Origin of the sequence: Pedobacter sp. KBS0701, assembly GCF_005938645.2 — a bacterium.
Classification (GTDB): domain Bacteria; phylum Bacteroidota; class Bacteroidia; order Sphingobacteriales; family Sphingobacteriaceae; genus Pedobacter.
The window spans coordinates 4902072-5363444 of sequence record NZ_CP042171.1 but is presented as its reverse complement, the minus strand read 5'-3'; the positions used below and the strand labels follow the sequence as shown (position 1 = coordinate 5363444).

Here is a 461373-nt window from a genome sequence, read left to right as displayed (position 1 = left end):
TGGTCTCTTAAGGACTAAAAAAACAAAATTAGCGAGGCCAAAGATTAAGAAGAAAGAGTTGTGTGTGATAAAAAAGCCAACGATATTAAAAAGCGCCCCGCCTTCTAAAAGTGCCGAACTGATGATAAAAGCACTTTGGTACATATTGATCTTCGTATCGGCAGAGGCAGATTTATCGATTTTAGAAATTAAATTTCTGTAAAAGAAAATGCTTCCTGATATGGTAATCAGCCCCATAATTGGAAATATAGGGTTAAAAGGTGCAGTGGTTTGCGGATTGGCATCAAAAAACATGATTTCGCGGTTAAGGAAGATGGTTACCAATGCAAAGAGGAAAACACCTGAGCATAATGCGAGGTGAATAATTTGGAGTGTTTTTAGTTTGGTGTTCATTGTGGGGTGAAATAGGTTTTGATTTAAATTTTAAAAAGATGGTCGTCATTCCCGCGCAAGCGGGAATCCTAAAGCGTTTATGCATTAAGATTCCCAATCAAGTTGGGAATGACGAGCCGGGTAAAAAAATTATTTCGTTATTCCCTCCAGCGAGAATAAAAAGGCCCAGCGTAATGCCACATCTTTTAAATAGTCGAAACGGCCGGAGGCGCCACCATGGCCAAATTCCATGTTGGTTTTCAGCAACAGCACATTTTTATCGGTTTTGGTTGCCCTTAATTTGGCTACCCATTTTGCCGGCTCAAAATACTGCACCTGGCTATCGTGTAAACCGGTTGTAACTAACATATTTGGGTAAGCTTTTTTCTCTACGTTTTCGTAAGGCGAATAGCTTTTCATGTAATCATAAGCTGCTTTTTGTTTTGGGTTTCCCCATTCATCAAATTCGTTTGTAGTAAGCGGAATGCTTTCATCAAGCATGGTATTAACCACATCTACAAATGGAACATCGGCAATCACACCATTCCATAAATCAGGCGCGATATTAACCACTGCGCCCATTAATAAACCGCCGGCACTGCCACCATGTGCATATAAATGGCCTTTTGAGGTATATTTCTGATCAATTAAATATTCCCCTGCTGCAATAAAATCGGTGAATGTATTTTTCTTTTTCATCAGTTTTCCATCCTCGTACCATTGGCGGCCCATTTCCTGTCCGCCGCGGATATTGGCGATGGCAAATACAAAACCACGATCCAACAGGCTTAAACGTGGTGAAGAGAAATAAACATCAGAATTTGCTCCATAAGAGCCATAACCATAAAGTAACAAAGGCGATTCTCCATTCTTTTCGAAGCCTTTTTTATAAACCAGGGCAATTGGTACTTTAGTGCCATCTTTCGCCGTTGCAAAAACACGTTCAGTAACATAATCTTTTGGATTATAGCCACCCAAAACCTCCTGTTGTTTCATTAGTTTCTGGTCTTTTTTTACCAGATCGTAATCATAGGTAGAGTTTGGAGTAGTTAATGAGGTATATGAATAACGTAAGGTTGTACTGTTATATTCGGGGTTAGCCCCTACGCCAGCGTCATAAACAGGTTCGTCAAATTTAATATAATAATCGCTTTTGTCTTTTTTGAGTACTCGTAGCTCGGTTAATCCGTTTTTACGCTCTGATAAAACAGTAAAATCTTTAAATTCTTCAGCACTTTCCAATAACACATCGGCACGGTGCGGAATCACTTCTTTCCAGTTTTCTTTTTCGGTTTTATCCAGCTGACATTCCATTAAACGGAAATTCTTAGCGTTCCAGTTGGTTAAGATCAAAAATTTGTCATCAACAGGCATTACATCATATAATACGTCTTTTGATCGGGCTGCAAAAACTTTAAAGGGGCTTTCCGGGTGGTCGGCATCGACTATTTTATATTCTGAGGTGAGCGTTCCCTGTGAGGCGATAAAAATATACTTTCCGTTTTTTGATTTGCCTACACCGATATAGTTGGTATTATCTTTCTCATCGTAAACTACCGCATCTGTTTTGGCATCTGCGCCGAGTATATGTTTTTTGATTTTTTCGCTTAGTAGCGTAACCGGATTTTTTGACGTGTAAAAGAACGTTTTATTATCATTGGCCCATGCCACCCCACCTTCGGTATTGATAATGGCATCTTTTAAAATTTCGCCAGTTTCTAAATTTTTAATGTTAATGGTATACTGACGGCGCGAAACCTGATCGACACCAAAAGCTAAAAGTTTATTATCGGGACTAACGCTAAATCCGCTGGCGCTGTAATAGGAATGGCCTTTTGCCAGTTGATCTACATCCAGCAAGATTTCTTCCGCTGCAGATAAACTTCCTTTTTTACGGCAGTATTTAAAATATTGCTGTCCATCCTCTGTCCGTGAATAATAGTAGTAGCCATTTCTAAAAACAGGAACCGATTCGTCTTTTTCTTTGATCCGACCTTTCATTTCCTTAAACAGATCCGCCTGAAATTGATCTGTGCTTTTCATCATTGTGTTGAGATACGTATTTTCGGCTTTTAAATAATCGACAACCTTTGTGCTGTCAGGACCTTTTTTAAAGTAATCGATCATCCAATAATAATTATCTACTACGGTATCGCCGTGTATAACTCTTTGGTGCGGAATAATTTCCGCTATGGGCGCCTTTACATCAGGCCACTTTATTGCTTTCATTTCTTTCTTTTGAGGTTGATTACAGGCCGTAATTGCACTGAGCAATATAAGGCTGGGTAAGATACGTTTCATAGCGGTTTGATTTCGGTTCAATTGCAATTTAATAATTTAGTTCAATAGTTCATTAGCCATTGGTTGATTAGTGGCGTGATGGTTAATTGTAAAAGAAATTGTTTAATTATTGAATGGTTAGATTGTTACCTTCAAATTGTTGTAGAGGGTTAATCGGTTAATTGTTGTAGGCAACTAACACTTCTGACCTCGGTCCTCAGACTTCGGACTTAAAAAATAGTTCATTTGTAACTTGCTCATTAGTGGGCGATTGTTAACTGGTTAATTGTTTAAATCGGTTAATAGACCCCAAACGCTCAACCCCAAACTCATTTCCATTTTAGCAAAAATCCATCAAGCCTATAGATAATCATCTGAATTAGAAAAATTGATGGTAAATTGCCACATCCAAACGGTTTGAAATCATAATGAAATTAGAATACAAAAAGATAGTTGTTAAGGTTGGTTCGAATGTAATTACGCAAGCGAATGGTTTGCCGGATGAAGTGAGGATTGAACACCTTGTAAATCAACTGGCGGATATTAAAAAGCAGGGTATTGAAGTGATTTTGGTGTCTTCTGGTGCGGTAGCATCGGGCAGAAGTTTGATTAAAGTATCCGAAAAACAGGATGCGGTAACTACCCGACAGCTATTGGCGGCCATTGGTCAGGTAAAACTGATTAATACCTACTCCAATTTCTTTGTTGCCCATGCTATACAATGCGCGCAGGTTTTGGTTACGAAAGAAGATTTCCGAGACCGGGCGCATTATCTGAACATGAAAAACTGCCTGCAGATTTTGCTTCAAAATGAAGTAATCCCGGTGGTGAATGAAAACGATGTAGTTTCGGTTACTGAGCTGATGTTTACGGATAATGATGAACTGGCAGGGCTAATCGCCTCCATGTTAAATGCCGATGCGTTGATTATTTTATCGAATGTAAATGGTATTTATAATGGTGATCCGAAAGTTGAGGGTTCGGCTGTTATTGAGGAAATTAATGGTTCGGTTGCTAACCTGGCATCCTTTATACAAACCGGAAAATCACAATTCGGCCGGGGTGGAATGATTACCAAATCGACCATGGCACAAAAAGTGGCTAAATTGGGTATAACGGTTCATATTGCCAATGGAACGAAAGATGATGTGCTGACTTCTCTATTGAACAATGAACTGGTGCATACACGCTTTGTTCCCGAGAAAAGCAAGTCAGGCAAAAAAAAATGGATTGCTCATTCAGAAACCGCCGCTACAGGAATAGTCAAACTAAATGATGGCGCTAAAACGGTACTAACCTCTGGTAAAGCCACCAGTTTATTACCCGTGGGAATTATTGAAATCCAGACGGATTTTTTAAAAGGCGATATTATTAAGATTATTGATGAACAGCATAACCTGATCGGATTGGGTATCGCAGAATACGGTTCTGATAAAGCCAGAGAAAGAATCGGACTGAAAAAGCAAAAAGCGCTTGTGCATTATGATTATTTTTACTCGGCTATTTAAAGGGGTTTACCGCAAAGGACGCAAAGAGATGCGCGAAGGTACACAGAGATAGGGTAAACAAGGTCGTAAATATGCAATTAACTTTAGTGTTCTCTGCGAAAAACTTAGCGCTCTTTACGGTTAATAATTAACAACATGAATTACAAACAATACTTCGAAAAAGCGAAACAGGCTAGTCGCACTTTGATTAGTTTGGGCAAAGAAACAACAGATACTGTTTTAAAGGATCTGGCAGAAGCTCTATTGGCTAATACAGCCGAAATTCTTATTGAAAACGCGAAGGATTTAGCTAAAATGCCTATCGAAGACCCTAAATACGACAGGTTAAAATTAAGCGCAGCACGTATTGCAGATATTGCTAATGACCTTAAAAATGTTGCAGGCTTAAACAGTCCATTGGGTAAAGTCCTTTCTGATAAAATATTGGATAACCAACTCCACATCCAAAAGGTTAGTGTGCCTTTAGGTGTTGTGGGTGTGATTTACGAAGCACGGCCGAATGTTACTGCCGATGTATTTTCGCTTTGTTTTAAAACCGGGAATGTTGCCGTGTTAAAAGGTGGAAGTGACGCTGAATTTTCTAATCTCGCAATTGCAAAGGTAATACATGGGGTGTTGGATAATCATAAAATAAACCGCGATGTTTTAACCTTACTGCCTGCAGAAAGGGCCGCAACCGAAGCTTTATTAAATGCAAGGGGATTTGTGGATGTATTGATTCCGAGAGGAAGCCAATCGTTGATTAATTACGTGCGGGAAAACAGTAAAATCCCGGTTATTGAAACCGGTGCAGGCATTGTACATACTTATTTTGATGAATCGGGTGATTTAGAGAAAGGCAAGGCAATTATTTTTAATGCTAAAACCAGGAGGGTGAGCGTTTGTAATTCTTTAGATTGTGTGTTAATTAACGAAAATAGACAGAATGATCTACCTGCACTTTTATCTCCTTTGGCTGATGGAAATGTAGAATTATACGCTGATGAGAAAAGCTATGGAGTATTAAAATCTTCTTATCCTGCTCACTTACTAAACCAAGCCACACCAGAACATTTTGGAACGGAGTTTTTATCGTTAAAACTGGCGGTCAAAGTTGTAGCGAATTTTGCAGAAGCATTAAACCACATTGCCGATTACAGTTCGAAACATAGCGAAGCCATTATTTCTGAAGATGCAGACAATATTGCCCAATTTTTAAATGAAGTAGATGCGGCTGCGGTGTATGCCAACGCTTCTACTGGTTTTACCGATGGTGCCCAGTTTGGTCTTGGTGCCGAAATTGGCATTAGTACGCAAAAACTCCATGCCCGCGGACCAATGGGCTTGGAGGAACTGACCAGTTATAAATGGGTAGTACGGGGTAATGGGCAAGTAAGGAAGTGATATTATTGTCATTCTGAGCGCAGCGAAGAATCTTTTTTTGGTTGATAGTTCATTGGCCATGGTTTTTTAGCCGCAATGGCCATCAACTATGAGCCAAAGGACCATGGACTATTAACACGACGACCGATTGAACTAAAGTTCAAAAACCTCTCCCCTTTCAGGTACCGCCACATTAAAGCCATCTTCCTGCAATGCCTGTGATAAACTTTGCAGGCTTTTATCCTCGCCGTGCACCAGGAAAACTTTTTTAGGCTGACCGGTTTGTTTAATTGTTTTCACTAAATCGTTATGATCGCCGTGGCCGCTTAAGAGGTCAGTTTTACGGATGGTGGCGTAAACCATCATTTCGCGGTCTTTAATGCGAACAATAGGTGCTCCGCTTAATAACTTGTATCCAAGGGTCCCTTTTGCACAGTAACCAATAAAAAGGATGGTGCAATAATAGTTCTGAATATTATAATACAGGTGATCCTGGATCCTTCCACCCTCTAACATGCCGGCAGAGGAAATAATGATACAGGGATCGAAATAATTAGAAACATCTTTACTTTCTTTCATGGTTTGAACGTAAGCCAGATGCTCAAATTCAAACTCATCACCCATAGTCTGGTAAAAATCTTTCGCTTCCTGATTTACCAGGTTATGGTGTTTACGGTAAACTTCGGTCGCTTGAATGGCCATAGGGCTATCTACAAAAATCTGAATGGGGGGCAACAGTTTTTTGGTAAATATCTGGTTTAAGGCAAATACCAGCGATTGTGTACGGCCAATACTAAATGCCGGAATAATCAATCGTCCAGGACTTTTGATACAGGCTTCGGTAATCTCCTGAACCAGGCGGTCTTCAAGCGTTTGGTCTTTGGTATGCATTCTGCCTCCATAAGTTGCTTCGCTTACTATATAGTCTACTTCTGGCAGTGGTTCTGGGTTAACTAAAACCGGGTAATTTTCTCTGCCGATATCGCCGGTAAAAGCTATTTTTTTCTCTGCACCCTGATCATTTATGGTTAAAATGGCTGCTGCAGCACCCAGCAAATGACCAACAGGGACAAAAGTTAAGCTGATATCGCCATTAATTTTGAAAGGTTTGTTGAAAGCAATGGTTACAAAACGATCGATCGTGTCCATTACGTGCTTGTGCAGGTACAATGGTTTTGGTCCGCTGAAGTTACCGCGTTTAGTACGTGGTTTTCTGCCGGCTTTTCTTAAAAAAAGCTCAACAGAATCGAACAGCAATATCGAAGTAAGATCGGCGGTTGGTGGTGTACAAAGCACCTGGCCGTCAAAACCCAGTCGAACCAATGTGGGCAGATTACCAGAATGATCAATATGCGCGTGAGTTAAAATTACCAGGTTTATACTTGCCGGATCGAAGGGGAATTGTTGGTTTTCTTCCTGGTAGGTTTCCTTCTCGTAATCTAATCCACAATCTATCAATATTTTATAATGCCCAATTTCGAGCAGGTGCATACTGCCTGTTACTTGTTGTGCTGCGCCCCAAAACGTTAACTTCATCTTCTTATCTATCGCGTAAAATCTTTAGCCGTAAAGTAGTATAAATGATGGGATTTTTAAACAATCATGCGTAATTTTTTAATTTCATTTAACACGGAGGTCGCAGAGAAAAACCACAATGCACACTGAAATAATCGTAATTTCTTTACAAAGTAAAATCAGACCTCTACCTTTCCTGAATTTGAACTTATTTATAATTGATTAACTTCTCTGAATTTAAGGCTCCTTGATATTTCACTTTTTGCCTCTTCCGAAAAATCTTCTAAATCAGCTGCTGTGATGATTTTTTCTACAAGCAGAGCAGTTATAGTACCTAAAAACCATGAATTTCTAAGCCCGTCGTATCTTCTGGCGATGTGCTTGTCGAAATCTGTTACAGCAGTAAAAATTTTGTAATAATCGTCTCTGTTGTCTTCAGGCTGTTGTGTTTTCCATTGGTCTAAAATTTCGGAAAATACCTGCATTTCGTTTTTTAGTTCCCGTTGTAAAGCGACTTCGAATAATTTTCGGGCAACTTTATTGTCTGCTTTTGAAAAATCCATAGGTTAAAATTTATTAGGATAAAGATAACAAAGTCTGGCGTATGGCTTAGCTAGCTCAACAAAAAGATTTTTATCTTTGCAAGAAAATATCAGTTATGCAAGAACCTTTTGATATAGAGATAGGACCAATTAATTATTCAGTTTTTCCAGAGGGGAATGATTCATACACCATTTTCAAAGATGGAAGAGAATATATTCAGATCCAAAAAGATACTTCATCGATCTGGTTGAAAATGGATTATAAAACAGAACTTCCAATTTTTGAGGAAGATGAAGAGGTGAATGCAATTGGGCAGGCGATTGAAAATTATGTGCCCGAACCTGAAGACGAGGAAGAAGACGAATTATAATAAGCAATCCTCAACAAGGCTTGGCTAAACCACTCCGTGTTGAGGATTTAAATTTAGGCAAGGAGCTTTAATAATTCTTCTGCAACTTTTTCTGATGAGGCAGGATTTTGTCCGGTAATCAATAAGCCGTCAACTACAGCATAGGGATTCCAATCAGCTATCTTACTGTAATGACCACCATTTTTTATCAACATATCCTCTACTAAGAAAGGAACTATATTTGTTAATTGTACGGCTTCTTCCTCGGTATTGGTAAATCCGGTTACATTTTTTCCTTTCACCAAGTATTCACCATCTATCTTTACATCCTTAAGCACTCCAGGAGCATGACATACAAAAGCAACAGGCTTGCTGGCGGTATAGAACTCGGTAATGAGCTGTTGTGAAGTTGCGCTTTCTGCTAAATCCCAAAGTGGTCCGTGGCCACCAGGATAAAAAACTGCATCATAATCATCCATTATTATATCGGCCAATGGAGTGGTGTTTTTTAATTTGGCCAAAAGAACAGTGTCTTTGTCCATTCTTTTCGTCGTTTCGGTTTGAAAAGAAGGATCTTCACTTTTAGGATCTATTGGTGGCTGACCACCTTTTGGTGAGGCCAATACAATATCAATACCTTTGTCGGCTAAGGCATAATATGGCGCCGCCAATTCTTCTGACCAAAAACCTGTTTTTAAACCTGTATTTCCTAATTCGTCGTGGCTAGTAAGCACGAATAAAACTTTCTTATTCATATTTTTTATGCTAAGTGTATCACAAAATTAGTGCTGTTTGTTAAGGCAGCAAAGGACTTCGATCACAAATTTAATGTGCGCAAAATCACACTTTTGCGGAAAGCCTGCTTAAGGTTTCTCTGGAAATGCCCAGGTATGCTGCGATTATTGTTTTAGAAACCCGTTGCATCAATTGGGGATACTGTTGAGCGAGTTGTTCAAAACGCTCTTTCGGGCTTGTGGTCAAAAGTGATAAAATCCTTTGCTGTAAAGCTACGTAGCCCAAACTGTTTTTTATCCTGAAAAAATGCTCCATTTTATGGCTTTCGCTGCATAGCTGATCTAAATTATCTTTGCTGATGGAGAGCAGATCGGAGTTTTCCAGGCAGCTGATATTGGTAATTGATTTAACATGACCATAAAAAGCCCTGAAATCGGAAAGCCACCAGTTTTCCATCGCAAACTGGATAATATACTCTTTACCATTGGCATCTGTAAAAGTGGCCTTTAATAAACCTTTAACAACAAAATAAATGTGATTGACAAATTCGTCTTCCTGTATCAGGTATTGGTGTTTTTTAAGCGTTTTTGATTTGAAATGTGCCGCTATATGCTCAAACTCCTGATCGGTGAGGGAAATGATTTCTTCGAGGTGTGTTTTTAATTCAAAACTCATGCTATAAATTTAACTAAATTAAGCATGAAACGCATTTTTTTGGTTTTGGACTGGGGAAAGGCAAAAAAATAATGCCCGATCTAATCGGGCATTATTTTTAAATATTCCTTGTTATCTGGTACAATCTGCCGTCCAAAGCTGGCTGTCTCTAACTACCCTGATGGTTAGGTTGCTGGCGTCGATGCTAATGCCTGTTAGGCCCGAGCCAATACTTACGTAGCTGTTATCGCCTTTCTTTTCGAATTTTACTCCCGTAATATCCGGAATGTTGTTGCCAAAGTAAAAATTATAGGTTTCGCCAACTTTACTTACGGTTACTTTTCCATCGCTACTGGTAATAGTATTTTCTCCACTGCGGTATGAAACCGAACCTTTGTACGTGCCTACAAAGAAATCGCGATCTGCAGGGTCAGTATCTTTTTTACACGATACCATTACGGTTAATGCTATTAAAAGCATGCTGAAAATTTGAACTGTTTTTTTCATCTCTTTCACTTTTTTAATTTTTAAATAGGTCATAAATGTAACAGTGTTATGACAATGACTATGCCAAACAAAAAATATGATCTGTAAATGAGATGAGGTATTGGAAAGCAGGGATCTTAAATTTGTTTATTAAGTAGTTGTATATTAGGCTTTTGTTAGGGTAATTCTTTATTTTAGCTTGGACTGTTAAATAATCTATTTTCAAACCTGGACTGATCAGTTGAAAGCAATAAAACTGTTCAGTTTAAATGAACTTGTTCAATTTAGCCATTGATAAAGTCCAGCATTTCAACCTTTTTAATTTACTGTTGTTTTTTAGTAAATCAGCTAAATAAGGTGCTTCAGGATCGCAATCTTTTTTGTGAACAGGGTTACAAGTAAAAAATAGTCAAAACAAAATGAGCGGTGTTTCATGCTATTCTTTGGTGTAGTTTGATGGTCCGTTAATATTAACCGTTTCACCTAAAAAATGGGGTTTCCTGCCCATAATCAGATCGATTTTAGATTTTGCTATAGCAAAATACTCTCTGAATGAGGCGTATTTGAAGCCTTGATATGTTCCTTGATCAGCAGCAAAACCATAAGATTTTATTCCTAGTTTATTGCCGGTGCTGATACATCTATTTAAATGATATTTTTGCGATACCAGAATTGCGGTGTCTATATTGAAAATAAATTTTGATCTGTAAAGTGTCGAGTAGCTATCAAAACCTGCATAATCCAGGTAAATTTTATTGGTATCAACACCATGTTCATAACAGTAAAGTTTCATTACAGTAAGTTCGTCGTGTGCATCACTTCCATTATCCCCTGACAGCAAAATTTTATCAATTTTATGGTTTTTATAAAGTTTTATACCCGCATCAAGCCTGTCTTTTAAATATTTACTGGGTTTATTATTGTTTATGCCTGCTCCAAAAATAATGGCTACCCTTGCTTTTGGTACGTTTTGCGGGTTGAAGTAAATCAGTGGATCAGTTTGGTGTTTGACTAACAAATTAATACCAAACACTACAATAAGGCCCAAAATAAAGGCGGAGAACAGCAGTTTTATTATTTTTTTAGTGTTCATTTATTGATGCGCTAATTGTTTATCTTTTTGATCTGCAGTTTTGGATTATTATTATTTAAGATTGCGGCAATCTTTTTATCCAGATCTAAATTGTCAGTATCGTCGAAAGGTTCGCCAATTTTATATGGTACGAGCTTTTTATTAAATCTATGCAACTGATAATAATTGGTACCGGTTAAACCATAACTCATAATTATTTTGTATTTTTTGTTGTAACTGGGGTTAACAATTTTGTCGAAATCTTTGACCCTGGTTAAGGTATGGTTTTTGGGATTAACAAGGTAAAGATTGTAAAACGAGTTTCCTCCCCTGGCACCTGTATCTTCGAAAATTAACAGATCTTTTACACCGTCGTTGTTATAGTCTTCGTAAGTGATATTGTCAGTGACGTGGCGCATTTCTATGTTTTCTTTCCAAAAGATTTTATCGGTTTTTACGCCTCTTTTACCGAAATAGATATTGGCATGGCATAATTCTCCCGAAGGTTCTTTTTCAGTAATTAAATGCTGTATAGCGAGTACATAGTCTTTATTTTTAAAAGGATAAATGTATTGCCAGATTCCTGTTGCGGTTGGCTGATTGAATACTTTTTGAGCAAACGAATGACTGGAAATAAATATGAAGCATAGAAAAAATATCCTGATCATGTTTGGCATCTTATAATATATCTATGTTATATTTCTGAAAGTTTCTGGGCAAGCTCTTCCGTTATTTCATCAAGTGTAAACAATCTGCCCCAATTAAACTTTTTCCATACCGTTTTTGGTTTGTTGGTTTTGTCGCTAAACATATTGCCACCAGAGGTTTCACTTTTTTTTCGTGTGGAGAAATTAAGGCTGGTAATGGTTTCTTCTCCCGAAGATCGACTATAACTCTTGATATCAAAGCCAATCAGCTCCATTTTTTGATTCTGGAACCTGAATGTATAATCAAGATTACTCACCCCGTAGGAGCCACAGCTCAGCCAATATTGATAACTTAAAATGAGCGTGCCGTTTTTTATGCTGATGGCACCCGTTTCCTGCAAAGGATCGGCAAGGCAAGTGTTCTCTGCATCATTTTCAGGTGGAATGAAACTGGTATTTTGAGCCTTTAAGCTGTAATTTCCGGATGTTTTAAAAAGTACCAAAAGAATGCGAGGATTCACATTCAGTTTATCACTGCCCATACCGTCGTTTTTGATGATATTTTTTGGATTGGTATTCTGGATAATGATCGCTTCATCAGGTAAATGATCTTTATTTAAATCACCTTTGGCCCGATAAATTATTTTCCACCCTTTTGGAACAAATGCATTTGTATTAGTGCCTGTTTTAGGGATTTGAGGGTGATCGCTTTGGGCAAATAACTGAACAGAAATTAATAATAACAATATGCCTGTAATATTTTTCATACGACATAAATTATGAAATGAGCACAAAAATAAGAAGATAAATTTTTCATATATGGTATTTGCTGATCAATAAACTTAATCTTTATCAAGATAACGAGCAAATTAAACCGCTCTTTGTGTAAAGAATTACCCTGCCCACCCATTCCTATCCAAACTCCTGTAATTAATCGATTCTGCTAAGTGTTCCAATTCTACGGTATCACTTCCATCTAAATCGGCAATGGTCCGTGCAACTTTTAAAATCCGGTCGTAGGCACGGGCCGAAAGACCTAATTTTTCCATAGCTGATTTTAGGAGGATGTTTCCTTCATCGCTGATCTGGCATACTTTGCGAACCATTTTCGGACTCATTTGGGCATTGCAATGCAGTTCTTCTTTATTCGCAAAACGTAGATCCTGAATTTCCCGTGCTTTAATTACACGTTCCCTGATGAGGTTACTTCTTTCTGTTTCTGCAGTAGAGGCTAATTCTGTAAAATTAACGGGTGTTACTTCTACATGCAGATCTATCCGGTCTAAAAGCGGTCCTGATATTTTACTCAGGTATTTTTGCACCACACCAGGTGCACAAACACAATCTTTCTCCGGGTGATTGTAAAAACCACATGGGCATTCATGCGTTGATAACAGTTCATTTTAAACGAGTAATAAAGAAACCTATGCCAATTTCCTACCCGAAAAACCCCAAGACGGTCGGAGAACACCTGAGGAAGAAACGAATGGAATTGAAGCTGTTACAGAGTGACTTAGCTAAAATTTTGGGGGTTAGTACAGACTGTGTTACGTATTGGGAAAACAATAAAAGCAAGCCCCAGATACAGCATTATCCTGCAATCCAGCTTTTTTTAGGTTACAGTCTTGTTAAGGTTAATGAAAAGAAATTTGAGGGGAGATTAAAAGCGTACAGGTGGAGGAAGGGATTGAGCCATAAACGGCTTGGAGAAATGTTGGGGGTAGATGCCAGCACGGTAGGAAGCTGGGAGAAAGGGGAATCATTCCCCTCAGCTGGCAATCTAAAGGAGCTCGAATTGCTCTTTAAGAAGTAAAGTAATGAAGGCCGTAAAACTAACAGCCTATCCGAAGGTCGGCTGATGTATTTTCAGGCTTAAAAAAAATTAATACGGTAACGCAATATTTTGGAATGACTAGCGTCTTAATATGGAGAGCGTTAATTTAGATAAAACGGGAACAGTCGTAATGGTTGTTCCCGTTTTCATTTTTTGTAAGATGGTCGAGGCGGCTTAGAGTGATTGTAGCCGTTTGCCCTCCCGGGAAATAACTGGTATTTTACGGAGCGGGCCAATACGAGACTATTTAACGATCGTTCGCTTAACGATACCCTCAATTATCGAACGTTTAATCCTAGCCTGTTCCTCGCCCTGGGGTACGAGGATGATATTTACGGTATAGATCCGCGGCTGTTTTTTGGGTTTTGATTTGTCAGCTATAGTAACGGTATAGGAAATTGGAACCGGAACCATTTGATCCGGAGCAGTTGCCTTAATTTCTTCCATGGTAGAAAACAGATGAATAATAAGAGGATTGGGAATGATGGGAGTGGAAAAGGTAGATTAGCAATCTATAATCGATATTTTACCGAAAGCGTCCCCGTGCTAATCCCCGGTCGATTGAAAGAACAGTGACTTGAGTGGCGGAAAAGACCACGTACTCGATCTGTTCATTGCCAAGGCTGGACAGAATACCATCGTAGCCTTCGGCGATCATTATATCGTTTGCATCTTCATTGTGCAGGTAGTCGTACATCTCGTGAATCTCCCCTAGGCCGATTTCATCGTTGATGGTCTGAAGTGCCTTTCGCCCGGTCAACGTTTCTCCAGAGAGGATTTTCCAAATGGTCGATGCCTGGCTCTGGTCATTGAAGATTGAATGCAGCCGCAGGTCCAGGGGATTTTTGATGTCCAAATTGGCGGTAATGATGGTGTTGCCAAAAAGTTGTGCGTTTTCTATTTTGTCTGCAAAGAAAAAGCCGTGCACAGTGTTGTCATATCCTGTGTTACTGCCCTTGAAAGAATGGTCGAAATATTCGAAATGGGCGTCTGTGCCATGGTAAAATATCGCTTTTGGATCGATGGTTGGCCTTTCATAGTTGTTCATTGCCGAAGGCTTTAAATATAACTTGAGAAAAACTACTGGCGGAGATGTGAAGCAAGTGGAAGGATTCCATCAGATGAGCGGCGGGGAAAAAAGAACAGACAGACCGGACGAATCCAAATCTGCCTGTATCTTAAATTAACGCTCTCAGGGTCAAATGTAGACCTTTAAGTCACATATCAAAATGAATTAGCAGAAAATTTATTTTTTTTAGAAATAGAGAAAAACGGAACGGAATTGGACGCTAGGACACTATAATCCAGTGTTATGAAAACTTTTTTCCTGTTCCTCATTTTTTCCGTGCTCAGTGCTGGAGTGATGCTTTCTGGTATCTCGATGAAAAATTCCACGATGAGTGGTGCCATCATGCTTGCGTTGTGCCTGGGATTTGCCGGGTACATCTGGCGAAAATCCAAAGCTTCTCGCCGCCGCTTTTAGCGTGCCGATTACCTGCCTATTCTCCTTCTGAAATCTGAGGTATCCTGATCTGGCTGTTGGGCCGGGGTCGCGATCTCATTGTACTTTTTCTCGGCCAGATGAGCAAGAACCGTCCACTCGTTCTGGTTGATGTGGGAACCCTGTCCCTTATCATTGATGGATTCGGTTGCTTTTTCCAGGTCATAGACGGACGTCGCTTTTAAGATCAGCGCTTTTAGATCGTTTGCTAGCCCCTCAAGATTTCTGTTCTGTAGACAAGTGTAGCTATACTTTTCCTTGATGCGCTCATGTGGAACCTGATAGACAAGCTTAAAATCGACCCCATAGTTTTCTGCTATCTCACAGAGATCCTTAATCGGCGGAATCCACCGCGATTCGAAATGGACCGCATCGTTATCGATCAATATGTCATAAAAGGGCGGAGAGTCATAACCCATCGAAGAAAAATGCTCTAGGACCATTTGACTGTTTTCTCCAGAAAATTCAGCTTTATTGGAACAGTAGTTAGCCATGTCCCCTCCTTATGCTTCTGAGATTTCCTTTTCCAGTTCGAATGGATAGTTAGCCGTCAGCATCTCGGTCTTGCTCTTTGGCTTTCCCGATTTGGCATTCACAGAAACGGTCTGTTCAATCGACCAGTTGTACCAGCCATGCTCCTTGCTGTACTTTTCCAGCGATGGAGAGGGGTATGAGGACAGCAGGAATTTTCCCTTGATCTTCGAGAGCAGGAACAGCAGCGCCTCGAAGTCCTGCTGGGTATAGCCGTCATAATGCCCGCAGTTGGAATTGAAGTAAGGCGGGTCGCAGTAGAAAAAACTGTTATCGGTATCGCGGCTGGCGATGATGTACAGCGCATCGGCACATTCGATCTGGCAGTTCTGTAGCCTGATGGCCATTTCTTCCACGAAATTTTCTTTTTTGTTCTGAATCCTTTTGCTGGTCGTGTTGCTCTGCTTATCATAACCCCAGTTGCTGTCCAGTTGGGAACTGAAACTCTGGGAGGCACTGAGCCAGACGGCCCAGGCCCGCTTAATCTCACCGAACATATCGGGATTGTTGTAGATCACCGAGGCCTTTCGGTACAGATCGCGTGAGTGCAGGCTGATGCGGATCTCCTTTTCCAGCGAAACGAAATCTTCTTTAGCTACCCGGTAGAAGTTCATCAGTTCCCTGTTGGTATCGTTTATTACTTCAACCTTTGAGGGCGGCTTGGCGAAAAAGACGGCCGCACCACCGATAAAGGGCTCGCAGTAGAGCACATGTTCTGGGATGATCGATACGATCCTGGATGCGAGCTTCTGTTTTCCCCCATAGTAGCTGATGGGTGTTTTTAATTTGATCTTGCTCATAAAATGGATAAATAAAGTCTAGTGGATATCATCAATTGAGAATTCCACCTGCTCGCCTTCGATGATCAGCACCACTGGGCATTTAAGGCCTGGAGTGCCGATGGTGTGAACGACAAATACCTGTCCGTCAAGGTGGAAATAAGGCGAATTTGGCCGCAGGTCCAGCATAGCCGTACCTGAGCCCCGGAGCCTGTCGATTTTTTTGAATAATTTGTTCATTGGGAAATAGAATTTATCTGCCGCGGCTACGGGTGTGTTCAGTGTTCTGGTCCTGGGCCACTGCTTCAGGTGCTCCAACATTGGTCTGTCCAGAAGTGCTTTGCCCATGTTCACCGCTCAGTTCCACGCGCTGCGGAAACTCCTTCCCGGCAAAAATCCTGTCGCTTTTGATCGGGTTCATCTTATAGTCGTAGACGTCCAGGTTTTTCATCTGCGGATTGGCCGTTACCACTGCGAGCATGGTATCACCGTTTACCTCCATGGCCACCTTGGTGAACAGACCTTTTTTAAGGTTCTCCAAAAGTGTTGCCCTGTCATTTTCTTTTTGCCATACAATCGGATATTTGTTGACGGCCTGTTCGAGGTCAAAGCCATAGGAAGGGTGGATTTTCGAGACCGGGTGCCTGCCGTAACTGTCGATCACATCCAGGTTCAGCTTGAACCAGACATCGGTTTTCTCGGCTGGAGCTCCCTCGGTCTCGCCTCGTTTAAAGACTTCCTTTTGAAGCGATGCGCCAAGGAGGAGCTTATAGGCCTGGCTCGCGGTAATGCGATTATCCCTTTCAAGGTTAAATTCCTGATGGCGTTCAATACCGTTGTGGGTGTTGAGTACGGCAGTGTAGTCGTTCAGAAAATAGGTGTCGGAATCCTTTGCCCTGTTGAAGTCCAGGGTAAAGTGTACGGCGTCCTTTTTGCCAAGGTCTGGCTCCTGCCTTACCGAAGGCTCAAAAGCGGTAGATATACCAACGCTAAATTTGGGAATCTCCCTTCTGATGGCCGTTTCCAGTACATCGTTCAGCTTGGTACCAAAGCCCAGATAATCCAGGCTTTTTTTAAGATATTCTAAATTTGATTCGTTCATAAGATTTAAAAAAATGATAACTGGTTGCCGCGCTGCGGAGGCTCATAGCCATTCTCCCTGGCAAGGTGCTCGCCCAGCTCGATGAGAAATTCCTCGAGCGAGGAGTGGCTGCTGTACTTTAGCAGATCGGCATAGAAAAAATGGGACTGGTAGCCGGTGCGGGAAATCACGGGCGCTTCGCACCGGAATTCTGCATGGCAGACCAGCGGGCCCTTTGAGCTTTCCGTCTTTTCCTGGGGCCACCAGTAGCGGTAGTCCACCTTGACCTCAAAGCCAAAAACCTTGATGTCGAGCTGGACGTTCTGCTTGAAATGTTCGGGTATCATCGCTGGCGCAGCGGAAACTGCTGGTTTTGCGCAGAGCTGATTTCCCCGCTGGAGAATGCGGAATACCTGGGCGGGTCATTTTCCTCCATCGCCCTACGGAATGCCGGGGTATCTGGAAACAGTTGCGGCTGCCTGGTGAGCAGTATATTCTGTATACCGTGCATGTACACATGTTGGAAAGGACCCGGTTCCTGGAAGGTTAGGATCAGTTCGCTGCGGTTGGCGACAATGCCCAGTGGCACACTGGCCCGGTGTTGGAACTTGGTGCCGTCCCCAAGATCAACCAATTTGCCCCTTCTGAACTGGTAGTCCTGCGGCTCGGTCAAGGTGATACCGTTAACGGCAATGGGCGCAACTATCTGTGAGGGATCGTAGGCTATGAATGTCCTGGTCTGCGGATCATATTCGATGATTGCTTCAAAGTCCTGCTGGCCGTTCTTACCATAGACCTTATGGATATTGCTAACGGTTCCGTCCATCAGCGGATCGGCATCATAGCCCTGGAGCAGCGGGTGCTGCTGCGGACTTCTAAAGATCGGGTGAAGGGCAAGGGATAGTTTGCCGTCCTGATTTCTTTCCAGGGAAAGCTTGAGGTCAATCTTTTCCAGTTTCAGGCCGTTGGCCTCAAGGTTGCGCACGGTGATGAGCCCGGTTCTGCGCCCAAGCAATAGCGCGTTCAGATCTACCGCATCTAGTTGGATATGGTTTTCCGCTACCAGGCCAAGACGCTGAAATTCGGAAATGGGCAGCTGGTGCTGTTCAAATAAAGGTTTCATAATAAAGTTTTTAAGTCAATTGGGCATGTCAGTTAGCCCGGTTTCCTGTTGAAAGATTCCAAAAAGGAACCGCAGTGGATCCAGGTAATGAACTCCATATTTTACCGCAAAATGCAGGTGCTCGCCAGTGGTGCGCCCGGTGGCGCCGGTAATCCCCAATAGGCTTCCGGCCCGTACCAGGTTTCCCTTACCTGCGAGCACCATCCGCAAATGGCCGTAGACAGATTGGATGCCGCCATGATCAACGATCACAAAGTTTCCCAGAATGGGATGATAGCCAGCCGATGTAACTATGCCCTGCAATATAGACAGGACAGGCTCGCAGCGCGCGGATAGGTCTATCCCCTTGTGAAAATCGTTTTTTCCGGTTACCGGATGGATGCGAGCACCAAACGAACTGGTTGGTTTCAGGGAATTAAGTGGCAGTGAACAGGGCTGCTGGGCACCAGCCATCCAAAACTGAAGGGCAAAGGCGGCCACCAAAAGCAGTTTAAGTTTACCTGCCGATACTGGCATACTGGATCTGTTGCTGTGCCTGGGAGATATCTAGCGCCAGTTTGGATTCAAGGGAAACCGTGCTGGCCTGCATCATCTTTTCGCTGCTGAGCGCAATTTCCATGGCCTGAACCATATTCTTGTGGTCGGGCCTGTTATCCTGGATCATATTGACCACCAGCATCTGCTTAAAAACTTCCGGGCCAAGCTCCTTGTGCCCAAGCAACGCATCCTGATAGAGCTGGTTTTTTTCTTTCAGCACCAGCAGGGCGTCGGAAGAATAGTGCCCAAGTTCAGGGCTTCCAAATCCTACGCTGATGGTATCGTTCTTTAGATCGGTTGCGACCACCATACCTATCTGTCCCTGCCTTGAAACAGGGTCGGTGGTTAAATCGGGATGTACCGCTACAATGGTACCTGTTAGTTCCTCCATGATATTTTGATTAAGATTAATTGATTATGATTTCCCCTTCATCGAGGCCTTGAAGGGTGGCGGCGGGTTCTTTGCAATCATAAATACGCCCACCATGGCGTTAACTTCCGCCACAATTTTGAAATAGTTTTCGCGCAGGATTTCTTCCTTCTTCCCGCCAAAATCATAGTAGACCGGAAGGCTGGGATAGTTTGCCTTTTCTTTCTCAATGGCCTTTAGGTCCAGGTTTACCCTGCAGTTGATGGCCGAGGTCTCGAACTGCCCGTTATAGGCCGTTACCGCATCCGATGCCAGTACCCCGACCAGTTCGCCAGTTCTGAGCGAGGCGATCTTTCCGGCAGGGATCAGCGGCTCAAGCTTTTCGCTCAGGGACAGAGAGGTCTTGGTGCGGTCAATTGACAGGCTTTCGCTCTGCTGCTTAACCTTTCCGAACAGCCTTTCCAGCCACTCAAGGGTCTCCTTGTTGCGAACAGCGCCAGAGAGCACGTTGCCCACGACAGCGGTTATGGTACTTGCCGTCTCCTTACCGTACTGCTGCTGGAACTGCGGAATCTCCTGAAGGCCCATCAGCACGGCAACCTTGTTGCTCCTGGCCGTTGCGATCAGGTTTTCGATGCGGTGTACGAAGAGCGTCGGCAGCTCATCGATGACCAGCGCAGAAGGCAGGTTGCCTTTGGAGTTGATCAGCCTGGTCAGCCGGTTGAGCACCACCGAATAGCAGGCAGAGTTGATGTTCTGCGTGTTGGGATCGTTTGCCAGAACAAGGGTCGAAGGATTCTTCGGATCGCTGATCTTCAGGTTGAAATCGTCCCCGGAGAACACCCAGAAAGTCTCCTTTGTGGCAAGGCGTGAAATGAAGATTTTCAGGGTTCCCACCTGGCCCTCGAGCTGGTCAAAGGCCTTGGCCTTATAAGCCGAATAGAACGGCGAGAGCAGCGAGGTCAGCTCTTTATTGGTAAACAGTACCCCAAAGATCTCATCGTAGCCGCAGTTCAAAAAGGAAAGAACGTGGGCAAAGGTCGAATACCTGCCGCCATCGTGCTGTGCAAAAAAGTAGATGCAGGAGGCAAGGAAATTTACCGCACTCTGTGTAAAAAACTGGTCGTTGCCCCCCGACTTATCGCCCTTTTTCAGCGCCTCGACCAGCGCCTCGGCAGTTTCCGAAGCATCAGCCAGGGTACGGACATATTCCGGTCGCAGTACGTTCACCCGCCTGGACATTTCTACATGGGTGAGGTTGATGACATGGAAATCGTGCCCTTTGCACCTGCCGTTCTTTTTGGCTATCAGGAAGTGGTAATAGGCCACCTCGGCGAGGTCGAAGAACTTGAAATCGTATAGGCAGATACAGAATTCCTTGGCCAGAAGTTGGCGGATAAAAGGCATAACCACGCCAAAGGATTTTCCAGAACCTGGATTTCCGATCAGCAGGGTACCGCGAAAAACGTTCTCTATACAGATAAAGCCCCTGTGCACCTTTCCCCTGAAGTAAAAGAGCGACGGGATGTTCACGCTGCCCGGACCATCGCATGGCCGGGTCGCCTGCATGAAGCTTTCCCCTTCCACGTTCCATTTGTCCTTCCCCAGTCTGCTCTTGATCACCTTGGAGATATTGTCTAGTGAAAGGTGTACCAGCAGTGTGCCCAGAAACGCGAAAGAAACATAGCCGATATCATTCCACGTGGATAGCGGCAGAATTTCCCTGCCACCCAAACCCAGAAAATAAACACTCCCAAAAAGCGACAACAGCCCTACCAAAATCGGAAAAACAACCGCTTTTCTAATATCGATGTCCTTTTGTTTCCTGCTCAGTGTGCCAACGGAAGTCAGGCACAGCAGCAAAAGCAAAAAGCACCTGCTGAAAAAGGGATCCTGGTACATCGGCAGCCTCGCCAGACGGGACATAAACCTGGGAAACCCAACGCGCTGAGCTTGGGGAATACCGCCAATCTTATCGCCGTAGGCAAAAACCAGGATATCAAGGAAAAGGGAGAAGTAGACAAAAAACTGGAGAAAGCGGTGAAAGCGCTGCTGTTCTCTGGTTTCTTCCATAGCTAGAAGGTATCTGCCCTTAGAATATCTTTATAGGGAACATTGAGCACCAGGTTTCGCCCCGAAACCTGTTTTTCCTTTAGCGAGATGCTGAAAACCTTGTTCTCCGGAAAGGTGAGCTTTTTGAATACGTAGATATTGCGGAAATTCTTTTTGAAGCTTTCCCTGTCATAAAGCCTAAAAGCGGGTTCAATGGCCAGCGACTGGACATTGGTCGCCTTGGTGATTTTCTTATCGTCAATGCTAAAGCTGAGCGCATCAATGTCAAAGGGAAGATTGGTGCTATTGGAAAAACCAAGGTCTAAAAAGATGTAGTCGCCAGCGGTATAGACCTGCAGAAGCGAAGCGGAAATCCCGTATTTTTCTTCTTTTGCTACAGGCCTGAACCCACGGTTTTTAAGCAGCGACATCGCGTGAGACTTCATATCCGCCACTGGCATCCCTACAGCGGTAGCTATGGGCCTGCAATGAGAGGGCAAAATATCCACAATCGTAGGTTTCCCAGAGCTTTCCCAAATGGGAAGAAAATAGATCCTGTACTGGGCGATGAAGGTTTCTCCCACAATGGTCAGTATCCCTGCGTCGGCATTGTTGATGATCCTGGAGGCCGAGTCGCCGGAAATCTTTACCCTGAGGATATTCTTCAGCGGGAGATCGCCTTTTAGAGCGGAAGTGGAAATATCCGCATAGGAAATGGGTTCGGGAGAGATAAAGTGAAGCGTGGCGTTCCTGGACAGTCCGATAAGCGGCAAGGTGTCATTACCTTGCGCAAATGAGGCCAGATAAAAAAAGCTGGATAATAATACCAGAAGAAATTTTTTCATTGCTATTTGTATTGGTTCTGTTTGTTTTTGAGTTCATTGGGGTCAATGAGATAGACCAGGGTATTGAATTTGAGCTTCGCCTTGTTTGAGCGGATCAGTTTGCTCACCGCAGTGGTGGTAGACTGGAACATTTTGCCAAGTACGCCCATTACCAGCTGGTTGTTGTTTTCCGACTGCTCCAGGCTGATCCCCGAGATCGAAGAGCCGCCAAGGTCGCGCGTAAATTCCCTGAAGGCAGATGCAGGAACATAGATGCCCGGCAGCCCGTCGTTGTCGTAGATGTCCAGTTTCACCGGAAGTATTTCACCGCCAGAAAATACACTGTTAATGGAAAGCAGCACCCGCTGGCCGGAGAAGCCCGAAATCACCGCATATATAAAAGTGCCCTTTTCCACCAGTCTTTTACCGATGAGCATATCGTCCAGTAGCCTGATGCGCAGGCGGGAACTGGTATAGCCCGTGATATCCTGATCCATCACAGCCGATAATGGTGTTGCTGCCTTACCCGGCATTACAGTATTGAAATCTTCGCCCGTTTCATCTGCCTTTCTGGCTGGCAATGGATTTACTGCGGGCGTTGCCATGCGGAGACCTGCCAGCCTTTCTTTTTCCCTGGCCGCTTTGACATCTGGATCATTGGCCTTTCCCATGCTATCAACCAGCGCCATCTGCTGGCGAAAAAGCTGCATAGGATCCGCCCCAATAGGCTTTGGTAAATCCAGTTCCCTCCTGGCAACCGGGGGAGATTTTAGTTTGGAAAGCGCCAATGCCAGTGCCTTGTCCTGGTCAAGCTTAGAATATCCAGGGCCCAAAGAAGAGCTTAAACGCTTGCTACCAGAACCGGAGTTACCTGAAAAGGGTGAAAACTTTCTTTTCATCGCCCCATCGATGGAATCCAGCATCCGTTTTTCTTTGTCATTGTACAGGCTGCCAGGGGTAGTGACCGTCAGGTCTTCTTCGGCAATGCCGCCAACTGCGGTGTAGCCATCCCCTTTTTTGAACTTGTCCCGAAAGGCATCGAGCTTATCGCTGAGGCCCTGGTGCTCTACCTTTTCGGATACCCTAGCGATCTGGGTTTGCAGGGAATCCCCGCCCGCCGTCTTTACCGTTTCCTTGCCCGGGCCCGATTTATAGGCGTAAAAAAGCAGGCAGACGAAGGGAAGCAGCACCAGCGGCAGCACGTACCTTGGTTTTTTGAAATCTATTTGCATATCATTTTTTGCTATTGGTGAGTTGTTTAATCTCGGCCAGCATCGCTATAAACCGGGCACTGTCCGCACTGGAAAGCTGCTGCTTTTTGGCGAGCAGTTCCAGTTCCGCCTGCAGGGCCATCACCCGCTGGAGTTTATCGATGGTCAGGCTGATATTGCCGGATGCGCCCGAAGCAGTGGTTACCGGTAACACACGTTTTGAATGGTCCGGCTTTTCCAATCTCATGATGCTAAAGCAGAGCACCAGCGAGCCGCACATCAATAGCACCATCAGCGAGTAGAGCTTTTTTGGATGGCGCTGGCAGAAGAGCCTAAACCTAAAGCCAAATGCAGGCAGCCTGGAACCGAAAGCTTCGGCCAGCGAAGCACCAAGGCTGGCGCCAGATCTAGAATGAATTTTTCTGAACATTTTCTTTGTCTTTGTTTTCAAGAGTTTTCCAGCGGGTGATCAGCACCGCATGGGGATTGTTTTCCGAGCGTTGTTCCAAATCCTGCAGGTAGCCTTCGGTCACCAGAGAACGGGTGACCACCGAGCTTCTGCGGTCTATTTTCTGGGTACCGTAGTAGCGGAAATATTTCCTGCGCTCGTCCAGAAGAATCGAGTCCGTACGGATGGTCAGCACCGCCGAAGAAGAAAGTATCGAGCTGAAAAAGTTGCGCTCTTTCAGGTTGGCGTATTGCATCGCCCCGCTTTCGTCCACCAGGTACATGGCCTGCTTCATTTGGTATTCGATGAACTTTTCATCGGGGGTGAGCGAAAAGAACAGTGAATGGAAACGGGCGATATCAGCCTTATATTCCGCAGAACGGTTCACCTGGATGTCGGTCTGTTTGGCCAGCACCGGGATCTGCCCGTCGGATAGGATGTAAATGCTCTTTCTTGCTTCGCTGACCTGCCGAAAGGCAAAGAAGGAAACGCAGGCGCATATGGCAAACGACAAAACGAAGCTGGCGAAGGAGAGAAAAGTGGCCAAGCGGATCTTGGATTCTATATTTTTTATGATCATCGCTTATCCTCCCCCCATTGCGCCAGCGGCCATTCTTCCCATTGTCGATGCGCCCCTTCCCATAGAGCTTGCGGCCGAGCTGATACCGGAGGTTGAAACTATCCAGGTTGAAATGCTCGGAACGGTCAGCATCGTAAGGGCGCCGATAATGAATGTACCGACCACAATCCCGAAAGAGAGCAGCCCGTTGCCCGCAAAGACGCTGAGCTTTTCCATGTCCGCGCCCGTGGTGCCGACCAGTTCCTGATAGCGGCTGATCTCCGCTTCCATGGCGTAATGCTGGAAGAGAGATGCAACGTACATGACCAGATAGGCGATGCCGGAATACAGGTTAACAGAGATAAAGCGGGCAATCCAGGTAGTAAAGGAATCCCTGAATGCGGGCAGGATACTTACCGCCACCGAAAACGGCCCGAGAATGATCAGTATCGTAGAGAAGATGATCTGGATAATAAATATTACATAAACCGCTATCCTTAGGATCCAGATTGCAAGGGTTTCTACCAGCGAGGTGGCCAGTAGCTGAAGGCCTACCTGAAGACGGTTGCGCATCTCTACAATCGGGTTCCAGACGTCGGCAAAGCTTTCCTTTACCGAGGACTTTACAGATTCCCATGCGTTTTCATACCAGGTGTCCGCCTCCTGTTTGGCCGTTTCGGTCTGCGCCTGAACGGTCAGAAGCTGATCGGCGAGTTCCACCATCAGTTTCGCCCTTTGGATGCGAAGGTCATTGACCACCGTCTGGCTGCCGTCGAACATGGCCTCGGTCTTTGCGGCTACAAGGTCGGTCGGATAGGCAACCACCCTGGTAAAGGTCGGCCACCATAGGATCACCATTACAAGCGCAAAAGGCCGGAGCAGCGGCATGATCTCCAGTTTCTTGTCGCCGGAGATCATCTCATAGCTTTTGATCGCAAAAAAGATGAGCATAAAAATCGCGCAGAGCGCCTGCGCATCGGCGATAAAGGCATCGTAGTGCGTCCAGATGGTATTTTTCATTTCCTTCAGGAAATGCATCGTACCTTCCTCATAGACCCCGTTCCCCTGCAAAAAATTGAAAGTGTCCCGAAAGGAATCGGGAACCGAAACGGGAGCTGACTGCACAAAAAAGCCGGCAGTGCCGGCAAATAGCTTATCTAGCATAACAGTATAAATTTTAAAGTTTTGATGCCTTCAGGATATCATCGGCAATCTGCTTATCGGTCTTTTTACCGGCAGGGACCGAAAGCGGCGAAGACTTTTTCTTAACCGCCTCATTCTTATCGCGCAGAGAGAGGTAGAGCTTCGCCTTCTGTTTTTTGTCCTCCCATGTGGCGCAGAGTTTCCGGTATTCATCCAGCATGCGGTGATAGGCCAGGATCCTGGAGCCCCTGTCCATAGTGGTGCTGCGTGCCGCCTGTAGCCTTTCCAGCAGCGCATGCGATTCTTCTACGTACCAGCCGAAAGCGCCCGAGGAAACCAGGTAATCCCTTTCTTTTTGACTGAGGCCAGAAAGGATCTGCGAATCCTGCAGGGACATCAGCGGCTCGAATTCCCTGCTGTAAAAAAGCATCCATAGCGGATCCACCGAAGAAACCGTCCCTGAATAATTTACCATTTCGGTCGTTGCAAGCTGGCGCAGGGTATCGGCCTGGAGTTTATAGGCATTGTCGGTTGACTGCATCGCGGCAACAAGGGCCAGTCGCTGAGTCTGCGGCCCGGCCGGGCCTAGCGGGCGAAGGTCGGTCTTTGGATAATTGGGATGAAGCGCCCAGGTGATCCAGTATTCGGGATTCAGGTAGAGAAATCCAGGCGTCGGTGTAAACAGGTCCCGGTCCCATTGTTTGAACACCATGCGTTCCTGCTGGTGGGTAATGTGCTTGTCGCGGATCTTCTTTTGGGAAAATGCCGAAACCGATAAGGGCAGAAGGGCCAATAACAAGATTAATTTGTTCATAAAAGCTAATTTTTTAAAAGGTTGTATTTTCTGATGAGCTCATCTACCATCCATTTGTCCTGGTTCATATAGAAGCGGAAGGGGTTGGCCGTTTTCAATATGCCGTTAACCCTGGCCCAGTACATCGACTTTTTCATGCTGAAGACCAGTGCCCGCATGACGCGGAGCTCCAGGGCTATTTTCTTCAGCAGCCCGTCGCGCTTATCAAAGTCCATCAGCACGTTTTCCCCTTCTTTTAATACAAAGGAAGAAACCTCGGTGGCCAGCCTTACGCCGCGGTCCTTGAGCTGCCTGCCGACATCTTCGGCAAATAGCAAAAGCGCTGGATCTCCCCTTGCCATTTCTACCATCTCGGCACTTTCAGAATAGATTTCATTGCAGATCTCCCCGATCTGCCGAACGGCCAGGGCATGGCGCAGCGCGCCGTCTACCTGCGAAAGAGAGGTCAGGATCATATTCTGCACCAAAACCACAGAGGACAGGTTGACGTTAATGTCGTTCAGCCGGTTATTAATGATGTTCAGATAGCTATTGTGCGTGTTCTCGGCGGCCAGTCTTACCGCCCCGTTTTCGTTTACGATATTGAAATGGTTCCGGTCGAAGACCACCCTTTGGGCAAGGCACGAAAACCCAGCTGAAAACACGAGGAACAGTATTGTCTTTTTCATTGGCCCAGTTGTTTTGCGTGATCGATAATTTTGTCAATAATGGCCCTGTCCTGGTTGATGAAGCCCGAAAAGGGGTTTAGCGCGTCAGTCGCCTTTTTCTTTGTAGCATAGCTGAGCGCCGCTGCAAGGCTCCGCGAGGCTCCTGCAATGGCGCGTAGTTCGGTAAGGACAAAGGAGAACAGCATCTTTCGGTCGGCCGGCTTCATCTGGTTGAGATCGCCCGCAACAAGGGCCAGCCCGTACAAATAGTTCAGTAGTTTATAGGCACGGTCGCCCAGGTCCGCTTCTGCTTCAATCGCCAAGGGAATAAAAAGGGGCTGGGAACTGCAGATGTCAAAGATGATCCCCTGCTGGGTGATGATGTCCGAGACAAGCGGGTAGGCTTCGATCCCGATCTGCGCGGCGGATATGGCCACTCCTAGGGTCTTGAACCTGCTTTGGATATCCCTATACTTTTCCTTTAGCCTTGTGAGCGAGGTTTTGTTCACCGCTTCGTTGCCCGTTGTCAAAGTCTGGTTGTTCCTTGCCTCCGCCTGCCTTTCGTGTTCGGATTTGCTTTCCGCCACCAGCTGGTGCAAGAGCTCAACGTTCAGCTGCGCCGAAGCGGAAGCCCAGAACGCTACAAATCCGATTATCAAACACAGACGCCTCATGGCTTTAGCATCTTCATGTTTCGGATAATGTCGTCGGCAATGCGCTTATCGATATTGATGAACCCGGCATAGGGGTTCAGCGAATTCCAGAACCCGCGCTGCTGGGCCCAATACATGCAGCGGTACATCCCGTAAGCTACTCCGCGCAAAATGGTCAGTTCGGTTACGATACGGTTCAATAGTTTCGCTCGTTCCCCTGAGTCCATCAGCGCGTCCTTTCCCTCTTTTAAAACAAAGGAGCTCACGTCAACGGCAAGGCTGGTGGCCCTGGACTTGAATTCCCGTGCGCCGCCTTCGGCAAACAGCAATAGCGCGGGGTTCTGCTGGGCGATGCTAATGGCCTTGTTCACGTCAAGGACAATATCTTCGGAGATTTCATAGATATCCTGTACGGCAAGCAGCGAGCGCATGATGCCAGATACTTCCGAAAGGCCGCGATAGATGGTGGCCTGCAGGTCATTTACGATCACCAGCTGCCCGGTTACCGCCAGTTGCCCCCGCTGGATGAGCGTCAGGTTGTCGTTGGTCCTGTTCAGCTGCCCGTTGATTACCGATGAATGCACCGCCATGGCGCCCGCGGTCGTGGGATCCACATAGATCTGGGCGTGGCAGATGCCCTGCGCTAGTATAAGCGCCAAAATTAAAATCAGTCTGTACATAGGTCTTATTGGTTAATAGAATTGGAATTTATCTTGGCAACAAATGCAGCCAAACTAAGCCCGGAGGCATTAAGGTCATCTACCATGGCAGAAATCGCATCGAAATAATTGCCGAGCCTGGCTACATAGCTTTCCAGCGCATTCTTTTCCGGTTTTTCGGTGGTAAAGGCCAGATGGTGGTACATCGAAACCTCAACACCGTAGACCTCGCCAACCGTTCCCCTTCGAATATAGAACTCGTTGAAACGCGCCCTGCCTTCCTTGTTGTCAAGGCGGTTGATGGTGAGGATTTTGCGAAGTTCGATGTCATTTATCGAGAGCAGTTCTACAACTTTGCGAAGGTCAGCCTCTTTCTGCTGCAAAAGGATCACCGTATCGGAGTTGTTGATGATGCTGTCCTTGATGATCGGGTTTCCCATAATGTCGCCCACTTCCTGGGTGACTTCGATGATCTCTCCCCAGAACTTCCTGACCGTTTTGTTCAGGTACAAAAGAAAATGGCTCATCAGGGGCGAAGAGATCGCTCGCCAGGCCTCTTCCAGGATCAGCGCCTTACGGCGGCTAGTACGGTGGCGCATCTTCTGGATGAAAAGGTCCATAATGATGAGCGTCACGATGGGAAAAAGCACCTTGTTCTCCTGAACCGCGTCGATCTCATAGACTATAAAGGGTTCGCTGAACAGCGACTGGTCGGCGGCTTCGTTCAAAATGGTAGCGAACTCTCCGCCCTTGTAAAACTTTTTAAGCACAAAACGAAACTCTTCGAGATCAAAGGGAATCTGTTCCTGCTGCTTGATATCCGGAATCTTTCTTAAAGCGAATTCATAGAACGAATTGAAATCCAGTTTTTCTACCGTTGGCAGCGGAAGGCCAAAGTAATCCCCGTAATAGGCGGAAATTACCTGGGCGATCACGTCACGTTCGATCGCGCTCACGCTGCCATCGGCGCCCTTCCATAACAGGCAGATCAGTGTAATCAAAAAATCCTTTTTTTCGATATTGTATTCTGATTCCTCTATCGCAAAAGGGTTCATCGTGATCGGCTTTTCCTCGGAATAGGTGATGTATTTCCCGCCATATGTGCCGCATAGCCCGGAGTAGGAATGGCCAACATCAACGATCACCACGTCCATGTTATAGCCGAGGTACTGTTGAACAATATTATTGACGCAATACGACTTTCCAGTACCTGAGCCGCCCAAAATAAAACGGTTTCTGTTTTTGATGCGTCCAGTCTGCATCGGCAGGTCCGAGATATCAATCGCTACAGGGGTACCCTGGCGGTCGGTGAAGTACAGCAGAAAATCCGAAGGGTCGTCGGTGATCAGCGACTCCTTGAAAAAAAAGCAAAGGGCGGCATCGGCAGTAGTCAAGAACCAGTCGTATTTTTTAAGCTCGATGCCGTTCCCCGGCAAAGCGCACCTGAAAAGCTCAAGCTGGTTATAGCAGTTGCGCGAAGGGATGATGCCCTGCTGGAATAGCGAGGCTTCGATAAAGTTTACCGATTTCGATATCTTTTCCCTATCGGCACAGACAACGATCGAATAGTGGGCGTTCACTAGCAGCTGGTTATCCCTTGCCACATCGGAAAGCAGCCGGTCTATATCCTCCACGCAGAGCAGGTTCGCTGGATCGGGTATGCCCGAATGCCGCTTGCGCTTCAGTTGCAGTTTCTGAAGCGTTGTCCCCTGCGCCGGGATTTCGATCAGCTGGTTGTAGATAATGGAGCGGTAGCCCGGCACTTGAAACAAAAAGCTCAGGTTATCGGCCGGGAAATCCTTCAGGCCCTTGATGTCCTGCCGAAAGTTAAAGGGACTTACCTTTTCGGGCAGGTCGATGGTATCGGTATTGATCAGGCTGATGCAGCGCACAGTTGCAGATCCGATCTGAAGTTCCTCGTCCCCCGAGCGAAGGTTATCCAGGGCAAGATTTGAAGCAGTGAACTCCATACCAAGGATCCTGGTCACATAGTGGTTGATCTCCGTCCTATCCAGATAGCGCGGACGCAATCCCGCCCCTAAGAACAGGTCAAAGAGCTTGCCGATGCTCTGGGAGAAATCCGCGAGCACCTTTTTGTCATAGGTATAAAAGGCCTTTCGCTTAACCTGCCGGGTTACGATAAGATAGGTAGATAGCTGGGTGTATTCCCGCCCCAGAAAATGCTCGTGGTACTTCTGCTGCAGAAAACCTTTTTCCGTTCTTCCCTTGTAGCGCTTCCTTGCCAGCACATCCTGCTTTTGGATGATGTGGCCTTCGCCGAGGATCTTGATCGCGTTGAGCAGGATGCTCTGAAATCCGGCATAGCTCTCCCCGTCCGCGCAGTACTGTAGCACCGGATTATGCAGGGATAGGATGACCGAGAAATCCCCGCCCAGGCCGTAAAGCAGCGAAAGTTCGCCATACTGGTCTATGCCGGCGTAGGGCATTTCAAATGCCGTTTTCTTTTCTTTCTGCATGGGATAGCTTTAGTCTAGTGGGATGAATGAAAATTCCGCGGCTGCGGGTCTTGTCATGGAGGCCGTTCTTCTGTTTTTGGAAAGTGTAGAAAAGACCGCCCGCTACCGAGGCAATGGTCACAAAGCCGCCGACGTACATGCCAAAAAGTGCACCTGACAGCCCGCCCAAAACCAGCGCTGCGGCAAGCGAGCCAATGCCGTAATAGATGAACTTTCCCTTGAAGCCCCGGTATACAAGGGGCCGCTCGAGCCCCTTGTAAATGGAATACTGCTGGATCACACCCCGAAAAACGCCTTGATGAATACCGAGACCAGTACCAGGAAAAGGCAGGAACCGCCCCAGCCCATGATATCCTTGTTGATGTCCTGGTCGCCGGAGTTCCATTTGATGTATACGCGCACCCCGCCGATGATGCCCACCACCGCGCCAATGGCCAGCGTAAGGGTAGAAATGGGATCCACGTAACTGGTCAGCGAAGAGGTAGCGGCATTGATACCGGTGGTACCGCCAGCGGTCTGTGCAAAAGAATGCCCCGCCAAAACCATGGCGAGGCTAATAGAAAACAGTTTTTTCTGTTTTGCTGTCATAAAGAAATAGGATTAAAATTTGAAGAAAATGGTCAGAGGCCGAACAGCCCCCGGAGGAATGCGCCCGTGAGCGAAAGGAAAAGGCAGGAAAAGAACCAGCCCATCACCTGGGCATCGATGTGGCGGGATCCGGATTGCCAGTTGGTGTAGACGCGAAGTCCGCCCAGGATGCCGGCGATCGCGCCAAGCACAAGTACAAGGTCGGAAAGGGCAAAATACCAGTGGCGGACCTCTGAGGAGGCCTGATAAAAATCCGAGATACCGGGCTGGGCATGGCCTATCATGGGAAGCGATAGTGTAAGCCCTAAAAGGATAAGTGGTTTGCAGCGGTGCATACATCTGGCATTAATAGGAAATGGCCCTGGTATATTCGATCAGGTCATCCTTTGCCAGCTCAAATAGCTTCTTGAGGCTCACCGTTCCGGTTGAGGCCAGGCTGCCCGCAAAATCGGACGGCACCGTTTGCGCAGAGGAAGATACCGGGCCAGTCAAAGCGGGGCTTTCGACCTGCTGTTTAGCAGGAATGATCAGCTCCGGCTCATCTTCGGTGAAGTGCAGCACGCTGTCATCTTCAGTGGCCAAGGTCGGCCGCTGCCCGGAGTTCAGCAGGTCGAATACCAGGTTAAGCCCGTAATAGGCAAAATAGATCCCAATGAGGATCATCATAAATTCAGTCCAAGTCATAGCTGGTTTTTTTTAAGAAGTTCTTTTACGTGGGAATGCAGCCAGGGGTGCTGCTGCAGGAATTTGGAGAAGGCAAAGACGATGACCTTGGTCATGTCGATGTCTCGGGTAAATTTCAGCTGCTTTAGCAGCTTCATGCTCTCGGGGTCCAGCCTGATCATGATCTTTTGGGTACCCACCATGCGAAAGGCCGATAGCTCATCGAACAGCCGGTGGACCTCCGCCCGGTCGGACTTGTCGCAAGGGGATTTATTTGGCAAAACCCTCGAAGGCTTTTTCGGGATTTCGGGCGGATCAGGTACAGGCGGAGAGCCGCTTTCGGCCCTGATCTTTTCCCGGAGCTCATCTGCAATCGATCTGATCTTGCTCACCCTGGTCCACCTTTCATGATATGGGTTTCAAAGATCAGGTCAAGTACCGGGATTACAACCGGAAGCAGCGTTATGGGAATGGTCGAAGTGCTCAGACGCTGAAAGTCCACGCGGTCGGAGATGGCTGGAGTTATGCTGCCAAATTTTCCCAGGGCCGCATCAGCTTCCAGTTTGGTCTCATACTTCACCGTTGTCTTGATGCGGTTGGGAATGAACAGCATTCCGGCGTTCAGGTTCAGCCTTGAGCAGACCATCGCAAACAAAAGCGTTGAATCCACCGAAAACTCGTCATAGTTGAACGGGCATAGGATCAGATCGGCCGAGAGGATCACAGGGATCAGCCCGTCGTCGTCCATCTTTCCCGGTAGATCGATGATGATCAGTTCCCCCGGTTTTGCCTTTAATGTGCTGAAGATGGCAGGGTATAGTTTCAGGTCACAGGGAACCACTTCGTACAGCGGCTCTCCCTGGGGCAGTTTCGCCTTTTCCGCCTTGGCCGAGATGGAGGCCTGATAGTCCATGTCCAGAACGGTGACCTTTTTCTTCCGCACAAGGGAAAGGTAGTTGGCAAGTAGCAGCGTGAGGGTACTCTTGCCCGCTCCGCCCTTTTGGTTGCCAAGTAGAATGACCATAGGATACTAGATTAAGAGATAAACGGATCAGAAAATCAAAGGAGGAGAACATAGAGATCAGCACATCAGCCGGTCTCGATGGAATTGATCGTCCTAAAGATGTCAAGGGCCACCTGTGGGACAATGGCATTTCCGTATGCCCTTATGCTTTCTTCCCGCCATTTTGAAAAGGTAATTCCGTCCAGTCTACCGGAAAGCCCATCATCTCCGCTACAAAACGCGGATTGAGTGGGCCAGTTTTCCCAGTCCGGAATTTTGGATCCCCCGGCCCAGGAAGTGCCCGCATCACCCGCTCCTGGAAAGAAGCCGGCAACCCTTCCCTGTTCCTCCGACCAGGTTTCAATGAACCCGTTATCGTAAGGTAGACCAGAAAATCCGTCAGCGAAATCTGCCCGCCATTTCCTTTTTTGTTCCGGCGCGTTTTCAGCGGCCTTCCCGCCCTGGCGGTCGCAATGGTCGCCTTTAGAGAGGTGATCTCCGTCGCCGTCGGCGTGGGCAACAAACCAGACCCGGTTTCTCGCGTGCGGGGCACCAACAGCAGCAGCCGGTACACACAGAATGACTGGTGTGCCGTCCTTGAGCTGCGGAAGTAGGTATCCTGCTGAACGGATTTCTGAGATGATACTGGCGATGACCCTTCGCTGCAGGCGGATGATGGTACGGCTTGGTACCTGGTGGTAATCTTCACAAAAAAGCTCGACCTCTTTGATTTCCACTTTAGATAGACTGCCGGGCTCGAGAATGCTGAACAGGCCAGATACGTTTTCAAGAACGATCCACTTGGGCCGTGCCTCTTTAATAATTCTGACAGTCTGCGGGAAGAGATAGCGGTCATCCTGCGTGCCCTTTCTCCGCCCGGACTGGCTGAAGGGCTGGCAGGGAAACCCCCCTGAGATGATGTCGATGCGCCCGAGATACTGAGCTGCGCTGAATTGGAAGATGTCGTCATAATGGGCGGAGTTAGGCCAGTAGTATTGAAGTAATTGTCTGCAGAATGGATGTTTCTCACAGGAGAACACATTCTGCCAGCCCACCCAGTTGGCGGCGATGTCAAAGCCGCCTATCCCTGAGAACAGGCTTCCATGTTTTAGCATAGGCATTGGGTTTAAGATTAAAGGATATTGGAAAAGATTGGAAATCAAAGCAGCAGCAAACTAAAGTGGTTGCAACCCGCCCGATGGACTTTACCTGGTGTTTGTCCTAGCTTTTCTTTTGCGGTGGCGGTTGCGGCCCAGGATCGCTTCATCGTCAATATCGTCGCTGATGTCGATGGAAAATTCATCTAATAGGGGTATAAATTCGGCGGCTTCCAGATCGGCAGTTTCCAAAAGTTGATCCGGAGAAAGGGTTTCCTGGTGGGTATTTGAGCTGGTATTCTCAGTTGACAACACTTCAATATCAAAATTCCGCGCGGCAAGTGCCGCCCGCTCCTCAAGGCTTCCGTTTTTTTGCACATTGGCAAAGGCCAGGGAATCACCAAGCTGCCGGTCAAAGCCAAAGAAATCGTCAAAGACCGTTTCACCGCTCTGCTTAAAGGCCAGCCTGTCAAACTGCCCCATTTTTTTGGAGTGCTCGAAATTCCTTCCGCGTGAGGTATTCTGCGGAGAAAGCTTGATCCTATTGGTAGCGTCTTTTCTGCTGACAATTACCTGGATATGCAAGTGCTCGCCATCCTTCCGTTCCCCGCGTTTTTTCTCGCCCTTTTTGACCTCTGGGTCGGAAAACGAGTAATACCTGAAATCTTCCAGCTTGCCAAACCACATTAAATTCCTCTCGTCCCAAATCCCATAGCGCCTAAAGTTCCTGGCGTACTCGTCCATCACAAGGGAAGTGAATTTTTTGAGCTCATCTCGCCGGCCCTCCCTTCCGAATTTTTCCAGAAGAAATGCCAGTTCCTTTTTGCTCGGAGAGATATTGATCAGGAAAAACTTCGGATCATTCTTACCGAGCTTGGCCACGTTGCCATCGATCCGGCTCATCACCTCGTAAGGGGAAATATCGTCCCTGATCGCATTGAACCAAAACTCCGTGGTTTTCCGTTTTGGGATCCTGTTCTCTTTTTCAAGGTAATCGACCAGCGCTGCGCTGGAGCCTTTGTTCTCGGCTTCTTTTTTATCGGTAATATTGATGAACATAGAATAGTATTAGAGCATGCGTATCTGGTCTTTGATCTTCGTGGCCAGTTGCTGTTTTTCTGCCGCTGTTGCTTTTGGGCCGAGCGATTCCCTTCCCCTGATATATTCCTCCAGCAGAAAAAGGAACTGCGCCTTTAGCACATCGGCATCCTTTGATTTTTTAAGCAGCTGGCCAAGCGATTTTTCCATTTCCGCGATGGCAGTGGTTTGGGTTTTCTGCCCAGAGAGAACCGACACATTCTGCTTTAGGACCGCCGAGTTCAGACGTTCGATGATATCACGCTGGGATCTGGATACCCTATCTACCTCAGCCTTGATCGGGAGCAGCAGCATATTTTCCTGCGCCCGGATAAAGCTGATGTACTGCTGATGGTTTTTGACGAGCGAATTCTTTAACAGGTCGTCGCTCAGGTCGGTCGGATCTTTTTTGCACTTATAGAAATAGTCTACCATTTGGACAAACAGCAGACGCTTGGTGCGGCCAAGTTTCCGGGCAACCTTTTCGAACTTCTCATCGACCGCAACCGAAAACCGCACAGACCGGATATTGATGTCCTTCATCCCAAAGTATTAATTAAAACCACGATATAATAGCCCAGGATACCGCAAAGTTTCCCGTTTTCGGCCCGCTTTCGCGCGGCAGCGCTAACAAGTATCCCCGGAGGATACTTGAAACCCCCACGGCAACGCCGTGGGCAAGCAAAGTAGGGCTCTGCCCAACTTCGGCTTGCTGCATTAGAAAAAAATGCACCTTTTCGCATAGAGCAGATTCCCCTCAGGACGAGCCAGAAAAAACGCCAGAAAACAATTGGCTTAAACGCCAAATAGAACCTATTTTACCGTATCAGTAATGACCAGCAGGAACTTGAAACCTGAGCAATATTGAAAAGCAATCCCGCAAAAACAGACGATATCTAGATAATAACAGATGCCCAGATATCTGGTTATGCGGATATGCACAGATATTTAGGAGTATAGCAATCCGTAAATAGCTAGACCCATCAATATGTCCGAAAATGAGCATATCCAGATATTGAGATATGCTGGCATATTCGCATAGCTAAATATTCGGATAGCTACCTGCGCATCTGGTAGGAGCTTTTTGCAACATCGATTTGCGCAGCGAAATTATTAGCGGTTCGGATGGCGGAGAGTTCCGACATCAGTTTTTCGTTATAGTCTTTAAAGCCCTGATAGGCTTTCGAGCAGTCCTTGGCCATCGGCAGGGCAGCCCTAAAATCACAGCTTGCCTTGATCCCTGCGTTATCCAGGTCAAAATAGGTTTCGATGTATTCGAATTTCCTTGCCCTGTTGATGCCCGCAGGCAAAAGGGAAAGGGAGTTCAGGACCAGGACGCTCGGAGCGGCTTCCTCGTTTTCAAACCTCCAGCTGAGGTAATCCATATAGCCCTCGAACACCACCAGCTCATCGGGGTTGCCCTTTATAAAGCTTAGGCCCTTGTGGCCAAGGCAGCCCTGGAAATATTTGTTCCTCACTTCCCATCCCTCGTTCTCGTTCGGCCAGCCTGCGGCAAAGAAATCCTTCCGGGTTGCCTTATCATCTAAAACGAAATAATAAAGTTCGCTGAGGTGCCCATCCGCCATGCCCCAGATGCCGCGGTTCTGCAGGTAAGAGGTAATGGCATAATTGTTCCCCAAGGGCCTTACCGATTCTATCTTATAGTTCGGCAGGCGCACCGGACGGCGCGGTCTAGTATTCCTTGCAACCGGATCAGGAACTTTCCCTCCAATGGTCTGGACAATTTTTCCCAGGGCTTCTACATAGGATACCGGATGCCAATAGGAAATGGCAAGGTCAATAAGGTTGCCTCCCCGGATGCCTGAACCGTTCGGGCCGCCATGGTCAAACCAGACACCGAGCCCATCGTTCACCGTCAGCGACGCAGTCCTTTCCTCCCTTAGCATGCTCAGGAAAAAATGCTCACCGCCCGACTGCCTGACCGGATGGTGCCCGAGGCGGTCCAGGAAATCCAAAATGGAAGTGCCGGCCATGAGATTTCCGGCATCGATAAATTGCTTCATAAATAATTAATAAGTGAATCCCTATTAAATGCAAAAGGGGGCATCGCCCCCTTAGCAGGCCCTAAATAGCACGGTATCTTCCCCGCTACAAATGGCCTCTATATTGTTTCGGAACTACCCGCGTCGGATCCTACGATCCGGACCTTTCGGTCTGCCAATGCGCTTTCAGCTCGGGGCTCTCACCTCCGCCTTCGCAAAATTTCCGCTGCTTGGGCGGATAATGTTTCGTTCCCAGATGTCAAAGATCTAACAGATACTGGGAGCAAAATTCTCAATCGCCAAAGCGGGGGAATGACAACATATAAATAGTGTTAACGATTTTTGTCGGACGGGTTGCCCGGTCTTGGTACCGGTGGCCTGTAGCGGTCCTTGTCGGTAATGCGTCGCTCTATTTCAGCGCGCATGGCGTCAAGGTAAAAGGTATGGCTGTCAGACTTGCGCCGGGATATTTCCACGAACCTGCGGTAGGCAACGCCAAGGTCAATGTTGAAGCAGATCTCCAGAGAAGAGATGATATCAGAGATTTCGGCCTTCCCAAAATCCACCGAGCCCATGAAATAAATTCCATAGGCCAGCTCTACCAGCTTGATCTTGTCATCGGTCCATGTTCGCCGGGATGCAGAACGAATTTCGCTTAATATAGTTCCCGCATCGCTGGCATAGGTAGCCCTTAGCCTTATGATGATAAACTCCTGCAGACGCTCGTAGGCCATGATCTTGGCAAAGGTGTAATCCTGGTTGGTGGAAAAGTCCGAAAGCTGGAACATCGGCTGGTCCAGCGCCGGAACAAAGTTCGCCCGGAGAAAAAATTCATCATCCTTTGAACTTTCCCCTGCCAGATAATATTGGTACACAAACGCATGCTGGTCAAAGAAGCGTTTGATAAAGGACAACTCCTGTAAGTAATAGTCCCTTGCCATGTGCTCGGTTCCGATACACAGGCCCTTTAAGATGTTCTGCCGTTCCACCAGAAAGATGTACCACTGGTAGAAACGGGGTTTGATGGATTTGAAAAATTCGATTTCCTCATGTTCGCTAAATCCTTCTGCGCAAACATGGGCATGAAGAAGACGCATTGTCTTGGATACAATGCCCAGCGATGTAGATAAATGTTCGGGAAAGCCGTCGGTACCGGCCAGCTCCAGTTCCATTGAAGCGGAAAGCTCCCCAATATAAACTCTGTCCATATATACTTTGGTTTAAACTTGATTGGCGGCAAGTCTAAAAAATCAAGTATCTGGGAGTCTTGAATTAGCTAAAAAAAGAAAAAAGATTACTTGGCCTCGAAACCCTCACTGAAAAACTCTTCCAGTGTCATATCGAAAACCGAGACGATTTGGAGCAGGCTGGTGAAACGTAGGTCTTTCCCGTTTTCGAAACGTCCCCATTGCGATCTGTCGATATCGTGCTCATATGCAAACTTATCGTAATTGGTATAGCCCCTGGAGATGCGAAGCGAACGGATTCTGGCGCCCAGTTTCTTCAGATATTCATCCGAAGGCAAAGCATGTTTTTTGTGGGATAAGTCTATTCCTCTGGGCATAAGTCAAAATAAATTAACAGCCCGTATATAAACCACTGCATAAATCCAACTTGTATATATACAACTTTATACGAATAGTGTTACCTTTGGGTTCAAACAAATCACAGGTTGACAGAATTAGCACATAAGACAATCAGCAGTTTGGATCTGAGCGATTCGATCAAGGACGTATTGATCAAATCCGGCTACAACTATCTACACGATGTACTGGAAAAATCTCCCGAGGAGCTTATGGAAATCCCAGGTCTTACGTTCGCCCACATTTCCGAGTACAAAAAATATATCATTGTTAAGGGACTTCAGCACCTGCAAAAGGATTTTTAGACTAGCGCAGCCCATTGCGCCAATAACTTTCCAATCCTAGATGTTCTGAATTGAGCTCATCGATTTTCTTTCTAAAGAATATATTTATATAATTGCTGTCGAATAATTTATTAAATTAGACTGAACGGTTTTCCCAGCTGAAATCACGTTTGCAGTATGTTGATCTATAGTACCCATAAGGACACTGAACTGTATGCCCTGTTAAAACAAGGTGATAGAAAGGCCTATGTGGAAATATTTGAGAGGTACTACAAGCTGCTGATCGCCTATGCCGATAAAAAGCTGCAGAACAGACAGGAGGCCGAAGACGTAGTCCAGGAAGTCTATATCAATCTTTGGAAACGCCACGAATCCATCAACATCGAAACCTCCCTTGCAAGCTACCTCTACCGCGCGGTGAGGTATGAGATCCTAAACATCTTCACCCATCAGAAAGTGGCCGATAGATACCTTCAATCACTGGACCCTTACGCAAAGGAGTTCAGCGAACAGGCGGACTATCGCGTCAGGGAAAAAGAGATCATGGAAACCATTAATCGCCAGGTCGACCAGTTGCCCACCAAGATGAGGGAAGTGTTCCTTCTTTCCCGCAGGGAAAACATGAGCCATCGGGAAATTGCAGAAGTGCTCGGAACTACCGAGGAAAACGTAAGCCGCCATATCACCCGCGCGCTAAAAGTACTGCGAACCAAACTGGGACTTTTCCTTTACCTATATATGCTATTTCGCTTTTAGTCCGCGAACAGCCATATCTGTGCTAAATAAGCATAAAACTCTTTCGACAATTTGGAATCTGAATAATTTGATGGTAAATTAAACCATTGAATAACAGGTGTTTAAAATTATTTTAAAATTTTTTGTACAGTAAGCCATCAGAAGATTGGCATAGATACAAATAGCGGTAAAAAAGCAGCTTAAAGATTCCAGAATGAAGGATGCATCAAAACTTTTAGAAAAGCTAAAAAACGGCACAGCCACCCCAAAAGAACGGGAACTGCTGGACCGCTGGTTGCACGAGCTCGGAGGCAATGAGCCGGTGACATATAGCGAAGACGAGTATGAGCAGATCATGGCACGTGGGCGCGAGGCCCTCAAACCATATTTGCAGCAAGAACAGCAAGAAAAGAAAACAAGGCTTTGGCCAAAGATTGCCGTTGCTGCCTCTATTGCGTTGGCAATTGCCACCGGAGGTTATTTCTACCAGCAGAACAGGAACAAGACCGAACAGCAGTTCGCAATGAACGATATCGAACCTGGAAGGACCGCCGCTACCCTTACCCTTTCCAGCGGAAAGAAAATCTATATCGCGGATGCCAGAAGTGGAAAAGTTGCAGAAGAGAGCGGGGTTACCATCACTAAGAATGAAAAAGGTGAACTGGTTTACGTCATATCGGAAGGCAAAAACGAGCCTGGCAAAATACAGACACTAACTACATACCTTGGAGAAACCCAGGCACTGGTACTTCCCGATGGAAGTAAGGTGTGGCTAAATGCACTTTCCTCATTGAAATACCCTACATCGTTTGCCTCATCTAAAAACCGAAATGTGGAACTTACTGGAGAAGGATATTTTGAAATAGCAAAGGACAGAGAGCATCCTTTCATCGTTTCAACCGATAGACAAAGTGTAGAGGTTCTTGGAACACATTTTAATATCAACACCTATTCAGATGAACCCGCGGTAAGAACCACTTTGCTCGAGGGTTCAGTTAAAGTTTCCCTGGCGGGCGGACCTTCAAGGGTATTAAAGCCAGGAGAACAGTCGCAGGTTTCTCCATCACAGAAGATTTCAGTTTCAGAGGTCGACACCGATGATATAATAGCGTGGAAAGAAGGTTTCTTTGTATTCGAGGATGAAAACCTGGTTGACGTAATGAGGCAGCTCTCCCGCTGGTACAAGGTAGAAGTAGAATATAGCAGCGAAGCCCTAAAGTTCAATAAGTTTTCGGGATCTATATCTCGTTACTCCAAGGCTTCGCAGGTACTGGGCAAGCTCGGAAAAACAGGCTCCGTTAGTTTCAGGCTAGAGGGCAAAAAAATAATCGTAGAAAACAGATCTAAACAATAATAACAACCAAAACCAAACCAAACAAACATGAAAGAGAAAAAGAAATCAGGACCATAGCCAAATTGGATATGTCCTACAAAAAAATAACCGGAAGTGCTTGCAACACCACCGGTCAAATGTCTGGTAGGCCGATAACAATTGCGTGAAACAATTTATTTAATGACTCAATACCAAACAAACGAATGTACAGAAAATCTACAAGATTTTGGTGCAGCTATAATTCCTGCATCCAAAAAATGCTATTGATAATGAAGCTGGCCACAATATTTCTCATCGCCTCGATCGTGCACGTCAGTGCGGCATCGATGGCTCAACAGGTAACCCTAAAAAAGGACAACCTTTCGTATAAACAACTTTTTAAAGAAATCCGTAAACAGACCGGCTATTCCATTTTATGGGAGGCCGATAAGTTTAACGCGAATGAGAAGATTTCGGTTAACTTTTTTAACGCAAGTTTAAAAAAGGTCTTTGATGACATTTTAAATGATAAGGGTTTTCCATATCTTATAGAGGAAACAACCATTATTATTCAGAATCCCAGTCAAGAAAAATCCAAAAATTCCTCAATTGAAAAAAATCTTGCAATTGTTGATGTTTCTGGAAAGGTGGTGGATGAAAACGGCGCGCCTTTAGGTGGAGCAAATGTTGTTGTTAAAACTTCCAAGAAAGGTATAAACGCAAAAACCGATGGTACTTTTACCATTATTGGGATTGAAGAGGGTACAACGTTAGTAGTATCGTTTTTGGGATATGAACCCAAAGAGATTAGAGCAGCTAAAGAATTGGGCATTGTCAGACTAGCCCCTGCTACAAACAAACTTGATCAGGTTCAAATACAGGCTTATACTCGAACTTCTAGACGATTGAGTACCGCAAATATATCATCTGTAGGTAAAGATGAAATAGAAAAACAACCGATAAATAATCCAATTTTAGCACTACAAGGTAGGGTGACGGGGGTCGAAATTTCGCAGGTAAATGGGGCTGCAGGTAGCACAGTTAAAGTGAAGATTCAGGGTACAAATAGCTTAAGAGGCGGCACAGATCCGTTTTATGTAGTTGACGGGGTTCCTTTTAATTCCGCACTTCTACGGACGGGACAAAATACAGCAGTATGGGGAGAGCCAGACGGCGCGATTACAAGTTTTAGCAGGGTAGAAAATTTGTCAACTCCAGGAGCAGGAAGTCCTTTAGCTTACCTTAATCCAAATGATATTGAAAGTATCGAAGTACTTAAGGACGCTGATGCAACGGCAATCTATGGAAGCCGTGCAGCTAATGGAGCAATCATTATAACTACGAAACGGGGGGGTATGGGCCCCTTATCAGTAAGCCTCAATTTACGAAGTGGTTCGAATAAAATTGTACGTCGCGTTGAGTTGGCTAATACTGACCAACTTCTTGCAGCCAAATGGGAAGGTATCAGGAATGGTAATATTAATACTGCCACGACGAATAGTTTTCGTACGGCATATGCTATAAACGGTACTTGGGATCCTAACGCCAATACCGATTGGCAAGAAGAATTTTTAGGGAAATCCGTGTATAATGGTAATGCGCAACTGGATGTTTCTGGGGGAACTTCCACAACTAATTACCGTATCGGCCTTGGATATAACCGCCAAACTGCAATTTTTTCTCAGGGAAACGCAAATCGGTCGGTTTCGTTAAGTACCGCTTTTAATACTGCATCCCTCAATCAGCGATTGAAGTTACAATTGAGTGTAAATTACTTGACGAACCGCAATAGACTACCAGCAATCAGTATAAACGAGTTGTTATTAAGACGAGATCCCAATGCGCCTGCATTGCTCAATTCCGATGGCTCCATCAACTGGGGTCCGGTAGGTCCGACAGGAGTTTCTTCGAATAAAATTAATAACCCTATTGCGCTGTTAGCTAACCATTTTGGTGTGGATGTAACTAACCTCTCGGGAAATATTGGATTGAGTTATAATGTTTTGGATGGGCTTGATATTAAGGTTTCCGGAGGATACAATATGATGCGGAGCGATCTATTAACAACCTCAACGCTTGCACAATTCGCGCCTGAAGATAGGGCTAACAATAGGCGCTCTGGGCTTTTTGGTCTTAATAGTGGAAACAGCTTTTCAGTAGAGCCTCAAATTGGATATCGAAAACAGTTTGGTATACACAAACTAAACCTTTTGATCGGTGGTAGTTTACAGCAAAGTTTGAGCAATGGTAAGGAATTACAGATTAGCGGACAACCAAGCGATAATCTGATAGTAAATGCTTCGGCTGGAATTCCGGGCTTTATCACCCAAATTGCCAACGAATACAAATATAATGCAATTTTTGCGAGGTCTGAATACAACTATGCAGACAAATATCTTTTGAATTTGACTGTGCGCAACGATGCCAGTAGCCGCTTTGGTCCAGATAACAGCACGCATGCTTTTTGGTCGATAGGTACAGGTTGGATATTTAGTGAGGAAACTTGGTTTAAAGAACATGTAGGTTTTTTAAGCTTCGGAAAATTTAAGGGTAGTTACGGCACCACAGGTAGTGACCAAATCGGTGACTATACTTTTATGGATCTGTTTGATATTTCTAGAGAAGTTGAGGTCCCTTACCATAATATCGGCTCATTAACAATTCTGGGGTTAACCAATAACAAGCTGCAATGGGAATTAACAAAAAAAATTAATTTGGGTATTGAGTTAGGTCTTCTTAAGGATAGACTCAATATTTCTTTGAATTACGCAATAAATAAAAGCAGTAATTTGCTTCAACAAACGGTTCTGCCTTCTATAGTAGGCTTTAACAATGTCTATATCAATTTTCCGGGAGTTGTACAGAATGTTAGTAAGGAGTTGACCCTAAGTTCTACGAATGTCAAAACAAGAAATTTTTTATGGAATAGTAGTATCAATTTTACCTTTCCAAAAAATAAACTATTATCTTTCCCGGCTTACGATGATTTATTAAGTCCTGTTACATCCGCGCTTGAGGTCGGGCAACCTTTAAATTCATTTTATACTTTAAAATTTTCAGGTGTAGATCCTCTTACAGGCCGTTTTGTTAGTGAGGATGCCAATGGTAATCCAACCGTTAACACGAATAATGGTGGTGATTTTCGAGTAGGTCTTGACAAAAAGGTTTTACAAAACCTTTACCCAACTTTAATGGGTGGCATGCAACAAAGTTTCAGCTATGGAAACTTTAATGCTAGTTTCTCATTCAGTTTCAAAAAACAACTCATAGCTAGATATCTTGGGGTATCCGTTAACAATTATCCTGGGACACTTTCAAACAACAATAACATTACAACTGCATTTCTTGAACTTAAAAGATGGCAAAATCCGGGCGATATAGCCACAATGGCCAAAATCGTAAATGGTCTAATACCGCCAGGTAACTACTTAAACTCAGATGCTAATTATGTCGACGGCAGTTATATAAGGTTGCAGAATGTAGCGCTTTCCTGGCAATTACCAGAAAGCTGGGCAAGTAAAATAAGGATGAAGAGCTGTAGCATTAGCTTACAAGCGCAAAATTTGGCCACAATAACAGGATATAGTGGATTAGATCCCGAGAGCGGTCCGACAGCATTACCTCCGGTAAGAACAATAGTCGCTGGTTTGCAAGCCAGATTTTAAAAATTTTAAACTAGTAAATATGAAAAATAAAATCAAATATGCTATCATATTATATTTAAGCACATTTGTGCTTAGCTCTTGCCGGAAATGGACGGAAATTGATCCGCCCGTTACCAAAATATCATCAGAAGTCGTATTCGCTTCAAGTGAAACAGCGATAGCTTTCGTCAATGGTATCTATGCTGAAATGGGATTATCGAATGGTACTCTTGGAATATCAACCATTGGAGGTCTCAGTGCGGATGAGCTTTCCTACTACAATCCATCTGTACCGGGTCTCTATGCGTCATTATATACAAATAATATTCAATCAAATCAAGGCTCCAGTATCGTATTTTGGCAGCAACTCTATAGTAATGTGTACAAAACTAATGTTGCAATTTCAAAATTATCTACCGCGAAAACTTACGAAGAAGATCCTACAAAGTCGTCGTTAACAAGCGCTGTAAAAAAACAATTAATAGGTGAAGCCAAGTTTTTAAGGGCATTCTTCTATTTTTATCTAGTACAGTTTTATGGTGATGTTCCTTTGATTACGTCTGATGATTATCGTATTAACGCAAAAGCATCGAAAGCACCTAAGGAATTGATTTACCAACAAATGATTAAGGACCTGATTGAAGCCCAGGCCGAGCTTAATCCGGCATACACAGAGGCAGATGCTGTAACGATTAAGACCATAGGATATAGAATCAAACCTAACAGTTGGGTCGCAAAAGCATTACTAGCTAGGATTTACCTTTATCATGGTGATTATTCATTGGCTGAACAACTATCAGCAGAAGTCATCGCTAATAAGACTATGTATGAATTGAAAACATCATTGGATGATGTTTTTTTGGCGAGTTTGACTACCAATGCATCAGCCGTAAATTCTGAGGCAATTTGGCAACTACAACCTACTGTTGCCGGCTGGAATACAGATGAAGCTAGAACGCTAATCCTTACAACGGCTCCTAATGTATCCTATCCATTTTATTTGAATCCACTTATTCTAACAGCTTTCGAACCTGGCGATAAACGTAGGACAAGCTGGATACGCACTTTAAGTATTGGTACAGATATCTATTATTATCCCTATAAATACCGCGCAATTTCTTCTCCACCAGTAACTGAATACAGCATGGTGATGCGACTTGCCGAACAATATTTAATCTGCGCAGAGGCCCGTGCACAGTTAAATCGAATCGCCGGAGATAGTGGTGCTGGGATGATGCTCAACGTTATCCGAAATCGTGCCGGACTATCAGGTACTAGTGCAACAACGAAAAGCGAGATGTTGGATGCAATCATAAAAGAGAGAAGAGTGGAACTTTTTACCGAATGGGGGCACCGATGGTTTGACTTAAAGCGAACGGGAACCGTAGACAAAGTTATGAAGGATGTTACACCCCTTAAAGGTGGAAGTGATTGGCAATCTTACCAGCAATATTACCCTCTTCCAGCCACCGATATTTCCAATAATCCAAACCTTAAACAGAATGAGGGATATAAATAACAGTAGTATGAAAAAGTATCTAAACAAAACATTTTTTGCCTTTGCTGTAATTTTCTTGACAGTATCTGGTTGTAAAGAAGATCCAATAGAAATAACGCCAATTGCCTCATTGAACGTGTCAAACGTAGTAATAGGAGGTAATATAGTAAGACTTAATGATTATCTACGTGATAGTTGCTCAGTAATGAATTATTATTTTTTTACACTAAAGGCTGGCAATTCAATGCCACTGAAATTGTATGCAAGCAGTACACCTAATGCTCCTTACTTTAATGAAAATAAAGATATTGAAAGCGGCGGACTCTATTCGCTTTTCTTAGGAGGAACACCGTTTGCTCCAGAGTCTGTCTGGGTAAAAGATAATATTCAACCCTATCCTACTGAAGACGTGATCCGGATTCGGTTGGTTAATATGTCACCAAACAGTTCGGCGTTAAGTCTAACAATTGGAAACGCCCCTACAGTAAATATCTTTTCCGGAGTTGTGTATAAGCAGGTGACAGAATTTAGTACACAGTCATTTCCAGCAATACTCCCACCAAGTGGCAATATATTCCAAATTAGAGACGTATCAGGTAACTTACTTGCAAGTTACACTATGCCGGCAACGGGTACGATTAGTCAACAATTCTCAAGAAGGCGAAACTTGACTTTAGTTGTGAAAGGTTTGATTGGGGGAAACGGAAGCAACGCATTTGGTATTCTTCCTGTTGCGAATTATTTGAACTAGACACCTTAAAAAATCTCTGGTGGCCATGCTGTCAGAGATAAAAACAAAACACAGATGAAACAATTATTATTGATACTGCTAGTTTGCAGTGTGGGGACAGTTTTTGCTCAAAGGCCTGATATTAAACGTTTAACTGTTTTTGAGGATATTGAGGAATCTGGCACTATTGGACGTCAGGCTCAAGTTAGCGACGATGGTAAATATATAGCGTATTGGGTTCAAAACGAACCTAAGGGGAGTTATACATTGATTGTCGCAAGTACTAATGGCAGTTGGCAGAAAAAGCTTCCTGGGTATATGTTAGTTGGTAGATCAACCCGATTTATATCAAATAATCGTTTTTTATATGGCGATAATAGAGGAATGTTTGAAATTGCTCTTCCTGAGGGTAAAATAACAAAATCTAAAGAACAGTTTTTTGACGAATATTTGGCACCAGCAATAATTAGAAAAATAGAAAATGGCGGTAAGACTACTATCGAACGTTATGATTTTGTCAAAAGAACGTATCTTAAAGTTATTGACGATGTTCAATTACAAATTGATAGAAAGCTTAAAATTTCTGATGCCGATATTTTGCCTAGTGGAAATTTCGTATTGCGCCTGACGAGGGTTCACACTCAGGTAACAAATGATAAGCCTCTAGTTAATGCCGCGAAAGTCGATATCTGGAGTTATACCGATATTCGTTTACAATCGGAGCAAAAAGTCAGGCCTGAAGAACCAGAGATAATTATAACGGCGTTATTTTATCCGAAAACTGGTAGGATCGATTTATTGGATGACGAAAAATATACCTCTGTGAGAGCCGGAAATTCGGAAGTTTGGTTGCTCGCTCGAAAAGACTCAGAATTAAAGCTCTGGAGTCATTGGAAACGTCCCGATTTTTACTATCATTATGATTACGCAATTTCTACTATCGACGGTAAGCGAAAGAGGTTAACCGAGTTAGACAGCATTTCTCCTAAAAACAGCTTCTCTGCGACGCCTGACGGAAATAACATTGGCTATTTTAACCTCCTAAACGGGTCTTATTATAGTTATGAAGTAGGCAGTGCTAAGACTCGGAATTTGACTGATTCAAGTACTGGTTTTTCGGCAGAACAGAGAAATAATTCAAGCCAACCGTCAGAATTTAAGTATCGGTCCTTGAACAAATTTGATAGCAATTCTCCCCATATTATCGCATATGATGAATTTGATATATGGGAATTTGACTTAACAGGTAAACGTAAAACAAAGTGTTTAACCAATCACTATGGACGAAAAAACGGCGTTGTACTGCAATTATTGGGTGGTAATGTGATTTATTGGAATAGTAAAGAAGTATTACTTTCCGGAGTAGGTAAAACAACAAAATTTAATGGTTTTTTCTCTTTCAATTTGGAACACGGATCCATACCAAAGAAAATCATGTACGACAATGTTCTATCATACATGCCTAACTCAGGCGGCCAATTTGGATTAGCTAGAGATGTGCCTATAAAAGCTAAAAGTGCTCAGGTAATTATAACCACATTACAAACGACATCCTCTTCTCCAAACTGGTATGCACTTACAGCAAAAGGAATTAAGCAACTCAGTTTTGTAACACCAGAGGCAAAAAATAGGATGACCTCTGAGTTAATAAAATGGAAAAATAAAGCTGGAGATTCTCTTCAGGGAATTCTTTATAAACCTTCGATATTTGATGCTACTAAGAAATATCCTGTAATCCTCAACTATTATGAAACTGTTTCTAATGAACTTAATCTTTTTCTTCAACCACGACTTTTCAACGGAGATATTAATATTCCGCTACTAGTTAGCAAGGGATATTTGGTTTTTCGTCCTGACATTTTGTACAAAACAGGACATGCGGGACAGAGCGCATTAGATTGCATTACTTCTGGCACAGATGAATTGTGTAAGCGGCAATATGTAAATTCTGAAAAAATCGGACTTGCCGGTCACAGTTTTGGTGGTTTTGAAACTTTATTTACGATAACTCACTCTAACCGATATAAAGCTGCGCTGGCTGCTGCGCCGCCAACGAATCAGATCAGCAGGTATAATACTATTTTTCCTGGTTTAGGCGGAGCTAATGCTTTCCATATTAGGGCAGAAACAGCTCAGGCAGGCACTGCAAGTTCGCTCTGGGAACGACCTGATATATTTATTGAAAATTCACCGATTTTCAATGCAGATAAAATTCAAACGCCTCTATTACTCATGCATAATAAAGAAGATAGAAATGTCTTTTATAGTCAAGGCCTTGAATTCTTTCTTTCGATGTACCGCATGGGTAAACCGGCTTGGTTGCTGGAATACGAAAACGAAACACATTTATTAAGTAATCGAAATAATCAGAGAGATTACACAATTAGAGTAATGCAATTCTTTGATCACTATCTTAAAGATGCGGATGCTCCTAAATGGATGCTGGATGGAGTAGCTTTTAGAGATAAAGGCATTAAGCAGGGTTATGAACTTGACAATACAGGAAGAAAGCCTGGGCCAAGTCCATCGATTGATACTAGAGAATACGGAAAAATAGACGAATACTCAAGAATACCGCTCGTAATAAAATTAAATAAACTTTTAGAAACTTGTTTGGATAAATAATATAAAAATACTATGAAGAAATTATTTTTCGCAATTTTGATTGGAATTAAGGGTGTCGCCTTTGCACAAAAAAGTGATTTTAGTGGCAACTACAAAGTTAATGAACAAAAAGTGAATTGGGGTCCGGCTCCAAAGTTTATCCTTCCCAGATATATTAAAGTTGAACAGCAGAGAAATCGGATTATTATTACTCGTGTTGGTTTAAATGAAAGTTTAGTATTGCAGGCTCCATTATCGGATACAATCTCGTTTGATGGATCAGTATCTAAAAAAACAACTGCCAACGGTTCAATTTTGTCAAGTACATTAAGATGGTTAACCGATAAAACGTTTGAAATCAATAAAGAAACAATTGATGCAAGTGGTAGGGTGACGGGGAAAGTTAATGAAAATTGGACGATTGAAGATTCGGGACAAACCTTAATGATTAACCGAAACGTTGACAGCAGAACCAAATACACTACTAAAGCATACTTTTACAGGATAAAGACTGATGTTGTTGCGAATTTTTTCGAAAATAATAATCAAAAGCTACAGAGAAGTAAACAAACGGAATTACTTTATCCAATTCTTACAGCTGCTTTGTTTAATGATTCTTTAAGAAAGGATCCAAAAGAGCTTATTCCGGATTGGAAAAAATTAGAAAAATCTTACATTAAAAAATATGGTGATACTGTTGCCGCAAGATCGGTTCTTACTGCCAAGCAGAGTTTTTATTCAGCAAAAGTAAATCAGGACTGGAACAAGATTGCTGAAGCATGGTTGGAGGATACAGAGAGATTCAAATATGTGGAAAAAATGGAAGACCGAATGTCTTTACTTGTAGGAATAAACGGGTTCTTATATCGATCAATTTTTAAAAACACTACGGATAACAAACTATTACTGAGGGCGGCAGTTATAGCAAAAAAAGTGATTGATAATCCCAATAGCTATAAAAATGGCTTGAGTCAACAACAGAAAGACTCTCAAAAAGCAAACTTAATTGATACCTATGCCAATCTGCTATATAAAGCTGGAAAGCAGAGCGAGGCCGTTGAATGGCAGAGCAAATCCGTAGAAATAACTAATAGTAAGATTGAAGAATTCCTTTCTAATCTTAGTAAAATGAAAGAGGGTAAGCCAACTTGGTGATTGCTGACAATTGAAGAATGACTTCTTTGTATTCATTATATTAAGCTGTTTGTTGGATTCTGTTGCATCGTCTTGGAAATTATTTCATTTATCCAGAAGCATTCCTTTGCATGGACTGGAACAAGGTTCTAAAGCCGCCTAAGTACTACCCGAAAAAACCAGGCTAATTGCCCCCGCCGTGATCATATGTTTCAAGGGTGGGGATGTCGGCCTGCCACTGAGTAAATGGGGAGCCTGTCGGAAAGAAACTGGTCGTTGACATGAACTGAATTGCTGTTGGAATACCGTTTGCCTATTGACCGCTGAAAAAAGCAAAGGCAAATTGTACCATTTCTGATATTTAGTTAGCAATTCAATAGACGCGGACAATTGAGACTGGACATGTTGTCGATTAGGTGAGCTGGGGACTTTGAGCCTTTCTACCGCAGGACATTTGGTTTTGCAATCCGCGCACATTTTAACAAAATCACACCGGTAATGGTCTGCTACACGTCCGGATTTCATGGCGCTGATTTACCGGCCTTCAGTCTTAATAATTTGCCCAGAGGTAACTCAGGAGATTAAAGACTCCTAAAGTGAGTTAAATGTCGATGAGCAAACCCCATTAATTTATCCCGCTTCTGTGCTGGATGGAGAGTTTGTGATGGGAAACACTTTGCTTTTCGCTACAGCGCTCAAGGGTCCGATTAACTACTTAGGGCCGTGAGGAAAATATTTAAAAAAATAAACATATGATAAAGGGTATTGAACATTTTTCTAAAAATCGCATTCCAAGCGAGATGATTCTAGCTCTTGAATTTTTTGACTTGCTCGAAAAGCATTTTACGGAAGAACATCAGTCTGAGTTTTATGCAGAGAGAATGAACATGTCTTTGAAAAGGTTAAACATTCTTTTGCGAACCTACTATGAGAAAACCGTGTATGAGATGATACAAGCGAGAATACACCAGGAAGCAGAAAAACTGCTGATTTACACAAATATGACTGTACAACAAATCAGCTGTGAATTAGGAATTTGTACTGCTTCCTTTTTTTGCAAATGCTTCAGAGAAATTACTGGACTAACACCGCAAGATTTTCGAAAAGCTGTCAAAGCAAAAGCATTACTTTGACATCTTTTGGCTCGTATCTGCTATTAAGAAAGTAATATTAAAAATATTTTTGGCTAGGAAAAAAAAACAAAAATTATGCGTAGGCAATTTACATTTTCAGTGCGAGTTTTTTTTATCAATATAGTAAGTATTTTGACCGTTTTCCTATTGATGTATGCAGCAATGAATAAGTTAATTGAACATGATAAATTCAGGACACAAATAGGGCAGTCTCCATTACTTACTGATTTTAAAGGCTTTATAGTATGGGTAGTTCCATTGATAGAGTTAGGTATTGTATTTCTATTCTTTTCTGAAGAGAGACGCTTACTGGCGCTTTACCTTTCCTGGGGATTGATGGTAATCTTTTCGGCTTACATTTTTTGCATTACTCGTTTTACGGAAAATATACCTTGTTCATGCGGTGGGATATTAGATAAAATAAGTTGGGAGTTGCATCTCAAATTTAATCTATGTTTTGTAATCATCATCATGATTGCGATATTCCTTGACCGCCCAAAAGCTTAAAACTCAATAGAGCCAAAATCAGAGGCAGCCGAAAATCTGGAAAAGAGTAGGCATCACCCTAATTTAAAATTATGAAAAAAATGAAAATGTTTGTCTTATTTGCAATTGTCCTCGCTTCAGGATCTGCAGTTGCAAGCAGTACCAGGTTTTATCAAACCGGGTGGCACAGGGCATGGCCATCTGACAGCATCTGTTCTTTAGGCATCATCGAAGGGACAACACCTTGTGCCAAGGAGAACTACGGACCGCTTTGCAGAGTTTATTCATCTGGATCTTTGGTTTATGCCTCTCAATATGGCTGTAATTTTAGCATTCAGACCGATCTACTTTATCAGGAGTACTAAAACAAAATAGGAAGGGTTATTTAGGCCCTTCTTAGCTTTTGAAGAATGAAAACAAAAATTCAAATCTTAGGGTTAATTACGGTTTTATCTGTTGGACTTGTACTTGCGTTATACTTACGATCAAGAAGTATAAGCAATCAAAATAATGGCTTTGTCAGATCAATTAAGATTGGGCTTTTAACTCAGGAAAAGGAAATTGTTATCAATGCTGGAAAACTGGGTATTGCGGGGGCCGATTATACTGGTTTTTATCTTTGGGACAGGCTGGAAATTGGGAGGATTTTAACTTTTAACATACATAAATTAGATACGCAAACCAGAGTAATTGCTTTTCCAGATACGTCCAAAAATGGATTTGGGAGAACAGACATACAAATCGCACCGCCTTATTTTTACGTTACCAATCTGAAAACCAATCACATCTTTTATGGAACTATCTCAGACTGGCAAGTTAAAGGTTTAATTACATATCCATCAAAAGCCAATAAAGTCTATATGACCAAATCGACGAAGGTATTGGCCAGAATCGTAGATCGGGGTTTGTTGAACTTGGGGCATTGGTACCCGGGTCAAACAGCGTTTGCCAAATCTCCTGCGTTTGATGGTATCCAAGGTGATGGGGTATTCAGTAGGGACGGTATGTTCTTGTATGATCAGAATAACAAAAGGCTGGTTTATTTATTTCATTATTTCAACCAGTTTTTGGTGATGAATGACAGCCTGAAATTGCTTGCCAAAGAACATACAATTGACACTGTTACCAAAATCAAATATAAGCTTGGACAATTGGACAAGGGAGAGTTGGGCATGGCATCGCCTATGGCCATTGTAAATAGAAAGTCTTGTTTAGAAGGGGATTGGTTATATGTCAATTCTGGTTTGCGTGCGGACAATGAATCTGTGAACGATTTTGAACTAAACTCACCTATTGATGTTTATAACGTAAAAAATGGTAAATACCTCTTTAGCTTTTATTTGCCTAAGTACAAAGGTGATTGGGTGACTAATTTCACTATTTCCAAAGGAAAATTGTTGGCAACATACAAGCAGGGAATTGTACTATATAGGTTTTCTAATCACATCTGATACAACAGTTAAATGAAAAAAAAACTTGAAGAGATCAATAAGGAAGGCGGTTTTTTTGGAAAAGTATGCGCTTTTTGTCCTATACTGATTGCTTTTCTGTTTAACAACGATTGAATCTAATAGTCTAAAGCCTTTCAGAGTGGCCGCTAACCCAAATTAGTGTTTGCGTTATAAACTGTTCCTAAAAGGAGTCCAGGATGACTTAGCATTAAATTTCTGTAGTTGTTAGCTTGATTTTCAGATTCCTGTTTTAGATCGTAATACTGATTTTGGGAGGTTGATTTAACTTGAAAATGTTTTGCGGTGCTAAATTTGGTCGAATTAACGATGGTTTGGAATAGCAGATAATTGAGATAAAAATTGCTTCAGTTCGAGAGAAATAAATGCGTTCCTCGGCCATTTAGAGGCTTCCAGATACCACATTTCATATCAATGAACTTCATCTTCACGTGGATTTCTAGTACTATTTCACACAAAAAATTTGAAGTGCTCTACAAAGCACAATCTTATCAAACCAGAAAGCTTTTGGGTACCACAAAAATGATATAAATGAAAACTGCATACATAATATTTGTCTCCTATTGTCTGTTTCACCTGAGTGCTGGAGCGCGACAAATCATTCCTCTTTACCCCGAGGGGAAAATCCCTTTTGCCTTTGAAAAAACAGAAATTCCGAAATTAACCATATTTAAACCTTCGAAAGACAGGGCCAAAGGAGCAGCGATAATAGTATGTTCCGGTGGATCATACGGCGGCAGGGCAAATAGTGTAGAGGGGATTCCAGCTTGCATTAAAATAAATGAAGCAGGAATAACAGCATTTTTGTTAGACTACCGTGTCCCATCTTCAACGCTTATGGATAGGAAGGAAATTGTTCCTCTGACTGATGCGCAGCGTGCCATCCAATGTGTTAGAGAAAATGCTAAGAACTTTAAGATCGATCCTAATAAAATCGGAATTATGGGATTTTCAGCAGGTGGTCATTTGGTGTCAACGGTCGGCACCCGTTTTGCAACGACGACATTGGATAACTCAAAGAACACATCGCTCAGGCCCAATTTCATGGTACTCATATATCCGGTGATCAGTTTTGCAGATTCGCTTACACATCAAGGCTCTAGGATGAACCTGCTCGGGCCATCATTTACAAAAGAACAGATTAACTATTTTTCTAATGAATTACATGTTACAAAGCTGACGCCGCCAACTTTCTTAACGTCTGGTATAGATGACAAGGTTGTTGATGTAAAGAATACACTGTATTTCGCAGCCGCTTTGAAACAGCACAATGTGCCTGTTGAGCTATTTCTTTATGAAAAAGGCGCACATGGATATGGTGTCCACAATCGTCAGGCAAAAGTGCAGTGGATTGACGACTGTATCAATTGGATCCTTGAAGAAAAATATAACCCAAAGAAATGAGACATTCTCTATTACTGTTATTCACACTAATTTCTGTCGTGGTTTTTGGGCAAGAGGCCGAAGTAGCTTTACAGGCAAAAGCTGAGGCGCCGACCATCAGTAAACATATTTATGGCCAATTTGCCGAACACCTGGGTAGAAGTATCTATGATGGATTTTATCGCAATGTGAAGATCCGCGAGGATATCGTTTTAGCACTGAAGAAAATACAGGTTCCAAACCTGCGTTGGCCCGGCGGATGTTTCGCCGATGAATACCATTGGAGAGATGGAATTGGGGCAAAGGCAAAGCGCCCAGTTCGGATCAATACTACCTGGGGCATGGTCGAAGAGAACAACTCCTTTGGAACCCATGAGTTTTTGGAACTGTGCGAGAAGATCGGATGTGAACCTTATTTCGCTGGGAACGTGGGTACAGGTACTCCACTCGAGATGGCAAATTGGATCGAATATCTTAATTCAGATTCAAAATCTACACTCGCTAACGAGCGTCGAAAAAACGGACACCCAGAACCTTTTGGCGTTTCCTTCTGGGGAGTGGGCAATGAAAGCTGGGGCTGTGGGGGTGACATGACCCCAGAACATTATGTGGATCTATACAAACAATATGCGAGCTTCTGCGAAACATATCCTGGGTCACCTAAGCTTAAAAAAATAGTTTCTGGAGCAAATTCCGAAGACTACAATTGGACCGAAGTCTGCATGAAAAACATCCATTGGAGCCAGATGTGGGGACTTTCTTTACATTACTACACGCTCATCAAAGGCCATTGGCCACCTTCGGGTTCAGCAACCAGTTTCGGTGAGGATGAATATTTTAGTGGATTAAAAAATGCCCTAAAAATGGAGGAAGTGGTAAGCAAGCATAGCGCTATCATGGATAAATACGACCCCCAGAAAAAAGTGGCACTGCTGGTCGATGAGTGGGGCATTTGGACTGCTCAGGAACCTGGGCAGCCGAAAGATTGGCTCTTCCAGCAGAATTCACTGCGGGATGCGCTGATAGCGGCTTCTACGCTGAACATTTTTAATAATCATGCGGATCGCGTTCGTGTTGCCAATTTAGCCCAAACGGTAAATGTCATCCATTCGGTGATACTTACAAAGGGAGAACAAATGGAGCTTACGCCTAGTTACTATGTATTTGATCTGATGAAAGTTCACCAGGATGCCAAGCTCATTCCGCTAACGATCAACGCTCCTGACTACTACTATAACGGCGAGTCCATCAAAGCGGTCAATGCATCGGCCTCCATTAAGGATGGCGCAACAAATATCACACTGGTCAACCTGGATCCGGTAAAGGAAATTACCATCTATATTGATTTGAATGGCTCAAGTATTTCCGGTCAGCTCCTGACCGCACCAAAGATCAATTCGTTCAATGATTTTGGAAAGATGCCCGAGGTCAAGCTGGCCGCATTTAACGCGGCGAAGTTTGAAAACGGAAAGCTGAAAGCGGTTCTTCCGCCTAAAAGTGTTGTTCAACTAGCAGTGAAGTGATATGGGACGTTATTTCTTTTTGGTCATAATCTGCATGGCTTTGGTTATAAATGCTAAAAATACAATCGCACAGCCTGCGCATGAATTTGCTGGCAAATGGATATGCGCAACCGAGGATGTCGGCTATGCCCCTTCTCCCCTGCTTAGAAGAGAATTTGAAGTTGGCGCAAAACTTAAAAGCGCTAGCCTCTATGTAATCGGCCTAGGCTACCAGATTACTCATCTAAACGGCCGGGGCATAAACAATAATAAGCTGGAACAAAGTTTCACCAAATACGATTCGCGCCTGGCTTTCAACAAGTATGACGTGACCGCCTTTTTAAAGGCGGGTACTAATTGCCTTGGCATAGAGCTCGGCAATGGATGGTTTAATGTACAGAGCAGAACGATTTGGAATTTTGATAAGATCGGCTGGCGTAGATCGCCAAGGCTGCTCCTGGATCTGGAATTGGAATACGCCGACGGCAAAAAAGAAGTTATCTCATCGGATGCCCAGTGGAAATGGGCGAGTGGTGGCGGACAGTCCAATAGCCTTGCTTCAGGAGAAATCTATGATGCAAGAAAAGAACAGCCGGGTTGGAATAGACCTGGTTTTTCCGATAGCGAATGGAAACACGCGCTGACTACAGTTTCTCCTGGTGGCATACTCGAGGAACAGCGGATGCCTCCAGTTAAGGCGATCCGGTACATGAGGCCCGCAACATTTACCAGGTTAAAAGACCAGTATTATCTATATGACATGGGGCAGAATTTTGCGGGGGTTGTAAGGCTAAAGATCAAGGGCAAGGTTGGCGATACGGTAGTGCTCAAATATGGCGAAAGGCTTAATGGCGATGGAAACCTGGACGAAAAGCATAATGCCGGGCACATGATCGGCCCCGAGACGGATCCCAAATTCGCTACGGATGTTTATATCCTAAGTGGAAAGGGAAGTGAAACATATACGCCCCGGTTTACCTACCATGGTTTTCGGTATGTCCAGGTAAAGGTGTCAGGAGCCATTGAGCTTTCAAAATCATCGCTACTCGGACAGTTCTATAGTACAGACTTTACTCCTGTGGGCAGTTTTAAGAGTTCTTCCAGAATGCTGAACATGCTCAATACTGCAGCGCTGCAAAGCTACCGTTCAAATTATATTGGAATTCCTACAGACTGCCCACAAAGGGAAAAAATGGGATGGCTGGCCGATGCCCATCTGCTCTGCGAGCTGGGGCTATGGACCTATGATGCGGCTTCTAGCTATAGAAAATTTCTTTGCGATATCCGTGACGTTCAATTGGCAGATGGGAATCTCCCCGGAGTGGCGCCTACTAAGGGAATCGGCTATTCTTGGATCGATCCCAAAGACCACGACTTCGGGCCAGCCTGGGGATCGGCCCTCCCGCTGATCACCTGGCAGGTCTACCTATCTACAGCGGATAAGGTGATCCTGAGTGAAAATTACGTTGCGGTAAAACGGTACGTAGATTTTCTGGTGGAGCGGGCAAAGCGTACTGGGTATCTTTATACAACGGGGCTAGACGATTTTCTTTCCATAGAAAAAACACCAAAGGCCCTGACCTCTACCATATTTCTCTTTAGAAATCTGCAGGTGCTGTCCAGGATGTCAATCGCCCTTGGCAAAGCCGAGGATGGGAACAATTACAGAGACCTATCGATAAAAGTAAAAGAGGCATTCAATAAGGAGTTTTTCGACCTTTCAACAGGCAGCTACAAAATAAAGACCTTGACCGCCCTCGGTGGCACTTTGGTCAATAACCTTTGTCCTGAAAGTGCAAAAGCCAGGGTTGCAAGTGATCTTGCAGAAGGTGTTCGCTTCAGAAATTATGTTCCCGATTTCGGGGTGCTGGGTACAAAATGGGTATTGTCCGCGCTCAGTGACAATGGCTATGCGGACGAGGCGTTTGCGCTGCTTACCAACCCAAAAGCCGGTTGGGGCAAATGGATCAGCGAAGGGGCAACTACTTTGTACGAAGGCTGGGAGCCAAAAGATGAATCGCTAAACCACGTGTTCTTCGGCGACTTTGGCGCATGGTGCTACCGCAGTTTGGCGGGCATTAAAATTAACGAAGACTATCCCGGATTTGAAAGCTTTAAGATCGTTCCGGTTTTTCCAAACGCGCTAGTTTGGGCCAGCGCGTTCCATGAAAGCCCTTATGGCGAAATCGGAGTAAAATGGAAAAGGGTCAAAAAGGGAATAGAATTGTATGTGACCATACCAGCTGCTGTAAAGGCTGAGCTGGGACTTGCGGGATACGAAAGACAACTAGCTCCCGGGAGACATAAAATATTAATCAAATGAGAAAAAATGTAACAACACTACTTGGAATAATGCTGCTGGCCCAGTCGCTATGGGCCCAGACATGGCCTATAGGAAAGGCAAAAAAATGGTATAGCCAACAGGGGTGGTCAGTTGGTGCGAACTTCACCCCTGCTTATGCCATCAACCAATTGGAATTTTGGCAGGCCGGGACCTTTGATCCAAAGCAGATCGATAAAGAATTAGGATGGGCAGAGAACATCGGCATGAATTGCATGAGGGTCTACCTTCACCATGTGGCCTGGCAACAGGATAAGGAGGGTTTCAAAGGCAGAGTTAAGAAATACCTGGACATCGCCGCGAAGCACAGTATAAAAACAGTCATCGTATTGTTCGATGATTGCTGGGATCCAATCTACAATTCCGGCAAACAACCAGAGCCGAAACCCGGCATACACAACAGCGGCTGGGTTAAGGATCCGGGACAGCGTTGGTACGACGGGGTTCCCGGTATCGAGCAGCTGCTTAAAGAATACACGCTTGATATCCTTACCACGTTTAAAAATGATAAGCGCATTCTGATGTGGGATCTGTACAATGAGCCTGGATGGAGCGGAAAAATGGAAAAGGCGTATGAACTGGCGGATAAGGTATTTGGCTGGGCATGGCAGGTACGTCCATCCCAGCCGCTCACCATCTGCGTCTGGAACGATGAAAAGCCTTTCGAAAAGCTCAATCAATTGGCACTTTCCAGATCAGATGTGATCAGTTACCATAATTACGAGAAACCCGACGTCCACTTTAAACAGATCATGGAACTTAAGAAAGCGGGCAGGCCACTGGTCTGCACAGAATACATGGCAAGAAAACGCGGAAGCACATTTGCTACCATACTGCCGATGCTTAAAGAGCAGAAGGTGATCGCCATCAACTGGGGATTGGTCGATGGAAAGACCCAGACCAAATACGCCTGGGACGAAAAAGAATGGGGCGGGAAAGAGCCTCCCCTTTGGTTCCATGATATATTCAGAAAAGACGGGACGCCCTACGATCCGGGAGAGGTGGAGCTGATCAGGTCACTTACTAAAAAAGACAGATGATGGTATTGGAAGAATTGGGCATACCTGGAGAAGTGGTAGATGCCTTTATCATGGCGGTTTCTGAAGATGCCTTTGTACTCGAAGAGGTAGCAAAGGAACTTGAGCTGTCGGAATCAGAAGCCAGGTTTATTTTAAGGTACCTGATCGATAGTAAGATTATGGAGTTTAAGCAGGTATGGGTGCCTGTTAAAAAAGCAAAAGAAAGTGTAGGGTAAAAATGGATACGATGAAAAAAATAATAGCAATAGGCATCTTTACCGCTTTCTTTTTTAGCGGTTATGCGCAAGGAATCACAGATGGGCCTTATGTCACCTACCATGGGGACAGCATTTTGGTACGAGCGGTAGCGGGCGGAAGGCCGGTTCTAAAAGCAATGTTTCGTGGCGACAAAACAGCAAAGGAAATACAGGTAGGTTTTGATGGACATCCAGATTGGAATTTCACAGTTCCCCTAATGGGGGAGCTTAAGCCAGAGCCTTCCGAATACCAGCAGCCAAACAATATGTTCGTGGTTTCGGATATCGAGGGAGAGTTCGAGGGGTTCCGCAAACTGCTCATCGCAAACAAAATCATCAACGAGAAATACGAGTGGACCTACGGCAAGGGACATCTGGTGATCTGCGGCGATCTGTTCGATCGCGGCCTTTCAGTTCCCGAGAGCATCTGGCTGATCTATAAGCTTGAAGGCCTGGCAAAGACGGCAGGTGGCTATGTGCATACCATATTAGGCAATCATGATATCATGAATCTGTCCGGAGACCTGCGGTATGTGCAGCCAAAATATATGGAGTCCGCAAAGATCATGGGTGTTGATTACATGTCGCTGTATGGAGCAGATGCCGAGATCGGCAGATGGCTGCGGACCAAGAACACAATAGAAAAAATCGGAGATAACCTCTGCATGCATGCCGGGGTATCCCCTGTCATCAATTCACTTGGGCTTTCCATAGCCGATATCAACAAACTGTGCAGGCCATATTACGATAAGGTCAAGGTACTTAAAGGTGTTGGCGATCCCAGGATAGATCCTTTTTTTAAGGGGGAAAGCTCGCTGTTCTGGTACCGCGGTTATTTTTTTGATCCAAAGGCCACAGAAGATGAGGTTTCTCAGACGCTCAAAGTTTTTGGCGTAAGGCGCATCATCGTAGGACATACGATAGTTCCCGGCAACATTGGGTTCTATTATGGCGGAAAGGTATTGGGAATAGATGTCAATAGACATGGCGGCGACCATCAGGCCGCGTTGTTGGAGGCTGGCAAATGGTCCAAGGTAAATGAAAAGGCAGAAAAGACAGCCCTATAAGATAAGTTAGTTTTAGTTAATAGTTGTCGAGAGTCCCGGGGGGCGGGGCGATCCTGTCCCCATAGGGCATTGCCCAATCAAATGCATTAAATAATGAAGAGTAACAAATAAATGATAGGTATCCAGCTAGACGTTCTTGTTGGTTTAGTTATAGCTGGTTAGTTAATTATGATAGTGCGACATGTGCCGGATGGCCTGTCGCGCTTTTTAGAGATTTATAGACCATGAAATTTTCAAACAACATATCAGAGCAGACGGCGGTAATATTTGAGCCAGTGAAATTAAATCTGGACTACAGGTTTGAGCTGCCAGAGTTTACCAAGGAAATATTTATTCCGGTTGACAGGGATGTCAATTTAAATGCATTCCTGCATGAAAAGCCAGGAAATCGGTTTTTGATGATCTATTTCCAAGGGAACGCCAAAAACCTGCAAAATTTTTTAGATAACCACTCGATGGTCTTCGACTGGGGGTATAATATTTTGGTTTCCGATTATCGGTCCTTTGGAAAATCAGGTGGGAATTTAGATGGCCAAGAACAGTTGTATAACGATGCCGAAAAAATCTACGAATATGCAATTAGTCTTGGTTATAGTCCAGATCAAATAATTCTTTACGGTTATTCCATGGGTGGTGCAATGGCTGCTTATTTAGCCGCGAACAGGCCCGCTGTAGCCGTGGTAATGGAAAGTACTTATTCATCTGTTGACGAAATGGAATTTTCAGCAGGTCGTTGTCCAGCATATGAACTTAATAATGCTGCGATGGCAAAGCGAATTTCCATGCCCGCGTTGGTTATCCATGGTCGGGAAGATCTTATTATCCTAAAAGCTCATGCGGAAAGGATATGGGAAAACTTAGGGTCACCCATCAAAGAGAAGTTTATCCTCGCGGGAGGTGGACATGGAGATCTGCGGCTCAGACCAGAGTATAAAGGGCTAATAAATAATTTCATCAACCGATTATTGAAATGATGAAAAAGTAATATCCGATTAAATCAATCTACCTATGAAAACATTAACACTCAATGCAATGAAAAAAACATTTGCCGCGCTGGTAATCGGTGCAATGGTCGCCCTGAATGCCGGGTGCAGCGGTAGCAAAGATTATAAAACCGTTACCATCAATGGCGCCGGCGGAACAGTTGCCAAATTCTGCGAAAATGGCGCGAGGCTGATGGAATTGAAAGTACCCGATAGAAATGGAAAGCTCGTTGATGTCGTGGTGGGGTTCCAGGATCCTGCAGATTATGACTTGTCAACGGAGCCTTATTATGGTGCCACAATCGGTAGGTACGGCAACCGCATTGCAAAGGGAAAATTTACCCTTGATGGTAAGTCCTATCAGCTGACCATCAACAATGGCGTTAATACCTTGCATGGCGGTAAAACCGGATTTCAGTACCAAAATTGGAGATTGGAAAAGGAAAGCGATTCGGTGCTGGTCTGCAAGCTCAGTGCCCCAAATGGAGAGAACGGTTTTCCGGGCAAGCTGTCGGTCAAGGTTACCTATACCCTCACCCGAAATAACGAGCTTGCCATCGAGTACCGGGCGCAAACGGATAAGCCTACGGTAGTGAACCTCACCAATCATGCGTTTTTCAATCTGAACGGTTCGGGCAGTATTCTGGACCATGTGCTGATGGTGAATGCAAATGCGTTCCTGCCTGTGGATAGCACGCTGATTCCTACCGGAGAGATCCGCGACGTCGAGGAAACGGTGTTCGATTTCAGGGGAGCCACTACCATTGGGAGCAGGATTGGGAACGAGGACCAGCAGCTTAAGTTTGGTAAGGGTTATGACCATAACTATGTGCTGAATAAAAGCAGGATCATTCCTAGCGCCATGGTAAAGGGCGATAAATCAGGCATTGTGATGAAGGTCTTTACCGATCAGCCTGGACTGCAGTTCTATTCGGGGAACTTTATGAAGGGGGAAAATAAGCTTCGTAGCGGAGCGGACGCGTTCCGTACGGCATTCTGCCTGGAGACCCAGCATTTCCCGGACAGCCCAAACCAGGCCAGCTTTCCGAGTACGGTGCTGAGGCCGGGCGATGTTTACCACAGCAGGACCGTGTATGCATTTTCCAGCGATAAGTAACAAGTCAGTCCCGTTATAGTGAAGGCAGGTATTCCGTGATGGAAGCCTGTCTTTTTTGTTTAACCAAATACCTAAAAAATATGAACAAAAACAAGCTCAGGCTGCCAAGGGTGGCCTTCCAGAATCTGCTCGCTTTTCTGAATGGTTTCAAGAGGATCGATGAGGTCACATTCCGCAACGATCTGGATTCGGAGATGGAGTTTTCCGAATACCATAAGCCTACAGAGATACAGCATTTACATAAGGTGGCTAACAAAGCGTTCTTCGTCGTGCGCGGAATGGCCTATGCATATTACCTCGATGCAGATGGCAATCAGGTGCCGTTCAGGCTGTTTCCAAAGGGCGAGATCGCACTGCTTCCCAATAGCTTTTTCAATAAGCGAAGGGCAAAGACCGGGCTTGTCGCCTGCGGCGGTACACAGTTGCTGTCCATCGATAGCATTTCGCTAAGGAAGGTATTTGCGAAACATCCCGGAGCCATGCTGCTTGCTGCCAACATCCTGGCCAGCATCATGGATAAGGATAGGATCCGAAATATGCTGCTGGATATGAAGGGGATCGAAAAGGTCAGCGAGTTCTTTCTGCAGTTTCCCTTTCTTGGAGAAGAGAACGAGATCCAGTTTCTCGATAAGCAGATAGCCGCCTATCTGCACATGAGCCCGGTGAGTTTCTCCAGGCTCAAGGCGGAGATCTACCTGGAGCCGGTGGAATGCTGAAAGGCAGTTAACATTTGTTAATTGTCCTCCGAAATTTCAGATCGACGTGCAAAATTTTCATACGTGAAGCCACGCTTCAACCAGATTTAAACACCGTTTTTACCGCCTATTTAGACTTTTTTAAAATAACCTGCTAATTCAAAATGACCTTGGAGTTGGTGCGATACTTTTACTCCCAATAAGAATAAACATTATGAACATAAATTTTGAAAAAGCGAGTTTTAAGGACTTTGAGAACATCGAGGGAATGGACGCCTACCAGCGGGCAGGTTACTTTTCGGAATACCTGGAGTATCTACGCAGCCGTGGCCATCTCAATTACCGTATGGAGAGCCAGAGCGGCTGCGGCCCGGAGGTTGAAATGGATATTGCGGGCTACGGCGGCAAGAAAAGCTACGTAAGTCTGGTATCGAATGATTACCTGGGATTTACCCAGCACGAGGCGGTGAAGAAAGCTGCCATTGAGGGGATCCGCCGCTTTGGTACAGGTGCCGGCGCATCCCCTGCTATCGGTGGACATTTCTCCTTCCATGAAAAATTGGAACAGAAGATCTCAGGATTCTTTGGACGTGAGGCGGCCATTACCTATACCACGGGCTACACGGCAAATAGTGCAAGCCTGCTCTGTCTGCTTAGAAAGGAGGATATGGCAATTTTGGATATGGCCGTACATGCCAGCGTCTACGAGGGCTGCATGAATACCAATGTCAAGATGTTCCTGCACAATAACATGGATGCGCTGGAAAGGGCGCTCCGGGAAAGCCAGGCTACCCATCGCACCCGTATAGTGGTAGTGGATGGCGTTTACTCCCAGGACGGCGACCTTGCCCCGCTTACCAAAATACTGGAGCTCACCCGGCACTTTGGAGCCTATCTTATGGTAGACGATGCCCATGGCGTTGGGGTGATCGGGAGAACCGGGCGAGGACTTATCCAGGAGCATAACCTGCTGAAAGAGGTGGATATCATTACCGGAACGTTCAGCAAGACCTTCGGGCACGTGGGCGGATATGTGGTGGCGAGCCCGGATCTGATCCAGTTCCTGAAGTACCAGTCGCGTCAGCACCTGTTTTCGGTAACCGCCTCCCCGGCCTCGATGTCTATACTTAAGGCAATAGATCTTATAGACGAGGAGCCGGAATGGCAGGATATGCTCTGGGAGAATATCATCTATTTCAAAAATGGCCTTAAGGAACTTGGCCTGGATATCGGGACAACGGCATCGGGCATCGTTCCGGTGAAGATCCGTGATATCCCTAAAACATTGGAAGTGGGAAGGCTGCTGCTCAAGGCCGGGGTGTATGCCAATCCCATTATGTATCCGGCCGTTTCCAAAAAGGATTCCAGGATCCGCATGAGCCTAATGGCCACGCACACCAGGCCACATTTGGATAGGGTCCTGAACGCCTTTGCGGATATATCGGCTAAGCTTAAGATAGGAAGCAGGTACGAATAAGATTACAACGAAGACCACCTTAAATGAAAACCAGAAAGAACAAATTTAGAAAGAGGAATTCCGAGGAGACCAGGGCCGCGATACTGCAGGCGGTCGGGGATATTTTGCGGAAAGATGGACACCATGGGCTTTCTGTCACCAAAGTGGCGGCAAAGGCTGATGTCGATCCGAAGAATATCTACGCCTATTTCGGCGATTATAACAACCTGCTCAAAGATTATATCCATAGCACCGATTCCTGGTTTCCGATATTGGGCGAATACGGGGATGGGGAGCTGCCGGAGCTTTCACAGCTGCGCGATATCATCATTGGTATCTTCCAGAACCAGTTTGATACTTTTGGAAGTAATATTGAAATGCAGAAATTCATTTTCTGGCAGATCTCATCGGTAAATGCCACAATGAGGGAAGTTTCCGAACAGCGCGAAAGCCGGGCGGCGCTGCTATTGGAACTGGCCGATAAGCATGCCAAGGGAGGTGATATTTCGCTCCGCGCCTGTTTTGCAATCATACTTGGCGGCATCTATTACAACGTGTGGCATGCCGAGAACAATAAGAGCAGTGTCTGCGGCATTGATATCAATATACCAGAGGAACGCGAAATTTTCCGCGATACCATTAAGAAACTCCTGCGGCTGATCTGGGAAGCAGCAGGATAGTTAGCCATTAATCTCCCAGTGTTGGTTTTTTATTTACGGGCCGGTTTGCTTTATGCAGATCGGTCTTTTCTTTTGTTCGAAGATATGAAGAAATCTCCCCGGCAGTAATTACCGGGGAACTTAGAGTTTTAATTTCATTTAACGGCAAGCAGATCTATTTTTTCGATCACTGGCGGCACGGCCAGTAATTCATCTGCATGAGCTGTTAAGGCCTTGGGGATATCACCGTTTAGGTGAGCGTCCCGTCCAGCTTCGTCGGCAAATGTATCGAATATGCCAAAGGTAGACGGACCAATTTGTAGCGCATACCAACGAATGGTACCGGGTTCTGCTACCGCCAGGGGCAAAGCGTTTTTCAGAAAGTCAGCCAATTGCTGTTCTTTACCAGGTTTGGCCTCGAGGCGGGCCAGTAATGCTAATTTTTCCATTTGATTATTTGTTAGCAGTTGTTGACGGCAATTTTACCGCTACCGTAAATGCCACACTAATGGTGCCACGATATACAACCAGTTTAAATCAGTATTCATTAGCCATAAACTAACCATTTCCAAATTGTCAATCATTTAGAATCCAAATTTTTGGACGAAAGGCATTCTGGGTTGTACGAAATGACTTGGCCATCATACGTAGGTAATTTCTTTTTAGTAATTTTAGGTATGAGGGAAATGGAAAAGCCGTTTGAGCTCGAGTTCGAAGGCAAAGTGCTGCAGGTATCAGAGCACGAGCTGGCTGGCAAAAGGGTCTTTCATGTTAGCTATGGGCCTGGAGCAAAGCCATTGGTGATTGCTGTGGCCATAGGTGCAAATGGTAAAAAGTTTTGGACCTCTATCCCGCAAGGGCGGCAGAAGGAAGCTACGGATATTGGAAAATTGATTGCGGATCATATCCGCGCTAAACGGAAATAGATTATGTGTTATTACAATGGTCAAAAGGTAACAAGGGCTGAGTTTATCCAGCTTAAGCAATTAGAAAAAGCGGTCCGAGATTATGATTTTTTGGATGTGGATGTGCACAATGGGTTCAATTACCCACCATGCGCGATTGCGATAGCCACCGATGACAGGCGCGATTTTGAGCTTGTGCAGGCACAGTGGGGCTATGTGCCCGGAAAGATGAGCGCCGATGAGGCCATCGCTTTCCGAAGGAAACTTACGACATTAAATTTTAAGGCGGAGAACCTATGGGTGAGCGAGAGCGGCAAGCGGTCGATGTGGAAGGATGCGGCCAGGTCGCGCAGATGCCTGGTACTTTCTACGGGCATAGTGGAATCTAGGCATGTCCCTAAAATTGGAAAGAAAGGACAAGAACTCAAAGAGACGATCAAGTACCCTTATCAGGTTACCCTTAAAGACCATGAATATTTTTGGCTTCCGGGAATTTATAGCGATTGGGTAAATACCGATACTGGCGAGGTCACCAAAACCTTTGCCATCGGGATCACCAAGGCCAATGAGCTGATGAAGCAGGTGCATAACTCCAAGTTGCGCATGCCATGCATACTTACCGATGAGCTGGCATGGGAGTGGCTGATGGGCGATCTGAGCGATGACCGTATTACCGAAATCGCGATGACGCAGATCCCCTCTCGCCTGCTGGAAAGATGTACCATCGGTCCAGAATACCGCCTTGAGGGAGCGATCAATAAAAAAGAATATCCCGAGCTCCCTGAGATCAAGCAGGAATTTATCGACCAGGAGGTGCTCGAGTTTGACCATTGGAGTTAGTTTTTCTTTAGTAATTCAATCTAAAGGGATCCAGGAATGGTTGCCGTCGAGCTTACCAGGTCGCAAACCAAGGATGTAAAACCATACCTATAAAACAAGCTGGTTAACCCGGCATGGCTGGATAGCAATAAATTTTTTTTGAACAAGGAAAAGGGTTGGATGTATATCCGCCCTTTTTTTATGCGCTAATTTCTCCATCATAATTTTTGGGGATACCGCTGTTTCCTAATATAGAAATCGCTTTTTTTATCTATACGGTAAAGTGGGGATACCACCCTTTCTAAAGGTATGATCATTTTCTTTTCTGGGCTCTGTTAGGTTCGCGCTGCGCTTGATTGCGCGAGCCGATTTGCCTGTCCTTTCGGCATCGCCCGCCTGCTGTTAAGTTTGCCCAGGCTATGATGAAATCTGGAAATTTTATCATAGCAATATATGGCTATTTAAGCCTGTCCTTTTCTGGGCAGTCCCCTCTGGCTATGTTGGGCAATGTTTTTCTGCAATAATTGATGATAAAAATGGAAGGTTTTATCTATTGATATATAGGACGGAATTTACCAAACGCGTTTGAAAATGACCTGTCGTTTACCGTTTGAAAACGTGTTCGGACCTTAGTGGAAACTTTTGAATAAAGTTCGGTAACATACTATAGGCACAAGCGGATACTAGGGAAAAAATAATTGCAGAATAAAAGGTAAAAAAAGTTTTTACATACTATTTAAATAAAAGGGAATACTAATAAAAATGTCTAAGTTTTCAACCATAAGGATAAAGGAGCTGCTGGAGAAATCCGATGCAGCCAAGCTTCCAGACCATAAGGGCGCTGCCCTTGAGGAGCTGGGGCGCTATCTTTTTGGCAAAATGAAAGGCTTGGAACTCTATGCTCAAAATAAATTCAACAAGAGCGGTTCTAGGGAACTTGACATCATCTACAAAAACGACAGGCGTATTTCCGAGCTTCATTTTCTCGACGGCTTTATTCCAATCGAATGCAAGAACACGGCTAAGAAAACCACAAGCGAGCAGGTCAACTGGTTTGCCAATAAGGTTAGTGATACTACAGCTAGGTATGGAATACTGTTGTCACTTTCGGGAGTAACGGGCAAAGATGAAACTGAGGCGGCCAAATCTGAAATCACGCGGGCGGTAGGTAAATTAGGTGTGGGACTACTGGTCCTAACTCGAGCTGAAATTTTGCAGCTGAGTTCGACATGTGATCTGGCGGATCTGTTGGAGCGAAAATTTCATGCGCTTTGTCTTGAAGAAAAAATAGAGTTCGAATTTGAGTGATCGCCTCCTCTTTAAGATTTGCGCTAAGAATGATCTTGCCACTGATCGACAGATCGTCAGCAGAGCGGTATGCTGTTAATGATTGCTAGCGGACTTTTGACGGATTGAATAAAAGATCATAGTCCCAATCGTCAAAAATGTCTATGCCTGTCGGGCTAACCGCGTCCGTTAATTTCGCATTGGCCTTTCCGGTTCCAAGGTTGAAGTCTACGGTAACATAAAAATTTATTGCTTTCTCAGCCTCCATTACGTAGGGGGAATATTCGACCCCGATATATCCAAATTCGTTTTTGCTTAAATGAGGCGTGTGAATCTCATCCTTCAATATCAAAGTAACGGTGTATTGGACGATAGCTGTGCATTGTAGTTGCGCGCCAAATCCACCGGTCGAGACAATGTTATAGCGATCAAACTTAAAATCAGATACTTCAAATGATTCAAGATGATCGATTGCGATCCCCCTGATTTCAGTCTTTGCGCTCGCGACATCCTCTAGGTAGTTAGAAAAACGAATTTTTGCATCATGCTCCAATTTTGATTTTGAGGAAGCATAGGTGTCCTCGATCAGCTTCAGTATGCCAGATCTGTTTTCATTGGCCCTGTTGATGAGGTCAAGCTTTTCTGCGATATCGTTAATAGGTTTAACGTAGTTGGAGAGAGCATTGTCAAAATCCGTATCGAATGTTACGAAAAAGCATTCTTTCTTGCCAATCTTAAAATATTGGTCGAGCGCGTAAAAACTGAAAGCGTCCGGAAATTCGTTTTTCTTTTTTGCAGATGCAAAGGGGGGATTGCTTTCGAAATAATCGTTCATCACTTTTTCGATTGTCAGACCTTTGGTAGGCAGGATTTTTACCTCCGCATAACTGATCCATTCGTCAAAATCTTTCTTGAACTGATCTATAAGTTTGGCCCTATCCAGTTCTGGCAGGGTAAAATATGCTTCATAATCCTTAAAATTCTTTAATACCCTAATTTGGGCAATCGTTTTTTTGACCGTGATAATCTTGTTCTCTTCCTCCAAAAGGCGTTTGGCGAACCTGGATAAAACTTCCCTATAGACAATATCGGTGATGTAAATCTTTACCTGTTTCTCTTTCCCCAGATCTCCGAGGTTTTTCAGCAGTTTTCCCCCAAGGAAATTCTGGGATTCGACAAACGAAGTATCGAGGGCAAATAGCCTGATTGGTTCCGTAGACTTCATACTTGTTTGAATAATGGTAATTCTATCTTCAAATCTAACAAATTATCACGTTAAACAATCTCCGATGCTATTGACTGAGCAGAGCTGCAAGGTCACAACGTTATGCTCTGAGCCGCCTAGAGTTCTCCACCAAAAACACAATCTTTTCAACATTTTATAATTTACTAACAATTTTAGCTTTATGTTTGTTGTTAAATTTGTAATTACTAAAAATAATAGTATAAAATTTACCGAGTTGTCATGGATGCTAAAAAGGAATTGTTTCAAAAATTGCAGCAGGATATCCTGTTGTGGCAGGGCTTTAAGCCCATAGCCGCGGGCAAGGCTGAACGTATCGGTCTTGGAGAAATCGAAGACGCCTTCCCTGGTGCCGTATTCCCGAAAAAGGCAATCCATGAGTTTATTACTATAGCCCCTGAGCAATCGGCGGCAAGCGATGGGTTTATCGCAGGGCTTCTCGCCGTGCTGATGGAAAATGGTGCGGCCTGCGTATGGGCAAGCACATCGCGACATCTGTTCCCCGCTTCGCTCAGCCATTTTAACGTTGAGCCAGATCGGATCATCTTTATGGATGTGCAAACAGAAAAAGAAGTGCTATGGATCACAGAAGAAGCGCTCAAATGCGAAGGGCTTGCGGCGGTCGTGGCCGAGGTCGGTTCGCTGAGCCTCATCGAGTCCAGGAGATTACAGCTGGCAGTTGAGGCCAGTGGTGTTACCGGATTTATCCTTCGGAAAGACGAGAACAAAACAGCTAGCACAGTGGCCACCGCAAGGTGGAGGATCAGCCCATTGCCTTCGGTCGCAGAAGACGGTATGCCCGGCCTCGGTTTCCCGCGATGGCAGGTTGAGCTGCTGAAGGTGCGTAATGGTAATCCTGGAAATTTTGTGCTGGAATGGGCGGGCGAGAAATTCGAGGAAATCAAAAAGACAAAGAAACAGCCGATATGGGTCAGTGCTGAAGGGAGGCAGATTGGGTAATCATTATGCAAAGGCGTTTTGTTTCCATATGGTTCCGCCAGCTTCTGGCTGACTGGCAGCTTATCCGCAGGCCCGAGCTTGCCGGGGTGCCCTTTGTTTTTGCCGCGCCCGACCATGGCCGCATGATGATCACAGCGGTGAGCCCGGTTGCCATGGAATCCGGCGTTGAGGTTGGAATGAGGGCAGCTGATGCAAAGGCCATCTGTCCGGGCCTAGAAGTATTGGACGATAAACCGGGACGTCCCAGAAAATTGTTAAAAGGGCTCGGAGAGTGGTGCGTACGCTATTCCCCTGTTGTAGCAATAGACGAGTTTGGGATGGATGGGCTGCTGCTTGATTCCTCGGGATGCAGCCACCTTTGGGGCGGAGAAAGAGGCTATTTGAAGGAAATTGTATCAAGGCTAAAAAGCAAGGGCTACACAGTGAGGCTCGCTATTGCCGATACCCCCGGCGCGGCCTGGGCGGTATCGCATTATGGAAAAGTAACTCCGCTCATCCCGGAAGGAGGACAGGTCGATGCGCTGATGAACCTGGTGCCGGAAGCGCTACGCCTGGAGCAGACGGTACTTGCAAAGCTTCGGAAACTGGGGTTCTATCAGATCAAAAGTTTCATAGGCATGCCAAGGTCGGTACTGCGCAGAAGGTTTGGCGAGGATTTTCTGCTGCGTCTGGCGCAGGCAATCGGTACAGAGGCAGAAGTGCTTGTTCCCCTGCAGGTACCAGTTCCCTTTAGCGAAAGGCTCTTTAGCCTGGAGCCTATCAGGACTCGCAACGGAATAGAGATCGCCATCAATAAACTATTGGAAAACCTGTGCAAGAGGATGCAGGCCGAGGGAAAGGGATTGCGTTTCGGAGTGCTTACCTGCTACCGGATCGACGGCAAAGTGGTACAGGTGGATATCGGGACAAGTGGCGCATCGCATAGCGTAGGCCATCTGTTCAAGCTTTTTCAGCTGAAGATCGATCAGATCAGGCCGGCCCTGGGCATAGAGCTTTTTGTGCTCGATGCCCCGAAAGTGGATGATGTGGAAGTTCCCCAGGAAGAAATGTGGACATCAAAGCCGGGGCTTGATGATCAGAGCGTCATCAAGCTGCTTGACCGGGTGGCCGGAAAGGTTGGCTTTCAGGTGATCCACCGCTATCTGCCCGCAACCAAATACTGGCCGGAAAGATCGGTGCTAAGGGCGGTCTCGGTTACAGAAAAGCCTGTTGCCAGTTGGCGGGTAGATAAGCCACGTCCAACCGAACTTTTGAAAACACCCGTTCCGATAGAAGTGATGGCCATTATCCCCGATCATCCCCCTAAGTTTTTTATCTATAAGGGTGTTCGCCACATCGTGGCAAAGGCCGATGGCCCTGAGCGCATCGAGCGGGAGTGGTGGCTCGATCAGGGCGAGCATAGGGATTATTACCAGGTGGAGGATGAACAGGGCGGCCGGTATTGGCTGTTCCGTTCGGGCCATTATGGAGAGGAAAAGAAATACAAATGGTTCATCCACGGATTTTTTGCATAAAGGAGATGGTTTATGGCATATAGCGAATTACAGATTACTTCAAATTTCAGCTTCCTGCGCGGGGCATCGCACGCCCATGAGCTGGTCGAGCAGGCGGAAATCTTTGGGTATAAAAAAATAGCGGTTACGGATAGGAATACCCTTGCGGGAATTGTCCGTGCCTATGCCGCGTGCAGGGAAAAAAACGTGAAGCTTATCCCCGCCTGCAGGCTGGATCTGCTGGATGGACCGAGCCTGCTTGCCTATCCTACGGACAAGGAAGCCTACGGCAGATTATCGGCGCTGCTCACCCTGGGAAATATGAGAGCTGAAAAAGGCTCGTGCCATATCTCCAGGGAAGATGTATATGCCCATAGCAAAGGGATCATATTTACCGTGGTCACCCCTGGGGTGCTCGATAGAAGATTTCAATATGACCCGGCATTTGTCCTGGCGGTCGCAGAATATAGGGAGGCCCTGGGCAGCCAGTTGTATATTGCCGCAACAAGGTCGTATATGGGAAACGATGATAAGCTTATCTTCCGGACCGCTCAGCTATCGGAAACCTACGGGATCCCCGTGGTGGCAACGGGCGACATCCATTACCATAACCCTTCGCGCCGGGAATTGCAGGATGTGCTTACCTGCGTCAGGGAAAAATGCACCATACAGGAAGCGGGCTTTCGCCTTCACCAGAACGCCGAGCGCTACATGAAAGAAGTGTCGGAGATGGAAAGGCTATTTAGAAAATACCCGAGCGCAATCCGAAACACGATGGTGATAGCCGAGGCCTGCGAGTTTTCTCTGGATGAGCTGAAATACGTTTACCCCGAGGAGATCAATCAAAGCGGGCGCTCACCGATGGAGGAGCTGGAATACCTTACCTGGAAAGGGGCACATGAATTCTATGGGGAAACTGTCCCTGATAAAGTCGTGAACATGATCAATCACGAGATGGAGTTTGTGAAGAAAATGGACTATGCCAATTATTTTCTTTTTGTCGAGGATATCGTCAGGGAGGCCAGGTCTCGCGGGATCCTGTGCCAGGGACGTGGTTCTGCCGCCAATTCGGCGATATGTTTTGTTCTGGGTATAACCTCCGTCAATCCTATGAAATTTGACCTGCTGTTCGAGCGCTTCATTTCGCCGGCCAGAAATGAGCCCCCTGATATCGATGTGGATTTTGAGCACGAGCGAAGGGAAGAGATCATCCAGTATATCTATGATAAATACGGGCGTGATCGGGCGGCCATCGTAGCAACGGTTACCCAGCAGCACCAGAAGGGTGCGATCCGGGATGTGGGAAAAGCGATGGGGCTATCGGTGGATACGATCAACAGGCTGTCCAGTTCTATCTGGGAATTTACCGATGAATGGTTCGAGGGTAAACGGGTTACGGAACAAGGTCTTAATCCGAACGACCCGCACCTTAAAAAAACGCTCGAACTTACCGCCCAGATGATGGGCTTTCCTAGACAGCTCGGCCAGCATACGGGCGGCTTTGTGGTAACGCAGGGTAAGCTTACCGACCTGTGCCCAATTTTAAATGCCCGGATGGAGGATCGTACAAATATCGAGTGGAATAAAGACGACATCGATGCGCTCGGATTTTTAAAGGTGGATGTGCTTGCACTGGGCATGCTTACCTGCATCAGAAAGGCTTTCGACCTTTGCCGGGATCATTATGGAAAGCAGTTTACCCTGGCCAATATCCCACAGGATGACCCGGCGGTATATGACATGATCTGTCTGGCCGATACGCTAGGGGTTTTCCAGATCGAGAGCCGGGCGCAGATGTCCATGCTGCCAAGGCTTAAGCCCAGGGAATTCTATGACCTGGTGATCGAGGTGGCTATTGTACGGCCCGGTCCGATACAAGGAGATATGGTTCATCCATACCTGCGCAGGCGGAATGGCGAAGAGCCGGTGGTCTACCCTTCCCCGGAGCTTGAAGCAATCCTGGGACGTACCCTGGGCGTACCGCTATTTCAGGAACAAGCAATGAAAATTGCAATTGTCGCAGCGGGATTTACCCCTGCCGAGGCCGATGGCTTGCGCAGAAGTATGGCTACATTCAAGTTTAAGGGGCTGGTAAACCAATATGAGCAAAAGCTCATAGATGGGATGCTGGCCAAGGGCTACACCCTGGAATTTGCGCAGCGGATATTCAAGCAGTTGGAGGGATTTGGAAGCTACGGCTTCCCCGAATCGCACGCGGCAAGTTTTGCGCTTTTGGTATACGTGTCCTGCTGGCTTAAACATTATTACCCCGATGTATTTGCGGCAGCGTTGCTGAACAGTATGCCAATGGGATTTTACCAGCCCGCGCAGATCGTTATCGATGCGCAGAAACATACCGTCCAGGTTCGCGAGGTGGATGTGAACCATTCTCTTTGGGACAATAGGCTGGAAGAAAAATCGGGCAGATACTTTACCCTGAGATTGGGATTTAGGCAGATCAGCGGTATCCGTGCCGATGATATCGATACACTGGTTAATGGACGTGGAGAAGGGTATCAAAGCATTACCGCGCTTCGAGATGCGGGAGTTTCGATTGCTGCGCTGGAAAGGCTCGCCGATGCAGATGCTTTTCGTTCGATGGGATTGGACAGGCGAAAAGCGCTGTGGGAAGTTTCGGCCCTGCAGGATATGCCGGTGGAATTGTTCAAGGGACAGGCATCGGAGAGCGTGCTGGAAACACAGGTTGAGCTTCCGCTTATGGGAAAAGGTGAACATGTAGTCCAGGATTACGCTACGGTGGGACTATCTCTAAGGGCACATCCAGTGAGCTTTGTGCGCTCGCAACTGGATATGTTAAATATCCGTAGTTGCCATCATATCAACAATGATTCTACAGACGGGCAGTTGGTCAAAGTGGCTGGCCTTGTGCTGGTACGTCAGCGTCCAGGCACTGCTGGTGGGGTGTGCTTTATAACTATTGAGGATGAGACGGGATATTCAAATCTGGTGGTATTCGAAAAACTGTTTGAAACCTACCGCAAGGAAATCCTGCACGCAAGGCTGCTAATGGTAGAGGGCAGGTTGCAGCGTGAGGGAAAAGTAGTTCATGTGATCGTGAGCAAATGTTTTGATTTTACAAAGATGCTGGGCAAGCTGTTGCAGCGGGAGGTTGATGATCTGCCGGTATTGACTCTGGCACGCGGGGATGAGAAAACAGCCCCATATCTGTCGCAGAACAAACGTGCACAGGTACGCGAGGAAGTGCCGAAGGAAGCATTCCATAGTGGGAGAAACTTTAAATAGGTAAACTGGTATTTTCTGTAATAGTTGGCATTAATCACTAAAAAACGATTGCCTTCAGGAGAGAGGCGGGGGATCTATCACTTGATATATAAGTTTTCAAGATTTTTTTTACTGATTACCTGTGCACAAACTCCATGTTTTATAACTTTTAAATTTGTTATTCCATCTATAGACTGTAGATAACTCAAAATTCGTTTCTGATTTACTTTAGGAGCTCTAACGCGATATATACAATCAGAAATTGCTATGATCCCGCTCTCCACAATTAAAACCTGCGTGTGGCATGTTTTACCTACTCTACCAATCAATATATCACCTTTTTGAGCCAAAATAGGTTGCTTTGTAAGCGCATCATATCGATTGTTTTGAGATTGAAGAATACCATCGAAGTTTTTAAAATCAGTGGTATGAAAATAAGGTAAGCCTGTTTTCTTTAAATCCAAATTGGTAATGTTACCCCTTTTGATATCCTTAACAAGGGACAAAAGAGTTTTGCCATTTGAGTTTACCATTTTTTTGTTGGCATGATACTCAAAGTCCATCCGATAGATTAGATCTAATTTGTTAACATAGAAGCTATCAACAATCTCGCCTTTTCTATTTGCTTTGCTAAGTAGTATTGTTTCATGGGAACTAGTCCCTTTTTTAAGGATGAGAATAAATGTCTTCGCTTCAGTTTTTTTGAAAATTTTACTCTCCAGTTCAATAATATTTTCGATGGAGTGGTTCAAAATTAAGTCTTTTCTGAAAAGTTCGAAGTGATGCCCAGATATTAATCCTGCAGGTAAAATTGTGCCTAAAACACCTCCAGTTTTCAACAAAGAAATATTTTGCGCTATAAAAAGTAAGTCTGTAGTATAGGAAATAAGTTTAACAGAATTTTTCAAACCTGAATTTTCCAAGAGTTGAGAATACTTTTCTGTTTTTTCGAGATTCAAGTAAGGTGGATTACATACAGCGATATCAACTGAGCCAACTTTTACATTAATTTTCTCCGAAAGATTAAGATCCAATGAATTTAAATTGAATAAATTCACATTTGAATGGGTGGTCGTCAGGCTCTCTACTCTATTTCTGTCCAAATCAACACCGCAGAATTTAGCGTTTTTCCAACGCATTTGAGCGGCAGTTGTCAAAGATCCGTCACCAATTCCCAAGTCAAGAACTAGTTTAGGGTCATTGAATTTGATGCTGTTTGCCAGTAATATTGAAAAAGGTTCTTTAGTAAAAAACTGCGCTAATTCATTCATTTTATCCTCAATCTATAAAGCCTGATAAATGGTACATGCTTGATTTTAGTACTTTTTCACTCCTAAAGTTTTTTTCAATCGGAAAATCGTAAATCAAATGACAATCTTTATACTTAGTCGCAAAAATTGCCATGCCAAGTGCATGAGGCCTTGTACCCAAAGGTGCTAATAAAAGTCTGAAATCTTGAGAATAAATACTATTAATTAATTTTAGTAATTCGTATATGCCAAATGGGCAGGATGCATCGCAAAGTTTGATCTTCTGTTCTGATTCTGCGTCTGAAAGAACTTTATAATTCATGTAAAGTGCAGTTAGATCCCAACCCGGCACGAATGATGGAAAGCCTAGGATAGGAATCAAGCCGCCCTTAGGTTCAACGTTTTCGTATATAGAAATTAGTCTTTGTCGTTCAAATCCAAATGGTGCGACAAGCATCTCATTATCATTTCTATTTATCTTTGAGAAACCTGGTACAGAATAATTGCACCCTACAATTCCATCGTATAACTCAAACTCTTCATCGTCAGTCAATACTTTGTTAACTTTTAAATATTTTTTTGGCTCAGTATAAGACGCAAAAAGCCGTTTGGGTTTGATTTCTGACAGAAAAATTTTCACCAATAAAAACAAAATTGGTTGCGATAGGCAGGTAATATCAATGCATACTGAAGATGTTGAAATGGATTGATTCGCCAAAAATTTTTTAAGACCAGGGATCAAAGTCAATCCATTCTGTTTGTCCAGCAATGAATTGTTCTCGTCCTTTACTTCGTATTCAAATGATTCAGCAGTTTCATTGGTGCCTAGATAGAAAATGCTACCTTTGAATTGCTTCAAAGAATTTCTAACATGGTTACACCTTTCATCCCGTGATCTATCGTCGCGAAGCCCTATGATCAGAATATCTATTTGTTGGGAAAAGTACTCAGCTGAGGTTGTGTTTAAATCAAATTTCTCTTGATAGATCATTTCCGAAAAAATTTATAACTCCCTGAATAACATCTTCCTGCTGATTGGCTAGTGTCTTGATTACCTTGTCAACATCTGAATTGGTGCCAACTAGCAAAATCTTCAGATCCTTTGGATCTATATATAGTTTCCTTTTTCTTCGGTGCGAAATTTTAAAGTAAGGGCAAAAAATATGATTTAAGTGATAATCCCGTGTTTCTATGCTATCGTTTTTTTCTTTCGTAGGCATATCGAATTGTAGCACATTGTGCATTACTGCATGCTCTAGGACATTCATTGCTTCGTTTGACAGGCTTTTTAGCTCAGAAGGCTTTGTAAAGAAATGATTGGGCTCTGGTTCGCCTAAAGTCGAGCTTGGATCTGTGTGTTTCAAATAGAATAGCCTTCCCAACGCCAAAGTCAGCCTTTTGAGATACACCCCGTCAGGAACAAACCCGTCAATTTTCGCAACCTTCGATTGAGATACATAGTGGGCGGCTTGAGTTTGCTCTTCTAGAGTTAATCTGCGGGGATTATCAAAGCTGAAATTATCACTAAATGCAAAATCAAATGCACTCTCACATATCTCCAAAAAACTTCTTATTACTCCAGAAGATAACATTGAAAACGTTTTTAATCCATGGTACTTTTTGTTGACATCCAGCTCCTTACAAAGTAAAAAATAAGTTGCGAAAAGCATGTTTCCTTTCCAATCTTTGTATTTCGTCGAGTTCTCTTTAGCGTTTTTGTAAAGCTCTTTTATCGAAACCCGAGATTTCCTATTTAGCAGAGAAATGTGCATTCTCACGATATCGGGAGTAGAGTCGATTAAAACTGAATAAACATCCTTTATCTGTTCCTGATTAAAAGCTTTTAACCTTGAATTCTCTAAGTCGATCATGTCTTTTAACAGGGCCTTAATTTTTCCAAATTTTGGCTTTGAAGCGAACTCTTCCAATTCTACTTTTTTGCCATAATAATGGAGGTAGAAATTAATGTCGAAAAAATCTTTGTTGTTGCCCAGATCCTTGGGAATGTAATCCTGAAGTCTTTTCTGACAGATTGAGAATAAAAGCTCCTCATAATCTTCTTGACGATTAAAACTACTACTTTCAGGGTAATGGTGGACAAAGTCATGAGGCTCCTGTATTATTTCACCAGAAATTGTTTCTTCACAATAGCGCCCGTTGCTTTTTACGCCAATATCATACACAAGCCAATATTTGCTTTGTTTGACGAGAGTATTTATTTGTTTTTGTTGGAGGACGTTTAATTCCTCAAACTCATCGACAAATACGTGAAAGCGACTAGAATTGAATAAAGAAATTTTTCTAAGCTCATCTAATAAAACGTTTATCAAAGTTCCAGCATGTAAACCAATTGGCTTAGCACCATCGGGATCATTAGAATAACTCTCGATTGTATCCAAAATTGCCTCGAACTGATTGTTAGTTTCCTTTAATGACACATTTGTCGATTGATTTTGAAGTTTTTGATTAACGCGCCTTAATGCATCCTGAATTTCCATCTCGGAGACTAATTCCCTATCAATACATGCACTCACGAAAGCTATTATTTCCTTGCATATAATAATGTTAAAATATGTGTTGAAAACAGACTGCCAAACCCATTCCTCAACACCTTTTCCCATTAGATTTCTACCGACGAATTTTCCATCAACTTTATAATAAAATCCAATGAGTCCCGCGCTAGAAAATATTTCGTGAATCGGTTTTTTTTGATCTTCAAGTTCTAGTATTCTTTCTTTCCAGGAATTGCAAAGAAAAAACATAGTTTTACCACAACCTCTACTTCCTTCAAAAATTAATGGCTTTTCGGAAAGTAATTCAGAGGAAGTTGTTTTCACATAGTATTTCCATGTTGCATCTCCCATTTGTTCTGCCCTGTTCCTATTAAATGGATTTTTTGATCTAAACATTGGCTGAATTTTTACGTTTAAATAATGGTTTCCAATCAGAATTCTGTTTCCAAAAAATAGGTAGAGACCAGTCCGGAGTGGTGTTATGAATAAACACTGCAAAATCTAGCTCATTATAACCTTTCCTTGGAACTTGGTATACAGCCTCAATTTGATCTAAATATTTTATAGCTTCATCCATTTCTTCTTGGTCGCCGTTCCAAATATTATTTGACACTTCAAAAACCCTATTATCGGAAGACAATTTTTCACATATCCTCACTTTTAATCCCTGTAAGTCGCCATTTAGTTGTAAGTCTAAAAGCGCATCTTCGTTTCCAATCAAAATCAAATAGAATATTTCAATTCCACGGCTTTGAGCCTCCTTCTTTATGTCTCCGATAGCGCTATTGGTATTCCAAAAATCATATATCTGTTGCCCACTGCCTAGACAATCATCTACGATAACGATATATTTATATTTGTCTAACTTAGCCAAATCAACTTTGAAGTGAAATTCTGCATTTACCGGAGACATCCCTGTTTTATGTGTCAAGTAACGTATCATTGAATTTCCGCTTTCACTCGGTGAATTACTATCTAAAAGAGGTATAAAGAGTGTTTCAGCAATACAACCATTGATAATACTTTCCATCTCGGATCTTGGATGATAAATATTACCGTCGTTGATCAGTTTTGTCTTCAGTCTATCTCCAAATATTTTGGAATAAATTCCATCTTTAAGTAATTCGATTAGATTTGCTTCACTATAGTATAAAGCATGTAAAAGAATTTTAATTGCAAAGTATCGGCCTTTTGTCTCTTTGAAATTATGGTACAGCCAGTCTGTTATCTCACCCTCGGTCACTCCGCTCCATTGACTTGTGCGGCACATAGTTCTAATTAAGGCTTTTTTATTAGAGCAATAAAGCTCCATGTCTGTATCAGAAGGTATTGCCATTTTTTAAACCGCTATTGGTGCTTTGATTGCTGGATATGGGTCATAACCTAACAATTTAAAATCTTCATATTTGAAGTCAAATATATTTTTAATATCAGGATTAATCTCCATTCTAGGATAGGGTCTCGGAGTTCTTGATAGCTGTAAATCAACCTGTTCAAGATGATTTAAATAAATGTGTGTATCTCCGAATGAATGGACAAACTCGCCATATTTCAAACCACATACTTGGGCGATCATCATAGTTAATAATGCATAAGATGCTATATTGAATGGCACGCCGAGAAACATGTCCGCACTGCGTTGGTACATTTGACAAGAGAGTTTCCCATTTGCCACATAGAACTGGAACATAAGGTGACATGGAGGAAGTGCCATCTGGTCTACTTCCGCAACATTCCATGCACTCACTATCAAACGCCTAGAGTCGGGATTTTTTTTAATCATATCCACAACCTTTTCAATTTGATCGATGTGACCTCCATCAGGTAGCGGCCAATTTCTCCATTGAGTTCCATACACAGGACCAAGATCACCATTTTCATCAGCCCACTCGTCCCAAATTGTTACTCCATTTTCCTTCAAGTATTGAATATTTGATGAACCTTTAAGAAACCATAGTAGTTCGTGAATGATAGATTTAATATGGACTTTTTTAGTTGTAATTAGAGGGAAGCCATGTTCTAAATCAAATCTCATCTGGTATCCGAAAATACTTATAGTTCCCGTCCCAGTTCTATCAGTTTTGAGCACACCATTTTCCCTAACAAATTTTAAAAGATTTTCATATTGGTTCATTCCAAAATTTTTTATTCAAATTTAATAAATTATAATATCTAATTCAGCTTGGCGCAGAATTGTTAAAAAATTGAGGAAAACTAATTTTTGCTGAGTAAATCGATGAGCATCGGAAAATTTTCTTTTTCGAACGGCAGATTCTGATAACTCTTTCCAGTCGATTGGGATATATTCTGTTAAATTTGGTAGTTTAAACCGACTTTTGAATCGGGTAGAGCAGCGTTATGAGCTAATTTATCCCGACGATATAGAAATAGGCATCATTTTCCTTTTTGACCATTAGATCCAGATGTTCGTCGAATGTGACAAGGTTCAGCACTTCATCCTTTAAAAAGGTTGTGAACACCTCCATATCGGTACCGTGCTTTACGTTCACTTCAAGTATTTCACTGGTCTTCCATTCGGTTGAAGCGATCTCAGGGTACGTGCCCATCAATAGCGACGGAAAGCCTTTTCGGGAAAAAGCTTCGGAAAGGTGAACGGCAATTTCCCACATGTAGTGCTCTAATTCAGCATCCTGGGTTGTCCACTGCATGCCCTTGTGCTCATCCTGCCACATGCTGCCCGAAAACTTCCCGTCAAGCAAAACGCTGTAACATTCTCCTGCCTCTTCAACAGTTGCCTGTATATTTCCCTTATCTGTAGGGAGGTCAAAAACGTATCTTTCCATGGTGATAATTTAATATAAATGTATTGTGAGCTTTTTTGTTTTTAGTAATAATCTTGACGTGAGGCCTAGCAATAAAGGAAACCTTATAAACTAGCTAAAGTTTTCCTGCGCGGACGAGAGTACCTTCTGCATGTCTATACCCTTTCCCAGTACGCCCGTAAAGAGATCACCAGTTTCCCTTAACCTATCGATAGCATTGAAGAGGGTAAAATCACGCATTTTTAGTCCGGGTTTTACTTCTTCCCAAAGTAACGGCATCGACACGGTAGCACCTGGTTTTGGCCTCAGGGAGTAGACACCCGCAATCGTCGCTCCTGGTCTATTCTGCAGAAAATCAAGGTACATTTTACCGCCCCTTTTGGAAATAGAACGTTCCAGTGTAGTGAATTTCGGCAGTTCCCGGTGCACCTGTCTAACAATGAGATTGGCAAATAGTTGCGACTGCTCATAGGTGTATTTTGCGCCCAAAGGAATATAAATATGGATGCCGGTTGAGCCTGAGGTTTTGGCAAAGCCAGGTACCCCTATGCTGTCTAGCACTTCCTTGGTCACCTGAGCCGCCTTGATCACCTGCTCAAAAGTATTTTTATCGGGATCCAGATCAATGACGCAATAGTCTGGATTATCCGGAGAGGCGGCCCTGCTGAACCAAGGGTTCATTTCTATACAGCCGAGGCTCGCCATCCATAATAGTGTTGCCCTGTCGCTCCCCAATAGATAGCTTTTTTCTTTGCCCTTTTCATTCTTATGTGGCATGGTGCGCGCCCAGGATGGTGCAGTTTCCTTTACGTTCTTTTGATAGAAGCTTTCTCCATGGATCCCGCCGGGGAATCTGTTGAGCGACATTGGCCTGTCCAGGAGATAGGGAATCATAAATGGAGCCACGGCATCATAATAGTTGAACATATCGCGCTTGGTGACCTTATCTTCCGGCCAGTAAAGCTTGTCCAGGTTGGTGAACTTCAGGATATGTCCATCGATTTTCTTTTCCTGGATCTGCGAACTGCTTTCCAGCAGGGGCTTTGTCGTTTTTAGGCTTTTGCCCTTGGCAGGTTTTGTCGCCTTAGCAGGCTTCTCCGATTTTTCTTCAGACAGCTTTTGTTCCAGTTTCACTTCCTGTACAAGCGTCTGGGTATCCGTCTCGAGTTCCAAGATAACTTCTTTGGGATCTTTGTCTTTCCTTAATCCCTTGAATGATGCCTGACGTACTTTCCCGTCGCTGGTCAGCTCGGCAAACTCGATCTCGCAGATGAGTTTTGGTTTTAGCCATGTTGGCTTTGCCCCAAGTCGCTGAGGCCTGAACTGTGATGGCTCGTCCACATCGGGCGTGGTTTCAAAGGGACAGGTTTTTGTGGCCAGCTTATCAAACTCTTCCATGAGTTCCTTTTGAGTAGTTTGATTGAATCCGGTGCCTACCTTACCGATATATTTCAGCTTTCCCTTATCATATACGCCTAAGGCAAGTGCGCTAAAATATTTTTCGGTCCCTTCGTTTCGCGTGTATCCGCCGATCACTACTTCCTGCCTTCTCTTCGCCTTTATCTTCAGCCATTCCCTAGATCTGCTATCGGAGGAATAAAAGCTATCTGCCCGCTTGGCGATAATACCTTCCAGCTTCATCCGCTTGGCGGCATCAAAAAAATCTATGCCTGAGGTAAGGTAGGCCTGGCTTAATTTTATGCTTTCATGTTCCTCGGGCACAATGGCTTCAAGTACCTGGCGCCTTTGACTAAGTGTTAGGGATAAAAGAGAATAGCCCTGGAGCCAAAGGATATCAAACAGGTAATAGTGCAGTTTTGCCCGCTGGTTATTCTTCCAGTTCTGAAGAGCGCCAAAGTCGGCCGAACCATCTTCCTTTAATGCTACGATCTCCCCGTCCAGAATGGCGTTGAGGTTCAGGTTGTCGAGTGATTCGGAGATGGAGGTAAACTGGGTGAATTCCAAATTGTTCCTGGAATAAATCGTTGTTCCTCCTTTTTCTAAATAGGAAATGGCACGATAGCCGTCCCACTTGATCTCATATATCCAGCCAGGCTCATCAAAAGGTTCGTCCACCAATGTCGCCTTCATCGGTTTTACCCCCCTGGGCATCGCAGTTTTTTCTGCCGAGAGAACGATATCTTGGATATCGGGAGGTAATGTATCTAAAAATCCCTTCGCATTTTTTGAAATAGTTTTCCTGGATTTAAGGTTTTTCTTTAACGGTCTATCAGAAAGTTCAATCCACACTGGCGCATGGTCACTAGCACCTTCCCAGCCTCTTACGTATTTATCGACGTCACCAGCTTTTAGTTTTTCTGCAAGATCTGCGGTCAATAAAAAGTGGTCCAGTCTTAAGCCCGCATTCCGCTCATAGGCTTTTCGCAGGTAATCCCAATAAGTATAAATAGCAGATGTTGGATACAGGGTTCTGATGGCATCCGTCCATCCCTGATCCAACAGAGATTGATAATTGGCTCTGATCTCAGGCCTGAAGAGTGCATCATTTTTGTATTTCTCAGGCTTATAGGTGTCAAGGTCAGTGGGCATCACATTATAGTCGCCTATCAGCATTACAGGTAGCCCGGTTGCCATGAGCGTTTGGGCATGGTCAATCAATCTTGAAAACCAGCGTTTCTTATATTCATATTTTGGTCCGGGATACGGATTGCCGAAGGGAAGATAAATGCAGCCGATCACGGTATCGTAAGTAAAAACCTCTAGATACCTGCTGTGGGTATATTCATCATCTTCCCCTGGCAGGTCATTCCTGAGTTCCTTGATCTCTTTTTTGGATAGAACCGCAACGCCGTTCCACGCCTTTTGCCCGTGCCATTTGGCCTGGTACCCGGCATCGTTGATTTTTTTGATAGGAAAAGATTTGTCCTCGCATTTGAGCTCCTGCAGGCATACGATGTCCGGATCGGCCTCTTTAAGCCATTTCAAAAGGGTTTCAATGCGGCCATTAACGCCGTTTATATTATAGGTGGCAATCTTCATGTTGCTAAAAAAAGCCCCTTTCGGAGCTTGCTTTTATTTTACCTTTTTTTCGATGGCTTTTCGCTGGTTACCTGCGCTCGATTTCGCATCCTTTACCTTACCTGGTTTAACATCTAGCTTATTAGCCTCATATTTGATTTCGTGGTCCTGATTGGACACCGAATTGCGTTCAACTTTTGTTCCTCTTGCCATAATGTTTTTCTTTTAGTTCGTAAATAGATAACATTGAAATTTGAAATTGGTTTAGAGTTAAAATTTGCTATAGTCTTTAGTACATTACCTGGCTGAGAAATTTAATCCTCGATGCGATAGCCGAATCACTGCACGATTTACAATTTGCAAAGTTCTAAGTCTTAAAAGGGTTAGATTTAGGTATCCACAAAACGATTGTTTATCTTTATGCCATACCAAATTTACTTCTATGACGCGGCTCACTCATCTGCATAATAATGCCATTCAAATCCATTATGGATTTTCATATTCTCTAAATTCTCCTAAACATATATTGTTGTGGCAGAAAATTTAGTTGGATATTCAAGAGCTGGAGATGCGTTCCATTATCGATGGGCCGCAAGAAGATGTTTGGCAATGGTATATCCAAATGCGGAGCTTCAATATCTTGTGGTCGAAGGGTCGTCGGATAATGATTTGCTTGGTGAGTATTCCATTGATGTCAGCGAATATTACCTTCGAGGAGATAGACAAATAACGGAGTATTATCAGTTAAAACACTCTACAGTTCAGAACGATATTCCTTTCCAGTTAAGCGATCTGCAGACGACTTTCGAGGGGTTTTCTTCGAGATTTATTGAACATTATCAAAGGGACAAGGAGAGTGTAAAAAGCATTCGGTTTACTATTCTTACGAATAGAAGCTTTGACCCGGTTTTTAAGAAAAATCTTACCGAACCGAGCCTTGGTCTTCCCGTAAAGGGGAAATTTAGGTCGACGCTTGAGAAATATACTAAGCTTTCTGGGGACGAGTTGAAGCAGTTTTGTAGCCTTATCAATGTGGAAGATAGCCACGGTGATTATGCCGTACAAAGAGAAAAGTTGCGAATTGAAATTGCTCAATTGGTTGCTGGTGCGGTCGATACGGCAGAGATATATAGTCTGATAGCATTGGTTAGTGACAAGGTCCTGCCGGACGCGGATGGAAAAATCGTCAAAGAAGAAGTGCTTATGAGGTTTGGTATGAGCTCCGAAAAAGATCTATATCCAGCCGACGCTTTATGGGAATACCCAGGGAAAGTGATAGAGAGAGAACATCATGCTGAGCTGGCGAAAAAGATTCATGATGCAAAGAATTCGGTAATTGTACATGCCGCTGGTGGTGTTGGAAAATCAGTATTTACCAGACAATTCATCGATAATTTGCCTGAAGGTTCAGTGGGCATAGCTTTTGATTGTTTTGGTGCAGGAAGGTACCGAAATAGAAGTGAGACCAGACATGGTCACAAAGTTGCCTTAATGCAGATAGCCAATGAGCTCTCAACGAAAGGCCTATGTGCCCCACTGATAATAAGGGGAAATGATACTGAGCGAGACATTATGGCCAAATTTCTAGCCAGGCTTGAACAAAGTATCAAATCTATAAAAACCGCCTACCCAATGGCTACATTAAGTATCCTTATAGATGCGGCGGATAATGCTGAGATGGCCGCCTTGGAATTTAACCAAGCCTGTTTTGCTCATGAGCTTTTAAGAGAAAAACTTCCAGATGGCTGCAAGCTTGTTATGCTTTGTAGAACTGAAAGGATTCAACTTTTGCAGCCAAAAAGCGACATCGTTCAGCTTCCCTTAGAACCTTTCTCGGAACAGGAAACATTGTCAAATCTGCGACTGTATTTTCCATATGTAAGCTTGGAAGATGCCAGTGAGTTCCATAGGTTAACCTTTGCTAATCCACGAGTACAGTCGAATGCGATTGGAAGTGCTGAAAATGGTATGAAAGCTACTCTGGAGAAGCTTGGGCCTGGAGGAAAAACTGTCGACGACCTCATTTCCCATCAGCTTGACTCAGCAGTGTCTTATGTCAAAGATTTGTTGTCACCCAACTTTCAGCCGCAGATAGAGGCAATTTGCATTGGCCTTGCAAACCTTCCTCCAAACATCCCTTTGGAAATTCTTGCCAAAGTATCTGAGGTTTCCAGAGATGTGCTTAAAAGTTTCATTGCTGATATTGGCAGAGCGCTTTGGTTATCAGATAGCTCAGTGCAATTTCGCGATGAGCCAACTGAGACCTGGTTTAGAACGAAATTTTCGACCGATAAGACAAAGTTGGAACGTTATATCGACCTTCTCGAACCGTTGGCTAGTCATTCATCCTATACCTCGGAGGTTTTGCCTCAACTTTATCTATCAGTGGGCCAGTATGAGAAGCTTATAAATATTGCGTTGTCTGATGATTTATTGCCTGAAGATAATCCAATAGACGCAAGAAATATCAGGGTATATAGGTTGCAGTTTGCCTTTAAAGCCGCGATCAAACTTTTAAACTATGGAGATGCCGTGAAGCTTGCTATGAGAGCAGGAGAAGAAGTTGCCGGCGATCAGAGGCAGCTCGGTCTTTTAAAGCAAAATATCGATCTTCTGGCGACACTTCAGAGCAAGGAAAAAACTCAGGAGATGGCCTTCCGAAGGACAATATCTGGGTTTTGGACAGGTTCGGAAAATGTTTACTCAGCTTCGCTACTATCTTCTATTGAAGACTTTAAAGGAGAAGCCCGCGGATTTCTAAGAGCTTCAAGAAACTGGTTGGAGATATATTTTGATGAGAATCGTGAGAAAAAAACTGATAGATATGAAGATCCCCCGCTGAGAGACCTTGATATCTTAGAGATCACGAGAGCCTTTCTCAATCTCGAAGGAATTGAGGGTTGCTGCGGGTTCTTGTTAAGCCTACGGCCAAAACAGGCTGTAGCTAGAACGGTAGCGGATCTTTCTAGAGTACTTATTGATAGTGGAAAATTTGAAGATATCGAGGCACTGCTTGCCGAGTTTAAGTATGATCCTTTTTACGTCGTTGCAATAACTAAAGAACTGCATAAAATCGGCCATTTTCCTAAGAAAGACGCGATTGAGCGTTGTCTTGACCTACTGTGCAACCGTAGAACAAGGATAAAGCATAAGCCGAGTCTGTACGATGATAAAATGAGAAGTGATCTGCTCTGTTTTTTGGAGGCATGTGTTCATGCGAATCTAGAGGCCAAAAAAATTCTTAGGGTTCTTCGACATTATCTGCCTTTAAAAGCCTCTAGATTGGTATACAGTAATCACCATTACGCTGAGCGAGGAGAGTTCATGCGAATGCTTTCATTAAGATTATTTGCCTTGAGCGAGGAGACGTATGATATAGAGGACTATCTGCCCGAAGAACTGCGTGGTAGTCAGAAGGAATATGAGAAGGATAGAGACAAGCAGGAGTTTACGAAAATTGTGCAAGTCCTGTTTCCCTGGTATAAAATACGCTTGAATGTGATTTGCAGACAAGGGGCATTGCCAGATTCTTTGGAGGTTTTTGCCAAGGAATCGAGTGATGCAATGAAGGGTCGTCATAGTCCTTATGATAGCTTGCCCGACGATTTATCTGACGTCCAAGTTTCGATTTTTAATTTGTTAACGGGGTCAACGACAGAAGAGGTAGTCGCTTATTACCGTTCATATATCGAAGGGAATAAGCGGTTAAATATCCGTCAATGGCTACATTCCTGCAGGTCATCGTTTAGAAACACCAATTTTGATAGCGTCAAAGGAGCATTGGAACAAGAGGCATACCGTTTAATCAATAGCTCAAAAGATGATGACGTTGATGAGATTTCGGGCCGGTATATTTTACTTGCAAGAGCCGTTTCGATTTACTCAATCGATGACGCTAGCGTTTACTTTAATGACGCAATCAATATCGTAAGTAAGTTTGGAGATGAGCTAAGCCAGAGATGGGAAGCAATTGTTGAAATAGCCAAAAAAACTTGTGGCGCATCAGAGAAAATGGATGAGCTCGCATATAGATTTGTCAGAGTGGCCGAACTTGTCGGTGAGCGGCTCCGCGAAAAACATTGGGATAGACCTGAAGCATTGCAAATCTGTGCAAGAATGAATCCCGGAATTGGAATTTCGACACTAAGTAGATGGGCAGATAGGGAAATTGGTCGTTTTGAGTGGCTACATTATCCATTGCTTGTCGAGTTAGTGAGGACAAAAATGGTCGCACCTCTCACGGCTTGGTCATTATCCCCATTTTGCCAATTGGATCAGCTAAAGTATTACCTAAAAAGTTGTTTAGTGTTGGCTGAAATACCTGAGTATGAAAAGCAGGCAATTTTCAACGACGCATTGTATAGAATGCAGAAGGATAATAGCAATAAGGGCTATTGGTCCGAGCTGAAAGTAGTCGCCTCCGCAAATGGCATAGATACAAGCGAGCTTGACAAATTGATTTCCTCGCTAGTTGTGGAAAGTGAAGAAGAAAAAGGTGGAGGCGAGGACTTGACCAGAGAATACGATCCCGCGCTGCCTTGGGATACTATATTTTCAAAAGTTGTTATAAGCTCGGCTGAACAACTGGAGGCTTGCCATGATAGGTTCAGCAAAACTGCGTTGGAACTGAAAGTTCATTGCCCAAGATATACATTTTGGAAAGCAGCGATAAATACTTTAAAAGAGTCAGATCTTCTTAAATTTATTGATGCGTTGCTCGCATCGGAGGTCGTCGACAATTATGATTTTTCCGAAACATTTAGCCGTTTTCCCATTGAATGGGCAAATAAGGTCGGGTTTAAAAGTAAATACCGCTCAATAATAAATCGAGCAGGAGCAAAATATTTTAAAGAGCTGTGCAATTCCTATGCTTATGACGTGTTTTATAAATCACTTCCAAAGAATGAGGATAATCATAAATTTATAAGTGAAGGTATTTTCCATGGACTTGCCAATGGCCAAGAACTTGCGGATGCAGAAATCCTTTTTGGCTTTGTCAAACTCGCTGTACCGTTTATCGAACACAAAGTAGCACCCGATATTCTCAGTTATTCATTATCAAGATTTGAACTCCATTTTGATAAGGATTTTGGAGATGGACAATGGCGAGAAGCTCTTGAGGTTTCCAGCGATGTAAATGATAATCTTGCAGGATATATCTGGGCGGCATTAGGCTCTCCCAAGTCTCATGTGAGGTGGAAGGCAGTTCATAGCATCATAAAATTGGGAGACTTTAACTGTTCAATTGTTATTGATAGGCTTTTCGATTGGTTAAAGTTTGGTAATAGCGGGCCATTCGGGCACCAAGGATACCCATTCTACAGAATGCATGCCTTGCAATACCTACTGATTGCAGTTGCTAAAATAGCGCTTGACAATCCAAACATATTGTTGAAGCATTCGGAAATGATTTTTACTTACGCTTTAAATGGTGATCATGCTATTATCCAGCGCGCTGCCTCGGACGCAATTCTGAATATCGAAAAGGGATTACCTGGAACTTTCGTCTTAGATGAGATTGATAAAATTAGGCAAGTAGGTTGGTCGCCATTCCCTATTAAGAAGGCAAAATATAATTATAGAATAAATAGCATTTGGCACGAGAAAAATGAGGTTAAAACCGGGATCGACTTCCATTTTGGCTGGGATTTCGATAGGTATTGGTTTGAACCGTTAGGTGGCATATTTGGTGTATCTGGAGAACAAATACAGGATCTGTCAGCAAATGTTGTAGTGAATGAATGGGGTGTTAAAACCAGCGGCTATAGTGCCGATCCTCGTGTTGGGCTATGGAACAGAAGTTCTAGGGAGGACAACACGCACCATGATCATGGAAGCTATCCTAAAACTGATAATTTGGATTTTTATCAATCCTACCATTCGATGATGACAGTCGCAGCTAGATTGGTAAAGAATATGCCAACCGTGTCTCGAAATGATTGGAGCGAAGATAAATGGGAAGACTGGATAGCACAGCATTATGTGACATTTCACAATGGTAAGTTACTCGCAGAGGAGAAGGATGACCTTCCACATAACCGGCCAGTCTGGATTGATGAAAAGGTTATCGATGAAAAGTGGGCAAAACAATTAGGCTTCCCTGATATTATAAATAATGTCAAGGTAGAAAAGGACGGCGAGGGATGGCTGAATTTATTTGGTTGGTGGCATGAGCAGAAGGATTCCGGTAAGGAAACTTACTCTGTATCATCTGCGCTTGTTTCTCCGAAGACTTCTAGCGCATTATTGAACGCACTGTCCACGTGTAAGGATTGTCATGATTTTAAGCTTCCTAATTACGGCGAGGAAAGAATGGAAATTGACTACGCCCCATTTAAATTAGAGGGATGGATAGCGATTAGCGACATAGACCTTGGTATTGATCGTTTTGACCCGTATGCAGAAGACTTCCCCTATTCTATGATCGCTCCTGGAGCGAAATTACTTAAAAAGCTTGGGATGTATTTTTGTGAAGGAAAACGGAAATTTTTCTCTAAGGAGGATAAGGTCGCAGCCGTGGTTGAGAGATGGAGGAGTCAGAAAACTGAAAGAGACGAAGATCCAGACCAGGCGGGACAGAGGATCAGCTTTACTGTAGAATTTCTTAAGTCCTTGTGCAAGGCGCTTAAGAGAGAAATTGTAATTAAAGTTTATGCAGAGCGCAGAATTAGCAGAAAATATGGGCACGACGATTATAGGAAAGGCAGACTAGAATTATTTAAGATTTTTATTTTTTCAAAAGATGGAAAACTCAGAAGTACAGAAGGATATCATTAAACTTGGCAAGCTGATCGTAAATGAGCTCAAGATGGAACCGGGTGTCGATACATTGGGAAGGTGGATGGCACATTATATCTCTGAAAAAATTGTTGCAGCTGAATCTGTCTCGGGAGATAAAAAGGAGGCCATCGATAAGGAATGCTTTGATACTATTTTAAAAATATGGGCCCATAGATGGGAATTGCCTTCTAATAGGAGACCGTTCGGCGAATTTGATCAAATATTTGAAACCTTAAAAAAGCTCGACCCAGATAGGCAAACACCCTTTTATACCCCCTGGCTCCCAGATAATTTTCGAGATCGGGGATTGAAGAAAAAAACAAAGGAAAACGTATGGCTCACTACAGCACTGCAGATCGATAAGAGTGCCAGAATTTGTATAGAATTCGCCCTAAAACAGGCAGCAGAAACAACAAAAGGAAAGCAGGCAGAAAACTATTTGGAGTATTCGGCTAAACTAGCACCTGAACATGATAGAGAGATAATCAGCACTCTCCTAGATAGAAGTCAAATACTTTTTTTTGATAATTTTGATGAAGATGAGGAAGCTCCAATACCTAGGGACACCGCGGAAGATAAAAAAGCACAAGAAAAAAAGTTTATCAATGAAAAAATCAAAAGTAGGATTAAACACCTTGAGGAGCTATCAAAAAATGCGCGAAAAGTTTTGAAGGCACTTAGACAGCAACTAGAAGAATAATAAATTCCGGATAAGAATGCATTCACCCTAGGATTTGCTTTATGGAACTGTTCGGGGGGATTTGCCGCACATTATTACTGAAAAACAATTTTTTATAAAAATTAAACGCTTGATCAATGAGTATTTTAACATTAATAACGCTTGATTTCGAAGATTACAAGGTTTTGGAAATCCCTCATGTTATCCATTTAAAAGTTGGTTCTAGGCTGAAGGTAGTTATAAGACGAATCCAGCCATTCATGGATCTCAACAGATATTTTAACACTACCGTTGGGATGTACTTCGAGGGAAATTCTCCCTTCGGAGACAAATTGGTCCATGAGGTAAGTTTAGACAAAAATATCAGGAGTGAAGGAGCTGAAATCGTTCTTTTTGAAGGGACGGCTGAAAGACCAGGCGAATATAAATACGGAATAAATGTCATCGATAGAGGCAGCGTCCGCTTTGATGAGGATCCCTATATAATCGTATATTAATAGTTATTATCATACTTAATATTCTTACAATGCCGTTCTCTATTGAAATCATTACCACTCAAAAGGAGCTTATCCAAGATTTGAAATCTGCATATGAGCCGTTGAACAAAATACAGAGTGAGTTTAAATATAGCATAGCTCCAGACCGCCTTTTAGCGAAAGCAAGGCTTTACGATAAAGATCATTATCATCGAGATGATGTAATAGAGTGGATGGCTCAATATAGATCAAATGCTGGGGGTGTCAGGCCGTATATCATTTTAGTCTTGGACAAAAAGTTATCGGGAAGAAATGACCCGAATAGTAACCTGTTCGGGATTCACGATGCTAAAAATGGCTTTGCATGCTTTACAACTTATTCTTTCGACCCGTCATTGCGCCAGTTTTTGTTCGATATGGTCAGGTTCTGCAGATATTACTTAGTACGTTATACCTTAAGTTTTGTAAACCCAGAAATTAAGTCACATAATGATACAAGGAGTTGCTTGTTTGATTTTAAAAATTATAAGCCAGACATTTTAAAGTCTTTGTCAACAGGAAAAATTTGTGAAGAATGCCACAATCAGCTAATTACAAGATATAATGAAGAGATTCAGGATGCTGTTCCAAAATTGCTCAAAGTAGTTAGCAATTCGTATCCACTCGCCCTGGTAATGAAGGGAGGAGGTGTTAAGGGCCTTGCATTCGCAGGGGCTTTATTAGAATTGGGAAAACATTTCACTTTTGATGCCTTCGCTGGTACATCTGCCGGTGCGATAACAGCTACACTTTTGGGGGCTGGATATAGTCCGGACGAATTGGTAAAAATAATGCGCGACACAGATTTTACTGCATTTAAAGATTCGCATTTCCTTATGATTCCTATTAACGTTTTCTTTAAGGGAGGTATGTATCCTGGAAAAAAATTCCGCAATTGGATAAATGATCTCATCAAAGCCAAGGTGCCTGGACAAGCCCAAGAGATCCAAATGCAGCATTTACATTCGCGGACAATATTGTACGCTAATAGCAGAGGACATGGAATTCTGCGATTTGATTCTGAAGGGCAAAGAAAAGAAACTATTGCGTCTTTTGCGACGAGATGTTCGATGTCCATACCGGGCTTTTTTATTCCAGTAAAAACGGATGAATATAATGTCTATGACGGCGGGTTGGGCAATAACTTTCCCCTAAAGCTTTTTAAAGAAGACAACCCCGAAAAACTATTTATTGCTTTGTATTTGGAAAGTAATATTAATCCAGATTCATCAGTGGTAAAGGATCTAGAAGATATTATCACCGATAGCAACGAACGTGAAGTTGTTGATGCTAACAAGGGAAGCGTGGTTCGAATTAACCCTAGTCCTATTAAAACGACACAATTTAAACTAAGCGAAGAGGAAAAGGATTTTCTTGTACAATGCGGACGAGTTGGTGCGTTAAAATATTTACGTGAATTTCATAAAGATATTACCATAGATGTAGCCATGTTAAGTCAGTTGGAAGAGGATTTGGACAGAAAGAGGCAGAATTATCTTTATAAAAGAAAATGAACCCACCTATCGAAATCATCTACAAGATTAAGTGGCGGCAAGATCGCATTATTTTAACATTTCTAAAATGCTAAGGACTATTATTGCCGATTCTTATCGGGAAAACGAAAAAAATGAGATCGTTGGAGCGCTAGGCACAGTGTGTAATGCAAATGATAACTATGGCTGGGCATCATCTGGAATATACTGTTACTGGGACTACGAAAGTAGGGAGATCCTATATGTTGGCTTAGCTATTGATTTAACCGAAAGATTCAAACAACATAACGGGATGTTTCCTGGAATTGACCTGAATACTTGCAAGAGGAGAGAAATTGATGAATACTTCAGGCAGAAAGAAAGGATTGGTTTCTCAGTTGTTTTGCAATCTTGCCTATCTCAACCCGCTACCAGAAATGTCGAAAAGAGATTTGAAGGGCTTTTTACGCGTATCCCAAATGCAAGAGATATTGGTGCAGATGGGAAGGCTGGAATACAAAGGTTGGAGGGGGTATTGCTTGAAGCGTTCAAGAAAGCTAATCGAACATTTCCAAAATGGAACAAGATTGGTGGCTCGATAAAGGGCCAATTATCGGTAAAAAACTCAAATATTGAGGCATTCTCTTTGCTCAACGCAACAACTATGCACTATCTTCTTTCTCGTTCGACCTTGAGAGAAATTGCTGCAAAAGCTACTTTGGAAAGATATGAGAACTTTCTTCATGCGGCACGAATAATAGCGCCGATAGTCGGTTTTGAAATGGCATGTCAGGTGATAGCGTCGACGGACATGATTGGCACTTTTAACCATATGGTTGCTGAGGGATATCATGAAAAGGTACTGCAATTGTAGTTCAAAAAATTTCTACTATCTCGTTCGACCTTGAGAGAAATTGCTGCAAAAGCTACTTTGGAAAGATATGAGAACTTTCTTCATGCGGCACGAATAATAGCGCCGATAGTCGGTTTTGAAATGGCATGTCAGGTGATAGCGTCGACGGACATGATTGGCACTTTTAACCATATGGTTGCTGAGGGATATCATGAAAAGGTACTGCAATTGTAGTTCAAAAAATTTCTACTATTGAAATAGGATTTTCTATTTGACTATGCTACTTGCCATTCCCGTGAGAAAAAGTGGCGGAATATGGTAAATCCTGACTTTATTGTCTGAGAGCTGGTGCCAGCCATATTCATAGCACATGAAGATCTCGATACCTTCATCGACCCTATAAATTCCTGTCATAAACTTGAATTCAAATCCCTCGTCGCTAAGCTGCCAGTTTTTCAAGGGTGTGAGCGTTTCATTGTAAAGTCCCTTTAAAATCTGATAATTGCGGAGAATTATTCTGTTGATTTGCCCGAAGTGCTCAGGTTCCTTCCATTTCGATATTTTGTTCTTCTCCCGGCCCGCGGCATTTCTGCATTGGTCGCTACAGTAGATCTTGTCTTTACGGCCTTCAAAAGTACGTTTGCATCCAGAATAAGCGCAGCTGCGCTCTTTTTCTTCCTCGAGAACAGGTTCCATAAAAACTAATCTTCTTGTATTACAGGTATTTAGCCGATTTAAAAGCGCTTCAATCGGATTGGCTAATATACAACCGACTAATTAATTTTCAATAAGGAAATTTGGTATGGATTTAAATATGAACGACTTATGAAAGACAATACCATCGCATCGGAAGCTTTTTCATCGGGAAGAAAGAGCTTTTTTCTAGATTTCAAACTGGCCAGAAATAAAAGTAACTATATGCGGATCACAAATCTGGTCAGGTTTGAGGATGGCAGCACACGAAAGGCAAGATTGTATATCTGGCAGGAAGATTTTGAATTATGGATTTCGGCCTTTGCATCTCTTTTCCAATCTGCAGCGTATGCAGCTGAAAAAGATGTAACGGTACTTGACCTGTTTAATCAGGGAAAACAAAAAGGTGAGTCCGGGATCAAATCTTGGAATCCTGAGAAACGGCCAAGGGAAAAGTTTCTGGAAAACGGTCCCGGAGAGATGACGCTTGCCGAATTGATCGCGATGCTAATCGGATCTGGAACGGCAGATGCCAATGCAGTTGAACTTGGAGAAAAGATCCTAAAATCTGTTGACAACGATCTCTCGAAACTCTCGGAGCTGAGCCATATCGAACTTGCAAAATTTAAGGGAATGGGATTGGCAAAATCCAGCGCGATTCTTTCGGCCCTCGAACTTGGAAAAAGAGCGTTCAGCATCAAAAGTATACTAGGCCGGAAATCGGCATAGTTTGATACGAGCTCGATTAACATACCTACTTACTCGGACATAAAAACGGTTGAAAAAAATTCACACAAAGAAACAATAAAAAGGCTCTAAATTGACAATAAGGAATGATTTTGGACACGAATGGATTAAATTAGACCATAGAAATTTCCTTGAGCATTAGAATTATGGAACAGAAAAGAATCGGAATCTGGATCAGGGTGTCAACTGATTTTCAGGTTAGGGACGAGAGCCCGGAGCATCATGAGCAGAGGGCCAGGTACTATGCAAAATCCAGAGACTGGAATATCGTGGAGGTATATAGACTGGACGCTATATCCGGCAAAACTGTTATGGACCATCCAGAGACGCAGCGCATGTTAGCAGATATTAGAAGCGGGCACATCACGGGACTTGTATTTTCCAAGCTTGCGAGGCTGGCTAGAAATACAAAGGAACTATTGGAGTTTGCGGAGATATTCAGAAACGAGAAGGCGGATTTAGTTTCACTTGCCGAACAGATCGACACCAGCACCCCAGCAGGCAGACTATTTTTCACAATCATATCTGCGATGGCCCAATGGGAACGTGAGGAAATCTCAAGCAGGGTAGCGGCTTCTGTTCCAATCCGTGCTGAAATGGGAAAGCCCTTGGGTGGCCAGGCCAGTTTTGGGTATAGGTGGGAGAATAAACAGCTGGTGATTGATGAACGGGAGGCACCTGTACGTAGGCTGGTGTATGAGATTTTCAAGGAATGCCAGCGAAAAAAAACCACGGCCGATAAGCTTAATATGCTTGGGTACCGAACGAGGAACGGAAGCCGTTTTAGCGATACGACTGTGGACCGTCTGTTACGGGATACAACTGCCAAGGGCATTCGCCTGGCCAACTATACAAAGAGTATGGGTGAGGGAAAAACTTGGAAGGTAAAACCTAAGGAAGAATGGGTGCAACTTCCGTGTCCCGCCGTTATTTCCGAAGAGCTTTGGTTGGAGTGCAATGCTGTTCTGGATGAGCAAAAACGGAGACGGGTTAAAATCGGTAGGCTTTCAGAAAACCTTCTAGCCGGTATCGTAAAATGCCAATGTGGAATCCCGATGTATGTTTATGCCAACTCAAAGAAATTTACCTGCAAAGCCTGTAAGAATGGGATCTTGGAGACGGACATAAATGAAATCTACCAGGACAACATCAAACAATATATAAATAGCTTGAGTCCGCAAATGCTTGTTGATGAACTCGAAACGGAGATCCGAAAGGAAGAAGAACTACTGGCTGGCTCGGCTAAAAGACTTTCAAAAATTCAAAAGAAAATGGACGAACTAGTCGAGCTCAGATTAAGCAACGAATTAGATAGGGAACATTTTGCAAAGCTTTACAAGCCCTTGGAACAGCAATTTTCTGAACTCAACAGTTCTATTCCAGAGCTGGAGGCCAAAATCGACTATAGGAAAATTCAGTTGAAATCAACGGATTATGTTTTGAATGAGGCAAAATCATTAGTCGATAAATGGGACAATATGGATTTTCAACAAAAGCGTGCGATTGTTGAAACCGTCACAGATTACGTCACAATTCGTGAGAAAACAATAGATATTGCACTTGCCTACCTTCCCGGATCTATGCATACAAGTCAACGCAACCTCAGGGATTCATAGAGGCCACCAGCATAAAGCTGGCTGGATATTCTACCGAAAACCTTGCTCTTGCAATAGCCACTTTACGGTCTTCTAAAGGTTGGCGCATGACCTCTAAAACAGTTCGTTTAAATTCAGGTAGTTCATCTAAAAATAAAACACCGTTATGTGCCAGTGATATTTCTCCGGGTTGTGGATTGATTCCGCCGCCTACCAAGGCTACATCGCTAATGGTATGGTGCGGTGAGCGGTACGGACGGCTTGTCATTAAAGCATCGCTCGCAGAGAGTTTTCCGGCAACAGAATGGATTTTCGTGGTTTCCAAAGCTTCGTTTAAATTTAATGGCGGTAATATAGTAGGCAGGCGCTTGGCCAGCATGGTTTTGCCTGCACCTGGCGGCCCTATTAAAATAACATTGTGACCGCCTGCAGCCGCAATTTCCAGCGCTCTTTTAATATTTTCCTGGCCTTTAACATCGGCAAAATCGTGCTCGTAATTATTGATGTTTTTTAAGAATTCTTCTTTGGTATTCACTTTAACTTGTTCCAGCGCTTCGCTTTTATTAAAGAAAGCAATTACCTGGGCCAGGTTTTCTACACCATACGCCACTAAATCGTTTACAATGGCTGCTTCGCGAACATTTTGTTTCGGTAAGATAAATCCTTTAAAACCTTCCTGTTGAGCTTGTATGGCAATCGGTAAAGCCCCTTTTATGGGCTGTATACTTCCATCTAAAGAAAGTTCGCCCATAATAAAATAATCTTCTAATTCGTCGGCCGGGATTTGACCTGATGCCGCTAAAATGCCGATGGCAATTGGCAGATCGTACGAGGAGCCTTCTTTTTTCATGTCGGCAGGTGCCAGGTTTACCACTATTTTTTGTTTAGGCATGCGAAAACCTGAAACATTAATGGCGCTGGCCACCCTTTGTAAACTTTCTTTTACCGCATTATCGGGCAGGCCTACCATATAGTACTTGGTGCCTGCGCTAATATTCACTTCGATTGTTATGGTTAGTGCATTTACGCCATAAACAGCACTCCCGTATGTTTTTACAAGCATTTAATTTTAATTAAAATAAACTCGGATGTAAATTATTCGGGATGAATATTGATCACTAATATAGAAATTGTTTAGATAAAGATCAAGGTTTAGTTATTATAAGTTCAGGCCCATTGGTTTCAGCAACCGATGTTAATAAACCTGATTGGACGAATGCCGATTCCTTCTATCGGCAGCAGGGAAAGCAGGGCTGAAACCCACTATGGAATACTGAACCCCCATTTCCAAAACCTATAAACAAAAAATCCTGATCATTGCTGATCAGGATTTATATTATTTTAAAAGATGCTGAAACAAGTTCAGCATGACGTGACTACTAATTTTACGCCATAAACCTTCTCTACCCTTAACCTTGCAAACTATCTGCCAAATGGCATTTTAGGCATACCTTTCATCATGGCGGCTGCGGCTGCAGGGTTAGAAAACTGCTTCATCATTTTACGCATATCTTCAAACTGTTTAATGAGCTTGGTTACTTCTTCTACCTTACTTCCTGAACCTTTTGCAATACGTAAACGGCGACTTTGCTGAATGCTATCCGGGTTTTCTTTCTCAAATGGTGTCATCGAATTGATGATGGCTTCGATTGATTTAAAGGCATCATCCTGGATATCTACATTCTTCATCATTTTACCCACACCTGGTATCATGCCCATCAGATCTTTCATGTTACCCATTTTCTTGATCTGCTGAATCTGGTTGTAGAAATCGTTGAAATCGAATTTGTTCTTGCGTATTTTCTTCTGCAATTCTGCAGCTTCTTTCTCATCGAACTGCATTTGTGCACGCTCAACAAGTGAAACCACATCACCCATACCCAAAATACGCGATGCCATACGATCTGGATAGAAAACATCCAGCGCTTCCATTTTCTCGCCGGTACCGATAAATTTAATAGGCTTGTTTACTACCGATTTAATGGAAAGGGCCGCACCACCACGGGTATCGCCATCCAGTTTGGTTAAAACAACACCTGTAAAATCTAAACGGTCGTTAAATACTTTGGCTGTATTTACCGCATCCTGACCAGTCATCGAATCCACTACGAATAAAATCTCGTGTGGTTGCGTTTTAGCCTTAACTTCAGATATTTCGTTCATTAAAGATTCGTCGATCGCTAAACGACCTGCGGTATCAATAATGATTACGTTATTTCCATTTTGTTTACCGTATGCAATACCTTCTAAAGCTATGCCAACAGGATCGTTTGATGCACGGTTTGCGTAAACTGATACACCAACAGAAGTTCCTAAAACTTCCAATTGATCTACAGCCGCCGGGCGGTACATGTCGCCTGCTACCAATAAAGGTTTTTTGCCCTTGCCTTTTAAGTGTAAAGCCAGTTTACCTGCAAAAGTAGTTTTACCTGCACCGTTTAACCCTGCAATTAAGATAATGGTAGGGTTTGCTTTAGTGTCTAACTCTGTAACTTCACCACCCATTAAGGCTGCAAGTTCATCATTCATTATTTTGGTAAGCAGCTGGCCCGGAGAAACGGCGGTAAGTACGTTTTGCCCCAAAGCTTTTTGCCTCACATCATCAGTAAATGTTTTAGCTGTTTTATAGTTAACATCGGCATCTAATAATGCTTTGCGGATTTCCTTCATGGTTTCTGCCACGTTAATTTCCGTAATGCTGCCTTGTCCTTTTAATACTTTAAACGCTCTGTCTAGCTTGTCCTGTAAATTATCAAACATCTTTTTTTAAGCTAAAAGCTTCATGCCAAAGGGCAAAAAGCTACTTGTTTTTAATAAAAGGCAAATGTATCAAATTTTGCTTGTAAATTGCTGCACCTCAAAGGCAAAAATCTTTTTTTGAAAATGAGCAGTTCGATTTTCATAGGTACTGTACTCCCGCCATTCACTTCAATCTTTTTGTGCCTCAGCATGACAGCTAAGTTTGGGAGCAGTGCAGCAAAAAGTATTTCCGTTTCTGTCGGGTTTAAGTACAATGGTTTCCGCCCGGAAGGAAAGGAAATAACGGACAAAAATATTGCGCTGAAACAATAAAGTTTAAATCGTTGAATGACTTAAATTTTATGTTTTTTTCATTTGGTGCAACATTTTGGTTAAGGCATGGTCTTATACCGAACTAACCTAAACGAATGAAACGCTGCATCATCCTTCTTTTTATATTTTCTTTTGCCTTTTCTCAGGCTCAGGATATTTCGAAACAGCGGCAACTGGAAGCGAAGAGAACGGTACCAAGCCCAAAAATAGATGGCGTTTTAGATGACGAATGTTGGAACAATGTTCCCGTTGCCACTGATTTTATTCAGATCAGGCCAAATCCTGGAAAGATAGAAACTTATGATCGGCGTACTGAAATGAAGGTGATTTATGATGATGTAGCCATTTATGTTTACGCCCGGATGTACGATCACCCTGATAGCGTTTCGCACGAACTGGTTTCGAGGGATAATATCGGCAACGCCGATTTCATTTCGATAATTCTTGATCCATTTTACGATAAAATGAATGGAAACGGCTTTTTTGTTACGGCTGCGGGTGTTCAATTTGATGCCAAATACTCGCAGGTGGGTGATGAAGATGCAAACTGGAACGCGGTATGGGAAAGTGCCGTTAAATTGGACGATAACGGTTGGACCTGTGAAATGAAAATTCCTTATTCAGCTCTTCGTTTTTCCGGTAAGGATATTCAGCACTGGGGATTGAACTTTAGCCGCAGGATACAGCGGAGCAATACGCAAACTTTTTGGAATTTCGTCGACCCTAAAGTAAATGGCTTTATCAATCAGGAAGGCCTTTGGACAGGGATAAAAGATATTAAACCGCCATTAAGGTTATCTTTTTCACCCTATATTTCGGCTTATGTAAACCATTATCCGGTTAATTTGCCAGGGGTAAAAAACACCACCGCGCGGTTTAATGGCGGGATGGATGTTAAATATGGAATTAACAACAGTTTTACTTTCGATATGACACTTGTGCCCGATTTTGGTCAGGTGCAATCAGATAACCGGATCCTGAACCTTACCCCTTTTGAAGTAAAATTTAACGAAAACCGCCAGTTTTTTACCGAAGGAACCGAACTGTTTAACAAAGGCGATCTTTTTTATTCTAAACGGATCGGCTCAATTCCGTCTTACTACGATTACAGTGGCGTGGGGAATGATAAAATTGTAAAAGATCAGAAAGAAGCCAAAGTGCTGAACGCCACAAAAATATCTGGACGGACGGCGAAAGGCCTGGGTATCGGGATTTTTAATGCGGTTACCAACGGCATGGAAACAGAAGTGGAAGACGCGCAGGGTAACATCCGCATGGTCGAAACCCAGCCCCTTACGAATTACAATATTCTGGTATTCGATCAATCACTAAAAAATAATAGCTCGGCAACATTTATCAATACCAATGTGTTAAGGCGGGGCTCGGCTTATGATGCCAATGTAACTGCATTGCTGTTTAACCTGAACAATAAGGGGAACAAATACTTTGTTAATGGCGCAGGTAAAATGAGCTATTTAAGGGGTAAAGAAACCAGTACCGGATATAGTTATGGGCTTAAGTTTGGTAAACAGAGCGGTAATTTTACCTGGAGCTATTCGCAGCAATATGCCGATGATAAATTCGATCCTTCTGATTTGGGCTTTTTTACCAATAACAATTTTTTAGATCAGATGCTGGATTTTCACTATAATGTCTATAAGCCAAGCAGTTGGTACAATCAGTTATTAAGCTACTTTAATATTTTATACTCTAGGAGGGCTACACCAGGCAGCTTCCAAACTTTTTCTGTAGAAGGCGGACCTTATGTTCAATTTAAAAATCTTTGGTCGGCAGAAGTAAACGGTATCTATACCGCTGCAAAAAACGATTTCTACGAATCGAGAAACGGTCAGGTATATAAAACCCCCGAAAGCTATAGTTTCGTTTTATATATTAATCCAAATCGCGCAAAGGCTTATAACTTTGGAGGAAACATCCGCTACAGGGAACAGGAACTTTTTAAGGGCAAAGAGTACAATTTTTACTTTTTCCAGAACCTGCGGATAAATGATAAAATTGCTTTTGGTTTAGATCTTAACTTTAACCCAAATTATAATTATGTAAATTGGGTAACGGCACAGGGTGATAAAGCTATTTTCTCCAAATACGACCGCAGAACGGTAGAAAATTCTTTCGATGCCAAATATACTTTTACCAATTTAATGGGTTTTACAGTGGTGTTGAGACACTATTGGAGCGACAGAAGAAATAAAGAATTTTACCTGCTTAAACCTGATGGCAATTTGAGCAACTATACCGGAACGCCATTAAACGGGCTAGACAGAAATTACAATGTATTTAATATTGACTTAATTTATACCTGGCAGTTTGCTCCAGGCAGCACTTTATCCGTTTCTTATAAAGATGCGGCAGAAACTTACGATACTTATTACACAGAACGCTACAATAAAAACCTGAGCGGAATTTTAAATGCCCCGCAAAATAACAGCCTTTCAGTTAGGGTTTTGTATTATGTAGATTATCTGGACCTTAAGAAAAAAAGGAAAAAGGTTTAGAAAGATTTGGTCTGGGCATTTCCTGGCCTTGGGTTTAAACCTAAGGCCGGGAAAAAATATACATCCAGGACTAAAGAATAAAGACTGGGGACTTTGGACTCCAAACGCCCAACCAACCTACCGCGCTTTCCCCGGGCTTATGCCGAATTTCTTGCTAAATGCGCTGCTGAAATGCTGTACTGAAGAATAACCCAGTTCATCCGAAATATTTTTGATGTCTTTGCTGCTATCGGCCAGGAGCTCTTTAGCCCGCATTAATTTATAATCGCTCAGATAACCAAAAACAGTATTTTTGAACACTTCTTTAAAGCCATGCTTCAGCTTAAATTCGTTTATTCCTGCGGTTTTGGCCAGTTCGGTTAAAGATGGCGGATGATTGGCATTGGCCAGCAGGTATTCCCGGACATAATAGATCCTTTCTTTATCATAAGCCGATTTAATAGCAGGATTTACGGTTTTTTTAGCTGCTTGTTCAAAAGCTTGGGCCTGTAGTGCAAGCAGTTCCAAACATTTAGACTGAAGAAACAATAATTTTAACCCACCTGTAAAATGGCAGTTCATAATATCTTTAATGCAGCTGTGCATGGCCAGGGTAATGGGCAGGTTTTCTGATGAAATTTCTACCGAACGGCTGTTCATGATGTTTTCGGCAAAATTCTTTAACAGGATGCTGCTTTCGCTGGTTAAATCAATAAAACGTGACCTTTCAAAATTTATCTCAAAAAATTTATGCGGACCTCCCGTATCAAACTCTGCCATCCCGTCAAAATCAGGACTATAAATAATGTTATGCTGGTTTGCTTTAATATCCAGGCGTTTATTGGTGAGGTAATTTTCCATAATGCCTCCGCCAGTAAGTGCAAAGTGGAGCTCTACCATATCAGGTTCATCAAAAGATTTAATGCGCAGGCGGCTTTGTTTCACCACCATATCGCCGTAAACAATGTAAATGCCCGAAAAAGCAATCTGTACGATCTCTGCATCGCCAAAAGGGAAACTGTATTTATCCCGCCTTTCGGTTACCAGTGGTTGATTAAATTGAGCAATGTCGAAATTACTTCCTACAACATAATATTTATCATCGCTATCGTAAATGTTTAAGGCCATAAAATCCTTTTGATATAAACTTTAATCCTTTTGGTATAAAAAGATCCTTTTGTTAGACAACTACTTTTGTTCAAAGTTACTAAACAAAAGAATACGATGCCTAAATTACCTTCATGGCTGGCCAACACAATGGAAAAAGTGATCAGCAATAAAATATATCAAGTAGAAGTTGTAGAAACCAAAATGTTAAGCAGCAACTTAAAGTGCGTTACCTTTAAAGGCGATTTTTTTGAAGCTAAATTTATACCTGGAAACGAAGTGTTGCTAAGGGTTAACGCCAATGAATACAGACATTATACTTTATCGGGCTTTGACGAAGCACACGAAACCTGTGAAGTGATTTTTTACCTGAACAGGCAAGGGCCCGGACATCATCTGGCTGTAAATATCCAAAAAGGAGACCGTTTAAAACTGATTGTAGACCGGGCAAAAGTAAAATACAATGAAGCATCCAATCAGCATTTCTTTTTTGGTGATGAAACCAGCCTGGGTTTATACGAATCGCTGGGTAAAAAGGTAATTGATGAAGATGTAGAGTATTTTGGGGTGTTGGAACTCCAGGAAGAAAACCTGAATTCAGTTGAACACCTTAAATTATTGATTGATACGGTACCATCTGACCTGAACGCCCCTGCGAAAAATGCCATCAAATGGATGGACAATATGCACCCGCTATGTTGGGAAATGTGGCAAAATGCTACGTTTTACTTAACAGGCAGGGCAAAATCAATACAGCAGTTTAAACGTTACCTAAAACAAAGGGGTGTAAGCTTTAGGCAGATTATTACCATGCCGTATTGGGAAATGGGCAAAATTGGTGGCGGGTAAAGCTATCTCGGGAAGGTAAAGCCAAAACCCAGCGCTAAAGTCTGGTTCGCCTGTATTTTGTTCGTGCCTGTATCCTTATCGAACAGGAGTACGCCAGTTAAACTTGTGTTCATAAAACGATTGATTTTTGCCGTTAATGCAACATCTAACCGATGATCAATATTGCTCATCTTAAAATCCTGATACGGAATGAACATCTGATATCGTGCCTTAAGGTTTGTATTGGTAAATATATCCTTATCAATTGCACTTACAATCTGAAAAGCCAGCTCATTACGTACTTTTTTGCCATAATCTACCCCAAAAACACTAGCTTTTGGCGGTTTGGTATTATCAACAGGATCAAGAAAAAGCTTTTCATCCAAGACAAAAGTTTGACGTGCAGTACCGGTGCCTATACGGGTAGAAAAATATTTAACAGGCTTATACTCGAAACCGATAGATTCTGTTAAATAACCCGGGCCCATAAATTTTGAAATCAGCGTGGCGGTTTCCTGGCCGTTTACCATACTGTAAGAATAACCATTATCGAATTGGGATTCAAAACTTAACGATCCAAAGAAGAACCAGCTTTTAGAAAGCTGGAAAGAAGCTTTATTATCCCAAAAAATACGGTCGTTGGTTTTCTTTTGCAGCTGATCTTTATTTTTGATTTTGCCATATTGCAAAACAAGCTCGCTTACATAACTGTAACTGTCTTTGTTGTATTCTGCCTTCCAGTTAACCAAACCGCCAACGGCTACAGAGTTGGTACCACCACCTTTCCAATTGTTACTGAATTGGGCCTGGTTAATGTTGATACCAATGTTGGTTCTTGTTTTCCAGTAATTAATCCTGGCGTTTACAACCAAAGGCTTAATTTTTACAGGCTCAAAGTTTAATGGCCCCTGCCTGCTTGGCAACGGACTACGTTTTAACTTTATATTCAAGTCTTTGGTATTGATCGGAATAGTATCAATTTCCTGTGCATATAATTTTGTAGAGCAGAAACTTAGGATCAGGATTATGGCAGCTAAACAGTTCTTCATTACCTACAAAGAAAAAGAAAAATTTTAGAGATAAAAAGCATTTAACAAAATGATTGGCGGATCGACAATTCAATTTGGACAGAAAATCGTCCTATAATATTGATCTGATCCAGCCGTACCAATTGCCGTTTTTCAGATAATTAAGGTCGGTGTCATGATTATAAGCTTCCTTTTCAAAAACAATGTTCCGATAAGCCTGGTCGTGGTTTTGGTATTTAAAAAGGTTGATAAGGTAATTAAAAAGATACAGCAGATAAAAAGGCAAAATAAGCAGTTCTAACTGTTGGCGCAAATGGATTTTCTCGTGATTAATCATCTCTGCATCGTTTTTAAGCTTTGCAGATTTTAGCAGGATAAAAGGAAAGATAGCCATGCCAGCTGCCGGAAGTTTTTTAACGATCAGGATTGGCGCCTTCACAGCTTATCAATGGTTATTTTGGGCAATGCCGGCAATTGTAAGGCTTTAGGATTTAACCTGTAGCTTTTATAGGCATTCCTGATAAAAAGATTAAAGGCGTAATCTGTTGCATCTAATACAAATTGATAAGTAGGGCGATATTGCTGCATAAAATCTGTCAGTTCGGCATCTTTTATACCTAATACCTGGCTGACCAGACTGGCACTGAAACGATAATCAATCAGGTCTTCACGATAATCTTTTTCCAGAATTTTTTGAAGGTGACGGGCATTTCTTCCTTGTCTGCTTAACAGGTTATAGATCGCATCGATACCTAAACCAACACCACCATTACTTAAATTCAATAAATCTTTACTACTTCCCTTCATGGTTTGGTAACGGTATTCCTGAACATTTTTTTCGTATTGCTGCTGTGGGCTCAATCTTTTTTGTTGAATAACTACATCGCGTAGTCTGATGCCGAGCGATCTGAGTTGAAAATATGCAGCAGTTTGGCCTTTAAAAACAATGGTATCAACTCCATAGCCTGATAAAGCTGCAACCAAGGTATCACCTGGTAGGGCAAAGGTACTAAATTCGCCTTTTGTGTTGTTATATAAGCCATCACCCGTACGGATGTTGTAAATATAAACTTTGGCCAAACGCTGCCTGGTTTCTTTATCAATAACAATTCCCTGCACAGGTTTATTTTGTGCATGAAGCCACGTAGAGAAGCCAAGAATAAATATAAAGGGAATAAAAAATTTCATTAAGCTACAAAACTACAAATATCTTGCTGGCGATGTTTGTACTTAACATTATTTAACCTTAAGTGTTTGACCTAGCTTAATAGCGTCGGTACTCATTTCGTTTAGCATTTTTAACTGATCGACTGTTAAGTTAAAGCGTTTAGCAATATTGTACAGCGTATCTCCTTTAACAACGGTATAAGTGCCATCGGCAAGAATTGGTTTGGCGCCTGCAGGTGGTGTTTCTACTGGGGTAAACTTAGCCTTCTCCTGGGGAATATTTTGATTGATTTCTGTAAAAACACGATCCTCGCGCGCAATTTTCTGCTTTTCGCTTTCTGGTTGATCGTACTGGTAAAGCTGATATTTTTCGATGGTATTGATTAACAGATCAGGATATTTAGGATTAGTGGCATACCCCGCTGTTTTTAATCCCTGTGCCCAGCTTTTGTAATCGTTTTTATCCAGTTGGAAAAGAAAACTATAACGTTTGCGTTTTAGAAACTCAGAATGATCCCTGAATGATTCGCGGGCATCTTTATATACCCTAAAACAGTCGTTTTTCTGGTCATCATCACGGAAATAGTTTTTTCCTTTCCATTCTGAAGTACATTTAATGCCGAAATGATTATTGGCATACTTGGCCAAATCGCTGTTTCCACTGCCTGATTCTAAAATACCCTGTGCTAAAGTAATACTTGCAGGAATACCGGCCGAGTTCATTTCTTCTATGGCTACGCCTTTAAACTCATCAATATAACTTAAGGTATTATAGCTTTTGTATGAGTTATTATTGGCTTTGTTGGCTGCTTTTTCAATCTGTTTGTTGTTTTTGGAAAATTTCCTGGAACCGCATGAGCTTAAAAAAACGAGGATTGCCGCTAATAGGATAAGTTGGTTGGATGAACGCATTGGTATATGATTAATTGTGAACTGAAAACTGTGAACTGAAATAGGTTAATTGTGAACTGAAAATTGCAAACTGAAAATTAGACTTAGGACTCATAACTAAAACTTAATCTTCTGCCCTGGTTTTAAATTTGCTTTTTTGATCCCGTTTTTCTGCATCAGTTTTTTTACTGTTGTACCTTTCTTTTTGGCGATGATACTTAAGTTATCGCCCGATTTTACAGTATAAGTTTTTGTTGTTCTTCTGCTTCTGGTGTGGCGGCGTACCGGAGTGGCATAAACAGGTTCTTCGTATCCTTCCGGTCGCTCATCGTATTGGTAAAGCTCATATTTTTTAATGAGTCCAATAACCTGACTGGCCCATCTTCTACTGCTGGCATAACCACAGCGGCGGATGCCGTAAGCCCAACCCTTGTAATCGTACTGATCGTACTTCGCAAACAGGTTGTTAAAAGGCTCGCGGGTTTCCATTATTTCAACAAAATGGCTGTAAGATTCGTCCGCATTTAAATAATCGCGGTACGAAGAATGGATATCTGCATTGTTGTTAGGCCCTTTTACACCAAAATGGTTATTGAGGTGCTGCGCAATTTTACTGTTTCCGGCAGCAGATTCATGTATGGCAACGGCTAAAATAACGCTGGCCGGAATTTTATGATCATGCATTAAACCTTGTGCATATTCTACGTGCGCTGCAATATATTCTTCTGTGTCTTGCGCTTTTGCAATAATCCCCGCTAAAAGGAGCAGGCAAAAAGTAAAGATTTTCTTCATTTCTTTTTTGGTTAATAGACCATGGTTTAATGGTTAATAGCCTTGGCTTAGCAGGCAATGAGCCATTAACTATATGCCATCATCATTTCTTCCTGATCACAAACAAACCATCACGCACAGGTAAAATCAATTTCTCAACCCGTTCATCTGCAGCTATTTTATCATTAAAACTAGTAATATTTCTGGTGTCTTTATCCTGTTTCTCCTGGAGTACTTTTCCACTCCATAGTACATTATCCACAATAATAATCCCGCCCGGGCGTACACGGTCAAAAATGAGATCATAATAGGTACCGTTGTTTTTCTTGTCGGCATCGATAAAAACAATGTCGAAAACTTCATCTAAACTTGCTATTGTAGTGGTAGCGTCGCCAAGGATGTAATTAATCTGATCGTTATATGCTGATTTGGCAAAGTTTCTGCGAACCATATCTTCCAGTTCTTCATTAATATCCAGCGTATACAGCAGGCCATCATTTGTTAATCCCTCAGCAAGACATAAGGTGGCATAACCAGTAAAAGTGCCGATTTCTAAAATCCTCTTAGGGGAAATCATTTTGCTGAGCATGCTTAACACCCTGCCCTGGTAATGGCCTGAAAGCATACGGGGCATTAAAACTTTAAGGTTGGTTTCGCGGTCTATCTGTTGAAGCAATTCGCTTTCAGGTTCGCAATAGGCAATTAATAGATCTTGTAAATCGTCGTTTATCAGGCTCATTTTTTGGTTATAAACGGTTACTTTCCATAAAATATTGTAAAATGATGGTTGCAGCAATGGTATCAACCCTGTTTTTATCCCTTCTGTCGCTTTTTTTTAACCCGCTTTGCATAATGGCCTGATGCGCCATTTTAGAAGTAAAACGTTCATCAACCCAGTGTCTTGGGATATCGGGAAACGATTTTTTCAGCAGCGTAGCAAAACCTTTCACATGTTGTGCCGAATCAGACGGAGAACCATCCATTTGTTTAGGATCCCCAAGCACAAAGGCCTCCACCTGCTCGGAAAGCATGTATTTTTTAACATATTCGATCACATCTTTCGGGTGCACCGTATCCAGGCCTGTTGCAATTAGCTGCAAAGGATCGGTTACCGCAATGCCGATGCGTTTTGTTCCATAATCAAATGCGAGGATCCGTGCCATAAGTTAAGCGTTGGGTGTTTGGCGCAAAGCGTTTACTACCGTTTAAAAATAAAAGCCAAAGGTAAGCTTTTTGAAATAATCGATAAACATAAGTGCTAATGCCTTGGTAACGTGTTTGTTGTTAACTGAAAAATTGATTTGTTCTATTTTTTGGAAAGCAAAACCTGTGGTACTTGGGTAGGTGCTGTCCTGCTGTATGCTTTAGCCCTCATGCTTCGGGGCTGCCGCTCCCATCAGGTTTAGTTGATGCAGGCCAGTTCGGTTGGGTAAAGTTGCATAGTGCGCTACTTGATGTTCCCGAAGAATTACTGATTTTAGTTAAATAAACCTGATAGAACGAAAAGCCCGGAGCGCAGCGAGGACTTAAAGGGATAGCAGGACTGCATTTGCCATTGAAACAGAACCAGCCATTTCCAAAAAAAACAATAATGAAGCTTCGCTATCGCTATACGATGGGCAGGCAAACTCTTAAATTTTGAAAACTTAGGCGGTTGCTACATGCCAAATATGTATGCCGAACGTAAGAACATGGTCACTTGTGTGTGAATCTCATATCTATTTCTTATTTTGCACCAAATGCAGTTTAAAGAAATTATCGGACAGGAAAGAGTGAAGCAACAATTGGTGCAAACGGTTAAAGAAAACCGTATTAGCCATGCGCAACTGTTTTTGTCGCCTGCTGGCTCTGGAGCTGTACCCCTGGCCATTGCCTATGCGCAATACATCAATTGCCTTAATAAAGGAGAGAACGATAGTTGTGGCGAGTGTTCGAGTTGCAGAAAATACGAACGCCTCATCCACCCCGATCTGCATTTCTCCTATCCGTTTTTTGCTTCTGCCAGTGTAAAAACGGCTGTAGATGTGTTGGATGAATGGCGGGGTATGCTGATGCAGGATCCTTATTTTGATATGGATATCTGGCGCTCCAAGCTTGATGCGGCCAATAAACAGGCCAATATCAACATTGCCGAATGCCACGATATTATTAAAAAGCTGAGTTATAAGGCCTTCGAAGCGGAAACAAAGGTTTTAATTATGTGGCTTCCGGAATACCTGGATAAAGCTGGAAATGCCTTGTTAAAATTAATCGAAGAACCGCCTGCAAATACACTGTTTATTTTAATTGCGCAAAGTCAGGATCAGATTTTAACCACCATCCTATCCAGGACGCAAATTGTGAAAATCCCAAAACTTTCGTCGGAAGAGGTTACAGGATATTTATTAAATGCAAGCGGATTAACTGAGCACCAGGCTATTGATTATTCCTTTTTGGCCGATGGAAATTTAATTGAGGCCAAAGCTTTGGCTGCCGATACACAAAGCGACAGTTCGGGCACCTTTACCGCCTGGCTAAGGATGGGTTTTGGAAATAAAGTTCCCGATCTGATCGATTTTACCGATGAGGCTGCCAAATGGGGAAGAGAAAACCAGAAGAATTTTTTAAAATATGGCGTAAATTATTTACGCGAATGCTGTTTAATTTTAAGTGGTGCCGAAGAATTGGTTAAATTACCTCCATTAACATTCGAAACCGCCAAAAAACTCAGCACACACGTGCTTACCTTACCTATGGCAGAGGCCATAATCGGCGAACTGGAAAAGGCACATTACCACATTGAAAGAAACGCGAACCCGAAAATTCTGTTTTTAGATGTATCTTTACAATTGGTAAAAATTATCAAGTTTAAAACGCTCCCTGCGGGGACTCAATATATATACAATTAATATGGGATGTGGAAGTTGTTCAACAGGTGGTGGTTGCACCCCTAATGGATGCAAAAGTAATGGCTCATGCGGCACCGGTGGTTGCCAGACAATGGAAGTTCACGATTGGCTGTCTAATTTGGATATGCCTTCTAATTATAAACCTTTTCAGGTTACCGAAATCAAATTTAAAGGTTCACGTAAAGAGTTTTTCCTTAATAATGATAACATTTACCTCGAAATCGGGGAGCTTGTTGCTGTTGAAGGACCAACGGGTGGTTTTGATGTGGGGCACGTTTCGCTTACGGGAGAACTGGTAAGAATCCAGATGAAACGCCGTAAAACCGCACTAGATCAGGTAACCAAAAAAATCTACCGTAAAGCTACCGAAGCCGATGTAGAGAAATGGAATGCTGCCAAAGGGATGGAATGGGAAACCATGCACAAAGCCCGTAAACTGGCATTGGATTTACGTTTGCAAATGAAAATCAGCGATGTAGACTACCAGGCCGACAAAACCAAAGCCACTTTTTTTTATACGGCTGATGGGCGTGTGGATTTCCGCGAACTGATTAAAAAAATGGCGGAGAGTTTCCGTATCCGCATTGAAATGCGCCAGATCGGAATGCGTCAGGAAGCTGGTCGTTTAGGCGGAATTGGCTCTTGCGGGCGCGAATTATGCTGCTCTACCTGGTTAACCAACTTCAAAACGGTTTCTACGGCTGCGGCGCGTTATCAAAATTTATCATTAAATACGTTAAAACTTGCTGGTCAGTGCGGTAAATTAAAATGCTGCTTAAACTATGAGCTGGATACCTATCTGGATGCTTTAAAAGATATTCCCGATAGAATTGAAAACCTGGATACTGAGGCCGGTTATGCCCGTCACCAGAAAACCGATATTTTCAAGAAAATCATGTGGTTCAGTTACCAGGGGGATGAAAACTGGATTCCGGTGAAAGCTGCACGTGTAAAAGAGATCATGACGATGAACAAGGCGGGTAAAAAAGCGCCTAACTTAAAAGAAGAAGCTGTTCAGATTGCCGCGCCGGTTGTGGTAGAAAAATCTTTCGATTACGAAAATGTAGTTGGTCAGGATAGTTTAACCCGCCTGGACGAACGTTCTCGTAGTAAAAATAATCAGAACAGGAACAACAATCAGAAAAATAACCGCAATAACAACCAAAATAAAAGGGAAAGAGTTCCTGCCGGAGAGAAAAATGCAGGCCCTAGTAATAGGCCGCAGCAGCCTCAACAGGGGGCGCAAAAAGCTCAGCAAGGCGGAAAACAACCTAACGGACCAAAACCGCAACAAAATGCAGGTCAAAAGCCTCAACAGTCAGTGCCGAAACCACAGCATGTTAATGGGCCAAAACCTCAAAATAATAAACCAAAGCAGCTGCAAGGACCAAAACCTGTAGTTAAAGCTGAAGGAAATGTTACGGTAGAAGGTGCTAAGCCAGAACAAAGCAAAAACAAGAACAGAAATAATCGTAGGAAAAACAATAACCGCCGAAACAATAATAATGGCTCAGAAAATAAACCTGCTGCTGAATAAAAGACAAGTATTCTTGCTTGGTTTTTTATTGATTACTTCGCTATTTGTGGGCTGTACATCCAGCGTAATTGATAGTAATGTAGAAATTGCAGGCCGCAGGTGGACCTACCGTAACCATGTTTCGACCACATTTGAGATTAAGGATAATACTAAGGCCTATAATATTTATTTTAAGCTTAGACATACCGCCGATTATAAATACGCCAATATTTTTATCCTTGTTCATTTTAAAGATGGCAAAAAGATGGTAACGCGGCGTTATCAATACAAACTGGCCAAAAATGATGGTGAATGGTTGGGTAGCGGATCTGGAAATGTATTCAGTTATACTTTACCTATGCTTACCAACTATCATTTCCCTCATAATGGGAAGTTTGAGATCGAAATTGAACAGAATATGCGCGATAATCCGCTTTTGGACGTAAGCGATGTTGGTTTAACTGTAAGTGAATCCCTAAGCAATCAAAATTAATTAACTCTTGAAAGCACCTCTCTTTAGATTAATCTTTTTGGGTTTAATCTTAACACTTTCATCATGTGTCACCGTCTACCAGCTTAGCCCGGCCAAAAACAACTTCAACTACAAAAATAATATTGAATATGAAGTGTATGGAATGAGTTCTGCAAGCCAGCAAGCCACAGGAAATAGCAGAATAGTTGCTAAAAAAGGCTATACTTTTGTTAGCGTAAAGATGAAAGTGACTAATAAAACAAACGAAACAGTTGATTTAGATTTCTCAGAAGTTTCATTATTAGATCTTGTAAATAAAGTAAAATACCCGGTTTCTTTTGTGTACCAAGCTACAGTTGTTGCAATACCAGCAAAAAATAAAACAACTTTAGGGCCTCAAAAAAGTTTAAAAAGAATATTGCTGATTAGCTATCCGGATAAAATGAAGCCTGAACTTTTAGAAATTACTGGTGAGAGGTATGAAATTCAATTTTCAAAATAAGCTATAGATATTTTAACAGGCTTTCCAGTTTCATTCCTCGCGAGCCTTTGAGTAATACTAAATGATCTTGAACGGAGTTTTCTTGTAAATACTGAGCAGCCTCAGCAGGTGTTTCGAAAAATATGCCTTTAAAATTGTCTTTAAATATATAGAAATCCTTTCCGATGAAAATGAGCTGATCCAAACCACTTTCGTTGGCCTGTTTTGCAATAAGTTCATGCTGAACAGGTGATTCAGGGCCTAATTCGAACATATCTCCCAAAATAGCGGTTTTTTTACCGGACGATAATACGGCGATATTTTTCAGTGCCGCGGTCATGCTACTTGGATTGGCATTGTAGAAATCGCAGATCACCGTATTTTTTTCAGTTTTGGTGAGTTGCGAGCGGTTATTTTTCGGCTGGTAATTCGATAAACCGGTGTTGATCTCTTCTGGACTCATGTCGAAAAAATCTCCTATGCAAATTGCAGCCAGGATATTTTCAAAATTATAACTACCAGTTAAATTGGTTTTTACTGATGATGAAACCTCATGATTGGTCCAGTCTACTTCAATAAAAGGATCGCTGCTTTTTAAAGCGCCTTTAATGGTATTCCCATTTTCGGTTCCATAATAAATCAGTTTGTTTAAACCTGCAGCAGTACTTATTTCGAGCAAATTAGGATTATCCCTATTGATAAAAGTATAACCACTGGTCTGTTTAAGGTAAGCGTAAAGTTCTGCCTTGCCTTTTTTTACCCCTTCAAAGCCACCGAACCCATCTAAATGTGCCATACCTACATTGGTAATAATGCCGTGAGTAGGCTGTGCGATGGTGCAGAGCAGTTCTATTTCCTTTTGGTGGTTTGCGCCCATTTCAATTACCGCAACCTGAACATCATCGGTAATGGATAATATAGATAATGGAACACCAATGTGATTGTTTAAGTTACCAAAGGTTGCAAAGGTTTTATATCTTTCGGCTAAAACAGCATTTACAAGTTCTTTGCTCGTGGTTTTTCCATTGCTACCGGTTAAACCGATAACAGGGATGTTAAGCTGCTTACGGTGATGACGAGCCAGATCCTGTAAAGTACTTAACACATCCTTTACCAATAAACACTTATCGCTGTCTGCGTATTTTTCTTCATCAATTACAGCAAATGCAGCTCCTTTTTCTATGGCCTGAGCGGCAAATTCGTTGGCATTAAAAAGATCTCCTTTTAAGGCAAAGAAGATACAACCAGGCGTAATGTTTCTTGTATCGGTAGAGATAACAGGGTTTTCCAGGTAATAATCGTATAGTTTTTCGGTTGTAATCATGCTTATCGTAAAAAATATGATGTAAAATTAAGCTTTCGCGCCAACAAAAAACAAAATTAGTACATTAGGTAAAATTATTTTCCTATGAAGAGACTCTTAACGTTCTGCCTAATCACCCTTTGTACTGTTTTGTTTGCGCATGCACAGCTAAAATCTCCTGATGATTTTTTGGGTTATGAACTCGGTTCGCATTTTACGCCTCACCACAAAGTAGCTGATTATTTTAGGCAAACCGCTGCGGCTTCTGCTAAAAACATGAAGCTGATAGAGTATGGTAAAACCAATGAGGGCCGGCCGTTAATGGTGGCAGTTGTTTCTTCGCCAGAAAATGTAACCAAACTGGAACAGATCAGGAGCAATAATTTAGTTTTGGCAACTGGCACCAATAATAGTGTCGATCTAACCAATCAGCCTGCTATACTTTGGTTGAGCTATAATGTACATGGCAATGAGGCAAACTCTACTGAAACTGCCATGAAGATGCTCTATACCTTGGTTTCGGGCAATAATAAGCCTGCCAGCGAGTGGTTAAAAAATACTGTTGTGGTAATCGACCCCTGTTTAAATCCTGATGGAAGAGACCGTTACGTAAACTATTTTAATAGTGTGGTAGGGAAAATGCCTAATTCAGATCCCTCCTCCAGGGAGCATATTGAACCCTGGCCAGGTGGCAGGCCAAACCATTATTATTTCGATTTAAACCGCGACTGGGCCTGGCAAACACAAATTGAGAGCCAGCAACGATTAGACCTGTATAACCAGTGGATGCCACAGGTACATGTCGATTTTCATGAACAGAGCTATAATGAGCCTTACTATTTTGCGCCAGCGGCAGAACCCGTTCACCAGGACATTACGCCCTGGCAAAAAAGTTTCCAGGTGGTTGTTGGTAAAAACAATGCCAAATACTTTGATGCCGAAGGCTGGCAATATTTCACTAAAGAACGTTTCGATCTGCTTTATCCCTCTTATGGCGATACTTACCCTTTGTATAATGGATCAATCGGTATGACTTATGAGCAGGGCGGAATCAGAGCCGGATTATCAGTGGTAACCAACGATGGGGATACGCTTACCTTAAAAGACCGTATCGCACACCACTTTACAACAGGAATGTCGACCCTTGAAGTGACTTCTTTAAACCATAGTAAATTATTAGCGGAGTATAAAAAGTATTTCCAGCAGGAACTAGCCAATAGCCCGGGCATTTATAAAAGTTATATTATAAAAGCGACTAATTTATCGCGCTTAAAAAAACTGGCCGGACTCTTAACCAAAAATAAAATCGAATTTGCTTATGGTGGAGATAAAACCGGTAAAGCTTACGATTACGATACCCAAAAGGAAGAAAATTTTAGTATCGCCCGAAACGATTTAATTGTTAACATTCAGCAGGCAAGAGCAGTTTTGGCTAACGTTTTATTAGAACCCCAAACTTTTGTAACCGATTCTAATACTTATGACATTACGGCCTGGGCCCTACCCTATGTTTATGGATTAAAGGGCTATGCCAGTAAAGAAAGTATAAAAGGAAAATTCCCGGCAATTGAAGAACCGGAGGTAATCAATCACGACCTTGAGAAGCCCCTGGCCTGGTTATTTAGCTGGGGAACAAGCGAAGATGTTCAGGTTTTAACCGCGCTGCAAAAGGAAAATATAAAAGTGAGGCAGGCCGATCAGCCATTCTCGGTAAACGGTAAAGACTATCCCGCAGGAACCCTGATTGTGTTGAGGGCTGAAAACGAAAGATTGATAAAAGGGATGAAGGATAAGGTTACATCGATTGCCAAAACTTTGAACAAGCCCATCCTGGCCATTAGCAGTGGTTTTGTAGAGAAGGGAAAAGATTTTGGTTCTAACGTTTATCCATTGTTAAAACAGCCTAAAATTGCCATTGTATCTGGTATGGAGGTTTCTTCTCTCGCTTTTGGCGAAGCCTGGTTTTTTCTGGAACACGATTTAAATCTTTCCCCAATTATTATTAATACTAAGGATCTGAATAACCTCGATATTAATAAGGTAAACACTTTGATTTTGCCCGATGGAAGTTATAGCGCTTTTATAGGCGATGGTTTAACTGTATGGCTAAATAAAGGAGGAAGGTTGATCTTAATGGAAGATGCTATAGAAAGTGTATTTGAGAAAAAAGGATTCGATATTAAAAAGAAGGAAGCTGTGGTAAAAAAAGATGAAAAGCCAGAGGCAAACAAACTTCTTTTTAAGAATAAGGACAAGGATGATTTTGAAACTACTATTCCCGGTGCAATTTATAAGATCAATCTTGATTCCAGTCACCCGTTTTCTTATGGCCTGGGTAAAACCTATTATAGCTTAAAAACAGACCGTAAGATCTACGAGCCTCTTGTTAAAGGTTGGAATGTAGGGTTGATTAACGAAAAAAGTTTAATGGCCGGTGTGGTTGGCAAAAAAGCAAGGGAAGAGCTTAAAACTGGCCTTCTTATCGGCGCACAAGATTTCGGACGTGGCCAGGTGATTTATTTGGCTAATGATCCTCTTTTCAGGAATTTTTGGGAAGGTGGTAAGACGCTTTTCGGAAATATCCTGTTTTGTAGTTATTAGTGCATGCAGCATATAGTCAGTTTAAATTTTTTTAACAAATATAAATGGCCTTTTGCTATCACAAGAGCGTAGTCGATTGCTTTATTAATGTGTTGGAATGGTCTTCGGCTACGCTCAGACTGACATACGGAATAAATTTTATTTAATTTTAAATAGGCTCTTATTGATGTCATTTTATCAGGTTAAGAGCAGCCCTGTAAATTATAGAAAGTTTTCTACAGCATTCCCTGTTCGTTTCCTGCCGCCGTCTTCTTGGAAATAACAGCAAGCGGCCAATGCGGTGAGTTTTTAATGCCTTAGTTGGAACTAGCTGCGCAAGCTATCCCTGCGGCATAAGTATTCAGGCTGGAAATATAATATCATTTTTCTTTTTGTTCGGTTTGTGAAGTTTTGAGATAAAGATACTCTCCAGGCAGGCATGGCTTTTAATCCTAACCACCATTCCTGTTATGATTTGCTGTGTTAACTACAAAAGTATATAATTGAAATTCTCACCATTTTTCATCTAAGTAAAACCTATTTAAGTTTTTGTATAGTCTTTTTAAACTTATCAGCATGTTATAAGTATGTTTTTCTTTTAGTTTTCTATTCTTTATGGTTTTTTCATGAATGTCGTCTGTGTTTTTTTATTCGAAATTTATTAATGTTAATTTGTTTTTTATTAAAAATCATTTTTTGTATTATTATTTTGTGTTTTTTGGCTTTATTTTTAATTTAATTCGAAATTATTTAAAAATAAAATCAATTGTTGTATTAATTAATATATGTTTTTTTTATGTTTCTATTTTAAATAATTTCGGTTTTTAATGCTGATTATTGGTCTGAAGGTCAGGTTTTTAATTTTTTTTATGATTTTTTATTAAATATTTGTTTGAAAAAGCTTTTTAACCCGAATATTAACGCTTAAATTAGGCGAATCATTAACTAAACCTATTCTTGACCATGAAAAAACTTTTACCGAGTTTGTTCATCTGTATGTTTTTTGCCTTGGCGGCATTGGCACAGGATCGAACTATCACCGGAACAGTTACGTCTTCAGAAGACAAACTGCCAATCCCTGGAGTAAGCATAAAAATTCAGGGAGCCACAGGGGGTACCTCAACCAGTGCTGACGGAAGGTTCTCCATTAAAGCCTCACCAGACGCTAAAATTATTGTATTTTCCTCAATCGGCTTTGCGACTCAATCCATACCCATTGGAAGTTCAAATGTAATCAATGCTGTCTTATCTTCAGATGCTAAGGCTTTGGATGAAGTTGTGGTAACTGCTTTGGGCCAGGTTAGGAGGAAAAATACCCTGTCTTATGCGGCGCAGCAGGTAAAGGGTGAAGAACTTACACAAACACGGTCATCAAACGCAGCGTCTGCGCTATCAGGTAAAGTATCTGGTTTGCAGATTATCCAAGGCAATGCAATTGGTGGATCAACCAATGTTGTAATTAGAGGAAATAAGTCTTTAACAGGGAATAATCAGGCATTATTTGTAGTGGATGGTGTTCCGGTTGACAATTCAAACAATAATTCTACTAACCAGAGAACAGGGAGGGGTGGTTATGATTATGGAAATGCGGCAGCAGATATCAATCCTGACGATATAGAATCGGTTAACGTGCTTAAGGGAGCTGCAGCAAGTGCCCTTTATGGTTCCAGAGGAGCAAATGGTGTAATTATGATTACTACAAAAAGCAGGAAGAGTAAAGGCATGGGGATTACGATTAATAGTGGTTTAACCGTCGGAACAATAGACAAATCAACTTTTCCGGAGTATCAAACGGAGTATGGTGCCGGGTATTCAAGTGGATATGAAAGTGGAGATGGCTTCTTATTGATTGATGTTCAGGGTAATGGTGTTAAGGAAAAGGTTGTTCCTACTTCTGAAGATGCATCTTACGGAGCTAAATTTGATCCAAACCTACTGGTGTATCAATGGGATGCCTTTGATCCATACTCTCCTAATTATAAGAAAAAAACACCGTGGGTTGCTGCCGCAAATAATCCATCAACATTTTATGAGACCGCAATTTCTAATAACAATAATATAATATTTGATGGTGCATCTGATAAAGGGACAATCAAGCTCGGCTATACCAGAAGTGATGACCGTGGAACGTTACCCAATAGTAAAATCATTAAAAATATATTGAATTTTGGCTCTACTTACCAAATTACCGATCGGTTAACTGCATCGGCACTTGCGAATTATTCAAAAGTTGAGGGTTTGGGTAGATATGGGTCAGGATATAGTGGGTTAAATGTGAACCAAAATTTTAGGCAATGGTATCAAACCAATGTTGATATGATGGCTCAAAAGGATGCTTACTTTAGGAATAAGCAAAATGTTTCATGGAATTGGGCTGATCCTTCTACGCCTGCAGGCCTGGTACCTAAATATACTGATAATTATTATTGGACAAGGTACCAGAATTATGAAAATGATACCAGGAGCAGGATTTTTGGGAATGCGTCCTTAAATTATAAGGCAACTGACTGGCTAAATATTCTCGGACGTGTTTCTTTAGATAATTACAATGAATTTCAGGAAGAAAGGGTTGCCGTAGGAAGTCAGGGAGCAGCTTCTTATGCCCGCACGGACAGGTCGTTCAACGAAACAAATTTTGACCTTATTACAAACTTTGATAAAAATGTAACGAAGGACCTGAATTTGAAAGCATTGCTTGGAGGTAATATCAGAAAGAGTTTGTTGAATAGCGTTTTTTCCACAACAAATGGTGGACTTATTGTGCCAGGGCTTTATAGTATTTCTAATTCTGTTGGTGCTGTAGCAGCCCCTATAGAAAACTATCAGCCTAAAGAAGTTGACGGATTTTTTGGTGGAGCCACACTGACCTATAATGAATCTTTAACATTAGAAGGTACTTTTAGAAGAGATAAATCTTCTACTTTGCCAGAAGGCGGAAATGCATATAACTATTATTCGGTTGCTGGCAGCTGGTTGTTTTCTAAGCAACTAAAGGATAAAGTTGACTGGATATCATCCGGAAAATTACGTGTCAACTATGCCACAGTTGGAAACGATGCCCCTTGGGGAAGTACCAAAAATGTTTATACCTCTCAAAATCTATTTGGATCAAGCATTTTATTTGCATATCCTTTTACTACAAATAATCCTTCATTAAAACCCGAAAAGACAGAAAGCAGCGAGATTGGTTTAGATATGGCATTTTTGGATAACCGCATCGGTTTTGATGCTTCATATTACCTGACAAAAACAAAAAATCAAATTATACCCGTTGCGGTTTCTGCTGCAACAGGTTTTACCAATACCTATGTTAATGCCGGTGTGATAAGAAATAATGGTGTCGAGGTTTCATTGTATGGTTCACCAATTAAAACACAAGATTTTTCCTGGAATATTAACATCAACTGGACAAAAAACAACAGTAAGGTCTTGGAATTGTATAATGATAGCAAAAACTTGCAGTTGGCTAGCTTTCAGGCAGGTATAAGTGTTAATGCTACTTTAGGTCAGCCGTATGGCACCATTCAGGGCAAAGATTATGTTTATAACGCAAACGGACAAAAAATTATTGGTGCAGATGGATATTATAAAATAACATCTAGTACAACTAACGTTATCGGCAATATTAACCCAAAATGGATTGGGGGTATTTATAATAGCTTTAAATACAAAAACGTATCCTTAGGATTTTTAATTGACGTCCGTTCCGGGGGCAATGTTTGGTCATTAGACCAATTTTATGCTACTTATACCGGTATTTTACCAAATACAGTTGGTTTAAACGATCTGGGTAATCCGGTAAGGAATCCGGTAACCAATAGTGGAAACAGCGGAGGTGTTATTTTGGATGGCGTAACAGAAGACGGTCAGGTTAATACTAAACGTGTCGTGATAGATGCCAATTCTCCTACCCTTCCGCAATCTGCATTTTCATACGATGCCAGTTATGTAAAATTAAGAGAAGCTACATTAACTTATTCTTTTCCTAAAGCCATGATTTCAAAATGGGGCCCCGTTAAAGGGATTGATCTTTCTGTTTTTGGAAGAAATTTATGGATTATACATAAAAATCTCCCTTATTCAGATCCGGAAGAGAATTTGTCTTCCGGAAATGCGCAGGGGATACAAAGTGGTGCATACCCAACAACCAGAACAATAGGGATTAATGCAAAGCTATCATTCTAATTAAATCGATAATAAAATGAAAAAATCAATCATATTTTTTGCAATGCTCGTTTCTTTCGCAGCTTGTAAAAAGAATATTACATCACTTAATATTGATACCAAAAGGCCATCGGAGGTTCCTGCTGCGACTTTGTTTTCATTCGCAACCAAATCTTACAGCGATGTTGTCACGAGTGCTAGTGTTAACAACAATGTTTTCAGATTCACTACAAGTCAATGGGCAATGGTAACGTATCAGGATGAAACCCAGTACGACTTCGGTACCAGAAATATTCCTCAAGCGTGGTGGACTACGATGTATAGAGAAGTGCTCCAAAATTTAACCGAATCATCAAACATCATAAAGGCTAACAGTACGTTAAACGCTGGTATAAAATCGAATCAACTGGCAATTATTGATATCATGCAGGTGTTGGCCTTTAGTACACTGGTTAATACTTTTGGCAACGTTCCTTATAGCCAGGCATTAGATCAACAAAATCTTTTTCCGAAATATGATGATGCGAAAACGATTTCGTTAGAGCTATTGAAAAGGCTAAATACTGACATTGCCCAACTCAATACCGCAAGTGCAGGGTTTTCTTCAAGTGAGGACCTTGTTTTTCAGGGTAATATTTCAAAATGGATAAAATTTGGTAATTCTTTGCGGATGCAACAAGCTTTAATTTTAGCTGATGCAGAGAATGCAATTGCCAAAGCTGCTGTCGAAGCATCAGATGCAGGTGCAATTTCTGCTGATGTGGATAATGCAGCATTTAAATATCTGGCAGGTGCACCAAACCAAAATCCACTTTTTGTTGATATTGTAACAGGTGGGCGTGGTGATTATGTGGGCGCAAAAGATTTGGTAGACAAATTGTTAGCGCTGGCAGACCCTCGTTTGCCACAGTATTTTGGTACCAATGCAAACGGTGCCTATGTTGGCGGTATAGTTGGGCAGGTAAATACGATATCTGCTGTTTCTAAACCTGGACCTAAGGTTTATGCTCCTGATGCGCAAACTTTGCTGATGGATTATGCAGAAACTGAATTTAACAGAGCAGAAGCTGCTGAAAGAGGATATGCTGTTAGCGGTAATGCAGAAACGCATTATAATAATGCGATTACGGCATCGATTTTATATTGGGGAGGTACTGCTACACAAGCATCCGCTTATCTGGCAAATCCACAGGTTTCCTATACAACGGCATCTGGTACATGGAGAGAAAAAATAGGGGTCCAAAAATGGATCGCTCTTTACAACAGGCCTTTTAATTGTTGGACAGAGTTAAGAAGATTGGATTTTCCAAAAATTACTGCACCAGTAGGAGCTAAATCTGGTTTTCCAAACAGACTTAGCTATCCAAGCAATGAACAGCAATTAAATGGCAGTAATTATAGTCAGGCTTCTGGTGCAATTGGAGGAGATGTTGTAACCACAAAATTATTCTGGGATAAATTTTAGAAATGAAATGACGTTTTGATAGTAGAAATGCACTTTTAAGAGGTTCTGTTATATTACCCCCGTTTTAGAAGCACTTTCTATAATTTAATTTATAAGAAGTTAAAGGGGCTGTCCGATCTTTTTGGGCAGCCCCTTATTTATTCGGGAGCCTGATGGAGAAAATTTTCCTGCAGCCGATTGCGGTTTTGGCTAAATTTTATTAGAGCCTCAAATTCTGATAACTGATTTACACTTATAATATAAAGCGTAGGTTCTTATAAATATATATGGATTAATCGTTAAAGACGATTTCGAAACCACAATGCCGGCTGGAATTTATCGGATCAATCTTGATTCAAGTCCCCCCCTCTTCTTATGGCCAACGTAAAACCTGTTATAACTTAAAAACAGACCATAAGCTCTATGAGCCTTTGGTTAAAGGTTTGAATGCATGTTTAAATAAAATTACAAAAGTTCATTGCCGGTGCAGTGGGTACAAAAGCAAGAGAAGAGCTTAAAAATGGTCTCCTTATCGGTGTACAAGATTTCGGGCGTGGCCAAGTAGTTTATTTGGCTGATATCCTTTTTTAGAAACTCTTGGTAGAGAAAAAACCTTATTCAGGAATATAATTTTTGTCAGTTTATTAAAACAGCACTTTAAAAATGAGCTGTAGTTAGTAATTTTTTAGTCAAATTTATGATTAGCAAAAAAGTTACGGTTAAGAAATAGGCCTTAAGGGGGCTTAGGGAGCTGCAAGTTAAAAAAGGTTAAAATAAATTTGCTTCAAGAATTAACTAACTCTAATTTAGTGCTTTATTTACACATTAACTAACCTATTTACTATGAAAAAACTTCTACAGAGTTTGTTCATTGTCCTGTTTTTCGCGGTGAGCGCAATGGCACAGGATCGAACAATCACAGGAACAGTTACGTCTTCAGAAGACAAGCTACCAATTCCTGGCGTAAGCGTAAAAATTCAGGGGACCGCTGGTGGTACCTCTACTGATGCGAATGGAAAGTTCTCCATCAAAGTTTCATCAAATGCCAAAACAATCGAGTTCTCATCAATTGGATTTGCAACTCAAACTCGCCCAATCGGAAGCTCGAGTGTGATTAATGCTGTTCTAGCTACTGATTCTAAAGCCTTAGGCGAGGTTGTGGTAACAGCGTTAGGAGTTAATAAGGCTACAAAAACCTTAGGGTATTCCCAGAGCACTTTTAAATCAGCTGAAGTTAATGCTTCTGCACCAGCAAGTTTATTTGGTGGTTTGCAGGGTAAGGTTGCAGGAGTAAACATTTCTAATACTTCTGGTGCACCGGGTGGATCAACCAAGGTTATTTTAAGGGGCTATTCTTCAATAACCGGCAGTAACCAGCCCTTGTATGTTGTGGATGGCGTGCCTTTGGATAACTCAACTGCAGGTTCCAATGACAATTATGATTTTGGTAACAATGCAAACGACATTGATCCTAACAACATCGAAAGCATCAGTATTTTAAAGGGTTCTGCAGCAACAGCATTATATGGTTCTCGCGGATCGAATGGTGTTTTAATTGTAACCACTAAAAAAGGAGCTGCTGGTAAGTTGAAGGTAGACCTTTCTACCTCAACTACCTTAACTAATGTTGCCTCTATTTATAAGCCACAGGATCAGTTTGGGCAAGGTTGGGATGGTACTTATATTCCTTCTGAAAACGGTAACTGGGGCCCAAAATATGACGGACAGTTAAGGACCTGGGGTGCTATAGTTGATAACTCTCAGTTGTTGAAACCTTACTCTTTCATTAAAAACAATGTGAAGGATGCATTAACTACAGGTATCGAATTAAATAACAATATCGCATTAAGCGGAGGAAATGAGAATAGTACGGCTTATTTTTCTTATGGTAATATTTATAGCGATGGTTATCTTCCATCAGACAACGATTCTTACAAAAGAAATAATTTTACCTTAAAGGGATCAACCAAGTACGGAAATTTCACCGCTGATGCCTCTTTAAACTATGTTGGTAAAACCACTAAATTTATCAATCAAGGTGGTGGTGATTCAGGTATCGGATCTTCATTTTACGAAGAAATATTACAGATCCCCGGAGATATTCCGATTAAAGATTTTCAGGATTATAAAAACAAATTTTTTAATGTAGATAATTATTTTACCCCGTATGCAGAAAACCCTTATTATGCCCTTTACGAAAATGGAAGTAGGTATAAAAGTGATCGTTTGTATGGTAATATTAATTTAAACTACAAAGCAACAGATTGGTTAAGTTTTCAATTCCAGCAAGGTGCTGATGTTGATAACGCCATTAGCAAAATCTGGCATAATAAAAATGCACCAAGCCCAGGTAGCTATAATGATGGTGGTAACATCGAGGGGTCTTCGAGAGCAGCCGATGCCGGTGATGTAATCGAAGGATCTGTGAAAACTTTTGAGTACGATACAAAATTAAATGCTCTTTTTAATAAGGAATTAAATAACCATTTCGATTTAGATGGTTTAATTGGGGTGAACTATAATGATCGTGGTTCAAGAATATTAAATACGCGTATTGAAAATTTAGCGATACCTGGTTTTTATCAGATCAATAACTCTGCAAATAAACCAACATCAACCAATGCAGAATCTCACCGCCGTTTATTTGGTGCCTATGCCTCTGCAACTTTAGGTTATAACAAATATTTGTATTTAACCCTAACAGGAAGAAACGACTGGTCGTCAACACTTCCTCAGAACAATAACAATTACTTCTACCCTGCTACCAGTTTAGCTTTCATTGCTTCTCAGGCTATCGATTTAACTAAAACACCAATCAGCTTTTTAAAATTAAGAGCGAGTTATGGTGAAACAGGTAGTGATACAGATCCTTACCGTGTATTTAACACAGCAACCAGAACGGCATCGCCATTGGGTTTTGGAACATTGACATTTCCAATGTTTGGTGTTGCGGGTTATTCGATTTCTAACCAGTTAAATAGCAATAACTTTAAACCTGAGCGCGTGCAAGAGGTTGAGTTAGGTGCAGAGATCAGGTTCTTAAAAGACCGTATCGGTATTGATGCAACTTATTACAACAAATTACGAAAAGATCAGATTATCCCATTACCTATTGATCCGGCAACAGGTTATTCTTCTTACATCGTCAACTTTGGTTCAGTTCGTAACAAAGGTATCGAGCTGGCGGTAAATATCAAGCCGATTAAAACAACGGATATCGACTGGACTTTAAATTACACCTTTACAAAAGAAAAGAGTAAAGTAACCGAATTACCTATCGGATTAGATAAGGTAGTATTAAACTCGGCTTACGATGCGCAATTTGTAGCCCGTGTTGGTCAACCGTTAGGTGTCATTGAAGCACCGTCACGTACTTATAGCCCTAGCGGACAGGTAATTGTAGATAAAAACGGCTATCCTGTATACTCTTCTGAAAATGTAAGCTTTGGCACTACACTTCCTGATTTCGTAATGGGATTAAATAATCAGTTCCGTTATAAAGACTTTTCACTTTCATTTACTTTAGATTGGCATAAAGGTGGTGTGTTCTATTCTGGAACGGCCGATTTATTGAACTTCGTTGGTGCTGATGCAAAAACGACTTATAATGACCGCCGTCCTTTTATTGTTCCTAATTCGGTTCAAAAATTAGCAGATGGTACTTATGTAGAAAATACAGCTCCAATAACAGAAGCCAATACAGATGATTTTTACTACACTACATCAAACAAGGCTGATGCTTATGCCAACCGTATTTTGGACAGATCTTTCCTGAAATTAAGGGAAGCTACTTTAAGTTATAATCTGCCTAAATCTATCATAGGTAAAGTGGGTGCACAAAGAGCAAGTGTGTCCGTTTTTGGAAGGAATTTAATCACCTGGCTGGCTAAATCAAACAAGACCATCGATCCGGAGGTTTCTAATTTTGGAAATGACTTAGGAAGTGAATTTGGTGAGTTTAGAACTGCTCCTCCGGTTAGGTTCTTTGGTGCATCATTAAAAGTTTCATTTTAATCTACCTCGTAATGAAAAATAATCATATAAAATATAAAGCGCTGATGTTATCAGCAGTGGTGTTTCTTGCTTTTGGGTGTAAGAAAACACTTGATATTAACGTAAGTCCAAACAACCCCTTAATTGAAACCACAACCCCTGAAGTATTATTTCCTTCGGCAGTGGCTTCTACAGCAGGACGTGTTGGTGGCGAACTCACTATTTTGGGCGGTATATGGTCGCAGTATTATACACAGGCAAATGCGTCAAACCAGTACAAAACTATTGACGCTTATGCGCTAACACGTAACGACTTGAATGGTAGTTATAATGAACTGTTTTCTGGTGCTTTGGCCGATTATCAATTGGCTATAAATTTAGCTGTAGCCAAAAGTGATTGGCGTTATAATTTAATGGCCACGGTAATGAAAGCTTATACCTATCAGGTATTGGTAGATTTATACGATAAAGTTCCATATACCGAAGCACTAAAAGGTCTTGATAACCTGCAGCCAAAATTCGACGATGGTTATACCGTTTATGTAGGTTTGCTTGCCGAAATAAATGCAGCCCTGGCCAAAGATTATTTAAGTGTTCCATTAAACAGCGACCAGCAAAAAACAGATTTTCTTTTTGGTGGTGACATGAATCTTTGGACTGAATTTGCAAACACCCTGAAGTTAAAAATGTATTTGAGGATGGTTAATGCAAAACCTGCAGAAGCACAAGCCGGCATTACTAAACTATATACTGATGGTGCAAACTTTTTAACTACCGGCGCAGGCATTGCTACATTTGATGGTACACCTGATAACAGTAATCCTTTTTATGAATATAATATCCGTCGTTTAAATACCACTACCAATTTAAGGGCAAGTAAAACCTTTACCAGCTGGTTGGTGGAAAACAGTGATCCAAGGGTTAATTATTATTTTGGAACCGCTAACCCGGTGCCGATGAATCAAGGTGATTACACTGCTACCGCAGTTGAACAACCTACTTATGCAGGCGCAACCGTTTTTGCACAAACCGCTAAAGATCCGGTTTGGTTTATTTCCGCTGCAGAATCTTACTGGATGCAGGCTGAGGCTTTAGAACGTTATTTTGGCGGAGCAGGCGCCGAAGCGATGTACCAAAGTGGCATTCGTGCAGCTTTTGCCCAGGTGGGACTAAATAGAGATGACTTTCCTACGCTTTATACAGATTACGGAGGATCTTTTGAGCAAAAATTAGAACAGATTGTTGTTCAGAAATGGGCCTCTTTTGCAGGCTCACATAGCCTGGAAGCCTTTTTTGAGCAGGAGCGTACCGGTTATCCTAGAATAAGTACTGTATATTCTACTGACGATAATTATTTGGCAGGTCAATGGGTATATTCAAAAAATGGTGTTACTGCTGGTTTGTTCCCTAAACGTTTGGTATTTCCTGCATCATCAAGAGATAGAAACAGCAACACGCCTGCAGAGGTGCCAATTACAACAAAAGTTTGGTGGGGTAAATAGTGTTTATAATTGATAAAAAGATGAAAAGATATTTAACAATAATCATATTGGGGGTTATAAGCATGACTTATAGCTCTTGCAAAAAAGAGTCCTTTGATTATCCGGAAGGTTATGTAGGTATTTCTAAAATAACGGTGTTCCCAATAATTACCATGAAAGGTGATAAATATGTAGCAGTAGCAAAAGGTGCAACCTATACTGATGCAGGCGCAACAGCTGCGGCAGGTACAAGCAACATCGAAGTGAAAGTTACGGGATTACCAAATACAGCTAATGCAGGTGTATATTTAATTACCTATGCGGCTACAAATACCGATGGTTTTTCGGCCACAACAACCAGATCGGTTGTGGTTTACGATACCAAAGCCGATGCTTTAGCTAACGATTTTTCAGGGGATTATTTAAGAGCTGCTACAGGAGCCATTTCAAAATGGACCAAATTAGCACCTGGCGCCTACCTGGTGAATAATCCAGGCGGTGCACCAACTGGCACAGCCGTTAATGTAATTGCAATAAACCCCACAGGCAGCGTAATTGATATTCCACAACAAAATACCGATAGCGGTCCCTGGGGATCAAATACAGAAAGTAAAAATTTAGTTTCTGGCAATTATTCCTGGGCAGTAGAGAATCCAGGTTATGGTACGGCAGTTAGAACCTTTGTTAAACAATAATTATAAAATGATGAAAAAATATTTTTATATACTAACCCTTTTTGTACTAAGCATATCTGCTTGTAAAAAGGACGAACCTGTTGGTGGTACAGCAGTACAAGATCTGTCTGGCGAATGGTGGGTGCAGATTGATGGAACCGGAGATTATTATGGCATATCCACTTATAATACTGCCGATAACTCATCAACACAGATGTGGTTAAATTTCACAAATTTTTGGGGCAGTTCGACCCAAACTGTTTTTGGGAAAGTGAATATAAACTTAGATAGTAAAACCTTTACCGGACAGAATGTTATTAATGCGGGTACCTATGATGGTGGAATAAAATTTACGGTAACCAACGGAAAAGTAACGCCAAATGGAGCCGTAGGGCCATCATCTAAAGCAACAACTGATGCTATCGCATTGGATGTTGAATTTTCGGATGATCCAGGAACGGTTTATCACCTTAAGGGTTACCACCGCACAAAGTTTGTTGGAGACGATCATTAACTTTAACCCAACTAAATAATGGGTTATCATAAAACTGGATTTTTGGAAGACCTTCTTTAAATAACGTGTTATTATAGAGCTCGTTAATGGGCAATTTGCTAAAAATCAAGAGGCTGTCGCTAAAAGGGCAGTCTCTTTTTTTTGGTAATAGTTGTATATTTTACATAATATTGATTTTTTGGCACAGTTTTTTTAGATTCATATAATGATATTTATGATCGTTAAAGGATAAATTCGGCTTATAAAGAGTTAAAATATTACTAATCAATCGAAAATTTTCGATGTTCTGTAGAAAATTTCCCCAAAACAGCCTTTTTAATAAGACAATATTATTGTCAAAACAAAGTCATTATATTACGAATTTGTTAAATTTTGTTAAATTGTTTCTCAGCTCTATTATATTAGCAGCTTAATTAAATAATCATTAACTAATTTAAATTTCATGAAAAAACTTCTACAAAGTTTGTTCATACTTTTGTTTGTTGCATCTGCTGCAATGGCTCAAGAAAGAACAATTACTGGTACGGTAACTTCTTCAGACGACAAGCTGCCGATACCTGGAGTAAGTGTAAAAGTAAAAGGTACCCAAGCAGGTACTATTACAGATGCTAATGGAAAGTATTCCATTAAAATTGCTACAGGTACAACAACATTAGAATTCTCTTATATAGGTTACATTGCGGAGACTAAAGCTGTTGGCACTTCAAATTCAATTAATGTAGTTTTGGTATCCGATTCGAAGGTACTAAGTGATGTTGTCGTGACGGCAAACTCCATTTCAAGAGATAAAAGAAGCTTAGGTTATTCTGCTCCAACTTTAAACAATACTGAATTAACTTCTGGTGGAAGCCCAAGTGCAATTAGTTCTCTAGCGGGTAAAGTGGCTGGTGTTAACGTTACTTCTACTTCGAATACTCCAGGAAGTTCGGCGAGAGTTGTACTACGAGGTGGGTCGTCTATTTCTGGATCTAACCAGGCGTTAATAGTGGTTGATGGGGTTCCTATCGATAACTCAAGTGTTATTGGTGGAGCTTCAGTATTGTCGAGTGTTGATTTTGGTAACCGTGGTAATGATTTAGCTGCTGATGATATCGAGTCTGTAACAGTGCTAAAAGGCCCTGCTGCCGCTGCACTTTATGGTTCTAGGGCATCCAATGGTGCTTTGATCATTACAACCAAAAAAGGATCAAAAGAAAAAGCAACCATCACTTTTACTACATCTAATACTTTTTCAAACGTAGTTAAACTACCTGATCTTCAAAATGAGTATGGTCAAGGTTATTACGATGTTGTTGCTCCAGATGGAAAATCTGCTACGTTTGTAACCGATCTTAAAGAAAACGGAAGCTGGGGTGCTCCATTTACTGGAGTTGTTCAGGGATGGGGACAACAAATTGACGGTGTTAGATTAACAAAACCTTACTCTGCTCTTCCAAATAATGTCCGGGATTTCTTTGATACAGGCTTTGCAACAGATAATAGTGTCAGTATCTCTGGTGGTGGAAAAAGCACTACCTTCTATTTAGGCATTAATGCACTTAGTTCTGATGGAGTATTTCCAACCAACAAAGATAAATATAATAAATACGGCGTTAGATTTAATGGAACAGCTGATTTAGCTGACAAACTTACGGCTGGAATATCTTTCAATTATAATAGAATTGATGCTAATCAAGTTGGAGGTGGTCAAGGCGCTGCTTCTGTTTTTAATAATGTGTTACAAACTGCCAGGGATATTGATTTACCTGCATTAAGAGATTTAAATAATAAATATTATGGTTACGGTTATACCGATGCGGCAGGTATTCCACATCCTAATTCTTATGGATATTACGGAACTTACACTCAAAATCCATACTGGGTACTAGAAAATTTTGCAAACTACGATGATGTGAGCAGGGTTACAGGTAACTTTAATTTAAATTATAAACCATTAAAATGGTTGGATATTCAGGAAAGAGTTGGTATTGATACTTATTCGGACAGAAGAAGAACAATATCTCCTAAATATAGCTTTGTTGACATAGATCAAACTGCAGAATATGCAGGGAATAATACCAGAACCAATGTTGGTGCCTATCAAATAGATCAATATAATGTTACCGAATTGGTTCATGATTTTATGGTTACCGCTAAACATCAATTTAACGAGGATTTTGAGGGATCGTTAATGGTGGGTAATAACATCAGACAAAGAGGAACAAATACACTTAGTTCTGCTACCAACACATCTGGTGGTTTAGTAGTTCCAGGGTGGTACAATTTGTCAAACAGTAATGGTCCGATAAATATTATTGCAGATAATTTATCAAAAAGAAGACTAATTGGTCTTTATGCCGATTTGAACTTATCTTATAAAAATTTCTTGTTTTTAGAGGCTACAGCAAGAAATGACTGGTCTTCAACATTACCAAAAAGTAATAATTCATTCTTTTACCCAAGTGTAAGTGGCTCTTTCGTTTTTACCGAATTACTTAAAGACTCGCCTGTATCAAGTGTTTTAAACTATGGGAAATTAAGATCAAGCTGGGCTCAGGTGGGTAATGATACCGATCCTTATCAGTTGCTATCTACTTATGGAAAAACGACTATAAACGGTAGTTTTGGAAGCACGGTCTTTCCTTTTGGTAACGTTGCCGCCTTAACACCAGGTTCAACCTTAGGTAATGTAAATCTTAAGCCTGAAATTACCACAGCTTTTGAAATTGGTGCAGATTTAGGCTTCTTAAATAACAGGATCACGATAGATGCAAGTTATTACAAAAGCAATTCTAAAAATCAGATTTTGGCCATTCCGATTCCTAACTCAACAGGTTACGGATTTAGCGTAGTTAACGCGGGTGAAGTTCAAAATAAAGGTGTGGAGTTAAGCTTAAGAGGAACTGTATTAAAATCTGCTGATTTTGAGTGGGGTTTATACGGATCATTTACTAAAAACAACAACAAAGTAGTTTCACTAATGCCTGGGATTGATCAGTTTGTAGTGGGTGGATTCTCTGGAATGTCGATCGTTGCTGCGGTAGGTAAACCATACGGTGAGTTTTATGGTGTTACTACATTAAAAGATGATCAGGGAAGAACTGTTGTTGACAAAACAACAGGTATGCCGTTGAGTACTTCTAAAGCAGAATATCTGGGCAATTACAATCCTAAATATCAGGCTTCATGGGGTACTAGTATTAGGTATAAACAATTGTCTTTGAATGTCCTGTTTGATACTAAACAAGGTGGGAAATTCTATTCTAGAACAAGATCAACGTTAGCCTTTGTCGGTGCTTCCGCAGAAACCGGTGGAAATAGATTTGGAGAAATCTGGCCTAATTCTGTTTATCAGGACGCTTCCGGGGCATTCGTTCCAAATACAACTGTGGGTTATGTTAAACAAGATTATTATGGTGGTAGCTTACCAGCGGGGTTTGGTATAGTTGATGGCTCTTTCGTAAAATTACGTTCTGCTAGTCTTTCTTATGCCTTTAACAAAGCTCAGCTTAAACGCCTGCCATTCAGTTCTATAGCCGTAGGTCTTTATGGAAACAATTTATTTATGTGGACAGCTAGTGAGAATCAGTTTGCTGACCCAGAAATTAACTCAGCAGGTGCTGGAAATACTCAAGGATTTGACTTTACTGCGCAGCCATCGGTTCGTAATTATGGTATCAACCTTAAAGTTACATTTTAACAAATTAAAGTAGTTCAATATGAAAACGAAAATACAAAAATCAAAATATACGCTTTTGCTGATATTACTTGTTGGCATACTGGGTATATCAGGATGTAAGAAATTTTTGGATATCAATGCAAATCCAAATAACCCGGATACTGCGGAACCATCTTTATTGCTTCCAACTGTAGAGGCTGCAGTAGGGCAGATTGTTGGTAACAGTTTCCAGGTTTATGGAGGTATGTGGAGCCAATACTGGACACAGAGTCCAAACAGTTCACAGTATAAAACAATTGATCAGTATAACCTGGCCAATACTGCATTTGACAGACCTTGGTTAACACTATATCGGAATGCATTAATTAACTGTAATCTGATTATTAACAGTAAAGGTTCAAGCTTAGAATACATGAAAGGCATGGCTTACATCCTTAAAGCTTATTCTTACCAGCTTACCACTGATGCTTTTGGCGATGTGCCGCTATCTCAGGCTTTAAATCCTAGCCTTTATGGTTCGCCAAAATATGATTCACAAGCGCTTGTGTATGATAGTATCTTCAATTATATCGATAAAGGTGTTGCTTTATTAAAGGTTTCATCAACTTCTCCAGGTGCACAAGATATTATTTTCCAAGGAGATATTCCAAGCTGGCAAGCGTTTGCCAACACGCTAAAACTTAGGGCATACCTTAGAATTGTAAAAGCTGATCCAGCAAAAGCTGAGGCAGGAATAAGAGCGTTATATGCTACCAATCCAACGTTTTTAGCTAAGGATGCAGCAATTAAATACTCTAGTATTGGTGGTAATGAAAATCCACTTTACAATGAAATGTTAGCTTTAGGTAAAGTTCAGAATTTAGTAGCCAGTTCAACTGCAGTAAATGCGTTTACCAGAAACTCCGATAAAAGGTTACCAAAGTTTTATGATCTGGTTGATGGACAAACCACTTTGAACTCTATAGTACAAGGTAGCTTTGCTGCATCTGGTGTTGCTAAAGTTGTTTCTATTCCCTCTACCTTAACTGGTGGTAACGCAGCGAACAGTGGCTCTGCAACTGCTCCTGTAAAATTGATTTCTGCATCTGAGTCAGCATTTTTGCAAGCAGAAGCAGTAGCTAGAAATTATGCAAGTGGTACGGTTTCTAATTTATTAACAACTGGAGTAAGAGCGAGTTTCGTTGCCACAGGATTGACAGCTAATGATGCTGACGCATATTTTGCAGCTGCACCAGATGGTCAGGCGGCACTAAGTGCAGCAACAACTTCTGAGGCTTTAGTGAAAGTTATTATTACCCAGAAATATTATGCAATGTGCGGAACACAAGGCTTTGAGGCTTGGTCAGAATATAGAAGAACAGGATACCCAGATTTTCTTATTACCTCTGTTGGTTCAAATATTGGCGCAGGTAGAACACCTTTAAGGTTGCTTTATTCAAGTGCAGAATCAACTTCAAATCTAAACTTCCCAGGAAATATTGTGATTTATACACCAGTTTGGTGGGATAAATAATTTCTATGGTTTGATATTGGAAATATCAATTTGGTCTTAAACGTCTAAATTAGAAATAAACATATAAATAGCAACCGGTTTGTTCCGGTTGCTATTTTTTTTCGCCCAGAACGGGCGTAAACTCTAGGGCAGAAGGCCTGAAAGCGCCTTGATCGAGGGGATGTTAACTTACAGCAAGGGCGTGCTCCGTGAGTAGGAATCTGAGGGAAGCAGGGAATAAAAACTTGACCAATTAAACAGAGACATAATAAAAACCTGAGTTCGATTATTAAAATGCCTGTAACTGTTATTCATCAGGTAGTTTTTTATTTTGTTGCGGATGCCCTCAACAGGTGTACACCATCAATAAACAGGATTTCGAAAACTGATTAGATATGTGGCACTTGTCCGCGAAGCGTTTTCCAGATATTTTTTAGAAAACCTTCCCTCTTCAGAGGCCTTTGTCTTTCATTTTTTCCCGGCTGATGACGAAATTCAAGATTTCTCCCCTGTCGTTGATGATCAGGTTAATCTAGATACAGTTGGCCAGCTCATTGTAGATTTTCCAACTTCTATGGTTCACTTAAATGCCTTTTTTGCCTTGATGCGATTGTTTTTGCAGATCCTGATCAGGGTAGAATTTATAAATGAGATTCCTGTGCATGAAACGGCAGAACAGGTTTTAAGGAACATGGCCAATGGTTGATAATTTGGAATGGCAGCATGATACCGATTACCCCGCTTTCAGTCATTAGGAGAATTTCTGCAGACCTTTTCTAAAATTAAGTTTTTTTGGTTTTAACGGAATTCTTGTGAAATTCATCAACTATAAAGTAAATATCAGTGAATTTAACGTGTAATCGCGGCCTTTTTCTTGTTAATATTGGAAGGCCAGAAATTTAGATGTAAGCATTTGCCGCATCATTACAATATTATCCTCAATTCATAGTCGAAGAGGTTATTATCAAAGAAATGTTTGCGATATAAGATTTTTTTTAAGTGATTCTCTCTTTTAAATAACGTTCTAATCTAATTGTATCTTTTTGGATGAATTTTTCCCTTTATTAATGACGGCCATATCAGTTTATTACGCTTAGATTGTGAATGGAAGTCAAAAACAAGCTTTTTGATTAGTTTTTATTAAAAAAAATAATTTTTCTTGCTTTTTGAGATTTGCATCTAGCTTTTCTAATTGCTATATTGTGTTATTAACCGAAACTAGACTAACTTTTATGAAAAACTCGTGTAGAGATTGTTCTTTCTATGCTATTTATTGCAACCGGAGCAGTATCAACATAGAATAAATAATGGGCACAAAATGTCTATAAGCCAATTCCAGGTAAATATCAAACTAAAAATGCAGCTTTTGAGAACCACATTAGTTGCAGGTAAGGTATGCATGGCAGGATTACGCATTTTTTTCTAATAATCAATTTGTTTAGCTCGATTTAATAAAAAATAAAATTTTATTGTAAAATTTGTATTACAAAATACTAAATTCTATATTGTATTATTATTAACTAAACTAAACTTTTTTATGAAAAAACTTCTACAAAGTTTGTTCATATTGCTATTTATTGCCACCTCAGCAATAGCGCAAGACCGAACAATCACTGGAACAGTTACGGCTCAGGAAGATGGATTACCGCTCCCTGGCGTAAGTGTTAAAATTAAAGGTGCATCAGGCGGAACCACTACTGGTGCGGATGGTAGATATTCCCTTAAAGTCGCAAACAAAGCTACCACTCTAGAATTCTCCTATATTGGTTTCTTAAGTCAAACCAAAGCCATCGGCGGTAGTAATGTAATTAACATACAACTGCAAAGCGATTCTAAAACACTATCTGATGTAGTGGTAACAGGTTATACTACACAGTCAAAAAAGGATGTTACCGGATCAATAGCGAGTGTGAGCGGAGAAAAATTAAAAAACCAACCCGTACAGAGTTTCGAACAAGCGTTAGCTGGTAAGGCTGCGGGTGTGAATATTATTCAGCCAAACGGATTGCTAAATAATCCTCCGGTTTTTAGGGTGCGTGGAGTAAATTCCATCTCTTTAAGTTCTTATCCGCTAATTATTGTAGATGGTATTCCGGTATTCACGGGCGATCAATCAACAAATAGTGCCGCTGGAAATGCCTTAGGAGACATTAACCCTGCAGATATAGAATCGATTGATATCTTAAAAGATGCTGCATCATCAGCCATTTATGGTTCGAGGGCAGCCAATGGGGTTGTGGTAATCACAACTAAAAAAGGTAAACAAGGATCAACAAAGGTAAATTATGAGGGCTGGGTTGGTACATCCAAAGCACAGAATCTAAACCCTTTGTTAAATGCAGCCGAGTATGTACAAATTAAGAATGAGGCAAGAACTAACATTGGTTTAGCACCTGCATTCTTTTTGCAAACAAAAACGGATGGTACCCAGGTAGAAACCAACTGGTACGACTATGCTTACAGAACCGCGACCTCTCAAAATCATGCATTGAATTTTTCCGGGGCAACAGATAAAACATCTTATTTTGTTTCTTTAGGATACAGTAATCAGGAAGGTTTCATTATCAATAACTCATTTGAAAGAAAAAATGGACGTGTAAATCTTGATCATAAATTATTCAAAAATGTGACTATCGGTACCAACTTCTCGTATAGTAACACGTTGAACCGGGCGCCAAATACGGGGTCTCTTCCAGGTTCATCATTTAATACTGGTGGTTTAGGTCGATTAGCTATTGTACTTCCTCCAAACGTTTCACCATATAATGAAGATGGCTCATATAATGTTGCCGGTTCAGCCATAGGTTTAGGGGCAAACCTAATTGCATCAAATTATCCTAACGCAGCTGTTTTGGTAAATCTTGATAAAAATACTTCAGAAAGCGATAGATTAATTGCAAACGGGTATGTCTCTGTTCAGTTGTTAAAGGGTTTAACATTTAAAACCAATTATAGCATTGATAATTTAAAACTTGATAATAATGTTTTTGTAAACAGATTGCAGGGAGATGGATTTGCATACAATGGCGGCGCAACCAGTAATTATGTTAAAAATAGCCGATGGAACTGGTCGAATACTTTAAATTATTCCAATACTTTTGGCGATCATACTATTGGTGGTTTTATCGGTGCAGAAGATCAGTATACTAAGTCGTATGGTTATGGTGCAACACGCCAAAATGTTATCGATCCGTTCATTGAGGTTTATCAAGGATCGTTTGGGGCAATTACACCGGCTAATTTAATACAATTCGATAATGCTTTCCGTTCATTTTTCGGTAGTGTTAACTATGATTACAAAAAGAAATATTACATCACAGGGTCTTTCCGCCGTGATGGATACTCTGGTTTATCAGCAGGAAACAAATATGGTAACTTTGGCGGTGCTTCTGCCGGATGGGCCCTTTCAGAAGAATCTTTTTACAAAAATTCAGGGATCAGTAAAATTTTAACCCGCTTTAAAATTCGAGGTAGTTATGGTGAAGTTGGTAATATCAATATTGGTAATTATCCGGCATTGTTTTTATATAGTCCAGGGTTGTACGGTTCAGATGCAGCATTGTCTTTTTCTCAAGCGGGAAATCCTAATTTAACCTGGGAAACCAGTAAAAAAGCTGATATTGGTGTGAACCTGGAGTTTTTAGGAGGCCGTTTCACACTAGATGTTGATTATTACCACAATAACATAGATAATCTAATTCAAAATGCCCCTCAGGCACCCTCGAAAGGGATACCAAACAATGCAATTACAACAAACGTAGGTAAAATGTATAACAAAGGGTTTGAATTTGCTGTTAATTCAAGAAACTTTGATACTGATAATTTTACGTGGTCTACTTCATTTACTTTCAGTACTCTGAAAAATGAGGTAACTGCATTAGGTAATAACGATGCCGATCTTTTTGGTGTAACCCAGTTGGAAACGGCTAATATTACCCGTGTCGGTTATCCAATTGGATCAATTTACACTGTACCAACCGCAGGTGTGGACCCAGCTACTGGTGAACGAATTTTTGTGAATAGATTTGGACAAAAATTAAGATTTAGCTTCCAGAGAGCAGCAGCAGCACGTTATCAATACTTAGAGGGGCCAAATGCAGGTACAAATGCGCCGGCAATTGATGCTGCTCTAGATGCAACGATAACTGGACAGGCTATTCCAAAATGGTTTGGTGGCTTAGATAATAACTTTCGTTATAAAGCTTTCGATTTAACTTTAGGTTTAACGTTCTCCGGAGGTAACAAGGTTTATTATGGCTCTTTAGCAGGGCTTCGCGATCAACGTTTCTGGAACAATGAAGCAGGTATGATGAACAGGTGGACTACGCCTGGTCAGATTACCGATATTCCTAGGGTTGTTTATGGGGATAATGTATCAAATGGTTCGGCCTTTGCACAGTCGCAGAATGTATTTTCTGGTAACTTCTTAAAAGTTCGTAATCTGGCAATAGGTTATACTTTGCCAAAATCACTTTTGAATAAATACGGGATTTCTAATGTAAGGGTTTATGCACAATCAAGTAATCTTTGGATTATTTCTGATTATCCAGGACCAGATCCCGAGGTTTCTGTTAACGGAAACTCTACGGCAGCTGGTAACAGTGGTAGTTTAGCGCCAGGGGTAGATCGAAACTCAGTTCCATCTGCAAGAACATTTACGTTTGGTATCAATGTTGGATTTTAAAAATAGACAGTCATGAAGATTAATATAAATAATAAAATAAAATACCTTTTTATAGCTGCGCCATTGCTGTTTACTACTTCGTGTAAAAAGGATTTCTTAAATACAGCTCCAAAAACCTCATTGCCAACTGAAGAGGCTTTTTCTAGCCCTGATCGTATCCTTTCTGAACTTCGTGGTGTTTATGCCGGAGTTAAGAGCGGTAACTTTTATGGCGGCCGCTACCTTATTTATAACGATATTAGGGGAGAAGATTTTATCGTAAACAAGCCAAATGGGGTAACCAATTTAGAAACATGGAGATTTAACGTAACCTCAAATACAAGCGAGGTTACAGGTTTATGGGGGGCGATGTATGCCGCTATTAATAGGGCAAATCTGGTAATGGAAGGGATTAATGCTAATGCAGCTTTACTTACTCCAGCAGTGGCAAAACAGTACATTGCTGAGGCTAAAGTAATGCGTGCGCTTTCTTACTACAGTTTATTGCAGCTTTATGCCAAACCTTACATTACAGATAATGGATCTAGTTTAGGTGTGCCATTAAGACTTAGGGCTGAAAAAGATTTAACTGGCAACGATTTAAAAAGAAGCACCGTAGCAGAGGTATATGCCCAAATTTTAAAAGATTTAGATGAAGCTGAACCAGACCTGGCTTTGACATTAGTTGCAACCAGAGCGTCTAGAAATACAGCAATTGCATTAAAAACCAGGGTATATCTATCAATGGGTAATTTGCCATTAGTTGTAACTGAAGCCAATAAAATTGTTAGTGCTACAGCTCCTTTTGTCGCATCAACCGGTGTAGCCAACAAATTAGAAACCAATATTGCAACGGTATTTGGTGGAAGTTATATTGGACCTGAAGCCCTTTTAACTTTTCCTATGTCTGATCTTGATGCACCTGGAACACAAAACCAATTGGCTTATTATTATAATATTGAAAGTGCCGGTGGTAATCAGGAATATTACTTGAATACTGCAGGGATATTTGGTAATGCTGCATTTGCCGCAGCATCAGTTGATGCCAGGAAGACACTTACCAGCGCAGTGGGCGCAAACACCTATTTAACTAAGTTTAAAAAACCATCGCCATATACTGATTACGTCCCGGTAATTAGATATGCAGAGGTATTACTAAACCTGGCGGAGGCGACCGTAGTTTCTGATCCGGTACGTTCTATTTCACTGTTAACAGCTGTTAGGCAACGTTCAAATCCAACATATGTGTTTCCTGCGACCGATTTATTACCTGCTAACTTAAAAAATACCATCCTTACCGAAAGAAGAATTGAGCTTTTGGGTGAAGGTTTCAGATCTCCGGATGTGATGAGGTTAGGTGCGGGTTTCGTAGCAAAAAGTGGTCCTCAAGGTACTGCTCCAGCTATTCCATTCAATACTGCTGGTTATATCTGGCCAATTTCTGCAACCGAGATTCAAAATAATAAGTTGGCCGTTCCGAATTAATTTAACTGTGAATTTTATTTACGACAAAAGCCAGCATAATGATGGCTTTTGTCGTAATATCATGTTCAGACTACTTCTTATCCACACGATGACCAATAAAAATCAATCCGAAATACAATACCCAATTCAATTATGTAGCTGGCAAATTTATATACAAATAATAGCGGTCTTTTTTTTATAACAAGTAGCTTGTCATCTATATGATAAGCACTTTGATCGATGACTGAAAATTAAATCGTAAAATTTGTATTACAAAATACTAAATTCTATATTGTATTATTAACTAAACTAAACTTTTTTATGAAAAAACTTCTACAAAGTTTGTTCATATTGCTATTTATTGCCACCTCAGCAATAGCGCAAGACCGAACAATCACTGGAACAGTTACGGCTCAGGAAGATGGATTACCGCTCCCTGGCGTAAGTGTACGAATTAAAGATGCGTCAAACTCTGGCGTTTCTACAAATGCCGCAGGTAAATTTTCCATCAAGGTAAGTGCTGGCGCCAAAGTGCTAATTTTTTCTTCGGTAGGCTATTCAATTCAAGAAATTGCCATCAGGGGTAGCGTTGTAAATGCATCTTTAGAAACAGATTCAAAGTCACTATCAGAAGTTGTGGTAACGGCATTAGGCCAAAAAAGAGAAGCCAAATCTTTAGGTTACGCAGCTACTACCATTGATGCCTCAAAATTAACCGCTGGTCGTTCAACCAATGTGGTAAATGCTTTAGCAGGTAAAGTAGCGGGTGTAAAAATTCTATCAACCGGCGGTGCAACAGGAGCATCATCAAATATTAATATCAGGCAGGCCACCACTTTTACCGGATCGAACCAGCCGCTATGGGTGTTAGATGGTATTCCAATTGATAATGGTGGAGGTGACCAATCCGTAAATACGGGAAGTACAAATTCAAACAGGGGTATTGATCTAAACCAGGATGACATTGAGTCGGTAACGATTTTGAAAGGACCAGCTGCCGCCGTACTTTATGGCTCCAGGGCTGTTGCCGGGGCGGTAATTGTAACTACTAAAAAAGGAAGTAGAGGACAGGCCGGAAAAGTAGAATTAAGCAGTAACTACAATTATATAGAGGTTAACCGTTTACCGGATTATCAAAATCAATATTCTCAGGGTGCAAATGGATTATATGATTCTTTTTCGCAAATGTCGTGGGGGGCTAAAATAACAGGACAAACAGTTACCAATTACCTTGGTAACCCAGAAACCCTTACCGCTTATCCGGATAATGTTAAGGATATATTTAAAGGAGGTTATAATCTACAGAACAATGTTACTTTTTCTGGTGGTACCGAAAAAACGGCTTATTACTTTAATTATGGAAATTTTAAAGAAAGTGGGTATATCGATAATAATACTTTGGCTAAAAATAACTTTACCGTTAATGCCAGTACACAATTGAGTAAAAATTTAACCATTAGTTCTTCGATTCAGTACATTCATAATAATTCTGTAGGTACCCCTACAGGTAATGCAAGGTCTAATCCGTTATTTGATGGTATGACTTTGCCGAGAACGTACAACCTTGCAAATTATCCATTTGAAACGGCAGCAGGTTTAAATAATATACCAAGCAACCGTGTTAATAATGCGGGTTATACTTATTATAATGTTTTAGGCACAGATAACCCGCTATGGTCAATTAAATATGTTTTATATAAGCAAAAGATAGACCGGGCTATTGGTAATGTTGGTTTAGATTATAAAATAGCAGACTGGTTAAGTGCTAATTATAAAATTGGTATCGATCAATATACCAATGTATCGAAAACTATTAATGAAAAATCTTCTAACAATAACCAATCGGCAAGTAGGGCTGGTTCCATTATAGATAACACCACCAACAGGCGTGAGGTAAGTTCGTACTTCAATTTGGTGGCCAGCAAAAGGTTTTTAAAAGACTTTGGCGCCAGATTTTTATTGGGTAACGAGATTAACTACAGAAGAACAGATCAGTTACAAGTTACGGGTAATGGCATACAGGCAGCACATAACTACAATATCTCTAATACCTTGACTTATGTTCCGCTTCAAACTATACGAGAACAAAGTTTGGTGGGAGTGTATGCCGATGTTAGTTTAGATTATAAATCTTTTGTATATCTGTCGTTTACAGGACGTAGAGATGTTTCTTCAACCTTTGCCCCTGATAAAAGAAGTTATTTTTATCCTAAATTAGATGCCAGTTTTATCGCAACAGAGGCTTTCCCTCAGTTAAAACAAAATGATATTTTAACTTATTTGAAAATCAGGGCTAACTACGCGAAGGTAGGTAGAGAAGCACCAATTTACAGTACAGGCACCTATTTTGGTACTGCAGGTCCTTCTGATGGTTTTGGGCCAAATTTAATATTTCCATTTAATGGGGTAAATGGTCAAACTTTTTCAAATGCTGCTGGTAACATTAATATTAAACCTGAATTTACGGCTTCAAGAGAAGTTGGTTTAGAGGCTAAGCTTTTAAAAGACAGATTAAGTATCGATGTTGCGTACTATAGTACCAAAAGTACCGACATTATATTTTCTGTCCCTAGCGCGCCCTCTTCTGGTTTTAGCAGTACCCTGTTAAATGCCGGAACCTTAAAAGCCCATGGTATCGAGTTGTTGATCAGTGGAACACCGGTAAAATCGAGAAACTTTAACTGGGATTTATCTGTAAACTTTACCAAAGGAAGAAACGAAGTGGTAGAACTGGCTCCGGGTGTACCATTTATTGGTAACGGTGGTTTTACCAATCCTCAGGGCCGCATTGTTACCGGATATCAGTATGGAACACTATTCGGTCAGGTATTTAAAAAACTTAATGGTAAGGATGTTGTGGATGCAAATGGTAGGTTAAGCTCTGGCCAGATCAATACCACAGAATTACAGCCGATTGGTGATCCAAATCCAAAATGGACGGGTGGTGTAAATACAACCTTCTCTTACAAAGGTTTATCATTAAGTTTATTTGCCGATATCCGTTATGGCGGCGATATTTATTCGAGAACAATTACTGATTTAAGAAGATATGGTGTTGCTGCAGAAACAGGTAACAGAGATCGTTTATATGTGCACAATGCCGTATATGCTGATGGTACGCCAAACAATACCTTAATTACGGCCGAACAATACTATAGCGATTTGTATTCTTCAGCAGCACAGCAATATGCGGTTTTTGACGGTTCCTGGATCAGGTTGAGGGAAGCGACGCTATCTTATCGCATCCCAGGCAAATTATTAAACAAACTAAGCTTTATAAAAGGGATTAATGTTGGTTTAACAGGAAGAAACCTATTGATGTATGCGCCTAATTTCCCTCACTTAGATCCGGAGAACAACCTTTTGGGTGTGGGTAACGGACAGGGGATTGAGTATAACGGCCAGCCTCAAACAAGAACCTATGGTGGATTTTTAAAATTATCATTTTAGTATTAGGAGAGTTTAAATATGAAAATTAATATAAAGAAAATAGTTTTTGGATTGGCATTAGCCATAACAGGACTGAGCTCGTGCAAAAAATTTGTAGACATTAATGATGATCCTACACGATTAAAAGATCCTGATGCAAGTTTGGTTTTACCTGCTGCGCAAGGTAGGTTAGGATTTACTATGGGCTCCGATATACATCGTTTCACTTCCTTATGGGTGCAGCAGTTTGCAGCACAAGGAGGTGGTGCAGCCCAACCCACGCAATATGATAAATATGCCATAGGTGAAAGTGATATCAATAATACCTGGGAAGCTACTTTTGCAGGTACTTTGGCTGATTTGCAAAAGGTGATCGAAAAAACCAAATCAACAAGTCCAAAATATGCAGGTGTTGCAGAATTGGTAAAAGCATACATTTATCAAACGCATGTTGATGCATTTGGAGATCTTCCCTACACAGAAGCCATTGGTTATGAAGCAAACCTAAAACCAAAGTTCGATGGATCGTCAACGATTTATGATAATGTATTTAGCTTAATTGATGAAGGTATTGCTGATATCAAAAAAGCATCTTTATTGGCACCTGCAACTGATGATTTATTTTATGGCGGTGATATGGATAAATGGGAACGTTTTGGAAATGCTTTAAAACTAAGAATGTATATTCACTACTTTTCTACCAATGGAACGGCAGCAGATGCAACAAGAGCTAAAACGGGTATAACCGCTATATTAGCTACCAATAAGCTGTTAAGGGCAAATACCGACAATTTTCAAATGCGGTTTTTAAGTTCTGCCAATCAAACCAACCCTATTCACCAATTTGAAGGATCAAGACCAAACCAGTTTTTTCCGAGTAAAACTTTGGTTGATATCATGAATGCCAAGAGCGATAGCAGGAGAAATTCATTTTTTACCTTACTGGGAGCTACTTATGTTGGAGCCACGAATGGAAATGGTGATATAGTGGTAAGTACTTCCTTTTCGCGCATGAGCACTTACCTTCGAGGAAAACTTTCAGCAGGTACATATTCTGGCGAAGCACCAATAAGAATGTTAACATTTGCTGAGCAAAATCAGATTTTAGCTGAATATTTTGCCAGAACAAACGGAGGAAATGATTTAACCACAGCAGATACTTATTATAAAGCAGGTATAAACGCGTCATTTGCAAGTGCGATTGAGTTTTCAGATGGAACAGAAGCTGCGGCTGTAACCGCCGGTTTAGCTACTTATCTGGCTTCAACAAATGGAACTTTGGCAACAGGCGATGCGCTACAAAAAATTATCGAGGAAAAGTTTGTGTCTAACTTTGGGGTTGCCATAGAGCCCTGGACGGACTGGAGAAGAACAGGTTTTCCTGTATTATCTCCGGTATCCCCCTCAACATCCGTTCCGCGCATATTGCCATATTCATTTAACGAAAGAAGCTACAATCCTAACACACCAGCCCGACCTTCAGTATTCGTAAAATCTGTATTCTGGGATAAATAATTATAACTATGAAAAGAATTTTAATCATATTATTTGCATCAATATTAGGCCTGGCCTCATGCAAAAAAGATCCAAAGCAACCTGAAACACTTGATACAGCCGCTACCATTACTTTTGATGGTAATTTAAACACGGTATCGGGTACATATTCAAGTTATGCTTCAGCTACCCCTACCATAAAAGGAACAGGAACTGTAAATATTGTAATTACTTATAGTGGAGATGTGAAAACACTTTCATTTACTACGCCAACAGGTACGGTTATTAACAATCTGGGTACCGCTACAGTAAGTGGCGGTTCTTATACCTTTACTAAACTGGTAAAAGATTTACGTGGTGCGGCTGATGCTCCACTCCCTACCTCTGGTACAAGTGGGGCGGTTGTTTTAACGGTTACGGCCACCCTTGGTAATGGACAGACGGTAAAACGCTTTTTTACGATCACCATTACCGGATAATTTTATAAAATAAGGCCTGAAATTTTCAGGCCTTATTTTTAAATTGAAAAAAATTAAGCTTACTTCTTATCTACACTATATTTCCCCGGGCCAATAAAAATCAACCCGAAAAATACAATAGCCAACTCAATTGCGTGGCTGGCACCGCCTAACCCATCTCCTTTGCCGAAATGTACCAAAGCTGCGATAATCATCGTAAAGATTAATAAGATTAGTGCCGGACGGAAAAATAATCCTACAATCAACAGGAAACCACCAAAGGTTTCGGTAGCTGCAGCCATAAAGCCCCAAAATACAGGTAAAAAATCTATGCCGATTACTTTCATGCTTCCGCCTAAACCAGTCCAGCCATTTGGTCCGCCTGCAAGTTTCGGGAAACCATGAATAATAAACATTATTCCTAAACCAATACGGATCAGTAACAAGCCTGTATTGCGGTATTTTCCTAAATTGTCTAAAATTGCCATCTTATAAATATTTAAATTGAACGTTATTGGTTTCTACATATAAAGCTACTTCAGCGCCTAAAGTCATGCATAGGTTGTTTTCGATATGCCCTGTGGGGAAGTTAAAACAAACTGGATAATCATATTCCTTAACAATGTCCCAAATTACCTCATCAGCGGTTTGCCCGAAAGAGATTTTTTCTTCTTCAATTTCATTAAAGGCACCAATAATCAAGCCCTTTAAAGCATGTAGCTTACCCGCTCTTTTCAACATACGCAACATACGATCTATACCATATTCCTGCTCGCCAACATCCTCCAAAAAGAGTATTTTGTCGGTAAAATCCATTTCCGAAACCGAGCCCTGTACCATGGTGAGCAAACTTAAATTTCCACCAATCAAAATTCCTGTTGCCTCTCCTGCCCTGTTCTTAAACGAACTTTGATAAAAATAGGCCTGTTTTTCACCAAATAATGCCCTCTGTAAAGAAAGTAAAGCTTCTGGTGTAGATTCCTCAAATGTATAAGGCATTTGTGCGTGTATGCACTGGCTATTGCATTGCGCAATCAGGTGTGATAGCAGGACGGTAATATCACTGAAGCCTACAAACCATTTAGGATTTTTGTTAAACTCCGTAAAGTCCAGATCATCAATAATCCGGATGGTGCCATAACCCCCGCGGCCAGAAATGATGGCTTTTATAGATGAATCATCTATAAAGCGCTGAATATCTTTGGTCCTTAAAGCATCACTTCCCGCAAATTGGTGGTGACTTGCGTATACACTATCGCCAATAATCACCTCCAAACCCCAGCTTTCTAATCGTGCTATGGCATGGTCTATAGGTTTGGGTAATTTCTTTGCCGGACATACCAGCGCAATCTTATCTCCTTTTTTTAAATACGGGGGCTGCTTAATCATCTTCAAAACACTTATCTTTGCCAAATTAATAAAAATTGTTTTGGATAATAGTAAAATAAAAAGATATACCGTAACTGCGGCGCTTCCATATACCAATGGACCAGTTCATATTGGGCATCTGGCTGGTGTTTACATCCCTGCAGATATTTATGCCCGTTATTTAAGATCGAATAAACGAGATGTAAAATTCATCTGTGGATCTGACGAAAATGGTGTGCCCATTACTTTAAAAGCCAAAAGAGAAGGAATTACACCCCAGGAAGTGGTAGATAAGTACCATAAAATTATTGGCGATTCTTTTAAAGAGTTTGGTGTATCTTTCGATATCTATCACCGTACCTCATCGCTTACCCATCACCAAACGGCTGCTGATTTCTTCGAAACCCTTTACGATAAAGGTGTTTTTACGGAAGAGGTTACCGAGCAATATTACGATGCCACTGCGAAACAATTTCTGGCCGATCGTTATATTACAGGTACCTGCCCTAAATGCGGTAACGAAAATGCTTATGGCGATCAGTGCGAAAATTGCGGTTCTACACTCAATGCAACCGATCTGATCAATCCAAAATCTACCCTATCAGGCGATAAACCCATTTTAAAAGAAACTAAAAACTGGTTTCTGCCGCTGGATAAGTATGAAGACCGTTTACGTACCTATATCGAAAGCCACAAAGAATGGCGCCCGAATGTATACGGCCAATGCCAAAGCTGGTTAAATGCAGGTTTACAGCCAAGAGCAATGACCAGAGATTTGGATTGGGGTGTACGCGTTCCACTTCGCGATGCTGAAGGTAAAGTACTTTATGTGTGGTTTGATGCCCCTATTGGTTATATTTCTGCAACTAAAGAGCTGTGTAACTATGCCAAGCTCGATGTGTGGAATCCTAAAGCCGAGGAATATTACATCAGCAGTTACGAAAACGATAAATGTGGTTGGGAAGAATACTGGAAAAGCGACGAAACCAAGTTGGTCCACTTTATTGGTAAAGATAATATTGTTTTCCATTGCATTATTTTCCCTGCCATGTTAATGGCACACGGTGAATATACCTTGGCTGATAATGTGCCCGCAAACGAATTCTTAAACCTGGAAGGACAAAAAATATCGACTTCTAAAAACTGGGCAGTTTGGTTAAATGAATATTTAAGAGAGTTTGAAGGAAAACAAGATGTATTGCGTTATGTATTAACAGCAACAGCTCCTGAGACTAAAGACAATGATTTTACCTGGAAAGATTTTCAGGCAAGAAACAACAATGAACTGGTAGCTATACTTGGGAATTTTGTAAACCGGGTGGTGGTGCTTACACATAAATACTTTGGCGGTTCGGTACCAACCTGTATGGAAATTGCTGAGGTAGACCAGGCTGTTATTGACGAATTGGCCGGTTACCCGGCAAAAATTTCTGCATCTATAGAAAACTACCGTTTTAGAGAGGCATTATCAGAAGTAATGAATGTTGCCCGTTTAGGGAATAAGTACCTGGCCGAAACCGAGCCATGGAAACTCATTAAAACCGATGAAGACCGTGTTAGAACGATCTTGCATATTGCACTTCAAATAGCGGCCAATATTCAGATCCTGATCGAACCTTTTATGCCTTTTACAGCAGAAAAATTAATGAAGATGCTTAAAAATGGCGGCCATGATTGGGATGATGCTGGTACTGTTAGCCTGTTAAAACGTGGTCACGATATTGGAGAAGCTGTGCTCTTATTTGATAAAATTGAAGATGCAGAAATCGACTTCCAGATCGAGAAATTAAATCAAAGTAAAGCCAGTAATGCTGCTAATAATGTGGTTGCTGTTCCGGCAAAAGAAAATATCCAGTTTGACGATTTCTCGGCAATGGATATCCGTGTAGCCACTATTGTAGCAGCAGAAAAGGTAGAGAAAACCAAAAAGCTGTTGAAGTTAACGGTAAATACAGGCATTGATGAAAGAACTGTGGTTTCTGGCATCGCTGAATATTACAAACCTGAAGATATTGTAGGTAAACAGGTAAGTATGATCATAAATCTTGCTCCACGCGAAATCAAAGGGATTCTATCGCAAGGCATGATTTTAATGGCCGAAAATGCTGAAGGAAAACTCACTTTTGTAGCACCTGTAGAAAAGTTTCAGGAAGGTAGTGTAATCAGGTAGTGTTTACCTGCACTAAAATATAAAGCCATTTGATTAATTTCAAATGGCTTTTATTATTATTTATCCTGATGCGATGTAAACTTACTTTCTTTCGTTAGGGGTTCATTCGGTTAAAATAATCGGTTATTGCATCATTATTCGCTTTTGCCCGGTCGCTGCTTGTACCGAAAGTCAGTTCTGTTTTACCTTCTTTCATCTGTTCAACTACCGATGCTACAAACTCACTCACGGGAGGGTGTGCATCGTGGATTCCTTTTCCTCCCAAATCAGTGTTTAAGGCTGGCGGAATCATCTCAATCACTTCTATTTTCGAATCTTTAAGGCTATGGCGTAAAGAAAGTGTAAAAGAACGCATAAATGCTTTGGTACCACAGTAAACCGGTATGGTAGATAAAGGCACAAATGCCAGTCCGGAGGTTACATTAATAATTGTATCCAGCGCATCCAGATTACTAAACAGTTTTGTTAAGTGCAGTGGTGCTAAAACATTGGTGGTAATTTCGTGATTTGCTTTCTCATAAAAATCATCATCACCAATGTTCATCCAGCTTTGGATGCCCGCATTGTTTACCAGTACGTTTAAATCGCTATGATTTTCAGCAATCCAGTTGTACAGCTCAACTCTGCTCTTTTCATCAGATAGGTCGCATACTTTGGTAATAACCGAAGGTAGTTTTTCTGCCGCTTCCTTCAAAGCCGCTTCTCTTCGTCCGCAAATAATTACGGTGTTGTTTTCCTGGATAAACCTTTCAGCTAATCCAAAACCAATCCCAGTTGCGCCTCCTGTAATCAGGATTTTATTTTTTGTTAGTTTCATGTTCTCAATCAATTTGATAATACAAAGATTAAGTTATTGAAATGATTTATTATGGTGAGTAGTACAGTTTTTATCAATGCGGCTAATGCCTAATAATCCCGAAAGATAACCTTTCTAATTAATTATTAAATGCAATTCTTGGTGGGAAATCCTTATTAAAATGAATTCTCTTGCGACAAAACTTTTACTATATTTGCGCAACAAAATGGTCCCGTAGTTCAACGGATAGAATAGAAGTTTCCTAAACTTTAGATATGAGTTCGATTCTCGTCGGGACCACTTCCTTAGATTCAAACCAGAACATTGTTGTGCAAATCGTTGATTTTCAAGACTTTGTTTTGGTTTTTATAACGCATTAATACCCATGGCTTTTCATTCTGAATGACTGGTTTTAGTGAGACGAAAATTTACTCATTCTTGTAAATAATTAAAGGTCAGCAACTTAATAAAAAAAGTATTTTCAGCTGCTATACCGGACTTTCTTATATTGACGTGAAGCAGCTTCAGTTGGACCAGATCTCAAGAGGAGATGATGGTAACCTGAGGCTAAGGTAATCCTTGACCCTTACGATCAGCACCGCATTGGTGTAATACGTTTTAAGCTTGATCCGGATAGTCCATAAATTACGATCAAAACATGTCTGCTCCGCCAATGACCGCTTTACGAGCAACTTGAAGCAGCAAGCAAAAATGCGATGACGATAGTCATCCGGATGATCTTAATTAAGCAAATGGTTGAGTCTGCTTGTCGCTCCAGTAGGATCACTTGGGGAGCAGCATCCAAATCTGACGTGATTGATCCTCATGGGATACTCAATTAGCCCACCAATGTAAAATTGAGGTTTCTGAGCATTTTTATCTGAATTTCTCTGGTACATACTATACAATTTATTATAAGATATTGGGCAGAGCCCCCAGCTGAAAATGCATTCATTTTGCTTCAGCAATGACATTATTGCTTCAGCAAGATGCAGCAGATCATGCCAGCGGCATCAGCTATCTTGATCTTGCAGAATTCATCAGTCTTAAGTGTTAAATCTAAATGGGATCCGGGATGTCCAACTTAATACAACAAAAGCGAGTATAAATACCTGTTTTATCATTCGCGTTTTTCTACGCGGGGAACGGTCAGGCATTCCTCATTACTTTGACATAAGAAATAAATTAAAAAACTTTAAACGTAAAGTCATGTCAGAACACAAAACAAAAACCGGTACTTTTCATGTGATCTATCTAATCGATTCTCCGGTGGGTACTGCTCCAATCATCGAATTTAATTTAATCGTCAATACAGTGCCAAAAGGATAACTGGTTCGGCCACTCTTCGTGGGCCGGGCATCGATGCTGACGACGAAATCAGGGGTGAATACCATTTTCAGACCACTATGCCTCATAAAACATCAATTATGGCAAATTTAACTGGGTATGCTTATTTTCAGCCGATAGGCCTCCCTGCTCCAAATTTAAAGGCATCATTGCTTTTAACTGACGATTGGCAAAGCGGCAAAGCCGTATATGAATATCTTGAAAATGGTCATTGGGTAAAAGTAGAAGGGTCTGTGCGAAAACTTGAAATAGCAACTGTATAATCGCAATTTCGAAGCAAACTAATGAAAATAATTATTTTTTTTCCAAGCGATTAACTTCAAAACTATTATTGTAAGCAAATTTGCCTTAAAGTAGCTCTATCAGGATTAAATATTTTCGATGGTGTACCTTATCATTTTATAATTATTGCAAAACCAAAGTTTTGCAATAATTATAAATCCAGGCTAAATATGCCTGCTTTTACAGCAAACAACACAAGGCCGGCGGTATTGCGGCACCCGGTTTTGAGAATAAGGTTATTGCGGTGCCCTTCAACCGTACGTACGCTTAAATATAATTTCCCGGCAATTTCAGCAGCGCTAAGTTCATTACATATCATCTCAAGCACTTCCCTTTCTCGCTTTGTAATATCTGCTGTTATATCCGCCAATTCCCTGTTTTTTTTGTTCTTGAAATTTGCTGTATGCTGTAAAGCCTGCATGGTTTGCTGATTGATGTAAAAACCGGTCGCGTGCACCGTATTGATAGTGGTTATCAATTCGTCCTTATTGCAGTTTTTTTCAAGATAGGCATCGGCTCCGGCGGCTATCATTTTTGAGATAAGCCTTTCCTGTATCAGAACCGATAATACCACAATCTTTATTTGGGGGTACTGTTTCTGTAAAATTTCATTCAGCTCAATACCATTCATACCGGGCATGCTCATATCTATCAGGGCGATATCGGGCAGCGTGTGCAGGCCCTTTAATTTTTCCAGAAAGTCAGGCCCACTATGCGCATCGGTAACCAATTCAAAGCCAGGGATACTATTAATCAGCATTCCCAAACTCTGCCTGAAAATATTTTGATCATCCACAATGGCTATTCTGATATTTTCCATGTTAAATAACTGGTATTATTTTGATCAGCATACTAAACCCGCTAAGCTGGTTTTGGCCCATGGTAAAATCAGCTCCTATAATTCCGAGCCTGCTTTCAATATTCTGCAGACCAATCCCCTTTTTTGTTTTGATATTCTTTGGCATTCCACGCCCATCATCCTGATAACTCACGCTCATATAACCGCCCTCGGTTTCAAAGCTGATGTATGCCCGGTTAGCCCCAGCGTGTTTAATCGTATTATTCAGCAACTCTTCCATTACCCTGTACAATGAAATAGCTGCGGCTTCATTGAGCCGATCAGGGAGGTCGCCGGCTTTATTGCTGATGCTGACCTGCAGGCCACTGTGTAGTGTTACAAATTCGCTTAATTCTTCCAGCGCGCCAATAAAACCATAAAGCAAGATGCCCGCCGGAGACAAGTTGTGCGAGATATTACGCACATCCAAAATCACCTTATCAATAATTGATTTACACGAGTTTTTAAAACTGTCGAGGTCTGCGGATGTGCTGCGGTTAAACATCTCGATAGTGATTCGCAAATTCGAGAGCGCAGTGCCCACATCGTCGTGCAGATCCTGTCCTATTCGTTTACGTTCGGTCTCCTCCGATTCGATAACCGTTTGCAACAGTTCTTTTTGATGGGCAATTTCGGCCTGTTGTATTTGCCTTTGCTGCCGCAGCAGCTTGTTTTGGTGCCTGATGAAAATCACAACAAATGAAACAACCAGCATAAATACTCCGCCGATGCTTAGCAGCAACAGTATAAAAATATTATCGCTCGTTTTTTGCATATAAAAACCCGGTAGTAAATAACAGGTACATCACCATCACAAGGGTAGCGTGTATGGTAACAAAAAGATAAGCCACAGCTGAGCTCACTTTTTCAATAAGTACATTTAGAAACGCAAAATAAAAAAGAGAACTGCCAAAATAAACCAGCAAGCCGCTTACTATCCAGGTGAGCGGATAATATACCCATGATTTTTGATTTTCGGTTTCGCTGTATTTTAAAAAATAAAACAAACAGAAAGCAATAATAATTAATGCGGCAACCGGCCGCGGGTACGAATTAAACCGATGAATATCCTGTATAAAAACAAAATTAATGATACCAAAAACGGGGAAAATAACCATTAACCACCCGGCAAGCCTAACCGTCGCCGGGTGGTTTAAGGCTAATTGAAAAAATCGCATAATAAACAAAAATTCAATTATGGTATAAACGTGCAATAATGGCAGGTTATTGATATGCCGCATGCCCAGTAGCCGCTCGGCAACATTGGTTATGCCGCTAAAAACCAGGTAGAATAATATTATTTTAAAGCTGCTGGTTTTATAGACTTTTATTATCAAACCGGCAACTATGGGTAGCAGTACCAGCGCCGGTACTATTATAGCAATATAAAATAGCTGCATAAATATTGATCAGCAAGGTCAGTCGGATGTAGGAAAAGGGATATATAACTCACTTGACAGATTGCAAACCGGCGGACAAGGGGTAGTAAAGTCGTATACCAATAGGTCTGTTTCGGTAGTATCATTTTCAATCGGGTCTATTGCTTCGCCTGTGTCTTTCAACAATACCGGAACTATAAGCCCGTCCAGATCGCCAACGGTGGGCTGCGCTTCTCCGCCAAGGCCAAAATACACTCTTATTCCAACTGCACCGGTATATTTTTCCTGTAATTGTTTGATGTCATCCATTGAGATTAGTATTGCCCTTGGTATTTTTTTAGGGTTATCTTTAAATTCAGGCATACTGCCAATCGTTTCCAACCATCGCTTTACGCGTTTTTTTGCCGTTGTTAAGCTAATAGTTTTATCATGAATGCTGTGCAATTCTATCTCGTTATTGCTGACGTAATCTTTATAAATTTTGTCCATTTTTTTCGATTGTTATATTTTTTTATAGGATCCGTTACTAGCACCCGCCTTTTTGCGGCCAGCCAGTAAAACGTAATTGATGTAAGTAAATTATTTTGTAATATTTTTCAATCTTTTTCATCAACCATAGGCTTTGGGTATATGTTAGTTTAGAGGTTGCTGTAAAAATATAAATTGCTGGCAGCATTGAAATAAAAACCCGCGAACGCTGTTTTACTGAAAAAATTACATTGTGCCGGCTCCTTCAGCAGATATCAGGCACTTAAAAAAAACAGGTTTGTCATTGTTTGATTGATTGAGGTTAATTCAAAGCAATCTACAAATATTTGAGATATTTATCTACAAAACGAGCTAAATTTCATTCAATAATAATTTTATAGATATATAGTGCCAAATTCAACTCCTTGAAAGCAAATGCCTTAAAAATAGCAAGTATTTATAACAAACTGCTGTAGTGCTTATCCCGAAAAAAATTGACTAAATTTAAATAGCGTTAATAGCTATATCTTGAGTTCATTAATTGATTTCCGATGTTGATTCTGACGAAAAATGTGAGTTGTAGTATTTCACGACTTTACTGACCTTCGCAGTTAAATACTAATTCGCTTCGGTAAAAAAAGTATTTACCCATGTTGATTTGCCCTGGTAATTATTTAACAGATCTTGATAAGATAAAATGGACATTTGAGGTTGCCGGGAATCCCAAACAGTAAAATGTTGGTCGCAGTTAACCGCGCTTACAACTATAAGGTGGCCTGTTGCCGAGTTATTCCATTTAATAACAGCAATCACGGGGCGTTGATTGATCAGTTCTTCAATTAATTCATCTTTTGATACTGCTGCCGGTATTGCTTTTTTTTGCAAACCTGTAATTTTAAGTACTTCACCAATAAACTGCGGTATGTTACAAATCGAACAGCTTACGCCTGCACATTTGCATTCTTTGCCCAAAACCCGCCATGCTAATTGCACCTGATCCTGAAACTCGGTTTTCCCGTAATAACGGGCTATAGATGCTGCTACAGCTGCCCAGCACCAGTTGCTTTTAAGTTGCTTGTCTATATTAAAATCAATTGATTCAACCATTTTGCAAGTAAATTAAAACCAGGGGCTGCCAGCCCCTGGTTTTGTATTAAAGAAATCATCCGGAATTAGCCGCCCGGGTTAACATTATGAACTATTCCGTCAGATTGTAGGCAATTTACCAGCCCGATAATGGCGCCAATATAAGCTATACCTGCACCAACTGCACCAATTATAAGTCCTGCTTCGGTTTTCTTAAAGGCCATACCACCGGCTGCTGCTGCGCCACCGCAATTACTAAGCACATCCTGGAAGTAGGCTCCTGCATTTTCACCATTGAGCGAATCGGCGGGCATTGCCATACAAAATATAACACCATCTGCAATAGCTTCGGCGCCGGCCGCTATTTCTTTTTTGGGAATAAACTTAAACCCCAGATCCTTAATAATCGCCAATACCCAGGTACAGGTTTTTAAGACATAAGAATCGTGGTTTTGATCATCTTTCTTTATCGGAAAAGACAATGATGCTGTAAGCACCGAAAACCCCATGGCAATTTTGTCTAGTGTACTTAACCCTTGATTTTCACCGTCATCATCTTCCATAAAACCAATAAGGGTTAATATGCTTGCCACTACGCCCGCCACGGATGCAATACTTCCGCCTATTTTTGAATAAGCTATTGCGCCGGATGAACTCCCCGCCAGTAAAAATGGCGAGGTTTGGTCACTAAACAGATTTTTATAATAATCTGGTGATTGCATGCCATAATCATCCTGGGCAAATGGAGCATGGCCCAACATAGTTTTGGAGATAAAGGTGTATGGAATGGCAATAATGAAGGCTACTGCATTAACTATGGTCAGGTCTTCTTCTTCGCCCAATAACGATGTAAAAAATTTGTACATCGTGTTAAGGAACGGAATATCGACAATTTCTGTCAAAGCAGCCGCTAAATCGCCCGCCAGGTCTTCTAAAAATTTCAGTATTCCCAGTATAATGGTTTTTATTGGGTCGATGACCAGTTTTATCAGATCTGCTATCAATTTATAAGCATCAGCAATATTCCCCGATAATAAACCTGTAAAATCCTTAAAAAACTGTTCCAGGTCATTAATTAAAACAGAAACGGTTGGTTGTATAACATCATTAACAAATTGCTCAAACGGATTGTGGCTAACACTACCTGATGAGCCGCCGCCGAATAAGTTATTATTAAATATTTGCGAGAATATCCAATCGCCTGCCGACGAATTTAAGGGGCTATCTATTGAACCTGACTGGCTGAGCGACTGGCTGGCGATATTGGCAGGTAACACCTGTTTCAAGATCATATCTTCGGCGTTATTTAAAGTTGTTGATAAAAACGACTCCAAATCCTGCAATTTACTTTCCAGCAAACCTGCGCCATAATTAACTCCATTATTCATTAACGCAGCAATTACTTTATGAGTTTTCCAGATATCGTCTAAACCCAGCAAATGGCCTAACCAACGCAGTATAGCCTGCAGATCAATACCAATTAGTTTCAGTACCCAGTTTATTGCTTTGAATACGGTTAACAGGGTGTCCAGTACAATGGTTAATATTTTATCCGCGATGCTCAGCACAAAGTGTAGGGCATCTCCTATTTTTTTAACCACGAAACTTACACCGTCTTTTAGGTAGGTAACGCCCTTTTCTACCAGTTTTATTCCGTCTTCAAAAGCTGTTTCCAGCCATTTAAAAGCATCGCCCACGGCAGTTAAAAAATCGTCGCCGATGCCGCCCGCCCTAATAAATCCGCCAGCATCGGTATGGGGTTTCCAGGTTCCGTTTTCCAACTTCATCCCAATTATAAAGTTATCCGGCAGATGCGAAAGATTAAGCTTGCCTGTTTCCCTCGTACCCTTATCCGTTAACGAAGTAAACAAGTCACCATCCTTTACCACACCTGTTTTATGGGTTGCCGCGGCGCCGGTAAGCTGGCTTAAATTAGACGAAACGCCGTCAAGGGTATCTGATGATTGTGTTTGCGTTAAAACCGGATTTCCATCAGCGTCCTTCGCATTCTGCAAGTCGGCGCCCGAGCTTATTTGCGAAAGGCCATGCTGAATTTTACCATTTGGATAAATGTTCACTATTTTATCCAAAAATGCTGCATCCAGGTGAAAAATCGGCGAGGCGATATTATCTGTCAGTTGGATGATATTGATCATCCCGCGACCATCTGTAGCCACTATTGCAGGGTTGTCCATATCGAGACTGTAAATTTTGCCATTGATATTCACAAAAAGCCACTCAGACGAAGTGATGGAGATGTTTTCGTTAGGAAGGATTTTACCATCCTGGTCGGTAATTTTTACCTTGGTAGTAAACGAATCCAGGTTGATAAGGTAATCGCTTGCTTTTACATTAATGGTTCTTTGATTCCAGATGGTTGATGTGGGGTCCTGCCAGCAATGAATAAGGTTTTCGTTCTGGTCAACCAGGTAAAGCTCATTGCTGAGTTTAATTTTATTCCTTATTGGTGCAATGTGGATTGTTTCGGTATTAAACAGGATAGGATCGTTCCATGTATATCCTGCGCTGCTCTTTTTACCATAAATATAGTAGAGGTTATTAGGGCTTACCATTGCCCAAACAGATATGCTGGATGTATCCTGGGTGATATATAACTGGTGTACATCTTTTATTTTATCAGTAACTACCTGGAAACCACCGTCCTTAATTTTACATCCGTTAAACAGAAATATACCCTGCGCTGTGCCGATGTAAAGGTCTGAGGAAATCAACATCGGGTTTGTTTGTGTACCATAGGCAGTTTGCATACAGTTATAGGCCATTTTTTGGTATTGTAGGGGTATCTCTGCATTACCGGGACTAAAATCATACACCAAACTGCCTTCAAACTTATCGGCAATGGTAGTACATTCCAATGTTTGCGAATCGCCTATGCCGTATAAAAAAAACTTGGCTTTCTGGCCGAAGGCAAAACCAATTTCAATTTCGGTGGCCTGGTGTACATTTTCCGGTAGCTCCATTTTAACGGCGGTAAAATCGGTGCCATTGATCTCGTAATAATATTCATTATCGTTTATTTTACCGGTTGCCAGTACCATGGCGTTATTATTGATGTCGGTTGTTCCCAGGCGAATGTGATCGGCAATGAAAGAAGCATCAATACCCTGCGCCTTTTTGCACAAAGCAGCGAATGTAGACCAGTCTGCATTATTCGGAATATTTTCAGCAATAAAAACATCCGTAAAGCCAGTAGTTTTAAGTGATAAAGAAAAGGCTATTGAAATCCGGCCTTTTAAATCTTCGCTGATATCAAGGGTTATGGCCTTGTCATAGTCTTTAAAACCATCCATTAAGTTGATGGACGAAAAGCCATCGACTGATCCTGCCGAAAATTGCAATAAGCGTAAAATACCATCTGCCCCAATGGTAAATATTAAGGGCTGCCCTTTGCTGTCCTGTGCCACCAGGATATTATCATTGGGTTCAATTGGCGAGGCTTTGACCTGATTTTTCATCAGTTCGCATGAAACAAGTATCTGTGCTGATTTTACATCCTGTAAACCAGTGGATGGCAATGTTAAAATGTCATTGAAATGGGTTTCCATATTTTAATAGTTGAGAAGATTAAAAACAAGCAATTAATGATCTGTTTTGTAGGTTAATGATAGGTAGAAATTAGCTTCTGAATCGATAAATGGGGTTTTGAAATAAAATACCTGTCCACCGGGCAGTAAAATAGTAGTGCGCACCGCATTAGATAAATTGCCAAAGGCAACACCCATATTGCCGATTTGTGGAATATGTAAGTCCAACAGGCCATCAAACAAGCCGGTAAAAAATCCCTGGTCGAGGCCGCCTGTAAGGGCATCCAGAATTCCACCCAATATTTTACCTATCCAGGCAAAAGCCTTCGCGCATGTATTCTGATCAGAGTCAGAAGAGAGGTTGTCAATCTTACTGCTGTTCGTAACCTTTAAGGTAGGGTACCCGGATGCATCTTTTGTTGCTTCGATAGTAAACAGGCCCGACCAGTCAACCGTACCACCTGCATATGCTTTTGCTGTACAAACCCCCATGTCTTTATCAACTTCTTTATACAACTGTACATGCCCTTTCAATACAATATCAACACTTGTAGCGTTGTTGTTAAAGCTCACATCGATAGTATTTACATACTGGTCATTGCCCGAACTTACATTTGATATGGTATAGCTAATGCCCGTTGATGTAAAAGTGCGGCCTTGCTCATACGTATTTCCCGAAGTCACGTTTATATTATCTTTTATCTGATCGAATACGCCGCTCTGAAAGTTTTCATACAAGGGCCTTAATATCAGGTTTTCAACCAGGTCGTTATGCGAAATAATCATTTTGGCATTAATATCCTCATTATCACCTATCCAGTTGGTATCAAAAGTTCCGGGCGAGCCTGAAATATGGCCGAAACCGCCTTTGGTAGCCAATACAAAATTCAGGTTGCTCTTTCCTGGTATTACCGCATCACTATACATCGAATAAGTAGTGCCTACCGGCTTAAGCTCATCAGGTACAACTTCAGTAACTGGAACCTGGGTTTGGTCTGTCTGGGCGATAGCATAGCCCAAAACATAAGGATTGCCTGTTGCAATTAACCATTTTAAATAAAACTGCATAAACAGCACCATTTGCTCAATGCCTATGTCGCCAGAACTGCCTGCTGTGGTATGGGTTGGGTTAAACTGCAGCAAATCAACCGATTCAAAATCCATCAGCAATGAGTTTACGCTGAACATATTATCGGTAAAGTTTTTTAGCTGTGCTTCAACTAAAGGTGGTACAACTATCTTTTTGCCAATATCATCCTGCTCCAGTTTGTACAGGTCCATATTCACATCAATGCCATAAGCCCAATCAGCAATATCAAAATTGGTAAGTTGCGACATAGGCCCCTGTCCGATCCAAAACGCAGCCGTGCCCGAAACCATGTTTAAAACAAAGGTGATATCCAAACCACTGTTTGAAATATTAATCTGCGGCAGGATATTGGCATTGATATATGAGCAGCCGTCCGGAATTTGGCTTGCATCGTCCAATACTTTATAAACGTATTTTCCCTTTTCAACTGTTTGTACTAAAATAAATGAAGGGTGGATGGTACCAACTCTTGAAAGATGCGTAAGCTGATCGTTAATGGTTTGTTGAGTCATGGATACAACCATGTCAAATTGTTCAAAAATACTTGTGTTTTTCATCACGATTAAGTTTTAACTATGTTAATTAATTTGTTTTTGACAGATCGAGGTAAACGTTGCCGTCGCTATCAATAGTTGGTGATGCAGGCGATGCTGACAGCTGATAATTTGAACCCGTTGGCATAATAATGAGGCCTGTAATTACACTCGAAAAATTGTCCAGGCCGATAGAAATATCGCCAATGCCTGGTATATCAACGCTCATCGCGCCATCCAGCAGATTCGACAGCGCACCGCCATCGGTCCAAAATGTAAACAGGTCAAGAAAGCCGCCCAATATTTTGCCCATCCACGAAAAAGCATCCGCACAGGTATTGGTACCATGGTCAGAATTTTTGCTGGTAATACCGAAACTCTTATCCAAATTCAACTGCCCGTTTCTGATGCTTAATGTAACCGTTCCGGCCCATTGGATGTTGGCGCTTGCATGCGCCCTGGCTGTGCAAAAAAAGGCATCTTTCGATACTTCTTTATAAATATTAATGGCTCCGTTCATACTTAGAACAATTGAATCGGGGGCATTTTGAAGGCCAACGGTAAAGGTGTTTACATACTGGTCATCACCTCCGTTAACATTTGACATGCTGAAACTCCAGTTGCTGCCACTCACGGTTTTTGCTGCATTATAGGGCTCACCGGGGCCAACACTTACATGTTGCGAAACCTGTTGAAATACCTGCTGCTGCAAATTATTATAGAACGGAACAAGGATCAAAGCCTCCAGTAAACGGAGGTGTGAAATGATTATTTTGCCATCAGGGTTGCTGTTTGCCGAAAACCAGTTGCTATCAAGTGTTGGCGAACTGCCCTGAATATTAACAAAACCGCCTTTGGTAACCATGGCGTAGTTCAGGTTGCTTGTGCCAGTGTTCACATGGTCAGCAAACATTGAATAGTTGGCTCCGGTCGGCGTTAGTTCGGCCGGGATATTTTGCGAAAATGTGCTATTATTATTTGCATTGGCATTATAGCCTAATATGTACGGATTGCCGCTGGCTGATAAATGTTCAAAATAAAAGCTCATAAACTCCGTCATTTCTGCCGGGCACGAAGTTTCAGCCGGTATGGTACTTTTCAGGTCTGTAGAAACAAAATCCATAAAAAGGCAGCTTATTGAAAGGTTATCAGCACTGAAGTTATTGAGCTGCTCTGCTACCAACGGCGAAGGTATCTTTGTGCCATCGGGCTTAAATTCCGAAAGATCGAGGTTAACGTTAAAGCCATACTTCCATCCCGTCATATCATACTGTTTAAGTTCAGCCAAGGGGCCAAAGCCATTTTTATCAATAAATGAGGCTTTGCCGGCATCAAAATTTAATACCAGAACTATATTGCTGCCAGATTGATCTATACGTACACCAGGTGTAATATTTCCGCTGATGTACTCTGCTCCGGCCGGGACCTGGCTTTCGTTATCCCATACCGTATAGTTATAATTACCGCTATTGTCTGCGGTTCTTGATAATACTACCGTTGGCTTGATTGTTCCACCGGTAACGAGTTTTTTGAGTTCCTGATTTAGCGTATCTTCCGTAAAAGACACCACCATATCATACTGATTAAAGATGAGTTTGTTTTCCATGATTTTAAGGGGCTTGAAATATCTGTTGGTTTTGATTGTATTTTAAGGTTCAGGATATGGCACACCTGCGGCCATAGCGTTTTGATGCTTTACAGGCAGCGGTATTGGGTTCGGTTGTATTAAAAGAGTTGTGCTGATCAAGTGGTTCAGCCGCTTGCCTGGTTTTTTGTTTTCATCACGTTTTTCTATTAAGCCGATTCGTGCTCCGCTTAATTTTCTCAAATTAACACGATAAGAAACATCTGTTTAACCGAAAAAATACGGGAAAGTAAAACCAGGTAGAACTACGTGGTTGCTAAATGGATGAATATCATTTTAGCACAGGTTTAAATATTTAATATGCTTTATATCGTTAATACAGCAATCTAATTACAGCATTTCTGATATTTAGAGGGTAGCTTTTAACAGTCAGGTCTTTGGAATAACAAAAGAAAGTCAGATTAAATTACTTGTAACTGATCGTTATCCCCAAACAATAATTTTAACCTGGGCCACATGCTTATCCTCCATATTTGTTCTGCCAACTTGTTTGCCAAATCATTCAATTACTTAATTTACTTATCTAGGCTAAGGGGCTGTTTTCCCTGTTCAAGGAGCTATAAACAATTGAAATGACCATTAGCATTTTTCTTAAAAAGACTGTAAAATGATAAGTAATGAGAATAAATAGTGGATTTCTGCACGTCGTAATGGAAAGTTACCAACCGTTCGTCTAGAAATTACAGGCGTTGGTCTAGCGGTTACCTACACTGGTATAATACCGGGTTTTTGCCTGCAACGTTTGGTGGCTCGTTGCGTCTTAATATCAAAACAAGAACAAAAAACTTAAAATATAAAAGATATGAAAACTTTAGCAAAAACATTATTCGCAGCAGCATTAACAGCAGTAGTATTAACTTCATCAGCCATGGCAACTTTTGCCACTGAGCCCGTTAAAGCAGAAACAAAAACTGCTTCATTATCAAAATTCAACAGAATCTGGGTAAGCGGTAACGTTAAAATCGTCTTAACCCAGGGCGATAAACAAAACGTAGCCGGTGCAAGCAATTATGACGCTGCAAAAACCTCCGTATCAACTGATGGAAAAACCTTGTTTATCAATTCATTAGAAACCAGCCAGGTAACGCTGAATGTTACTGTAAATGATTTAGAAAGAATTGAAGCTTATGGCCAATCAGTGGTGGTAACCAGTAATAATTTCGATGTAAAATACCTTCAGTTATTTTTGTATCAAAGTGCTACCGCGAAAATCAAAACAACAGCAGGCAGTTTATATACTATCGTTAAGGATGATGCGGTATTAAAATTAAGTGGTACTGCTGGTGAAAGTACAATGATTGCCAGCAACAAGAAAAATGTAAAATTAGCTGACTTTGCCAGTCTTAAATCAGCATCATACACATCTGAAGCAATCATGGAAGCAGAGCAGAACGCAATGGTTCTGGCGAAATAAAAATATCAATCAAATAGGTTAAAGCTGCCCGTTTGGGCGGCTTTTTTTGTTTAAGGGAGTGGTTTCATGAATATTTCTGTATCACGCGAAACCATAAGATCGCATGTTTAAAAATGAGCATGATCGGTTTTTACATCTAACAGGTAATCTTGGTTTTAAGCTGGTAATTATTATTTTTGATGCAATGCAACCTTCCTCATTTTCCTTACGTCTTTGTTTTAAGCCCCAACCTTAAACCAATTGAAAATGAACCGCACTATTCTATCCTTACTCCTTTTCTCAGTAACCACTGCATTCGCCCAAAAGCAACTTAAAATTGTTAAGGCAACTTCTACCAGTGTTGATATCAAAGATGATAATTACCCGGTCAGAAAGAACGCCTGGACGGTTATGCCTAAAGAAAAATTAGATGTATATAGCACCTCGGCCAAAAAAGTAACTTTTTATACCGACCAGGAATCCATATCATTCAATGTCGATCCAAAGGTTGGGGAATATGATTTTATTATCCTGGTTAATGGAACCGATACCGCAAGAACACAGGTAAAATATGATGCAAAGGCTCCCAGCAGGAGACCCATTGCCTACCTGGATACACTTCAAAAGGCGGGAAAATACAACCTTTCAGACAGACGTGAAGTCCCGGTATTTACCTACCAATCCATGGATAACTCCAATCTGGTGCGCATCAGAACAGACCTCAGGCTAGATTCTGTCGCGGGCAAAGGAAACGAGCTTTCTAAAATTTTCAACCTGATGCACTGGGTACATAATCTGATCAGGCATGATGGGAACAGCGGTAACCCTACCCTTAAAAATGCAATTGAGCTGATTAGGGTGTGCAGGGAGCAAAACCGCGGGGTAAACTGCCGTATGCTGGCCACAGTGCTTAACGAATGTTACCTCGCTATGGGCATTACTTCCAGATACATTACCTGCATGCCAAAAGAAACCAATTTTGATGATTGCCATGTAATTAATATGGTATACAGTAAAGACCTTAAGAAGTGGATCTGGATTGACCCTACCTTTGATTCGTATGTGATGGATGAAAAAGGCAATCTGCTCGGTGTACAGGAAGTAAGAGAACGATTGGTAAAAGGTATGCCGCTGGTATTAAATGCAGATGCAAACTGGAACCGTACCGCATTACAATCTAAGGAATATTACCTGCAAACCTATATGGCAAAAAATCTTTACCGCCTTGAAACTCCCGTGATGAGCCAGTATGATACCGAAACCTGGACCAGCGGAAAAGAAGTGGCCTATGTAGAACTGTTGCCACTGGATGGTATTGTTCAGGGGCCTCAGAAGAGGGAATCAACCAATCAGAAAACCGGGGTTAAGTTTATCAATTATAAAACCAATAATCCTGAACTGTTCTGGACTACACCAAAATAATTTTGATGTAAAATACAGAAATAGCCCATTTGGGTATGCTTAAGAAGGAAATTCAAAAAAACCTATAATTAATAGCCACGCTGGTTTTGATGAGGTTTTATGAATTTAAAGAGATAAAATGTGTATTCGTTTAAGCATATCTTTTTTCGAACTCCATCACTTCCATTCGGTTCTAAAAATTAAATCTAAATTTTATTGCCTATAATTTTCTCTTTACGGTTTTCCGTAAGGATTGCCGTTGCCATGCTTATACTTTTGATCAGCTAAACAATACTAAAAGCACTAAAATGTATAAATTATGAAAACAGGCAATACCCAGAACTTTATCGGGCTAATGGGATTATTGGGACTATTTGCAATTTCAGCGTGTAAAGGTTCTGGAGGATCCCAATCAGAAGATCCATTCGCGGCTACAAATTTTAACCTTTATGATCAGGATTTAGGAAAGCGTATCGAAGCGTACCATAACGTTAATACTCCAGGCAGTGAAACCAAAAAAGGTACACCGGCACTTTATATTGATTTCTCATCTGGAATAAATAAGGCTTTTAGTGATCCAACGATCAAAAGCATGATGTCGGCCTGCTTCAACACCGTTCTCACTCAACAGTTTGAAGTATATAAATTAGGTTCCAATAAAATATCATTATTAAAAGTAACCAATACAACTGAATTGGGCCAACAGGTAAGCGATCCAAAACAATACGCTGATATTTGGGCACCATTGCAATCAACTGTAGAAAAAATTGTTGACGGTAACAGTGATGCGCTCCTGATTACCGATTTTGAAGAGTGGCAAAAAAACATAGAAGTGACCAATACGGCTTTTCTTAAAATACCCTTCTCCAAATGGCTCGAAAAAGGGAATGCTGTCCATTTTTTTATTGCAGATTATAAAGAAGGTAAGGTGAATAAACACCTTTATTTTACCATATTCAGCTGTGGCAATCCGGATGCAGGAAGTATGATTTCAAAACTCGAATCAAAACTTTCGCCATCAACTATCAGGTTTGATTTATCGAACAGTGCTTATCAACTATCAACCGGATATCCGTCAGAAAAATCAGGTGGTATTTTTTATGATGAAAGTGCAAAATCAGATAAAGCCAAAAATGTACTCGATTTAAAAGAGGGTTACGTTAACGGCCTTAAAAACGGGAAAAACTACGAATTTTATCCACTCGGCTTAGACTGGAAAAACATTGATCAACTGCACAGCACTTATGCCGGCCAAAACCAGTTTAACGATTTCTTCCGGAAACTTTTTATCGATCTGAGTAATGAGGATAGTTACACTTTTGGAAATTTCAGTGTAAAAGTTTCGGATGTGACCACCGATTTCGAAAATTTTACAAAAGCAGAAGAAGCTAAAAAACACCAACCCAAATTAAGCAAAGGAAATAATGGCGAGGCTAAGTTTTCTGATCAGGAAAAGGATGCAATTGCACTGGCATGCTACAATACCGACGGAAAATTAAAGGCACAATGGGTTTATAAAACACAGGCATCAAGCCGGCTTAATGAGGTTTTTACCCTCAACCAAAGCCTTTTTACCAATACCAGGGCATCTAATCCAAAACATGTAGAATTTGGTGTTGCTTTCGACCCTAAATTCAGCGTAGCCAACATCCATAATCCTGATGGATTAGTTAAGGTAGATATTTTATCAAACACGGCCACACCAAATCTACAAGGCGCTAAAATAGCCAAATTCGAATGGCTAAACGCTAAAAACACCCCTAATACTGCTTTAGCAGAATCGATCAAAAATACCTTGCAGGAGCTTAAACCTGTAGATAAAGTAGTGTATTCGTACTATATCAAAACTAAACAGTAATCCAACATCATTAAAATAAATTCTAAAATGGAATCAACGTCAGCTTACATCATCTCGATCATTACCGCATTGATCTTTCTTCTTTTATCGGCCATCATTGCAAACGCCATCAAGTTTGAAGGGGGGAACAATCCAAAAGACCCACAGGCACGTAAAACCTGGTTTTGGATATTGGCCATCTTAAATCCGGCAGTATGTTTTTTACTGGGTTATTATGCATTCAAGCCTGATGCAAATATTATGGTTGTAAATAATTATGTAACCGCCCTGAGTATCGGTACAGCTATCGGTTTCGTCATCTACATCATCATCGGTTTTGTAATGAGCAAAATATTTTCCACCGGAAAAATCGGACACTGGTTTTAATCCCTAATCAAAATATCAATGGATAAATTATTCGTAATCGCCATAGGTGGTACCGGGATGCGTTGTTTGGAAGCCTTTACCCACTTGTGTGGAATCGGGATGTTCGACAATCAGGAAATCGAAATCCTCACGCTCGATACCGATCAGAATAACGGAAATAAGGGCCGGGTTGAAGAACTGATCGGCCTTTACAACCGGGTTAAAACAACCGGTACCAGTGTAGGCGGAACACCAAATGCAAATACTTTCTTTTCAGCCAAACTGAATTTACACCGGTTTTTCACAAATTATGCTGGCCCTGGAAGAGAAACTTATAAAAACATTACCAAAATTACCACAGGTTCGCCCGAGCAGCAGAAAGCCAATAAATTAATCTCTGATCTGTTTTTAGATAATAGTTCGGTACAGGAATTTGCTTTAGATCATGGCTACCGGGCACAAACCCACTTAGGTTCTATGCTGATGTACCACGGCATAGTAGAAGCCGCCCGCAATATCATCAAAGGTGCAACAGTACAATCGCAGGAGCGCGAACTGGACACTTTTATGGGCAAACTGGAGGGCGCTGGGGCAAATGCCAGGGTTTTTATTTTTGGTTCTATATTCGGTGGTACAGGTGCATCATCTATCCCGGTAATCCCCAAAGCACTCCAGGATTTTGTAAAAATCCGTTTTAACGGTAATGCAAGTATCGATTTCGCCAAGGCCAAATTTGGTTCTACTTTATTAACGGAGTATTTCACTTTCAATAAACCCGATGATAAACAGAAAGCCAGTAAAGCCAATAGTGTAATCGCAGATTCATCGTTTTTTCCACTAAACAGTCAGGCAGCCTTGCAGTTTTACCAAAGCGACCCTACCGTTCAGAAATGTTATAAACTGCTTTACCACATTGGCTGGCCAATAGAAAGCAAAAAAATTGATAGCAACAATGTTTCCAATCAGACTATTACCGGTGGCAGCGAACAGAAAAACCCCTGCCACATTACAGAGTTGTTATGTGCCTGTGCCGCTTACGATTTTTTTACCCGAAATGATGGTTTTAACAGCGCAAAGGCCGATTACCTTTATAAAGCGGTAGAATTTAAAGATAATTCGTTCAACTTCTCTTTTGACGACTTTATTGGCAACGAAAATAAATCGGGTGAAATATTTGTAAACAAACTGGGTGCATTTTTCTCCCTGGCACATATTTCTTTAACCAAAAACGGTGGCGCTTTTGATGATGGTGGTATAAAGGGTTTCATCAAACAGTGCGAAAACCAAAAACTGAACCAATACAGTACCATTACCGATGCGGAGTGTAAAGACATCAACGAATATTTTAAACTTTTTGCCTACACCTTTAAAGATGCCAAATTTATACCAGGCTGGCTTTATCAGGTGAGGAACTCCGTTGCCCCTGGCAGGTTCCTTTTCGATAGCAAGGCATTCCCGGATAATCCTTCCGAACTTAAAAAACTGGATGTGGGCACCATTTTCCTGGATGAAAAACACCACTGGAGTAAAGGCGGACTTTTCAGAGACCGTTATGATCTTTTTGTCGAAAAACTGATCAATACCAATCCCAAAGACGAGCAAAAGGTAAATACTACCAAAGAGAAATTCCTCGCGCACATTTTTAATGCACTTACCATTTCACAAAACTTCGATATAAACTAAAGAACCATGTCTGATAAAAGAATCAAAGCACTGGCGATAAAAGTTCATCCCAAAACAGAGCCGAACGGAGTCGAATTTGTCTGGGATAAAATTCCCCAGCTTGAAGTATTTACCAAAAACATCCTGATTCCCGAAATCGCTGTAGATCAGGACGGTAATTCTGCTGTTAATATCGGAACAATTGTATCTGGCATACCTTCTGTATTTGCCCGTGCTAATTTATTCAAAAATGCCATAGATAATATCCGCGATAAAGACGCAGAAGCATCAGGGTTAATGTTATTCTATAAGTCCCTGATCAGCGAATGGAAAGGATTGATCAGCTGTATAGCCTTAAACTATAAAGATATCGAAGCAAATAGAATTCATCTATCTTATTCAGATGGCGGACATTTAAATGCAACTGCAAATATATACGAGCCTACCGGTGCATTTGGCAATATGTTGTTTGAGCGGAAACCTTTGTGGTGCGATCAATCATTGGCCAATAATGCAGATAGAATACCCTTTATTGATGTCATTTCCTTTAAAGGCAACGTGATCGGTGGAACCTCTCCTGATAGTTTTGTTTTTACATCGGTATCGTACCAGATTAAAGAAAAATTCCCTTTCATCAACGTACAGAACGGAAAATTTATCGATCCTTTACAGTCAGAAATTAACCCGCAGGAACTCTCTACCCTGTATGGTTATGCCAAACACATTTTAGAAAACATTGAAAAGTTCAGGTTAAATTATGCCGGAGTAGAAGAACTGATCAGACCTGAATATGGAAATATTTCGACCTGTATCCAAGCCTGGATGAACGATATGGTTATTTATCAGCAGGCAAAGGGATATCCAAAACTTGATAAATCTACATCGCCCGAAGTTGGCTCTTTATTCAATTATCCTTTTGGCCTGCTTTTCAATTATTCAACAGAATTATACGGTTCGGAGGGGATTATCTATAACGAATTGAAAGAAGGAAGTATCCTGTTCGATCCGAAAGATTTACTGCTTCCGGATACTACCGAGATTGCCCAGATCGATTTTGGCAGGGAAGGTATGGAAACCCGGAACTTTCTAAAATCAAAACCCATATTGCTACTGGCCGCCGAAACCAAAGGCCAGCTGAACAGCTATGCTTATTTTACCCTGCCATTAACGCCACTGGCACTAAATGTTTTTGGTGCCACACTTGATGCATTGGTGGGTATTTCAGAATCATCAAACGTAAAATCGAGGATTACCGCCATTTACGACCCAGCAGATAAAGACGGAGAACGTTTAATCGTTCAGTTAAAACTATATACCGAAACCGGAAATGAGATTGTTAAAGAGGTAATTTACAGGGTAACCTCCGAATCGATCAGCGGTAAAGACATTTTAATGTGGCCCAATTTTATTTCCAAACAATGGAACCGCTATTTTCTGTATTCTGAAATACCACATAACGATGCCAAGTTTCAGGCTACGCCATTTATAGGAAATGTGGATGACGATTTTTTCAGGATCGTACTGGATGAAAAGGGTATTCCTTTATACCTGGCTAATAATGGAAAGGCAGCAGTAATCTCCGAAAAATATGGCAACATTAAAGCGCAGTTGCATATCGCATCCAATAATGCGGTTGCCGACAATAAATACAAATACGAGATATACGAAAGCAACAAACCTTTTAAAGGCGTAAAATTTGCCCATGCAGGGGTTGATTGTGGTTTTGGAATTATCCGTTACGATGGATCGGGCAATACGCAGGCTTTACCGGTGAATATGTTAAACGCGCCAAGGACATTGTCGCCAGCCTTTTTAGGTGTCGATTTTGGCAGTACTAATTCTTCTATTGCTTACTTTTCCGATCAGCGGAACGAGGTTTGCGAAAACCTGAAACTCACCAATAAAAGGGTATCATTGCTGGCTACAGACAGCAAAAACAATGATGAAAGGCCTGCGGTGGAAGATGAAATCTTCTTTTTTCAGAACGATGAAATCCTTACTAATTCCATCAAATCTGTATTAACCATACACGATTCGAGAAGAGTGGTAAACGATGGCAACATCCAGGTTAACTCCTTAATGGCGCAGGCCGTAAAAGGTGGTTTCCCCTGTTTTGAAAAAAACCTACCCATTGAAAATGCAGAAAACAACAGGTACATTTTAGGTTATAACCGGATTGGCAGGGCCGAGCTGGTGTACAACATGAAATGGTCTACCCAGCAGATTGACAAGAGCTACAAAACCGCCTATTTAAGTACCCTATTGCTTCATGTGTATGCGCAGTTATTTATTGAAGGGCATGAGCCGCATACACTAAAATGGTCATACCCCTCATCAATGGGTAAAGAATTATTAAGCGAATACAGGGGGATATGGGATTCGCTTAAAGAAATATCACCGATTGAAAGCAATGTTAAATTAAAAACCTTCCCTCCTTCCGATCTTTCTGATATAGGCGATACATCGGGTAACAGCAGCTGGGGATCTCCCGTAGCTCAATCTGGTGGTTGGGGCAGCCAGGATTCAGCACCTGCAGCCACAACATCAGCATGGGGTTCGACAGACACCGGCAATAGTGGCTGGGGCGAACAAGCCAAAACAGCCGTTGCTACTGGATGGGGCAACGAGGCTAAAAAAACACTTACAGCGGTAGATATCAAAACAGAAACCGGCCCGGTGAGGTTCGATTTCAAAAAGTTAAGCAATGAAGAATCTTTATCCGAAGCCTGTGCTGTAGCCAATTACCTGGTCCGTCCGAATGGGGGTTACTCCATTAATCCCGGAGAACTGGTGCTTTGTTTCGATATTGGTGGCAGTACAACGGATATTACCGCATTGTGCCAGATGGAAGGTGGAAAGGCAATGATCAAACAGAACTCCATTCGTTTCGCCGCCGAACGTGTGGCACAGGCAACCAAATTTTCGCCCAACTTTAAAAATGTACTGCTCAGGATTTGTGAAAAGAAAAAAATATCGATCCAGGGTTTAAATTCAGGCACGCCTAAATTTAACGAAAATACTGCACCCTATTATTTCGAACAGGTTGTTGACCGTTTAGAAGCTTCGGATTTTGAAACTTTTTATCTTTTAATCGCTGCCGAGTGTAAAGAAATGATGAGCATTAACCTTTACGTTACCGGTTTGATTATGTTTTACGCAGGCCAGCTGGCTTATAAACTGAGGAATGAAATTGTTAAATCAGAAGATGCACCACCAGCCGTTAAAGCCATCCCGCCTAAAATAAAAATTGCATTTGCTGGTAAAGGAGCAAGGATATTCGACTGGTTTACCGCGGTAAATCCGGCCGCAGCAGATGATTATTATACACAGATGTTTATCAGGGGAATGGGCGGGGAAGCAGCGGCCAAACAAACCATTAGTCCGATTACCACAAGCCCTTTAAAAATAATCGATATCAATTCGCAGCGCGGAACAGATAATGCGGATGTTAAATACGAAGTATCGAAAGGTTTGGCCATCCCAACCAATATCACCAGCATTCTGGTGCCCACCAACAAACAGGCCATTGAGATCCTGGGCGAAGATAATTTCTGTGTGGTTACGCCAAATGGCGAATTTAAATACCTCGAATCAACCAATTCCATTACGCCTGAGATGCTGGAACACATTGGCAATCATTTTATCTGCCTGCCACAGGAAGGCAAACCACACTGTCCAAGGTTTATGGATTTTGCTGATCTGTTTTACAAGGTATCATCCAGCATGTTCGGTTTAAAAATGAATGCGACAGATTTTATGGCGGGTTTCCAGGATATGAACATCGAGAACTACATCAAAGGAGAGCCCGATTTTATCAAAGCACAAAAGCGGAAACACGATGATCAGAAAGATTTCGATTATGTAGCGCCGATCATCATTCTGGAAGGGATGAAATTCTTTGAAAAACACCTGCTTAAAGGCATTCAAAAACAATAGTAACGATGGGATTCTGTGTATTGGCAAAAATATCGAAGCGGACGGTTACTTTCTGGTATCAAGCCGACGGTAACCCTTATGCCCCATTAAAAATGAGGGAATCGAACGAGATTCCCTTATACTTTTATGTAAATGGCAACGATTTTGTTTTTGGTGCCGCCGCCAGGGAACGCTTTTACAAAAACGATCCTTATGCTTATGGCAATTATTTCGAAATTGTAAAAGATCCGGCTAAACATTTCAGTATATATGGCAACAAAAAACCTGTTAAACAGCTATTTTATTATGGTTTTGAACAATACTTATCACACTTTTTAAACACCGTATTATACAAATCAGATTCTATCGAATCGTACAGGCAGCAGTTTCCATTACGCTTTTTATTTGATGATGATATTGAAGACAATGAGAAATCGCTGATCGAAAACCTGTTTCAGGAGGCCGGCTATTTTAATTTAGACCGCATTGCTTATCACAATACCCTTTTTAATATACTTGCCCAAAAGCAGATTTTATCAAACAACAAGGCTATTTTATTCATGAATGGCATTGATGATGTACTTTATTTAAACCTTTACAAAAATAGTGAGGCTGAAGCGCTTGGATCGGCCAAACTGCCAGGTCAGGGTGCCGACCCCAGGGTAAAAATACTGGCCGATATGATTGTAGAATATATCATCCTGCAAAACTCTTATCTGTCGGTTAATAAAGATGCCGAAATCGCTTTCCTGCTGCCGTTCTGTGCGGCTTTACTTCAAAACATCAGTCCGATTATTAAAGGCGAAGCTGAACTATCTGATGGAAACCGGCATTGGTTTAATGTAAGGGAAAAAAACCTGAACGACAGGCTGCAATATTATACCAATGACGGGATGATTTTTACGGCGATAGACGATTTGTTAAGGGCAAACAGTTTACAGGCCGATGGAGTAATGATCCTGCTTGGATCAGAAGAAATCAGCACCGCGTATTTTTCTGATAAACTGCTAAAAAAGTATCATCATGTTATCGCATTGCAATCTGTTGATGTTAAAGATACCATGCTGGCTATTTTCCAGGCAATTGCTGCTTCCGGTTACAGTGTTAAAGCAAAAGTACCTACTGCGCCTCCTGTACTGCAGCGGCCAGCCCTTCCAACGCAAAAACAGCCTCCGCCATTACCCCCTAAAAAACAAAACGATGTTCCAAAACCGGTAAACATCCCCAGATTGCCCGAAATAAAAGCAACTCCAAACACAAAAAACAATCCGGTAAAACCACCGCCCCTACCTCCCAAAAAAAGTTAGGGCGTATAAAATCTAAAACTTAACAAAATGGCTATACAAATAGAAAAAAGAAAACCCGTTTCACTGATCGGGGAAGAACCCGGCTTAAAACACATTATTGCCGGCCTGGGCTGGGATACTGCTGTTGTAAACGGGCACCCGGTAGACCTCGATCTCTCCGTGTTTATGCTGGGCGAAAACGGCAAACTGCTTGCCGATGAATACTTTGTTTTTTATAACAACAACACGAGTCCTGATGGTTCTACCCATTACCCCGGCGATAGCAGGGGTGGCGAAGGTGACGGAGACGATGAGGTAATCCATATCGATTTATCCAAAATAGATCCGAAAGTGGAATTCCTTTATTTCGCAGTAACCATCGATCAAAGCGAAGAAAGAGGCCATCATTTTGGCCACGTTCAACACTCCTATATCAATATCAGGAACAATGCTGATAAATCGGTTTTATGCCAGTACCTGCTCAAAGAGGAATTTACAAACGAAGATTCCCTGATGATTGCTTCAGTTTCCAGAAACGGGGGAGCATGGAATGTTGAGGCCCTTGGCCAGGCCTTTTCCGGCGGTTTAAATACACTAATAGAATTATATCAATAGATGAGCAGTTTTAATTTAAATAAGGGAGACAGGTTCTCTCTTTCCAAAGCAGCACCCGGACTCACCATTGTAAAAATAGGAATGGGCTGGGATCCTAACGAGCAACCGGGAGGACCAGAATTCGATCTCGATGTTTCGGCCTTCTCGATAGGCAGTGATTTTAAAATCCCTTCTGATTCTTACTTTACCTTTTACGGGCAGATCAGGATGGGCAATAAAATTGAGGATAAGGTAGAAAAAGGCCTGTTTAGGCCATTCACTGAAGACGGGGCAATTATTGGCGCCATTGATGATCCGGATGGGAGCAGAAGTGAAGGCGATGACGATGAAAATATGTTTATCGATTTATCCAAAGTCAGCGATAAAATCGAGCAGATTATTATATGTTGCACGATCTGTAAATATCCTCACGACAATAAAAAAGACAGAAGAACATTAGACCTGAATTTTGGAAAAGTGAACGACTGTTACATCAGGATTGTGGATGAAAGCAATGGTTCTGAAATATTGCGTTACGACCTTAAAGACCAATATACCAATGAAGATGCCGTAGAATTTGGACGTTTGTTCCGTGCTGGCGAGAGTTGGGAGTTTGAAGCGATGGGCAGGGCGCATACCGGCAGTTTGCAAACTTTAGTTGAGATGTACACCTAAAAAAATAAAATTATGGCATTCGATTTAAATAAAAGTGATGGTTCTAAAGAAGAGTCATCCAAATTTGATCTTTCAAAAAGAGAGATCGAAAAACCCGCAGGCCAATCGAGGGGATGGTTAATCGGTTTATTCGGGATACTGGTTGTTGGTGGCGGCATCTGGTATTATGCATCAGGCAAAGCAGATCCTGCGGCAAAAGCATCTGCAGCTAACGTTTCTTCTGACCCGGCTTCGGTTGTTATACCTGCTGCACCAACAAAAGAAAAAGTTAGCAGTGTAGATACAACTGCTGTTGCACAGGTAAATTCAACGGCGATACAAGCAGATCCGATCAGAAAAACCAGTCTGAATACAGCTCCTGCTAAATTACAAACCAAAGCGCTCAAAGCTTTAAACCATACCGTGCCGGTAACATTTCTTCAAGGTTCATCATCTTTTGCAAGCACCAACAAAACTTTAATCAAACGCATTGTCGTTTATATGATCAAAAATCCTACGGTATCCATCCGTATTAATGGTTATGCCAGCAGCGATGGTCCGATAGGCGTAAACCAGCAGATATCGCAGGCAAGGGCCGATACATTTAAAAATCATTTAACGGCATTAAATATTGAAGCAAGCCGGATAAGCACCATAGGAAAAGGCATTGAAAATCCGATTGCCTCAAATAAAACTGTTAGCGGAAGAAAAAAGAACAGGCGTGTTGAAATTACATTGCTATAAGTTAATCATTTAAGAAAAACCCGTGGCAAAAAGAAGAACCAAAAAAACAAAACAAAGGAGTTTTAAAGAAATCTTAATCCTATTGGGGATGCTGTTTAGCTGCATCCTCTTTATCATCAAAATCATTTTCGGGCGCATAGGCTGGTTAGAAGTTTTTGCTCCTGTGATCATTGTATTTTTGATCCTTTTCCTTCTTTCGGTATTAAAAGCGGCAGTGAGAAAAGTATAGCTAAAAAACAAAAAATTAATAAACCCTGCTCCAACCAAGTATAATCGCCAGTTGGGGCAGGGTTTAATGGTTAAGCTTATGGTGTGGTAAGTTGCCCAAGTATTGACTGTTGGACACCACATTGTTTTCGAATTTAACCCCAAAAATCCATCTCACACTTAGCTACAGGCTTTCTTGACGCATTATTCCGAACTTAAGGTGCCAAAATTGAAACAGTTTACAGGTATAATTGAGCCAAAATGAAACTTTAAAAACTCAACCAGAAATCTGCGCCCATGCTAGCAGACAGCTGGGGGAGAGCATAACCCTATTGCCGGCATCAAAAGACCCCGGCGTTACCTTTTGTTTACCTAAAAGGTAACGCCGGGGTAAACAAAAGGTAAAGAATAGGTAAACATGGGGTTAACTTGTCTCGAACAAGAGGTAAAGGATGGGTAACTAAATGCACCCTTTTATTTCGCTCTTTAAATAAGAAGCCAATTCGTCTTTCAGGTAAAAACGGTCGCCACCCGGTAGTTTTATGGGTTATGAAGTGCCGTCTTTTGCCTTCCATTTGTAGGTACTTACGCTTAGGTTAAGGTAATCTTCGATCTGCCGGTGGGTGAGCTGTTCGTTCGGGCTGCCAACCATCAACTGTAAGTTTAACTGGGCATTATATCGCAAATTGTAGCTTTCGCTACCTTAAAAGTGCCAATATAAAATTAGTTTCATTTACGCGAAATCAGAATGCATGGTTTTACTTAATTAATATACTATGGTGTTGTAAACAGAAATCGCGTAGCTACCTTGCCAAACTGTACCTCATCCCCCGCCAAACCCAAGGAGCTACGGCACTGCTATCCTGCCATAATCCCACCTTGTTTTTCCTGGCTTTTATTTCTAACCTGGCATATAACGGATCACTTGAGTATTTTTTAAAATGCCAGGCCATACCCAGTTTAATCATTTCCTGATTAACGACCTGTTTGTTTTGGTTAATTACTACGGCAATTAATCTTTTATAGTGGTCGTATTTCTGGCCTTGTACACTAACCATTTGCCCGAAACATAAATCGGACAAAGCTTGTTTGGCTTTGGCACCAAAAGGTTGGTGGCCACGTTTCTCGGGGCAATCGATATGGGCCAAACGGATTTTAATGGGATGATCCTGATACAATACCTCCATGGTATCGCCATCTAAAATCCGGATCACTTTGGCCGTGAAGGAAAGGTGGTAGTTGTTTAAAGGTTTGCTCTCGCCTGGCTGGATAAAACAGCTTTGCAGTGTTAATAATAATAAAATCAATACACTTACTTTTCCCACTTGCATAATGTTTTTCCGTCTTTTTTAGCTTTTTCTACTTCAATTGAAACCACCCGATAAGTGCAATTACCTAATCCACGGCAGTTGCTGTTATAATGGTATTTTTTAGCGCCGGGACTGTTGCAAATGTACACGGTTGTGTTTTCTTTACAAGTGATGTTGATAACGAAAAAAATTAATAAGGAGAGGGTTTTCATGATGAGGGGGTGATTAAAGAAAAATGAATGGATATTTAATAATAATTATAAGTCTTAGCTATTTAATAATCTGTTGTATAACAGGGTCTAACGCAGCCGGCAAATCATTTGTTAGTAAGTCAAATTTCTTCACTTTCATCGCTTTAAACCAATCTGTCCAATATTGTTTAATGACATCTTCTTCGTAAGGGTTATTAACTGATGGATTAATGCCTAAAACGATAATTTCGAGCTCTTTTAAATTATAAGGGAAAGCAATAAAACCAAGGTTATTTTTCTTCATAATGCTTTGGTAATCTGCAGCTGTAAGCTTTTTAAAACTCAGAAACTCTGGGGTGATGTAAGAACTTTTACCCCCTACCTGTATGATACTGGCTTTATGATAGATGTAACCATCGGTTAGTATTACTAAAATATTCCGATGCTCTGGTTTAATGCAATACAGTTGCACACTGCTTTTAAAAAACCTCCAGATATCGGAGCCCACGTAATTACGGTCTTTAATAGCGCTCTGGTAAATTTTAACGGGGTTATCACTATAAATCTTATCAATGCTCAGGAAATCCTTTTTACTGGTTTTGGGGTTAAAATCGACTTTTAGCTGTTCACTAAGCTGATTAATATTGGGAATATTTGGCAGGGGATTAAAGAAAACCTGCATCTGGTCTTTTAACAGGAGCATCTTTTTCCCTCTTACATGATTAATAAATGCTTTTTGTACTGATTTTATATATTGCAGATCGCGCTGGTAAATCCCGGGATTCTTTTTAGGGTCTATCCGATCAGATAAATCCAGTAAAAAGCTAATATTGAGGTTCTGTTTGGCTGGCTGAGCTTTACCTTCTTTCGCAAAAGTAGCTGTAATTAAGAGCGGCAGTAATATGTTTAGTAATGTTGACTTCATGATGCAAAGGGTTATAAAGTAGTGACATAAACAGAATTTTGCGAATCTTCGCTGGCTCCTGCGCTTTTAAGGTTTTCGTTGTAACAGGCAATACATTCAGTTTGAAGAACAATTTTTTCGTGCATTGAAATATGGAGCTTTTCATTCACGAACGTAATCCAACCTTTCATGTATTCAGAGGCATAAAGAACATACTCCTTGGTGGGAATAATTACGGCATCGATTATCCGTTGTAGTGTAATAATACGTCCCTGTGCCTCCAGCGAACTTTTCTTAATGTCACTAAGTTCTTCTATTAATTTTGCTTTCTGGATTTCAATATCGCTTATCCTGTCCTGATGGATCTGAATATCTTTTTTTCTCCGCAGCTGTTCGTGTTTGATTTTGTCTTTCTCCCGGTGTTCTTTCATGATAAAATCGAATACTACACCCCATATAAGGTACACTACAAAACCCGCAAAGATGATTCCCCAGAACTGGATTTTGCCAAAAGCAACAGGGATATTAAATTCAGGTGAATCTAACGTTTTGGTTAGCTCATAAATCTTTTCCTCAATCTGGTAAGCCAGAATGGCATCAAAAATAAAGGTGATAGTAAAAAGGAGTCCGATCTTGAAATAGTTCTCTCTGCTTTTAACCTCTCCGAACATGTGGATCAAATAACCCAGTCCTAAAAATACAAAAGGGATAAAGGTTACAAAAGCACCTTCGAGCGATCCATCCTGCCAGGCCTTTTCAAAAGCTTTCGAATCGAGCACATTCATAATGATGGTGCTATTGGCGTCAAAGGGTTTAAAAAAAGCCGAATAAGAGGTAGAAATATAAAAAGTGAATAAATACAGGCTTAAAGGCATCAGGATGATCAAACCGATCCAGAACTTGCCTGAAGCACCTTTTGAAGCACTAATGTGGTATTTTTCGGGATTCCGGGGCAGGTCGTTGATTTCGAATTTTAGTTCTTCGATATTATCTTTTACTGCCCTGATATCGGTTTCTGCCTTGTTAATCTGCTGTTCTTTACCTTCTTTACTGATTACTAGTGTTTTGATTTCGGTTTCTTTAGTTTTCTGCTCGTTGATATAGGGCTCTTTCGCCAGTTGCTGCTTTTCTACCAGTTCTTTTTCTTCATTTTGAAACCTGGCGTAAATGGCATTCAAACAGATCGAAAGCGCTAGGGGGCTACCACTGTTTCTTGATCCATCTCTGAAGCCAGCTTCGTGGTAAGTTCTTTTTCTTATTTCCTCCTCTTGTTCGGTAGCCGGCTTCCTAATCTCCACATTTTCATCCTGAGGTGGATCGGCTGTTTTTGGGTTAAAAAATTCTTCTATTTGGGCAATCATAACATTAAGTTTTAGTTTGATTTATGATGTGATTATGGTATTTCTTTTTTTGCCTAAACAATCCGGTCTCTGGAGTATGTTTTTTGAACGGGTAAAATTTCAGTGGCTTTTTCATCTTGTTTTACAGGTTCACTTTTCTTATAAAAGGCAATGATTAAAAACAATAGTCCGGTGATGATATCAAGTGGGATCCAGATGCTTTTCCGATGCAGGTGAATGGGAAGCAGGGGATTGAAAAGGATGAGCACAAGTAAAAAAACAACTGCGAGATAATAGTTCTTTTGTTTGATCCAGCTGTAAATGAGCAAGGTTACTCCCAATGAAACAATGGTTCTTAAAAAGGTATAAAATTCAATGGGCAACTTCAATATTGCTACAAAGCAGCAGATTGAGCAAGCGATCAGGAATGGTTTCATTGATGAAAAAGTATAGGGATTCAATTTTAGCTACAGGAGAAAAATCTAACTGCAATCTCATTTTCTTGAAGCAACTGACCATCGGGTAATATCATCATCTTACTCCCATCGATATGATTTTCGAAAATATGATACCCATTTCTACAGTTTTTATATCGATACTTTAATGCATTAAATCCTTCGAGCAGGCCTTCTTCTCTGGTAACCTGATAAACATGCTTAGAGCAGCTCAATTTGAAAATGCATTTACGCCTTTTATCTTTAGGGAATACTGCCCAGTACATTCTTATGATCGAGAGTAAAATTATTTTCATAATACTCCTTTGCTGAAAACAACCATTTGATAAGAAGCTAAATAACCAGGTTTGGCACCTAATCCAAAACAACCTGGATCAGGCTGCACATAGGTTGAAACACTTTCCAATCTGATATATTCCCAACCTTGATTGGTAAATTGCTTGATTAGATTTTCTAATTGAATAGCAACCGCAGCTGTAGTTTCATTTTTTTGATTCAATGTTGCGGTGAATGGTACTACTTTATATTCCATGATAAGTTTGTTTAAATTTATACTTCAAAAGTATATAAGCCCAACTCCAAAACCTTACGGGAAACCGTAACCCCAAAAACTATTTTTATGATGCCGGCGATCTAAACAGACATTAAAAACACTAAATATCAAACAGTTAAATAAAACTTAAATCATAGTGAACAGTAACTATATTTTCTCAGCAGATTTCTCCACTGCGGTCGAAAGGACGATGAGGAGTGAGGGTTTCGCAAACTTAAATGATCTTATATTTCTTATATGGTTGAAAATAAAGAATGTGCTGGTTGTTAATTATAAAAGATCCTTCGAATCCTCGACCGGAGCAACGCGGAGTGGAGAGATCTTTGTACCGAGTTGTTGAAATCAAATTTAAAAGATTTCTCCACTACGGTCGAAATGACAATGAGCGGTGAGGGTTTCGCAAACTTAAATGATATTATATTTCTTATATGGTTGAAAATAAAGAATGTGCTGGTTATTAATCTTATAAAATATCCTTCGACTCCGCTCAGGATGACAAATAGAGAAAGATTTTATGCGTTTAAAAATGAGAGATTGCCCTGCCTGCTCCCAACACAAACGGTGGAGCAATCCCTGCATTTTTTGAGTATTGAGCAGGTAATTAATAATTTTCCAAAGTTTGATGCAATTGAGCCCTGTAATCGTAAAGTTCATCAAGGTTGAACAACTGGTTTTTCTCACCGGCATCTTTGCCGCTCTGAAAAGTTTCGAGGTATTTATTCGCGGTATTAAAGTGGAACCTGCAGATGGGTTTCCGGTTATTGTCATCCAGTAATACGCTAAAGTAAGATTGGGTATCGCGGGCTGCAATCCGTGCCGAAGGGATCTTCTCGCGTAAAATGGCTTTTACGATCTGGAAAGCTTCCAATTCTTCTTCAGTCGTTACAATTTTAGAAGCATCAGGATTTTCTATAACAGGAATTGCTTTATCTTCCTCCTTTTTCTCTATTTTCTCATTGATATTTAATGCCGATTTCAAACGATCGCTGATCGATTCGTTGATGGAAATAGCCAGGGCCTTTTTGGTATACTCTTTAAAGGCGATCATCCGGTTTGCCGTTAAGGGTTTATCGAAAAAACGGTTCACCAGTAATTTTACCATTTCATCAGAAGGGGTGTCTGTTTCTTTTTCAAATTCTTTTCTGATGGCCTTGATGTATTTTAAACCTTCGGCCGAATCGAGAATGGTTTCTAAATTGTATTCGTTTTTAGTAAAACTTTCGAGGATTTTAAGTGCATTATCTTTCAGGTCTTCAATATCGATGGTTAGAAAAGGCTTCTCGTCCATAATATTCGGTTTTTCTAAATCGGCGTAAAAATTGTAGACCGTACCGTTGGTTAATACGCCGAAACGCGCTTTCGAAACATGGTAATAGCGGTGCAACTGAGAGTTGTGTGCATCGGCACTTTCTTTCCAGTGTTTGCATTCGAAAATGAGGATGGGTTCGTTGTTTTTGCGAATCACGTAATCTACCTTTTCGCCTTTTTTAGTGCCGATATCGCAAATATGTTCGGGGATCACTTCTGTAGGGTTAAAAATATCGTAACCGAGGATTTGAATAAAGGGCATTACAAATGCATTTTTCGTAGCCTCTTCGGTATTGATCTGATCTTTTAAGCCGACCACCCGTTGATGAAGTTGTTCTAATTTAAGTTTAAGGTCCATTTGACTTGACTTTTGGTTTTTTGATCTAAAAGTAGAACGGTTGAGATTGTTTTCCTTATGGGAAACCGTAGTGAGGTTAGTTAACTGATGAAAGCGCTGGCCCTGTTTGCCATAGAGATTCATTTTCCATTGTAAAAGATCCTTCGACTCCGCTACCATTGACAGACTTCAATAAAAAGCGTCGTCATTCTCGCGCATGCGGGAATCTTAATGTAACCTACAAGCCCTACCAAGGCATTACGATTCCCAATCGAGTTGGGAATGACGATCTCTCGCAGCCTACGATTTGCAAAAAAAAGTCATTCATATTGATTTATACAATAAATTATTTCTCAGGATAACAAGTACGTTAAAGTAATGACCAGACTAAGGATTATGGAATGAAGACTTAGGACTCATCAAATAATCCCCATGTCTTTACAATAAGCAATCAGTTGTTCATTTTTAGTAAAACCAAGGACTTCCTTCATCAGGTTAAGACGTTTTTCGATGCTACTCAGACCAGAAGGTTTAATATCATTTTCCTGGAGGTAATACGGGATGTTTTTTTGAGGTGTCCCCTCTACCAATTGAGAGATAATGGCGATATCGAGATCTGTAAAATCGTGCGAATTATTTTCTTTTCTGGCTAGTTTTAAATCGGGAGAAAGGTATTTTTTATGGTTATGGATAGCAGATATGGCAAGTTTTAGATATTGGGCATCATGACGGGCTTTACGCACATACCCATCAATATTCATTTCTTTAAATAACATATCGATAACCGCCGTTTTACTTTCTCCAGAGAATACCAGTGTTTTTAAGTCAGGTTGCACTTCCTTTGCCGCTTTGATGAGTTCGGCACCTCCGGCAATTTTTTGCCGGTTATGGTCCTCCTCAAAATAAAGGTCGGTGATTAACAGATCGTAAGGTTGCTCTGCTTTAACAGCATTTTTTATCCAGGTAAGTGCATCATCGCAATAATATACATATTCGGGTTTTTCTGCGCCCAGTTCAGACAATGTTTTTTGCAGTGAAATATTCTGTGTTTCTTGATCTTCAGCAATAAGTATTCTTTTAAACATATTTAATACAATTAGGAAACCGGAAAAGAGATTTGGATTTTAAGCCCCTTTTCAACTTTGGTATCAAAGGTAATGGTACCACCAATCGCTTCAATACGGGTTCCCGTATTGGTAAGTCCGTTGTTGGGTTGCACGCCACCCCTAATGCCTATACCATTATCAGTATAATAAATGTTTATTTTTTGTTGTGCCTGTTCAAACCTAATCACCACATCACTGGCCTGGCTATGTTTGCCCATATTCACCATCAGTTCCTGGAGGATATGTTGTATTTCTTCTTTGGCCTGTTCTGAAACTTTTTCCCACAATTGGATGGAATTGCCCACCAGTATTACCCTCGTATTTTCGGAAGCGAAGGATTTTAAAAGATCATATATTTTTTCGTGAAAATGACGATTTTTAGACCTTGGTTTCTCGTAAGAGAGGTCGCGCGATTGTTCGTAAAGTTCTTCTATCTCGTTAACAATAGGATTGTCTTTTAGAATTTCCTGATTATCGAGTTTGTTCATGATCCTGTATAATCCGTTGGCCACAACATCATGTACTTTTTGGGAGGTTTTAAGCTTATTATGGCGGATGGTGTTTTGAGCTTCGAGTTCTAATCGTTGTTTTCTTTTTTTGTACCATAGGGTACCGGCTATAATTAATAACAGTATAGAGATGGTGAGTATAATGATCTGGTATCTTTTACCATCATTATCTTTTTGGAGCAAAAGATTATCGGCTTTGTTTTTTTCGGTTTCGTATCTGACTAGCGCAAATTGGTTTTTAGCTGCACGTCTTGTATTTTGCAGGCTGTCATCCAACTTTTGATAAATAGTATAATAGCTTTTAACTTTTTTATCTGGACTCAGTCGGATTAACTTTTGTAGTGCCTGTAATTGGTCATCCGAACTTTCTATTGCCTTCGCTACCTCATACATTTTCATTGCATATATCAATGCCGTATCGGGATGTTTCATTTCATAATATGCTGATAAGTGAGCATAACTCGCATTCTGTCCCCAAAGATTTTTGGCTGATTTGCGTATAGATAAAGCTTTTAGTAAAGCTGTTCTGGCATTATACTTTGGATCATGCTTCCACATTGTATAAGCATAATTGGAGAGTGTTCTGGAATAATCAGTTTTATCAAGCTTTTTACTCAAAATATTCCGAAATAGCTTTAACGATTGCTGATAGTTATTAAGATCTCGGTATGTGAGTGCCAGACTATTTTCTACCAGTGATAAATTATTGCTGCTATCAGCATAAGCAATTGATTTTTTATAAAAGTATACTGCCTTTTTATAATTTTTTAGGAATGAGGATGCTACTCCCAGCTCATGATAGTTAGAGCATAGATATTTATAATGTTTTTTATCAGCTGGATTAAAAAAAATTAAAGCTTGAAGCGCGATTTCTTGACCACCAAAATAATCCCCGTTTTCTATAGAAATAATTGCCATATAAATAAGCGATTTTCCAGCTCCAACACTATCCTTTGATTCTAGATAACTACTTTTAGCGTCATTGAAATGAGCAAATGCACTATCTGGCATATTTTTTTGATAAAAGTTTACTGCACTATCAAAATCAGGGTTTAAAATTTTATTCGTAATATTTAACTTTCGCTTTGAACAGCAAGTAAACATCAAAATAAATAGGATTGAGATAGAGAAACGTTTCACTTCAATAGGTTTTATACTAAAGTAAAATAAAAAAGGCGGATGTACCGCCCTTTTTTATTAATTTTTCTTTGGTGGCGGCATGTGGCCATGCTCTCCCCCTGTATCACCACCTTCGCCAATACCATCACCGGGGTCGGTCCCTGGGTCACCAGGGTTATTAGGGTCATTTGGGTTGGTGTCACTAGCGTTTACTACTGTACCACCGTTGTGGCCGCAATTGTTATTTGTATTTGTAGGCGTTGCCAGGCCAAGTAATATGGCAATAAAAAGAGGTAAAAACATCTTATCAAAAATTAAAGAATTGAAATACTAGGGAGGGTGTCCGCGAACCACTCGCGGACCTTTCTCCGGGTTGTAAATCAGAAGGCCTTCTGAAATTTTTGGGAAGTGTTGAGTGTCTGTCGCGGGAACTAATAACTGCTTCCCAAACCGGCTAATAACTACCGCGATTTCTACTCTTTTAATAAATCAGTTTTTTGCTTAGATTTAAATATTGAATCGCCGCTTGAACTAATTGTTGAACAAAGATGGCGGGTTCAAAAAGCTAATTGCCAGATAATTCCTATTCTACATGAAATACTTTTTTAATTCTTTTGGATTCCGGAAAACCGTAAAAATTCCTGAAATACCGTTTTTACTTTTATGCTAAATTTTTTGAAAATGCCTGAAGATTATCAAGACTTAGTATTAGCTACCTATAAAAAGAAATGTGAAGAAAGGAAGCTCCATTTGAACCTATTAAAGCCAACTGTAGTAAAATTAAAAAAGGAGTGCCTTAAGAAGTATGATGCTAGTGATGAAGCTAAAGACGTATTCTCGGACTTTTTTGATAAAGACAAGATGGATAATATCTCCTTGATTTTATCAAAAGCCGATCCTGGTGATTTTAGACCGTTGCTAAATCATATAAATGGTGCAACAAAGAGAACTGATGAAAAGAATAGTGAGCTTTTAGCTTGGTTAATAGATTTTCAGCCTAGACCAAGTACAACTTATTATAAAAGTTTTGATGGGGAGCACCAAAATGAAATAGAAGAAATTATAGGAGCAACTGATGTTGAATTGGAAGAAATAAAGAATGAGATAATTGGAGATAATGATAAAGGAGAGCAGAAGCTTGAAAATGGAGGGTATAATATAATTGAAGAATTAGACAAAAAAAAAGAGGTAGAAAAGGAAATAAAAGAATCAAATACTAATAAACTGATTGGTGAAACAGAAAATAAAGGAAAAAAGGAGCCTGTGGTTAAATCAACCACTCCTTCTGTAAAAATTAATGAAGGAGATAAAGACACAGGCAGTCCCATAAATGTACATCGCCCTAAGGATCCAGTTTATGAATATCGTTTCTCACCCCGCTATATCGTCATCTCCTGTATCATCTTACTTTTTATCAGTAGTTCTTCTTTTGTCACATGGGAAAATAGCACCTCTTCAGTTAGAATGCCTAATGCGGATGAGAAATGTATGTATTGGGATGAAGATCATTACGAACCTGTAAAATGCAATGCACAAATTGCTAATGCTACAATAATCCCATTGGATCTTAAAAAGTTACAGCGTCAAAGAAAGATTAATCTATCAGATACCCTAACCAGCTATTCGTTGGGTAAAGTATGGTATAAAGGTTTTGTAAAGGATCATGAGTTTTTTACAGCTGCTGGCCCATATCCTACCGACACTACAAGGGTTTTAAAAAAGCTTACACCCATAATTTTAGCAAAATACATCTCCAATAACAGGTACCTGCAAACCCGCCTAACCTGGTTGCTTTATGCTACAATTTTTATAACATTATGCGGCTTTGGTGCAAGCAGATTAAAGAAAGAAGTAAAACAGCCAGTTAAAAAATCATCAGCTGAAGAAGAAGAAGAGCTGTTAAACTTTACACAGCAACAGCCTGTAAATTGTTAAGATATAGGGAAACACTTTCCTGTACCTTTTTTAAATCTTCGCATTCGTGTTGTGCTAAAACCCGGATACTTTGTAACAGTAGGTTTTCTTTTAATTTGTTATAATCAGGCGAAATTTCTTCGTCTTTTAAAAAGATGCTGATGTTGTTTAAAAAAGCTTCCTGTCCTTCTTTAAAATAAGAGGCTTTTACGTACATCCAGTTGTATAAAATGCTGCGGTTATAGGTATCGGTTTCCATGGTTTCTAATAGTTCCTTAAAAAAGAAATCGTAGTAAAACAGATCGTCAAATGGTGTTTCCTGAACGGAGCAGTTTAAAGCAGCCAATTGCAGAAATACCGAATCGAGGGTATTTTCCATCATCTGCCTGATCTGCGTAAATTTTTGATGGTTCCAGTCTTTTATGTATAATCCATCGGTATTACCACTAATGATGAACCGGAGTATTGAACGTATTAAAGTAAAACCTTCGGCGTATTTTTTACTGCTGAACAAAATGCGCGAAATATTCTGCAATTGTTCTATACGCCTAAACTGCAATACCTCATAACCTTCGGTCTCCAGCCTGGCACTTAAAGATAAACCGGAAACCAATAAATCAATGCCCTGGTTAAACTGCCCAGCCTTATAGTGGTAATTGGCCCAGGCTGATAGTTTAAAAAGCCTGATTAAACGTTGAGGCTCATTTTCAAAGTTTTCGAAAGCTGCATCGCCCTGATGTAACACCGTAAGGGCATCGGTAATTTTATTTTTCCGGCACAGTACCACGGCATTAAAATAGGTATCTGTTACTTCCGAAATGCGATCATTCATTTCATGCCCCATTTTTTTTGCCGCTTCTGCGTTTAACAGGATACTGAATACACCCCGCTGCGGCCTGGCAAACTTATCTGCTGTTTTGTGCTGCTCGTTTAGCCTTAAAGTTTCGATAAATGATGTTGTAGCTGTTTTCATGGCTTATTGATTAATTTCCTAATTCAAGTTGATTTTTAATTAATTCATAATAATAACCTCGTTTGGCCACCAGGGCACTATGGTCGCCCTGTTCTACCACGTTACCATTATCAAGCACTAAAATATTATCGGCATTTTTAACCGTACTTAAGCGATGTGCGACAATAAGCACGGTTTTGCCCTCAAAAAAGTTATAGAGGCGCTCCATAATTACTTTTTCGTTTGATGAATCAAGCGAGCTGGTAGCCTCATCGAGAAAAATATATTCCGGGTTTCTGTATACCATACGGGCAATCAGCACCCTTTGCCTTTGTCCGCCACTTAAACCTTTACCATCTTCGCCAATTTTGGTATAAATACCCAGTGGCTGACTTTTGATGTACTGCTCAATATTAGCGATATGAATGGCACGGTCCATCTCGGCCGGATCGGTAAATTCTTCATTGAGGGCAATGTTATTGGCAATGGTATCAGAGAAGATAAAACCTTCCTGCATTACTACGCCACAGTGCTGCCGCCAAAACCTTGGACTGATCATACTAAAAGGCAGGTTATCTACATAAATTTCGCCCGATGTGGGTTCGGATATTCTTTGCAGTAACTTTAAAATCGTAGTTTTTCCGCTTCCGCTACTGCCTACAATAGCGGTGGTTTTACCGCCTGGGATGGTAAAATCGAGGTTGTTTAAAACGGGTTTGTTACCTGCCCCGGGATAAATAAAACTCATATTTTTAATTTGTATGCTCCTTCCGGGAGGCATCTTATTGGTGTAATTTTTAGTGGGCGATTCTTCATCTTCCAAATGCTGTATCTGTTCCAAACGGTCCATACTGATCTGTGCATCCTGGTAAGACTGTAAAAAAGAGGCCAGCTGTACAATCGGGGCATTCATTTGCCCGATAATAAACTGTATGGCCATCATATCGCCCAGGCTCACCTGTTTATCGATTACCAAACGGGTGGCCAAAAAGAGGATGAGGATGTTTTTAGCCTGATTGATAAAGGTAGCGCCTACCTGTTGGTACTGACTTAAAGAGAGTGTACTTACATTTAGCCGGAAGAGCTTGGCCTGTATACCTTCCCATTCCCATATTTTTTTGGTGCCACAATCGTTTATTTTAATTTCGTGAATACCGTTAACCACCTGCAGGGTTTTTGCGCGGTTTTGGGCCAGCAACTCGAAACGCTTAAAATCGAGTTTTTTCCTTTTCTCCATAAAAATGTAGATCCAGGCGAAATAAATGGCACTGCCAATAATAAATACCATGCATATAGTAGGGCTGTAGATAAACAGCACCACGCTGAAAACCAGAAAGGCAATCATCATAAACAGGGTGTTGAGTGTACTGCCGGTTAGCAGGTTTTCGATCCGTTTATGATCTTCAATACGTTGTAAAATATCACTGTTTAGCTTGGTATCGAAAAAAGACAAGGGAAGGCTTAACAGTTTATTTAAAAAGGTGGATAAAATGGCCAGGTTAACCCTCGCGGTAATGTGGAGCAATATCCAGCCGCGCAACAGTTCTACCGAGGTTTGCCCAAGCGTCATTAACAACTGACCGAAAAGGAGGATATAAATAAAGTGGACATCGTCTCCTTTTACCCCAACATCTACCAGCGCTTTTGTGAAGAAGGGGAATATTAGTTGTATTACAGCACCGGCCAGCAAACCTGCAGCCAGTTGTTTCAAAAGTTTTTTATAATGAAAAACATGTTTAAGCAATACGCTCATACTACCGCGTTTTTCGGTAACATCTTCTTCGGTAAGGTAAAAATCGGGCGTTGGGCTTAATAATAAGGCTATGCCTGCCGCTTTTTGGTTAATGGAGGTATAAGCCCAGTTATTAAGAAATTCATCGTGTGTATAGGCATGCAAACCGCTGGCAGGATCGGAAATGTATACTTTCTTTTTGGTAATTTTATACACCACCACAAAATGGTTTTTACGCCAGTGGATAATACAGGGGAGCTGGCCACGGTTTTCGAGTTTCTCGAAAGTGATATTGCCACCTACAGATTGGATCCCTATTTTCTCTGCCGCTTTGCTGATCCCTAAAAGCGATACACCCGTTTTACCGATCTGGCTCAGTGTGCGGATTTTTTGGATAGAGAAAAACTTGCCATAAAACTTGGTGATGATCTGCAGGCAGGTTGGGCCACAGTCCATCACATCGTGTTGTTTATAATGCGGAAAATTTGCGAGCTGTATCTTCATTCTTGTAAATATTTAATTATAGGAAAGTCTGAAACCTTCTTATTTATCAAAAGAAAAAATATATATTTATCTCTCAACTTTTTTTCGACGAAATCACTTTTAAATACTACAAAATTGAATATTATACATTCTGCCAAAGGAAATTTTAAGCGGGTGCAAGAGCTGGAGTGGGATATTAAATATACAAGCCCGATCAGGATTACTTTACATCTTCTTTTATGGATTCTGCTCGGTTATATGTATTACCGGGGCTATAGCAAATTCGATAAAACCATGGGTTGGTTTTTAGTGGGTAAAGACCTTGTTGCCGTAATCAGTATTTTTTATGTGGGTTCGTATTTTATACTCGACCGGTATTTATTTAAAGGAAAGTTTTTTGTTACCGTTTTATTTGTAGTGCTAAGCTATTTATGGTGGGCAACACTTACCTTTTTGGTGTGTTTGTATTTAAAGGCCAACCTTTCGGCCGATTCGAAATTGATGCTGTATGCTGATTTTGTAGTTAAAAGCAGCTTTTTAGGGATCTTCTCGTTTAAAATGTTTCTTTTTTATTTTCTGGATTTTTTATACCTCCTGTTCCCACCGCTCAGTATTAAACTGATGAAATCAATAGTGGCACAGAGTAATAAACGCATCGCGCTGGAGCGGGATAACCTGAACCTGGAGATCAATTTTTTAAAAGCGCAGATCAATCCTCATTTTTTATTCAATACTTTAAATAATATTTACCGCATGGTAAATAAAAAAGATGAGCAAACAGGGCCAATGGTGCTTCATCTGGCAGGTTTAATGCGTTACACCCTTTACGAATCGAATGATCCGGAGGTGTTGCTATCACGCGAAATTGAATTTATCAGGGATTACCTGGAGCTGGAAAGCATTAGGTATGGTGATGAGGTAAAGATTGACCTGGATATTGACAAACCTGAAAAACCTTTGCGCATTGTTCCGCTTATTATATTCCCCTTTATAGAAAATGCTTTTAAACACGGTCCCGATGCCAGCATAGAATCGGCCTGGATCCGGATCAGGATCAAGGTTTTTGAAGAGCAGTTTTACTTTGAAGTAGCCAACAGCTGTACCCATAGGCTTGCAAAAACAAAATTCGGGGGGCTGGGTATTGCCAATATTAAAAAAAGGCTATTGATCCATTATCCTAACCAACACGAACTGATTATCAATAATGAACCAGATGAATATACCGTCACTTTAAAACTGAATCTTAAATAACCAAACTTCATCCCCCCTATTCAAACAACGCTATGACACTTAAATGTTTAATTATTGATGACGAGCCGCTGGCCCGTGAAACCCTGGAAGAATATATATCAAAAATCCCATTTCTCGAACTTGCAGGCAGCTGCAAACACGTTTTCGAAGCAATAGAAATATTACAAAGAGAGCAGATTGATGTGCTTTTCTCTGATATCCACATGCCCGAAGTAAATGGTATTGAATTGATTAAAATGCTGCAATACCGCCCTTATGTAATCTTTATTACAGCTTATGCAAACTATGCTGTAGAAGGTTTTGAGCTTGATGCGGTTGATTATATTGTTAAACCTTTTTCTTTTGAACGTTTTTTTAAGGCGGTAAACAAGTGTTTAACCATGAGCCAGCAGAAAAACAATAAACCAGCAACCGATCAGTCTAAATACCTTTTCGTAAAAGATGGGCACAAACTGCACCGCGTACTTTTTGATGAAATCTGTTACATCGAAGCGATGAAAGATTATATTAAAGTAGTACTAAAAGACCGTAGCATTATTACGCACCTTACGATGAAACGGGTGGAAGACCAGCTTCCGGAAGAACAGTTTATCCGGATACAAAAATCGTATATTATCAACATCAACAGCTTAAAATTTATTAGCGGCAACATGGCAGAGCTGCATGATGTAAGTGATAAACTGCCCATTGGTAAACAATATAAAGACTTGATTTTTGAACGTTTTGGCTTAAAGAATGATTAATGGAGTATACGCGAGAGAATGGTTTTATTATCGAGTACCAATGTAAGCCGGGCATCTAGGTTTAAAATGGCTACATAGTTTTGATCAAGGATGATTCCGGATCCAGGCGCTATTGTTCCGGTAAAATCAAGCATGTTATTGGTTTTTAGCGGGCCAAGAGCCGTGAGTTTACCATATAATTCGAGGTCTTTATCCACCTGATTATTAGGTGTTATTTTAAATACTGAACTTTTTGCATCATTTAACAAGCGGGCATATTCTGTACTGATTTCTCCTTTAAATTTAAAACCTCCTTTAGATGGTACCAACATGGCCAAAGTGTCTTTTTTAACGGCATTGGTTAAAACATCATCATCATAAAACAGTTTTCCTGTAAAAGGGGCGGTAATGATTTGCTTTACCCCGCCATGAACGGCCAGCGCAATCGCCTCACCCTTTTTTACCTGGCCTCCGGATGTTTTCAAAAACTGGCGGACATTTAAACTTTTTAAAAGGATAAGGGCGTTTTGTTCACGGTAAATTTTAACAGTGATGGTCTTTTTGTCAGGATAACGGGTAAAAGCCGATAATGCACCTAACAATAACAAGAGTAAAAGCAGGCTCCCACCCCCCGATTTAAGCAGCCATTTTGGAGGTTCGCCCACAATTTCTTTAATTTCCGCACTGTAAACGTGTTCTATCTTATCCATATCAGTACATGTTAGAGGTTAATATTTTTTGTTTGTTCCTGGCTATTACGCCCTGGTAATATTTGGTTAAGTAATGATAAATAACGAGTTCGTGCATGCGCTGTTTGGTTACAAAAATTCTATTGAGCGACATGTGGGCATAACTTGGAAGAATTTCTGCCAGTTCAGCATCAAGATTCAGATTAGGGTGATGCAAGGCATACACTGTTCTTATGGCGTTATAAGCCATTATATTTTCTGCTGAGCGGGCTTTAAAAAGATTAACCGCATCAACAACCTCTTCTGTATCATCATCTCCGTTTAAGAAGCCATTAAGTGCCTTGCTAATAGCCCTGTATTTATTGTTAAGCTGCAAAGTAAGGCCAGCGTTTCCTCCAAACTCGCTGAGGAAAGCCTGCTGCATCCGGGTGGCGAGTTTTAGCTTTTGTTCATGATCCAGGCCAAAATCACCCAATAAAACATCTATGCTGCGGGCCGCAAACAACCAACGGTAATATTCGCCTTCATCACCCTCTATCATATTCAGAAAATTGATAATGGCCTTGCTATCGTAATAAAATATCGATTCGCTAAAGGTCATGGTATGCTTTCCGTAACGTTCAACTTCCTGTTTATAGGTATCGTACTGGATTTTATGAACAATCCGGTCTTCGGCCAGTTGTTTCAAAGCCTCATTTATCCGGCCAACAATATTCGCCATGGTTTCGGGCTTATCAGGGTGCAAAAAGCGAATCCTTAAATGTCCTTCGGGATCATGATACCTTAAGAAAAACCATTTATCTACCAAACCTTCGCTGGTTAAAGTATTTACCAAAGGCAGCATATAATCTGTTAAAATTTTCTCTGCCCACTTGGAACCGCAGTATATCTTAACATAAGTCCACTCCGAGCCCAGATTAAACTTACGGGGCAAATTGTGTGCATTAAAGGCTAAACTTGTTATCTGTTTTTCTACAGGTTCTTCATTACGGAAAGGGATTACCACCTCGTTGATAAAGGTTTCGCCGGCATGATCGAGCATTAAAGCATCACCATCTTCGTGCAGGAACTCGTATAATATTACGGTACTCTTTTTAAGGTTTTGAGTAAGCAGCTCTAAACCTAAAACACTTTTAAAATCGATCAGTAGCTCGCGGTCGCCCTCTATCGAAACTACTTTATCGGGCAGTTTATACTTGGCAAGGAAAAGATCAAGCTGTTGCTGAGTTACAATAGTTTTGGTTTCGGCGTACATATCGGGTGTCATTTTCCACCGTGCACGGCTCAAAACCAAATGTTTATATTCTACCCTTGGCAAATAAGGCTGATCATTTAAAATTCCCCAGTCCCAGCTGATATTGTAGGCGCCATGCTGGTGCTGCAGGTCGCATAAAAATTTATATACAGCTATTCCATTGTTATAATTATGCGCTGAAGAGAGCCTCGGGATCACAATTTTGTTGAGGCGTTTCGAACGCAGTTTAATTTCGTTATTGCTTACCGAGATCATCAAATCCGAAACGGGGATCTGCTTATCATTTGGCAGGGATGAAGTACCCAAAAAAGGTATTTCGTAGCCCCTTAACTGTGGGCGTTGTAAAATATTGCCCACCCTAGAATCGGGAAGGTGCACAATTTCGGCAATTATGGCTCCCGCTATATACTTTTCTTCGAGCTGCGCACATTCTTTTAGTTTTTGGGTTAAAAAATCGTCGTTTTGAGCAAACCTCGCCAACAATGGCAGGGCAGAAGGGCCACAACATGCGGTGAGATTAAACTTAAAATCGCCGTTATCCAGGCGCTCCGTATTTTTACTTACGAAATTGCCGATGGCATAAAAAGTTGGCGGAACTTGTTTCTGATCTTTTTTACCGATGCCATTTAAATCGTTATCGGTTAAAACCACAGGGCGGCCATGGTTTTTGCTGCTTTCTAAAAACTTATTAAAAACCAATTCCCTGTAACTGGTCCAACTGATGTTTTTGGCAGAAGCTGTACTTTTCAACACTAAATCATCAACCAGAGGCGCATGGTTATTGTTGCCTGTTCCAGCTTTATCGTAACCAACTCCGGCATCATTATCAAGTGCTTCCAAAAGTTCCACTTCCTGATCTTCGTACCGTTCGGTAAATTTTTTAATAAAATTCTTGATCCTTACAGGTGTTTTGTTTTCGTTTAAAACAGAAAGCGACTGCATTTCGGCAGCAAGAATATTCATTACCCCAATATTGATATTGTTATGATCCATTCCGATATGAAGATCGGTTTGAACCAGATCTTTGGCATGCGATAATGGGAAATTTTCTTTGATAATGTGATGGATCTGGGTACAGGTTTTAACAAAATCTTTCGGTACGAGCAGGTGATCTTCAATAGCCGTTAGTGCCGGGATGCAGGAATGACCAGGGTTATTGCTTTTGAGGATGTGGATCAGTTTTTTATAAAATTCATCCCCGGTAACTGTTGGTTCAAGTTCCGATACCAGTATCTGTGCATCTATTACACTATCAAGATAGTTTTTGGCATCATCAATATTAAGGTTGAGCAGGGTTAACTCATCAAGCAGAAACTGATAACTTGCACCGGCATCGGCCTTTTCTATCAAACACTGGATGTACCTGGAGTGTTTAATGGCTACCACATAGTAATGACGTTTTTTGTTAATGAATTTATATTCAAAATAACGGTAAACGCCACCTATTTTATACAAACTGTTATTGACTTTAAAGATCAGTTTGGCTTTGATATGTTCATTTTTAAGCAGCGACCCAACCAATTCTGAAATGTAGTTCATATCCAAACGGGTATATTGGGTTAGGCGGGTTTCGGATTCTGTTAATTTAAGTTCACTGGCCTTCTCAGTAACTTTACCGGTATTATATCCGGAAAACAATCCATAAGGAGTTGCCCTGGTACCCATTCTTAGCAGATATTTATAAAGGGTAACCAGTAATTTATCGTCTATAGCACCGGCAGGACCATCAAGCCATTTTATTACTTCAGTATATAACTCGGGACTGGCCAGATAAATGGCATCCTGCAGTTCGCGCGATTGGTACCGATGGTATATTTCCTGTATAAAAGCGTTACGGTTTTCTATTTCGTTTAACGCTAAAACAGACTGCATACTTTTGGCAGGAAGGCGCATTAAGTAAAAATCAAAAGGCTTGATATTGTTTCCCATAGGTCGAGTTTTTATTTTAAAGCTTTAAGTGGAATAACTTTATTAAGGCTTTCTTTAAAACTCTCAAGAGAAAATGGTTTAAACAATATATCCCGGGCAAACTTTAAATTATACTCGTCTAAATGTTTGTGAGAGAGTGCCGTAATAACGATTATAATATAGTCTTTAATCTTGAGTTTTGCAATCTGATTAATGTCGCCCCCTCTAAATTTGATGTCCACAAATAAAATATCGGCCTTATGTATGTTCAAAAGGCATTCTAAGCCCTGCATGCTGGTTACTTTTCCCAATAAAACAAGCTCATCGCATTGCGAAATATATGCTTCTACCTGCTCCTGGGCAAGTGGTTCGTCATCTAGTATTATGCAGCTGAATTTCATGATTAATGGAGCCAGGTAAATTGATTGATCGTATACTGATCAGAAGTGGATTGCATAATGGTTAAGGCGATACCAATTAGACCGAAGTTTAAATCGAGCTGTGCATTATCGTATTCGCCGAAGAAAAAGGATTTAAAACCTAAATATTTATTCTGACCGGTGGCATATAACGGGATCTGCGCCTGCCAATAAGCTGAAGCTTCCCTAAAAGCTTCGATTCGGGTAATTTCGTAAATCCTGTTATAAATTAAGCAGGGCGAACACACACCATACTTAACAGAAGCATCGTTTAAAAAGGTTTCTTCTTTGGTTTTTCTTTTAATTGTTTCGAGGGCAATCTGGGTACCTTCTGTCAGGTAATCTTCCTCATCTAAAATTTGGGCTGCCCTGATGATGGCATAGCTAGTACCGATATCGCCGTAAACCAGGCAATGATTAACTATTTTTTCATGCTGTTTAACCCATAGTGGAAAAGCAGAGGTAAACAATTGGCTATTCATGCGGTTCTGAAATAGAAATTTCAAACCATAACGCATTAATTCTGCACATTTTTCAGGTTCAATACCCGCTTCATAAACTGAAGATAAAAAGTTGATCACCATGGCACTTCCGTGGGCCAAACCCGTGTAAATTCTAGGCTCGCTAAAATAGTGTGTCGTCCAGAAATATCCTCTTGCTTCATCACCTTCTTTTAGTTCATCAAGTGCATTAACGATCTGCAATACCGCATTTTTAGCGACAGTTGATAACGAAGCCCTGTTTATGAGGTAAAAACCAATCCCAATGGCACCTTTAGACATCCCAAAGTTGCGTTCAACTATATTTTCTTTCACCCTTTGGGCCAATAAATCATCAATCTGCCGCTTAAAGGAGGTATAATCTTCTTCTATGTGCCCTTCTTTTTCTAAATAAATCAAAAGACTGCCGAATTCGGCAATATCAAGATAATAGTTTGAGGTAAGTGTCGATTTATATCTGGAGGGGTTAAGGTCATCGAAGGCCGCTTCCAAAAACCGTTCGGCTGCTACATAATAAATTTCGTTTTTTGTATACCTTGCGTATAAACAGTTTAACAGAATGGCTCCGCCTTTGCCATGGCCCACTCCAAAATTAGGCAGGGCATTGAGTGCATGGCTGTTTACCAGATCAATAATTTCTGGTAAGAGCATATTTGTATTAATTTTTCCCAAGTGCTTAGATACTGCTTCCATAATTATAATTTTAACCTACCCAGCTCATCGCTGTTACCGTTTGTTTGTACGCGTCTGTCTTTACCAATCTTTCCAAAATTGTAGCCAAAGGCAATTCTGGCTCTTCTGGTATCTACACGGTGTATACTTTCTGTTATTAAGGGAACAATATTGGTAGATAGGAGTTGATTGTTCTTGTAAAAAATATCACTTACATCAAACTTGATAAAGCCCTGGTTTTTAAATATTTTCTTTCTGATCCCTGCGGTTACATTCGAATATCCTTCGTAATCGTAAAGTCCCGAAATGGTTGGCGATTCGTACGATGCAGACAGCTCAGCGGAAACGGTTGGTGAAATTTTAAAGGTATGATTCGAGCTAATGGTAAAATAATACTTCTCTCTGATCATAATTTTGGCATTTGTTACCGGATCAGGAAAACGGATGTTCTGATAATAGCCTGATAGGCGGTTATTAGCGTTCCACCAGGAAGCAAACTTAATGGGGAAACCAAAACTGGCGCTTACCAGGTGGTTTTTCAGGAAATTTGCTTTTGTTTTTATAAATTTCAAAGTGTTCTGATCATATAAAATGGTGCTCATAATAGCATCTTCGGTTTGGGTGTATCCGAAACGAAGGCTGTATTTTTTGTATAAGTTAGACCAGGTAAAGGCATGTTGATACTCTGGCCTGAGCAGGGCATTTCCCTTGGTAAGGGTGTAGTTATCGATGTAAAGCTCGTATGGAATCAGGTCATCGTAAGATGGACGGTTAATGGTTTTTGCATAGGCCAGTGATGTGGTATAATTTTTAGTGACCTTATAATCTGCCCTGATGTTGGGAAAGAGGTTAAAATAATTAGAATCTAAGCCCATTACCACCTTGTACTGTGTGTACTCGCCCCTTAAACCCGCCTGAAAATTAAACTTGCCTGCTTCGTAATTCAGGTTGAGGTAAGCTGCAGGTATCTGTTCCTGATAACCAAGGTTGTTAAAAATACCACCGGCTTCCTGCCACTGGTTATTCATGAAATTAGCTGGGTTTTGGTGACTGTTATTACTGGTGTAAGTATATTTTAAACCACTTTCCAGTTTTAGTGCCGGATTAATGTTTTGTGTATAATCTAATGAGGTTGTGTAGATATCGTAATTGGATGATGCCCTGTTCCTGAATAGTGAAAACTCTGGCGTTGCAGCTCCATTGTCAAATTTATCCTGATTAAACTGTTGGTTCTGATTGCTAATGTAATTGGTATAGTTGCCTGTTAACAACAGGTTAGCGCCTAGAGTGTCGAGATCGAGTTTATAAAAAATAGCGTAATTGGCAAAATCAACGGTAAGATCTAAATCATTAAAAGTGTTGATCCTACTGGAACTGTTAGGCTGACTGATCAGTGCATTTACATCCCCTTTTCCGTACATGTGTGCTTTTACAAAGGTATAATCGGCACCAATGGTGTTCTTTTTATTGATATAATAATTTAAACTGGCGTTAATACTCCCATCAGCAGAGGCACCGTCGGAAATATCTACTGTTTGGTTAAAATCACCTACACGGTTTATGCCCTGAAACAACACCCTGTTGTCATAACCTTTTTCGATATGGCCACGTTTTCCATAATTGCCGTTCAAGGTAAAATCGTATTTGGGCGCACCGATTCTTATGCCGGCATTTGCACCACCTCCAAACCTGTAACCTTGGCTGAGGTTACCGCCGGTATTTGCTGTCCAGCCTATTTTTTTGCTTCGTTTGGTATAAATCTCAATAACACCCCCACTGGCACTTGCATCATATCTTGATGATGGATTTGTAATCAGCTCTATACGGTCAATCTGATCACCGGGTATAGAACTTAAAATATTAGATAAGGTTGCATTAGGTATTTTTTTTCCATCGAGAATAATCAAAACATTCGATTTCCCCTCCATAGAGATGTTGCCGTTGGTCATCTGTACAGAAGGTGCCATACCAATAATGCTATAGGCATCGTTGCCCGCAGCAAGCACACTTTCGCCAACATTTAATATAATGCGATCTGTTTTTTGCTGTATAAAAGATTTGTTCCCTACAATTTTGACTTCCTGCAGGTTCTGAACATCAGTGTTCAGGGTAATTTCGCCTAATTCTAAATCTTTATCGGCGGTAACTACAATTTTTTTTGTCGACTTAACAAAGCCCATATTGCTTAATATAAGCGTGTATTCGCCGGGTTTTGTTTCAACTGTAAATAGTCCTTCCAGGTCGGTAATTGCACCTTTTACCAGTGCACTCCCCCCGGCATTCCACAATGCAACACTAGAATAGGGAATACCTTTTTTTTTGTCGTCGATAACCCTTCCTTTTATTTTTCCCTGCGCATTTGCGAAATTAATGCTTGATAATATAAAAAGGGATAGGAAAGTTAAATGCGGGACATAGGTTTTTTTTCTCATTTTCATAGTGCTGATGTTATATAGGTAGTTTTTAATAGATAGGTAGGGCCAGTTAATCGCTAATAGCGTCCTGTTCTCCTTTAATGGGCCTATTGCAGGAATCTGCCCAACAAGAAAATTCGATGGCATTACCGCCCTCAACCTCTTTTAGCTGATCTTCACTTAGTTCTGAAATAATTTCTTTCTCTAATTGCACTTTATTTGATAACTTTACCTTTTTCATGTTAATAGTTAATATGATTTGAAACTTATCGCTTAGGCCAATACCCCAGAGCATTGGGGTAACAGTAAGCAGCTTGAAAATTGATTTTGATTAATAAAGAGTGCGCCGAGGTCTAGACGGCACACTCTTTAAAGGTTTCTATCCACCGAATTCTTCTTCTAAAGAAGCTTTAGTGTTGTTTTTGCAAGAATCTGACCAGCATGATAATTCAGCTGCGTTTCCACCTTCAATTTCTTTTAATTGATCTTCGCTCAATTTTGAAATGATTTCTTTGTCTAATTGTACTTTTTCTGATAAATTAACTTTTTTCATGATGTTTAATTTTTAAAATGATTTAATTGATTTGATTAATTTGTTTTCCCATTTAATTGCGCTAACCGGTATGCGTATTTTGATGGGTTTATTAATGCTAACTACGTGGCCAACGTAATCAGTGATTAAACTTTTGAAAACTGCCGTCGTTCTGATCAAACTGGTTACGGTGTTCTTCTTTTAAATAGTGAAGAAATTGTTCTTCGCCCCCTCCACCCAAGATCATTCCTAACTCATCATCCATAAAGGGGCGAAAATCTTCTTCATTACTTTCTGGGTTAAATTCATACTTTTTCATAATGGATAATTTTTTTTAATTGGTTAAATACCGAAACCTGTCATGGTACTGGTCATTGTCAGTGTATCACCTAAAATTGTATTGTCTTTATTAGCGATACCACATTTAACATTTTCACAGGTGATGATTTCTCTTTTCAGTTCTAATTCTTCAGCGTTGTTTAAGTTGTGTTTCATAATAGTTTTTGTTTGTTGTTTATGATACAAACATTCACTTTTGATTTTATTCCATAGAATATATTCGACCAAATGATATGTTTTCATGACCAAATTAGAGATATACCACACATTAATAATTAGCCTGATTTGACTTTCTTATTATACGGCACGTATCTTGGGTTTGGGTTGAAGTGAAGAGATGAGAATCTGGGCTGGCTTTCATTAATCTGAAATCCTTGATTGGCAGTCTGAGTCTGTTAGCTAATGATTGATTTTCCTTATATGAGGACAGCTTGCTAAAATGATTCCAGGCAGCTGAGGGCAGGAATGTTTTAAGTAATACTCGCAAATGTGATATCATCCCCTTTATAAAGGAGGTGAATGAGAATGACGATTTTATCGCCAATATGTTTTTATTTCGCATTGCAAATGCGGATCTCGCTAATCCTCTTCATAAAGGAGGATCATACGGTTTTATATGGGATTCTGTAGTTGTTAGTGCATTACAACAGTTTACCGGTTAAACTATAAACTTCCCCTTCATAAATCCCTTCCAATAATTGCAAGGCCATTTTGCTCCGTTGTCCGGTTTGGCAATAACACACTACTTTTTTGTTCTTTGGGATACTTTTCAGGGATGATGTTAATTCATATAAGGAAATATTTACTCCGCCAATATTAAATTCCTCATGTTCATAATCTTCCCGAACATCAATTAAATAGATTTCATCAGGAGATTCTGAAAGCCATTGATCTAAAGTTGTTTTATCGATTTCTTTTGAGGTGCTCACTGTAGTTTCAGCTTTAACTATTTCGGCTTGTTTTCCTTGTGCGATTTTAAATACTAGCACCATATTGTTCAATGCATTGACGGTCATTAATTTACCGGCTAAAGTTTCGCCAATGCTGCAGATCAGTTTAACTGCTTCATTGGCCATATACAAACCTATTATTCCGGGTAAAATGCCGATTATTCCACCTTCTACACAGTTGATGTTTTCGCTTGGTGGTGCAGGATAAAGATCCCTGTAATTTGGCCCACTGTTATGGTTAAATACCGCCACCTGACCTTCGAACTGTAAAATAGAGCCAAAAATGAGTGTTTTACCTAATTCTACACAGGTATCGTTTATCAGGTAACGGGTGGTAAAATTATCCGAACAATCGATCACCAGCTCATAATCCTGGCAAATAGCTATGGCGTTATCAGCAGTAAAACGTTCGTGATAAGCAGTGAAATCTACGTGCGGATTAAGTAACTTAAGCTTTGTTGCAGCAGTTTTTGCTTTCGAAAGGCCAATATCGGTATGGTTATATAAAATCTGCCGGTGCAGGTTACTCAATTCTACCATATCATCATCTACCATTCCGATTTTTCCTGCCCCGGCTGCAGTTAAATATTGCAATACCGGACAGCCTAAACCACCGGCACCAATAACCAATACTTTGGCAGCTTTTAACTTTTCTTGCCCTTTTAAGCCTAATTCAGGCAAAATCATCTGCCTGTTGTAACGGTTTAGTTCTTCTTTTATTAACATGATTTACTGATCAAACTCCTATCCCAATCTTTCCAAATTGGCTCATAACCCTGTTTTCTAATCATCGCTGCAATTTCCTGTGCCGAACGTTCATCGGATATTTCGAACTGCTCTAACGATTGTGGTTCTACCTCATAACCCCCGGGATTGGTTTTAGAACCTGCACTAATGGCAGTGATCCCCAATTTAATTACCTGATTTCTGAATGCCTGCGTTTCGCGGGTAGAAATAGACAATTCTACTTCGCTGTTAAATAAGCGGTAAGCACAAATCAGTTGTACCAGTTCTTTATCGTTCATCACCACTTTTGGTTCCAAACCGCCACTAAAAGGACGTAACCTCGGGAAAGAGATACTGAATTTACTCTGCCAGTACTGTTTTTCAAGATAGGATAGGTGCAGGGCCGTAAAAAACGAATCGGTACGCCAGTCTTCCAAACCGATGAGCACACCCAATCCCATTTTATGGATACCTGCCTGGCCCAAGCGGTCAGGGGTTTCTAAACGGTATAAAAAGTTCGATTTTTTGCCTTTGGGGTGGTGTTTACGATAATCGTCCTGGTGGTAGGTTTCTTGGTAAACCAGTACGGTATTTAAGCCATGCGGAATCAGGGTTTCATAATCAGCTACATCCAAAGGCTGCACTTCCATCGAAATATGGGCAAAATGCGGACTAATCAAGTCCAATACTTTTTTAAAATAATCGGTATGAACACTTTGGTTAGCTTCACCTGTTACCAGCAGTACATGATCGTAGCCCATACCCTTAATTACGGCCACTTCCTGCATAATTTCCATGGGGTTAAGCGTTCTCCGGCGTACTTTATTATCGTAACTGAAACCACAATAAGTGCATATATTATTACACTCGTTGGAGAGATAAAGCGGAATATACATCTGGATTACGCGGCCAAAACGGTCTAAAGTTAAACGCTGACTGATTTGCGCCATATCTTCGAGATAGGGCAATGCAGCCGGGGAGATCAGTGCTTTAAAATCTTCCAGCGTCCGTTGCTGATTACTTAAAGCCCGTTCTACATCGGCGGCTGTTTTATCGTAAATACTGGCTTTGGTATCGTCCCAATTGTAGGATTCGAATACCTCGTTAAAACTCTTCATCCAAAAATGCGGTTAGGGGGCTGCTGGCTGCGGCATAATGCTGCTGACCGCCCAGTTTAGATTCAAAAGCCATTCTGCCAGCTTCAACGGCCATTTTAAAGGCAATGGCCATATTGGTCGGGTCTTTTGCAATGGCAATAGCCGTGTTTACCAAAACTGCATCGGCACCAATTTCCATCGCCTTGGCCGCATCAGAAGGTGCGCCAATGCCTGCATCTACAATTACCGGAACCCTGCTTTGGCTAATAATAATCTCTAAAAAATCGATGGTGCGTAACCCTTTATTGCTACCAATCGGCGAGCCCAAAGGCATCACCGCAGCGGTACCCACATCCTCCAAACGTTTACATAAAACAGGATCGGCATGGATATAAGGCAGCACTACAAAACCGAGTTTAACCAGTTCTTCAGTGGCTTTTAAGGTCTCAATCGGGTCGGGCATGAGGTATTTCGGATCGGGGTGGATTTCGAGTTTGATCCAATTGGTTTCCAGAGCTTCGCGCGCCAGTTGAGCTGCAAAAACAGCTTCTTTTGCATTACGTACGCCAGAAGTATTGGGCAATAAATTGATGTGCGGATATTTAAGGTGATGGAGAATATCGTCCTCCTTACCTTTTAAATCGACACGTTTAAGCGCTACGGTAACCAGTTCGGAAGCCGAGGCAATTAAGGCGTTTTCCATCTCTTTGGCAGAGCTGAATTTTCCGGTTCCGGTAAAAAGGCGGGAGCTAAAAGTTTGATCTGCTATGGTTAACATATCTGTAATTTTTAAATCGAATGAATACTGAATTTACTGTTGATTTCTTCAAGAACCGCGGCCATTTGTGTTTGGTTGGTGAGTGCCGCCGAGATGGCGATTCCGTAAATTCCGGTTTCGAGTATAGCCGGAATATCTGCTGATTCGATACCGCCAATGGCTATAATGGGGGTGCTGATCCCAGCTTTTTTTACCCGCTCCATCAATTTTTGGTAACCTTCCAGCCCTACAATCGGACTCAGGTTTTCTTTTGTGCGGGTAAACCTGAATGGGCCCAAACCGATATAATCGGCTCCTTCAGCTACCCTTTGCCGGATATGTTCGAAAGTATTCGCGGTACCTCCGATAATCTGGTGTTTACCGATAATTTTTCTGGCTTCGGGTACAGGCATATCCTGCAGGCCTAAATGCACGCCATAACTATTTACGGCTTTTGCCAGATGCGGATAATCGTTTATAATCAGTTTGGCACCATAATTTTCGCATAAGGCTTGCGCAGCTTTTGCAAAAGGAAGGATTTCGGCTTCGGCTTTGTTTTTAATGCGGAGCTGGATCCACTTTCCACCGGCCTGGAGCACCTGCTCAATGGCATCGATATGGGTGCCTGTTTCAGGGGTTTGCGAGATATATTGTAAGTGCTGAATCATTGTTGTATGGTTAAATTTTGAGTATAAGCAAGGCATTTAGCCCTGGCTTTTTTAAACGTAGTCAGGGCCTGAGAAAGATCGTTCCAGATGCTGCCCAATAGCGCAACTCCATCGAAATTCATTTCTTTTACCAGATCGATTTCGGTTAAACCGATGCCGCCAAGTGCGATGATTTTAAGGGTGGATTGTTGTTTTTCCAAACGGAAATCTGGCGGAATTACGCCCTGATAACCAGGCTTGGAAAGGCTGTTAAACACCGGACCAAAGAAACTATAATCATATTGCCCGATCTGTTCCCTATCAGCCAGGTGGTGGATAGAAGTGCTGAAGATTTTGTTTTCTGGCAATTCCCCATTATTCCTTTCCTTCCTGAAACTTTCGGTATGGTGGATCCGATTGATATTGTAATCTTTGGCAAGCGAATGGAAATGATGCAAAGCAATCCGTGAATGATATTCGGGTGAAATCCCTTCAATGATCTTCCGGTAAGCTGCCTCATCAACATTTTCTTTACGTAGATGAAAAACCTGTAAACCAGCTTCGAAAAGGAGGTTGATCAGGCTACTTTCTTCTTTAAAAACGGTCGGTTTAGAGATTACAATCAGTTCCATAATAGGCTAAGAATAAATTTCGCTTCCTTTTTCGGTAAACTCTTTAGATTTTTCCTCCATGCCTTTGGCCAAAGCCTCATCTGCGGCTACGCCTTGTTTTGCAGCATACTCGCGCACATCCTGTGTAATTTTCATCGAACAGAAATTTGGCCCGCACATTGAGCAGAAATGCGCAATCTTGGCGCCTTCTGCCGGCAAGGTCTCATCATGGAATTCTTTTGCCGTATCCGGATCGAGCGATAAATTAAACTGATCCTCCCACCTAAACTCGAACCTCGCTTTACTCAAAGCGTTATCGCGGTATTGCGCACCGGGGTGACCTTTGGCCAGATCGGCGGCATGCGCTGCAATTTTATAGGTAATTACACCATCTTTCACATCTTTTTTATTCGGCAAGCCTAAATGTTCTTTTGGTGTAACATAACACAACATCGCTGTTCCAAACCAGCCAATCATGGCAGCGCCAATGGCCGAGGTAATGTGATCGTAGCCTGGCGCAATATCTATGGTTAAAGGACCTAATGTATAAAAAGGCGCTTCACCACAATGCTCGAGTTGCTTTTCCATATTGGCTTTGATCAGGTGCATCGGCACGTGGCCAGGTCCCTCGATAATGGTCTGTACATCGTGTTTCCAGGCTATTTTAGTGAGTTCCCCTAAGGTTTCGAGCTCCGAAAACTGTGCCGCATCGTTGGCATCGGCAATACAGCCCGGCCTTAAACCATCACCTAAAGAGAAAGCTACATCGTAAGCTTTCATGATCTCACAGATTTCTTCGAAATGCGTGTACAAGAAGTTTTCCTTGTGATGCGCCAAACACCATTTGGCCATGATCGATCCGCCACGGGAAACAATTCCAGTAATTCTTTTAGCGGTTAAGGGCACATAACGAAGCAGTACCCCGGCATGAATGGTAAAATAATCAACGCCTTGTTCGGCCTGCTCAATTAAGGTATCGCGGAAGATTTCCCAGGTCAGGTCTTCGGCTTTGCCGTTTACTTTTTCCAGGGCCTGATAAATCGGAACGGTACCGATGGGTACTGGCGAATTGCGGATAATCCATTCGCGGGTTTCGTGGATATTTTTCCCTGTAGAAAGGTCCATAATGGTATCTGCACCCCAACGGCAGGCCCAAACAGCTTTTTCTACTTCTTCTTCAATGGTAGAGGTAACCGCGGAATTGCCAATGTTGGCATTAATTTTCACCAGGAAATTACGGCCGATAATCATCGGTTCCAACTCAGGGTGGTTAATGTTGCAAGGGATTACCGCTCGTCCGGCGGCCACTTCATCCCGCACAAATTCCGGCGTGATGTATCCTTTTGGGGTATTGGCACCAAAACTATTACCCTGATGCTGATGGTTCATGACCTCGTGCTGATCGCCCAATTGTGCATTCAACAATTCGATCTGCTGATTTTCCCTAATGGCAATGTATTCCATTTCGGCCGTAATGATGCCTTTTTTTGCATAATGCATTTGCGATACATTGGCACCAGGTTGGGCTTTATAAGGTTTAGTGGTATAATTAAAACGCAAAGCATCAAGTTTATCATCTGCAAGGCGTTGTTGCCCATAAGCAGAAGACAGTTGATCAAGCTGCGTAACATCCTGCCTGTCTTTAATCCATTGTTCCCTTAAGCGTGGAAGCCCTTTCCGTACATCAATAACCGTATTTGGATCGGTGTAAGGGCCACTGGTATCATACACGGTTACGGGTGGATTGGGTTCTGTTAAACCAAATCCATTGTGGATTTTCGTTTCGGTTAAACTGATTTCGCGCATGGCCACCTGGATATCGTGGATTTTTCCGGATACAAATATTTTGCGTGATGCCGGAAATGGGCTGCGACTGATGACTTCCTGGTTTGGTGTTTTTTCTTGTTTCATATTTGAATGATAGAATGATTGAAGGAGAGAATGATTGACTGAATGAATTATTGATTACCCTCCCTGCGTGGCTTTAATGAGTATAACCTGATCGCCTGGGTTTAATAGATAGGTGTCCCAAACAGATTTGGAAATGATGGTTTGGTTAACGGCTATAGCAATGCCATTTGTCTCCGTTGAAATGACAGCAGTAAGCATTTGTTCGATGGAACAGGCCTCGTTTAGCAGATAGTTTTGATTGTTTATAGTTACTTCCATATTGTAAAAAATTGGAAAAACTATAGAGATTGCCCGTAACAGGGTCGAAAAGACAGCAATTTATTGCTTTCACTTTTCCCTTCGGCAGTACTAACTGCATCAGGTTCAAAGGGTATTTCTCAGCACGTAGGCACCCCTAAAGTTTTTTGTAAATATATGTGATTAAATTTCTAATGCAAATAAAAATTGATATAGATAAAATCTATAGTTTGCTATTAGTAATATTGTTGTCATTCTTAACGCAGTGAAGAATCTTTAAGTGATTAATGCAAAATCATTAAATAAAGATCCTTCGTTGCACTCAGGATGACAAATTGGAGGGAGTGAACGTCCAATTTTTGGCTTATCAGACTGCCGACTTAGGACTAAAGACTATGGACTGACCAGCCGCTTTTAGCAAAACGCAAAACTTTTCTTACTTTTGCAACATCACCAAATCCCCGATACATGTAAGATTCATTTCTTTTCTGAAAATAGATAACTGGCAGAGCGGTTCCGTTCCTGCAATTATTTTACCAATTAAAAAAGAAATTTATGCTTAATCTACAAGGGGCTAGCTATATCCATGCTAATGGAGATTTATTGTTTTCAGATTTAAATCTCAGCATTAACAAACACGAAAAAATTGCACTCATTGGCCATAATGGCGCAGGAAAATCAACACTTTTAAAAATTTTAGCGGGCAAACTCATGCCAACTGGCGGACATGTTAAAACAGAATCGACGCCTTATTATGTACCACAGCTTTTTGGTCAGTTTAATGATTTCACCGTCGCGCAGGCACTCCGGATTGAAGATAAACTAAAAGCGCTGAACGAAATTCTAAACGGAGAAGTGACCGATGAAAACATGTTTACACTTAATGATGACTGGGGCATTGAAGAACGCTGCGCGGAAGCTTTAAGCTATTGGCGATTGGAAGATTTAGACTTAGACCAGAAAATAGAGAGTTTAAGCGGTGGACAAAAAACCAGTGTATTTTTAGCCGGCACCACCATCCACCGCCCTGATATTGTTTTGCTGGATGAACCGACCAATCATTTAGACCTGGAAGGCAGAAACAGGTTATACGATTATATCCGATCGACTCGGGCTACTTTATTGATAGTGAGTCATGACCGTACTTTATTGAGCCAAATTGAGAAAGTTTGCGAATTAAGTTCGCGTGGAATAACCCTATACGGTGGAAATTACGATTTCTATGCTGCTCAAAAGAAAATTGAAAATGAGGCGTTGAACCATGATTTAAAAGCGAAGGAAAAAGCACTGCGTAAGGCTAAAGAAGTAGAAAAGGAATCGCTGGAGCGGCAACAGAAGCTAGATGCCAGAGGGAAGAAAAAACAAGAAAAAGCGGGATTACCGACTATTTCGATGAATACGTTAAAAAACAACGCAGAAAAAAGCACGGCAAAGTTGAAAGGTGTACATGCCGAAAAGCTTGACCATATTTCTGCTGAATTAAGCCAGCTCAGGTCTGCACTGCCTGATGCAGATAAAATGAAAATCGGTTTCGACCAGGCTACACTGCACAAAGGAAAAAGCATTGTGGAGGCTAAGGAGCTCAATTACGCTTTTCGCAATCATTTCATTTGGAAGGAGCCAATTAGCTTTCAGGTTTTTAGTGGCGAGCGTTATGTGATAAAAGGCCGGAACGGATCAGGCAAAACCACCTTGATCAAGCTTATTTTAGGTCAGCTGCAACCCTCGATGGGGAGTCTAAATCGAGCAGACATTAACTCCATGTATATTGATCAGGATTATTCCCTGATCGATAATCAACTCACCGTTTACGAACAGGCCCAGCAATACAACTCGGGCGTATTGCAGGAACATGAAATAAAAACCCGTTTAAACCGGTTTTTATTTGGTAAAACCGATTGGGATAAAACCTGCTCAGCCTTGAGTGGTGGCGAGAAAATGCGGTTGATCCTTTGTTCGTTAACCATCAGTAACCAATCGCCCGATCTGATGATATTGGATGAGCCCACCAATAACCTTGATATCCAGAATATAGAAATTTTAACGGCAGCCATTAATGGCTACCAGGGAACGCTTCTGGTGATATCACACGATGAATATTTTCTTGACCAGGTAAAGGTTGAACATACCATTCATCTTTAAAATAAATATATAGCCTTATCTTCGTTCCAAACTATTAAAACCAGCACACTATGCAAAACCTGTTAGCACTCCAAAGTGGCGAAATAAAGGACGCAGTATCGTTAAAACTTTCTGAAAACCTGACCGAGTTTCCAAAGGAAATATTTGAGCTGGCCGATACCCTGGAAGTACTGGATTTATCTTTTAACAAATTAAGTGCGTTACCGGCAGATTTCGGCCGGTTAAAAAAGCTGAGAATTTTTTTCTGTTCTGAAAATCTTTTTTCGGTTTTACCAGAAGTACTGGCCGATTGCCCTGCTCTGGATATTGTTGGTTTTAAATCCAACCGGATTGAAATCGTACCGCCGAAGTCGATCAACCCGAATTTACGCTGGTTAATCTTAACAAATAACAACATTGCTGAACTACCAAAAGAAATTGGCCTTTGCAAAAGGATGCAAAAGCTGATGTTATCTGGCAACCGTTTATCTACACTGCCTGAAGAATTGAGCAATTGCCAGAATTTAGCATTATTGCGGATTGCGGCGAATAAACTCCACGAATTACCGCAATGGATTATGCAACTGCCAAAACTATCATGGATTGCATTTTCGGGGAATAATTTTAGTAAAACACCAGCTGTTGAAACACTTTCATTGATCAACTGGCATGATTTAGAAATCAGCCATTTGTTAGGCGAAGGCGCATCGGGTATTATTTCAAAAGCAAACAGAAGCATTGGAGACGAAACCAGCGAAGTAGCGGTTAAAATATTTAAGGGCAATGTAACCAGCGATGGTTTGCCGGAAGATGAAATGACAACTTATATTGCTGCGGGTTATCACCCGGGTTTGGTCAATCTAATCGGACAGATTGCTTTACATCCGGAAGATAAAAAAGGACTGGTAATGGACTTGATCCCGCATCATTTTTATAATCTTGGCAATCCACCAAGTTTAGAAAGCTGTACCAGGGATGTTTTTCCTGTTGATCGAAAACTTTCTGAAAAACAGATTATGAGTATCGCTAAAACCATAGCCTCATTAGCGGCTCAATTACATGAAGCAGGCATTATGCATGGCGATTTGTATGCACACAATACCTTGATTGATGATGAGGGCAGCACTCTGTTCGGCGATTTCGGCGCGGCCAGTTTTTACGATAAAACTTCTACAGAAACGGCTAATGTACTGGAGCGGATAGAAGTAAGCGCCTATGGTTATCTGCTGGATGATTTACTTTCTTTAAAAAACGAAGAGGTAAGTGAGGAAATTTATAAAATGATCAGTGAACTTAGAGATGCCTGTTTGGCTTCAGTACCTTTAGAGCGACCAGGTTTTAAGGAATTAGTTGCTCAGTTGGCTCAGATTTAATCACAATTGCTAGAAAAATCGTCATTCTCGCGCAGGCGGGAATATCTTAAAGCATTTTACATTAAGATTATTCATAAGTTTTCCTTGTTTCAAAGGCATTCATGAGCACTCCGTGGTTCCCAATCAAGCCGATAGCTATCGGCTTGGGAATGACGAATCTTCGCGTCCTATCAACTTGCTAAAATAACAAGCCATCTATGTTGATTTGTATGTAATAAATTCAACTTCGAAATGCCGACCACTTTATTGAAAAAAACTATTAATTCTGCTGCTTTTTTGCCCAATCCAATCTTCTCTGATCAGGTGTGGTTGTAACCTTAAAATTTTCGAAAACAGCGTTAAAACCTTTACCATCAGGGCAGGCGGCTACCAAACCCACCATCACTGGCGCATTATCTTTAAAATAACAGGTACGGAGCATGGTATATTTTTTATCATCTAAGGAGTAAAAAATTTCTACTGCGTCCAGTTTCCGAACGGCTTTCATCCAGATTGATGCAGGTGCTTTTTCCAGTTCTACCACGCTCCAATCGCTCGTTTTATGCGTGACAACGGCACTTACATTTTGTTTCCCATTAACAAATTCTACTCCTGCTTTAATCCACTCTTCTTCATTAATGCGAAGCATCAATCCCATCTGATCGAAAGTAGTTACATAATTTCCGGTAATTTTTACCTTCACCTCAAACTCGCCACCATAAGTAGCATAGTAGAAGGGTGCATCATCAACCGTAAAACCATAATGCGAAATGCGCCAATAATCGGTTTTTGCGGGCACGAACATGCTAAAGGTATTTTTATCTTTAATTTCCCATTTTTCAGGCTCGTTAAACCAATTCATTTTGGCCAAACTTTGGGAATGGGCCTTTGGACTAAATAAATAAGATAATACAGCAATTAAGGCTAGTAATTTAAGTTTCATTTGTGTGTTGTAATTGGTTATTGTGTGTTGCAAACATAATGCAGGGTTAAACTTTTGGAAAGGACATACATCACTATTTTTATGTGATGATTATCACGCAAATATTTTGTCAAAACAGGTGTATTGGATTTAAAAATCTTGAATAAAGAGTACATTTGTTTACATCAGGAACATGGAATTAGATTTTTTAAGAACGCACATCCATCAGATTATTTGTTTAACAGATGAAGAATTTGAACATGCTGCATCTTTTTTTACCAGGCGGAAATACAAAAAGCACCAGTATATTATTCAGGCAGGTGATGTAGCCAGTCAGGAGCATTTTGTAGTGAAAGGCATTGTAAAATCTTCATATACCGACCATGAAGGAAAAGAATATATTTTACAGTTAGCCATGGAAGAGTGGTGGTTTTCCGATCCGAACGCTTTTAACACGGGTATGCCGGCAACCTTAAATGTAGATTGTATTGAAGACACTGAAACACTTTCCATCTCTTTTGACAACAAGGAAAAGCTTTGCGCCTCCTCCCGAAAAATGGAATATTTCTTTAGAAAAAAGTACACTACAGGCAATATGGCCTTGCAAAAACGGGTATTGGCCTTGCTGAGCAATAATGCCAGCGAGCGTTACAAACAATGGCTTAACCAATACCCATCTTTACACAAAAGGATTTCGAAAACCCTTATTGCATCTTATCTTGGGGTAACCAGAGAAACTTTAAGCCGGTTATCGCTTTAAAGTTCTGAGCCTCCGTTTTTTACAACAATGTACACAGAGAAAGGCATGGAGTACATAAAATTGGTGTGTGTATTAGAAGGTTCCATTTTATTCAGTAAATAAATAGATATTATATTTTTTACAGAGATATAAAACTGAATAAGAGAGAAAGATTTTTAAAAATAATTTAAATACCTAATTTGCACAAACCTCTAATTTAATCAGTTCTTATGAAGCAAGCTCTATTATTTATATGCATTTTTTCTGCCTGTTGTGTGAAGGCACAATTCAGGTTCAATGGCGATTTCGAAGATATAAACCCAAGTACCAAAAAGCCCTTATCGTGGCTGTTTTCCTTTAATCAAAATCAGGAAAAAGCATATCAGGTAGTTTTAGATAGTATCACAAAACAGTCGGGAAAATATAGCTTATCTATTAGTCAGATTGGCCAGGAAGCCAATTTTGGTGCAATCGACTTTCCGATTAGCCAGGCTTTTGAAGGCAAAGTGATCGAATTGAAGGGCTACATCAAAACAGAAAATGTAAAAACTGGTTATGCCGGCCTTTGGATGCGCCTTGACGGAAAAGAACATAAAGCAATGGGCTTCGATAATATGAATAACAGAGGCGTTAAAGGAAATACCGATTGGCAATTATTTAGCATTAAACTCGATTACAAAAATGATGAGGTGAGAGAGATACATGTTGGTGCTTTATTAATCGGAGACGGAAAAGCCTGGTTTGATCATTTGGAACTTTTTATAGATGGAAAGCCCATAGAACAGGCTAAGTTTATGAAAATAGAATTGGCGAAGGCAGAATTGGATACTGCTTTCCAAAACAGTTCAGGGATTAAACAAATTGAACTTAATGAACAAAAAACAACGAATCTTATGATTGCCGGACAGTTTTGGGCATTTTTAAAATACCATCACCCGGCCATAGCTAAAGGTGATTATAATTGGGATGCTGAACTTTTTAGGTTTTTACCATCAGTACTCGCTGCTAAGAGTAATCAGGAGTTAAGCATAACTTTAGAGCAATACCTGGATAAATTACCAAAGCCAAACCCCTGTAAAACCTGTGCTAAAATAGCTGCTGAAAAATATGAAATTACACCAGATTATGGTTCCTTACTTAATGGTACGGTACTAAGCAGATCGCTTGGCGACAAGTTAACCTACATCAAAGATAACCGCAATACAGGTCCGAATTATTATATTGAAATGGATCCAAATATTGGAAATCCGATGTTTAAGAACGAGAAGGGATATGCTTCGATGACCTTTCCTGATGCGGGTTACCGTTTATTGTCGCTTTATCGTTATTGGGGCATGATCAATTATTTTTTCCCTTATAAAAATGTTATTGGTGAAGATTGGAATAAAATACTTACCACAAACCTGCCGGTTTTTTTAGGTGCAAAAAATGAGCAGGATTATAGTTTAGCTGCTTTAAGTTTAATTGCACGTGTACATGATACACATGCAAATTTATGGTCGGGCAGTAAAGCATTGAGTGGTTTTAAAGGCAAACTGGCAGCGCCTTTTCAAGCTAAATTTATAGAAGACAAGCTAATTATTACGGCCTTACATACCGATACTTTGGATGTAAAAAGTAAACTTGCAGTAGGTGATGTGATTACGGCTATTAACGGTAAAGACATTCCAGGCCTGATTAGGGAATACCTGCCGATAACGGCTGCATCAAATTATGATACTCAGCTCCGTGATCTGCCGGGTAGCTACTTACTAAGGAGCAATGATAACAGCATTAAAATCAGCGTAAAAAGAGGTAACCAACTTTTCGATTATACCGTGCCAATGGGAAAATTAGCCTTAGCCTATAAAAACCCGGCGGCTGAAAAAGCAGAGGCATTTAAATTGATTAATCAGGATATCGGTTACGTTTACCCAGGTAAATATAAAAATGATCAGTTGCCCGCAATTAAGAAGCTTTTTGCCAATACCAAAGGAATTATTGTTGATATGCGCTGTTATCCTTCCGAATTTATGCCATTTACATTTGGTAATTATATCAAAAATGAAAAAAGTGTATTTGTTAAGTTTACTGCCGGCAGCACAGGCTATCCCGGGGCTTTTAGTTTCGGATCTCCAATAAAGAACGGACAATCATCAAGTGAAGCATACAAAGGCAAAATAGTGGTAATTGTAAATGCAACAAGCCAAAGCCAGGCCGAATATACCACCATGGCTTTTCAAAGTACACCTAATGTAAAGGTAATTGGAAGTACCACGGCTGGTGCCGACGGGAATGTATCATCAATTGTGTTGCCTGGTGGGTTAAACACAATGATTTCAGGATTAGGCGTTTTTTATCCCAATGGTACGCCAACACAAAGAGTAGGGGTAAAAATTGATTATAAAATCTATCCAACCATTGCAGGTATTTCAGCAGGAAAAGATGAGCTGCTGGATAAGGCTATTGAAGTATTAAATACTGGCTGGTAAAAATATATTTTAACATGAGCTTAGGTGATCTGTAGAGACTCAAAAAAACCTGAACTGCTTCATCCTACCGGTGGAGAACCTGGCGCAACCAGCCGAGGAGGGCCATAACGGCAATGTCATTAAGTAAATGACAGTAATAATTTACATGTAAAAATTCCCTTGTGATACAGTCACTTGGAGCGGAGTGCAACGCCGTCGGGTACCACGTAGTAATTAGCGAAGATAAATCTGTTTGATAGATCTCTCCACTTCGCGTTACTCCGGTCGAGATGACGACCTTTTTTGGAGTATATCAATTACAGACTCCAAAAAAGTCGTCCTTATAAGGAAGAACGAAAAAGCCAGTTTAAAAACACTCCACTTCCCAAAATCGCGACCAGTTTTTGCCTGCATCAAGTTTTACTATGCCCTCTTTGTGTGATAACTCCTGGTTGTGGTTAACGCCATCAGCAACTCCGCACCAGGGCTCTAAACATACAAAAGGCGCATCGGTTGCCGCCCATATTCCAAAAAACGGGAAATCTTCAAAATGGAAATGCAGGCCATAATCATTTTTAGTATTAAGCAAACTAATGCAGTTGCTTTGCAGGGTTTTGAAAACCAGGGCATCGTTATAAAACAGATCATGTGTAAGCTTTAGCTTATGTGCATTAAGCTCAATATTTTTGGTTTCGTTTGCCACCAGGCCATCTTCAAGTTTCCAATAGCTTAATTTCTCATCAGCATTAAAAGCCAGATAATAATCTTCGTAAACAGTATTTGGGGTATTGGGTACTGCAAATGCGGGGTGTGCACCAACTGAAAATAAAAGTTCGGCAATACCGGTATTTATTACCTCATAAGTTAAATTCAGTTTCCTGTCGATTAGCCGGTACCTCAGTTTGAGCTCGAAATAAAAAGGGTATACTTTTAAGGTATCTTCATTTTGGGTTAACGTAAAAACAGCTTCGCTTTCACTTATTTTTTCGAAATTAAAAACATGATCGCGGGCGAATCCATGACGGGGTAGCTCGTAGTTTTTACCCTGATAAATAAAACTGTTGTTTTTTAATGAGCCGACAATGGGAAATAAAACCGGACTATGTTTTGCCCAATATTTAGGATTGGCATTCCATAAATATTCCAGCTTGGTTTCTTTACTAAATAAACCTTGAAGTTCTGCGCCTTTAGCCGCCAGGCTAACTTTTATATAGTCGTTTTCGAGAGTTATCATTACAAGCTAAATTAGCAAAAAGATAGGCTTTAAAAACATCTTTTTTATTAATTTTGATTACTGTTTAATACACTGTTTATTTTATTACCCGCCACTTTACTTTTCATCAAAAACAAAATCATAAACCTATGGCGATAGATTTAACCAAATTGTCAAATGTAAAAGTAAGGGCTGCGATTGTCGCGTTGCAAAAAGGTGACGAAAAAACATGGTTTCCTTTATTTGCTGCCGAAGTCGCCTTTTATGATGACGGAAACCAGATGAAATTTAATAATTTCTTTAAAAAAGCACTGGGGCATGAGCGCTTTACCAGTATAGATAAAGTTGAAAACAATGGTTTGGAAGTATATGGTCATTTCCACTCCGACCAATGGGGCGATTTTAAAACCTATTTCAAATTTCAGTTTAACAAAGAAGGAAAAATTGCGAGGTTAGATATTGGACAAGCCTCTTATTGAGTTTGGAATCTGGAGTTGGGCGTTTTGAGTTAGATATGACTCCTAACCCAAACTACCAACTCCGAACTGCTACAACGAACCGCGCTCTTCCCAGATACAAGCAATATTAATGATCGTTTGCACCGCTTTTTCCATGTCCTGCACACTTACCCATTCTTGTTTGCTATGAAAAGCATGTTCTCCGGCAAAAATATTGGGGCAAGGTAAACCCATAAACGAAAGGCGTGAGCCATCAGTTCCACCACGGATACTTTGTTGCTTGGGCACTACGCCAGCTCTTTCAATGGCTTCAATGCCATATTGTACAATTTTAGGATGCTGATCCAGCACCTGTTTCATATTGCGGTATTGTGCTTTAATATTAAGCTCGTAGGTAGACTTTGGATAGTGAGTCATCACTTTTTTTACGGCTTCTTCTAAAAATTGTCCATGTGCGGTTAGTTTCTCATCGGTAAAATCCCTGATGATAAACTGTGCTTCTGCCTCTTCAACCTGCCCGTTCATGCTTACCGGATGGATAAATCCTTCTTTTTGATGGGTAGCTTCCGGGGTGAGTGTATCTTTTGGCAGCGAATCTAAAATTTCAGCAAGTATTTTAATGGCACTTTCCATTTTTCCTTTTGCAAAGCCCGGGTGTGTACTTACACCATAAATTTTAAGGGTAGCGCCATCCGCAGAAAAAGTTTCATCTTCAATGGAGCCTAGTGTTTCTCCATCTATCGTATAACCAAAATCGGCACCTAATTTTTTTAAATCAGCTTTGTCTACACCCCTGCCAATTTCTTCATCCGGGGTAAAAAGAAGTTTGATGATTCCGTGTTTTACCTCTTTGTTTTTCATTAAAAAGGCGGCTGCTTCCATAATTTCTGCTAATCCTGCTTTATTATCTGCACCCAATAAAGTTGTTCCGCTGGCGGTAATAATATCATTTCCAATCTGATGTTTAAGGTCTTTGTGTTCAGAAAGTTTGATTACAATATGGTGATCATCTGGCAGAATTAAGTCTTGTCCCTGATAATTGTGATGAATAATCGGCTTAACATTTTCTCCGCTACAATCAGGCGAGGTATCCATGTGCGAACAGAAAAAAATTACTGGCAACTGCTTGTTGGTGTTTGATGGGATTGTACCATATACATATCCATTATCGTCCATTTCGGCATCAGCAATGCCAATTTCTAACAATTCCTGAACCAGCGCTTTACCTAAATTCTTCTGTTTTAGGGTTGATGGACAGGTAGGAGAATTTGGATCCGATTGGGTATCAATCCTCGTATATTTTATAAACCGCTGCTCGAGCGATTTGTTAAAGTTGGTGTATGTGCTCATAATTCAAAGGTAAAAGTTATAGATATCCGATAATCATATTATTTTTGTAAAAAAAGATATGATTTTTAATTTGCCGAGAGCTATCTATTTAACCCTTCTGCTCGTTTTTATTGAAAGTTTTTCTTTTGCTCAATCCAACTACTTTAAAATGTCGTATGGTTTTGGCGGTGGGATGAATAGATCATATACCGACGTATATCAGGGAGACTACGGAAAAATTGTTTACGGTGTTTTTGATTATCACCTGACTCCATTCCTAACAATGGGTCTGGAAGGGCAATACGGAAGGATCAAAGGAGGGATTGCCGTTGAGGATCCCGCCGGCCGTTGGTTTGTCAACAAATACACAGCACTTACGGTTAATCTAAAATTAATGTTGGGGGAACTCGTTAATTATAACCAGGGAGGATTACTGTATAATATGAGAGGGATGTATCTTGGCTTCGGATTGGGAGCGATAAATAATGACATTTCCAACATAGCAAGATATCGGCCAGGAAAGACTCATACTCCCGACAACCGCTTTGGCGGAGAAGATAAAAGCGTTAACTTTTTACTGCCGATAAATTTTGGATTTAACTACTACATAAAAGATAGCTATGGTTACATGAGGTATGTAATCAATGTTAATGCTCAGTCTAACATCACTTTTGGCGAAGGATTGGACGGTTATAGCGAGTCGAGACTAAGATCCAACAATGCCTATCCAGATATGTACAATTCGGTTACCTTAGGCTTTAGGTATATGTTCGGAAGCGTTCGCTCTTACCGTAAAACGCTGTAAATTTTATTTATAAGTAGCATGAGGATATTATTATCAGTTTTTATATTTTCTTTTTCATTAACTGCTATGGCACAGAAATCGCCCTTCGAATTAAGTGGAAAAACTGAAACAACTACTTATACAGCTGCAATAGCTTATTACAAAGATCTGGCTAACACCTACCCGGAAGCCAGGTTCTTAACTTATGGAAGTACAGATTTTGGTAAGCCGTTACATCTGTTTGTTTTATCAAGGGATAAGGTTTTTGATCCGGTACTGAACAGGAAAAGCAATAAAAGGGTATTATTGATCAACAATGGCATTCACCCTGGCGAACCAGAGGGCATAGATGCATCGATGATGCTGGCCCGCGATCTGCTTAAAGCCGGTAAACTGCCAAAAGATGTGGTTATCTGTATTATTCCGCTTTATAATATTGATGGAAGTTTTAACCGAACAGGCACATCGAGGGCCAACCAGAACGGACCACTGACCTATGGATTTAGGGGCAACAGCAAAAACCTCGACCTTAACCGCGATTTTATTAAAACCGATTCGAAAAATTCGGCAACCTTTCAACTCATTTTTAACACCTGGCAACCTGAAATATTTGTAGATACCCACACCAGCAATGGTGCCGATTATCAATATGTGATGACGCTTATCCCGACACAAAAAGATAAGCTAAACCCTATACTTGCTGATTATTTAACCAAAACTCTGGTACCTGATCTTTATACTGGTATGGAAAAGCTGGGTTACCCGATGATTCCTTATGTAAACTCAATAGGCGAAACCCCTGAAACCGGAATAACAGGTTTTATTGATCCTCCTCGTTATTCAACAGGTTATACCACGCTGCACAATACCATTGGTTTTATGCCCGAAACACATATGTTAAAATCGTACGATCTGCGTGTGGATGCCACTTATAAACTCCTGGAAAGCTACATTAGGATTGTTGAGCGCGATGCTAAAATTATCGGAGAGAACAAGCGCAGAGCGGACGAAGCTGTTGCAGCGCAAAAGGAATTCCCGTTAGAGTGGAAATTAAATCAAACTGAAGTAAACGATTTGACCTTTAAAGGTTTTGAAGCCGGGCAAAAGCCGAGCACGGTAACCGGTGCCGACCGTTTATATTACGACCGTAACAAGCCTTACACTAAAACTATAAAAGAATGGAACAAGTTTGAACCTGCATTATCTGTTCAAAAACCTATTGCCTACATTATTCCGAAAGCCTGGGATCGCGTAATTGCACTGCTTAAACTGAGCAATGTTAAAATCAGCGAACTAAGAGCTGATCAGAAAATTGCGGTGGAAAGTTATTATATCAGCGATTTTAAAACAGGCACAAGACCTTACGAAGGACATTACCTGCACTCGGCCGTAAAATTGAATACCGCACAACAGAACCTCCAGTATTATGCCGGCGACTTTGTGGTGTACGCCAACCAGTCTGTTAACCGTTATATTATAGAAACACTGGAACCGCAGGCCACCGATTCTTATTTCAACTGGAATTTTTTCGATTCTATTCTGGATATGAAAGAGCATTATTCGGCCTATGTGTTTGAAGATACTGCAACAGAACTGCTTAAAAACAATCCGGAACTGAAAAGTAAACTGGAAGCCAAAAAATCATCAGATGCCGAATTTGCAAAGAGTGCGGCTGCACAACTTGATTTTGTGTATAAAAATTCTGATTATTACGAAAAAACTCACAACAGATATCCGGTAGCCCGTTTGGTTACAGACGTAAAACTTGATTTAAAATAATGCCCATGGAATACTTCAATATGGCACCAGTTGCCTCCGTAATTTTCGTTTTTACCATTATTACCAGTTTATACGCTTTCTACGATCATTCCCTTTACGGAAAATTTATGCTGCATCCTTTTAGTGTATCAAAAGGACAGAATGTATATACCTTGATTACCAGCGGGCTTGTGCATGCAGATTGGATGCACTTGTTTTTTAATATGTTTACCTTTTATGCTTTCGCCTTTACATTGGAAAGTTTGATGGGGAGCTGGCAGTTTGGATTACTATATTTTTTGGGTTTGGTACTGAGCGATTTACCTACTGTTATTAAACATAAAGATCATTTTAACTACAATAGCCTCGGTGCTTCGGGAGCCATTAGCGCGGTACTTTTTAGCTATATTTTGTTTAACCCAATGTCTAAAATTTACATTATGTTTATCCCGATCGGGATTCCGGCTGTAGTTTTTGGGATTTTGTATTTAATTTATTGTGCTTATGCTTCGCGGAACTCACGAGACCATATCAATCACGATGCACACTTTTTTGGTGCCTTAACCGGATTGATTTTTACGATTATTTTTGTTCCGGGGATCTTGCAGAACTTTATTACAATGTTAACTGGCGGGAGATAGTTTAACTTCGTCAACTTGACTGAAGTGTAGTCCGGAGGTTAAGGCATATCGCGTAGACACGTCTTTTTCGAAATTTTTATGCGTAATGCTGGCTTCCTTTAAAAAAACCAGGAGGTTTTACCGAAGAACGCCGTCAATCCCAAGGGCCAGGAAAATCAAAAAACAGTAGCACAATAGTACAATTGGCACGATCAAACCTCAAACGCAGTGGTTTTGTGTTTCATGTTTGCAAAACCTTTCACTTACCTTTAACAAACAAAACAAAGTGCCGCTGTTTTTTGATGTATATGGGTATGTGTAAAAGGCCCCTTGCCGGATTGACAAAGCGCTTTGGGTACTTTGGCGCTCCAAAGTACCGTGCCCCCGCGGCGTAGAGCGGGAGATAAATCTATAACAGATTTTTCTACTTCGTTGCACTCCACTCGAAGTGACAATCGCATTTTGATTATCGAAAAATTTAAATCTGTGTTTATCCGTGTACCTCTGTGGTAAAAACTTAGCCAGCAGTAGGTAAATAAGGTTTCTCGAAGAAACTCATTGGCTCATCAGGATTTTTAATAATCTCAAACACCACGTATCCCCAGGGTTTCCAGAAATTTTCCAGTACCTGTGCATATACTTTGTTTTGCCAAACATCAAAAAGCGGTTTAGTCATGTTTCCACGTAAAGGCATAGCTTCGATATAGGTGGTGCCTTCAACAGGCATAAAAGTATATTCGGGTAAACGGTTAAACAGATAGGCAGAATAATAAAAACGCGCACTCAGCTCTTCAAACTGCTCGGCAGTTAAGGCTTTGGCTTTAATCTCATTGATGAGATCCTGGTGATAACGTTTATTGGTTCCATTATCCTGTAAACAGGCAATAATGCCAAAATCTTTCATTTTTAACGAGAAGGTTAAGGTGTTAATCTCATCACGGAAACTGAATGGCGTTTCTCCGTTTTCGAGTTTTACTACCGTGATAGACCATGGTGAAAAATCTTCAAACTCCAGGCTGGTATACAGGTTCTGCATCATGAAATTCAGATTGGCAAATTTCATCATCAAAGATTGCGACATGTTTAATCCATCAGCAGTCATTTCTTTCCGTAAAGCCGAATGCATTTCGATATACACAAAGCCATATAAAAATTTGCCGATCCAGTTGAAAAGATCCAGTTCAGGCAGCGCAGAAATGGCATCATAACCTTTTGCAAATGCCCCTTCTATTTTATCTTCCAAAGGATCTAAAAACTGCTCGTTTATCTCAGTATTTACCGGGATAACCAGCGTATTGTACGAACGGATACTCTCATCCAAAAACTGGATCTGCTCTTCGCCACTTAAAGCCGCCTGCTCCAATAACCATTTTGGAAGCAAAGGCACCTGGATTACAGGAGAATTAAAAGTTTTTCCGCTTAAAAAGCAGGTTTTATATAAAAAATCGAAGTTTTGGAAAGGATTGTATAAGCCAGTATTCATCGCTGCAATATTAGCCATTATATTTTTAGGGCTAAACAATGATGTTTTATTTTAACGCAGGGATTACAACCACCTCACCCTATTTACGTGAATGGTATTGCAATGTTCAATTTATCCCTCTCCTGCAAGAGAGATGCACAGGTAGTGCGTAAAGCAGTTCCTTAAACAAAGGGGGGTGCTAACTCCCCTCCTTTTCAAGGAGGGGCCGGGGGTGGTTAAGTTTTAGTAATTATTATAATAATAACTGATATCGTCAACCAGCTGGGTATAAATCGGTTTGGTAAATTCTAAAAACAATGCACTTGGTGGTGGCGGTAGTTGTTCTTTTCTTCTGGTAATAGCCAATTGTTGTTTACTCAGGGCCCTGTCATCGCCCTTATAACTGGCCCAGCTATCTTTCCAAATATAAGTACCAGGGAATTTCTGTTGGCGTACCAATTTTTTTGTTTTCCAATCAGTAATGCTCATATCCAATAATCCTGATGACGAGATATTCTTTTCGAAAATACTTAAGGCGGCTTTTACTGTACCATAAACTGGTTTTTTATCGCGTGTTTCGCCGATTACCACGCTGTCGCGTTTTAACTTTTCAACCCTTTCTTTTACATAGGTTTGGCCTACTACAAAATCGTCAAAGTTTAAGCTTAATACCTGGTCGGGAATAATTTTTTGATCTGTTGCCTGTGTTTCGCCATAAAATATCACAAACTTATTTCTCGAGTAATTTCCGATAAACTGATCAATCTGCTGCTGGAAATAATCGGCGCTTAATTTGTACATGCCGCTGTTTACAACAATTGGCTGTACCACAACCCTGGTTACTGCTGCCCAATAAGCATCCTCCATTTTGGCTTTGGTATCCTTATAATCGGGCTGAAGATTTACGACTTTCTCAAATTCATAATAGGCCTTCTTTGCTGCCTGACGGTTGTTCTCTCTTAAATATCCAAGGCCAGAGTTGTACCTGGCGGCGGCTGCATTATACTTGCTTTCTGCTAATTCACTGATGTATTTTGATGGACCTGGTACAACGGTTAAACAAGCTGGACAGCTATTGATGTCATCTGCCAATTGATTTATTTTTTGATAATCGTACATCACCGATTCCCACCTGAATAGATCGTTTGACATTTTCGCCTCCTCAATTTTCCGTAAATGATCCTTTAAAGCTAAATCGTAAGCCGTTTTTAGCACTTGCATGGCTTCGCTGTTTTTAGGTGAGTTTTGCAGCCTGCTCACCGATTTTTCAACAGAAGCATCGTAATCACCTTTTTGTAAGGCATTTTTTCCTGTGGTACATCCTCCAATAATTATTAAGGATAAATAAATAAAATACCGTAATCTTGAGCTGTTTTTCATGACAGTAGTAGTTGCGTTAATAAAACAAAGATAAATTTGTAAAGCGATAATTACCTTATTTATTTAGAAGACGATTGATAATGAAGATTAGTTGCAGGCAATTTGAATTAGAATTAAAACATCCTTTTTCGATCTCGAAATTTACCCGAACCAGTACACCTTTAATGTTATTAAAGATCGAACATGAAGGCGTTGTGGGTTATGGCGAAGCCTCTATGGTGCCATATATGGGCGAAAGCTACGAAAGTGCGGACAGTTTTCTTCAAATGGTAGACTGGGATAAAATCCAGTTTCCATTTAACTTTGGAGAAATTATTGCCTATCTAGATAGCCTTGCACCAGGTCAACCGGCCATTAAAGCAGCCATTGATATTGCGCTTAACGACATTCAAGGGAAACTTCTAAATAAACCCTGTTACGAAATTTATGAGGCCGACCCTGCAAAAATGCCGATAACTTCTTATACCATCGGGATTGATACCCCAGAAGTAATCCGCGAAAAACTGAAAGATGCCGAAGCTTTTAAAGTGATTAAGGTTAAATTGGGAAGGGATAACGACCAGGAAATTATCGAAACTATCCGCAGCATGACCAGCGTACCACTCTATGTAGATGCAAACCAGGGCTGGGCAGATAAGATAAAAGCGATTGACCTGATTTATTGGCTGCATAACCAGGGTGTGGTTCTGATTGAACAACCTATGGATAAAAATAATCTTGATGGAAATGCCTGGTTAACCGAGCGTAGCCCTATTCCATTACTTGCCGATGAAGCCGTACAGCGTTTAGCCGACATGGATAAACTGAAAGGCGCTTATCATGGTATTAATGTAAAACTGATGAAAAGCTGCGGAATGTACGAAGGGCATCAGATGATTTTAAAAGCCCGTTCTTTTGGAATGAAAGTGCTGATCGGTTGTATGAGCGAAACCAGTTGTGCTACTTTGGCTGCCGCTGCTCTGGCTCCCTTATGTAATTGGGCCGATTTAGATGGCCCATGGCTGACCAAGAATAACCCATTTACTGATCCGGCTTTTGAAAACGGGAAGTATATCTTAAAAAATCTGCCAGGTTTAGGCTTAGCGGATATTACTTCTGATCTTTTTCTTTAAAACTTTTTCTGATGTCTTTAGTAAGTTGATACTTAAAGTAAAACAAACAAGCCGTTGTGCCTACCAAAAAGCCAGCTGGAAGATATTTGTGATTATTGTAACACCAAACCAGTCCAAAAATAGAAAGTATAATGGCTAAGTTATAGAAGATGTTTAAAGCAAATTTTTTACCCACGGTGGAAAGATTGAATTAGAGAGTGATTGAATGACAGAATTATAAAATGAATTTTGAATAAGCGTTATGCTATTAACAATCACTCATTCAAAACTCATTCATGCTATCATTAATATACTGGCATATTCGGGTCAAAAGCTTCTTGCCAAGCCAAAATGCCACCTTTTAAATTATAAAGATTTTCAAATCCGTATTGCTGCTCCAACTGCATTACTGCTGCAGCGCTTCTTTTTCCGCTACGGCACTGAATAATTACCGGTTTATCTTTAGCCACCTTATCAGCTTCAATTAAAATTCCACCTAAAGGGATATTCTCACCATCAAGATTGGAAACTTCATATTCGAATGTTTCACGAACATCAATTAGTTGAAAATCTTCTTTGTTATCGATTTTCTCTTTTAGTTCTTGTACCGATATTTCTTTCATTTTATAAAATGTATTTATGCAAATATAGGAAAATCAGCTTGACAGTCGCCATCAAAAAAATGCCATAAAATTTTGCTTAAAACTGTAACAACTGGAACCCTTAGGCGTTTAATTATAAATAGTTACAAATGGACAATCTGAACCGTTTCTTCTGGTTTTGTTCCGGCGCTCACATCCCGACACTGGAAAAATACCCTTCAGAACAAAATAAATATACCGGCATTGGTGCCACCATCTTTTTTACCGGCTTATTTGCCGCACTTTCTGGCGGTTATGCCATATATTTTGTATTTAAAGGCGATGACCTGGCCGTAGTTTTTGCCATTGTTTTCGGCTTTTTATGGGGAGCAGCCATCTTTAATATGGATCGGTACATCGTCTCCAGTATTAATAAAAGTGCCAGCACCAATAAACAATTATTACAGGCTACACCGCGTATTCTGTTGGCCATTATGATTGGTATGGTAATTTCGAGACCAATAGAGCTTAAAATTTTCGATAAAGAAATTAAAGAACGCCTAAAAGTGAGTTACTTAAATGGTCAACGTGCTAAAATCGATACCCTGAACAAAGCCTTCGAGAAAAAATATCAGGTTGAATTCGGTAGGTTAAATCAACAGAAAGCCACCCGGGATTCACTTGAGAAAGGAATTAAAGCGGATAGGCAAAAGCTTAATTTTGAGATCTTCGGAAATAAAACCACCGAAACATCAGGTGTAATGGGCTATGGACCATACGCAAAACGCAAGGAAGCAGAGATTGCACAACGCACAGCAGAATTAGATTCGCTGAAAGCCAACATCAATAAATCAGAAGGTTTTGTAGATAAACGTAAAGAATTTGATGGACTTTTTACTGAGAAGCTATACACCAAAAAACAGTTAGACAGTTTATCGGATATTGCTGGCTTTGCTGATCGCAACTGGGCGTTAGGGCAACTTAAATTCAACGTAGATGGCACCCGGGATAACAATACCGCAATTGCGGTTACTTTTATCGGGCTGCTGTTTATCTTTTTTGAATGTTTACCTGTGTTTGTAAAACTGATGAGTGCCCGCGGACCTTATGACTACGCGATAGCGGATGGAGATGAGGTATCCATTTATCATTCGAAAAAGGATAAGGATTTTCATTTTGAGGTGGCCGATAATATTCACGAAACGAGGGTCGATTCCGAGTCGTCAAAGAAAAAAGAAATAATAAAAGGGAAAGCATACCGTGCTCTAGAAAAATACGATTGGGACGGAGAATAGTATGGATGATGGCTAGTGGAAGTCGTAGCGAATGGTTCATAGTTAGATGGACCATAGATCATGGACAAAAGCGATACACTATAAACCACTAGGCTATTAATCATGAGCAACCAGACCATAAACCAATAAACTATCGACTACAAAACCTCAGAATTATCAACAAAAATCCTAAATTCACACCTCTATAACTTATTATATGAAGAAAATATTCCTCTTTACCCTTGTCGGGATGGCAAGTTTGCAGCTTAAAGCGCAAAACATTGATAAAATCATCACACGTGAGTACACCGATCACCTGATTAAAACTTTAAGTGCAGATGATATGCAGGGGCGTGCAACCTTTACCCCTGGTATTGACAGAGCAGCAACATTTATCGAATCAGAATTTAAGAAAATCGGCCTGCAGCCCTTAGCAGGTGAAAAAACATTCCGCCAAACTTTTAACAAATACCAGGTTGCTAACCAAAGCACCAGCGTTAAAATAGACGGACAGGAAATTGCACCAGAAAATATAATGGTTACCGGCGTTACCACAGAAAGTGTTACGCTTGATAAATCCAACACCACTGTTGTTAAATTAGATCCTGAAAAGCCTTTTGTAGCGCAGTTCAGAACCATGCTGAACACTAATAAAAACCAGATCGTTTTAGTCGACAATAAGTTTGCTGATCTTTTTAATCGTTATAAAGATCATTTCAGCAAACCTACAACGGTTGATGAAAAAGATGTAAAAGCAACCAACGGCGCTATACAGGTTTTCGTTTTAGGTAAAGATGCCGCAACAGATTTTTCAGCAACTTTTAAAAGCAAGGTAACCCAAATGCCCTTGTTCAATGTTGCAGGTGTAATTCCAGGTAAATCAAAAGCGAAAGAAATTGTAATTTTCTCAGGTCATTATGATCACCTGGGATTTTTAAAACCGGTAGATGGTGATAGTATTGCTAACGGCGCTGATGATGACGCCTCGGGCACAACGGCGATGATTGCCCTGGCAAAATATTACAAAGCACAAAAAAATAACGAACGCACTTTAATCTTTGTTGCTTTTACTGCAGAAGAAATTGGCGGTTTTGGCGCAAGGTATTTCTCAGAAAAACTAAATCCTGATGATGTTGTAGCCATGTTCAACATCGAAATGATCGGCAAAGAATCTAAATTTGGAAAAAACACCGCTTTTATTACAGGTTACGAAAGATCGGATTTTGGGAAGATTTTACAGAAAAACTTAGCTGGAACCGAATTTACTTTCCATCCGGACCCATACCCCGATCAAAACTTATTTTATAGAAGTGACAATGCTACTCTTGCTGCTTTAGGCGTTCCGGCACATACCATTAGTACCGATAAAATTGATATTGATAAATTATACCATAGTGTGAAGGACGAATACAGCTCTTTAGATGTAGAAAATATCCTTTCTACCATTAAAGCAATTGCCAAGAGTGCAACCAGCATTGTAAACGGAACAGATACACCAACCAGGATTCCGAAGTTGAAACAATAATAGCAGCTGTTATAAAACGGTCGTCATTCCCGCGCAGGCCTACCGTGTGGACACATCTCTTTTAGTTTACATTTGTTTTTAGCGTTGTTGCCTAGGTCAATCGTCATGCTGAATTTATTTCAGCATCTTTCCTGCTAATAACAAGCTTTGATATCTTAAAAACTATAATTTGGAAATAAATGTTGATTTTTTTTCCGCTCTATGCCGCGGTGGCATGGTACTTTGGAGCGCCAAAGTACCCAAAGCGCTTTGTCAATCCAGCAATGGGCCCTTTACACCATCTCACGCACATCAAAAAAACAGCGGCACGTTGTTTTGTGTTCAATACTATTTTGAGCTTTAATTCATGATTACGAACACAAAACCACTGCGTTTCAGGTTTGTTTGTGCCAATTGTAATGAACTACTTCTGTTTTTTTGATTCTCCTGGCCCTTGGGATTGACGGCGTTCTTCGGTAAAACCTGTAAATTTATTAAAGCAAGCTAGCAAAACGTATAAAAAACCCAAACCGAAAGATGTGTCCACACGATAGGCGCAGGCGGGAATCTTAATGCAATAAGCTTTAAGATTCCCAATCGAGTTGGGAATGACGAGCCGCCAAATACAATATTATAAAAATGGCCAGTGATTTTCACTGGCCATTGCTATTTTATAAACCTTTGTAAGCAGATTACTTACTCAAATACATTGATTTGTCTTTGTAAAGCTTGCGGAAGTAAGGGTCTTCTAAATCTTTGATGAAACGGATGGCTTCACCTGTAGATTTCATTTCCGGACCTAATTCCTTTGTTACCTCCGGGAATTTTTCGTAAGAGAAAACCGGTTCTTTAATCGCGTAACCTTTAAGCTTGCGCTCGATGGTAAAATCTTTCAGTTTAGCTACGCCTAACATAATTTTGGCCGCAATGTTGATGTATGGAACATCGTAAGCTTTTGCGATGAACGGAACCGTACGCGATGCCCTGGGATTCGCTTCGATTACATATACTTTCTCATCTTTAATAGCAAACTGGATGTTCAGTAAACCACGTACATCTAACGCTTTTGCAATTTTAATGGAGTATTCTTCCATTGCTTTTGTTACCGTTTCGGATAAGCTGAATGTAGGTAATACTGCAAATGAATCTCCTGAGTGGATACCTGCTGGCTCAATGTGTTCCATCATACCTACAATGTGTACATCCTCACCGTCAGATATTGAATCAGATTCTGCTTCTTCTGCCCTATCCAAAAAGTGATCGATCAATACGCGGTTGCCCGGTAAATCACCTAATAATTTCACCACTGCTTTTTCAAGGTCTTCATCGTTAATTACGATACTCATACCCTGTCCACCCAGTACATAACTCGGACGAACCAATACCGGGTAACCTACCTCATTTGCAACAACAATGGCCTCCTCGGCATTTTCTGCAACACCATATTTTGGATAAGGGATGTCTAATTCTTTCAATAGATCAGAGAAACGGCCGCGGTCTTCGGCAATGTCCATGTTCTCGAAAGATGTTCCGATAATTTTGATGCCTTTTTCAGTTAATTTTTCTGCCATTTTCAGCGCGGTTTGACCACCCAGCTGGACAATTACACCTTCAGGTTTTTCTAAGTCGATAATTTCGCGAACATGTTCCCAGAAAACAGGCTCGAAGTATAATTTATCGGCCATGTTAAAGTCGGTAGAAACCGTTTCAGGGTTACAGTTAACCATGATGGCTTCGAAACCCGATTCTTTTGCAGCCAATAAACCATGTACACATGAATAATCGAATTCGATACCCTGACCAATACGGTTAGGTCCTGAACCCAAAACAATTACTTTTTTCCTGTCAGAAGGTTTTGATTCATTCTCTTCTTCGAAAGTAGAATAGTAATATGGTGTTTTGGCCGGAAACTCTGCAGCGCAGGTATCAACCATTTTATACACCCTGTTTATGCCTAAAGCTTTACGGCGATCGTAAACTTCATCTTCAGTAACATTGCCTAACAACCACGCGATCTGAATATCAGAGAAGCCTTTTTGCTTAAGGGTTACGAAGAAATCCTGAGGGATGTTATTTAATGAGTATCTTTTTAGTTCAGTTTCAAGCAATACAAGCTCCTGAATCTGGTTTAAGAACCATTTATCAATTTTAGTAACCTTACGGATAGACTCCAAAGGCACACCCATTACCATGGCATCTTTTATTAAGAATAAACGGTTCCAAGAGGCATGCTCTAAACCGTCCATAATCTCTTCAATATTGCGAACCTGTCTGCCATCTGCACCTAAACCAGCGCGGTTGATCTCTAAACTCTGACAAGCTTTTTGTAATGCTTCGATAAAGGTACGGCCAATTGCCATTACCTCACCTACTGATTTCATCTGCAAGCCAAGCTCTTTGTTAGCGCCTTTAAATTTATCGAAGTTCCAGCGCGGTACTTTAACAATTACGTAATCTAAAGTAGGTTCGAAGTATGCTGAAGTTGTTTTGGTAATCTGATTTTCAATTTCATCCAGGTTGTATCCGATAGCCAGTTTAGCTGCAATTTTCGCAATCGGATAACCGGTTGCCTTACTTGCCAAAGCTGATGAACGTGATACACGTGGGTTAATTTCGATGGCGATAATCTCGTCATTTGCCGGATTAACTGAGAACTGAACATTACAGCCGCCGGCGAAGTTACCGATTGCACGCATCATTTTGATCGCCTGGTTACGCATATCCTGGTAACAACGATCAGATAAAGTCATCGCCGGAGCAACCGTGATCGAATCTCCCGTGTGGATCCCCATCGGATCGAAGTTTTCGATCGAACAAATAATGATTACGTTATCGTTGCTATCTCTTAGCAACTCTAACTCGTATTCTTTCCAGCCTAAAACAGCTTTCTCTACCAATACTTCGTGTGTTGGCGAAGCTTCTAAACCACGTTTTAGCGCAGCATCGAATTCCTCTTTTTTATGTACGAAACCACCGCCAGAACCACCTAAAGTATACGAAGGGCGGATTACCAATGGGTAGCCGATTTCTTGTGCAGCTTCTTTACCTTCTAAAAATGAGTTGGCAATTTTCGATTGTGCAACACCTACACCGATATCAACCATTAACTGGCGGAAAGCTTCACGGTTTTCGGTTTTTTCAATCGCGGCAACGTCTACACCAACCACTTTTACACCGTATTTTTCCCAAACACCACGTTCTTCGGCTTCTTTACAGAGGTTTAGTGCAGTTTGGCCTCCCATTGTAGGAAGTACGGCATCAATTCTAGGTAAATCTGCAGAGTCGATATGCTCTTGTAAAATAACTTCTATTGAATCAACGGTTAACGGACGCAGGTAAACATGGTCGCCGATAACCTTATCCGTCATAATGGTCGCCGGATTGGAGTTGATAATAGAAACGGTAATCCCTTCTTCTTTTAAAGAAAGCGCCGCTTGCGAACCTGAATAATCAAATTCACAGGCTTGGCCAATAATAATTGGTCCAGATCCGATAATCAGTACTGAGCGTATGGAAGTGTCTTTAGGCATGATAAAGCTTAAACAATAATTAAAATTCTAAAGTGTTGAACCCGAAGGTGAAGAAGCAAGAAGGTATTATGCTTATAAGAAGAAAAATCCCAACTGTTCTGTCGGGATGCAAAGATACATCATTAGATATGATTTTAAGGCGTTTTTTTTAAAATAAAAAAGAGCCCTATTTAAGCGCTCTTTTTAGATTTTTCTTTTGAAAAATGAGCTACTGTTGTAATTTAATTTCGCCTAAATCTGTTGTCGCGCTATCTTTTACGGCAACCTTTTCTATTACTGCATCTTTATATGGCGCATTGCCTTTTACCACAACCGTATAAACACCTTCTTTGAGGTTTGTAAAAGTAAAAACACCTTGATTAATCTGTGTATTTAGCGTGTCTTTCGCTGCTACAAGCGAAACTGTAGAAGCCGCATCACCTGGCGTAATTTTCCCGATTATTCCACCTGATTTAATAGGAGTAAAGGCAATTGAACCTAAAGCAAGTACAATCAGTAGCGATAATACAATACACAATTTTTTCATGGTATAACGATTTAGTTGCTTAATGTCTTAAATAGATAACAGCGTTTAGTACATATAGTTTTAAATAATGAACACTATTTTTCTGATTGTACTATAAATTATACACGAATGTAAAATGAAAATGTGTATTTTTGTTACAACTGTTAATTAGTGTTAAAACTATTTTGAAAAAGTGGCCCTATTGGTCAGAATTACGTCACGAAGTTGTGATGATCAAAATATTGGCAATAATGTTGTAATAAGCAGAGCATATACGCGTTTTGTATATACTTTAGACAATGATCTAAAGCTTCCTCCGCGGATTAGTTACCCGCCATGAGGATTTCTTCATAAATAGTTTGTTTGGTTTATTATCCGGTTAGAGGAGCCCTCCTCAGCCGGATTTTTTCTATTAAGGCTTTTTCTGTTACATTTGAACGTATTCAGAAAATGTATCGTGAATAAGAACATAAAAAAGATTGCTATTGTTGGCCCGGAAAGTACGGGAAAATCTACTATATCCCAGGAGCTGGCTAAACACTACAAAGTTTCATGGGTGCCTGAATATGCCCGTTACTATTGCGAAAACCTGGTTGCCGACTATACACTACAAGATGAGGTGAATATGTACTACGGACAGGTAGCTTTAGAGGATGCAGTTTTAGCGATTGCTGAAAGTGATTTCATTATTTGTGATACTACTTTTATTACGGTAAAGATATGGAGTGATGAAGTACTTGGTGAAACACCTCAGGTTGTATTGGATGCACTACCCCAAAAACCATACGACCTGTATCTGTTAATGGATATTGATTTGCCATGGCAAGATGATCCGCTGCGCGATTTTCCGGAGAAACGCGAATATTTTATGCAGGTTTGGCATAACGAACTCCATTCCTTAAATGCAAATTACAAAGTAGTTGGCGGCTTGGGTGATGAAAGGGTAGCAAATGCTGTTAGAGCCATTGATGATTTTTTAAGCAGGTAGGAGGCTTATATTTTTTTGGAAATGATTGTCAGTAGCTTTTGGCTGCCGGCAGTCCCGCCATTCGCTTTACTTCACCCGATGAAAAATCGGGATTCGTGTTCGCTCCTGTCAGGTTTATTGAACAAAGGTTTGTTACCCTTGCGCCAGAACACTCCACACAAGAGAAGTCCCGAGGAACGTTTGATGATCATTCATTAATATTTCTACCGGACTGGCCACCTAAACCTGATTGAAGTGGAAAGCCCACAGCACAGCGAGGACCTGGAACGTAAAGCGGGACTGAAAGTGCCAAACGCGCAGAACCTGTCGTTTCTAAACCTAAAAGGGATAAAATTCATCCTTATTAAGCAGTTTTTAGATTTATCTAACTCAGAAGGCATCAAAAAACATGCTTATTATTAAATATTTTCTACATTTGTGCCATCATTAGGGGTGCCTTGTTTAAATAACACAAAAACAGGCTGAGATCATACCCATTTTGAGGTAAAAGGTAGAGGGTAAAAAGGAAGAGGGTAAATCCCATCAGCCTTAAAACCTTCCAGCCATCAGCCTCGAATGCACCTGATCCGGGTAATGCCGGCGTAGGGATTGGAGTTATGGAAGTTTAACTGAAATCGGGGAAGCCCCTTTTTCCGATGGGTTTAACTAAAAACAAAAACATTGAAAAATTTACTTTTTGCAGCGCTTGTTGCAATGTTGCCTTGCTTTGCATCGGCGCAAATTACTGTTACCGGTAAAGTAACAGATCAAAACCAGCAGCCGCTTCCGGGTGCTACGGTTAAATTAAGAAATCAAAAAACAGCTGTGGTGGGTGATGCTTCAGGAAATTACAGCATCGCAAATCTGACTAACGGAAAGTATACTCTTGTAGTAAGCTATGTAGGCTATAAATCAGAAGAAAAGACCGTAGACCTTAAAGAGGCTACAACATTGAATTTCACATTGATTCAGCAAAACTTTTTGGCAGATGAAGTTGTGGTAAGCGCAACAAGGGCTTCTAAAAATTCAGCAACGACTTTTCGTAATTTAGATAAAGCAGAGTTGGCTAAAAATAATTTAGGCCAGGATCTTCCATATTTATTAAATCAAACACCATCTGTGGTCGTAAGTTCTGATGGTGGAACGGGAATTGGTTATACCGGAATGCGGATTCGGGGTAGTGATGCTACTCGAATTAACGTAACCTTAAACGGAATTCCGCTTAATGATGCAGAAAGTCAGGGAAGTTTTTTTATCAATTTACCAGATTTAGCATCGTCGGTTGATAATATCCAGATCCAGCGTGGGGTGGGTACGTCAACAAATGGCGCAGGTGCATTTGGAGGCAGTTTAAACATCCAGACCACCACCCGTAGAGATTCTGCTTATGCAGAACTGAACAATACCTATGGTTCTTATAATACCTGGAAAAATACGGTAAGTGTAGGAACAGGCTTAATTAATAATAAATTTACATTTGATGGCCGCTTATCACGAATAAAATCTGATGGTTATGTAGACCGGGCATCATCAAATCTAAAATCTTTCTTTGTTTCTGGTGCTTATTATGGTAAAAAAGACATTCTTCGTGCCAATGTTTTTAGTGGGACTGAAAAAACCTACCAGGCTTGGAATGGTATAAGCCAGGAGGCATTGGAAACTGATCGCACACACAATGATTTCACTTATGATAACCAGACAGACAATTATCAACAAGACCATTATCAGTTATTTTATACCAGAAACATCAATAGCCAATTAGTTGCCAACGCAGCCCTGCATTATACCTATGGAAGAGGCTACTATGAAGAGTTTGTTAAAAATGATAGTTTAAAATTTTATAAAATAAATCCTGTTGTAGTTGGTGCCGAACAGAAAGAAACATCTGACCTTGTTCGCCGCTTATGGTTGGATAATGATTTTTATGGAGTCACTTACTCCTTAAACTATACTCCAAAAAATAACTTGAACTTTGTTCTCGGCGGTGCTTACAATGAATATAAAGGAAGGCATTTTGATGAGGTAATCTGGGCACAATTTGCCAATTATAATGGCAGCGAATCTATCCGCCACCGATATAATGATAATGATGCTTTCAAATCTGATTTCAATATTTTTGGCAGGGCAAATTATCAGATTGATCAATTTAATTTATTTGCCGATCTTCAATACAGACGGGTTTACTATTCTTATTTTGGAATAGATCCGAACGGAACGCCTGCACAACAAAATGCGACCTTAGATTTTTTCAATCCAAAAGCAGGTTTAACCTATAATTTTAACGATAAAAGCAATGTTTATGCATCAGTTGCTGTTGGGAATAAGGAGCCCAATAGAAGAGATTTTACAGATTCAGATATTAACAGCAGACCTAAACCTGAACATTTAACAGATGTAGAGGCCGGTTATCGCACTCAGTTTTCTGCCATTTCTTTTGGCATAAACGGTTTTGCAATGTTTTATAAAGATCAGCTGATCAATACCGGAAAATTAAATGATGTTGGGGGACAGACACGCCAAAATGTTCCCGATAGTTACCGGGCAGGTATAGAGTTTGATGGAAAATGGCAAATTCTTAAAAACCTTTCGTGGGCTGCAACTGCAACTTTAAGTAAAAACAAGATCAAAAATTTTGAAGAATATATTTATGATGAAGACCCCAAAGCAGTTAATCCGGTAGTGGTTAACAATTATAAAAATACCACCATTGCTTTTTCGCCATCAATTATTGCTTCCAGTGAAATCAATTACAATGTATTAAAAAATGCAAATGTAGCTTTGTTAACTAAATATGTGGGCAAACAATACCTGGATAATACTTCTGCTGATAGCCGCACACTATCGAGTTTTTTTGTTAATGATATCCGTTTAAGCTATAACACATCGTTTGCGGCTGTGAAAAATGTTGGCTTGAGCTTGCTCATCAATAACGTATTCAGTACTTTATATGAAAGCAATGGAGGTACCTATCCATACCTTTTTGGTGGCGATTTGAGCCGTTCCAATTATTATTATCCTCAGGCTACCCGTAACTTTTTACTAAGTTTGAATGTTAAATTTTAATCTGTCATTCAGAGTTGACAACTTTTAGGCAATTAGCCTGTTTAGGTTGTCAACTCTTATTGCCCATAGTAACAAATTAGCATGAAATATATCGAAAAGCTTCATTACATCACACACGATACCCCACATTTAAGCCATATTGAACAGGTGCAACAAGCCTGTGAGGCCGGTGCAAAATGGATCCAGTACCGTTGTCTGAGTAAGAATGATGAAGCACTTTTACAGGATATTAATGCGATAGCCGAAATTTGTGATGACTGGGGCACCACCTTAATTGTTACTGATCATGTTCATTTAAATGGAAAGGCTGATATCCAGGGATTTCATATCGAAGATATGGACGCCGATTTTATAAAACTGCGCAAACTGGTTGGCCATGATATTACACTGGGAGGATCGGCGAATACTGTAGACAATTTAGTCAGGCTTGCAAAAGAAGGTGCAGATTATGCCGGTTATGGTCCATTTGCAGAAACTGAAACCAAACCCAACAATTATGCGCATTTAGGCATTGATGGCTATCAGTATATGGTAAAAGAATTGAAAACTCAGGCCATCAGCATTCCGGTATTGGCTGTGGGCGGGATAAAAACATACGATGTGGAAGCTTTAATGCAAACCGGTATTTATGGCATAGCCGTTTCCGGAGCCATTAATTTTGCTGACGATTTTATTGAAGCCTATCAGGATTTTTACACATTAGTTAAAGAAAACGCTGTTAATTAACATTTTATAATTTGAAGCCCATGGGATAATATTTAGCTTTGGATAAACCGAACAAAATATGTCTGAAAACGCTCTTCAAAACAATACGCCCTGGAATATTTATAAAAAAATTTCCTTCAGGTTCTTTTTCCTCCTCTTGTCTCTTTTCATCATCTTGAATAACAATGGAGCCTTTACGTTCCTGTCAAGTGTGCTGCAGTTGCCTAACCTGGTATTGCACGATCTTATTCCCTGGTTCTCTAAACACATTATCCACTATAATTACGATTTTACAATCTACACCAATGGCAGCGGCGATACCTCTTATGATTGGGTATTGCTACTCTTTATATTTTTGGTATCGGTAATTGGTAGTATCACCTGGTCAGTTTTAGACCGCAAACGCAAAAGCTATAATACAGCTTATTACTGGCTTGTGGTACTGGTAAGATTTTATTTAGCCTTTACCTTGATATTATATGGCGCTATAAAAGTAATCAAACTCCAGTTTCCTGATCCTTCATTAATGAGGTTGCTTCAACCTTTCGGAAATGCATCGCCAATGGGGCTTGCATGGACCTTCCTCGGCTTTTCTAAAGGCTACAATATTTTTATGGGTATTATAGAAGTTTCTGCCATCATGCTTTTGTTCCGTAGAACGGTTGTTGTGGGTGCTTTTCTATCATTGGCCGCAACAGCGCACGTAATGTCGATGAATTATTTTTTTGACGTTCCTGTAAAACTACTCTCAACCGCACTGGTGGTGATGTGTGTTTTTATTTTGGCCCCACATTTCTTAAAACTATATCGCTTCTTTATCAGATATGAAAGCCAGCAGCTCGAAAAAATGTACCGTCCGGCTTTTAGAAAGAAATGGCTCTACTTTGCGGCTTATGGTGCAAAATATCTATACATTACGGCTTCTCTGGCATTCCTGGTATCGTCATTAATTGAACAGAGAAAAACTTATGGTAGTGCGGCACCCAAACCATTTATGTATGGTATTTATGATGTTGAAAGCATGAAGGTTAAAGGTGAAACCTTGGCGCCTTTAACTACTGATAGTACGCGATGGAGACAGATGATTATTAATTATTCAGGGTATGCAAGGATAAAGAAGATGAACGACAGTTCCGCTAATTTCACTACTGTTTTTGATCAGAAGAAAAAAGAACTGGTACTAAAATCAACGGATAAAGACTCCACTAAATATGTTTTAAACTATAATATTATTGGAAAAGACAGGCTGATTCTTTCGGGCCTGACAGAGAAAGATTCTATATCGGTAAGTTTTAAGCGAAAAGACCTTAAAGATTTTAAGCTCATCAACAGGGGTTTCCATTGGGTGAGTGAATATCCATACAATCGTTAATCATTTTACCTCGAACTGATTCTTCCTATACCGTACTTAAAGCGAAATTTCTATATTCGCAGTATGTCTTCACACCATATTGTAAAAGAAAAACAAGAGCCGGCTTTGTACATCGATGAGCTTGGGAATTTTAACGAAGAGTTTTTAGGGCAACTGCTCGAATGGAGTCCTACCCTTTTGGTTAACGGAGAAAATTACGATAAGATTTTTTCTTTAGGTTTAAAGGTAGATGTGCTGATAAACGGGAACGGGCAGGAAACGCAGGAAGATACAAAAGTTGTTCAGGGGCCTGTTGATGCTTTAATGGTGGCCGTTAATTATCTGTACGAAGAGAAATATCCTGCGGTAAATGTAATTACGAATAAATTCGATCTTGAGAAATTTGCAGGATTTGAAGACAAAATTAATCTGGTAGTATTTACCGAAAGAGCAAAGCACTATCCCATAAAATCGGGATTCTCTGTTTGGAAACCTGCGGGAAGTGAATTTCTGATCCATGGTAACCGATATCTCGAAGTAACCAACCTCGCGCAGAATGAAGAAGAAATTTTTACCGTAGTTAAAGATGGCTTTGTAGAATTTACCTTTTCAGGACAACCAATTTTTATTAGTGAACCGATATGATTACGCTCAGAAAAGCAAAAGAAGATGATATAGAAATCATCAGGGACATTGCTGCGGCAACCTGGCCATCGGCCTACCTGGATATTATCGGGCAGCCGCAGATCGATTATATGTTGGATAAAATGTATAACAAAGGTGAGCTACTGAAACAATTTATGGAAGGGCATATCTTCCTCATTGCAGAGGAAGGAGAAAATCAGTTCGGGTTTGCAGGATATTCTATTATTGGACATGATGCGCGTATTTACAAATTGCACAAGCTTTATGTGCTGCCATCTGCACATGGTAAAGGTGTTGGAAAAATCTTAATTAATGAGGTTTTTAACCAGGTAAAAGATGCAGGAGGAAGCGCTTTGCAATTGAATGTGAACAAGCATAATAAAGCCAAAGACTTTTACCTGAAAGGGGGTTTTACCATTAAAGAATCGGTAAAGCTTGATATAGGTGAGGGCTACTTTATGGACGATTATATAATGGAGTATAAGTTTTAAATTTGGTATAGGTTTAATGATTTGATTTTCAAATATTTATATCTATAAGTAATTGCATTGGTGGGACGCAGACTGAAGATATTGATTAGTCTGATTTTTTAAGCAATATTTGCAGTTTTTGGACCCAGGACTCTTTGCGGTTGTCGATTTGGACTACAGATTAAGGGCTCAAGGATCCAAACTAGATCCTCTGCTGTGCCTTCAGTGCCAGGTACTGATTGATCACATTAACCGTAAGCTTTTGTGGTGGGGTAAGAATAGCCAGAATACCATGTTTGTTCAATTCTTTAACCATCAGTTTTTTCTCATAGATAAACTTCTCTGCAATGGTTTTGTGGTAAATTCCTTCAACATCTTTGGCCGGATCGGTGCTTAAGCCTTTGAGTTCAGTATTTTCGAAAAACACCACTACCAATAAGTGGTACTTCGCGATTCTTTTTAAATAGGGTAACTGACGTTGGAGCGCCGATAAACTTTCGAAATTGGTAAAGAAAACCAAAAGTCCGCGTTGTTTTACTACCGAACGGACAGTAGAATAAAGCACCTCTAAGTTACTTTCCAGGTATCGGGTTTTTTCTTTGTAAAGCACGTTCATAATGCTACCCAACTGCGAAGCTTTACGGTCAGCAGGCACTATTGAACCGATAGTTTCGGATATGGTAATTAAACCTGCTTTATCTTCTTTAAGCATCGCTACTTTAGCCAGCGCAACACTCGCATTGATGGCATAGTCAAGCAGGCTTAAGCCTTCAAAAGGCATGCGCATTACCCGCGATTTATCGATGATGCAATAAATATTCTGCGATTTCTCATCCGTATAGGTATTCACCATCAAACCACCTTTTCTGGCGGTGGCTTTCCAGTTAATGGTACGGATATCATCGCCCCCAACATAGTTTTTAATCTGGTCGAATTCGCTGCTCTGCCCAACCTTTCTGATTTTTTTGATCCCAAACTCAGTTAAATAGCGCGAAACGGCCATTAATTCGTACTGACCAAGATTGATAAATGAAGGATAAACGGGTAGAACTTTCGCTCCATCGAAATTATAACGCCGGCTGATCAAGCCCAATGGAGAACTGATATACGTCCTGATAAATCCGAAATCATATTCACCACGTTTGGTTGGCCTCAGGTTATAGTGGATTGACTTTATCTCTGCCGGTTTTAAATGGAGTCTAAAATCTTTATCACGGATCTGAAACTGAAAAGGGATTTCGTCGATTACCCTTGCATTTACCCCAAAACCGTAATGGTTTTTAATCTCAATCTGGATCGGATTTTCATCGCCGTTGCTCAAACGCTTTGAAGTAAATCTTTTGACTTCAACTCCTTTGCTATTCCGGTAGAGGATAAAAAGATCAATAAAAAACAGAACGAATACAGCTCCGGTTGCAATTTCAGGGATATCGCCCAACCAGGCAAAAAAGAACTTCAGCAGAAAAAGTACAATACAAAACCCTAAGGCCGTAAATAAACGATCGGTTAGGAATAGATTGGTATAATATTGCTGAAAGAATTTTTTCAAAACTGTTTAATTGTAGAGTTTGTTTAATTGGTTAATTGTTTAAACTGGTTAACTGTATTATGGTAATTGCTAAATTGTTGGATTGCCACATTGCTAAGCCGAGTGCTAGATTTGAAAATTGTAATTTGCTCATTGGTAATTGTAAACTGGCAACTGCAAACTGACCTACCTTGGTACTTCTATTTTTTTAATAATCTGGTTTACAATATCGGTTGTGGTTAAGCCTTCCATTTCTTTTTCAGGAGATAATAATATCCTGTGAGCCAATACAGGGCTTGCAACGGCAATGATATCATCTGGCGTAACAAAATCGCGGCCTTGTATTGCGGCAAAAGCTTTTGCACTGTGAACAATAGCTAACGATGCCCTTGGCGAAGCACCCAGATAAAGGGAGGAATTGTTGCGGGTTTCGGTTACGATTTTAGCAATAAACTCCAATAACTTCGGTTCTACAAATAAATTGCGGATAATGGCCCTGGCCTCTTGTATCTGTTGCACGGATAATACCGGTTTTACCTCGTTTAATAGTGTTTTATTAACCAAAGTGTGTTGTGCGGTTAAAATTGCTGTTTCTTCCTCCAATGAAGGGTATTTGACCTCAATTTTGAAAAGAAAACGATCTAGTTGTGCTTCTGGTAAACGGTAAGTTCCTTCCTGCTCAATCGGGTTCTGCGTAGCCAATACCATAAAAGGCTCATCCATGATATAAGTTTGCCCATCGATGGTTACCTGGCGTTCTTCCATCACTTCGAAAAGTGCAGATTGGGTTTTAGCTGGTGCGCGGTTAATTTCGTCAACCAGAATAATATTACCGAAAATCGGGCCTTTCCTGAATTCAAAATCACCTGTTTTGGTATTGAAAATCGGTGTTCCCAATACATCCGAAGGCATTAGATCAGGCGTAAACTGTACCCTCGAAAATTGAGCATCGATTGATTTGGCAAGAAGTTTGGCGCTTAACGTTTTTGCTACACCCGGAACGCCTTCAATTAAGATATGTCCATCGGCAAGTAAACCAACAATTAAAAAATCGATCACCTGTTTTTGGCCTACTATGATATTTCCAAGTACGGTTCTAATCTGATTTACAGCTGCATTTAATGCACTTAAATCGGTACGTGGGTTAAACTGTTCTTGTTCCATTGCTTTGCGTAATTTTATAAAACTGTTCTATGCTTTCGTTTAAATTGATCAATTGGGTATCGCTCAGGTCGCCCATTTCAGGCATTTCGATAAAATATCGGGTTAATGTTTTGGCTAAGGCTTCGTTAATGCCTGTTTTTTCCATTAATAACTGGACAAATTTGCTGTCAATATCATTGGTTTTAAGGTAATACCTGCTCCGCAGGTGTTCCATAAAGTAGTTGATTTTTTTTAAGGCTAAGTCGAGATTGTTCCGCTCATTGTAGTAAACACTGCCAACCACATTAACAAAAGCCAGTGAAGAATTGGTAAGAGGATCGGCAATGGGAATAATTCGTTGCCTGCGTTTGATATCGTAGAATACAAAAATAATCAAACTGAAAATGCTCAGGTAATAAGCATATTTAAGTTCGGGGTGTTTAAAAAATACCCTGAGCATATCAGTTGCGGTGTTTTCCTGTCCGGCAAAATATTCATCAAAAATTATCTGGGTATTTCCCTGAAGGTAACTCAGGGTTTTAGCTGCGTATTCGGCCCCATATTTATCCAATAGGTTAAAATTTGTATAAAACCCGGGCTCTGCAATCAGGTATAGATTTCCTTTCCCGTAACTGTAACGGATGAAGTTAGGTTTTCCGTTTCCATTTACACCGAGTATAGTCGCCTTACTGGTGTCAAGTTTATTATAATACTGACTGCCTATACCCCTGTTGAAACCATAGTTCGCATCAGTTTTTAAGTTTGGGTTGGTAAAATTCAGCGTGCTGCCTTCAGCAGACATGGTACTTACCGCTTGTAATTTAAGGTTTTTTTCTACTTTTCCCAGATCGTAAGTGGCAATAAAAACATCATTACCGTTCTGCATGTATTTAATCAGCTGATCGAGATCCGTTTTGATGATCTCTGCCTTTTGGGCAACGATCAAATACGCTGTTTTGTTAAATTTTTTGGCTTTTAAAGTATTATAAATGGCACTTTTAGACTGCTGAATAGTTGCGTTTGGTAAAATATCCTTTATCCGGTGGTACAAAATGTAAGTTCCATACGGAATTTTATCCTTAATGGCATAAGTTGGTGCCCAGTTTGTTGGTGTAGGTTTATTGTATTGGGCAACTAAATAAAGGAGGATCAGGATAGAACCAATAATCAGATATATTTTATAACCTTTCATTTAATCTGGCTGTTAAACTGGTTAAACGATTGGTTAATGGGTTCAAATTTCACCTCATCGATAGGGAAATCGCCGTACCAGATGTAATCGAACTGTAGGGTAAGTTTACTGAAATCATTTCTGAGTTCAGGTTTATCGATTTCCATTAAATAATTGTAATTGGTTTTATCTGGCTGCCAATTGATGATTTCGGCATCGCTTAATTTTTTTAGCGCCCTCAAATATAAAAGCCTAACCGCCAGGCGGAATTTTCTTTCGGCAACCAATCTTTGCAGCTCCTGTTCGTAGTCAATCTCATGGATGTTTTCGGTTATCACATCATAAGGAAGAATGGTTTCTTTTGATTTTTTCCTGAATATGTTTTCAGCCCCGATGGTTTTGATCACGATATACAGGATAAGCGCTACCCCCAGTCCGATAAAAATATACCTCGAAATTAAATTAGAGGTTGCCCCTTGAATCAATGAGCCGATTAAACCCCAAAACCACATCCAGAATTTATCCCACCACGACAACTGCTGCTGGCCGATTTCATCATATTGAAATTCTTTCTGCTCTTTGTAGCTGCTGATAGAATCTTTATCAAATTTTGATGGGGTAATTTTAGCACTATCAATCCTGATTTCCTTAACAATAGGTTTCGGTTTAACAGCTTGTGCATAGCTGATTACCGGAATAAAAAACAAGAGGCAAACGAGAAGATATCGGATAAAAACACGCTGCATTTTAATATTCTTCAGGTCTGGTATCAATAGGTTTTTCGGTATTGCCAAAATTAGAAATGCGTTCCATTAGTCCGGGGTTTTCTTTCTGTTCAACCAAACTGAAATAGGTAAGCGAAATAGTGATGATTGGTATAATGGTAAAAACCTGGCAGATGGATTGTAAAACGGTGGTGATCATGGTTAACGTTAAGGACATTCGAGGTGTTTTATGCGTAAACATACCGATCATGTTAAATAAAGTGGTAGGTAAAACCACCATACTCATGCAGGCATATACAATAATCCATACCACAATGAGCGTTCCAAAAGTAACCCAGAAATTATCTTTAATTACAGCGAAACTTCTGGTGAAGGAATAACCCAGCGAACCATTTTCGATGACCATGATTGGAAAGATCATGGCTACATACGGGAATAGCCAAAAGAACGGTACCACACAGAAGAAGAAAGATATAATAAGCATCAGGATCAATAAAAGTGAACTGCCAAAAATCCTGAAAAAATAGTATTTAAAATAACCCCAAACCTCGTCAATAGTGGGCGTTTCATTGCCCTTTTTAACGTAAACGGCGATATAAGAAAGTATGGCTACGCTCATACTGGCATAACTGGCCAGCGAAAATAAAATAGATAAAAAATACTCGACAGTATAAATCGATGAAAAGCCAAACTTGTTTGTGTTCCCTTCAACACCAATGGTATTGAAAATATTAACCATTTTATATTGTTGTAAAAGCATGGTTAACATACTGGCCAATACAAACAAACCGCAAAACGTAAAATATACCTTAATCAGCGGTTTAAAGTTTTGCCGCATAAAGGTAAACGTATCGTTTATCACCTGTCCGAAATCTCTTTTTTTTCTAAATTCTAATTTCCCGATCATGTTAGTTTAGTGTGACTTGTTTACGTTGAATTTTAATGGGATAAATAAATACATACCATATCATAAAGGCTGCTGACGATAATAATATCAATAGGCTTAGTGCTAACGGCATTTGGGTATGACGGGTAACAAAACTTTCGAAAAAAGCAGCGACAATAAAAATCGGGATCAGGCCGATTACAATTTTTAACCCGTCTTTTGCCCCTTTTTGTATGGATGCCATACGGGTGTATGTTTTGGGGAATAAAAAGCTATTGCCTAAAATTAAGCCTGCGGCGCCAGCGAGTACAATGGCAGAAATTTCGAGCGTGCCATGGATCCAGATCACCAGAACAGATTGAAAGCCCAGGCCTTTGCTAAAAAAGAAATATTGGAAGGAACCGAGCATAATTCCATTTCTGAATAATGAAACAATGGAACCAAATGAAAATAAGATACCCAAAACAAAAGTATATAAGGCAACGAAAATGTTGTTGGAGCCTATCTGCAAAAACATCATAAATTCATTATCCTGTTTATATACCCCAAACGGATCGCCTTTGGCAATGTTTTCATTGGTCATGTTTACATAACCATCGCCCATAATCAAACGAACAAAAGTATCGTCATACTTGGCTGATAAGGCACCGATGGAGCAGGAAACCAGAAAGAAAAACAATGCATACAATATCTGTTTCCGGTGCTGAAAAAATATTGAAGGCAGTTCGGTTTTCCAGAAATGGATAAAACGGTTCGATTTCTCTTTTTTGTTTTTATAAACCGATTGGTGCAGTTTAGCCGCTAAGCCATTTAAATAAGCGGTAGTTTTCGAGTTGGGATAAAAAGTTTTTGAGTAAGCTAGATCGTTGGTGATCTCGATAAACTGATTGGCTACTTCATCGGGATTGGCTTGTTGCATGGAATCATAATGCTGCCATTTCTCCGAATTCTGTTTAACAAATAATGCTTCTCTCATTTAAAGGCGTTACCAAATCTGGCGTTAAAATAGTTAATTTTTTATGTAAATAAAACCACTATTGATCTTCTTGCTAAACAAATATACACAGATGTTTGATCTGAACTTAATATATAAGAAAACTTTAGTTGTAAAAATTACAGGTTGATATACCCCAACTATCTTTAAAAAAAATTATGTTTGGAATATGGATAGCATCAGAATTAGCACTGCTCAAAATATTGATATTGATTATGAAATTGCCGGACTTGGAGAGCGTATTGCTGCAAGGTGCATTGACCTGGCCGGATTTGTGGTGATTGCTGTAATTACCCTTGTGGTGATGGGGGCAGTTTCAGTAGGCATATCAGGAAGTGCAGGCATGATTGTCCTTTTTGTTTTTATCGCAATATTTGCTTTTTACGACCTGGTTTGCGAGATCACTATGGATGGGCAAACGCTGGGTAAAAAGGCTTTAAAAATAAAAGTAATCAGTATAGATGGCACCCAGCCAACTTTCAGTCAATATATTTTTAGATGGCTGTTCAGGATGATCGATTTTGGCTTCCCATTTGGATGGGGCGTAGTGGCATTGGTATCTGTAGCGGTAACTAAAAACCACCAGCGTTTGGGCGATATACTGGCTAAAACCACATTGATTAAAACCAAACCACGTACCGAGTTTACCAATGTAGCTTTTAGCTTTAAACTGCCTGAAGAATACGAGCCAAAGTTTAAAGAGGTATTACATTTAAACGATCGGGATGTAGAACTGATCCATGAAGTTTTAACAGGGTATTACCAGACCGGAAATGCTGAACTGATTTATTCCATGGCAGCTAAAACCAAAGAACATATTGTTGTCACTATCCCGAGCGGGATGAACGAGTTGCAGTTTTTAGAAACTGTATTAAAGGATTATAATCACCTTACAGCTAATATGAGTGTTTAACGGATAAAGACTCTGTACAGATAAGAAACCATCACAAAATTACCAACTGCAATAATCAATATTTTAGACAGGAGGTGGCGCTGATTTATCTGGAATTTATAAAAGAGACCTACAGCAATAAAGAGTAACAATAATGGAATGGTAGGTGGATAAAGCGACCAGCTTTTTGATAAATCGCCCTGCACTAGTGCAATAAAAGATCTTTGAAAGCCACAACCAGGGCAATCGATACCTGTTAATGCTTTAAAGGGGCAGGAGATTAAATGATTTTGCAGCCAATCAACCAGGTTGATTGAGCTGCAAAATATAAATAAGATAAACATTCTGAATTATACTACTGGTGGAGGAGTATCATTTGGACCAGACGGTTTGTTAAAAGGGTTGTTAGGGCTGTTAAAAGGATTATTTGGGTTGTTGAAAGGGTTGTTTCCAAAACCTCCATTTTGTGCTTCTGCAGCCGATGGACCCAGGTATTTTGCCGGACCAAAGCCAAGGATTGGCAAGAAAACATACGGGAATATGATCATACCAACGGTAAAACCTTCTGTTTTGCCAAAGCTTTTGCTTAGTAAGTTTAATGCCCAGATTCCGAATACAAAGTTTACGCAAGGGATGAGTAACCATAAAACCCAGATCATTGGTTTGCCAATAATTTCAATTAAAACAATGGTATTGTAAATAGGGATAAGAGCTGCCCAGCCTGGCTTGCCGGCTTTTTCGAACGTTTTCCACATGCCGGCAATCAGCAATACAATTATTGCCAAATAAATAATTCCGCCCACTACACCAATACCTGCGGCTAATCCGCCTCCTTCGTACTCATTCATAATTTTACTGTTTTTAAAGGTGATTAATTTAAATTGTTGAACTAAAGTAATTTTTTTAATTCAAAAACAGAATAAATAAGAAGTTAAATTATTTCAACACAACAGTGACTTTTGTTAGTAAAGCAGTTGCCCATTCGGTATACATTTTGCCGCTTGGGTGAAGTCCATCGCTTGCCACTAAAGAAGAATCTGTTGCTGCATTTCTGGATGCAGGCGTGATATTCGTATAGGTTACACCTGCTGCAAGTGTGATTTCCTGGTTTGCCCCGTTAAAACTATCAATTTCACTTGCTATAGTTTGCGGACTTTTTCCTGAGTTTTTACCAAAAGGGGTAACGCCCCAATCGGGGATAGATACCACAAAAACTTTGCTCTTATTGCCACCCGCAAAAGCAATTGCCGTTTGTAACAATTCTGCGAACTCTTTTTTGTATGTGCTGATCGGATAACCACGGTATTGATTGTTTACACCAATCAAAAGCGTAACAAAGCTATAAGTGCCGGTTAAGTTTTCCTTTTTAATGGCTGCCTGGAGCTCGTCTGTAGTCCAGCCCGTAGTGGCAATAATTTTAGGATTGGCGACGTTGATGTTTTGATTCTTTAATAGACTTTGAAGTTGATAGGGAAAAGATTCTGTTTGTTTAACGGCTTCACCAATCGTATAGGAATCGCCAAGGGCTAAATAAGTGAAATTTCCTGTTCCGTTTGATGGATTTGTAGCTTGATTGATTGCTGGCTCGTTAATCATGGGTGCTCGTTTTGTACAGCCCGAAGTTAAGAAAGAAAATAAAATGGCGCTTAATAAAATCTTCATAGGGTAATCTACGAAGTTGCGTTTGGCTTAGTTTTATCCAGCCGATTAAATCAGTTGCATTTTAAAGAGTCCGGCAATGTGGTTCTTCAGTTTACCTTTTACTTCCTCCATATCTAATTGATAACCCAATTCTTTTGCTAAAGAGGTTACTGCTTTATCATCAATACCGCAGGGAACAATATTTTTGAAATAATCTAAATCCACATTTACATTAAAGGCAAAACCATGCATGGTAACCCAACGGCTGCAACGAACGCCCATAGCGCATATTTTACGGGCTTTTTCGTTATCGGCATCTAACCAAACCCCGGTAAAGCCAGGATAACGTCCCGCCTCTATCCCGTAATCATTTAAAGTAAGGATAACAGCTTCTTCCAGAGTACGCAGGTATAAATGGATATCAGTAAAGAAATTATCCAGATCAAGAATAGGATATCCTACAATCTGCCCTGGGCCATGATAAGTAATATCGCCACCGCGGTTAATTTTATAATAGGTTGCTTTTTTTTCTTTTAATCCCTGTTCATCCAATAATAAATTTTCAGGATGTCCGCTTTTACCCAGAGTATAAACGTGTGGGTGCTCGCAAAATACAAGGTGGTTTGGAGTAGGCTTATTGGTGTTATTTACACGGTTTTCGGTTTTAATGGCTACCGTTTTATTTAACAAATCTTCCTGTTTATCCCAGGCTTCCTGGTAGTCTGTTAAGCCCCAGTCTGCAAAAATAGTTGGTTTTAAACCTGTTGCAATTGCTTTTTCCATTGTCTCGTTCATCTCCATTTATATTAAGAATTGCTGGCTACATAGCCTAACATGTAACCGTCTTTTGTTTTAAAGTAATTAATGGTCAACTCTCGCGTACCGGCTGGCAATTCTACCAGTGCATTTAATGAACCTTCGTTTCTTAGCTTAAAAGGTTTAATGTGGATATGCTGTTTAAACTCCAGTCCTTTTTTGCCATGCCACTTATAAATGGCCTCTTTAGCACACCAGGCTACGTATAAGCCATCGGTATTATCTCCAATTTGCCTTTGGGCAAGTTCTACATCACTCAAAAACTTGTGTTTAATGCTTTTTATTTTATGTTTAATCAGTTCAATATCCACGCCAACAGGATGATCTTTGCTGATCATTACCGCTGCATAATCGTAAGAATGGCTTAAAGAAATATGGTAATCGAAATTAACCAGATAGGGTTTACCATGTTCATCAAACTGGCAGTCAATATACTCGTTAGTATTTAGCATTGTTCTCAACAGCAGCCTCGTACTTAACCAGTGCAGTAACCTTTTGCCACTGTTTAATGATGAAATAATATCATGTTCATGCTGCTTAAGTTGCAGTCCGGCCAACAATTCTTCTTCTGTTTCCTCAATTTTCCAAATTGCTAAAACAGAATGCTGATCAATATTTTTGTGGTAAATTATTGGCATTGATTAAATTGGAGATTACATGCAAAATTATCTTAAATAAATGATAATTTAGGCCAAAAATACGCATAAAAATGATATTATCTGATAGCAGGATATTAGAAGAAATTGAGAAGGGTACAATCATCATCGAACCTTTTAAACGCGAATGTTTAGGCACAAACTCTTATGATGTTCATTTAGGGAAATACCTGGCCACCTATAAAAGCCGTGTGCTGGATGCTAAAGCGCATAACGAAATTGAGCATTTCGAAATTCCTAAAGATGGCTTCGTTCTTCACCCAGGTGTTTTATATCTGGGCGTAACGTTAGAATATACCGAAACACATCAACATGTCCCGTTTTTAGAAGGAAAAAGCAGTACCGGCCGTTTAGGCATCGATATCCATGCTACGGCAGGTAAAGGCGATGTGGGTTTCTGCAACACCTGGACACTAGAGATTTCAGTAGCACAGCCGGTTAAAATTTACGCCGGAATGCCTATTGGTCAGCTGATTTATTTTGCAGTTGAAGGCAATATCGAAACCATGTACAACTCAAAAGGAAACGCCAAATACAATAATAAAACCACAAAGCCCGTTGAGAGTATGATGTGGAAGAATAAGTTTTAAAATTTGTTTAATCGGTTAGTTGCCTGTAACTGATTGAAAGCTGACCTCTTATACTGTAAAGTGCTGTGCACTGCTCATTTTCTCTTAATAATAACGAATAGATGTTTTAGTTTTTGGAAATGAAAGCATTTCATAGATACTGTAGCCCTGCCATCCGCTTTACTTAGTTGCAGCACTACGTGTTTGCTCCTGTCAGGTTTAGCTAACATTGGTTTGCTTCAGGGCACCAAACTTTGCATCTAAACCCGATTGCCGGGGAGAGCTTCCGGTCCTTCATCGGAACTCGTACCAAAAAGCGGGACTGAAAAAGCCAAAAGCACAGGACCAATCATTTTCTAACATTATACAAGACTTTTATGTTTTGGAAATGAAACGGCAGTATTTCATAGATACTGTAGCCCTGCCATCCGCTTTACTTCGTTGCACTACGTGTTCGCTCCTGTCAGGTTTAGCTAACAGCGGTTTGCTTCAGGGCACCAAACTTTGCATCTAAACCCGATTGCCGGGGAGAGCTTCCGGTCCTTCATCGGAACTCGTACCAAAAAGCGGGACTGAAAAAGCCAAAAGCACAGGACCAATCATTTTCTAACATTATACAAGACTTTTATGTTTTGGAAATGAAACGGCAGTATTTCATAGATACTGTAGCCCTGCCATCCGCTTTACTTCGTTGCACTACGTGTTCGCTCCTGTCAGGTTTAGCTAACAGCGGTTTGCTTCAGGGCACCAAACTTTGCATCTAAACCCGATTGCCGGGGAGAGCTTCCGGTCCTTCATCGGAACTCGTACCAAAAAGCGGGACTGAAAAAGCCAAAAGCACAGGACCAATCATTTTCTAACATTATACAAGACTTTTATGTTTTGGAAATGAAACGGCAGTATTTCATAGATACTGTAGCCCTGCCATCCGCTTTACTTCGTTGCACTACGTGTTCGCTCCTGTCAGGTTTAGCTAACAGCGGTTTGCTTCAGGGCACCAAACTTTTTATCTAAACCCGATTGCCGGGGAGAGCTTCCGGTCCTTCACCGGAACTCGTACCAAAAAGCGGGACTGAAAAAGCCAAAAGCACAGAACCGCTCATTTCCAATTAAGATAAAACATTTCTTTACGAAATGAGGAAGCTTATTTTACACTCCGTTCTTGTGCCTCGCAGCGCATTTGATTCTAATCTTAATACTGAATTAACATATTTTAAACTTTTTTTATACCTTGATGCAACGTTTTAAAATCCCTTATGTCTTATAATCAGAATATTCGAAATTTTGGAAGCCGTATACATCGATAAAAACCTGGAACTTGTAAAAAAATGCATGCAGGGCAGCCGCGCAGCACAGTTTGAATTGTACAAGCTGTATGCAAAGGCCATGTATAATGTGGCGCTGCGCATTTTAAATTATGAGGAAGAGGCGGAAGATGTTTTACAGGAAGCATTTTTAGATGCCTTTACCAGAATTGTTGATTTCAGGCAGGAAACTACCTTCGGGCTTTGGTTAAAGCAGATTGTGATTAACAAATCCATCAATTACCTGCGTAAACGCAAGATGGAATTTGTAAATACTGAAGAAATATCTGAAATACCGGATGAAGATAGTTTTGATGACAGTGAAGTGCAGTTGCAGGCCGAAGAAATAAGACAGGCCATTACCCAATTGCCAGACGGTTACCGGGTAGTATTGAGTTTATACCTTTTAGAAGGTTATGACCATGAAGAGATTGCACATATTTTAAAAATAAGTGAAAACACTAGCCGTACACAGTACATGCGCGCTAAAAAGAAGTTAAAAAGTATTTTAGAAACGAAAGGGATGAGAGATGAATAATAGATTAGAAACTTTTGTAAAAGAAAACCGTAAAGCTTTCGATATCATGGAGCCGCCGGCAGGGCTTTGGGCAAAGATTGAACAGGAATTAGATACAAAAAATAAAAAAAAACCAGTAAAGCTTTATTTATGGATGAGTGCTGCAGCAGCCATCGTAGTGGTTTTCGGTTTAGTTTGGCTGTACGCCGGAAGGTTGCAAAACAAAGATTTAGAAATAGCCGACGTTAGCGCTTCGTATGCAAAAAAAGAAGTCCACTTTGCTGGGTTGATTACCGAAAAAAGGGATAGTTTGGCTATTTTCGCTTCAGCAAACCCTGAATTATATAAAAAATTTACTGCCGACCTGAGAAAGCTTGATGAAGATTACGAAAGGTTAAAAGCAGAACTGCCAACCTCGCCCAACCAAACTTTTGTGGTAAAAGCTATGGTAAAAAACCGCGAAATACAGTTACAGTTATTAAAACAACAATTATTGATTATTAACCAGGTTGACGATTACAAAAGGGTTAACCAGATTTAAGCTGAAAGCAGCAAAAGTGAAATTATTTAATAGCAGAATCAGGCTTGATACCCGATTCACGCAACTTGATACTAAGAGGGGAACGCTCACTACATCGAAAGTTTATGTACCAGCCGGCAGGTTTTAAGCGAATAGGTGTTTAAACAATTAACAACATGAGAACAATAAGAATATTTTTAGCCATTATGGCTTTAATTGCCGTAAAAACCAATGCACAAGAAGGGGCGGTAAATAGTCCATCAGAGAAAGTAGTTGTAGAAAATTTAGAAAAATCATCTATGGTAGCGATGGTTAATACTTCAAGGTATAAACAAGCGGGTGGCGATGCCGAACGCTCAAAATCTTTTAGCAAAAGTTTTAATATAGATAATAACGATAAAGTTAGTTTAAATAACCAGTATGGATCTATCGTAATTAAAACCTGGGACAAAAAAGAAGTACGTGTGGATGTAGATATTAAAGCTTACAGCAGTTCGGATAACGATGCGCAAAAACTGATTGACGGGATAAGTATTGATGCGACCAAAAACGGTGATGTCGTTACTTTCAGAACGAATATGGGTGATAGAAACGGACGTTATGGCCGTGGGGTGAAAAATGGAGTAACCACTTGGCGGAGGGAAGTAAAAGTAAACTACGTGGTGTATATGCCAGCAGTAAATCCCTTAACGGTTTCACAAGAATATGGCAATGTAGAATTGGGTAATTTTTCCGGTCCAACTTCTTTAAAGGTAGAATATGGTAATCTGGTGGCTGGGAGTTTAAGCAACGTAAATAACTACATCAATGTTCAATATGGTAAATGCGATATCCAGGACCTGAATGCTGCAGTGGTAAAACACGAATATAATGGCCCGGTAACCATTGGCGCTGTGGGTACTTTACAACTTGACGCAGAATATGTTGCTGTAAATATCAATACGATCAGGAAATCGGCTGATATTAAAGTGCAATATGGCAAAGGTTTAACCATTGGCACTATTGGTGGGAACCTTCTTTTAAATGCAGAATATGCCAAAGTAAATATCAACACGGTTAAAGGCAATACGGTTGCTAAACAGGCCTATGGCGATCTGAATATTGCATCAGCGGGTAAAATTGCGGTTAAAGCAGAATATTCGAATGTTACTTTAGGCACACTTAATGGCGATGCGAACATCGACATGGATTATAACCGGTTAAATGTGAGCGAAATTACCCCTGCCTGTAAAAACTTCACTTTCGGAGGCGAATATGTGAGTATTGGATTGGGCTTTGCAGATCGTTATAATGGGAATTTCAATGTTTCTACTTCGTATGCCGGATTTAAATATGGTTCAAACGTAACGTCAAGTTTGGTAAGCAAAGATGATGAAACCAAAAAATATAGCGGCAAGATTGGTGGCGGTGGTGCTGCAACCATATCCATCAAAACTGAATATGGTTCTGTTACCTTTAAATAAGATTTTCTAAACCAAACAAATGTTAAAGTCCTGCCCTATTGGCGGGACTTTTTTTATATTTAATGCTAATGAAAACTTATTTGATTCTGCTGCTCTCTGTTTTTTCTTTTACAGCATTGGCGCAAGATGCTCCAGTTAAATGTGCCACGCAGGAAACTTTCTTCGAAGATTTAACGGGTAAAGACTTACCCTCTTTTAATGGTTTAACCATTAATAAAAAGCCGTTCTCCACTACCGATTTAAAAAACCAGGTAGTGGTCATCAACTTTTGGTTCGAAAAATGCCCCCCATGCATTGCTGAAATGCCCGAATTAAATAATTTGGCGGCGAAATATGGCAAAAAGGCGGTAAGGTTTATAGGCATTACACACGATGCCCCTGCAAGCGCTAAACGTTTTCAGAAAAAGAATGGCTATAGATACGAGATTGTATCTTTGAGTAAGGATGAAATCCGCAGGTTAAATATCAACCATGGTTTTCCATCGAATATTTTGGTTGGCAAGGATGGAAAGATTATTTATGCCACAGCCAATATTTCTTTTTCTGACCCACAGTTTAAAGCTAAGTCAGTGCTTTTTGAGGAGAAATTAAAAACTGAGTTAAACAATTAGTCGGAATTATGGAAGGTCCCAAATCGTGAATTGAACGGAGTACAAAATTCTGGAGCGGTCGTTATCTCGATTAGATAGCTATTGGATGAAGTGCAAAGAAATAGAGAGATCTTCGTCCGCTTCGGTATTAAATATGGGGAAGAAAACCTAAAGCACATATTCGTCATTAATCGGCTTAACGGGCTCCGGAATCTCTTCTTCTTCGAGCATCTGCAAAAGATTGATCTCTATCGTTCTGGTAATCTGGTTAAGCGGAATGCCTGCAGAATTGTTTTCGAAAGGGTTAATCAAACTCATTCCGTTAACCTGCGTAGATACAAAGACGAAACCGATTAACCAGCCTAAAAATATGGCTGCCGGCCCTGCATCCTGACTGATTACGAGGGTAAATGTTACTACAAATAACCAGATAAATACTTTAGTAAGATAGGTATAGGTTGTGGGGAATATGGTATTTTTAATGCGCTCGCTCATGCCCATAGAATCAGAAAATCTGGTAAGCATCTCATTAATCTCGATAAAACGGAAGCCATCAATAGCATTTGATTTTGATAATTTTTGTAAATCTCTGGATTGGATATTTAAAATGGCGTTATGCTTATTGTTATGTTTTTTTATTTCCTGTAAATCTGCCTCAGTTAAATATTTGGTGTAAATTTCGTCTACCGCTCCCCTCAAATTAGCTTTTAAAGCGTACAAGAATGCAATATGCCTGTAAATCATACGTTTTACACTTTCTTCATCTTCATCAACATAATTGAGCAAAGCCCGTGCATAGGAGCGTGAATCATTTACCAGGGCTCCCCATATTTTTCGTGCTTCCCACCACCTATCGTAAGCCTGGTTATTGTTAAAACCAATAAAAAAAGCAATAGCTGTACCTAAAACTGTTGGGATGATGGATGGAATGGAAAAATGATGCGCAATTAAATATTCACGTACAAAGTAAGCTACAGTACAAGAGGCAATCATGATCAGATCAACGTGCCACGTATTCCTTAAAATTCTACTTAACCTAATGTTTTGTATTAAAAGCATATAATCTGAAGGGAGATAAATTCGTTACGGATGAAAATACAAAACTAAAGCCGAAAAGTTTGATAATGTAACAAATTAAATGACAAAAGGTACAGGTTGCCAATTGTCATTCAAATGTTTATCTTGGGAAACCAAATATTCTAAATTACATATATGAGCGACAATTTACCCAGGAACAATATCTTTAAAGTAATCGGTGCATCATCTTTAGGAACACTGATTGAATGGTACGATTTTTATATTTTTGGTAGCCTTGCGGTTATCATTGGTCATCAGTTATTTCCGGAAGATGCTGGTGCATCAGCCTTAATCAACACCTTGGCTATTTTCGCTGCAGGTTTTATTGTTCGTCCATTTGGGGCACTGGTTTTTGGCAGGCTTGGCGATTTAATCGGCCGGAAATATACTTTTTTACTTACTTTGGTACTAATGGGTGGATCGACATTTTTTATCGGTTTAATTCCCTCTTATAAAAGCATTGGTTATGCTGCACCAATTTTGGTTTTAATATTAAGGTTAATCCAGGGTTTGGCTTTAGGTGGCGAATATGGTGGTGCCGCAACCTATGTAGCAGAGCACGCACCCAAAAACAAACGCGGTTTTTTTACCAGCTGGATCCAAACTACCGCAACATTGGGTTTGTTCCTTTCGTTAGGGATTATTGTCATTACGAAAAATATTTTAGGTGCCGAAACTTTTGGCGATTGGGGGTGGAGAATCCCTTTTCTATTATCGATCGTATTGGTTGTGGTTTCAATTTATATCCGCATGAAAATGCACGAATCGCCGATGTTTTCTAAATTAAAGGCTGAAGGAAATGTCTCAAAAAATCCACTGAAAGAGAGCTTTAATAACAAGGCGAATTTTAAAATGGTGCTCCTGGCGCTGTTTGGCGCTACTATGGGGCAAGGAGTAATCTGGTATACCGGACAGTTTTATGCACAATCATTTCTAGAGAATACCTGTAAGCTGGATTTTAACGATTCAAGATATATTTTACTCTGGGGAATTGCTTTTGCTACTCCTTTTTTTGTGGTATTTGGTGCCTGGAGTGATAAGGTTGGCCGGAAATGGATCATGTTAAGCGGTATGCTTTTGGGCATTCTTTTTTATCGCCCCATTTATCAAATGTTTTTGGATGATACCGATTATACAAAAGTTGAACAGACTGATATTTTATCTGCTAATCCGGCTCAGGTAACTTCTCTTTTAATTGCGAATTCAACCGATAGTTTACGGACGATTTCTACTAAAGTAATGCTTAAAAATGGTGCTTCCTTTAACAGGGTGCAAATCGATACCGTTTCTCAAACCAAAGGGATTCTTTCAGGCAAAGAAGTAATAAAAGACAAAGTTTTACCTACGCCGGTATTCTGGAAATTTGTTGGCTTAATTTTCTTCCAGATTCTGCTGGTAACCATGGTTTATGGGCCAATTGCTGCTTTCCTGGTAGAGTTATTCCCAACTAAAATTAGATATACCTCTATGTCGCTTCCTTATCATATCGGTAATGGTGTTTTCGGAGGGCTTGTACCTTTTATTGCAACGCTAATTGCAAGCTTTTCTGGCTCTACACCATTATCAGGCCTTTGGTATCCGATAGGCATAGCTGCGTTGAGTTTGGTTATTGGCACCATTTATTTATCGAATAAAAGAGACGAGAATATTAACGATTAGAAGAAGATGAATACGTTAAAGAAATTTTTAGGACTGATTTGGATGGTTTTAGGACCATTAACAATGACTTTTTTGTTTATCCATGCGATTGATAAAGTGGGCTTGGCCCATACAGATATTGAACGGACAAATACCATTCTGCAGTGGGCAATTATCCTGTTTATTTTTCTCCCGATTAGTTTGGGGTTGATGATATTTGGCTTTTATGCATGGAAAGGTGAATACGATCACCTGCCAGAAAGTTCTGAAGAATTATAGTTTATACTTCTGTTGCAAAGAATGGCTTAATTAATTCGAATTGCGGTTAATGTTTTTTAATGATTGGTAAACCAACTGTGCGATTGCTTTGGCGCCTTCGGGTTGGAAGTGGGTATTGTCTTTTTGCCCTTTTGGATAAGCTTCATATTTCTCCGAATCTAAATTCATAAAATAATTTTTGCTCACAAATTCGTTGCCTTTGGTGGTGAAAAATTCAGCTGAAAGTAAAGTAAGATCAATTATGGGCACATTTAATTCTTTCGCCACATCCTTTACTGCCTGAGGATATTCGCCATGTGCGCTGCCTAGTTTACCGTCTTTCCATGGGTAATTACGGGTAACTGGTGTAATGAGGATCGGTAAAGCACCTTTTGCCCTTGTTTCTTTTACATACATCCTTAAAAAATCTTTATATCCCGGAATATCTACATAACGTTCAGGTTTGTCTTTCGCTGCATCGTTATGTCCAAATTGGATCAATACAAGGTCATTCTTTTCCAGGGTTGATAAAACATCTTTCCACCTGCCCTCTTCGAAAAAAGTCCGGGTGCTTCTGCCGCCTTTTGCTTTATCAACAACTAAAGCGCTATCACTTTTAATTAGTTTGTTTAATTTTTTTAAACTGTCTTTTGTTAAAAACTGTTGAAAAACCTGTCCCCAACCAGTAATGGGATATTTCTTCTGCATGTATCCCTCATCCAAAGTATAATCTGCAACCGTAGAATCGCCGATCAAATAAACTTTAACAGGCTTAGGTTTCATGATGAAAGACATTAGTAAAATAGCACCAAATGCTGCGATAAGAAATTTATATTTTTTCATCATATTTTATTTTAAAGGTTGTACGCGGAACCAATCATATTCTGCGATGCCTGAGTCATTTGTTTGGGTATCTCTAATAGCAAATAATCCCATTTTTGCACCGATCCATTGCCCGGCAGTGGCTTGAAATTCATCACCAACATTAGTGAAATTTATGCCATCTTCACTATAACTGAACTGGCATTTTGCACCTGCAGCAACTTTTACGCGAAAATAAACCAAGCCCGATTTCAGCCTGGCAATTTCTTTTTCATTCTCTGCTTTTCCCTTATCCGCATTCTGGCAAACACCATATATGAGGTATAATCCGTCTTTTTTGCTTTTGATACTCATTTGTGCATAATTGCGTCCCATGATTACTAAACCCGTTTTTTCACCATTCAATTTTGGATTAGGTTTAAAATTGAGTTTCGTTGTTGCCATAAATTCATCGGCAGGGAATTTCTGCATCAACAGGTTCGGAACGTCCCAAAGATTTTTAGCCTCATCGGGAATTTTTGCCGTGTATAATTTTAACAATCCCTTATCTGCATCAGTAAATAACCAGGTCGGCTGCGGATTGGCCTGCCATTGCCACTGCAAACCTAATTTTACTGTACCAAATTCATCACTTTCTACAGGTGTTTCAATTAGGTAAACCTTCCCTACATTTGGTTTTTTGTAGTTAGCTACTGGTTCACCTTTTCCGTCTCCATCTGCATCGAGGCCGATAACCGGCCAGTTATTGATCCATTTCATGGGTTGAAGATGTATTACCCGGCCATAAGCGTCTTTATCCTGAAAATGCAGGAACCAATCTTCACCGGTTTGTGTGTTTACCCAGGCACCTTGATGTGGACCGTTTACCGCAGATTTTCCCTGATCCATGGCTACTTTTCTTTCATAAGGGCCATAAATATTTTTACTTCTTAGAATCAATTGCCAGCCAGTGGAAACGCCACCAGCAGGTGCAAACAGATAGTAATAGCCATTGCGTTTATAAAATTTTGGGCCTTCTATGGTGGGGTCGAGCTCGTGCCCATCATAAACAATTCTACCCGTTTCTGTCGCTTTAGAGCCATCGATGGTTAATGGCATAATCGCCAATAAACTTTTAATGCCTGCACGACTACCTGCAAAAGCATAAGCCAGATAAGCTTTGCCATCCTCATCCCAAAATGGGCATGGATCAATCAATCCTTTCCCTTCAGCAACCAATTTAGGTGCAGACCATTCGCCGGTTATGGTTTTAGCCTTGGTTAAATATATACCAAAGTCGGGATCCGGGTAATAAATGTAAAATTCGCCATTATGATAACGGATAGCCGGCGCCCAAACACCATTGCCATGTTGTGTCTTTTCGAAATGCTCGAATGGAGGCTGACGTTTTAAAGCGTGACCGATGATTTTCCAGTTAATCAGATCTTTCGAATGCAAAATCGGTAATCCGGGTATGGCATCAAAACTGGAGGCGATCATATAAAAATCGGCACCCACACGGATGGCGTCGGGATCGGAATAATCTGCATTGATTACCGGATTTCTATAAGTTCCATTACCTAAATCAGACACCCAAACTTTAGAAACATAACGGTTATCTGGCGTTTGTTGGGCAAAGGCATTGATGCTAACACTTAAAAATAGGATTGAACTGTATAGATATTTCATCTTACAATGATTTTTTTTAATATTTGGTTTTATGTATTGCCCGCGCAGGCGGGAATCTTAATGCGGCTTGTGGTTGGCATCAAGATTCTCAATTATTTGGGCATCAAGATGCATCTATTGCCTGTCAACAAGATTAAGCGTTTTTTTATTTTCAGGCAAGCTGATACTGTGCAATCGTTCCCGACATCGTTTGCAACGTTTAATCTGCTAAAAACTTCTTCCGCTTCAATATTAATGTTTAAAATTGTTCATCATATATTTTAAAACACGGCTGCGTTACAAAGTTTATACTTTTACGTGGCCGATTTTAATTTTAGCCTAACCAAATTGATATGAGAGTAATCATCCTGTTTTTACTGATAAGCATTTCATCAGCAGTTTATGCCCTGGATGTTAAACCCGATTTTGTGGTAGCAGCCGATGGAAGTGGAAATTTTAAAACTGTACAGGAAGCGATACATGCTGTGCCCGATTTCAGGAACAAAACAACCGTAATTTTCATTAAAAAGGGTATTTATAAAGAAAAACTGATTCTGGCGGCGTCTAAAAAGAATGTAAAGTTTATTGGGGAGAGCTTAAGCGAAACCATTTTAACTTATGATGATTATGCACAGAAAAAAAATATTTTTGGCGAAGAAAAAGGTACTTCGGGTTCATCAAGCTTTTACATTTATGGCGAAGGCTTTTCTGCGGAGAACATTACTTTCGAAAATTCTTCAGGCCCGGTGGGGCAGGCAGTAGCCGTTTGGGCCGGAGGCGATAAACTGATTTTCACCAACTGCAGGTTTTTAGGTTTCCAGGATACACTTTATACTTATGGGGGCAACAATCGCCAATACTATAAAAATTGCTACATAGAGGGAACAGTCGATTTTATTTTCGGCGCTTCTACTGCCTGGTTCGAAAGCTGTACCATTTTTTGCAAAAAAGCTGGTTACATTACGGCTGCCTCAACTGCCGATACCACAAAATTTGGCTACGTCCTCAACAAATGTAAAATTAAGGGAGATGCTCCTGCCAATAGTTTTTACCTGGGCCGTCCCTGGAGACCTTATGCCAAAGTTGCCTACCTCAACTGCGAGTTGCCAGATTTTATCCGCCCTGAGGGCTGGAATAACTGGGGGAAAGAAAGTAATGAGAAAACGGCATATTATGCTGAATATAAAAGTACTGGAAAAGGCGCCGATTCTAAAAACAGGGCCAATTGGTCGCACCAATTAACTGATCATGAGTATAAGGACTATATTTTGGAAAACGTTTTCCGCGGGTGGGATCCGGAAGTAAAATAAGTGTATTAAGGAATTGATATACAGCTGTTAAGCGCCTATTTATTGGCGCTTTTTTGCCTTGTTCTCCGGTAACGATTGCATAGATTTCTCTTCTGTTTTAACTGCAAACAACGTACACTTGTTATTACAATAACCAAGTATAATTTAACAGCGCAAATAATGAAACATATTTCTGGTAGTTTATGCCATATAAAAGTAGCTCTCGCATGCTTAATTTTATCTTCTGCAACCGCTGTGGCTCAACAAAAGCAAAGTTTACCCATTATCCAGCAGGTTAAATTTAAAAAAGATACTACAAGTATTGTCAGCTTTGGGGCAAAAGGTGATGGCATTACCTTAAATACCGAAAATATTAATAAAACTATTGCAAGCGTTAGCCAAAAAGGCGGCGGTGTGGTATTAATTCCTTCAGGTTTGTGGTTAACCGGGCCGATCGAGTTAAAAAGCAATGTAAACCTTCACTTAAAACGTGATGCCATTCTTCAGTTTACCGCCGACTTTAACCAATATAAACTCGTTCAGGGAAATTGGGAAGGTCAGCCTGCATGGCGAAACCAGAGCCCGATTTCGGGTGTAAACCTCGAAAATATTGCCATTACCGGAAGCGGGATCATTGATGGTAACGGCGGCGCCTGGCGTATGGTTAAAAAAGATAAACTTACCGAAACACAATGGAAAAACCTCGTTGCATCCGGAGGTATTGTTAAAGCCGATGGCAAAATGTGGTATCCATCAGAGAAAACCGTTAAAGGCTCGAACACTAAAAATGCGGGGGTAATTGAAGCAGGTAAAACTGCTGCAGATTATGATGATATCAAAGATTTTCTCCGTCCCAATTTACTGGTCTTAACCGGCTGTAAAAAAATCCTTTTAGAAGGTGTTACCTTTCAAAATTCACCCGCGTGGAATTTACACCCTTTGCTTTGCGAGGATTTAACCTTAAGAAATTTACAGGTGAAAAATCCCTGGTTTGCACAAAACGGCGATGGTGTTGATGTAGAATCGTGCAAAAATGTATTAATCGAAGGCAGCACTTTTGATGTTGGCGACGATGGCATCTGTATCAAATCTGGTCGCGATGAAGCTGGCCGTAAACGGGGTGTACCCACAGAAAATGTAATTGTTAGAAATAATGTGGTTTACCATGCGCATGGTGGTTTTGTCATCGGTAGCGAAATGAGTGGGGGTGCTAAAAATATCTGGGTTTATGATTGTTCTTTTATCGGCACCGATATTGGCCTGCGTTTTAAAACTACCAGAGGTCGTGGTGGTGTGGTAGAAAATATTTATATCAATAACATCAACATGATCGATATTCCTGGCGAAGCCATTTTATTCGATATGTATTATGCTGCGGTTGATCCGGTTCCCTTGGCCGGCGAAAAACGTGAAGCGATCAAAACCGTAACCGTTCCGGTTACCGAAGCTACTCCGCAGTTTAAGAATTTTTACATTAAAGATGTAGTGGCCAATGGTGCCGAAAAAGCAATATTTTTCAGGGGATTACCAGAAATGAACATCAAAGATGTGTATCTCGAAAACGTAACCATAAAAGCCAAAAAGGGCATCGAGATTATTGAGGCATCGGGAATTTTTCTGAAAAACGTAAATGTAATTACTGATAATACCAGTCCGGTGGTAATGATTCAGAACGGTTCTAATATCAACATCAGCAACCTTAGTTATCCAATGAACAGCAAAATTTTATTTGATGTTTCAGGCGAAAAATCAAAAAGGGTAAAAATTAGCGGAACCGATGTTTCCAAAGCGAAAACCGCTTCTGTTTTAGGTACTGAGGTAGATAAAAAAGCACTGGAAATTTCAAAATAATAAAAATGAAGAGATCAATTTTATATACAGCGGCTGCCCTCATCGGTTTTTCTATTTTATCACAAAGTGGATTTGCCCAAAAGAAATTATCAGAACAGTTGACCTTAACTGCGATGGAAACACTTTGGCAGGATACTACCGTTTTAAAAGGACCAAAGGGCCCGAGATGGTCCTACGATATGGGGGTGGTTTTGGAAGGGGCAGCAGCAGTTTGGCGAAATACCGGCGATGGAAAATATTTTAAGTATATCCAAAGTTCTATGGATGCTTATCTGGATAAAGAGGGAAATATTACCACCTATAAACCGGATGATTTTAATATTGACAACATCAAAAACGGTCGTTCATTATTATTGCTCTATAAAGTTACCGGACAGCAGAAATACCTGTTAGCCGCAACTAAATTATACGATCAGTTACAAAAACAGCCGCGTACTAAAGAAGGTGGTTTTTGGCACAAGAAAATTTATCCAAACCAAATGTGGCTGGATGGTTTATACATGGGTGAGCCTTTTTATGCAGAATATGCTAAACTGATGAAAAAAGATGCTGCTTTCGATGATATTGCCAAACAGTTTATCCTGATGGAAAAAAATGCCCGTGATGCAAAAACAGGTTTGCTTTACCATGGCTATGATGAAAGCAGAACCGAACAGTGGGCGGATAAAACAACCGGTCGATCACCAAATTTTTGGGCCAGGGCAATGGGTTGGTACATTATGGCCCTGGTAGATGTATTGGATAATTTTCCGGCCGGTCATCCGCAAAAAAAAGAATTACTGACCATTTTAAACCGTACGGCAACAGCGGCGGTAAAATACCAGGATCCGAAATCGGGTGTTTGGTTTGATATTTTAGATATGCCAGCCCGTAAAGGGAATTACCTGGAAAGTTCGGCATCGAGCATGTTTGTATATGGTTTAGCTAAAGGTGTACGTAAGGGTTGGTTGGCGCCGTCTTTTATGCCAGCTGCAAATAAAGGTTATGCGGGTTTAAAGAAAGAATTTATAGAAAAAGCAGGCGATGAAAGGGTAAACCTTACTAAAACCGTTTCGGTATCTGGTTTGGGTGGAAAACCGAAATACCGCGATGGCAGTTTCGATTATTACATCAGTGAAAAAGTAATCACGAACGATCCTAAAGGAATGGGTGCATTTGTGTGTGCTGCTGCCGAAATGGAAGTTGACGCTTTGCCAAAACCTGGAAAAAATTTAACGGTTACCGTCGATAATTTCTTCAACAATGAATACATGACCGGTCCAACCGGTGATAAAATCCCTTTCCATTACCTGTGGGAAGAAGATGATAATAACGGATTCTCTTTATTCGGAAAAGTATTTAATGATGCTGGTGTAAAAACCAATACGCTTAAAGCTTCGCCAACTACTGCAAATTTAAAAGGAACCAACATTTATATTATTGTAGATCCCGATACTGAAAAGGAAACCGCAAACCCAAATTTCATGAATGCTGCACACGCCAAGCAAATTAGTGAGTGGGTAAAAGCAGGTGGTGTTTTGGTATTGCTGTTAAATGATGTTGGCAACTGTGAAATTTCAAAATTCAATGTATTGCCAGAAACGTTCGGGATCCATTTTAATGAAGATAGCCGCAATAAAGTTCAGGGTGCAAACTTTGAGCAGGGTGCAATAAAAATCCCGGCAGGCAATTCCATTTTCAAGACAGCCAAAAAAGTGTACATCAAAGAAATTTCGACGATTGTGGCGAAAAGTCCTGCTGTTTCTGCTTTAACCGATAAAGGAGATGTGATTATTGCTACTGCAAAATATGGAAAAGGAACTGTTTTCGCGGTGGGCGATCCCTGGTTTTATAATGAATATATCGACGGTAGAAAATTACCTGCTGAATTTGAAAATTTTAAAGCCACGAATGATTTAGTGAACTGGTTGATTAAGCAGGTGCCAGGTAAAAAATAACCACAGATGAAAAGGATGAACACAGATAGCTAAATAGGATTGTCATCCTGAGCCTGTCGAAGGACTTGTTAAAATTACTGCAAACAGCGTTTCGACAAGCTCAACGTGACATATTGGATGAAAAAATACTCCGTGTCTCCGTGGCAAATAAAAACTATGGCAGATGTAAACAAAAAGAAATTAGTGGTCTGGGCCACGGAACAAACAAAATGATGAAAATAAAATTATTGTTTACCCTAATTTGCAGCACTTTATTACTATCGTGTTATGCACAGCAGCCAATCGATTCTACGGCAGATAAAATGTTGGTTTACCAATTAGGCAATGGTGGCTGGCCAAAGCAATTGGACGATAAAAGTGTGGTTAACTATGGCGTCGCTTTAACCCCTGAGTTATTGGCCAAAATAAAAGCCACTAAAGATTTACATGCCACCTTCGATAATAAAGCCACAAGCAGAGAAGTGGTTTACTTGGTAAAAGCTTATAAAAAAACACAGAATAAGGCTTATTTAACGGCAGCCGAAAAAGGATTGGATTATATTTTATCCGCTCAATATGCCAATGGTGGCTGGCCCCAATATTATCCTGACAAAGCTTCATACCGTTCAGAAATTACTTACAATGATGACGCAATGATTAATGTGCTTAATATCTTACAGGATATTGCCATGCAAACGAACGATTTCGAAGTGGTAAATCCGGCTTATATCAAAAAAGCGGAGAAAGCAGTTACAAAAGGCATCGATTGTATTATCAAAACACAGGTAAAACAGAACGGAACGTTAACCATTTGGGCTGCGCAATATGATAAAGATTCGATGTTGCCTGCAAAAGCCAGAGCATTTGAGCCGGCCTCGTTAAGCACAAGTGAATCGGCGGGTATTGTGCGTTTCCTGATGAGGCTTAAAAATCCATCAACAGAAGTGAAAAATGCAATTGCTGCAGCAGTGAAATGGTTTGATACTTATAAAATAGTTGGCTACCGCTTCGACCGGAACAAAAATATTTCAGCTTTGGTTGCGGATCATACTGCCAACACCTGGGCACGTTTCTACGACCTTGATAAAAATACCCCAATTTTTGGCGACCGTGACAACACCATTAAAACAAAATTAGAAGAACTAAGTCCCGAAAGACGCAACGGTTATGCCTGGTACGGCAACTGGGGGCAAAAATTAATTGAAAAAGAATACCCAAAGTGGTTAACCACAAATGGGAAATAAATAAAAAAATAAAAATCGTCATTGCGAGGCACGAAGCAATCCTACTACTATAGGTGGGGACTCCTTCATTACTTGCAATGACGGAAACCGCAAGAATATGATTTTAAACAAAGAAAATTTAAAAAACATTAAGGGCGACAAGGTTACAAAACCTACTGCCGAAATTTTAGCCTTGCCCGAAAAAGTAATCCAGTTTGGAACGGGTGTTTTACTGCGTGGTCTGCCAGATTACTTTATCGATAAAGCCAATCAACAAGGCATTTTTAACGGTAGGGTTTTAGTCGTTAAATCTACTTCAAGAGGTGGTGCTGACGAATTTTCGAAGCAAGATAATTTATATACCCTATGCGTAAAAGGTATTGAAAACGGCGTTACTGTTGAAGAAAATTCAATCAATGCTTCAATCAGCAGGGTTTTATCAGCTTCGCAGGATTGGGCCGAAATTTTAAAAGCTGCCCACCAGCCCGAAATGCAGGTCGTGATTTCGAATACCACTGAAGTTGGGATTGTTAAAAGTGAAGATAAAATAACCGATAATCCACCGCAATCTTATCCGGGGAAATTACTGGCATTCCTGCACGAAAGATATACTGTGTTTAATGGTTCGGCCGAAAGCGGAATGGTGATTGTTCCAACGGAATTAATCAGTGATAACGCTGATAAATTGAAAGAAATTGTACTGGATCTTGCTATTCATAACAAATTGGGCTGGGATTTCGAAAACTGGTTAAAAACCGCCAATCACTTCTGTAAAACTTTGGTCGATCGTATTGTGCCGGGAAAACTTCCGGCGGCAGAGCGAAAAGTCATCGAAAACGAATTGGGTTACGAAGACGAGCTTATGATCATGGCCGAACCTTTCAGGCTTTGGGCAATCGAATCATCCAGCGAAAAAGTAAAAGAGGTTTTATCTTTCGAAAAAGCAGATAAGGGCATTTTTATTGTTCCTTCTATCGATAAATTTAAAGAACTAAAACTCCGTTTACTTAATGGCACACATACCATTAGCTGTGGTTTAGCCATTTTAGCAGGCTTTAATACGGTAAAAGAAGCAATGGCCGATAAAGATTTCACTAGCAACGTATTAAAACTGATGAAAGAGGAAATTGCTCCCGTTGTGGTAAATGAAGACATTACTTACGATGAAGCCCTCGCTTTTGCCAATAGTGTGGTCGACCGTTTCAGCAATCCTTTTTTAGAGCACCAATGGCAGGCCATTACCTTAAACTTCACTTCAAAAATGCAGATGCGCAACATGCCGCTCATCAGAAGGTATTATGCCTTAAAAAATGAAGTACCACAACTTACCGCTTTGGGTGTTGCCGCTTATATTCTTTTTATGAATGTGAACAATGATGGCGATACTTATACGGCCAGTGCCAATGGAAAAACCTTTCCTGTACAGGATGAATTTGCGGAAGTGTTATACGAATACTGGAAAAATCCTGAAACCGTGGTAGATAATACCCTTGGCGACAGACGCCTTTGGGATAAAAACCTGAACAATTACCCCGGCTTTAACGCAGCCGTAAAATCATACGTTGAATTATTACAAAATAAGGGTGCAAAAGAAACTTTAAGTAACTTGCATTCAGAAAGAACAAATTAAAATGGTTACTAGAATTTTAAAAATCCATCCTAACGACAACGTTCTTGTTGCCCTGCAAAATCTTGCAAAAGGCGAAACTGTTATCCACGATGGGCAGGAATATATTTTACAGGATGATATCCAGGCGAAGCATAAGTTTTTTATGCAGGATATGAATGCTGGCGATCACATTATTATGTATGGTGTACTGGTAGGGAAGGCACAGCATTTCATTCTTAAAGGTGGTTTGATGGATACCGAAAATACGAAACATGCTTCCGATCCTTACGAATTTCGTCCATACCATTACGAATGGCACGCGCCCGATGTTTCCAAATTTGAAGGCAGAACCTTTAATGGTTATATCCGTAGCGATGGTCGTGTAGGAACTGCCAATTACTGGTTGTTTATCCCGACTGTTTTCTGCGAAAACCGCAATTTAGATGTCATCCGTGAGGCTTTGCACAACGAATTGGGTTATGCCGTAACTGATAAATATAAATCTTACGCCCACCAGTTGGTAGAGGCTTACAAAAATGGTGAGATTTTAGAAGAGGCCGATCCAGGCTCTATTGGATTGGCAAATCCATCAGCCAACCGTGTTTTTAAAAATGTAGATGGCATTAAATTCCTGAACCATCAGGGTGGTTGCGGTGGTACCCGTCAGGATGCCGCTGTATTGAGCAAGTTATTGGCTGCTTATGCTGATCATCCCAATGTGGCTGGTGTAACCGTGTTGAGCCTGGGATGTCAGAATTTGCAGGTTAAAGATTTTATGGACGATTTAAAACAGCGTAGTCCGAATTTCGATAAACCTTTATTCATTTTTGAGCAGCAGCAATCGCAGAGCGAAGAACAATTGGTTAAAGAAGCCATCCGTAAAACCTTTATCGGTTTAACCGAAATCAATAAAATGGAACGTCAGCCTGCGCCGTTAAGCAAACTGGTTTTGGGTGTAAAATGTGGCGGTAGCGATGGTTTTAGTGGCATAAGCGCCAATCCTGCTGTAGGCTATACCTCCGATTTATTGGTGGCTTTAGGCGGAACCGTGCTTTTGGCCGAATTCCCTGAGCTTTGTGGTGCCGAACAACAACTAATCGATCGTACTAAAGACGAAACCGCCGCACGTAAATTTATCCAGCTAATGACGGCTTATAACCAGGCTGCAGAAAATGTAGGTTCTGGATTTTTTATGAATCCATCACCAGGCAACATTAAAGATGGGTTGATTACCGATGCCATTAAAAGTACCGGAGCAGCTAAAAAAGGTGGAACCTCACCAGTGGAAGATGTGTTGGATTACACCGAACCAGCCACAAAACCAGGCTTAAATTTGGTTTGTACGCCTGGAAATGATGTAGAGGCCACCACCGGAAAAGCAGCATCGGGGGCAACCTTAATTTTGTTCACTACCGGTTTGGGCACGCCTACCGGAAACCCGGTTTGTCCAACCATCAAGTTATCAACCAATAATGCCTTAACCAAACGCATGGGCGATATCATTGATATCAACTGTGGACCAGTAATCGAAGGAGAAAAAACCATCGAGCAAATGGGAGAAGATATCCTGGAATATTGCATTAAAGCGGCCAGTGGTGAAGTAATCCCTAAAGCAGTGTTGCTTAACCAGGATGATTTTATTCCATGGAAAAGGGGAGTTAGTTTGTAGCTTGGAGCTGGGAGTTTGGAGTGTTGAGTCTGGGGTGCAGAGAAAAACCCATAGTCTTAGCCCTAAATTCCGTGGTCTGTGTCCCCACAGACCACCGAGCGAATAAAATATAAATTCAATTCCAGTCTGTGAGGACACAGACCGGGCTAAATAAAAAATTATTAGATAATCGTTTTAATTATCTCAAACCGATTACTTAATGTCTCAAATCACATAGCATGAAACCTTTTTTAGACGAAAATTTTCTTTTGCAAAGCAAAACAGCAGAAAAGCTTTATCACAATTTTGCAAAATCATTGCCGATTATCGATTACCATAATCACCTTATTCCAGAGCAGATTGCCAATAATACCCAGTTTGCCAATATCAGTCAGGTTTGGCTTGCCGGCGACCATTACAAATGGAGGGCCATGCGTGCCAATGGTGTGGATGAAAAATATATCACCGGTATTGGATCAGATTATGAGAAATTTGAGAAATGGGCTGAAACGGTTCCTTATACTTTGCGTAATCCATTATACCACTGGACACATTTAGAACTTCAACGTTATTTCGGCGTAACCGATTTACTTTCGGGCAAAACCGCACAGAAAATTTATGACGAATGTTCTGCAAAACTGCAAACGCCTGAGTACTCTGTACGTGGTTTGCTGGCCAAAATGAATGTAGAAGCTGTTTGTACCACAGATGATCCGTTGGATAGCTTAAACTTCCACCAGCAATTGGCAAGAGAAGGTGCAAATTTGAAAATGTTACCTGCTTTCCGTCCGGATAAAGCAATGAACAGTGATGATATTGAAGGATTGAACGAATATATCAATAAGTTAGAAAGTGTTGCTGATAAAACCATCAGCAGTTTTCAAGACTATATCGATGCCTTAAAAAGCCGTCACGATTATTTTGCTGATCATGGCTGTTCGGTTTCAGATCATGGTTTAGAGCAGATTTATGCCGAAGATTATACTGAAGCTGAAATTTCCTCCATTTTTGATAAAATTCGCGCTAAACAAGGTATCTCTTACGAAGAGAACCTGAAATTTAAATCGGCTATGCTGGTTTATTTTGCAGAATGGGATCACGAAAATGGCTGGGTGCAACAATACCACCTTGGTGCGTTGCGTAACAACAACACCAGGATGTTAAGGCAATTAGGTCCGGATACCGGTTGGGATTCAATCGGTGATTTTAGCCAGGCCCATATGCTCTCTAAATTCCTAAACCGTTTGGATAATCAGGATAAACTGGCCAAAACGATTATTTACAACCTTAACCCTGCCGATAACGAATTGATTGCTACTATGATTGGTAATTTTAACGATGGTTCGGTTGCCGGTAAAGTTCAGTTTGGTTCTGCCTGGTGGTTTCTGGATCAGAAAGACGGCATGATCAAACAGTTAAACGCATTATCGAATATGGGGCTTTTAAGCCGCCTGGTAGGTATGCTTACCGATTCGCGCAGTTTCCTTTCTTTCCCACGTCACGAATATTTCAGAAGGATTGTTTGTAACCTGTTTGGGGAAGATATTGAGAACGGTGAATTGCCTAACGATTTGGAATGGGTTGGCAAAATTGTTCAGGATATTTCGTACTTTAACGCAAAAAATTACTTTAAGTTTTAACCAAAATCGGGCTTTAGGAAGGTATTTCATTGGAATCAGATCATTTCAATCGTTTTCCTTCCGTTTTCATACCCTTGCAGAAAATAGCATGAAATACGCCGATCAGATATAAAAATGAGCACCCAAATATTCGCTTCATCACAAAAAGGAAAAAAAGTTTTAAGCTTTGGTGAAATACTTTTGCGCATCTGTCCTGATATGGATGGTGCCTGGTTAAAAGAAAACAAACTTCCGTTTTATGTTGGCGGTGCAGAGCTGAATGTAGCCACTGCACTGGCCCTTTGGAATGTTCCTTCGGCCTACTTATCGGCTGTGCCTGATAATTCGGTCACCCGGGAAATTGTAGATTATCTTGATGCCCGTAATATTGATACCACGCCGATGGTTTATCGTGGCGAACGTTTGGGTTTATATTATCTCCCGAAAGGAAAAGACCTTAAAAATGCCGGTGTAATTTACGACCGCGCAAATTCGGCTTATGCAGAATTAAAGGTTGGCCAGATCAACTGGGATGAAGTTTTTGAAGACGTAAACTGGTTCCATTTCAGTGCGATATGCCCTGCAATCAATCAATCTATTGCTGATGTTTGTTTGGAAGCTTTAAAAGCGGCAACTGAGCGGAATATCACCATTTCACTGGATCTGAACTACCGCGCCAAACTTTGGAAATATGGTAAGGATCCTATTGATGTTTTGCCTGAACTGGCTCAGTATTGCACGCTGATTATGGGTAATGTTTGGGCGGCCAATAAAATGTTGGGTACTGCGCTACACGAAGATTTAACATCAACTGAGGGTTATGCAAAAGAAACGTTACTACAACAGGCAACAGATACTTCTAAAGAAATATTAAGTTTGTTTCCGGCATGTAAAGCAGTGGCCAATACCTTCAGGTTCGATCATGGGAAAGGCATCAGGTATTACACTGCCATTTATACCGTTGGTGAACTAACGGTTTCTGAAGAATATGTTTCGGACGAAATTTTAGATAAAGTGGGCAGTGGTGACTGTTTTATGGCAGGTTTAATTTATGGTTTTTACAATCAGTTATCCGCCAAAGAAACCTTAAATTTTGCCACAGCGGCAGCTTACGATAAATTATACATTCCAAGTGATGCTACAACCAGTACCGTAGCTGATATAGAAAAAAGAATAATACGCAATGATTAGCAACAAGCACAAAATTTTAGATGCCATTTTAGAGCAGGGCATGTTACCGCTTTTTTATCAGGATAGCGAAGCAGGTAGCGTTGAAATATTACGCACGCTGTATAAAGCAGGTGTACGTGTTTTCGAATATACCAACCGAGGTAAATCGGCTTTGCCGAACTTTAAAAAGCTAAAGGAAGTACGCGATGCCGAAATGCCTGATCTTTATCTGGGTATCGGAACCATTAAAACCCCTGCTGATGCAAATGCTTTTATCGAGGCAGGAACAGATTTTATTGTGGCACCGATCATAAATCCGGCAGTTGCCGAAATTGCCAACAAAATTGGTATGTTATGGATCCCGGGCTGTATGACACCGACTGAAATCAGCATTGCCCAGGAGCATAAGGCCATGCTGATCAAAATTTTTCCTGCCAATATTTTAGGCCCTGAATTTATTTCGTCAATTAAAGATCTTTTCGCCGGACAGCTGTTTATGCCTACCGGTGGAGTGGAAATTAATGCCGATAATTTAAAAACCTGGTTTAAAGCTGGTGTTTGTGCCGTAGGTATGGGCAGCAAATTAATCAGTAAAGATGTAATGAGCAAAGAGCTTTACGAGGAGTTATTCGACAATACCAAATTAGCACTTGATCTAATACAGCAGAGCAAATAAAAATTTAACAAACCTAACCAAATGAACCAACCCAAAACAAGCAAATATAGATGGACCATCTGTTTGCTGTTATTCTTAGCTACGACCATAAATTATTTAGATAGACAGGTACTTTCTTTAACCTGGACAGATTTTATTAAACCGGAATTTCATTGGGACAATAACGACTATGGAAATATAACGGCCCTGTTCTCTATTTTTTATGCGATATCCATGCTTTTTGCAGGTCGTTTAGTTGATAAACTGGATACAAAAAAGGGCTTTTTATGGGCCATTGGTGTTTGGTCGGTAGGCGCCTGTTTGCATGCTTTCTGCGGTATTGCAACTGCAGGTATCATCAATGGAAACTGGTTTGTAGGTTTTGAAGGTGCTAAAGAAATTATTGCCCGTGTTAACGATACAGGTTTGGTGGTTTCGGTAAGTGTTACCCTCTTTATTTTTGCCCGTTTTGTACTGGCGGTTGGAGAGGCTGGAAACTTCCCGGCTGCAATTAAAGCCACTGCCGAATACTTTCCTAAAAAAGACCGGGCATTTGCAACCAGTATTTTCAATGCTGGTGCTACTGTTGGTGCATTGGCTGCCCCTATTACCATTCCTTTTATCGCCAAAGCTTATGGTTGGGAAATGTCGTTCATTATTATCGGTGCATTAGGTTTTATATGGATGGGCTTATGGGTTTTCGTATATAACAAGCCAGAATTACATAAAAGGGTTAGCGCTGAAGAATTGGCCTATATTCAACAAGATGTAATCAACGACCGGAAATTGGCCGATTACGTTGAAGAAACCAAAGAAAAAGTTTCGTTTATCGATTGTTTTAAATACAAACAGACCTGGGCTTTCGCCTTTGGTAAATTTATGACCGATGGTGTTTGGTGGTTCTTTTTATTCTGGACCCCTGCTTACCTGAAATCGGTTTACGGGATGGATTCTACTCAAAGTGCATTACCATTATTTGTGCTTTACATGATTACCTTGCTTTCTATTATCGGAGGATGGTTGCCTACTTATTTTGTAGATAAAAAAGGCATGAATCCTTACGAAGGCAGAATGAGGGCCATGTTGATTTTTGCATTTTTCCCGCTATTGGCTTTGGCCGCACAACCTTTAGGCCACATTACCTATTGGATTCCGGTAATCATTATCGGTATTGCGGGTGCAGCCCACCAGGCATGGTCGGCAAATATATTTTCTACTGTGGGCGATATGTTCCCTAAAAAAGCCATTGCAACCATTACCGGCATAGGTGGTATGGCCGGTGGCTTAGGCTCTTTCATTATTAATAAAGGCTCTGGTTTGCTGTTCGACTATACGGGCAAAAACGAGATTGTTTTTATGGGGTTTAAAGGTGAAGAGGCCGGCTATTTCATTATATTTTCCATCTGTGCGGTATGTTATTTAATCGGATGGACGGTAATGAAAACCTTAGTGCCAAAATATAAAGTAATCGAACTAAAATAAACCAAGGGTTGATGTTAGGGAAGCTTTCTGAACCATCAGCCTTTTTATACAAACGAATCTATACTTAAACTATAGATTTAACATTAATTTAACCCTAACAACAATTAAAATTGAGTACAACGCTAAACCTCGAAAGTATTTTCGTTGAAGAGAGCCAGATTCCAGATGAATTTAGGCTCACGGAAGAAATCAATCAAAAGGAGTTTCTATCAAATGGGGAAATGAAACCATGGAACGGACCGTTTAATGAAGTTTTTTCTCCGGTATGCGTAAAAACCCCTGAGGGCTTAAAACGAAAGCGTATCGGTAGTTTCCCGGTATGTACAGAAAAAGAATCGACAGAAGCTTTGGATGCTGCCGTAGCTGCTTATGATAATGGTCGTGGGCAATGGCCAACCATGAGCGTTGCCGACCGCATTGCCTGTGTAGAAAACTTTACCCATAAAATGATTGAGCAAAAGGAAATTGTTGCCAAGCTTATTATGTGGGAAATCGGTAAATCTTATGCTGATTCGGTTAAAGAGTTCGACCGTACTGTAGAATATATCTACGCGACCATCGATGCCTTGAAAGATATCGACAGGCAGTCATCACGTTTTGAAATAGAGCAGGGAATCGTGGCCCAGGTGCGCCGTTCTCCGCTTGGAGTGGTGCTGTGTATGGGGCCGTTCAATTATCCTTTAAACGAGACTTTTACAACCCTGATCCCGGCTTTGATTATGGGCAATACGCTTTTATTCAAACCACCTAAACATGGTACTTTATTACATTACCCTTTGCTGGAAGCTTTCCGCTCCAGTTTTCCAAAAGGAGTGGTGAATACCATTTATGGCCGTGGCAATACCATTGTTCCGGGATTGATGAAATCGGGAAAAATCAATGTGCTTACTTTGATCGGTTCCAGTAAAGTAGCCAATGAACTTAAAAAACTGCACCCTAAAGTAAACCGCTTAAGGGCTATTTTAGGTCTGGATGCCAAAAATGCGGCCATCATCACCAAAGATGCCGACCTGGATTTAGCGGTTTCTGAAACCGTTTTAGGCTCACTTTCTTTTAACGGACAACGTTGTACCGCGATTAAAATCGTTTATGTACACCGCAGTTTGGCACAGGAATTTTTAAAGCGTTTATCGGCAGAAGTAGAAAAACTGAAATTCGGTATGCCTTGGGAAAAAGGGGTAAACCTTACTCCATTACCTGAGTTGAATAAACCTGAATATTTAAAAGAATGTATTGATGATGCCGTTTCGCATGGGGCAAAAGTAGTAAACAAAAATGGTGGACAAACGTTAGAAACTTTTGTTTATCCTGCCATTGTTTATCCGGTAAACAGCAACATGAAATTGTATCGCGAAGAGCAGTTTGGTCCGATTGTTCCTGTTGTGCCTTTTGATGATCTGGAAGAACCTATCGAGTATTTAATCGGTTCGCCACACGGCCAGCAGGTGAGTATTTTTAGCAACAATGCTGCGGTAATTTCTTCGTTAATCGATCCTTTGGTTAACCAGGTCAGCCGTGTAAATATCAACTGTCAATGTCAGCGTGGACCAGATGTGTTCCCTTTCACTGGACGTAAAGACAGTGCCGAAGGAACCCTTTCTGTAGTAGATGCCTTGCGTTCATTCTCGATCCGCTCTTTGGTAGCCACTAAGTTTACTGAAGATAATAAAAAGTTACTGAACGAAATTGTGAGAGGAGATGATTCGAACTTCTTAAGCACGAAGTATATTTTTTAAAAGGTCACTTTATAAAACTAAGCCGCAAAAACATGGATGTTAATCTGTGGATTTGCGGCTTTTTTTTGTTTTGTATTCTTAGCTGTCATTCTGAGGGGGTAATTTATTGTGTAAAATCAATATGAGTGACGTTTAATTGATTTGTTTTGCCATACAGCACGGTCTTGCCTCGGCTCGCCGCCGCCGAATGGCTCTTTCTTTTTGGCATCAAAAAGAAACAAAAAATGCCGGCTGAAAATTTTTCTTTTGAAGCCAGTTGTGTGGCTAGAACAGTGCAGCCCGAAAAATTTGTTAGGCCGGATTTAAGTAGAACGGGGTACCGTGCTATGGCCTAGCTGGATGGAAATACGAAATCGGTTAAAGCGCTGATTAATATTAGTTTATAGAATAACATCAATGGTAGCGCAGTGAAGAATCTCCAAACGAAAGGCAGAACACAGATCAACTTATTTTTAAGAAGATATTAACTAAGGGGCAATACGCTTAACTAAAAGATCCTTCACTGGCGTTCAGGATGACAACTATATTTTTTACTTCAAACTCTTCGCTAAACTCAACTTCAACTCCTTAATCCCTTTTACAACCAATCCTGCAACCTGTTTAGCGCCCTCGGGACTTAAATGTGTATCGTCTTTTTTGCCTTTTGGATAATTTACATTTCCCGAATCAACATGGTTGAATAATTTAATTGAAGGCTCATCCCCCAAACGGGTCAATAAACTTTCTGTTTTAGCCAGCATATCAATTAAGGGTATATTTAGCGAATCGGCCACCTGACGGGTAACCCTTGGATAGTCGCCATGCGAATCGATTAAAACACCATTTTTGAAACTTCTGCGGGAGATTGGCGTGAGTAAAACCGGAAATGCTTTTTTGCTCCGGGTTTCTTTTACATAATTCACCAGATTGATCTTAAAATCGGCCAATGAAACACCAACTGTTGGCTTATCAACTTTTTCATCATTATGTCCAAACTCTATAAAAACATAATCACCTGGATTTAACTGTGCTAAAATTGGGTCCCAACGTTTTTCGGCCCTGAATGATTTGGTACTTCTTCCATTTAAAGCCCGGTTATCAACCGTTACATCGGTTTTAAAGTATGATTGTAAAGCCATGCCCCAACCGGTTTCCGGATAAGCTTTTTCTTCTTTATTGGCTGCGGTAGAATCGCCGATGATGTACAGCTTTGTTTTCATTTGAATAAAAGTAAAAGAGAATAAAACAGCTAAGGCTCCTGCCGCAAAAATCTTAAGGAAATTGGTTTTCATTTTAATTAATTTGTGAGTGGGTTCCATTGATCCATTCCGCTCAGTATATTTTTTAAAGTATAATTTTTAGCCTCTTTATTAGTGAGCTGTTTCGTCCAGGCTAATCTTGTTCTGGTCAATGCCCCAGCACCTTTACTTTTATATTCAGCATAAAACGCGGTTAATTCCTTATCTGGGAACATCTTATCGCCTTTCCAGGCATTCCAGCCTTCAGGTAAAATGTGTTTTCCAATTTCACAGTTTAAGAATACCGTTTTTGCATACGGCCGCCATGGCCTGCCTAAATAAGCTTTCGTTACAGCAGTATCTGCAATGAGCTTACAATTTAGAAAAACAAATCCGAATTTCTGTTGCGCGGAGGTTGAAGCTGCGGTAACATAAGAATCGCTTAAACTTTTGATGGTACAATTTTGAAAGACTACCGTTGCCTTGCCGAAAATAAAATCGGTTGTGCCCTCGATATAACAGTTTTGATAATATTGACGACTATTTTCAATAGCGGCATAAAGCGTATCCTGATTGCCCAAAAACCTGCAGTTTTTTGCTATGAATCGATCACCTTCTACATGCAGCGCAACAGCCTGGCCAACGCGGCCGGCAGAATTGATAATGGTTAAATTTTCCAGGTGGATATCATTGCCTTGAACCAATACGGTAAAAGAGGTATAAGTGCTGAATTTCCTATTGCCAAACTGGTCATCACCTGCTGGATTAAGTTTGCCCGAATAATCATTGAAGGTAATGATGGTATTTTCTACATCTTCTCCTATAATCCAAATCCTGATTTTCCAGGATGGAATAGTCAATTTTTCTTTATAAGTACCCTTTTTAATATAAATCTTAACTTCTTTCTCGCCTAAATCCCTTACCGAATTTACAGCCTCCTGAATGGTTTTGTAATTTCCGCTGCCATCCTGTGCAACGGTTATTTCTGAAGGATATTTAGGATCTTGAGCGTGGAGATAAAGAAAGGGAGCGATAACCAAAATAAGTATTGCAATAAATTTCAGATGAGATATTCTTGTCATTCTTTTCGATTAAATCTACAGCATAAAGTTCATTAAAAAAGGGCAGATTAAAACCTGCCCTTATCAATTATAAAATTAGTTTCTCCACCTGGGATCGCCGACTCCATTCGTTTTTAAATCTGACTGGCTAACGGTAAAATTGCCAGTTGCGGCAGCAGTAAAGCCCGGATTTAATGTGGTAAATGTTCCGGTATCGTATTTGGCACCAACAGTTACACTGCCTGAAATAAAAGTTGGAGCATTGAAATAATTATTTGCGGTAAAATTAGCGCTAACAATTGTGGTTAATACCTGATTTGTTAAAATACCGCCAGAGTTTGCTACAATATTTTTTGAAAAGTAAATTTCATGTTTAGCCAACCGAACGTAAAACAACCTATTACCCGCGCCATTACAAATTCCGTTAAGTGTATTGGTGGCAACGGTAATTACTGAAGTAATGGCCGGAAAATTTGTAGCGCCCGCTGGGTCCATTCTAAAAAAGTCTCTGGCCAAAACAGATGCATATACCGTATTGTTAGTGAAATTTAATGTTTTGGCTAAGCCTGATCTAAAATCGATAAAATCTCCACCACTACATTCTATGTTACTGATTACATTTCCTTTAAAAGTTACCGATTCGATAAGTGTTTTTAAATTTACATAGAATAGCCCTTTAGTATAGTTTTTTACAACTGAATTTTCAAGCAGAAAATGGCCATAAACGTTATCAGATGCTTCATCGTAGATAAAGGTTTGATTTCCGTTTAAGGATCCGGTACCATCCAATACCACATCTTTAATGGTTAAACCTGCATTAGCCTTTAATCTAAGAACCATCCCGTTAATAATTGGCCTGTCAGTTGGTTTTGTTCCCCTTATGGTAATTGATTTTGAGGCAATAACATCTGCATTAACCGTATAAGTGCCGGGAGCGAGACCGAAAACGGTGCCTGCAGCAGCATTTGTAATCAGAGTTGCCAGGTTATCTGATGGACTTACTAATGTTGCGCCTGTAAAATTATAAAGTGTGGTAAAAGCTGCTGTTCCTCTAACCTTTGTTCCGGCCAGCAATTTTGCCGTGTAATCCGTTTCTCCGGTTAAGCCTGTTATGGTTGCTTCTCCGGCTGCAATTTCTGCAGCGGTAACGGTATGCGTAATATTTCCAGGTGTTACGGTAACTGAAGTTGCTGTTTCGCCAGGTGTCCAGTTTAATACAACAGAAGTAGCCGTTATTTTGGCCTGGTTTACCGTTTGGAAAATCTGTTCGGATTCTGTTTTTGCAGAAGTGCTAACCCATTTGGAATCTGCAACACCCTGTGCAACACCTTTTACCCTAATTGAATATTGCGTATCGCCTATTAATCCGGTTACGGTATAGGGTAATTGAGCTGCAGTAATGCTGGCAATTGATTTTACCGGGGTGCCGGTAAAGTCGGCATTATCGTATACCTCGATGGTATAAGAAGTGGCATTGGGTACGGCGTTCCATGTTAATTTAACACCGGTTTTATTAACTATTGTTGCGGTTAAGCCAGGGCTGGAAAATACCCTGTCTACGTTAAGTGTGGTAATTTCTTCCAGATTGTCTTTTTTGCATGCCGATAAACAAACTGTCGCCATGAGTAAGAAGGTGTATGTATATCTATTAATCTTTTTCATAACCTTGAGTTTATAAGTTTAATGGCTTATTGTTTAACAATCCGTTAGATAAATCCAAAAATACCTGCCATATCGGCCAATATTGCTGTTGATTTGGTTCTTTTGTATAAAGGGCATTCCAGTAAGAAACCGTTTCGCCTGTTGTAACCATGGTCCATGCTTTGTTTGAAGTATAGCCTAAAGCAACACCCTGGGCATCGGTATCCCCAAATTTCAATCCATAAATCTCTACCGTTTCGCCATTTGCAGCTGTTCTGTAATAAATTTTAGCAGGCAAAGCCGCATATTTTCCTTGTCTGCTTTCTAGCTGCTGTAATTTAGTTTTGGCTTCAGCCAGTTTCGTGCCCAGTAAATTCCAGCGGATCAGGTCACTTTTCCTTAGCATTTCTCCTGTAAATTCTAAAGCTCTTTCATTTACTACTGCATCAAAAAATGTATTTTTAGAGGCAGTTGCTGTGGCCATAAAAGCGGTAACTTTTGTTGGTGCAGTTGGGAAAGCGCGGTCACGGATCATTTTTAAATATGGTGCAGCTGCTGCCGGGCCATCAATATCGTTAACTGCTTCAGCAGCCATTAACACGACATCTGCATAACGCATATACATCCAGTTTAATCCATCATCATTGGTAGAAGTTACCCTTCTTTTCATCCATTCGTAACGGTATTTCCCAAAGTATAAACGGCCAAGTGCCGATGGTACCTGAGCTGCGCCTTTTGTGCCGTCGCCGCCATCCCATTCGTATGGAACTACGGTTACATCCCTTCGTACATCTTCATTTTCATATTCGTACAGCATAATCGGATTAGGTCCATCTGTTCCGCCTTTATTCTGGCCGGTATACTGGTCTGTTTTTAGATGTTTTACCCCTAAATCAAAAATCACACGGCCTCTGCCATCGCTAAATGGAATTTCCCACATGGATTCTAAGCCGGCGGCACCGGTTTCCTCGTTCAGTTTTCTGAACACCTCTTCAAATCCAAGCAATCTTAATTTACCACTTGCAATAATTTCCAGGCATTCTTTTTTGGCAATGGCATACATTTTATCGTGCGATAATTCCGGATCAGAACTTAACCTTACTGTTCCGTCAAGGCGCTGTGCATAACCACCGGCTGCAAGTGCCAAGCGTGCCCTTAAGCCTTTTGCAAAAGCTTTGCTTACGCGTTCTACTTTAGCTGTTATGTTATTCTCACCAGGCCACGGCAGGTAACCTGCAGCCTCATTTAAGTCGGCTAACAATTGTTTATAAATTACATCTCTGTCATTTCTTGGCAAATAAGATGTTGCAGAGGTAATGGGTTCAAAACGTGCCGGCACATCTCCCCAGCCTTTGATAAGATCGTTGTATAGAACAGCCCTTAAGGTTAAAATTTCGCCAAGGATCTGTGCCATTACGGGGTTACTTTGTATATTGCCGTACGTTCTTATTCCTCTTATGGCCAGGTTAGCCCTTTCAATGCCTTCGTAAAACTTAGCCCATGCATTATCTGTGGTGTTCATTTGGCCATTGTTCACACCACAGTTGTAATTAGATAATTTTGCTTTGTCATCATCAACCGATTTTAAGGTATTGTATACTTCTGTATCGTTGTTAAGCCCATAATACACTAAAAAACGTCCCCTGTAGGAGTTGGTTTCGCCAAAAGATTGCAGCACACCTGCTATGGCACCTTCCGCCAAACTTGGTGTCGAAAAAATAACAGACTCATCAAGCGTAGATTTAGCCGGTGCATCCAATGTTTTTTTACAGCTGCTAACAAGTGTTATTCCGGTAATGATGAACAGCGTATATATAATTTTTTTCATTTTCGTAAAATTAAAAGATCTTCTAAAAATTAACATTTAGCCCGAATAGGTAAGATTTGCTTCTTGGATATGCAGAGTAATCAACTCCTGGTGTAAGCGGCGTATTCCGTCTGGTCGAAACCTCTGGGTCAAAGCCCGTATAATTAGTCCATAGCCACACGTTATAAGCAGAAGCATAAAACCTTAATTTTTTCATTTTTAATTTGCGTGATATTTTTTCAGGAAGGGTATATCCAAGGGTCAGGGTCGATAACCTTAAAAACGAACCATCTTCTACCGCCCAGTCGCTTAGCACAAAAGTTTTGGTATATGGCGACCATAAAGTGGTGTTTGCATTCATGGCTGTTAATTCAGCTGGGTCGTTACTAATTGTTCCGTCTGCCCTTAAATTTGTCCAGCGTTGTCCGCTTTCCATAACTGAAATCAGATTTCTTGAAGCGTATTTACTGGTTGAGGTATATTCAATTTTATTGGCATTGTACACATCGTTTCCATAGCTCCAGTTAAAATATGCACCAAGATCAAAATTGTAAATTCTCGAATTAAGTGAGAAACCACCAGTGTTTAATGGGTTGGTATTGCCGATAATAGACCGGTCGGATAAATCGATCTTTCCGTCTCCTGAAAGATCTTGAATTTTCATTGTGCCCGGGCGTACTGTGCCTACAAATGAAGTAGCGTCAACTACTCCTGGCTTTAATATCCATTTGCCGCTTGTGGCGTTGTAGCCAGTAAAATCAGATACTTCGTATCTGCCGGCACTTTTGTAGCCATAAATACGACCAATTGAGGCACCTTCTTCTACCAAGTAATCTACACCAATTTCTGTTGATGCCCAGCCTGAAGTACCATTTATATTTTTAACCGAACCTAACGAAAGCACTTTGTTTCTGTTGAAACTGATATTGGCGTTTACGGTTAAATCGAAGTTTTTCTCTTTGATTGCACTCCAGTTTACCGAAAATTCTAAACCCTTATTTTGGGTCTGGCCCAAATTGCGGTATTGGTTATCGTATCCGGTACCTCCCAGTGGGAATAAAATCAGTAAATTTTTAGTTTTATTCAAGTAGGCATCAATGGTACCGGTTACTTTCGAATCGAATAAAGCAAAATCCAACCCAATGTTTCTGGTTACGTTTGTTTCCCATTTCAAATCGGGATTAGCCATTGTTTTGGAAGCTGCCCAGTAATTACTGAAACCATTTGTAAAGTTGGTATTAGAATTCTGGAAAGACTGGGTGATTTGCCCGGGAGGGATGTTGTTATTACCTGCCGCACCATAACTGGCTCTTAATTTCAAATCGGATAACCATGATTTTGTTCCCTGCATAAATTTTTCCTGTGAAATTCTCCACGCACCAGAAACTGAGGGAAAATAACCCCAATGATTTTCCGGCGAAAATTTAGAAGAACCATCGGCCCTGAAGGTTGCGCTTAACAAATATTTGCCTTGATAATCGTAATTGGCCCTGCCAAAAAACGAGAATAATTTATCATCCGGAGAAAAGTTATTATCTATAATAGCAGCTTTACCTTGTGTAGTCAATACCCGTGTTTGGTCGAAAGTGAAGGTTTTCGGGAAACCACGAACTTCATTGGTTAAAATATTCTGTTCTGTTTTGATAAATTCCTGACCCAATAAAACATTAAGATTGTGGTTTTTGCCAAGGATTTTATTAAAGCTGTAATTAAGTGTATTGGTGTTTCTAAAGCTGTTCCTATTGGCATTGGTAGAAGTAAGTACTGGGAAATTAGGCGCATCGGCCAGGTTTTTTACGTAATAAGTAGTAAGGCCGTAAAAGCGATCCTGATCACTGCGGAGGCCATCATAACCAACCTCTGAACGCAATCTTAGATTATCAATGATTTCGTAAGTTGCTGCGCCATTTATATTGTAGGTTTTTCGGTGAACATACTGATCATTATCCGAAATGGCCACCAGTGGATTATAGAGGTTAAATTCATCATTGGTATCTGTTGATGCTGTTAAGCCCGGTACAGGGAATGATGGATATAGAATCGCATATTTCAAACGCGAATCGGCTGATGATTTTTCATTTTGCTCGTTAGCCCCGCCGCCATTGGTTTTGGTATCGGAATAGCGGAACCCAAAATCTAAAGTTAAGGCGTCGTATAATTTGTGGTTTAATTTGAAATTAATGTTCTGTCTTTTAAAATCAGACATTTGCATAATGGCCTTATCAGTTACAAAACTGTGACTTAAGCTGTATTTTGTTTTATCGCTTCCGCCGGTAATGCTTAGATTTTGATTAAAGGTTGTTCCTGTACGACCAAAAACCAGATCTTGCCAGTCATTTTCCGCGATATTATCGAACAGGTCTATATCTTGATAATTCCCAAAATATTGAGTGTAATCAGTTGGTGTACCATCTAGAAGTGATCTCTCGTATTGCCAGTGCACATAATCAGATGCCGATAACACACCCAGTTTCTTCGCTAGTTTTCTGGTGCCACCAAAAACATTATAAGCGATATTCGTTTTTCCATCTTTACTGTTTTTGGTTGTAACAAGTATTACCCCGTTAGCACCCCTCGCTCCATAAATGGCCGTTGATGAGGCGTCTTTTAGTACATCGATTGATTCGATATCCTGCGGAGCAATATCAGCTATTGAAGTTACCGGGAACCCATCAACAATATAAAGTGGCGAGTTATCGCCGGTGATGGAACCGCCTCCCCTAACCCTTACGTTAATCTGTGCATCCGGCGAACCTTCTGACGATGAAATATTAATCCCGGCTACCCGTCCCTGAATGGCCTCTAGTGCAGAAGATACCGGAGCCGCAGCAATCACATCAGCGCCTACAGAACCAACAGCGCCGGTTAAGTCTTTTTTACGTACGGTGCCGTATCCAACATTAACGGTTACTTCTTCAAGATTGTTGGCATCCTCATCCAAAGCAACTGATAGTTTTGTTTCGTTTGTTACCGTAACATTTTTGGTTTTATAACCAATATAGGTAAAAGTTAAAACCGCACCATTTGCAGGGATGCTGATCTTGAAAGTGCCGTTAGCATCAGTACTGGTTCCATTTTTTGTGCCTGCTAGTGCAACACTTACACCAACCAGGACCTGTCCGTCTTTTTTATCTTTCACCGTTCCGGTAAGCTGCCTGTTTTGTGCCTGAGCCAATGATAATCCGATAAAAGAGAGAAATGTAAATAAGAGTAAGACTCTGCTCATAATTATTAATTTAGTAGATAAGATTTGGTTATTTAAGATGATGCAATCGCTTGCATGTAGAATATAATTCTATTTCGGAGCGTTATAGTTTGTTTATATTTGGTTACTTTTACTTAACAATTTTACAAACTAAAAAGCAATTGAAACCAGATTTAACTAAAAAAGTGTGCAAACGTTCCCAAAAACGTCAACCTAACGTTTATTAATGTTGGTGACTAAATCCACCTTAAGAGATATTTTTTGTAACTTGTACGCAATACGAACATGAGATTTGAAACATCTACCATAAAAGATATTGCTAAAGCATTAGGACTCTCTACATCTACGGTTTCCCGGGCTTTAAGAGACCGTTACGAAATTAGTGAGGAAACTAAAAAGCTGGTTTTAGCCTATGCCGAAAAGGTAAATTATCGTGCCAATCCGATTGCCAGAAGTTTAAAAGAGCGCCGTAGTTATTCTATCGGAATTATTGTTAGTGAAATTGCCAACAACTTTTTTTCTCAGGTGATAAATGGCATTGAATCAATTGCTTATGATAAAGATTATCATGTAATTATTTCTCAAAGCCACGAATCGTACAAACAGGAAAAACTAAACGTTGAACACCTGGCATCGCGTTCCATTGATGGTTTATTAATTGCACTTTCTTCAGAAACACAGGATATCGGTTACTTAAGGCATTTATACGCTAAGGGTTTACCCATTGTATTTTTTGATCGCGTACCGGAAGATTTTGAAACCCATAAAGTAATTGCCAATAACTTTAAGGGCTCTTTTGATGCCACAGAACATCTTATTTTATCAGGAAAAAGAACCATTGCCCATTTGACGAATTCAGAAAACCTTTCAATAACGAAAGAAAGGTTAGCAGGTTATAAAGCGGCTTTGGTTAAATATCATATCGAATTTAAGCCCGAACTGGTAAAATATTGCCAGCATGGTGGTATGCACAGCGCGGAACTGGAAGAAGCGGTGAAAGAACTTTTGCCGCTTAAACCCGATGGGATTTTTATCTCGAGCGACCGCTTAACCACAGGTTGCATTATGGCTCTGAAGAAAACCAATCCTGAAGTGGCACATAAAATTGCGATTGCAGGTTTTACCAATTCCAATCTTGTCGAATTGTTTTCGCCATCCTTAACCTCAGTTAAACAGCCTGCATTCGAAATGGGACAGGTGGCCACCGAATTATTGATTTCGATGATCGAAGCTAAAAGGCCTGTTACCGAGTTCGAAACCAAGGTTTTGGATACGGAACTGGTGAAGAAGCGCTGAATGCCAATCGGTTAGCGTATGGCGCAAGGCGTTGAGTGCCTGGCGCTAAGCGTGTGGTGGTTAGCGTTTAATGCTACGTTCGAATAAGCACTCCGATTTAACAGATGTTCTGATTATGCGCATCGTATGAAACGCTTATCGCTAAGCGCCAAACGCTATTCTCCAAACTAATTATTACCTTTGCAGCATGGTAGAAATCATATTAAAAAAGGGTAAAGAAAAAGCGGCATTACAAAGACATCCATGGGTATTTTCCGGAGCATTAGAAAAAGTTAAGGGAAAACCTGAAGATGGTGATGTCGTAAAAGTTTTTGCTTTCGATCATGAATTTCTCGCCTATGGATATTTCAATAGCAATTCGCGTGTTGCTGTTCGCTTGTTAGAATGGGACGAAACACAAACCATTGATCACAATTGGTACCAGAACCGGTTAAAACAAGCCATTGCTTCGCGTCATTTTATTTTAAGCGAACAGACCAATACCTGTCGTTTAGTTTTTAGTGAAGCCGATTTTCTGCCTGGCTTAATTGTCGACAAATATGCCGATTTCCTGTCGTTGCAGATTTTAAGTTCCGGAATTGAAAAGGTTAAAACAGAGATTGTAGAATTACTAAAGGCAGAATTAAAACCGAAAGGCATATTCGATAAAAGTGATGCCACCGCACGTACTCACGAAGGTTTACCTATTGAAAACGGATTGCTTTGGGGCGAAAATCCACCAGAATTTTTAGAGGTAAAAGAAAATGGAATTATTTATAATATCAATATTGCTGAAGGACAGAAATCAGGCTTTTATTGCGATCAGCGGGATAACAGAAGTATTTTAGCCGGTTATACAAAAGATAAAAAAGTTTTGGATTGCTTTAGCTATAGCGGTGGTTTTAGCCTCAACAGTTTGGCTAATGGTGCAGCAAGTGTTACCAGTGTTGATAGTTCAGGACTGGCTGTAGAAACCTTAAAGCAAAACATAGCCTTAAATAAATTCGATGCTGATAAAGTTACAGCTATCCAGTCGGATGTAAATAAACAACTCAGGGCTTTTAAAGAATCGGGCGAACTGTTTGATGTGATTGTGCTTGATCCACCTAAATACGCACCTTCGCGTTCAGCGTTAGATCGTGCAGCCAGGGCTTATAAAGATTTAAACCGTTTAGGTATGCTGTTACTGGAAAAAGGTGGTCTTTTGGCTACTTTCTCTTGTTCAGGGGCAGTTGATATTGAAACATTTAAACAAATTATTGCCTGGGCAGCGCTTGATGCAGGCAAGGAAGTACAGATTATTAAACAATTCTGCCAACCAGAAGACCATCCGGTTCGGATTTCTTTCCCGGAAGGGGAATACTTAAAGGGATTGTTGTTAAGGGTGCTATAATTTATTCTTTTACCGGACAACATTAAACCACAAAGACACAAATTACCAGGTGATTTTAAACATTAACCAGGTGCTATCGTGTCTTTGTGATAAACTGAAAGAGGAATCTGATTATCCAACCATCACTTTGGCGGTAATGGCCAGTCTGTTCCAGGCATTAATGGTAACTATAGCCATAATTAGCTGTGCTAATTCCTGCTCGTTAAAAAAACTTGCTGCTTTTTGATAAGTTGCATCAGAAACATGGTGGCTAATTAAGGTTACTTCTTCTGTTAAAGCCAAAACAGCTTCTTCTTTTGCCGTAAACAAGGTTGTTTCTCTCCAGGCATTTAATAAATACAAACGTTGCTGGGTTTCGCCTATTTTACGGGCATCAGTTGCGTGCATGTTTAAGCAAAATGCACAGCCGTTAATTTGCGATGCGCGCATTTTGATCAATTCTAAAAGAATTGGATCTAATTTGCTGGTTGATAAATATTTTTCTAAACCATACATGGCCTGATAAGCTGCAGGTTCTACTTTTGGAATATCAATTCTACTTTCCATTTTATTTGTTTTTTGATTACGATGTAAAGTTCCGAATCCCGGTCTTGAAAAAACTTAATGTAGTTTAAGAAATGAATTTTCTAATGCAAGGCACAAAGACTTTCGCAAAGTGTGCTAAGTAGGGTTAAAAGTCCTGTTATTTTGACATTTAATGTTACTCGATAAAATGTATGCGATTCGTCATTTTGACCGCAGTGGAGAAATCGATGGATAATTCATTTAACAACAGAGCTTACAGATTTCTCCATTCCGCTTCGCTCCAGTCGAAAGGACGAAAATCAATAAGCCCAACGCTGTGTGCCCCGCGTTTCTTCTCTGCTAATTCCTTTGCGGTTAACAAACGATTATTTCTTCGCCCTGATTTTACTTAAAAATTCTGGAGTAAAGCCAAGGTAAGAAGCCAGCATGTATTGTGGCACACGTTGTACAAATTCGGGAAATAAACGATTAAAATGGCGATATCTTTCTTCAGCTGTCTGGCTATAGAGAAATTTTATCCTTCTTTGCGATGCCTGGTGGTTTTTTTGAAGGATCAATCTAAAATACCGTTCCAGTTTAGGCAGTTTATGAAACATTTCATCATAATGATGATTTTCGATAGCAATCACTTCAGTTGTTTCTGCCGCCTGGATATAAAATTCAGATTGCTCCTGAAAAAGAAAGCTCGTCAAATCGGTAATCCACCAGTTTTCTATGGCAAATTGAGTGGTCTGTTCAGCGCCCTTTATATCAATGAAATAAAGCCTTAAGCAGCCTTTTACCACAAAATAATTTGCCCTGCAGGTTTGCCCTTCCGCTAATAAAAAAGCTTTCTTTTTAACGGAAAAAGATTTGAGAAACGGTGCAAGAATTTCCTGTTCATCGTTGCTCAGATCTATAAATTTATTAATGTGTTTATAAAGTGTACTACCCATTTCCATACTATTGATCAGCTAAAATAGTTATAATTATAAAAATGGAATTAAAGGCTTAGCGTGAAAATGACTTATATAATCAGGCGGTAAAAGCCTGCCAAAAAGGAGAGTTAAAGACAATGGGCTAAAAGCAGGTGTATCTCTATCCGTCAAAGCTGATGACTGTTTCCAAGAATATTAACGGATACCAATACACCGTGATAGTTACCTCTTTACAAAGCACTTGTTACGAAGATAATAGTAAGGATTATTTTTGGAGTGAGACAAAGAGTAATCTGCTCATTAAAAAGCCTTAAGCTAATCACTTTCTAACAAATGGCCGGTTTTTAATTAATCCGGTCTTTTTTGTTTGTCGATGTTTCAAAAAATATGCTGGATTTCGTATAGGTTAATTCGGCGTTCGTCTATAAATACAAGTGCATGGTATAATAGCTCATAACTGGCTGAAACGTTTTCGCCAGAAAGCAGTCTTAATTACAAAACCACCTAATAATTAGGGATTTAAAATAAAGATTTATAAACATAAAATATTAAGGTCATGAAAACTTCTATTAAAAATTTATTCGCAGCAGCATTAGTAATGGTTACTTTAAGCAGCGCAACAATTGTAGCAAACGCAACAGAAAATAATTCCAGCTACACTGCATTAACAAATGTTAGAAACATCAGCAAAATTTTAGTTTCGGGAAACGTGAAACTGATCCTTGTTCAGGATGCAAAAGAAAGTGTTGAGGTTTATGATCAATATTATACCAAAAATGCCCTGGTACAACAGCAGGGAGCAGAACTTAGAATTAGCTCTTTTGATAAAAATGCCTTAACCGTAGTTGTGCGTGTAAATAACTTAACTGCTATAGAAGCTTCAAATACTGCAAGTGTAAGTACTGCCGGAAATTTCAACCTGTTAAACCTAAACATTGTTTTAAATGATGAGGCATCGGCAGATATTAAAGCCAACACCGTTAATTTATCAACCAATATTAAAGATGGTGCATCCTTAAAATTAGAAGGAACTACCGATTTACACCAGGCTGTAATGGGGGTAGCATCCAAAATAAACATGGCTGGTTTTAATGCGCTGGAAAGTAGTATCAGATTAACAGGAAAATCGCTTTTGGCAAACAGCAAATCCCGTTATGATGACATACAGGTTTCTTTATTAGAAAAACTATTCTAACTCCATCATATATTTTACCACAAAGGCGCTGAATTTAATTTCAGCGCCTTTTTTGTCAGCGAAGGTTTCGGACACTCCTGGTTATAACAAATATAGATTGCTCCGTCGTTCCTCCTCGCAATGACGAATTTTTTTTACAAATCAAATTTTATCCCCTGTGCTAAAGGCAGTGTATTCGAATAATTAATGGTATTGGTTTGCCGGCGCATATAAGCTCTCCAGGCATCAGAACCGCTTTCCCTTCCACCACCTGTTTCTTTCTCGCCACCAAAAGCACCGCCAATTTCTGCGCCTGAAGTACCAATATTTACATTTGCGATACCACAGTCAGATCCTTTGGCCGATAAGAACTGCTCTGCCTCTCTTAAATTCAAGGTCATAATGGCTGATGATAATCCTTGAGGAACAGCGTTTTGCAAAGCAATGGCCTCCTCTAATGTTTTGTACTTAATCAGGTATAAAATTGGCGCAAATGTTTCGTGTTGAACAATCTTGAAATCATTCTGAACCTCTGCAATGCAGGGCTTTACGTAACATCCACTCGTGTAGTCATCGCCAGATAAAACGCCACCCTCTACTAAAAACGTACCGCCTTCGGCCTTACATTTAGCTATAGAATCTAAGTAGGCTGCAACTGCATCGGTATCAATTAGTGGACCTACATGGTTATTTTGATCTAAAGGATCGCCAATACGCAATTGTCCGTAAGCTTTAACCAGTTTCGCAGTAAAAGCATCATATACACTTTCGTGTATAATTAATCTTCTTGTAGAAGTGCAACGCTGGCCTGCGGTACCAACCGCACCAAATACAGCACCAATTAAACTCATGTCTAAATCAGCATGTTCTGAAATAATAATGGCATTATTACCGCCAAGCTCTAACAAGCTTTTTCCTAACCGTGCCCCAACGGCAGCTCCAACTGCCTTGCCCATGCTTGTCGATCCGGTGGCAGAAATTAAAGGGATGCGACCGTCATTTGTCATGAGTTCGCCAACTTCCCTGTCGCCTAAAACGAGATTACAAACGCCTTCGGCGATATTATTATCTTTAAAAACCTTTGCAATAATATGCTGACAGGCAATGGCAGTTAAAGGTGTTTTTTCTGATGGTTTCCAGATGCAAACATTCCCACAAACCAAAGCCAAAGCCGCATTCCAGCTCCAAACCGCTACCGGAAAATTAAAGGCAGAAATAATTCCAACAATTCCCAATGGATGCCATTGTTCGTACATCCGGTGGTTCGGGCGTTCACTGTGCATGGTTAAACCATAAAGCTGCCTCGATAAACCTACTGCAAAATCGCAGATATCAATCATTTCCTGCACCTCACCAAATCCTTCCTGTAAACTTTTTCCCATTTCGTAAGAAACCAAAGTACCCAAGGCGTCTTTATGCACACGTAGAGCATCGCCAAATTGGCGAATAATTTCGCCTCTTTTTGGAGCAGGAACCGTACGCCAATCTGCAAAAGCTGCTTGTGCCTTTACAACAACCGCATCATAGTCTGCTTTGCCTGCAACTTTTGCCGAAGCAATCAGTTTACCATCAACAGGAGAAAAACTTTCTAGTGTATCGGTATTCGATTCGCCTCCCCAGTGGCTGCCTGTACTGTAGGCTGCGTTGCTCGCTTTAACGCCCAATTTATTTAAAATGGATTGAATATCTGTAGTCATATATCTAACGATTTACACAAAAAAACAAAAAATTAACAGAAAGGAGGCTACATTTGGGTCTTTACTTTATCACAATCTTTAATATCTTGCTTTAAAGTTAACTGACTTATAAAATCTTAAAAAATGAATAAAAAAATTATTGCCTGTGGCATAATGTTGGTTTCAGCTTTTACAGCTAATCCACTTTTTGCACAGGAACAGCCTGCAGAAAAATCGAGTAACTTAAATATTTACCGTGTAACTGCAACCAAAGTTAACGATCTGGTACATACCAAACTCGATGTATCTTTTGATTATGCAAAGCGATACCTATATGGTAAAGAATGGGTTACTTTAAAGCCTCATTTTTATGCTACAGACTCTTTAACCCTTGATGCGCAGGGAATGGATATTAAAACCATTGCATTGGTTGGTGCAAAAGGAAATACCCCGCTTAAATATGTTTATAAAGACAATAAGCTATACATCACCCTAAATAAAAAGTACACTAATGCTGAGAAGTATACGGTCTATATTGCTTATACTGCTAAACCTGATGAACTGAAGGTAAAGGGGAGTGCGGCCATAACCGACGCTAAAGGTTTATATTTTATCAACCCGGATGGCACCGATAAAAATAAGCCAACACAGATCTGGACACAGGGTGAAACAGAATCATCTTCCGCATGGTTTCCCACTATCGATAAGCCTGATCAGAAAACTACCGAAGAGATTTCAATAACCGTAAAATCGAAATATACAACACTTTCTAACGGAAAATTGTTGAGCCAGAAAGCCAATGCAGATGGAACCCGAACTGATACATGGAAAATGGATTTGCCCCACTCTCCGTATTTGTTTATGATGGCTGTGGGTGAATTCAAAATCACAAAAGATATTTATAAAGGCAAGGAAGTGAGTTATTACCTGGAGCCTAAATACGCGCCTTACGCCAAACAGATTTTTGGTAAAACACCTGATATGATCCGGTTTTACAGCAATTTGTTAGGTGTGGATTATCCATGGAACAAATACGCACAGGTGGTGGCCAGAGATTATGTTTCGGGTGCAATGGAAAATACGACCGCTACGTTGCACGGCGAACAGGTACAAAAAACCGATAGAGAGTTATTGGATGAAAATGAAGAAGGAACCATTGCACACGAGCTTTTTCACCAGTGGTTTGGCGATTACGTAACGGCCGAATCGTGGTCTAACTTAACCATGAACGAATCTTTTGCCACCTTTGGCGAGGTAATCTGGCATGGGCATGATGCAGGTCAGGATGCTGAAGATAAATCGCGTTACGAAAAACTGCAATCTTACCTTGGTTCGACTAAAAAAGGTGAAAGTCCGGTTTTGGCCCGCTTCTATTATAATGATAAGGAAGATATGTTTGATAATATCAGCTATGCCAAAGGATCTATTATTTTGTATGCCTTAAAAAACCAGATGGGTGATGCTGCTTTCTACAAATCGCTTAACCTTTACCTTACTACCAATGCCTTTAAAAACGGCGAAACACACCAATTACGTTTGGCAATGGAAGATGTTACCGGAAAAGATTGGAGTCCTTATTTTAATCAATGGTATTACAATGGTGGTCACCCGGTTTTAAGTATAGATTATGGTTATGAAAACGGCAAGGCAACAATTAAAGTTAAACAAACACAGGATTCGAGTGTGCAGACCTTTACGTTGCCTATAAAAATTGATATTTATGTAGGTGGTAAAAAAATCAGGAAAGAAATTCTGATTAATAGTCGTGAGCAGAATTTTAGTTTTGACGTGAGTGCAAAACCAGATTTAATCGATTTTGATGTAGATAAGATTTTAGTTGGCGAAACCCATGACAATAAAACCGCAGAAAACTATTATTTCCAATACAAAAATGCCCCAAGTTATGCCAATAGAATTGAAGCCTTACAATTTATTATGCAGAGCAAGGCCAACAGCGGTCAACTGGTGTTGTTAGAAGGTTTAAATGATAAATCGGCAGATTTACGTGCATTAAGTATAGATGGCATTAATTTAGAAGATGCTCAGATTAAAGCAGCAGCTTTGCCGGTTTTACTTCAGATTGCCAAAACAGATAAAAATACCGAAGCAAGATCAGCTGCAATTGTGAAACTAGCCGCAACCGGCGATCAGGCTTATAAAACTTTAGTGTTAGAAAGTTTAAAAGATAGATCGTACAAGGTAATTGCTGCTGGTGTTGATGGCCTGGCCAAACTGGCACCGCAGGAAACTATTTCAGCCATCGCATCGTTAGATGAAGATACAAGAGCGCATATTGCGCCTTCAATCGCATCCTTGTACATCAACGAACCAAAGGATGATTATCAGGCATTTTACGATAACATTATGCTTACCGGTGATAGGAATAAAGTTTTTGGCGTAGTTGGTCAGTATTTTCAGTATCTGAGAGCCAACACTAACCCTGCAGTTACTGAGCAAGGTATAACGAACATTAGTAACGCCATTGAAAGATTAAAGTTACAACCCTATTTAAACAAGCAATTGGCTGGTGCTTATACTGCAGCTGCTCAAGCCAAAACACAACAAGCAGCCGCAGTAAGCGGAGAGGCTAAAACAAAGCTGGGCAAGCAGGCCGAATTATTTAAAAAAGGCGCAGCTGATTTAGGGAAAGAATAATAGCAAAATCTCATTTGAAGAAAAGAGCTGGCATGGAAACATCGCCGGCTCTTTCTCTATGCAATAATGAAGTTTGATTAATGCTATTCCAAAACGATTATTTTTAGCCTTTTAAATAACACTATAGTCATGAGGCGGTATTCATATTTGTGATTCCATTTCGAACTTGTCACTTTGAGCCTGTCGAAACGCTTTAGAGAGTATTTAAACAGGTCCTTCGACAGGCTACCATTGATAGAATCCACTAGTGTGGTCGTCATTCTCGCGCATGCGGGAATCTTAAAGCGCTTGCATTACGATTCCCAATCGAGTTGGGAATGACGATCTCTTGTAGTCTAAAATTCTGAGTAAAAAAGCTATGACTCATATTGATTTTAAACAATTAATTAACCCTCAGGATGACAATTATATATTTATGATACAGATCAGGGCGACGGCACTCTAATAATTTGTTTTAGAGATTTTGGAAATGAACAGTTCTGCCTATAGCAGCTGATAGCCCTGCTATCCCTCCAAGTCCTCACTCGTTCCTCACTGCGGGCTTTCCGTTCTATCAGGTTTATAAACGGCGAGTGGTACATTTTAGCCTGTGCAACCTCAAATAGTAGCATGAACAGTTGTTTATAAACGGGATTGGAATGGCAGCTCACGATTGAAAATCGGGACTATAATGTAAAGCCCGACTAACAATAATCAAGCTACGGGCCTTGCTTTCCAAAAACAATAATAATAACTTACCCATAAAAATCACTAGTTGCAGTTATCCTTTCTCCTCGTATCAATAATATAAACAATCTGCCAGCCCTTATCTCCTTTTACCAGCTGAAAGGAATTAACCCCACACTGGCTAAATTTTTCGCCCAGATAAAATTTATAGTCTGTCCAAACAGAAGCCAAAGGACCGTCGATTAATATTTTGGTAAACACAATACGCTCATCGTATTTTTCCTGGTGTGGAGTGCCGGTAAATTTGATAAAGTTGTTAACGGATTCCGAACGTATACTTACTTTTGCTTCTTTGTTAGTGATGGTTTGCATTATTGCTTCTGGTGCAAAGGCACTTCTGGTTAAAGTGCTGTCTCCATCTTTCATACCCTTAAAAAGGTTATTTATGGTTTTTTTAACCGCACTTTCTTCATCGCTTTGTGCGAAGCCATTTGTAATAAAACATAGTAAAAACAGGGCAAAAATGACTAATCCTTTCATGACTTCTTAATTACGTATATACCATAAATTTATAGTATTTTTGTAAAAGAAGGGAAAAGGAACCGCGATGTTGCAAAAAATCTATCGATTATCCACACATCTTAGTCACAGTTAATAAGCTTTATAGTCAGCTGTTTACGCTGTTTTTAGCTGTTGATGTTAATAATTATTTTAAAAACGAATAATTAAAATTGGTAAACTTATAATGTGTTTTTCTGCTAATTGGCACGGTTCTTTAATAGTATAATATATGGAAGAAGAATTCTTTTTTGAATCCAACGAAGATGCACAACGCTCGGTAGAACGTTACGAAGAGATGCTCCGCAATCAGGATCAGTATTTTTTCGATGCAGGCGCTTTTGAATACATTGTAGATTTTTACATTGAGAAAAATGATCCGGTCAAAGCTTTGCAGGTAGTTGATTTTGCAATCAGTCAACACCCCTATGCAACAGTCTTTTTAATCAAACAGGCACACCTTTATATCTTAACCAACAACAACGAAAAGGCTTTTATTGCTTTGCAAAAGGCTGAGCTTTTAGAGCCGTCTGAACCGGATATTTATTTACTTCGCGGTAATATTTTTCAAAATACTGAACGTTTTGACGAGGCTTTGGAAAATTATGAAAAAGCTTTGGGACTGGCCGAAAGTACGGATGAGATTTTATTGCAGATGGCTTATGTGTACCAGAGCATGAGCGATTATGAAAATGCCATTACCTATATTAAGCTGAGTTTAGAGCAGAATATGGAGAATCAGGATGGTCTATACGAGTTAGCTTTCTGTTATGATGTATTAGATAAGCAAGAAGAAAGTATTAAGTTTTATCAGCAGTATATCGATACTGATCCATATTCTTATGCAGCATGGTACAATTTGGGGAATAGTTTCCACAAATTGAACCTTTTCGAAAAAGCTATTGACGCTTATGATTACGCAATACTGATCAAAGAAGACTTCAGTTCGGCTTATTTTAACAAAGGAAATGCACTTGTACAACTGGATAAATACGATGAGGCAATAGATGTTTATAAACAGACTTTCGAATACGAACAGCCTAATGCCGATACTTATTGTGCCATTGGTGAATGTTACGAAAAGCTGGAAAAAATGGACGAAGCCCGTTCCTATTATAAAAAATCAGTAAAAATGGATCCTAAAATGGCAGATGCCTGGTTTGGGATCGGTGTTACACTGAATTTTGAAGAACGTTATTTCGAATCGCTGCATTTTTATAAAAAAGCAATAGATTTAGAGGCCGAGAATCCTGATTTTTGGTTTGCCATGGCCGATGCTTATTATAAATTAGGCCAGATTGATGAATCGATCGAAGCTTACGAAAAAGTATTGGAGTTTAATCCCTTGGATATTGAAGCCTGGTTAGATTTTAGTACCGTGCTTTATGAGCAGGGAAAATTGCTTGAAGCATCAGAAACAATGGCAGAAGCAATTAAGAACAATCCTGAAGCTGCTGAACTTTATTACCGAATGGTGGCCTATCTTTTTGCCATGGCTAATTATAGCGATGCATTGGGATACCTGGAAACGGCTTTAACAACTGACCCCGACAAACACTATATTTTGTTTGAATATTTACCGCAATTGCAGGATAATAGTGCCATTTTGAACGTTATAAACCGGTATATAAGGTAACGACCTTGTGAGAAAAATTTAACAAATAAATCTCAAAATTTTTTTCACTTTTGTAGCTATATGAATTATCCATTATTAAACGTTCCCGAACGTCCAGCTAAACCACGCCAAAAAGGCTTAACAATGGTTATGGATAAGGGATTGAGCCTGCGCCAGGTAGAAGATTTTATTGAAGTTGCCGGTGTACATACAGATATCGTAAAATTAGGCTGGGCTACCTCACACGTAACTCCAAACCTTAAAGAAAAATTAGCTTTATATAAAAGTGCGGGCATTCCAACCTATTTCGGAGGAACCTTATTTGAAGCCTTTATTATCCGTAACCAGTTTTCAGATTATCAACGTGTTTTAGACCAGTATGGAATGGAATACGCAGAGGTTTCTGATGGTTCTATCGAAATTGAGCACGATAAAAAATGTGAGTTTATCCGCGAATTGTCTAAACAGGTCACTGTGATTTCTGAAGTTGGCAGTAAAGATGCCGCTAAAATATTTGCGCCATATAAGTGGATTAAATTAATGCAGGCTGAAATTGAGGCAGGTTCGTGGAAAGTAATTGCCGAAGCGCGCGAAGGCGGTAATGTTGGTATTTACCGTGGTAGTGGCGAAGTGAGGGAAGGATTGGTTGATGAAATTTTAACGCAGATTCCTGAAGAAACCATTATTTGGGAAGCCCCTCAAAAAGAACAGCAGGTTTGGTTTATTAAATTAATCGGTAGCAATGTAAATCTTGGTAATATTGCCCCGGCAGAGGTAATTCCTTTAGAAACCATTCGTTTAGGACTACGCGGAGATACTTTCGACTATTTCCTGAACCAGGTAAAATAAAGACAAAATTCGTCATTACGAGGCACATCGTTAAATAAACCTTACAGTTTTCAAAAGCCTGTAAGGTTTGCTTGTTATATCAATATGAAAACATACGGCTTAATCGGGTACCCACTTTCTCACTCTTTCTCAAAAAAATATTTCACAGAAAAATTTCAAAATGAGGGCATAACCGATCATCAATATGAGCTTTTTCCTATTGCCGATATTAAATCGCTGCCAGATCTGCTGAGTGAAAACCCATCACTATGTGGCCTTAATGTAACTATTCCACATAAAGTTAGTGTGCTTTGCTATTTAAATGAAGTAGATGAAGCTGCAGAAAAAATTGGTGCCGTAAATTGTATTTCAATCAAAACCTTTGAAGGCGCAACCTATTTAAAAGGTTATAATACCGATGCGTATGGCTTTGTAGAATCGCTAAAGCCATTGTTAAAACCGCAACACACAAAAGCACTTGTTTTTGGCGATGGGGGTGCGGCTAAGGCAGTAAAATATGTTTTAGAAAAGTTAAATATTCAATATCAGGTGGTGGTGCGAACAGCTGCGCCTGGTGCTATTCTGTATTCGGAGATTACACCAGAGATTTTGGCCTCACACCATTTATTGATCAATACTACGCCCTTAGGGATGTCGCCAAATGTAGATACCTTTCCTGAAATTGATTACAGTTTAGTTGGCCCCGGGTATTTAGCTTACGATTTAGTGTACAATCCGCTGGAGACCGTATTTTTGGCTAAAGCTGCCGAACGTGGTGCGGCAATTAAAAACGGTTTGGAAATGCTGTACAAACAAGCAGAAAAAGCCTGGGCAATCTGGAATAAATAATTTAACTTGCCGTTTTTGCAGCAGGAACGACAGCCTGCCCGACTTTTCGGGGAAACAATCTTCGATAAAATGCTATGAAACTAAAACAACTGATCTGTGTTCCATTTGTGCTGCTTTTGTTCGTAACAGCTTGTCAGAACCATGATTATAGTCCGAAGCCAAAAGCTTATTTCAGGATTGTATTTCCTAAAAAAGACTACATCACATTTACCAAACCAGTCCCCTTTTCGTTCAAATATCCTACTTATGCCGTAATGGAGCAAGACGAAAGTCGTGATGCTCAAAAAAACTGGTACAACCTGCACTTTAAACAGTTTAACGGCTTTTTGCATTTAACTTATTATGATGTTTCGGGTAAAAGCGAATATGATGAAATGGTAGAAGATGCCCGAAAACTTGCCTTTAAACACACGATAAAAGCTAGCGCGATTGATCAAAAAATTATCAATTATCCTGATCACCATGTTTATGGTATTTACTATGCCATTGAAGGGAATACGGCTTCCTCTGTCCAGTTTTTTTTAACTGATAGCGCTAAACATTATTTTAGGGGGGCTTTATATTTTAATGAACGTCCGCAATACGATTCTATTGAGCCTGTTATTAAATTTATTAAAAAGGATATCGATACCTTGATTTCTACCTTTAGGTGGAAAAATTAACTTATTATTGTCATCCTGCTTCTGGAAACAGGATTTTTTCTGAAATCTTATGATTACAATAAAGACCTTCACCTTTAACGCTTACAGCGAAAACACCTATGTGCTTTACGATGAGACCAAAGAATGTACCATTATTGATCCGGGTATGTACGAGGGTTTTGAGCAAAATGAATTGGCCGCTTTCATCAAACACGAAGGCTTAAAACCTGTTTTGTTACTCAATACACATTGTCATCTTGATCATGTTTTCGGCAATAAATTTGTATTCGAAACCTATGGCTTAAAACCACAGTTTCATCAGGGTGAGTTACCGGTTTTAAATGCCGTTCCCGGTTATGCACCATCAATGGGCTTTACCCGTTATGATGTATCTCCTTTGCCAGATACCTTTTTGCCCGAAACAGGAACTATTTCTTTTGGCAATAGCAAATTGACCTTAATTTTTGCCCCCGGACATTCGCCTGCACACCTGTGTTTTTACAGTGCAGCCGATCATATATTAATTGGTGGAGATGTGCTTTTTTACGGCAGTATCGGTCGTACAGATTTGCCAGGTGGCAACCATCAGCAATTAATTCAAAACATTTCTGATAAACTTTTTGTCTTACCTGATGAAACCAAAGTTTATCCTGGCCATGGACCAGCCACAAGTATTGGTTTTGAAAAACAACATAATCCGTTTTTTTAATATTAATTATTGTTTTAAGTTTTTTAAGCGTAGAGGCTTAGAACCCTATACCTTCTACCTTTAAACCCTCAACCTTTTACCTATCTTTGCCACCGTGAATACATCGTTTTATATTGCCAGAAGGTATCTTTTTGCCAAGAAATCAACCAATGCCATTAACCTGATATCAGGCATATCTATGGTAGGTGTAATGGTTGGCAGCGCTGCTTTAATTATTATTCTATCGGTATTTAACGGTTTAGAAACAGTGGTATTAAATATGTTTGATACCATTACCCCACAAATTGCCATTACACCGGCTAAGGGCAAAACATTTAATCCGGATACAAGCTATTTTAATCAGCTCAGAAAAAATAAAGATATTGCTGCTTTTACCGAGGTGCTGCAAGAAAATGCTTTACTAAAATACAACAACAAGCAGGCTGTTGGAATGGTTAAAGGGGTAAGTTCAGACTATTTGAAGAACAGCAAATTAGATAGTACTATTAAGGAAGGCCATTTTATATTGCACAATAAGAGTGGCGATAACGCAGTAATTGGATCTGCTTTACAAAGTTATTTGGCCGTCAATACAGTTGATCCCTTTACAGAGCTGGAAATTTATTCACCAAAGAAGGATATCGCGGCCAATACCTTAAATCCTGCCGACGATTTTGTGGTGAAGAACATCCGGGTAAGCGGCGTTTTTGAAGTACAACAAGATTTCGATAATGGTATCATAGTTCCACTCGATTTTGCCCGTGAACTTTTAGGCGAAGATAAAAAAGTGTCTGCAATAGAGATCAATCTCCAGCCCGATGTCGACGTAGATGATTTTAAAAGGGAAATAATCGAAAAGGTTGGTAAAGATTACGAAGTCAGAAATCAGGCCGAACAAAATAAATCACTCTACCATATTTTAAATACCGAAAAATGGGCAGTATATATTATTCTTACTTTTATCCTGATTATTGCTATATTTAATATCATAGGGTCGTTAACCATGTTAGTAATTGATAAGGTGAAGGATGTTGCCATTCTGAGCAGTTTAGGCGCGGGCAAGAAATTAATCAAACGTATATTTTTATTTGAGGGCATGATGATCACCATGTCTGGCTGTGTGCTTGGCCTGATTATTGGCCTCATATTTTATTATTTTCAACACACCTACGGTTTCATCAAAATGGGCGATGAAGTAAACAAAACACTGGTAAGTTCTTATCCGATTGCACTAAAATGGAAAGATTTTGTTTTAGTTTTTGTTACGGTAGGCATCTTTTCATTTTTGGCATCTGCTTTGTCATCCAATTTAAGTGTTAAAAAGATAGATCAAATTAATCAAACTATATAAAATGAAGTTATTTAAGCAAGCAATTGTACTCGTTGTGCTCCTTGGCGTAGCCGTTACAGCTTGTAATAGGAACGATAAAGCCGAAGGAGAAAAAAGTAATCTGAAAACTGTTAAAGGTTTGTATAGTTTTGGCCCTGAAGTTAAATCTTTTACCTTATGCGAAGATGGGCGTGAATATTGGGTTAAAGACAGTGTAAAAAACTTAGAGCTTTCTTATAGCAACTTAGGTTTCGAAAAACCATACGAGCCGGTGTATGTAGAGCTGGAAGGTTATTTTGCGAAATCTGATACTGGCGTAGTTTCCAGTGATTTTGATTCTACTTTAGTGGTGATGAAAGTACTTAAAATCAGTAAAGAAATTCCTGATGGGCCTTGCGCACAGTAATTCAATTATTTCGTTGGTGCCCAAGAGCGTTTACTGGTCTAATTCTAATCGTGTCCTGAAGTGGAATTTTGTCGGTCGGTTGATGTGTAACCCAGCACATTAAGTTAAGCACCACGGTCGTCGGTGTGAGCGTAGTCGAAGACTTCTTTAGATTGATAAATCGAATTAAAGGAATATTAATAATCGAACTGAAGTTACTTAAGATAGTTGCTGAGGACACCAGCAAGTAGACGAACAAAAAAGGCTCGCAATGAAAGTTGCGAGCCTTTTGCATATTCTTTATTTTTAATTTTACCAGAAAGTCGAATAAAGCGCAACTAAAATTCCGAACACAATTATTGATCCAACGGCAAACGAAGGATGAACTTTGAACATGCTAGAATCTACTTCTAAACCATTAGATTTATCGCCTTTGCTGTTTTCGAACATACTAATGGCAAACATCACTACAATACAAACTACAAATACAATGCCCATTCTATCTAAGAAAGGTATTTCGTAGATTCCATCTGCATTGGCTACCGAGAATCCAAAATCGTGAAGGAAAGACAAATCCATCATTCCTGGTAAGAATTTTAACAATACCGATAAACCAAAACCACCTATAGTAGCAAATAAGGCTGCATTTGAAGTGGTTTTTTTCCAGAAGAAGCCCAAAATAAACATGGCAAAAATACCAGGACTTACAAAACCTGTATACTCCTGAATAAATTCAAAACCACCTTTTTTATCGATACCTAAGAATGGCGAAATAGCGATTGCGATAGCCATTGCAACAATTACAACCACGCGTCCGGTACTTACCAGTTTTTTCTCACTGGCTTCTAGATTAATGTGTTTCTTAAAAATATCTAAAGTAAAAATGGTAGAGATACTGTTAATTTTACCGGCCAGTGAGGCAACAATTGCTGCGGTTAAAGCCGCAAAAGATAAACCTTTTAATCCTGTTGGTAAAATACTCAATAAAGTAGGGTAAGCCCGATCTGGACGAAGTTCTCCTCCAGGCATCATTGAATTTACATCGATACCTGTTTTTTCCTGGTACAACATATATACTGCAATACCCGGCAAAACCACAATTAGTGGCATTAGCAGCTTTAAAAACGCAGCAAATAAAATACCTGCCCTGGCTGTTTTGAGATCAGCACCTAATGCACGCTGGGTGATGTACTGGTTACAACCCCAATAGTTTAAGTTTACAATCCACATCCCGCCAAGCAATACCGTCATGCCAGGTAATGAAGCATAATTCGCACTGTCTTTCTTAAATATCATGTGGAAATGGTCTGGTGCTTTTTCTCTTAAGAACGATAAACCATCTAATACGCCGTGGCCACCAAAATGATCACTTACTAAATTAAGCGCTAAATAAGTAGTTGCTAAACCGCCGAAAATTAAAAATGCTACCTGGATTACATCCGTGTAACCAATTACTTTCATACCACCTAATGCTATAATTACGGCAAAAATGGCTAATCCCATCATACAATACCAAAAGCCAATACCCGAAATACTGCTTACAGCTAAAGCACCCAGATACAAGATTGAGGTTAAGTTTACCACAACATACAACAATAACCAAAACACAGCCATAATCATGGCTACGGTACCATTGTAACGTTGACTTAGAAATTGGGGCATGGTGTAGATCTTATTTTTAAGATATACGGGAATAAAAAATGTAGCAACAATTACCAATGTTGCAGCAGCCATCCACTCGTAAGTAGAAATGGCTAATCCCATTTTAAATCCATCGCCACTCATGGCTACAAATTGCTCGGCACTAATGTTCGAGGCAATTAGAGATGTGCCAATTGCCCACCAGGTAAGTGAACCTTCTGCAAGAAAATAATCCTTGCTGCTCATCTGCTTTTGTTTTTTACGATGGTAAATCCAGAAACCGTAAATTGCTACAATGGCAAAGTAGGCTAGAAAAATAATGTAATCTGTGACTTTCATTTAAGTTATTTGGTTTAGAAATCTAAATGTAGTAAAATCATAAATTAATCTCCGCTTTTTTTGAATTAAAAAATGTTAAAATAACGTTTATTAATTTGACCTTCCTAAAATTCAAGATTGTTGAGCTCAGATGAACTAAATATATCGTCATTTCGATTCGCAGGGCAGTGGAATGCCTGTCCAATAAAGGCGTTGAGAAATTTTTAATTTTGCAAAAATTAATATAATATCATCCGTGATCTGTGAAGATTACAGACCACGGAGAATACATTTATAAGATAAATTTAAATATACCTGTTAATTAGGTTTTCGAGATATTCCTGCTTTCCGCTGCGAACCTCTGGTTCGCCATTTTCTGCAGCATAATTCCTTAAATCTTCTAAACTTAGTTTTCCCTGTTCAAATTCGGCACCTTTTCCGCTATCAAATGAAGCATAACGGTCGGCCCTTACTTTTTTGTAATCAGATTTTTGAAGAATGGCATCTGCAGTCACTAATGCTCTTGCGAAGATATCCATTCCACCTACATGCGCATAGAATAGGTCTTTCTGATCAGTAGAGTTACGGCGGATTTTCGCGTCGAAGTTTACACCTCCACCCTGTAAGCCACCACCTTCTAAAATGATTAACATGGTTTCGGTTAGTTCATTAATGTCGTTCGGGAACTGATCGGTATCCCAGCCATTTTGATAATCGCCACGGTTTGCATCGATAGAACCTAACAGGCCATTATCTACCGCAACCTGTAATTCATGTTGGAAAGTATGACCTGCCAGTGTTGCATGGTTTACTTCTAAATTTAGTTTAAAGTCAGCCAACAGATCATATTGTTGTAAAAAGCCTTTTACTGTTGCCGCGTCGTAATCATATTGGTGTTTAGAAGGCTCGCATGGTTTCGGTTCAATAAAGAATGTTCCTTTAAAGCCCTGTTTGCGTGCATAATCTTTAGCGGCGTGTAAGAATTTAGCCAGGTGCTCCTGCTCACGTTTCATGTTGGTATTTAATAAGCTCATATAGCCTTCTCTTCCTCCCCAGAAAACATAATTTTCGCCACCAAGAGCAATAGTTGCATCTAAAGCTGCTTTAACCTGGGCAGCTCCGTGTGCCAGCACATGAAAATCAGGATTGGTAGATGCACCATTCATGTAACGCTTATGGCTAAATAAATTGGCTGTTCCCCATAATAGTTTTACACCGCTATCTGCTTGTTTTTGCTTTGCATATTCAACAAGGGCTTGTAATCTGCGTTCGTTTTCAGCAATATCGTCGCTATAATCTACCACATCTACATCATGGAAACAATAATATGGGATCTGCATTTTCGTGATAAATTCAAAGGCTGCATCCATTTTATCTTTTGCCCTTTCTACAGCATCTTTCTTTTCATCCCATGGGAAAATGTGCGTTGCTCCTCCAAATGGATCAGCACCATTACCGTTGAATGAATGCCAGTAAGCACAAGCAAACTTAAAATGCTCGCTCATGGTTTTGCCTGCTACTACTTTGTTGGCGTCGTACCATCTAAATGCTAGTGGATTATCACTTTCCAGACCTTCAAACTTGATCTGCTCAATGCCTTTAAAAAATTCTGTTGCTCCTGTTACTACTTTTGTCATGTTTTTTGTTTTTGATTCTTGGTTTGTTGGTTCATAGTTGATAGCCGATGGCTGTGAACCATTAACCAATTGCTAATTGTTTTTCTAATATTTTTTTCCAATCCTGATAGATTGCTTCATATTCAGCTGAATGTTGTGGTATTAAAGTCTTAATTACTTCGTGGTTGCTAAAAGCTTCCTCTGCACTTTTAAAAATTTTGGCGCCTATACCCGCACCTAAGGCTGCGCCTACACTACCATCGTTTTCGTAAAGTTCAACCGCAATGCCCGTAACATCTACAAAAGTTTGTGCAAATACATCGCTTAAAAACAGGTTGGCCCTTCCGGCCCGGATGACTTTAGGCTGCATGCCATTTTCCCGCATGATATCCAATCCATAACGGAAAGAGAAGGCTATCCCCTCTTGTATGGCCCTGAAGATATCTGATTGATTGTGGAGGTTTAAATCTATGCCCAATAACTCTGCGCCTGTATATTGGTTGTTTAACATCCGTTCTGCGCCGTTTCCAAAGGGAAGTACTTTTAAACCGTTACTACCTATTGACGCTTTCGACGCCAGGATATTCAGGTCTGCATAAGTAGACTGTGGCGCGAAATTATGTTTTGCCCAGCGGTACATGCTGCCTGTACCATTAATACAAAGTAAAACCCCGGTATGCTTTTTTTCTGATGAATAGGTTACGTGCGCAAAAGTATTCACTCTCGATTGTTTATCATAAGTAGGCCCATCGCTTACGCCGTAAATTACTCCAGATGTTCCGGCTGTGGCCGCAACTTCCCCAGGTTTTAATACATTTAGAGAAAGCGCATTGTTCGGCTGATCGCCTGATTTATAGGCAACGGGAATGCCAGCTGGTAAGTTCAAAGACTGGGCAATATCGGCTTTTAAATAGCCATGTTCCGAGAATAAGGGTTTTATGGTTGGGATGAGGTTGTCAGAAATGCCATAATACTCCATTACATCTTTAGAAATTTCGTGGTTTTCAAAATCCCAGAAAATGCCTTCAGAGAGAGCCGAAATAGATGTAGTAATTTCTCCGGTTAATTTCATGGCGATAAAATCGCCAGGGAGCATTATCTTATCAATGCGGCTATAGATGTCTGGCTCATTTGCTTTTACCCAGGCCAGTTTTGATGCCGTAAAGTTTCCGGGAGAGTTTAATAAATGTTTCAGGGATTTGTCATGCCCAATTGCCTCAAAAGCACTATTGCCCAGTTCAACAGCTCTGCTGTCGCACCAAATAATACTGTCACGTAGCACCTGCTGGTTTTTATCTACAACAACCAAGCCGTGCATTTGGTATGCAATACCAATAGATTTAATTTCTTTTGGATCAAAAAGACCTGTTGAATTTAATTTAAGGATGGCCTGTTGAACATTTTGCCACCAATCATCAGGTGATTGTTCTGCCCAGCCAGACTGTAAAGATTTGATGGCTGTTTCCTCCTCCGGATATTGAGCGGTGGCTATATTTTTCTGTGTAGTTACATCAACAATGGCAACTTTTATGGATGAGGTACCTAAATCAATCCCTAATAAATACATGCTTTTATCTAATTTTATTATTTGGTTATGCAAACGGTTGCATAAAGATAGTTGGAAAAATATAAAACGCAAATTTTTTATAAAATCTGTTGAATTAAATGCAATCGTTTGAATTGCGTTAATCTTTATTTTTGGAGTTAATGGCGAATTATTCAATAATTTATATTTTTACCATTAATACATTAATTATTTATGGAACAGATTACATGGAACGATTTCGAAAGGATAGAATTAAGGGTTGGGACCATTTTAGAGGCCTTCGAATTTCCTGAAGCCCGAAGACCGGCATATAAAGTAAAAGTAGATTTTGGCGAGTTTGGTATTAAAATGAGCAGTGCCCAGATTACCAAACACTATACATTGGAAGAATTGCCTGGAAAACAGATTGTTGGGGTGGTTAACTTTCCAAAAAAACAGATCGGTAAATTTATGTCAGAATTTTTAGTTACCGGTTTTGCTGATGAAAACGGCGATATCGTATTAACTACAGTGCAAAGTAAAGTGCCTAACGGCAGTAAACTTATCTAATGATTTGATACTTCCGAAGTTTTGGCGGCCCCTGCCCCCGGAAACTTCGGAAGTCTGCACGTAATTTATTCACTCATCAGTACAGATTCTTGTTCAATAGCCCTGATCCGATAGCCATCGGATGAAGTGGAAAGCGCACAAACGAGGCGCGAGTGTGTAATGGAACATAAAGCAGGACTGAGGCAGCCAATAAGCACTGACACTGCGCTCCAAAACAAAAGCGAATTTTTAGCTTAGACTTTAGAAGTTTTGCCCGATCTATCCCTTTGGAAATTTCGGAAGTCTTCTTGGCCATTATTACCCTATATTTGCCACATGAGTTTTTACAATTTCGAAAATACCGATCCGGAGGAAGAAGACATTCATTATATGAAACTGGCTCTGGAAGAAGCCAAAAAAGCTTTAGCTGAAGATGAAATTCCGATCGGGGCCATTGTGGTCAGTAAAAACAGGATTATTGGCCGCGGATACAATTTGACAGAGCGTTTTAACGATGTTACTGCCCATGCCGAAATGCAGGCTTTTACCTCAGCAGCCCAAACCATCGGTGGGAAATATTTACGGGATTGTACCTTATATGTAACCATCGAGCCTTGCGTAATGTGTGCCGGGGCAAGTTACTGGACACAGATTGGCCGCATTGTGTATGGTGCCAGAGAAGAAAAAAGAGGATTTATCTCCAAAAATGCAAGCCTGCTGCACCCTAAAACTGTGCTAAAAGGAGGCGTAATGGCTGAGGAGTGCGGAGTACTCATGAAGGACTTCTTTGCGAAGAAGAGGTAAATTGAGTTGATGGTCCATAGTAGTTCATGGCCTAATAGGAGGCTGTCTCATAAATGTAGGATTGTCATCCTGAGATATAATTTATTGGATAAAAATCAATATGAATGACAGGTAATTTTATAAAAATAAATCTCCCCGAGGGATCGTCATTGCGAGAAGGCTTTTTCAGCCGACGAAGCAATCTTACAATGATCGATACTAGTCTGCGCATTAAGATTGCTTTGTTCCTCGCAATGACGGCTTTTTCTATCGGAGGCTGTCATGGTAGTGAGCTTGTACTGAGCGTAGTCGAAGTGAAGGACTTATTTTAAATGTTTTACAAGGTGTTTCGATATTTCGTCAAGCTCAATACAGGCCAAGCTCAACGCGAAAAATTCGATTAACCACAATTTTATGAGACAGCCTCTTCGTGAGATCCGCATTTGCAATCCACTTAAGATAAATGTTGATACAATCGCTTTTCTCATACAACCCGATTGCAAATCAGGACCATGGTAAATTATTCTCAAAACCTTGTAATATTAAAACCTTCAGCATTACAACATTAACCCAGAAAACGATTTGATGATAATAACATGAACAAATCTTAACGTTCTAATGTTATATTTGCTACAAGAAACATTTTTAAATCTTTAAACATAAAACATTATGGCTTTTGAATTACCTGCGTTACATTACGCAACCGATGCATTAGAACCGCATATTGATAAAACTACCATGGAAATCCACCATGATAAACACCATCAGGCTTATGTTACCAATTTAAACAAAGCGTTAGAAGGTAAACCAGAGGCGACTTCAAGTATCGAGGAAATTGTAAAACACATTTCAAAATTCCCTGCTGCTGTTAGAAACAATGGTGGTGGTCACTATAACCACTCTTTATTCTGGAACATTTTAGGCCCAAATAAAGGTGGTGAGCCAACTGGCGATTTAGCTAAAGCAATTAACGAAACTTTCGGTTCGTTTGCTGATCTTAAAACTAAATTACAAGAAGCTGGTGCTACCCGTTTTGGTTCTGGTTGGGCCTGGTTATCGGTAGGTGCTGATAAAAAACTTCAGGTTTCTTCTACACCAAACCAGGATAATCCTTTAATGGATGTTGCTGAAGTAAAAGGAACACCAATTTTAGGTATCGATGTTTGGGAACACGCATATTACTTAAAATACCAGAACAAACGCCCTGATTATTTAGCGGCAATCTGGAATGTAATTAACTGGGATGCTGTTGCTGAGCTTTATAAAAAGGCTTTGTAAGCTAAACCTTTCATAAAATTTAAGAGAAGTCCCGGTGCAAATCGGGACTTTCTTGTTTTAAGATAATTAAGTAACTTCGCAGATATAAAATATTCGGAATGAAAAGGCTTGTAATTTTATTTTTAATTATTGTTGGTGTAAATGGACTAGTGCGTGCACAACAGAATAAAGTACCTACTCCAGGGGAAATTGCACAGAAGAATGTGGAGGATCTGGATAAACGGTTAAAACTAAATGGCACGCAAAAAAGCGTAATCTACAGCTTTACTTATAACCAGGCAAAAGAACAGGCTGATTTAATCAAAAGACAACAGGCAGGCAACTCACGCGAGGAGGATGTAGATAAATTTTATAAACTTCAGAACGAAACCTCAAAAAATATCCGCAATGTTTTAAGGCCAGAGCAACAAACCGAATATGATAAAATCATTGAGGAGCGTTTAAGCGGTAAAGGCTTAAAAGGTAAAAACAAGAAAAAGAAAAAAGGTGAAGAGGAAGAAGTAGAGAGTGATATTAAAGGATTGCTGTCTGTACCTCCGGTAGAAAAACAAAATCAGTAGTATTTTTTTATCAAACTAGCTTTTGTAATCGATTAAACCAATAACAAATGCCAGAGATCATCTTAGGCACCATTGTACTCGGACTACTATTGTCGCCACAGTTGCTCGCAGGTTTTTTAGCAAAGCGAACAGGGCGCAATTTTTGGTTCTGGTTTTTTATTTCCTTTTTAATCCCTATTATTTCATTAATTATTTTAATCTTTTTAGAAGATAAAAATCCTGCTGCAGCAGGTTATAAACTGGCGGAGCATGTGGATAAAGATCGGGAGTTAGCTTAAGAGGTTTCGAAATCAATCAATTTACAGAATCAATCCTGTAAAGAATCGTCACCTCGACTGAAGCATAGCGCAATGGAGAGATCTATCTCTAAACAGATTTAGCTTCGCTGAGCACTACGTGGTTCTCGGCTACTTTGCACTCCGTGCGAAATGATGATAGCGGAGCAAGCTGCAAATTATATTCCAACAATATCTTTTTTCTTTTTCTGCTTCATCGCTTTTGGGATAATTTCTAAAATCTCATCTTTTAAAGCATTAAGCATCCGTTTTTTAATGAAGTTTTTATGTGTGACCAAGCTGATCTCGCGCACAGGTTCAGGCGATTTAAAATGACGTATTTTACTGGTCTGCTTGGCATTTAATTCTGCAATTGCCAACTCAGGGAGCAAGGTTGCACCACCGTTCAAATCGACCATCCTCACCAAAGTTTCTACACTACCGGTATTATATTCTAAACCCTGTAAACGGTTATTTTTTGTAGAACGGCAGATATTCAAAACCTGGTTACGCATACAATGGCCTTCGTTTAACAACCAGATATTTTCATCGTTCAGGTCTTCAGCATCAACCGCTTTCTTTTTGTACAGTTTACTGTTTTTGCTAATGTAGCTTACAAAATTTTCATAGTATAACGGAGTTTCTATAATGTTCGGGTCTGTAAGTGGTGTGGCTAAAATACCGCAATCCAGCACACCGGTTTTTAGGTGATGAATAATATCTTCTGTAGTGTATTCCCAGATTAATAGTTTTAACTCCGGGTATTTATCCAACATGGCCGAAATCACTTCAGGAAGAAGATACGGTGCAATGGTAGGGATCACACCAATTCTTAATTCGCCCAGAACATCTTGCTGCTGACTATTGATCAGCTCTTTAATTTTACCACTTTCTTGTAAAATAATTCTGGCCTGCGCAATAATCTGCGCACCAATTTCTGTCGGACTTACAGGCTGTTTGCTCCTGTCGAAAATTTTAACACTAATTAGTTCTTCCAATTTTTGTACCTGCATACTTAAGGTAGGCTGGGTTACAAAACATTTATCAGCAGCAGTTACAAAACTTCTATAAGTATCTACGGCAACAATATATTCTAGCTGAACTAAAGTCATATAGGTAAAATTGATTTATAATATCAAATATATCAATTTTATCTATAATAAGAAATGATCTGGGTGAATAAGAAATTAAAGGCTGATTTTCGGATAATTAGAGGATAAAATTCTTTGTTTATATGAGACGTTTAAACAAAAAGTTGAATAGAATATTTAGGCGCCATTGATTTAATTAGCGATAATCTAACCATCACTTACTTGCCAAACTAATTGGTTATATTAGCTTTATGAACAAAATCGCTTTACGCTTATTTCTTCTTGTAGTTTTTCTTCCGCTGGCCTTTGCAACAAATGCCCAGGGTCTATTTCCCAAATGGGCGCTAGGACCATTTATACGACCGGAAAATGTAAATCCTATTATTTCGCCAAAAACTGAAAGTCTTTTCTTCGACCCAATGAGCAAACAAAAAATTGCCTGGGAAGCGGGCGACGTATTTAATCCGGCAGCTGTCGGATACAAAAATAAAATATATGTACTTTATCGCGGAGAAGACCGCTCAGGTATTGGTATTGGCAAGCGTACCTCGAGAATAGGTATAGCGGAAAGTAGTGATGGCATTAAAATGAAAAGGAATCCGGAGCCTGTGCTCTATCCTGATGAAGACAATCAGAAAGCATCCGAATGGCCGGGTGGTTGCGAAGACCCGCGAATTGCGGTAACCGCAGAAGGATTGTATGTCATGCTGTATACCCAATGGAACCGGAATATATTCCGGTTGGCTGTAGCCACTTCCAAAGATTTGAAACACTGGACTAAACACGGTGCTGCGTTTAGTAAGGCCTATAATGGTAAATTTAAGGATCTAAAATGCAAATCTGGTTCTATTGTAACCAGGGTAGAAAATGGCAAACAGGTAATTGCCAAAATAAACAGCAAATATATGATGTATTGGGGCGAACGTTTCATGAATATTGCTACTTCAGCCGATCTTATCAACTGGGAGCCTGCTTTAAATGCAAAAGGTGATTTGGATTTAATTGTGAAACCCCGAAAAAATTATTTCGATAGCGACCTGACCGAATGTGGTCCACCAGCAATTGTTACCGATAAAGGTATTTTAGTTTTATACAACGGTAAAAACAGGGGCGATGCCGAAAGGGATACCAATTATGTAGCCAATACCTATTCGGCCGGGCAGGTGTTGTTCGATTTAAAAAATCCCTCAAAAGTAATAGCGCGGCTCGATCAACCCTTTTTCGTACCTACTGCACCTTTTGAAAAAAGCGGCCAATACCCGTCAGGCACGGTTTTTATTGAAGGGCTGGTTTATTTCAAAAAGAAATGGTTTTTATACTACGGCTGTGCCGATAGCCGGGTGGCAGTAGCCATTTATGATCCTGCTGCTAAAAAATAAGGCGTAAATAAAAAATGCGCAGGATGTTATACTGCGCACCATTGTAAAATTTATTTAGTACCGGCTTTCAAAATCCTGATAAGCCAGGGCAATACCTTCTTTAAGCTCAATTTTATGCTTCCATCCCAGGTTATGGAGTTTACTCACATCCATTAATTTACGCGGCGTGCCGTCTGGTTTGCTGGCATCGAACACCAATTCTCCATCAAAACCTAAAACATCTTTGATCAATAAAGCCAGGTCTTTGATGGTTACATCATGTCCGGTACCAATATTAATCAGATGTGGTTCGTTATAGTTTTGCATTAAGAAATAACAGGCATCTGCTAAATCGTCGGCGAATAAAAATTCGCGCATAGGTGACCCTGAACCCCAAACCACTACTTCTTTTTCATTGTTTGCTTTTGCTTCATGTACCTTACGGATCAAAGCTGGTAAAACATGCGAATTTTGAGGATGATAGTTATCATTAAAGCCATATAAATTTGTTGGCATTACCGAGATAAAATTACAGCCATATTGATCGCGATAAGCATCGCACATCTTAATCCCTGCAATTTTTGCAATCGCATAAGGTTCGTTGGTAGGTTCTAAAGTTCCGGTCAAAAGGTAATCTTCTTTTAATGGCTGCGGAGCCATTTTAGGGTAAATACAGCTTGAACCTAAAAACATCAGCTTCTTAACATTATTTAAATAGGCATTATGGATCACATTATTCTGAATGGCTAAGTTCTCGTAAAGAAAATCGGCCCTGTAAGTGTTGTTCGCTACAATGCCGCCAACTTTTGCTGCTGCAAGAAAAACATAATCCGGTTTTTCTTCAGCAAAGAAATCAGTAACCGCCTGCTGGTTGCGCAAATCCAGTTCATCTGAAGTTTTGGTAATAATATTTTCGTAACCTTCTTTTTGCAGTTTACGGTAAATGGCCGAACCCACCATACCACGATGACCTGCAACATATATTTTTGCGTTTTTTTCCACGGTAATTTTAATAAGCTGCAAAAATACAATTCATAAATAAGATTGCCATTAATCTTTATGGCAAAAGAAACTTCGGTTATTGATTTAATTGTATTTTTGCAGAAAAAAAACTTTTGGGTAAAGATAAACTTAGGCGTTTTGCAGAAATCGAAACATTTGCGAACGTATATCAATTAGAACAAGGAAAGGCCTTAAAAGGGAATTGGGCTTCAGCACATTTTAAAAATGCTAATCCGATTGTGCTCGAACTGGCATGTGGCAAAGGTGAATATTCGGTAAATCTGGCCAGGTTATTTCCGGATAAGAATTTCATCGGCATTGATTATAAAGGTAACCGCATTTGGCGCGGGGCCAAAACAGCTATTGAAGACGGGATCGATAATGTGGCTTTTTTAAGGATACAGATTGAAAATTTGTTGGATTACTTTAACGAAGGAGAAATTGATGAGATCTGGATTACCTTTCCTGATCCGCAACCACAGGATAGCCGTGAGAAAAAACGTTTAACTTTTCCCGCATTCTTAAACCGTTATAAAGTTGTTTTAAAACCGGGTGGTCATGTTAATTTGAAAACAGATAACGACCAACTGTATGCTTACACCTGCGAAAAGGTTGCAGAATTAAGTTTACCTGTGCACAAAAATACCAATCATTTATATACTTCAGATCTGGTTGATGAAGTATTGTCGATCAAAACCTATTACGAGAAAAAATACTTGTTACACGATAAGAATATTAATTATATTCAATTTTCTTTTGAATAATGGATACCAACTTTTACGAACAGGTTTATGAGATTGCCCGGTTAATTCCGAAGGGAAGGGTTACTTCCTATGGAGCTATCGCGAAAAGTTTGGGTGCAGCAAAATCATCAAGAATGGTGGGGCATGCCATGCTGTATGCCGGTACAGCTCACCCCAGGGTACCTGCTCACCGTGTAGTAAACAGCAGCGGACTGCTTACCGGAAAATTTCATTTTAAGCCCCCTGAATTAATGGAAGAGCTGTTGAGACAGGAAGGGGTTGAAGTGAAGAACGATAAGGTAATTAACTTTAAGAAGGTATTCTGGAATCCGCTGGAAGAAATCAACCTCGACTAAGTAAATTAATATGAACGTCATGCGCTCATTCAAAAAATCATTCTTTCAATAATTAATATACATGGGAAAGCTCGTAGAAGAATTTAATGGCTATCGTGAAAAAATGAACGATAGGATCATGGAAACGGCAAATACGAATATTAAACGTTTTTTTGCTCTTGATACAACCTCTTATGCCGATGGAGCTTTAGATATTAAAACGAAAGAAATGTTAGGCCTGGTAGCCTCGATGGTTTTGCGCTGTGATGACTGCATAAAATACCATTTAGGCAAATGTTTCGACGCGGGTGTAAACAGCGACGAAATGAACGAGATTTTTATGATTGCCAATCTTGTGGGCGGCAGTATTGTAATTCCGCATTACAGAAGAGCTGTTGAGTATTGGGATGAACTAAGTTTGGAGTCGGGAGTTTAGAGTTGGGAGTTTCCTTGCATGTCCCAGATTGGAGTTGCGAGTTTTTAGAGTGGGAATTCTTAAATCGACTAGATAATGCAATTGAATGTTCTTATATTTAGTTATGGGAACAATTAAGGATTTATTGGCTTATCAGAAAGGATTTAAACTTTCAATGGCGATATTTCATATCTCTAAAAGATTTCCATCAGGAGAAAAATATAGTTTAACGGATCAGATTAGAAGATGCTCGAGAAGTGTTTGTGCGAACTTGGCAGAAGCCTATAGAAAAAGAAAATATCCAAACCATTTCGTGAGTAAGCTCTCCGACGCAGACACCGAAAACGGTGAAACTCAAACTTGGCTAGAATTCGCTCTGGCCTGTAGCTACATTTCTGAGGCTGAATTTAATATGTTAAATAATCAGGCAGAGGAAGTCGCAAAGCTATTGGTATATATGATGAATAATCCGGAAAAGTTCCTGATCAAACAATCTTAATGCCTTGCTATGGCAACTCCTGGCTCCCAACCCTAAACTCCAAACTCACCCCTATGCCGACTCAATACTCCGAACCCCAAACTCCAAACTTAACCATACGCTGTAGCTGGGCTGGCACTGATCCGCTCTACATCAAATACCACGATGAAGAATGGGGGAAACCTGTTTATGATGATAAGATTTTATTCGAATTTTTAATACTGGAGGGTGCGCAGGCAGGTTTAAGCTGGATTACCATTCTCCGCAGGCGCGAAAATTATCGCAAAGCCTTTGCAGATTTTGATGTAAAAAAGGTAGCTGCTTTTACCGAAAAAGATGTAGAAAGGTTAATGAACGACGAAGGCATTATCCGCAACCGCTTAAAGGTGAATGGCGCCATTACCAATGCCAAACTATTTATCGAAATCCAGAAAGAATTTGGCAGTTTCTCTAAATACATGTGGAGTTTTGTTCCTGATGGCAAACCAATCCAAAATCACATCGAAAAAATGAGTGATGTTCCGCCACGAACAGAACTTTCTGATCAGATCAGCAAAGACATGAAAAAACGTGGTTTCAAATTTTTTGGCACCACCATCTGTTATGCGTATATGCAGGCAACTGGCATGGTGAACGACCACTTATTAAACTGCTGCGCCAGATAATGTTTGCTTCAGCTACAATACACACCGATAGATTTTTATTGAGACAATTTTGTTCTGACGATTTAGCATTTGTTTTTGAAGGATTATCCCATCTGGATGTGATCCACTATTATGGTGTGCGCTATGCAAGCCTGGAGGAAACCAATGAACAATTGATCTGGTTCAATGAGCTTCAAAATAATGAAACAGGTATTTGGTGGGCAATTTGTGATAAAGAAAGCCTTGTTTGCTTAGGTGCCATTGGACTAAATGATTTAAGTAAAACGGATCAAAAGGCTGAAATCGGTTTTTGGCTATTGCCCGAACATTGGGGAAAAGGCATCATTAAAGAAGTAGCAAATCCCATTTGTAATTATGCCTTTGAGAAATTAGGCTTAAGAAAAATCGAGGCTATTGTTGAAACTGAAAATGAAAACAGCAGAAAAGTGCTGCAAAAACTTGACTTTGACTATCACAAAACAATGGAGAACTGTGAAATTAAAAATGATAAGCTTATCAGTTTAGCCATATATGTAAAGCTAAAGCATGAAGATATTATTTAGACAATCCTGGAATCCTAAAAATCTATTATTAATCCTGGCGCTATTTCCTTGTTGCATTATATTCCTTAACCCATTCAATTACCTCTCTGCTATTAAAATCTGTTCCGGCTTCTACCTTGGCTTTTAAGGCAGGTTGGTCTCCCATTTTCTGCAACAGAATATTCTTCACCTCAATCTTTTTGCTGTCCTCGGTTATCGCTTTCATGGGTACTTCCTGTAAAGGTCCGGCGCCAGGTTTTTCAATAAAGTAGCGCACAACAGGTGCGCCTGCAGGTCTTTCAGGTGCTGCATTACGTCCGCCGCCGATGCTGATGCCTCCACCCATACCCATACCGCCATAGCCACCGGTTCCCGTTCCAATGCCAATTGAAGGCCTGAATTTCACCTTTTTCTCTTTCACCTGAGGAACCAGAGTGCCTCCGCCAAAGGAATAAAGGTTAACGGTTCCCATTTCAATTACTTTAACAAAACGATATTCGAAATTACGCCCATTTGCAAATCCTTTGCTCACAAAACTATCACCATTCCAGAAGAAATTTTTCACATCCTTTGCAGGCAAAATCACATCAGCCTCATCATTTGCGCTAATAAAAACCGAAAAATAATCGGTACCCTTAATCGTTCCGCGGATTACATCGTCGTTGCTTTTAACGATAAAATCCTGTCCATAAGTGGTAAACGCTATTGAAAAAAATAAGATAAAAAGGTTAAAAATCTTCATAAGTTAGCAATATCGGGATACAACGTAAATTATTTAAAAATAATATCCAAAAACAGTAATGATTGAAACGCTCTCTGCATTTTTGCATTTCTTAAAAAAGCCAAAACTTCTAAAACTCAGTAAAGATAATAAATCTCTTTGGAGAGATCTCTTATGGTTGCTCCTACTCGACTTAATATTTGCAGGTATTATAATGGGTATTTATTATATTCTGGTACATTTCAAAATTATCGATGAATACGTAGAAAAAATCGATGTCCTGAAAAAATTTGGCCTACTGGTAGCGTTATTGATCGGGTGTATTTTAGCTCCTCTATTAGAAGAATCTTTATTCAGGTGGCATTTAAGAGGAAAATATCTTCCTATATACTTTATATGCTTTACCTTAGCCCTGATATGTGATTATTTCATAAACAGCAATTTTCTCAAATTGCCAATTTATATTATTTTCTTTTTTATATCCCTCATTTTACGTGGATACTTTAAAAGAATGGATATCCGTAGAAGAATTGTTTTCCAACGTCAATCTTTCGGATATCTCTTTTACTATTCAGCTATAATATTCGGTTTAATCCATTTAACCAACATCAAAGACTTAACGCTGAGCGACCCGGCCTTTATTATATTTGTCATCTCACAATTCTTTGGTGGACTATCGCTGGGATATCTCCGAATTAAATATGGTTTAATCTACTCCATCTTATTTCATAGCCTTATTAATTTTATAATGATATTATTAGCGTTCTTTTTCAGTTAAATTGAATGTATATCTCTTCTAAACCTTTAACTTTGGTTAATTTATCACCAATAAGTACATTTAAACAGACTGTCGGTGTAATCATAAAATCGGTGTAATCACATGAATAAAAAACTCTTTCTCCTGGATGGTATGGCGCTAATGTACAGGGCGCATTTTGCATTAAGTAAAAATCCGCGTTTTACCTCAACGGGTATCAATACATCGGCAGTAATGGGCTTTACCAATACCTTATTAGATGTTTTGAAGAAAGAAAAACCAACACATATTGCGGTGGTTTTTGATACTGAAGCCCCAACAGAAAGGCATACCTCTTTTGAGGCCTATAAAGCACACCGTCAGGCGATGCCTGAGGATCTGGCTGCTGCAATGCCTTATGTAATTAAATTGATTACTGGTTTCAATATCCCCGTAATTACTTCTGATGGTTATGAGGCTGATGATATTATTGGTACGCTGGCCAAAAAAGCCGAAGCGAAAGGCTATCAGGTGTATTGTATGACACCGGATAAGGATTTTGCCCAACTGGTTTCTGAAAATATCTTCATCTATAAACCTGCCCGCATGGGTAACGATATGGAAATATTAGGTGTAAAAGAAGTATTGGCTAAATGGGAGATCGAAAATGTACTACAGGTAATCGATATTTTAGGTTTATGGGGCGATGCCGTGGATAATATTCCGGGTATCCCGGGGATTGGGGAGAAAACCGCTAAAGCCCTGATCAAGCAGTATGGCTCTATGGAGAATATTATTGCCAACTCCCATGAGCTAAAAGGAAAACAACGCGAAAACGTAGAAAACTTTGCAGAACAGGGATTAATCTCTAAAAAACTAGCGACAATTCTATTGGATGTTCCGGTTGAACTGGATGAAGCCAGCCTGGAACTTTGTGATCCAAGCCGCGACTTGTTGGAACCTTTATTTACAGAATTAGAATTCAGAACTTTAGGCCGCAGGGTATTTGGCGATGAATTTTCGGTTACCACGGCACGTTTTCAGGAAGGTACCCAAACCGATCTGTTCGGCAATCAATCGGGTGAAACCATACAATATACCAACACACTGGAAGAAGAACCGGTAGAAAAACTTCCTGCTAAAACCATCGAAAATACCGAACACGATTATCAGTTGCTTGATACCGCAGAAAAACGTGCAGATTTAATCAAACTCTTGCTTGCTGAAAAGCGGATTTCATTTGATACCGAAACCACGGGCACTGATGCCAACATGGCCGATTTAGTGGGCTTATCTTTTTCTATAAAACCAGGTACAGGTTATTATATCCCTGTTCCTGCAGAAAGGGAAGAAGCGCAGTTAATTGTTGATGAATTTAGACCGGTATTGGAAAATGAAGCGATTGAGAAAATCGGTCAGAATACCAAATACGATATTTTAGTGCTGAAGTGGTATGGCCTTGAAGTAAAAGGAAAACTTTTCGATACCATGCTGGCCCACTACTTAATCGATCCTGATACCCGCCATGGGATGGATGTGTTATCAGAAAACTACCTTGGTTATTCACCAATCTCGATTACTAAACTGATCGGTGCAAAAGGCAAAAACCAGGGTACCATGCGTGATGTTCCGGTAATTGATGTGGTTGATTATGCAGCTGAAGATGCTGATGTTACTTTACAGTTGGCGCATATTTTCGAACCAAAATTAAAAGAATTAAACGCTGCCAAGCTGGCCGAAGAAATTGAAAATCCTTTGGTTTATGTTTTGGCTGATATAGAAAAGGAAGGCGTTCGGATTGATATCGAAACTTTACAGGCCTATTCTAAAGAGCTTGAAACAGAAATTATCAAGTTTGAACAGAATGTATATGATAAAGCCGGAATTAAATTTAACCTCGCTTCACCGAAACAATTAGGAGAAGTTTTATTTGATAAACTTCAGCTTGATCCAAAAGCCAAAAAAACCAAAACAGGTCAATACCAGACCGGAGAAGACGTTTTAACGGCTTTAGCAAGCAAAAGTGATATTGTACAGGATATTTTAGATTTCCGCCAGTTACAGAAGCTTAAATCAACTTATGTTGATGCATTGCCACTAATGGTTAACCCTAAAACGGGCAGGGTACACACTTCTTACAATCAGGCTGTAGCCGCTACCGGCAGGTTGAGCTCTAACAATCCAAATTTACAAAACATTCCGATCCGTACCGAACGTGGCAGAGAGGTTCGTAAAGCCTTTATTGCTAGGGATGAAAATCACATCTTGTTATCTGCTGATTATTCGCAGATAGAATTGCGCATTATTGCCGAAATCAGTAAGGAAGAGAATATGCTTGATGCTTTTAACAAAGGGATCGATATTCACACGGCAACAGCAGCAAAAGTATATGGTGTAAGTATTGAAGAGGTAGATGGAACGCAGCGTAGAAATGCAAAAGCAGTTAACTTTGGCATCATTTACGGTCAATCGGCTTTTGGTTTATCGCAGAATTTAGGTATTCCGCGTAAGGAAGCAGCCGAAATTATAGAACAATACTTTGCGCAATACCCTGGTATTAAACGTTACATGAGCGATACCATGAATTTTGCCAGGGAAAATGGATTTGTAGAAACCATAATGGGTAGAAGACGCTATTTGAGAGACATTAACTCTGCTAACCAAACAGTAAGAGGTTTTGCAGAACGAAATGCGATTAACGCGCCTATACAGGGCTCTGCAGCGGATATGATCAAGATTGCCATGATCAACATCCACAAAGAGATGAAAGCACAAAATTTGCAATCAACCATGACGATGCAGGTGCATGATGAGTTGGTATTTGATGTACTGAGGTCTGAAAAAGAAGCGATGAAAGCCATTATTGAGGATAAAATGGCCAATGCCATTAAATTAACGGTACCAATTGTTGTAGAAATTGGTGAGGGCGATAACTGGCTGGCTGCGCATTAAAAATAAAAATATTCGTTATCTTCATTAAAACTTCATTCCGATTGATCAATTTTATATCAACAAATAACGAGTAAAACAAAAATCGAAAAAACATGAAACCTCGGAGTGAAACGAAGAAGCTTCATGACAACTAAAAAATCAAGAATTATGAAAAAGTTATTGAGTTTAATCGCAATCGCAGCATTTGGTTTAACAACCGCATTTGCTCAAGCACCAGCTACTAAAGCTAAAACTGTTGCCAAAAAAGAAGTAAAAACAACAACAGCACCTGTTAAAGCAGGCGTAAAACAAGAGGCTAAAAAAGTAGAAACTAAAACAACTACTACAGCTGCTAAAGTAAAAGCAGATGGTACGCCGGATATGCGTTTTAAAGAAAATAAAGCAAAAGCAGTAACCAAAGTTGCTGGTCCGACTAAAAAAGATGGTACAGCAGATATGCGTTACAAAGCAAATAAAACTGCTGCTAAAAAGAATTAGGTTCAGGTTTATAATTTGAAGGGTCTCCAATGAAAATCGGAGGCCCTTTTTTGTTTTTAGGCCAGATAGATTACTCCTTAAGTACGCACTCTTTAAAAAAAATCGTCATCTCGACCGGAACGCAGTGTAGCGGAGCGATCTACCTCGAGATAGATCGCTCCATTCCGTTGCACTTCAGTCGAAATGATTGTTATGATAAAAACAAATTTTAAGCAGCTATTTTATAGTTATTTTTATAGCTGGCTTGATTTTTTATAACAGCAGCAACTCTTAATGCTATCTTGTTTCTAACGGCATTAATTATGCTCATGCTGTGCTTCCCTTCATCCTTTTTTCTATTGTAATATGTTTTGAATTCCTGATTATGTTGAATCAAAGATAATGCACACATATGCAGCAATCTTTTAAGCTCTTTATTGGCCATCCGGTGTACTCTTGTTTTACCTTTGATACTTATACCACTGCTGTGTTCAAATGGTACAACCCCTGCATAACAGGCCAGTTCTTTTCCGCTGGGGCGCCCTGCAAAATTTCCAGTGCAGCCAATCAGGTATACTGCGGTAACATGTCCTATCCCAGGGATACTGAGCAATAGTTTGTAGTTCTGCTTGAAACCCTGGTTTCCTGTGATAATTTTTTTGATCTGATCTTCGAGGTTCCTGATTGACTTTGCGATACCCTCAATTGCATTTTTAAGTGCTTTTTCAATCAGTTTCTGATGTTCTTTACCATTGACATTGCCAAGTTCTTTTACCGAAACGCTAATGCCGGACCTTTGTTTGAGCAGCTTTGTCCTCGCTGATATCAGATCTTTCAGGAGCATCAGTTCGGGATCCAGGGCAGCTGTAGCCTTTAGGTCATCCGCTTCCTTAAAGGCATAGTTGCATAAACGGATACTGTCTATTTTATCATTTTTGCCCCTTGCTATCCCAAAACTCCATTTGATATGGGCGGCATTGCCAATATGGATGGGCAGATTTCTGTTGCTGCAGAAAGTCCATATTAAACGATGATAGATCCCCGTATTTTCCATGACAACCAGGGAGTCCCCATTGAATGTGGTTTTCTGAGATTTCAACCACTTCTCAAATAGCTTTATACCTGGAGCGGTGTTATCAAACCGTGCGGTGGCTATTTCCTGTTTTACATGGTTCACAACGGCCATTAATGCAACATCGAAGTGCGGTTTGGAAATATCAATACCGATAAAAAATTTTGTAGTGGCAATCATCCTGCTATTTTTTATGTTTGTAATGGTTACCTAAGTTTTACCCCATCGATCCTAGTCCTTAATAATGGGTATTACCCTAATTGTTATCTGGTCACTAAGGGAAAAAACGGTAACGGATTGAATCATTTCATAGGCATAAAAACCTTGACGAATTTTAATGTGCCGCTACCGTTTTAGGTAATCTGATTTATAATTTAAGCAAAGTAAGTACTTGGTATCTTTAAATAAAATATCAAAACAAATCTAAAGGACGGTTTGCCGAAGCTATAAACTTATCGTTTCACCGATTGCCGGCAACAACAAGGTTTTCTTCTCACGTTCAAATTTATCAACAGCGGTTTTGGTATCAATTTCAATTACCGGGAAGGTGTTGTAATGAACGCCGATCACTTTATCGCAATCAAAGTATTTTGTCGCAATTAAAGCATCATCCACATCCATGGTATAATTTCCACCAATCGGTAAAATGGCGTAATCCAGGTTGTAAATATCAGCCAACAGCTTCATTTCAATGGTTAAGCCGGTATCACCAGCAAAGTAAATCTGTTTGCCATCAACTTCTAACACAAAACCTGCAGGATTACCACCATAACTTCCATCAGGCAAGCCAGAAGAATGTGTTGCAGGTACCATACGCACCGCTCCCCAATCGAAAGTAAATTTGCCGAAATTCATTCCGTGTACTTTTTCTACGCCCTGCTTCGAAGCCCAATCGGTAATCTCCGGCATGGCAATAACTGTAGCCTGGGTTTGTTTAGCCAATTCAACCAGGTCGGCAACATGATCGCCATGACCATGGCTCACTAAAATATAATCAGCTTCAATCGCCTTGATATCTACATTTTTAGCTAATGGATTGTGTGATATAAATGGATCGAATAATAATTTTTTGCCAGCAGCTTCAAGTAGGAAACAAGATTGGCCATAATAGGTGTATTTCATAGTTCTAGTATCAAGTATGGAGATTTAAGTATCAAGATTGATCTAACGATATTATTGGCCAAACATGCCACCTAATCCACCTAGCATATCTTGTGCTGATGCCTGCATTTCTGCGGCACTTACTTGCTCGGCGCTTGCCATTGCTTTGTTAATCGCAGTTAACAAAAGTTCTTCCAATTCTTCTTTATCGGCATTTTTCAAAAACTCCTCATTAATGGAGATTCCGGTGATGGATTTGTTGGCAGTAGCGGTGATTTTTATTGCACCATTTTCAACTTCGCCAAATACCGAGATCGTATCCAGACGTTTTTTAATTTCTTCGGCTTTTTGTTGAGCCGCAAATAATTTATCGAACATAATCGTGTTGTTTTATAATGAACTAAATCCGGCCTAAAATCGTATTGGCTTCATCAAGAAAGCGCTCAATCTTTTTAGTGCCTATAAAGCTTTTAAGGTTTAAGGTGATTGTTTTGTTTTTGGCAGGCAATAAAATTTCTGCCCTGACTTCGGTACCCGAATAAATAAGATTGGTTGTTTTACGGATCACCTGAAAACGGATTAGATCATCAAAAGGATATTCTTTTTTAAACCGGCCGGCAAAAGTAGAACGGATAATCTTTCTTTGGCTTTTATCAAAACGGATATTGGAGGTTGCTGCAAAAAGAAGCGCCAAGCCTATCGCCGCCGGGAAATAGGTGAGGAGTATTTTCTGAATTGATCCTTCGTTTGCCAAAAAATCGGGGCTAAATAATATGGCAACGGTAGCACCGATAAAAATCAACCCAAAAATAAAGCTTCCTATCTTATTATCCCGCAACAGGTAAATACCACCTTCTTCTCTGAAGAATTTAAAATCGTAAATGGTCTGTTTAGGAACTAACGGGGCATTAGCGAACACAAGCTCATCAATCTTTGGTAATACCTCCTGCTGAAAAGCGATCAGGTTAGCATTGGTGGTTTTACTATAACCAGAAGAAACAAGTAAGCCTCTGCCATGCCTGTTGCTTTTTTTGAACAGTTTATAATTAAAGCCGCTTCCCAGTACTTCGTAAGGTTCTACTGAAGCGATATCATCAAAAGGGATTGATCCAATTGGTAAAAACGCAATTTTTTTGTATAAAATCCTGCTGTTCCCATCAAAAATTACTTTTGTTTCAGCAATAAAAATCAGCAATAACGGAATTAATAACAGGCAGCCATAATACCCAAAAGTGAGGCCAGCAGAATAACCTTGTACTGATCTTGATAAATAGAAAATAAATGCCGCAATCAATACAAAAAATATAAGCCCTACTATCCTTAAATTTCTTTTAGGATAGATGGTTAATGTACCCGGTCCGATAATCCATTTTGTTTTTGCCATAAATTTAATCTTCGTCTGAACCTGGCAAACTGCCGTTGCCATGGTATGCCCCCTTACGGATAATTGGCATGTCGAAGTGTTTATACAGATCATCGAGATGCATTAAACTTCCGTTGGTCAGGTTGCCTAAAAACACAATAACAATATTTTTGTTTAGATCTCTTACATAAATATGGCGGAAACCATGCCACCAACCCGTATGGTACACTACTTTGTCCATTTTTTCGCCATCAAACATTCTCCAGCCATAACCATAGTTGAAGTGGCCATTTATGGGCTTATTGTGTCCGGTATAGGCAGAATCGAGGCTCTTTTTACTTAATAATCTTCCATTTTTCAAATATTTATCAAACAGCACCAAATCGTGTACCGTACTATAAATGCCTTTATCTCCAACTGGCCCATCCAGAAAGTTCTGTGCAACAGAGTATCTAAAACTATTGCGGTCGTGCCCAACTACATCAACCGGAATTTTTTCATACTCGGTTGTGCTATATACGTGTGTATGTTTTAATCCGGCCGGTTTAAACACATGTTCCATCATGTACTGCGAATAGCGCTGTCCGGTTACCTTTTCTATAATGGCACCCAACACCATAAAGTTTGAGTTGTTGTAATGAAAACGGTTATCTGGTTTGGTGTATGGATTAGGTTTTCGCTCGGCAATAACATTCATTACTTCCTGATTGGTTACCCCTTTTTTCATATTGCGTTTTTCCTTGCGCCATATATCATCGATAAAGTAAACGTAGTTCATCATCCCGCTTCGGTGAGAAAGCAATAGTTTTACAGTAATGCCTTCGTAAGGAAAATTAGGATAGAACTTTTTTACGTTATCGTTTAACGAAAGTTTTCCGGCCTCTACCAATTGCATAATCGCCGTACCGGTAAATGTTTTGGTAATGGATGCCAATTCAAACTCTGAGTTGATCGTCAAACTATCCCGGTGGAGGTAATCGGCCCAACCGATCGCTTTTTCGTAAAGGATTTTTCCGTCTTTTGCCACCAGCATATTTCCGTTAAAACCATATTTTTTGTGTAGATTATCTACAAAATTGGCAATCCATTTGTCGCCTTTTTGTGGGTTATAAACCAATAAAAGGCTATCCGCTTTATCGTCATCTTTGGTGCGGATTTTTTTTTCAGCAGCCTTTTTCTCTTCAGATTTTTTGCTTGAACAAGCAGTTAATAAAGTTACAGAGAGGGCTAATGCTGAACATATATATCGAAAATTCATTTATAATAAGGGTAGTATATTTAAAACCCGAAAATTAAAGAATTTTAGACGGTTAAAACGAAAGAGTTTTACACATTTTCGCAATTTTGATTGTACCAGCATTCAAATAAGTGACCTTTACTTCCATAAACAGGGTCGTTGTCTGGATTTTTCACGTTGGCAATGGTTTCATCTGCTTCAGGTCGCTCTTCAGCTTTCCCATATTTCATATCGTAATCTGAACCATTTGGATATGCGCCAACAACAGTGAAGTCGTCGCTTGAGTTCAGTTTTTTATGTGCTACACCTGCAGGGATGATAATGACGTCACCTTTATCCAGCTCTATACAAACGCCATGATCACCTCCAAATTGTACATCGGCCTTGCCGCAAAATACGCCCATTACCTCGTGTGTATTGCTATGGTAATGGTGATAGTCAAAAATGCCATCTACCCAGGCATTGGTGTACCCATTCTGCGCGAAAACTTTTTTGATCACTTCTTCAGTATCATCAGGATGTAACCTGAACGTACCTTTGTAAATCATTAACGGTAATTTGGGATTGTTAGGGAAATTGCCGTTTTCCTCTATTTTATGTGCAACTAAGTAAGCTTCTTGTATCAGTTTTTCTTTGTCCATGATTTGGGTGTTTAATAATTAACAAAGGAATTGGAAAAGGGTTTAGGTTTATCAGGTTTTTCTCCCGCAGACTTAAGAAGATAAACGCAGAGTTGCTCTCTTTTTCTTAAACTGAATTTATAATTTTGATAATTACAGAGATTATAATATTTTTAGTTAATCATCCTCATTTAAGAATACCCATTAAATTTTTATACTATGGATGAAAATGAGATCTCCTATCAAATAAGAGGTGCAATATTTACAGTTTACAATGCATTAGGCCCCGGTTTATTAGAATCTGTTTATGAAACGGTACTGACTTATGTTTTAACCGAAAATGGCTTAGATGTTAAGCAACAGGTAAAATTACCGGTTGTTTTTGAAGGTATAACACTTGATGCCGGCTATCGGATAGATTTATTAATAAACGATCTGGTCATTATCGAAGTAAAATCAGTAGAAACACTTGCGCCAGTTCACCATAAGCAGGTACTTACTTATCTGAAACTTTCTGGCTTACGACTTGGATTGCTTGTTAATTTTAATTCATCAGATATATCTCAGTCGATATGGAGAAAAGTGAATGGTCTTTTTTGAATGTTTCCCGCAGATTTAAGAAGATCAGCGCAGATTTAAATGCTTTATCTGCGTGCTCTGCGGCATCTGCGGGAAACACTTTCTAGTATCAAAATATATAAACTACTTCTGGCTTTCTGCCCAGGCATCCATCTTAGCTTCAAAAACAGATAAAGGAAACGACCCATCTTTTAAAACTGCAGTATGAAAAGCGGCCAGTTTAAACTTCGGGCCTAACTCCTTCTCATATTTGCTTCTCAATTCCCTTATTTTCATTGCGCCGGTTTTGTAGCCTAAAGCTTGTGCAGGAATGCCCATGTAACGTTCAATTTCTGCTGTTGCACCTTCAGTACTAATCGCTTCATTGTCTGTCATGTATTTTATAGCTTCCTCCCTGCTCATGTTTTTGGTATGAATGGCTACATCAACAACTAAACGGATGGCCCGGTGCATTTCATCGCCCAGTGCACCCATGTGTTGGTATGGATCCTGATATAGGCCCAGTTCTTTCCCTAACGATTCGCAGTATAATGCCCAACCTTCTACATAAGCATTATGTCCACCAAAACGGCGGAAATTAGGAAGTAATTTATTTTCCTGCGTTAAAGAAATCTGGTAATGGTGGCCTGGAATTGCCTCATGAAGAAACAGCGATTCCATACCCGAAGTGGTGTTAAATTTTTTCGCATCTAAAATGGGTACATAAAAAATCCCTGGACGTGATCCATCTGCCGAACCTTGATTATATTCAGCACTGGCCGATGCAGCCCTGAAAGCTTCTGTTTGCCTGATTTCGAAAGGTGTTTTGGGCTCTACCTCAAACATTTTTTTCAAGTTGGGTTTCATGCGCTGGTGGATATTTTCAAAAGCAGCTAGCACCTCTTTCGGTGTTTTATAAGGCATGAATTTTTTATCCGTTTTCATGTATTCGAAAAAAGCTTTTAAATCGCCCTTAAAGCCAACTAAATTTTTGATGCTGTCCATCTGCCCTTTAATCCGGGCAACCTCTTTTAAGCCCGTTTGATAGATTTCTTCCGGTGTTTTATTAGTGGTGGTTTGTTGTTTTACCAGATAAGTGTACCAGGCCAAACCGCCGGGCATAGCCGAATAGCCAGAGGTAGTTCGTGTTTTTGGCAGATATTCGTTCTTTAGATAGTCGGCCAATTTTTTATAGGTAGGGATAATTGCATTAGTGATCGATGTGCGGTACGATTCTGTCAGCTTTTGTTTATCTGACGCAGAAAAACTTGCTGGCATTAATTTGATTGGTCCGTAAAATAAACTTTCTTCGGGTTTGGCTGCCACCATACTTTGCATTTGGGGAATCATTTTTATCACCAATGCTTTTGGCAATACAATGCCTGCTGCCGCACCTTTTTTAAAATTTCCGATGGCCGTATCGGCCCACACCGAAAATGCATCAACCCGTTTTAACCAATCTTCATAATTTTTTACAGTTTTAAATGGTTGTGCTCCTGTGCCCGAGCCCAATTGTCCGATGGTTAAGGGTAGCGCAAACATTTGGTTAAATGGGAGGTATTCAGAATGGTATTTTAATCCTTCCAGATTAATTTCCAATTGATCTTTCAGGTAGTCATAAGATAATTTATCGTTTGCGTCAAGGCTTTCGCGGTGATATTTGCCCAGGCTATCCAGATAACGCTGATTGTAGCTTTTAAACTCTTTCAAATAAGCTTGCGATCCGTCATTTGCCAAAAGATCGTTATAACGTTCATCTCCAATGTAAGTAGCGCTTAAAGGATTTATTTTTAATCCATCCTGATAATATTGTTCGCAAAGGGCCGCAAAGGTTTTGTTTTCTGCGCCATTATCAGAACTGTTTTTTTGCTTACAGGCAAGCATTGCAGTAATGCAGGCAGCAAAAAGAAGAGTTTTTTTCATTTATTTTGAGTTAAGGTTCTAATCAAAAATAGCAAATTAAGTCGCCATTTACGAAAAGCCTTAAACGCAAAAAAAGCCATCCTAAAAGGATGGCTTTAAATATGTAGTCATTGTGAACTGAAAACTGTGAATTGCTAACCTGATTATGCTAATAGCCTGATTGGCTCTTCTAATAGACCTTTTAAGGTTTGTAAGAATTGTGCTCCTGTTGCACCATCAACCACACGGTGATCGCAACCTAAAGTCAATTTCATTACGTTACCAGGAACAACAGCACCGTTTTTAACAACAGGAACTTGTTGTATAGCACCTACAGATAAAATTGCACCGTCAGGAGAGTTGATAATTGAAGTAAACTCATCAATACCAAACATACCTAAGTTAGAAACAGTGAAAGTAGAACCTTCCCAATCTGCAGGTTGTAATTTTTTAGCTTTTGCTTTACCACCAAAATCTTTTACTTCTGCAGAGATGTGTGATAAAGATTTGCCATCAGCGAAACGCACTACTGGTACCAATAAACCATCTTCAACAGCCATAGCTACACCAATGTTGGTATGTTCATTAAATCTGATTTTATCGCCACCCCAGGATGAGTTAACAGCAGGGTGTTTTTTCAGGGCAACGGCAACCGCTTTAATTACGATATCGTTGAAAGAAACCTTAACAGGAGCAACTGCGTTGATTGCCGTACGTGCAGCCATTGCATTGTCCATATCGATACTTACTGTCAGGTAAAAATGTGGAGCAGTGAATAAACTTTCAGCTAAACGTTTTGCAATTACTTTACGCATTTGCGAAACAGGTTGCTCTGTGTACTTAACCTCACCAACAAATGTAGGTATAACTGGTGCAGCAGCTGCAGCTTTCTCAGTAGCCGGAGCTGATGCAGATTCAGTTTTAGCCGGAGCAGCTGATGGCTTAAAGTTTTCGATATCTTTTTTAATGATACGACCGCCTTCTGCACTACCTGCAACCTGTGCTAAATCAATCCCTTTATCTTTAGCAATTTTCTTAGCTAAAGGAGATGCTTTAACACGGCTATCCGAAGAACTTTCTGCAACTGGAGCAGATGCGCTAGCATCAGCAGTTGTAGCTTGTTTTTCTTCTTTCGGTGCTTCAGCAGTTTCAGCTTTAGGAGCCGGAGCTGAGCCGCCTGCTAAAATTCCGCTTACATCAGTTCCCTCAGGACCAACAATGGCGATAATTCCGTTTACTTTTGCAGCAGCACCTTTCTCTACACCAATGTGTAATAAAGTTCCGGTTGCATAGCCCATTACTTCCATAGTAGCCTTATCGGTTTCTACATCAGCAAGGACATCATCATCTTTTACTTTATCGCCAACTTTTTTATGCCATTCAGCAATTACGCCTTCAGTCATGGTATCGCTTAACAAAGGCATGCGGATAACCGTAACACCTTTTGCTGCTAATTCTTCTTCACTTAAGCCACCACCCTGAGCAGGTGCCGCCTCTTCTTTTTTATCTTCAGCTTTAGGAACTTCATCTTTTTCAGACTTCGGGCTTGCCGACTCCTGACTTCCAGATTGTTCTGCTTCTAATGCAGCTTTATAATCTTCGCCTTCTTTACCAATAACGGCCATGATCGCATCAACAGGAACAGCTGTTCCTTCTTCTATACCAACGTATAAAAGGACACCATCCCAATAAGATTCCATATCCATTGTTGCTTTGTCAGTTTCTACTTCTGCCAAAACATCGCCGCTTTTCACTTTATCGCCCACCTTTTTATGCCACTTTGCCAAAACCCCTTCGGTCATGGTGTCGCTCATTTTGGGCATTTTAATTACATCAGCCATTATATCTAATTAATTGAAATCTTATTAATATTAGTCCATTACGTAAGGGTAGTCCTGTTGCATATATACATCTTTGTATAATTCAGATGCATCAGGCCAAGGAGATTCTTCAGCAAATTTTACTGCCTGATCTACAATTGCTTTTACTTTAGCTTCTACTTCTTCAATCCAGGCCTGATCTGCATACTTTTCTTTAAGAATCGTTTCTCTTGCATGCTCAACCGGATCTTTTGCTTTATAATCTTCTAATTCTTCTTTGGTACGGTATTTTGCCGGATCTGACATGGAGTGACCACGGTAACGGTAAGTTCTCATTTCTAAGAAAGTTGGTCCTTCACCTTTACGCGCACGTTGAATTGCTTCGTCCATTGCATTGTGTACAGCAACCGGATCCATACCGTCAACTGGTGCACATGGCATATCGAAACCTAAACCTATTTTATAAATATCGGTCATGTTAGTAGTACGTTGTACTGAAGTACCCATTGCATAACCATTGTTTTCGCAAACAAAAATAACAGGCAATTTCCAAAGCATGGCCATGTTAAAAGTTTCGTTTAATGCACCCTGGCGCACAGCACCATCGCCCATATAACAAATATTTACGTTATCAGTTCCTTTGTATTTTTCTGCAAAAGCAACGCCGGCACCTAACGGAATCTGACCGCCAACAATTGCGTGACCACCGTAGAAGTTATGCTCTTTACTGAACATGTGCATTGATCCACCTTTGCCTTTAGAGCAACCTGTAGCCTTACCGTACATTTCTGCCATAATACTATCAGCACTAACTCCTAAAGCTAAGGCATGGGCGTGATCACGGTAAGTGGTAATCATTGAATCGCCTTTTTGCATCGCAGATATTGCACCTGCAACTACAGCTTCTTGTCCAATGTATAAATGACAAAAGCCACGTATTTTTTGTTGTCCGTATAACTGGCCGGTTTTTTCTTCGAATTTGCGCATCAGCAACATCGACTCAAACCACTTTAACCAGGTATCTTTATTTATTTCTACTGCACTCATTTTAGGATATTTGTTTTTTGCGACAGCAAATCTAATTTTTTTATTGTAATTTTTGGCACTTTTAAGTGTAAAAACATCGTAGTTATAGGGCTAAAATCAGAATTAACACTTGTTTTACAATTAAATACAAACCATAAACACTTCTGCTGATTTCACATAAGTAAATCAATGCCCTTTATCATAATAAGTATTCAATTTATTCTAAAATTTAATTCTGTATAAGCGCATATTTCCATAATTTAAAATAAAGCGCGTTTAACCAAAATAGGAATATCTGAAATGAAAAAACATTTTAAAAAGATGGGTATTGGAGCCGAAATATTACTCAAAAGCAGTTGATAAAAAATAAAAATGTTAATAACTTTCACTTTTTATAACATTACATTTGGATAACATTTGTATAATCAATACTTTTGACAACCAACAATAAGCCCATGTGGTGTACGTTAATGTGTAAGTGAATACCCAAACATAACTGTATAACATGATTAAAAAAATTTTGTTTTCTACCCTAATCGCTATCTGCACGCTCTCCAACGCATTTGCGCAAACAAAAACAAAAGAATCTGGTAAAGACTTAAATGATCCCGATAACCTTGCATCACAATATTTTTCGCAGGTAATGGGTGTTGCGGTAGATGCGACCTCGAATTTAAAACTGTATAAGTTTATATACGAATGGATCGGAACTCCTTATAGTTATGGTGGAAACACAAAAAGAGGGATTGATTGTTCGGCTTTTACTAAAGCAATTTACGACAAAGTTTTCAACACAACCATCAGAAGAAATTCACGCGATATTTTCAGCATGGTAGATCCGTTATCAAAAGAAGATTTAAAAGAAGGCGACCTGGTTTTCTTCAAAATTAAAAGCAGAAGTATTTCACATGTTGGTATTTACCTCGGCGATAACAGATTTGCACACGCATCAAGTTCCCGTGGTGTGGTCATCAGCAACCTTAACGAACCTTATTACAGCCGTTATTTTTACAAGGGTGGCCGCGTTTTAGAATCTTTTAAGAAAGAATTTACAGTAGAATAGTTCTGTTAGTTGTTAACGATTTTCAGTTAACAGTTAATAATAAGACATAAATCCTCCTAAAGAAATTTCGGAGGATTTTTTTTTAACAAAACTTTAAGCCGTCATTTCGAGCGGAGTGAAACGTAGTCGGGAAATCTAATGCAGATCTCTCCATTTCGCTGTGCTTCAGTCGAGGATGACCATCATAAATACAATACGCACCTAATGAAGTTCATCAATACCATTCTAATCTTACCCTTTGTTGTTATTATCCTGATCAGTTGCACAAGCAATAATGCACAGGTTAGCCCGCCTATAGTAAAACAATATACGGTCTCCCGGAAAATAAAAGATACGATATCGATAACAGCTGTTGGTGATATTATGCTTGGCTCTGCTTTTCCGTCCAAAACCAATCTTCCACCGGATGACGCTATAAACAGCTTCCAGGTGGTTGATAGCTTATTAAAAGGTGATATCGTATTTGGAAACTTAGAGGGCTGCTTTCTGAACTCAGGCAATTCGAACAAATGTAATGGCATTAATCCTAACAATTGTTACGCTTTTAGAATGCCGGAGCGCTACGCTGGGATATACAAGGAGGCAGGATTTAATGTTTTGAGTATCGCCAATAACCATGTTGGTGATTTTGACGCAAAGGGAAGGAAAAATACGGCAAGAATTTTAGATTCGCTGAAAATCCATTATGCCGGACAGGTAAATAAACCTTTTGAAGTTTTTGAGAAAGACAGTGTAAAGTATGCGTTCTGTGCTTTTGCCCCGAATGAGAATACGGTATCGATTAATAAGCTTGATAGTGCGAAAGCTTTAGTGGCCCGTTTAAGATTAATGGCTGATATTGTGATTGTTTCTTTTCACGGCGGTGGTGAGGGAGCAAGATTTGAACATGTTCCACGTAAGAACGAGATTTTTTATAAAGAGAACAGGGGCAATGTTTATGCCTTTGCACATGCGGTTATTGATGCTGGTGCTGATGTGGTACTGGGACATGGTCCGCATGTAACCAGAGCAGTTGAAGTTTATAAAAATAAATTCATTGCTTACAGTTTGGGTAACTTTTGCACATACGGCATGTTCAGCTTAAAAGGTAATAACGGTATTGCCCCCTTACTTCAGCTAAAAATAAATGCAAAGGGCGATTTTCTCTATGCCGATATTGTATCAGTTAAACAGGATAAGATTAACCGTTTAACCCTGGATGATAACCGTGGTGCCTTTAAACGGATTAAAGAGTTGACGGATATTGACTTCAATGGTCACCAGCTTAAATTCGCTGATAACAGAATCAGTTTAAAAGATTAATCTTCTGCGACATCAATCTCAATTTAATTCAGAATATTTGCCCTATGAAAATGGGATTAATACTTCACTATATTATCGGTATTGCAGCAGCTATTTTAGTTTTGGCAGCAGCTTACTATATTCAGCAAAACCCAAAGAACCTATTGTCTGCCGGGATTATCATTTTAGCCGGCTGCCTGGTGGCTTTTAGCCAATACCAGATCATTAAACACAAAAAGAAACAAAAATAATTGTTCTTTTAGAAGTACAAACGCCACAAACTTTAAAGATGGAATTTATCTTGGCTTAGCCATTGGCGCAGCAGGTTTACTTTTTATTTTATCGGGGAAGTTTAGAAGGAAGAGTTAATTAACTCTCGTCCTTCGTATTCTTTACCAAGCCAATACCCGATACAAAGAATATCAGTCCGATGATTCCATATACCATCAATCCTCTTGTATTTTGATTGTGGTTTACAAAGCCATACCCGGCATATATCAATCCAATTATACCAAGTACAGTTAATATGGTGCCAAAAGTGCGTTTTACGTTCATGTGGTGATTATTTAATAAGATAAAGACAAATTTTTCCTCTATTTGTTTTAAAGCAAAAAAAAAGTCCATTACGGCTATCGAAATGGACTTTTCACAAAAAAATTAAGCGCTTAATCTACCAAACACCTAGCCTGTTTGCAGGTGCTACATACATTTTCGCAGTTGCAGGAATGTTGAACGCCTTATAAAATGCTTCCATATTATACACAGGGCCATTCACACGGAACATTTCCGGGCTGTGTGGATCTGTTTTTAATCGTACACGCATGCTTTCGTCACGGGTTTTGATTCTCCACACCTGGGCAAAGCTTAAGAAGAAACGTTGATCGGGTGTAAAACCATCAATCTTTTTATCCCCTTTTCCTTGTTCGGTCAATTTAAACGCATCGTATGCAATGTTTAATCCTCCTATATCGGCCAGGTTTTCACCCAAGGTTAATGAACCGTTTACATGTTGTTTGTCTAACAGTGAAAAGTTGTTGTAAAATGTTTCTACTTTACCAGCCTTGGCTTTAAATTTATCAGCATCGGCTTTTGTCCACCATTCTTTCAAATTGCCTACCGCATCATACTGGCGGCCCTGATCGTCAAAACCGTGTGTCATTTCATGACCAATTACTGCACCTATTGCACCATAGTTAATGGCATCATCTGCGCTAAAGTCAAAGAAAGGGAACTGTAAGATTCCGGCTGGGAAAACAATTTCGTTGAAAGATGGATTGTAATAGGCATTTACGGTCGGCGGAGTCATTCCCCACTCTGATTTATCGACATTTTTGCCCAATTTATCCATCATTTCTTTGTAGGCATGTTTGTTAGCAGACTTAAGATTGGCGTAGTAGGTATTTTTAGATACCTCTACATCATCATATTTTTTCCATTTATCGGGATAACCGATTTTTTTGATAAATGCGTTAAGTTTTTCTAGAGCTTTCTTTTTGGTATCAGGCGTCATCCAATCTACTTTCTGGATTCTTTCAGCATATACCTTCTGTAAATTATTTACCAGGGTTAACATGCGCTCTTTCGCTTCTGGTTTGAAATACTTTTCAGCATATAATTGACCTAAAAGTTCTCCTAAACGACCATCGGTAGCATTTACTATAGCTTTCCATCTTTCTGTTGGTGCCTGTTGACCATAAAGTGTTTTGGAGAAAAAGTCGAATTTAGCATCTCTGAATTTTTTGGTGAAAGCATTAGCCGAGCTGTTCAATGCATCAAACTTTAACTTTTCTTTCCAGATTTCGATAGGCTGACTTTTTACCAGTGCTGATAAGGTTTGATAATATTTTGGCTGCCTAACAATAACGGTATCTGTGTTTGCACCTAGTTTGGTCAAAACAGATTTCCACTCAATGTTTGGGGTCTGTTTTTGAAAATCAGCCACCGTCATTTTGTTATAATTTTTCTGCGGATCGCGAAGTTGAACAGGTGTTGAATGAGACTGTGCAATTGCTGTTTCCAGTTTTAAAATATCAGCAGCATATTTGGCTGCGTTCGCAGAATCGCCTGAAAGGTTAAAAATCTTTGTGATGTATTTGATATACTCGGTTCTGATTTTTTTTGCCTTATCATCCTGCTCTAAATAATAACTACGATCTGGCAAGGTAATGCCGGCCTGAGAAAATGATAAAGCATTTTTGCTGCTTAATTTATCATCCGGTTCTACGCCAAAGCCAAATAAGTCGCCTTCACCTTCTTTATAGCCATCGGCAACAAAATTAATTAAGTCCTTGTCGTTTTTAATCTCGTCTATTTTACTTAAGAGTGGTTTTATAGGTTCTATACCCAGCTTTTCGATGGTAAGGGTATCCATTCCACTGGTATAAAAATCGCCCACTTTCTGTTCAGTACTTCCCTTAGCCGCATTAGCTTTTGAAGCGTTTTCAAGAATGCTGTTCAGATTTTTTAGGTTGTCATTATATAAGGTATAAAAAGAACCCCAGCCTGTTTCGGTTTTAGGAATTTCGGTATTTTTCATCCATTTACCATTGGCATAAAGGAAAAAGTTATCACCAGGTTTTATGGTGGTATCCATGCCTGCCTTATCGAAAAATTCGGTACGTGTATTTACGGTATCCGTTTCCTGATGGCTCTTATTCTGGCATGCCGCAAAGAGCAAAACACCTGCCGCCGGAAGAAATAGTTTAATTTTCATTACGTATAAGTTAGTTAGAAAACTTAAAGCTACAAAATGCCTGATGTAGTTTATATGAATTTTTTTATAACTTCAAAAAAAAATCTAATTATGCAATACACCGTTTACATTTTAGTAGTAATAGGAGTTATTATACTGCTAAGCTCGTTCGTTACCGTTAAACAGGGCACCATTGCGGTAGTTACCGTTTTTGGTAAGTACCAAAGGCTCTTAAGACCAGGTTTAAATTTTAAAACCCCTTTAATAGAGCAGATTTATTCGCGGATATCGATCCAAAACCGCTCTGTAGAGCTTTCTTTTCAAGCAGTAACTCAAGATCAGGCCAATGTTTACTTCAAGGCCATGCTTTTATATTCTGTAATTAACCAGGATGAGGAAACGATCAAAAATGTAGCATTTAAATTTGTTGATGCTACTAACTTAATGCAGGCATTAATTAGAACTATTGAAGGTTCGATCAGGGCTTATGTGGCTACGCAAAAGCAGGCAAATGTATTGGCTCAGCGAAACGAAATTGTGCTTCATGTTAAGGAACAGATTGATCAGGTTTTAGACGGATGGGGTTACCACCTTCAGGATCTTCAGTTAAATGATATTACTTTCGATGAAGAAATTATGCGTTCAATGAGTCGTGTAGTAGCTTCGAACAACTTAAAGGCAGCGGCTGAGAATGAGGGACAGGCATTATTGATTACTAAAACAAAAGCGGCAGAAGCCGACGGTAATGCGATTAAAATTGCCGCTACAGCGGAGCGTGAAGCTGCTCAATTACGGGGACAGGGTATTGCGTTGTTCCGTGCAGAGGTTGCCCATGGTATGAGCAAAGCCGCACAGGAAATGGAACAGGCCAATCTGGATATTTCGGTAATCTTATTTACCATGTGGACAGAATCGATTAAACATTTTGCCGAAAATGGAGATGGTAACGTTATTTTTCTTGATGGTAGTGCCGATGGCATGAATAAAACCATGAAAGAAATGATGGCCATGCAGTTAAACAAACAAACTGAGCCAACGGCGAAGAAAGGGTAGTGCTTTTGCAGTGCAGTAAGATGTTACCTGATGACTGATAAAGTAAATTCCAGTTACCATCTGATAGTTCAATAGATTAAAATTGTTTAGTGTCGGATAGAAATATCCGACACCACGAAATTCCAATTGAGGCATAATACGCCTTTAGCGTTGTCAACTTCACATAGAATTGATCATTAAAGTTGACAACTCTGAAATCTAATATAAAAAAGGCCGCTTTAGTATAAACTAAAACGGCCTTTTTCGTTGGAATAGATTCCTTAGTTATTCTTTGGCATCACGCCTAAATTCATCACATAGTTTCCGGATTGTTGCATAAAATCGCCCATTACTTTTAACGATTCATCTTCAATGAAATCGAAAGCGTCCTGCTTAGTAATTTTATCGCCTTTTTTAATGGCTGGCAATCCTCTGAGTGCCCTTAATTCATTTTGTCTGGCAAGTGTTTTAGCTTCCTGAGCATCGCGTTCAGCTTTAAGTTTTGCCTCATTTAAAGTTACAGAAACTTCGTTGTCACGTTTTTTAAGGTCTGCAATATCTTGTTTCAGGTATTTAAAATCCAAGGAGTTCGCAATACGCTGCTCACTGTTTTTAATCAATTGTGCTTTAACAGGGGTAAGATTTGCAACTGCTTTAAAGTTAGAACTTGGAATAACATCCCATGGTAAGGCAGATGATTCAGTATCTTCTCCAATTTTATCCATCGGATAAACAGAAGGGAAAACAATATCAGGTGTTACACCTTTATGCTGAGTGCTGCTCCCTGCTACACGGTAAAATTTAGCCATGGTTAGGTTAATCTGACCTAAGTTGATGTCAGCAGGACTTGCTCCGCTTGGAGATGTGCCAACGGTTTTATCTTTAGAAATTAACCCTGCTACCCTTTGCAGCATACTTGGGTTTACCAGTTTATTTAAATCGATAGAAGATTGAACGGTACCTTTACCATAAGTTTGGCTACCCATAATAATCCCGCGGCCATAATCTTGTATTGCACCGGCGAAAATTTCAGATGCTGATGCACTTAAACGGTCTACAATTACACCAAAAGGCCCATCCCAGGTTACGCCGCTATTTTCATCCTCGTCCACTTCAATTTTACCGCGTAAATCTTTCACCTGAACTACAGGACCTCTATCGATAAATAAACCAGTTAATGAAATGGCCTCAACCAATGAACCACCACCGTTTCCACGTAAATCCATTACAATTGCATTTACCTTATCGTAAGTTTTTAGCGAGTCGATTAATTTTCTAACGTCGCGGGTGGTACTTTTGTAATTTTTATCACCTGCGTTAGCCGCTTTAAAATCTGCATAGAACGCTGGTAAAGTAATAATCCCGATTTTATATTCTTTACCATTACTATTAATGGTTTTAACTTTTTTCTTGGCAGATGTTTCTTCTAAAACAATTTTATCACGAACTAATTCGATAATTACTGGTTTAGATGACATTTCTTTTCCAGATGGGATTACTTTTAACCGCACCTTAGTTCCTTTTGGGCCTTTAATTTTTGATACGGTGTTATCTAATCTCCAACCTATTACATCAACAAATTCTCCATCACCCTGGGCTACGGCAATGATACGATCGCCTGCACTCAGCTGCTTGCCTTTAAAAGCAGGCCCACCAGCAATAATTTCTGAAATTTTAACCACCTCATTTTCTAATTGTAAGCGGGCACCGATGCCTTCAAAAGAACGAGACATATCTTCGTTAAATGCTGCGGCATTAGTTGGATTAAAATAATTGGTATGCGGATCAATCGATTCTGTAAAAGCATCCATCAAAATCTGGAAAACATCTTGATTATTGGTTTTTGAAGTTTGCGATTGTAGGTTTTGATAACGTTTTGTTAATGTTTCTACATTCTTTGCTTCAGCTGTGCCAGCTAAATTTAAGTTGATTAATTCGTATTTAACACGTTTTTTCCAGGTATCATTTAATGCTGTTGAAGAAGTTGCCCAGGGCTGCTTTTCTCTGTCATATACATAACTGTCATTTTGATTAAAATCGAATTTTGTTTTAATCTGAGCCAGAGAATAAGTGAAATATTCGTTTAGTCTTTTGGCGTAAATGTTATAAATGAAAAATGGTCCGCTCAGATCGCCATTTTTAAAATCATCATCCAGGGTATATCTGTATTTCTCAAATTCCTTGATATCCGATGCCAGGAAGTAATTTTTGCCCTGATCCAGAGACTTGATATACTTATCTAAAATGATCGAAGAAATAGAATCGTTGATCTGAATTTTTTTATAATTGTAACTCTCGATCAAATTTACAACCTCTTTTATAACAAGTTGTTGCTGCTCATCAGGTTTCACATTGGTAACCCCCTCAACCATTGGCTGAGTTTTAGGTGCAGCATGACAAGCAAGTACTGCCGCAGTAAAAATTACAAAAAATATTCTCTTTAACATCTCTTTAAATGATTTAAAATCCATTTCCAATTCTATATAGCCAATATGATACCATTTTAGCAAAAAAACAAAAAAGAGACAGCATTATTACTGTCTCTTGTTAAAACTTTATCAAATCTAACTAAAAGCTTTTTATTTAACAATTTCTTATGTAGAACGTTGAGGGTTATTTTTTGTTTTAGTAAATAGCCAAAATTTAGTCAGTTACAGGCCCCTGAAGACTATGTTTAGGTAATTGAGGAAAATTTATGGAAAATATGTACTTAAATTAGCTGGGGTTTACCTTTTTACTGGTGGTTTTGCTGGCAATCATTTCCCTGGCATCTTTAATCTGTGTTTTATACTGGGTGGTTTTAATGGAGTTGGCCAGCCATTCTGCTGATTTCAGATCTCTCAGCGCAAGTGTAAAATCTTTCTTTTTAATTTTAACCTGGGCAATGCCTAAAATAGATTCGATATAAGCGTTGTTGCTTTTTAATTGTTTTGCAAGAATACCCTGCTGGGTGTAGAACCACATTGATTGGGTGTACTTGGTATTGGCCAGATAAACTTTGCCTAGCAGGTTATAGGTATTCATTACTCCTGCTCTGTTTCCAGTTTTAGAATAATTTTTTAGGGCAACGTTTAAGAGAATCTGCTCCGCATCAGTAAAACGCCCAAGTTGATAATGCATACTGCTCATTTTGATAATGGCCTGCCCATACCTGTTAAAGTTTTTTACGGCATTGTATTCGAAAGCAGCTTTGCCAAATAAGGTGAGGGCTTCATTGTAATCGCCTTTTCGCTCAAAATCTTCTGCTTCCTCAAAAAAAGAATTCCCATCTTCCAGGTCAAATTTAGATACTGCTATGTTTATCGCACTACCATTAGGTTCCTGGATCTCAGATTTATCTATATTTTGAGCTTGTAGTTGTAATGATGCAAAAAGGCCAATTAAAGCCAATACAATTTTGGTCATGCAACAAAAATAATACTTTAAATCTAATTTCAGCTAAATACCTGTAAATTAACATCAAAAGATGCCCATACCATGTATGGATGAGAGTGGCAATGGTACACTTCCCCTGCTGTAGAAATCCCTACAATGCCTGCAAAGCCATCAAAAGTTTTAAGTTCAGCAAAAGATTTATCTGATGCTTCCTTTAAAGAAAAACCATCTGTAACGCGGGTTACAATTTTTGCGGCCAGGGCGCCGCTTACTATATCTTCACCTACTCCGGTACAAGAAATTCCCGCATATTGATTGGCATAGTTGCCTGCCACGGTTGCAGAATCGCTTACCCGGCAAGGGATTTCGAATCCTTTTCCACCTGTAGAGGTTGCTGCTGCTAAATTTCCATCTTTATCAAGCGCTACACAGCCTACCGTTCCCTTTTTATTATTTTGGTTTAATTTAGCTTCATATTCTGACTGGCGCTGTGGTGTAACTGGATTGAAATATTCAAATCCGTTTGTTCTTGCAAATTGCTTGGCACCATCACCACTAAGCACCCGGTCATCGTATGTTAATAGGTTCTGCGCAATCTGTATCGGATTTTTAACATCTTCCACATTAATTACGCCACTAAATTTTTCAGTTTTACCATCCATTAGCGCTGCGCTCAATCTCACTTTTCCATCGCTTTGGATCTGCGAACCGATGCCTGCATTAAACAGCTCGTTATCTTCTAACAGCGCAACAGTATAAACAACGGTTTCTAAAGCAGTATGCGTTTTTAGATATTCGTGACCGAGCGTAACAATCGAAGTCAAAGCATCTTGTTTCGCCTTTTTCGTTTCCTGGTTGGTGGACGATTCGCTGAAGAAGCCGCCATGTATGATTAGTTTCATTTTTGTAGTATTGAGATGTTAGTATCAGGTATCAAAACGGAAGTAGCAAGTATCAAGATTGGGTAAATCCTGGCTGAAAATCGCCCACTGTTAAATGCTAACTGAATTACGCTATAGGAATAACCTTTGGATGGTGGATCACTAAGCTATGGTCTGTTAAGTCATAAACGTCGCCATCGCACATCACGTGTACTACCATATTTTTAATGGAGACAGGTTGACCCATTTCTACATCGGTTAAATTGGTATCGGCCATTGTGCGGCCATCTACTAAAATTACCATGCCAGAGCCAATGGCCTCCATTGTATGACCATCTGAAATAAAAAGGCCGGTGTCTTCACCAAGACCGATCCCTAAAATACCGGGATTACTGGCCGCTGCATATAATAAGCGACCAATTCTTCCGCGCTGAACAAAGTGCGTATCTACAATAACATCATCAATAAAGCCTAATCCACCTGTAATTTTAACCTCACCTTTAAGTAAAGCATCTTTGCTACTACCCTGATAAATCATGTTTTTAGAACTTGCAGCGGCCCCGGCCGAAGTACCTGCAATAACCACCGGTTCGTTTCTATACTTATCTAATAGAATCTGATGTATTTTTGTTCCGCCGAAGATTGAAGAAAGACGGAGTTGATCTCCACCGGTAAAGATAATTACCTCTGCAGCTTTGATACGCTCACAATTTTCATCAGAATTGGCTTCTTCGCGGTTGGAAATATTAAGAACACCAACATTATGTACGTCTAATTGTGCATAAGCCTTAATATATTCTTCACCCACTTTTTCAGGCATCAATGACGCTGTGGTGATGATTTCAAAACGAGATTGCGTATCTCTTAATGATTCTGTAGTAATCCGTTTTAAAATTCCACGCTCAAAAAAATTCATATTTTCAGGTAGTCCAAATTGCGTTTCTGCGAAGCTACCTGTGTTTATTGCGCCACCAATGATGATGAGTTTACCTTTCGGAACCATTCTTTGTGTATTATAATTGTATCAAAAAACCCAAATATATAGGCTTAAGATAAAAAACACGACTTTTTTTGTAAAGAATATTCAGTTTATTAACAAAAGTTAAAATTTTATAACCTAAAATTAACAGGATTGTGCTTGAAAATAAAACAAATACACGTTAAAATTGATTTAGCTAATTGGAGCGTCTATTTTCAAAATAAATGTATAATTTACAGTCATCAATTTCATTCTTAAAATTGAATATAAAGATCGATTCCTAAATCCTTCTTTAACATAAAAAACGAACAAAACATTACATGAAGATATTAAATATACAAGTATTAAGAGGACCAAATATATGGTCTATTAGCCGGAAGAAACTGATCCAGATGCGCTTGGATTTAGAAGATTTAGAGCAAAAACCAACAAACGTAATAGAAGGATTTAGCGAAAGGATTGAGAAACTGTTGCCAAGCATGTTTACTCACCGTTGCTCAAAAGGTGTTGAAGGTGGCTTTTTTACACGAGTGAAAGAAGGAACCTGGATGGGGCACGTGATTGAACACATTGCGCTGGAAATTCAGACACTCGCCGGTATGGAAACTGGTTTTGGCAGAACGCGCATGACCAAAACTGAAGGCATTTATAATGTTGTTTTCAGTTATTTGGAGGAGAAGGTAGGTGTTTACTCGGCCGAAGCTGCGGTGAGGATTGCCGAGGCTTTGATCAATAATGAAGAGTACGATTTAGAACACGATATCCGCAGGATGAAGGAAATACGTGAACTGGAAGCCTTAGGCCCAAGTACAGGTTCGATTGTAGAAGAAGCGGTAAAAAGAAGTATTCCATGGATAAGATTGAACAAAAGTTCATTGGTGCAATTGGGTTATGGTAAAAATCAGGTGCGTTTTAGGGCCACTATGACCGAAAAAACCAGTAGCATTGCTGTAGATCTTGCCAGCAACAAGGAAGAAACGAAACGTTTGCTCACCGAAGCTGCCATTCCGGTGGCCTCAGGGGTAACCATTTCAAATCCTGACGATCTCGAGGCGTCTGTTAAAAAGGTTGGATTTCCTTTAGTTTTTAAACCACTTGATGGCAACCACGGAAAAGGTGCAACCATTAACGTGAAAACAATGGAAGATGCTGTGGCTGCCTTTGAATATGCCAAAACGTATTCGAGAAGGGTAATTATAGAAAAATTCATTACCGGATTTGACTTCCGGGTTCTGGTAATCGACCATAAGGTAGTTGCTGCGGCACAACGTGATCCGGCTCATGTAAAAGGGAACGGAATCCATACCATCCAGGAATTAATTGATAAGGAGAATGAAGATCCACGTCGTGGTTATGGCCATGAAAATGTGTTAACAGAAATAGCTGTCGACCGTGATACCCTGGATTTATTAGCTAAAAAAGAATATACCTTAGAAACCATTCCAGAAAAAGGAGAGGTGGTTTATTTAAAATCGACCGCCAATTTAAGTACAGGAGGAACATCAATTGATGTAACAGACATTGTTCATCCACAGAATATTTTTATCTGTGAAAGGATTTCGAGGGTGATCGGATTGGATATTTGCGGTATTGACATCATGGCACAGAACCTCACCCAACCCTTAACCGAAAATGGTGGTGTGGTGTTAGAAGTTAATGCTGCACCTGGTTTCAGGATGCACCTGGCACCAAGTGAAGGTTTACCGCGTAACGTTGCGGCACCGGTTATTGATATGCTTTATCCACAGGGTAAATTATCACAGATCCCAATTATTGCCGTAACCGGAACCAACGGAAAAACTACTACTACCCGCTTGATTGCGCACATTATCCGCAGCAACGGTAAACGTGTCGGTTTTACCACCAGTGATGGTGTTTATGTGCACAATACCATGTTGATGAAAGGTGATACCACTGGCCCGGTAAGTGCAGAATTTATTTTGAAAGACCCCACAGTAGAGTTTGCGGTATTGGAAACTGCCCGTGGCGGAATTTTAAGGGCCGGTTTGGGCTTTAATGCCTGCGATATTGGTGTGGTTACCAACATCCAGGAAGATCACCTTGGCCTTTCTGATATCCACAATCTTGACGATTTAACCCGGGTTAAAGCCGTTGTAATTGGGGCGGTGCGCCGTAAAGGTTGGGCAGTATTGAATGCGGATAACGGTTATTGCGTTCGCATTGCTAAAGAGGCCCGTTGTAATGTTGCTTATTTCAGCATGGATGAAAATAATCCTGTAGTTAAAGAACATTGTAGAAAAGGCGGTATTGCTGCCATTTATGAAAATGGGTACATCACCATCAAAACCGGCGACTGGAAATTAAGGGTAGATAAAGCCACCCATATTCCTTTAACGTTTGGTGGTTCTGTAAACTTTATGATCCAGAATGTACTTGCAGCAACATTGGCAGCCTATTTATGGGGCTATAAACCTGAAGATATCCGTTTATCATTAGAAACCTTTATCCCTTCAGCAGCACATACGCCAGGCAGGATGAATATTTTCAGGTTCAAAGATTTTAAAGTACTGGTCGATTTTGCGCATAATCCTGACGGATTTAATGGTGTAAAAGGTTTCTTGCAAGGGGTAGAAGCGACTGAACATGTAGGTATTATTTCGGCAACTGGTGACAGAAGGGATGAAGACATTATCGAAACGGCCCGGATTTCAGCACAGATGTTTGATAAAATTTATGTTTGTCAGGAGAAATATCTTCGTGGAAGACAGCAGCAAGAACTGGTTGATTTATTAGTGAAAGGAATTAAAGAAGTAGATCCAAATAAAGAGATTATAGTAAACAATAAGAGTACAGCTTGTTTACAGATCGCTATTGAAAATGCTAAGAAGGGCTCTTACCTCACTATTTTAAGTAATACTATTGATAATACGATTCAGCGCGTTACTGAACATTTAGATCGGGAATTAGAATCGTAAGTAACTAATTTATTCTGCCATCGAGGTAATTTCGGGCGGAATGCAATGAAGTGGAGAAATCCTTCTGGATAGATCTCTCCATTACGCGTTGCTCCAGTTGAGATGACGAAGCAATTATAAGAAAAACCTCCTTCGGATTAATCATTCGAAGGAGGTTTTCATTTTATGTTTTAATTTATTTTATGCCTGAGCATCACGTAATCTTTTAATTTCATCGTGAGATGTTCTTAATGATGCTTTTTGATCAGAAATCAGTTCTCTGATATTTGAAGGGATATTTTCTTCCTCTAAGGCCATTTTGTATGCATTCTGTGCAGCGTCCTCTCCAAACTCACAATTGTTTAAAACAGTTTTACGGTCGTGTCCGGTAAAAAGTGCTTTAACATCCATCCAGGCCCTGTAGATTTTGCCCGAATTGGTTGTTCCTGTTTCAATATCCTCACCTAAAGCCGATACTTCTGTTGCCAATGCCATTTTATATTTTTGACTTTCACCTATCATATTTAAGAACAACGTTTTTAAGTCGGCATCTTCATCTTTTAATTCCTGGCGGGCTTTTTCGTAACCTTCAATACGATCATTATTAATTTGAATCAAATCGTTTAATACTTCTGCTGTTTCTGTTGTCGTTTTCATGTTTTTTATTTTTATAGTTTCGATGTATAAAAGCAACATGAGCAATTAAAAAAGGTTTGTCATTTTTTTTAATTGACCACAACGTTGAGCTATATCAGCTATTTTTGATTAGCGGACAGACTGCCAATTGTTATTGTTTGGAAAAATATTGTGCCAGCTTTTCTTTTACAAAACGCCTGACCCGCGTTACCATGTTGCCTTTTCGCTTAACCAAAAAGCTCTTGATGGCTTTGTATGCGATGGGGTCTTCGGCGATAACAGTAGGGAATTCTACAATTGGTTTGGGGTTGATAATTACGTTATAGATATCGTTTATTCCAGAGTGTACGCCCGTGCCATCGTGACCAATATTGTTAACGAGTGATTGTGATGGATTAAGTGTGATACCTCCTTTTAAAAAGATAGAAGCATACCATCTTATGGCCCAGCTATTGTTTTTACCTCTTTTAAATTCCTGCATTTGTTTCCAGAAATTCATTTTATTGTCGATGGAAAATGCAGTCCTTTTCTTTTTATCAAACTGTTTGATAAGAATGTTTATATCCGGTTCAAAGTTTTTCCATGCTCTTCCCCATGTTGCCCAGCCCCAGCTTGTTGCTGCCCTGTAGAAAAAAGATGGTGAAAGGTTATCTGATTTTAAAGGATACATATAGGCTCCAATATGCATTACTTTTTCTTCTTCGCGGTAATGGTTCAAAGCGTTATTGAAATACGATAAGGTATGCGGAGAGGTAATGAGGTCATCTTCAAACACAATTACCTGATCGTATTCTGCTATTAATTGGGTTACCCCTGCAATTACCGCATTGGCTAAGCCTGCATTAACCTTACTTTCAATTACTTTAACCGACTTAAAACCATCTGCTTTTTTGATGATTTTTCTTACTGCAGTAACTTTTTCTTTATCCAGGTCGGTTTTGGCACCATCAGAAAAAATATACAAATGGCTTTGTGCAGCAAGTTCATTTTGTTGCAGAAATTGTAACGTACGCTCGGTATGCTGCGGACGATTGTATACGAAAAGTGCTATTGGGGCAAGGCTTTGCATTTATATTTATCAATTAAGCTTATCAATAAGCGGGCTAGGCATTTTTACTATATAAGAAATTTAAGTTTCGTATAAGCTATGACAAAAGTATATCAATAAATTGATTCATATATCTCGTTTACATATGTTTTTTGGCCTTCTGAAAAGATATGCAAACAATTAAAATTTATCATTAGTCCAAGAGGCAATTTTAGTAGTTTCATATAAGTTACATGGATTGGTACAACGTTTTCAACAGCTTTAAATTCAACAACTAGAGAGTCTTCAATTAATAAATCACACCTTAGTTCTGAATCAATTATTAACCCTTTATAATCTATTGGGATAGTTAACTCAGATTTGAAATTAACATTTCTGATTTCCAGCTCGTGAATCATGCATTTATGATAAGTGCATTCTAAAAGCCCTGGGCCTAATGTCCTGTGTACCTCGATGGCTGCTCCGTTTACCTTGGAAACTAAGTCCTTTAAGTAATTTCTAGTTAACAACATCCTCTATTTTTTATTAATAATTAACTGGGGATGTATTTTTAACAGAATTTAATTTCTATTGCAATATATTAAATTAATTTTGGGAGTAAGAGCAATACGCTTATATTTTCTTCTATTCCTTATATGGTTAAATGGCCAGAATAAAATTCAAAGTATTATAAGATATAGTATATCCAGTTACGGTTTCACCACATAAGAAGTTTAAGTTTCATATAAGTTTGGATATATCTTGCGCTCTGTATTCACATAATCACTAAAATATCTGCAGGTTATGGTCAGACTTTTTGGTTAACACGGTATAGGCATTGGCAAACTGTTCCTGTTTTTTCCTGCCGAATAAGTTACCCAGGGTTTTCTTAATCCGGTATTCCAATTCAATTTTTAAGTTTTTAGAAAATGTTTTAGGTGCTTTTCTATTGATAAACTCATTAAATTTTACTGTTTCAGGAGCAGTCATCGAAACCTTATCTTCTAAAATTTCCAACCCTTCGCTTTGCAGCAAAAACCTTAAAGATGTTGGCGTATACATGTTGATGTGACCATAATCCAAAAAGTGTTTCATTCTTTCGTCTACACCAAAGCGATAGTCTTTAGGTACCTCTACTACAATATATTTTGCAACTCTTTTCAATTCACGGATCAGGATCCGCTCATGTTCCACATGTTCTAAAACGTGAGCAAGAATAATCAAATCGAAAGTATCATCTTCATAAGGGATTTTATATCCATCGAAAGTTTGTGCTTCTTTTAAACTGGCGAGCTTACGATCCCTTATAATATCTACACCACTTTGTGCAATTTCTAAAGCATAAAGTTCTGGTGCGAAATGCCATTCATTTAAAAAATGTAAAATACTGCCATCTCCGGCACCAACCTCAAGTACTTTTTTAGGTTTTAGTCCTTTGCATACATCAACAATGTTCTGGGCTTTATATTTTGCACCAAGCATTCTCCAGGCCACATCGCTGTTGGTATAAAAATTATCGTAGGCTGTTTTTACTTCTTCGCTTAACATGATCCTGACTGATTAAATGCCTAAACAATTATGCTGCTTGTAGAAAACTGAAGTTGCTTTTTCGTAAAAAAGACCTGGCGAAATACCGCTGAAACTTATCTCCTTAAATCCCTGTTCTTTCAATAGCACACGTGCAGGCTTATACACCTCACGCTCGCTGTCATCCAAAACCAATACCCCATTTGCTGATAAAGCATCAACGCTGTACTTACAACAGTTTACCCGGTCCCGTCCGTCAACAATAATAATATCGAACTTTTTATTGAGCAAAGTTGCTTTTTTAGCGTATTCACCATCTTTTTCTAATTGGCAGAAGATCATTTCTGCATTGGCCGGACTTGTATTTTTTACTTTATCAAACCAGCCTTTATCGTGTTCAACAGAGGTTACTGAGCCAGCTCTTTCTGCATAAAAAATAGTAGAACTGCCAGAGCCATATTCGAAAATGTGCTGTGTTTTGTTTATTCGCTCCTTAATAAAATCGATAAACGAATAGGTTACCCAAGGTAAAGCCTTCCCCTGTCCGTCTACGGCCTGTTTTTTGTCAAAGGCTGTAAACCAGCCAATGCTGTTCAGGTAGCCCTTATGTCCGTATGATAATAATGCCTTAAGCCTGCTAGGCTTTGCAATTAATGTGCTTAATGCTTTAAGAGTACTCAAAGTTTAAATATTTTTTGAAATGCGGTGACCAAAAATAATGATTTTAACATCATTATACCTTGTTGACGTGTTTTAGGAATTAATAAAAGATAAAATGTTGAAACAAAACAGGCAATAAGCGTTGCAAAAGACGCTCCTACGCCGCCATATTTTGGGATAAGCCAAAGATTTAGAAATATATTGACCATTGCGCCAGCGGCCGTTCTATAAAATGAGATTTTAGTAAAACCCTCTGCTACTAAATATTGAGAACTAGCCGTACCCAGAAAAACAAAAATACCCGACCATATATGGATGGAAAGCATTGGGCCGGCCCCATCGTATTTTCCCCTGTAAATCAAATGGATAATATCAGCCGCAAAAAAGCTGATGAATAAAGCAACCGGAAGGCTTATAAAAACGAGCAGATCGTAAAGATTTTTAAGGCGTTTTTGGTAACGGTCTATATCCGTTTTCCTTGCATTTAACAGCGCAGGGAATACTGAGGTAACAATAGCCACAGGGATAAAATACCAGGCTTCGCTTAAATTCTGAGCAGAACTGTAAATCCCGATCGCCTTACTGCCAATGCTTTTAAGCATCACCACATCGATTTTCATATAAATGGAGACCATCACAGCGGAAAGGATCAATGGAGAAGATTTTCTTAACAAAGATTTTGCCCGCTGTTTATCAAAGGTCCAGTCAAAAATACTGAAGCCTTTTTTCTGATAAACGATAACTAAGCCTACGGCCAAGATCAAGCCATCTAAAACATAAGCAAAAACGATATAAATTAAAGGCAGGCCCAATACAATGATGGCAACTTTGATAATTGAAATGGTAATGAGGCAGATATTCTGAACCTGCACAACATATTTAGACTGTACCTGCGATTGAAAGTAAGCGTCAATAACATTAAACGATTTGAAAAAAGAGGCGAAAGCGAGTAAACCAACCAGCAAGGTTAAAGGCTGTCCTGGATTGGATGAAAGATTATGGCTGACGAGGTAAATCCCAACCGCTATTGGAATAAGAAGGGCATTTGTTGTTATTCTAAGCCAAAGCGATGTACCTAAAATCTCATCACGTTTGGCAGGTTCCTGAATAATTTCGCGGATGATAAAGGTATCAAGACCCAAGGCCCCAACAGCAGCAAGGATGGCCACTAATGAAAGCCCAAAACTTAAATCGCCGAATAAAATTGGACCGAGATAACTCGTAATTAAAACATTTACGATCAAACTCAGGCCTTTGCCAAAAATCACCCACCCCGTATTCTTTAAATACTTGTTAAATGCTTCTTCGTCAAAACCTTTTATGGCGGGTAATTTCATTAACGCAAAGATGTAAAAAAATGTGCGTTAAGTGTGGTACCCTAAATTCAAATATTTTTATTGCCTATGTGATTGTTAACCTTCACTTTTTGTTTCCAGCACTTTTGTCCCGGTATTTTTAGTCTCAGACGTTGGAATCGGCACCGGGCTTACAACTGGAGCAGGTTTGCTATTTAACGGTGCGCCAACAGCAAGATCGCACCTGTGGTTCGGCTGACCATGAGGCGGGTTTAAACCTTTTCCTGCTTTCGCACCCGATACCTGCGTAACGGCGGGTTGGGGAGTGGTAACCACCTGTGTTGGCTTACTATTTAAAGGCGCGCCAACTGCGATATCACATCTATGACCAGGCTCTCCGTGCTTAGGGTTTAGTTTTTTTCCTGAGGGATTTACAACAGCCGCCGCTGGGGCAGGTGTAGGCTGTGGATTTGTATTTTGTTGAGGCTGCACCCTTGCCGTAGAGTTTAATGGTGCACCAACGGCCAGCGCACAGCTATGTCCGGCTTCACCATGTGGCGGGTTAAAGATCAGATTGCCTTTGGTATTCTGCGTTGCAGGTTCAGCAACATTGCTTTTTTTTAGTCCCTGGAGCCCGGTTGGAGTTGGAATAACCGCCTGAGCACTTTCTTTCTTTTCGATACCATTACAGGCACAAAGTATAGCGAGCATGGAGAGATAAAAAACATATTTCATGAGCACATATTTTAGGATTAACCAAATATGGCGAAATTAATTTACTGAGTAAAGCTCTTTTCTATTCTTTCTAACTGTTTTAGGTGATGCTTTAAATGTATTTCTATAAACCTAAGCCATTGTTTAGCATTTAAATAACCTAATCTTGGGTGTTTCGTTTTGCTATTGGCTTTTGCATGTACAAGTAATGGATAGTTATCGTCCAAAGCTTTTTCAAATTCCAAAATAAAATCGAGGGCCTCTGTTTTACTGATCTTTTTTACACGCTCTGCCAGCCGTTTAGGTACCTTATACTTTTTTGCCGGAGGTAACGCGCCCAGTAATAAAATCAGTTTTACCATAAAATGAGTGGGTTTGTTTTCGCCTTTGCCATTTGCAGCATGTGCAAAGGCAATTATGGAAAGCAGGCTCGAATCAAAAATATGTGAATATACCTCGCTATAACTCCAGCCAGAAATTGGAGGGGTAGTTTGGAAAATATCTTCAGGGTAACGCGATAATTTCGATTTGTAGGCATCGACTACCTGATGTATCGATGCCTTAACTTTTGCAGCCGTCATTTAATAAAGATAAGCCGAATTACTGTTTCTCCAAATATTTTAAGAAATCATCTTTATTGGATGGAAAAACAAAAACATCTGATATTGCAAAATAGTTCTGCGGATCGGCTACGTTTTTATACAGGTTTGTGGCTACCTTTAAACGTTGATCATCGAAAGTGAAAGATTTTAAAAGAATCCTTATCTGAGCACTTAATAACGATGCATTTTTTGTTACCACATTGATCATCCTCAATCTGCCATCATCAAAATTCTCTTTTCTATATTGCACTAAAAAAGTCTGAAAAGCATCTTCAGAAAGTAATCTGTAATACGGATCTGGCTGCGGCAGCACTGGCGGAACAATACCCGTATTATAATCTCCGGTGTACCCGTCAAAATCGTCAAGCGCATATTGTCTGTTCCGAAAGATATTTAGCTGTTTCAGCGTGATTAATTCCTTACCTTCCAGGCTTAAAACGAGCCTTTGTTCTGGAATCACCCTTACCCGTTGTTTTAAGATTTCCGTATTGCCCTGAATAATAGATAGTACTGGTGTAGAATTGTAGACATCGTAAAAGCGAAATCTACCCTTGGCCGACGAAACAAGTTCTTCGTCTAAATACACATTGTATTTGCCCGGATTAAGGATTTCTAAGAAAACTTCGGCAGATCTGCGGTTGTTTTGAGCGAAACTTAGGGTAGCAAATAACATTGCCAGTCCTAAAAAGATGGTTTTTTTCATTTTAATTAAGGTTTCATTTGTGTGTGTTTTGAATTAATGCCAAACAAATGCCAAAACCAAACAAAAAAGGAGTAGGGTTAAAAAAGTTTTAACAATTCTTCCAAATGAAAGATTTCCTGTTTTACATCTTCGGGTTTTTCTTTTTGCAAAGGATTAAAAAAGATGGCCTCTATACCAAAACCTAAAGCACCATAAATATCGGCTTCTAAACTGTCGCCAATCATAATGCTTTCTGCCTTTAAAGCCTTTGCTTTATCGAGTGCATATTCAAAAATGACCGGATTTGGTTTATTTACCCCTACATCTTCCGAAATGATTACATTTTCGAAATATGGATTAAGATTCGAAAGATTCATTTTGGTTAAGGTTGTTTCCTTAAACCCATTAGAAATGATATGCAGAGTATACTTTTGTTGAAGATAGCCCAAAACGTTTTCAGCCCCTTCGAACAAATTTGTTTTAGTTGGTGAAATATTTACATAGTCGTCTTCAAACTGAGGTGGAACGGCATCAGGATGAATTCCCAACTGAATAAACGTTTTGCTAAAACGCTCCGATCTTAAAAAATCTTTTGTGATTTTGCCCAGGTGATAATCGGCCCATAACTGATGGTTATTTTCGGTGTAAGTGCTGATAAAATCGGCGCAGGATTTAAGGCCGAGTTCATCCAGTTTATAAGTATGATAAAGCTCGTTTAATGTTTCTTCGGCATTGCGGTCAAAATCCCAGATGGTATGGTCAAGGTCGAAGAAGATATGTTTTTTCATTCGTGATGTTTTTCACAAAGGTAACTTAATGATCTTTGATTTATAAATAATCAGCCACCTTTGCTTTTAGTTTCTTCTCCTATAAATTGATAATTAAATCTCAGTATTTAGGTTCCTAATAGAACCAAATTTAATCGGTCAAAAAAAAATGCCTGAAAGCCAGGCATTGTAATTATTTTTTCTTTGGTTTGGGTAGCCCAAATTTCTTTAGTATTTCCAGCGCTTCTTCAGTCTTTTTAATAAAGTATTGATCATTCTCATATCCTTTCACATGCGTACTGATAATAGCATTGCCATGATCTATGTTTTGATGTTCCTTTTTGATTGTAGTAGGCATATTGTCTCTCCTTCCCTTGTTGTTATCAAATATAACAGTTTATTTTTTCTTTATCAAGAAAGCTGTATATGCTTCCTCTCCTGTAAACTCTTCCCATCCTTCGTCTCCTAAACCATATACATCAAATTCTGTGCTAATTATTTGTAGCATTTGCATTAGTTTTCGCTGATATAATCTTGTTCTTATGGGTGTACTCCCGTGTGCAAAAATCAACTCATCAGGGTAATGGTCCAAAAAATCATAAACAGTATTAGCAACGGTATACAGCACTTTCTCCATGTCTCCATTATTGCTGTTTGTAATATCGCTTATATTACCATCCTCCATAAGATCGCCAAACCCCAGATTGTAAACAGTACCTATTCCTGGAATATTTAACTTTGAGTATTGGACAATTTTTTGAATCGAACCATTTACACCCTCACTCGTAAATTGATAAGTTAGGAAATTTTTTTCAGCAAAATATTCATATTGATTTAAGAACATATATAAATTTAGTCTTCTTCAAATATATAAACCTCAACCTAAATCTTCTCTCCATAAGCTAAATCCCCGGCATCGCCAAGACCCGGTACGATGTAAGATTTACTGGTCATTTCCTGATCTATTGCCCCGAGCCAGAGTTTTGCTTTAGGCAGATTGGCGCGTACGTGGGCAACGCCTTCAGCACTCGCTATTGCAGCAACGATATGAAGCTCGGCAATTTTGTAGCGGTTAATCAGCTCTTTACAGCACATCACCATGCTTTGTCCGGTGGCCAGCATCGGATCGGCCATAATCAAAACTTTTCCTTCTAAATCCGGAGTAGAAATGTAATCCATTTGAATTACAAAATCGCCGCCCTTATCTACTTTGCGATAAGCAGAAATAAAGCAGCATTCGGCTTTGTCGAAGATGTTGAGCAGGCCCTGTTGAAGTGGTAACCCCGCCCGGAGTATGGTAGCTAAAACAGGCTGTTGGCTTAAAACTTCACAAGATGATACACCTAAAGGCGTTACGATTTCCTGGTGAGTGTATGTCAATGATCTGCTGATCTCGTAAGCAAAGAACTCACCAAGTCTTTCGAGGTTTTTGCGGAAACGCATCGAGTCTTTCTGGATATGTTCGTCCCGGAGTTCGGCAATAAAAGTATTGGCGATAGATTTTGTCTTGCTAACATCAAAAATCATCATGTTGTGTTTTCGGGTTTATAAAATCAAGCACTAATTAGGACGTTAAGATTATATTATATTATTTTACTTTGCCAATTGCGTTTAATGGTTAAAATTAGTAATTCTAAAACAGATAATTTAAAAAATAGTCCGGTTTCAAGGTAGATTACCAATTGTAAGATCAATAGCATCCTCAATGATTAACCATCTAGAAAATATAAGGGCATGAAGATTTATATTTTCTCATGTGACTTTATATGGTCAGTTTAAAGAGTTGATTGGAGAATCAATTCCCTGCGTAGTTAAGCGTTTCGATAAATAGTAACCTCAATTTTTTATATTTAGGATGATCTGATAAATTTTTTAAACTCCAACTGCTGTAAAATGTTCCATTTACAACCTTAACCGCATCAATATATTGATGTATTTTTTCTGTCGCTGCTTCGCGCGGTAAAAATTGAAGGTCATGATCCGTCAAGCAATAGGAATGAACGGCCAAAGGTGTTACTTTTTCGAGCTGGAGATCATACCAGTTAAATGGAGTGCACGTTCCTGCCCTAAATCCTGGTACATTGCCATAACCCATAGAATAATCTGAGGTAATGCCAGAATTAAGAATGTTTAAATAACAAATTGGAAACTTTAATACTTCCAATTGCTGACTGGTTAAAGGAATGGCAACAGGCTGGATTTTCTTGAGTTTGACCAGTCCTTCTTTAATTTCAGTCATCTTTTGCTTATTGTTTGCGCAGGGCCTCAATAAGCCGACAGATTGTTCCTCTAAATGCTTAGAAATGCCATTAATTTTAATATAATCAATCGGCAATTCAGGAAAATCGACAAAATAAAGGACTTTATTTTTTTTAGAAGCCACGATTTTATTTACTTCTTCCAGCACCTGCTCATTATTGATTCCAACTCCGGTGAGCCGATCGAATTTTGAACTCAGGTAATTATTTTCTTTCTTAAATACAGCGCTGAAAATAAATTTAGTCCTGTTTAAAAAACCCTCAGGCAAATGGGTTAACATACTAAAATGGATGGTGGACTGGTGCTGAAATTTCTTTTCCTGAAACTTAAAGGTTGGATGCTTTTTCCTGATGATACTTTTAATGATTAATGCCCACTCATCAATAATAGGCCTGTCCAGAATCCTCCACTTATGCTGATAACTTTTTGAGGGCTTAAACTCTTCTTCCGTATTTAGCTGATGAAGGTATTCTTCATACCTGCTGACCATAAAAAAGGATGCAGCAAAAACATCGAATGGTAAGGTCGATTGCTCTACCGGAAAAGGCACCTGATATTCTCCAAATGAAATGGTTTTAGGTTTAATTTCTTCTAATTTATTAGAGAAAAGCAAAGGTGTGCTTTTAAAGAAAAGTTCTTCGCCTAAGGATTCATCTCCATAGCTGATTTTGATGTGTTCGCTCTGCAAAAAATACGCGCTATTGCCTGTAAATTCTACTTCTGCTTTAAGGATATCTTTAAAAATGAAATTGAAGATATATTTAATCCGAGGCGTTAATATGTTGGAGAAGATGATTAGATGCATAACTATTTTTAACAACGCTGTATTTAAAAAAAGATTACAAGAAATATTTCTCAGCCTATATTAACCTAACTAATATTGACCATTAAAATTAACGGTAATTTAACATTGAATCGTTATCTAATACAAAAATTACAATTAAAAGTTTGCCGTGAATTTCTTCTCAGGATAAAGGATCTTAGTACTTTTACGATTGGCACCTTTCACTACATGTACTATACTCATCTGATCATCAAACATATCGTATAAAATCGTGTCGTTAACTTCAACAGATTTTATGGCTGCAACTTTTTCAACTTCCAGGTAAATATTAGTAGCCTCATGATCGATTTCAAATCCAATATAGTTCATGGAAACAGCTTTGCCATTGGCTTTTAGCTGTAAATGAGAAAGCAGGTATTTTTTCACCAACTCATCCATCGTACCTTTCATATTCGGATTGCTCAGATCGGTTTTCTGTTTGTATAATTTGGCTAAAATTGACTCGAAATCGTCTGAAAAGATTTTGCAGCTTATTTCTAAAGTTTTATCCTTTGCATTAAAGTTTACTTCAGTTGTGCTTACATGTAAAGGATGTTTTATTCCTGCTTTAACCGAACAGCAGGCACAGCATAATAACAAAAGGATATATTTTAATCTATGCATCAATTAAGGTGTTATAACCAGCAAAGTTAAGATTTAAAGGCTAAACCTGGCAATTGCCTTAAATAACGTAAAAATTAGTAACAAATTTGGTATTTATGCTTTTGTTTTAAGGATATTTGGGCTTTTTGTAATTAAAAACATAATTTTAAGCTTTATAAACTATTTTAAATCCAATAGTTAGCTTATTGTTTGATGCCGTTGCAAGATTTTATATTTTATTTTAAACTGGGTTGGGAGCATATTATCAGTGCCGACGCTTTAGATCACCAGCTGTTTATTTTGGCCCTGGTAGCTATTTACAGTTATGTTAATTTAAAGCAGGTGCTTATATTGGTTACAGCCTTTACTATCGGCCATTCATTTACCTTACTTTTAAGCGTATTGGATATGATCAGGTTTGATAGTAAGTGGGTAGAATTTTTAATCCCATGTACCATTGTCATTACAGCAATAAGTAATTTGTTCAGAAAGAATTTCTCCTTAAAATCTATCAAGATCAATTACTTTTTGGCATTGGGTTTTGGATTGATCCATGGCATGGGTTTCGCCAATTCCATCAGGATCATGCTGGCAAAAGACCAGAACATTGGCTGGGGATTATTCGGCTTTAATGTAGGACTTGAGGCAGGGCAGATTTTTATGGTGATTATCATTTTATTGATTACTTTTTTTATTTTCAATTACACCCGCATAAAACGTATAAGTTGGGTTTTATTTATATCAGCAGCCGTATTTAGCCTGGCTTTAAAAATGGCTTTAGAACGAATTCCTTTTTAATAAACCGTATAATGAATAAACTATTTACTTTAACCGGCCTGCTATTCCTTTCTGGAAGTTTTGCTATGGCTCAAAATATTCAGAATAACCCCGGGAGCAACCATGGGAATAAATTTGAGCAGTTGGGTACCATTTTACCAACACCAAACGAACAACGTACAGCCAGCGGGGCGCCTGGGGTTAAATATTGGCAGCAACGTGCCGATTACAATATCAAATGTGAGCTGGATGAAAAAAATCTGTTACTTACGGGATCTGAAACCGTAAGCTATACCAATAATTCTCCTGACCCTTTAACCTATATCTGGTTACAGCTTGATGAAAATGAGCATAGCACCGATAAGAACGCAAACTATCAGGATGCAACCAGAATGCCAACCGCAGGAAGTATCCAGTCTTTAGATGAGCTGAGCTCGAAAGCAAACAATGGCAATGGGATCAATATCACCAAACTAACAGATGCTACTGGTAAAAACCTGAAATATACGGTTAATAAAACCATGATGAGGGTTGATTTACCGGTAGCTTTAAGAACCGGACAGAAATTTATCTTTAATATAGACTGGAACTACAAAATTACCGACAGGATGAGCGTTGGTGGCCGTGGTGGTTATGAGTTCTTCCCGGCAGATGGCAATTACCTGTTTACCATGACACAATGGTACCCACGTTTGTGTGTGTACAGCGATTTTCAAGGCTGGCAGAACCATCAGTTTACAGGAAGAGGTGAGTTTGCTTTAACTTTTGGCGATTTTAAAGTCCAGATGACCGTTCCTGCTGATCACCTTGTTGGCTCAACTGGCGAATGTATCAACTACAGCGCAGTTTTAAGTCCTACGCAGTTGAGCAGGTACAATGCTGCAAAAACCGCAACTGCACCTGTCGAGATTCAAACTTTGGCTGAAGCTAAAATAGCAGAAACCAAAAAATCAACCGCTAAAAAAACCTGGGTTTTCAACGCCAGTAATGTTCGCGATTTTGCATGGACTTCTTCCCGTAAATTTATCTGGGATGCTATGCCACAAAAAATTCAGGCCAACAACAATACCGTAATGTGTATGAGTTTTTATGGAAAAGAAGCTTACAACCTGTACAGTAAATTTTCTACACGTGCAGTAGCGCATACGATAAAAACCTATTCAGATTTTACCATTCCTTACCCTTACCCGGTTGCACAAAGTATTGAAGCAGCCAATGGGATGGAATATCCGATGATTTGTTTTAACTATGGCCGTACGGATACAGATGGAACTTATAGCGAAAGCACCAAAAACGGAATGCTTGGTGTAATTATCCATGAGGTTGGGCACAACTTTTTTCCGATGATTGTAAACAGCGACGAACGTCAATGGACCTGGATGGACGAAGGTTTGAACTCCTTTGTTGAATATTTAACCGAAGAGCTTTGGGATAACAAATTCCCAAGTAAAAAAGGACCTGCCTACACCATTGTTGATTATATGAAACTGCCTAAAGATGAGTTAGAACCCATTATGACCAACTCGGAGAACATTGCTCGTTTTGGCCCAAATGCTTATTCAAAACCAGCTACAGGTCTGAATATACTTCGCGAAACCATTATGGGCAGAGAACTATTCGATTACGCATTTAAAGAATATGCTAGAAGATGGGCTTTCAAACATCCTCAGCCGGCAGATCTTTTCCGTACTATGGAAGATGCCAGTGGCGAAGATTTAGATTGGTTTTGGCGAGGTTGGTTTTATGGAACCGAGCCTTGCGACATTTCCTTAGATAGTGTGAAATTTGCTAAAGCAGACTTCCCTAAAGAGCTTCCGGCGGCAAGATCGAGAATGATGAAAATTGATAAACCGATGGTAAATGCTTTTGAGGATATTTCAAAAATCAGAAACCGTGAAGACAAGAAAATTAGCTTTTATGTAGATAAAAATACTGCAGCACAGGATTTTTATTATAAATACGATAGAGGAATGGTGACTGTAGATACTACAATATCTACCAAAACAAATCTTCCGTTTTCTGCAGATGTTGTTCCGGAAGCAGAAAAAGGAAAGTACGATAATAAGTTCTTATACGAATTAAGTTTTAGCAATAAGGGAGGTTTGGTGATGCCAATCATTGTAGAATTTACCTATAAGGATGGTACAAAAGAACTTGACCGTATTCCGGCACAAATATGGAGACATAATGAATTGAAAACCGCTAAATTTTATGTAAAAGATAAAGAAGTGGCTTCTATTTTAATAGATCCTTTGCTCGAAACTGCTGATATTGATACCTCAAATAACGTATGGGGAGGCAAAGGAAAAGAAAGCAAGTTTAAGGCTTACAAAATGAAGGCAAGTACTACTGTAAGGGGCCAGTCGGTTGGTAAAAATCCAATGCAGGCAGCTGCAGGGAAATAATAGTATCATTATTATCGCGGATCTTCATTCCCAACTGGATTGGGAATCTTAAAGCTTCTACATGACAGGATTTCATAAAGATCCCCGTTGAAATTCAACGGGGATCTTTATTGTATTTGAGGTAAAACATTCACTAAGAAATTTTTCAGGTTGATTACTGTTATATCATTTGATATCCGGTAAGTTTCACTTTTTGGCGTAATGATATATTTATACTTCGGTTCCAGATCCTTTATGCAGCTAACAAACCCTTTTGATACTGTTGGAGCATTTGACAGTTTAATTTCAATACATGCTATTGGTGTAATGCCTTGAACCAGGATTAAATCACATTCTGCTTCGGTTTGCGTCCTGTAAAAAAAAAGGTCAGTCTGCTTAGCCTTCATCTGATAAATCTGCTCAATTACATAGCCCTCCCAGGATGCACCTATAGCCGGGTGACCAAAAAGATCGTTATAACCTGGAATATTTAATAAACGATGAAGAATCCCCGTATCCCTTATATAGGTCTTAGGCGACTTAATCAAACGCTTTTTTGCATTAACAAACCATGGCTGCAAACGTCTGATCAAAAATCCTCCCTCTAAAAAATCTAAATACTTATTAACAGTAGGTGCGCTTACGCCTAACGATCTCGCGAAAGACTCTCCATTAAATAAATTTCCATTCAAATGAGCAAGCATACTCCAAAAGTTTCTTAGCAAAGTTGGCGCTAAGTCTACGTTAAACATTTTTGCCAAATCTCTTTCTACATAACTTACAATAAAATCATCAATCCATTCTTTGCTCAACAAATCGGTTTCTGCCAATATAGATTCTGGAAACCCACCACGGAACCAATGCTGCTCGAAGTTTAATTCCTCCGGCAGTTCCGTTAACCCTATGGGATATAGTTCATTGTAAGAAATTCTTCCGGCTAATGTTTCAGAAACTCCCTTAACCAATTCAGGAGAAGCAGATCCAAGCAATATAAATCTTCCAGGAGTTCTTTTTGCATCAATTAAAGGGCGTAATAGAGAAAACAAATCCGGTAATAATTGAACCTCATCAATAATTACGGTATAATCTTGCAAGCTTTCTAAAAAAGTATAGGCATCCTGTAGCTTAGCCACATCCCTGGGATTTTCCATATCAAGGTACATGTAATCGCTGCTTAAACTCTTTGCTAAAGTAGTTTTTCCAACCTGCCGTGGCCCGAGAATTGCGATTGCAGGAGACTTTTTAAGCTTATGCTTTAACTGTGCTGCAAGATTTCTGATAATTAGCATAAGCAAATATACAAAAGAACCTAGTAAATCAAAAGTTTAACTTTTGATTTACTAGGTTGATGTTTATTTAAACGCTTTAAACGCAATATTTAATTTTTATCACAAATCATTTATATCATCTTAAAAATTTTATTAACCAGTCAATTTCCAACTTTCCTGACTTTTGCCTGTTTTACTGTTTAGTACCTAAATCGTATATTTGATTTACTCATGAAATTTAAAATCACCTCAGAATATCAACCTACCGGAGATCAGCCTAATGCCATTAAACAGCTGGTGGATGGTGTAAATGCTAACGAACATTATCAAACTTTACTGGGCGTTACAGGATCAGGAAAAACCTTCACCGTGGCCAATGTAATTGAGCAAACCCAAAAGCCTACCCTGATTTTGAGTCACAATAAAACCCTGGCAGCACAGCTTTACGGAGAGTTCAAAAATTTCTTTCCCGAAAACTCGGTAAATTACTTTGTTTCTTATTACGATTATTATCAGCCAGAAGCTTTTATTGCTTCGAGCAATACTTATATCGAAAAAGACCTGAGCATAAATGAGGAAATTGAGAAACTGCGTTTACGTACCACCTCATCACTAATGAGTGGCAGGCGCGACATTATCGTGGTATCATCCATATCGTGCATTTATGGTATGGGTAATCCAGAAGATTTCTCCCGGATGGTTTTCCGCTTTGGTGTAGGGCTTCGGATTTCGAGAAATGCATTTTTGCATAGTTTGGTAGAGATTTTATACTCGCGTACCACAACCGAATTTAAGAGGGGAACTTTTAGGGTAAAGGGCGATACCGTGGATATTTATCCGGCCTATCTGGATCATGCCTACCGTATTTCTTTTTTCGGCGATGATATTGAAGAACTTTCAGCAATCGACCCTGTTTCAGGCAAAACTCTGGAGAAGCTTGAAGATATGGCTATTTATCCGGCCAACCTATTCGTTACACCAAAAGACCGCTTTAATCAGTCTATCTGGGGTATACAGGAAGAATTGGAGATCCGTAAAAACCAATTGATTGCCGATAGGCACTTATTGGAAGCCAAAAGGCTGGAAGAACGGACCAATTTCGATATTGAAATGATGAAAGAACTGGGCTATTGTTCAGGGATTGAAAACTATTCGCGTTTCTTTGATGGAAGGCAGCCCGGTATGCGTCCTTTCTGTTTGCTGGATTATTTTCCTGATGATTATTTAATGGTAATTGACGAAAGCCACGTTACTGTTCCGCAGATCAGGGCCATGTATGGTGGTGACAGATCGAGGAAATTATCTTTGGTAGAATATGGCTTTCGTTTACCGGCCGCATTGGATAACCGCCCTTTAAATTTTAACGAATTCGAAGCCCTTGCCCCGCAAACCATTTATGTGAGTGCAACACCTGCTGAATATGAATTGGAAAAATCAGAAGGTGTGGTAGTAGAGCAGGTGATCAGGCCAACCGGATTATTGGATCCTGTTATAGAGATCAGACCTGCCATTAATCAGGTTGATGATCTTTTGGATGAAATAGACATTACCATAAAAGATGGCGGACGTATTCTGGTTACTACGCTAACCAAGCGCATGGCTGAAGAATTGACAAAATATCTTGATCGTTTAAACATCAAAACCAGGTACATCCACTCCGAAATTAAAACTTTAGAACGGGTAGAAATTCTGCGCGGTTTACGTTTAGGTGAATTTGATGTTTTGGTGGGTATCAACCTTTTACGTGAAGGTTTAGACTTGCCTGAGGTTACTTTGGTTGCTATTTTAGATGCAGATAAAGAAGGTTTCCTCCGTTCTGAGAAATCATTGATCCAGACCATTGGCCGTGCCGCCCGTAATGATAGAGGACGTGTAATTATGTATGCCGATGGCATTACAGATAGTATGGAAAAAACCATCTCTGAAACAAACAGGCGTAGAGATATACAGATAGCATACAACCTTGAAAATGGCATTACACCAAAAACTGTCGGAAAATCAAGAGAAGCGATTTTAGAGCAAACATCAGTACTCGATTTCTCTCAAAAAGCAAGTGATAATAAAGCCAGGGCTTATGTCGAAAATGCGGAGATCAGTATTGCGGCAGATCCGATTGTACAATATATGGGTAAGGCCGAACTGCAAAGGGCAATTGATACTACACGTAAGGATATGCAGAAAGCAGCAAAAGATATGGACTTTTTACAAGCTGCAAAGCTGCGCGACGAAATGTTTGCGTTAGAGAAAATGTTTAACGAAAAATTCGGCAAGTAACGATTTGGTTTTAAAGATTGATTTTTAGATAATTTAAATTAGAATTGCTGTTCAATAAGTTATCTAAAAATCATTCAATGAAATCTTTTAAACTCGTAACGCTGATCGTACTCGGCGCTATCGGTCTGAAAAGTCAGGCCCAACATGCTGCGGCAATTTCCCTGCCACTCGCAGGCAATGCTTACAGTTCTTTACATCAGGATTCAGAAAAAACATTATCCAGCAATGGAATCGTAAACTGGACCAACCCAAAAGAGTATTTTACGGCATACCTCCGGGTTTCAAAACCAGGTGTTCTGGTCGTTTCTATTAGCGATAAACCTGTTATTGAAGGACAATCTACTTTAGAATTTTCCATAAACAATCAACCCAAAAAGGTCGTTTTTGATGAAAAAAAAAACTTTGATGGTAAAATTGGCGAGTGGATTATTAACGATACCGGATACGTGTCCATAACCATCAAAGGAATAAGCAAAAGTGCCGGCAGGTTTCCCTCGATAAAAACCTTATCCATCAGCGGCACAGCTGCCGAAGCCAAAATGGCTTATGTTCAAAACAATGAAGGCAACTTTTTCCACTGGGGCAGACGAGGACCATCGGTGCACTTAAATTATCAGCAACCAGAAAATGTAAATGCAGAATGGTATTATAACGAAGTAACCGTGCCTAAGGGACAAGATATTTTAGGCTCCTATTTTATGGCTTGTGGTTTTGGCGAAGGTTATTTTGGCATGCAGGCTAACAGTCCGACTGAAAGACATATTCTATTTTCAGTACGGAGTCCTTTTAATACAGACGATCCGAAAAGTATTCCCGTATCGCACAAAATTAAAATGCTTAAGAAAGGTGATGGTGTACATACCGGGGAGTTTGGTAATGAAGGCGCCGGAGGTCAGAGTTACCTGAACTACATGTGGAAAGCAGGAAATACCTATAAATTCTTACTGCATGGCGTACCCGGAAAAGATAGCCTAACCACATATACTGCTTATTTCTTTACTCCTGAAACCGATAAATGGCAATTGATCGCCAGTTTTACCAGGCCGCAAACAAAAACCTATTTAAAGTGCTTCCATTCTTTTTTAGAAAACTTCTCACCCGTACACGGAGACTTATCGCGAAAAGTTTTGTTTGATAACCAATGGATCTGCGATGATAAGGGAACATGGACTGAATTAAAATCAGCCCGCTTTACTACCGATAATACTGGTGCAAAAAGCTATCGGATGGATTATCAGGGAGGAGTTGACAACGGTGCCTTTTATTTAAAGACCGGTGGCTTTTTTAACGATTATACCACTGCAGGAAAAATCTTCAACAGAACATCAAAGGGCAAAAAACCGGAAATAGATTTTAGTAAATTACCTTAACATTCAAAATAATTATAGATTTTTGAAGTTTTTATCAAGTTATTAAGCACAATGAACGGGCAAAACAGAAAAGACATTTATCCAGGCTTGGAAGTCGGAATCATATTGAAGAAAGATCAGCGGTCAGGGAACATCACTTATGGCGTGGTGAAAGATTTACTTACTTCTTCCGCGTTTCATTCCAGAGGAATAAAAGTGAGGCTTGAAGATGGTCAGATAGGACGTGTAGCTGAAATTGTTGAAGAATAATGACGATATTAAAACCTTTCTAGCCTTAGTTGTGTATGATATTTGTAATCGGATTGCAATTAAAGGCCAAAAAAGTAACAAAATAAATGTTACGACGTCTATATTTGTAACAACAGTAATTTAAAGAATGGGATTAGGTTTAGTAAAATTCATTTTTATCACAATATTGGTACTTTGGCTGATCAGAATGCTGATCAGGTTAGTTCTGCCAATGTTGTTTAATAACCTGGCCAGCAAAATGCAAAATCAGGCTACAGGACAACAACAACAACAAAGACGGTCAAAACCAGAAGGCTCTATTTCAATAGATTATATGCCGCCAAAACCCGATCAAAGTAAAACAGATAAACTCGGAGACTTCGTAGACTACGAAGAAGTGAAATAAAACTAAACCCTGAACTTGTTTCGGGGTTTTTTGTTAAAATTCAACATGCATTTATTCTATAGCACACATTGTTTCAGCCTGAAATTTGATTACCTCATTTCTTTTCTCAATGAGTTTCAACATATATTTTTGAAGAAATATTTTTTCTACCAGCTGGCCTAATAAACCAAACGGCGCCCGAAACTCAAAAACATCAGTCATTTCTGTCTGAGCATCTATTATTTTAAACTGGTGTTGGTGGTGGAGTTTTTTAAAAGGTCCCTTAATCATCTCGTCAATGAAGAGCGTTGGATATTCCATTGCGCTAATCTTATTGGTCATTTCGAACAAAATGCCAAAATGCCTGGCGCTCCAGGTAACTGACTCATCCAGGTCGATCATACCACCATTTTTTCCAGCTATTACTTCTTCTCCAGACGATTTCATCGACTGTAAATGAAGATCAATACTTCTAGCCAGATCAAAACAGTGCCCAATTGGTGCATCAATCAATGTTTTTAAGGTAATTGTTGGCATACGCTTCCGTTTAGCTATAATTACCTTATCATTTCCTACTCAGCGCTGCCATTGCCTCATCAATCTTTCCGTATCTAAACTCAAATCCACTATTTAATAGCACTGCTGGCTTAACCCATCTGCTTTTTAAAATCAGTTCTGTTTCCGTTCCGATGATTTTTGCACCAATAGCCAATAACCAGGCTGGGGCAGGCAAACCGAAATTGCGACCAAAGGCCTTTCTGATGCTGCGCATAAAAACATGGTTTTTAATCACTTCCGGTGCCGTGCAGTTTACAATTCCTTCAATTTCTGGGTGGTTAAGTAGCCATGCTATACTACCTGCAGCATCCTCTTCGTGGACCCAGCTCATATACTGTTCGCCATCGCCCTGTTTGCCACCCATACCCAATTTCACCAGGTTAAGTAAGCGTGGAAATGCTCCGTCTTCCAGACCTAAAACAATGCCCATTCTAAGGGCAATTTTTCGGGTATTGGGCGTGTCTGTTTCAAAAAAGCTATTTTCCCAGGCTTTGCAAACTTCAATAGAGAAACCTTCGCCGATTTCGCCTGTTAACTCATCTTGCGGATGGTCTTCGGCATGGCGGTAAATGGTGGCTGAAGTAATGTTGATCCAAAGTTTTGGCGGATTTTCCATTTCTTCGATCGCTTTGCCCAGTAAACGGGTGGGGATCAATCTTGAATCAAAAATTTCTTTTTTGTTTTTTTCAGTGTACCTGCAGTTTACATTTTTTCCGCAAAGGTTGACCAGGAGGTCAGCCCCTTGTAAGCTGTACGCCCACTTACCTATGTTTTTGCCATCCCATACCCATGTTTTAATATTATCCGTTTTAGCTTGTGCTTTTCTGGCCAGAATGATTACTTCATCAGCAAGGCTGCTAAAATAGTTCGCTAATACATTGCCCAAATAACCATTCCCGCCGGCCAGTACAATTTTTCTGTATTTCATGATATGATTATAAAATTAAGATTAAGCCCAAAACAATTAAGCGGTAAAGTGCCCAGGTAATGCTCATTAACCAGCCTGTTTTTAATAATTTACTCCTGCGGATATGCTCTAAAAACATCAATCCTGCAACTATTAAAAAGTATAGAACAAAAAATACAGGCTGGATATCAAGATATTTTGACAACGCCAAAACAGGCAGGAGCAACAATGAACCGGCGAATGAAATCGTCATCATATTACCCAGGTAATCCCAAAGTTTTTCTTTCCGGTAAAAGCTAATGATGGCGCCCTGGAAAAACAGCTGCCCACCGCAGATCAAGTATTCGCGGTATTTACTGCCCAGTGGCACAAAACCCGTAAGCAGATGTGCATAATCTGTTAATATATACGCCGTAATAAGCCAGGTTAAAAGCAGGAAGGTGATGCGGTAGTGGAGTTTAAAAGTTGGCTGTAAGCTGTTTCCTTTTACTGCAACAGGTATAATTACTTTACGGTTGTAAGAAATAAATGTATAAAATTTCCGCATCAGATAAACAAATGGACTAAACAAAAATAAAGGCTTAAAAAAGGGCATAGCGTGTGCAATAATTTTGAACAAACTCTGGATGCCGTAAGTAACTTCACCGGTTTCGGTATTAATGAGCGCAATTTCATTGGCAGCTCTTTGCTGGTCTACGAGCGGGCAAATATTTTGTGGCATTTCCTGGTAAACCTCACGACCATCCTGAGCCAGCATGCCTGTTTTTACAAAGGCCTTGGTATGGGCATAACACATCGGGCATTCATTGTCAAATAAAATTACGTGGTTTTTAAGCGTTTTCATTTTATTTAAATTTTAATACTTTCAGTAAAATATGAAAGTTTTGATTAAAAAATAAAGCCGAACAATAGGTAAAGCTTTTTTAGGGTTTAGGGTGTGAGGCCGAAGGTTTAGGGTATAAAGTAAATCTGTCTTGGTACTTGCTATTCTATCTTACTATTTAATCCATTTATCTTGCCATCACTTTCCTGCTACCGTTGTAAGATTGTTTCGTACCTCACAATGACGGACTTTTCTATCGGGCTTGATACTCCTGATCAGTCTTAATACTTGCTACTCCTATCTCACATCTCCCCTCTCAAATCTACTTAAACACTTTCAACACCGAACCCCAGAACCAGCTTTCTTCTGCCTTAAGCATCGTTTCTAAAGTTTTATCTACGTTTCCGGCTAATTTATTAATGTCTTTTATAGATTTTTTGAAGGTAAGGAACTCCGGATCTTTTTCATCGCCATTAACGGTAGATAGTTCGTTTAAAATTTTTAAAACAGGTTCCAGTTCTCTTTTTTTGCGTTCTTTAGCCACCTGCCTGGCAATATTCCAAACATCCTTATCCGCAAAAAAGTATTCTTTCCGCTCACCGGCCTTATGTTGCTTTTCAATCAGTCCCCAACCAATCAGGTCGCGGAGGGTCATGTTCGCATTGCCCCTCGAAATACTGAGCTGCTCCATAATTTCTTCGGTGGTTAACGCTTCGGGCGAAATTAACAATAGCGCATGTACCTGGGCCATGGTGCGGTTAATTCCCCATTCTGAGCCCAATTTGCCCCAGGCTTCTATAAACTTTAATTTTGCTGCTGCTAATTCCATATACAAATGTATAAAGTTATTTTTAAACTTTCAAAAATTATTGAAACTTTATTTAATTTGAAAATATTTATCGTTTATGCTTTAATTCGTCGAGTACCTTTTGCCAGTTACCGGAGTTGCCGCTTACATTTTTTAACAGGTCGTTTTGCGCGGGATTGAAATAAAGCGATAACCTTAATACCGGCAAAGCCAGACTGGGTTTAAACATTGTCCCGGGAGCAAATCCAGGCTCATTGTTCCTGGCCCGGTCCCGGTCGAATTTAACGGTTGTATTGACGTATTCTTCGTGTTGTTTTTCACCATTAATATACGGGATCAGCCATTCTACAGATTTTTTGATCGAAGATCCTTTAGGCGACTCGTAAGTATAAAAGTTTGGGCCGTTCGCCCTATCAATCATAATGCACAACTTTAGCAGAGGTTCCAGGTCGTAAATGTGGTAATGCATGGCATCACGCTCTTTAAAATCCAAACTTGTTCCGTCGGGATATAAATTGATATTGATGTGGCTTTTTAAATTGTCTATGGCCCACCTGATAAAATCCTGATTGTTTAACGTGTAACCGATTTCACCAACTTCTTTCAGGCGGTGCGCGTTCCAGTTGTTAATGGCGGTGGCTCTCCCTGTTTTCATCCGCTTGCTATTAATTTCTGCTAAAGCCGTTTCAGTTAGCCATAGTTCAATCTGTTTTTTATCAGCTGCTGGGATGTCTTTTTTAATCAGGTCGTAAGCTTCAATGGCCTTATCCAGATTGGTGTCGTCAATAGGATCACCATTTGGTTTATTGATTTTGGCCCATGCACCAAGAAATTCTACACATTTGTTTAAATATTTTTGATCACCGGTAATCCGGTATTGTAAGGCCAGTGCAAACATTTTGTTCATGTCTGCCAGGGCTAACCTGGTTCTCTCTTTTTTCGGATTTCCCTGCAATAACCCTTCAGTCCGGATGGTATCAATTGGGTTGGGTTGCCCGGATAAATAATTTAATGCCGATTTTTCAGCGCCCAGGTATAGTTTTTTGGTTTCAATGTCGTTTTTGATCTGTGTTTTTAGCTTTTTGATTTCATCATTATTTAAACTGACCAGCTGAGAAAACGAAGAAAAAGATGATAAAGCAAGAGCAATTGTAACGACAAACTTTCTCATAATAAATAGGTTGAATTTTTATTCTTTATTACAAATCTAATTTTTTATTCAGCATGCATTTAATTTATTACTTTTTTATACCGCCCAATTTTTTATTTTTGACGTTCGTTTAAACTTAAACAAACCTTAATGAATAACTGGTTTAATAAAAATGGCATTCACTTAGCCATTATTGCATTTTTTGTAGTCATTACTTTTGCCTACTTCAGTCCTGTCTTGGTAGGTAAAGCCCCAGCGCAAAGTGATGTGATCCAATCACAAGCGATGCAGAAGGAAATTATGGACTTTAAAGAAAAGGATGGAAAGGCACCACTTTGGACCAACCAGATGTTTGGTGGCATGCCTGCCTATCAAATTTGGGTACCTTATGCCTATAATGGGGCTACTTATGGAATTGCTTTAATTACTAAAGCCTTGCCAAATCCAACAGGTACGGTTCTTTTGTTGCTTTTAGGCGCTTATTTCCTGTTTATTGTGTTAAAGGTTAATCCGTGGCTCGCTGCGGCAGGTGCAATTGCCTTTACATTTACAATGTACAATTTTGTGTTAATTGCAAGTGGGCACAGTAGTAAGGCATTAGCAATTGGTTTTTTCGCGCCAATAATAGCGAGTATATTGTTAACGTTAAGGGGCAGATATTGGTATGGAGCTAGTTTAACGGCACTATTTTTAGCCCTTGAAATAAGAACGAACCACGTTCAAATGACGTACTATTTGATGCTGGCTATTTTTATATTCGTTATTGTAGAATTTTACCAGGCATTTAAGAATAAAACCGTTTCAAATTTATTAAAATCGTTTGGTTTTCTTGCTTTTTCGGTGGCTATTGCTTTAATGATTAACGCAAGTTTATTATGGTCTACCGCAGAATATGCAAAAGAAACAAACCGTGGAAAATCTAATCTAACAGCTACAGAAGCGGCACCGGGGGAAAAAGGGGCAGGCATGTCGAAAGAGTATGCTTACCAATGGAGCCAGGGGGTTGGGGAGAGTTTTACCTTTTTAATTCCAGATTTATATGGAGGCGCTTCAGGAGTAGATAAGTTAGTAAAACCTGAAGGGAATATGTATAAAGCTGTTGCCGAAATTACAGGAGGTGACCCCACTCAAACTGCGCAGGCTATCCAGCAATTGGGAGGGCAATTAAATATGCAACAGTACTGGGGAGAGAAACCATTTACACAAGGCGGCTATTATTTCGGTGCAATTATCTGTTTCTTATTTGTTTTTGGCTTATTCATTGTTCGCAGCCAGTTAAAGTGGTGGATATTGGCAACAACAGTTTTATTCATTCTGCTTTCTTTTGGACGTCACTTCCCTATGGTAAGTGATCTGTTCTTCGATTATTTCCCGCTTTATAATAAATTCAGAGCGGTTGAATCAATTTTGGCAGTAGTTGGTTTAATGGTTCCAATTTTGGCAATTTTGGCAATAAAGGAAATCCAGGATGGGAATACAGACCAAAAGGTATTGATCAGGAAATTAACCTGGTCTGCTGCTATTACTGGTGGTTTTGCTTTAATTGTAGCCATCGTGCCTACAATGTTCTTCAGTTTTAAAGCATCAAACCATATGCAGATTGTGCAGGCTTTAACGCAGTCTTTGCAAAATAATGCTGCCGTAGCGCAAAAGATAGCGAATGGATTAGTTGAGGACAGAATTGCAATAGGACGCGCAGATGCTTTACGTTCATTCTTTTTTGTGGTTATTGGTTTCGGAATAGTTTGGGCATTTATTACCAGGAAATTAAATGCACAACTGGCTTTAGGCTTGTTAGGCCTGGCTATTTTGGTAGATATGTGGCAGGTGGATCGTAGGTATTTGAATAACCAAAACTTTGAATACAAAAAAACAGCTTCAGACTTCTTTAAGCCAAGAGACGTTGATAATTTTATCATGGCTGATAAAGATCCGGATTTTAGGGTATTTGATGCTTCTATAAATACTTTTAGCGATGCCAGTACCTCTAATTTTCATAAAACAATCGGTGGTTATCATGCCGCTAAACTGAAACGTTTTGATGAACTCATTCAGCATCAATTTACTAAAAGTGTTAACCAGGATGTTCTGGATATGTTAAATACCAAGTATATCATTACACAGGATCCGCAAAACGGATCGTATAAAATGCAGCGCAATGCAACTGCTGCAGGTAATGCCTGGTTTGTACAAAGTGTTCAGTTTGCTAAAAATGCTGACGAAGAGATGAAGGCAATCAGCAGTTTTGATGCGAAGAAGGAGGCTATTGTTGACGAAAGTTTCAAAAAATCGATCGATACCAAGCGCTTAGGAACCGGTCAGGAAGGTTTTATTAAATTAACGAACTACAACCCTGATCATTTAACTTACGAATATTCGACCGCTAAAGACGTGATAGCAGTGTTTTCTGAGATCTATTATGATAAAGGCTGGAAAATGTATATCGACGGGGTTGAGAAGCCATACTTCAGGGCCGATTATGTTTTACGTGCAGCGCAGTTAGAAGCTGGTAACCATAAACTTGAGTTTATTTTCCATCCAACATCGTATTACACTGGTGAGAAAATCTCTTTGGCAGGATCGATCTTGTTATTGGGCGGATTGGGCTTTGGATTTTATTCAGAAGAAAAGAAGAAAAAGAAAGCAGTTAAAGCTTAATATCTCTTTAAATAGATTTACGCCCCGCAGGATTCAATCTTGCGGGGTTTTGTTTTTTAGTACGGGGGCTGCTGTTCTGGGTCGGAAGTCATTAACCCAAGCTCAATCCCCACAATTTGTCATCCTGAGCGTAGTCAAAGGATCTATTGAGATGAGTTTACTAAGCACCTTATGATGCTCTGCATTCACACCCGCGATCGTCTTCCTGAACTTGTTTCAGGATCTATAAAGCGCAATTGTCATTTTGAGGGTATTGCGTAAAAATTAATTTGAGTGATGGTTTTTTGGGTAACAGGTTTGCAATCTCACAAGGATCACTACTAGCGTGTGCTTTAAGATCCCCCGCCTGCGCGAGGATGACGACGCAAAAATAGATTATCAGTCCGCAGTCTATTATTCATATCAACTATGCTCCCAACTCTGTGCCCTCTGCGCCTTCCCTTTGCGTACTCTGCGGTTAAACGGAGACCATACCAATTAACACCAATAAACCAATAACCAGTCAACAAATAGCTAGTGAACCAATGACAAATGAACCAATGGCCAACGAACTAATGAACCATTGAACCAACTTGTAATAAAATTTAACAATGTCGTAACATTTGTTTGATATACAGCGTCTTATCTTTGTAATGAAAAATCAGGTGATATGTTAGAGTCATTCTTTGCCGTATGCTTATTAATTGTCGTACTTTATTTCTTTAGCCCTTTTGAGGTAAAACTCGATGAGGAAGAAGAGTGGTAACACAACTAATTTATCTCTAAACTGCTTTAACCGGGCGGTAACAATATCCTTCCCCCTAAAATTTCCCTTTTATGGATAAAAGAAATGTCGATGTAGTCGTAATCTCCGATGTACATTTAGGTACTTATGGCTGTCATGCAAAAGAACTTTTAAAGTATCTGAAAAGCATTAAACCCAAAACATTGATTCTAAACGGTGATATCATCGATATCTGGCAGTTTAGTAAAAGTTACTGGCCCGAGTCGCACATGAAAGTAATCCGTAAACTGATGAAATTTGTTTCAGAGGGTGTTCAGGTGCATTACCTGACCGGGAACCACGATGAGATGCTCCGCAAATTCGACGGCATGGAGATGGGTACTTTTCACCTTCAGAATAAGCTGATTTTAGAGCTTGATGGTAAAAAAGCATGGTTTTTTCATGGTGATGTTTTTGACGTCACCATGCAGCATTCTAAATGGCTGGCTAAATTAGGAGCGGTGGGTTACGATACGCTGATCCTTATTAACAGTTTTGTAAACTGGGTACTAACCGCATTTAGAAGGGAGAAGATGAGTTTTTCGAAAAAAATCAAAGCTAAGTTTAAAGATGCCGTTAAGTTTATTAATAGTTTTGAACAAACTGCAGCAGAACTGGCCATCGAAAAAGGTTATCAGTATGTCGTTTGCGGTCATATTCATCAGGCCGAGCAACGCGAAATTGCCACTGAAGATGGAAAAGTAACTTACCTGAACAGCGGCGATTGGGTAGAAAGTTTAACCGCGTTAGAATATCAGGATAAAAACTGGACCGTATTTAAGTATGAGCATCAACACTTTACAAAAGACCAGTTGGATGAAGGAATTCTTTCTGATGCTGAAGATTTAAAAAGTAAACTCGACATAAATATTCTTTTACAGAATATAAAATATGAAATTGCCCAATAATTTTAGATATTCGGGCATAAATGAAGATACTTTACGCAATACAGGGAACAGGTAATGGTCATATCAGCAGAGCCAGGGAAATTATTCCCTTGCTTCAAAAATATGGCGAACTGGATATTTTAGTGAGTGGTACCCAGGCTGATGTGAAACTCAGTCAGCCCGTAAAATACCAATTACATGGTTTCAGTTTTATCTTTGGAAAAAAAGGTGGTGTAGACCATTTTAAAACCTGGCTGAACATGAATCTTTTTCGTTTCAGGAAAGATATGAAGCAGCTGCCACTTAAAGATTATAATCTGATCGTTAACGATTTTGAGCCCGTGAGTGCCTGGGCCTGTAAACTGCAGGGTATCGAATGTGTCTCTTTAAGCCATCAGGCTGCATTTAAATCTAAAAAGGTACCACGCCCGAGAACTTTAGACTGGGGCAAGCTTATTTTGAGCCGCTATGCACCTACCAAATACCACATTGGCTTTCATTTCGATCGCTACGATAGTTTTATTCATACTCCGGTCATCAGGGCAGAGATCCGAAATCTGAAAAGTGAAAATTTAGGGCATTATACGGTCTATCTTCCAGCCATTGATGATAAACGCCTGGTGAAGCTTTTTACACAACTCCCTGAAGTTACCTGGCAGGTTTTTTCTAAACACAGCAAAGTTGCCTATCAGGAAGGGAATGTTTTTGTAGAGCCGGTTAATAACGAGAAATTTAATAAAAGTTTGGCCACCTGCGAGGGGCTATTTACCGGTGGGGGCTTTGAGGGCCCGGCAGAAGCACTTTATTTGAAGAAAAAATTATTGGTGGCCCCTATGCGTTTCCAGTTTGAACAGCAATGTAATGCTTATGCTTTAAAGCAGTTCGGTTTACCAGTAATTTGGGGAAGTACCAGAAACTGGTTGCCGATTGTTAAAAACTGGGTAGAAAATCCTCAAAAGCACGAATTTAATTTTCCTGATGAAACCGCGCAGATCATTGATGATATGGTGAAGAAATACGCGAGGGTTTAATTTTTTTAGTCTTGGGTCTTAAGTTCCGAGTCTAAAGTCAATTTACCCTCTATTGTCACCCTGAGGGTTAATTAATCGCTTAAAATCAACATGAGTGACAGTAATTAATCTTCATGTAAAAATTCCCTCGTGTTACCGTCATTTCGAGCGGACCCGATAGCCATCGGGTGCAACGCAGTGGAGAACCCGAAGGCTCTGCGAAGCAAAATCTAACTAAATAGATCTCTCCACTTCGCGTTGCTCCGGTCGAGATGACGGCCATGTTATTGGAGTTTGTGGATGGTAGCTTAGTCGAAGGCCCCCTGGCATTGAAGCTACAATTAGTTGTCATTCTGAACGCAGTGAAGAATCTTAAGCGATACAGTTTTGAACCATGTAAGACATAAGTGACTATAAGCTCGAACGTTTTCTTGCACCGTAACATTGTTATCTAAACCTGACAGAAGCGGGCATCCCGATTTTTCATCGGGATAAAGCGGATGGCAGGACTGGCGGAACCGAAAAGAACAGGAACCTGCTTTTCAAAAAACAAGAGCATCTTTTTTTAGCATTTTTGCTTTTTACCTGACAACCAGTCTTCGACTCCGCTCAGACTGACAAAGCTTGGGTATCTTTAATGAGATGATGTTTTATTTTCGCTTATTTAGTTACCGCACAGTATTGAGTAATCTAAACCTGACAGAAGCGGGCATCCCGATTTTTCATCGGGATAAAGCGGATGGCAGGACTGGCGGAACCGAAAAGAACAGGAACCTGCTTTTCAAAAAACAAGAGCATCTTTTTTTAGCATTTTTGCTTTTTACCTGTCAACCAGTCTTCGACTCCGCTCAGACTGACAAAGCTTGGGTATCTTTAATGAGATGATGTTTTATTTTCGCTTATTTAGTTACCGTACAGTATTGAGTAATCTAAACCTGACAGAAGCGGGCATCCCGATTTTTCATCGGGATAAAGCGGATGGCAGGACTGGCGGAACCGAAAAGAACAGGAACCTGCTTTTCAAAAAACAAGAGCATCTTTTTTTAGCATTTTTGCTTTTTACCTGTCAACCAGTCTTCGACTCCGCTCAGACTGACAATTCTATAATGATCTGACTATAAATTTTCCCTTTAGTTCTTTCCGATTAAGCTTTGGTCTTTTAGCTTTAGTCTTTTCGCTTTAATCTTTGGTCTTTTAGCTTTCCGCTTTTGCCTTTCCGCTTTAATCTTTCTTCCCCTAGTCTTAAATTATTTTCTTTACTTTGCCTACTCTTTTAAAGGCATGATTAATCAGTTTAGAAAGCTAAATCCAATTAACCTCGTATTCTTGCTGGCATACACGTTCTTTTTGCGTATTGCCATTTTTCAGGAAACGCATGATAAGCTGAACTTTGATTTTTTAGAACCTTTTGCCCGGTTGCTGATCAATATTGATTTAGATAATGTCTTTACCCCATATTCCAATATTTTTATTGCGGCACTTTTGGTTTATGTGCAGGCATTAATTTTCAACCGGATTGTAAATAATCATAATTTATTGGCCAAACCCAGTTTCCTGCCAGGCCTGATGTTTATCACAGGAACAAGCTTATTTATGCCTTTTATGATCCTAAGTCCGGCATTGTTATGCAACTTTCTGCTGATCTGGATTATAGATAAGTTTTTAAAACTGGGTAAGAGTGCGAATTCCATTACCACTGTTTTCGATATCGGGATGATTATTGCAGTTGGGACACTCATTTACTTTCCGTTTATGACCATGTTAATGATGATCTTTTTAGCACTGTTGCTTTTTAGGTCATTTAACTGGCGCGAATGGGTGGCAGGCTTAATTGGTTTTATCACCGTTTTCTTTTTTTTGGCCGTATTTTATTACTGGAATGATAATCTAAGCTCCTTTTATCAGATATGGAAGCCATTGGGTAATAAGTTTCCTTCGGTGTTTAAAATCAATTATAACGATTATTTGGTGCTTATCCCGGTTACAGTAATTATCATACTGGCATCACTACAGCTACGTGAAAATTTCTTCAGGAGTTTTATCAGCACCCGGAAAAGTTTTCAGTTGTTATTTTTCATGTTTATTGTTTCAGCAGCTAGTTTTTACCTGAAACCGGATTTCAGGACCTGGCATTTTTTGCTTTGTGTACCACCGGGATCGGTACTGTTGGCTTACTATTTTAGTAATGCCAAAAAGCGTTGGTTTTATGAAACATTGTTCGTTTTATTTGTGCTTTCAATACAGTATTTTCTGTTTGTTTAACCTTTTTTAACAAATAAGCGGAACGAAACTTAACAAAGATTAATAGCTTTGTGGATGATTTTAAAATTAAAGCTTTTTAGTTTTAATTAAGATGGATAAAAAATGGAGTCATTGGAATTTCTAAGAACATATTATTCGCTGCGGGAGAATTTAAATGCGTAGGCTAAGCATTGATATTGGAAATTCTGCTGTTAAGGTTGGTGTTTTTGCAAATAAAGAAATTGTTCACCATCAGCGTTTCAATAAAATTGGAATACTTGATCTGGCTCAATTGATTGAGAAGTTTTCGCCGGCGAAATCTATCATCAGTAGTGTTAACCAGGAAATCGGACCGTTAGAAGTATTTTTAAAAAAGCATACTGAATATATCCGTTTTTCAACGCTATTGACGACTGGAGTACAAAATAGATATAAAACGCCGGTTACTTTGGGATTAGATAGGTGGGCGGCTATTTTGGGCGCAAATGGTTTGCATCCGGCAAATGCAAGTTTGGTGGTTGATGCCGGTACCTGTATTACTTATGATGTTTTAACCAGTTCTAAGGAATATTTTGGCGGTAGCATAAGTCCGGGCATTAAAATGCGGTTCAGGGCTGTACATGAATTTACGGGCCGTTTGCCTTTGGTAGAGTGGGATGCAAATGAAGATATTGTGGAAGGTACTGATACACAATCAGCAATCAGGAATGGCGTTTTACAGGGAATAATAAACGAAATTGAAGGCTTTATCGCCCTAAATAATAAAAAAGAAAGTGCTCTGAAGGTAATTATAACAGGGGGAGATGCTAATTTTTTGTATAAACAATTACAAAACAGCATCTTTGCGCCTCAAATTATAAAAGATCCTTACTTAGTATTAAAAGGATTAAATGAAGCTATTGCAGATTAAAATGTACAAAAGAATAAATTATATTGCAGCCATACTCGTTCTAGTTTGTGGTTTAAGTGCTCAGGCGCAGGTTACCACTTCATCACCATATTCAAGATATGGACTTGGAAATATAAAAGGATCTTTGTTGCCCCAGTTTAGGGCAATGGGCGGAATTTCTACTGCTGTAAGTAAAGTTACCGGTTTTAATAATATCAATATGCAGAATCCGGCATCTTATGCGGGTATTTCGTTAACCACAATTGATATTGGTATGAGTGCAAGTGTAACCAATTTAACACGCAACAACTTAAGCGAGTCAAGTTTCAATTCTACTTTTAGTCACCTGGCATTTGCAGCTCCGGTTACCAGAAGATCGGCATTGAGTTTTGGTATTTTACCATATTCCGATCTGGGTTATAATTACAGGAACACCGTGAAAGTTGATACCACAACCTTAAATCAGCTTTATGAAGGAGAAGGTGGTTTATCAAAAGCTTATTTGGGCTATGGTTACCGTTTTGGCGACCATTTAAGGATTGGTGGTAACCTGGAATATATTTTCGGAAATCTTCAAACCAGCCGCGCTACTGAATTTAACAGTGCAAGTTCTTACAATGCAAAACTTCAGACCAAAAATAGTGTTGCCGGCTTAAGCTATTCGTACGGTATTCAATACGATTTTACATTGGGTAAGAAAACGATTGTTACCTTGGGTTACTCCGGAAGCACTTCCGGAAAAGTAAACTCAACACTAACTTCTTACGCTACGCTGTATACAAGAGATCAGGATGGGAATGAAAGTACTGCGGCAGATACGTTAAATACGGTGAATAACGGAAAATCCAATCTTACTTTACCCTTAACACACAATTTCGGGATCGCTATCCAACAGAACGATAAGTGGTTAATTGGTGCCGATTTTAGAATGGGTAAATGGTCTGCAACAAGTATCAATAATGTAAACCAGGGTTTGCAAGATAGCTGGGGTGCTTCGTTGGGAGGTCAATGGACACCAGATGCATTTTCTTACAACAGTTACCTGAAACGTATAGATTACCGCATTGGTGTTAATTATGATAAAACTTATATCAAGATCGGTAATCAGGATATCAAACAAATGGGAGCATCATTAGGTTTTGGTTTCCCGCTACCTACTGCTAATGGCGGTACTGCATTTTATAAAATCAATTTTACAACAGAACTTGGACAAAGAGGAACATTAAATAATAACCTGGTTAAAGAGCAATATATTAACTTCCATTTAGGTTTTACCCTGAACGATACCTGGTTCCGTAAGTACCGTGTAGATTAATGAAACTGAAAGCATTTTTATATGGTCTGTTTCTGGTGTTGCCTTTTTTTCTGGCTTCCTGTGGAGACGACGATCTAAAAAAAGCAAATTCAGTTTCAATAAATAAAACCATCCTATCCCGCGACCGCACTATAGGTGTGGATATTATCTACAGCGATTCTGCGAGAATCAAAGCAAAAGGTACTGCCCCGATACTTGATAAGGTTACGCCCGCTAACGGCAGTGCTTATCAGGAGATGATCAAAGGGGTAAACATCGATTTTTATAATCCTAATGGAACCATTGATGGAAATCTGGTATGCGATTATGCCATCAGGAGAGATAATGAACTCAAAACTGAATTCAGGAAGAATGTAGTGGTGAAAAGCAGTAAGGGTGATACCTTCTCCTCTCAGGAACTGATCTGGGATGAATCGAAGAAAATTTTCTATTCCAATCAGCGTGTATATGTTAAGGGAGTAGACGGGAGCGTAGGAGAAGGGATAAATTTTAAGGCACCACAGGATTTTAGTACCTACGAAATGGATAGCGGAAACGGTGAATTGAATATGAAAGAAGGCGTAACGCCCTGATGTGATATGCGCTGTGGGAGGTAAGATAGGTGAAGGATTAAACATCTATTGAAATTCCCGTAGCTTTGAAGTCAATTTTAGTAGTAAATCTTCCGCCTTCCATTGCCATTTTACCTCTTCCATCCCCTTAATAATTAAGCGCTTGATAAATAAAATTTTGTGTTTTCTTTTTTAAGGCAAATTTGTATCTTGCGCCCTCTTAAAAAAGAACTAAATAAATTTATAATTACAATATGGGATTAATGACATTTTTGCGCAACCGTGCAGGCTATATTCTGGTCTTTGCAATCGGTTTTGCAATTGTTGCGTTTTTAGTAGGTGATGCAATTAACGTGGGTAAACCTTTTTGGTCGGCAAATCAAAAAGTTGTAGGGTCTATAGATGGTAACGACATCAATATTGATGAGTTCGGACCAAAGGTTGATCAGGGTGTAAACCAGATGAAACAACAATATGGTGGTAGTGCCAATGCACAGATGACCGCTATGGCTGTTGATCAGGCATGGAATGCAGAGTTGGCAAAAGTTTTGTTAACTAAAGAATATGATCGTTTAGGTTTAACCGTATCAGAAGATGAGTTGTTGGATTTATTACAAGGCCAAAATCCCAGTCCGCTGATTAAACAGTATTTTTCCAATCCTCAAACCGGACAGTTAGACCGTGCTACCCTGATGAATTTTTTGAAATCGAAAGAACCTCAGGCTTTGCAACAATCTACCATGTTACAGGAGGAGATTAAAAACCAGGCATTACAAACCAAATATTCTAACTTAATCCGTAACTCGGTTTATGTAACTTCATTAGAAGCTACAGATGAGTATAACAACCGTAACAAACTGGCTAACTTTAAATATGTAAGCTTGGATTATGCTTCAATTCCTGATCAGTCAGTTAAATTAACTGATGCTGATTATTCTGAATATTATGAGCAGAACAAAGCGCGTTTCAACAATCCGCAGGAAACACGTGCTTTTGAGTATGTTACTTTCAGCATCAGCCCAAATAAAGCAGATTCTTTGGCAATCAAAGCTCAGGTAGATAAAATTGCCACTGATTTCCAGGTGGCTAAAAACGATTCACTTTTCGCAGCGATTAATTCAGATGTAAAAGTTCCCTTCACTTATATTACAAAAGGTAAATTAGATCCGGCTGTTGATTCGGCAGTATTTGCTTTACCTGCAGGCAGTTTCTATGGGCCGAAATTAAGCGGTAACTCATACAAAATTGTGAAAGTAGTTGCTAGCCGTATCTCTCCTGATTCGGTAAAAGCAAGCCACATCTTAATCGATCCGGCTAAAGTTGGCGGCGAAGATAAAGCGATCAAACTTGCTGACTCATTAAAAGGATTGATTTTAAAAGGAGGCAATTTTGCTGAACTGGCTAAAAACTACAGTGTAGATGGTTCTAAAGATAAAGGTGGTGAGTTGGGTACTTTCGCACGTGGTGCAATGGTTCCTGAATTTGAAAATGCCGCTTTTGATGGTAAAGCAGGAGATATTAAAGTCGTAAAATCTCAATTCGGTTACCATATTCTTAAAATCGAAAAACAAATCGGTTCTTCTAAAGTAGTTAAACTGGCTTATGTAGAAAAAGCATTGGCAGCGAGTAGCAAAACCCAGGCAGCTGCTTATAAAGCTGCGAGCAGTTTCTTAACGGATGTAAAAGGTAACGATTTCAGTAAATTTGCAGCCCAAAAAGGATTAAAAGTAGCTGTAGCTGATAAGGTAGCGGCAACACAAGGATTTGCTGCAGGGTTAGATAACCCACGTAAACTAATCCAGGATGCTTATGCAGCCGATAAAGGTGATGTTTTACCTGAAATTTATACCATGAGCAACGCTTACGTAATAGCACGCTTAACCAACATCAGCCCGAAAGGTATTCTATCATTAGCTGATGTGAAGAAAGAAATCGAACCGATGGTAGTCAACGCGGTTAAAGCAAAACAATTGAAAGAAAAATTAGCCAATGTAGGTAAGGGAAGTATCGATCAGATTGCTGCTAAAGTTGCCCGCCCGGTTAATCCGGTACAGAACGTAGTATTTGCTAACCCTGTAATTCCAGGTGTTGCCCAGGAAAATACATTGGTGGGTAGCGTATTCGGTTCACAGCCAGGTAAAGTATCTGCTCCTGTTCAGGGCGAGCGTGGTGTATATGTATTTACCGTTGATGGATTTACAAACCCTGCGCCAATTGCAAATATGTTTAAACAAAAAGAAAGCATGTTGTTAAGTTTAGGTCAGCGTTCATTGGGAGCGGCTTTCCAGGCTTTACAGGAAAATGCCAAGATAAAAGACAATCGTGTGAAATTCTATTAATTAGAAAATACGTAATTTTGTAACCGTTCCGATGATTAGTCGGGACGGTTTTTTTATTTAAGGCCATGGAAATTCAGGAAAACATCATAAATAAGGTTGCCAATAGCGGTTTAATTACTTTAAACCTCGAAGATTTTTATCATAAAGGCGAAAGGGTAGTTTACGATATCGTAGAAAATTTGTTTCACGGCTTAATGCTGAGGGAAAAAGATTTCCGGGCATTTATAAAGGATCACGATTGGGCACAGTATCAGGATAAGAATGTGGCCATCACCTGTTCTGCAGATGCCATTGTACCTACCTGGGCATATATGTTGCTGGCCAATAAGCTAAAACCCTATGCTAATGAAGTCGTATTTGGAGACTTAAATACATTAGAAGCTGTTTTATTTACCAGGGCATTAGCTAAAATCAATCCGCAGGATTATGCGAATGAACGCGTGGTGGTAAAGGGGTGCGGCGAAATTGATGTACCGGTGGCTGCTTATGTAGAGGTTACCAATCTGCTTACCCCGGTAGTTAAAAGCATCATGTTTGGCGAGCCCTGCTCTACTGTTCCAGTATATAAAAGAAAAGATTAAATTTTGGATTGCTTTTTGTATATCTTCATGGAGGAAGAGTTAATTTCTTTTAAAGGAAACCTTTCCTTATCCAGTCCGTCATCCTGAACCGGTATTATCGGATTTAGTTCAGGATCTCTCATGCTGGTTATAGACACACACAAATGAGTACAAGAGCAATGAAAAAATTATTTATAACGGTTACGGTAGGCTTATGCAGTCTCTTCACAATGGCTCAGGAACTTCCCCTGAAGAAAGAAGCTGTATTTCAGGAAGGCGAAGTTTTGCAATATAAACTAAGGTACGGGTTTATCACAGCGGCAGAAGCTACTATTAAGGTAACTAATTCTGATTTAAAGTTTGATAACAAACCTACCTACAAGCTTACCGTTGATGCGCAGACCTCCGGAACTTTTGATGTTTTTTATAAGATAAGAGATCATTATGATTCATACATAGATAAAACAGATCTTTTACCTTATTTCTACCAGGAGAATATCCGTGAGGCCAGTTACAGACGCCAGGATAAGGCACGTTTTAATCAGGATGGAAAGAAAGTAGTTTCGAACAGGGGAACGTTTACCACGCCAACAAATCAGACTTTCGATCTGGTTTCGGCTTATTACTTTGCCCGGAGCCTCGATATGGGCAGAATCAAAGTTGGAGATAAGTTTAAACTGAACTATTTTTTGGGTGATGAAATTTCGGCGCTTGAGGTAGAGTACGTAGGCAAAGAAACGGTTAAGAGTAAACTGGGTAATATCCGTTGTTTGAAATTTAGCCCGTCAATTAAGCCTGGCCGTATTTTTAAAAAGGATAGCCGTTTATACCTTTGGGTAACCGATGATGGAAACCGGGTACCTGTAAAGGCGCAGGTTGAAATATTGGTGGGTGCAGTTACGATGGAATTAAAATCGGCCAATGGGCTGAAATATGCTTTAGCAAAAGAATAATGATGATAGAAGTTGAACAGGTGCTGGTGCACGAAGATATATTGAAGGAAAACTTTGTTTGTAATTTGAGCAAATGTAAAGGTATCTGCTGTGTGGAAGGTGATTCCGGTGCACCTTTGGATCATGATGAAAAGGCCGTTTTGGAAGAGATTTATCCGAAAATAAAACACCTGCTCAACGAAAAGGGTATTAAAGCGATTGAAGAACAAGGTGTTTATGTTGTTGATGAAGATGGCGATTTAACTACCCCATGTGTAGATAAAAATAAAGAATGTGCTTATGTGCTTTTTGAAGGCGGCATTACCAAATGCGCCATCGAAAAAGCATACGAGCAGGGTATAGTAGACTGGCAAAAACCGATTTCCTGCCACCTGTATCCTATCCGGATAACCAAATATCCGGAATTTGAGGTACTCAATTACGATCGCTGGCATATTTGCCATGATGCCTGTACCTTTGGTCGCGAACTTAAGGTTCCGGTATATAGTTTTTTAAAGGGACCACTGATCCGTAAATATGGGGAAGATTGGTATAAGGAATTAGAAAGTTCGGTGGCGGCAATGTAATGATCACCAATTTTTATGTGTATAGTTTTATGTGTATAGCGATCGTTAGTTCACAATTAGATTTGTTATATACTAACTAGGCTTAATCTATAATAGATTAGATAGATCTATTTCATACACCATCCCATACTGAAGTTTTATCATCTATTTAATTATGCTATTCAGATGGGTATAGAATTGAATTTTTATTCTATTTTCTTTAAAATTACATTATTCTATTATATGAAGTCATGTAAAGAACGGCTCAAACTATAGCTTTAAGCGTTAGCCAGGCTTTTAACCCTTTTTAATAGGGGTAATTATAAAAAAAGATCCTTAATATGAGAAGTGAAAAGTATAATTACTGGTAATTGATACTGATTAAAGGGGTAAAAGGGGGTAAATTAGTAAGTGCCTGCCGTTATTGATTAAAAAACAGAGATTAGATTGCCTGATAAGCAGTATCTTTATCAATTTGCTAAACAGAAGTTGATATTTAGCAATTCAGTTTATTAATATTCTCAGATTAAGTTGTTTGTTGTCCAAAAAAAAACTTAATTTAGCAGGACTGAAAATCATTTAATAACGTGAAGAAAATCTTAATTACTGGTGGTGCGGGCTTTATTGGCTCTCATGTAGTTCGCCGTTTTGTTAATAACTATCCTCAATACGAAATTGTCAATTTAGACAAACTTACTTACGCAGGTAATCTGGCTAACTTAACCGATATTGAAAATAAGCCGAATTATAGATTTGTAAGGGAAGATATTGCGGATGCTACTGCAATATTCGATTTGTTTAAAGCCGAAAACTTTGATGCCGTAATTCACCTTGCAGCAGAAAGTCATGTAGACCGTTCTATTTCAGATCCAACAGCTTTTGTAATTACTAATGTGATTGGGACTGTAAATTTATTAAATGCTGCCCGTGAATACTGGAAAGGTGATTATGATAAAAAACGTTTTTACCATGTAAGTACGGATGAGGTTTATGGTGCTTTAGGTGAGGAAGGTATGTTTACCGAAACTACCGCCTACGATCCGCATAGCCCATATTCAGCATCAAAAGCGAGCTCAGATCATTTTGTAAGAGCATATCATGATACTTATGGCATAGACTGCGTAATTTCTAATTGTTCTAACAACTATGGGTCTCATCATTTTCCGGAGAAGCTGATTCCATTAGCCATCAACAATATTAAAAATAACAAACCTGTACCTGTTTATGGTAAAGGTGAAAACGTGCGCGACTGGTTATGGGTTGAAGATCATGCCCGGGCAATTGATGTAATTTTCCACAATTCGAAAACCGGGGATACCTACAATATTGGCGGACATAACGAGTGGAAAAATATTGATCTGATTAATTTGCTTTGTACGATTATGGATCAGAAACTTGGTCGCGAAACCGGAGAATCAGCTAAATTAATTACTTATGTTACCGATCGTGCCGGTCATGATTTGCGTTATGCCATTGATTCGACTAAACTGCAAAATCAATTAGATTGGGTGCCGAGCTTACAGTTTGAAGAGGGATTGGCCAAAACAGTAGACTGGTACCTTCAAAACGAAGACTGGTTAAACAATGTTACTTCTGGTAATTATCAATCTTATTACGAACAACAGTACAGCAGTAAATAATGGAAATTGAACAAACAGGATTAAAAGACTGTCTGATTATCAAACCAAGGGTATTTGAAGATCCGAGAGGATATTTTTTCGAAAGTTTCAATCAAAATACCTTTGAAGATAAAACTGGTTTATCAGGAAGATTTGTTCAGGATAACCAATCCTATTCTTCTTATGGGGTCATCCGTGGTTTACATGCACAAACCGGTGAATTTGCCCAGGCCAAACTCGTAAGGGTAACCAAAGGAGAAGTGCTGGATGTTGCGGTAGATGTACGCCCAGGTTCGCCAACATACGGAAAACACATTGCCGTACGCCTGAGTGCTGAAAATAAATTGCAATTGTATATTCCAAGAGGGTTTGTACATGGTTTTTCTGTTTTAAGTGAAACCGCAGAATTTTTATATAAATGTGATAACTTTTTCAATAAGGCATCAGAAACAGGAGTGATCTATAACGATTCGGATCTGAATATCGATTGGTTAATCCCTGAAGAAGATCAGGCCGTTTCTGATAAAGATTTACTTTTAAAACCATTTGCCGAACTACAGCATATATGAGTAAGATATTAGTAATTGGCGCTGGTGGGCAGTTAGGCCAGTGTTTAAAGGTTGTAGCTGAGCGAAGAGGAATCACGGAAATTGTTTTTCCTGCAGAACAGGATGCCAACATTCTAAATGAAAGTGGTTTGAATGACCTTTTGGCGAAAGAGCAACCAGGCTTTGTAATCAATTGTGCAGCATATACTGCTGTTGATAAAGCAGAAGACGAAGTTGATCTTGCTAAATCCATTAACGAAACTGGTGCCGCCTATCTGGCTTCTGCCTGCCTGGCAAACGGTGCTACATTAGTTCATGTTTCTACAGATTTCGTTTTCGAAGGTAATGAAGTGAAATTATTAAAGGAAGATGATGAAGCAAAACCTATTAGTGTTTATGGCGTAACCAAACTGGATGGCGAACTGGCGGTACAAGCTAAATTGTCAGCTCATTTTATCATCCGCACCAGCTGGTTGTATTCTGAATACGCCAATAACTTTGTAAAAACCATGCTTAAACTTGGTGCAGAGCGTGATGAACTAAATATTATTGCAGACCAGGTGGGAACACCAACCTATGCTATTGATCTTGCAAATGCAATTTTTGACATTATTCTTTCTTCATCAACTGCTTATGGGGTATATCATTTCAGCAATGAAGGGGTAACCTCCTGGTTCGATTTTGCAAAAGCTATTTTTGACATTAGCGAAACCAGGGTTAAAGTAAATCCTATTCCAGGTTCTGCTTACCCAACCAAAGCTTCACGCCCGGCATTTTCGGTGATGGATAAAACCAAAACTAAAGAAACTTTTAATATCGAAATCCCTTATTGGAGAGATAGTTTGGTAGAGTGTATAAAACAAATTAATAAATAGAATTAATACAGATGTTGAGATAGCGCTTTCATCTCAAATCTAATGTCTCAAATCTCAAATCTAATACTAATGAAAGGTATAATCTTAGCTGGTGGCAGCGGAACCCGTTTGCATCCCTTAACGCTTGCCTGTAGTAAACAAATGATGCCGGTTTATGATAAACCGATGATTTATTATCCTTTATCTACTTTAATGCTGGCCGGGATAAAAGAAATTTTAATTATCTCTACCCCGCATGATCTTCCAAATTTCGAGAAGTTATTGGGTGATGGTGCTTCATTAGGTTGCAAATTTAGTTATGCCGTACAGGCCGAACCAAATGGCCTAGCCCAGGCTTTTGTAATCGGCGAAGAATTTATCGGTAAAGATAAAGTGGCTTTAGTTTTAGGGGATAATATTTTTCATGGTGACGGGATGGCAAAATTATTACAGGCCAGTTCTGATCCGGATGGAGGGGTGGTATTTGCCTACCAGGTATCGGATCCTGAACGCTATGGCGTAGTGGAGTTTGATGCAGATAAAAAGGCTATTTCTATTGAAGAAAAACCTATCAAACCCAAATCCGATTATGCGGTGCCTGGATTATATTTTTATGATAATGAGGTAGTCCAAATCGCAAAGGATGTTAAACCCTCCCCACGTGGAGAATATGAAATTACTGATGTAAACAGAGTTTATCTGGAGCGTGGTAAACTAAAAGTTGGCGTATTGAGCCGTGGAACGGCCTGGTTAGATACCGGAACTTTCACTTCATTAATGCAAGCCGGACAATTTGTGCAGATCATAGAAGAACGCCAGGGCTTAAAAATAGGTTGTATTGAAGAAATTGCATATCGCATGGGTTTTATCAATGCCGATCAGCTTAAAGCTATTGCTGCTCCGCTTGTTAAAAGTGGTTACGGAAGTTATCTGTTGAAACAGATTAAATAATATTTATTATAGTTTATATATCCTTAATAATCACCAATCAGGGCCAATGGCATGATTGGTGATTTTTTTTTAGATTTTTGACATCCTGGGTGTAGTAAAGGATCTAGGCCTATACCCAAAATTTCTACACATAAGAGCATTTAAGCATGTTTTATTTATATTTCTCTGCCCTTTGTGTTTAAAAGATTGCCAGCATTTAATTCAAGTCCGGTTAAAGCATCCTCCATTTATCTTATCTTTGCTCAATCACCGAAAAAAAATGAATACAAAAAAGCAGATTGCCATTATTGGTTTGGGTTACGTTGGACTACCGCTGGCGATAGAATTTGCTAAAAAGTATAAAGTTGTTGGCTTCGACACCAATGAGACTCGCGTAGCTGAGTTAAATCAGCTGAATGACCGGACAAATGAAGCGAATTTGGATGATTTGCAGTCTGTACTTTCTTCCTCTGAAACAGGATTAACGCTCAGTGCGAGCCTCCCTGATCTGGCAGGTTGCACAATCTACATCGTTACTGTGCCTACACCTATTGATCATCTTAAACGGCCAGATCTGGGGCCTCTGCTTGGAGCCAGTAAAATGCTGGGCATTGTGCTCAAAGCAGGTGACATTGTAATTTATGAGTCTACCGTTTACCCTGGATGTACTGAAGAAGATTGCGTGCCTGTTTTAGAGAAGATTTCAGGCTTAAAATATAATGTTGATTTTTTCTGTGGCTATTCGCCGGAGCGTATTAATCCTGGCGATAAAATTAACACCCTGACCAAAATAAAAAAGGTCACCTCGGGTTCTACCCCTGCAATTGCTAGTCAGATCGATCAACTTTACGCTTCCATTATTACCGCCGGCACGCATCTGGCACCTAGTATTAAAGTTGCAGAAGCTTCAAAAGCAATAGAAAATGCGCAACGGGACGTCAATATTTCATTTGTCAATGAACTGGCATTAATCTTCGACAAAATGGCGATAGATACTGCTGATGTACTGGCCGCTGCCTCTACAAAATGGAATTTTCTAAATTATAAACCCGGACTGGTTGGGGGCCATTGTATTGGTGTTGATCCTTATTATCTTGCCTACAAATCCGAATCCCTGGGCTATAAGCCAGAGGTAATACTTTCAGGAAGGCGCGTTAACGACAACATGGGGATGTTTGTTGCAAACAAGGTTATTAAAATGATGATTGCCAGGGATAAAAGGATCAGTGGTGCGAAAGTTCTGATCCTGGGCTTTGCTTTTAAAGAAAATTGTCCCGATATCCGCAATACCAGGGCAATCGATATTTATCGGGAACTGCTTTCCTTTGGCCTGGAAGTTGATGTTTTTGATCCCTGGGCTAATCCGCAGGAAGTTGAAAAGGAGTATGGTTTTCAGCTGGTAAAGCAGTTTGGATATCAATATGACGCTTTAATTCTGGCAGTTTCTCACCATCAGTTCATTGGTGTCGGATATGAGGAATTTAGAAAGGAAGGAGCAGTTATTTTCGATACCAAATCGTTTATTCCGCGCGATTTAGTTGATGGTAGACTATAAAGGTATCTGATGTGACATGATTTCATTGACGGATAGTGCAACGCTTGTATCTTTTTGAATCGGGTTTTTTATAGAAATCAATTAAATTCTAGCTTGAAATTCAGTATATGGTGATTTTTTATACCGTTAATTTACTCTTTTTTTGTTTATGCGTCAGTTTTATTTATTATCTTCGGGTAAGATATTTAAAATCAAGAGGATTTCTGAATTTTTGATTTATTTTGATGCCTGATTTTTCTGTGTGTCGTTGATTTGATGTTAATATTTTATTTATTTTTTAAATTTTGAACGCTTTTTAGGTTAAATTATATATTGTGTCTCTTTACAATATGATTAATAATGAATATCTGATGGCTTTCTTATTTTTATTGTCCCGTGTTTGAGGCTTCATCAGATAAATGATGCGGTCTTTTTAAGCAGTTTTTATTAGCTGTCCACTTCATACGTAAAGTTGAGAAATATGTTAAGGTTTGGGAAGATATCAAAAATGGATCTCTCTAGTGGAGTTGGTGAGATCATCGATGATCATGATCAGGATATAATTTTTTTTACTGTAAACGCTGATCATGGAATTAATGTCTCGGATGAGGTGCAGTTCAGGATAAGATTTGTAGAAGATGGCCTGCAGGCTGTTGAAATAAAAGCGGCATACTTCGGTACCATTAAAAATTTTTGAGCTTGTTGAAATAAAAAGCTTAGTAAATAAATGGCCATTAGCTTTCGCCGTACATTTTGGTTGAAGATGCTTTATCTTGCTGATATACAGTTTTTTAAATTTAAGTAAAATTTATTTTGTATGCCGGTCTGAGCCTAGTCGAAGATCATTTCAACGCATTAATAAAGCAATAGGCCATGCTATCAATTAAAGATTTAAAAGAATCACCCTGATTTCGACTGAAGCCTAGCAAAATGAGGCTTTATCAAAAGTAAAATCCAGCACTTAAGGCCATAATTTTATTTCGTTCTGCGTCATTCCCGCGCAGGCCTATCGTGTGGACACAATTAATTATAACATTCTTCTATCGCTCTATGCCGCGGGGCATGGTAGTTTTTCACAGTTAATGTTGTTTTTAGCTGTGTTCAAGAATGCTGCGCATTTTGGAGCGCCAAAGTACCCAAAGCGCTTTGTCATCCGATGGCTATCGGATCCAGCAATGAGCCTTTTACACAATCTCATGCGCAACAAAAAAACAGTGACACTTCATTTAATCAGGTATTGTGTGTGTTTTCTTTGGTCTGATTGAGCCCTGCGGGGTTTGTGTTCTATATTTTTTTAAAAATTAAATTATCGGTTATGAACACAAAACCACTGCGTTTCAGGTTTATTACTGCCATTTTTACTGTTGTGCACCTGTTTTTTTGATTTCCCCGGCTCTTGGGATTGACAACGTCCTTGGTTATAATCCGTGCTTCATTAAAGTTAGTTAGCAAAACGCCTAAAAATACTTAAAAGATGTGTCCACACGATAGGCGCAGGCGGGAACCTCAAAGCGCTCTGCAATAGCATTAGGATTCCCAATTAACCCGATAGCTATCGGGTTGGGAACGACGTATCAAAATATAATTGCCTTTTGAACCAGCGTAAATCTTTTTGATATAGGCTCACTTCGGTCGAAATGACACCACACTAGCAACCATGTTTGAAAATAGCGTTCTGAAGGGCTTAATGGATTAATAATAGAAAAAAAATCAGTGACCCGTTTTAACTGAGTTTATAAATCCGGTTTATTCTTGTATCCAGAGATGCTGTGCTTAACTCCAGGGACAGAGCGGGATAAAAAAAATCCGGACAGCCGTTTATTGTTTTCTTTAACCGGCTGTTCCGACACAGCTATATACCAGCAATACCTTAAGGTAACTTTCCCTTTCTCTTTTATTTAGCTATTGTTAGCCTGCCGATCTAAAGCGAGTCAAATCTTTGATCTACCTGATCTCCACCAGGGGCATTACTCCACCAAAGCAAGTGTTAAGCAGTGTGCAGGCAGGTGTCTGGCAAACCTGGCCGGAAGGTGGCTAAAACGTGGGGTAAATGTGGCGTAAAGGTGGACTTGGAAAATATTTTTTGGGATTTTTAATCAGCGGGATTGATTTGGGTTATCATCGCTTTTGATTAACCTAATATAAAAAATTATGGTAAAGCGTGCAAAAAAGAACTTCTTAATTTTTGGCACGGGCAGCAGAAATGCAATTTGTTCATATCTGTCCGTAACGTTCTGAAAGGCTTAGATGATTAATAAGAAATGATCTGCGACTTGTTTTAATTGAGTTTATTAACTCAGTTTATTCTTCTTTTTGAGGAAGATTAAATACATCACTTCCAGTTCGCCAACCCGGCCGGACATATTAGCCAGCTAATAATATTAAAACCAATCTGAATTTTGTATCAGAAATGATATATTCTATTTGATCTATGTCAATAAATGTAATAATTAAACTAATTGTATTTTTTATTATACAAGTTCTGGTTAAATTTGTTTAAACTAGACCGACAATATGGAACTCAAAAAAATTCTGGTAATTGATTCAGAAATACACATGCTAAACTTTTTGGGAGTGATTTTGGGAAACCGATATGACCTTTCAATGCAGTCGGGATCCGTGGAAGCGATGCAATGGTTACATAAGGGAAATATGCCTGACATCATCATTTCGGAAATCAATATGCCGTACATGAGCGGATCTGACCTCATCAGCAATCTAAAAATCAGCGGGCTTTACAGGCATATTCCGATCATCATTCTTTCTGGGATCAAAGATCTTTCTACTCAGATAAGCGCGATCCCTTTTAAAGTTGATGCATACTTTTCCAAGCCATTCAATCCACTCGATCTCGAAACAGCAATGAGTAACATATTAGCTAACCATGCAGTCAACTGATGATCGGGCCAATGGAATAGTTAATAGTGATTATACCCACGTTATCTATGCCGGAGAAGCCTTTCTTCCTGATCTCCTTCCGCAACTTCAACGTCATTTTAGGGTCGAAACCCAAAAGGAAATTGCAACTTTGGGAGAGTATGTTTCGAAGCAGACCCTGCTGAGTCTTCCGGATGCGATCTTGATAGAAGTGGATGAAGGTGGTGAATGTTTTAGGTTTGTAGAGAAACTAAAGCTGAACAGCTTGCTTAGGGAGATAGTCATTATATTTTTATCTGCCTCACCGAGTCCGGATTTATCCCGGGTTGCCCTGATGCTTAATGTTGGAGATCTGTATATTTCCCCAATTCCTGCAAATGATCTTTGTAACAGGATTAAATTCCTGATCCGGCTACGCTCTTTTCAGCCCCGGGTGAGTGGTGCTGCTGCAATCAGTTTAAAGACCGATTTTCCAGTAAAAAAGCGGATTTTTGACCTGTGCATTTCATGCTTTTTTTTTCTCCTGTTGCTTCCCTTATTTACGCTTATAGCGCTTCTAATCCGCATAGAATCCAAAGGGCCGATAATATACAGGAGCAAACGTGTCGGGGCAGGCTACAAAATATTTGATTTTTTTAAATTCCGCTCTATGCGCCACCAAAGCAGTGATGATTTGGTCAAACTTTCTGAACTCAACCAGTATACGCCCAGTGATGGTACACCAGCCACCTTTATCAAGATAAAGGATGATCCCAGGGTTACCAGGGTGGGTGCTTTTTTACGCAAATATAGTTTAGATGAGCTACCACAGCTTTTCAATGTGATCAGGGGAGATATGTCTCTCGTTGGAAACCGTCCCTTGCCGCTTTACGAGGCAAAGTCGCTAACTTCTGATGAATGGGCTTTACGCTTTCTGGCACCTGCCGGGCTTACTGGTCTGTGGCAGGTAAGCAGGCGTGGGAAAGGGGAAATGTCTGAACGGGAGCGTAAGAAACTTGATAATTTTTACGCCAAAAAATATTCTTTAAGGCTGGACCTGGTCATCCTTCTCGCCACATTCCCCGCGATGAAGCAAAGAGAAAAAGTGTAACCCTTTCAATCGTGTTAGCTGTTATCAATCATTAAAAAGCTAATCATTTCTGAAAAACTTTTTAATGATTTATAAATATTTACAGATCCCAACGCTATCGCCTTTGTTGTCTATCTGTCTGCACAGTTCTCTCTGGTGATATTAACGCCCTGTAGAATTACATCAAATTCGGTCCGTCTGTTAAGCTGTTGGTCTTCCTCTGAACAGTTGACGCCATCATAGCAGCGATTCACCAACCGGGTTTTCCCATAATATTCCACTTTGATCCGGTCCGAGCGTATTCCGCGTGCAACCAGATATTGTTTAGCAGATTCACCACGTCTTAAAGACAGGTTTCTATTGTATTCTTCAGATGCCCTGCTGTCACAGTGGCTTGATGTTATAATCGTAATTTCCGGGTATTTTCTCATCAGTTCTGCGAGCTCGTTAAGTGCGCCCCTGGCATCAGGTCTGATTTCTGATCTATCAAGATCATAGTATATGTTTTTTACCGAAAAGACTTTCTTTAGCGAGTCGCAATGGTTTAAGACATACTGTTGGGCACTTTCCGTTCTATTGAGCCTGATGTCGAGATTAATCACTGAATCCTTTTGGATCCCTACTGAGGTGGTAAACTGGATATTGTTGATATAACCTAGTTTTTGAGCTGTGACTTCATAATCTGTCTCCGCAGGGAGCTCTCTTCTAAACCGCCCTTTGTTATCCGTTTTAATAGTATCATTACCATCAAGGTGGTGCATGAGGATACGGCCTCCGGGGAGGGGGATCCGGGTCCTTGCATCTGTAAGGGTTCCCTGTAGAATAATTTTATAGGAAGATCGCCTGAATTCATAAATATTGTCATTTCCCTCCCTGTTTGAACTGAAATATCCTTTTTTACCATCCGGGGTTATAATGAGTGCGAAGTCATCTTTAGATGAGTTTATTGGAGATCCCATGTTGACAGGCGAAGTGGTCGGTTTCATTTCTTTGAGTGGCACCTGAAATAGGTCTAATCCTCCAAGACCGGCAAGTCCGGTTGAAGAGAAGAACAGATTTCCATCGTGGTCAAAACTTGGGAACATTTCATTGCCCTCCGTGTTGATTAGCTTGCCCAGGTTTACCGGACTCGTCCATTCCCCATGCCCGGCTTTTACGCAGTAATATAAATCTGTCCCACCAAAGCCGCCGGGACGGTCAGAAGCAAAAACGAGGATATTGCCATCAGGAGTCAGCGCCGGATGACCAGTAGAATATTCATCGCTATTATATGGAAACGCTTTGATTGAATTGAGATCAGGCCCATACACCGTGTAAAGTTTCAGTTTAATGGTTCCATCGGCACTCCTGGAGGTTTTTCCTTTTAAATAATTGTTTCCCGTAAAAATGATTGATCCATCGGGAAATGCTGCCGCTGCCGCAGTGTGATATCTGTTATTAAATAGTCCACCCAGTTTTTTTACTAGTTTGTTCTGGCCATAAATGAGGTTTAGGGTATCTCTCTCTATGGTGCCGGTATAGGCAGACAAGATGTTGTTATCATTACTGGTTTCTGGCGTATCATCATCATTATATCTGATTTTCTGTTTATCACGACTTTTTGAATTGATCAGGCTATCTGGGTTAATTACCTTTAAATCTGCGAGTTTGTTGACGTAATAGAACTTGCTGAATGGCGTATTGTCCCATTTAAAAATGTGTTTTGAAAAATTTTCTGATTGCCTGTTACTTGAAAACAGAAGACCTTCTTTGTAGAATGCGGGCGAATATTCAGAGGCCTGAGTGTTAATGTTCAAAAAACCTACCTGCCAGTGATTTGGGTTTTTATTGATCTTAGACAGGTTTGTGGATGCGAAAGCCGCTGCTCTTTTATCAACAGGTACCAGGGAGAGATATTTTCTATACCACCTCTCCGATTCTTCATACTGCTGGTTGTTAGCGAGGCTTTCGGCGTAATATAATGCCCATTCGTTCTTCATGGCTGATTGTCCGGTCAGCTTTCGATATGTTTTCAGTGCTCCTGGATAATTTTTGGTCATCCTGAAACTATAGGCCAGCATTTCTATTGCCTCCAGATTGGATGAATCTTTTGCCAGCACTTTCTTTAGTTTACTTATTGCAGAGACGTATTCGAGCGAGTTAAAACTTTTACGCGCCATATTCAGATCGTTCTGGTTAGCTGAACTGTTTTGGGCATGCGTTGCGGAGCACAGGATGAAAGTAAGGCAGAGGTATATTGGTAAGGCTACTTTAATGTCAAGTTTCATAACTTAGAAAAATCTTGGTGATAATATTTTGTTTTTTTCAAACCCGAATTCATACCTGAGCATAATTTCATGACTGCCAGAGTTAAAGTTTTGCAGCTCAGTGGTGCTTCTGTCATAACTATAGCCAATACGTATCTGGGGGCTAACCTGCACTTCCAGCAGCGCGCTGATGTCGGCGCTTGTCCTGTAACCGGCTCCGATGGCCAGTACATCTTTGATCCATAGTGTTGCATTAAGGTCAGCTTCTAAAGGGGCACCTTTTACGCCCTTGATCAAAAATGAAGGTTTCAGCCTGAAGTCTGCAGCAAGTGGAAATACATAACCCGCGGTCAGGAAAAGATGCGGAACCTGTCTGGCCTGAAGGTTGTCTCCACCTGAAGCGTTGTTGAGGCTATTGTTGAGCAGATCCTGCGCAGCAAGACCCAGGTAGAATTTGTCCGAATTGTAATATATTCCGGTTCCAAAGTTAAAAAGCGTTTTACTTGCATCATTCATAAATGCAGGATCATTGCCCGGATTTGAATTTAATAAAACGCTGCTGAGCCTCGCACTATAATGGCTAACAGAGCCTTGCAGGCCAAAGCTCAGACTTCCTTTTTCCATTCTTATCCGGTAGGCAGCGCTTGCAGAACCGCCCGTGGTTTGAGTAATACCCAGTTTATCGCTAAAAACCTGCAGGCCCACGCCAAATCTTTTATTTAATACAGGAGCATCAATACTAAAGGTACCGGTTCTGGGTGCTCCCTCTATTCCTGTCCACTGATTACGGTAAAGTGCAGTTGCCGACACCAGGTTCCTGCTTCCGGCGTATGCAGGGTTTATGGCGAGGGTATTGAACATATACTGTGTATACATAGCATCCTGCTGCCCCCAACTTTTAATAAAAAGCAGGCACAATATTAAAATTATAATATATCTTTTCATCTTATCTGTTAATTGTAATGTAGCCCACACGTCTATCCGTTCCATCAATGGTCAAAACATAGTAATAGGTTCCTGCAGGAACTTCTTCTCCGACATGGATACCTTCGGTTGATTTTCCGTTCCAGTCGTTCTGATAACTTTTCGACCGGTAGATCAGATTTCCCCAGCGGTTAAAAATGTCCAGGTTAATGTTTTTCCCGTTGGTATTGCCTACAACAAAATAATCATTGATGCCGTCATTGTTTGGCGAAAACCCTCCCGGGATGAAAAGATCTTCCCTGATCAGGTTAATTACGGTTGGCTGCGATGGACTGACATCTCCTGCGGTAATGGGATCTGGTTTAGTCCCATCCGTTGAAACATCTGTAGTCTTGCTGTTATCACTTACTGAAAATCCTTCAGCAGTAGCCAGGTTACTGAAACTGCCGTCATACTTGTCCAGAGATACCCTGATTTCGATATCAATCGTGCCCGAAGCAGATTTAGCAAGGGTATTGCTCCCTGTTAGCATATTTTTATTAGATGAGCCGTTGAAACTACTATTTGCGGTGAGTCCGCCGGTTGCGCTGATCTTTTGTACTTCAAAGGTGTTTCCCCTGAAAGTTGCAAACAGATCATCAGTCACAGTAAGATCCCTTATGGCTATCTGGCCAAAATTGGTCAGCACAAATGAATAGCTTAGGGTATAGCTTCCATCCTGATTTCGGACAGGTGCTGATTTTAACCGTTTAGCCAGTCCGATTTTGCCTGGGATAAGCACCACAATAGTAACCTTACCCGGAGTAGATGGGTTCCCGTCTTTATCCACAATGATATAAGTGAACTCATCAGGGCCCGAATAGCCCGGATTAGGCGTGTAAATCGGTTGACCAGTGATGGGATCAAAAGTTATGCTGCCATGCTTCGGAGGGTCAGTTATGGTAATCTTTCCACCTGATGGGATGGGAACATCAATTACTTTCGGGCCGTTTACCGGTGTTTCCACGCTGATATCAGGTGCATTTATTACGATCGCCGGGCGTACTGTTACTGTTACGGTTATCGGGTCTGAATCAATGCCGTCAGCAGTCCTTAAGACATAACTAAAAACATCCTGACCGCTAAAGCCTGTACCAGGTAAATAAAGCGGTAGTCCGGTAGTAGGGTTTAAGCTTATATTGCCGTGCGCAGGGGGCGTTACCCATACCACAGTAGTACCGTTTTTGCTAATGTCATTATCTTTCACCGGGATTTCAACGGACTGGTTAAAAGGAGTGGTATAGGCATCGGGAGAGCCTAATGGTTTTACAGAGACGGTTACGCTGATGGGGTCCGAGGAAAGTCCGTCCGCGGTCTTCAGGGTGTAGGTAAAAGTATCTTTTCCCGAAAAACCTGGATTTGGAGTATAAACCGGGGTTCCTGATGCGTCAAAACCTACATTGCCATTCGATGGGGGAAGCTGTAGGGAAATTGTGGTACCGGTTTTAGCAGGATCATTTTCCTTTACTGGGATCGTAACCAGATTTCCCGCTACCGTAGCGGCCACATCAGGATTGCCGGAAGGCTTCACATTAATGGTTACGGTAATTGGATCAGATTGTAACCCCTCTTTATTCTGTATGCTGTAGGTAAAACTGTCTTTTCCACTAAAGCCGGCATTAGGCGAGTAAGTAAAAGTTCCATCAGTATTGAGCACTACTGTACCCTTTAGCGGATCTGTTTTTTTGATAACAATTGATCCCGCTTTGCCAGGATCATTATCCATTACGTGTATGGTTACAGGCAGATCAGTCGTCGTATTGGCCATATCGGCCACGCCAACAGGCTTGATATTTACAGCGATGTTTACGATTGCTGTATTGGATTCGGCACCATAATTATCTTTTACCGTATATACAAATGAATCATAGCCACTATAATTAGCCGCAGGTCTATAATTCACGATGCCACTAACCGGATCAACAACAAGAGTTCCGTGCATGGGTTGGCTTTTGATGATGATGGTTGAGGGATTTATTGTGTAGTTGCCATCGGCGTCGGTATCATTGCCAAGTACGCTGATTGGGATATTGGTATCCCTGCTTGTGGTGATGGTGTCATTAATGGCTACGGGGATATGGTTAACAATAAGCTGAACTTCGTCTGAGCGCTGACATCCTCCCGGAGAAGTTAACGTCCATTTGAATATGTAAATGCCGCCGGTTAAGTTATTTATAGTGGTGTTCGGCTGCTGCGCATTTAGTAGCGATGTTCCGGTTGGTCCTGATGACTGTGTCCATAGTCCACTGTTGGTCCCGGCACTATTGCCCTGCAGTACATAAGTTGTGGTAGGAGTAGAAATATTGATCAGCTGGTCAGTGCCCGCATCTGGTTGATTTGGTGCAGTAACGTAGGTTAATGAAATGGTGGCCGGATTGGATGTTCTTCCGTATGAATCTTTTACCGTATAGGCTGCGGATACCGTACCAGAGAGATTCTGTTCAGGTATGAATTGAACACTCCCCTGAGAATTTACCGAAAAAGTTCCTTTGCCTGAAACGGTATAGGTCGTCTGTATCCCATTCTGGTTAGGATCGAGATCAATGGTCGATTTATTCAATACTGCACCTGTGTTTGTTGTCGTATCATTAGCGGTCACATCTACCAAAGCCTGGTTTCCCTGACAGAGCGTTAAGGCATCATTTTTGGCCAGGGGATTTGTTAAGCCGAACTGATCATGCGCGTCAATGTGCACCTGTCTGATTTCGTGGAAATTTGTCTGGTCACCTGTTGAGGATGCAAACCCGTAACGGAGATTATCCGGTGCTGCCTCAGCATAATAATAGTTCTCAATCACCGTCGTGGTAATCGGCTTGGCTCCCCCACGTGTAACTTTCACCGTGATATTATAGCCTCCGGCCGGTTGTGGGGCCAGATCCATGTAAACTCTCCGATATCCGGCATTAGTTGAATCGGGCTGACGTTGCCCTCCATCACCTACCAGCGTGAAACCGAATTTTTCTACTTCAGCAGTAGTAAGGTAGCTATAGTTACCAGAGGTCAGTGCCGCACCATTTCCCTTGCCCCTAAGCGTTACGGAGCCAGGTTTGAATCCTACCCCACCCTGCCTTCCTTCAGTTGGATTGGAAAAATTACCGTATTCGTCCAGGCCGATGGCCAGGTAACCATTGCTCACCCCGGGAGAAACAGGGGTAGTTGTGGTGATCTGCGCATATCCAAGCGAACCGCCAAAGCCACCAATGACGAATGGATTTGCATTTGCATCGAAAAGAAAGAGACTGATACCGTCGGCACCTGTACCACCGTAGATATAATATTCAAAGGTAACCGTAAGCCCGTTGGCCGAAGGGAAATTGGTCGTATTGATGACATAACCTTTCTGGTTTTGAACATTGCTGGTTAACCTCAGGTATCCGTTTCCATTAGCATCCAGAGGAGTCCCTGTATGACTGGAGGTCGCTACATTGTAACCGCTGCCACCGGCGGTTAGAAAAGCTGATGGTGAACCTCCAAAGATTATACCCTGCGAGGTAGCGTTACGGAAACTTTCCACATAAGGGAACTGGGCAAAAGCGTTTTTAAAGATACACAGAGACAATACGAATATTATCGGAAAGCGTAACATTTTTATCATAAACTTGGATTAATAGTTTGTTGGTCTTTAACTTGCAAAGTTAAAAGCAAATTTTCACACTATTGCATATTTCGCTGAAATTATTGATATTTCTCAAACCAATAAAGAGTGCAATCCTTTGATTTCCGGCAAGGTAGAATCCAGGTCTGCCATAAAGCAGACTGATACGTTAACTTGTTCCAGACCATAATTCCGTTTTTGGATCATAGCGTTTGATCACCTTTGCAGGATTACCCGCCGCAACGCAAAAATCAGGAACATCTTTGGTAACCACGGCACCCGCCGCAATCACGGTATGCACCCCTATAGTAACTCCAGCTGTTATCACAACATTTGCCGCGATCCAGCTGCCTTCGCCTATTTTGACGGGAGATGTAATAACAGGTTGTTTGGAGATGGGAAGATTAATGTCCTGGTAGGAGTGATTAAGGCCGCTGATGACAACATTTTGGGCCATAATCACATCATCCCCAATAGTTACCGGTCCTATAAGTACATTACTCATGCCAACGAGCGTTCTGTTTCCGATATAAACGGCCCCAACCCCATTATTAATGGTACAAAAATCCTCTATTATGGAGTTATCGCCCATTTCGAAATGGTTAAATGGCAAAACATCCAGCCGTGTTCTTGACCTGATGCGGCTGTTTTTACCTTTTTTATGAAAGAAAGGGTTTAAAAAAAGACTTACCCAGGTTCTTGGGCGGGCCTCTCCGGTCGGGATCATCATCCAGTGCACTAGTTTTTTTAGTCTATCATTCCCCTTTACTACTTTTAAGAGTGATTTCATTACAAATCTTAATTATGGTTATCTTTACAATATTAGCATAATTTAAATCATAACCATATATTTGACCTTTACTGCACTCGTTTTATGATTAGAAACCAACTCAAGCCGTTAATGGTGTTTTTTATCTTCACCCTGCTTAAGTTAAACAGCGTTCTCGCTCAGGAAAGTATTTTAAGCGAAGTTTCTTACCTGTATATGGAGAAACTTGTGGCTACGGCAAAAGCCAACTATCCGAGGGTGGGTTCTCTTGGTAACCAGATCAATGTGGCCAAAAGTGACCTTTCCGGAGCGCGACTTTCATGGTTGGAGCCGCTGTCGTTTCAGTATGTGGCACGTTCAAACCAGGCCACAAGCAATACCGTGGTAGATCTGCAGACCGCTGATCTGCTTACCGGGTATCAGTTTGGTATTGCCATAAACCCCGGTTCTCTGCTCACCAAGCCAAGTCAGATCAAAAAAGCAAAAGAACAGCTAAAAATTGCCCAGTCTAATCAGGCAGAATATTATCTTCAGTTAGAGGCCCAGGTAAAATCCAGATATGTTACGCTTCTCCAGTTTCAGAAATCGCTGGCACCTATTAACGATATGTATATTACCGCGCAGAGTAATTTTGAGAACATGAAAATCAAATATCAAAAGGCCGAGATAACCTTTGCAGAGTACAACAGCGCATCAAATTCATTAAGTAATGCCCTGCAGGCTAAGCTCCAGATGGAAGCCAGCTACCTCAATGCAAAAATATCACTGGAGGAATTAACGGTCAAAAAGTTGGAAGAAATAAAATAATGGCTGAAGGATATAAATTTTTGAAATTTGTCAAACGCTACCGTCTGGCACTGATATTGGTTCCCTTGATTACCATTATCATCACTGCATTTTTGGTACGGAACCTAAAGAGTTCGTACATATCCCAGGCGCAGATTTCAACAGGGATTGTTGATGAAACACAGCAGCAGTCTGTAATCATTGAGGCGGTTCAGGGAGAGCAGGTGCGTCAGCAGTTCAGCAATCTTATCGAAATGATCCGTATGAAAAGGGTACTCAATCAGGTTTCATATTTATTGATTATACACGATCTAACCGCTAAAAAGCCTTTTAAGCCCAAAAGTGACCTGGTTGAAACGCTGAATAAAGACGCCGTTGCCCATGCCATTGAGGTGTATCGTCAAAAATACGAAAACAGCGAGGAACTTGATCTTACCATTCCTGACCAGGAGGGGCTCTCCAGAGTGCTCAAATCCATGAATTACGATGCTGACGGGCTTAAAAACAAAATATCGGTCTTCCGTTCCGGAGAAAGCGATTTCATTACTGTACAGTCTGAAGCGGAAAGCCCGGAGCTGGCCGCCTACATTGTGAACACCCTGTCCGCAGAATTTATTAAAGGTTACATTTCGCTTATCAAAGCTTCGCAGAATAAGGCGAATAATTTTTTGAGGGATATGCTCACCGAAAAAACGGATACCCTCGCTACCAGGATGGCCAGACTGAAGAATTATAAGATCAGAAACAAGGTCTTAAATCTTACCGAACAATCCAAGCAGTTATATGCCCTGATCTTAGACTACGATACCAAAAAACAGGAAGCTGTTGAGAAGACTGCTTCTTATGCGGGTGCGCTTAATGAAATCGATGCAAAGTTTAATCCTAAAGAGCGGAGTTATATTGAGTCCAGGCTCTCTAAGGTAAACCAGGGCCTGGTTGAAACAAAGGCAGAACTAAGCAGCCTTTACGACCTCTACCTTAAAAATGACCTGGACGAAAGGTATAAAAACAGTTATGACTCACTGAGAAATCAGTTGAGTGAACAGATCAACAAATCTTCTGATCAATACATTAACAATCCCCTGAATGCTAAACAAGAGCTGGTCAATCAAAAGATCAATCTGGAAATACAGATGGATTTATCCCGTTATGGAATCAACTCTCTTGAAAATAAAATTAATGCACTGACCAGGGATTTTAGTAATTTGGTTCCACAGGAAGCAGAGGTACAGACCCTGGAGATGAGTGTTGATATTGCCAGTAAAGAGTATCTGGATATCCTGAACAAATATAATCAGAGTAACCTGGAATCCGGGGTTGAATCTAAAATGAATATTGTCCAGATGGGTGTTGGCGGGCTTGTACAGCCATCGAAGAAATTTTCGCTGGTTGTGCTCAGTGGCGTTGTGAGTCTTGTTTTCTGTATTGTGGCCCTATTTGTAGTTTTCATCGCCGACAGCCGGATTTTTGATGCAAAAACATTAGGCGCCCAAACCTCGGTGCCTGTACTTGGAACAATTCCAAAGCTCCCGGCCCCGGTTGAATCGCTGAACAGCTCCTGGGAGGATCCGGCCCATCGTGATTTTTGGGCCAGTATACGTTCGATCAGGTATGAGCTGGAGTCGGCTATGCAGGACAAGGTCATTGTAATTTCCAGCCTTGGTCCGTCAGAGGGGAAAAGCTTTTTTGCCCGGTGCCTTGCCAGGTCATGGGAAAAAACAAACAGAAAGGTATTGTTAATAGACGGAAATTTTACGCACCCATCCCTGAGTCCGGATCAGGGTAGCAGACACTATGTAGAAGACTTTCTGCAGGAAAAAGAACAATTTGCACAACAGATGCAGAAAGAAACGATCTCCGTGCTAACCAACCGGGGGAATGAACGGTCTCTTCCTGAACTTGCAAGCGCACAGCAGATCAGCGACCAGCTGGAACGGGCAAAAACAATTTATGACCTGATCATTATTGATGTTGCCGCCATTAATGGCAGTAGCCTGGTGAGGGAATGGCTTTCTTTTACAAATGATGCCATTGCGGTGTTTAAATCGGGAGAATCGATCAGTGAAGACGAAAAGGCCTACCTTGCCATGCTTAAAGAAAGCGGCGTTTTTAGGGGGTGGATACTTAACATGGCCGAAATGGGTTCGGGTGAGCTGGAGTTTTTTAAGACTAAAGGATAATGGAGTGGTTTGCAATAGGACATGGGGTATTATACATTCTGGGAGTCGTCATCTGCTTCTATCTTGTTTTCCCAATGGTTCTGTTTTTATGCTGGAAGTTTTCAGTTAACCCGGCAAAACCTATCCATCCGGGATCCAATCACAGGGATTACGGAATTATCTTAACGGCCTATGAGCAGGTAGATTTTGTGGCCGATGCTGTTAAATCCCTCCTGGATATGGATTATGACAACTTTCATGTCTATGTGGTTGCAGATAACTGTAAGCCATCGGAGGCACTTATGTTCACTGATGACCGTGTTAAAGTTTTGTTTCCCGAACGTATTTTAGCCAGCAATACCGCATCACACTTTTATGCCATTGAGCATTTTACGCGTCAACATCAGACCATATTAATTATGGATAGCGATAACCTCGCTCATCCGCAACTGATCAATGAATTAAACAGGTATTTTGATCTGGGGTTCCGTGCAGTACAGGGCCTGAGGTCGGCAAAAAACCTGGAGACCACAATTGCATGCCTGGATGCGGCACGGGATATTTATTACCATTTTTATGACGGGAGGGTAATCTTTGACCTCGGTTCATCTGCAACACTTGCCGGCTCAGGTATGGCATTTGATTCAGCGCTCTACGTAAGCATGTTAAAAGATATTGATATCAGGGGCGCCGGATTTGATAAAGTACTCCAGGCACGGTTGATTGCGGGTGGCGAAAGGATTGCCTTTGCTCAGTTTGCAATTGTTTACGATCAGAAAACTTCTGCCCCAAAACAATTGATCAGCCAGCGATCGCGTTGGATCACGACCTGGTTTAAGTACTTTAAGTTTGGGTTTGCAATTCTCTATAAAGGTCTGGCACGTACTAATCTCAATCAGCTTATCTTTGGCACTGTTCTGTTGAGGCCTCCACTGTTTATATTCCTATCCCTGGCAGTTTTATTAATGGTCATCAGCCTATTTACCAGTCAGCTATTGGCCGTGGTGATTTTCTTTTCCCTGATCATCTATGTAATCAGCTTTCTCATTCCGGTTTTAAGCAAAACAACGGATAAAAAAATTCGTAAGGCACTGATTTATATTCCTAAATTTATATTTTACCAGTTTGTATCCTTAGCCAGGTCCATCGTCTCTGATAAGTCAAACGTGGCAACCAGGCATAGCCTCAAAAAGAACAGCAGATGATTTGGCCCAACCTATCGTATGAGATGAAAAGAAAGCTGGTGATCCTTACTGCTGTGCTTTCATTTGCCGTCGGTTCTGCTTTGCTCACCGTTAAGCTTGAATATTTTGCCATTTTCTTTGCGTTGCTATTTGCAGGGGGCATTGTATTCACGATTGCATTATTTTCCAATCCGAAAGTAGGTTTCCTCACTTATCTGGTGTATTGTTTCTTTATTGCGGGCTTGTTGAAAAACACGGGGTTACCCTTTGGTCCCTTAATGGAAGTTTTACTTGGAGTTACCTGGCTTTCGCTGCTTTATAACTATAAACAGATCAAATGGAAGGAAATCAGCAATGATCATGTTATCATCGCGCTGATCTGGTTTTCACTTAACATCATAGAACTGGTCAATCCCGAGGGTGCCAGTTTATTAGGCTGGTTAAATGAGGTGCGTTTTACAGCGTTTAACTGGTTGCTGATTGCTCCCCTCGGGTTTCTGCTCTTTAAGAGCAAGCGCGACCTTGATGTTTTTTTTATAGTCATCATTTCCCTTTCTGTTCTGGGTACCCTTTATGGCGTAAAACAATACTTTTTGGGCGTTTCTGCCGGTGAGCAGCGCTGGCTTGATGAAGGGGGGGCAACCACACATATTATTGATGGCAGGCTCCGGGTATTTTCGTTTTATACCGATGCAGGCCAGTTTGGGGCCTCGCAGGCGGCAATGGCTGCGATAGCCTTCGTTATGGCCTTGGGGCCTTTTAAAAGATGGAAAAAGGTTTCATTGGGAATTTCCGGGATGATACTCTTTTATGGGATGCTGATCTCCGGTACCAGGGGAGCATTTTTTGCACTGGTGGTGGCGAGTATCTTTGCTGTTTCTTTGAGCAAAAACTTTAAGGTGCTGTTTGCAGGACTCCTGCTGGTCCTGGCTATGTTTGGATTCCTTAAATATACGACTATTGGAAGTGGGAATTACCAGATTGTAAGGTTACGCACGGCGGTAGACCCCCAAAACGACTCTTTCAATGCCAGGCTGATCAATCAGGCCAAATTGAAGGAGCTGATGAAGAATAAACCCTTCGGTGCGGGGGTGGGAAGTATAGGATTGAACGGGATCAAGTTTAATTCAGAGAAATATTTGTCCAACATTCCACCCGACAGTTATTGGGTCAAGATCTGGGTAATGTATGGCCCCGTAGGACTGGTGATATGGTTTTCCCTGATCATGTTTATGATTGGAAAGTGTTGTGGGACCGTATGGAATATCCAGGATAAAGGACTCAAGGTGAAGTGCATTGCACTGACATCGGGCACAGCGGGCCTGTTTTTTTGCAGTTATGCCAATGAGGTAATGAACGGCTTCCCGTCAGTTGTCATCCTTTATATGTCATGGTCATTTGTACTGATGGCCAATAGTCTGGATGGGAAAAAAATTGAACCTCAAAAACATCATTAATTTTCGATATGCCACTTGAAATCCTGGTCATCCCCGCCGTTGTTTTTTTTGTGTTTGGTTTTATCAAAGGATATAAGAAAAGTAAGAATAATGTATAAATTTCTACAATCGATACCCGATAAACTGGCCAGGGTCACCTCTGGAAGGAAACTCATCGGCGAAATTGACGGATTGCGATTTTTTGCGATCCTTCCGGTGCTCATACAGCATTTAAATGAGCGGTTTGAGCGAAATACCGCTGTCGATTTTATCAATCCCAGGGGGGATACATTTGCCAATTTTTTGGCTTACAGAGGTTTCCTTGGCGTTTACATTTTCTTTGTGATCAGTGGGTTTATTCTGGCACTCCCATTTGCCTCCTACCACCTGTCCGGTGGAAAAAAGATCAGAATCGGAGAGTATTTCTGGAGAAGGGTAACCCGGCTTGAACCTCCCTATATTTTCTGGATCAGTATTTTCTTCCTGGTTTATGTCTTTCAGCGCCATGTATCTTTTTTTGAATATCTTCCGCATTATTTTGCCAACATTACTTATACACATGCTATCTTTTATGGTGTTTGGTCTCCGTTCAATCCCCCGACCTGGACCCTTGAAATTGAAATCCAGTTCTATATCCTTGCTCCCTTTCTTTCCTATTTTTTCTTCACAATACGCAAAAAGGGGCTCAGACGTGGTCTGAATATTGCCTTTATCCTGGTATTGATGTTACTGCAACAATATTTTAAGTGGTATCTGCCACCATTCAGTCTTTCGATCCTGGGCCATCTTCATTACTTTCTGATTGGTTTTATGGTGGCAGATCTTTATGTGTGTGACTGGGCTTCAATCAGGAAAAGCAAGATTTATGATATAGTGGCTATACTGGCTCTTGTTGGGCTTATCGGTCTGTGGAGCTGGGGTTTCGAGTTCATCAACAGATTGGCTGTAGTTATCTGTCTTTTCGTTTTTTTTATTGCCGCATTTAAAGGGAATCTGATTAACCGTTTGATTACCAATAGATGGATTATGGCCATAGGAGGAATGTGTTATACCATATACCTCATTCATCTCCCTTTTGCGGAATTCTTTATCAGGTTTAGCAAATACCTGACCTTCACACGTTATTATACCATCAATCTTCTCTTGCAGCTGGCCCTGTTTATTCCTGTTGTATTGGCATTAAGCGCTGTATTTTTTCTGTGTTTTGAAAAGCCTTTTATGGATAAAAACTGGCCTTCGAAGGTCGCTCAGAAGATATCTGCTATGTGGAAAAGGCGATAATTTTTGTGAAGTAATAACTTTAATATGGAACTAAAGGATAAGGTAATTGTGATATTGGGTGCGACCAGGTTTGACTGGAAATTTGAATCCACCAGTTATCATACAGCAAAGTTTCTGGCGCAAGATAACGAGGTGTACTATGTGGATTTTCCCTATACCCTCAAGGATTACTTCCAAAAAAATCAGCAGTCAGAGATTTCCTTAAGGATTCCCCATTTCAAAAAGGGGGCCAGTGGAATTCTTGATACGGAATCTCCCCGTTTAAAGATTTTGATTCTGCCTTTGCTGCTCTCTATTAATTTTTTGCCCGAAGGGCGCATTTACCGCTGGTTATTGCTGTGGAACGAACGCAGGATTTCTGCCAGGATCAACCGTATCATGGCAGAAAGAGGTATTGATGAATTTATCTTTATCAATTCATTTAATTTCCACTATCCTGGTGTTTCCACAATGCTATCCAGGGCGGTACTGAAGATTTACCACTGTGTTGACCCTATCATTACGGACTACGACGAGAGACATGGATTTCTTTCCGAAGATCTGCTCATTAACAATAGCGATCTTGTGATTTGCACAAGTAAAGCACTTTACCGGGATAAAATCAAAAAGAAAAAGCAAACCTTTTTTATTCCCAATGCAGCTGACCTGACGGTTTCTTCACGTGCCCAGGATCCTGATCTGCTGATCCACCCATCCGTATCTGATATCCCGGGCCCGGTTATCGGCTATTTAGGGGCAATAGAACGCCGTATTGATTTTGAAATGCTAATGCAGGTGGCGACGATGAATCCCGATAAAAGCTTTGTGCTGGTCGGACCAACTGCCAGGGAATTCGTTCCCTCGAGATTCGAAGAACTTAAGAATGTTTATTTTCGCGAAAGTGTGCGCTATGACGAGATGCCGGCAGTTGTGAAAGGGTTCGATATTGCAATGGTTCCCTTTAAAAAGGATGAAGTAAGCGCAACAATCTTTCCACTTAAACTGTTTGAGTATCTGGGAACCGGCAAGCCTGTGATTTCGACAGATTTTAATATGGATCTGTTGGAGTTTACCTTTGATTCCGTCCGCTATTGCCGCAATGCAGATGAATTTTCGGCAGCGATTTCTTTTTATCTGACAAATGACAGCCAGGAGGCTAAAGCGTACAGGTTATCAATTGCTGCTGATAATACCTGGTCAAGGCGTATGTCCGAACTGAGTAGTCTGATTGCTGGATTTTATCGCGAAAAAACAGGTCACAATTAACCTGTTTGTCTTCAGGTCAGCATTTCCCTGTACAGATTGATATGTTTACTTATGGGATCGTTGAGTTTGTACCATTCAAGGAGGCTTTCCCTGCAGCTGCCGAAAGTTACCGCTTTTTCTTTTTTTGACATTATTGCTGCCCTGATCAATTTACGCAGTTCAACTGCATCACCAGGATTAAATAAATATCCGCTTACTCCAGGCTCAAGATAATCGATCATTCCGCCCGTTGCAGATGCAATAAGGGGTGTGCCGCAAAGTATAGCCTCGGTGCCGGTAAGTCCAAATGTTTCCTCCAGTGAGGGGTTGATGAAAAAGTCCATTGCACTGTAGAGCAAGGAGTGGAATCTTTTATCATGCACAGGTTCGAAACGGATTATATCAATGGCAGGCCCGGCATCATCCTTAACTTTTGCTTTGATGGCCCCGAAAGTTAAAATGGTGATCAGTTTTTTCTCATCAGGTGCTAATCCTTCTATCGCCTCAAGCAAAAGCCAATAACCTTTTCTGTAGTTTCCGAGATCGTCAGCGCCCGTTCCCAATATCAGTGAACCTCCGGGGATATTAAGCGCTTCCTTTGAAACAGCCTTGTCAATTCGCCTGAAGCCGGCAATGTCGAGAACACAGGGGATCAGGTTGCATGGTACACCAGGAAGATATTGTTCGATTTTTTGCATGGTGAGCTTACTGCTCGCAATAAATCGGATGCCTGACGAGCGAATGCTCTCCTGTTTTTTTCTGCGGAGCAGGTCTTCCGCATCCCTGAAGTCGGGATTGCGAAGTACGTCCTGTTCGTAGTGGAATCCGCCGAGTATGGGGTTTAGATCATGAGCGGTCCATACCATTGGTTTTTTTATCGCTTTAAAAAAGGTCGGGATATCCACGAAATCGGATATCCAGTGGAGGTGGATAAGGTCTGCACGTTTTACCCTGGCATCATGCTCCAACCGATAATGGGAAAAAGGGAAGCTAAAGAGTTCATATTTACCTTTCCGTCCCCCCTTAATTCTTGTATTTCTGTCTATGCCAACTTTATGGAACACACGGTCAATGAATGGTCTTTTTTGATCAGTTCTGTAGACACCTGGTGAGAGATTCTCGTCCAGGGCATACATACAAAGGACCTCTGACCCGATGCCTTGTTCCAAAAGCGCCTGATGGAGACGCATGACTGCGATTCCTGCCCCGCCGGTAATATAAGCCGTTATATGAAGTATCTTCATCCGTTTCTGTTAAATTAATCCCCGGTCAATACGTCGCACCAGATAAATTTATCTGTCATCACCCTTTTTGGATGCTCCTTGCCAATGCTGAAGCCTAACCAGTTTTTGGGTGCATATACGGTATTGTTTTTTTCTGACAGATATGCAGCCCACCAGGCAAAACTACTGTTGGAAATAATGGCGATGTCGGCATTTTTTATAATCTGGAAATCCGTTATCTCATTATTTGATGAGAAGATATAGTTGGGCTGTTCGCCAAAGTAGGTTTTTACGAACTCGATATCATCACTAACAAAATAGATCACACAGTCTGTTGTATCGCCGAGGGCATCCAGCCTGGTTCTGAAATAGGACATTGGCAGGGATATGTCTCTTTTGCCATAGTTCAGGTAATCTGTTCTCCTGATGTGGACAACAACAGTTTTTTTCGTACGGAAAACAGCTCCAAACTCCGCCTCAAAACGCTCGGTGAATTCTTTTTTGATTGGTATGTTGAATCCTTGTGGGATATTCCTGACATAAAAATCGGTTTGGAAGAAGCCCTTGTAGATGGTCTGTTCCTTCACTTCTACCGGGCGTGGAACCTGGATACTTTCAATGTAAATCTCGTTGAATTTTAATATTTTTGGTAAAATCCGGGTATATACCGAATAAAGCTTTGAAGATAAGGTCAGGTTCTGGAAAGTCCCGAGATCAAAATATCTGCTCAGATAGGCATGATGGGGATTTACAAAAAAAAATGATTTTTCTTTGTTGTTTGTTTTTAAGTACTGAAAAAAAGCGTATTGGAAAATCTGGTTTCCAAGCCTTCCAATAAATTTTACTCCGATCATAACTTCGCTTTTTTTAATATATATTTATTGATGAATTCCGGATAAAAACGATAAGCGTAAATAAATGCATTGAGGGCATTTACCTTGAGCTCTCTCCACAGAATAATCTGAGATATGGTAAAACCGAAGATGTTGGCAATAAGCGTGGCGTACGCAGCTCCGATTACCCCATATCGATGAATGAGGAAATAGTTCAGCATCAAAATTACGCAGGTATTGACAATTACAATGATGAAAGTGACCCTGGTTTTACCGATAGAATCAATAATTACCCCAAATTGCCGGCCAAAGGGGCCGAATATGCAATAAAGTAACGTGATGTTAAGTATAGGAACGGTATCGGCATACTTGTCCCCGGCCAAAAGCCTGATGATCAGTCCGTCAAAAAGATAGATAAAGATGATCGCGGGGATTACCATGGCTAAGATTGTGCCTACTGATTTTTCATAAAGATATTTAATGGCCTCCTTACCCTCAGTTTCTATGCGTTTTGAACTTTGTGGAAACACAATAGTGGCCACAGCATTGGTTGGGATATCGATGAGATTACCGATTCTCACTGCAATATTGAATGAGCCGGAGGCCGCCGGGGAAATGATACCTGCAAGCATCCACTGATCTATCGTGCCAGAGAGAATGGAACTGACCGAAGTGGCGAATGCATACTTGCCATAATGGAATATCCGGCTGATCCAATTCTTACTAAACCTATAAGTGAAGCTGATGAAATTTTTTACATAGGCCCAGGAGATGGCGATACTAACGAGTACAGCTAAAATTTGTACATAAACCAGGGTGATCAGGTCGGTCTTAAAGTGAAAAAAAAGACAGATGAACAGAAACAGGCACAGCACAGACTGTCTGGCCAGGCCGCTGAAAAGAACACCTGTATATTTAAAGTTGGCCTGCTCGATGCAGTTGAACTGGGTCAGGATCCCTGAAAAAATAAATACAATATTATACAGGTGGAACATGGGTTCAAGTTCCGGTGCTTTGAGCAGCCTGGAGAGATACCCGGCGAAGATCAGATTCAATAAAATGCAAAGGACTGTAAGGCTTCCGCTTATGGTCAGTGTAGCAGAAAAAATGTCTGAATGTTCTTTCTTTTCAGACCCGGACATAAATTTGATTAGTGCACTCTGGATAAGGCCGTTGCGAATGATTTCCAGGATAGTAACCGTCTGAAGAAAAATTCCCCATACCCCATAATCGTTTTTTGTAAGAAGCCTTACCAGTACGAAAAATATCGCCAGGTTGATCAGCGTGCCTGAAAAGTTCTGCAGGATGTTGATAATCCCGGATTTAATCCAATAGTTATTTTTTGTCCCGCTCATTTAGCCTGATTTGGATATAATGATTTGCCTCTTAAATGTCTTTCTGCAAGATCCAGCACATCCTGGTCACTCTTTGCATGGTGTATCTCTGCGCCTGAAAATTTAGGATAGAGTTTTGTGAAACAACCAAAGTAATGTTCAGGCCCTTTTTTAGACAGAAGGATATTAATGCCTCCAAAATAGCTTGCCAATGCACCTGTTCCGCCGTGTGTGGATATAAAATGTTCCGCATTTGCGTAAACCATCAACTGGAAGTGGTTAAAATTCTTTGCCTTGCCCAGGTTTTGTTTAAACAGGTTTTCCATCAACAGCACTTCCGGGTGCTCCCGTTCTATCCAGTCGTATTCATCTAAATCGTAAATATCGCTGTTGTCATTTGTAATATTTTCCGGTCTGGGCCTGTTGTAAATAATCTGGTATTCAGATTTATAGCTGTTAAACAGTTCATCTAAAAGTGCTATGCTGAGAAAACTGACTGGCGGACCGTCCCACTCCATATTGTATCGGTTGGCAATGATCAGTATTGGCTTGTGATAACTGTAGATATTATTGTGATATATCTCTTTTAAAGGAACCCGGGCCCATTTGCGCATGTTGTAATTCTGGCTATAAAGAATCCTCGGTGTCTCAAAATTATAGTTTCCGGTTGTTGTCCGGGTGGCAAAAGTTTCAAGATGGTCTGCTGAAAAGAAATACAGTTCGGAGGTATATTTTGCGCCCTCGGTCTGTAATAAAGTCCCGTTTTTGAAATGCCAGTATGCAAATGGAAGTGCAAAGGCGATGTCAGGAGTAAACTCCCCGCTAAAGCTTATTTTCTTATAGGGTTTTTTAATCACATAATCCCTGATCAGGTATTTCCACTGGATCACCTGGCAAAGATAGGTATCCCTGAAAAAATAACGGTAACTCGCGGGAACGTTATAGTGCCGGATTTTTGTATATAAACCTAAAATTTTGATAATCATTTTCCTTAGCATGTCAAACGGTGTTTTGTAGCCACTCTCATTGTTCTGTTTTAATGCCAGCCAGGGTACTACTTAATTTTAGCTGGCACCTACTGGATAAAGTTAACATTAATCAAAAAGACAAGACTGTGCCGGCCAATCTTAAAAATAATAGTTGAGGTTGAATTTAATGTGCCTGTAAAGGTGCCTGGCCACTCCTATCAGAATATTGGAGGGATGTCTCTTCCAGTTCCGCTTAAAGGTGCTGGGCTCTTCACTTGAGTTTTTTTGCTCAAAAAGACCTTTAAAATCCTCATAGAATAATCCTTTGCCCTTGCGTTTGAGAAATGACATCATCATACTATATTCCGCCTTTTCCACATTAACCCCTTCCTTATAGTTTCCAAATTTTTCTAAAAAGTCACTTCTTCTAAGGTGTGGATGGTCACTGTATAGGTAGAATTTATTATAGGTACTCCAGATGTCTGCAGGGTTAAAATACATTTCAGAAAACCCCTGGGCAAATGTTTTCAAAAATGGAAAACGCTGATAGGCATAAAACCGAACGATATCCAGAGCAGGGTCATCCTGCATAAAACGGATTGATGCAGAGAGTTTCTCCGGAAACAGGGCGAGCGGAACGAAATCTTCCTGTACATAAAGTGTCAGTGGAAGGGTCGCATTTCGTTGTCCTTTATTGATATTATTTCCGAGTCCGGCATTAGCTGGCGTGGTAATGAGCCTGAATCCAAATTCTGCCCCGAGCTTTTTTACCAACAGGAGATTTTCGGCTGTACTGCAGTCATCGGATACGATAATTTCCCCAAACCTGCAGCCCAGTGAAGCGAAACTGGAAAGTAATCTGGCCAGAGATGCAGGCCTGTTGTAATGGGTGACCAGCAAGGTGACCTGTGAAAAATTGAACTCTTCTGACTGCATGTATTGATCGTGTTAACTGGAAAAGATTTCCGCTTCCGGTTTTTGACCTTTTAAAGGTGCAGTTGACGAAAACGGATGGTGAACATTGATAAAATTATTATTTTATTTCAAAGCAAAGATTTTTTTGACTGTTTTTTTTACTTTGTAAAACCCTTTTCTAAAAATCCTTACATAATTGGGAACAATTTTAAAGTCTGCCCAGGGTGTCATTTTAAGATAGCGGAAAAATTCATTTTTGTAAAACTGACTTCCATTGTAAGATGAATATATCGGCTTAATATCAATAAAATGCATGATAAAGGGATCCTTTACATCTACACCGGCTTTGCAGTTCCAACGGTGATCGAGCTCTTTCCAGCTATTGGCGAAAACCACATTAAGGGCGTATTGATCTGCTAAAAGTAGCGAATCTTTATTTTCCTCCACGCAGGTCAGTATTTTTTGCGGGATATTTTCTTTTTTCCATTTATCGATATCAATTACCAGCAGGCCTGCATTGAAATATTTTGTCTCCGGATCGAGCCCAAGTTCCCGGTAGTTGGGTATTCCTGCCCATTCGCAACTTACCGTTGCCGAATGGTCCTGTACACAGCCAACGGTCCTGCCATCCAGTTCCACCGCCCATAGCTCAGCGATATCCCTGTTCACAATCATGTCAACATCCAGATAGATTACACGTTTTGCGCTACTGCCTACAATATAAGGAGCAAACATACGCATATAGGTAATCTGCGGCATCCCGGTACCGTCCAGGGGAAGGTGGATGCCTTCCGGAAGTACCGATTGCATATCATGAAAGGTGAGGATATAATCATTCCCGTCAACCATTGATCTCAGCTTTTGAAGGTTTATCCTGGAAATTCCGTTATCAATAATCGCAAAAGCAATCTGCTCACCGGTTTTGTGATTGACCTGTACCGATCTGATCAAGGGTGCCAATAAAATTGCGTAGTGGTTATCCGTTGCTATAACAATGTGGATAGTTTCTCTTTGTTTGGACATTCGTTTGAATTAGAGGCTTTTTGTTTCGGTAGAACGTGCAAATTTAAGGAATTAAAATTGTTATTCATCTTTTACACCTCAATGCTCTAAAATTTGCAGTTTTTATCCTGGTTGCGTGATCAAATATAACCGATGCATTAAAACTATTGAAGTATTTATTTAATATTGTGTTTTAAAATTCAAACCATGTGGCCAATAAAAGTTCCCGAACATATTACCCAGTTTATTGATAAACGGTTTACCCTGGAGGAGTTGGGCGCTAAGGCTAATGCTGCTTACCAAACGATTTCTAATGGTATCCCGGAAGTTTCGGTGGTGATGCCGGCATTTAATGAGGAGGATAATATTCTACCTACTCTTGCCTCTCTGGCTGCCAATAAAACAAAAAGAGTGGTGGAAATTATTGTAGTGAACAATAATTCTACTGATGACACGGAAGCTCTGGTGAGGAGCACCGGTGTACAATGTATCCTGGAGGGCAGACAGGGAATAACTTTTGCACGTAATTCAGGTCTTGCCGTCGCCAGGGGTAAATACATACTGAACGCTGATGCTGATACCATTTATCCTGCAGACTGGATCGAACAGATGACCAGGCCCCTGGAGAATGCAGGGGTTTCACTTACCTACGGAAGATTCGCTTTTTTGCCTATTGCAGAAACAGGTCGCGGAACCTATTTCATTTATGAGCACGTGGCAAGATTTTCACGATGGATCAACAAGGTTTTTAAAGACGAGGCCGTAAATGTTTATGGATTTAATTCGGGCTTTAGACGGGAGCAGGGAATTGCCGTAGACGGTTTTGACCATCCAGAGGGAACGAATGAGGATGGCTGGCTCGCACTAAAGTTGCGCGATAAGGGCTTCGGGAAACTCCACCTGGTTACCGATATCAGGGCGCTGACATGGACCACCGACAGAAGAATACAGATTGACGGGGGACTGATAAAGGGCTCTTTAAAAAGAATATCAAGAGTATTTGGCGGTTAATTTTCTGAAAGGGTAAATGAATTAAGGCCAGCAGCTGGCAATATTCATTACCTTGCAAAAACAGGCATCATACGTTTTGTGAAATCTTCTGCACCTTTTTGGTTAATGTGGATTTCGTTATAAAAGAATGTTGGATCATGCTTATAAATGTCTCCAAAATTTAAATATTCAACCCCTTTATCCCTTCTCATCTGCAGGGTAAATTCAGCTATATTCTGTTTATACTTCTCATCAATTTTAATGTCGGCCACAGGTGCGGTAAATAGGATAAGCTCAATTTTATTAGCCTTACAGAGCGCAATGATGTCATTCAGGAATTTGTATTTCCCTTTCAATTCGAAAGTCAGGTCTCTCAGCTTCGTGGGCCCTTTATAGCCGGCGTTAGGATAGAAGAAATCTCCATAGCTGTCGAAATCCTGGGGCAGGATGTTAAATCCGTCATTAATTACCTCGTGAATTCCCCATAGCGTATTGTATTTGGCATACCTGTAAAAGGGTATATACCTGTAAGCATACCATTCATAGCCAAACTGTTTGAAATGGTCAAATACCACGGGTTCTTTGAGATATGGAAAAAATTTAGGAACAGCAAAATCAAAAATCTCTTCTGTATTTGATGAGAAGGGGTCTATCTGCAGATATAATTTTTTGATTTTGTTATTTTTTAATATAAATAGCTTTAGCATCAGGTACTGGTCGGTGATCGAACTTCCGTCTACTGAAATATTGATCCCTTTCTTATGCGTCTGTTCTTCTATCATTTTTAGATCAAGTGAGGTATACGCTCTTGAATTTCCATGAACGGCAAAATCGAAGTCTCGGTTGCTGATCTTGTCCAGCCATTGGATCTTGGTGTAATTGCCTTTCTGAAATACATAAGTAAAACCTTCATCCAGCAACCAGAAGATGAGATAGCAGATCAGGAGTAGTTTAAATAGCTGAATAAAAAAATTCTTCATGGCTAGAATTGAAAATAAATGAAACTGCTCTGTGATACCAGTACCCCGAACATCGCGATGAGGAGGATCAGAGTAAGATAGCTTAAAAAGCGTACCGACCGGTAGGCATAGAAATAATACTGTACCTTCCGGTTTCCCCAAAAGCCTTCAAAAATGAGCAGTAGGAATATCAGCGGGAAGCCTACAGCAAAGTTGTAAAGATCAGTCCCCGTTGATTGTTTTACCTCTGCGATAAAGGAATGACCATAGTCAAAAAGATTTTTGATGATGGTGAAGGAATCATGGAGGTTGTTTGCCCTGAAAAAGATCCATGCAAAACATACCGCTGAGAATGTCCAGAGTGTACCCATCCATAGCGGGAGTTTAAAATTGAAGAACTTCTTTCGCTGATTTAAGGATTCAAGCGAGATCAGCAGGCCATGCAGTGCTCCCCAGATAATGAAGTTTATGCTCGCCCCGTGCCAGACCCCTGACACCAGAAAGGTAATGAACAGGTTAAATATCCAGCGGCTCATCCCAACCTTATTTCCTCCCAATGGGATATAAAGATAATCCCTGAACCAGGTAGACAGGGAAATATGCCATTTGCTCCAGAATTCGCGTATAGATGAAGAGAAATAGGGCTTGTTAAAATTTCTCATCAGATCAATTCCCATCATTTTGGCTACCCCTATGGCAATATCGGAATAACCCGAAAAATCGCAGTAGATCTGAAAAGCAAAAAATATTGTTGCACAAAGGATGGATAAGCCATGGTATGATTCGGGATTGTTATATACCAGGTTGACAAAAAAAGCCAGCCTGTCTGCTACCACTACTTTTTTAAACAGCCCCCACAATATTCTCCTGGCCCCAATAATCAGGTTGTCAGCCTCGAGCGGCTTTAGGTTATTAACCTGGGGAAGAAGTACCTGCGGACGGTTGATCGGACCTGCTACCAGCTGGGGGAAAAAGGACACAAAAAGAGCGAACCTGCCAAAATTCTTTTCTGCAGGCATATTTCCCCGGTAAACCTCTACAGTGTAGCTTATACTCTGAAAGGTGTAGAAGGAGATCCCAACGGGAAGAAGAATCTTCGCACTATGCAATAAGGCCTGGCCTCCAAATAATACAGCTGTTGTATTAATGCTGTCCAGAAAAAAATTAAAATACTTAAAGTAGAAAAGAAGCCCGAGGTTGGTGACGATACTGATGCAAAGGAGCAGCTTTTTTCGCCGCTGCGGTGTGGTTTTCTCTATCTGTCTGGCCACGAAAAAATCTATGGTTGCCGGGAAGAAGAGCAGAAAGATGTATTCCCATTTCCAGCACATGTAAAAAAACAGGCTGGCAGCCAGCAACATCATCCACACATATTTTTTTGGCAAAAAATAGTAAAGTAGAAGGACCGTAGTAAAAAACAGAAAAAAACTGAGGGAATTAAAGAGCATGCAGGTCTAAATTTCAAAAAATCTAAGATATAAACAGAACACTTATAAATGCAATTTTTTATTAAATAATCGGGTCATTTCAGCAGAGCGCCCAGTTGTAAATCGGTGGTAAAGATAATATTATGGCGATAAATAATTTGGATTGGTTCGTAAATTTACCAGATAGCTTCGCCTTACTGAACTTTTAAGTCTTTTTAGTACTATTATTATTATAAATTTGATCATTGTTAAAAATAGACGGGCATGGTAACCAGGTAGCCGTAAGAAAATACTCAAAACCGGCAGACAGAAGAGCAATTTAAAAATGGACCACAACTTTCCACACGCGTAACCGACCGATGATGAATCTGATTGAAAATCTGCCAGGCAAAAAAATTTCCATTATCAGTGTGAATTATAACCAGCCAGCGGTAACCGGGCAATTACTTGACTCCATTTTCACAACAAACACTTACCCTAATATAGAGATCATCATTGTTGATAATGGCAGCAGTGAAAATTTTATTCCCATTTGGCAGGACAGGTATCCTCAGGTTAACTTTATTCACTCGGAGGTGAACCTTGGGTTTGCAGGAGGAAACAACCTGGGCATAGGAGCAGCAGATGGAGATTACCTTTTCCTTGTTAATAATGATACTGAATTTACTGCTGGTCTGTTGGAAACACTGGTTGGGACTTTTCAGGATTTTCCTGATACGGGGATAGTTTGCCCAAAAATCAGGTATTTTGAGCATCCCGGGAAAATCCAGTATGTTGGTTTCACAGAACTCACCTCCATTACTGCAAGAAACCAGTGTGTGGGCCAGTTCGAGGATGACAAAGGGCAGTATGACCACAGGGTCTTTATCACCGCTTTTGCACATGGTGCCGCAATGATGGTATCCCGTGAAGCCTGTCAGCGCGCAGGGCTAATGGCGGAAAACTTTTTTCTCTATTATGAAGAAATGGATTGGAGCCTGAACATCCGGAAAGCAGGGTTTAAGATCAGGGTGAATACCTCTGCCCTGATTTACCACAAGGAATCTGTTTCTGTTGGGGCAGATAGCCCACTAAAAATTTATTATATGAACAGAAACCGTATATTGTTGGTAAGAAAGCATTTCGTTTTTTATAAACAGGTGCTGTTCTGCATTTATTTTGGTCTGATTGTTTTTCCAAGAAACTTTTTACGCTTTCTGATCAGGGGCAAGTTTAAGCATATCGCTGCCATCTGCAGGGCTGTCTATTGGAACCTCAGCAACAGTACCAATTCATTTCAATAGAACTTAACACATACCAAACATAATTATCTTATGCATATTCTCTTTATTATCTCTATTCTGCTGGTCTTCTATACCTATATCGGCTATGGGATTTTACTATATTTTATGATTTTGGTTAAACGTGTATTTGCTCCCGGCGTACCTAAAGTTTTCAGTGATGAGGAACTGCCAACCTGTACGCTTATTGTAGCCGCTTTCAACGAGCAGGATTTTATCGAGGAGAAGATTAATAATACCCTGGCCCTTCATTATCCTGCGGGAAAGCTCCAGATGATTTTTGTTACAGATGGTTCAACAGACCGTACGCCAGAAATTGTTGCGCGTTATCAGCAGATTCACCTGATGCATTCCTCCGGTCGCAAGGGAAAAATAGCAGCTGTACATCGCGTAATGGATCGTGTTGATACTGATCTTGTCGTTTTCACTGATGCCAATACCTTCCTGAATACTGATGCCCTGTTCCATCTTTGTAAACATTATGCGGATGAACGTATCGGCGGGGTTGCAGGAGAAAAAAAAGTATACGCTGATGAACACGCGGATGCTACTGCCGGAGAGGGGATTTATTGGAAATATGAATCGAAACTGAAAGAATGGGATTCAGAGCTTCATACCGTAGTGGGTGCGGCAGGTGAATTATATAGCATCAGAAGATCACTTTATCAACCTGTACCGCAAGAAAGTGTACTTGATGACTTTATGATCTCGATGCGGATCGCAGAAAAAGGTTACCGCATCAGATACGAACCAAAAGCTTTCGCACAGGAAACGTCCTCTGCAAATATTGGTGAAGAACTCAAGCGTAAGGTTAGGATTGGTGCCGGAGGGATCCAGTCGGTTATCTGGTTAAAATCGGTTTTGAACCCTTTCAGAGACCCTGTGCTTGCTTTCCAGTACATCAGTCACCGTGTGCTCAGGTGGACGCTCGCGCCGCTGGCACTCATCGCTGCTTATCTCAGTAATATCATACTGGTAGCACAGCCCGGGAGCGAAATATATGATATGCTGTTTTTGCTGCAGACCTTGTTTTACCTGATGGCACTTTCCGGGCTTTGGCTGGAGAAAAAGAAAATCAGATTGAAAATCTTATTTGTTCCTTATTATTTCTGCATGATGAATTATGCGGTAGTTGCCGGTGCATACCGCTACTTTTCGGGCAAACAATCTGTTATTTGGGAAAAGGCGATCAGGAAATAAACCCGGGCTATAAGACACAATATTTTAAATTTAAGCCTTATTTAGGTTCTGGTACGAAAAATTATAGTATAGACACGTCTTTTATCAATTCTATATTTGTTTTTTACATATTTATTAAGGTGGTTATCATGAGGCTGTCTCAAAAGTAAAATCTAACATTTAAGGATAGAATTTTATTTCATTGCCCGTCATTCTCGCGCAGGCGGGAATCACAACGTGCTCAGCGGAGCTAATCTTAAAGCGCCCTGCAATAGCATTAGGATTCCCAATTAAATTGGGAATGACGACGTATCAAAATATAATTTGCTTGATGAGACAGCGTAAATCTTTTTGATACAGCCTCATCTTTCCAGCTACTAAAAGGCATTTATTTCGAAAAAAACATTAATTACCCAAACATTGTCTAATCTTTCTTCAATTAAATCTAGTTTCGTCTGCTGATGTTAAACTGGATCCCGGCTGAGAAAAGGTTGAGCAAAAACTCTGATTTTTGATAGGTATTCACTGTCCTGGAAGTTCCGTTTGCATCTGTTAAATCCTGGCGCTCGTAAGAATAAAAATAGTCAAGACTGCTCTCGGCAAAAAGATTCATACAAGGTACTAAGTTTATCTTGATACCGATTACAGGAGAGATGACCAACCCGTTTTTTGATGATTCCGCATACCTCGCCGTACCCGCAAACACGGTGCTGCCCGGATAGGTATTTCCACTAAACCGGTTAGAACGGTACCCCAGGTCGACGCCAAAATAGGGCTGAATGCGCGAATAGGTAAAATTCTTTTCAAAGCCTACTTTAAAGGCAAAATCGGTCAGCGTCCCCTCCGCAATCTCACAGTTCGCGCAGGTATTGGGAAAGGTGATGTCTTTTCTGTAAAAATTTCCCCCAACCCGGTAGCTGATCTGGTTATCATTGAATTTCATCAGCAGCGCGTTCGCATACGTATGGTTGAAATCCTGGTAGTTAGTCTGGTTAAGTACTTTGGGCAGTTGCATGATACTGTAGGCCCTTAAACCGATGGAGTAATTGTAATCTGCACTGGTCTGAGAAAAGATGAGTGACGAATGCGCCAGAAGAATTAAAAGGAGTACAATTTTTTTCATTTAATTAGGATATCAACATCAAAAGTAAAGATATTTATCAGAAGTAGATCATGGAGAGGTATTTATATTTTGGAATTAATATTCGGAAAGAGAGTATGGAAAACACCGTTATTTAACGTTATTTCTAAATGAGCATACTTACGCTATCCTTAAGCTAGAAAAAAATATGTATGTTTGCTCGCTTAAAAAGTTATCAAATAAAGTTTATGAAAGTTGCGCTAATAACAGGTGTTACAGGCCAGGATGGGGCTTATCTCGCAGAATTTCTGCTAAAAAAAGGATATAAGGTTCATGGTTTGAAGAGGCGGTCGTCATTATTTAATACCGATCGGATCGATCACCTGTATCAGGATCAGCATGAGAACAATGTCAATTTCAAACTTCATTTTGGTGACCTGACAGATTCGACAAACCTGATCCGGATTATCCAGGAGACCCAGCCGGATGAAATTTATAACCTCGCGGCGATGAGCCATGTGCACGTGAGCTTTGAGATGCCTGAATATACCGCGAATGCAGACGGAATAGGTACGCTGAGGTTGCTGGAGGCCATCAGGATTCTTGGACTCACCAAAACTAAAATATATCAGGCTTCTACTTCTGAACTTTACGGCCTCGTACAGGCGGTGCCCCAGAGTGAAACCACGCCTTTTTATCCGCGATCGCCTTATGCTGTAGCGAAAATGTATGCGTACTGGATTACGGTAAATTACCGCGAAGCTTATGGCATGTTTGCCTGTAATGGTATTCTCTTTAACCACGAAAGCCCCTTAAGGGGAGAAACGTTCGTAACCCGTAAAATTACCAGGGCAACAGCTAAAATTGCCCTTGGTTTACAGCAATGTCTTTTTCTGGGCAATCTGTCTGCACAGCGGGATTGGGGGCATGCGAAAGACTATATTGAAGCGATGTGGCTGATTTTGCAACAGGAAAAACCAGAGGATTATGTAATTGCAACAGGGGTTACCACAACGGTTAGGGATTTTGTAAGAATGAGTTTTGCCGAGCTGGGAATAGAGGTGGAATTCAGCGGGAAAGACGAATATGAAAAAGGAGTAATAATTGGTATTGACGAAGAACAGATGATCAGTCTGGGCTTAGATGCAAATGCTTTAAAGCCAGGTCAGACGGTGATCCAGGTGGATGCCAAATACTTCAGGCCAACGGAGGTTGATCTGCTTCTTGGTGATCCGACAAAATCAAAAACCCAGTTAGGCTGGCAGCCTAAATATGATCTCGCAGCTTTAGTAAAAGAAATGGTGCATTCAGATTTGCAAGTCATGAAAAAAGATCAGTATTTAAAAGAAGGCGGGTTCAATACACTGAACTATTTCGAATAATCATAATATCATTAAATAATACTTCCTATACCTAATGAAGTTGAAAAACATATTTACAAGCTTACTGTTTCTGATCATACTTACTGTATTCCAGGTGTCAATGGCTCAGACAAATTATGCAAATGTGAAGGTTGACGATCTGACTGATACGCAGGTCAGGCAATTAATGCAACGTGCGGAATCTATCGGTTATAACGATGCACAGTTGGAGCAGATGGCTGCTGCACAAGGGATGAAAGCCGATGAAATTCAAAAACTACGGCTAAGGGTAGAGAAAATCAGAAAGCAGGACGGGACGACAGGTGGTAATGCACAGCGCAATAACACGCTGAATAGAGATGCAGAAGAAAGCGATGACCGGTCAAGAACAGCGGTCAGGATCAATAGTGATTCAACAAGAATTACAAAGTCGAACAATACTAATAACAGAAACACAACTGAAACCGATATCTTCGAAGGCTTAAAGCCAAAAATTTTCGGAAAAGAACTGTTCTCCACCAGCGGCCTTACATTTGAGCCTAATCTCAGAATGGCCACTCCCAGGGGTTACGTAATTGGTCCTGATGATGAACTTTTGGTCGACTTGAGTGGGGACAATGAGGCCAGTTATAAATTGAAAGTTAGTCCTGATGGCATTATACGTCTGCAATATGTCGGAAATATAGCTGTAGGTGGTCTAACCATTGAACAGGCGATCAGTAAAATACGGTCGGGTCTTGCCCCTACTTACCCTTCACTAAGAACGGGCAGAACTACCGTAGCTGTAAACTTAGGGAATATCCGCACGATTAAAATTACGCTTGTTGGAGAAGTTGTGAAACCGGGCTCTTACTCTCTCTCTTCCCTTTCAACTGTATTTAATGCCTTAAATGCTTCAGGAGGACCTAATGAAAACGGATCATTCCGTAAGATCCAGGTCATCAGAGGAAACAAGGTGGTGGCCACTATTGATGTGTACGACTTCCTGCTCAATGGTGTCCAGAAAGGAAATATCCGCCTACAGGATCAGGATGTGATTAATATCCCTGTTTATGAAAAACGCGTTGAAATGTCTGGGGAAGTTAAAAGACCTGCCTTGTTTGAGGTCGTATCTGGTGAAAGCCTTGCAGACCTCCTGCGTTTTGCCGGGGGCTTTTCTACGGAGGCTTATAGTTCCAATATTAAAGTGTTACAAAATACCAGTAAAGAGCGGAAGATTATCGATGTTTCCAGCACGCAATTCAATAATTATAGTCCTCAGAATGGAGATAAGGTTATTGTAGATGCGATTTTGGACCGTTTTGCCAATAAGGTCCAAATCGAAGGAGCCGTTTTTCGTCCTGGTATGTATTCGTTAGAAGATGGTGCTACTTTGAAAAGCCTGATTACGAAAGCCGACGGCTTGAAAGAAGATGCCTTTTTAAACAGGGGGTATATTAACCGGTTGAATTTCGACAATACCGCCAGTTTGATTTCTTTTGACGTTGCTAAGATCATGTCTGGTGCGCAAGCCGATATTCCGCTTCAAAGAGAAGATAAAGTAACCATATCGTCTTTGTTTGACCTAAGGGATGAATATAAGCTGAGTATACAGGGAGAGGTGAGGCAGCCTGGTACATTTGAGTATGCAGACAACATTAGTGTCGAAGCTTTGATTCAAATGGCAGGCGGGTTTAAGGAAGGTGCTACCCCCAGCCGGATTGAAATTTCCAGGAGGGTTAAAAGTGCAGATACTGCAGGTAAAACTTCACGCACGGCAGAACTATTTACCCTTTCTGTTGACCGAAACCTTAAAATTGAGGGGCCTACCTTTGTTTTGCAACCTTTTGATATTGTATCCGTAAGAAATGCTGAAGGTTATTCCATTCAGAAACAGATCAAGCTGGAGGGTGAGGTGCTCTACCCTGGCGTATATACGATTACCAATAAAAATGAGCGTATTTCTGATGTGATCAAAAGAGCCGGCGGACTCACCTCTTATGCTTACGCTGAAGGAGCGAGTTTGAAACGGCCAGGTGCCGAAAAAGTAAATCCGACAGATAAGAATGCGATTAACAACAAAGATGAGGAAGAAAAGAAATACCTTAATTTAAAACGGGCACAGGAAGCTGGTACAAAAGATACCCTATCTGCAGAGATCGAGCAGAAACTGATTGAAAGTGATTTAGTCGGGATTAATCTGGAGCGCATCATTGAAAAACCGTTAGGGAAATACGATCTGATTGTCGAGGATGGCGATGTTATTCGTGTTCCACGTACCTTACAAACTGTGCGTATTACCGGAGAAGTACTCAATCCCAATAGCATTGTTTATCTTCCGGGAAAAAGCTTAAGACAATATATCAATGGTGCGGGAGGTTTTACCTCTAATGCGCGAAAAGGCGGAACCTATATTAAATACGCTAACGGCTCTGCTGCGGCAGTAAGCAAGTTTTTGTTTTTCAATAATTATCCTGTTGTTAAGCCTGGAGCAGAAATATTGGTTCCAAAAAGAGCAGAAAGAGAACGGCTAACGGCGCAAAGCTGGATTGGAATTGGAACAGCACTTGCTTCTTTAGGGGCTATTATAGTTAGTTTATTAAGATAATGATTTCCTTAAAAATTTCCTGGTCTTTTAAGCATTTGAATTAGAACAATTGATGAATATTTGCATGTATTTAAATATTGCGTTAATTAAAGTAAAAATAAAACATTAATGGCAGCAAGCGACGAGGTAAGCAAAAGAAAAAAAAAGGACGAAGTAAGTTTAAAAGAAATACTCCTCAAAATTAGAAATTGGTTACAGTTCCTATTTTCAAAATGGTGGATTATTTCCTTATTTGGGATACTTGGGGGTATTTTAGGGTTTTGTTACGCGACCTTCAAAAAACCTGTATATATCGCAACCACCACTTTTGTGCTTGAGGATGAGAAAGGTGGTGGTGGTTTAGGTAGTATTGCGGGTTTAGCATCTATGGCAGGAGTCGATTTACAAACCGGTGGAGGCGTTTTTCAGGGGGATAACATTTTCGAATTGTATAAATCCCGTAAAATGGTTGCGCAAACATTGTTAACAGAAGTTTTAATAGCTGGCAAGAAACAATTATTGATTGATAACTATATTGATTTTAACAAGTTGCGGGAGAAATGGTCAGAAAAACCAGAGCTGGCTCATTTACATTTTGGGGGTAAAAGTGCATCAGATGCCAATGCGGCCCGTACAACACGTTTAACTGATAGTGTAATAAATGTAATTGTTTCAGACATAACGAAGAATTATTTATTTGTTGCCAAGCAAGATAAAAAGCTGAATATTATTAAGGTTGATGTTAAAGCATCAAACGAGGATTTTGCGAAATTATTTAATGAAACAATAGTGCAAAATGTTAACGATTTCTATGTTAGGACCAAGACTAAAAAAGCACTGGAAAATGTCAAAATACTTCAGCAGAAAACAGATTCAGTAAGGTATGTTATGAATGGTGCTATAAATAGAGCTGCTTATGTTGCTGATGCTACTCCAAATTTAAATCAAGTGCGCCAAGCTCAAAGAGCAGCTCCAATTCAACGCTCCCAATTTTCTGCTGAAACTAACAGGGCTATACTAAGCACTTTAATTCAGAATTTAGAATTGGCAAAAATAAGCCTAAGAAAGGAAGCTCCCTTAATACAAGTTATCGACGAACCCGTATATCCATTATCGAAATCCACTCATAGCAAAATTGTTTATTTTATATTGATCTCTTTTTTTACATCAGTTATTGCTATAATTTATTTGATAATGGCAAGGATTTACAAGTTAGAAATGGAATCTGATGACAATTAATAAAATAGATGTTATTTGGAATTACATTGCTACTTTCTTCAGGGTGGCATCTTCAGCAATATTATTACCCTTAATTTTACGGTTTCTGCCCGCAGAGGAAGTTGGCGTATGGGCATTGTTCTCATCTATCTCCGCCCTTATTTTTTTACTTGATTTTGGATTCAACTCTTCATTTACGCGCAACGTCACCTACGTTTTTAGTGGGGCTCATATCTTAGAGGCTGAAGGTATTACCAAAGTCGACAACATTAAAAATCATGTAAACTATGAACTGTTGAAGGGACTGATTAGTGCTATGAGATGGTTTTATGGACGTGTGTCTATGCTTCTATTAGCGTTATTAATTACTGTAGGATCATTTTATATCTATCATGTTCTTAAGGACTATTCCGGTAATCAGGTTCACATTTATCTTTCCTGGGGTATGTTCTGCGTAATCAATACATATAATTTATATACATTATATTATGATGCTTTATTGGAAGGAAAGGGACTGATAAGGGTTGCAAAGAAAATTACCATTATCGGAAATTTGACCTATTTGGCGATTGCGGCGCTGCTTGTCTTAAATGGGTTTGGCCTCCTTGCGCTTGTTTCTTCCCAGTTTATAGCTGTTTTGATCATTCGGATTTTATCTTACAGAGTTTTTTTTACAGTTCCATTGAAAAAGGAACTGGACAATGCCGCAAATATTAATAACAAGGATATTTTGGCGAAAATTTATCCAAATGCATTTAAGTATGGTATAACATCACTTGGTGGATTTATGATCCAGCGATCATCAATATTTATAGGCGCGACTTTTATATCATTAGTTTCCATAGCGTCTTTTGGTGTTACAAGACAGTTGCTTGAAGTGCTTGTTGCTGTAGCTAATATAGCGTTAGCTACTTACCTTCCCAAGATCGCGAAGCTGAGATTGGAAGACGATATTCAAAGTATTAAAGTGATTTATATTCGAGGTATTATTCTCTCTAATGCAATCTTTATATCTGGTGCTTTAATCCTGTATTATATTGGCCCCATATTTTTAGCCGCTTTATCCAGCCATACGAAACTGGTCAGCCAAAATGTATTACTTGCCATGATTTTCTCGTCCTGGATTGGGTTAAATGCAGGCATATCAGGAGCGGTAATTTCTACACGGAATGTTATACCATTTATGAAACCTTCTCTCTATTCGGGGATAGCTACCATATTGCTATTACTCTTAGTATTTAATTTCACTAATTTTGGGATTTTAGGCATGGCTATCGTTCCTGGCTTAGTGGATTTGTGCTATCAGGGATGGAAATGGCCTTATGAGGTGTTTAAGGAACTCCAAATAAGTCTAAATGATTTTCGTATCGTAGTAAAAAAACTTATTCTGAGATAATTGATGAGATTAGTAGCGGTTATTGTAGTTTATCAACCAGATATCGATTTTTTAAATAAAAATATTTTATCTCTTATAAATCATGTAGATCATTTGTTATTGTACCAAAATTCGCCGTTAACAAATCAGGATTTATATCATAACTATGAGAAATTGTCATTTCTGGGTAGTGGCGAAAATGTTGGCATTGCAAAAGCATTGAACCAAGCCATTGAATGGGCAGAGAAAAACTTATACACTCACTTACTTACGCTTGATCAAGATAGTTCCTTTTTTAATAATGATTTAAAGCACTTTAGGGATTTAATTGATCATGAGAAGCTGCCTGATATCGGAATATATTGCCCAAATATTGATAATAGAGGAAAGCTATTGATTGAAGATAAACAACCTATTGTTGAAGTAAAAGATTCCATCACTTCGGGCTCAATTTTTCCTTTAGGTACCTTTAAGCTTTGCGGGGGCTTTGAAGAGAAGCTGTTTATTGATGCCGTTGATTATGAATACTGTTACAGAATATTTACAAAAAACAACCTGAAAACTGTCATATATCCAGAAATCACATTAAAACATGAAGTGGGTTATCCCACCCGTATTAAATTTGGTTTCACAACTGATAATTATTCCGCATTCAGGACATATTTTATTATCAGAAATCAGCTTCTGATATGGAGGAGATATCCCAGGTTATTTCAGCCAGGCTACAAAGTAACATTAGTTAAAATTCATATAGTTTTTAGATTTATTAAGATAATTCTTGGCGAAGAGGATAAAATTAATAAACTCAAATCTATAGTACGTGGAATATTCCATGGGCTAACAAGTAAATAAATACCAATGAAAAAAAATGCAGTTTTTACGATATGCGCTAGAAATTATCTAGCTCAGGCACTAGCTTTAAAGGCTTCGTTAAAGCGATCAGAACCAAACTTAGATTTTTATTTATTTATTTCGGACAGTACCGATGAACTACCGAACGATATTGATGTGGTTCCTTTAGATGAGACCTGGATACCAGACTGGAGAAGTATGGCATTTAAATATAATGTGATAGAGTTCTCTACATCGATTAAACCATTTTGCTTCAAAAAGCTTTTTGGCGAAGGTTATTCAAAAGTAATCTATCTGGATCCAGACACTTATATCACTTCTTCTCTCCAGGTTATTTTTGATTTTTTGGCGGACAAATCGATAGTCTTAACTCCTCATTATTGTAATATACAAACCAATTACAAAGGCTCAATTACAGAAGAAGAAATTCTGTTCGTTGGAATATATAATTTAGGATTTGCAGCTATCAAAAACAATTTAGTTGGAAATGAAATTATCAACTGGTGGATGAACCGGTTAACTGACAAATGTTACGCAGATAAACACGATGCGTTACATGTTGATCAAAAGTGGATGGATTTCATTCCTGCATTTTTCCCAACTGAAACAATGATCACTCATCATATGGGTATTAATCCTGCCATTTGGAACCTTCATGAGAGAGAGTTAATTGTAGGTGCTGAGGGAATTTACTATATTAGAAATATAGAGACAGATGAACTATTCCCGCTTATCTTTTTCCATTTTTCTGGATTTGATCCATTCAATCCTACCTTGATTAACCGGCGTCACCCAGAGTATAATACAGATATTTATCCATCGTATCGGCCACTTTTTCAACAATATATCGATGATATTTATAAAAATGGTTATGAGTCTTATTCAAAACTTTGCTATTCATTTAATTCGTTTGATGATGGAGAAAATATCATCCCGCTGCACAGACGCATATTTCGTATTTACGAACAAGATTATCAGGTGAAAAATCCTTTCGAAATAGGCAATATATTTTACCAAATGCTCAAAAAGAACAAGCTTCTGACTGGTATAAAATCTAATTCTTTTTCAACTTTTTCTGCATCCAGCAAAAAGAGTAAAGGGATATTTGAACGTTCTATAATAAAAGGATTAAATCTGATTAAGGTTATTGTAGGGATTAGGTACTACGCCTCTTTACTAAACTTTTTGTCTATTTACGTTAGATATGAAAACCAAATGTTTCTAATTAAAAGAGATGATAAAGGTCAATAAAAATGTTGTGATTGCCGCATTGGCTAGAGATTGTGAAAAGCCACTACTCAATAACATCCCGCTAATTGAAGAGTTGAGAGCAAGATTTGTATGGTCTGAAGTTGTGGTTGTGGAAAACGATAGCAAGGACAAAACCAAACAAATTCTTCATGATTGGCAATCCAGATCGGAAAATGTCAGCATTATCTCTCAAGACTTCGGAACATTGACGATCCCTCATAAATCGACAGGAGTAACATCACCTACAACTACAACCTATCGTATAGAAAAGATGGCCTTCTACCGGAACATCTATCTTGAACACATCAAAGCCATAAAAAAAAATATCGATTATGTAATCGTTATCGATGTGGATATAGAGAACTTTGATGTTGAAAATTTGATTTATTCGATAGAAAATGCGCCTAATGATTGGGGAGGCATTTTTGCTAACGGGGTAACAAGAAAAAAAATTCTTGGTTATACCTCAAAAATTTACTACGATATTTTTGCCATTTATCAGTATCCAAAGGTTCAGAATTTCAGTTACACTGAGGATTCGCTGCATCAAACATTTAAGGATATAAATAAAAAAGTAAATAAATGCGAATATTTTGATATCATCTCTGCGTTTGGAGGCATCGGTATTTACAAGTACGATGCGATCAAGTCATTGAATTACGTTGTTGTAAATAACATGAACAGTAATGACGAAGCAATATGTGAGCATATCCCCTTTAATGAAGAAATAGTAAATAAGAGCTATAAGAATTATATTGCCAGAAATTTAACAGTGACCTACGGAACGCATAATATTGGATTAATCGCAAAACTATATCTACCTTATTATTTCTTATCGTTCCTTGCAAGAAACAAATGAAAATGCCGCCTATGTCATTAGATAGATCCTCGAATACAGCTTCAGCAATAAAGAAGAAGAACAAAGCTTTTTTTATTGATACTTATTCTGAAAAATCCTCACATGAGATGTTTAATGCCTCTTTGATGTTAATGTGTGCAATTGTGTTTGATCAAGTGGATTGTAGAATGGGACAGAGTGCTTATGAGAATTATCTTAAAATAATTAAAACCCGGTCTCCGGAAAATATTGTCCGTAAACGAACATTTGTAGTTGCCGGAAACGGCAGGATAAGCTTAGTGCTGAGATATTTGGTAAGTGCTTTTCAAAATATAAAATACTTACTTATAAGTCCTAAAGATGCAGTTTTAATCTTTCCATTTAATAATCTTTTTAGCCTAGCATTCATAAATACTTTAAATAAAATTTATAAACGAAAAATCCTGATATTTTGTCATTCTGAAATGGAGGGCATAGGAACAGACGAAAAAAAAGGCGGATATTTTCATAGACAATTGACGGCACTTTGCAGGAATTTTTTCCTAAATCCGAAGACTGAGATTTCTGAGACCCTTTACTTCTCGGTGCTGGGAGACGTGCTGAAGAGTAACATAGCTGAAAATATCGGGCTTAAAAAAGCAAGCAAATTTATCAGTATAGACCACGCCTATTTTTTTGAACCAGTTCAACCTACCAGTAAAGCCGTTGGGAAGCTTAGCTTAGCTACGGTTGGCAGTATAAGCAAAACCAAAGGCCTTCTCGAATTTTTTGAGTTTGCAAAACACTTGAGCACGTTTTCTACGAAAATAAAACTAGCCATAATAGGTACCACTCATGAAGATCTTAACTTGTTCAATGGAACCAATATAGAACTACAGTCAGAAAGCAATACCTTTTTAGATCGGGAAGAATTTAAGAATAAAATACAAGAACTCGATTATGTTCTATTTTTCTATCACAAAGATAACTATCGTATAACAGCGAGTGGTGCTGTAATGGATGCAATTTCTTATGAGAAACCAATCCTGGCACTGAAGAATGATTATTTTGAATATCTGTTCAATAAATACGGGCAGTTCGGTCATTTGTTTGATAATGTTGAGGAAATGGCTAACCTGGTTAAGGACTTATCTGTTAATAACTTAATTAAACCGTTTGACTTTAAGTGTATTAAGGTGAAACTTACGCCAGAAGTGATTAGTCAACAAATGTATGCTGAATTAAGGCGTGTGAATTTTTTAACAATCTAGAATGGCACTCTATTTTTTGATTTTTGCTGCGTTGGCACTATTTTCTACCTTCGAAATTTACGGACTGAAACAAGCTGAAAGCAAAAATATTTTCATTCTTTTTTGCCTGGTACTGTTTATAATGTCATTTATTAGATGGGAATCAGGAACAGATTGGGAAACGTACTACGCGGCTTTTAACCAAAGTATAGAATGGGGTACTGAAAATGAGTTCGAATGGGGGTTTGCAAGGATTAATGAGTTTGTAAAAATATTTTTCGATAACTATACTATACTCCTTTTTGTTTTAGGGGCTATTCTATTCTTCTTTCAAAGTAAGGCCATTTTAAAGTTAAGTCCCTATCCTGTCACTTCGCTTTTGTTGTTATGGTGTACAACCTTTGGTAATATTTTTTTTGTAAGACAATCTATAGCTACAGCGATATTATTTTATGCTGTTCGATACATCGAAGAGAAAAAACTAGTTAAGTTTTTAACTATGATTGCTATAGCTACATTGTTTCATAGGACCTCAATATTGTTTGTTTTAGCATGGTGGATATATTCATTAAAAATCAGACCAACCTTAATGATGATTTTTATCTTTATAAGCCTGCTATTGTCCGCTATTATTTCTAAATTAATGGGGAACCTGGGCGCTATTGCAGGAGGCGTCATCCAACAAAAAATGGAAGCTTATTTAGATTCAAGCAATGATACCTTTGGAACAGAGGCATCTCTCGTTCAGATAATAATAAAAGGATTCGCTAACAAAATCTTTATATTCGGTATATCTTTGTTCTTTATGTTAAGGCTTGAAAAAAAAGGCATTATATTTCGAGAATATCTCAATCTTTACTTGGTAGGTATTGTGATTTACTTTAGTACAATCTCAATATCGATTGCTTTTGTGAGGCTTTCTTATGTATATGATATGATGCTAATTCTGCTCGTTCCCATCATATTGAAGAACATAGATCAAAGATACGTCAGGTTTACATTGTTTTTCGTATTTCTTTGTTACGCCGGTTTAAGGCTCTACATATCTTTAGTTGGTGGATACTACGACCTGTATGTTCCGTTTAAAACAATTTTTAATACTTAATGATGACCGGCGATATTTATGTAAATGGTAGATTTCTTTCTCATAAAATGGACGGCATCGGACGATTTTCTTTAGAAATCTGCAAACAACTTAAAGAACTAGGATTAAACTTTATTATTGTTATCCCTAAATGGTTAGATTACGCAAATAATGAAGGCTTTAGGATTATAAAATATGGTAACTTAAAGTCACACTTTTGGGAGCAACTTGATCTGTATTACTTCCTGAAGCTTAATAAAAATCCATTGTTAATAAGCTTTTCTGGTTTGGGTCCGTTGTTTTATAAAAACCAAATAACCACTATTCACGATCTTTCATTTTATGCAAATAAAGAATGGTTTTCGAAAACTTATACTTTTGTTTATGGTATTGCCACGCCGATAGTGGCGAGGAGTTCGAAAAAAATTTTTACTGTTAGCAATTTTTCAAAATCTGAAATCGTTAAGTATTTAGGTATTAAAGAAGCCAAAATAGAAGTAATTTATAATGCTGTTGCCAATCATTTATATAAAGCTGCTCCGGCGGATGAGGTCACACCCAAAGTTAATGACATATTAAAGGAGAAATATGTGCTGGCAGTTTCATCTCTCGATCCTCGAAAGAATTTACAAGGCTTAATCGATTCTTTTTTAGCACTCGAACTGTCCGACTGTAAGCTTGTGCTTGTAGGAAAAGCCTCAAACCATTTTAATATTCGCCTGGACGCCACTGACAAAAATATACTGTTTACAGGGTTTGTTTCCGATACTGACTTATTAGCGCTTTACACGCATTGTGAATTTTTTATCTATCCATCATTTTACGAAGGTTTTGGAATACCTCCGTTGGAAGCCATGAAAAGTGGATGCGCTGTTTTGGCTTCAAGGATTCCTAGTTTAGAAGAAGTATGTGCCGATGCGGCTTTATACATTAACCCTTATGATATTAATGATATGAAAGAGAAAATGCTTGCCGTTATGGAAGACATCGAGTTACGAAATGAATTAAAGGCAAAGGGTATCATCCGCTCCAGGTTTTTTACTTGGGAAGCTTCTGGCAAAAAAGTATATGAATTAATTAAAAATTTTAGCTTTTAATGAAAATTCTTCAAACTATAAAATACTACGATCCATCAAAGGGAGGCATGGAATCTGTCGCTAAAAATATCGTCGACGGTGTAATTGAAAATAGCAGTGATGTTGAGTTTATAATATATGCAAATAACCACTATTCTTCGTTTAAGAAAATATATAATAGAAACAACAGAGTTGAATCGATAAAGGAGTCCACTCCGCTAATATTAAAGAGCCAACCTTTAAGCTTGGGCTATCCTCTTTTGGCTAAATTAATATCAAGTTCAGATGTCGTGCATCACCACTACCCATTTCCCAATATGGAGTTGGCGCTTTTAAGATATCAGCACTTATTGAAGGGCAAAAAGTTTGTAATAACCTGGCATGCTAACATTAACAATTCCAGATGGGGATGGATTGGGAAGGCCTACAACCCACTTGTTAAAAAACTTTTAGATTTGGCTTCTGATATTATCGTCACCTCTCCTCAGTTGGCAGAAAGCTCAAATATCCTTGCTCATTATCTGGAAAAGATTAAGGTGGTTCCATTATCTTTTGACCCTATGCTCAGTAATAATGGAGGTATTCCCCGCGCCTATCCGGTTAACAGGAAATTTAGGTTGTTATTTGTAGGGAAGCTACGATCGTACAAAGGGATTATTTTTTTATTAGAAGCAATCAAAGATTTGGACGTCGAATTATATATTGTGGGCGACGGTGAGGATCGTCAGCTTTTAGTAAACAAAACGGAAGAAATCAACGCTAGCCATAAAGTTTTTTTTAAATCTGGTTTAACCGATGAACAAGTTGCTGCTATATACCAAGAATGTGACCTCTTTATTTTGCCTTCAATAAATGAGGCCGAAGCATTCGGGGTAGTGCAACTGGAAGCGATGAGTAATGGCCTGCCGGTAATCAATACCAGCCTTAAATCTGGTGTCCCTTTTGTGTCTTTAGATTCTTTCTCTGGTTTAACTGTTGAAGCAGGTAATAGTGAGAAACTAAAAAACGCTATCAATACAATCATTAATTCCAAAGAATTATACGAAACCTACTCTGGCAACGCTGTCATCAGATCTAAGGATTTCACGAGAGAAAAGATGGCAAAAGCTTATTTAAATATTTACCAGTCATGAACCAATATACATCAATTACTGGTGCCACGGGCTTCGTTGGGAAAAATCTGGTTTCTTACCTGAATTCTGAAAACATCTTAACCAGGTCTGTGAGCAGAGCTGAATTGGAAAGAATTATTAGTTTTGAAAATTCCGATACCATCATTCATCTGGCCGGCAAGGCACACGATTTAAAAAAAACATCAAATGCTGATCAATATTATCAGGTTAATTTCGAACTGACTAAAAAACTCTATGACGCCTTTTTACTTTCAGAAGCTAAAAAGTTTATATTTGTTAGCTCAGTAAAAGCAGCTGCGGATGTTGTTGAGGATATATTAGATGAGCATACGAGGCCGAATCCGCAAACTCATTATGGTAAATCTAAATTAATGGCTGAAGAATACATTCAAAACCAACCGCTGCCTGTCGGAAAATCATTCTATATTTTAAGACCGTGCATGATCCATGGTCCGGGGAATAAAGGAAATTTAAATTTGCTCTATCAATTCGTAAAAAAGGGGATACCATACCCATTAGCAGCCTTTCAAAATAAGAGATCTTTCTTGAGCGTAAAAAATTTATGTTTTGTCATCAAATCTTTGCTAAAAAAAGATATTCCGTCAGGAATTTATAATATTGCGGATGACGAAGCTTTATCGACCAATGAAGTTGTCGAAATTCTTTCCGAATCGATGGGGACAAAAGTAAGGTTATGGAAGCTTTCTTCATCATTTATACGGTTTATAGCGAAGATTGGGGATAAAATCAAACTCCCGCTTAATTCCGAACGATTGGATAAGCTTACCGAGAACTATGTGGTAAGTAATGCTAAAATAAAACAAGCTTTGGGGATTAAACTTCCTTTAAGTGCTAAGGAAGGCCTGATTAAAACCGCCAATTCATTTGCACATTTAAAAAAGGAATAAAACAATAACTGAAAAATTGGAATTTATCTTAACTTAATTAAATGGTCGTAAATAGTTCAACAGAAACTATATTTGGTACTTGCCTGCTAACCGGTGGAAATGGTTACCTGGGGACCTATGTCCGGCAACATCTGGATGCATGTGGCTTTAAGGTTGCTACGCTAGGTCGAAGCGAAAACAATGCTCTTGTTGCTGATCTTTCTGTAGAAATGCCTGTTATCAATAAAAGTTTTGACATCGTTGTTCATTGCGCTGGAAAGGCACATAGTTTTCCGAAAAATGAGCATGAGCGCAAAGCTTTTTTTGATGTTAATTTAATAGGTACCCAAAATCTATTAACGGCACTGGAAGCTGCACCTGGCTTGCCAAAACATTTTGTGTTTATGAGTTCTGTTTCTGTTTACGGCTTAAACCAGGGCGTTAACGTTAATGAAACACAACCTTTGCAGTCAAACTACCCCTACGGTAAAAGTAAAATTGAAGCCGAGAAACTAATCGAATCCTGGTGCAGGCAAAACCGTGTAACCTGTCTCATCTTGCGGCTCCCTCTACTTGCCGGGAAAAATCCGCCAGGTAATTTAAAAATGATGATTGAAGGTATAAAAAAGGGATATTACTTTAATATTTCTAAAGAACCCGTTCGTAAAAGCATTGTCATGGCAGAAGACGTGGCTAAGCTAATTCCCACAACAATAGGAATGACAGGAACATTTAACCTGACAGATGGCTACCACCCCTCTTTCCAGGAACTGGCAACTTTAATCGCTAAGCAACTCCGTAAACCCAAGCCCTTAAGCATTCCGAATTGGTTGTGCAAGGCCCTCATTTTTTCTTCAAAGGCTTTTAGTTTTATCTCACCAATTAATGCCTATAAGTTTCAGAAGTTAACTTTAAGTTTAACCTTTGATGATTCGAAAGCAAGAAGTTTGTTGAGATGGAATCCAACGTCCGTCCTTGAAGCCTTTAAACTATAGCGTAAATATTTACTTATCAGATGACCATTACCCTAAGTGCCATATTTTTAGTCTTATTTTTTTTAATCGAACTATTCTATTTTAGAATAGCAGATCGATATAACATTATTGATAAACCAAATTTTAGAAGTTCGCACAGTAAGATCACTATCCGGGGCGGTGGAATTATTTTTACCATCGCCATGTTGTTATGTTTCTTCGCTTTTGATTATAGCTATCCCTTTTTTGTGCTGGGTTTGGTCATCATCAGTAGTATAAGCTTTGCTGACGACATCAAACCAATTAGCAACAGGTTTAGAATTATTTGTCATTTTCTGGCGGTATCTCTATTATTTTATCAGGTTGGATTATTTCAATTGCCTGTTTATATCGTATCTATCGCTTTTGTAATGGCGATTGGAATCATTAATGCCATTAATTTTATGGACGGTATAAATGGACTTACCGGCATTTATTCATTTGTTACTTTGCTCACCTTGTATTACCTGGATACCAATGTTGCACCAGGTTTCGTGTCAAGGGATTTACTCATTACTGCTATATTAGCGGTGACTGTATTTATGTTTTTTAACCTTCGTACCAAAGCAAAAAGCTTTGCCGGTGATGTCGGTAGCGTGGGAATTGCTTTCATTATGATCTTTTTTATGGTAAGTCTGATGGTCGCCTCAGGCAAGGTGACCTATTTATTACTGTTACTTTTGTATGGGTTAGATACCATTTCGACGATTGTTTTTCGTTTAGTTCGGAAAGAAAATATTTTCGAAGCACATAGAAGTCATTTTTATCAATTTTTAGCGAATGAAAAGCGTATCCCTCATCCCATGGTTGCATTAGGTTATGCTATTATTCAATTGGTTTTTAATGCACTACTCGTTATGCTGGAACCAAGCCTTACCTGGACGATAACCGGAGTCGTATTGTCAGGTTTGTTATTTGTCGCGTTACGGTTTGCATTAGAAGGAAAAAGAAGGCTGCTTCTCTCTGGGAACCAACCTTCCAAAGCTTAAATTTTTATTTGCAAATGGCCTAGCGCACGCCTTGTAGGTAATTTTTGAAGCTGATTATCCTGTATCTATGGATATTTATTTAATGTTAACTATATTAGCAATAAAAAATTGTCTTGCAATAGCATTATATGAATTTTGATTATCAAAGAAGGGTTAAATGAGGTTGTTATATGATAATTTAATTTATTATTTGCAAAAAAACGGAGGGATTTCCACCTATTGGTACGAACTTACTACCAGATTTTTGAAAGAAAAGGAAGTTCTGCTAAACTTTTACGAGTATAAGCTGCAAGAAGCAAATGGTCTAAGAAAGCAATTAGCAATATCACCCACACAGATTATCACTCGTAAAGGGATCATTCCGCTTCTTGATCGTTTTCTGAAATTACCAGGTTTTGATACATCACATATTTTTCACTCCAGTTATTTTAGAATACCTGAAAAAACATCAAATACAACTATAGTCACTACAGTACATGATTTTACCCACGAAAAATATTACCATGGGCCTAGATTATGGCTTCATAATTACCTAAAAGACAAAGCAATCAATAGTAGCGATGCCATTATTACCGTATCTCAGTTTACCAAAAATGACTTACTGGAGCGATACCCGTACATTGATGATTCGATTGTAAAAGTGATCAATCATGGTGCTTCTTCCGATTTTAGACCCCTGGGCGATAAGGAAGCTGACACACACACACCCTTTTTTCTCTTTGTGGGAGCGAGAGAAAATTACAAGAATTTTAATTTTGCTGTAAAATTGACAGCAGCCTGTAAAGACTTCCGTCTTTATATTGTTGGAGATTTGCTAACTGGAAAAGAACAGCAATTCCTGGCTAAAAATTTGGGGGGCCGTTTTTCAGTCTTTTCGAATATTGACCGGGTGAAACTCAATTTTTTGTACAATACTGCTTTTTGCCTGCTGTATCCATCTTCCAGTGAAGGTTTTGGAATTCCGATTTTGGAAGCTATGCAAGCAGGATGCCCCTTCATAGCCCTGCATGCTTCTTCTATACCTGAAGTAGCGGGAGAGGCCGGTATACTGATGCATACACTGAGCATGGAAGAAGCACTTCATGCGGTAGCGACTATTGCCAGGGATAGGCGGAATTTGATCAACACCGGAATGGAGCAAGCTAAGAAATTCTCCTGGGATATTTGTTTTAACGAAACTTACAACTTATATAGATCTTTAGCCTCATGACCATCACCATCATTACCGTAGTTTTTAATAATGAGTTGATTGGTTCTGCTATACAGTCTGTTATTGATCAGGATTATAAGGATATAGAATATGTTATAATAGATGGGGGGTCTACAGATGGAACACTTGCTATTATAGAGCACTTCAAGGCACATATCGATGTGCTGATTTCAGAACCAGATCACGGCATTTACGATGCCATTAATAAAGGCATAGCCGTCGCAAAAGGTGACATTGTAGGAATTTTAAATGCAGATGATGTATTTGCTGATCATCAGGTATTAAGCAGGATTGCGATGAAGTTTAAAACGCAACCACTTACCGATGCTTTCTACGCAGATATTGTGTTTACCAAAAGGCAGGACATTACAAAAATTACCCGTTATTATTCTTCGGCTAACTTTAAGCCGTGGATGTTTAGGTTTGGCACCGCTCCGGCGCATCCGTCATTTTACGCCAAACGATCACTTTTTTATCAGTATGGCAATTATTGTACTGATCTGGAAATATCAGGAGATTTTGATCTCATACTTCGGTTTATGCTTATTCATAAAATCAAAACCAGTTATGTGAATGATGTGTGGGTGAAAATGCGTTTAGGCGGTATAAGCACTTCCGGATTAGCGAGTATCATTAAACAGAATAAGGAAATTGTCATCTCTTGTCAGCGTAATGGTCTTGTCACAATCACGCCATTAGTTTATGCAAAGTATTTATTTAAATGGTGGGGCTTTATTTTTAAAAAAAACTGAGGCATGGCTATTTTAAGAAAAAATGCCGGATATAATGTGCTATTGTCCCTTACTCAATTAGCTTTCCCTCTGATTACCTTTCCCTATGCATCCAGAATTTTAGGCCCGAAGGCGCTGGGAGCAGTCAGCCTGGCAGATAATTTCACCGTTTACTTTCTAATATTTTCAGGTCTTGGTATCCCGCTTTATGGTTTACGTGAGGTGGCAAAGGTTAAGGATAACCGTCAACTTCTGGGGCAAACCTTTTCATCCCTTCTTTTCATTCATTTGGTTACGGCTATAGTTGCAGTTATCCTGTTTTTTCTTCTAACCGTTTCTATAGATAAACTTTATTCGAATTTTGCGCTATACCAGATAGGGATGGCTATTGTATTGGGAAGTGTTTTTATTGCAGAATGGTTTTTTCAGGGGTTGGAAGAATTTAAATACATCACCATCAGAACCGTTATCATCAGGCTATGTACTGTTCTTTTATTATTTATACTGGTAAAAGGCCCGCAAGATAGTAGCATTTATTTTGGTTTGAACCTAATTGTTGCAATCGCTTCAGCCGGATTTAATATGTATTATATCAGCAAAAAGATCCATATTTCTTTTAAAAATCTAACCATCAGGAAACACCTTAGGCCGCTGTTTCTGTTATTGGCAAGTGCCCTGGTTACGACCATATATTTGATGTTTGATACGGTTATTTTAAGCTTTTTAACCAATGATACGACTGTGGGCTATTATGCAGCCTCCATGCGGGTTGCAAAAATTTCACTTTCGGTATTGGGAGCTGTTTCTCTTGTTTTGCTTCCACGTCTTACTTTTTTGTTTAATCAAGAAGACAATGCAGCAGCGGCCAACTTATTGAACAAGTCGCTACGCTTCGTCTGTTTCCTAAGTGTACCGATCGCAATCGGAATTTTTTGCCTGGCCAAGGAAATCATTAGTGTATTTGCCGGGCAGGCCTATTTACCTGGTGTAAATTCCTTAAGGGTTTTGTCCTTTCTTGCGGTGGTAATAGGTCTGGCCCAGGTGCTCAGCAACCAGATTCTGTTGCCATTAATGCAGGAAAAAAAAATTTTTTATGCCTCGATCGTGGGGGTGATCATCAGCCTCTCACTAAACTTTCTGCTCATTCCCAGGTTTTTGCAGTTAGGCGCCGCGGTTAGTTCACTCTTTGCCGAATTTTCAGTTACATTGGTATTGTATTTGTATGTCAGAAAACATTTTTCGGTCGTATTGCCTGTCCAGGTTTTTCTGAAGAGTGTTCTGGCCAGCCTAACGTTTTTTTTAATCAGATACCTTATTTTGCAAATTACGATAATCCCTATATTAGTACTTACCTTTACCGTTGGCCTTTCTGCAATAGTTTATTTGCTGGTACAGTTATTCATCTGGAGAAACAAGGATGTGATTGAGGTGTTGTCGGGCTATCCTGGATTAAGATTTTTAATAAAATAAAATAAAATGAAGCGAGCATGTATTGTTATTCCAATTTACAAGGAAGTCTTCGATGCATTTGAGTTGATATCGCTTCAGCAGTGTTTTAATGTGCTGGGTGAATATGATATTTATTTTGTTATTCCGGCCCGGCTGTCAGCAACGATCGCTAACAACGTATTTATTAAAGATAAGCAAGCGCAATATAAAATATTTAACAACCATTTTTTTTCCAGTACAACCGGCTACAACCGGCTAATGAAAAAACCAGGTTTTTATAAAGCATTTTTGGATTACGAATTTATGCTAATTTATCAATTAGATGCATTTGTTTTTAAGAATGAATTAGCATACTGGTGTAATTGCGGTTATGATTATATTGGAGCACCCTTTATGAAAAAAAATAGTGATGGAACTTTTGCTATTGCAGGCCAGGGGAATGGCGGTTTTAGTCTTCGGAAAATTGCAAGTTGCTATAACGTTGTGAAGCAGTTTAAGAAACTGAGTTTCGAACATCCTTTTTTTTCTGACCAAAAACCTTTTTATATCAATCTGTGGAGAGATATCAAGTATAATTTGATATACAATTTTTCTTTTTATCCATTTCAGCCAGTGGTTAATGAAGATGTTTTCTGGGCAGAGTTCGTTCCCCTTGCATTTAAAGATTTTAAGGTGCCAAAAGCTATTGACGCTATACCTTTCAGTTTTGAGGTTTCGCCAGGTTACTTACATGGCTTAAACGGTGGAAAACTGCCTTTTGGTTGCCATGCCTGGCAGAGATACGAACCAGATTTTTGGACCCGTTATATAAGGGAAGCAGGTTATGAGATTTAAACAGCTTCAATTGTTGGAAAGCCAGGAAGACGCATTCTTTCTCGACGGCATAAAAGAGTTTTATGATGTTATCCAGGCGGATGAATCTTTAGAAGTGGATCGAAAAGTAGTTTCAAACAGGCGATTAAAATCATTTTTTGTCAGAAAGCTAATCAGCATTCCATCTCTTTATAAATTTAAGCTAAATTTATGGGACAATAAAAAAATTAGTTTCACTGCCATGATTAGTGGAGACTTTAGTATGCTATTACCTTATGTGATTTTCTCCAGGCAAAATTTTGTCTATATGCATGATGTTTGGCCCAGGTTTCAAACATGGATATTTCCATTTCTTGATGTTTTTAACGTCAAATATGCATTTTTCTCTTCTAAGCAGGTTTGGATGGATCATTTAAATAAATATCCAGATAGTTTATGCAAGAGTATGTGGTTGCCTGAAGGAATAGATGCTACTCAGTATACTTTTAAGCCGTTTGATCAGAAACGGATCGATGTATTGGAATTTGGAAGGAGATATGAAGCCTATCACTTGCTGATCAAGGATGAGTTAGCTCTGCATGCTAAACGACATCTTTACCATTCACATCATGCTGGTCTGTTATTTAAAGAAAAAGCAGACCTGATTACTGCACTTGCCCAGACTAAAATTGTTATTTGCGTTCCTTCAGATATCACTCATCCGGAACGGGCTGAGTATATATCTTCTATGACCTTAAGATACCTGCAGGCTATGGCTTCGAAATGCCTGATTGTAGGCGTAACACCTTTTGATATGGGGGAATTATTCGATTATGATACTATTATAGAAATCGACATGAAAAACGCAGCCAGACAACTCCTGGCTATTCTAGACAATTATGAATCGTATGTTCCGCTTATTGAGAGAAACTATTTAGCGGTGCAGAAAAATCACCAATGGATTAACCGTTGGCAAGTTGTTAAGCAAAAGATTTCCACTATATCATGAGTGCTCCACTGGTATCTATTATTATTGCAACATACAATTATGGCCATTTTATTACCGATGCGCTATCAAGCGTTTCAGATCAGCGCTACCAAAACTGGGAGTGTATCATCATAGATGATGGGTCGACCGATGATACGGCTAGCGTTGTAAAAGCTTATATTGATGTACGCCCTAAACAGAATTTTAAATACATTGCAATTAAAAATTCGGGGCCGTCCTGTGCCAGGAATGAAGGCATTAAACTGTCAAGCGGTATCTACCTGCAATTTTTAGATGCTGATGATGTTTTATTGAAAGAAAAATTGTCTGTTCAAGTTAAGCTAATCCAAAATGAGCCATGTGCTCTGGTGTTTTCAAAATCCAGATTTTTCGTGATGAAAGGCCTTGAAAAAGTTTATAAAGAAAACTATCCGGCTGGTTTCCTGGCGCAGCAAACGCTTGCTGGCCTTGAATTGATTAAATGTTTAATTAAAAATAACATCTTCACAATAAGTAGTGCATTAGTGGATAAAAAACTGGTTGTAGCTGCGGGCATGTTTAACGTTGGCTCGGCGTACAACGAAGATTGGTTACTGTGGTTTAAGATAGCATTATTGGAGCCTTTGTTTATTTTTGATGATTCAACAGGTACGGCAACCGAGATCAGATTGCATCAGCAGAGCAGCAGCCTGGTTAAGCAAAAGATGTTTGCGGGCGAAGTGTTTGTAAGATGTCAGTTTAACGATTTGATAACCGATCGGTTTGAATCAAACGAAGTTGCAAAATTAAAGCAATACAATCAGGAGCTGTTGGCTTTGCATCAAATCAGATCGTTAGATCTAAAAGGTGGGATGAATTACGTTTTAAAAGCCTTTGCAAAAGCGCCCATAGCTAATTTCAGACTACTATGTCTGGCCTGCTTCAAATTAACGATTAGAGTCTTAAAGCATTAAAAGAATGGATCACAAAGTGATTATCTTAATGGCTACCTACAATGGCACAGCTTTTCTTAGCGAGCAGCTGGAAAGCATAATTTCTCAAAAGTATACCAATTGGGAACTCTACATCCGCGACGACCAATCTACTGACCAAACACGAAATCTTTTAGCAAAATACGTTGCTAAAGATTCACGTATTAAGGTGTTGGAATTAGAAGGGGAGCATGGATCGCCGGTGCTTAATTTTGGCACATTGTTTAACTACATTAGTGCACTGGGGGTAGATTATATGATGTTTGCCGACCAGGATGATATTTGGTATGCCAATAAAGTAGAGGCCAGCCTTGCCTACATGCAAACACTGGAAAAAGCTGAAATGAAAAACTTTCCGATATTGGTGTACACTGGCTTTCAGTTTATTGATGACAGGGGTATCGAAATTAATCAGGAGTTGAACATGCCTGCAACCTTAACACTTCCTGTGTTGCTGCTTGGCAACTACGCCTATGGTTGTACCATGATGCTCAACAAAGCATTAATCAATCAAATCAATATTATTCCCGGCAATGCAGCCTATCATGATTATTGGATTGCCCTGGTGGCTTGCTCGTTTGGCAAAGCAATACTATTGCCCCGGAAATTGTTGGCCTATCGCCAGCATAGTCAAAATTCCAGTTCGAATGTAGACAGCCGCTTGATGACCGCTCGTTTTAAAAGATACTTCGACACTACTACTCAATTACCTGCACTCACAAGGCAGTATCAAATGATCAATGTTTTTTTCGAAACCTACAAACCGCATTTCAACAAAACCAGCCTAACGGTTATCGAGGGATTTTTAACTGCAATGAAGCAAAGCAACCGCTCATTAATTAACTTTATGCTACGTAACCAATTTAAAAAAGTAGGATTGTTGCCAACAGTTGCGCAGTATTACCTACTCCTTCGCCTGCGTAAAAAAATAAAATGACTTTAAATCAGGTTTAAAACTTGCCCTTGTAGCCCTTTTTTTCAAAACATTAAGAACCTGTTTAAATTTTATTCAATTACATTGCTTCTCCTAATTTGTCACAAGAGCGTAGTCGATTGCTTTATTAGTTTTTTGAAATGGTCTTCGAATGCGCTACCATTGAAGTTATTTTATAAATTATTATTAATCAGCATTTTAATTTATTTCGCATTTCTATCCAGCTAGGCCAAAGTAAGGTATCCCCGTTCTACTTAAATCCGGCCTAACAAATTTTTCGGGCTGCACTGTTCTGGCCTCACAACTTGCTTCCAAAGAAAAATTTTCAGCCGGCAGTTTTTGTTTCTTTTTGATGCCAAAAAGAAAGAGCCCCTCGGCGGCGGCGAGCCGAGGCAAGACCGTGGTGTATGGCAAAAGAAATAAATTGTATGTCACTCATATTGATTTTAAACAATTAATTAACTCCCAGACTGACATATGAAATAAATTTTATTTAATTTTAAACAGGCTCTAAAATTAGTTATACAATTCTTAAACATGGCCTAAATTGACTAACTTTGGCTATATTTCGTTAAATATGCATTATTCAAAAATTAAAATAGTCGGCTTAAGTCTTGTATCATTTGTCTGTTTTTTCGCGGTTTCAGGTTACGCTCAAACTATTCCTGTAGGCTTGTTAGAGAATGTTGAGGATGCCTATAGAAGACAACAATTGCTGGGGCTTGATAGTTCCAATGCTTCTTACATGATCAGACCCATGCATATTTCAGCTAACAATAACCTTGCTTTGGGTGAGCAGAAAAATGGCGGATTACGCTATCTTAGCCAGTTTAGGAAAGAACTTTATGTAGCAAATGAAGGTAAGATTGCATTTTACTTATTGCCTGCAGTTGTGCAACAGCAACTGAATACACACCACCCGTACGGGATAAATGATGGATCGATGGTGCAAGCTAAAGGATACCAAACCCAGGTGTCTGCAGGTGTATTTGCCAAAATTGGTCCCTTGTTTATTCAATTAAGGCCGGAGTACGTCTTTGCAGAGAATAGCAACTTCCAGAAATTGAGTGATGCCAACGGATCAGTTTTTAAAAAGGTAGTTGCCCGGGATTATTATAACAAAATCGATTTGCCAGACCGTTTTGGCGATGGGAAATATAGCAAGCTAAGCTGGGGTCAAAGCAGTATAGGCGTAAACGTTGGTCCGGTGGCGCTGAGCCTGTCCAATGAAAACCTGTGGTGGGGACCAGGCGTTAGGAATTCCCTACTCATGACTAATAATGCATCTGGCTTTAAGCATTTTAGTTTAAATACAACCAGACCCATTCAAACCTATATCGGTGATTTTGAAGGACAAATCATAGCGGGGAAACTAGAACAGTCGGGCGTAGCATCGCCAACAGGTACGGGCTTTGTGGGCAAACCTAACGATTGGAGGTACCTTTCGGGGATTGCAGTTACCTATCAGCCGAAATGGGTGCCGGGCTTATACCTAGGTGCAGATCGGTCATTCATCGTAAACAGGAGAGATATGGGTAAGGGATTTGCCGATTATTTTCCGATATTTAAGGCCTTGCCTAAAGAAGATTTTGTTAACCCCGATCACACGAATTCTGAAGATCAGGCTAAACAAGACCAGTACATCTCATTTTCTGCCCGTTATGTGTTACCAGAAAGCAAAGCCGAAGTTTACCTGCAGTACGGCCGTAATGACCATGCTTACGATTTAAGGGATGCGGTTGTCGAGCCTGAACACACCAGAGCCTACGTGGCCGGTTTTAGAAAACTGGTACCATTAGTTCAGGAAGATGAATTTATTCAAATTGGGTTAGAGTTTACCCAATTGCAAAAAAGCACCACCAGAGAAAGCAGAGCAAGCGAAACCTGGTATACACATTATCAGGTACTGGATGGTTACACCAATGAAGGACAGGTTCTTGGCGCAGGTATTGGCCCTGGTAGCAACATGCAATCTTTAGACCTGGCATGGGTAAAGGGACTTAAGAAAATTGGATTGTTATTAGAAAGAGTGGTTAATAATAACGATTTATTATACAGTTACGCGGAGGCATCCGGAGAAAAATCACAATATATTAACAGGCATTGGGTTGATTTAGCGTTTGGGGGCAAATTCGCATGGAATTTCGATAAATTTGTAGTCAATTCCCAGCTAACCTATATCCGGTCATTAAACTATCAGTATAATTGGGAGTCAGGTCCAGATTATTGGCAGTGGAACAAAAAAGATGCAAATAATGTACAGGTTAAAGTAGGTGTGCTCTATAATTTTTAGCGCATTCCGATTTGCAGGCATTTATCAATTTTAATATACCAGGCAACTTTGGACCTATCGAAATTTTGTATTGAATTCAGAATCAGGTGATATTCGTTCACATCCTGATCAATCAGGTAATTAATGGCGCCTCTTTTACAGCAGATAAATTCTGGAATTGGGATCAGCAGGATAGAGGTAACGTAGATAAGAAAATTGTTTTAGCTTATATTTTTTAAAAATTATTTCAGATTTGATATTTTTGAACAAATAATACGAATTAATTGGTGAAAATTGATAATTGTCATAGATAATTGTTAAGAAATAATTAAAAAAGATATATGTTTTAATATTTCTGTAAAAAACTGTTAACTTGCGATGGATTTATTCCTTAATTATTACTTGCATGTTTCCAGCTTAATTGATGTTTAGCTTTCTCAAAAATAAAAAAACTGTTGTAAGAGATTTGAAGTGGCTGGGAGTCGACATGCACTCACATCTTTTGCCAGGAATTGATGATGGATCACCAGATGTTGAAGAGACAATATCCTTAATCTCGAAACTCCATGAATTAGGTATTGATCAGTTTATATGTACGCCACACATATTTAAGGAATTATACCCAAATACTGCTGAAACGATAAATACTGCTTTGGAATTAACCAAAGTTGCCTTACGAAAAGCTAATTTAACGATCAGTATCGCTGCAGCAGCAGAGTATATGTTGGATGAAAACTTCGGGATCAACAATAGTATGATGTCTTTACCAAATAAGCATATTCTCGTGGAGATGTCTTATCTGAACGAAACACCAAACATCGAGCAGGTGATCTTCAATCTTCAGATTGCCGGATATACGGTTATTTTAGCCCATCCTGAAAGGTATAATTTTTACCATAAAGCCTATGATAAGGTTCATCGCTTCTGTGAAATGGGCGTTCTGTTGCAATTGAATTTACTCTCTATAACCGGGTACTATGGGCGGGAGGTAAAAGTCGCTGCCGAATACCTGCTTAAAAATAAGTTGTATAGGTTGGCGGGAACTGATTTACATCATAACAAACACTACAACGCACTAAAGCACTATGTAGAAAATGGTTATTTATTTGATAAAATTGGAAATTACCCTTTTGAAAATAAGCGTCTCTTTAAAATTTAATATAAATTTAGCACTACAGTATATGTTTTCATTATTTAAAACGCTAAGTTTGAAGTTTAAACCAACAAATACAGTTGTTCAATCCAATAAACTTTCTCAATAACCTATGAAAATGCCAATATGTAAAGTGAGATTTGCAAAAATATGTTTTTTGATATCCATCTTATTTTTAACTTCTTGTGTAAGTACTAAAAAGGTTGCTTATTTTCAAGATATAAGTGCTCTGGGGCAATCTGAACTGGCCAACACGGCTAAGTTTACGGATCCCGTTATTCAGGCAGATGATATCTTATCAATATCAATTTTCACTATGGATCCGGTAACTAATATGGTTGTTAACCAGGTTGGTAGTCAGGCCATCAGTACGAGTGTCGGGCCAGTTGCTTCATTAGGGGCTACTCCGCCAACATCAGGTTTCTTGGTGGATAAAAACGGAGAGATTGACTTATCCGTAGTAGGAAAGGTTAAAGTATTGGGTTTAACCACGTTTCAAGCCAGAGATTTGATTAAAGAGAAAGCAGCTGTCGTATATACAAATCCCAATGTTCAAGTCAGATTTGCAAATTTTAAGGTTACTGTTTTAGGAGAAGTAAATAGACCTGCTTCTTATATCATTCCGAATGAGAAGGTAAGTGTATTGGATGCATTGGGCCTGGCCGGTGACCTTACCATTTTTGGGCGGAGAGAAAACGTTACCCTTATACGTGATAATGGTGGGAAGAAAGAGTTTGCAAGGCTTGATTTAAACTCTAAAGAGATATTTAATAGCCCTTATTATTATTTAAAGCAAAATGATGTCCTTTATGTGGAACCAAATAAAGGAAAGGCTGCATCACTTAACCAAGCCCGAACGCAAACCTACGCACTTATTGGGTCGCTAGCATCAGTTTTGGTCGTTATTTTCACACGTTTATAAACTTGATGTTAAATATGATTAACAATATGAACCAAGAATCGCTTCAGGAGAAAGACGATAACGTTGACTTTAAGAAGGTATTTTTTCTAGCATTATCTAAATGGTATCTAATAATACTTTCGATTGTAATATGTTTAGTAGTTGCTTTTTTATACTTAAGATACAAAACACCCTATTATAATATTACGGCAAGGGTTTTGGTCAATGATGAAAAAAAAGGAGCTGGTATGCTGGGAAGTGCCGATATGTTAGGAGATCTTGGGGGCTTACTTGGCACTAAAAGTACTGTCGACAATGAAGCTGAGATTTTAAAAACTCGTTTCTTGATGGAACAGGTGGCTAAAGACTTGAGTTTAAATATTACTGTCTATGAAAAGGGTAGAGTTAAAAATATAGAGGTTTACCAATCTCCTTTCAAGCTTCAAATTATTAAAGCTGCAGATACCATTAAAAATACAGATTTATCAGTTGTGATAGGGGATAATGAAAAATTTTCTGTCAGTAGCAAGGATTTTCAAAAGGATGTTAAGGTAAATCAAATTTTCAACCTACCCAGGGTAGGGACAGTAAAGTTGGTGAATGGTGACCTTCCAAAGAGGATAACTAAAAAAGAGTTCCTAGTTAATATCAGATCAATTGATGCTGCAGTTGCTTCTTTACAAGAGAGCTTAACTGTTGAAGTTAAAAATAAATTAATAACGATTGTTGATTTGAAATTACAATATCCGCTACCTAAAAAGGGCGAGGTTATTCTGAGCAAGCTTATCGAAAAATATGTTCAGGAAAATCTTAGAGATAAGAATGAAATAGCAGATAGTACAGTTAAATTTATTCAAAATCGTCTTGCCTATATTGGAGGCGAATTAGGTGATTTAGAGGGTAATATACAGGGTTTTAAGCAAAGAAACAATCTGGCAGATATGTCAGAACAGTCTAAGCAATTGGTACAGGTAACCAGCGATTATGTAAAACAGCTGGCACAAGTAGAGACACAAATATCAATCATGGAAAGCTTGCAGCAATATTTGAAAGATGCTGATAACAAACGTGTATTGCCAAGTTCTTTGATTCCTGCTGATTTAGTATTTAGTGGTGCAGTGGAGAAATATAATCAGTTAACCCTTGAGCGCGCAAGGAAGCTCATTGGTATGACTGAGAATAATCCTAGTATCATATTAATTGATAAAGAAATACAAAATGCCCGTGCAGATATAGAATCGAACTTAGCCACTACACTTGATGGCTTTCTCATTACCAAAAGGAAGCTCAAAGCACAAATGCAGCAGGCCGAAGGTCAGGTTAAAGATGTACCAAAAATTGAACGCAGTTACTTAAATCTGGCAAGACAACAGCAAATTAAACAAGAGCTTTATATTTTCCTCATGCAAAAGGCTGAAGAAACAGCTATTTCCAAAACTTCTAATATAGCAAATTCAAAAACAATTGACCCCGCTAAGTCTGACTATAAACCATTTTCTCCAAACAAAAAACTAGTTTATATTCTTGGCTTTTTCGCAGGATTGATTATACCAATTGGCTTAATCTATGGTAAGGAAGCGTTAAATGATAAGATACAGTCAAAAGAAGATATCACAAACGCTACTCAGGTTCCTATAATAGGCGAGATAAGCCATAATGAGGAAAGTGATAATTTAGTGGTTGCTAACAGTTCAAGATCTGCAATATCAGAGCAATTTAGGGCGTTAAGAACCAATCTGTCTTTCTTTTTTAAAGATAAAGGCGGCAAAGTAGTTTTACTTACTTCGAGTATGTCAGGTGAAGGGAAATCATTTGTGGCCATCAATTTGGGTAATATCTTAGCACTCTCCAATAAGAAAGTATTGTTAATGGAGCTAGACCTAAGAAAACCAGGGTTGTCTGATAAATTAGGGGTTAGAAATGATATTGGATTTACAAACTATGTCATTAACGATGAGTTAAGTATATCTGATTTAATCAAGCCACTTGGTATCCATGAAAACTTATCTCTAATAAGTTCTGGACCTCTGCCTCCTAATCCTGCAGAGATGTTGTTGAACGAAAGAACCAGTAGTTTAATAGCTAAATTAAAGGAGACTTTTGATTATATTATTATTGATGCACCGCCCGTTGGAATTGTTACAGATGCACAACTATTATCTAATAACGCAGATATTTGTATGTATCTGGTCCGACAGAATTATACCTATAAAAAGCAATTGCAAATTGCAGAAGACCTGCGTGCTAATAATAAAATGAAGCATGTTGGAATCGTTGTGAATGATATTCAAGCGACTGATGGTTATGGTTACGGATATGGATATGGATACGGATATGGATATGGATATGGATATGGATATGGAAGTTATGGCGATCAAGGTAAAGTAAAAAAAGACAGCTTTTTTAATCTTCGTAAAAAAACATAGTTGATATTAAGTTTAATAAATAGATGTAGAGATCATCTCATATTACGATCTCAACCTTTAACTATGACTTATTTAAAGCAAGCTGGATTCCCATTGTATGACACTTTTTGTTTAGATATCATATATTTATTGTTAATAATTTTCATTTAGTTATGTCTATCAAAAAAGAGATGTTTCATGGCGTGATGTGGTCGGCAATTGAAAAATATTCAGCGGTCATTATTTCACTAATAATTTCTGCAATTCTTGCACGATTGATTTCTCCTGAAGCGTTTGGAGTAGTTGCTGTTGCATCAGTTTTAATTGACTTTCTTAATATTTTTACAGATATGGGAATAGGACCGGCAATTATACAAAGGAAAGATTTATCCGATGAAAATTTAAACTCAATATTTACCTTTACCATCTTAGGGGGTATACTGTTAGCCATTTTGTTTTTTTGCTTGGCAAAGCCAATTGCTAACTTTTATAATGACACCGCTTTGATACTCATCTGCCAAATTTTATCTATCAAATTGTTTTTTGCAGCGATGAATATTGTTCCACAGGCTAGTATATTAAAAAATAAGCATTTCAAGCTAATTGCAAAAAGGACATTACTATTGCAGGTATTATCTGGTATTGTATCTATTTATGCTGCCTTTCAAGGTGTAGGTATGTATGCGCTATTAATATCCCCAATCTTTACCAGCATCGGTATGTTTTTTTTCAATATAAATTACTCTCCCAGAAAGATTGATTTAAGATTTGATGGAAGTCCGTTTAAAAAAATATATTCGTTCTCGCTCTATCAATTTCTGTTTAGTTTTATGAATTATTTTTCCAGAAATGTAGATTCATTGATTATTGGGCGCTATTTTACATTAAAAGAGCTAGGGTACTATGACAAATCGTACCGTTTAATGATGTTACCTTTACAAAATGTAACCAATGTGATTACCCCGGTAATGCAACCCATTTTATCATCGTTGCAAGATGATAAGGTTGAATTAACCGCAAAATATAATCAGATCATCAAGCTTGTTGGTACGATTAGTTTTCCGTTAAGTGTTTTTCTATACTTTAATGCAGGAGAATTGATTCAAATTGTATACGGTAATAATTGGGCTCTGGCCATTCCTGTTTTCAAGGTGCTTGCAATATCTTTAGCCTTTCAAATGATTTTGTCTACCTCCGGGGCAATTTATCAATCTGCAAATGCAACTAAACTGATGTTTATTAACGGAGTATCCAATACTTTTTTTACGGTATCGGGCTTTGTTTTAGCTGCATATTTTTTTAGGAACATAGTTGCCATGGCCTGGGCATGGGATATTTCACTAACCATAAATATGGTTGTTTCTTATTCTATTCTATATAATTTGGTGTTGCGTTCCAGTATCAATGATATGCTGATTTTGATTTGGAAACCAATACTCGCATCAATTTGTATAGCCGCTCTTTTATATGCCTTTGATCAATTCATCCATATTCCAGATTTTTTTTCCTTAATAAGCAAGTTTGCCATTTCGCTATTGGTGTTCTTAGCTATAATTCAAGGAACTAAACATTATGATCTAATAAAATTATTAAAATATAAAAGATAGCCAATACCATGCAAGGAGTGATAAGCAAGATTAAAAATCTCGTAAAAATCCGTTCTCATATAGAGAGCCTTCATCAAAAGTCCCTATATGATCATCGTGTATCAATGCTAAATCATGCACTACTTAATGATCAAT

Annotated in this window: 399 protein-coding genes, 1 tRNA gene, 2 pseudogenes and 1 riboswitch (2 of these 403 running past the window's edge); of the genes and pseudogenes, 210 read left to right on the top strand and 192 right to left on the bottom strand. The window is 40.1% G+C overall.

The window, feature by feature from the left end; genetic code table 11:
• Positions 1-393 carry the 5' portion of a hypothetical protein gene (locus FFJ24_RS21700; protein ID WP_138819239.1) on the bottom strand. Its footprint begins 60 nt before the window's first position, so 393 of the gene's 453 nt are visible here — the first part of the coding sequence; it begins with the start codon at positions 391-393; its stop codon lies off the left edge, out of view.
• Between the two features lie 129 nt (positions 394-522).
• On the bottom strand, positions 523-2673 hold the full coding sequence (locus FFJ24_RS21695) for a S9 family peptidase (RefSeq protein ID WP_138819238.1): 2151 nt from the start codon (positions 2671-2673) through the stop codon (positions 523-525).
• Positions 2674-3080: 407 nt separating this feature from the next.
• Here FFJ24_RS21695 and proB point away from each other — a divergent pair, with 407 nt between their 5' ends.
• Both proB and FFJ24_RS21685 read left to right on the top strand, forming a co-directional pair.
• Positions 3081-4160 (top strand): glutamate 5-kinase, encoded by a 1080-nt coding sequence (gene proB, locus FFJ24_RS21690; RefSeq protein ID WP_138819237.1) that lies wholly within the window; start codon positions 3081-3083, stop codon positions 4158-4160.
• A gap of 135 nt (positions 4161-4295) precedes the next feature.
• Positions 4296-5543, top strand: coding sequence for a glutamate-5-semialdehyde dehydrogenase (locus tag FFJ24_RS21685; RefSeq protein WP_138819236.1), 1248 nt, complete (start codon positions 4296-4298; stop codon positions 5541-5543).
• A gap of 132 nt (positions 5544-5675) precedes the next feature.
• Here the strand turns inward: FFJ24_RS21685 and FFJ24_RS21680 are convergent, their stop codons facing one another.
• Positions 5676-7058: an MBL fold metallo-hydrolase RNA specificity domain-containing protein gene (locus FFJ24_RS21680; protein ID WP_138819235.1), complete on the bottom strand. Its 1383-nt coding sequence runs from the start codon at positions 7056-7058 to the stop codon at positions 5676-5678.
• A 191-nt stretch (positions 7059-7249) separates the two neighbouring features.
• Positions 7250-7600 carry a hypothetical protein gene (locus FFJ24_RS21675; RefSeq protein WP_138819234.1) on the bottom strand — a complete coding sequence of 117 codons (351 nt, stop codon included), beginning with the start codon at positions 7598-7600 and terminating at the stop codon, positions 7250-7252.
• Between the two features lie 95 nt (positions 7601-7695).
• Between FFJ24_RS21675 and FFJ24_RS21670 the strand changes: the two genes are divergently transcribed.
• The gene (locus tag FFJ24_RS21670) at positions 7696-7950 is read left to right on the top strand and encodes a hypothetical protein (protein ID WP_138819233.1); all 255 of its coding nucleotides are present in this window, start codon (positions 7696-7698) and stop codon (positions 7948-7950) included.
• Between the two features lie 53 nt (positions 7951-8003).
• On the opposite strand, the gene FFJ24_RS21665 is transcribed toward FFJ24_RS21670, so the two are convergent.
• The 7 genes and pseudogenes from FFJ24_RS21665 to FFJ24_RS21635 all read right to left on the bottom strand — a co-directional run.
• Positions 8004-8684 (bottom strand): type 1 glutamine amidotransferase domain-containing protein, encoded by a 681-nt coding sequence (locus FFJ24_RS21665; protein WP_138819232.1) that lies wholly within the window; start codon positions 8682-8684, stop codon positions 8004-8006.
• A gap of 85 nt (positions 8685-8769) precedes the next feature.
• Positions 8770-9339 carry a Crp/Fnr family transcriptional regulator gene (locus tag FFJ24_RS21660; RefSeq protein WP_138819231.1) on the bottom strand — a complete coding sequence of 190 codons (570 nt, stop codon included), beginning with the start codon at positions 9337-9339 and terminating at the stop codon, positions 8770-8772.
• A 111-nt stretch (positions 9340-9450) separates the two neighbouring features.
• Positions 9451-9825: a hypothetical protein gene (locus FFJ24_RS21655; protein WP_138819230.1), complete on the bottom strand. Its 375-nt coding sequence runs from the start codon at positions 9823-9825 to the stop codon at positions 9451-9453.
• 415 nt (positions 9826-10240) lie between these two features.
• Complete coding sequence (locus FFJ24_RS21650; RefSeq protein ID WP_138819229.1) at positions 10241-10897, bottom strand: vancomycin high temperature exclusion protein; 657 nt, start codon at positions 10895-10897, stop codon at positions 10241-10243.
• Positions 10898-10908: 11 nt separating this feature from the next.
• A complete protein-coding gene (locus FFJ24_RS21645) occupies positions 10909-11544 on the bottom strand; it encodes a hypothetical protein (protein ID WP_138819228.1) in 636 nt (211 codons plus the stop codon).
• A 26-nt stretch (positions 11545-11570) separates the two neighbouring features.
• Entirely contained in the window at positions 11571-12290 is a 720-nt protein-coding gene (locus FFJ24_RS21640; protein WP_138819227.1) for a hypothetical protein, read from the bottom strand.
• A gap of 126 nt (positions 12291-12416) precedes the next feature.
• A pseudogene (locus tag FFJ24_RS21635) lies at positions 12417-12914 on the bottom strand (ATP-binding protein); the annotation flags it as partial.
• Here FFJ24_RS21635 and FFJ24_RS21630 point away from each other — a divergent pair.
• Positions 12896-13336, top strand: coding sequence for a helix-turn-helix domain-containing protein (locus FFJ24_RS21630; protein WP_246862676.1), 441 nt, complete (start codon positions 12896-12898; stop codon positions 13334-13336). The pseudogene FFJ24_RS21635 and the gene FFJ24_RS21630 sit on opposite strands and share 19 nt — an antisense overlap.
• A gap of 264 nt (positions 13337-13600) precedes the next feature.
• Here FFJ24_RS21630 and FFJ24_RS21625 read toward each other — a convergent pair whose 3' ends face one another.
• Both FFJ24_RS21625 and FFJ24_RS21620 read right to left on the bottom strand, forming a co-directional pair.
• Positions 13601-13804, bottom strand: coding sequence for a hypothetical protein (locus FFJ24_RS21625; protein ID WP_138819226.1), 204 nt, complete (start codon positions 13802-13804; stop codon positions 13601-13603).
• A 79-nt stretch (positions 13805-13883) separates the two neighbouring features.
• Entirely contained in the window at positions 13884-14405 is a 522-nt protein-coding gene (locus FFJ24_RS21620) for a hypothetical protein (RefSeq protein WP_138819225.1), read from the bottom strand.
• 264 nt (positions 14406-14669) lie between these two features.
• Between FFJ24_RS21620 and FFJ24_RS26220 the strand changes: the two genes are divergently transcribed.
• On the top strand, positions 14670-14840 hold the full coding sequence (locus FFJ24_RS26220; RefSeq protein WP_168202528.1) for a hypothetical protein: 171 nt from the start codon (positions 14670-14672) through the stop codon (positions 14838-14840).
• 8 nt (positions 14841-14848) lie between these two features.
• Here FFJ24_RS26220 and FFJ24_RS21615 read toward each other — a convergent pair whose 3' ends face one another.
• Genes FFJ24_RS21615 through FFJ24_RS21550 form a run of 14 tightly spaced genes read right to left on the bottom strand, consistent with a single transcriptional unit; the run spans position 14849 to position 25537 of the window.
• Entirely contained in the window at positions 14849-15352 is a 504-nt protein-coding gene (locus FFJ24_RS21615) for a hypothetical protein (protein WP_138819224.1), read from the bottom strand.
• Between the two features lie 9 nt (positions 15353-15361).
• Positions 15362-16189 (bottom strand): DNA adenine methylase, encoded by an 828-nt coding sequence (locus FFJ24_RS21610; RefSeq protein WP_138819223.1) that lies wholly within the window; start codon positions 16187-16189, stop codon positions 15362-15364.
• An 18-nt stretch (positions 16190-16207) separates the two neighbouring features.
• Complete coding sequence (locus FFJ24_RS21605; RefSeq protein ID WP_138819222.1) at positions 16208-16408, bottom strand: hypothetical protein; 201 nt, start codon at positions 16406-16408, stop codon at positions 16208-16210.
• Positions 16409-16421: 13 nt separating this feature from the next.
• A complete protein-coding gene (locus FFJ24_RS21600) occupies positions 16422-17270 on the bottom strand; it encodes a hypothetical protein (RefSeq protein WP_138819221.1) in 849 nt (282 codons plus the stop codon).
• A 5-nt stretch (positions 17271-17275) separates the two neighbouring features.
• Positions 17276-17596, bottom strand: coding sequence for a hypothetical protein (locus tag FFJ24_RS21595; RefSeq protein ID WP_138819220.1), 321 nt, complete (start codon positions 17594-17596; stop codon positions 17276-17278).
• Positions 17593-18372, bottom strand: a complete 780-nt coding sequence (locus tag FFJ24_RS21590) for a DUF4099 domain-containing protein (protein ID WP_138819219.1) — start codon at positions 18370-18372, stop codon at positions 17593-17595. The genes FFJ24_RS21595 and FFJ24_RS21590 overlap by 4 nt, the downstream gene beginning before the upstream one ends.
• Positions 18373-18387: 15 nt before the next feature.
• On the bottom strand, positions 18388-18888 hold the full coding sequence (locus FFJ24_RS21585; RefSeq protein ID WP_138819218.1) for a M23 family metallopeptidase: 501 nt from the start codon (positions 18886-18888) through the stop codon (positions 18388-18390).
• On the bottom strand, positions 18869-19300 hold the full coding sequence (locus FFJ24_RS21580; protein ID WP_138819217.1) for a hypothetical protein: 432 nt from the start codon (positions 19298-19300) through the stop codon (positions 18869-18871). The genes FFJ24_RS21585 and FFJ24_RS21580 overlap by 20 nt, the downstream gene beginning before the upstream one ends.
• A 24-nt stretch (positions 19301-19324) precedes the next feature.
• Positions 19325-21352, bottom strand: coding sequence for a type IV secretory system conjugative DNA transfer family protein (locus FFJ24_RS21575; RefSeq protein ID WP_138819216.1), 2028 nt, complete (start codon positions 21350-21352; stop codon positions 19325-19327).
• Between the two features lie 2 nt (positions 21353-21354).
• Positions 21355-22176, bottom strand: coding sequence for a DUF4138 domain-containing protein (locus FFJ24_RS21570; protein ID WP_138819215.1), 822 nt, complete (start codon positions 22174-22176; stop codon positions 21355-21357).
• Between the two features lie 2 nt (positions 22177-22178).
• A complete protein-coding gene (locus tag FFJ24_RS21565) occupies positions 22179-23387 on the bottom strand; it encodes a conjugative transposon protein TraM (protein ID WP_138819214.1) in 1209 nt (402 codons plus the stop codon).
• A 1-nt stretch (position 23388) separates the two neighbouring features.
• Positions 23389-23796, bottom strand: a complete 408-nt coding sequence (locus tag FFJ24_RS21560; protein ID WP_138819213.1) for a hypothetical protein — start codon at positions 23794-23796, stop codon at positions 23389-23391.
• Complete coding sequence (traK, locus tag FFJ24_RS21555; RefSeq protein ID WP_186828569.1) at positions 23774-24394, bottom strand: conjugative transposon protein TraK; 621 nt, start codon at positions 24392-24394, stop codon at positions 23774-23776. Before traK ends, FFJ24_RS21560 begins: the two co-directional genes overlap by 23 nt.
• 3 nt (positions 24395-24397) lie before the next feature.
• Positions 24398-25537 (bottom strand): plasmid transfer protein, encoded by a 1140-nt coding sequence (locus FFJ24_RS21550; RefSeq protein ID WP_138819212.1) that lies wholly within the window; start codon positions 25535-25537, stop codon positions 24398-24400.
• Positions 25538-25773: 236 nt separating this feature from the next.
• On the opposite strand from FFJ24_RS21550, the gene FFJ24_RS26825 reads away from it, so the two are divergent.
• Positions 25774-25860: an AgrD family cyclic lactone autoinducer peptide gene (locus FFJ24_RS26825; RefSeq protein WP_371717078.1), complete on the top strand. Its 87-nt coding sequence runs from the start codon at positions 25774-25776 to the stop codon at positions 25858-25860.
• 475 nt (positions 25861-26335) lie between these two features.
• Here the strand turns inward: FFJ24_RS26825 and FFJ24_RS21540 are convergent, their stop codons facing one another.
• The 16 genes from FFJ24_RS21540 to FFJ24_RS21465 all read right to left on the bottom strand — a co-directional run bounded on the left by FFJ24_RS21540 (position 26336) and on the right by FFJ24_RS21465 (position 38761).
• Complete coding sequence (locus FFJ24_RS21540) at positions 26336-26998, bottom strand: hypothetical protein (protein WP_138819211.1); 663 nt, start codon at positions 26996-26998, stop codon at positions 26336-26338.
• A complete protein-coding gene (locus tag FFJ24_RS21535; RefSeq protein ID WP_138819210.1) occupies positions 26995-27651 on the bottom strand; it encodes a hypothetical protein in 657 nt (218 codons plus the stop codon). The genes FFJ24_RS21540 and FFJ24_RS21535 overlap by 4 nt, the downstream gene beginning before the upstream one ends.
• On the bottom strand, positions 27648-28310 hold the full coding sequence (locus tag FFJ24_RS21530) for a hypothetical protein (RefSeq protein WP_138819209.1): 663 nt from the start codon (positions 28308-28310) through the stop codon (positions 27648-27650). The genes FFJ24_RS21535 and FFJ24_RS21530 overlap by 4 nt, the downstream gene beginning before the upstream one ends.
• Positions 28311-28315: 5 nt before the next feature.
• On the bottom strand, positions 28316-30766 hold the full coding sequence (locus FFJ24_RS21525) for a TraG family conjugative transposon ATPase (protein ID WP_138819208.1): 2451 nt from the start codon (positions 30764-30766) through the stop codon (positions 28316-28318).
• Positions 30738-31046: a DUF4133 domain-containing protein gene (locus tag FFJ24_RS21520; RefSeq protein ID WP_168202527.1), complete on the bottom strand. Its 309-nt coding sequence runs from the start codon at positions 31044-31046 to the stop codon at positions 30738-30740. The genes FFJ24_RS21525 and FFJ24_RS21520 overlap by 29 nt, the downstream gene beginning before the upstream one ends.
• A complete protein-coding gene (locus tag FFJ24_RS21515) occupies positions 31043-31354 on the bottom strand; it encodes a DUF4134 domain-containing protein (protein ID WP_138819207.1) in 312 nt (103 codons plus the stop codon). The genes FFJ24_RS21520 and FFJ24_RS21515 overlap by 4 nt, the downstream gene beginning before the upstream one ends.
• 32 nt (positions 31355-31386) lie before the next feature.
• Positions 31387-31689, bottom strand: a complete 303-nt coding sequence (locus FFJ24_RS21510; RefSeq protein WP_138819206.1) for a DUF4134 family protein — start codon at positions 31687-31689, stop codon at positions 31387-31389.
• Positions 31690-31699: 10 nt separating this feature from the next.
• The gene (locus tag FFJ24_RS21505; protein ID WP_138819205.1) at positions 31700-32038 is read right to left on the bottom strand and encodes a hypothetical protein; all 339 of its coding nucleotides are present in this window, start codon (positions 32036-32038) and stop codon (positions 31700-31702) included.
• On the bottom strand, positions 32035-32409 hold the full coding sequence (locus tag FFJ24_RS21500) for a hypothetical protein (RefSeq protein ID WP_138819204.1): 375 nt from the start codon (positions 32407-32409) through the stop codon (positions 32035-32037). Before FFJ24_RS21500 ends, FFJ24_RS21505 begins: the two co-directional genes overlap by 4 nt.
• A complete protein-coding gene (locus FFJ24_RS21495; protein ID WP_138819203.1) occupies positions 32406-33041 on the bottom strand; it encodes a ParA family protein in 636 nt (211 codons plus the stop codon). The genes FFJ24_RS21500 and FFJ24_RS21495 overlap by 4 nt, the downstream gene beginning before the upstream one ends.
• Before the next feature lie 65 nt (positions 33042-33106).
• Positions 33107-34135: a DNA cytosine methyltransferase gene (locus FFJ24_RS21490; RefSeq protein WP_168202526.1), complete on the bottom strand. Its 1029-nt coding sequence runs from the start codon at positions 34133-34135 to the stop codon at positions 33107-33109.
• A 90-nt stretch (positions 34136-34225) separates the two neighbouring features.
• A complete protein-coding gene (locus FFJ24_RS21485; protein WP_138819201.1) occupies positions 34226-35176 on the bottom strand; it encodes a DUF5712 family protein in 951 nt (316 codons plus the stop codon).
• Between the two features lie 9 nt (positions 35177-35185).
• On the bottom strand, positions 35186-35737 hold the full coding sequence (locus FFJ24_RS21480) for a BfmA/BtgA family mobilization protein (RefSeq protein ID WP_138819200.1): 552 nt from the start codon (positions 35735-35737) through the stop codon (positions 35186-35188).
• A 515-nt stretch (positions 35738-36252) separates the two neighbouring features.
• Positions 36253-37218: a toprim domain-containing protein gene (locus tag FFJ24_RS21475; protein ID WP_138819199.1), complete on the bottom strand. Its 966-nt coding sequence runs from the start codon at positions 37216-37218 to the stop codon at positions 36253-36255.
• A 311-nt stretch (positions 37219-37529) separates the two neighbouring features.
• Positions 37530-38405 carry an RteC domain-containing protein gene (locus FFJ24_RS21470; protein WP_138819198.1) on the bottom strand — a complete coding sequence of 292 codons (876 nt, stop codon included), beginning with the start codon at positions 38403-38405 and terminating at the stop codon, positions 37530-37532.
• An 86-nt stretch (positions 38406-38491) separates the two neighbouring features.
• Positions 38492-38761: a helix-turn-helix transcriptional regulator gene (locus FFJ24_RS21465; RefSeq protein ID WP_138819197.1), complete on the bottom strand. Its 270-nt coding sequence runs from the start codon at positions 38759-38761 to the stop codon at positions 38492-38494.
• Positions 38762-38869: 108 nt separating this feature from the next.
• Between FFJ24_RS21465 and FFJ24_RS26820 the strand changes: the two genes are divergently transcribed.
• From FFJ24_RS26820 to FFJ24_RS21350, 23 genes are all read left to right on the top strand, one after another.
• The gene (locus tag FFJ24_RS26820; RefSeq protein WP_138819196.1) at positions 38870-39085 is read left to right on the top strand and encodes a DNA-directed RNA polymerase subunit alpha C-terminal domain-containing protein; all 216 of its coding nucleotides are present in this window, start codon (positions 38870-38872) and stop codon (positions 39083-39085) included.
• A 156-nt stretch (positions 39086-39241) separates the two neighbouring features.
• Positions 39242-39820, top strand: a complete 579-nt coding sequence (locus FFJ24_RS21455; RefSeq protein WP_138819195.1) for an RNA polymerase sigma factor — start codon at positions 39242-39244, stop codon at positions 39818-39820.
• A gap of 193 nt (positions 39821-40013) precedes the next feature.
• A complete protein-coding gene (locus tag FFJ24_RS21450; protein WP_138819194.1) occupies positions 40014-41153 on the top strand; it encodes a FecR family protein in 1140 nt (379 codons plus the stop codon).
• A 182-nt stretch (positions 41154-41335) separates the two neighbouring features.
• Complete coding sequence (locus FFJ24_RS21445; protein WP_138819193.1) at positions 41336-44776, top strand: SusC/RagA family TonB-linked outer membrane protein; 3441 nt, start codon at positions 41336-41338, stop codon at positions 44774-44776.
• A 19-nt stretch (positions 44777-44795) separates the two neighbouring features.
• The gene (locus tag FFJ24_RS21440; protein WP_138819192.1) at positions 44796-46274 is read left to right on the top strand and encodes a RagB/SusD family nutrient uptake outer membrane protein; all 1479 of its coding nucleotides are present in this window, start codon (positions 44796-44798) and stop codon (positions 46272-46274) included.
• 7 nt (positions 46275-46281) lie between these two features.
• The gene (locus FFJ24_RS21435; protein WP_138819191.1) at positions 46282-47004 is read left to right on the top strand and encodes a DUF4397 domain-containing protein; all 723 of its coding nucleotides are present in this window, start codon (positions 46282-46284) and stop codon (positions 47002-47004) included.
• Positions 47005-47058: 54 nt separating this feature from the next.
• Entirely contained in the window at positions 47059-49608 is a 2550-nt protein-coding gene (locus FFJ24_RS21430; RefSeq protein ID WP_138819190.1) for a S9 family peptidase, read from the top strand.
• A 12-nt stretch (positions 49609-49620) separates the two neighbouring features.
• Positions 49621-50742: a hypothetical protein gene (locus FFJ24_RS21425; protein WP_138819189.1), complete on the top strand. Its 1122-nt coding sequence runs from the start codon at positions 49621-49623 to the stop codon at positions 50740-50742.
• A gap of 731 nt (positions 50743-51473) precedes the next feature.
• Positions 51474-51854, top strand: a complete 381-nt coding sequence (locus tag FFJ24_RS21420; protein ID WP_138819188.1) for a helix-turn-helix domain-containing protein — start codon at positions 51474-51476, stop codon at positions 51852-51854.
• A gap of 75 nt (positions 51855-51929) precedes the next feature.
• Positions 51930-52361 (top strand): MauE/DoxX family redox-associated membrane protein, encoded by a 432-nt coding sequence (locus FFJ24_RS21415; RefSeq protein WP_138819187.1) that lies wholly within the window; start codon positions 51930-51932, stop codon positions 52359-52361.
• Between the two features lie 71 nt (positions 52362-52432).
• A complete protein-coding gene (locus FFJ24_RS21410; protein ID WP_138819186.1) occupies positions 52433-52705 on the top strand; it encodes a hypothetical protein in 273 nt (90 codons plus the stop codon).
• A gap of 45 nt (positions 52706-52750) precedes the next feature.
• Positions 52751-53791, top strand: coding sequence for a hypothetical protein (locus FFJ24_RS21405; RefSeq protein ID WP_138819185.1), 1041 nt, complete (start codon positions 52751-52753; stop codon positions 53789-53791).
• Positions 53792-54340: 549 nt separating this feature from the next.
• Positions 54341-55213, top strand: coding sequence for an alpha/beta hydrolase (locus tag FFJ24_RS21400; protein WP_138819184.1), 873 nt, complete (start codon positions 54341-54343; stop codon positions 55211-55213).
• Positions 55210-56715: an alpha-N-arabinofuranosidase gene (locus tag FFJ24_RS21395; protein WP_138819183.1), complete on the top strand. Its 1506-nt coding sequence runs from the start codon at positions 55210-55212 to the stop codon at positions 56713-56715. The genes FFJ24_RS21400 and FFJ24_RS21395 overlap by 4 nt, the downstream gene beginning before the upstream one ends.
• Before the next feature lie 34 nt (positions 56716-56749).
• Complete coding sequence (locus FFJ24_RS21390; protein ID WP_168202524.1) at positions 56750-59017, top strand: alpha-L-rhamnosidase; 2268 nt, start codon at positions 56750-56752, stop codon at positions 59015-59017.
• The gene (locus FFJ24_RS21385) at positions 59014-60075 is read left to right on the top strand and encodes a 1,4-beta-xylanase (RefSeq protein ID WP_138819181.1); all 1062 of its coding nucleotides are present in this window, start codon (positions 59014-59016) and stop codon (positions 60073-60075) included. Before FFJ24_RS21390 ends, FFJ24_RS21385 begins: the two co-directional genes overlap by 4 nt.
• Entirely contained in the window at positions 60072-60290 is a 219-nt protein-coding gene (locus tag FFJ24_RS21380) for a hypothetical protein (protein ID WP_138819180.1), read from the top strand. Before FFJ24_RS21385 ends, FFJ24_RS21380 begins: the two co-directional genes overlap by 4 nt.
• Before the next feature lie 11 nt (positions 60291-60301).
• Positions 60302-61378, top strand: coding sequence for a metallophosphoesterase (locus FFJ24_RS21375; protein ID WP_168202523.1), 1077 nt, complete (start codon positions 60302-60304; stop codon positions 61376-61378).
• Between the two features lie 224 nt (positions 61379-61602).
• Positions 61603-62352, top strand: a complete 750-nt coding sequence (locus FFJ24_RS21370; protein WP_138819178.1) for an alpha/beta hydrolase — start codon at positions 61603-61605, stop codon at positions 62350-62352.
• A 34-nt stretch (positions 62353-62386) separates the two neighbouring features.
• Complete coding sequence (locus FFJ24_RS21365; protein WP_138819177.1) at positions 62387-63478, top strand: aldose epimerase family protein; 1092 nt, start codon at positions 62387-62389, stop codon at positions 63476-63478.
• A gap of 80 nt (positions 63479-63558) precedes the next feature.
• The gene (locus tag FFJ24_RS21360; protein WP_138819176.1) at positions 63559-64194 is read left to right on the top strand and encodes a Crp/Fnr family transcriptional regulator; all 636 of its coding nucleotides are present in this window, start codon (positions 63559-63561) and stop codon (positions 64192-64194) included.
• 193 nt (positions 64195-64387) lie between these two features.
• A complete protein-coding gene (locus FFJ24_RS21355) occupies positions 64388-65650 on the top strand; it encodes an aminotransferase class I/II-fold pyridoxal phosphate-dependent enzyme (protein WP_138819175.1) in 1263 nt (420 codons plus the stop codon).
• Between the two features lie 23 nt (positions 65651-65673).
• Positions 65674-66309 (top strand): TetR/AcrR family transcriptional regulator, encoded by a 636-nt coding sequence (locus tag FFJ24_RS21350; protein WP_138819174.1) that lies wholly within the window; start codon positions 65674-65676, stop codon positions 66307-66309.
• A gap of 134 nt (positions 66310-66443) precedes the next feature.
• Here FFJ24_RS21350 and FFJ24_RS21345 read toward each other — a convergent pair whose 3' ends face one another.
• Positions 66444-66737: a putative quinol monooxygenase gene (locus FFJ24_RS21345; RefSeq protein WP_138819173.1), complete on the bottom strand. Its 294-nt coding sequence runs from the start codon at positions 66735-66737 to the stop codon at positions 66444-66446.
• 180 nt (positions 66738-66917) lie between these two features.
• Here FFJ24_RS21345 and FFJ24_RS21340 point away from each other — a divergent pair, with 180 nt between their 5' ends.
• From FFJ24_RS21340 to FFJ24_RS21330, 3 genes are all read left to right on the top strand, one after another.
• On the top strand, positions 66918-67214 hold the full coding sequence (locus tag FFJ24_RS21340) for a hypothetical protein (RefSeq protein WP_145315351.1): 297 nt from the start codon (positions 66918-66920) through the stop codon (positions 67212-67214).
• Between the two features lie 3 nt (positions 67215-67217).
• Positions 67218-68033, top strand: coding sequence for an SOS response-associated peptidase (locus FFJ24_RS21335; RefSeq protein ID WP_138819171.1), 816 nt, complete (start codon positions 67218-67220; stop codon positions 68031-68033).
• 741 nt (positions 68034-68774) lie between these two features.
• The gene (locus FFJ24_RS21330; RefSeq protein WP_138819170.1) at positions 68775-69320 is read left to right on the top strand and encodes a restriction endonuclease; all 546 of its coding nucleotides are present in this window, start codon (positions 68775-68777) and stop codon (positions 69318-69320) included.
• An 85-nt stretch (positions 69321-69405) separates the two neighbouring features.
• Here FFJ24_RS21330 and FFJ24_RS21325 read toward each other — a convergent pair whose 3' ends face one another.
• Positions 69406-70524 (bottom strand): PIN domain-containing protein, encoded by a 1119-nt coding sequence (locus FFJ24_RS21325; protein ID WP_138819169.1) that lies wholly within the window; start codon positions 70522-70524, stop codon positions 69406-69408.
• Between the two features lie 240 nt (positions 70525-70764).
• Here FFJ24_RS21325 and FFJ24_RS21320 point away from each other — a divergent pair, with 240 nt between their 5' ends.
• The 3 genes from FFJ24_RS21320 to FFJ24_RS21310 are packed head-to-tail and all read left to right on the top strand — an operon-like array spanning position 70765 to position 76259.
• Complete coding sequence (locus FFJ24_RS21320; protein ID WP_210419409.1) at positions 70765-71502, top strand: ImuA family protein; 738 nt, start codon at positions 70765-70767, stop codon at positions 71500-71502.
• 5 nt (positions 71503-71507) lie between these two features.
• Positions 71508-73016 (top strand): DNA polymerase Y family protein, encoded by a 1509-nt coding sequence (locus FFJ24_RS21315; protein ID WP_138819168.1) that lies wholly within the window; start codon positions 71508-71510, stop codon positions 73014-73016.
• Positions 73017-73028: 12 nt separating this feature from the next.
• A complete protein-coding gene (locus tag FFJ24_RS21310; RefSeq protein ID WP_138819167.1) occupies positions 73029-76259 on the top strand; it encodes an error-prone DNA polymerase in 3231 nt (1076 codons plus the stop codon).
• 77 nt (positions 76260-76336) lie between these two features.
• On the opposite strand, the gene FFJ24_RS21305 is transcribed toward FFJ24_RS21310, so the two are convergent.
• The 8 genes from FFJ24_RS21305 to FFJ24_RS21270 all read right to left on the bottom strand — a co-directional run bounded on the left by FFJ24_RS21305 (position 76337) and on the right by FFJ24_RS21270 (position 85976).
• Positions 76337-77509 carry an N-6 DNA methylase gene (locus FFJ24_RS21305; RefSeq protein WP_138819166.1) on the bottom strand — a complete coding sequence of 391 codons (1173 nt, stop codon included), beginning with the start codon at positions 77507-77509 and terminating at the stop codon, positions 76337-76339.
• 7 nt (positions 77510-77516) lie between these two features.
• A complete protein-coding gene (locus FFJ24_RS21300) occupies positions 77517-78479 on the bottom strand; it encodes a hypothetical protein (RefSeq protein ID WP_138819165.1) in 963 nt (320 codons plus the stop codon).
• Entirely contained in the window at positions 78457-80397 is a 1941-nt protein-coding gene (locus FFJ24_RS21295) for a hypothetical protein (protein WP_138819164.1), read from the bottom strand. Before FFJ24_RS21295 ends, FFJ24_RS21300 begins: the two co-directional genes overlap by 23 nt.
• A complete protein-coding gene (locus tag FFJ24_RS21290; RefSeq protein ID WP_138819163.1) occupies positions 80390-81337 on the bottom strand; it encodes a hypothetical protein in 948 nt (315 codons plus the stop codon). Before FFJ24_RS21290 ends, FFJ24_RS21295 begins: the two co-directional genes overlap by 8 nt.
• A 3-nt stretch (positions 81338-81340) precedes the next feature.
• Positions 81341-82135: a thymidylate synthase gene (locus FFJ24_RS21285; protein WP_138819162.1), complete on the bottom strand. Its 795-nt coding sequence runs from the start codon at positions 82133-82135 to the stop codon at positions 81341-81343.
• 229 nt (positions 82136-82364) lie between these two features.
• Entirely contained in the window at positions 82365-82805 is a 441-nt protein-coding gene (locus FFJ24_RS21280; protein WP_138819161.1) for a hypothetical protein, read from the bottom strand.
• 90 nt (positions 82806-82895) lie between these two features.
• Positions 82896-85784: a DNA ligase D gene (gene ligD / locus FFJ24_RS21275; protein ID WP_138819160.1), complete on the bottom strand. Its 2889-nt coding sequence runs from the start codon at positions 85782-85784 to the stop codon at positions 82896-82898.
• Between the two features lie 33 nt (positions 85785-85817).
• Positions 85818-85976 (bottom strand): DUF3606 domain-containing protein, encoded by a 159-nt coding sequence (locus FFJ24_RS21270; RefSeq protein ID WP_138819159.1) that lies wholly within the window; start codon positions 85974-85976, stop codon positions 85818-85820.
• A gap of 318 nt (positions 85977-86294) precedes the next feature.
• Between FFJ24_RS21270 and FFJ24_RS21265 the strand changes: the two genes are divergently transcribed.
• From FFJ24_RS21265 to FFJ24_RS21245, 5 genes are all read left to right on the top strand, one after another.
• Positions 86295-92540, top strand: a complete 6246-nt coding sequence (locus tag FFJ24_RS21265; RefSeq protein ID WP_138819158.1) for an ATP-binding protein — start codon at positions 86295-86297, stop codon at positions 92538-92540.
• On the top strand, positions 92506-93243 hold the full coding sequence (locus FFJ24_RS21260; RefSeq protein WP_138819157.1) for a hypothetical protein: 738 nt from the start codon (positions 92506-92508) through the stop codon (positions 93241-93243). The genes FFJ24_RS21265 and FFJ24_RS21260 overlap by 35 nt, the downstream gene beginning before the upstream one ends.
• A gap of 116 nt (positions 93244-93359) precedes the next feature.
• On the top strand, positions 93360-93719 hold the full coding sequence (locus FFJ24_RS21255; protein WP_138819156.1) for a hypothetical protein: 360 nt from the start codon (positions 93360-93362) through the stop codon (positions 93717-93719).
• 29 nt (positions 93720-93748) lie between these two features.
• Positions 93749-95251 carry a patatin-like phospholipase family protein gene (locus tag FFJ24_RS21250; RefSeq protein ID WP_138819155.1) on the top strand — a complete coding sequence of 501 codons (1503 nt, stop codon included), beginning with the start codon at positions 93749-93751 and terminating at the stop codon, positions 95249-95251.
• A gap of 67 nt (positions 95252-95318) precedes the next feature.
• Complete coding sequence (locus FFJ24_RS21245; RefSeq protein WP_138819154.1) at positions 95319-96083, top strand: hypothetical protein; 765 nt, start codon at positions 95319-95321, stop codon at positions 96081-96083.
• A 246-nt stretch (positions 96084-96329) separates the two neighbouring features.
• Here the strand turns inward: FFJ24_RS21245 and FFJ24_RS21240 are convergent, their stop codons facing one another.
• The gene (locus FFJ24_RS21240; protein WP_138819153.1) at positions 96330-96758 is read right to left on the bottom strand and encodes a hypothetical protein; all 429 of its coding nucleotides are present in this window, start codon (positions 96756-96758) and stop codon (positions 96330-96332) included.
• Positions 96759-96887: 129 nt separating this feature from the next.
• On the opposite strand from FFJ24_RS21240, the gene FFJ24_RS21235 reads away from it, so the two are divergent.
• Together FFJ24_RS21235 and FFJ24_RS21230 are read left to right on the top strand one after the other, a co-directional pair.
• On the top strand, positions 96888-97484 hold the full coding sequence (locus FFJ24_RS21235) for a UPF0758 domain-containing protein (protein ID WP_138819152.1): 597 nt from the start codon (positions 96888-96890) through the stop codon (positions 97482-97484).
• A gap of 164 nt (positions 97485-97648) precedes the next feature.
• Entirely contained in the window at positions 97649-99118 is a 1470-nt protein-coding gene (locus tag FFJ24_RS21230; RefSeq protein ID WP_138819151.1) for a recombinase family protein, read from the top strand.
• On the opposite strand, the pseudogene FFJ24_RS21225 reads toward FFJ24_RS21230, so the two are convergent.
• Both FFJ24_RS21225 and ffh read right to left on the bottom strand, forming a co-directional pair.
• Positions 99108-100160, bottom strand: a pseudogene (locus FFJ24_RS21225) (YifB family Mg chelatase-like AAA ATPase); the annotation flags it as partial. The gene FFJ24_RS21230 and the pseudogene FFJ24_RS21225 sit on opposite strands and share 11 nt — an antisense overlap.
• Positions 100161-100519: 359 nt before the next feature.
• The gene (ffh, locus tag FFJ24_RS21220; RefSeq protein ID WP_138819150.1) at positions 100520-101857 is read right to left on the bottom strand and encodes a signal recognition particle protein; all 1338 of its coding nucleotides are present in this window, start codon (positions 101855-101857) and stop codon (positions 100520-100522) included.
• 407 nt (positions 101858-102264) lie between these two features.
• On the opposite strand from ffh, the gene FFJ24_RS21215 reads away from it, so the two are divergent.
• Complete coding sequence (locus tag FFJ24_RS21215; protein ID WP_138819149.1) at positions 102265-104685, top strand: DUF5916 domain-containing protein; 2421 nt, start codon at positions 102265-102267, stop codon at positions 104683-104685.
• A 117-nt stretch (positions 104686-104802) separates the two neighbouring features.
• On the opposite strand, the gene FFJ24_RS21210 is transcribed toward FFJ24_RS21215, so the two are convergent.
• Positions 104803-105792: an AraC family transcriptional regulator gene (locus FFJ24_RS21210; protein WP_138819148.1), complete on the bottom strand. Its 990-nt coding sequence runs from the start codon at positions 105790-105792 to the stop codon at positions 104803-104805.
• Positions 105793-105888: 96 nt separating this feature from the next.
• Between FFJ24_RS21210 and FFJ24_RS21205 the strand changes: the two genes are divergently transcribed.
• Positions 105889-106620: a hypothetical protein gene (locus FFJ24_RS21205; protein WP_138819147.1), complete on the top strand. Its 732-nt coding sequence runs from the start codon at positions 105889-105891 to the stop codon at positions 106618-106620.
• A 2-nt stretch (positions 106621-106622) separates the two neighbouring features.
• On the opposite strand, the gene FFJ24_RS21200 is transcribed toward FFJ24_RS21205, so the two are convergent.
• The 7 genes from FFJ24_RS21200 to ruvX all read right to left on the bottom strand — a co-directional run bounded on the left by FFJ24_RS21200 (position 106623) and on the right by ruvX (position 111619).
• Positions 106623-107648, bottom strand: coding sequence for a DUF3078 domain-containing protein (locus FFJ24_RS21200; RefSeq protein WP_138819146.1), 1026 nt, complete (start codon positions 107646-107648; stop codon positions 106623-106625).
• Between the two features lie 91 nt (positions 107649-107739).
• Positions 107740-108066, bottom strand: coding sequence for a hypothetical protein (locus FFJ24_RS21195; protein ID WP_210419408.1), 327 nt, complete (start codon positions 108064-108066; stop codon positions 107740-107742).
• Positions 108063-108815 carry a hypothetical protein gene (locus FFJ24_RS21190; RefSeq protein ID WP_138819145.1) on the bottom strand — a complete coding sequence of 251 codons (753 nt, stop codon included), beginning with the start codon at positions 108813-108815 and terminating at the stop codon, positions 108063-108065. Before FFJ24_RS21190 ends, FFJ24_RS21195 begins: the two co-directional genes overlap by 4 nt.
• 48 nt (positions 108816-108863) lie before the next feature.
• The gene (locus FFJ24_RS21185) at positions 108864-109706 is read right to left on the bottom strand and encodes a glucosaminidase domain-containing protein (RefSeq protein WP_138819144.1); all 843 of its coding nucleotides are present in this window, start codon (positions 109704-109706) and stop codon (positions 108864-108866) included.
• 96 nt (positions 109707-109802) lie between these two features.
• Positions 109803-110477, bottom strand: coding sequence for a glucosaminidase domain-containing protein (locus tag FFJ24_RS21180; RefSeq protein WP_138819143.1), 675 nt, complete (start codon positions 110475-110477; stop codon positions 109803-109805).
• Between the two features lie 82 nt (positions 110478-110559).
• Positions 110560-111195, bottom strand: coding sequence for an O-methyltransferase (locus FFJ24_RS21175; RefSeq protein ID WP_138819142.1), 636 nt, complete (start codon positions 111193-111195; stop codon positions 110560-110562).
• A 7-nt stretch (positions 111196-111202) separates the two neighbouring features.
• On the bottom strand, positions 111203-111619 hold the full coding sequence (ruvX, locus tag FFJ24_RS21170; protein WP_138819141.1) for a Holliday junction resolvase RuvX: 417 nt from the start codon (positions 111617-111619) through the stop codon (positions 111203-111205).
• Between the two features lie 576 nt (positions 111620-112195).
• Here ruvX and FFJ24_RS21165 point away from each other — a divergent pair.
• From FFJ24_RS21165 to FFJ24_RS21150, 4 genes are read left to right on the top strand one after another with little or no spacing between them, the layout of a single operon-like run.
• Positions 112196-113344 (top strand): ATP-binding protein, encoded by a 1149-nt coding sequence (locus tag FFJ24_RS21165; protein ID WP_138819140.1) that lies wholly within the window; start codon positions 112196-112198, stop codon positions 113342-113344.
• Position 113345: 1 nt separating this feature from the next.
• Positions 113346-114881, top strand: a complete 1536-nt coding sequence (ricT, locus tag FFJ24_RS21160; RefSeq protein ID WP_138819139.1) for a regulatory iron-sulfur-containing complex subunit RicT — start codon at positions 113346-113348, stop codon at positions 114879-114881.
• Positions 114850-115353, top strand: coding sequence for a gliding motility lipoprotein GldH (locus tag FFJ24_RS21155; RefSeq protein ID WP_138819138.1), 504 nt, complete (start codon positions 114850-114852; stop codon positions 115351-115353). The genes ricT and FFJ24_RS21155 overlap by 32 nt, the downstream gene beginning before the upstream one ends.
• Positions 115354-115360: 7 nt before the next feature.
• Positions 115361-115834: a hypothetical protein gene (locus FFJ24_RS21150; protein ID WP_138819137.1), complete on the top strand. Its 474-nt coding sequence runs from the start codon at positions 115361-115363 to the stop codon at positions 115832-115834.
• 1 nt (position 115835) lies between these two features.
• On the opposite strand, the gene murF is transcribed toward FFJ24_RS21150, so the two are convergent.
• Positions 115836-117137, bottom strand: a complete 1302-nt coding sequence (murF, locus tag FFJ24_RS21145; protein WP_210419407.1) for a UDP-N-acetylmuramoyl-tripeptide--D-alanyl-D-alanine ligase — start codon at positions 117135-117137, stop codon at positions 115836-115838.
• Between the two features lie 84 nt (positions 117138-117221).
• Here murF and FFJ24_RS21140 point away from each other — a divergent pair, with 84 nt between their 5' ends.
• The 15 genes from FFJ24_RS21140 to FFJ24_RS21070 all read left to right on the top strand — a co-directional run bounded on the left by FFJ24_RS21140 (position 117222) and on the right by FFJ24_RS21070 (position 148645).
• The gene (locus FFJ24_RS21140; RefSeq protein WP_138819136.1) at positions 117222-119717 is read left to right on the top strand and encodes a M14 family metallopeptidase; all 2496 of its coding nucleotides are present in this window, start codon (positions 117222-117224) and stop codon (positions 119715-119717) included.
• 942 nt (positions 119718-120659) lie between these two features.
• Positions 120660-123881, top strand: a complete 3222-nt coding sequence (locus FFJ24_RS21135; protein WP_138819135.1) for a SusC/RagA family TonB-linked outer membrane protein — start codon at positions 120660-120662, stop codon at positions 123879-123881.
• A 16-nt stretch (positions 123882-123897) separates the two neighbouring features.
• Complete coding sequence (locus FFJ24_RS21130; protein WP_138819134.1) at positions 123898-125325, top strand: SusD/RagB family nutrient-binding outer membrane lipoprotein; 1428 nt, start codon at positions 123898-123900, stop codon at positions 125323-125325.
• 822 nt (positions 125326-126147) lie between these two features.
• Positions 126148-129318, top strand: coding sequence for a SusC/RagA family TonB-linked outer membrane protein (locus tag FFJ24_RS21125; RefSeq protein WP_138819133.1), 3171 nt, complete (start codon positions 126148-126150; stop codon positions 129316-129318).
• 11 nt (positions 129319-129329) lie between these two features.
• Positions 129330-130799 (top strand): SusD/RagB family nutrient-binding outer membrane lipoprotein, encoded by a 1470-nt coding sequence (locus FFJ24_RS21120; protein WP_138819132.1) that lies wholly within the window; start codon positions 129330-129332, stop codon positions 130797-130799.
• A gap of 20 nt (positions 130800-130819) precedes the next feature.
• A complete protein-coding gene (locus FFJ24_RS21115; RefSeq protein ID WP_138819131.1) occupies positions 130820-131473 on the top strand; it encodes an immunoglobulin-like domain-containing protein in 654 nt (217 codons plus the stop codon).
• Between the two features lie 7 nt (positions 131474-131480).
• A complete protein-coding gene (locus tag FFJ24_RS21110) occupies positions 131481-131966 on the top strand; it encodes a lipid-binding protein (protein WP_168202522.1) in 486 nt (161 codons plus the stop codon).
• A 442-nt stretch (positions 131967-132408) separates the two neighbouring features.
• Positions 132409-135645 (top strand): SusC/RagA family TonB-linked outer membrane protein, encoded by a 3237-nt coding sequence (locus FFJ24_RS21105; protein ID WP_138819129.1) that lies wholly within the window; start codon positions 132409-132411, stop codon positions 135643-135645.
• A gap of 19 nt (positions 135646-135664) precedes the next feature.
• Positions 135665-137137, top strand: coding sequence for a SusD/RagB family nutrient-binding outer membrane lipoprotein (locus FFJ24_RS21100; RefSeq protein ID WP_138819128.1), 1473 nt, complete (start codon positions 135665-135667; stop codon positions 137135-137137).
• 376 nt (positions 137138-137513) lie between these two features.
• A complete protein-coding gene (locus tag FFJ24_RS26215; protein WP_168202521.1) occupies positions 137514-137822 on the top strand; it encodes a hypothetical protein in 309 nt (102 codons plus the stop codon).
• 831 nt (positions 137823-138653) lie between these two features.
• Positions 138654-141800 (top strand): TonB-dependent receptor, encoded by a 3147-nt coding sequence (locus FFJ24_RS21090; RefSeq protein WP_138819126.1) that lies wholly within the window; start codon positions 138654-138656, stop codon positions 141798-141800.
• Positions 141801-141812: 12 nt separating this feature from the next.
• Entirely contained in the window at positions 141813-143264 is a 1452-nt protein-coding gene (locus tag FFJ24_RS21085) for a RagB/SusD family nutrient uptake outer membrane protein (protein WP_138819125.1), read from the top strand.
• Positions 143265-143564: 300 nt separating this feature from the next.
• Positions 143565-146693: a SusC/RagA family TonB-linked outer membrane protein gene (locus FFJ24_RS21080; RefSeq protein ID WP_138819124.1), complete on the top strand. Its 3129-nt coding sequence runs from the start codon at positions 143565-143567 to the stop codon at positions 146691-146693.
• Between the two features lie 18 nt (positions 146694-146711).
• Positions 146712-148187 carry a SusD/RagB family nutrient-binding outer membrane lipoprotein gene (locus tag FFJ24_RS21075; RefSeq protein ID WP_138819123.1) on the top strand — a complete coding sequence of 492 codons (1476 nt, stop codon included), beginning with the start codon at positions 146712-146714 and terminating at the stop codon, positions 148185-148187.
• An 8-nt stretch (positions 148188-148195) separates the two neighbouring features.
• Positions 148196-148645, top strand: coding sequence for a hypothetical protein (locus tag FFJ24_RS21070; protein ID WP_138819122.1), 450 nt, complete (start codon positions 148196-148198; stop codon positions 148643-148645).
• Between the two features lie 59 nt (positions 148646-148704).
• Here FFJ24_RS21070 and FFJ24_RS21065 read toward each other — a convergent pair whose 3' ends face one another.
• Both FFJ24_RS21065 and FFJ24_RS21060 read right to left on the bottom strand, forming a co-directional pair.
• Positions 148705-149112, bottom strand: coding sequence for a DoxX family protein (locus FFJ24_RS21065; protein ID WP_138819121.1), 408 nt, complete (start codon positions 149110-149112; stop codon positions 148705-148707).
• A 1-nt stretch (position 149113) separates the two neighbouring features.
• Positions 149114-150013 carry an LD-carboxypeptidase gene (locus FFJ24_RS21060; protein WP_138819120.1) on the bottom strand — a complete coding sequence of 300 codons (900 nt, stop codon included), beginning with the start codon at positions 150011-150013 and terminating at the stop codon, positions 149114-149116.
• 40 nt (positions 150014-150053) lie between these two features.
• Here FFJ24_RS21060 and metG point away from each other — a divergent pair, with 40 nt between their 5' ends.
• Positions 150054-152162 (top strand): methionine--tRNA ligase, encoded by a 2109-nt coding sequence (metG, locus tag FFJ24_RS21055; RefSeq protein ID WP_138819119.1) that lies wholly within the window; start codon positions 150054-150056, stop codon positions 152160-152162.
• A 94-nt stretch (positions 152163-152256) separates the two neighbouring features.
• On the opposite strand, the gene FFJ24_RS21050 is transcribed toward metG, so the two are convergent.
• A complete protein-coding gene (locus FFJ24_RS21050) occupies positions 152257-152979 on the bottom strand; it encodes an SDR family oxidoreductase (RefSeq protein ID WP_138819118.1) in 723 nt (240 codons plus the stop codon).
• 207 nt (positions 152980-153186) lie between these two features.
• Here FFJ24_RS21050 and FFJ24_RS21045 point away from each other — a divergent pair.
• The 3 genes from FFJ24_RS21045 to FFJ24_RS21040 all read left to right on the top strand — a co-directional run bounded on the left by FFJ24_RS21045 (position 153187) and on the right by FFJ24_RS21040 (position 154568).
• Positions 153187-153258: transfer RNA gene (locus FFJ24_RS21045), tRNA-Arg, on the top strand.
• A gap of 909 nt (positions 153259-154167) precedes the next feature.
• Positions 154168-154287 carry a DUF1842 domain-containing protein gene (locus FFJ24_RS26570; protein WP_246862673.1) on the top strand — a complete coding sequence of 40 codons (120 nt, stop codon included), beginning with the start codon at positions 154168-154170 and terminating at the stop codon, positions 154285-154287.
• Positions 154284-154568 (top strand): DUF1842 domain-containing protein, encoded by a 285-nt coding sequence (locus FFJ24_RS21040; protein ID WP_138819117.1) that lies wholly within the window; start codon positions 154284-154286, stop codon positions 154566-154568. Before FFJ24_RS26570 ends, FFJ24_RS21040 begins: the two co-directional genes overlap by 4 nt.
• Positions 154569-154738: 170 nt before the next feature.
• Here the strand turns inward: FFJ24_RS21040 and FFJ24_RS21035 are convergent, their stop codons facing one another.
• The 8 genes from FFJ24_RS21035 to FFJ24_RS21000 form a co-directional block, all read right to left on the bottom strand.
• A complete protein-coding gene (locus FFJ24_RS21035; RefSeq protein WP_138819116.1) occupies positions 154739-155407 on the bottom strand; it encodes a response regulator transcription factor in 669 nt (222 codons plus the stop codon).
• 1 nt (position 155408) lies between these two features.
• Entirely contained in the window at positions 155409-156200 is a 792-nt protein-coding gene (locus FFJ24_RS21030) for a sensor histidine kinase (protein ID WP_138819115.1), read from the bottom strand.
• Complete coding sequence (locus FFJ24_RS21025) at positions 156181-156825, bottom strand: hypothetical protein (RefSeq protein ID WP_138819114.1); 645 nt, start codon at positions 156823-156825, stop codon at positions 156181-156183. Before FFJ24_RS21025 ends, FFJ24_RS21030 begins: the two co-directional genes overlap by 20 nt.
• An 18-nt stretch (positions 156826-156843) precedes the next feature.
• Positions 156844-157293: a hypothetical protein gene (locus tag FFJ24_RS21020; protein WP_138819113.1), complete on the bottom strand. Its 450-nt coding sequence runs from the start codon at positions 157291-157293 to the stop codon at positions 156844-156846.
• A 597-nt stretch (positions 157294-157890) separates the two neighbouring features.
• Positions 157891-158379 (bottom strand): papain-like cysteine protease family protein, encoded by a 489-nt coding sequence (locus tag FFJ24_RS21015; RefSeq protein WP_138819112.1) that lies wholly within the window; start codon positions 158377-158379, stop codon positions 157891-157893.
• A gap of 65 nt (positions 158380-158444) precedes the next feature.
• On the bottom strand, positions 158445-161924 hold the full coding sequence (locus FFJ24_RS21010; protein WP_138819111.1) for a calcium-binding protein: 3480 nt from the start codon (positions 161922-161924) through the stop codon (positions 158445-158447).
• 33 nt (positions 161925-161957) lie between these two features.
• Positions 161958-163550, bottom strand: coding sequence for a hypothetical protein (locus FFJ24_RS21005; RefSeq protein ID WP_138819110.1), 1593 nt, complete (start codon positions 163548-163550; stop codon positions 161958-161960).
• Positions 163551-163575: 25 nt separating this feature from the next.
• Entirely contained in the window at positions 163576-165132 is a 1557-nt protein-coding gene (locus tag FFJ24_RS21000; RefSeq protein ID WP_138819109.1) for a hypothetical protein, read from the bottom strand.
• A gap of 841 nt (positions 165133-165973) precedes the next feature.
• Here FFJ24_RS21000 and FFJ24_RS20995 point away from each other — a divergent pair.
• The 10 genes from FFJ24_RS20995 (at position 165974) to FFJ24_RS20950 (ending at position 179023) form a co-directional block, all read left to right on the top strand.
• Positions 165974-166585 carry a GIN domain-containing protein gene (locus tag FFJ24_RS20995; RefSeq protein WP_138819108.1) on the top strand — a complete coding sequence of 204 codons (612 nt, stop codon included), beginning with the start codon at positions 165974-165976 and terminating at the stop codon, positions 166583-166585.
• A gap of 246 nt (positions 166586-166831) precedes the next feature.
• Positions 166832-167986, top strand: coding sequence for a transglutaminase domain-containing protein (locus tag FFJ24_RS20990; RefSeq protein ID WP_138819107.1), 1155 nt, complete (start codon positions 166832-166834; stop codon positions 167984-167986).
• 298 nt (positions 167987-168284) lie between these two features.
• A complete protein-coding gene (locus FFJ24_RS20985) occupies positions 168285-169823 on the top strand; it encodes a hypothetical protein (protein WP_138819106.1) in 1539 nt (512 codons plus the stop codon).
• A 27-nt stretch (positions 169824-169850) separates the two neighbouring features.
• Entirely contained in the window at positions 169851-170189 is a 339-nt protein-coding gene (locus FFJ24_RS20980) for a hypothetical protein (protein ID WP_138819105.1), read from the top strand.
• A gap of 18 nt (positions 170190-170207) precedes the next feature.
• Positions 170208-171851, top strand: coding sequence for a hypothetical protein (locus FFJ24_RS20975; protein ID WP_138819104.1), 1644 nt, complete (start codon positions 170208-170210; stop codon positions 171849-171851).
• A gap of 6 nt (positions 171852-171857) precedes the next feature.
• Complete coding sequence (locus FFJ24_RS20970; RefSeq protein WP_138819103.1) at positions 171858-175766, top strand: hypothetical protein; 3909 nt, start codon at positions 171858-171860, stop codon at positions 175764-175766.
• Positions 175767-175771: 5 nt separating this feature from the next.
• Entirely contained in the window at positions 175772-177052 is a 1281-nt protein-coding gene (locus FFJ24_RS20965) for a hypothetical protein (RefSeq protein WP_138819102.1), read from the top strand.
• A gap of 27 nt (positions 177053-177079) precedes the next feature.
• Complete coding sequence (locus FFJ24_RS20960) at positions 177080-177646, top strand: TerD family protein (RefSeq protein ID WP_138819101.1); 567 nt, start codon at positions 177080-177082, stop codon at positions 177644-177646.
• Entirely contained in the window at positions 177647-178300 is a 654-nt protein-coding gene (locus FFJ24_RS20955) for a TerD family protein (RefSeq protein WP_138819100.1), read from the top strand.
• 12 nt (positions 178301-178312) lie between these two features.
• The gene (locus FFJ24_RS20950; RefSeq protein WP_138819099.1) at positions 178313-179023 is read left to right on the top strand and encodes an OmpA family protein; all 711 of its coding nucleotides are present in this window, start codon (positions 178313-178315) and stop codon (positions 179021-179023) included.
• Between the two features lie 1010 nt (positions 179024-180033).
• Here the strand turns inward: FFJ24_RS20950 and FFJ24_RS20945 are convergent.
• The 11 genes from FFJ24_RS20945 to FFJ24_RS20895 all read right to left on the bottom strand — a co-directional run bounded on the left by FFJ24_RS20945 (position 180034) and on the right by FFJ24_RS20895 (position 188665).
• Complete coding sequence (locus FFJ24_RS20945; protein WP_138819098.1) at positions 180034-180561, bottom strand: thermonuclease family protein; 528 nt, start codon at positions 180559-180561, stop codon at positions 180034-180036.
• Complete coding sequence (locus tag FFJ24_RS20940) at positions 180543-180752, bottom strand: hypothetical protein (RefSeq protein WP_138819097.1); 210 nt, start codon at positions 180750-180752, stop codon at positions 180543-180545. Before FFJ24_RS20940 ends, FFJ24_RS20945 begins: the two co-directional genes overlap by 19 nt.
• Positions 180753-180810: 58 nt before the next feature.
• Entirely contained in the window at positions 180811-181656 is an 846-nt protein-coding gene (locus tag FFJ24_RS20935; RefSeq protein ID WP_138819096.1) for a hypothetical protein, read from the bottom strand.
• Between the two features lie 11 nt (positions 181657-181667).
• On the bottom strand, positions 181668-182996 hold the full coding sequence (locus tag FFJ24_RS20930) for a beta-carotene 15,15'-monooxygenase (protein WP_138819095.1): 1329 nt from the start codon (positions 182994-182996) through the stop codon (positions 181668-181670).
• A 53-nt stretch (positions 182997-183049) separates the two neighbouring features.
• Positions 183050-183412 (bottom strand): DUF6804 family protein, encoded by a 363-nt coding sequence (locus FFJ24_RS20925; protein WP_138819094.1) that lies wholly within the window; start codon positions 183410-183412, stop codon positions 183050-183052.
• A 26-nt stretch (positions 183413-183438) separates the two neighbouring features.
• Positions 183439-183726: a membrane protein insertion efficiency factor YidD gene (gene yidD / locus FFJ24_RS26815; protein ID WP_138819093.1), complete on the bottom strand. Its 288-nt coding sequence runs from the start codon at positions 183724-183726 to the stop codon at positions 183439-183441.
• Complete coding sequence (locus FFJ24_RS20915; RefSeq protein ID WP_138819092.1) at positions 183723-183962, bottom strand: hypothetical protein; 240 nt, start codon at positions 183960-183962, stop codon at positions 183723-183725. Before FFJ24_RS20915 ends, yidD begins: the two co-directional genes overlap by 4 nt.
• A 622-nt stretch (positions 183963-184584) precedes the next feature.
• Positions 184585-185649, bottom strand: coding sequence for a type I restriction endonuclease (locus tag FFJ24_RS20910; RefSeq protein ID WP_138819091.1), 1065 nt, complete (start codon positions 185647-185649; stop codon positions 184585-184587).
• A 398-nt stretch (positions 185650-186047) separates the two neighbouring features.
• Positions 186048-186713, bottom strand: a complete 666-nt coding sequence (locus FFJ24_RS20905) for a response regulator (protein ID WP_138819090.1) — start codon at positions 186711-186713, stop codon at positions 186048-186050.
• A gap of 11 nt (positions 186714-186724) precedes the next feature.
• Positions 186725-188254 (bottom strand): ATP-binding protein, encoded by a 1530-nt coding sequence (locus FFJ24_RS20900; protein ID WP_138819089.1) that lies wholly within the window; start codon positions 188252-188254, stop codon positions 186725-186727.
• A gap of 186 nt (positions 188255-188440) precedes the next feature.
• Positions 188441-188665: a hypothetical protein gene (locus tag FFJ24_RS20895; protein ID WP_138819088.1), complete on the bottom strand. Its 225-nt coding sequence runs from the start codon at positions 188663-188665 to the stop codon at positions 188441-188443.
• A 378-nt stretch (positions 188666-189043) separates the two neighbouring features.
• Here FFJ24_RS20895 and FFJ24_RS20890 point away from each other — a divergent pair, with 378 nt between their 5' ends.
• Positions 189044-190297 carry a hypothetical protein gene (locus FFJ24_RS20890; RefSeq protein WP_138819087.1) on the top strand — a complete coding sequence of 418 codons (1254 nt, stop codon included), beginning with the start codon at positions 189044-189046 and terminating at the stop codon, positions 190295-190297.
• On the opposite strand, the gene FFJ24_RS20885 is transcribed toward FFJ24_RS20890, so the two are convergent.
• Together FFJ24_RS20885 and FFJ24_RS20880 are read right to left on the bottom strand one after the other, a co-directional pair.
• Complete coding sequence (locus FFJ24_RS20885) at positions 190269-191249, bottom strand: hypothetical protein (protein ID WP_138819086.1); 981 nt, start codon at positions 191247-191249, stop codon at positions 190269-190271. The two genes, FFJ24_RS20890 and FFJ24_RS20885, sit on opposite strands and share 29 nt — an antisense overlap.
• Positions 191250-191259: 10 nt before the next feature.
• Positions 191260-193464, bottom strand: coding sequence for a peptidase domain-containing ABC transporter (locus FFJ24_RS20880; RefSeq protein WP_138819085.1), 2205 nt, complete (start codon positions 193462-193464; stop codon positions 191260-191262).
• A 114-nt stretch (positions 193465-193578) separates the two neighbouring features.
• On the opposite strand from FFJ24_RS20880, the gene FFJ24_RS20875 reads away from it, so the two are divergent.
• Together FFJ24_RS20875 and FFJ24_RS20870 are read left to right on the top strand one after the other, a co-directional pair.
• A complete protein-coding gene (locus tag FFJ24_RS20875) occupies positions 193579-194694 on the top strand; it encodes a sensor histidine kinase (protein WP_168202520.1) in 1116 nt (371 codons plus the stop codon).
• 32 nt (positions 194695-194726) lie between these two features.
• Positions 194727-195437: a LytTR family DNA-binding domain-containing protein gene (locus tag FFJ24_RS20870; protein WP_138819083.1), complete on the top strand. Its 711-nt coding sequence runs from the start codon at positions 194727-194729 to the stop codon at positions 195435-195437.
• Here FFJ24_RS20870 and FFJ24_RS20865 read toward each other — a convergent pair.
• The 16 genes from FFJ24_RS20865 to thiS all read right to left on the bottom strand — a co-directional run bounded on the left by FFJ24_RS20865 (position 195434) and on the right by thiS (position 211101).
• Positions 195434-196126 (bottom strand): hypothetical protein, encoded by a 693-nt coding sequence (locus FFJ24_RS20865; RefSeq protein ID WP_138819082.1) that lies wholly within the window; start codon positions 196124-196126, stop codon positions 195434-195436. The two genes, FFJ24_RS20870 and FFJ24_RS20865, sit on opposite strands and share 4 nt — an antisense overlap.
• Position 196127: 1 nt before the next feature.
• Positions 196128-199289, bottom strand: a complete 3162-nt coding sequence (locus FFJ24_RS20860; RefSeq protein ID WP_138819081.1) for a lantibiotic dehydratase — start codon at positions 199287-199289, stop codon at positions 196128-196130.
• Positions 199290-199300: 11 nt separating this feature from the next.
• Positions 199301-199669 carry a response regulator gene (locus tag FFJ24_RS20855; RefSeq protein WP_138819080.1) on the bottom strand — a complete coding sequence of 123 codons (369 nt, stop codon included), beginning with the start codon at positions 199667-199669 and terminating at the stop codon, positions 199301-199303.
• 2 nt (positions 199670-199671) lie between these two features.
• The gene (locus FFJ24_RS20850) at positions 199672-200880 is read right to left on the bottom strand and encodes a lanthionine synthetase LanC family protein (RefSeq protein WP_138819079.1); all 1209 of its coding nucleotides are present in this window, start codon (positions 200878-200880) and stop codon (positions 199672-199674) included.
• 2 nt (positions 200881-200882) lie between these two features.
• The gene (locus FFJ24_RS20845) at positions 200883-203297 is read right to left on the bottom strand and encodes an outer membrane beta-barrel protein (RefSeq protein WP_168202519.1); all 2415 of its coding nucleotides are present in this window, start codon (positions 203295-203297) and stop codon (positions 200883-200885) included.
• A 46-nt stretch (positions 203298-203343) separates the two neighbouring features.
• On the bottom strand, positions 203344-203514 hold the full coding sequence (locus FFJ24_RS26210; RefSeq protein WP_168202518.1) for a class I lanthipeptide: 171 nt from the start codon (positions 203512-203514) through the stop codon (positions 203344-203346).
• A gap of 138 nt (positions 203515-203652) precedes the next feature.
• The gene (locus FFJ24_RS26205; protein WP_168202517.1) at positions 203653-203826 is read right to left on the bottom strand and encodes a class I lanthipeptide; all 174 of its coding nucleotides are present in this window, start codon (positions 203824-203826) and stop codon (positions 203653-203655) included.
• Between the two features lie 118 nt (positions 203827-203944).
• Positions 203945-204124, bottom strand: a complete 180-nt coding sequence (locus FFJ24_RS20840) for a hypothetical protein (RefSeq protein WP_138819077.1) — start codon at positions 204122-204124, stop codon at positions 203945-203947.
• Positions 204125-204147: 23 nt separating this feature from the next.
• On the bottom strand, positions 204148-204300 hold the full coding sequence (locus FFJ24_RS26200; RefSeq protein WP_168202516.1) for a hypothetical protein: 153 nt from the start codon (positions 204298-204300) through the stop codon (positions 204148-204150).
• Positions 204301-204785: 485 nt separating this feature from the next.
• Positions 204786-205820: a HesA/MoeB/ThiF family protein gene (gene moeB, locus FFJ24_RS20835; protein ID WP_138819076.1), complete on the bottom strand. Its 1035-nt coding sequence runs from the start codon at positions 205818-205820 to the stop codon at positions 204786-204788.
• On the bottom strand, positions 205814-206938 hold the full coding sequence (gene thiH, locus FFJ24_RS20830; RefSeq protein WP_138819075.1) for a 2-iminoacetate synthase ThiH: 1125 nt from the start codon (positions 206936-206938) through the stop codon (positions 205814-205816). The genes moeB and thiH overlap by 7 nt, the downstream gene beginning before the upstream one ends.
• On the bottom strand, positions 206925-207695 hold the full coding sequence (locus FFJ24_RS20825; RefSeq protein WP_138819074.1) for a thiazole synthase: 771 nt from the start codon (positions 207693-207695) through the stop codon (positions 206925-206927). Before FFJ24_RS20825 ends, thiH begins: the two co-directional genes overlap by 14 nt.
• Before the next feature lie 11 nt (positions 207696-207706).
• The gene (locus FFJ24_RS20820; RefSeq protein WP_138819073.1) at positions 207707-208342 is read right to left on the bottom strand and encodes a thiamine phosphate synthase; all 636 of its coding nucleotides are present in this window, start codon (positions 208340-208342) and stop codon (positions 207707-207709) included.
• On the bottom strand, positions 208339-208953 hold the full coding sequence (locus tag FFJ24_RS20815) for a thiamine phosphate synthase (protein ID WP_138819072.1): 615 nt from the start codon (positions 208951-208953) through the stop codon (positions 208339-208341). The genes FFJ24_RS20820 and FFJ24_RS20815 overlap by 4 nt, the downstream gene beginning before the upstream one ends.
• A 6-nt stretch (positions 208954-208959) precedes the next feature.
• A complete protein-coding gene (gene thiC / locus FFJ24_RS20810) occupies positions 208960-210843 on the bottom strand; it encodes a phosphomethylpyrimidine synthase ThiC (RefSeq protein WP_138819071.1) in 1884 nt (627 codons plus the stop codon).
• Between the two features lie 54 nt (positions 210844-210897).
• Positions 210898-211101, bottom strand: a complete 204-nt coding sequence (gene thiS / locus FFJ24_RS20805; protein WP_138819070.1) for a sulfur carrier protein ThiS — start codon at positions 211099-211101, stop codon at positions 210898-210900.
• Between the two features lie 59 nt (positions 211102-211160).
• Positions 211161-211249: riboswitch (TPP riboswitch) on the bottom strand.
• Between the two features lie 386 nt (positions 211250-211635).
• Between thiS and abc-f the strand changes: the two genes are divergently transcribed.
• Together abc-f and FFJ24_RS20795 are read left to right on the top strand one after the other, a co-directional pair.
• Positions 211636-213222 (top strand): ribosomal protection-like ABC-F family protein, encoded by a 1587-nt coding sequence (gene abc-f / locus FFJ24_RS20800; protein ID WP_138819069.1) that lies wholly within the window; start codon positions 211636-211638, stop codon positions 213220-213222.
• A gap of 50 nt (positions 213223-213272) precedes the next feature.
• Positions 213273-214574, top strand: coding sequence for a leucine-rich repeat-containing protein kinase family protein (locus FFJ24_RS20795; protein WP_138819068.1), 1302 nt, complete (start codon positions 213273-213275; stop codon positions 214572-214574).
• Positions 214575-214833: 259 nt separating this feature from the next.
• Here FFJ24_RS20795 and FFJ24_RS20790 read toward each other — a convergent pair whose 3' ends face one another.
• Entirely contained in the window at positions 214834-215496 is a 663-nt protein-coding gene (locus FFJ24_RS20790; protein ID WP_138819067.1) for a DUF1349 domain-containing protein, read from the bottom strand.
• Between the two features lie 172 nt (positions 215497-215668).
• Here FFJ24_RS20790 and FFJ24_RS20785 point away from each other — a divergent pair, with 172 nt between their 5' ends.
• Positions 215669-216235 (top strand): Crp/Fnr family transcriptional regulator, encoded by a 567-nt coding sequence (locus FFJ24_RS20785; RefSeq protein ID WP_138819066.1) that lies wholly within the window; start codon positions 215669-215671, stop codon positions 216233-216235.
• A 209-nt stretch (positions 216236-216444) separates the two neighbouring features.
• Positions 216445-218685, top strand: a complete 2241-nt coding sequence (locus tag FFJ24_RS20780) for a S41 family peptidase (protein WP_138819065.1) — start codon at positions 216445-216447, stop codon at positions 218683-218685.
• A gap of 346 nt (positions 218686-219031) precedes the next feature.
• On the opposite strand, the gene FFJ24_RS20775 is transcribed toward FFJ24_RS20780, so the two are convergent.
• Positions 219032-219898, bottom strand: coding sequence for an aldose 1-epimerase family protein (locus FFJ24_RS20775; protein ID WP_138819064.1), 867 nt, complete (start codon positions 219896-219898; stop codon positions 219032-219034).
• A 128-nt stretch (positions 219899-220026) separates the two neighbouring features.
• Between FFJ24_RS20775 and FFJ24_RS20770 the strand changes: the two genes are divergently transcribed.
• Positions 220027-220356: a hypothetical protein gene (locus FFJ24_RS20770; protein WP_138819063.1), complete on the top strand. Its 330-nt coding sequence runs from the start codon at positions 220027-220029 to the stop codon at positions 220354-220356.
• Positions 220357-220425: 69 nt separating this feature from the next.
• Here FFJ24_RS20770 and pepT read toward each other — a convergent pair whose 3' ends face one another.
• A complete protein-coding gene (pepT, locus tag FFJ24_RS20765; protein ID WP_138819062.1) occupies positions 220426-221685 on the bottom strand; it encodes a peptidase T in 1260 nt (419 codons plus the stop codon).
• A 58-nt stretch (positions 221686-221743) separates the two neighbouring features.
• Between pepT and FFJ24_RS20760 the strand changes: the two genes are divergently transcribed.
• The 3 genes from FFJ24_RS20760 (at position 221744) to FFJ24_RS20750 (ending at position 224847) form a co-directional block, all read left to right on the top strand.
• Positions 221744-222469, top strand: a complete 726-nt coding sequence (locus tag FFJ24_RS20760) for a hypothetical protein (protein WP_138819061.1) — start codon at positions 221744-221746, stop codon at positions 222467-222469.
• A gap of 66 nt (positions 222470-222535) precedes the next feature.
• Entirely contained in the window at positions 222536-224227 is a 1692-nt protein-coding gene (locus FFJ24_RS20755) for a M14 family zinc carboxypeptidase (RefSeq protein WP_138819060.1), read from the top strand.
• Positions 224228-224232: 5 nt separating this feature from the next.
• Positions 224233-224847 carry a rhomboid family intramembrane serine protease gene (locus tag FFJ24_RS20750; protein WP_138819059.1) on the top strand — a complete coding sequence of 205 codons (615 nt, stop codon included), beginning with the start codon at positions 224233-224235 and terminating at the stop codon, positions 224845-224847.
• A 496-nt stretch (positions 224848-225343) separates the two neighbouring features.
• Here the strand turns inward: FFJ24_RS20750 and FFJ24_RS20745 are convergent, their stop codons facing one another.
• The gene (locus FFJ24_RS20745; RefSeq protein WP_138819058.1) at positions 225344-226327 is read right to left on the bottom strand and encodes a hypothetical protein; all 984 of its coding nucleotides are present in this window, start codon (positions 226325-226327) and stop codon (positions 225344-225346) included.
• A 204-nt stretch (positions 226328-226531) separates the two neighbouring features.
• Positions 226532-227668 carry a hypothetical protein gene (locus tag FFJ24_RS20740; RefSeq protein WP_138819057.1) on the bottom strand — a complete coding sequence of 379 codons (1137 nt, stop codon included), beginning with the start codon at positions 227666-227668 and terminating at the stop codon, positions 226532-226534.
• An 80-nt stretch (positions 227669-227748) separates the two neighbouring features.
• Here FFJ24_RS20740 and FFJ24_RS20735 point away from each other — a divergent pair, with 80 nt between their 5' ends.
• Positions 227749-228780 carry a dipeptide epimerase gene (locus tag FFJ24_RS20735; RefSeq protein WP_138819056.1) on the top strand — a complete coding sequence of 344 codons (1032 nt, stop codon included), beginning with the start codon at positions 227749-227751 and terminating at the stop codon, positions 228778-228780.
• Here FFJ24_RS20735 and FFJ24_RS26565 read toward each other — a convergent pair.
• Both FFJ24_RS26565 and FFJ24_RS20725 read right to left on the bottom strand, forming a co-directional pair.
• Positions 228758-228955 (bottom strand): DUF6358 family protein, encoded by a 198-nt coding sequence (locus FFJ24_RS26565; protein ID WP_090981088.1) that lies wholly within the window; start codon positions 228953-228955, stop codon positions 228758-228760. The two genes, FFJ24_RS20735 and FFJ24_RS26565, sit on opposite strands and share 23 nt — an antisense overlap.
• Before the next feature lie 109 nt (positions 228956-229064).
• Positions 229065-229382, bottom strand: a complete 318-nt coding sequence (locus FFJ24_RS20725; RefSeq protein ID WP_138819055.1) for a rhodanese-like domain-containing protein — start codon at positions 229380-229382, stop codon at positions 229065-229067.
• Between the two features lie 128 nt (positions 229383-229510).
• Here FFJ24_RS20725 and FFJ24_RS20720 point away from each other — a divergent pair, with 128 nt between their 5' ends.
• Both FFJ24_RS20720 and FFJ24_RS20715 read left to right on the top strand, forming a co-directional pair.
• Positions 229511-230635, top strand: a complete 1125-nt coding sequence (locus FFJ24_RS20720) for a DUF4407 domain-containing protein (protein ID WP_138819054.1) — start codon at positions 229511-229513, stop codon at positions 230633-230635.
• Between the two features lie 196 nt (positions 230636-230831).
• Positions 230832-232139 carry a M20/M25/M40 family metallo-hydrolase gene (locus FFJ24_RS20715; RefSeq protein WP_138819053.1) on the top strand — a complete coding sequence of 436 codons (1308 nt, stop codon included), beginning with the start codon at positions 230832-230834 and terminating at the stop codon, positions 232137-232139.
• A 671-nt stretch (positions 232140-232810) separates the two neighbouring features.
• Here the strand turns inward: FFJ24_RS20715 and carB are convergent.
• Both carB and FFJ24_RS20705 read right to left on the bottom strand, forming a co-directional pair.
• Complete coding sequence (carB, locus tag FFJ24_RS20710) at positions 232811-235648, bottom strand: carbamoyl-phosphate synthase large subunit (protein ID WP_138819052.1); 2838 nt, start codon at positions 235646-235648, stop codon at positions 232811-232813.
• 208 nt (positions 235649-235856) lie between these two features.
• Positions 235857-236174 carry a carboxypeptidase regulatory-like domain-containing protein gene (locus FFJ24_RS20705; RefSeq protein ID WP_138819051.1) on the bottom strand — a complete coding sequence of 106 codons (318 nt, stop codon included), beginning with the start codon at positions 236172-236174 and terminating at the stop codon, positions 235857-235859.
• A gap of 436 nt (positions 236175-236610) precedes the next feature.
• On the opposite strand from FFJ24_RS20705, the gene FFJ24_RS20700 reads away from it, so the two are divergent.
• From FFJ24_RS20700 to FFJ24_RS20675, 7 genes are all read left to right on the top strand, one after another.
• Positions 236611-237141, top strand: coding sequence for an AAA family ATPase (locus FFJ24_RS20700; protein ID WP_138819050.1), 531 nt, complete (start codon positions 236611-236613; stop codon positions 237139-237141).
• A 234-nt stretch (positions 237142-237375) separates the two neighbouring features.
• A complete protein-coding gene (locus FFJ24_RS26195; protein WP_168202515.1) occupies positions 237376-237543 on the top strand; it encodes a hypothetical protein in 168 nt (55 codons plus the stop codon).
• A 258-nt stretch (positions 237544-237801) separates the two neighbouring features.
• The gene (locus tag FFJ24_RS20695) at positions 237802-240183 is read left to right on the top strand and encodes a TonB-dependent receptor (protein ID WP_138819049.1); all 2382 of its coding nucleotides are present in this window, start codon (positions 237802-237804) and stop codon (positions 240181-240183) included.
• 81 nt (positions 240184-240264) lie between these two features.
• The gene (locus FFJ24_RS20690) at positions 240265-240909 is read left to right on the top strand and encodes a thiamine phosphate synthase (protein ID WP_138819048.1); all 645 of its coding nucleotides are present in this window, start codon (positions 240265-240267) and stop codon (positions 240907-240909) included.
• Between the two features lie 58 nt (positions 240910-240967).
• Positions 240968-242260, top strand: coding sequence for a hypothetical protein (locus FFJ24_RS20685; protein WP_138819047.1), 1293 nt, complete (start codon positions 240968-240970; stop codon positions 242258-242260).
• Positions 242261-242323: 63 nt separating this feature from the next.
• Entirely contained in the window at positions 242324-242884 is a 561-nt protein-coding gene (locus FFJ24_RS20680) for a thiamine pyrophosphokinase (protein ID WP_138819046.1), read from the top strand.
• On the top strand, positions 242881-243375 hold the full coding sequence (locus tag FFJ24_RS20675) for a GNAT family N-acetyltransferase (RefSeq protein WP_138819045.1): 495 nt from the start codon (positions 242881-242883) through the stop codon (positions 243373-243375). The genes FFJ24_RS20680 and FFJ24_RS20675 overlap by 4 nt, the downstream gene beginning before the upstream one ends.
• Before the next feature lie 181 nt (positions 243376-243556).
• Here FFJ24_RS20675 and FFJ24_RS20670 read toward each other — a convergent pair whose 3' ends face one another.
• The 6 genes from FFJ24_RS20670 to FFJ24_RS20645 form a co-directional block, all read right to left on the bottom strand.
• Positions 243557-244903 carry a DUF58 domain-containing protein gene (locus FFJ24_RS20670; RefSeq protein ID WP_138819044.1) on the bottom strand — a complete coding sequence of 449 codons (1347 nt, stop codon included), beginning with the start codon at positions 244901-244903 and terminating at the stop codon, positions 243557-243559.
• A gap of 165 nt (positions 244904-245068) precedes the next feature.
• Positions 245069-246046, bottom strand: coding sequence for a MoxR family ATPase (locus tag FFJ24_RS20665; protein ID WP_138819043.1), 978 nt, complete (start codon positions 246044-246046; stop codon positions 245069-245071).
• Positions 246027-247217 carry a DUF4350 domain-containing protein gene (locus FFJ24_RS20660; protein WP_138819042.1) on the bottom strand — a complete coding sequence of 397 codons (1191 nt, stop codon included), beginning with the start codon at positions 247215-247217 and terminating at the stop codon, positions 246027-246029. Before FFJ24_RS20660 ends, FFJ24_RS20665 begins: the two co-directional genes overlap by 20 nt.
• Positions 247214-247942, bottom strand: coding sequence for a DUF4129 domain-containing protein (locus FFJ24_RS20655; RefSeq protein WP_138819041.1), 729 nt, complete (start codon positions 247940-247942; stop codon positions 247214-247216). The genes FFJ24_RS20660 and FFJ24_RS20655 overlap by 4 nt, the downstream gene beginning before the upstream one ends.
• Position 247943: 1 nt before the next feature.
• On the bottom strand, positions 247944-248828 hold the full coding sequence (locus FFJ24_RS20650) for a hypothetical protein (protein WP_138819040.1): 885 nt from the start codon (positions 248826-248828) through the stop codon (positions 247944-247946).
• Between the two features lies 1 nt (position 248829).
• A complete protein-coding gene (locus FFJ24_RS20645; RefSeq protein ID WP_138819039.1) occupies positions 248830-249783 on the bottom strand; it encodes a stage II sporulation protein M in 954 nt (317 codons plus the stop codon).
• 187 nt (positions 249784-249970) lie between these two features.
• Here FFJ24_RS20645 and FFJ24_RS20640 point away from each other — a divergent pair, with 187 nt between their 5' ends.
• Positions 249971-250714 carry an RDD family protein gene (locus FFJ24_RS20640; protein ID WP_138819038.1) on the top strand — a complete coding sequence of 248 codons (744 nt, stop codon included), beginning with the start codon at positions 249971-249973 and terminating at the stop codon, positions 250712-250714.
• Here the strand turns inward: FFJ24_RS20640 and FFJ24_RS20635 are convergent.
• The 5 genes from FFJ24_RS20635 to FFJ24_RS20615 form a co-directional block, all read right to left on the bottom strand.
• The gene (locus FFJ24_RS20635) at positions 250711-251037 is read right to left on the bottom strand and encodes a DUF2752 domain-containing protein (RefSeq protein WP_138819037.1); all 327 of its coding nucleotides are present in this window, start codon (positions 251035-251037) and stop codon (positions 250711-250713) included. The genes FFJ24_RS20640 and FFJ24_RS20635 overlap by 4 nt on opposite strands.
• A 6-nt stretch (positions 251038-251043) precedes the next feature.
• The gene (locus FFJ24_RS20630) at positions 251044-251541 is read right to left on the bottom strand and encodes a DUF5684 domain-containing protein (RefSeq protein WP_138819036.1); all 498 of its coding nucleotides are present in this window, start codon (positions 251539-251541) and stop codon (positions 251044-251046) included.
• Positions 251542-251629: 88 nt separating this feature from the next.
• Positions 251630-252355: an SGNH/GDSL hydrolase family protein gene (locus tag FFJ24_RS20625; RefSeq protein WP_138819035.1), complete on the bottom strand. Its 726-nt coding sequence runs from the start codon at positions 252353-252355 to the stop codon at positions 251630-251632.
• A 45-nt stretch (positions 252356-252400) separates the two neighbouring features.
• A complete protein-coding gene (gene lipB / locus FFJ24_RS20620; RefSeq protein WP_246862671.1) occupies positions 252401-253129 on the bottom strand; it encodes a lipoyl(octanoyl) transferase LipB in 729 nt (242 codons plus the stop codon).
• 11 nt (positions 253130-253140) lie between these two features.
• Entirely contained in the window at positions 253141-253788 is a 648-nt protein-coding gene (locus FFJ24_RS20615; protein WP_138819034.1) for a 4'-phosphopantetheinyl transferase superfamily protein, read from the bottom strand.
• A 71-nt stretch (positions 253789-253859) separates the two neighbouring features.
• Between FFJ24_RS20615 and dcd the strand changes: the two genes are divergently transcribed.
• The 5 genes from dcd to FFJ24_RS20590 all read left to right on the top strand — a co-directional run bounded on the left by dcd (position 253860) and on the right by FFJ24_RS20590 (position 258790).
• Positions 253860-254396: a dCTP deaminase gene (dcd, locus tag FFJ24_RS20610; protein WP_138819033.1), complete on the top strand. Its 537-nt coding sequence runs from the start codon at positions 253860-253862 to the stop codon at positions 254394-254396.
• Between the two features lie 1263 nt (positions 254397-255659).
• The gene (locus FFJ24_RS20605) at positions 255660-256217 is read left to right on the top strand and encodes an RNA polymerase sigma factor (RefSeq protein ID WP_210419406.1); all 558 of its coding nucleotides are present in this window, start codon (positions 255660-255662) and stop codon (positions 256215-256217) included.
• Entirely contained in the window at positions 256210-256737 is a 528-nt protein-coding gene (locus FFJ24_RS20600; protein WP_246862670.1) for a hypothetical protein, read from the top strand. Before FFJ24_RS20605 ends, FFJ24_RS20600 begins: the two co-directional genes overlap by 8 nt.
• A gap of 155 nt (positions 256738-256892) precedes the next feature.
• Entirely contained in the window at positions 256893-258179 is a 1287-nt protein-coding gene (locus tag FFJ24_RS20595; RefSeq protein WP_246862669.1) for a hypothetical protein, read from the top strand.
• A 68-nt stretch (positions 258180-258247) separates the two neighbouring features.
• The gene (locus FFJ24_RS20590; protein WP_168202514.1) at positions 258248-258790 is read left to right on the top strand and encodes a TlpA disulfide reductase family protein; all 543 of its coding nucleotides are present in this window, start codon (positions 258248-258250) and stop codon (positions 258788-258790) included.
• Between the two features lie 147 nt (positions 258791-258937).
• Here FFJ24_RS20590 and FFJ24_RS20585 read toward each other — a convergent pair whose 3' ends face one another.
• Complete coding sequence (locus FFJ24_RS20585) at positions 258938-259828, bottom strand: bestrophin family protein (protein ID WP_138819030.1); 891 nt, start codon at positions 259826-259828, stop codon at positions 258938-258940.
• A 153-nt stretch (positions 259829-259981) separates the two neighbouring features.
• Here FFJ24_RS20585 and FFJ24_RS20580 point away from each other — a divergent pair, with 153 nt between their 5' ends.
• Both FFJ24_RS20580 and FFJ24_RS20575 read left to right on the top strand, forming a co-directional pair.
• A complete protein-coding gene (locus tag FFJ24_RS20580) occupies positions 259982-261505 on the top strand; it encodes an MFS transporter (protein WP_138819029.1) in 1524 nt (507 codons plus the stop codon).
• Between the two features lie 6 nt (positions 261506-261511).
• Positions 261512-261763 (top strand): DUF6814 family protein, encoded by a 252-nt coding sequence (locus tag FFJ24_RS20575; protein WP_138819028.1) that lies wholly within the window; start codon positions 261512-261514, stop codon positions 261761-261763.
• 30 nt (positions 261764-261793) lie between these two features.
• On the opposite strand, the gene FFJ24_RS20570 is transcribed toward FFJ24_RS20575, so the two are convergent.
• Together FFJ24_RS20570 and FFJ24_RS20565 are read right to left on the bottom strand one after the other, a co-directional pair.
• The gene (locus tag FFJ24_RS20570; RefSeq protein ID WP_138819027.1) at positions 261794-262588 is read right to left on the bottom strand and encodes a rhamnogalacturonan acetylesterase; all 795 of its coding nucleotides are present in this window, start codon (positions 262586-262588) and stop codon (positions 261794-261796) included.
• Positions 262589-262591: 3 nt separating this feature from the next.
• Positions 262592-264232 (bottom strand): glycoside hydrolase 43 family protein, encoded by a 1641-nt coding sequence (locus FFJ24_RS20565; protein ID WP_138819026.1) that lies wholly within the window; start codon positions 264230-264232, stop codon positions 262592-262594.
• Positions 264233-264564: 332 nt separating this feature from the next.
• Here FFJ24_RS20565 and FFJ24_RS20560 point away from each other — a divergent pair, with 332 nt between their 5' ends.
• The 11 genes from FFJ24_RS20560 (at position 264565) to FFJ24_RS20510 (ending at position 280409) form a co-directional block, all read left to right on the top strand.
• Positions 264565-265521: a pectinesterase family protein gene (locus FFJ24_RS20560; protein WP_138819025.1), complete on the top strand. Its 957-nt coding sequence runs from the start codon at positions 264565-264567 to the stop codon at positions 265519-265521.
• Positions 265522-265680: 159 nt separating this feature from the next.
• Positions 265681-267351, top strand: a complete 1671-nt coding sequence (locus tag FFJ24_RS20555; RefSeq protein WP_138819024.1) for a glycoside hydrolase family 28 protein — start codon at positions 265681-265683, stop codon at positions 267349-267351.
• Positions 267352-267356: 5 nt separating this feature from the next.
• On the top strand, positions 267357-269288 hold the full coding sequence (locus FFJ24_RS20550; RefSeq protein ID WP_138819023.1) for a glycoside hydrolase family 88 protein: 1932 nt from the start codon (positions 267357-267359) through the stop codon (positions 269286-269288).
• Between the two features lie 209 nt (positions 269289-269497).
• The gene (gene pelA / locus FFJ24_RS20545; protein WP_138819022.1) at positions 269498-270511 is read left to right on the top strand and encodes a pectate lyase; all 1014 of its coding nucleotides are present in this window, start codon (positions 269498-269500) and stop codon (positions 270509-270511) included.
• 97 nt (positions 270512-270608) lie between these two features.
• Positions 270609-272120 (top strand): tagaturonate reductase, encoded by a 1512-nt coding sequence (locus FFJ24_RS20540; RefSeq protein WP_138819021.1) that lies wholly within the window; start codon positions 270609-270611, stop codon positions 272118-272120.
• Position 272121: 1 nt separating this feature from the next.
• Positions 272122-273768, top strand: coding sequence for a UxaA family hydrolase (locus tag FFJ24_RS20535; protein WP_138819020.1), 1647 nt, complete (start codon positions 272122-272124; stop codon positions 273766-273768).
• A 218-nt stretch (positions 273769-273986) separates the two neighbouring features.
• Positions 273987-275387 carry a glucuronate isomerase gene (uxaC, locus tag FFJ24_RS20530; protein WP_138819019.1) on the top strand — a complete coding sequence of 467 codons (1401 nt, stop codon included), beginning with the start codon at positions 273987-273989 and terminating at the stop codon, positions 275385-275387.
• A 114-nt stretch (positions 275388-275501) separates the two neighbouring features.
• Positions 275502-276557, top strand: a complete 1056-nt coding sequence (locus FFJ24_RS20525; protein WP_138819018.1) for a sugar kinase — start codon at positions 275502-275504, stop codon at positions 276555-276557.
• A complete protein-coding gene (locus tag FFJ24_RS20520; protein WP_210419405.1) occupies positions 276550-277212 on the top strand; it encodes a bifunctional 4-hydroxy-2-oxoglutarate aldolase/2-dehydro-3-deoxy-phosphogluconate aldolase in 663 nt (220 codons plus the stop codon). Before FFJ24_RS20525 ends, FFJ24_RS20520 begins: the two co-directional genes overlap by 8 nt.
• A gap of 21 nt (positions 277213-277233) precedes the next feature.
• Positions 277234-278673, top strand: coding sequence for an MFS transporter (locus tag FFJ24_RS20515; RefSeq protein WP_138819017.1), 1440 nt, complete (start codon positions 277234-277236; stop codon positions 278671-278673).
• Positions 278674-278783: 110 nt separating this feature from the next.
• Positions 278784-280409 (top strand): NADP-dependent glyceraldehyde-3-phosphate dehydrogenase, encoded by a 1626-nt coding sequence (locus FFJ24_RS20510; protein WP_138819016.1) that lies wholly within the window; start codon positions 278784-278786, stop codon positions 280407-280409.
• Positions 280410-280939: 530 nt separating this feature from the next.
• Here the strand turns inward: FFJ24_RS20510 and FFJ24_RS20505 are convergent.
• The 5 genes from FFJ24_RS20505 to FFJ24_RS20485 all read right to left on the bottom strand — a co-directional run bounded on the left by FFJ24_RS20505 (position 280940) and on the right by FFJ24_RS20485 (position 289361).
• Positions 280940-281680, bottom strand: a complete 741-nt coding sequence (locus tag FFJ24_RS20505) for a rhamnogalacturonan acetylesterase (RefSeq protein ID WP_138819015.1) — start codon at positions 281678-281680, stop codon at positions 280940-280942.
• A gap of 5 nt (positions 281681-281685) precedes the next feature.
• Positions 281686-282708 (bottom strand): pectinesterase family protein, encoded by a 1023-nt coding sequence (locus FFJ24_RS20500; protein ID WP_138819014.1) that lies wholly within the window; start codon positions 282706-282708, stop codon positions 281686-281688.
• Positions 282709-282783: 75 nt separating this feature from the next.
• Entirely contained in the window at positions 282784-284349 is a 1566-nt protein-coding gene (locus FFJ24_RS20495) for a DUF4957 domain-containing protein (RefSeq protein WP_138819013.1), read from the bottom strand.
• A gap of 10 nt (positions 284350-284359) precedes the next feature.
• On the bottom strand, positions 284360-286156 hold the full coding sequence (locus FFJ24_RS20490; RefSeq protein ID WP_138819012.1) for a RagB/SusD family nutrient uptake outer membrane protein: 1797 nt from the start codon (positions 286154-286156) through the stop codon (positions 284360-284362).
• A 22-nt stretch (positions 286157-286178) separates the two neighbouring features.
• Positions 286179-289361 (bottom strand): TonB-dependent receptor, encoded by a 3183-nt coding sequence (locus FFJ24_RS20485; RefSeq protein WP_138819011.1) that lies wholly within the window; start codon positions 289359-289361, stop codon positions 286179-286181.
• Between the two features lie 264 nt (positions 289362-289625).
• Here FFJ24_RS20485 and FFJ24_RS20480 point away from each other — a divergent pair, with 264 nt between their 5' ends.
• Together FFJ24_RS20480 and FFJ24_RS20475 are read left to right on the top strand one after the other, a co-directional pair.
• On the top strand, positions 289626-290636 hold the full coding sequence (locus FFJ24_RS20480; protein ID WP_138819010.1) for a LacI family DNA-binding transcriptional regulator: 1011 nt from the start codon (positions 289626-289628) through the stop codon (positions 290634-290636).
• Positions 290637-290823: 187 nt separating this feature from the next.
• A complete protein-coding gene (locus tag FFJ24_RS20475) occupies positions 290824-292008 on the top strand; it encodes a class I SAM-dependent rRNA methyltransferase (RefSeq protein WP_138819009.1) in 1185 nt (394 codons plus the stop codon).
• A gap of 111 nt (positions 292009-292119) precedes the next feature.
• Here FFJ24_RS20475 and FFJ24_RS20470 read toward each other — a convergent pair whose 3' ends face one another.
• Positions 292120-292554: a carboxymuconolactone decarboxylase family protein gene (locus FFJ24_RS20470; protein WP_138819008.1), complete on the bottom strand. Its 435-nt coding sequence runs from the start codon at positions 292552-292554 to the stop codon at positions 292120-292122.
• Between the two features lie 344 nt (positions 292555-292898).
• Positions 292899-293468, bottom strand: coding sequence for a Crp/Fnr family transcriptional regulator (locus tag FFJ24_RS20465; RefSeq protein ID WP_138819007.1), 570 nt, complete (start codon positions 293466-293468; stop codon positions 292899-292901).
• Positions 293469-294006: 538 nt separating this feature from the next.
• Between FFJ24_RS20465 and FFJ24_RS20460 the strand changes: the two genes are divergently transcribed.
• A complete protein-coding gene (locus FFJ24_RS20460; protein ID WP_138819006.1) occupies positions 294007-294645 on the top strand; it encodes a GIN domain-containing protein in 639 nt (212 codons plus the stop codon).
• A gap of 134 nt (positions 294646-294779) precedes the next feature.
• Here FFJ24_RS20460 and FFJ24_RS20455 read toward each other — a convergent pair whose 3' ends face one another.
• Entirely contained in the window at positions 294780-296321 is a 1542-nt protein-coding gene (locus FFJ24_RS20455) for an aldehyde dehydrogenase family protein (RefSeq protein WP_138819005.1), read from the bottom strand.
• A gap of 123 nt (positions 296322-296444) precedes the next feature.
• On the opposite strand from FFJ24_RS20455, the gene FFJ24_RS20450 reads away from it, so the two are divergent.
• Positions 296445-298955 (top strand): M1 family metallopeptidase, encoded by a 2511-nt coding sequence (locus FFJ24_RS20450; protein ID WP_138819004.1) that lies wholly within the window; start codon positions 296445-296447, stop codon positions 298953-298955.
• A 750-nt stretch (positions 298956-299705) separates the two neighbouring features.
• Here FFJ24_RS20450 and FFJ24_RS20445 read toward each other — a convergent pair.
• On the bottom strand, positions 299706-300161 hold the full coding sequence (locus FFJ24_RS20445) for a nuclear transport factor 2 family protein (protein WP_138819003.1): 456 nt from the start codon (positions 300159-300161) through the stop codon (positions 299706-299708).
• Positions 300162-300411: 250 nt separating this feature from the next.
• On the opposite strand from FFJ24_RS20445, the gene FFJ24_RS20440 reads away from it, so the two are divergent.
• The 7 genes from FFJ24_RS20440 to FFJ24_RS20410 all read left to right on the top strand — a co-directional run bounded on the left by FFJ24_RS20440 (position 300412) and on the right by FFJ24_RS20410 (position 306536).
• Positions 300412-301815 (top strand): tetratricopeptide repeat protein, encoded by a 1404-nt coding sequence (locus FFJ24_RS20440; protein WP_138819002.1) that lies wholly within the window; start codon positions 300412-300414, stop codon positions 301813-301815.
• A 60-nt stretch (positions 301816-301875) separates the two neighbouring features.
• Positions 301876-302643, top strand: a complete 768-nt coding sequence (locus FFJ24_RS20435; RefSeq protein ID WP_029276919.1) for a phosphosulfolactate synthase — start codon at positions 301876-301878, stop codon at positions 302641-302643.
• Between the two features lie 84 nt (positions 302644-302727).
• On the top strand, positions 302728-303471 hold the full coding sequence (locus tag FFJ24_RS20430; protein WP_138819001.1) for a shikimate dehydrogenase: 744 nt from the start codon (positions 302728-302730) through the stop codon (positions 303469-303471).
• 74 nt (positions 303472-303545) lie between these two features.
• Positions 303546-304133, top strand: a complete 588-nt coding sequence (locus tag FFJ24_RS20425) for a gliding motility lipoprotein GldD (protein WP_138819000.1) — start codon at positions 303546-303548, stop codon at positions 304131-304133.
• Between the two features lie 49 nt (positions 304134-304182).
• Positions 304183-304821 carry an MBL fold metallo-hydrolase gene (locus FFJ24_RS20420; protein ID WP_138818999.1) on the top strand — a complete coding sequence of 213 codons (639 nt, stop codon included), beginning with the start codon at positions 304183-304185 and terminating at the stop codon, positions 304819-304821.
• A gap of 94 nt (positions 304822-304915) precedes the next feature.
• Positions 304916-306151: an ABC transporter permease gene (locus tag FFJ24_RS20415; RefSeq protein WP_138818998.1), complete on the top strand. Its 1236-nt coding sequence runs from the start codon at positions 304916-304918 to the stop codon at positions 306149-306151.
• 1 nt (position 306152) lies between these two features.
• Positions 306153-306536 (top strand): hypothetical protein, encoded by a 384-nt coding sequence (locus tag FFJ24_RS20410; protein WP_138818997.1) that lies wholly within the window; start codon positions 306153-306155, stop codon positions 306534-306536.
• A 291-nt stretch (positions 306537-306827) separates the two neighbouring features.
• Here the strand turns inward: FFJ24_RS20410 and FFJ24_RS20405 are convergent, their stop codons facing one another.
• The 3 genes from FFJ24_RS20405 to FFJ24_RS20395 form a co-directional block, all read right to left on the bottom strand.
• The gene (locus FFJ24_RS20405; RefSeq protein ID WP_138818996.1) at positions 306828-308495 is read right to left on the bottom strand and encodes a sodium/sugar symporter; all 1668 of its coding nucleotides are present in this window, start codon (positions 308493-308495) and stop codon (positions 306828-306830) included.
• A 284-nt stretch (positions 308496-308779) separates the two neighbouring features.
• The gene (xylA, locus tag FFJ24_RS20400; protein ID WP_138818995.1) at positions 308780-310111 is read right to left on the bottom strand and encodes a xylose isomerase; all 1332 of its coding nucleotides are present in this window, start codon (positions 310109-310111) and stop codon (positions 308780-308782) included.
• Between the two features lie 61 nt (positions 310112-310172).
• Positions 310173-311657, bottom strand: coding sequence for a xylulokinase (locus FFJ24_RS20395; RefSeq protein WP_138818994.1), 1485 nt, complete (start codon positions 311655-311657; stop codon positions 310173-310175).
• Positions 311658-311849: 192 nt separating this feature from the next.
• Between FFJ24_RS20395 and FFJ24_RS20390 the strand changes: the two genes are divergently transcribed.
• From FFJ24_RS20390 to FFJ24_RS20370, 5 genes are all read left to right on the top strand, one after another.
• On the top strand, positions 311850-312185 hold the full coding sequence (locus FFJ24_RS20390; RefSeq protein ID WP_138818993.1) for a tRNA-binding protein: 336 nt from the start codon (positions 311850-311852) through the stop codon (positions 312183-312185).
• Between the two features lie 315 nt (positions 312186-312500).
• A complete protein-coding gene (locus FFJ24_RS20385; protein WP_138818992.1) occupies positions 312501-312968 on the top strand; it encodes a nucleoside deaminase in 468 nt (155 codons plus the stop codon).
• Between the two features lie 648 nt (positions 312969-313616).
• Complete coding sequence (locus FFJ24_RS20380) at positions 313617-314225, top strand: superoxide dismutase (RefSeq protein ID WP_108201324.1); 609 nt, start codon at positions 313617-313619, stop codon at positions 314223-314225.
• A gap of 98 nt (positions 314226-314323) precedes the next feature.
• Positions 314324-314785 (top strand): hypothetical protein, encoded by a 462-nt coding sequence (locus FFJ24_RS20375; protein WP_138818991.1) that lies wholly within the window; start codon positions 314324-314326, stop codon positions 314783-314785.
• 47 nt (positions 314786-314832) lie between these two features.
• Entirely contained in the window at positions 314833-315063 is a 231-nt protein-coding gene (locus tag FFJ24_RS20370; RefSeq protein ID WP_138818990.1) for a hypothetical protein, read from the top strand.
• Positions 315064-315239: 176 nt separating this feature from the next.
• Here the strand turns inward: FFJ24_RS20370 and FFJ24_RS20365 are convergent, their stop codons facing one another.
• Positions 315240-316172: a hydrogen peroxide-inducible genes activator gene (locus tag FFJ24_RS20365; protein ID WP_138818989.1), complete on the bottom strand. Its 933-nt coding sequence runs from the start codon at positions 316170-316172 to the stop codon at positions 315240-315242.
• A 230-nt stretch (positions 316173-316402) separates the two neighbouring features.
• Here FFJ24_RS20365 and FFJ24_RS20360 point away from each other — a divergent pair, with 230 nt between their 5' ends.
• Positions 316403-317530 carry a glycoside hydrolase family 130 protein gene (locus FFJ24_RS20360; protein ID WP_138818988.1) on the top strand — a complete coding sequence of 376 codons (1128 nt, stop codon included), beginning with the start codon at positions 316403-316405 and terminating at the stop codon, positions 317528-317530.
• Between the two features lie 54 nt (positions 317531-317584).
• Here FFJ24_RS20360 and FFJ24_RS20355 read toward each other — a convergent pair whose 3' ends face one another.
• Positions 317585-318511, bottom strand: coding sequence for a GDP-L-fucose synthase (locus FFJ24_RS20355; RefSeq protein WP_138818987.1), 927 nt, complete (start codon positions 318509-318511; stop codon positions 317585-317587).
• Positions 318512-318624: 113 nt separating this feature from the next.
• Between FFJ24_RS20355 and trmB the strand changes: the two genes are divergently transcribed.
• From trmB to FFJ24_RS20325, 6 genes are all read left to right on the top strand, one after another.
• Positions 318625-319275, top strand: a complete 651-nt coding sequence (gene trmB / locus FFJ24_RS20350) for a tRNA (guanosine(46)-N7)-methyltransferase TrmB (protein WP_138818986.1) — start codon at positions 318625-318627, stop codon at positions 319273-319275.
• The gene (locus tag FFJ24_RS20345) at positions 319275-319610 is read left to right on the top strand and encodes an MGMT family protein (protein ID WP_138818985.1); all 336 of its coding nucleotides are present in this window, start codon (positions 319275-319277) and stop codon (positions 319608-319610) included. The genes trmB and FFJ24_RS20345 overlap by 1 nt, the downstream gene beginning before the upstream one ends.
• A 61-nt stretch (positions 319611-319671) precedes the next feature.
• A complete protein-coding gene (locus tag FFJ24_RS20340; protein ID WP_138818984.1) occupies positions 319672-320025 on the top strand; it encodes a carboxymuconolactone decarboxylase family protein in 354 nt (117 codons plus the stop codon).
• A 103-nt stretch (positions 320026-320128) separates the two neighbouring features.
• Entirely contained in the window at positions 320129-320503 is a 375-nt protein-coding gene (locus FFJ24_RS20335; protein ID WP_138818983.1) for a four helix bundle protein, read from the top strand.
• Positions 320504-320556: 53 nt separating this feature from the next.
• Positions 320557-321147, top strand: a complete 591-nt coding sequence (locus FFJ24_RS20330) for a DNA-3-methyladenine glycosylase I (protein ID WP_138818982.1) — start codon at positions 320557-320559, stop codon at positions 321145-321147.
• The gene (locus tag FFJ24_RS20325; protein ID WP_138818981.1) at positions 321147-321689 is read left to right on the top strand and encodes a GNAT family N-acetyltransferase; all 543 of its coding nucleotides are present in this window, start codon (positions 321147-321149) and stop codon (positions 321687-321689) included. The genes FFJ24_RS20330 and FFJ24_RS20325 overlap by 1 nt, the downstream gene beginning before the upstream one ends.
• Positions 321690-321729: 40 nt before the next feature.
• Here the strand turns inward: FFJ24_RS20325 and FFJ24_RS20320 are convergent, their stop codons facing one another.
• Positions 321730-322410, bottom strand: a complete 681-nt coding sequence (locus FFJ24_RS20320) for a hypothetical protein (protein WP_138818980.1) — start codon at positions 322408-322410, stop codon at positions 321730-321732.
• Between the two features lie 58 nt (positions 322411-322468).
• Between FFJ24_RS20320 and FFJ24_RS26810 the strand changes: the two genes are divergently transcribed.
• From FFJ24_RS26810 to FFJ24_RS20305, 3 genes are all read left to right on the top strand, one after another.
• Positions 322469-323167, top strand: coding sequence for a type II CAAX prenyl endopeptidase Rce1 family protein (locus tag FFJ24_RS26810; protein ID WP_138818979.1), 699 nt, complete (start codon positions 322469-322471; stop codon positions 323165-323167).
• Between the two features lie 102 nt (positions 323168-323269).
• The gene (gene polA / locus FFJ24_RS20310; RefSeq protein ID WP_138818978.1) at positions 323270-326077 is read left to right on the top strand and encodes a DNA polymerase I; all 2808 of its coding nucleotides are present in this window, start codon (positions 323270-323272) and stop codon (positions 326075-326077) included.
• Between the two features lie 147 nt (positions 326078-326224).
• Positions 326225-326554: a hypothetical protein gene (locus FFJ24_RS20305; RefSeq protein WP_138818977.1), complete on the top strand. Its 330-nt coding sequence runs from the start codon at positions 326225-326227 to the stop codon at positions 326552-326554.
• A 208-nt stretch (positions 326555-326762) separates the two neighbouring features.
• On the opposite strand, the gene FFJ24_RS20300 is transcribed toward FFJ24_RS20305, so the two are convergent.
• From FFJ24_RS20300 to FFJ24_RS20275, 6 genes are all read right to left on the bottom strand, one after another.
• Entirely contained in the window at positions 326763-327785 is a 1023-nt protein-coding gene (locus tag FFJ24_RS20300) for an IS110 family transposase (RefSeq protein ID WP_138817962.1), read from the bottom strand.
• Between the two features lie 264 nt (positions 327786-328049).
• The gene (locus FFJ24_RS20295; RefSeq protein ID WP_138818976.1) at positions 328050-328727 is read right to left on the bottom strand and encodes a metal-dependent hydrolase; all 678 of its coding nucleotides are present in this window, start codon (positions 328725-328727) and stop codon (positions 328050-328052) included.
• Between the two features lie 51 nt (positions 328728-328778).
• On the bottom strand, positions 328779-329084 hold the full coding sequence (locus FFJ24_RS20290; RefSeq protein WP_138818975.1) for a YbaB/EbfC family nucleoid-associated protein: 306 nt from the start codon (positions 329082-329084) through the stop codon (positions 328779-328781).
• A 22-nt stretch (positions 329085-329106) separates the two neighbouring features.
• Positions 329107-330090 carry a hypothetical protein gene (locus tag FFJ24_RS20285; protein ID WP_138818974.1) on the bottom strand — a complete coding sequence of 328 codons (984 nt, stop codon included), beginning with the start codon at positions 330088-330090 and terminating at the stop codon, positions 329107-329109.
• Between the two features lie 4 nt (positions 330091-330094).
• A complete protein-coding gene (locus tag FFJ24_RS20280) occupies positions 330095-331327 on the bottom strand; it encodes a serine hydrolase (protein ID WP_138818973.1) in 1233 nt (410 codons plus the stop codon).
• Positions 331328-331395: 68 nt separating this feature from the next.
• Complete coding sequence (locus tag FFJ24_RS20275) at positions 331396-331947, bottom strand: cupin domain-containing protein (RefSeq protein ID WP_132395476.1); 552 nt, start codon at positions 331945-331947, stop codon at positions 331396-331398.
• A 198-nt stretch (positions 331948-332145) separates the two neighbouring features.
• Here FFJ24_RS20275 and FFJ24_RS20270 point away from each other — a divergent pair, with 198 nt between their 5' ends.
• On the top strand, positions 332146-332526 hold the full coding sequence (locus tag FFJ24_RS20270; protein WP_132395475.1) for a GxxExxY protein: 381 nt from the start codon (positions 332146-332148) through the stop codon (positions 332524-332526).
• Positions 332527-332628: 102 nt separating this feature from the next.
• Here the strand turns inward: FFJ24_RS20270 and FFJ24_RS20265 are convergent, their stop codons facing one another.
• The 3 genes from FFJ24_RS20265 to pdhA all read right to left on the bottom strand — a co-directional run bounded on the left by FFJ24_RS20265 (position 332629) and on the right by pdhA (position 337253).
• Positions 332629-334407, bottom strand: a complete 1779-nt coding sequence (locus FFJ24_RS20265; protein WP_138818972.1) for a DUF885 family protein — start codon at positions 334405-334407, stop codon at positions 332629-332631.
• Between the two features lie 143 nt (positions 334408-334550).
• Positions 334551-336227, bottom strand: a complete 1677-nt coding sequence (locus FFJ24_RS20260; RefSeq protein WP_138818971.1) for a pyruvate dehydrogenase complex dihydrolipoamide acetyltransferase — start codon at positions 336225-336227, stop codon at positions 334551-334553.
• 30 nt (positions 336228-336257) lie between these two features.
• A complete protein-coding gene (gene pdhA / locus FFJ24_RS20255) occupies positions 336258-337253 on the bottom strand; it encodes a pyruvate dehydrogenase (acetyl-transferring) E1 component subunit alpha (RefSeq protein ID WP_029274973.1) in 996 nt (331 codons plus the stop codon).
• Between the two features lie 484 nt (positions 337254-337737).
• On the opposite strand from pdhA, the gene FFJ24_RS20250 reads away from it, so the two are divergent.
• The 3 genes from FFJ24_RS20250 to FFJ24_RS20240 all read left to right on the top strand — a co-directional run bounded on the left by FFJ24_RS20250 (position 337738) and on the right by FFJ24_RS20240 (position 339827).
• Entirely contained in the window at positions 337738-338295 is a 558-nt protein-coding gene (locus FFJ24_RS20250; protein ID WP_132395472.1) for a C40 family peptidase, read from the top strand.
• 204 nt (positions 338296-338499) lie between these two features.
• Positions 338500-339597 carry a CapA family protein gene (locus FFJ24_RS20245; protein ID WP_138818970.1) on the top strand — a complete coding sequence of 366 codons (1098 nt, stop codon included), beginning with the start codon at positions 338500-338502 and terminating at the stop codon, positions 339595-339597.
• Positions 339598-339647: 50 nt separating this feature from the next.
• Positions 339648-339827: a hypothetical protein gene (locus FFJ24_RS20240; RefSeq protein WP_138818969.1), complete on the top strand. Its 180-nt coding sequence runs from the start codon at positions 339648-339650 to the stop codon at positions 339825-339827.
• 118 nt (positions 339828-339945) lie between these two features.
• On the opposite strand, the gene FFJ24_RS20235 is transcribed toward FFJ24_RS20240, so the two are convergent.
• The gene (locus FFJ24_RS20235) at positions 339946-340131 is read right to left on the bottom strand and encodes a hypothetical protein (protein WP_138818968.1); all 186 of its coding nucleotides are present in this window, start codon (positions 340129-340131) and stop codon (positions 339946-339948) included.
• Between the two features lie 115 nt (positions 340132-340246).
• Entirely contained in the window at positions 340247-342289 is a 2043-nt protein-coding gene (locus FFJ24_RS20230) for a M13 family metallopeptidase (protein ID WP_138818967.1), read from the bottom strand.
• Between the two features lie 90 nt (positions 342290-342379).
• On the opposite strand from FFJ24_RS20230, the gene FFJ24_RS20225 reads away from it, so the two are divergent.
• Positions 342380-343321 carry an SPFH domain-containing protein gene (locus FFJ24_RS20225; RefSeq protein WP_138818966.1) on the top strand — a complete coding sequence of 314 codons (942 nt, stop codon included), beginning with the start codon at positions 342380-342382 and terminating at the stop codon, positions 343319-343321.
• A gap of 260 nt (positions 343322-343581) precedes the next feature.
• Here the strand turns inward: FFJ24_RS20225 and FFJ24_RS20220 are convergent, their stop codons facing one another.
• From FFJ24_RS20220 to FFJ24_RS20205, 4 genes are all read right to left on the bottom strand, one after another.
• Positions 343582-345747 carry a carboxy terminal-processing peptidase gene (locus tag FFJ24_RS20220; protein WP_246862668.1) on the bottom strand — a complete coding sequence of 722 codons (2166 nt, stop codon included), beginning with the start codon at positions 345745-345747 and terminating at the stop codon, positions 343582-343584.
• Positions 345748-346015: 268 nt separating this feature from the next.
• Positions 346016-346705 (bottom strand): hypothetical protein, encoded by a 690-nt coding sequence (locus FFJ24_RS20215; protein WP_138818964.1) that lies wholly within the window; start codon positions 346703-346705, stop codon positions 346016-346018.
• A 29-nt stretch (positions 346706-346734) separates the two neighbouring features.
• A complete protein-coding gene (locus FFJ24_RS20210) occupies positions 346735-347577 on the bottom strand; it encodes an isoaspartyl peptidase/L-asparaginase (RefSeq protein ID WP_138818963.1) in 843 nt (280 codons plus the stop codon).
• A gap of 106 nt (positions 347578-347683) precedes the next feature.
• Positions 347684-348559 carry a cyanophycinase gene (locus FFJ24_RS20205; protein WP_138818962.1) on the bottom strand — a complete coding sequence of 292 codons (876 nt, stop codon included), beginning with the start codon at positions 348557-348559 and terminating at the stop codon, positions 347684-347686.
• Between the two features lie 296 nt (positions 348560-348855).
• Between FFJ24_RS20205 and cphA the strand changes: the two genes are divergently transcribed.
• The gene (gene cphA, locus FFJ24_RS20200; RefSeq protein WP_138818961.1) at positions 348856-351471 is read left to right on the top strand and encodes a cyanophycin synthetase; all 2616 of its coding nucleotides are present in this window, start codon (positions 348856-348858) and stop codon (positions 351469-351471) included.
• A gap of 180 nt (positions 351472-351651) precedes the next feature.
• Here cphA and FFJ24_RS20195 read toward each other — a convergent pair whose 3' ends face one another.
• From FFJ24_RS20195 to FFJ24_RS20130, 15 genes are all read right to left on the bottom strand, one after another.
• Positions 351652-352107: a PA2169 family four-helix-bundle protein gene (locus FFJ24_RS20195; protein WP_138818960.1), complete on the bottom strand. Its 456-nt coding sequence runs from the start codon at positions 352105-352107 to the stop codon at positions 351652-351654.
• Between the two features lie 130 nt (positions 352108-352237).
• Positions 352238-353155, bottom strand: coding sequence for a glycosyltransferase (locus FFJ24_RS20190; RefSeq protein WP_138818959.1), 918 nt, complete (start codon positions 353153-353155; stop codon positions 352238-352240).
• A 92-nt stretch (positions 353156-353247) separates the two neighbouring features.
• Entirely contained in the window at positions 353248-353646 is a 399-nt protein-coding gene (locus FFJ24_RS20185) for a GxxExxY protein (RefSeq protein ID WP_138818958.1), read from the bottom strand.
• 253 nt (positions 353647-353899) lie between these two features.
• Positions 353900-354661 (bottom strand): class I SAM-dependent methyltransferase, encoded by a 762-nt coding sequence (locus FFJ24_RS20180; protein WP_138818957.1) that lies wholly within the window; start codon positions 354659-354661, stop codon positions 353900-353902.
• A 12-nt stretch (positions 354662-354673) separates the two neighbouring features.
• Positions 354674-355321, bottom strand: a complete 648-nt coding sequence (locus tag FFJ24_RS20175; protein WP_138818956.1) for a class I SAM-dependent methyltransferase — start codon at positions 355319-355321, stop codon at positions 354674-354676.
• A complete protein-coding gene (locus FFJ24_RS20170) occupies positions 355318-356637 on the bottom strand; it encodes a flippase (RefSeq protein WP_138818955.1) in 1320 nt (439 codons plus the stop codon). The genes FFJ24_RS20175 and FFJ24_RS20170 overlap by 4 nt, the downstream gene beginning before the upstream one ends.
• 75 nt (positions 356638-356712) lie before the next feature.
• Positions 356713-357330: a hypothetical protein gene (locus tag FFJ24_RS20165; RefSeq protein ID WP_138818954.1), complete on the bottom strand. Its 618-nt coding sequence runs from the start codon at positions 357328-357330 to the stop codon at positions 356713-356715.
• Positions 357331-357371: 41 nt separating this feature from the next.
• The gene (locus FFJ24_RS20160) at positions 357372-357890 is read right to left on the bottom strand and encodes a DUF1569 domain-containing protein (RefSeq protein WP_138818953.1); all 519 of its coding nucleotides are present in this window, start codon (positions 357888-357890) and stop codon (positions 357372-357374) included.
• 19 nt (positions 357891-357909) lie between these two features.
• Positions 357910-358614, bottom strand: a complete 705-nt coding sequence (locus tag FFJ24_RS20155) for a DUF4476 domain-containing protein (RefSeq protein WP_138818952.1) — start codon at positions 358612-358614, stop codon at positions 357910-357912.
• A gap of 77 nt (positions 358615-358691) precedes the next feature.
• Positions 358692-359381: a YjjG family noncanonical pyrimidine nucleotidase gene (locus FFJ24_RS20150; protein ID WP_138818951.1), complete on the bottom strand. Its 690-nt coding sequence runs from the start codon at positions 359379-359381 to the stop codon at positions 358692-358694.
• Between the two features lie 172 nt (positions 359382-359553).
• Positions 359554-359718, bottom strand: a complete 165-nt coding sequence (locus FFJ24_RS26190) for a hypothetical protein (protein WP_168202513.1) — start codon at positions 359716-359718, stop codon at positions 359554-359556.
• Between the two features lie 39 nt (positions 359719-359757).
• Entirely contained in the window at positions 359758-360204 is a 447-nt protein-coding gene (locus FFJ24_RS20145; protein ID WP_138818950.1) for a hypothetical protein, read from the bottom strand.
• A 38-nt stretch (positions 360205-360242) separates the two neighbouring features.
• Positions 360243-360887: a uracil phosphoribosyltransferase gene (gene upp, locus FFJ24_RS20140; protein WP_138820769.1), complete on the bottom strand. Its 645-nt coding sequence runs from the start codon at positions 360885-360887 to the stop codon at positions 360243-360245.
• Between the two features lie 268 nt (positions 360888-361155).
• Complete coding sequence (locus FFJ24_RS20135) at positions 361156-362424, bottom strand: hypothetical protein (protein ID WP_138818949.1); 1269 nt, start codon at positions 362422-362424, stop codon at positions 361156-361158.
• A gap of 135 nt (positions 362425-362559) precedes the next feature.
• Positions 362560-363066, bottom strand: coding sequence for a DUF6702 family protein (locus FFJ24_RS20130; protein WP_138818948.1), 507 nt, complete (start codon positions 363064-363066; stop codon positions 362560-362562).
• A gap of 192 nt (positions 363067-363258) precedes the next feature.
• Here FFJ24_RS20130 and FFJ24_RS20125 point away from each other — a divergent pair, with 192 nt between their 5' ends.
• Both FFJ24_RS20125 and FFJ24_RS20120 read left to right on the top strand, forming a co-directional pair.
• Positions 363259-363843 (top strand): HupE/UreJ family protein, encoded by a 585-nt coding sequence (locus FFJ24_RS20125; protein ID WP_210419404.1) that lies wholly within the window; start codon positions 363259-363261, stop codon positions 363841-363843.
• An 11-nt stretch (positions 363844-363854) separates the two neighbouring features.
• Positions 363855-366227: a M1 family metallopeptidase gene (locus FFJ24_RS20120; RefSeq protein WP_138818947.1), complete on the top strand. Its 2373-nt coding sequence runs from the start codon at positions 363855-363857 to the stop codon at positions 366225-366227.
• 107 nt (positions 366228-366334) lie between these two features.
• Here the strand turns inward: FFJ24_RS20120 and FFJ24_RS20115 are convergent, their stop codons facing one another.
• On the bottom strand, positions 366335-367495 hold the full coding sequence (locus tag FFJ24_RS20115; RefSeq protein ID WP_138818946.1) for an ATP-binding protein: 1161 nt from the start codon (positions 367493-367495) through the stop codon (positions 366335-366337).
• Between the two features lie 210 nt (positions 367496-367705).
• Between FFJ24_RS20115 and uvrB the strand changes: the two genes are divergently transcribed.
• The 4 genes from uvrB (at position 367706) to FFJ24_RS20095 (ending at position 371752) form a co-directional block, all read left to right on the top strand.
• Positions 367706-369748, top strand: a complete 2043-nt coding sequence (uvrB, locus tag FFJ24_RS20110; RefSeq protein WP_138818945.1) for an excinuclease ABC subunit UvrB — start codon at positions 367706-367708, stop codon at positions 369746-369748.
• Positions 369749-369825: 77 nt separating this feature from the next.
• Complete coding sequence (locus FFJ24_RS20105; protein ID WP_138818944.1) at positions 369826-371118, top strand: DUF3472 domain-containing protein; 1293 nt, start codon at positions 369826-369828, stop codon at positions 371116-371118.
• A 51-nt stretch (positions 371119-371169) separates the two neighbouring features.
• Positions 371170-371367 carry a YwbE family protein gene (locus tag FFJ24_RS20100; RefSeq protein ID WP_138818943.1) on the top strand — a complete coding sequence of 66 codons (198 nt, stop codon included), beginning with the start codon at positions 371170-371172 and terminating at the stop codon, positions 371365-371367.
• A gap of 127 nt (positions 371368-371494) precedes the next feature.
• A complete protein-coding gene (locus FFJ24_RS20095) occupies positions 371495-371752 on the top strand; it encodes a DUF4834 family protein (protein ID WP_138818942.1) in 258 nt (85 codons plus the stop codon).
• A 51-nt stretch (positions 371753-371803) separates the two neighbouring features.
• Here the strand turns inward: FFJ24_RS20095 and FFJ24_RS20090 are convergent, their stop codons facing one another.
• The 5 genes from FFJ24_RS20090 to FFJ24_RS20070 form a co-directional block, all read right to left on the bottom strand.
• Positions 371804-372268: an SRPBCC family protein gene (locus FFJ24_RS20090; RefSeq protein ID WP_138818941.1), complete on the bottom strand. Its 465-nt coding sequence runs from the start codon at positions 372266-372268 to the stop codon at positions 371804-371806.
• A gap of 28 nt (positions 372269-372296) precedes the next feature.
• Positions 372297-373217 carry a TIGR01777 family oxidoreductase gene (locus tag FFJ24_RS20085; protein ID WP_138818940.1) on the bottom strand — a complete coding sequence of 307 codons (921 nt, stop codon included), beginning with the start codon at positions 373215-373217 and terminating at the stop codon, positions 372297-372299.
• A gap of 7 nt (positions 373218-373224) precedes the next feature.
• A complete protein-coding gene (locus FFJ24_RS20080; RefSeq protein ID WP_138818939.1) occupies positions 373225-374040 on the bottom strand; it encodes a DUF393 domain-containing protein in 816 nt (271 codons plus the stop codon).
• Between the two features lie 301 nt (positions 374041-374341).
• The gene (locus FFJ24_RS20075) at positions 374342-374848 is read right to left on the bottom strand and encodes a GbsR/MarR family transcriptional regulator (RefSeq protein WP_138818938.1); all 507 of its coding nucleotides are present in this window, start codon (positions 374846-374848) and stop codon (positions 374342-374344) included.
• A 67-nt stretch (positions 374849-374915) separates the two neighbouring features.
• A complete protein-coding gene (locus tag FFJ24_RS20070) occupies positions 374916-375998 on the bottom strand; it encodes an alginate lyase family protein (RefSeq protein ID WP_138818937.1) in 1083 nt (360 codons plus the stop codon).
• Positions 375999-376127: 129 nt separating this feature from the next.
• On the opposite strand from FFJ24_RS20070, the gene FFJ24_RS20065 reads away from it, so the two are divergent.
• The 19 genes from FFJ24_RS20065 (at position 376128) to FFJ24_RS19975 (ending at position 400140) form a co-directional block, all read left to right on the top strand.
• Complete coding sequence (locus FFJ24_RS20065) at positions 376128-378635, top strand: YfhO family protein (protein WP_138818936.1); 2508 nt, start codon at positions 376128-376130, stop codon at positions 378633-378635.
• A gap of 816 nt (positions 378636-379451) precedes the next feature.
• Entirely contained in the window at positions 379452-380306 is an 855-nt protein-coding gene (locus FFJ24_RS20060; RefSeq protein WP_138818935.1) for a UDP-2,3-diacylglucosamine diphosphatase, read from the top strand.
• A gap of 20 nt (positions 380307-380326) precedes the next feature.
• Positions 380327-381316, top strand: a complete 990-nt coding sequence (locus FFJ24_RS20055) for a glycosyltransferase family protein (RefSeq protein ID WP_138818934.1) — start codon at positions 380327-380329, stop codon at positions 381314-381316.
• 1260 nt (positions 381317-382576) lie between these two features.
• Positions 382577-383557 (top strand): DUF6427 family protein, encoded by a 981-nt coding sequence (locus FFJ24_RS20050; protein ID WP_138818933.1) that lies wholly within the window; start codon positions 382577-382579, stop codon positions 383555-383557.
• Positions 383558-383711: 154 nt separating this feature from the next.
• A complete protein-coding gene (locus tag FFJ24_RS20045) occupies positions 383712-384446 on the top strand; it encodes a type III pantothenate kinase (protein WP_138818932.1) in 735 nt (244 codons plus the stop codon).
• Positions 384427-385740 (top strand): OmpP1/FadL family transporter, encoded by a 1314-nt coding sequence (locus FFJ24_RS20040; RefSeq protein ID WP_138818931.1) that lies wholly within the window; start codon positions 384427-384429, stop codon positions 385738-385740. The genes FFJ24_RS20045 and FFJ24_RS20040 overlap by 20 nt, the downstream gene beginning before the upstream one ends.
• Positions 385740-386312, top strand: a complete 573-nt coding sequence (locus FFJ24_RS20035) for a hypothetical protein (RefSeq protein ID WP_138818930.1) — start codon at positions 385740-385742, stop codon at positions 386310-386312. The genes FFJ24_RS20040 and FFJ24_RS20035 overlap by 1 nt, the downstream gene beginning before the upstream one ends.
• Positions 386313-386545: 233 nt before the next feature.
• Positions 386546-388630: a SurA N-terminal domain-containing protein gene (locus FFJ24_RS20030; protein WP_138818929.1), complete on the top strand. Its 2085-nt coding sequence runs from the start codon at positions 386546-386548 to the stop codon at positions 388628-388630.
• 65 nt (positions 388631-388695) lie between these two features.
• Complete coding sequence (locus tag FFJ24_RS20025) at positions 388696-389211, top strand: DUF2480 family protein (RefSeq protein WP_138818928.1); 516 nt, start codon at positions 388696-388698, stop codon at positions 389209-389211.
• Between the two features lie 158 nt (positions 389212-389369).
• The gene (locus FFJ24_RS20020) at positions 389370-390143 is read left to right on the top strand and encodes a DUF3108 domain-containing protein (protein ID WP_138818927.1); all 774 of its coding nucleotides are present in this window, start codon (positions 389370-389372) and stop codon (positions 390141-390143) included.
• Positions 390144-390145: 2 nt separating this feature from the next.
• Positions 390146-390709 (top strand): DUF3109 family protein, encoded by a 564-nt coding sequence (locus FFJ24_RS20015; protein ID WP_138820767.1) that lies wholly within the window; start codon positions 390146-390148, stop codon positions 390707-390709.
• Positions 390710-391275: 566 nt separating this feature from the next.
• Positions 391276-392328: a dTDP-glucose 4,6-dehydratase gene (gene rfbB, locus FFJ24_RS20010; protein WP_138818926.1), complete on the top strand. Its 1053-nt coding sequence runs from the start codon at positions 391276-391278 to the stop codon at positions 392326-392328.
• A complete protein-coding gene (rfbC, locus tag FFJ24_RS20005; RefSeq protein WP_138818925.1) occupies positions 392328-392876 on the top strand; it encodes a dTDP-4-dehydrorhamnose 3,5-epimerase in 549 nt (182 codons plus the stop codon). The genes rfbB and rfbC overlap by 1 nt, the downstream gene beginning before the upstream one ends.
• Positions 392873-393730 carry a dTDP-4-dehydrorhamnose reductase gene (gene rfbD, locus FFJ24_RS20000; protein ID WP_138818924.1) on the top strand — a complete coding sequence of 286 codons (858 nt, stop codon included), beginning with the start codon at positions 392873-392875 and terminating at the stop codon, positions 393728-393730. The genes rfbC and rfbD overlap by 4 nt, the downstream gene beginning before the upstream one ends.
• A 69-nt stretch (positions 393731-393799) precedes the next feature.
• Complete coding sequence (gene rfbA / locus FFJ24_RS19995; protein ID WP_138818923.1) at positions 393800-394660, top strand: glucose-1-phosphate thymidylyltransferase RfbA; 861 nt, start codon at positions 393800-393802, stop codon at positions 394658-394660.
• Positions 394661-394919: 259 nt separating this feature from the next.
• Positions 394920-396194 carry a nucleotide sugar dehydrogenase gene (locus tag FFJ24_RS19990; protein WP_138818922.1) on the top strand — a complete coding sequence of 425 codons (1275 nt, stop codon included), beginning with the start codon at positions 394920-394922 and terminating at the stop codon, positions 396192-396194.
• Positions 396195-396681: 487 nt separating this feature from the next.
• On the top strand, positions 396682-396870 hold the full coding sequence (locus tag FFJ24_RS19985; protein WP_138818921.1) for a hypothetical protein: 189 nt from the start codon (positions 396682-396684) through the stop codon (positions 396868-396870).
• A gap of 1817 nt (positions 396871-398687) precedes the next feature.
• Positions 398688-399071 carry a two-component system response regulator gene (locus FFJ24_RS19980; RefSeq protein WP_138818920.1) on the top strand — a complete coding sequence of 128 codons (384 nt, stop codon included), beginning with the start codon at positions 398688-398690 and terminating at the stop codon, positions 399069-399071.
• On the top strand, positions 399058-400140 hold the full coding sequence (locus FFJ24_RS19975) for a sugar transferase (RefSeq protein ID WP_138818919.1): 1083 nt from the start codon (positions 399058-399060) through the stop codon (positions 400138-400140). Before FFJ24_RS19980 ends, FFJ24_RS19975 begins: the two co-directional genes overlap by 14 nt.
• Before the next feature lie 110 nt (positions 400141-400250).
• Here the strand turns inward: FFJ24_RS19975 and FFJ24_RS19970 are convergent, their stop codons facing one another.
• From FFJ24_RS19970 to FFJ24_RS26695, 4 genes are all read right to left on the bottom strand, one after another.
• On the bottom strand, positions 400251-402386 hold the full coding sequence (locus tag FFJ24_RS19970; RefSeq protein ID WP_138818918.1) for an OmpA family protein: 2136 nt from the start codon (positions 402384-402386) through the stop codon (positions 400251-400253).
• 3 nt (positions 402387-402389) lie between these two features.
• Positions 402390-403310 carry a type IX secretion system membrane protein PorP/SprF gene (locus FFJ24_RS19965; RefSeq protein WP_138818917.1) on the bottom strand — a complete coding sequence of 307 codons (921 nt, stop codon included), beginning with the start codon at positions 403308-403310 and terminating at the stop codon, positions 402390-402392.
• A gap of 1 nt (position 403311) precedes the next feature.
• The gene (locus tag FFJ24_RS19960) at positions 403312-406923 is read right to left on the bottom strand and encodes an Ig-like domain-containing protein (protein WP_138818916.1); all 3612 of its coding nucleotides are present in this window, start codon (positions 406921-406923) and stop codon (positions 403312-403314) included.
• Between the two features lie 169 nt (positions 406924-407092).
• Positions 407093-407713 (bottom strand): DapH/DapD/GlmU-related protein, encoded by a 621-nt coding sequence (locus FFJ24_RS26695; protein ID WP_138818915.1) that lies wholly within the window; start codon positions 407711-407713, stop codon positions 407093-407095.
• A gap of 84 nt (positions 407714-407797) precedes the next feature.
• On the opposite strand from FFJ24_RS26695, the gene FFJ24_RS19950 reads away from it, so the two are divergent.
• From FFJ24_RS19950 to FFJ24_RS19925, 6 genes are all read left to right on the top strand, one after another.
• Positions 407798-408499: a TolC family protein gene (locus FFJ24_RS19950; protein ID WP_138818914.1), complete on the top strand. Its 702-nt coding sequence runs from the start codon at positions 407798-407800 to the stop codon at positions 408497-408499.
• Positions 408499-410658 carry a lipopolysaccharide biosynthesis protein gene (locus FFJ24_RS19945; protein WP_138818913.1) on the top strand — a complete coding sequence of 720 codons (2160 nt, stop codon included), beginning with the start codon at positions 408499-408501 and terminating at the stop codon, positions 410656-410658. Before FFJ24_RS19950 ends, FFJ24_RS19945 begins: the two co-directional genes overlap by 1 nt.
• The gene (locus tag FFJ24_RS19940) at positions 410658-411842 is read left to right on the top strand and encodes a glycosyltransferase (protein ID WP_138818912.1); all 1185 of its coding nucleotides are present in this window, start codon (positions 410658-410660) and stop codon (positions 411840-411842) included. The genes FFJ24_RS19945 and FFJ24_RS19940 overlap by 1 nt, the downstream gene beginning before the upstream one ends.
• A 23-nt stretch (positions 411843-411865) precedes the next feature.
• Positions 411866-413278, top strand: coding sequence for an O-antigen ligase family protein (locus FFJ24_RS19935; protein WP_168202512.1), 1413 nt, complete (start codon positions 411866-411868; stop codon positions 413276-413278).
• A 90-nt stretch (positions 413279-413368) separates the two neighbouring features.
• A complete protein-coding gene (locus tag FFJ24_RS19930) occupies positions 413369-414538 on the top strand; it encodes an acyltransferase (RefSeq protein ID WP_138818910.1) in 1170 nt (389 codons plus the stop codon).
• Positions 414539-414562: 24 nt separating this feature from the next.
• Positions 414563-415783 (top strand): glycosyltransferase, encoded by a 1221-nt coding sequence (locus FFJ24_RS19925; protein WP_138818909.1) that lies wholly within the window; start codon positions 414563-414565, stop codon positions 415781-415783.
• Between the two features lie 11 nt (positions 415784-415794).
• Here the strand turns inward: FFJ24_RS19925 and FFJ24_RS19920 are convergent, their stop codons facing one another.
• The 6 genes from FFJ24_RS19920 to FFJ24_RS19895 all read right to left on the bottom strand — a co-directional run bounded on the left by FFJ24_RS19920 (position 415795) and on the right by FFJ24_RS19895 (position 422058).
• The gene (locus FFJ24_RS19920; RefSeq protein ID WP_138818908.1) at positions 415795-417006 is read right to left on the bottom strand and encodes a glycosyltransferase; all 1212 of its coding nucleotides are present in this window, start codon (positions 417004-417006) and stop codon (positions 415795-415797) included.
• Between the two features lie 14 nt (positions 417007-417020).
• The gene (locus FFJ24_RS19915; RefSeq protein WP_138818907.1) at positions 417021-417839 is read right to left on the bottom strand and encodes an alpha-1,2-fucosyltransferase; all 819 of its coding nucleotides are present in this window, start codon (positions 417837-417839) and stop codon (positions 417021-417023) included.
• Positions 417836-419173 carry a flippase gene (locus tag FFJ24_RS19910; RefSeq protein WP_138818906.1) on the bottom strand — a complete coding sequence of 446 codons (1338 nt, stop codon included), beginning with the start codon at positions 419171-419173 and terminating at the stop codon, positions 417836-417838. Before FFJ24_RS19910 ends, FFJ24_RS19915 begins: the two co-directional genes overlap by 4 nt.
• A complete protein-coding gene (locus FFJ24_RS19905) occupies positions 419170-420150 on the bottom strand; it encodes a hypothetical protein (RefSeq protein WP_210419403.1) in 981 nt (326 codons plus the stop codon). The genes FFJ24_RS19910 and FFJ24_RS19905 overlap by 4 nt, the downstream gene beginning before the upstream one ends.
• A 129-nt stretch (positions 420151-420279) precedes the next feature.
• Entirely contained in the window at positions 420280-421056 is a 777-nt protein-coding gene (locus FFJ24_RS19900) for a glycosyltransferase (protein WP_138818905.1), read from the bottom strand.
• Positions 421057-421158: 102 nt separating this feature from the next.
• The gene (locus FFJ24_RS19895) at positions 421159-422058 is read right to left on the bottom strand and encodes a glycosyltransferase family 8 protein (RefSeq protein ID WP_138818904.1); all 900 of its coding nucleotides are present in this window, start codon (positions 422056-422058) and stop codon (positions 421159-421161) included.
• A 186-nt stretch (positions 422059-422244) separates the two neighbouring features.
• Between FFJ24_RS19895 and FFJ24_RS19890 the strand changes: the two genes are divergently transcribed.
• Positions 422245-423048, top strand: a complete 804-nt coding sequence (locus FFJ24_RS19890) for a glycosyltransferase family 2 protein (RefSeq protein ID WP_138818903.1) — start codon at positions 422245-422247, stop codon at positions 423046-423048.
• 47 nt (positions 423049-423095) lie between these two features.
• Here the strand turns inward: FFJ24_RS19890 and FFJ24_RS19885 are convergent, their stop codons facing one another.
• Both FFJ24_RS19885 and FFJ24_RS19880 read right to left on the bottom strand, forming a co-directional pair.
• A complete protein-coding gene (locus FFJ24_RS19885; protein ID WP_138818902.1) occupies positions 423096-424007 on the bottom strand; it encodes a hypothetical protein in 912 nt (303 codons plus the stop codon).
• Positions 424008-424009: 2 nt separating this feature from the next.
• The gene (locus tag FFJ24_RS19880) at positions 424010-425371 is read right to left on the bottom strand and encodes an MBOAT family protein (RefSeq protein WP_210419402.1); all 1362 of its coding nucleotides are present in this window, start codon (positions 425369-425371) and stop codon (positions 424010-424012) included.
• A 401-nt stretch (positions 425372-425772) separates the two neighbouring features.
• Here FFJ24_RS19880 and FFJ24_RS19875 point away from each other — a divergent pair, with 401 nt between their 5' ends.
• On the top strand, positions 425773-426696 hold the full coding sequence (locus tag FFJ24_RS19875) for a glycosyltransferase family 2 protein (RefSeq protein WP_246862667.1): 924 nt from the start codon (positions 425773-425775) through the stop codon (positions 426694-426696).
• A gap of 30 nt (positions 426697-426726) precedes the next feature.
• On the top strand, positions 426727-427893 hold the full coding sequence (locus FFJ24_RS19870) for a glycosyltransferase family 2 protein (RefSeq protein WP_138818900.1): 1167 nt from the start codon (positions 426727-426729) through the stop codon (positions 427891-427893).
• A 424-nt stretch (positions 427894-428317) separates the two neighbouring features.
• Here FFJ24_RS19870 and FFJ24_RS19865 read toward each other — a convergent pair whose 3' ends face one another.
• Complete coding sequence (locus FFJ24_RS19865; protein WP_138818899.1) at positions 428318-428995, bottom strand: hypothetical protein; 678 nt, start codon at positions 428993-428995, stop codon at positions 428318-428320.
• A 206-nt stretch (positions 428996-429201) separates the two neighbouring features.
• Between FFJ24_RS19865 and gmd the strand changes: the two genes are divergently transcribed.
• The 27 genes from gmd to FFJ24_RS19730 form a co-directional block, all read left to right on the top strand.
• Complete coding sequence (gmd, locus tag FFJ24_RS19860; RefSeq protein ID WP_138818898.1) at positions 429202-430335, top strand: GDP-mannose 4,6-dehydratase; 1134 nt, start codon at positions 429202-429204, stop codon at positions 430333-430335.
• Positions 430336-430369: 34 nt separating this feature from the next.
• On the top strand, positions 430370-432901 hold the full coding sequence (locus FFJ24_RS19855; RefSeq protein WP_138818897.1) for an SLBB domain-containing protein: 2532 nt from the start codon (positions 430370-430372) through the stop codon (positions 432899-432901).
• Positions 432902-433009: 108 nt separating this feature from the next.
• The gene (locus tag FFJ24_RS19850) at positions 433010-434119 is read left to right on the top strand and encodes a Wzz/FepE/Etk N-terminal domain-containing protein (protein WP_138818896.1); all 1110 of its coding nucleotides are present in this window, start codon (positions 433010-433012) and stop codon (positions 434117-434119) included.
• Positions 434109-435494 (top strand): O-unit flippase-like protein, encoded by a 1386-nt coding sequence (gene wzx / locus FFJ24_RS19845; RefSeq protein WP_138818895.1) that lies wholly within the window; start codon positions 434109-434111, stop codon positions 435492-435494. Before FFJ24_RS19850 ends, wzx begins: the two co-directional genes overlap by 11 nt.
• Entirely contained in the window at positions 435495-436325 is an 831-nt protein-coding gene (locus FFJ24_RS19840; protein WP_138818894.1) for a glycosyltransferase, read from the top strand.
• Positions 436326-436331: 6 nt separating this feature from the next.
• Positions 436332-437576: a hypothetical protein gene (locus FFJ24_RS19835; protein WP_138818893.1), complete on the top strand. Its 1245-nt coding sequence runs from the start codon at positions 436332-436334 to the stop codon at positions 437574-437576.
• The gene (locus FFJ24_RS19830) at positions 437560-438435 is read left to right on the top strand and encodes a hypothetical protein (protein ID WP_138818892.1); all 876 of its coding nucleotides are present in this window, start codon (positions 437560-437562) and stop codon (positions 438433-438435) included. Before FFJ24_RS19835 ends, FFJ24_RS19830 begins: the two co-directional genes overlap by 17 nt.
• Before the next feature lie 11 nt (positions 438436-438446).
• Entirely contained in the window at positions 438447-439664 is a 1218-nt protein-coding gene (locus tag FFJ24_RS19825; protein WP_138818891.1) for a glycosyltransferase, read from the top strand.
• Position 439665: 1 nt separating this feature from the next.
• Complete coding sequence (locus FFJ24_RS19820) at positions 439666-440748, top strand: EpsG family protein (RefSeq protein ID WP_138818890.1); 1083 nt, start codon at positions 439666-439668, stop codon at positions 440746-440748.
• On the top strand, positions 440748-441824 hold the full coding sequence (locus tag FFJ24_RS19815; protein ID WP_138818889.1) for a glycosyltransferase family 1 protein: 1077 nt from the start codon (positions 440748-440750) through the stop codon (positions 441822-441824). The genes FFJ24_RS19820 and FFJ24_RS19815 overlap by 1 nt, the downstream gene beginning before the upstream one ends.
• A complete protein-coding gene (locus tag FFJ24_RS19810; protein ID WP_138818888.1) occupies positions 441824-442936 on the top strand; it encodes a glycosyltransferase in 1113 nt (370 codons plus the stop codon). The genes FFJ24_RS19815 and FFJ24_RS19810 overlap by 1 nt, the downstream gene beginning before the upstream one ends.
• Positions 442933-443844, top strand: coding sequence for an NAD-dependent epimerase/dehydratase family protein (locus FFJ24_RS19805; protein WP_138818887.1), 912 nt, complete (start codon positions 442933-442935; stop codon positions 443842-443844). The genes FFJ24_RS19810 and FFJ24_RS19805 overlap by 4 nt, the downstream gene beginning before the upstream one ends.
• 41 nt (positions 443845-443885) lie before the next feature.
• On the top strand, positions 443886-444818 hold the full coding sequence (locus FFJ24_RS19800) for an NAD(P)-dependent oxidoreductase (protein WP_138818886.1): 933 nt from the start codon (positions 443886-443888) through the stop codon (positions 444816-444818).
• A 20-nt stretch (positions 444819-444838) separates the two neighbouring features.
• On the top strand, positions 444839-445825 hold the full coding sequence (locus FFJ24_RS19795; RefSeq protein WP_138818885.1) for a UDP-GlcNAc--UDP-phosphate GlcNAc-1-phosphate transferase: 987 nt from the start codon (positions 444839-444841) through the stop codon (positions 445823-445825).
• A 157-nt stretch (positions 445826-445982) separates the two neighbouring features.
• On the top strand, positions 445983-447035 hold the full coding sequence (locus FFJ24_RS19790; RefSeq protein ID WP_138818884.1) for a glycosyltransferase family 1 protein: 1053 nt from the start codon (positions 445983-445985) through the stop codon (positions 447033-447035).
• The gene (locus tag FFJ24_RS19785) at positions 447032-447787 is read left to right on the top strand and encodes a glycosyltransferase family 2 protein (RefSeq protein ID WP_138818883.1); all 756 of its coding nucleotides are present in this window, start codon (positions 447032-447034) and stop codon (positions 447785-447787) included. The genes FFJ24_RS19790 and FFJ24_RS19785 overlap by 4 nt, the downstream gene beginning before the upstream one ends.
• Before the next feature lie 3 nt (positions 447788-447790).
• Positions 447791-449236 carry a flippase gene (locus FFJ24_RS19780; RefSeq protein WP_138818882.1) on the top strand — a complete coding sequence of 482 codons (1446 nt, stop codon included), beginning with the start codon at positions 447791-447793 and terminating at the stop codon, positions 449234-449236.
• A 6-nt stretch (positions 449237-449242) separates the two neighbouring features.
• On the top strand, positions 449243-450049 hold the full coding sequence (locus tag FFJ24_RS19775) for a DUF5672 family protein (RefSeq protein ID WP_138818881.1): 807 nt from the start codon (positions 449243-449245) through the stop codon (positions 450047-450049).
• On the top strand, positions 450039-451016 hold the full coding sequence (locus tag FFJ24_RS19770) for a glycosyltransferase family 1 protein (protein WP_138818880.1): 978 nt from the start codon (positions 450039-450041) through the stop codon (positions 451014-451016). The genes FFJ24_RS19775 and FFJ24_RS19770 overlap by 11 nt, the downstream gene beginning before the upstream one ends.
• Positions 451013-451948, top strand: coding sequence for a glycosyltransferase family 2 protein (locus tag FFJ24_RS19765; RefSeq protein WP_138818879.1), 936 nt, complete (start codon positions 451013-451015; stop codon positions 451946-451948). Before FFJ24_RS19770 ends, FFJ24_RS19765 begins: the two co-directional genes overlap by 4 nt.
• 4 nt (positions 451949-451952) lie before the next feature.
• The gene (locus tag FFJ24_RS19760; protein ID WP_138818878.1) at positions 451953-452903 is read left to right on the top strand and encodes a glycosyltransferase family 2 protein; all 951 of its coding nucleotides are present in this window, start codon (positions 451953-451955) and stop codon (positions 452901-452903) included.
• A gap of 574 nt (positions 452904-453477) precedes the next feature.
• Positions 453478-455193: a capsule assembly Wzi family protein gene (locus FFJ24_RS19755; protein WP_138818877.1), complete on the top strand. Its 1716-nt coding sequence runs from the start codon at positions 453478-453480 to the stop codon at positions 455191-455193.
• 445 nt (positions 455194-455638) lie between these two features.
• Positions 455639-456331 (top strand): tyrosine-protein phosphatase, encoded by a 693-nt coding sequence (locus FFJ24_RS19750; protein WP_246862665.1) that lies wholly within the window; start codon positions 455639-455641, stop codon positions 456329-456331.
• Positions 456332-456437: 106 nt separating this feature from the next.
• A complete protein-coding gene (locus FFJ24_RS19745; RefSeq protein ID WP_138818875.1) occupies positions 456438-457247 on the top strand; it encodes a polysaccharide biosynthesis/export family protein in 810 nt (269 codons plus the stop codon).
• A gap of 26 nt (positions 457248-457273) precedes the next feature.
• Positions 457274-459652, top strand: a complete 2379-nt coding sequence (locus tag FFJ24_RS19740; RefSeq protein WP_246862664.1) for a tyrosine-protein kinase — start codon at positions 457274-457276, stop codon at positions 459650-459652.
• 152 nt (positions 459653-459804) lie between these two features.
• Positions 459805-461238 carry a lipopolysaccharide biosynthesis protein gene (locus tag FFJ24_RS19735; RefSeq protein ID WP_138818874.1) on the top strand — a complete coding sequence of 478 codons (1434 nt, stop codon included), beginning with the start codon at positions 459805-459807 and terminating at the stop codon, positions 461236-461238.
• A gap of 8 nt (positions 461239-461246) precedes the next feature.
• A protein-coding gene (locus FFJ24_RS19730; RefSeq protein ID WP_138818873.1) for a hypothetical protein crosses the window boundary here: on the top strand, positions 461247-461373 show its 5' portion. The gene runs 782 nt beyond the window's last position; only the first 127 of its 909 coding nucleotides appear in the window; it begins with the start codon at positions 461247-461249; its stop codon lies off the right edge, out of view.

What these genes read in the sequence shown, in the direction of transcription:
- FFJ24_RS21695 (WP_138819238.1), bottom strand. Translation starts at nt 2,673, where the DNA reads ATGAAACGTATCTTACCCAGCCTTATATTGCTCAGTGCAATTACGGCC.
- proB (WP_138819237.1), top strand. Translation starts at nt 3,081, where the DNA reads ATGAAATTAGAATACAAAAAGATAGTTGTTAAGGTTGGTTCGAATGTA.
- FFJ24_RS21685 (WP_138819236.1), top strand. Translation starts at nt 4,296, where the DNA reads ATGAATTACAAACAATACTTCGAAAAAGCGAAACAGGCTAGTCGCACT.
- FFJ24_RS21680 (WP_138819235.1), bottom strand. Translation starts at nt 7,058, where the DNA reads ATGAAGTTAACGTTTTGGGGCGCAGCACAACAAGTAACAGGCAGTATG.
- FFJ24_RS21675 (WP_138819234.1), bottom strand. Translation starts at nt 7,600, where the DNA reads ATGGATTTTTCAAAAGCAGACAATAAAGTTGCCCGAAAATTATTCGAA.
- FFJ24_RS21670 (WP_138819233.1), top strand. Translation starts at nt 7,696, where the DNA reads ATGCAAGAACCTTTTGATATAGAGATAGGACCAATTAATTATTCAGTT.
- FFJ24_RS21665 (WP_138819232.1), bottom strand. Translation starts at nt 8,684, where the DNA reads ATGAATAAGAAAGTTTTATTCGTGCTTACTAGCCACGACGAATTAGGA.
- FFJ24_RS21660 (WP_138819231.1), bottom strand. Translation starts at nt 9,339, where the DNA reads ATGAGTTTTGAATTAAAAACACACCTCGAAGAAATCATTTCCCTCACC.
- FFJ24_RS21655 (WP_138819230.1), bottom strand. Translation starts at nt 9,825, where the DNA reads ATGAAAAAAACAGTTCAAATTTTCAGCATGCTTTTAATAGCATTAACC.
- FFJ24_RS21650 (WP_138819229.1), bottom strand. Translation starts at nt 10,897, where the DNA reads ATGAACACTAAAAAAATAATAAAACTGCTGTTCTCCGCCTTTATTTTG.
- FFJ24_RS21645 (WP_138819228.1), bottom strand. Translation starts at nt 11,544, where the DNA reads ATGATCAGGATATTTTTTCTATGCTTCATATTTATTTCCAGTCATTCG.
- FFJ24_RS21640 (WP_138819227.1), bottom strand. Translation starts at nt 12,290, where the DNA reads ATGAAAAATATTACAGGCATATTGTTATTATTAATTTCTGTTCAGTTA.
- FFJ24_RS21630 (WP_246862676.1), top strand. Translation starts at nt 12,896, where the DNA reads ATGGGCATTCATGCGTTGATAACAGTTCATTTTAAACGAGTAATAAAG.
- FFJ24_RS21625 (WP_138819226.1), bottom strand. Translation starts at nt 13,804, where the DNA reads ATGGAAGAAATTAAGGCAACTGCTCCGGATCAAATGGTTCCGGTTCCA.
- FFJ24_RS21620 (WP_138819225.1), bottom strand. Translation starts at nt 14,405, where the DNA reads ATGAACAACTATGAAAGGCCAACCATCGATCCAAAAGCGATATTTTAC.
- FFJ24_RS26220 (WP_168202528.1), top strand. Translation starts at nt 14,670, where the DNA reads ATGAAAACTTTTTTCCTGTTCCTCATTTTTTCCGTGCTCAGTGCTGGA.
- FFJ24_RS21615 (WP_138819224.1), bottom strand. Translation starts at nt 15,352, where the DNA reads ATGGCTAACTACTGTTCCAATAAAGCTGAATTTTCTGGAGAAAACAGT.
- FFJ24_RS21610 (WP_138819223.1), bottom strand. Translation starts at nt 16,189, where the DNA reads ATGAGCAAGATCAAATTAAAAACACCCATCAGCTACTATGGGGGAAAA.
- FFJ24_RS21605 (WP_138819222.1), bottom strand. Translation starts at nt 16,408, where the DNA reads ATGAACAAATTATTCAAAAAAATCGACAGGCTCCGGGGCTCAGGTACG.
- FFJ24_RS21600 (WP_138819221.1), bottom strand. Translation starts at nt 17,270, where the DNA reads ATGAACGAATCAAATTTAGAATATCTTAAAAAAAGCCTGGATTATCTG.
- FFJ24_RS21595 (WP_138819220.1), bottom strand. Translation starts at nt 17,596, where the DNA reads ATGATACCCGAACATTTCAAGCAGAACGTCCAGCTCGACATCAAGGTT.
- FFJ24_RS21590 (WP_138819219.1), bottom strand. Translation starts at nt 18,372, where the DNA reads ATGAAACCTTTATTTGAACAGCACCAGCTGCCCATTTCCGAATTTCAG.
- FFJ24_RS21585 (WP_138819218.1), bottom strand. Translation starts at nt 18,888, where the DNA reads ATGCCAGTATCGGCAGGTAAACTTAAACTGCTTTTGGTGGCCGCCTTT.
- FFJ24_RS21580 (WP_138819217.1), bottom strand. Translation starts at nt 19,300, where the DNA reads ATGGAGGAACTAACAGGTACCATTGTAGCGGTACATCCCGATTTAACC.
- FFJ24_RS21575 (WP_138819216.1), bottom strand. Translation starts at nt 21,352, where the DNA reads ATGGAAGAAACCAGAGAACAGCAGCGCTTTCACCGCTTTCTCCAGTTT.
- FFJ24_RS21570 (WP_138819215.1), bottom strand. Translation starts at nt 22,176, where the DNA reads ATGAAAAAATTTCTTCTGGTATTATTATCCAGCTTTTTTTATCTGGCC.
- FFJ24_RS21565 (WP_138819214.1), bottom strand. Translation starts at nt 23,387, where the DNA reads ATGCAAATAGATTTCAAAAAACCAAGGTACGTGCTGCCGCTGGTGCTG.
- FFJ24_RS21560 (WP_138819213.1), bottom strand. Translation starts at nt 23,796, where the DNA reads ATGTTCAGAAAAATTCATTCTAGATCTGGCGCCAGCCTTGGTGCTTCG.
- traK (WP_186828569.1), bottom strand. Translation starts at nt 24,394, where the DNA reads ATGATCATAAAAAATATAGAATCCAAGATCCGCTTGGCCACTTTTCTC.
- FFJ24_RS21550 (WP_138819212.1), bottom strand. Translation starts at nt 25,537, where the DNA reads ATGCTAGATAAGCTATTTGCCGGCACTGCCGGCTTTTTTGTGCAGTCA.
- FFJ24_RS21540 (WP_138819211.1), bottom strand. Translation starts at nt 26,998, where the DNA reads ATGAAAAAGACAATACTGTTCCTCGTGTTTTCAGCTGGGTTTTCGTGC.
- FFJ24_RS21535 (WP_138819210.1), bottom strand. Translation starts at nt 27,651, where the DNA reads ATGAGGCGTCTGTGTTTGATAATCGGATTTGTAGCGTTCTGGGCTTCC.
- FFJ24_RS21530 (WP_138819209.1), bottom strand. Translation starts at nt 28,310, where the DNA reads ATGTACAGACTGATTTTAATTTTGGCGCTTATACTAGCGCAGGGCATC.
- FFJ24_RS21525 (WP_138819208.1), bottom strand. Translation starts at nt 30,766, where the DNA reads ATGCAGAAAGAAAAGAAAACGGCATTTGAAATGCCCTACGCCGGCATA.
- FFJ24_RS21515 (WP_138819207.1), bottom strand. Translation starts at nt 31,354, where the DNA reads ATGACAGCAAAACAGAAAAAACTGTTTTCTATTAGCCTCGCCATGGTT.
- FFJ24_RS21510 (WP_138819206.1), bottom strand. Translation starts at nt 31,689, where the DNA reads ATGCACCGCTGCAAACCACTTATCCTTTTAGGGCTTACACTATCGCTT.
- FFJ24_RS21505 (WP_138819205.1), bottom strand. Translation starts at nt 32,038, where the DNA reads ATGACTTGGACTGAATTTATGATGATCCTCATTGGGATCTATTTTGCC.
- FFJ24_RS21495 (WP_138819203.1), bottom strand. Translation starts at nt 33,041, where the DNA reads ATGGTCATTCTACTTGGCAACCAAAAGGGCGGAGCGGGCAAGAGTACC.
- FFJ24_RS21490 (WP_168202526.1), bottom strand. Translation starts at nt 34,135, where the DNA reads ATGCTAAAACATGGAAGCCTGTTCTCAGGGATAGGCGGCTTTGACATC.
- FFJ24_RS21485 (WP_138819201.1), bottom strand. Translation starts at nt 35,176, where the DNA reads ATGTTCATCAATATTACCGATAAAAAAGAAGCCGAGAACAAAGGCTCC.
- FFJ24_RS21480 (WP_138819200.1), bottom strand. Translation starts at nt 35,737, where the DNA reads ATGAAGGACATCAATATCCGGTCTGTGCGGTTTTCGGTTGCGGTCGAT.
- FFJ24_RS21475 (WP_138819199.1), bottom strand. Translation starts at nt 37,218, where the DNA reads ATGAAGCAATTTATCGATGCCGGAAATCTCATGGCCGGCACTTCCATT.
- FFJ24_RS21470 (WP_138819198.1), bottom strand. Translation starts at nt 38,405, where the DNA reads ATGGACAGAGTTTATATTGGGGAGCTTTCCGCTTCAATGGAACTGGAG.
- FFJ24_RS21465 (WP_138819197.1), bottom strand. Translation starts at nt 38,761, where the DNA reads ATGCCCAGAGGAATAGACTTATCCCACAAAAAACATGCTTTGCCTTCG.
- FFJ24_RS21455 (WP_138819195.1), top strand. Translation starts at nt 39,242, where the DNA reads ATGTTGATCTATAGTACCCATAAGGACACTGAACTGTATGCCCTGTTA.
- FFJ24_RS21450 (WP_138819194.1), top strand. Translation starts at nt 40,014, where the DNA reads ATGAAGGATGCATCAAAACTTTTAGAAAAGCTAAAAAACGGCACAGCC.
- FFJ24_RS21445 (WP_138819193.1), top strand. Translation starts at nt 41,336, where the DNA reads ATGTACAGAAAATCTACAAGATTTTGGTGCAGCTATAATTCCTGCATC.
- FFJ24_RS21440 (WP_138819192.1), top strand. Translation starts at nt 44,796, where the DNA reads ATGAAAAATAAAATCAAATATGCTATCATATTATATTTAAGCACATTT.
- FFJ24_RS21435 (WP_138819191.1), top strand. Translation starts at nt 46,282, where the DNA reads ATGAAAAAGTATCTAAACAAAACATTTTTTGCCTTTGCTGTAATTTTC.
- FFJ24_RS21430 (WP_138819190.1), top strand. Translation starts at nt 47,059, where the DNA reads ATGAAACAATTATTATTGATACTGCTAGTTTGCAGTGTGGGGACAGTT.
- FFJ24_RS21425 (WP_138819189.1), top strand. Translation starts at nt 49,621, where the DNA reads ATGAAGAAATTATTTTTCGCAATTTTGATTGGAATTAAGGGTGTCGCC.
- FFJ24_RS21420 (WP_138819188.1), top strand. Translation starts at nt 51,474, where the DNA reads ATGATAAAGGGTATTGAACATTTTTCTAAAAATCGCATTCCAAGCGAG.
- FFJ24_RS21415 (WP_138819187.1), top strand. Translation starts at nt 51,930, where the DNA reads ATGCGTAGGCAATTTACATTTTCAGTGCGAGTTTTTTTTATCAATATA.
- FFJ24_RS21410 (WP_138819186.1), top strand. Translation starts at nt 52,433, where the DNA reads ATGAAAAAAATGAAAATGTTTGTCTTATTTGCAATTGTCCTCGCTTCA.
- FFJ24_RS21405 (WP_138819185.1), top strand. Translation starts at nt 52,751, where the DNA reads ATGAAAACAAAAATTCAAATCTTAGGGTTAATTACGGTTTTATCTGTT.
- FFJ24_RS21400 (WP_138819184.1), top strand. Translation starts at nt 54,341, where the DNA reads ATGAAAACTGCATACATAATATTTGTCTCCTATTGTCTGTTTCACCTG.
- FFJ24_RS21395 (WP_138819183.1), top strand. Translation starts at nt 55,210, where the DNA reads ATGAGACATTCTCTATTACTGTTATTCACACTAATTTCTGTCGTGGTT.
- FFJ24_RS21390 (WP_168202524.1), top strand. Translation starts at nt 56,750, where the DNA reads ATGGCTTTGGTTATAAATGCTAAAAATACAATCGCACAGCCTGCGCAT.
- FFJ24_RS21385 (WP_138819181.1), top strand. Translation starts at nt 59,014, where the DNA reads ATGAGAAAAAATGTAACAACACTACTTGGAATAATGCTGCTGGCCCAG.
- FFJ24_RS21380 (WP_138819180.1), top strand. Translation starts at nt 60,072, where the DNA reads ATGATGGTATTGGAAGAATTGGGCATACCTGGAGAAGTGGTAGATGCC.
- FFJ24_RS21375 (WP_168202523.1), top strand. Translation starts at nt 60,302, where the DNA reads ATGAAAAAAATAATAGCAATAGGCATCTTTACCGCTTTCTTTTTTAGC.
- FFJ24_RS21370 (WP_138819178.1), top strand. Translation starts at nt 61,603, where the DNA reads ATGAAATTTTCAAACAACATATCAGAGCAGACGGCGGTAATATTTGAG.
- FFJ24_RS21365 (WP_138819177.1), top strand. Translation starts at nt 62,387, where the DNA reads ATGAAAACATTAACACTCAATGCAATGAAAAAAACATTTGCCGCGCTG.
- FFJ24_RS21360 (WP_138819176.1), top strand. Translation starts at nt 63,559, where the DNA reads ATGAACAAAAACAAGCTCAGGCTGCCAAGGGTGGCCTTCCAGAATCTG.
- FFJ24_RS21355 (WP_138819175.1), top strand. Translation starts at nt 64,388, where the DNA reads ATGAACATAAATTTTGAAAAAGCGAGTTTTAAGGACTTTGAGAACATC.
- FFJ24_RS21350 (WP_138819174.1), top strand. Translation starts at nt 65,674, where the DNA reads ATGAAAACCAGAAAGAACAAATTTAGAAAGAGGAATTCCGAGGAGACC.
- FFJ24_RS21345 (WP_138819173.1), bottom strand. Translation starts at nt 66,737, where the DNA reads ATGGAAAAATTAGCATTACTGGCCCGCCTCGAGGCCAAACCTGGTAAA.
- FFJ24_RS21340 (WP_145315351.1), top strand. Translation starts at nt 66,918, where the DNA reads ATGACTTGGCCATCATACGTAGGTAATTTCTTTTTAGTAATTTTAGGT.
- FFJ24_RS21335 (WP_138819171.1), top strand. Translation starts at nt 67,218, where the DNA reads ATGTGTTATTACAATGGTCAAAAGGTAACAAGGGCTGAGTTTATCCAG.
- FFJ24_RS21330 (WP_138819170.1), top strand. Translation starts at nt 68,775, where the DNA reads ATGTCTAAGTTTTCAACCATAAGGATAAAGGAGCTGCTGGAGAAATCC.
- FFJ24_RS21325 (WP_138819169.1), bottom strand. Translation starts at nt 70,524, where the DNA reads ATGAAGTCTACGGAACCAATCAGGCTATTTGCCCTCGATACTTCGTTT.
- FFJ24_RS21320 (WP_210419409.1), top strand. Translation starts at nt 70,765, where the DNA reads ATGGATGCTAAAAAGGAATTGTTTCAAAAATTGCAGCAGGATATCCTG.
- FFJ24_RS21315 (WP_138819168.1), top strand. Translation starts at nt 71,508, where the DNA reads ATGCAAAGGCGTTTTGTTTCCATATGGTTCCGCCAGCTTCTGGCTGAC.
- FFJ24_RS21310 (WP_138819167.1), top strand. Translation starts at nt 73,029, where the DNA reads ATGGCATATAGCGAATTACAGATTACTTCAAATTTCAGCTTCCTGCGC.
- FFJ24_RS21305 (WP_138819166.1), bottom strand. Translation starts at nt 77,509, where the DNA reads ATGAATGAATTAGCGCAGTTTTTTACTAAAGAACCTTTTTCAATATTA.
- FFJ24_RS21300 (WP_138819165.1), bottom strand. Translation starts at nt 78,479, where the DNA reads ATGATCTATCAAGAGAAATTTGATTTAAACACAACCTCAGCTGAGTAC.
- FFJ24_RS21295 (WP_138819164.1), bottom strand. Translation starts at nt 80,397, where the DNA reads ATGTTTAGATCAAAAAATCCATTTAATAGGAACAGGGCAGAACAAATG.
- FFJ24_RS21290 (WP_138819163.1), bottom strand. Translation starts at nt 81,337, where the DNA reads ATGGCAATACCTTCTGATACAGACATGGAGCTTTATTGCTCTAATAAA.
- FFJ24_RS21285 (WP_138819162.1), bottom strand. Translation starts at nt 82,135, where the DNA reads ATGAACCAATATGAAAATCTTTTAAAATTTGTTAGGGAAAATGGTGTG.
- FFJ24_RS21280 (WP_138819161.1), bottom strand. Translation starts at nt 82,805, where the DNA reads ATGGAAAGATACGTTTTTGACCTCCCTACAGATAAGGGAAATATACAG.
- ligD (WP_138819160.1), bottom strand. Translation starts at nt 85,784, where the DNA reads ATGAAGATTGCCACCTATAATATAAACGGCGTTAATGGCCGCATTGAA.
- FFJ24_RS21270 (WP_138819159.1), bottom strand. Translation starts at nt 85,976, where the DNA reads ATGGCAAGAGGAACAAAAGTTGAACGCAATTCGGTGTCCAATCAGGAC.
- FFJ24_RS21260 (WP_138819157.1), top strand. Translation starts at nt 92,506, where the DNA reads ATGGAAAACTCAGAAGTACAGAAGGATATCATTAAACTTGGCAAGCTG.
- FFJ24_RS21255 (WP_138819156.1), top strand. Translation starts at nt 93,360, where the DNA reads ATGAGTATTTTAACATTAATAACGCTTGATTTCGAAGATTACAAGGTT.
- FFJ24_RS21250 (WP_138819155.1), top strand. Translation starts at nt 93,749, where the DNA reads ATGCCGTTCTCTATTGAAATCATTACCACTCAAAAGGAGCTTATCCAA.
- FFJ24_RS21245 (WP_138819154.1), top strand. Translation starts at nt 95,319, where the DNA reads ATGCTAAGGACTATTATTGCCGATTCTTATCGGGAAAACGAAAAAAAT.
- FFJ24_RS21240 (WP_138819153.1), bottom strand. Translation starts at nt 96,758, where the DNA reads ATGGAACCTGTTCTCGAGGAAGAAAAAGAGCGCAGCTGCGCTTATTCT.
- FFJ24_RS21235 (WP_138819152.1), top strand. Translation starts at nt 96,888, where the DNA reads ATGAAAGACAATACCATCGCATCGGAAGCTTTTTCATCGGGAAGAAAG.
- FFJ24_RS21230 (WP_138819151.1), top strand. Translation starts at nt 97,649, where the DNA reads ATGGAACAGAAAAGAATCGGAATCTGGATCAGGGTGTCAACTGATTTT.
- ffh (WP_138819150.1), bottom strand. Translation starts at nt 101,857, where the DNA reads ATGTTTGATAATTTACAGGACAAGCTAGACAGAGCGTTTAAAGTATTA.
- FFJ24_RS21215 (WP_138819149.1), top strand. Translation starts at nt 102,265, where the DNA reads ATGAAACGCTGCATCATCCTTCTTTTTATATTTTCTTTTGCCTTTTCT.
- FFJ24_RS21210 (WP_138819148.1), bottom strand. Translation starts at nt 105,792, where the DNA reads ATGGCCTTAAACATTTACGATAGCGATGATAAATATTATGTTGTAGGA.
- FFJ24_RS21205 (WP_138819147.1), top strand. Translation starts at nt 105,889, where the DNA reads ATGCCTAAATTACCTTCATGGCTGGCCAACACAATGGAAAAAGTGATC.
- FFJ24_RS21200 (WP_138819146.1), bottom strand. Translation starts at nt 107,648, where the DNA reads ATGAAGAACTGTTTAGCTGCCATAATCCTGATCCTAAGTTTCTGCTCT.
- FFJ24_RS21190 (WP_138819145.1), bottom strand. Translation starts at nt 108,815, where the DNA reads ATGAAATTTTTTATTCCCTTTATATTTATTCTTGGCTTCTCTACGTGG.
- FFJ24_RS21185 (WP_138819144.1), bottom strand. Translation starts at nt 109,706, where the DNA reads ATGCGTTCATCCAACCAACTTATCCTATTAGCGGCAATCCTCGTTTTT.
- FFJ24_RS21180 (WP_138819143.1), bottom strand. Translation starts at nt 110,477, where the DNA reads ATGAAGAAAATCTTTACTTTTTGCCTGCTCCTTTTAGCGGGGATTATT.
- FFJ24_RS21175 (WP_138819142.1), bottom strand. Translation starts at nt 111,195, where the DNA reads ATGAGCCTGATAAACGACGATTTACAAGATCTATTAATTGCCTATTGC.
- ruvX (WP_138819141.1), bottom strand. Translation starts at nt 111,619, where the DNA reads ATGGCACGGATCCTCGCATTTGATTATGGAACAAAACGCATCGGCATT.
- FFJ24_RS21165 (WP_138819140.1), top strand. Translation starts at nt 112,196, where the DNA reads ATGCAGTTTAAAGAAATTATCGGACAGGAAAGAGTGAAGCAACAATTG.
- ricT (WP_138819139.1), top strand. Translation starts at nt 113,346, where the DNA reads ATGGGATGTGGAAGTTGTTCAACAGGTGGTGGTTGCACCCCTAATGGA.
- FFJ24_RS21155 (WP_138819138.1), top strand. Translation starts at nt 114,850, where the DNA reads ATGGCTCAGAAAATAAACCTGCTGCTGAATAAAAGACAAGTATTCTTG.
- murF (WP_210419407.1), bottom strand. Translation starts at nt 117,137, where the DNA reads ATGATTACAACCGAAAAACTATACGATTATTACCTGGAAAACCCTGTT.
- FFJ24_RS21140 (WP_138819136.1), top strand. Translation starts at nt 117,222, where the DNA reads ATGAAGAGACTCTTAACGTTCTGCCTAATCACCCTTTGTACTGTTTTG.
- FFJ24_RS21135 (WP_138819135.1), top strand. Translation starts at nt 120,660, where the DNA reads ATGAAAAAACTTTTACCGAGTTTGTTCATCTGTATGTTTTTTGCCTTG.
- FFJ24_RS21130 (WP_138819134.1), top strand. Translation starts at nt 123,898, where the DNA reads ATGAAAAAATCAATCATATTTTTTGCAATGCTCGTTTCTTTCGCAGCT.
- FFJ24_RS21125 (WP_138819133.1), top strand. Translation starts at nt 126,148, where the DNA reads ATGAAAAAACTTCTACAGAGTTTGTTCATTGTCCTGTTTTTCGCGGTG.
- FFJ24_RS21120 (WP_138819132.1), top strand. Translation starts at nt 129,330, where the DNA reads ATGAAAAATAATCATATAAAATATAAAGCGCTGATGTTATCAGCAGTG.
- FFJ24_RS21115 (WP_138819131.1), top strand. Translation starts at nt 130,820, where the DNA reads ATGAAAAGATATTTAACAATAATCATATTGGGGGTTATAAGCATGACT.
- FFJ24_RS21110 (WP_168202522.1), top strand. Translation starts at nt 131,481, where the DNA reads ATGATGAAAAAATATTTTTATATACTAACCCTTTTTGTACTAAGCATA.
- FFJ24_RS21105 (WP_138819129.1), top strand. Translation starts at nt 132,409, where the DNA reads ATGAAAAAACTTCTACAAAGTTTGTTCATACTTTTGTTTGTTGCATCT.
- FFJ24_RS21100 (WP_138819128.1), top strand. Translation starts at nt 135,665, where the DNA reads ATGAAAACGAAAATACAAAAATCAAAATATACGCTTTTGCTGATATTA.
- FFJ24_RS21090 (WP_138819126.1), top strand. Translation starts at nt 138,654, where the DNA reads ATGAAAAAACTTCTACAAAGTTTGTTCATATTGCTATTTATTGCCACC.
- FFJ24_RS21085 (WP_138819125.1), top strand. Translation starts at nt 141,813, where the DNA reads ATGAAGATTAATATAAATAATAAAATAAAATACCTTTTTATAGCTGCG.
- FFJ24_RS21080 (WP_138819124.1), top strand. Translation starts at nt 143,565, where the DNA reads ATGAAAAAACTTCTACAAAGTTTGTTCATATTGCTATTTATTGCCACC.
- FFJ24_RS21075 (WP_138819123.1), top strand. Translation starts at nt 146,712, where the DNA reads ATGAAAATTAATATAAAGAAAATAGTTTTTGGATTGGCATTAGCCATA.
- FFJ24_RS21070 (WP_138819122.1), top strand. Translation starts at nt 148,196, where the DNA reads ATGAAAAGAATTTTAATCATATTATTTGCATCAATATTAGGCCTGGCC.
- FFJ24_RS21065 (WP_138819121.1), bottom strand. Translation starts at nt 149,112, where the DNA reads ATGGCAATTTTAGACAATTTAGGAAAATACCGCAATACAGGCTTGTTA.
- FFJ24_RS21060 (WP_138819120.1), bottom strand. Translation starts at nt 150,013, where the DNA reads ATGATTAAGCAGCCCCCGTATTTAAAAAAAGGAGATAAGATTGCGCTG.
- FFJ24_RS21050 (WP_138819118.1), bottom strand. Translation starts at nt 152,979, where the DNA reads ATGAAACTAACAAAAAATAAAATCCTGATTACAGGAGGCGCAACTGGG.
- FFJ24_RS26570 (WP_246862673.1), top strand. Translation starts at nt 154,168, where the DNA reads ATGTCAGAACACAAAACAAAAACCGGTACTTTTCATGTGATCTATCTA.
- FFJ24_RS21035 (WP_138819116.1), bottom strand. Translation starts at nt 155,407, where the DNA reads ATGGAAAATATCAGAATAGCCATTGTGGATGATCAAAATATTTTCAGG.
- FFJ24_RS21030 (WP_138819115.1), bottom strand. Translation starts at nt 156,200, where the DNA reads ATGCAAAAAACGAGCGATAATATTTTTATACTGTTGCTGCTAAGCATC.
- FFJ24_RS21025 (WP_138819114.1), bottom strand. Translation starts at nt 156,825, where the DNA reads ATGCAGCTATTTTATATTGCTATAATAGTACCGGCGCTGGTACTGCTA.
- FFJ24_RS21020 (WP_138819113.1), bottom strand. Translation starts at nt 157,293, where the DNA reads ATGGACAAAATTTATAAAGATTACGTCAGCAATAACGAGATAGAATTG.
- FFJ24_RS21015 (WP_138819112.1), bottom strand. Translation starts at nt 158,379, where the DNA reads ATGGTTGAATCAATTGATTTTAATATAGACAAGCAACTTAAAAGCAAC.
- FFJ24_RS21010 (WP_138819111.1), bottom strand. Translation starts at nt 161,924, where the DNA reads ATGGAAACCCATTTCAATGACATTTTAACATTGCCATCCACTGGTTTA.
- FFJ24_RS21005 (WP_138819110.1), bottom strand. Translation starts at nt 163,550, where the DNA reads ATGAAAAACACAAGTATTTTTGAACAATTTGACATGGTTGTATCCATG.
- FFJ24_RS21000 (WP_138819109.1), bottom strand. Translation starts at nt 165,132, where the DNA reads ATGGAAAACAAACTCATCTTTAATCAGTATGATATGGTGGTGTCTTTT.
- FFJ24_RS20995 (WP_138819108.1), top strand. Translation starts at nt 165,974, where the DNA reads ATGAAAACTTTAGCAAAAACATTATTCGCAGCAGCATTAACAGCAGTA.
- FFJ24_RS20990 (WP_138819107.1), top strand. Translation starts at nt 166,832, where the DNA reads ATGAACCGCACTATTCTATCCTTACTCCTTTTCTCAGTAACCACTGCA.
- FFJ24_RS20985 (WP_138819106.1), top strand. Translation starts at nt 168,285, where the DNA reads ATGAAAACAGGCAATACCCAGAACTTTATCGGGCTAATGGGATTATTG.
- FFJ24_RS20980 (WP_138819105.1), top strand. Translation starts at nt 169,851, where the DNA reads ATGGAATCAACGTCAGCTTACATCATCTCGATCATTACCGCATTGATC.
- FFJ24_RS20975 (WP_138819104.1), top strand. Translation starts at nt 170,208, where the DNA reads ATGGATAAATTATTCGTAATCGCCATAGGTGGTACCGGGATGCGTTGT.
- FFJ24_RS20970 (WP_138819103.1), top strand. Translation starts at nt 171,858, where the DNA reads ATGTCTGATAAAAGAATCAAAGCACTGGCGATAAAAGTTCATCCCAAA.
- FFJ24_RS20965 (WP_138819102.1), top strand. Translation starts at nt 175,772, where the DNA reads ATGGGATTCTGTGTATTGGCAAAAATATCGAAGCGGACGGTTACTTTC.
- FFJ24_RS20960 (WP_138819101.1), top strand. Translation starts at nt 177,080, where the DNA reads ATGGCTATACAAATAGAAAAAAGAAAACCCGTTTCACTGATCGGGGAA.
- FFJ24_RS20955 (WP_138819100.1), top strand. Translation starts at nt 177,647, where the DNA reads ATGAGCAGTTTTAATTTAAATAAGGGAGACAGGTTCTCTCTTTCCAAA.
- FFJ24_RS20950 (WP_138819099.1), top strand. Translation starts at nt 178,313, where the DNA reads ATGGCATTCGATTTAAATAAAAGTGATGGTTCTAAAGAAGAGTCATCC.
- FFJ24_RS20945 (WP_138819098.1), bottom strand. Translation starts at nt 180,561, where the DNA reads ATGCAAGTGGGAAAAGTAAGTGTATTGATTTTATTATTATTAACACTG.
- FFJ24_RS20940 (WP_138819097.1), bottom strand. Translation starts at nt 180,752, where the DNA reads ATGAAAACCCTCTCCTTATTAATTTTTTTCGTTATCAACATCACTTGT.
- FFJ24_RS20935 (WP_138819096.1), bottom strand. Translation starts at nt 181,656, where the DNA reads ATGAAGTCAACATTACTAAACATATTACTGCCGCTCTTAATTACAGCT.
- FFJ24_RS20930 (WP_138819095.1), bottom strand. Translation starts at nt 182,996, where the DNA reads ATGATTGCCCAAATAGAAGAATTTTTTAACCCAAAAACAGCCGATCCA.
- FFJ24_RS20925 (WP_138819094.1), bottom strand. Translation starts at nt 183,412, where the DNA reads ATGAAACCATTCCTGATCGCTTGCTCAATCTGCTGCTTTGTAGCAATA.
- yidD (WP_138819093.1), bottom strand. Translation starts at nt 183,726, where the DNA reads ATGAAAATAATTTTACTCTCGATCATAAGAATGTACTGGGCAGTATTC.
- FFJ24_RS20915 (WP_138819092.1), bottom strand. Translation starts at nt 183,962, where the DNA reads ATGGAATATAAAGTAGTACCATTCACCGCAACATTGAATCAAAAAAAT.
- FFJ24_RS20910 (WP_138819091.1), bottom strand. Translation starts at nt 185,649, where the DNA reads ATGGACCTTAAACTTAAATTAGAACAACTTCATCAACGGGTGGTCGGC.
- FFJ24_RS20905 (WP_138819090.1), bottom strand. Translation starts at nt 186,713, where the DNA reads ATGTTTAAAAGAATACTTATTGCTGAAGATCAAGAAACACAGAATATT.
- FFJ24_RS20900 (WP_138819089.1), bottom strand. Translation starts at nt 188,254, where the DNA reads ATGCCAGATAGTGCATTTGCTCATTTCAATGACGCTAAAAGTAGTTAT.
- FFJ24_RS20895 (WP_138819088.1), bottom strand. Translation starts at nt 188,665, where the DNA reads ATGTTTTTACCTCTTTTTATTGCCATATTACTTGGCCTGGCAACGCCT.
- FFJ24_RS20890 (WP_138819087.1), top strand. Translation starts at nt 189,044, where the DNA reads ATGCCTGAAGATTATCAAGACTTAGTATTAGCTACCTATAAAAAGAAA.
- FFJ24_RS20885 (WP_138819086.1), bottom strand. Translation starts at nt 191,249, where the DNA reads ATGAAAACAGCTACAACATCATTTATCGAAACTTTAAGGCTAAACGAG.
- FFJ24_RS20880 (WP_138819085.1), bottom strand. Translation starts at nt 193,464, where the DNA reads ATGAAGATACAGCTCGCAAATTTTCCGCATTATAAACAACACGATGTG.
- FFJ24_RS20870 (WP_138819083.1), top strand. Translation starts at nt 194,727, where the DNA reads ATGACACTTAAATGTTTAATTATTGATGACGAGCCGCTGGCCCGTGAA.
- FFJ24_RS20865 (WP_138819082.1), bottom strand. Translation starts at nt 196,126, where the DNA reads ATGGATAAGATAGAACACGTTTACAGTGCGGAAATTAAAGAAATTGTG.
- FFJ24_RS20860 (WP_138819081.1), bottom strand. Translation starts at nt 199,289, where the DNA reads ATGGGAAACAATATCAAGCCTTTTGATTTTTACTTAATGCGCCTTCCT.
- FFJ24_RS20855 (WP_138819080.1), bottom strand. Translation starts at nt 199,669, where the DNA reads ATGAAATTCAGCTGCATAATACTAGATGACGAACCACTTGCCCAGGAG.
- FFJ24_RS20850 (WP_138819079.1), bottom strand. Translation starts at nt 200,880, where the DNA reads ATGGAAGCAGTATCTAAGCACTTGGGAAAAATTAATACAAATATGCTC.
- FFJ24_RS20845 (WP_168202519.1), bottom strand. Translation starts at nt 203,297, where the DNA reads ATGAAAATGAGAAAAAAAACCTATGTCCCGCATTTAACTTTCCTATCC.
- FFJ24_RS26210 (WP_168202518.1), bottom strand. Translation starts at nt 203,514, where the DNA reads ATGAAAAAGGTAAAGTTATCAAATAAAGTGCAATTAGAGAAAGAAATT.
- FFJ24_RS26205 (WP_168202517.1), bottom strand. Translation starts at nt 203,826, where the DNA reads ATGAAAAAAGTTAATTTATCAGAAAAAGTACAATTAGACAAAGAAATC.
- FFJ24_RS20840 (WP_138819077.1), bottom strand. Translation starts at nt 204,124, where the DNA reads ATGAAAAAGTATGAATTTAACCCAGAAAGTAATGAAGAAGATTTTCGC.
- FFJ24_RS26200 (WP_168202516.1), bottom strand. Translation starts at nt 204,300, where the DNA reads ATGAAACACAACTTAAACAACGCTGAAGAATTAGAACTGAAAAGAGAA.
- moeB (WP_138819076.1), bottom strand. Translation starts at nt 205,820, where the DNA reads ATGTTAATAAAAGAAGAACTAAACCGTTACAACAGGCAGATGATTTTG.
- thiH (WP_138819075.1), bottom strand. Translation starts at nt 206,938, where the DNA reads ATGAAGAGTTTTAACGAGGTATTCGAATCCTACAATTGGGACGATACC.
- FFJ24_RS20825 (WP_138819074.1), bottom strand. Translation starts at nt 207,695, where the DNA reads ATGTTAACCATAGCAGATCAAACTTTTAGCTCCCGCCTTTTTACCGGA.
- FFJ24_RS20820 (WP_138819073.1), bottom strand. Translation starts at nt 208,342, where the DNA reads ATGATTCAGCACTTACAATATATCTCGCAAACCCCTGAAACAGGCACC.
- FFJ24_RS20815 (WP_138819072.1), bottom strand. Translation starts at nt 208,953, where the DNA reads ATGGAACTGATTGTAATCTCTAAACCGACCGTTTTTAAAGAAGAAAGT.
- thiC (WP_138819071.1), bottom strand. Translation starts at nt 210,843, where the DNA reads ATGAAACAAGAAAAAACACCAAACCAGGAAGTCATCAGTCGCAGCCCA.
- thiS (WP_138819070.1), bottom strand. Translation starts at nt 211,101, where the DNA reads ATGGAAGTAACTATAAACAATCAAAACTATCTGCTAAACGAGGCCTGT.
- abc-f (WP_138819069.1), top strand. Translation starts at nt 211,636, where the DNA reads ATGCTTAATCTACAAGGGGCTAGCTATATCCATGCTAATGGAGATTTA.
- FFJ24_RS20795 (WP_138819068.1), top strand. Translation starts at nt 213,273, where the DNA reads ATGCAAAACCTGTTAGCACTCCAAAGTGGCGAAATAAAGGACGCAGTA.
- FFJ24_RS20790 (WP_138819067.1), bottom strand. Translation starts at nt 215,496, where the DNA reads ATGAAACTTAAATTACTAGCCTTAATTGCTGTATTATCTTATTTATTT.
- FFJ24_RS20785 (WP_138819066.1), top strand. Translation starts at nt 215,669, where the DNA reads ATGGAATTAGATTTTTTAAGAACGCACATCCATCAGATTATTTGTTTA.
- FFJ24_RS20780 (WP_138819065.1), top strand. Translation starts at nt 216,445, where the DNA reads ATGAAGCAAGCTCTATTATTTATATGCATTTTTTCTGCCTGTTGTGTG.
- FFJ24_RS20775 (WP_138819064.1), bottom strand. Translation starts at nt 219,898, where the DNA reads ATGATAACTCTCGAAAACGACTATATAAAAGTTAGCCTGGCGGCTAAA.
- FFJ24_RS20770 (WP_138819063.1), top strand. Translation starts at nt 220,027, where the DNA reads ATGGCGATAGATTTAACCAAATTGTCAAATGTAAAAGTAAGGGCTGCG.
- pepT (WP_138819062.1), bottom strand. Translation starts at nt 221,685, where the DNA reads ATGAGCACATACACCAACTTTAACAAATCGCTCGAGCAGCGGTTTATA.
- FFJ24_RS20760 (WP_138819061.1), top strand. Translation starts at nt 221,744, where the DNA reads ATGATTTTTAATTTGCCGAGAGCTATCTATTTAACCCTTCTGCTCGTT.
- FFJ24_RS20755 (WP_138819060.1), top strand. Translation starts at nt 222,536, where the DNA reads ATGGCACAGAAATCGCCCTTCGAATTAAGTGGAAAAACTGAAACAACT.
- FFJ24_RS20750 (WP_138819059.1), top strand. Translation starts at nt 224,233, where the DNA reads ATGGAATACTTCAATATGGCACCAGTTGCCTCCGTAATTTTCGTTTTT.
- FFJ24_RS20745 (WP_138819058.1), bottom strand. Translation starts at nt 226,327, where the DNA reads ATGGCTAATATTGCAGCGATGAATACTGGCTTATACAATCCTTTCCAA.
- FFJ24_RS20740 (WP_138819057.1), bottom strand. Translation starts at nt 227,668, where the DNA reads ATGAAAAACAGCTCAAGATTACGGTATTTTATTTATTTATCCTTAATA.
- FFJ24_RS20735 (WP_138819056.1), top strand. Translation starts at nt 227,749, where the DNA reads ATGAAGATTAGTTGCAGGCAATTTGAATTAGAATTAAAACATCCTTTT.
- FFJ24_RS20725 (WP_138819055.1), bottom strand. Translation starts at nt 229,382, where the DNA reads ATGAAAGAAATATCGGTACAAGAACTAAAAGAGAAAATCGATAACAAA.
- FFJ24_RS20720 (WP_138819054.1), top strand. Translation starts at nt 229,511, where the DNA reads ATGGACAATCTGAACCGTTTCTTCTGGTTTTGTTCCGGCGCTCACATC.
- FFJ24_RS20715 (WP_138819053.1), top strand. Translation starts at nt 230,832, where the DNA reads ATGAAGAAAATATTCCTCTTTACCCTTGTCGGGATGGCAAGTTTGCAG.
- carB (WP_138819052.1), bottom strand. Translation starts at nt 235,648, where the DNA reads ATGCCTAAAGACACTTCCATACGCTCAGTACTGATTATCGGATCTGGA.
- FFJ24_RS20705 (WP_138819051.1), bottom strand. Translation starts at nt 236,174, where the DNA reads ATGAAAAAATTGTGTATTGTATTATCGCTACTGATTGTACTTGCTTTA.
- FFJ24_RS20690 (WP_138819048.1), top strand. Translation starts at nt 240,265, where the DNA reads ATGAAATATATCGAAAAGCTTCATTACATCACACACGATACCCCACAT.
- FFJ24_RS20685 (WP_138819047.1), top strand. Translation starts at nt 240,968, where the DNA reads ATGTCTGAAAACGCTCTTCAAAACAATACGCCCTGGAATATTTATAAA.
- FFJ24_RS20680 (WP_138819046.1), top strand. Translation starts at nt 242,324, where the DNA reads ATGTCTTCACACCATATTGTAAAAGAAAAACAAGAGCCGGCTTTGTAC.
- FFJ24_RS20675 (WP_138819045.1), top strand. Translation starts at nt 242,881, where the DNA reads ATGATTACGCTCAGAAAAGCAAAAGAAGATGATATAGAAATCATCAGG.
- FFJ24_RS20665 (WP_138819043.1), bottom strand. Translation starts at nt 246,046, where the DNA reads ATGGAACAAGAACAGTTTAACCCACGTACCGATTTAAGTGCATTAAAT.
- FFJ24_RS20660 (WP_138819042.1), bottom strand. Translation starts at nt 247,217, where the DNA reads ATGAAAGGTTATAAAATATATCTGATTATTGGTTCTATCCTGATCCTC.
- FFJ24_RS20655 (WP_138819041.1), bottom strand. Translation starts at nt 247,942, where the DNA reads ATGCAGCGTGTTTTTATCCGATATCTTCTCGTTTGCCTCTTGTTTTTT.
- FFJ24_RS20650 (WP_138819040.1), bottom strand. Translation starts at nt 248,828, where the DNA reads ATGATCGGGAAATTAGAATTTAGAAAAAAAAGAGATTTCGGACAGGTG.
- FFJ24_RS20645 (WP_138819039.1), bottom strand. Translation starts at nt 249,783, where the DNA reads ATGAGAGAAGCATTATTTGTTAAACAGAATTCGGAGAAATGGCAGCAT.
- FFJ24_RS20640 (WP_138819038.1), top strand. Translation starts at nt 249,971, where the DNA reads ATGGATAGCATCAGAATTAGCACTGCTCAAAATATTGATATTGATTAT.
- FFJ24_RS20635 (WP_138819037.1), bottom strand. Translation starts at nt 251,037, where the DNA reads ATGTTTATCTTATTTATATTTTGCAGCTCAATCAACCTGGTTGATTGG.
- FFJ24_RS20630 (WP_138819036.1), bottom strand. Translation starts at nt 251,541, where the DNA reads ATGAATGAGTACGAAGGAGGCGGATTAGCCGCAGGTATTGGTGTAGTG.
- FFJ24_RS20625 (WP_138819035.1), bottom strand. Translation starts at nt 252,355, where the DNA reads ATGAAGATTTTATTAAGCGCCATTTTATTTTCTTTCTTAACTTCGGGC.
- lipB (WP_246862671.1), bottom strand. Translation starts at nt 253,129, where the DNA reads ATGAACGAGACAATGGAAAAAGCAATTGCAACAGGTTTAAAACCAACT.
- FFJ24_RS20615 (WP_138819034.1), bottom strand. Translation starts at nt 253,788, where the DNA reads ATGCCAATAATTTACCACAAAAATATTGATCAGCATTCTGTTTTAGCA.
- dcd (WP_138819033.1), top strand. Translation starts at nt 253,860, where the DNA reads ATGATATTATCTGATAGCAGGATATTAGAAGAAATTGAGAAGGGTACA.
- FFJ24_RS20600 (WP_246862670.1), top strand. Translation starts at nt 256,210, where the DNA reads ATGAATAATAGATTAGAAACTTTTGTAAAAGAAAACCGTAAAGCTTTC.
- FFJ24_RS20595 (WP_246862669.1), top strand. Translation starts at nt 256,893, where the DNA reads ATGAGAACAATAAGAATATTTTTAGCCATTATGGCTTTAATTGCCGTA.
- FFJ24_RS20590 (WP_168202514.1), top strand. Translation starts at nt 258,248, where the DNA reads ATGAAAACTTATTTGATTCTGCTGCTCTCTGTTTTTTCTTTTACAGCA.
- FFJ24_RS20585 (WP_138819030.1), bottom strand. Translation starts at nt 259,828, where the DNA reads ATGCTTTTAATACAAAACATTAGGTTAAGTAGAATTTTAAGGAATACG.
- FFJ24_RS20580 (WP_138819029.1), top strand. Translation starts at nt 259,982, where the DNA reads ATGAGCGACAATTTACCCAGGAACAATATCTTTAAAGTAATCGGTGCA.
- FFJ24_RS20575 (WP_138819028.1), top strand. Translation starts at nt 261,512, where the DNA reads ATGAATACGTTAAAGAAATTTTTAGGACTGATTTGGATGGTTTTAGGA.
- FFJ24_RS20570 (WP_138819027.1), bottom strand. Translation starts at nt 262,588, where the DNA reads ATGATGAAAAAATATAAATTTCTTATCGCAGCATTTGGTGCTATTTTA.
- FFJ24_RS20565 (WP_138819026.1), bottom strand. Translation starts at nt 264,232, where the DNA reads ATGAAATATCTATACAGTTCAATCCTATTTTTAAGTGTTAGCATCAAT.
- FFJ24_RS20560 (WP_138819025.1), top strand. Translation starts at nt 264,565, where the DNA reads ATGAGAGTAATCATCCTGTTTTTACTGATAAGCATTTCATCAGCAGTT.
- FFJ24_RS20555 (WP_138819024.1), top strand. Translation starts at nt 265,681, where the DNA reads ATGAAACATATTTCTGGTAGTTTATGCCATATAAAAGTAGCTCTCGCA.
- FFJ24_RS20550 (WP_138819023.1), top strand. Translation starts at nt 267,357, where the DNA reads ATGAAGAGATCAATTTTATATACAGCGGCTGCCCTCATCGGTTTTTCT.
- pelA (WP_138819022.1), top strand. Translation starts at nt 269,498, where the DNA reads ATGATGAAAATAAAATTATTGTTTACCCTAATTTGCAGCACTTTATTA.
- FFJ24_RS20540 (WP_138819021.1), top strand. Translation starts at nt 270,609, where the DNA reads ATGATTTTAAACAAAGAAAATTTAAAAAACATTAAGGGCGACAAGGTT.
- FFJ24_RS20535 (WP_138819020.1), top strand. Translation starts at nt 272,122, where the DNA reads ATGGTTACTAGAATTTTAAAAATCCATCCTAACGACAACGTTCTTGTT.
- uxaC (WP_138819019.1), top strand. Translation starts at nt 273,987, where the DNA reads ATGAAACCTTTTTTAGACGAAAATTTTCTTTTGCAAAGCAAAACAGCA.
- FFJ24_RS20525 (WP_138819018.1), top strand. Translation starts at nt 275,502, where the DNA reads ATGAGCACCCAAATATTCGCTTCATCACAAAAAGGAAAAAAAGTTTTA.
- FFJ24_RS20520 (WP_210419405.1), top strand. Translation starts at nt 276,550, where the DNA reads ATGATTAGCAACAAGCACAAAATTTTAGATGCCATTTTAGAGCAGGGC.
- FFJ24_RS20515 (WP_138819017.1), top strand. Translation starts at nt 277,234, where the DNA reads ATGAACCAACCCAAAACAAGCAAATATAGATGGACCATCTGTTTGCTG.
- FFJ24_RS20505 (WP_138819015.1), bottom strand. Translation starts at nt 281,680, where the DNA reads ATGAAAACCAATTTCCTTAAGATTTTTGCGGCAGGAGCCTTAGCTGTT.
- FFJ24_RS20500 (WP_138819014.1), bottom strand. Translation starts at nt 282,708, where the DNA reads ATGACAAGAATATCTCATCTGAAATTTATTGCAATACTTATTTTGGTT.
- FFJ24_RS20495 (WP_138819013.1), bottom strand. Translation starts at nt 284,349, where the DNA reads ATGAAAAAGATTAATAGATATACATACACCTTCTTACTCATGGCGACA.
- FFJ24_RS20490 (WP_138819012.1), bottom strand. Translation starts at nt 286,156, where the DNA reads ATGAAAAAAATTATATATACGCTGTTCATCATTACCGGAATAACACTT.
- FFJ24_RS20485 (WP_138819011.1), bottom strand. Translation starts at nt 289,361, where the DNA reads ATGAGCAGAGTCTTACTCTTATTTACATTTCTCTCTTTTATCGGATTA.
- FFJ24_RS20480 (WP_138819010.1), top strand. Translation starts at nt 289,626, where the DNA reads ATGAGATTTGAAACATCTACCATAAAAGATATTGCTAAAGCATTAGGA.
- FFJ24_RS20475 (WP_138819009.1), top strand. Translation starts at nt 290,824, where the DNA reads ATGGTAGAAATCATATTAAAAAAGGGTAAAGAAAAAGCGGCATTACAA.
- FFJ24_RS20470 (WP_138819008.1), bottom strand. Translation starts at nt 292,554, where the DNA reads ATGGAAAGTAGAATTGATATTCCAAAAGTAGAACCTGCAGCTTATCAG.
- FFJ24_RS20465 (WP_138819007.1), bottom strand. Translation starts at nt 293,468, where the DNA reads ATGGGTAGTACACTTTATAAACACATTAATAAATTTATAGATCTGAGC.
- FFJ24_RS20460 (WP_138819006.1), top strand. Translation starts at nt 294,007, where the DNA reads ATGAAAACTTCTATTAAAAATTTATTCGCAGCAGCATTAGTAATGGTT.
- FFJ24_RS20455 (WP_138819005.1), bottom strand. Translation starts at nt 296,321, where the DNA reads ATGACTACAGATATTCAATCCATTTTAAATAAATTGGGCGTTAAAGCG.
- FFJ24_RS20450 (WP_138819004.1), top strand. Translation starts at nt 296,445, where the DNA reads ATGAATAAAAAAATTATTGCCTGTGGCATAATGTTGGTTTCAGCTTTT.
- FFJ24_RS20445 (WP_138819003.1), bottom strand. Translation starts at nt 300,161, where the DNA reads ATGAAAGGATTAGTCATTTTTGCCCTGTTTTTACTATGTTTTATTACA.
- FFJ24_RS20440 (WP_138819002.1), top strand. Translation starts at nt 300,412, where the DNA reads ATGGAAGAAGAATTCTTTTTTGAATCCAACGAAGATGCACAACGCTCG.
- FFJ24_RS20435 (WP_029276919.1), top strand. Translation starts at nt 301,876, where the DNA reads ATGAATTATCCATTATTAAACGTTCCCGAACGTCCAGCTAAACCACGC.
- FFJ24_RS20430 (WP_138819001.1), top strand. Translation starts at nt 302,728, where the DNA reads ATGAAAACATACGGCTTAATCGGGTACCCACTTTCTCACTCTTTCTCA.
- FFJ24_RS20425 (WP_138819000.1), top strand. Translation starts at nt 303,546, where the DNA reads ATGAAACTAAAACAACTGATCTGTGTTCCATTTGTGCTGCTTTTGTTC.
- FFJ24_RS20420 (WP_138818999.1), top strand. Translation starts at nt 304,183, where the DNA reads ATGATTACAATAAAGACCTTCACCTTTAACGCTTACAGCGAAAACACC.
- FFJ24_RS20410 (WP_138818997.1), top strand. Translation starts at nt 306,153, where the DNA reads ATGAAGTTATTTAAGCAAGCAATTGTACTCGTTGTGCTCCTTGGCGTA.
- FFJ24_RS20405 (WP_138818996.1), bottom strand. Translation starts at nt 308,495, where the DNA reads ATGAAAGTCACAGATTACATTATTTTTCTAGCCTACTTTGCCATTGTA.
- xylA (WP_138818995.1), bottom strand. Translation starts at nt 310,111, where the DNA reads ATGACAAAAGTAGTAACAGGAGCAACAGAATTTTTTAAAGGCATTGAG.
- FFJ24_RS20395 (WP_138818994.1), bottom strand. Translation starts at nt 311,657, where the DNA reads ATGTATTTATTAGGGATTGATTTAGGTACCTCATCCATAAAAGTTGCC.
- FFJ24_RS20390 (WP_138818993.1), top strand. Translation starts at nt 311,850, where the DNA reads ATGGAACAGATTACATGGAACGATTTCGAAAGGATAGAATTAAGGGTT.
- FFJ24_RS20385 (WP_138818992.1), top strand. Translation starts at nt 312,501, where the DNA reads ATGAGTTTTTACAATTTCGAAAATACCGATCCGGAGGAAGAAGACATT.
- FFJ24_RS20380 (WP_108201324.1), top strand. Translation starts at nt 313,617, where the DNA reads ATGGCTTTTGAATTACCTGCGTTACATTACGCAACCGATGCATTAGAA.
- FFJ24_RS20375 (WP_138818991.1), top strand. Translation starts at nt 314,324, where the DNA reads ATGAAAAGGCTTGTAATTTTATTTTTAATTATTGTTGGTGTAAATGGA.
- FFJ24_RS20370 (WP_138818990.1), top strand. Translation starts at nt 314,833, where the DNA reads ATGCCAGAGATCATCTTAGGCACCATTGTACTCGGACTACTATTGTCG.
- FFJ24_RS20365 (WP_138818989.1), bottom strand. Translation starts at nt 316,172, where the DNA reads ATGACTTTAGTTCAGCTAGAATATATTGTTGCCGTAGATACTTATAGA.
- FFJ24_RS20360 (WP_138818988.1), top strand. Translation starts at nt 316,403, where the DNA reads ATGAACAAAATCGCTTTACGCTTATTTCTTCTTGTAGTTTTTCTTCCG.
- FFJ24_RS20345 (WP_138818985.1), top strand. Translation starts at nt 319,275, where the DNA reads ATGGATACCAACTTTTACGAACAGGTTTATGAGATTGCCCGGTTAATT.
- FFJ24_RS20340 (WP_138818984.1), top strand. Translation starts at nt 319,672, where the DNA reads ATGGGAAAGCTCGTAGAAGAATTTAATGGCTATCGTGAAAAAATGAAC.
- FFJ24_RS20335 (WP_138818983.1), top strand. Translation starts at nt 320,129, where the DNA reads ATGGGAACAATTAAGGATTTATTGGCTTATCAGAAAGGATTTAAACTT.
- FFJ24_RS20330 (WP_138818982.1), top strand. Translation starts at nt 320,557, where the DNA reads ATGCCGACTCAATACTCCGAACCCCAAACTCCAAACTTAACCATACGC.
- FFJ24_RS20325 (WP_138818981.1), top strand. Translation starts at nt 321,147, where the DNA reads ATGTTTGCTTCAGCTACAATACACACCGATAGATTTTTATTGAGACAA.
- FFJ24_RS20320 (WP_138818980.1), bottom strand. Translation starts at nt 322,410, where the DNA reads ATGAAGATTTTTAACCTTTTTATCTTATTTTTTTCAATAGCGTTTACC.
- FFJ24_RS26810 (WP_138818979.1), top strand. Translation starts at nt 322,469, where the DNA reads ATGATTGAAACGCTCTCTGCATTTTTGCATTTCTTAAAAAAGCCAAAA.
- polA (WP_138818978.1), top strand. Translation starts at nt 323,270, where the DNA reads ATGAATAAAAAACTCTTTCTCCTGGATGGTATGGCGCTAATGTACAGG.
- FFJ24_RS20305 (WP_138818977.1), top strand. Translation starts at nt 326,225, where the DNA reads ATGAAAAAGTTATTGAGTTTAATCGCAATCGCAGCATTTGGTTTAACA.
- FFJ24_RS20300 (WP_138817962.1), bottom strand. Translation starts at nt 327,785, where the DNA reads ATGATTGCCACTACAAAATTTTTTATCGGTATTGATATTTCCAAACCG.
- FFJ24_RS20295 (WP_138818976.1), bottom strand. Translation starts at nt 328,727, where the DNA reads ATGAAATACACCTATTATGGCCAATCTTGTTTCCTACTTGAAGCTGCT.
- FFJ24_RS20290 (WP_138818975.1), bottom strand. Translation starts at nt 329,084, where the DNA reads ATGTTCGATAAATTATTTGCGGCTCAACAAAAAGCCGAAGAAATTAAA.
- FFJ24_RS20285 (WP_138818974.1), bottom strand. Translation starts at nt 330,090, where the DNA reads ATGGCAAAAACAAAATGGATTATCGGACCGGGTACATTAACCATCTAT.
- FFJ24_RS20280 (WP_138818973.1), bottom strand. Translation starts at nt 331,327, where the DNA reads ATGAATTTTCGATATATATGTTCAGCATTAGCCCTCTCTGTAACTTTA.
- FFJ24_RS20275 (WP_132395476.1), bottom strand. Translation starts at nt 331,947, where the DNA reads ATGGACAAAGAAAAACTGATACAAGAAGCTTACTTAGTTGCACATAAA.
- FFJ24_RS20270 (WP_132395475.1), top strand. Translation starts at nt 332,146, where the DNA reads ATGGATGAAAATGAGATCTCCTATCAAATAAGAGGTGCAATATTTACA.
- FFJ24_RS20265 (WP_138818972.1), bottom strand. Translation starts at nt 334,407, where the DNA reads ATGAAAAAAACTCTTCTTTTTGCTGCCTGCATTACTGCAATGCTTGCC.
- FFJ24_RS20260 (WP_138818971.1), bottom strand. Translation starts at nt 336,227, where the DNA reads ATGGCTGATGTAATTAAAATGCCCAAAATGAGCGACACCATGACCGAA.
- pdhA (WP_029274973.1), bottom strand. Translation starts at nt 337,253, where the DNA reads ATGAGTGCAGTAGAAATAAATAAAGATACCTGGTTAAAGTGGTTTGAG.
- FFJ24_RS20250 (WP_132395472.1), top strand. Translation starts at nt 337,738, where the DNA reads ATGATTAAAAAAATTTTGTTTTCTACCCTAATCGCTATCTGCACGCTC.
- FFJ24_RS20245 (WP_138818970.1), top strand. Translation starts at nt 338,500, where the DNA reads ATGAAGTTCATCAATACCATTCTAATCTTACCCTTTGTTGTTATTATC.
- FFJ24_RS20240 (WP_138818969.1), top strand. Translation starts at nt 339,648, where the DNA reads ATGGGATTAATACTTCACTATATTATCGGTATTGCAGCAGCTATTTTA.
- FFJ24_RS20235 (WP_138818968.1), bottom strand. Translation starts at nt 340,131, where the DNA reads ATGAACGTAAAACGCACTTTTGGCACCATATTAACTGTACTTGGTATA.
- FFJ24_RS20230 (WP_138818967.1), bottom strand. Translation starts at nt 342,289, where the DNA reads ATGAAAATTAAACTATTTCTTCCGGCGGCAGGTGTTTTGCTCTTTGCG.
- FFJ24_RS20225 (WP_138818966.1), top strand. Translation starts at nt 342,380, where the DNA reads ATGCAATACACCGTTTACATTTTAGTAGTAATAGGAGTTATTATACTG.
- FFJ24_RS20220 (WP_246862668.1), bottom strand. Translation starts at nt 345,747, where the DNA reads ATGTTAAAGAGAATATTTTTTGTAATTTTTACTGCGGCAGTACTTGCT.
- FFJ24_RS20215 (WP_138818964.1), bottom strand. Translation starts at nt 346,705, where the DNA reads ATGACCAAAATTGTATTGGCTTTAATTGGCCTTTTTGCATCATTACAA.
- FFJ24_RS20210 (WP_138818963.1), bottom strand. Translation starts at nt 347,577, where the DNA reads ATGAAACTAATCATACATGGCGGCTTCTTCAGCGAATCGTCCACCAAC.
- FFJ24_RS20205 (WP_138818962.1), bottom strand. Translation starts at nt 348,559, where the DNA reads ATGGTTCCGAAAGGTAAACTCATCATCATTGGTGGCGCAATAAACACA.
- cphA (WP_138818961.1), top strand. Translation starts at nt 348,856, where the DNA reads ATGAAGATATTAAATATACAAGTATTAAGAGGACCAAATATATGGTCT.
- FFJ24_RS20195 (WP_138818960.1), bottom strand. Translation starts at nt 352,107, where the DNA reads ATGAAAACGACAACAGAAACAGCAGAAGTATTAAACGATTTGATTCAA.
- FFJ24_RS20190 (WP_138818959.1), bottom strand. Translation starts at nt 353,155, where the DNA reads ATGCAAAGCCTTGCCCCAATAGCACTTTTCGTATACAATCGTCCGCAG.
- FFJ24_RS20185 (WP_138818958.1), bottom strand. Translation starts at nt 353,646, where the DNA reads ATGTTGTTAACTAGAAATTACTTAAAGGACTTAGTTTCCAAGGTAAAC.
- FFJ24_RS20180 (WP_138818957.1), bottom strand. Translation starts at nt 354,661, where the DNA reads ATGTTAAGCGAAGAAGTAAAAACAGCCTACGATAATTTTTATACCAAC.
- FFJ24_RS20170 (WP_138818955.1), bottom strand. Translation starts at nt 356,637, where the DNA reads ATGAAATTACCCGCCATAAAAGGTTTTGACGAAGAAGCATTTAACAAG.
- FFJ24_RS20165 (WP_138818954.1), bottom strand. Translation starts at nt 357,330, where the DNA reads ATGAAATATGTTTTTTATCTCTCCATGCTCGCTATACTTTGTGCCTGT.
- FFJ24_RS20160 (WP_138818953.1), bottom strand. Translation starts at nt 357,890, where the DNA reads ATGACGGCTGCAAAAGTTAAGGCATCGATACATCAGGTAGTCGATGCC.
- FFJ24_RS20155 (WP_138818952.1), bottom strand. Translation starts at nt 358,614, where the DNA reads ATGAAAAAAACCATCTTTTTAGGACTGGCAATGTTATTTGCTACCCTA.
- FFJ24_RS20150 (WP_138818951.1), bottom strand. Translation starts at nt 359,381, where the DNA reads ATGAAAAAACATATCTTCTTCGACCTTGACCATACCATCTGGGATTTT.
- FFJ24_RS26190 (WP_168202513.1), bottom strand. Translation starts at nt 359,718, where the DNA reads ATGCCTACTACAATCAAAAAGGAACATCAAAACATAGATCATGGCAAT.
- FFJ24_RS20145 (WP_138818950.1), bottom strand. Translation starts at nt 360,204, where the DNA reads ATGTTCTTAAATCAATATGAATATTTTGCTGAAAAAAATTTCCTAACT.
- upp (WP_138820769.1), bottom strand. Translation starts at nt 360,887, where the DNA reads ATGATTTTTGATGTTAGCAAGACAAAATCTATCGCCAATACTTTTATT.
- FFJ24_RS20135 (WP_138818949.1), bottom strand. Translation starts at nt 362,424, where the DNA reads ATGCATCTAATCATCTTCTCCAACATATTAACGCCTCGGATTAAATAT.
- FFJ24_RS20130 (WP_138818948.1), bottom strand. Translation starts at nt 363,066, where the DNA reads ATGCATAGATTAAAATATATCCTTTTGTTATTATGCTGTGCCTGCTGT.
- FFJ24_RS20125 (WP_210419404.1), top strand. Translation starts at nt 363,259, where the DNA reads ATGCCGTTGCAAGATTTTATATTTTATTTTAAACTGGGTTGGGAGCAT.
- FFJ24_RS20120 (WP_138818947.1), top strand. Translation starts at nt 363,855, where the DNA reads ATGAATAAACTATTTACTTTAACCGGCCTGCTATTCCTTTCTGGAAGT.
- FFJ24_RS20115 (WP_138818946.1), bottom strand. Translation starts at nt 367,495, where the DNA reads ATGCTAATTATCAGAAATCTTGCAGCACAGTTAAAGCATAAGCTTAAA.
- uvrB (WP_138818945.1), top strand. Translation starts at nt 367,706, where the DNA reads ATGAAATTTAAAATCACCTCAGAATATCAACCTACCGGAGATCAGCCT.
- FFJ24_RS20105 (WP_138818944.1), top strand. Translation starts at nt 369,826, where the DNA reads ATGAAATCTTTTAAACTCGTAACGCTGATCGTACTCGGCGCTATCGGT.
- FFJ24_RS20100 (WP_138818943.1), top strand. Translation starts at nt 371,170, where the DNA reads ATGAACGGGCAAAACAGAAAAGACATTTATCCAGGCTTGGAAGTCGGA.
- FFJ24_RS20095 (WP_138818942.1), top strand. Translation starts at nt 371,495, where the DNA reads ATGGGATTAGGTTTAGTAAAATTCATTTTTATCACAATATTGGTACTT.
- FFJ24_RS20090 (WP_138818941.1), bottom strand. Translation starts at nt 372,268, where the DNA reads ATGCCAACAATTACCTTAAAAACATTGATTGATGCACCAATTGGGCAC.
- FFJ24_RS20085 (WP_138818940.1), bottom strand. Translation starts at nt 373,217, where the DNA reads ATGAAATACAGAAAAATTGTACTGGCCGGCGGGAATGGTTATTTGGGC.
- FFJ24_RS20080 (WP_138818939.1), bottom strand. Translation starts at nt 374,040, where the DNA reads ATGAAAACGCTTAAAAACCACGTAATTTTATTTGACAATGAATGCCCG.
- FFJ24_RS20075 (WP_138818938.1), bottom strand. Translation starts at nt 374,848, where the DNA reads ATGGAATTAGCAGCAGCAAAATTAAAGTTTATAGAAGCCTGGGGCAAA.
- FFJ24_RS20070 (WP_138818937.1), bottom strand. Translation starts at nt 375,998, where the DNA reads ATGAGAAAGTTTGTCGTTACAATTGCTCTTGCTTTATCATCTTTTTCT.
- FFJ24_RS20065 (WP_138818936.1), top strand. Translation starts at nt 376,128, where the DNA reads ATGAATAACTGGTTTAATAAAAATGGCATTCACTTAGCCATTATTGCA.
- FFJ24_RS20060 (WP_138818935.1), top strand. Translation starts at nt 379,452, where the DNA reads ATGGATAAAAGAAATGTCGATGTAGTCGTAATCTCCGATGTACATTTA.
- FFJ24_RS20055 (WP_138818934.1), top strand. Translation starts at nt 380,327, where the DNA reads ATGAAGATACTTTACGCAATACAGGGAACAGGTAATGGTCATATCAGC.
- FFJ24_RS20050 (WP_138818933.1), top strand. Translation starts at nt 382,577, where the DNA reads ATGATTAATCAGTTTAGAAAGCTAAATCCAATTAACCTCGTATTCTTG.
- FFJ24_RS20045 (WP_138818932.1), top strand. Translation starts at nt 383,712, where the DNA reads ATGCGTAGGCTAAGCATTGATATTGGAAATTCTGCTGTTAAGGTTGGT.
- FFJ24_RS20040 (WP_138818931.1), top strand. Translation starts at nt 384,427, where the DNA reads ATGAAGCTATTGCAGATTAAAATGTACAAAAGAATAAATTATATTGCA.
- FFJ24_RS20035 (WP_138818930.1), top strand. Translation starts at nt 385,740, where the DNA reads ATGAAACTGAAAGCATTTTTATATGGTCTGTTTCTGGTGTTGCCTTTT.
- FFJ24_RS20030 (WP_138818929.1), top strand. Translation starts at nt 386,546, where the DNA reads ATGGGATTAATGACATTTTTGCGCAACCGTGCAGGCTATATTCTGGTC.
- FFJ24_RS20025 (WP_138818928.1), top strand. Translation starts at nt 388,696, where the DNA reads ATGGAAATTCAGGAAAACATCATAAATAAGGTTGCCAATAGCGGTTTA.
- FFJ24_RS20020 (WP_138818927.1), top strand. Translation starts at nt 389,370, where the DNA reads ATGAAAAAATTATTTATAACGGTTACGGTAGGCTTATGCAGTCTCTTC.
- FFJ24_RS20015 (WP_138820767.1), top strand. Translation starts at nt 390,146, where the DNA reads ATGATAGAAGTTGAACAGGTGCTGGTGCACGAAGATATATTGAAGGAA.
- rfbC (WP_138818925.1), top strand. Translation starts at nt 392,328, where the DNA reads ATGGAAATTGAACAAACAGGATTAAAAGACTGTCTGATTATCAAACCA.
- rfbD (WP_138818924.1), top strand. Translation starts at nt 392,873, where the DNA reads ATGAGTAAGATATTAGTAATTGGCGCTGGTGGGCAGTTAGGCCAGTGT.
- rfbA (WP_138818923.1), top strand. Translation starts at nt 393,800, where the DNA reads ATGAAAGGTATAATCTTAGCTGGTGGCAGCGGAACCCGTTTGCATCCC.
- FFJ24_RS19990 (WP_138818922.1), top strand. Translation starts at nt 394,920, where the DNA reads ATGAATACAAAAAAGCAGATTGCCATTATTGGTTTGGGTTACGTTGGA.
- FFJ24_RS19985 (WP_138818921.1), top strand. Translation starts at nt 396,682, where the DNA reads ATGGATCTCTCTAGTGGAGTTGGTGAGATCATCGATGATCATGATCAG.
- FFJ24_RS19980 (WP_138818920.1), top strand. Translation starts at nt 398,688, where the DNA reads ATGGAACTCAAAAAAATTCTGGTAATTGATTCAGAAATACACATGCTA.
- FFJ24_RS19975 (WP_138818919.1), top strand. Translation starts at nt 399,058, where the DNA reads ATGCAGTCAACTGATGATCGGGCCAATGGAATAGTTAATAGTGATTAT.
- FFJ24_RS19970 (WP_138818918.1), bottom strand. Translation starts at nt 402,386, where the DNA reads ATGAAACTTGACATTAAAGTAGCCTTACCAATATACCTCTGCCTTACT.
- FFJ24_RS19965 (WP_138818917.1), bottom strand. Translation starts at nt 403,310, where the DNA reads ATGAAAAGATATATTATAATTTTAATATTGTGCCTGCTTTTTATTAAA.
- FFJ24_RS19960 (WP_138818916.1), bottom strand. Translation starts at nt 406,923, where the DNA reads ATGATAAAAATGTTACGCTTTCCGATAATATTCGTATTGTCTCTGTGT.
- FFJ24_RS26695 (WP_138818915.1), bottom strand. Translation starts at nt 407,713, where the DNA reads ATGAAATCACTCTTAAAAGTAGTAAAGGGGAATGATAGACTAAAAAAA.
- FFJ24_RS19950 (WP_138818914.1), top strand. Translation starts at nt 407,798, where the DNA reads ATGATTAGAAACCAACTCAAGCCGTTAATGGTGTTTTTTATCTTCACC.
- FFJ24_RS19945 (WP_138818913.1), top strand. Translation starts at nt 408,499, where the DNA reads ATGGCTGAAGGATATAAATTTTTGAAATTTGTCAAACGCTACCGTCTG.
- FFJ24_RS19940 (WP_138818912.1), top strand. Translation starts at nt 410,658, where the DNA reads ATGGAGTGGTTTGCAATAGGACATGGGGTATTATACATTCTGGGAGTC.
- FFJ24_RS19935 (WP_168202512.1), top strand. Translation starts at nt 411,866, where the DNA reads ATGAAAAGAAAGCTGGTGATCCTTACTGCTGTGCTTTCATTTGCCGTC.
- FFJ24_RS19930 (WP_138818910.1), top strand. Translation starts at nt 413,369, where the DNA reads ATGTATAAATTTCTACAATCGATACCCGATAAACTGGCCAGGGTCACC.
- FFJ24_RS19925 (WP_138818909.1), top strand. Translation starts at nt 414,563, where the DNA reads ATGGAACTAAAGGATAAGGTAATTGTGATATTGGGTGCGACCAGGTTT.
- FFJ24_RS19920 (WP_138818908.1), bottom strand. Translation starts at nt 417,006, where the DNA reads ATGAAGATACTTCATATAACGGCTTATATTACCGGCGGGGCAGGAATC.
- FFJ24_RS19915 (WP_138818907.1), bottom strand. Translation starts at nt 417,839, where the DNA reads ATGATCGGAGTAAAATTTATTGGAAGGCTTGGAAACCAGATTTTCCAA.
- FFJ24_RS19910 (WP_138818906.1), bottom strand. Translation starts at nt 419,173, where the DNA reads ATGAGCGGGACAAAAAATAACTATTGGATTAAATCCGGGATTATCAAC.
- FFJ24_RS19905 (WP_210419403.1), bottom strand. Translation starts at nt 420,150, where the DNA reads ATGCTAAGGAAAATGATTATCAAAATTTTAGGTTTATATACAAAAATC.
- FFJ24_RS19900 (WP_138818905.1), bottom strand. Translation starts at nt 421,056, where the DNA reads ATGCAGTCAGAAGAGTTCAATTTTTCACAGGTCACCTTGCTGGTCACC.
- FFJ24_RS19895 (WP_138818904.1), bottom strand. Translation starts at nt 422,058, where the DNA reads ATGTCCAAACAAAGAGAAACTATCCACATTGTTATAGCAACGGATAAC.
- FFJ24_RS19890 (WP_138818903.1), top strand. Translation starts at nt 422,245, where the DNA reads ATGTGGCCAATAAAAGTTCCCGAACATATTACCCAGTTTATTGATAAA.
- FFJ24_RS19885 (WP_138818902.1), bottom strand. Translation starts at nt 424,007, where the DNA reads ATGAAGAATTTTTTTATTCAGCTATTTAAACTACTCCTGATCTGCTAT.
- FFJ24_RS19875 (WP_246862667.1), top strand. Translation starts at nt 425,773, where the DNA reads ATGATGAATCTGATTGAAAATCTGCCAGGCAAAAAAATTTCCATTATC.
- FFJ24_RS19870 (WP_138818900.1), top strand. Translation starts at nt 426,727, where the DNA reads ATGCATATTCTCTTTATTATCTCTATTCTGCTGGTCTTCTATACCTAT.
- FFJ24_RS19865 (WP_138818899.1), bottom strand. Translation starts at nt 428,995, where the DNA reads ATGAAAAAAATTGTACTCCTTTTAATTCTTCTGGCGCATTCGTCACTC.
- gmd (WP_138818898.1), top strand. Translation starts at nt 429,202, where the DNA reads ATGAAAGTTGCGCTAATAACAGGTGTTACAGGCCAGGATGGGGCTTAT.
- FFJ24_RS19855 (WP_138818897.1), top strand. Translation starts at nt 430,370, where the DNA reads ATGAAGTTGAAAAACATATTTACAAGCTTACTGTTTCTGATCATACTT.
- FFJ24_RS19850 (WP_138818896.1), top strand. Translation starts at nt 433,010, where the DNA reads ATGGCAGCAAGCGACGAGGTAAGCAAAAGAAAAAAAAAGGACGAAGTA.
- wzx (WP_138818895.1), top strand. Translation starts at nt 434,109, where the DNA reads ATGACAATTAATAAAATAGATGTTATTTGGAATTACATTGCTACTTTC.
- FFJ24_RS19835 (WP_138818893.1), top strand. Translation starts at nt 436,332, where the DNA reads ATGAAAAAAAATGCAGTTTTTACGATATGCGCTAGAAATTATCTAGCT.
- FFJ24_RS19830 (WP_138818892.1), top strand. Translation starts at nt 437,560, where the DNA reads ATGATAAAGGTCAATAAAAATGTTGTGATTGCCGCATTGGCTAGAGAT.
- FFJ24_RS19825 (WP_138818891.1), top strand. Translation starts at nt 438,447, where the DNA reads ATGTCATTAGATAGATCCTCGAATACAGCTTCAGCAATAAAGAAGAAG.
- FFJ24_RS19820 (WP_138818890.1), top strand. Translation starts at nt 439,666, where the DNA reads ATGGCACTCTATTTTTTGATTTTTGCTGCGTTGGCACTATTTTCTACC.
- FFJ24_RS19815 (WP_138818889.1), top strand. Translation starts at nt 440,748, where the DNA reads ATGATGACCGGCGATATTTATGTAAATGGTAGATTTCTTTCTCATAAA.
- FFJ24_RS19810 (WP_138818888.1), top strand. Translation starts at nt 441,824, where the DNA reads ATGAAAATTCTTCAAACTATAAAATACTACGATCCATCAAAGGGAGGC.
- FFJ24_RS19805 (WP_138818887.1), top strand. Translation starts at nt 442,933, where the DNA reads ATGAACCAATATACATCAATTACTGGTGCCACGGGCTTCGTTGGGAAA.
- FFJ24_RS19800 (WP_138818886.1), top strand. Translation starts at nt 443,886, where the DNA reads ATGGTCGTAAATAGTTCAACAGAAACTATATTTGGTACTTGCCTGCTA.
- FFJ24_RS19795 (WP_138818885.1), top strand. Translation starts at nt 444,839, where the DNA reads ATGACCATTACCCTAAGTGCCATATTTTTAGTCTTATTTTTTTTAATC.
- FFJ24_RS19790 (WP_138818884.1), top strand. Translation starts at nt 445,983, where the DNA reads ATGAGGTTGTTATATGATAATTTAATTTATTATTTGCAAAAAAACGGA.
- FFJ24_RS19785 (WP_138818883.1), top strand. Translation starts at nt 447,032, where the DNA reads ATGACCATCACCATCATTACCGTAGTTTTTAATAATGAGTTGATTGGT.
- FFJ24_RS19780 (WP_138818882.1), top strand. Translation starts at nt 447,791, where the DNA reads ATGGCTATTTTAAGAAAAAATGCCGGATATAATGTGCTATTGTCCCTT.
- FFJ24_RS19775 (WP_138818881.1), top strand. Translation starts at nt 449,243, where the DNA reads ATGAAGCGAGCATGTATTGTTATTCCAATTTACAAGGAAGTCTTCGAT.
- FFJ24_RS19770 (WP_138818880.1), top strand. Translation starts at nt 450,039, where the DNA reads ATGAGATTTAAACAGCTTCAATTGTTGGAAAGCCAGGAAGACGCATTC.
- FFJ24_RS19765 (WP_138818879.1), top strand. Translation starts at nt 451,013, where the DNA reads ATGAGTGCTCCACTGGTATCTATTATTATTGCAACATACAATTATGGC.
- FFJ24_RS19760 (WP_138818878.1), top strand. Translation starts at nt 451,953, where the DNA reads ATGGATCACAAAGTGATTATCTTAATGGCTACCTACAATGGCACAGCT.
- FFJ24_RS19755 (WP_138818877.1), top strand. Translation starts at nt 453,478, where the DNA reads ATGCATTATTCAAAAATTAAAATAGTCGGCTTAAGTCTTGTATCATTT.
- FFJ24_RS19745 (WP_138818875.1), top strand. Translation starts at nt 456,438, where the DNA reads ATGAAAATGCCAATATGTAAAGTGAGATTTGCAAAAATATGTTTTTTG.
- FFJ24_RS19740 (WP_246862664.1), top strand. Translation starts at nt 457,274, where the DNA reads ATGAACCAAGAATCGCTTCAGGAGAAAGACGATAACGTTGACTTTAAG.
- FFJ24_RS19735 (WP_138818874.1), top strand. Translation starts at nt 459,805, where the DNA reads ATGTCTATCAAAAAAGAGATGTTTCATGGCGTGATGTGGTCGGCAATT.